The organism is Variovorax nitratireducens, assembly GCF_051216545.1.
GTDB lineage: Bacteria > Pseudomonadota > Gammaproteobacteria > Burkholderiales > Burkholderiaceae_C > Variovorax.
Window position 1 is genome coordinate 1 of record NZ_JBPJZO010000001.1, and the last position, 449,582, is coordinate 449,582.

Annotated in this window: 419 protein-coding genes, 3 tRNA genes, 1 other RNA gene, 3 pseudogenes and 2 riboswitches (1 of these 428 running past the window's edge); of the genes and pseudogenes, 246 read left to right on the plus strand and 180 right to left on the minus strand. The window is 66.6% G+C overall.

What is annotated here, in order from left to right:
* The first annotated feature begins 196 nt into the window (after positions 1-196).
* From ACSFA8_RS00005 to ACSFA8_RS00050, 10 genes are all read left to right on the plus strand, one after another.
* Positions 197-400, plus strand: a complete 204-nt coding sequence (locus ACSFA8_RS00005; RefSeq protein WP_435477491.1) for a helix-turn-helix transcriptional regulator — start codon at positions 197-199, stop codon at positions 398-400.
* Positions 400-723: a helix-turn-helix domain-containing protein gene (locus tag ACSFA8_RS00010; protein ID WP_435477492.1), complete on the plus strand. Its 324-nt coding sequence runs from the start codon at positions 400-402 to the stop codon at positions 721-723. Before ACSFA8_RS00005 ends, ACSFA8_RS00010 begins: the two co-directional genes overlap by 1 nt.
* Positions 720-911 carry a hypothetical protein gene (locus tag ACSFA8_RS00015; RefSeq protein WP_435477493.1) on the plus strand — a complete coding sequence of 64 codons (192 nt, stop codon included), beginning with the start codon at positions 720-722 and terminating at the stop codon, positions 909-911. The genes ACSFA8_RS00010 and ACSFA8_RS00015 overlap by 4 nt, the downstream gene beginning before the upstream one ends.
* Positions 908-1,795, plus strand: a complete 888-nt coding sequence (locus tag ACSFA8_RS00020; protein ID WP_435477494.1) for a toprim domain-containing protein — start codon at positions 908-910, stop codon at positions 1,793-1,795. The genes ACSFA8_RS00015 and ACSFA8_RS00020 overlap by 4 nt, the downstream gene beginning before the upstream one ends.
* Complete coding sequence (locus ACSFA8_RS00025; RefSeq protein WP_435477495.1) at positions 1,792-3,327, plus strand: YfjI family protein; 1,536 nt, start codon at positions 1,792-1,794, stop codon at positions 3,325-3,327. Before ACSFA8_RS00020 ends, ACSFA8_RS00025 begins: the two co-directional genes overlap by 4 nt.
* Entirely contained in the window at positions 3,324-3,854 is a 531-nt protein-coding gene (locus tag ACSFA8_RS00030; RefSeq protein ID WP_435477496.1) for a hypothetical protein, read from the plus strand. Before ACSFA8_RS00025 ends, ACSFA8_RS00030 begins: the two co-directional genes overlap by 4 nt.
* Positions 3,851-4,492, plus strand: a complete 642-nt coding sequence (locus ACSFA8_RS00035) for an aspartyl/asparaginyl beta-hydroxylase domain-containing protein (RefSeq protein ID WP_435477497.1) — start codon at positions 3,851-3,853, stop codon at positions 4,490-4,492. The genes ACSFA8_RS00030 and ACSFA8_RS00035 overlap by 4 nt, the downstream gene beginning before the upstream one ends.
* Before the next feature lie 165 nt (positions 4,493-4,657).
* Positions 4,658-5,344 carry a hypothetical protein gene (locus ACSFA8_RS00040; RefSeq protein ID WP_435477498.1) on the plus strand — a complete coding sequence of 229 codons (687 nt, stop codon included), beginning with the start codon at positions 4,658-4,660 and terminating at the stop codon, positions 5,342-5,344.
* A 190-nt stretch (positions 5,345-5,534) separates the two neighbouring features.
* Positions 5,535-6,089, plus strand: a complete 555-nt coding sequence (locus tag ACSFA8_RS00045; protein WP_435477499.1) for a hypothetical protein — start codon at positions 5,535-5,537, stop codon at positions 6,087-6,089.
* Positions 6,089-6,907: a hypothetical protein gene (locus ACSFA8_RS00050; protein ID WP_435477500.1), complete on the plus strand. Its 819-nt coding sequence runs from the start codon at positions 6,089-6,091 to the stop codon at positions 6,905-6,907. The genes ACSFA8_RS00045 and ACSFA8_RS00050 overlap by 1 nt, the downstream gene beginning before the upstream one ends.
* Positions 6,908-7,174: 267 nt before the next feature.
* Here ACSFA8_RS00050 and ACSFA8_RS00055 read toward each other — a convergent pair whose 3' ends face one another.
* Complete coding sequence (locus tag ACSFA8_RS00055) at positions 7,175-7,555, minus strand: VOC family protein (RefSeq protein WP_435477501.1); 381 nt, start codon at positions 7,553-7,555, stop codon at positions 7,175-7,177.
* A gap of 59 nt (positions 7,556-7,614) precedes the next feature.
* The gene (locus ACSFA8_RS00060) at positions 7,615-8,370 is read right to left on the minus strand and encodes an SDR family NAD(P)-dependent oxidoreductase (RefSeq protein WP_435477502.1); all 756 of its coding nucleotides are present in this window, start codon (positions 8,368-8,370) and stop codon (positions 7,615-7,617) included.
* Positions 8,371-8,469: 99 nt separating this feature from the next.
* Between ACSFA8_RS00060 and ACSFA8_RS00065 the strand changes: the two genes are divergently transcribed.
* Positions 8,470-9,198, plus strand: coding sequence for a glutathione S-transferase (locus ACSFA8_RS00065; RefSeq protein ID WP_435477503.1), 729 nt, complete (start codon positions 8,470-8,472; stop codon positions 9,196-9,198).
* Here the strand turns inward: ACSFA8_RS00065 and rsmI are convergent.
* The gene (gene rsmI, locus ACSFA8_RS00070; RefSeq protein ID WP_435477504.1) at positions 9,177-10,118 is read right to left on the minus strand and encodes a 16S rRNA (cytidine(1402)-2'-O)-methyltransferase; all 942 of its coding nucleotides are present in this window, start codon (positions 10,116-10,118) and stop codon (positions 9,177-9,179) included. The two genes, ACSFA8_RS00065 and rsmI, sit on opposite strands and share 22 nt — an antisense overlap.
* A 2-nt stretch (positions 10,119-10,120) precedes the next feature.
* Here rsmI and ACSFA8_RS00075 point away from each other — a divergent pair, with 2 nt between their 5' ends.
* The 3 genes from ACSFA8_RS00075 to ACSFA8_RS00085 are packed head-to-tail and all read left to right on the plus strand — an operon-like array spanning position 10,121 to position 11,951.
* Positions 10,121-10,504: a YraN family protein gene (locus tag ACSFA8_RS00075; protein ID WP_286541124.1), complete on the plus strand. Its 384-nt coding sequence runs from the start codon at positions 10,121-10,123 to the stop codon at positions 10,502-10,504.
* A gap of 41 nt (positions 10,505-10,545) precedes the next feature.
* Positions 10,546-11,172, plus strand: a complete 627-nt coding sequence (locus tag ACSFA8_RS00080; RefSeq protein ID WP_435477505.1) for an SIS domain-containing protein — start codon at positions 10,546-10,548, stop codon at positions 11,170-11,172.
* On the plus strand, positions 11,169-11,951 hold the full coding sequence (locus ACSFA8_RS00085) for a BON domain-containing protein (protein WP_435477506.1): 783 nt from the start codon (positions 11,169-11,171) through the stop codon (positions 11,949-11,951). Before ACSFA8_RS00080 ends, ACSFA8_RS00085 begins: the two co-directional genes overlap by 4 nt.
* 13 nt (positions 11,952-11,964) lie before the next feature.
* Here the strand turns inward: ACSFA8_RS00085 and ACSFA8_RS00090 are convergent, their stop codons facing one another.
* The 3 genes from ACSFA8_RS00090 to ACSFA8_RS00100 form a co-directional block, all read right to left on the minus strand.
* Entirely contained in the window at positions 11,965-12,891 is a 927-nt protein-coding gene (locus ACSFA8_RS00090; protein ID WP_435477507.1) for an NAD(P)-dependent oxidoreductase, read from the minus strand.
* Between the two features lie 220 nt (positions 12,892-13,111).
* Entirely contained in the window at positions 13,112-14,248 is a 1,137-nt protein-coding gene (locus ACSFA8_RS00095; protein WP_435477508.1) for a PilT/PilU family type 4a pilus ATPase, read from the minus strand.
* A gap of 173 nt (positions 14,249-14,421) precedes the next feature.
* The gene (locus ACSFA8_RS00100) at positions 14,422-15,465 is read right to left on the minus strand and encodes a type IV pilus twitching motility protein PilT (protein WP_286541130.1); all 1,044 of its coding nucleotides are present in this window, start codon (positions 15,463-15,465) and stop codon (positions 14,422-14,424) included.
* Positions 15,466-15,536: 71 nt separating this feature from the next.
* Here ACSFA8_RS00100 and ACSFA8_RS00105 point away from each other — a divergent pair, with 71 nt between their 5' ends.
* The gene (locus ACSFA8_RS00105) at positions 15,537-16,226 is read left to right on the plus strand and encodes a YggS family pyridoxal phosphate-dependent enzyme (RefSeq protein ID WP_435477509.1); all 690 of its coding nucleotides are present in this window, start codon (positions 15,537-15,539) and stop codon (positions 16,224-16,226) included.
* A 12-nt stretch (positions 16,227-16,238) separates the two neighbouring features.
* On the opposite strand, the gene ACSFA8_RS00110 is transcribed toward ACSFA8_RS00105, so the two are convergent.
* The gene (locus ACSFA8_RS00110) at positions 16,239-16,706 is read right to left on the minus strand and encodes an Lrp/AsnC ligand binding domain-containing protein (protein ID WP_435477510.1); all 468 of its coding nucleotides are present in this window, start codon (positions 16,704-16,706) and stop codon (positions 16,239-16,241) included.
* Positions 16,707-16,794: 88 nt separating this feature from the next.
* Here ACSFA8_RS00110 and ACSFA8_RS00115 point away from each other — a divergent pair, with 88 nt between their 5' ends.
* From ACSFA8_RS00115 to ACSFA8_RS00130, 4 genes are all read left to right on the plus strand, one after another.
* On the plus strand, positions 16,795-19,749 hold the full coding sequence (locus ACSFA8_RS00115) for an L-glutamate gamma-semialdehyde dehydrogenase (RefSeq protein ID WP_435477511.1): 2,955 nt from the start codon (positions 16,795-16,797) through the stop codon (positions 19,747-19,749).
* Positions 19,750-19,833: 84 nt separating this feature from the next.
* Positions 19,834-21,108, plus strand: coding sequence for a Glu/Leu/Phe/Val family dehydrogenase (locus ACSFA8_RS00120; protein ID WP_286541135.1), 1,275 nt, complete (start codon positions 19,834-19,836; stop codon positions 21,106-21,108).
* A 119-nt stretch (positions 21,109-21,227) separates the two neighbouring features.
* Entirely contained in the window at positions 21,228-21,872 is a 645-nt protein-coding gene (locus tag ACSFA8_RS00125; RefSeq protein ID WP_435477512.1) for a nucleoside/nucleotide kinase family protein, read from the plus strand.
* An 88-nt stretch (positions 21,873-21,960) separates the two neighbouring features.
* Complete coding sequence (locus tag ACSFA8_RS00130) at positions 21,961-22,620, plus strand: DUF2242 domain-containing protein (protein ID WP_435477513.1); 660 nt, start codon at positions 21,961-21,963, stop codon at positions 22,618-22,620.
* Here ACSFA8_RS00130 and ACSFA8_RS00135 read toward each other — a convergent pair.
* From ACSFA8_RS00135 to ACSFA8_RS00145, 3 genes are all read right to left on the minus strand, one after another.
* Positions 22,562-23,008, minus strand: a complete 447-nt coding sequence (locus ACSFA8_RS00135) for a response regulator (protein ID WP_435477514.1) — start codon at positions 23,006-23,008, stop codon at positions 22,562-22,564. The genes ACSFA8_RS00130 and ACSFA8_RS00135 overlap by 59 nt on opposite strands.
* A 97-nt stretch (positions 23,009-23,105) precedes the next feature.
* The gene (rocF, locus tag ACSFA8_RS00140) at positions 23,106-24,020 is read right to left on the minus strand and encodes an arginase (RefSeq protein ID WP_435477515.1); all 915 of its coding nucleotides are present in this window, start codon (positions 24,018-24,020) and stop codon (positions 23,106-23,108) included.
* A 229-nt stretch (positions 24,021-24,249) separates the two neighbouring features.
* Entirely contained in the window at positions 24,250-24,921 is a 672-nt protein-coding gene (locus ACSFA8_RS00145; protein ID WP_435477516.1) for a TetR/AcrR family transcriptional regulator, read from the minus strand.
* Positions 24,922-25,092: 171 nt separating this feature from the next.
* Between ACSFA8_RS00145 and ACSFA8_RS00150 the strand changes: the two genes are divergently transcribed.
* The 5 genes from ACSFA8_RS00150 to ACSFA8_RS00170 all read left to right on the plus strand — a co-directional run bounded on the left by ACSFA8_RS00150 (position 25,093) and on the right by ACSFA8_RS00170 (position 32,059).
* Complete coding sequence (locus tag ACSFA8_RS00150) at positions 25,093-25,218, plus strand: hypothetical protein (RefSeq protein ID WP_435477517.1); 126 nt, start codon at positions 25,093-25,095, stop codon at positions 25,216-25,218.
* Positions 25,219-25,272: 54 nt separating this feature from the next.
* Positions 25,273-28,572 carry a carboxyl transferase domain-containing protein gene (locus ACSFA8_RS00155; protein WP_435477518.1) on the plus strand — a complete coding sequence of 1,100 codons (3,300 nt, stop codon included), beginning with the start codon at positions 25,273-25,275 and terminating at the stop codon, positions 28,570-28,572.
* A gap of 65 nt (positions 28,573-28,637) precedes the next feature.
* Complete coding sequence (locus ACSFA8_RS00160; protein ID WP_435477519.1) at positions 28,638-29,891, plus strand: SGNH/GDSL hydrolase family protein; 1,254 nt, start codon at positions 28,638-28,640, stop codon at positions 29,889-29,891.
* A gap of 128 nt (positions 29,892-30,019) precedes the next feature.
* The gene (locus ACSFA8_RS00165; RefSeq protein WP_435477520.1) at positions 30,020-30,427 is read left to right on the plus strand and encodes a YXWGXW repeat-containing protein; all 408 of its coding nucleotides are present in this window, start codon (positions 30,020-30,022) and stop codon (positions 30,425-30,427) included.
* A 405-nt stretch (positions 30,428-30,832) separates the two neighbouring features.
* A complete protein-coding gene (locus ACSFA8_RS00170; protein ID WP_435477521.1) occupies positions 30,833-32,059 on the plus strand; it encodes a hypothetical protein in 1,227 nt (408 codons plus the stop codon).
* Between the two features lie 82 nt (positions 32,060-32,141).
* Here the strand turns inward: ACSFA8_RS00170 and purU are convergent, their stop codons facing one another.
* Complete coding sequence (gene purU, locus ACSFA8_RS00175) at positions 32,142-32,990, minus strand: formyltetrahydrofolate deformylase (protein WP_435477522.1); 849 nt, start codon at positions 32,988-32,990, stop codon at positions 32,142-32,144.
* 89 nt (positions 32,991-33,079) lie between these two features.
* Between purU and aptA the strand changes: the two genes are divergently transcribed.
* Positions 33,080-34,414, plus strand: coding sequence for an omega-aminotransferase AptA (gene aptA / locus ACSFA8_RS00180; RefSeq protein WP_435477523.1), 1,335 nt, complete (start codon positions 33,080-33,082; stop codon positions 34,412-34,414).
* Here the strand turns inward: aptA and ACSFA8_RS00185 are convergent.
* The 3 genes from ACSFA8_RS00185 to ACSFA8_RS00195 all read right to left on the minus strand — a co-directional run bounded on the left by ACSFA8_RS00185 (position 34,398) and on the right by ACSFA8_RS00195 (position 37,055).
* A complete protein-coding gene (locus tag ACSFA8_RS00185; protein WP_435477524.1) occupies positions 34,398-35,219 on the minus strand; it encodes a ChaN family lipoprotein in 822 nt (273 codons plus the stop codon). The two genes, aptA and ACSFA8_RS00185, sit on opposite strands and share 17 nt — an antisense overlap.
* A 247-nt stretch (positions 35,220-35,466) precedes the next feature.
* Positions 35,467-35,778, minus strand: coding sequence for a BTH_I0359 family protein (locus ACSFA8_RS00190; protein ID WP_286541156.1), 312 nt, complete (start codon positions 35,776-35,778; stop codon positions 35,467-35,469).
* A 77-nt stretch (positions 35,779-35,855) separates the two neighbouring features.
* Positions 35,856-37,055, minus strand: a complete 1,200-nt coding sequence (locus ACSFA8_RS00195) for a DUF3108 domain-containing protein (protein ID WP_435477525.1) — start codon at positions 37,053-37,055, stop codon at positions 35,856-35,858.
* Positions 37,056-37,162: 107 nt separating this feature from the next.
* Between ACSFA8_RS00195 and ACSFA8_RS00200 the strand changes: the two genes are divergently transcribed.
* The 3 genes from ACSFA8_RS00200 to ACSFA8_RS00210 all read left to right on the plus strand — a co-directional run bounded on the left by ACSFA8_RS00200 (position 37,163) and on the right by ACSFA8_RS00210 (position 39,926).
* On the plus strand, positions 37,163-38,185 hold the full coding sequence (locus ACSFA8_RS00200; RefSeq protein ID WP_435477526.1) for a fumarylacetoacetate hydrolase family protein: 1,023 nt from the start codon (positions 37,163-37,165) through the stop codon (positions 38,183-38,185).
* A 212-nt stretch (positions 38,186-38,397) separates the two neighbouring features.
* The gene (locus ACSFA8_RS00205; RefSeq protein ID WP_435477527.1) at positions 38,398-38,673 is read left to right on the plus strand and encodes a helix-turn-helix domain-containing protein; all 276 of its coding nucleotides are present in this window, start codon (positions 38,398-38,400) and stop codon (positions 38,671-38,673) included.
* Positions 38,670-39,926, plus strand: coding sequence for a HipA domain-containing protein (locus ACSFA8_RS00210; protein WP_435477528.1), 1,257 nt, complete (start codon positions 38,670-38,672; stop codon positions 39,924-39,926). Before ACSFA8_RS00205 ends, ACSFA8_RS00210 begins: the two co-directional genes overlap by 4 nt.
* 5 nt (positions 39,927-39,931) lie before the next feature.
* Here the strand turns inward: ACSFA8_RS00210 and ACSFA8_RS00215 are convergent, their stop codons facing one another.
* A complete protein-coding gene (locus ACSFA8_RS00215; protein ID WP_435477529.1) occupies positions 39,932-40,723 on the minus strand; it encodes a helix-turn-helix transcriptional regulator in 792 nt (263 codons plus the stop codon).
* Between the two features lie 74 nt (positions 40,724-40,797).
* Between ACSFA8_RS00215 and ACSFA8_RS00220 the strand changes: the two genes are divergently transcribed.
* From ACSFA8_RS00220 to ACSFA8_RS00245, 6 genes are read left to right on the plus strand one after another with little or no spacing between them, the layout of a single operon-like run.
* On the plus strand, positions 40,798-41,325 hold the full coding sequence (locus ACSFA8_RS00220; protein WP_435477530.1) for a VOC family protein: 528 nt from the start codon (positions 40,798-40,800) through the stop codon (positions 41,323-41,325).
* Positions 41,318-42,448, plus strand: coding sequence for an alpha/beta hydrolase (locus ACSFA8_RS00225; RefSeq protein ID WP_435477531.1), 1,131 nt, complete (start codon positions 41,318-41,320; stop codon positions 42,446-42,448). The genes ACSFA8_RS00220 and ACSFA8_RS00225 overlap by 8 nt, the downstream gene beginning before the upstream one ends.
* Positions 42,449-42,455: 7 nt before the next feature.
* On the plus strand, positions 42,456-44,201 hold the full coding sequence (locus tag ACSFA8_RS00230) for an FAD-dependent monooxygenase (RefSeq protein ID WP_435477532.1): 1,746 nt from the start codon (positions 42,456-42,458) through the stop codon (positions 44,199-44,201).
* The gene (locus ACSFA8_RS00235) at positions 44,198-44,422 is read left to right on the plus strand and encodes a hypothetical protein (protein ID WP_435477533.1); all 225 of its coding nucleotides are present in this window, start codon (positions 44,198-44,200) and stop codon (positions 44,420-44,422) included. Before ACSFA8_RS00230 ends, ACSFA8_RS00235 begins: the two co-directional genes overlap by 4 nt.
* Positions 44,419-45,402: a Bug family tripartite tricarboxylate transporter substrate binding protein gene (locus ACSFA8_RS00240; RefSeq protein WP_435477534.1), complete on the plus strand. Its 984-nt coding sequence runs from the start codon at positions 44,419-44,421 to the stop codon at positions 45,400-45,402. The genes ACSFA8_RS00235 and ACSFA8_RS00240 overlap by 4 nt, the downstream gene beginning before the upstream one ends.
* A gap of 17 nt (positions 45,403-45,419) precedes the next feature.
* Positions 45,420-46,529, plus strand: coding sequence for an acyltransferase family protein (locus ACSFA8_RS00245; RefSeq protein ID WP_435477535.1), 1,110 nt, complete (start codon positions 45,420-45,422; stop codon positions 46,527-46,529).
* 27 nt (positions 46,530-46,556) lie between these two features.
* Here ACSFA8_RS00245 and ACSFA8_RS00250 read toward each other — a convergent pair whose 3' ends face one another.
* From ACSFA8_RS00250 to ACSFA8_RS00290, 9 genes are all read right to left on the minus strand, one after another.
* Positions 46,557-47,711, minus strand: a complete 1,155-nt coding sequence (locus ACSFA8_RS00250; RefSeq protein WP_435477536.1) for a toxin-antitoxin system YwqK family antitoxin — start codon at positions 47,709-47,711, stop codon at positions 46,557-46,559.
* Between the two features lie 70 nt (positions 47,712-47,781).
* Complete coding sequence (locus ACSFA8_RS00255; RefSeq protein ID WP_435477537.1) at positions 47,782-51,390, minus strand: hydantoinase B/oxoprolinase family protein; 3,609 nt, start codon at positions 51,388-51,390, stop codon at positions 47,782-47,784.
* Positions 51,391-51,404: 14 nt separating this feature from the next.
* Positions 51,405-52,058 (minus strand): TRAP transporter substrate-binding protein DctP, encoded by a 654-nt coding sequence (gene dctP, locus ACSFA8_RS00260; RefSeq protein ID WP_435477538.1) that lies wholly within the window; start codon positions 52,056-52,058, stop codon positions 51,405-51,407.
* Between the two features lie 41 nt (positions 52,059-52,099).
* The gene (locus ACSFA8_RS00265; protein WP_435477539.1) at positions 52,100-53,410 is read right to left on the minus strand and encodes a TRAP transporter large permease; all 1,311 of its coding nucleotides are present in this window, start codon (positions 53,408-53,410) and stop codon (positions 52,100-52,102) included.
* A 12-nt stretch (positions 53,411-53,422) separates the two neighbouring features.
* Positions 53,423-53,956, minus strand: a complete 534-nt coding sequence (locus tag ACSFA8_RS00270; protein ID WP_435478426.1) for a TRAP transporter small permease — start codon at positions 53,954-53,956, stop codon at positions 53,423-53,425.
* 79 nt (positions 53,957-54,035) lie between these two features.
* Positions 54,036-55,001, minus strand: a complete 966-nt coding sequence (locus ACSFA8_RS00275) for a TRAP transporter substrate-binding protein (protein ID WP_435477540.1) — start codon at positions 54,999-55,001, stop codon at positions 54,036-54,038.
* Positions 55,002-55,015: 14 nt separating this feature from the next.
* Positions 55,016-55,840: a putative hydro-lyase gene (locus ACSFA8_RS00280; protein WP_435477541.1), complete on the minus strand. Its 825-nt coding sequence runs from the start codon at positions 55,838-55,840 to the stop codon at positions 55,016-55,018.
* A gap of 90 nt (positions 55,841-55,930) precedes the next feature.
* Positions 55,931-56,908, minus strand: coding sequence for a LysR family transcriptional regulator (locus ACSFA8_RS00285; protein WP_435477542.1), 978 nt, complete (start codon positions 56,906-56,908; stop codon positions 55,931-55,933).
* Positions 56,909-56,915: 7 nt separating this feature from the next.
* Positions 56,916-57,329: a VOC family protein gene (locus tag ACSFA8_RS00290; protein WP_435477543.1), complete on the minus strand. Its 414-nt coding sequence runs from the start codon at positions 57,327-57,329 to the stop codon at positions 56,916-56,918.
* A gap of 36 nt (positions 57,330-57,365) precedes the next feature.
* Here ACSFA8_RS00290 and ACSFA8_RS00295 point away from each other — a divergent pair, with 36 nt between their 5' ends.
* The 6 genes from ACSFA8_RS00295 to ACSFA8_RS00320 all read left to right on the plus strand — a co-directional run bounded on the left by ACSFA8_RS00295 (position 57,366) and on the right by ACSFA8_RS00320 (position 64,115).
* Positions 57,366-58,625 (plus strand): cystathionine gamma-synthase family protein, encoded by a 1,260-nt coding sequence (locus tag ACSFA8_RS00295; RefSeq protein WP_435477544.1) that lies wholly within the window; start codon positions 57,366-57,368, stop codon positions 58,623-58,625.
* A 46-nt stretch (positions 58,626-58,671) separates the two neighbouring features.
* Complete coding sequence (locus ACSFA8_RS00300; RefSeq protein ID WP_435477545.1) at positions 58,672-59,043, plus strand: DUF2946 family protein; 372 nt, start codon at positions 58,672-58,674, stop codon at positions 59,041-59,043.
* Between the two features lie 107 nt (positions 59,044-59,150).
* A complete protein-coding gene (locus tag ACSFA8_RS00305; RefSeq protein WP_435478427.1) occupies positions 59,151-61,472 on the plus strand; it encodes a TonB-dependent receptor in 2,322 nt (773 codons plus the stop codon).
* Positions 61,473-61,496: 24 nt separating this feature from the next.
* The gene (locus tag ACSFA8_RS00310; protein ID WP_435477546.1) at positions 61,497-61,997 is read left to right on the plus strand and encodes a copper chaperone PCu(A)C; all 501 of its coding nucleotides are present in this window, start codon (positions 61,497-61,499) and stop codon (positions 61,995-61,997) included.
* Between the two features lie 69 nt (positions 61,998-62,066).
* On the plus strand, positions 62,067-62,801 hold the full coding sequence (locus ACSFA8_RS00315) for a PhaM family polyhydroxyalkanoate granule multifunctional regulatory protein (protein ID WP_435477547.1): 735 nt from the start codon (positions 62,067-62,069) through the stop codon (positions 62,799-62,801).
* 36 nt (positions 62,802-62,837) lie between these two features.
* Positions 62,838-64,115, plus strand: a complete 1,278-nt coding sequence (locus ACSFA8_RS00320; protein WP_435477548.1) for an FIST signal transduction protein — start codon at positions 62,838-62,840, stop codon at positions 64,113-64,115.
* Between the two features lie 98 nt (positions 64,116-64,213).
* Here the strand turns inward: ACSFA8_RS00320 and ACSFA8_RS00325 are convergent, their stop codons facing one another.
* Positions 64,214-65,482, minus strand: coding sequence for a D-amino acid dehydrogenase (locus ACSFA8_RS00325; RefSeq protein ID WP_435477549.1), 1,269 nt, complete (start codon positions 65,480-65,482; stop codon positions 64,214-64,216).
* Between the two features lie 25 nt (positions 65,483-65,507).
* Positions 65,508-65,613, minus strand: a riboswitch (glycine riboswitch).
* Between the two features lie 18 nt (positions 65,614-65,631).
* A riboswitch (glycine riboswitch) is annotated at positions 65,632-65,720 on the minus strand.
* Positions 65,721-65,729: 9 nt separating this feature from the next.
* Positions 65,730-66,461 carry a helix-turn-helix domain-containing protein gene (locus ACSFA8_RS00330; protein ID WP_435477550.1) on the minus strand — a complete coding sequence of 244 codons (732 nt, stop codon included), beginning with the start codon at positions 66,459-66,461 and terminating at the stop codon, positions 65,730-65,732.
* 123 nt (positions 66,462-66,584) lie between these two features.
* On the opposite strand from ACSFA8_RS00330, the gene ACSFA8_RS00335 reads away from it, so the two are divergent.
* The 8 genes from ACSFA8_RS00335 to ACSFA8_RS00370 all read left to right on the plus strand — a co-directional run bounded on the left by ACSFA8_RS00335 (position 66,585) and on the right by ACSFA8_RS00370 (position 73,777).
* The gene (locus ACSFA8_RS00335; RefSeq protein ID WP_435477551.1) at positions 66,585-67,454 is read left to right on the plus strand and encodes a hypothetical protein; all 870 of its coding nucleotides are present in this window, start codon (positions 66,585-66,587) and stop codon (positions 67,452-67,454) included.
* Between the two features lie 58 nt (positions 67,455-67,512).
* On the plus strand, positions 67,513-69,453 hold the full coding sequence (locus tag ACSFA8_RS00340; protein ID WP_435477552.1) for an MFS transporter: 1,941 nt from the start codon (positions 67,513-67,515) through the stop codon (positions 69,451-69,453).
* The gene (locus ACSFA8_RS00345) at positions 69,453-70,124 is read left to right on the plus strand and encodes a phosphatase PAP2 family protein (protein WP_435477553.1); all 672 of its coding nucleotides are present in this window, start codon (positions 69,453-69,455) and stop codon (positions 70,122-70,124) included. The genes ACSFA8_RS00340 and ACSFA8_RS00345 overlap by 1 nt, the downstream gene beginning before the upstream one ends.
* A gap of 154 nt (positions 70,125-70,278) precedes the next feature.
* Positions 70,279-70,737 carry a hypothetical protein gene (locus tag ACSFA8_RS00350; RefSeq protein ID WP_435477554.1) on the plus strand — a complete coding sequence of 153 codons (459 nt, stop codon included), beginning with the start codon at positions 70,279-70,281 and terminating at the stop codon, positions 70,735-70,737.
* Positions 70,734-71,690 carry a DUF2145 domain-containing protein gene (locus ACSFA8_RS00355; RefSeq protein WP_435477555.1) on the plus strand — a complete coding sequence of 319 codons (957 nt, stop codon included), beginning with the start codon at positions 70,734-70,736 and terminating at the stop codon, positions 71,688-71,690. The genes ACSFA8_RS00350 and ACSFA8_RS00355 overlap by 4 nt, the downstream gene beginning before the upstream one ends.
* Positions 71,691-71,728: 38 nt before the next feature.
* On the plus strand, positions 71,729-72,769 hold the full coding sequence (locus ACSFA8_RS00360; protein WP_435477556.1) for a serine endopeptidase: 1,041 nt from the start codon (positions 71,729-71,731) through the stop codon (positions 72,767-72,769).
* Positions 72,770-72,933: 164 nt separating this feature from the next.
* Positions 72,934-73,314, plus strand: a complete 381-nt coding sequence (locus ACSFA8_RS00365) for a DUF3597 domain-containing protein (protein ID WP_435477557.1) — start codon at positions 72,934-72,936, stop codon at positions 73,312-73,314.
* Positions 73,315-73,405: 91 nt separating this feature from the next.
* On the plus strand, positions 73,406-73,777 hold the full coding sequence (locus ACSFA8_RS00370) for a hypothetical protein (RefSeq protein WP_435477558.1): 372 nt from the start codon (positions 73,406-73,408) through the stop codon (positions 73,775-73,777).
* Positions 73,778-73,783: 6 nt separating this feature from the next.
* Here ACSFA8_RS00370 and tgt read toward each other — a convergent pair whose 3' ends face one another.
* The gene (gene tgt / locus ACSFA8_RS00375) at positions 73,784-74,956 is read right to left on the minus strand and encodes a tRNA guanosine(34) transglycosylase Tgt (protein ID WP_435477559.1); all 1,173 of its coding nucleotides are present in this window, start codon (positions 74,954-74,956) and stop codon (positions 73,784-73,786) included.
* Positions 74,957-74,961: 5 nt separating this feature from the next.
* Positions 74,962-76,002 carry a tRNA preQ1(34) S-adenosylmethionine ribosyltransferase-isomerase QueA gene (gene queA, locus ACSFA8_RS00380; protein ID WP_435477560.1) on the minus strand — a complete coding sequence of 347 codons (1,041 nt, stop codon included), beginning with the start codon at positions 76,000-76,002 and terminating at the stop codon, positions 74,962-74,964.
* A gap of 69 nt (positions 76,003-76,071) precedes the next feature.
* Between queA and recG the strand changes: the two genes are divergently transcribed.
* The 5 genes from recG (at position 76,072) to ACSFA8_RS00405 (ending at position 81,392) form a co-directional block, all read left to right on the plus strand.
* Positions 76,072-78,189: an ATP-dependent DNA helicase RecG gene (recG, locus tag ACSFA8_RS00385; protein WP_435477561.1), complete on the plus strand. Its 2,118-nt coding sequence runs from the start codon at positions 76,072-76,074 to the stop codon at positions 78,187-78,189.
* A gap of 62 nt (positions 78,190-78,251) precedes the next feature.
* Complete coding sequence (locus ACSFA8_RS00390) at positions 78,252-79,220, plus strand: hydrogen peroxide-inducible genes activator (protein WP_435477562.1); 969 nt, start codon at positions 78,252-78,254, stop codon at positions 79,218-79,220.
* Between the two features lie 136 nt (positions 79,221-79,356).
* Positions 79,357-79,962, plus strand: coding sequence for a Dps family protein (locus tag ACSFA8_RS00395; RefSeq protein WP_435477563.1), 606 nt, complete (start codon positions 79,357-79,359; stop codon positions 79,960-79,962).
* Positions 79,963-80,050: 88 nt separating this feature from the next.
* Positions 80,051-80,914 (plus strand): 4-hydroxybenzoate octaprenyltransferase, encoded by an 864-nt coding sequence (gene ubiA / locus ACSFA8_RS00400; protein ID WP_435477564.1) that lies wholly within the window; start codon positions 80,051-80,053, stop codon positions 80,912-80,914.
* A 10-nt stretch (positions 80,915-80,924) separates the two neighbouring features.
* On the plus strand, positions 80,925-81,392 hold the full coding sequence (locus tag ACSFA8_RS00405; RefSeq protein WP_435477565.1) for a MaoC/PaaZ C-terminal domain-containing protein: 468 nt from the start codon (positions 80,925-80,927) through the stop codon (positions 81,390-81,392).
* Positions 81,393-81,398: 6 nt separating this feature from the next.
* On the opposite strand, the gene proC is transcribed toward ACSFA8_RS00405, so the two are convergent.
* Both proC and ACSFA8_RS00415 read right to left on the minus strand, forming a co-directional pair.
* Positions 81,399-82,256, minus strand: a complete 858-nt coding sequence (proC, locus tag ACSFA8_RS00410; RefSeq protein ID WP_435477566.1) for a pyrroline-5-carboxylate reductase — start codon at positions 82,254-82,256, stop codon at positions 81,399-81,401.
* Positions 82,253-83,413 carry an esterase-like activity of phytase family protein gene (locus tag ACSFA8_RS00415; protein ID WP_435477567.1) on the minus strand — a complete coding sequence of 387 codons (1,161 nt, stop codon included), beginning with the start codon at positions 83,411-83,413 and terminating at the stop codon, positions 82,253-82,255. The genes proC and ACSFA8_RS00415 overlap by 4 nt, the downstream gene beginning before the upstream one ends.
* Before the next feature lie 213 nt (positions 83,414-83,626).
* Here ACSFA8_RS00415 and rplN point away from each other — a divergent pair, with 213 nt between their 5' ends.
* From rplN to ACSFA8_RS00505, 18 genes are all read left to right on the plus strand, one after another.
* Positions 83,627-83,995: a 50S ribosomal protein L14 gene (gene rplN, locus ACSFA8_RS00420; protein ID WP_068630284.1), complete on the plus strand. Its 369-nt coding sequence runs from the start codon at positions 83,627-83,629 to the stop codon at positions 83,993-83,995.
* A gap of 13 nt (positions 83,996-84,008) precedes the next feature.
* On the plus strand, positions 84,009-84,326 hold the full coding sequence (rplX, locus tag ACSFA8_RS00425; protein ID WP_286541240.1) for a 50S ribosomal protein L24: 318 nt from the start codon (positions 84,009-84,011) through the stop codon (positions 84,324-84,326).
* An 11-nt stretch (positions 84,327-84,337) separates the two neighbouring features.
* Entirely contained in the window at positions 84,338-84,877 is a 540-nt protein-coding gene (gene rplE, locus ACSFA8_RS00430; RefSeq protein WP_286541241.1) for a 50S ribosomal protein L5, read from the plus strand.
* A gap of 7 nt (positions 84,878-84,884) precedes the next feature.
* Entirely contained in the window at positions 84,885-85,190 is a 306-nt protein-coding gene (gene rpsN, locus ACSFA8_RS00435) for a 30S ribosomal protein S14 (RefSeq protein ID WP_435477568.1), read from the plus strand.
* A gap of 20 nt (positions 85,191-85,210) precedes the next feature.
* Positions 85,211-85,606 (plus strand): 30S ribosomal protein S8, encoded by a 396-nt coding sequence (gene rpsH, locus ACSFA8_RS00440; protein ID WP_286541244.1) that lies wholly within the window; start codon positions 85,211-85,213, stop codon positions 85,604-85,606.
* Positions 85,607-85,631: 25 nt separating this feature from the next.
* Complete coding sequence (gene rplF, locus ACSFA8_RS00445) at positions 85,632-86,165, plus strand: 50S ribosomal protein L6 (protein ID WP_286541245.1); 534 nt, start codon at positions 85,632-85,634, stop codon at positions 86,163-86,165.
* A 14-nt stretch (positions 86,166-86,179) separates the two neighbouring features.
* Positions 86,180-86,545, plus strand: coding sequence for a 50S ribosomal protein L18 (rplR, locus tag ACSFA8_RS00450; protein ID WP_286541500.1), 366 nt, complete (start codon positions 86,180-86,182; stop codon positions 86,543-86,545).
* Positions 86,546-86,566: 21 nt separating this feature from the next.
* Positions 86,567-87,085, plus strand: coding sequence for a 30S ribosomal protein S5 (gene rpsE / locus ACSFA8_RS00455; RefSeq protein ID WP_140840889.1), 519 nt, complete (start codon positions 86,567-86,569; stop codon positions 87,083-87,085).
* A gap of 14 nt (positions 87,086-87,099) precedes the next feature.
* A complete protein-coding gene (gene rpmD / locus ACSFA8_RS00460; protein ID WP_286541247.1) occupies positions 87,100-87,285 on the plus strand; it encodes a 50S ribosomal protein L30 in 186 nt (61 codons plus the stop codon).
* Between the two features lie 11 nt (positions 87,286-87,296).
* Complete coding sequence (gene rplO / locus ACSFA8_RS00465; protein WP_286541249.1) at positions 87,297-87,728, plus strand: 50S ribosomal protein L15; 432 nt, start codon at positions 87,297-87,299, stop codon at positions 87,726-87,728.
* A gap of 25 nt (positions 87,729-87,753) precedes the next feature.
* Positions 87,754-89,064 carry a preprotein translocase subunit SecY gene (secY, locus tag ACSFA8_RS00470; protein WP_435477569.1) on the plus strand — a complete coding sequence of 437 codons (1,311 nt, stop codon included), beginning with the start codon at positions 87,754-87,756 and terminating at the stop codon, positions 89,062-89,064.
* 34 nt (positions 89,065-89,098) lie between these two features.
* Complete coding sequence (rpmJ, locus tag ACSFA8_RS00475) at positions 89,099-89,212, plus strand: 50S ribosomal protein L36 (protein ID WP_013544106.1); 114 nt, start codon at positions 89,099-89,101, stop codon at positions 89,210-89,212.
* A gap of 23 nt (positions 89,213-89,235) precedes the next feature.
* Positions 89,236-89,601, plus strand: coding sequence for a 30S ribosomal protein S13 (gene rpsM, locus ACSFA8_RS00480; RefSeq protein WP_286541252.1), 366 nt, complete (start codon positions 89,236-89,238; stop codon positions 89,599-89,601).
* A 12-nt stretch (positions 89,602-89,613) separates the two neighbouring features.
* Entirely contained in the window at positions 89,614-90,018 is a 405-nt protein-coding gene (rpsK, locus tag ACSFA8_RS00485) for a 30S ribosomal protein S11 (protein WP_009124825.1), read from the plus strand.
* Between the two features lie 133 nt (positions 90,019-90,151).
* On the plus strand, positions 90,152-90,775 hold the full coding sequence (gene rpsD, locus ACSFA8_RS00490; RefSeq protein WP_286541254.1) for a 30S ribosomal protein S4: 624 nt from the start codon (positions 90,152-90,154) through the stop codon (positions 90,773-90,775).
* A gap of 138 nt (positions 90,776-90,913) precedes the next feature.
* On the plus strand, positions 90,914-91,903 hold the full coding sequence (locus tag ACSFA8_RS00495) for a DNA-directed RNA polymerase subunit alpha (protein WP_009124827.1): 990 nt from the start codon (positions 90,914-90,916) through the stop codon (positions 91,901-91,903).
* A gap of 76 nt (positions 91,904-91,979) precedes the next feature.
* Positions 91,980-92,381, plus strand: coding sequence for a 50S ribosomal protein L17 (gene rplQ, locus ACSFA8_RS00500; protein ID WP_435477570.1), 402 nt, complete (start codon positions 91,980-91,982; stop codon positions 92,379-92,381).
* 18 nt (positions 92,382-92,399) lie between these two features.
* Positions 92,400-92,476 (plus strand) — tRNA-Met (locus tag ACSFA8_RS00505).
* A gap of 58 nt (positions 92,477-92,534) precedes the next feature.
* Here the strand turns inward: ACSFA8_RS00505 and ACSFA8_RS00510 are convergent.
* Genes ACSFA8_RS00510 through ACSFA8_RS00535 form a run of 6 tightly spaced genes read right to left on the minus strand, consistent with a single transcriptional unit; the run spans position 92,535 to position 99,439 of the window.
* Positions 92,535-92,930, minus strand: a complete 396-nt coding sequence (locus ACSFA8_RS00510; RefSeq protein ID WP_435477571.1) for a RidA family protein — start codon at positions 92,928-92,930, stop codon at positions 92,535-92,537.
* Positions 92,927-94,540, minus strand: a complete 1,614-nt coding sequence (locus ACSFA8_RS00515; protein WP_435477572.1) for an AMP-binding protein — start codon at positions 94,538-94,540, stop codon at positions 92,927-92,929. The genes ACSFA8_RS00510 and ACSFA8_RS00515 overlap by 4 nt, the downstream gene beginning before the upstream one ends.
* A gap of 3 nt (positions 94,541-94,543) precedes the next feature.
* A complete protein-coding gene (locus ACSFA8_RS00520) occupies positions 94,544-95,737 on the minus strand; it encodes an acyl-CoA dehydrogenase family protein (RefSeq protein ID WP_435477573.1) in 1,194 nt (397 codons plus the stop codon).
* Between the two features lie 5 nt (positions 95,738-95,742).
* Positions 95,743-96,597 (minus strand): enoyl-CoA hydratase family protein, encoded by an 855-nt coding sequence (locus ACSFA8_RS00525; RefSeq protein ID WP_435477574.1) that lies wholly within the window; start codon positions 96,595-96,597, stop codon positions 95,743-95,745.
* On the minus strand, positions 96,594-97,070 hold the full coding sequence (locus ACSFA8_RS00530; protein ID WP_286541264.1) for a MarR family winged helix-turn-helix transcriptional regulator: 477 nt from the start codon (positions 97,068-97,070) through the stop codon (positions 96,594-96,596). The genes ACSFA8_RS00525 and ACSFA8_RS00530 overlap by 4 nt, the downstream gene beginning before the upstream one ends.
* Before the next feature lie 5 nt (positions 97,071-97,075).
* A complete protein-coding gene (locus ACSFA8_RS00535) occupies positions 97,076-99,439 on the minus strand; it encodes a bifunctional salicylyl-CoA 5-hydroxylase/oxidoreductase (RefSeq protein ID WP_435477575.1) in 2,364 nt (787 codons plus the stop codon).
* A gap of 110 nt (positions 99,440-99,549) precedes the next feature.
* Between ACSFA8_RS00535 and ACSFA8_RS00540 the strand changes: the two genes are divergently transcribed.
* Positions 99,550-100,815 (plus strand): class I SAM-dependent methyltransferase, encoded by a 1,266-nt coding sequence (locus ACSFA8_RS00540; protein WP_435477576.1) that lies wholly within the window; start codon positions 99,550-99,552, stop codon positions 100,813-100,815.
* A 5-nt stretch (positions 100,816-100,820) separates the two neighbouring features.
* Positions 100,821-101,144, plus strand: coding sequence for a DUF1840 domain-containing protein (locus tag ACSFA8_RS00545; RefSeq protein ID WP_435477577.1), 324 nt, complete (start codon positions 100,821-100,823; stop codon positions 101,142-101,144).
* Positions 101,145-101,184: 40 nt separating this feature from the next.
* Here ACSFA8_RS00545 and ACSFA8_RS00550 read toward each other — a convergent pair whose 3' ends face one another.
* A complete protein-coding gene (locus ACSFA8_RS00550) occupies positions 101,185-101,619 on the minus strand; it encodes a MarR family winged helix-turn-helix transcriptional regulator (RefSeq protein ID WP_435477578.1) in 435 nt (144 codons plus the stop codon).
* Between the two features lie 136 nt (positions 101,620-101,755).
* Between ACSFA8_RS00550 and ACSFA8_RS00555 the strand changes: the two genes are divergently transcribed.
* From ACSFA8_RS00555 to ACSFA8_RS00590, 8 genes are all read left to right on the plus strand, one after another.
* The gene (locus ACSFA8_RS00555; protein WP_435477579.1) at positions 101,756-102,868 is read left to right on the plus strand and encodes a substrate-binding domain-containing protein; all 1,113 of its coding nucleotides are present in this window, start codon (positions 101,756-101,758) and stop codon (positions 102,866-102,868) included.
* A 199-nt stretch (positions 102,869-103,067) separates the two neighbouring features.
* Positions 103,068-104,585, plus strand: a complete 1,518-nt coding sequence (locus ACSFA8_RS00560) for an amidase (RefSeq protein WP_435477580.1) — start codon at positions 103,068-103,070, stop codon at positions 104,583-104,585.
* Between the two features lie 47 nt (positions 104,586-104,632).
* A complete protein-coding gene (locus ACSFA8_RS00565; protein WP_435477581.1) occupies positions 104,633-105,859 on the plus strand; it encodes an urea ABC transporter substrate-binding protein in 1,227 nt (408 codons plus the stop codon).
* 16 nt (positions 105,860-105,875) lie between these two features.
* Positions 105,876-106,742 (plus strand): ABC transporter permease subunit, encoded by an 867-nt coding sequence (locus ACSFA8_RS00570; protein ID WP_435477582.1) that lies wholly within the window; start codon positions 105,876-105,878, stop codon positions 106,740-106,742.
* Positions 106,739-107,776 carry a branched-chain amino acid ABC transporter permease gene (locus ACSFA8_RS00575; RefSeq protein WP_435477583.1) on the plus strand — a complete coding sequence of 346 codons (1,038 nt, stop codon included), beginning with the start codon at positions 106,739-106,741 and terminating at the stop codon, positions 107,774-107,776. Before ACSFA8_RS00570 ends, ACSFA8_RS00575 begins: the two co-directional genes overlap by 4 nt.
* Complete coding sequence (locus ACSFA8_RS00580) at positions 107,773-108,489, plus strand: ATP-binding cassette domain-containing protein (RefSeq protein WP_435477584.1); 717 nt, start codon at positions 107,773-107,775, stop codon at positions 108,487-108,489. Before ACSFA8_RS00575 ends, ACSFA8_RS00580 begins: the two co-directional genes overlap by 4 nt.
* Positions 108,490-108,503: 14 nt before the next feature.
* Positions 108,504-109,208, plus strand: a complete 705-nt coding sequence (locus ACSFA8_RS00585; RefSeq protein ID WP_435477585.1) for an ABC transporter ATP-binding protein — start codon at positions 108,504-108,506, stop codon at positions 109,206-109,208.
* Between the two features lie 77 nt (positions 109,209-109,285).
* Entirely contained in the window at positions 109,286-110,890 is a 1,605-nt protein-coding gene (locus ACSFA8_RS00590) for a GMC family oxidoreductase (protein WP_435477586.1), read from the plus strand.
* Here the strand turns inward: ACSFA8_RS00590 and ACSFA8_RS00595 are convergent.
* Together ACSFA8_RS00595 and ACSFA8_RS00600 are read right to left on the minus strand one after the other, a co-directional pair.
* Positions 110,887-111,903 carry a Bug family tripartite tricarboxylate transporter substrate binding protein gene (locus tag ACSFA8_RS00595; protein WP_435477587.1) on the minus strand — a complete coding sequence of 339 codons (1,017 nt, stop codon included), beginning with the start codon at positions 111,901-111,903 and terminating at the stop codon, positions 110,887-110,889. The two genes, ACSFA8_RS00590 and ACSFA8_RS00595, sit on opposite strands and share 4 nt — an antisense overlap.
* 123 nt (positions 111,904-112,026) lie before the next feature.
* Positions 112,027-112,950: a LysR family transcriptional regulator gene (locus ACSFA8_RS00600; RefSeq protein ID WP_435477588.1), complete on the minus strand. Its 924-nt coding sequence runs from the start codon at positions 112,948-112,950 to the stop codon at positions 112,027-112,029.
* Between the two features lie 112 nt (positions 112,951-113,062).
* On the opposite strand from ACSFA8_RS00600, the gene ACSFA8_RS00605 reads away from it, so the two are divergent.
* Positions 113,063-113,821: an SDR family oxidoreductase gene (locus ACSFA8_RS00605; RefSeq protein ID WP_435477589.1), complete on the plus strand. Its 759-nt coding sequence runs from the start codon at positions 113,063-113,065 to the stop codon at positions 113,819-113,821.
* A 7-nt stretch (positions 113,822-113,828) separates the two neighbouring features.
* Here ACSFA8_RS00605 and ACSFA8_RS00610 read toward each other — a convergent pair whose 3' ends face one another.
* Genes ACSFA8_RS00610 through ACSFA8_RS00620 form a run of 3 tightly spaced genes read right to left on the minus strand, consistent with a single transcriptional unit; the run spans position 113,829 to position 116,226 of the window.
* Entirely contained in the window at positions 113,829-114,272 is a 444-nt protein-coding gene (locus ACSFA8_RS00610; RefSeq protein WP_435477590.1) for a MarR family winged helix-turn-helix transcriptional regulator, read from the minus strand.
* A 5-nt stretch (positions 114,273-114,277) separates the two neighbouring features.
* Positions 114,278-115,240 carry an alpha-ketoacid dehydrogenase subunit beta gene (locus ACSFA8_RS00615; RefSeq protein WP_435477591.1) on the minus strand — a complete coding sequence of 321 codons (963 nt, stop codon included), beginning with the start codon at positions 115,238-115,240 and terminating at the stop codon, positions 114,278-114,280.
* Entirely contained in the window at positions 115,231-116,226 is a 996-nt protein-coding gene (locus tag ACSFA8_RS00620; protein WP_435477592.1) for a thiamine pyrophosphate-dependent dehydrogenase E1 component subunit alpha, read from the minus strand. The genes ACSFA8_RS00615 and ACSFA8_RS00620 overlap by 10 nt, the downstream gene beginning before the upstream one ends.
* Positions 116,227-116,398: 172 nt before the next feature.
* Here ACSFA8_RS00620 and xylF point away from each other — a divergent pair, with 172 nt between their 5' ends.
* The 4 genes from xylF to ACSFA8_RS00640 all read left to right on the plus strand — a co-directional run bounded on the left by xylF (position 116,399) and on the right by ACSFA8_RS00640 (position 120,695).
* Positions 116,399-117,421: a D-xylose ABC transporter substrate-binding protein gene (xylF, locus tag ACSFA8_RS00625; RefSeq protein ID WP_435477593.1), complete on the plus strand. Its 1,023-nt coding sequence runs from the start codon at positions 116,399-116,401 to the stop codon at positions 117,419-117,421.
* A 120-nt stretch (positions 117,422-117,541) separates the two neighbouring features.
* Positions 117,542-118,729, plus strand: a complete 1,188-nt coding sequence (locus tag ACSFA8_RS00630; protein ID WP_435477594.1) for a sugar ABC transporter permease — start codon at positions 117,542-117,544, stop codon at positions 118,727-118,729.
* Positions 118,729-119,511, plus strand: coding sequence for an ATP-binding cassette domain-containing protein (locus ACSFA8_RS00635; protein ID WP_435477595.1), 783 nt, complete (start codon positions 118,729-118,731; stop codon positions 119,509-119,511). The genes ACSFA8_RS00630 and ACSFA8_RS00635 overlap by 1 nt, the downstream gene beginning before the upstream one ends.
* A complete protein-coding gene (locus tag ACSFA8_RS00640) occupies positions 119,508-120,695 on the plus strand; it encodes an ROK family transcriptional regulator (protein WP_435477596.1) in 1,188 nt (395 codons plus the stop codon). Before ACSFA8_RS00635 ends, ACSFA8_RS00640 begins: the two co-directional genes overlap by 4 nt.
* A gap of 10 nt (positions 120,696-120,705) precedes the next feature.
* Here the strand turns inward: ACSFA8_RS00640 and ACSFA8_RS00645 are convergent, their stop codons facing one another.
* The 8 genes from ACSFA8_RS00645 to ACSFA8_RS00680 all read right to left on the minus strand — a co-directional run bounded on the left by ACSFA8_RS00645 (position 120,706) and on the right by ACSFA8_RS00680 (position 130,319).
* Complete coding sequence (locus tag ACSFA8_RS00645) at positions 120,706-121,683, minus strand: tripartite tricarboxylate transporter substrate-binding protein (RefSeq protein ID WP_435477597.1); 978 nt, start codon at positions 121,681-121,683, stop codon at positions 120,706-120,708.
* A gap of 127 nt (positions 121,684-121,810) precedes the next feature.
* On the minus strand, positions 121,811-123,055 hold the full coding sequence (locus ACSFA8_RS00650; protein WP_435477598.1) for a phenylacetate--CoA ligase family protein: 1,245 nt from the start codon (positions 123,053-123,055) through the stop codon (positions 121,811-121,813).
* Between the two features lie 25 nt (positions 123,056-123,080).
* Positions 123,081-123,893: an ABC transporter ATP-binding protein gene (locus tag ACSFA8_RS00655; RefSeq protein ID WP_435477599.1), complete on the minus strand. Its 813-nt coding sequence runs from the start codon at positions 123,891-123,893 to the stop codon at positions 123,081-123,083.
* Between the two features lie 151 nt (positions 123,894-124,044).
* Positions 124,045-125,370: an ABC transporter substrate-binding protein gene (locus ACSFA8_RS00660; protein ID WP_435477600.1), complete on the minus strand. Its 1,326-nt coding sequence runs from the start codon at positions 125,368-125,370 to the stop codon at positions 124,045-124,047.
* Positions 125,371-125,406: 36 nt separating this feature from the next.
* Positions 125,407-126,483: a branched-chain amino acid ABC transporter permease gene (locus tag ACSFA8_RS00665; protein ID WP_435477601.1), complete on the minus strand. Its 1,077-nt coding sequence runs from the start codon at positions 126,481-126,483 to the stop codon at positions 125,407-125,409.
* Between the two features lie 2 nt (positions 126,484-126,485).
* Positions 126,486-127,415, minus strand: coding sequence for a branched-chain amino acid ABC transporter permease (locus ACSFA8_RS00670; protein WP_435477602.1), 930 nt, complete (start codon positions 127,413-127,415; stop codon positions 126,486-126,488).
* Positions 127,415-128,200, minus strand: a complete 786-nt coding sequence (locus tag ACSFA8_RS00675) for an ABC transporter ATP-binding protein (protein ID WP_435477603.1) — start codon at positions 128,198-128,200, stop codon at positions 127,415-127,417. The genes ACSFA8_RS00670 and ACSFA8_RS00675 overlap by 1 nt, the downstream gene beginning before the upstream one ends.
* A 61-nt stretch (positions 128,201-128,261) precedes the next feature.
* Positions 128,262-130,319 carry an AMP-binding protein gene (locus ACSFA8_RS00680; protein ID WP_435477604.1) on the minus strand — a complete coding sequence of 686 codons (2,058 nt, stop codon included), beginning with the start codon at positions 130,317-130,319 and terminating at the stop codon, positions 128,262-128,264.
* Here ACSFA8_RS00680 and ACSFA8_RS00685 point away from each other — a divergent pair.
* Genes ACSFA8_RS00685 through ACSFA8_RS00705 form a run of 5 tightly spaced genes read left to right on the plus strand, consistent with a single transcriptional unit; the run spans position 130,312 to position 133,331 of the window.
* Positions 130,312-131,052 carry a Crp/Fnr family transcriptional regulator gene (locus tag ACSFA8_RS00685; RefSeq protein WP_435477605.1) on the plus strand — a complete coding sequence of 247 codons (741 nt, stop codon included), beginning with the start codon at positions 130,312-130,314 and terminating at the stop codon, positions 131,050-131,052. The two genes, ACSFA8_RS00680 and ACSFA8_RS00685, sit on opposite strands and share 8 nt — an antisense overlap.
* 21 nt (positions 131,053-131,073) lie before the next feature.
* The gene (locus ACSFA8_RS00690) at positions 131,074-131,682 is read left to right on the plus strand and encodes a hypothetical protein (protein ID WP_435477606.1); all 609 of its coding nucleotides are present in this window, start codon (positions 131,074-131,076) and stop codon (positions 131,680-131,682) included.
* A 16-nt stretch (positions 131,683-131,698) separates the two neighbouring features.
* Positions 131,699-132,106 (plus strand): hypothetical protein, encoded by a 408-nt coding sequence (locus ACSFA8_RS00695; protein ID WP_435477607.1) that lies wholly within the window; start codon positions 131,699-131,701, stop codon positions 132,104-132,106.
* Positions 132,107-132,136: 30 nt separating this feature from the next.
* The gene (locus ACSFA8_RS00700) at positions 132,137-132,394 is read left to right on the plus strand and encodes a hypothetical protein (RefSeq protein ID WP_435477608.1); all 258 of its coding nucleotides are present in this window, start codon (positions 132,137-132,139) and stop codon (positions 132,392-132,394) included.
* Positions 132,395-132,428: 34 nt separating this feature from the next.
* On the plus strand, positions 132,429-133,331 hold the full coding sequence (locus ACSFA8_RS00705; RefSeq protein ID WP_435477609.1) for an SDR family oxidoreductase: 903 nt from the start codon (positions 132,429-132,431) through the stop codon (positions 133,329-133,331).
* 102 nt (positions 133,332-133,433) lie between these two features.
* Here the strand turns inward: ACSFA8_RS00705 and ACSFA8_RS00710 are convergent, their stop codons facing one another.
* The gene (locus tag ACSFA8_RS00710; RefSeq protein ID WP_435477610.1) at positions 133,434-133,646 is read right to left on the minus strand and encodes a hypothetical protein; all 213 of its coding nucleotides are present in this window, start codon (positions 133,644-133,646) and stop codon (positions 133,434-133,436) included.
* Between the two features lie 161 nt (positions 133,647-133,807).
* On the opposite strand from ACSFA8_RS00710, the gene kdpF reads away from it, so the two are divergent.
* From kdpF to ACSFA8_RS00760, 10 genes are all read left to right on the plus strand, one after another.
* On the plus strand, positions 133,808-133,906 hold the full coding sequence (kdpF, locus tag ACSFA8_RS00715; protein WP_286541315.1) for a K(+)-transporting ATPase subunit F: 99 nt from the start codon (positions 133,808-133,810) through the stop codon (positions 133,904-133,906).
* A gap of 3 nt (positions 133,907-133,909) precedes the next feature.
* The gene (kdpA, locus tag ACSFA8_RS00720) at positions 133,910-135,715 is read left to right on the plus strand and encodes a potassium-transporting ATPase subunit KdpA (RefSeq protein WP_435477611.1); all 1,806 of its coding nucleotides are present in this window, start codon (positions 133,910-133,912) and stop codon (positions 135,713-135,715) included.
* A 318-nt stretch (positions 135,716-136,033) separates the two neighbouring features.
* Positions 136,034-138,127: a potassium-transporting ATPase subunit KdpB gene (gene kdpB / locus ACSFA8_RS00725; protein WP_435477612.1), complete on the plus strand. Its 2,094-nt coding sequence runs from the start codon at positions 136,034-136,036 to the stop codon at positions 138,125-138,127.
* Positions 138,128-138,137: 10 nt separating this feature from the next.
* Positions 138,138-138,713, plus strand: coding sequence for a potassium-transporting ATPase subunit KdpC (gene kdpC / locus ACSFA8_RS00730; protein WP_435477613.1), 576 nt, complete (start codon positions 138,138-138,140; stop codon positions 138,711-138,713).
* 6 nt (positions 138,714-138,719) lie between these two features.
* Positions 138,720-138,848: a hypothetical protein gene (locus tag ACSFA8_RS00735; protein ID WP_435477614.1), complete on the plus strand. Its 129-nt coding sequence runs from the start codon at positions 138,720-138,722 to the stop codon at positions 138,846-138,848.
* A gap of 18 nt (positions 138,849-138,866) precedes the next feature.
* Positions 138,867-141,602, plus strand: a complete 2,736-nt coding sequence (locus ACSFA8_RS00740) for a DUF4118 domain-containing protein (protein WP_435477615.1) — start codon at positions 138,867-138,869, stop codon at positions 141,600-141,602.
* A gap of 7 nt (positions 141,603-141,609) precedes the next feature.
* Positions 141,610-142,305, plus strand: a complete 696-nt coding sequence (gene kdpE / locus ACSFA8_RS00745; RefSeq protein ID WP_435477616.1) for a two-component system response regulator KdpE — start codon at positions 141,610-141,612, stop codon at positions 142,303-142,305.
* A gap of 57 nt (positions 142,306-142,362) precedes the next feature.
* Entirely contained in the window at positions 142,363-143,502 is a 1,140-nt protein-coding gene (locus ACSFA8_RS00750) for an MGDG synthase family glycosyltransferase (protein WP_435477617.1), read from the plus strand.
* Positions 143,499-144,002 carry a hypothetical protein gene (locus ACSFA8_RS00755; RefSeq protein WP_435477618.1) on the plus strand — a complete coding sequence of 168 codons (504 nt, stop codon included), beginning with the start codon at positions 143,499-143,501 and terminating at the stop codon, positions 144,000-144,002. Before ACSFA8_RS00750 ends, ACSFA8_RS00755 begins: the two co-directional genes overlap by 4 nt.
* Complete coding sequence (locus tag ACSFA8_RS00760) at positions 143,999-144,568, plus strand: tyrosine-protein phosphatase (protein ID WP_435477619.1); 570 nt, start codon at positions 143,999-144,001, stop codon at positions 144,566-144,568. Before ACSFA8_RS00755 ends, ACSFA8_RS00760 begins: the two co-directional genes overlap by 4 nt.
* Positions 144,569-144,662: 94 nt before the next feature.
* Here ACSFA8_RS00760 and ACSFA8_RS00765 read toward each other — a convergent pair whose 3' ends face one another.
* Positions 144,663-145,637, minus strand: coding sequence for a LysR family transcriptional regulator (locus ACSFA8_RS00765; protein ID WP_435477620.1), 975 nt, complete (start codon positions 145,635-145,637; stop codon positions 144,663-144,665).
* 156 nt (positions 145,638-145,793) lie between these two features.
* Here ACSFA8_RS00765 and tnpB point away from each other — a divergent pair.
* A pseudogene (gene tnpB, locus ACSFA8_RS00770) lies at positions 145,794-146,012 on the plus strand (IS66 family insertion sequence element accessory protein TnpB); the annotation flags it as partial.
* A 36-nt stretch (positions 146,013-146,048) separates the two neighbouring features.
* Here the strand turns inward: tnpB and ACSFA8_RS00775 are convergent.
* Entirely contained in the window at positions 146,049-146,897 is an 849-nt protein-coding gene (locus tag ACSFA8_RS00775) for a helix-turn-helix domain-containing protein (protein WP_435477621.1), read from the minus strand.
* Between the two features lie 93 nt (positions 146,898-146,990).
* Here ACSFA8_RS00775 and ACSFA8_RS00780 point away from each other — a divergent pair, with 93 nt between their 5' ends.
* From ACSFA8_RS00780 to ACSFA8_RS00790, 3 genes are all read left to right on the plus strand, one after another.
* Entirely contained in the window at positions 146,991-147,374 is a 384-nt protein-coding gene (locus tag ACSFA8_RS00780; RefSeq protein WP_435477622.1) for a nuclear transport factor 2 family protein, read from the plus strand.
* Between the two features lie 562 nt (positions 147,375-147,936).
* Positions 147,937-148,440, plus strand: a complete 504-nt coding sequence (locus ACSFA8_RS00785; protein WP_435477623.1) for a ferritin-like domain-containing protein — start codon at positions 147,937-147,939, stop codon at positions 148,438-148,440.
* A 65-nt stretch (positions 148,441-148,505) separates the two neighbouring features.
* Positions 148,506-149,324 carry a pseudouridine synthase gene (locus ACSFA8_RS00790; RefSeq protein WP_435477624.1) on the plus strand — a complete coding sequence of 273 codons (819 nt, stop codon included), beginning with the start codon at positions 148,506-148,508 and terminating at the stop codon, positions 149,322-149,324.
* A 5-nt stretch (positions 149,325-149,329) separates the two neighbouring features.
* Here ACSFA8_RS00790 and ACSFA8_RS00795 read toward each other — a convergent pair whose 3' ends face one another.
* Positions 149,330-149,791, minus strand: coding sequence for a DUF3761 domain-containing protein (locus ACSFA8_RS00795; protein WP_435477625.1), 462 nt, complete (start codon positions 149,789-149,791; stop codon positions 149,330-149,332).
* 156 nt (positions 149,792-149,947) lie between these two features.
* On the opposite strand from ACSFA8_RS00795, the gene ACSFA8_RS00800 reads away from it, so the two are divergent.
* The 3 genes from ACSFA8_RS00800 (at position 149,948) to ACSFA8_RS00810 (ending at position 152,398) form a co-directional block, all read left to right on the plus strand.
* Positions 149,948-150,610, plus strand: a complete 663-nt coding sequence (locus tag ACSFA8_RS00800) for a response regulator (RefSeq protein WP_435477626.1) — start codon at positions 149,948-149,950, stop codon at positions 150,608-150,610.
* Positions 150,607-151,983, plus strand: a complete 1,377-nt coding sequence (locus tag ACSFA8_RS00805) for a sensor histidine kinase (protein WP_435477627.1) — start codon at positions 150,607-150,609, stop codon at positions 151,981-151,983. The genes ACSFA8_RS00800 and ACSFA8_RS00805 overlap by 4 nt, the downstream gene beginning before the upstream one ends.
* A gap of 73 nt (positions 151,984-152,056) precedes the next feature.
* Positions 152,057-152,398: a hypothetical protein gene (locus ACSFA8_RS00810; protein ID WP_435477628.1), complete on the plus strand. Its 342-nt coding sequence runs from the start codon at positions 152,057-152,059 to the stop codon at positions 152,396-152,398.
* A gap of 10 nt (positions 152,399-152,408) precedes the next feature.
* Here the strand turns inward: ACSFA8_RS00810 and ACSFA8_RS00815 are convergent, their stop codons facing one another.
* Genes ACSFA8_RS00815 through ACSFA8_RS00840 form a run of 6 tightly spaced genes read right to left on the minus strand, consistent with a single transcriptional unit; the run spans position 152,409 to position 157,754 of the window.
* Positions 152,409-154,493 (minus strand): SdrD B-like domain-containing protein, encoded by a 2,085-nt coding sequence (locus ACSFA8_RS00815; RefSeq protein ID WP_435477629.1) that lies wholly within the window; start codon positions 154,491-154,493, stop codon positions 152,409-152,411.
* The gene (locus ACSFA8_RS00820; RefSeq protein WP_435477630.1) at positions 154,490-155,302 is read right to left on the minus strand and encodes a hypothetical protein; all 813 of its coding nucleotides are present in this window, start codon (positions 155,300-155,302) and stop codon (positions 154,490-154,492) included. The genes ACSFA8_RS00815 and ACSFA8_RS00820 overlap by 4 nt, the downstream gene beginning before the upstream one ends.
* Complete coding sequence (locus tag ACSFA8_RS00825; RefSeq protein ID WP_435477631.1) at positions 155,299-155,757, minus strand: hypothetical protein; 459 nt, start codon at positions 155,755-155,757, stop codon at positions 155,299-155,301. Before ACSFA8_RS00825 ends, ACSFA8_RS00820 begins: the two co-directional genes overlap by 4 nt.
* Positions 155,754-156,398 carry a hypothetical protein gene (locus tag ACSFA8_RS00830; RefSeq protein ID WP_435477632.1) on the minus strand — a complete coding sequence of 215 codons (645 nt, stop codon included), beginning with the start codon at positions 156,396-156,398 and terminating at the stop codon, positions 155,754-155,756. Before ACSFA8_RS00830 ends, ACSFA8_RS00825 begins: the two co-directional genes overlap by 4 nt.
* A gap of 40 nt (positions 156,399-156,438) precedes the next feature.
* A complete protein-coding gene (locus tag ACSFA8_RS00835) occupies positions 156,439-157,077 on the minus strand; it encodes a hypothetical protein (RefSeq protein WP_435477633.1) in 639 nt (212 codons plus the stop codon).
* Positions 157,078-157,106: 29 nt separating this feature from the next.
* Positions 157,107-157,754, minus strand: a complete 648-nt coding sequence (locus ACSFA8_RS00840) for a hypothetical protein (RefSeq protein ID WP_435477634.1) — start codon at positions 157,752-157,754, stop codon at positions 157,107-157,109.
* 302 nt (positions 157,755-158,056) lie between these two features.
* On the opposite strand from ACSFA8_RS00840, the gene htpG reads away from it, so the two are divergent.
* Complete coding sequence (gene htpG, locus ACSFA8_RS00845; protein ID WP_435477635.1) at positions 158,057-160,027, plus strand: molecular chaperone HtpG; 1,971 nt, start codon at positions 158,057-158,059, stop codon at positions 160,025-160,027.
* Between the two features lie 25 nt (positions 160,028-160,052).
* Here the strand turns inward: htpG and ACSFA8_RS00850 are convergent, their stop codons facing one another.
* The 4 genes from ACSFA8_RS00850 to ACSFA8_RS00865 all read right to left on the minus strand — a co-directional run bounded on the left by ACSFA8_RS00850 (position 160,053) and on the right by ACSFA8_RS00865 (position 163,273).
* Positions 160,053-161,111, minus strand: a complete 1,059-nt coding sequence (locus ACSFA8_RS00850; RefSeq protein WP_435477636.1) for a serine/threonine protein kinase — start codon at positions 161,109-161,111, stop codon at positions 160,053-160,055.
* 34 nt (positions 161,112-161,145) lie between these two features.
* Positions 161,146-162,240: a DUF2855 family protein gene (locus tag ACSFA8_RS00855; RefSeq protein WP_435477637.1), complete on the minus strand. Its 1,095-nt coding sequence runs from the start codon at positions 162,238-162,240 to the stop codon at positions 161,146-161,148.
* 102 nt (positions 162,241-162,342) lie between these two features.
* Positions 162,343-162,768: an organic hydroperoxide resistance protein gene (locus ACSFA8_RS00860; protein WP_435477638.1), complete on the minus strand. Its 426-nt coding sequence runs from the start codon at positions 162,766-162,768 to the stop codon at positions 162,343-162,345.
* 52 nt (positions 162,769-162,820) lie between these two features.
* Complete coding sequence (locus ACSFA8_RS00865; protein ID WP_435477639.1) at positions 162,821-163,273, minus strand: MarR family winged helix-turn-helix transcriptional regulator; 453 nt, start codon at positions 163,271-163,273, stop codon at positions 162,821-162,823.
* Between the two features lie 429 nt (positions 163,274-163,702).
* On the opposite strand from ACSFA8_RS00865, the gene ACSFA8_RS00870 reads away from it, so the two are divergent.
* A complete protein-coding gene (locus tag ACSFA8_RS00870) occupies positions 163,703-164,713 on the plus strand; it encodes a LacI family DNA-binding transcriptional regulator (RefSeq protein ID WP_435478428.1) in 1,011 nt (336 codons plus the stop codon).
* A gap of 146 nt (positions 164,714-164,859) precedes the next feature.
* The gene (locus tag ACSFA8_RS00875) at positions 164,860-165,753 is read left to right on the plus strand and encodes an NAD(P)-dependent oxidoreductase (RefSeq protein ID WP_435477640.1); all 894 of its coding nucleotides are present in this window, start codon (positions 164,860-164,862) and stop codon (positions 165,751-165,753) included.
* Positions 165,754-165,773: 20 nt separating this feature from the next.
* On the opposite strand, the gene ACSFA8_RS00880 is transcribed toward ACSFA8_RS00875, so the two are convergent.
* Together ACSFA8_RS00880 and ACSFA8_RS00885 are read right to left on the minus strand one after the other, a co-directional pair.
* The gene (locus ACSFA8_RS00880; protein WP_286541366.1) at positions 165,774-166,589 is read right to left on the minus strand and encodes a crotonase/enoyl-CoA hydratase family protein; all 816 of its coding nucleotides are present in this window, start codon (positions 166,587-166,589) and stop codon (positions 165,774-165,776) included.
* A 119-nt stretch (positions 166,590-166,708) separates the two neighbouring features.
* Positions 166,709-167,557, minus strand: a complete 849-nt coding sequence (locus tag ACSFA8_RS00885) for a 3-hydroxybutyryl-CoA dehydrogenase (RefSeq protein ID WP_435477641.1) — start codon at positions 167,555-167,557, stop codon at positions 166,709-166,711.
* A 59-nt stretch (positions 167,558-167,616) separates the two neighbouring features.
* On the opposite strand from ACSFA8_RS00885, the gene purT reads away from it, so the two are divergent.
* The 9 genes from purT (at position 167,617) to ACSFA8_RS00930 (ending at position 179,094) form a co-directional block, all read left to right on the plus strand.
* A complete protein-coding gene (gene purT, locus ACSFA8_RS00890) occupies positions 167,617-168,834 on the plus strand; it encodes a formate-dependent phosphoribosylglycinamide formyltransferase (RefSeq protein ID WP_435477642.1) in 1,218 nt (405 codons plus the stop codon).
* Positions 168,835-168,996: 162 nt separating this feature from the next.
* Entirely contained in the window at positions 168,997-170,799 is a 1,803-nt protein-coding gene (locus ACSFA8_RS00895; protein WP_435477643.1) for an acyclic terpene utilization AtuA family protein, read from the plus strand.
* 110 nt (positions 170,800-170,909) lie between these two features.
* Complete coding sequence (locus ACSFA8_RS00900) at positions 170,910-171,722, plus strand: helix-turn-helix domain-containing protein (protein ID WP_435477644.1); 813 nt, start codon at positions 170,910-170,912, stop codon at positions 171,720-171,722.
* Between the two features lie 16 nt (positions 171,723-171,738).
* Positions 171,739-172,614, plus strand: a complete 876-nt coding sequence (locus ACSFA8_RS00905) for a branched-chain amino acid ABC transporter permease (protein WP_435477645.1) — start codon at positions 171,739-171,741, stop codon at positions 172,612-172,614.
* A gap of 83 nt (positions 172,615-172,697) precedes the next feature.
* A complete protein-coding gene (locus tag ACSFA8_RS00910) occupies positions 172,698-173,774 on the plus strand; it encodes a branched-chain amino acid ABC transporter permease (RefSeq protein WP_435477646.1) in 1,077 nt (358 codons plus the stop codon).
* Positions 173,775-174,108: 334 nt separating this feature from the next.
* The gene (locus ACSFA8_RS00915; RefSeq protein WP_435477647.1) at positions 174,109-174,930 is read left to right on the plus strand and encodes an ABC transporter ATP-binding protein; all 822 of its coding nucleotides are present in this window, start codon (positions 174,109-174,111) and stop codon (positions 174,928-174,930) included.
* Between the two features lie 340 nt (positions 174,931-175,270).
* Positions 175,271-176,044, plus strand: a complete 774-nt coding sequence (locus ACSFA8_RS00920) for an ABC transporter ATP-binding protein (RefSeq protein WP_435477648.1) — start codon at positions 175,271-175,273, stop codon at positions 176,042-176,044.
* Between the two features lie 6 nt (positions 176,045-176,050).
* Complete coding sequence (locus tag ACSFA8_RS00925; protein WP_435477649.1) at positions 176,051-177,907, plus strand: AMP-dependent synthetase/ligase; 1,857 nt, start codon at positions 176,051-176,053, stop codon at positions 177,905-177,907.
* A 23-nt stretch (positions 177,908-177,930) separates the two neighbouring features.
* Positions 177,931-179,094, plus strand: a complete 1,164-nt coding sequence (locus ACSFA8_RS00930; protein ID WP_435477650.1) for an ABC transporter substrate-binding protein — start codon at positions 177,931-177,933, stop codon at positions 179,092-179,094.
* 111 nt (positions 179,095-179,205) lie between these two features.
* Here the strand turns inward: ACSFA8_RS00930 and ACSFA8_RS00935 are convergent, their stop codons facing one another.
* Complete coding sequence (locus ACSFA8_RS00935; protein WP_435477651.1) at positions 179,206-179,385, minus strand: DUF3606 domain-containing protein; 180 nt, start codon at positions 179,383-179,385, stop codon at positions 179,206-179,208.
* A 205-nt stretch (positions 179,386-179,590) separates the two neighbouring features.
* On the opposite strand from ACSFA8_RS00935, the gene ACSFA8_RS00940 reads away from it, so the two are divergent.
* A complete protein-coding gene (locus ACSFA8_RS00940; protein ID WP_435477652.1) occupies positions 179,591-182,179 on the plus strand; it encodes an ATP-binding protein in 2,589 nt (862 codons plus the stop codon).
* 159 nt (positions 182,180-182,338) lie between these two features.
* Here the strand turns inward: ACSFA8_RS00940 and ACSFA8_RS00945 are convergent, their stop codons facing one another.
* Together ACSFA8_RS00945 and ACSFA8_RS00950 are read right to left on the minus strand one after the other, a co-directional pair.
* Positions 182,339-186,124: an alpha/beta fold hydrolase gene (locus ACSFA8_RS00945; protein WP_435477653.1), complete on the minus strand. Its 3,786-nt coding sequence runs from the start codon at positions 186,122-186,124 to the stop codon at positions 182,339-182,341.
* A complete protein-coding gene (locus ACSFA8_RS00950; protein WP_435477654.1) occupies positions 186,121-187,644 on the minus strand; it encodes a metallophosphoesterase family protein in 1,524 nt (507 codons plus the stop codon). The genes ACSFA8_RS00945 and ACSFA8_RS00950 overlap by 4 nt, the downstream gene beginning before the upstream one ends.
* A gap of 9 nt (positions 187,645-187,653) precedes the next feature.
* Between ACSFA8_RS00950 and ACSFA8_RS00955 the strand changes: the two genes are divergently transcribed.
* The gene (locus tag ACSFA8_RS00955; RefSeq protein ID WP_435477655.1) at positions 187,654-188,529 is read left to right on the plus strand and encodes a GNAT family N-acetyltransferase; all 876 of its coding nucleotides are present in this window, start codon (positions 187,654-187,656) and stop codon (positions 188,527-188,529) included.
* A 153-nt stretch (positions 188,530-188,682) separates the two neighbouring features.
* Positions 188,683-190,152: a cytochrome P450 gene (locus tag ACSFA8_RS00960; RefSeq protein WP_435477656.1), complete on the plus strand. Its 1,470-nt coding sequence runs from the start codon at positions 188,683-188,685 to the stop codon at positions 190,150-190,152.
* A gap of 28 nt (positions 190,153-190,180) precedes the next feature.
* Here ACSFA8_RS00960 and ACSFA8_RS00965 read toward each other — a convergent pair whose 3' ends face one another.
* The 3 genes from ACSFA8_RS00965 to pstS form a co-directional block, all read right to left on the minus strand.
* Positions 190,181-192,391 (minus strand): phosphocholine-specific phospholipase C, encoded by a 2,211-nt coding sequence (locus tag ACSFA8_RS00965; protein WP_435477657.1) that lies wholly within the window; start codon positions 192,389-192,391, stop codon positions 190,181-190,183.
* 21 nt (positions 192,392-192,412) lie between these two features.
* Complete coding sequence (locus ACSFA8_RS00970) at positions 192,413-192,634, minus strand: hypothetical protein (RefSeq protein WP_435477658.1); 222 nt, start codon at positions 192,632-192,634, stop codon at positions 192,413-192,415.
* Between the two features lie 147 nt (positions 192,635-192,781).
* Entirely contained in the window at positions 192,782-193,798 is a 1,017-nt protein-coding gene (gene pstS, locus ACSFA8_RS00975) for a phosphate ABC transporter substrate-binding protein PstS (protein WP_435477659.1), read from the minus strand.
* A 310-nt stretch (positions 193,799-194,108) separates the two neighbouring features.
* Between pstS and ACSFA8_RS00980 the strand changes: the two genes are divergently transcribed.
* The 3 genes from ACSFA8_RS00980 (at position 194,109) to ACSFA8_RS00990 (ending at position 198,800) form a co-directional block, all read left to right on the plus strand.
* Entirely contained in the window at positions 194,109-195,434 is a 1,326-nt protein-coding gene (locus ACSFA8_RS00980) for an MFS transporter (protein ID WP_435477660.1), read from the plus strand.
* A 93-nt stretch (positions 195,435-195,527) separates the two neighbouring features.
* Positions 195,528-195,653 (plus strand): hypothetical protein, encoded by a 126-nt coding sequence (locus tag ACSFA8_RS00985; RefSeq protein WP_435477661.1) that lies wholly within the window; start codon positions 195,528-195,530, stop codon positions 195,651-195,653.
* A gap of 210 nt (positions 195,654-195,863) precedes the next feature.
* Positions 195,864-198,800 carry an autotransporter family protein gene (locus ACSFA8_RS00990; RefSeq protein ID WP_435477662.1) on the plus strand — a complete coding sequence of 979 codons (2,937 nt, stop codon included), beginning with the start codon at positions 195,864-195,866 and terminating at the stop codon, positions 198,798-198,800.
* On the opposite strand, the gene ACSFA8_RS00995 is transcribed toward ACSFA8_RS00990, so the two are convergent.
* The 17 genes and pseudogenes from ACSFA8_RS00995 to ACSFA8_RS01075 form a co-directional block, all read right to left on the minus strand.
* A complete protein-coding gene (locus tag ACSFA8_RS00995) occupies positions 198,784-199,359 on the minus strand; it encodes a DUF2894 domain-containing protein (protein WP_435478429.1) in 576 nt (191 codons plus the stop codon). The genes ACSFA8_RS00990 and ACSFA8_RS00995 overlap by 17 nt on opposite strands.
* 16 nt (positions 199,360-199,375) lie before the next feature.
* Entirely contained in the window at positions 199,376-200,026 is a 651-nt protein-coding gene (locus ACSFA8_RS01000) for an OmpA family protein (RefSeq protein WP_435478430.1), read from the minus strand.
* An 8-nt stretch (positions 200,027-200,034) separates the two neighbouring features.
* Positions 200,035-201,939, minus strand: coding sequence for a DUF802 domain-containing protein (locus tag ACSFA8_RS01005; RefSeq protein ID WP_435477663.1), 1,905 nt, complete (start codon positions 201,937-201,939; stop codon positions 200,035-200,037).
* Positions 201,940-201,949: 10 nt separating this feature from the next.
* The gene (locus ACSFA8_RS01010; RefSeq protein WP_435477664.1) at positions 201,950-202,639 is read right to left on the minus strand and encodes a DUF3348 domain-containing protein; all 690 of its coding nucleotides are present in this window, start codon (positions 202,637-202,639) and stop codon (positions 201,950-201,952) included.
* 178 nt (positions 202,640-202,817) lie between these two features.
* Positions 202,818-203,340, minus strand: a pseudogene (locus tag ACSFA8_RS01015) (tripartite tricarboxylate transporter permease); the annotation flags it as partial.
* A 51-nt stretch (positions 203,341-203,391) separates the two neighbouring features.
* Positions 203,392-203,793 carry a phage holin family protein gene (locus ACSFA8_RS01020; RefSeq protein ID WP_435477665.1) on the minus strand — a complete coding sequence of 134 codons (402 nt, stop codon included), beginning with the start codon at positions 203,791-203,793 and terminating at the stop codon, positions 203,392-203,394.
* The gene (locus ACSFA8_RS01025; protein WP_435477666.1) at positions 203,790-204,848 is read right to left on the minus strand and encodes a sugar phosphate isomerase/epimerase family protein; all 1,059 of its coding nucleotides are present in this window, start codon (positions 204,846-204,848) and stop codon (positions 203,790-203,792) included. Before ACSFA8_RS01025 ends, ACSFA8_RS01020 begins: the two co-directional genes overlap by 4 nt.
* A gap of 37 nt (positions 204,849-204,885) precedes the next feature.
* Positions 204,886-206,061, minus strand: coding sequence for an acyl-CoA dehydrogenase family protein (locus ACSFA8_RS01030; protein WP_435477667.1), 1,176 nt, complete (start codon positions 206,059-206,061; stop codon positions 204,886-204,888).
* Positions 206,058-207,218, minus strand: a complete 1,161-nt coding sequence (locus tag ACSFA8_RS01035) for an acyl-CoA dehydrogenase family protein (protein WP_435477668.1) — start codon at positions 207,216-207,218, stop codon at positions 206,058-206,060. The genes ACSFA8_RS01030 and ACSFA8_RS01035 overlap by 4 nt, the downstream gene beginning before the upstream one ends.
* Before the next feature lie 11 nt (positions 207,219-207,229).
* Positions 207,230-208,141 (minus strand): SDR family oxidoreductase, encoded by a 912-nt coding sequence (locus ACSFA8_RS01040; RefSeq protein WP_435477669.1) that lies wholly within the window; start codon positions 208,139-208,141, stop codon positions 207,230-207,232.
* Entirely contained in the window at positions 208,138-210,093 is a 1,956-nt protein-coding gene (locus tag ACSFA8_RS01045; RefSeq protein WP_435477670.1) for an acetyl/propionyl/methylcrotonyl-CoA carboxylase subunit alpha, read from the minus strand. Before ACSFA8_RS01045 ends, ACSFA8_RS01040 begins: the two co-directional genes overlap by 4 nt.
* A gap of 133 nt (positions 210,094-210,226) precedes the next feature.
* Positions 210,227-211,837, minus strand: coding sequence for an acyl-CoA carboxylase subunit beta (locus ACSFA8_RS01050; protein WP_435477671.1), 1,611 nt, complete (start codon positions 211,835-211,837; stop codon positions 210,227-210,229).
* Between the two features lie 379 nt (positions 211,838-212,216).
* Complete coding sequence (locus ACSFA8_RS01055) at positions 212,217-212,921, minus strand: glutathione S-transferase N-terminal domain-containing protein (RefSeq protein WP_435477672.1); 705 nt, start codon at positions 212,919-212,921, stop codon at positions 212,217-212,219.
* 49 nt (positions 212,922-212,970) lie between these two features.
* Positions 212,971-214,632 (minus strand): Vgb family protein, encoded by a 1,662-nt coding sequence (locus tag ACSFA8_RS01060; RefSeq protein ID WP_435477673.1) that lies wholly within the window; start codon positions 214,630-214,632, stop codon positions 212,971-212,973.
* Positions 214,633-214,730: 98 nt separating this feature from the next.
* Positions 214,731-215,537, minus strand: coding sequence for an ABC transporter permease (locus ACSFA8_RS01065; protein ID WP_435477674.1), 807 nt, complete (start codon positions 215,535-215,537; stop codon positions 214,731-214,733).
* 111 nt (positions 215,538-215,648) lie between these two features.
* The gene (locus tag ACSFA8_RS01070) at positions 215,649-216,593 is read right to left on the minus strand and encodes an ATP-binding cassette domain-containing protein (protein ID WP_435477675.1); all 945 of its coding nucleotides are present in this window, start codon (positions 216,591-216,593) and stop codon (positions 215,649-215,651) included.
* Between the two features lie 33 nt (positions 216,594-216,626).
* Complete coding sequence (locus ACSFA8_RS01075) at positions 216,627-217,517, minus strand: LysR family transcriptional regulator (RefSeq protein ID WP_286623403.1); 891 nt, start codon at positions 217,515-217,517, stop codon at positions 216,627-216,629.
* A gap of 105 nt (positions 217,518-217,622) precedes the next feature.
* Between ACSFA8_RS01075 and ACSFA8_RS01080 the strand changes: the two genes are divergently transcribed.
* Both ACSFA8_RS01080 and ACSFA8_RS01085 read left to right on the plus strand, forming a co-directional pair.
* Positions 217,623-218,261, plus strand: a complete 639-nt coding sequence (locus ACSFA8_RS01080; RefSeq protein ID WP_435477676.1) for a glutathione S-transferase family protein — start codon at positions 217,623-217,625, stop codon at positions 218,259-218,261.
* Positions 218,258-219,175 carry a flavin-nucleotide-binding protein gene (locus tag ACSFA8_RS01085; protein WP_435477677.1) on the plus strand — a complete coding sequence of 306 codons (918 nt, stop codon included), beginning with the start codon at positions 218,258-218,260 and terminating at the stop codon, positions 219,173-219,175. The genes ACSFA8_RS01080 and ACSFA8_RS01085 overlap by 4 nt, the downstream gene beginning before the upstream one ends.
* Here the strand turns inward: ACSFA8_RS01085 and ACSFA8_RS01090 are convergent.
* Positions 219,172-220,332, minus strand: a complete 1,161-nt coding sequence (locus ACSFA8_RS01090; protein WP_435477678.1) for a cytochrome P450 — start codon at positions 220,330-220,332, stop codon at positions 219,172-219,174. The genes ACSFA8_RS01085 and ACSFA8_RS01090 overlap by 4 nt on opposite strands.
* Before the next feature lie 51 nt (positions 220,333-220,383).
* Between ACSFA8_RS01090 and ACSFA8_RS01095 the strand changes: the two genes are divergently transcribed.
* The 3 genes from ACSFA8_RS01095 (at position 220,384) to ACSFA8_RS01105 (ending at position 222,885) form a co-directional block, all read left to right on the plus strand.
* Entirely contained in the window at positions 220,384-221,082 is a 699-nt protein-coding gene (locus ACSFA8_RS01095; protein WP_435477679.1) for an ArsR/SmtB family transcription factor, read from the plus strand.
* Between the two features lie 64 nt (positions 221,083-221,146).
* Entirely contained in the window at positions 221,147-222,412 is a 1,266-nt protein-coding gene (locus tag ACSFA8_RS01100) for a D-amino acid dehydrogenase (protein ID WP_435477680.1), read from the plus strand.
* On the plus strand, positions 222,409-222,885 hold the full coding sequence (locus ACSFA8_RS01105) for a hypothetical protein (protein WP_435477681.1): 477 nt from the start codon (positions 222,409-222,411) through the stop codon (positions 222,883-222,885). The genes ACSFA8_RS01100 and ACSFA8_RS01105 overlap by 4 nt, the downstream gene beginning before the upstream one ends.
* Positions 222,886-222,889: 4 nt before the next feature.
* Here ACSFA8_RS01105 and ACSFA8_RS01110 read toward each other — a convergent pair whose 3' ends face one another.
* Together ACSFA8_RS01110 and ACSFA8_RS01115 are read right to left on the minus strand one after the other, a co-directional pair.
* Complete coding sequence (locus ACSFA8_RS01110; protein ID WP_435477682.1) at positions 222,890-223,102, minus strand: DUF3820 family protein; 213 nt, start codon at positions 223,100-223,102, stop codon at positions 222,890-222,892.
* Positions 223,103-223,109: 7 nt separating this feature from the next.
* Positions 223,110-223,475: a translation initiation factor Sui1 gene (locus ACSFA8_RS01115; RefSeq protein WP_435478431.1), complete on the minus strand. Its 366-nt coding sequence runs from the start codon at positions 223,473-223,475 to the stop codon at positions 223,110-223,112.
* Positions 223,476-223,492: 17 nt separating this feature from the next.
* Between ACSFA8_RS01115 and ACSFA8_RS01120 the strand changes: the two genes are divergently transcribed.
* The 4 genes from ACSFA8_RS01120 (at position 223,493) to ACSFA8_RS01135 (ending at position 230,255) form a co-directional block, all read left to right on the plus strand.
* Positions 223,493-224,746, plus strand: a complete 1,254-nt coding sequence (locus ACSFA8_RS01120) for a DEAD/DEAH box helicase (protein WP_435477683.1) — start codon at positions 223,493-223,495, stop codon at positions 224,744-224,746.
* Positions 224,746-225,048, plus strand: a complete 303-nt coding sequence (locus tag ACSFA8_RS01125) for a hypothetical protein (RefSeq protein ID WP_435477684.1) — start codon at positions 224,746-224,748, stop codon at positions 225,046-225,048. Before ACSFA8_RS01120 ends, ACSFA8_RS01125 begins: the two co-directional genes overlap by 1 nt.
* 451 nt (positions 225,049-225,499) lie before the next feature.
* Positions 225,500-227,587: a glycosyltransferase gene (locus ACSFA8_RS01130; RefSeq protein WP_435477685.1), complete on the plus strand. Its 2,088-nt coding sequence runs from the start codon at positions 225,500-225,502 to the stop codon at positions 227,585-227,587.
* Positions 227,499-230,255 (plus strand): phytanoyl-CoA dioxygenase family protein, encoded by a 2,757-nt coding sequence (locus ACSFA8_RS01135; RefSeq protein ID WP_435477686.1) that lies wholly within the window; start codon positions 227,499-227,501, stop codon positions 230,253-230,255. The genes ACSFA8_RS01130 and ACSFA8_RS01135 overlap by 89 nt, the downstream gene beginning before the upstream one ends.
* A gap of 51 nt (positions 230,256-230,306) precedes the next feature.
* Here the strand turns inward: ACSFA8_RS01135 and ACSFA8_RS01140 are convergent, their stop codons facing one another.
* From ACSFA8_RS01140 to ACSFA8_RS01175, 8 genes are all read right to left on the minus strand, one after another.
* The gene (locus ACSFA8_RS01140) at positions 230,307-231,824 is read right to left on the minus strand and encodes an AMP nucleosidase (protein WP_435477687.1); all 1,518 of its coding nucleotides are present in this window, start codon (positions 231,822-231,824) and stop codon (positions 230,307-230,309) included.
* 15 nt (positions 231,825-231,839) lie between these two features.
* Complete coding sequence (gene gorA / locus ACSFA8_RS01145; protein WP_435477688.1) at positions 231,840-233,210, minus strand: glutathione-disulfide reductase; 1,371 nt, start codon at positions 233,208-233,210, stop codon at positions 231,840-231,842.
* A 56-nt stretch (positions 233,211-233,266) separates the two neighbouring features.
* Positions 233,267-235,327 (minus strand): DUF6600 domain-containing protein, encoded by a 2,061-nt coding sequence (locus tag ACSFA8_RS01150; protein ID WP_435477689.1) that lies wholly within the window; start codon positions 235,325-235,327, stop codon positions 233,267-233,269.
* Positions 235,328-235,684: 357 nt separating this feature from the next.
* Positions 235,685-236,818, minus strand: a complete 1,134-nt coding sequence (locus tag ACSFA8_RS01155) for an extracellular catalytic domain type 1 short-chain-length polyhydroxyalkanoate depolymerase (protein WP_435477690.1) — start codon at positions 236,816-236,818, stop codon at positions 235,685-235,687.
* 13 nt (positions 236,819-236,831) lie between these two features.
* Positions 236,832-237,257 (minus strand): CopG family transcriptional regulator, encoded by a 426-nt coding sequence (locus tag ACSFA8_RS01160; protein ID WP_435477691.1) that lies wholly within the window; start codon positions 237,255-237,257, stop codon positions 236,832-236,834.
* A 56-nt stretch (positions 237,258-237,313) separates the two neighbouring features.
* On the minus strand, positions 237,314-239,260 hold the full coding sequence (locus ACSFA8_RS01165; RefSeq protein ID WP_435477692.1) for a TRAP transporter large permease: 1,947 nt from the start codon (positions 239,258-239,260) through the stop codon (positions 237,314-237,316).
* Positions 239,257-239,916 (minus strand): TRAP transporter small permease subunit, encoded by a 660-nt coding sequence (locus ACSFA8_RS01170; RefSeq protein WP_435477693.1) that lies wholly within the window; start codon positions 239,914-239,916, stop codon positions 239,257-239,259. Before ACSFA8_RS01170 ends, ACSFA8_RS01165 begins: the two co-directional genes overlap by 4 nt.
* 115 nt (positions 239,917-240,031) lie before the next feature.
* Complete coding sequence (locus ACSFA8_RS01175; RefSeq protein ID WP_435477694.1) at positions 240,032-241,141, minus strand: TRAP transporter substrate-binding protein; 1,110 nt, start codon at positions 241,139-241,141, stop codon at positions 240,032-240,034.
* Between the two features lie 179 nt (positions 241,142-241,320).
* On the opposite strand from ACSFA8_RS01175, the gene ACSFA8_RS01180 reads away from it, so the two are divergent.
* Complete coding sequence (locus ACSFA8_RS01180) at positions 241,321-241,737, plus strand: rhodanese-like domain-containing protein (protein ID WP_435477695.1); 417 nt, start codon at positions 241,321-241,323, stop codon at positions 241,735-241,737.
* Between the two features lie 19 nt (positions 241,738-241,756).
* Here the strand turns inward: ACSFA8_RS01180 and lysM are convergent, their stop codons facing one another.
* Positions 241,757-242,227 carry a peptidoglycan-binding protein LysM gene (lysM, locus tag ACSFA8_RS01185; RefSeq protein WP_435477696.1) on the minus strand — a complete coding sequence of 157 codons (471 nt, stop codon included), beginning with the start codon at positions 242,225-242,227 and terminating at the stop codon, positions 241,757-241,759.
* 161 nt (positions 242,228-242,388) lie between these two features.
* Here lysM and ACSFA8_RS01190 point away from each other — a divergent pair, with 161 nt between their 5' ends.
* Positions 242,389-243,162 (plus strand): type III pantothenate kinase, encoded by a 774-nt coding sequence (locus ACSFA8_RS01190; RefSeq protein WP_435477697.1) that lies wholly within the window; start codon positions 242,389-242,391, stop codon positions 243,160-243,162.
* A gap of 141 nt (positions 243,163-243,303) precedes the next feature.
* Here ACSFA8_RS01190 and ACSFA8_RS01195 read toward each other — a convergent pair whose 3' ends face one another.
* The 3 genes from ACSFA8_RS01195 to argE form a co-directional block, all read right to left on the minus strand.
* Entirely contained in the window at positions 243,304-243,624 is a 321-nt protein-coding gene (locus ACSFA8_RS01195; protein ID WP_435477698.1) for a hypothetical protein, read from the minus strand.
* A gap of 85 nt (positions 243,625-243,709) precedes the next feature.
* Entirely contained in the window at positions 243,710-244,939 is a 1,230-nt protein-coding gene (locus ACSFA8_RS01200) for a DUF445 domain-containing protein (protein WP_435477699.1), read from the minus strand.
* Positions 244,939-246,150 carry an acetylornithine deacetylase gene (argE, locus tag ACSFA8_RS01205; RefSeq protein WP_435477700.1) on the minus strand — a complete coding sequence of 404 codons (1,212 nt, stop codon included), beginning with the start codon at positions 246,148-246,150 and terminating at the stop codon, positions 244,939-244,941. Before argE ends, ACSFA8_RS01200 begins: the two co-directional genes overlap by 1 nt.
* A gap of 155 nt (positions 246,151-246,305) precedes the next feature.
* Between argE and ACSFA8_RS01210 the strand changes: the two genes are divergently transcribed.
* From ACSFA8_RS01210 to ACSFA8_RS01220, 3 genes are all read left to right on the plus strand, one after another.
* Positions 246,306-247,511, plus strand: a complete 1,206-nt coding sequence (locus tag ACSFA8_RS01210) for a glycerophosphodiester phosphodiesterase (RefSeq protein ID WP_435477701.1) — start codon at positions 246,306-246,308, stop codon at positions 247,509-247,511.
* Positions 247,512-247,625: 114 nt separating this feature from the next.
* Positions 247,626-248,828 carry a M20 aminoacylase family protein gene (locus ACSFA8_RS01215; RefSeq protein WP_435477702.1) on the plus strand — a complete coding sequence of 401 codons (1,203 nt, stop codon included), beginning with the start codon at positions 247,626-247,628 and terminating at the stop codon, positions 248,826-248,828.
* Positions 248,825-249,925 (plus strand): M14 family metallopeptidase, encoded by a 1,101-nt coding sequence (locus ACSFA8_RS01220; RefSeq protein ID WP_435477703.1) that lies wholly within the window; start codon positions 248,825-248,827, stop codon positions 249,923-249,925. Before ACSFA8_RS01215 ends, ACSFA8_RS01220 begins: the two co-directional genes overlap by 4 nt.
* Here the strand turns inward: ACSFA8_RS01220 and ACSFA8_RS01225 are convergent.
* Entirely contained in the window at positions 249,915-251,039 is a 1,125-nt protein-coding gene (locus ACSFA8_RS01225; protein WP_435477704.1) for an ABC transporter substrate-binding protein, read from the minus strand. The genes ACSFA8_RS01220 and ACSFA8_RS01225 overlap by 11 nt on opposite strands.
* Positions 251,040-251,089: 50 nt before the next feature.
* Here ACSFA8_RS01225 and ACSFA8_RS01230 point away from each other — a divergent pair, with 50 nt between their 5' ends.
* From ACSFA8_RS01230 to ACSFA8_RS01240, 3 genes are read left to right on the plus strand one after another with little or no spacing between them, the layout of a single operon-like run.
* Entirely contained in the window at positions 251,090-253,153 is a 2,064-nt protein-coding gene (locus ACSFA8_RS01230; RefSeq protein ID WP_435477705.1) for a molybdopterin-containing oxidoreductase family protein, read from the plus strand.
* Positions 253,150-254,259 carry an aminopeptidase gene (locus ACSFA8_RS01235; protein ID WP_435477706.1) on the plus strand — a complete coding sequence of 370 codons (1,110 nt, stop codon included), beginning with the start codon at positions 253,150-253,152 and terminating at the stop codon, positions 254,257-254,259. Before ACSFA8_RS01230 ends, ACSFA8_RS01235 begins: the two co-directional genes overlap by 4 nt.
* Entirely contained in the window at positions 254,252-254,545 is a 294-nt protein-coding gene (locus ACSFA8_RS01240; protein ID WP_435477707.1) for a polyhydroxyalkanoic acid system family protein, read from the plus strand. Before ACSFA8_RS01235 ends, ACSFA8_RS01240 begins: the two co-directional genes overlap by 8 nt.
* Here the strand turns inward: ACSFA8_RS01240 and ACSFA8_RS01245 are convergent.
* The 5 genes from ACSFA8_RS01245 to ACSFA8_RS01265 all read right to left on the minus strand — a co-directional run bounded on the left by ACSFA8_RS01245 (position 254,542) and on the right by ACSFA8_RS01265 (position 258,766).
* On the minus strand, positions 254,542-254,796 hold the full coding sequence (locus tag ACSFA8_RS01245; RefSeq protein WP_435477708.1) for an acyl-CoA-binding protein: 255 nt from the start codon (positions 254,794-254,796) through the stop codon (positions 254,542-254,544). The genes ACSFA8_RS01240 and ACSFA8_RS01245 overlap by 4 nt on opposite strands.
* A gap of 26 nt (positions 254,797-254,822) precedes the next feature.
* Positions 254,823-255,641 (minus strand): tetratricopeptide repeat protein, encoded by an 819-nt coding sequence (locus ACSFA8_RS01250; RefSeq protein WP_435477709.1) that lies wholly within the window; start codon positions 255,639-255,641, stop codon positions 254,823-254,825.
* A 22-nt stretch (positions 255,642-255,663) separates the two neighbouring features.
* Complete coding sequence (locus ACSFA8_RS01255; protein WP_435477710.1) at positions 255,664-256,335, minus strand: TetR/AcrR family transcriptional regulator; 672 nt, start codon at positions 256,333-256,335, stop codon at positions 255,664-255,666.
* A gap of 67 nt (positions 256,336-256,402) precedes the next feature.
* On the minus strand, positions 256,403-256,900 hold the full coding sequence (locus ACSFA8_RS01260; protein WP_435477711.1) for a phasin family protein: 498 nt from the start codon (positions 256,898-256,900) through the stop codon (positions 256,403-256,405).
* Positions 256,901-256,972: 72 nt separating this feature from the next.
* A complete protein-coding gene (locus tag ACSFA8_RS01265; protein WP_435477712.1) occupies positions 256,973-258,766 on the minus strand; it encodes a hypothetical protein in 1,794 nt (597 codons plus the stop codon).
* A gap of 251 nt (positions 258,767-259,017) precedes the next feature.
* On the opposite strand from ACSFA8_RS01265, the gene rfbB reads away from it, so the two are divergent.
* The 5 genes from rfbB to rfbC are packed head-to-tail and all read left to right on the plus strand — an operon-like array spanning position 259,018 to position 263,538.
* Positions 259,018-260,097, plus strand: a complete 1,080-nt coding sequence (gene rfbB / locus ACSFA8_RS01270) for a dTDP-glucose 4,6-dehydratase (RefSeq protein WP_435477713.1) — start codon at positions 259,018-259,020, stop codon at positions 260,095-260,097.
* On the plus strand, positions 260,094-260,984 hold the full coding sequence (gene rfbD, locus ACSFA8_RS01275) for a dTDP-4-dehydrorhamnose reductase (RefSeq protein ID WP_435477714.1): 891 nt from the start codon (positions 260,094-260,096) through the stop codon (positions 260,982-260,984). Before rfbB ends, rfbD begins: the two co-directional genes overlap by 4 nt.
* Before the next feature lie 16 nt (positions 260,985-261,000).
* Positions 261,001-261,894, plus strand: a complete 894-nt coding sequence (gene rfbA, locus ACSFA8_RS01280; RefSeq protein WP_435477715.1) for a glucose-1-phosphate thymidylyltransferase RfbA — start codon at positions 261,001-261,003, stop codon at positions 261,892-261,894.
* Positions 261,895-261,941: 47 nt separating this feature from the next.
* Positions 261,942-262,976, plus strand: coding sequence for a class I SAM-dependent methyltransferase (locus ACSFA8_RS01285; protein WP_435477716.1), 1,035 nt, complete (start codon positions 261,942-261,944; stop codon positions 262,974-262,976).
* Positions 262,977-262,989: 13 nt separating this feature from the next.
* Entirely contained in the window at positions 262,990-263,538 is a 549-nt protein-coding gene (rfbC, locus tag ACSFA8_RS01290; protein WP_435477717.1) for a dTDP-4-dehydrorhamnose 3,5-epimerase, read from the plus strand.
* A gap of 27 nt (positions 263,539-263,565) precedes the next feature.
* On the opposite strand, the gene ACSFA8_RS01295 is transcribed toward rfbC, so the two are convergent.
* From ACSFA8_RS01295 to ACSFA8_RS01310, 4 genes are all read right to left on the minus strand, one after another.
* Entirely contained in the window at positions 263,566-264,495 is a 930-nt protein-coding gene (locus ACSFA8_RS01295) for a GDP-mannose 4,6-dehydratase (RefSeq protein ID WP_435477718.1), read from the minus strand.
* Positions 264,492-265,529 (minus strand): GDP-mannose 4,6-dehydratase, encoded by a 1,038-nt coding sequence (gmd, locus tag ACSFA8_RS01300; RefSeq protein WP_435477719.1) that lies wholly within the window; start codon positions 265,527-265,529, stop codon positions 264,492-264,494. Before gmd ends, ACSFA8_RS01295 begins: the two co-directional genes overlap by 4 nt.
* 107 nt (positions 265,530-265,636) lie before the next feature.
* A complete protein-coding gene (locus ACSFA8_RS01305) occupies positions 265,637-269,878 on the minus strand; it encodes a glycosyltransferase (protein WP_435477720.1) in 4,242 nt (1,413 codons plus the stop codon).
* On the minus strand, positions 269,878-271,185 hold the full coding sequence (locus tag ACSFA8_RS01310) for an FkbM family methyltransferase (protein ID WP_435477721.1): 1,308 nt from the start codon (positions 271,183-271,185) through the stop codon (positions 269,878-269,880). Before ACSFA8_RS01310 ends, ACSFA8_RS01305 begins: the two co-directional genes overlap by 1 nt.
* A gap of 192 nt (positions 271,186-271,377) precedes the next feature.
* On the opposite strand from ACSFA8_RS01310, the gene ACSFA8_RS01315 reads away from it, so the two are divergent.
* Both ACSFA8_RS01315 and ACSFA8_RS01320 read left to right on the plus strand, forming a co-directional pair.
* On the plus strand, positions 271,378-273,543 hold the full coding sequence (locus ACSFA8_RS01315) for a glycosyltransferase family 4 protein (protein WP_435477722.1): 2,166 nt from the start codon (positions 271,378-271,380) through the stop codon (positions 273,541-273,543).
* An 86-nt stretch (positions 273,544-273,629) separates the two neighbouring features.
* Positions 273,630-274,652, plus strand: a complete 1,023-nt coding sequence (locus tag ACSFA8_RS01320; protein ID WP_435477723.1) for a hypothetical protein — start codon at positions 273,630-273,632, stop codon at positions 274,650-274,652.
* A 25-nt stretch (positions 274,653-274,677) separates the two neighbouring features.
* On the opposite strand, the gene ACSFA8_RS01325 is transcribed toward ACSFA8_RS01320, so the two are convergent.
* The 3 genes from ACSFA8_RS01325 to ACSFA8_RS01335 are packed head-to-tail and all read right to left on the minus strand — an operon-like array spanning position 274,678 to position 277,601.
* Positions 274,678-275,376: an ABC transporter ATP-binding protein gene (locus ACSFA8_RS01325; protein ID WP_435477724.1), complete on the minus strand. Its 699-nt coding sequence runs from the start codon at positions 275,374-275,376 to the stop codon at positions 274,678-274,680.
* Between the two features lie 6 nt (positions 275,377-275,382).
* A complete protein-coding gene (locus ACSFA8_RS01330; RefSeq protein ID WP_435477725.1) occupies positions 275,383-276,246 on the minus strand; it encodes an ABC transporter permease in 864 nt (287 codons plus the stop codon).
* Entirely contained in the window at positions 276,183-277,601 is a 1,419-nt protein-coding gene (locus ACSFA8_RS01335; RefSeq protein ID WP_435477726.1) for a mannose-1-phosphate guanylyltransferase/mannose-6-phosphate isomerase, read from the minus strand. The genes ACSFA8_RS01330 and ACSFA8_RS01335 overlap by 64 nt, the downstream gene beginning before the upstream one ends.
* 114 nt (positions 277,602-277,715) lie before the next feature.
* On the opposite strand from ACSFA8_RS01335, the gene ACSFA8_RS01340 reads away from it, so the two are divergent.
* Genes ACSFA8_RS01340 through ACSFA8_RS01350 form a run of 3 tightly spaced genes read left to right on the plus strand, consistent with a single transcriptional unit; the run spans position 277,716 to position 281,754 of the window.
* Positions 277,716-279,689 (plus strand): glycosyltransferase family 2 protein, encoded by a 1,974-nt coding sequence (locus ACSFA8_RS01340; RefSeq protein WP_435477727.1) that lies wholly within the window; start codon positions 277,716-277,718, stop codon positions 279,687-279,689.
* Positions 279,686-280,684, plus strand: coding sequence for a glycosyltransferase family 2 protein (locus ACSFA8_RS01345; protein WP_435477728.1), 999 nt, complete (start codon positions 279,686-279,688; stop codon positions 280,682-280,684). The genes ACSFA8_RS01340 and ACSFA8_RS01345 overlap by 4 nt, the downstream gene beginning before the upstream one ends.
* Positions 280,685-280,701: 17 nt before the next feature.
* Entirely contained in the window at positions 280,702-281,754 is a 1,053-nt protein-coding gene (locus ACSFA8_RS01350) for a glycosyltransferase family 2 protein (RefSeq protein WP_435477729.1), read from the plus strand.
* Here the strand turns inward: ACSFA8_RS01350 and ACSFA8_RS01355 are convergent.
* Entirely contained in the window at positions 281,736-282,509 is a 774-nt protein-coding gene (locus tag ACSFA8_RS01355; protein ID WP_435477730.1) for a glycosyltransferase family 2 protein, read from the minus strand. The two genes, ACSFA8_RS01350 and ACSFA8_RS01355, sit on opposite strands and share 19 nt — an antisense overlap.
* 44 nt (positions 282,510-282,553) lie before the next feature.
* Here ACSFA8_RS01355 and ACSFA8_RS01360 point away from each other — a divergent pair, with 44 nt between their 5' ends.
* The gene (locus ACSFA8_RS01360) at positions 282,554-283,648 is read left to right on the plus strand and encodes a glycosyltransferase family 4 protein (protein ID WP_435477731.1); all 1,095 of its coding nucleotides are present in this window, start codon (positions 282,554-282,556) and stop codon (positions 283,646-283,648) included.
* Between the two features lie 45 nt (positions 283,649-283,693).
* Positions 283,694-284,587 carry an acetylglutamate kinase gene (gene argB, locus ACSFA8_RS01365; RefSeq protein WP_435477732.1) on the plus strand — a complete coding sequence of 298 codons (894 nt, stop codon included), beginning with the start codon at positions 283,694-283,696 and terminating at the stop codon, positions 284,585-284,587.
* Here the strand turns inward: argB and galE are convergent, their stop codons facing one another.
* A complete protein-coding gene (gene galE, locus ACSFA8_RS01370; RefSeq protein ID WP_435477733.1) occupies positions 284,588-285,607 on the minus strand; it encodes a UDP-glucose 4-epimerase GalE in 1,020 nt (339 codons plus the stop codon).
* A 117-nt stretch (positions 285,608-285,724) separates the two neighbouring features.
* Between galE and slmA the strand changes: the two genes are divergently transcribed.
* From slmA to ACSFA8_RS01390, 4 genes are all read left to right on the plus strand, one after another.
* Positions 285,725-286,369, plus strand: coding sequence for a nucleoid occlusion factor SlmA (gene slmA / locus ACSFA8_RS01375; RefSeq protein WP_435477734.1), 645 nt, complete (start codon positions 285,725-285,727; stop codon positions 286,367-286,369).
* 114 nt (positions 286,370-286,483) lie between these two features.
* Positions 286,484-287,086: a DUF1326 domain-containing protein gene (locus ACSFA8_RS01380; protein ID WP_435477735.1), complete on the plus strand. Its 603-nt coding sequence runs from the start codon at positions 286,484-286,486 to the stop codon at positions 287,084-287,086.
* Positions 287,083-287,898: a DUF2182 domain-containing protein gene (locus tag ACSFA8_RS01385; protein ID WP_435477736.1), complete on the plus strand. Its 816-nt coding sequence runs from the start codon at positions 287,083-287,085 to the stop codon at positions 287,896-287,898. The genes ACSFA8_RS01380 and ACSFA8_RS01385 overlap by 4 nt, the downstream gene beginning before the upstream one ends.
* Positions 287,891-288,769, plus strand: coding sequence for a DMT family transporter (locus ACSFA8_RS01390; protein ID WP_435477737.1), 879 nt, complete (start codon positions 287,891-287,893; stop codon positions 288,767-288,769). The genes ACSFA8_RS01385 and ACSFA8_RS01390 overlap by 8 nt, the downstream gene beginning before the upstream one ends.
* Positions 288,770-289,296: 527 nt before the next feature.
* On the opposite strand, the gene ACSFA8_RS01395 is transcribed toward ACSFA8_RS01390, so the two are convergent.
* The 6 genes from ACSFA8_RS01395 to ACSFA8_RS01420 form a co-directional block, all read right to left on the minus strand.
* The gene (locus ACSFA8_RS01395) at positions 289,297-290,355 is read right to left on the minus strand and encodes a malate/lactate/ureidoglycolate dehydrogenase (protein WP_435477738.1); all 1,059 of its coding nucleotides are present in this window, start codon (positions 290,353-290,355) and stop codon (positions 289,297-289,299) included.
* 145 nt (positions 290,356-290,500) lie between these two features.
* Complete coding sequence (locus tag ACSFA8_RS01400) at positions 290,501-292,027, minus strand: UxaA family hydrolase (protein WP_435478432.1); 1,527 nt, start codon at positions 292,025-292,027, stop codon at positions 290,501-290,503.
* Positions 292,028-292,154: 127 nt separating this feature from the next.
* The gene (locus ACSFA8_RS01405; protein ID WP_435477739.1) at positions 292,155-293,552 is read right to left on the minus strand and encodes a TRAP transporter large permease; all 1,398 of its coding nucleotides are present in this window, start codon (positions 293,550-293,552) and stop codon (positions 292,155-292,157) included.
* 11 nt (positions 293,553-293,563) lie between these two features.
* On the minus strand, positions 293,564-294,121 hold the full coding sequence (locus ACSFA8_RS01410; protein WP_435477740.1) for a TRAP transporter small permease: 558 nt from the start codon (positions 294,119-294,121) through the stop codon (positions 293,564-293,566).
* Positions 294,122-294,240: 119 nt separating this feature from the next.
* The gene (locus ACSFA8_RS01415) at positions 294,241-295,239 is read right to left on the minus strand and encodes a sialic acid TRAP transporter substrate-binding protein SiaP (RefSeq protein WP_435477741.1); all 999 of its coding nucleotides are present in this window, start codon (positions 295,237-295,239) and stop codon (positions 294,241-294,243) included.
* A gap of 52 nt (positions 295,240-295,291) precedes the next feature.
* On the minus strand, positions 295,292-295,999 hold the full coding sequence (locus ACSFA8_RS01420) for a FadR/GntR family transcriptional regulator (RefSeq protein WP_435477742.1): 708 nt from the start codon (positions 295,997-295,999) through the stop codon (positions 295,292-295,294).
* A 151-nt stretch (positions 296,000-296,150) separates the two neighbouring features.
* Between ACSFA8_RS01420 and ACSFA8_RS01425 the strand changes: the two genes are divergently transcribed.
* From ACSFA8_RS01425 to ACSFA8_RS01495, 15 genes are all read left to right on the plus strand, one after another.
* Positions 296,151-296,885 carry an SDR family oxidoreductase gene (locus ACSFA8_RS01425; protein WP_435477743.1) on the plus strand — a complete coding sequence of 245 codons (735 nt, stop codon included), beginning with the start codon at positions 296,151-296,153 and terminating at the stop codon, positions 296,883-296,885.
* On the plus strand, positions 296,882-297,637 hold the full coding sequence (locus ACSFA8_RS01430; protein ID WP_435477744.1) for an SDR family NAD(P)-dependent oxidoreductase: 756 nt from the start codon (positions 296,882-296,884) through the stop codon (positions 297,635-297,637). The genes ACSFA8_RS01425 and ACSFA8_RS01430 overlap by 4 nt, the downstream gene beginning before the upstream one ends.
* Before the next feature lie 30 nt (positions 297,638-297,667).
* Positions 297,668-298,516 carry a fumarylacetoacetate hydrolase family protein gene (locus ACSFA8_RS01435; protein ID WP_286623264.1) on the plus strand — a complete coding sequence of 283 codons (849 nt, stop codon included), beginning with the start codon at positions 297,668-297,670 and terminating at the stop codon, positions 298,514-298,516.
* 114 nt (positions 298,517-298,630) lie between these two features.
* Positions 298,631-299,314, plus strand: a complete 684-nt coding sequence (locus ACSFA8_RS01440) for a TetR/AcrR family transcriptional regulator (protein WP_435477745.1) — start codon at positions 298,631-298,633, stop codon at positions 299,312-299,314.
* 49 nt (positions 299,315-299,363) lie between these two features.
* A complete protein-coding gene (locus tag ACSFA8_RS01445) occupies positions 299,364-301,160 on the plus strand; it encodes an acyl-CoA dehydrogenase C-terminal domain-containing protein (protein WP_435477746.1) in 1,797 nt (598 codons plus the stop codon).
* Positions 301,161-301,267: 107 nt separating this feature from the next.
* Entirely contained in the window at positions 301,268-301,672 is a 405-nt protein-coding gene (locus ACSFA8_RS01450) for a DUF2147 domain-containing protein (protein WP_435477747.1), read from the plus strand.
* A 121-nt stretch (positions 301,673-301,793) separates the two neighbouring features.
* Positions 301,794-304,193 (plus strand): 3-hydroxyacyl-CoA dehydrogenase/enoyl-CoA hydratase family protein, encoded by a 2,400-nt coding sequence (locus ACSFA8_RS01455; protein WP_435477748.1) that lies wholly within the window; start codon positions 301,794-301,796, stop codon positions 304,191-304,193.
* Positions 304,194-304,255: 62 nt separating this feature from the next.
* Positions 304,256-304,675 carry an endonuclease domain-containing protein gene (locus ACSFA8_RS01460; RefSeq protein WP_435477749.1) on the plus strand — a complete coding sequence of 140 codons (420 nt, stop codon included), beginning with the start codon at positions 304,256-304,258 and terminating at the stop codon, positions 304,673-304,675.
* Positions 304,672-305,868, plus strand: a complete 1,197-nt coding sequence (locus tag ACSFA8_RS01465) for an acetyl-CoA C-acyltransferase (RefSeq protein WP_435477750.1) — start codon at positions 304,672-304,674, stop codon at positions 305,866-305,868. Before ACSFA8_RS01460 ends, ACSFA8_RS01465 begins: the two co-directional genes overlap by 4 nt.
* 58 nt (positions 305,869-305,926) lie before the next feature.
* Positions 305,927-306,820, plus strand: coding sequence for an alpha/beta hydrolase family protein (locus tag ACSFA8_RS01470; protein ID WP_435477751.1), 894 nt, complete (start codon positions 305,927-305,929; stop codon positions 306,818-306,820).
* Positions 306,821-306,847: 27 nt separating this feature from the next.
* The gene (locus ACSFA8_RS01475; RefSeq protein WP_435477752.1) at positions 306,848-307,681 is read left to right on the plus strand and encodes an acyl-CoA thioesterase; all 834 of its coding nucleotides are present in this window, start codon (positions 306,848-306,850) and stop codon (positions 307,679-307,681) included.
* Positions 307,678-308,427, plus strand: coding sequence for an SDR family oxidoreductase (locus ACSFA8_RS01480; RefSeq protein WP_435477753.1), 750 nt, complete (start codon positions 307,678-307,680; stop codon positions 308,425-308,427). Before ACSFA8_RS01475 ends, ACSFA8_RS01480 begins: the two co-directional genes overlap by 4 nt.
* Before the next feature lie 345 nt (positions 308,428-308,772).
* On the plus strand, positions 308,773-309,366 hold the full coding sequence (locus tag ACSFA8_RS01485; RefSeq protein ID WP_435477754.1) for a 2-hydroxychromene-2-carboxylate isomerase: 594 nt from the start codon (positions 308,773-308,775) through the stop codon (positions 309,364-309,366).
* Between the two features lie 30 nt (positions 309,367-309,396).
* A complete protein-coding gene (locus tag ACSFA8_RS01490; protein ID WP_435477755.1) occupies positions 309,397-310,176 on the plus strand; it encodes an enoyl-CoA hydratase in 780 nt (259 codons plus the stop codon).
* A 63-nt stretch (positions 310,177-310,239) separates the two neighbouring features.
* Positions 310,240-311,211 carry a tripartite tricarboxylate transporter substrate-binding protein gene (locus ACSFA8_RS01495; RefSeq protein WP_435477756.1) on the plus strand — a complete coding sequence of 324 codons (972 nt, stop codon included), beginning with the start codon at positions 310,240-310,242 and terminating at the stop codon, positions 311,209-311,211.
* Position 311,212: 1 nt separating this feature from the next.
* On the opposite strand, the gene ACSFA8_RS01500 is transcribed toward ACSFA8_RS01495, so the two are convergent.
* Positions 311,213-311,635: an acyl-CoA thioesterase gene (locus ACSFA8_RS01500; RefSeq protein WP_435477757.1), complete on the minus strand. Its 423-nt coding sequence runs from the start codon at positions 311,633-311,635 to the stop codon at positions 311,213-311,215.
* A gap of 41 nt (positions 311,636-311,676) precedes the next feature.
* Between ACSFA8_RS01500 and ACSFA8_RS01505 the strand changes: the two genes are divergently transcribed.
* The 8 genes from ACSFA8_RS01505 to ACSFA8_RS01540 all read left to right on the plus strand — a co-directional run bounded on the left by ACSFA8_RS01505 (position 311,677) and on the right by ACSFA8_RS01540 (position 320,516).
* Positions 311,677-313,569: an ABCB family ABC transporter ATP-binding protein/permease gene (locus ACSFA8_RS01505; RefSeq protein ID WP_435477758.1), complete on the plus strand. Its 1,893-nt coding sequence runs from the start codon at positions 311,677-311,679 to the stop codon at positions 313,567-313,569.
* 26 nt (positions 313,570-313,595) lie between these two features.
* The gene (locus ACSFA8_RS01510; RefSeq protein WP_435477759.1) at positions 313,596-314,534 is read left to right on the plus strand and encodes a 2-hydroxyacid dehydrogenase; all 939 of its coding nucleotides are present in this window, start codon (positions 313,596-313,598) and stop codon (positions 314,532-314,534) included.
* Positions 314,535-314,571: 37 nt separating this feature from the next.
* Complete coding sequence (locus ACSFA8_RS01515; RefSeq protein WP_435477760.1) at positions 314,572-315,564, plus strand: LysR substrate-binding domain-containing protein; 993 nt, start codon at positions 314,572-314,574, stop codon at positions 315,562-315,564.
* 159 nt (positions 315,565-315,723) lie between these two features.
* Complete coding sequence (locus ACSFA8_RS01520) at positions 315,724-317,175, plus strand: aspartate ammonia-lyase (RefSeq protein ID WP_435477761.1); 1,452 nt, start codon at positions 315,724-315,726, stop codon at positions 317,173-317,175.
* A 169-nt stretch (positions 317,176-317,344) separates the two neighbouring features.
* Complete coding sequence (locus tag ACSFA8_RS01525; protein ID WP_435477762.1) at positions 317,345-318,241, plus strand: transporter substrate-binding domain-containing protein; 897 nt, start codon at positions 317,345-317,347, stop codon at positions 318,239-318,241.
* A 99-nt stretch (positions 318,242-318,340) separates the two neighbouring features.
* Positions 318,341-319,072: an amino acid ABC transporter permease gene (locus ACSFA8_RS01530; RefSeq protein WP_435477763.1), complete on the plus strand. Its 732-nt coding sequence runs from the start codon at positions 318,341-318,343 to the stop codon at positions 319,070-319,072.
* A gap of 1 nt (position 319,073) precedes the next feature.
* Positions 319,074-319,763: an amino acid ABC transporter permease gene (locus tag ACSFA8_RS01535; RefSeq protein WP_435477764.1), complete on the plus strand. Its 690-nt coding sequence runs from the start codon at positions 319,074-319,076 to the stop codon at positions 319,761-319,763.
* 15 nt (positions 319,764-319,778) lie between these two features.
* Positions 319,779-320,516 carry an amino acid ABC transporter ATP-binding protein gene (locus ACSFA8_RS01540; RefSeq protein ID WP_435477765.1) on the plus strand — a complete coding sequence of 246 codons (738 nt, stop codon included), beginning with the start codon at positions 319,779-319,781 and terminating at the stop codon, positions 320,514-320,516.
* Positions 320,517-320,658: 142 nt separating this feature from the next.
* On the opposite strand, the gene ACSFA8_RS01545 is transcribed toward ACSFA8_RS01540, so the two are convergent.
* Complete coding sequence (locus ACSFA8_RS01545; RefSeq protein WP_435477766.1) at positions 320,659-321,573, minus strand: LysR family transcriptional regulator; 915 nt, start codon at positions 321,571-321,573, stop codon at positions 320,659-320,661.
* Positions 321,574-321,743: 170 nt separating this feature from the next.
* Here ACSFA8_RS01545 and ACSFA8_RS01550 point away from each other — a divergent pair, with 170 nt between their 5' ends.
* The 7 genes from ACSFA8_RS01550 (at position 321,744) to ACSFA8_RS01580 (ending at position 331,772) form a co-directional block, all read left to right on the plus strand.
* Complete coding sequence (locus ACSFA8_RS01550) at positions 321,744-322,607, plus strand: alpha/beta hydrolase (protein ID WP_435477767.1); 864 nt, start codon at positions 321,744-321,746, stop codon at positions 322,605-322,607.
* A 115-nt stretch (positions 322,608-322,722) separates the two neighbouring features.
* Positions 322,723-323,949: an efflux RND transporter periplasmic adaptor subunit gene (locus tag ACSFA8_RS01555; protein WP_435477768.1), complete on the plus strand. Its 1,227-nt coding sequence runs from the start codon at positions 322,723-322,725 to the stop codon at positions 323,947-323,949.
* 14 nt (positions 323,950-323,963) lie between these two features.
* Positions 323,964-327,206, plus strand: a complete 3,243-nt coding sequence (locus ACSFA8_RS01560; RefSeq protein WP_435477769.1) for an efflux RND transporter permease subunit — start codon at positions 323,964-323,966, stop codon at positions 327,204-327,206.
* A 29-nt stretch (positions 327,207-327,235) separates the two neighbouring features.
* Entirely contained in the window at positions 327,236-328,705 is a 1,470-nt protein-coding gene (locus ACSFA8_RS01565) for an efflux transporter outer membrane subunit (RefSeq protein ID WP_435477770.1), read from the plus strand.
* 107 nt (positions 328,706-328,812) lie between these two features.
* Positions 328,813-330,435: a sensor histidine kinase gene (locus ACSFA8_RS01570; protein ID WP_435477771.1), complete on the plus strand. Its 1,623-nt coding sequence runs from the start codon at positions 328,813-328,815 to the stop codon at positions 330,433-330,435.
* Between the two features lie 10 nt (positions 330,436-330,445).
* Positions 330,446-331,129, plus strand: coding sequence for a response regulator transcription factor (locus ACSFA8_RS01575; protein WP_435477772.1), 684 nt, complete (start codon positions 330,446-330,448; stop codon positions 331,127-331,129).
* A gap of 205 nt (positions 331,130-331,334) precedes the next feature.
* A complete protein-coding gene (locus tag ACSFA8_RS01580) occupies positions 331,335-331,772 on the plus strand; it encodes an SgcJ/EcaC family oxidoreductase (RefSeq protein WP_435478433.1) in 438 nt (145 codons plus the stop codon).
* Between the two features lie 114 nt (positions 331,773-331,886).
* On the opposite strand, the gene ACSFA8_RS01585 is transcribed toward ACSFA8_RS01580, so the two are convergent.
* The 6 genes from ACSFA8_RS01585 to ACSFA8_RS01610 are packed head-to-tail and all read right to left on the minus strand — an operon-like array spanning position 331,887 to position 338,197.
* Positions 331,887-332,357, minus strand: a complete 471-nt coding sequence (locus tag ACSFA8_RS01585; RefSeq protein WP_435477773.1) for a type IV pilin protein — start codon at positions 332,355-332,357, stop codon at positions 331,887-331,889.
* Entirely contained in the window at positions 332,339-335,758 is a 3,420-nt protein-coding gene (locus ACSFA8_RS01590) for a PilC/PilY family type IV pilus protein (protein ID WP_435477774.1), read from the minus strand. The genes ACSFA8_RS01585 and ACSFA8_RS01590 overlap by 19 nt, the downstream gene beginning before the upstream one ends.
* A 12-nt stretch (positions 335,759-335,770) precedes the next feature.
* The gene (locus ACSFA8_RS01595) at positions 335,771-336,349 is read right to left on the minus strand and encodes a pilus assembly PilX family protein (RefSeq protein WP_435477775.1); all 579 of its coding nucleotides are present in this window, start codon (positions 336,347-336,349) and stop codon (positions 335,771-335,773) included.
* Positions 336,346-337,095, minus strand: a complete 750-nt coding sequence (locus tag ACSFA8_RS01600; RefSeq protein ID WP_435477776.1) for a PilW family protein — start codon at positions 337,093-337,095, stop codon at positions 336,346-336,348. Before ACSFA8_RS01600 ends, ACSFA8_RS01595 begins: the two co-directional genes overlap by 4 nt.
* Positions 337,092-337,646: a type IV pilus modification protein PilV gene (gene pilV / locus ACSFA8_RS01605; protein ID WP_435477777.1), complete on the minus strand. Its 555-nt coding sequence runs from the start codon at positions 337,644-337,646 to the stop codon at positions 337,092-337,094. The genes ACSFA8_RS01600 and pilV overlap by 4 nt, the downstream gene beginning before the upstream one ends.
* Positions 337,643-338,197 (minus strand): GspH/FimT family pseudopilin, encoded by a 555-nt coding sequence (locus tag ACSFA8_RS01610; protein ID WP_435477778.1) that lies wholly within the window; start codon positions 338,195-338,197, stop codon positions 337,643-337,645. Before ACSFA8_RS01610 ends, pilV begins: the two co-directional genes overlap by 4 nt.
* 119 nt (positions 338,198-338,316) lie before the next feature.
* Here ACSFA8_RS01610 and ACSFA8_RS01615 point away from each other — a divergent pair.
* Positions 338,317-338,421 (plus strand): annotated as a pseudogene (locus tag ACSFA8_RS01615) (DUF4440 domain-containing protein); the annotation flags it as partial.
* A gap of 69 nt (positions 338,422-338,490) precedes the next feature.
* Here ACSFA8_RS01615 and ACSFA8_RS01620 read toward each other — a convergent pair.
* Genes ACSFA8_RS01620 through ACSFA8_RS01630 form a run of 3 tightly spaced genes read right to left on the minus strand, consistent with a single transcriptional unit; the run spans position 338,491 to position 341,397 of the window.
* A complete protein-coding gene (locus tag ACSFA8_RS01620) occupies positions 338,491-339,528 on the minus strand; it encodes a DctP family TRAP transporter solute-binding subunit (RefSeq protein WP_435477779.1) in 1,038 nt (345 codons plus the stop codon).
* A 19-nt stretch (positions 339,529-339,547) separates the two neighbouring features.
* Complete coding sequence (locus tag ACSFA8_RS01625) at positions 339,548-340,846, minus strand: TRAP transporter large permease (protein ID WP_435477780.1); 1,299 nt, start codon at positions 340,844-340,846, stop codon at positions 339,548-339,550.
* Positions 340,843-341,397: a TRAP transporter small permease gene (locus ACSFA8_RS01630; RefSeq protein ID WP_435477781.1), complete on the minus strand. Its 555-nt coding sequence runs from the start codon at positions 341,395-341,397 to the stop codon at positions 340,843-340,845. The genes ACSFA8_RS01625 and ACSFA8_RS01630 overlap by 4 nt, the downstream gene beginning before the upstream one ends.
* Positions 341,398-341,565: 168 nt before the next feature.
* Here ACSFA8_RS01630 and ACSFA8_RS01635 point away from each other — a divergent pair, with 168 nt between their 5' ends.
* Positions 341,566-342,855, plus strand: coding sequence for a Zn-dependent hydrolase (locus ACSFA8_RS01635; protein ID WP_435477782.1), 1,290 nt, complete (start codon positions 341,566-341,568; stop codon positions 342,853-342,855).
* A 13-nt stretch (positions 342,856-342,868) separates the two neighbouring features.
* Here ACSFA8_RS01635 and ACSFA8_RS01640 read toward each other — a convergent pair whose 3' ends face one another.
* The 7 genes from ACSFA8_RS01640 to ACSFA8_RS01670 form a co-directional block, all read right to left on the minus strand.
* Positions 342,869-344,050, minus strand: a complete 1,182-nt coding sequence (locus tag ACSFA8_RS01640) for an amidase (RefSeq protein WP_435477783.1) — start codon at positions 344,048-344,050, stop codon at positions 342,869-342,871.
* A gap of 18 nt (positions 344,051-344,068) precedes the next feature.
* Positions 344,069-345,058: an ABC transporter ATP-binding protein gene (locus ACSFA8_RS01645; RefSeq protein WP_435478434.1), complete on the minus strand. Its 990-nt coding sequence runs from the start codon at positions 345,056-345,058 to the stop codon at positions 344,069-344,071.
* 29 nt (positions 345,059-345,087) lie between these two features.
* On the minus strand, positions 345,088-346,125 hold the full coding sequence (locus tag ACSFA8_RS01650; RefSeq protein ID WP_435477784.1) for an ABC transporter ATP-binding protein: 1,038 nt from the start codon (positions 346,123-346,125) through the stop codon (positions 345,088-345,090).
* Between the two features lie 415 nt (positions 346,126-346,540).
* Positions 346,541-347,440, minus strand: a complete 900-nt coding sequence (locus tag ACSFA8_RS01655) for an ABC transporter permease (protein WP_435477785.1) — start codon at positions 347,438-347,440, stop codon at positions 346,541-346,543.
* Between the two features lie 3 nt (positions 347,441-347,443).
* Entirely contained in the window at positions 347,444-348,397 is a 954-nt protein-coding gene (locus ACSFA8_RS01660) for an ABC transporter permease (RefSeq protein WP_435477786.1), read from the minus strand.
* A gap of 146 nt (positions 348,398-348,543) precedes the next feature.
* Entirely contained in the window at positions 348,544-350,196 is a 1,653-nt protein-coding gene (locus ACSFA8_RS01665; RefSeq protein ID WP_435477787.1) for an ABC transporter substrate-binding protein, read from the minus strand.
* 169 nt (positions 350,197-350,365) lie between these two features.
* A complete protein-coding gene (locus ACSFA8_RS01670; RefSeq protein ID WP_435477788.1) occupies positions 350,366-351,181 on the minus strand; it encodes an IclR family transcriptional regulator in 816 nt (271 codons plus the stop codon).
* A gap of 81 nt (positions 351,182-351,262) precedes the next feature.
* On the opposite strand from ACSFA8_RS01670, the gene pyrC reads away from it, so the two are divergent.
* From pyrC to htpX, 5 genes are all read left to right on the plus strand, one after another.
* Entirely contained in the window at positions 351,263-352,294 is a 1,032-nt protein-coding gene (pyrC, locus tag ACSFA8_RS01675) for a dihydroorotase (protein WP_435477789.1), read from the plus strand.
* Positions 352,291-353,088, plus strand: a complete 798-nt coding sequence (locus tag ACSFA8_RS01680; RefSeq protein WP_435477790.1) for an NYN domain-containing protein — start codon at positions 352,291-352,293, stop codon at positions 353,086-353,088. The genes pyrC and ACSFA8_RS01680 overlap by 4 nt, the downstream gene beginning before the upstream one ends.
* A 53-nt stretch (positions 353,089-353,141) precedes the next feature.
* On the plus strand, positions 353,142-353,927 hold the full coding sequence (locus tag ACSFA8_RS01685; RefSeq protein ID WP_435477791.1) for an NYN domain-containing protein: 786 nt from the start codon (positions 353,142-353,144) through the stop codon (positions 353,925-353,927).
* A gap of 4 nt (positions 353,928-353,931) precedes the next feature.
* Entirely contained in the window at positions 353,932-354,687 is a 756-nt protein-coding gene (locus ACSFA8_RS01690) for a DUF3025 domain-containing protein (protein ID WP_435477792.1), read from the plus strand.
* 95 nt (positions 354,688-354,782) lie between these two features.
* Positions 354,783-355,652, plus strand: a complete 870-nt coding sequence (gene htpX, locus ACSFA8_RS01695) for a protease HtpX (protein ID WP_435477793.1) — start codon at positions 354,783-354,785, stop codon at positions 355,650-355,652.
* Positions 355,653-355,780: 128 nt separating this feature from the next.
* Here htpX and ACSFA8_RS01700 read toward each other — a convergent pair whose 3' ends face one another.
* Together ACSFA8_RS01700 and cysK are read right to left on the minus strand one after the other, a co-directional pair.
* Positions 355,781-357,409 carry an NAD(P)/FAD-dependent oxidoreductase gene (locus tag ACSFA8_RS01700; RefSeq protein ID WP_435477794.1) on the minus strand — a complete coding sequence of 543 codons (1,629 nt, stop codon included), beginning with the start codon at positions 357,407-357,409 and terminating at the stop codon, positions 355,781-355,783.
* A gap of 317 nt (positions 357,410-357,726) precedes the next feature.
* Positions 357,727-358,656 (minus strand): cysteine synthase A, encoded by a 930-nt coding sequence (gene cysK, locus ACSFA8_RS01705; protein WP_435477795.1) that lies wholly within the window; start codon positions 358,654-358,656, stop codon positions 357,727-357,729.
* Positions 358,657-358,719: 63 nt separating this feature from the next.
* Here cysK and rnpB point away from each other — a divergent pair.
* An RNA gene (gene rnpB / locus ACSFA8_RS01710) (RNase P RNA component class A) lies at positions 358,720-359,061 on the plus strand.
* 5 nt (positions 359,062-359,066) lie between these two features.
* On the opposite strand, the gene ACSFA8_RS01715 is transcribed toward rnpB, so the two are convergent.
* The 5 genes from ACSFA8_RS01715 to ACSFA8_RS01735 are packed head-to-tail and all read right to left on the minus strand — an operon-like array spanning position 359,067 to position 364,652.
* Positions 359,067-360,218, minus strand: coding sequence for a M48 family metallopeptidase (locus tag ACSFA8_RS01715; protein ID WP_435477796.1), 1,152 nt, complete (start codon positions 360,216-360,218; stop codon positions 359,067-359,069).
* A 4-nt stretch (positions 360,219-360,222) separates the two neighbouring features.
* On the minus strand, positions 360,223-361,551 hold the full coding sequence (locus ACSFA8_RS01720) for a YjgN family protein (RefSeq protein ID WP_435477797.1): 1,329 nt from the start codon (positions 361,549-361,551) through the stop codon (positions 360,223-360,225).
* 50 nt (positions 361,552-361,601) lie between these two features.
* On the minus strand, positions 361,602-362,249 hold the full coding sequence (locus tag ACSFA8_RS01725) for a Pr6Pr family membrane protein (RefSeq protein ID WP_435477798.1): 648 nt from the start codon (positions 362,247-362,249) through the stop codon (positions 361,602-361,604).
* Positions 362,242-362,976, minus strand: coding sequence for an RNA pseudouridine synthase (locus tag ACSFA8_RS01730; RefSeq protein ID WP_435477799.1), 735 nt, complete (start codon positions 362,974-362,976; stop codon positions 362,242-362,244). Before ACSFA8_RS01730 ends, ACSFA8_RS01725 begins: the two co-directional genes overlap by 8 nt.
* An 8-nt stretch (positions 362,977-362,984) precedes the next feature.
* The gene (locus ACSFA8_RS01735; RefSeq protein WP_435477800.1) at positions 362,985-364,652 is read right to left on the minus strand and encodes an MBL fold metallo-hydrolase; all 1,668 of its coding nucleotides are present in this window, start codon (positions 364,650-364,652) and stop codon (positions 362,985-362,987) included.
* 91 nt (positions 364,653-364,743) lie between these two features.
* Between ACSFA8_RS01735 and ACSFA8_RS01740 the strand changes: the two genes are divergently transcribed.
* A complete protein-coding gene (locus ACSFA8_RS01740) occupies positions 364,744-365,130 on the plus strand; it encodes a VOC family protein (RefSeq protein ID WP_435477801.1) in 387 nt (128 codons plus the stop codon).
* Positions 365,127-365,624: a nucleoside deaminase gene (locus ACSFA8_RS01745; RefSeq protein WP_435477802.1), complete on the plus strand. Its 498-nt coding sequence runs from the start codon at positions 365,127-365,129 to the stop codon at positions 365,622-365,624. The genes ACSFA8_RS01740 and ACSFA8_RS01745 overlap by 4 nt, the downstream gene beginning before the upstream one ends.
* Before the next feature lie 216 nt (positions 365,625-365,840).
* Here ACSFA8_RS01745 and ACSFA8_RS01750 read toward each other — a convergent pair.
* From ACSFA8_RS01750 to ACSFA8_RS01760, 3 genes are all read right to left on the minus strand, one after another.
* A tRNA-His gene (locus tag ACSFA8_RS01750) sits at positions 365,841-365,914 on the minus strand.
* Positions 365,915-365,944: 30 nt separating this feature from the next.
* Entirely contained in the window at positions 365,945-366,136 is a 192-nt protein-coding gene (locus ACSFA8_RS01755; protein WP_435477803.1) for a short-chain dehydrogenase, read from the minus strand.
* A gap of 32 nt (positions 366,137-366,168) precedes the next feature.
* Positions 366,169-366,245, minus strand: a tRNA-Arg gene (locus ACSFA8_RS01760).
* 567 nt (positions 366,246-366,812) lie between these two features.
* Between ACSFA8_RS01760 and ACSFA8_RS01765 the strand changes: the two genes are divergently transcribed.
* Positions 366,813-367,178, plus strand: coding sequence for a hypothetical protein (locus tag ACSFA8_RS01765; protein ID WP_435477804.1), 366 nt, complete (start codon positions 366,813-366,815; stop codon positions 367,176-367,178).
* On the opposite strand, the gene ACSFA8_RS01770 is transcribed toward ACSFA8_RS01765, so the two are convergent.
* The gene (locus ACSFA8_RS01770) at positions 367,162-367,476 is read right to left on the minus strand and encodes a hypothetical protein (protein ID WP_435477805.1); all 315 of its coding nucleotides are present in this window, start codon (positions 367,474-367,476) and stop codon (positions 367,162-367,164) included. The genes ACSFA8_RS01765 and ACSFA8_RS01770 overlap by 17 nt on opposite strands.
* 116 nt (positions 367,477-367,592) lie before the next feature.
* On the opposite strand from ACSFA8_RS01770, the gene ACSFA8_RS01775 reads away from it, so the two are divergent.
* From ACSFA8_RS01775 to ACSFA8_RS01915, 29 genes are all read left to right on the plus strand, one after another.
* Positions 367,593-368,219: a 2-hydroxychromene-2-carboxylate isomerase gene (locus tag ACSFA8_RS01775; protein WP_435477806.1), complete on the plus strand. Its 627-nt coding sequence runs from the start codon at positions 367,593-367,595 to the stop codon at positions 368,217-368,219.
* A 21-nt stretch (positions 368,220-368,240) separates the two neighbouring features.
* Complete coding sequence (locus tag ACSFA8_RS01780) at positions 368,241-369,497, plus strand: hypothetical protein (protein WP_435477807.1); 1,257 nt, start codon at positions 368,241-368,243, stop codon at positions 369,495-369,497.
* 53 nt (positions 369,498-369,550) lie between these two features.
* Positions 369,551-370,426 (plus strand): diaminopimelate epimerase, encoded by an 876-nt coding sequence (gene dapF / locus ACSFA8_RS01785; protein ID WP_435477808.1) that lies wholly within the window; start codon positions 369,551-369,553, stop codon positions 370,424-370,426.
* Entirely contained in the window at positions 370,423-371,115 is a 693-nt protein-coding gene (locus ACSFA8_RS01790) for a DUF484 family protein (RefSeq protein WP_435477809.1), read from the plus strand. The genes dapF and ACSFA8_RS01790 overlap by 4 nt, the downstream gene beginning before the upstream one ends.
* Positions 371,112-371,735: a YdcF family protein gene (locus tag ACSFA8_RS01795; protein ID WP_435477810.1), complete on the plus strand. Its 624-nt coding sequence runs from the start codon at positions 371,112-371,114 to the stop codon at positions 371,733-371,735. The genes ACSFA8_RS01790 and ACSFA8_RS01795 overlap by 4 nt, the downstream gene beginning before the upstream one ends.
* The gene (locus ACSFA8_RS01800; protein WP_435477811.1) at positions 371,722-372,690 is read left to right on the plus strand and encodes a tyrosine recombinase XerC; all 969 of its coding nucleotides are present in this window, start codon (positions 371,722-371,724) and stop codon (positions 372,688-372,690) included. The genes ACSFA8_RS01795 and ACSFA8_RS01800 overlap by 14 nt, the downstream gene beginning before the upstream one ends.
* Positions 372,687-373,889 (plus strand): class I SAM-dependent rRNA methyltransferase, encoded by a 1,203-nt coding sequence (locus ACSFA8_RS01805; RefSeq protein WP_435477812.1) that lies wholly within the window; start codon positions 372,687-372,689, stop codon positions 373,887-373,889. The genes ACSFA8_RS01800 and ACSFA8_RS01805 overlap by 4 nt, the downstream gene beginning before the upstream one ends.
* Before the next feature lie 73 nt (positions 373,890-373,962).
* Positions 373,963-375,015 (plus strand): CobW family GTP-binding protein, encoded by a 1,053-nt coding sequence (locus tag ACSFA8_RS01810; RefSeq protein ID WP_435477813.1) that lies wholly within the window; start codon positions 373,963-373,965, stop codon positions 375,013-375,015.
* Positions 375,016-375,275: 260 nt separating this feature from the next.
* Entirely contained in the window at positions 375,276-376,127 is an 852-nt protein-coding gene (dksA, locus tag ACSFA8_RS01815; RefSeq protein WP_435477814.1) for an RNA polymerase-binding protein DksA, read from the plus strand.
* A gap of 10 nt (positions 376,128-376,137) precedes the next feature.
* Entirely contained in the window at positions 376,138-377,730 is a 1,593-nt protein-coding gene (locus tag ACSFA8_RS01820; protein WP_435477815.1) for an STAS domain-containing protein, read from the plus strand.
* Between the two features lie 45 nt (positions 377,731-377,775).
* Complete coding sequence (hslV, locus tag ACSFA8_RS01825) at positions 377,776-378,321, plus strand: ATP-dependent protease subunit HslV (protein WP_286541673.1); 546 nt, start codon at positions 377,776-377,778, stop codon at positions 378,319-378,321.
* A gap of 13 nt (positions 378,322-378,334) precedes the next feature.
* Positions 378,335-379,657: an ATP-dependent protease ATPase subunit HslU gene (gene hslU, locus ACSFA8_RS01830; RefSeq protein WP_435477816.1), complete on the plus strand. Its 1,323-nt coding sequence runs from the start codon at positions 378,335-378,337 to the stop codon at positions 379,655-379,657.
* A gap of 260 nt (positions 379,658-379,917) precedes the next feature.
* Positions 379,918-380,349, plus strand: coding sequence for a division/cell wall cluster transcriptional repressor MraZ (mraZ, locus tag ACSFA8_RS01835; protein WP_435477817.1), 432 nt, complete (start codon positions 379,918-379,920; stop codon positions 380,347-380,349).
* A gap of 8 nt (positions 380,350-380,357) precedes the next feature.
* On the plus strand, positions 380,358-381,281 hold the full coding sequence (gene rsmH / locus ACSFA8_RS01840) for a 16S rRNA (cytosine(1402)-N(4))-methyltransferase RsmH (protein ID WP_435477818.1): 924 nt from the start codon (positions 380,358-380,360) through the stop codon (positions 381,279-381,281).
* A 4-nt stretch (positions 381,282-381,285) separates the two neighbouring features.
* Positions 381,286-381,639 carry a cell division protein FtsL gene (gene ftsL / locus ACSFA8_RS01845; protein ID WP_435477819.1) on the plus strand — a complete coding sequence of 118 codons (354 nt, stop codon included), beginning with the start codon at positions 381,286-381,288 and terminating at the stop codon, positions 381,637-381,639.
* Complete coding sequence (locus ACSFA8_RS01850) at positions 381,636-383,384, plus strand: peptidoglycan D,D-transpeptidase FtsI family protein (RefSeq protein ID WP_435477820.1); 1,749 nt, start codon at positions 381,636-381,638, stop codon at positions 383,382-383,384. Before ftsL ends, ACSFA8_RS01850 begins: the two co-directional genes overlap by 4 nt.
* The gene (locus tag ACSFA8_RS01855) at positions 383,384-384,883 is read left to right on the plus strand and encodes a UDP-N-acetylmuramoyl-L-alanyl-D-glutamate--2,6-diaminopimelate ligase (protein ID WP_435477821.1); all 1,500 of its coding nucleotides are present in this window, start codon (positions 383,384-383,386) and stop codon (positions 384,881-384,883) included. The genes ACSFA8_RS01850 and ACSFA8_RS01855 overlap by 1 nt, the downstream gene beginning before the upstream one ends.
* Positions 384,880-386,307 carry a UDP-N-acetylmuramoyl-tripeptide--D-alanyl-D-alanine ligase gene (locus ACSFA8_RS01860; protein ID WP_435477822.1) on the plus strand — a complete coding sequence of 476 codons (1,428 nt, stop codon included), beginning with the start codon at positions 384,880-384,882 and terminating at the stop codon, positions 386,305-386,307. The genes ACSFA8_RS01855 and ACSFA8_RS01860 overlap by 4 nt, the downstream gene beginning before the upstream one ends.
* 18 nt (positions 386,308-386,325) lie before the next feature.
* Positions 386,326-387,504: a phospho-N-acetylmuramoyl-pentapeptide-transferase gene (gene mraY / locus ACSFA8_RS01865; protein WP_435477823.1), complete on the plus strand. Its 1,179-nt coding sequence runs from the start codon at positions 386,326-386,328 to the stop codon at positions 387,502-387,504.
* 88 nt (positions 387,505-387,592) lie between these two features.
* The gene (murD, locus tag ACSFA8_RS01870) at positions 387,593-389,449 is read left to right on the plus strand and encodes a UDP-N-acetylmuramoyl-L-alanine--D-glutamate ligase (protein ID WP_435477824.1); all 1,857 of its coding nucleotides are present in this window, start codon (positions 387,593-387,595) and stop codon (positions 389,447-389,449) included.
* Positions 389,446-390,741, plus strand: a complete 1,296-nt coding sequence (ftsW, locus tag ACSFA8_RS01875) for a putative lipid II flippase FtsW (RefSeq protein ID WP_435477825.1) — start codon at positions 389,446-389,448, stop codon at positions 390,739-390,741. Before murD ends, ftsW begins: the two co-directional genes overlap by 4 nt.
* A complete protein-coding gene (gene murG, locus ACSFA8_RS01880; RefSeq protein WP_435477826.1) occupies positions 390,738-391,799 on the plus strand; it encodes an undecaprenyldiphospho-muramoylpentapeptide beta-N-acetylglucosaminyltransferase in 1,062 nt (353 codons plus the stop codon). The genes ftsW and murG overlap by 4 nt, the downstream gene beginning before the upstream one ends.
* A complete protein-coding gene (gene murC, locus ACSFA8_RS01885; protein WP_435477827.1) occupies positions 391,796-393,250 on the plus strand; it encodes a UDP-N-acetylmuramate--L-alanine ligase in 1,455 nt (484 codons plus the stop codon). The genes murG and murC overlap by 4 nt, the downstream gene beginning before the upstream one ends.
* Before the next feature lie 20 nt (positions 393,251-393,270).
* Positions 393,271-394,215 carry a D-alanine--D-alanine ligase gene (locus tag ACSFA8_RS01890; protein ID WP_435478435.1) on the plus strand — a complete coding sequence of 315 codons (945 nt, stop codon included), beginning with the start codon at positions 393,271-393,273 and terminating at the stop codon, positions 394,213-394,215.
* Positions 394,215-394,997, plus strand: coding sequence for a cell division protein FtsQ/DivIB (locus ACSFA8_RS01895; protein ID WP_435477828.1), 783 nt, complete (start codon positions 394,215-394,217; stop codon positions 394,995-394,997). Before ACSFA8_RS01890 ends, ACSFA8_RS01895 begins: the two co-directional genes overlap by 1 nt.
* A gap of 19 nt (positions 394,998-395,016) precedes the next feature.
* A complete protein-coding gene (gene ftsA, locus ACSFA8_RS01900; protein WP_286541687.1) occupies positions 395,017-396,246 on the plus strand; it encodes a cell division protein FtsA in 1,230 nt (409 codons plus the stop codon).
* 157 nt (positions 396,247-396,403) lie between these two features.
* Positions 396,404-397,606: a cell division protein FtsZ gene (gene ftsZ, locus ACSFA8_RS01905; protein WP_435477829.1), complete on the plus strand. Its 1,203-nt coding sequence runs from the start codon at positions 396,404-396,406 to the stop codon at positions 397,604-397,606.
* 86 nt (positions 397,607-397,692) lie between these two features.
* Positions 397,693-398,616 carry a UDP-3-O-acyl-N-acetylglucosamine deacetylase gene (gene lpxC, locus ACSFA8_RS01910; protein WP_435477830.1) on the plus strand — a complete coding sequence of 308 codons (924 nt, stop codon included), beginning with the start codon at positions 397,693-397,695 and terminating at the stop codon, positions 398,614-398,616.
* Between the two features lie 12 nt (positions 398,617-398,628).
* Positions 398,629-398,805 carry a hypothetical protein gene (locus ACSFA8_RS01915; RefSeq protein WP_286541690.1) on the plus strand — a complete coding sequence of 59 codons (177 nt, stop codon included), beginning with the start codon at positions 398,629-398,631 and terminating at the stop codon, positions 398,803-398,805.
* A gap of 464 nt (positions 398,806-399,269) precedes the next feature.
* Here the strand turns inward: ACSFA8_RS01915 and ruvC are convergent, their stop codons facing one another.
* The 7 genes from ruvC to ACSFA8_RS01950 all read right to left on the minus strand — a co-directional run bounded on the left by ruvC (position 399,270) and on the right by ACSFA8_RS01950 (position 406,271).
* Positions 399,270-399,818, minus strand: coding sequence for a crossover junction endodeoxyribonuclease RuvC (ruvC, locus tag ACSFA8_RS01920; RefSeq protein ID WP_435477831.1), 549 nt, complete (start codon positions 399,816-399,818; stop codon positions 399,270-399,272).
* A gap of 120 nt (positions 399,819-399,938) precedes the next feature.
* The gene (locus tag ACSFA8_RS01925; RefSeq protein WP_435477832.1) at positions 399,939-400,973 is read right to left on the minus strand and encodes a phosphatidate cytidylyltransferase; all 1,035 of its coding nucleotides are present in this window, start codon (positions 400,971-400,973) and stop codon (positions 399,939-399,941) included.
* 12 nt (positions 400,974-400,985) lie between these two features.
* Positions 400,986-401,729 (minus strand): lysophospholipid acyltransferase family protein, encoded by a 744-nt coding sequence (locus ACSFA8_RS01930; protein ID WP_435477833.1) that lies wholly within the window; start codon positions 401,727-401,729, stop codon positions 400,986-400,988.
* A gap of 25 nt (positions 401,730-401,754) precedes the next feature.
* Positions 401,755-402,504, minus strand: coding sequence for a monofunctional biosynthetic peptidoglycan transglycosylase (mtgA, locus tag ACSFA8_RS01935; protein ID WP_435477834.1), 750 nt, complete (start codon positions 402,502-402,504; stop codon positions 401,755-401,757).
* Positions 402,505-402,509: 5 nt separating this feature from the next.
* On the minus strand, positions 402,510-403,349 hold the full coding sequence (aroE, locus tag ACSFA8_RS01940; protein ID WP_435477835.1) for a shikimate dehydrogenase: 840 nt from the start codon (positions 403,347-403,349) through the stop codon (positions 402,510-402,512).
* 7 nt (positions 403,350-403,356) lie between these two features.
* A complete protein-coding gene (locus ACSFA8_RS01945; protein ID WP_435477836.1) occupies positions 403,357-404,211 on the minus strand; it encodes an energy transducer TonB in 855 nt (284 codons plus the stop codon).
* Positions 404,208-406,271: a ribonuclease catalytic domain-containing protein gene (locus ACSFA8_RS01950; protein ID WP_435477837.1), complete on the minus strand. Its 2,064-nt coding sequence runs from the start codon at positions 406,269-406,271 to the stop codon at positions 404,208-404,210. Before ACSFA8_RS01950 ends, ACSFA8_RS01945 begins: the two co-directional genes overlap by 4 nt.
* 163 nt (positions 406,272-406,434) lie before the next feature.
* Here ACSFA8_RS01950 and ACSFA8_RS01955 point away from each other — a divergent pair, with 163 nt between their 5' ends.
* Entirely contained in the window at positions 406,435-407,751 is a 1,317-nt protein-coding gene (locus ACSFA8_RS01955) for a sulfatase family protein (protein ID WP_435477838.1), read from the plus strand.
* A 52-nt stretch (positions 407,752-407,803) separates the two neighbouring features.
* Here ACSFA8_RS01955 and ACSFA8_RS01960 read toward each other — a convergent pair whose 3' ends face one another.
* Entirely contained in the window at positions 407,804-408,400 is a 597-nt protein-coding gene (locus ACSFA8_RS01960; RefSeq protein WP_435477839.1) for a YqiA/YcfP family alpha/beta fold hydrolase, read from the minus strand.
* Positions 408,401-408,618: 218 nt separating this feature from the next.
* Here ACSFA8_RS01960 and ACSFA8_RS01965 point away from each other — a divergent pair, with 218 nt between their 5' ends.
* The 5 genes from ACSFA8_RS01965 to ACSFA8_RS01985 all read left to right on the plus strand — a co-directional run bounded on the left by ACSFA8_RS01965 (position 408,619) and on the right by ACSFA8_RS01985 (position 415,407).
* Positions 408,619-409,383, plus strand: a complete 765-nt coding sequence (locus ACSFA8_RS01965; protein WP_435477840.1) for a response regulator — start codon at positions 408,619-408,621, stop codon at positions 409,381-409,383.
* Between the two features lie 5 nt (positions 409,384-409,388).
* Positions 409,389-411,203, plus strand: a complete 1,815-nt coding sequence (locus ACSFA8_RS01970; RefSeq protein ID WP_435477841.1) for a sensor histidine kinase — start codon at positions 409,389-409,391, stop codon at positions 411,201-411,203.
* Positions 411,204-411,235: 32 nt separating this feature from the next.
* Positions 411,236-412,390, plus strand: a complete 1,155-nt coding sequence (rodA, locus tag ACSFA8_RS01975; protein WP_435477842.1) for a rod shape-determining protein RodA — start codon at positions 411,236-411,238, stop codon at positions 412,388-412,390.
* 139 nt (positions 412,391-412,529) lie between these two features.
* A complete protein-coding gene (tldD, locus tag ACSFA8_RS01980) occupies positions 412,530-413,990 on the plus strand; it encodes a metalloprotease TldD (protein WP_435477843.1) in 1,461 nt (486 codons plus the stop codon).
* A 298-nt stretch (positions 413,991-414,288) separates the two neighbouring features.
* Complete coding sequence (locus ACSFA8_RS01985; RefSeq protein ID WP_435477844.1) at positions 414,289-415,407, plus strand: 3-deoxy-7-phosphoheptulonate synthase; 1,119 nt, start codon at positions 414,289-414,291, stop codon at positions 415,405-415,407.
* A 2-nt stretch (positions 415,408-415,409) separates the two neighbouring features.
* On the opposite strand, the gene ACSFA8_RS01990 is transcribed toward ACSFA8_RS01985, so the two are convergent.
* Together ACSFA8_RS01990 and mpl are read right to left on the minus strand one after the other, a co-directional pair.
* Positions 415,410-415,919 carry a cupin domain-containing protein gene (locus ACSFA8_RS01990; RefSeq protein ID WP_435478436.1) on the minus strand — a complete coding sequence of 170 codons (510 nt, stop codon included), beginning with the start codon at positions 415,917-415,919 and terminating at the stop codon, positions 415,410-415,412.
* Positions 415,916-417,313: a UDP-N-acetylmuramate:L-alanyl-gamma-D-glutamyl-meso-diaminopimelate ligase gene (gene mpl, locus ACSFA8_RS01995; protein ID WP_435477845.1), complete on the minus strand. Its 1,398-nt coding sequence runs from the start codon at positions 417,311-417,313 to the stop codon at positions 415,916-415,918. The genes ACSFA8_RS01990 and mpl overlap by 4 nt, the downstream gene beginning before the upstream one ends.
* A gap of 67 nt (positions 417,314-417,380) precedes the next feature.
* Here mpl and ACSFA8_RS02000 point away from each other — a divergent pair, with 67 nt between their 5' ends.
* From ACSFA8_RS02000 to ACSFA8_RS02030, 7 genes are all read left to right on the plus strand, one after another.
* Positions 417,381-417,977 (plus strand): hypothetical protein, encoded by a 597-nt coding sequence (locus ACSFA8_RS02000; protein ID WP_435477846.1) that lies wholly within the window; start codon positions 417,381-417,383, stop codon positions 417,975-417,977.
* Positions 417,974-418,528 (plus strand): TlpA family protein disulfide reductase, encoded by a 555-nt coding sequence (locus ACSFA8_RS02005; RefSeq protein WP_435477847.1) that lies wholly within the window; start codon positions 417,974-417,976, stop codon positions 418,526-418,528. Before ACSFA8_RS02000 ends, ACSFA8_RS02005 begins: the two co-directional genes overlap by 4 nt.
* A gap of 101 nt (positions 418,529-418,629) precedes the next feature.
* Complete coding sequence (accB, locus tag ACSFA8_RS02010; RefSeq protein WP_435477848.1) at positions 418,630-419,085, plus strand: acetyl-CoA carboxylase biotin carboxyl carrier protein; 456 nt, start codon at positions 418,630-418,632, stop codon at positions 419,083-419,085.
* 2 nt (positions 419,086-419,087) lie between these two features.
* Positions 419,088-420,437 carry an acetyl-CoA carboxylase biotin carboxylase subunit gene (accC, locus tag ACSFA8_RS02015; RefSeq protein WP_435477849.1) on the plus strand — a complete coding sequence of 450 codons (1,350 nt, stop codon included), beginning with the start codon at positions 419,088-419,090 and terminating at the stop codon, positions 420,435-420,437.
* A 13-nt stretch (positions 420,438-420,450) separates the two neighbouring features.
* A complete protein-coding gene (prmA, locus tag ACSFA8_RS02020) occupies positions 420,451-421,332 on the plus strand; it encodes a 50S ribosomal protein L11 methyltransferase (RefSeq protein ID WP_435477850.1) in 882 nt (293 codons plus the stop codon).
* 39 nt (positions 421,333-421,371) lie between these two features.
* On the plus strand, positions 421,372-422,541 hold the full coding sequence (locus ACSFA8_RS02025) for a zinc-ribbon and DUF3426 domain-containing protein (protein ID WP_435477851.1): 1,170 nt from the start codon (positions 421,372-421,374) through the stop codon (positions 422,539-422,541).
* Between the two features lie 42 nt (positions 422,542-422,583).
* Complete coding sequence (locus tag ACSFA8_RS02030; protein WP_435477852.1) at positions 422,584-423,486, plus strand: carbohydrate kinase family protein; 903 nt, start codon at positions 422,584-422,586, stop codon at positions 423,484-423,486.
* An 81-nt stretch (positions 423,487-423,567) separates the two neighbouring features.
* On the opposite strand, the gene ACSFA8_RS02035 is transcribed toward ACSFA8_RS02030, so the two are convergent.
* The 8 genes from ACSFA8_RS02035 to ACSFA8_RS02070 form a co-directional block, all read right to left on the minus strand.
* Entirely contained in the window at positions 423,568-424,029 is a 462-nt protein-coding gene (locus ACSFA8_RS02035) for a histone H1-like DNA-binding protein (protein ID WP_286541717.1), read from the minus strand.
* 193 nt (positions 424,030-424,222) lie between these two features.
* A complete protein-coding gene (locus ACSFA8_RS02040; RefSeq protein WP_435477853.1) occupies positions 424,223-425,455 on the minus strand; it encodes a ribonucleotide-diphosphate reductase subunit beta in 1,233 nt (410 codons plus the stop codon).
* Between the two features lie 141 nt (positions 425,456-425,596).
* Positions 425,597-428,533, minus strand: a complete 2,937-nt coding sequence (locus ACSFA8_RS02045) for a ribonucleoside-diphosphate reductase subunit alpha (protein ID WP_435477854.1) — start codon at positions 428,531-428,533, stop codon at positions 425,597-425,599.
* 358 nt (positions 428,534-428,891) lie between these two features.
* Positions 428,892-429,485, minus strand: coding sequence for a 1,6-anhydro-N-acetylmuramyl-L-alanine amidase AmpD (ampD, locus tag ACSFA8_RS02050; protein ID WP_435477855.1), 594 nt, complete (start codon positions 429,483-429,485; stop codon positions 428,892-428,894).
* Complete coding sequence (locus ACSFA8_RS02055; RefSeq protein WP_435477856.1) at positions 429,478-430,986, minus strand: sigma-54-dependent transcriptional regulator; 1,509 nt, start codon at positions 430,984-430,986, stop codon at positions 429,478-429,480. The genes ampD and ACSFA8_RS02055 overlap by 8 nt, the downstream gene beginning before the upstream one ends.
* 4 nt (positions 430,987-430,990) lie before the next feature.
* Entirely contained in the window at positions 430,991-432,688 is a 1,698-nt protein-coding gene (locus ACSFA8_RS02060; protein WP_435477857.1) for a two-component system sensor histidine kinase NtrB, read from the minus strand.
* Entirely contained in the window at positions 432,685-432,924 is a 240-nt protein-coding gene (locus ACSFA8_RS02065) for a PP0621 family protein (RefSeq protein WP_435477858.1), read from the minus strand. The genes ACSFA8_RS02060 and ACSFA8_RS02065 overlap by 4 nt, the downstream gene beginning before the upstream one ends.
* On the minus strand, positions 432,921-433,715 hold the full coding sequence (locus ACSFA8_RS02070) for a cytochrome C assembly family protein (RefSeq protein ID WP_435477859.1): 795 nt from the start codon (positions 433,713-433,715) through the stop codon (positions 432,921-432,923). The genes ACSFA8_RS02065 and ACSFA8_RS02070 overlap by 4 nt, the downstream gene beginning before the upstream one ends.
* Before the next feature lie 199 nt (positions 433,716-433,914).
* Here ACSFA8_RS02070 and ffh point away from each other — a divergent pair, with 199 nt between their 5' ends.
* Complete coding sequence (gene ffh / locus ACSFA8_RS02075) at positions 433,915-435,303, plus strand: signal recognition particle protein (protein ID WP_435477860.1); 1,389 nt, start codon at positions 433,915-433,917, stop codon at positions 435,301-435,303.
* Between the two features lie 51 nt (positions 435,304-435,354).
* The gene (locus ACSFA8_RS02080; protein WP_435477861.1) at positions 435,355-435,756 is read left to right on the plus strand and encodes a GFA family protein; all 402 of its coding nucleotides are present in this window, start codon (positions 435,355-435,357) and stop codon (positions 435,754-435,756) included.
* Positions 435,757-435,887: 131 nt separating this feature from the next.
* On the opposite strand, the gene mdoH is transcribed toward ACSFA8_RS02080, so the two are convergent.
* The 6 genes from mdoH to ACSFA8_RS02110 form a co-directional block, all read right to left on the minus strand.
* Positions 435,888-437,915, minus strand: a complete 2,028-nt coding sequence (mdoH, locus tag ACSFA8_RS02085; RefSeq protein ID WP_435477862.1) for a glucans biosynthesis glucosyltransferase MdoH — start codon at positions 437,913-437,915, stop codon at positions 435,888-435,890.
* A 394-nt stretch (positions 437,916-438,309) separates the two neighbouring features.
* Complete coding sequence (locus tag ACSFA8_RS02090; RefSeq protein ID WP_435477863.1) at positions 438,310-439,728, minus strand: sigma 54-interacting transcriptional regulator; 1,419 nt, start codon at positions 439,726-439,728, stop codon at positions 438,310-438,312.
* Positions 439,725-440,384, minus strand: a complete 660-nt coding sequence (locus ACSFA8_RS02095; protein ID WP_435477864.1) for a hypothetical protein — start codon at positions 440,382-440,384, stop codon at positions 439,725-439,727. The genes ACSFA8_RS02090 and ACSFA8_RS02095 overlap by 4 nt, the downstream gene beginning before the upstream one ends.
* Before the next feature lie 30 nt (positions 440,385-440,414).
* Positions 440,415-441,842, minus strand: a complete 1,428-nt coding sequence (locus ACSFA8_RS02100; protein ID WP_435477865.1) for a sensor histidine kinase — start codon at positions 441,840-441,842, stop codon at positions 440,415-440,417.
* Complete coding sequence (gene miaB / locus ACSFA8_RS02105; protein WP_435477866.1) at positions 441,842-443,185, minus strand: tRNA (N6-isopentenyl adenosine(37)-C2)-methylthiotransferase MiaB; 1,344 nt, start codon at positions 443,183-443,185, stop codon at positions 441,842-441,844. The genes ACSFA8_RS02100 and miaB overlap by 1 nt, the downstream gene beginning before the upstream one ends.
* Before the next feature lie 134 nt (positions 443,186-443,319).
* Positions 443,320-443,796, minus strand: a complete 477-nt coding sequence (locus tag ACSFA8_RS02110; protein WP_435477867.1) for a hypothetical protein — start codon at positions 443,794-443,796, stop codon at positions 443,320-443,322.
* 205 nt (positions 443,797-444,001) lie between these two features.
* Between ACSFA8_RS02110 and ACSFA8_RS02115 the strand changes: the two genes are divergently transcribed.
* Both ACSFA8_RS02115 and ACSFA8_RS02120 read left to right on the plus strand, forming a co-directional pair.
* The gene (locus tag ACSFA8_RS02115; protein WP_435477868.1) at positions 444,002-445,216 is read left to right on the plus strand and encodes an efflux RND transporter periplasmic adaptor subunit; all 1,215 of its coding nucleotides are present in this window, start codon (positions 444,002-444,004) and stop codon (positions 445,214-445,216) included.
* Positions 445,213-448,374, plus strand: a complete 3,162-nt coding sequence (locus ACSFA8_RS02120; RefSeq protein WP_435477869.1) for an efflux RND transporter permease subunit — start codon at positions 445,213-445,215, stop codon at positions 448,372-448,374. The genes ACSFA8_RS02115 and ACSFA8_RS02120 overlap by 4 nt, the downstream gene beginning before the upstream one ends.
* On the opposite strand, the gene ACSFA8_RS02125 is transcribed toward ACSFA8_RS02120, so the two are convergent.
* Both ACSFA8_RS02125 and ACSFA8_RS02130 read right to left on the minus strand, forming a co-directional pair.
* Positions 448,371-449,381: an alpha/beta hydrolase family protein gene (locus tag ACSFA8_RS02125; RefSeq protein ID WP_435477870.1), complete on the minus strand. Its 1,011-nt coding sequence runs from the start codon at positions 449,379-449,381 to the stop codon at positions 448,371-448,373. The genes ACSFA8_RS02120 and ACSFA8_RS02125 overlap by 4 nt on opposite strands.
* 1 nt (position 449,382) lies before the next feature.
* Positions 449,383-449,582, minus strand: partial view of an alpha/beta fold hydrolase gene (locus tag ACSFA8_RS02130; RefSeq protein ID WP_435477871.1) — the end only. It continues 607 nt past the right edge of the window; only the last 200 of its 807 coding nucleotides appear in the window; its start codon lies off the right edge, out of view; the stop codon is at positions 449,383-449,385.

A 449,582-nucleotide genomic window follows, 5' to 3' on the forward strand; every position in this document is an offset into this window, starting at 1 on the left:
CTTCTTCCTCTTGCCAGCTTGCTCGGCATCCGCAAAACTGATCTGGCTCATCGCTCGTGCTCCTTTGCAGGTTCAGTCCTTCATGCAAGAAACGTGCTCTTGATCAGATGTTCCCTAGAGAATGTTCCGCTGCCTTTTCTCATGATCGGCTGACAGTCACCCCATCGCGCTACGGCGTATTTCCAAGGGGTGTGCAGTGTCACAGCGAGTTATCCGGGTTGCGCAGATTGCGACGACCAAAGACAGCAACGGCCTTCTGCCGGTCAGTCCAGCCACAGTCTGGCGTTGGGTGCGCGAGGGCAAGTTTCCCAAGCCTTTCAAACTCGGCACATCGGTCACCGTGTGGGACGCGGCTGCTGTCGAAGACTTCATCGCGAAGCGCTCCGGAGGCGCTGCGTAATGGACGGCCAAAAGAAAACCCCGCAGGTTGCAGCCGGCGAGGTTCAGAAGAATAAGCAGTCGAGCCCTAAGTTTACCGACATCAGCACCACGGCGGAAGCGCAGCAACTGCGAATCGTCACGGCACTGCGTAGCGGCCCGAAGACGACCGACGATCTCCGCGCGCTTGGTTGCTACCAGGTCAGTGCGCGTGTCTTCGGGCTGCGCGCGCTGGGCTACAACATCATCACGGATCTGTTCGACGGCTACGCGGCCGACGGCTTCTCTCACACCCGCATGGCGCGCTACACGCTCGTCGGCGAGCCGGAAGGCGGTGCGACGTGAGCGAGGTTGAACAGAAGCAGTTCGCCACCTTGGCGGCTCAATACGCGCTTGCTGGTCATGCCCTGATACGTGGCAATCCGGCCGAAGGCGCAGCCGCATACATCGCGATGCGCTGGGGAATGATGAAGGTGCTGCCGACCCTCGATGCCGCGCATGCATTCCTGATCCAGATCGGCGGTGCCAAGTGAGCCCCGAGGATCAATTCCAGACCGCGATCGAGGCGATGGGCATGACCGCGCCATCCATCATCAACGGCGACGGAAAGCTCCATCGATTCAGCCCGACCGGCAAGCGTGGCGATGATGCCGGTTGGTACGTGCTCCACCTGGACGGCGTGCCGGCCGGATCGTTCGGCGATTGGCGCTCGGGTGAATCGCAGACGTGGTGCGCGAAGTCCGATCGCGAGATGACTGAGGCGGAACGTCGTCTGCAGCGCGAGCGCGTCAAGGCGCAGCAACGCATGCGCGACACGGAGACGGCTCGTCGTCACGCCGATGCTGCGGGCGCCGCGCAAGCTCTGTGGGACGCTGCTGCACCGGCTGTCGCTCATCCCTACCTGACTGCAAAGTCCGTGAAGCCGTTCGGCATACGGTCCGATGGCCGTCAACTGCTTATTCCGATGCGCGACGTGGCCGGCAAGCTGCACAGCCTGCAGACCATCGCTGCGGATGGCGTCAAGCGTTTCATGTTCGGCGGCAGGGTACGTGGTTGCTACCACTCGATCGGCCGGCCCAGCGGGCGCCTGATCGTCTGTGAGGGATATGCGACCGGTGCGACCTTGCACGAGGCGACGCGCGACGCTGTAGCTGTCGCCTTCAATGCCGCCAACCTCCAATACGTCGCGGTGGCGTTGCGCGGAAAGTACCCATGCCTGACGATCGTGATCGCGGCCGATGACGACTGGAAAACCGAAGGCAATCCGGGATTGAGCGCTGCGAATCAAGCGGCGCAGATCGTCGGCGGCAAGGTTGCGGTGCCCGACTTCAGCGGCCTGCAACGGGGAGATAAGGACACCGACTACAACGACTTGCACCGGCTCGCTGGCGCGATCCAGATCGGTGGTGCAACTTGAACGCCGGTCTTGCTGCAGTTCGCGCCGGTATCGAGACGGCGGAAGATCCGGTGATCGAGTGGCCCGAAGTTCAATCGCTGATCTCGAAGATCGACGCGGCGCCGTATCCGATCGACGCACTGCCGACCGCAGTGCGCTTGGCGGTTGAAGAGGTTGCCGGCTTCGTGAAAGCCCCGACCCCAATGATCGTGGCGTCAGCACTGGCTGCGCTCTCGCTTGCCATCCAAGCCCATCACGACGCAGAGCGGGCGGAAAAACTGACCGGCCCGTGCTCCTTGTTCCTGCTATCGATCGCTGATTCGGGCGAGCGCAAATCGACCTGTGACGGCTTCTTCACGAAGAGCATCCGCGAGTACGAGGCCGCACAGCAGGAGGCCGCCAAGCCCCTGCTGATGGCCTACAAATCGGACCATGAGATCTGGGAAGCGCAGCGCGCGGGCTTGAAAGAGAAGATCAAGGCGCAGGCGAAGGGCGGGAAACCCAGTGATGCCGAAGAACGCGAACTGCGCGAGCTGGACAAGGCGGAGCCGACGACGCCGCGCATTCCACGCCTGATCTATGGCGATGCCACCCCGGAAGCCTTGACGTACTCGCTTGCCAAACAATGGCCATCCGGTGGTGTTGTCAGCAGCGAGGCGGGCAGCGTCTTCGGTTCGCACGGCATGGGCAAGGATTCGGTCATGCGCAACCTGGCCGCGCTGAATCAGCTTTGGGATGGTGCTGCACTTCCGGTCGAGCGTCGCAGTTCCGAGAGCTTCACGGTGCGCGGTGCGCGCCTGACGATGGCTTTGCAGGTTCAGGAAGCCACCTTGCAGGCGTTTTTCGACAGCACCAAGGGGTTGGCACGCGGCACCGGCTTTCTTGCCCGGTTTCTCGTGGCTTGGCCGGAATCGACCCAAGGTCAGCGCCCGTTCACGGAAGCCCCGGCGAACTGGCCCGCGTTGGCGGCGTTCAATTCCCGGCTGACGGCGATCCTGAACCGGCCGGTGCCGATCGATGATGACGGCGCCCTGATGCCCGCCATGCTGAAGCTGTCACCGGATGCGAAGGCCGCATGGGTCGCGTTTCACGACGAGATCGAGTCGATGCTTTCGACCGGTGGGGAGCTGTACGACGTGCGCGACGTGGCCAGCAAGATCGCCGACAACGCGGCTCGGCTTGCTGCTCTGTTCCATGTGTTCGAGGGCAACGTCGGCCCAATCGTGCTCGATGCGATGGAGTCGGGGGCTTGCATCGCGGCGTGGCACCTGAACGAAGCGCGCCGGTTCCTGGGCGAACTGGCCATGCCGGCCGAGCTGGCGCACCCGGCGCGTCTGGAAACGTGGCTGCTCGACTACTGCAGGCGCGAGAAAACCGATAAGGTGCCGACCCGGGAAGTCCAACGTTGTGGCCCGGGAGGGTTGCGCGACAAGACGGCGTTCGGTGAGGCGGTGAAGGAGCTTGCCGAGCTGGGCCGCGCACGGCTGATGCAGGAGGGCAAGAAAAAGCTCATCCAAATCAATCCGCTCGTTCTGTCGGGGGTGTCGCCATGAGCCTCGCCAACCTGATGAAAAAAGGCAGTTTGCGGGCTCTTGCGACAGTGACAGTTGCGACAGTTGCGACAGATAAGCCCCAAGAGGCCCCAACTGTCGCAGAAGTCGCAACTGTCGCTGTCGCAAACCCTCTGGACAAGAAAGCTGCGAACGACCCAGCGACCGATGCCGACCGCTGGTGCTGGCCGCATTCCGACGCGATGAACACGGTGGAGATCGATGTGTTCACGCTGCGCGTCGTGCTCTTCACCGATAGAGGTGCGAGCCAAACGACTGCCGAAGCGTTGGCCGACAAGCTCGTCAAGCGCGACCGTGATGGCGATGACCGCCGCATGTGCGTCGAGTGCTCGAACCTTAGCGGCTGGACCGGCTCGCGTCGTTGCGGCGCATGGCCGCGCGCTGGCTTGGGCGGGCAGGCCATCCCTTCCGAGTGGATCGCGCTTCCGCAGCGGTGCGCCGCGTTTGCTGAGAACAGCGAGAAAACAGCCCCGACCCATTCACAACTTTCCAACGAGGAACCGAGATGAAGAACTTTTTGAAGATCGCGGATGGCTGCGACGTGATGCCACTCATGTGCGCGGTTCAGATGAAGCCCGAACTGTGGAACCAGAACAAGCTCCGCACATCCATCCCGGAGTCGCCGCATTTCCAGGTCTCGGACATCTGGCTGCGCTTCAACGACCTGCAGCAAGCCGTCAAAACCGGTGATGCGTCGTATGTGATGGACGAGCACGAATCGATCGACTATCCGGCCTTCGGCCAGTTGCCCCAAGCCCGGCCGCTCATCTTCGGGTTGATGTCGAGGGTGGGGGGCGAACGCCTTGGACGCTGCATGATCACGAAGCTGCCGGCAGGTGGTCGCATCACGCCGCATGTCGATGGTGGATCGCACGCGGCCTACTACGAGCGTTTCCACATCGTTCTTCAAGCAAAGGCGGGATCGAGGTTCCGCGCCGGAGACGAAGTTGTCGAGATGAAAACCGGTGAGATCTATTGGTTCGACAACAGCCAGGAGCATGAGATTGTGAACGCCAGTGACGACGACCGGGTGCATCTGATCGTAGACGTGCGCTGCCCGGTCGTTCCTGCATCGAGCACCGTATCTCGCGGCTTGATCGCACCGGACGGATCGGGGTGGTCCAGCGAGGCGGTCGGTCATGTCTGAGCCAAAGGGGGAGATGACCGGCAGCACATCGGTGTTGAACGCCACCAGCGACAGAGGCGAATCACGGGCCGGTTGGGACCGACTTAGGCAGGTAAAAGCCTATTTTTGGAGCCTCTTGCCCTCGCGCGCGGAACGGGGCGCCGACGCTTTGGGAAAGGGGTATCCATGACGGTAAAGAAGAAAGCGAAGGCGGTAGCGAACATCAAGCCCGATCCAAAGGTCCTACAGCTCATCAACAACCCGGATGAGACCTTAGATCAAACGGTCGGCCGTGTTGCCGCCGATCCAGCCGTGAACGCCGGCAGCGTCATGCAGGCGTACGGCAGCCACATGGGTGATGAAGTCAATCTGATGAGCATGATCGGCGCGATCCAAGCCACCACCCAGCGAGTGAGGGCGGGCGATCTGTCGGACCTCGAAGCCATGCTTGTCTCGCAAGCCACGGCGCTGCAGACCATCTTCACGAACCTTGCACGCCGTGCGAAGGATCAGCAGTTCCAGAGGAACCTCGAAGCGTTCCTCGGCTTGGCCCTGAAGGCGCAGGCTCAGAGCCGATCGACCATTACCGCGTTGGTCGATCTGAAGTACCCGCGCCAGGTGGCATTCGTGAAGCAGGCCAACATCAGCAACGGGCCGCAGCAGGTGAACAACGGTTTCGAGAGCAGTACGCGCGCAGGCGCGCACGCGGTTGAAAAGGAAATCCCGGAAATCAAAGAATTGGAGGTTGGCGATGGCCAATGGCTGGACACCAGAGCGAAGAGCCCGGCAGTCGGAACTGATCCGCACATGGAAGCCGTGGGAAAAGGCGACCGGTCCAAAGAGCCCCGAAGGAAAAGCAAAGGTGGCCCGTAACGCCTTCACCGGTGGCCACTGGTTCGTGTTGCGGGAGTTTTCCCGTTCGCTTCGAGAGCAACGCCAAACTCTGGAGACTTTGCCCCGAGAGTGAGCAATATTGCCGCGGCGGCTGATTCGTCCGCGCTTGAAGCCTGTTCTCGGCGACATAAGATGGATCGGTCGCCAGTGGCGGCGGAGGAGCGGACGCATGGTACTTGCAGTTGTTCACGTCGTTGGGGCGCTCGTTGCCTCGTTCGCACTAAGCCTGCTTGCCCTCTGGGTAGGAGCATGGGAGCAAGGGCGTGTTCAGAAGCGCCGATTGCAGGATGCTTCCATTGCCCTCGGCGTCCCGGTAGCGTCGCTGGAGAGCGAGGAACACACCTCCGGGTTGCTTCGGTATTCCTCGCAGCGGTTCAGCGGCGATCTCTTGAAAAACCGACTGTCGGATCTATGCGGTCTCGTTCGTACCGCGTGGGGTTACCTCGGGTCGCTGCTGCAACTCGGCGTGATCGGTGTGGTCGGCTGGCAGATGTACGAAGGCGGCTCGGGCAATGCCGTATACATGTGGTCGATGCTAGGCATTGCGATTTTCTTTTGGATTGCGAGCGTCGCCTTCTCGTTTGCCTGCCTGTTGCTGACGGGTCGTTATCCGGGCGAGGCGAAAGGCGCCCGCAAGGCGCTCGCTACATTCATCGAACAGCGCAGCGCGGCGAGCACGCATGAGACGGATGAAAAGGCTTTGGTCACTTCTTGGAAATCGTGATGGATTCCGCCATTGAGGAAGGTGCTGACCGGTACACAGCGGCGCAAACGGAAGGCCAGCTTCTGATTCAAAAGCGGTGGTCAGCGATCCAGAAAGTCACTAAGGCTGCGCTGACGGAGAGCGGTTACTACTCCGGCGGAGGTGGCCGCCTCGAAGTCGAATTCTCGTCAAGCAGCGAACCACAAGAACAATGCGATCGCCTGGAGTACGCGCTCGGGATCCTTAAACAATGCGCTGATGCCAAGTTGCCCTTGCGAACCGAGAAGGGTGCGCCGATCCCTCGCGAAGCTGTGGACAACGAGGTTTTGTCTGCCTGTGCCGATGTGCTCTTTGTTCCCGCGTGGCATGACCCTGAATTCTTGCGGCTAGGGCTTGCTGCCATTACTGCGCATCAGCAGGCCAGTGCACTTTCGATGATCGGGCCGCCATCCCGACACTCGGCATCACTTGGCTGCATCGGCGCGCTGCTCAAGTGCGGATTGTTGTTGCTCTTGCCGTTTGCTCTTGCGGTCGGTATCGCTGCGGCAGTTAGGCAAGAAGTCGGCAGCGCCGCCTTCGCGTTTTACGTCGTGGGTGCCGGCGTTCTGGCGGCGCTGAGTGCCTTGGGCGTTGGGGCCAAAAAAGAAGGTGAGTGGGAGCAGGCATACAACGCGTGGCTCGCCTTCCGGCTCGAACTTTCGGGAAGCTTGGCCGGCGTCGGCACTCTTGAGCATTTGAGACGAATGGCGGACGGCGGTGTGAAAGTGCCTGCAGTTGCTTTCGATCTTGCTGGAATGCTGCGGCGCAGAATGAATCTTTCGCCGCCCTCTGGCCGATGAGTGGAGGTGCGGCTTGCTAAGTTGGCTAGGTTCTCAATCGTTGCATGCAGACGACACCGTGACGCTTGTCGGTACTTTTGTCGGTACTTTTGGCGCAGAAACCGATCGGGCATAGCATCCATGCGGCTTGTAGCCTAGTTTTCGATTCCTGGCGGCGACCAGATATACAAATCCGGATGAGTTCAAACTCTTCCGGATTTTTTTGTTTCTCCAACCGCGCTCGGTTCCGCCGCTATCTTGCGCAGAGAATCCTGCAGCAACCCACCCCTATCCCAGATCCTGATGCAAACAGAGGATGTTGCCTTCAGTATCGAGAAACCAGGCCGCCTTTTCCGCGCCCAGCACGCAGACGTGCTCCACGGTTTTCAGCCCCGGAAAGTCGTAGTTCTCGAACACCACGCCAGCCTGCTTCAGCTCGGCAATGCTCGCCACGATATCGGGCACCCGAAAGCTGACGGCGGTGTGGTCGGCCTTGGTGCCGCCTTCTTTCGGAAACAGCGCAAGCGTGGTGCCTCCGCATTCGTACGTGAACTTGCCATCGGGCTTCAGCTCGCCGGGTCGCAGGCCGAGCGAACCTTCGTAGAAGCGTCGGGCGCGCTCCAGATCCTTCACGGGCAACATGGTGGTTACCGGGGCATCCATCAGCATAGGCACCTCCTTTCGGACGAGAGCTGAATTCTGCGCCTGCGGCGGCTTTGGCGGTGGCTTTAGCTCCAGCCCGCGTCCACGACGAAGTTCTGCGCGCTGCACATGCGCGAGTCGTCGGCGGCAAGAAACAGCGCCATGGCTGCGATGTCGCTGCCCATCACGCGGCCGGGCAGGCACTGGGCAGCGTCGATCTCGGCGGCGGATTCGGGCTTCACCCACAGCTTGAGCTGCCGCTCGGTCATCACCCAGCCGGGCACCAGCGTGTTGACGCGGATGTTCTGCTTGCCGAGGTCGCGCGCCAGCGAGCGCGTGAGGCCCTGCGCGGCCGACTTGCACATGGCGTAGACCGAGAGGTCGGCGTTCTTGTTCATCCAGCTCACCGAGCCGAGGTTGATGATGCTGCCGCCGCCCAGCTGCACCATGTCGGGCGCCACGGCCTGCGCCGCAAAGTACTGGTGCTTGAGGTTGACGGCCACCGTGCGGTCGAAGAATTCGGGGGTCACTTCGGCCACCTTGTGGCGGTGGTCGTTGGCCGCGTTGTTGACCAGTGCGCCGATCGGGCCGAAGCGCGCGCGTACCGCGTCGATGGCCGCGCGCAGGGCGGCGATGTCGGTCACGTCGCAGCGCTGGAACAGCGCGCTGTCGGCGCCGAGTTTCTGCGCCAGGGCCTGGCCGGCCGTCTCGTCGATGTCGACGAAGCCGACTTTCGAGCCTTGCGCGGCAAAAGCGGCGACCACGTCCGCGCCGATGCCCGAGGCGCCGCCTGAGACGAAAACAGTGCGGCCCTTCAGCGAGGGGTAGATGGCATGGGTCATCGAAAAGCTTCCTTCTTTTTGAGGAGGTGGAGTTTGCCAGCAGCCGGCCTGGCTTGAAGCTTGCGTTGAAAATAAGGCGAAAGCGCAAACGGCCCTTCCATGACCTACCAACTGCACTACTGGCCCACCATCCAGGGCCGTGGCGAATTCGTCCGCCTCGCGCTCGAAGCGGCGGGTGTCGACTACGTCGACGTGGCGCGCGAGTCGCCGGCCGCCGGTGGTGGCGAGGCCGCGCTGATGCGCCGGGTGCGCGACCCGCACAACCCGTTCGGGCCCTTTGCGCCGCCGTTCCTTGTGCACGGCGACATCACCGTCGGCCAGACCGCGGCGATCCTGCTGTACCTCGGTCCGCGCCTGCACCTGGTGGGCGAAAGCGAAGAGGCGCGCATCTGGACGCACCAACTGCAGCTGACCATCGCCGACGTGGTCGCCGAGGCGCACGACACTCACCATCCGGTCGGCACCGGCCTCTACTACGAAGACCAGCAGCCCGAGGCGCGGCGCGTGGCGCAGTCGTTCCGCGACGAGCGCATTCCCAAGTTCCTCGGCTGGTTCGAGCAGGTGCTGCAGCGCAATCCGGCCGGCGACACGCACCTTGTCGGCAGCGCGCTGAGCTATGCCGACCTGTCGCTGTTCCAGCTGGTGGCCGGCCTCCAGTACGCCTTTCCGAAAGCCACGGCGCGTGCGCTGGCCAAGGCGCCATCGGTTGCCAGGCTGCACAGCAACGTCGCGCGGCGCCAGCGCGTCCACGAGTACCTGCACAGCCCGCGGCGCATCCCGTTCAATGAAGACGGGATCTTCCGTCGCTATCCCGAGCTGGACGCCTGATCGCGCAGCCTGAGCGCGGCGTCGTACAGCGCGTTGCGCGGTGCGCCGGTGATTTCGGCGGCGAGCTTGACGGCGGTCTTCACCGGCAGCTCGGCCAGCAGCAGGCGCAGCACGCGCTCGCCGTCGCCCGCATCGTCGTCCGCTTTCGCGGACGGATGCAGCACCAGCGCGAATTCGCCGCGCGTGCGTTGCGGGCCGGCCGCGAGCCAGGCCGGCAGGGCCTCGGCAGCGACGGTGGCGATTTCTTCGAACTGCTTGGTGAGCTCACGGCCCAGCGTCACGCGGCGCGGGCCCAGCGCGGCCAGCGCCTTCGCCATGGCCTCGATGCGGTGCGGCGCCTCCAGCAGCAGAACCGCGCGCGGCTCGTGCGCCAGGTGTTGCACGGCGGTGTCGCGTTCGCCAGCCTTGGTCGGCAGGAAGCCGGCGAACACGAAAGCACTGCCGTCGTCCTCGCTGCCGACCAGCCCGGCGGCGCTCAGCAGCGTGGTGACGCTGCTGGCACCCGGCAGCGGCAGCACGCGGTGGCCGGCCTCGCGCACCGCGGCCGTGAGCCGGGCGCCGGGGTCGCTCACGCCCGGCGTGCCGGCGTCGCTCACATAGGCGATGCGTTCGCCCTGCGCGAGCCGCGCGATCACGCCCTGTGCGGCCTCGGCCTCGTTGTGCTGGTGCACGGCGAGCAGGCGGGCGCCGGGCCGGTCGATGCCGTAGGCGCGCAGCAGGCTCTGCGTGTGGCGCGTGTCTTCGCAGGCGATCGCGTCGACGATTTCCAGCACATGCAGCGCACGCAGCGTGATGTCGGCCAGGTTGCCGATCGGCGTGGCAACCACGTACAGCGTGCCCTGCGGATAATGCTGCGCACCCGCGGCATCGCGCGCCGCCTGCAGTGCGGCGCCGAACGAAGCGGGGGCCAGGGAGCTCAAGGGTGTTTCTCCAGAACAAGAGATCAGGGACGACGAAACAGCGTGGTGACGCCGGTGAAGACGCGGCGCTCGCGCATTTGCTCGATGCCGGGCTGCTGCTCGTCGCGCGCAATTATCGAACCCCGGGGCGCGGGGGCGGCGAGATCGACCTGATCATGCGCGCGCCGCGCGACGGCACGCTCGTCTTCGTGGAGGTGCGCCGGCGCGCCAGCGGCACGCACGGCGGTGCCGGCGGCAGCATCACCGGCGTCAAGCAGCGCCGCATCGTGTTCGCGGCGCGGCACTACCTGATGAAGCTGCGCAGCTGGCCGCCGTGCCGGTTCGACGTGGTGCTGGTCGAGGGCGACGGCATCGAGTGGCTGCAGGGCGCGTTCGACGCGGGCTAACACGATTTGTTGCACCGGCTGTCGCTATCATCCGGGCCAACATGCTCGAGCAACGCATTCAGCAGCACTTCATCGACAGCGCCGACCTCAAGTACCAGGCCGGGCCCGCCCTCAGCAAACCCATTTCGCAAGCGATGCAGGCGCTGCTGGCCTGCGTGACCAGCGGCGGCAAGATCCTCGCCTGCGGCGCTGGCGTCTCCGGGCTGCTCGCGGCCCAGTTCGCGGCCCAGTTCGTCGGCCGCTTCGAGCGCGAGCGCCCCGAACTCGGCGCCATCGCGCTGGCCGGCGACAGTGCCGATCCGCTGGCCGACACGCCCGAATCCGCCGATGCCGACCGGCTGTCGCGCCAGGTGCGCGCACTGGGGCAGGCCGGCGACGTGCTGCTGGCAATCAGCGCCAGCGGGCAATCCGCCGCCGTGCTGGCCGCGGTCGAGGCGGCCCATGCGCGCGACATGACCGTGGTCGCCCTGCTCGGCAATGCGCCGGGCGGCGGCCGCGGCGAGCGCAACGGCGGTGCGGTCGGGCGCGCGCTGCGCGAAACCGATGTCCAGGTCTGTGTGCCGCACGAGCGTGCGGCACGTATCCACGAAGTCCACCTGCTCGCGCTGCACTGCATGTGCGACGGTGTGGACGCCCAGCTACTCGGAGAACAGGAAGTTTCCCTATGACGATGACATCCACTCAACGCCTGGCGTGCGCACTCACGGCCGGCGCCGCACTGGTGGCCGGCCTCGCGGGCTGCGTACCGCTGGTGATCGGCGGGGCGGCCGTCGCCGGCGCCGGCATGGTCGCGACCGACCGCCGCAGCTCGGGCGCCCAGCTCGACGACCAGGGCATCGAACTGCGTGGCGCTGCCCGCGTGCGCGACATCGCCAACGACGACATGAACGTCACCGTGATCAGCTTCAACCGACAGGTGCTGCTGGTGGGCACGGTCGGCAACGAGGGCGACCGGCGCCGCGTCGAGGAATCGGTCTCGCGGGTCGACAACGTGCGTTCGGTCGTCAATGAAGTCACCGTCGGCCCGGGCAGCACGCTGCCGCAGCGCTCCAACGACGCCTTCATCACCGGCAAGGTCAAGGCCTCGCTGCTCGACCAGAAGGACATTTTCGCCAACGCGTTCAAGGTGGTGACCGAGCGCGGCGTGGTCTACCTTCTGGGCATTGCCACGCGCCGCGAGGTCGACCGCGCGACCGACATCACGCGCGGCGTGCCGGGTGTGCAGAAGGTGGTGCGCGTGGTCGAGGTCGTCTCCGAGGCCGACCTGGCCGCGACGCAGACCCGCCAGGGCGGCACCGGCGCACCGCCACCGCCGGTTCAGGATGGGGGGGCGTCGTCGTCTTCCGGACGCGTGCCGCTGCCGCCGATGGCGCCACTGCCCTCGACGGGCGGAACGGCGGCACCGGCACCCGCCGGCAGCGGCGCGACGACCGCGCCGGTGCGCTGAGTCCGGCGCGCGGCTACTTCAGCCTTGTGATGAGGCTGGAGGTATCCCAGCGCTTGCCGCCGGACTGCTGCACGTCGGCATAGAACTGATCGACCAGTGCCGTGACCGGCAGCCGGGCGCCGTTGCGCTTGGCCTCGTCGAGCACCAGCCCCAGATCCTTGCGCATCCAGTCGACCGCAAAGCCGTAGTCGAACTTGCCGTCGATCATGGTCTTGCCGCGGTTTTCCATTTGCCAGCTCTGTGCCGCGCCCTTGCTGATGACACCGAGCACGGCCTCCATGTCGAGGCCAGCCCGCTGGCCGAAGGCGATGGCTTCGCTCAGGCCCTGCACCAGCCCCGCGATGCAGATCTGGTTGACCATCTTGGCGAGCTGGCCCGCACCGCTTTCGCCGAGCAGCGTGACGGCGCGCGCAAAGACCGCGATCGCCGGCTTGACCTGGTCGAACGTCGCGGCGTCGCCGCCGCACATCACCGTGAGCGCGCCATTCTGCGCACCGGCCTGGCCGCCGGAAACAGGTGCATCGATGAACTGCAAGCCCAGCGCGAGCGCGGCTTTGGACAGTTCACGCGCCACGTCGGCCGAGGCCGTGGTGTGGTCGATGAACACCGCGCCCTTCGCCATGCCGGCGAATGCGCCGTCGTCGCCGAGCACCACCGAGCGCAGGTCGTTGTCATTGCCGACGCAGCAGAACACGATCTCGGCGCCCGCCACCGCTTCACGCGGCGTGGCACCTTGCTTCAGCGTGCCGGTGGCCTTCGCCTCGGTGAGTTGCGCCAGCCATTCGCCCGACTTGGCCGCCGTGCGGTTGTAGACCGTGACGCTGTGGCCCGCCAACGCAAGGTGGCCGGCCATCGGGTACCCCATCACGCCAAGGCCAAGAAAGGCAACTTTGCGCGAGGGGCTGGTTTCGTAGGTTTTGGAGGTGATGGTGGAGGTCATCCCCGCAGCTTACCGGTGAACACCGCGGAACCGGCTCCGCCGGGCCGCAGGTGTTGCCCCCGGCAGGGGGTTGGCGCAGCGACACGAAGTGCGTGCAGCCTGGGGGCGAGCCTAGATTCCCGGTGAACACCGCGGAACCGGCTTTGCCGGGCCGCTGGTGTTGCCCCCGGTAGGGGGTTGGCGTAGCGGACACGAAGTGCCGCGCAGCCTGGGGGCGAGCCTAGACTATCGCGAAGTGCTCGGTGCCGGCCGAAAGGTCGGTGGTGCGGGCGCGCTGGCTGTTGAGCTTGATCTGCAGCCGCAGGTCGTTCTGCGAATCGGCGTTGCGCAGCGCATCTTCGAGCGAGATGGCGTTGAATTCGAACAGGTCGTACAGCGCCTGGTCGAAGGTCTGCATGCCGAGGTTGCGGCTCTTTCGCATGATTTCCTTGATCTCGCCGACCTCGCCCTTCAGGATCATGTCGGAGATCAGCGGCGTGTTCAGCAGGATCTCGACCGCCGCCACGCGGCCGCGCCCGTCTTCGGTGGGCACGAGGCGCTGCGACACCAGCGACCGCAGGTTCAGCGACAAATCCATCAGCAGCTGCGTGCGGCGCTCTTCCGGGAAGAAGTTGATGATCCGGTCGAGCGCCTGGTTGGCGCTGTTGGCATGCAGGGTGGCCATGCAGAGGTGGCCGGTCTCGGCGAAGGCGATGGCATGGTCCATCGTTTCGCGGTCGCGGATTTCGCCCATCAGGATCACGTCGGGCGCCTGCCGCAAGGTGTTCTTGAGCGCGGCCTCCCAGGAGTCGGTGTCGATGCCCACTTCGCGCTGCGTCACCACGCAGTTCTTGTGCGGGTGCACGAATTCAATCGGGTCTTCTACCGTGACGATGTGGCCTTGCGAGTTTTCGTTGCGCCAGTCGACCATCGCGGCGAGCGTGGTCGACTTGCCCGAGCCGGTGGCGCCAACCAGGATGGTCAGCCCGCGCTTGGTCATCGCCACGTCCTTCAGCACCTGGGGCATGCCGAGCCCGTCGATGGTCGGCAGCTTTTGCGGGATGGTGCGCAGCACCATGCCGATCTTGCCCTGCTGCACGAACGCGTTCACCCGGAAGCGGCCGATCTCGGTCGGCGAGATCGCGAAATTGCACTCCTTGGTGCGCTCGAACTCCGCCGTCTGCCGGTCGTTCATGATCGAGCGGGTGAGCGCCAGCGTGTGCTGCGCGCCGAGCGCCTGGCCCGACACCTTGATGACCTTGCCATCGACCTTGATCGCTGGTGGAAAGTCGGCGGTGATGAACAAGTCGCTGCCGTTGCGGCTCACCATGAGCTTGAGCAGGTCGTTGATGAACTGGCTGGCTTGATCGCGTTCCATGATTGCGACTCCTGATTCAGTGTGCCGTCATTGTTGGACGAACGCAGCGTTTAAAAGGGTATTCCTTTTCGGGGAACACCGCGGAACCGGCTTTGCCGGGCCGCTGGTGTTGCCCCCGGAAGGGGGTGGGCGAAAGCGACACGAAGTGCGCGAAGCCTGGGGGTGAGCCACAGTCATCCGGGGAAATTCTCAGGAATCTTCGCCTTGCCCCGCGCTTCGGCCGCCGAAATGACACTGCGGCGCACCAGGTCGGTCAGGTTTTGGTCGAGCGTCTGCATGCCCTGGCCCTGGCCGGTCTGGATCGACGAATACATCTGCGCCACCTTGCCTTCGCGGATCAGGTTTCGGATGGCGGGGGTGCCCAGCATGATCTCGTGCGCTGCCACGCGGCCCTGGCCGTCCTTGGTCTTGCACAGTGTCTGCGAAATCACGGCCTGCAGCGACTCCGAAAGCATCGCGCGGATCATGTCCTTTTCTTCGCCGGGGAACACGTCGATGATCCGGTCGATGGTCTTGGCGGCCGACGAGGTGTGCAGCGTGCCGAACACCAGGTGGCCGGTTTCGGCCGCGGTCATGGCGAGGCGGATGGTTTCCAGGTCGCGCATTTCGCCGACCAGGATTGCATCCGGGTCTTCGCGCAGGGCGGAGCGCAGCGCGGCCGCGAACGAAAGCGTCATCGGCCCGACTTCGCGCTGGTTGATCAGGCACTTCTTCGACTCGTGCACGAACTCGATCGGGTCTTCCACCGTCAGGATGTGGCCGTACTCGGTTTCGTTGAGGTAGTTGACCATCGCCGCCAGCGTGGTCGACTTGCCGGAGCCGGTGGGGCCGGTAACCAGCACCAGGCCGCGCGGCTTGAGCGCCAGATCGCCGAAGATCTTGGGCGCGTTGAGCTGTTCGAGCGAAAGGATCTTTGAGGGAATCGTCCGGAACACCGCCGCCGCGCCGCGCGACTGGTTGAAGGCATTCACGCGAAAGCGCGCCAAGCCTTCGATCTCGAACGAAAAGTCGACTTCGAGGAACTCTTCGTAGTGCTTGCGGTGCGTGTCGCTCATGATGTCGTACACCATGGCATGCACCTGCTTGTGATCCAGCGCGTCGACGTTGATGCGCCGCACGTCGCCGTGCACCCGGATCATCGGCGGCAGACCGGAAGAAAGGTGCAAGTCCGACGCCTTGTTCTTGACGCTGAACGCCAGCAATTGGGTAATGTCCACGAGACTCCTCAATCAGCAGTGACGCGCCCGGCCAGAATGGTCGGTCACGTTTTGATACGGTTTTGACGATTATGACGATGATTGGCGACAAGCTCCAGCAAGTTCAGGCGAGGATCGTGACCGCCTGCACGGCTGTAGGGCGCGATCCCGCAAGCGTGCGCCTGCTTTCAGTCAGCAAGACGTTTCCGGCCGAAGCGTTGCGCGAAGCCCACGCGGCCGGACAGCACGCCTTCGGCGAAAACTACGTGCAGGAAGGCCTGGCCAAGATCGAGGCGCTCGCCGATCTGCGCGCAACCATCGAATGGCATTGCATCGGCCCGCTGCAAAGCAACAAGACGCGTGCCGTGGCCGAGCAGTTCGACTGGGTGCACAGCATCGACCGCCTGAAGATCGCCGAGCGCCTCAGCGCGCAGCGCCCGGCCGGTCTGCCGCCGCTGCAGGTGTGCCTGCAGGTGAACGTGGACGGCGGCGCCAACAAGTCGGGCGTGCCGGCCGAAGAGGCGCTGGCGCTGGCGCGCGCCGTGGCGGCGCTGCCACAGCTGCGACTCCGCGGGCTGATGGCGATTCCCGAGCCGGCGCCCGATTTCGCAGCGCAACGCGACCTGTTCCTGCGCGCCACCGCGGTTTTCGACCAGATCCGTGCGGCCGGCATGGCGCTCGATGTGCTGTCGCTCGGCATGTCGGCCGACCTGGAAGCGGCCATCGCGGCCGGCAGCACGATGGTGCGCGTGGGGTCGGCGATTTTTGGCGGGCGCAGCTGACGGGATTGGCGCTCAGGCCGGCAGCGCCAGCCGCGTCGTGCTCTTGACCTCTTCCATCACGGCATAGGTGCGCGTTTCGCGCACGCCGGGCAGTTGCCACAGCACGGTGCCGGCGAAGTCGCGGTAGGCGGCCATGTCGGCCATTCGGGTCTTGAGCAGGTAATCGAAGCCGCCGGCCACCATGTGGCATTCCATGATCTCGTCGCGCACCTGCACCGCGGCCTTGAACTGCTCGAACACATTGGGCGTAGTGCGATCCAGCAGCACCTCGACGAACACCAGCATGCCTCGGCCGAGCTTGTGCGGGTCGAGTTGCGCTTCGTAGCCGCAGATGAAGCCGTCGCGCGTGAGGCGCTGCACGCGGGCCAGCACGGCGGTCGGCGAAAGGGCAACGGCTTCCGCCAGCTTGAGGTTGGAGATGCGGCCGTCCTGCTGGAGGATCTTCAGCAGTCGAAGGTCGATGCGGTCGAGGTCGGGCATTGGATGATTATCCGGTTGAATGCTGGTGTTTTGGTGAGTAATTCGGCATGACAGCAGACAACATAGCGTTATCAACCAAGGAATTGCCGTGCGCCTGCCAAACCCCTACCGCCCCGAAGCCGACGTCGTGTCCGGGCGCCTCGCCGCACTTGCCGGTGCACTCGACTGGCACGCGGCCGCCGCAGTCGCCGCGCCCTGGGTCGAGCAGGTGCGGCGCCATCCGCCGCCGTTCTGGGCCATGGAAAGCCTGCTGCGCGAATATCCGATTTCAAGCGCCGAGGGCCTGGCGCTGATGCGGCTGGCCGAGGCGCTGCTGCGCGTGCCCGATGCCGAAACCGCGATTGCGCTCACCGCCGACCAGCTCGGGCGGGCAGATTTCGATGGCGCCGCCGATTCCGCCTTGTCGCGGCTGTCGTCGTCCGCGATCGCGCTGTCCAAGAAATTCCTGCCCGATGGCGAGCAAGCGCCGGGCCTCATGGCCAAGCTCGGCGCGCGCACCGTGGTCGCGGCCACGCTGCGCGCGGTGCAGTTGCTGGGTCGCCAGTTCGTGCTGGGCCAGACCATCGGCGAAGCGATGCACGAGGCGCGCTCGGCGCAAAAGAAGCAGCCTCAATTGCGCTTCAGCTACGACATGCTGGGCGAGGGCGCGCGCACCGCGGCCGATGCCGCACGCTACCTGCAGAGCTACCTCGACGCGATCGATTCGATCGCGGCCTCCGCAGACAGGGCGGGCGCCCCCGCCCGGAACGACGGCATTTCCATCAAGCTCAGCGCGCTGCACCCGCGCTACGAAGACGCGCAGCGCGAGCGTGTACTGCGCGAGCTGGTGCCGGCCGTCTGGCAGCTCTGCGAACGCGCGGCCGACGCCAACCTCAACCTGACGATCGACGCCGAAGAGGTGGATCGGCTGGAGCTTTCGCTCGACGTGTTCGAGACGCTGGCCGCCCGCGTCGCTGCCGAACGCCCGCAGTGGCAGGGCTTCGGCCTGGCGCTGCAGGCCTACCAGACCCGCGCGCTGGAGCTCATCGAGCACGTCACCGCGCTGGCGCGCAAATACCGACTGCGCCTGATGTGCCGGCTGGTGAAGGGCGCCTACTGGGATGCCGAAATCAAGCGCGCGCAGGAGCTCGGACTGCCGCACTACCCCGTGTTCACGCACAAGCACCACAGCGACGTGAGCTACCTGGCTTGCGCGCGCGCGCTGCTGGCCGTGCCCGATGCGATCTACCCGCAGTTCGCCACCCACAACGCCGGCACGATCGCGGCGATCCTGCAGATGGCGGGCAACACGCCCTTCGAGCTGCAGCGGCTGCACGGCATGGGCGAGGGCGTCTACCGCGAACTCATGAAGACCACCCCGGCGCCGGTGCGTGTCTACGCACCGGTTGGCCAGCACAAGGATCTGCTGGCCTACCTGGTGCGTCGCCTGCTGGAAAACGGGGCCAATTCGTCGTTCGTGAACCAGCTCGGCGACGACGATGTGCCGCTCGGCGAGTTGCTGGCCTCGCCGCTGCACCTGACCGCCGCGTCGCCGTTGCCTGCGCCCGAATGGCTCTATGGCCCGGCGCCGGCCCGGCGCAACAGCACGGGGCTCGACCTGGCGGTCGAATCGATGCGGGAGCCGCTGCTGGCGGCCGGCGCCGCGACCGCAGTGCCAGCCGTGCCCGAAGCAACGGCGGCTTCGGCCGCCAGGGCGGTGCAGGCCAGCGCCGCCAGTTACCGGCAGTGGCACAAGACGCCCGTCAGCGCGCGCGCCGCCATGCTGCGCCAGGCCGCCGATGCGCTGCAGGCCGATCTGCCGCGCTTTTGCGCGCTGCTGGTCAAGGAGGCCTTCAAGACCTGGGGCGACGCCATCGCCGAAGTGCGCGAGGCAGTCGACTTTCTGCGTTACTACGCCGACGAGGCCGAGCGGATCATGCGGCCGGTCGCGCTGCCCGGCCCCACGGGGGAAAGCAATGAACTCCGGCTCACCGCGCGCGGGCCGTGGGTCTGCATCAGCCCCTGGAACTTTCCGCTCGCGATCTTCATGGGCCAGGTGGCGGCGGCGCTCGCCACCGGCAACACGGTGCTGGCCAAGCCGGCCGAGCAGACACCGGCCGTCGCGCTCGAAGCCGTCAGGCTGCTGCATGCCGCGGGCGTGCCCGCCGACGCGCTGCAACTTCTCCATGGCCCGGGCGAGACGGTGGGTGCCGCGCTGGTCGCAGCGCCCGGCGTGGCGGGCGTGGTGTTCACCGGCTCGACCCAGGTCGCGAAGATCATTCACCGTGCGCTGGCCGCGAAGGACGGCGCGATCGTCCCGCTGATCGCCGAGACCGGCGGCATCAACGCGATGCTGGTCGACTCGAGCGCATTGCCCGAGCAGGTGGTCGACGCGGTGGTGCAGAGCGCGTTCCGCTCGGCCGGCCAGCGCTGCTCGGCGCTGCGCCTGCTGTGCGTGCACGAGGGCATCGCCGACCACGTGATCGAGATGATCCGTGGCGCGGCCGCCGAACTGGCCGGCGGCGACCCGGCGCTGCTCGCCACCGACGTCGGCCCGGTCATCGATGCCGAGGCTTTCGACAACATCACGCGCGCCACGCAGCGCCTGGGTGCCGAACAGAAAGTGCTGCTGGCGCCCGCTGCACCGACCCGCGAGGCGGCCAATTTCATCGCGCCCGCAGCCTACGAGGTGGATTCCATCGACAGCGTCAAGGCCGAGATCTTCGGCCCGGTGCTGCAGATCGTGCGCTGGTCGGGCGAGCCATCGGCCGTCATCGAGCGCATCAACACGCTGGGCTACGGCCTCACGCTCGGCATCCAGACCCGCATCGACTCGCGTGCCGCCGCGCTGGCCGCGCAGGCGCACGTCGGCAACATCTACGTGAACCGCAACATCATCGGCGCGGTGGTCGGGGTTCAGCCGTTCGGTGGCGAGGGGCTGAGCGGCACCGGCCCGAAGGCGGGCGGCCCGCATTACCTCTACCGCTTTTGCGCGGAGCAGACACTGACCATCAATACGACGGCGGCGGGCGGCAATGCCGCGCTGCTTGCCGCAAGCGCATAACGGCCAACGCAACGCGCATAGCCCATGGCGTCGCGGGCGCGACACGGCTATCGTTTCGCCCATCCATTTACCTGAGGCCTCCTCATGAGCGAAAAACTGTCCTTCGTCAATCCCACGCCCAACAGCCCGTGGGGCACCTACCTGCAGCAGGTCGACCGCGTCGTGCCCTACCTCGGCGGCCTGGCCAAGTGGGTCGAGACGCTGAAGCGCCCCAAGCGCGCGCTGATCGTCGACGTGCCGATCGAGATGGACGACGGCCGCATCGCCCACTACGAGGGCTACCGCGTGCAGCACAACATGTCGCGCGGTCCGGGCAAGGGCGGCGTGCGCTTCCACCCCGACGTGACGCTCGAGGAAGTGATGGCCCTGTCGGCATGGATGACGGTCAAGACCGCCGCGGTGAACCTGCCCTACGGCGGCGCCAAGGGCGGCATCCGCGTCGACCCCAAGAAGCTGTCGCTGAAAGAGCTGGAGAAGGTCACGCGCCGCTACACCAGCGAGATCGGCATCATCATCGGCCCGCACACCGACATTCCGGCGCCCGACGTCAACACCAACGGCCAGATCATGGCCTGGATGATGGACACGTATTCGATGAACGTCGGCGGCACCGCCACCGGCGTCGTCACCGGCAAACCGCTGCACCTGGGCGGCTCGCTCGGCCGCGTCAAGGCCACCGGCCGCGGCGTGTTCGTCACCGGCCGCGAAGCGGCGCGCCGCCTCGGCCTCGATCTGCGCGGTGCACGCATTGCGGTGCAGGGCTTCGGCAACGTGGGCTCGGTCGCGGCCGAGTTGTTCGCCGAAGCGGGCGCCATCATCGTCGCGGTGCAGGATCACACCGGCACCGTGGTCAACGAAAAGGGCCTCGACCTGGAAAAACTGATCCCGATCTCGCGCACCGTCGCGGGCGCGGTCAGCTTCAAGGGCGGCGACGTGGTGCCGAACGAGCAGTTCTGGGACGTCGCCTGCGACATCCTGATTCCGGCCGCGCTCGAAGGCCAGATCACCGCCGCGCGCGCCAAGAAGACCAGCGCCAAGCTCGTGCTCGAAGGCGCCAACGGCCCGACCGTGCCGGAGGCCGACGACATCCTGGCCGAGCGCGGCGTGCTGGTGGTGCCCGACGTGATTTGCAACGCCGGCGGCGTGACGGTGAGCTACTTCGAATGGGTGCAGGACTTCTCGTCCTTCTTCTGGGACGAGGACGAGATCAACGTGCGGCTCGACCGCATCATGATGAACGCGCTCAACCACATCTGGGACACGGCCGACAAGCACAAGATCACGCTGCGCACGGCCACCTATGCGGTGGCTTGCGAACGCATCCTGATGGCGCGGCAAGAGCGCGGCCTGTATCCTTGACCCACCCCCGAAGCGGCTCACTTCGTGTAGCCGCCTCCCCCTCGAGGGGGCAACACCTACGGCCCGGCAAAGCCGGATCCGTGGTGTTTCTGGCATAGGCCTTTGATACCCTTGGGGGCATGACAGCTGCTCTTTCGCCAAGCGACCTTCCTGCTCTTCCCGCCGACAGCCTGGCCCGCCTGCAGGCGCTCCTCGCCAGCGGGCAGCGCAAGCTGCTGGGGCTGGTCGGTGCGCCGGGCGCGGGCAAGTCCACGCTCGCGCTGGCGCTGCTTCATGCCGTGGGCGCCGACCGGGCGCAGATCGTGCCGATGGACGGTTTTCATCTCGCCAATGTCGAGCTGCAACGGCTCGGCCGGGCCGGGCGCAAGGGGGCGCCCGACACCTTCGACAGCGCGGGCTATGCGGCGTTGCTGCAGCGCCTGCGCCTGCAGGGCCACGGCGAAACTGTATACGCCCCCGAGTTCCGCCGCGAGATCGAGGAGCCGGTCGCCGGCGCCATCGCGGTACTGCCGCAAACGCAACTGGTCATCACCGAAGGCAACTACCTCCTGTTGTGGCCGGCTGCGGCGGCGCTGCTCGACGAGGTCTGGTATGTCGAGGTCGACGACACCCTGCGGCGCGACCGCCTGACCCGCAGGCACGAGCAGTTCGGCCGCAGCCCCGAGGCCGCAATCGCCTGGTTGACCGCCACCGACGATCCAAACGCACGGCTGATCGAGTCCACCCGGGCACGGGCGGATCACATCGTCCACATCGGTCGCTGACCGCTTTCCGGCAGGCGGCGGGGAACGCGCACGTCAAATGCTTGCTCGAAGCGGGGCCGGCGCCGTGCCGGGTAGCATCCGTCCTCCCATGCCTCTGCCTGCCTTGCCTTTCCCATCGACCGTGTTGCCACGCTCAGTGCTGCTTCTGCTGGCGGCGCTGTTGCTGGCCGGATGCGGCTCGACCTCGCCCGCGCGCCGCATCTCGTACGAGCCCGAGGAGTTCGACTCCACCACCACCCACACCCGCACCTACAAGGCCACCGAGGCCCAGACCTGCGAGGCTGCGCGCCGCGCGTTGCTGAGCCAGGGTTATCTGATCACGGCGGCCAACCCCGACCTCGTTGCCGGGCGCAAGAGCTTCCAGCCGGCCAATGAGGTGCATGTGGAAGTCGAGTTCCGCGTGGTCTGCGCCAAGGAGGCCGGCGCGGGCAGGAAGAAGCCTGGCACCACCATCGCTTTCGTCAGCGCGCTGCAGGATCGCTACAGCCTGAAGAAAACCAACAACTCGGCCAGCGTCGGTGTCGGTGCGTTCGGATCGCTCTCTGTGCCGTTCTCGGCCAGCGACGACGCGCTGGTCAAGGTGGCGAGCGAAACGCTGACGGACGAGCGCTTCTACGACCGCTTCTTCGCGCTGCTCGACCGCTTCCTGGCGCCGCCGGACGAGGCGCCGGCGGCAGAGGATCCCCCGGTCAGCCCGGTTGCTCCGGCGACGACTTTTCCAGTGCCTTCTTCTCCGAACCGGGGCTGAGGCCGTCGGCGGCCGTTGCCAGCGCCTCTTCGAGCTCCTTCATCCCGAACGGCTTTTGCAGCCACAGCGTGCCGGCCACCGGCCGGGCGGGCCGGGCCTGGCCGGTCGCAAAGATCACCCGCAGCTGGCGGTGCTCGAGCAGGCTGTCCGCCAGGTCGTAGCCTGACAGCGCGGGCAGGCCAATGTCGGTGAGCAGCACATCGAACGCACCCTCCACGAAGCGGTCCTTGGCGACCTCGGCACTCTTCACGCCGGTGGCCCAGTGGCCGAGCAACTGCACCATTTCGACCGTCAGCATCAGCGTTTGGGGGTCGTCCTCGACCACCAGCACGCGCAGGGCTCGCGGGGGCGGGTTCTGGGATGAATCGGTTGGGGGAACGGCTTGCATGGTCGAATGCGAAAGGCCGGCCCACTGTAGGGCATGCCGCGGCGGCCTGCATGTCGCGGAGTTCACAAGCCGACGTAGGAGTCCGGCCTTTGCCTTGTCAGCGCACCAGCGTGGACTTGCCGAACAGGCTCTCGATCAGCTCCACCGCCACCTCGGCAGTGCGGTTGCGCACGTCCAGCGCGGGGTTGAGCTCCACCACGTCGAGCGAGCCCAGCCGGCCGGTGTCAGCGATCATTTCCATGCACAGCTGCATCTCGCGCCAGGTCGGGCCGCCCCGCACGCCGGTGCCGACGCCGGGCGCGTAGTCGGGGTCCAGGCAGTCGAGGTCGAAGCTCACATGCAGGTGGGTGTTGTCGTCCACGTCCTGCAGCGCCTCGGTCATCGTGGTGCGCATGCCGTGCTCGTCGATGTGGCGCATGTCGAACACCTGCAGCCCGTGCGCGCGGATGGCCTTTTTTTCCTCGGCATCGACACTGCGGATGCCCAGGAAGCGGATCGCATCGGGGTCGACCGCGGCCTGCTCGCCGCTCCAGCCGGTCAGCGCGGCCGGGCCGTGGCCCAGCAGGCAGGCGACCGGCATGCCGTGGATGTTGCCGCTCGGGCTGGTGGTGTCGGTGTTGACGTCGGTGTGCGCATCGAGCCAGAGCACGCGCAGCTTCTGCCCGCGCTGGCGCACATGCCAGGCAATGGCACTGATCGACCCGATCGCCAGGCAGTGGTCGCCGCCCAGCAGCACCGGCAGATGGCCGGCGCCGAGCGCACTGTCGACGGCCTGGTAGACCGCGCGGTTCCAGGCCACCACTTCGTCCACATGCCGCAGGCCGGCTTGCGGCGCGGCCCAGGGCGTCGCCGGCCCGGCCAGGTTGCCGCTGTCGCGCACCGCGAAGCCGAGCCGCGCGAGCATGCCGGGCAGGTCGGCAACGCGCAGCGCGTCGGGCCCCATGCCGGCGCCGCGCACGCTGGCGCCGATGTCGGTGGGGGCGCCGATCAGTTCGAGGGTGGTGGTGGGCATGGGTTGAATCATCCTTCTTGTTCGCCGGTCGCGTGAACTCTGCCACGTTCCCGCGCACATCTTTGCCGAAACCTGAATCCGCCTGTGCAACAACCGCAAGAAGCATCGGCTCGGCTCAACGCTTTCGAAGCGATGTAGGCGATCTTTTAGGTGGCCGGCTGTGCCAGCGCGGTGCCGGTGGCCAGCAGGAGGGATGCGAGCGCCACCGGGCGCAGCGAAAGGGCGAGCTTCATGGGGTGTTTCCAGTGGGTTTGATCTTCAGGCCGAGCACGCGCGCCGATAGAGCGCTGAGCTCGGCCACCAGTGCGTCTGCCGGCAGGCGACCGTCGGGCCGGTACCAGGTGTAGAGAAATCCGGGCAGGCTGCAGGCGGCGAGCGCGGTGATCTTGGTTTCGGCAAAGTCGAGGTCGCCATCGCGGCGCGCCTGTTCGAGCAGTGGGCACAGCCGGTCGTAGAAGTGGTTGGCCAGCTTCTTCAGCGCAGCCGTGTATTCGGGCCGGTAGACCTGCGGCTCGCGGTACGGAAAGAAGCCGCAGGGGTAGTGCGCCAGCGTCGCGCGGATCAGCCGCTCCAGGGCTTCGAGCACCTTGGCGCAGGCTGGGCGTGCATCGTCCGCGGGCAGGTCGAGCACGGTGAAGCAGGCGACCGCGGGCCGCCACGAGAGCACCTCGAAAATCTCCTGCTTGTCGCGGAAGTAGTAGTAGATGAAGGGCTTGGTCACGCCCAGGGCGCCGACGATCTGCGCCATCGTGGTGTTGGCATAGCCCTGGCGCGCGAACAGCTCGGCCGCGGCCTGCAGGATGCGCTCGCGCTGCACTTCGGTGCTGGCGGTGGCCGCGCGTTGACGTCCCGTGCCATGGGGAAGTCCGGGTTTGTGCGGTGTCTCCAAAGTTCTACCCATCGGTAGGATTGTTCGGGCACGATCTGGCGAAAGCGGCTATCGCTAACCCTGAGAGAGTGACGCCATGGAGACAAAAGAAGTTCGTCCGCAACAACCCCTGCAGGTGCGGCCGCAGAGCCAACTTAAGCATGTGTTCATGGTGCACTACGCCGATCTGCTGCCGCCAACGATGTGCTGCTCTCCATCACGCCGTACCACATCGCCGGCATGTTGATGGGTGTAAACGGCTCGGTGGCCTTCATCGATGCATTGCCGACGACAGGCGCCGGCAAGGTGCTGCGCCGCCTTCTCAAATGAACTGAACTCTCTCCCACGTTTACCCGCTTTGCGCAGCCTCCCGTAGCCACGCCTATGTTCCAAAAAATCTTGATTGCCAACCGCGGCGAGATCGCGGTGCGGCTGGTGCGCGCGCTACGTGATCTGGGCATTGCCAGCGTTGGCGTTTTCGCCAGGGACGATGCGCAGGCGCTGCATGTGCAACTGGCCGACCGGGCCGTCGCGCTCGATGCCACCGGCCCCTCGGCCTACCTCGACATCGCAGCGTTGCTTGCCGTGGCGCGCGCCGAGGGCTGCGACGCGGTGCACCCCGGCTACGGCTTCCTCAGCGAACGCGCCGACTTCGCGCAGGCCTGCGCCGATGCCGGCCTGGTGTTCATCGGCCCTACGCCCGACCAGCTCGCGCTGTTTGGCGACAAGGCGCGCGCCCGCGCGCTGGCCGAACAGTGCGGCGTTCCGGTAATGCCCGGCAGTGCCGGCGCGGTCACGCTGGCGCAGGCCCGGACATTTTTCGCCGCGCAGACCGCCGACGGCGCGCAGGCGGGCGTGATGGTCAAGGCCATCGGTGGCGGTGGCGGCCGCGGCATGCGCGCGGTGTTGCATGCCGAAGACCTGGCCGAAGCGCACGCGCGATGCGTGTCGGAAGCCAAGGCGGCTTTCGGTGTCGACGGCGTCTATGTCGAGCGCCTGATGCTTGACGCGCGGCACATCGAAGTGCAGGTGATCGGCGATGGCGTGGCCGTCGCGAGTCTGGGCGAGCGCGAGTGCACCTTGCAGCGGCGCTTTCAGAAATTGGTCGAAATTGCGCCAAGCCCGTCGCTGCCGGAGTCGCTCCGTGCGCAGATCACCGACGCGGCATTGCGCATGGCGAAGGCGGTCGGCTACTGCAGCCTCGGCACCTTTGAGTTTCTGGTCGATGAAAGCTCGACGACGCTGCCCTTCGTGTTCATCGAAGCCAATCCGCGCCTGCAGGTCGAGCACACCGTGACCGAGGCCGTGACCGGGCTCGACCTGGTGCAGTTGCAGATCGCCGTGGCAGGCGGCCAGCCCTTGCGTGAGCTCGACGTCGATGAAGCGCACACGGCGCCGCAACGCGGCTTTGCGATCCAGTGGCGCATCAATGCCGAGACGCTCGACGCAGCAGGCCAGGCGCGGCCTGCGAGCGGCACGCTATCGCGCTTCGATCTGGCCGAAGGGCCCGGCGTGCGCGTCGACAGCCACGGCTACGCGGGCCTTGCGCCCTCGCCGCACTACGACACGCTGCTGGCCAAGCTGATCGTGCAGTCGTCGTCGCCACGCTTCGCCGACGCGCTGCGCCGCTCGCTGCGCGCGCTCGAGGAGTGCCGCATCGAAGGCATTGCGACCAACCTCGCGCTGCTGCGCGCCATTGCCGCGCGGCCCGAGTTTGCGACGCAGGCGGTGCACACGCGTTTCGTCGAAGCCCACCTTGGTGAACTACTGGCCGCGGCGGCCCGGCTCGAACAACCGGCCAGGAAGACGGCCACGCCCGCCGCGTTCGCGCCTGCGTATGCGCCCGAGGAGGACGACGACCTGACGGTTCGGGCGCCGATGGCCGCCCGGCTCGTGCAGTTCGAAGTCGCAGTCGGCGACGTGCTGCCAGCCGGCGCGCAGCTCGGCGTGCTCGATGCCATGAAGATGGAGCATCTGCTCAATGCGCCGCTGGCCGGCCGCGTGGTGGCACTGCTCGCGGCGCCGGGCGACTACCTGGTCGAAGGGCAGCCGTTGGTGCGGCTCGAAGCGGTCGATGCGCATGCGGTCGAGGCCGAGGTGCAGGCCGCGCACGACCTCGATGCGATCCGCCCCGATCTGCAGAAGGTCATCGACCGCCACGCACCCACGCTCGATGCCAACCGCACTGCGGCCGTGGCCAAACGCGCACAGCAGGGCGGCCGCACCGCGCGCGCCAACATCGCCGACCTGTGCGACCTCGATACCGACCCCGGCAACTTCAGTGAGTACGGCGCGCTCGCCATCGCGGCGCAGACACGGCGGCGCAAGCTGGACGACCTGATCGCCAACACGCCGGCCGACGGCATGGTCACCGGCATCGGCAGCATCAACGCCAGAGTGTTCGGCCCCGAGAAGTCGCGCTGCGCCGTGCTGGCCTACGACTACACGGTGCTGGCCGGAACGCAGGGCATGCGCAACCACCACAAGACCGACCGCATGCTCGGCATTGCGCACCAGCTCAAGCTGCCGGTGGTGCTGTTCGCCGAGGGCGGCGGCGGCCGTCCGGGCGACACCGATATGCCAATCGTGGCCGGCCTCAACAACCACACCTTCAGCCAGTTCGCGGCGCTGTCGGGCAAGGTGCCGGTGGTCGGCATCGTGCATGGCCGCTGCTTCGCGGGCAACGCGGCGCTGCTGGGCTGCAGCGACGTGATTATTGCCACGCGCGGCAGCAACATCGGCATGAGCGGGCCGGCCATGATCGAAGGCGGCGGCCTCGGCACCTTTGCGCCGGAGCAGATCGGCCCGAGCGGCGTGCAGTCGAAAAACGGCGTGATCGACATCCTGGTGCAGGACGAGGCCGAGGCGGTCGCCGCGGCGAAGCAGTACCTCTCGTACTTTCAGGGCGCGACGCAGGACTGGCACTGCGCCGACCCGCGTGCGCTGCGCCATGCGGTGCCCGAAAACCGGCTGCGCGTGTACGACGTGCGCGCCGCGATGCGCGGCCTGGCCGACAGCGGCTCGCTGCTCGAACTGCGCGCAGGTTTCGGCGCCGGCATCCTCACCGCGCTGGCGCGCATCGAGGGCAAGCCGGTCGGGCTGCTCGCCAACAACCCGCAGCACCTCGGCGGCGCGATCGACGTGGCCGCCGCCGACAAGGCCGCGCGCTTCATGCAGCTGTGCAATGCGCACGGGTTGCCGATCGTCGCGCTGTGCGATACGCCCGGCTTCATGGTCGGCCCTGAGATCGAGGCGCAGGCGCAGGTGCGCCACGTGTGCCGCATGTTCATGGTGGCTGCGCACCTGCGCGTGCCGTACTTCTGCGTGGTGCTGCGCAAGGGCTACGGGCTCGGTGCGCAGGCGATGGCGGCCGGCGGCTTCGATGCGCCGGTGTTCACCGTGGCCTGGCCGACTGGCGAGTTCGGTGCGATGGGGCTCGAAGGCGCGGTGCGGCTCGGCTACCGCAAGGAACTGGAGGCCGCGGCAGAGGGCGCCGCGCGCGACGCGCTCTTCAAGCAGCTCGTGGCGCAGCAGTACGCGAACGGCGAGGCCATCAACATGGCGCAGACGCTCGAGATCGACGCCGTGATCGACCCGGCCGACACGCGGGCCTGGCTGGTGCGCGGACTGGCCTCGGCGGCGCGCCCGCCTGAGCCCGCAGTCGCCTACGTCGACACCTGGTAACACGTCCCGGGCGCCTCGCGCGCCGCGAGGGACAGGACGCCTTTAGACTGCGCGGCTTTGCTTGCATGAAACGAACTTCACTGCTCGTCTGCGTGCTGCTGCTGTGGGCCGCCGCGTGCGTGGCTCGGGCCGACCCGGTGCCGCCGCGCTGGATCGCGAGTTGGGCCGCCGCGCCGCTGCAGCACTTTCCGGCCGCGTCCGCTGCGGGCGCCGCGCCGCCGCCTGCGATGTTCCCCGCGCAGACGACCTTGCGCCAGCGGGTGTTTCCCACAGTGGGTGGAGACCGGGTGCGCGTGCGTTTCTCCAACCTGTTCGGCACGGTGCCACTGCGTGTGGCCGAAGCGAGCGCCGCGATCGGCACCGGCGGGCCAGCGGTGTCGCCGGCCACGCTGCGGCCGCTGTATTTCGGCGGGCGGCGGGCGATCACCATTGCACCGGGCACCGAAGCCTGGAGCGATGCGGCACCCGTCGCGGTCCGCGCAGGGCAGGCCGTGGCGGTCAGTTTCTACCTGGACGAGGCGACGCCGTTCGGGACGGCTCACCATCTGCCGCTGAGCGCGAGCTGGGCCGTGCCCGGCAATTCGGTGGCCAGTGCGAAGCTCGAAGGCGCGGTGCAGCCCGATTGGAACCACATCGTCACCGGGCTGGATGTGGCGGGCGCTGCGCAGGCGCGCGTGGTGGTAGCTTTTGGCGATTCGATCACCGAGGGCGTCAACGCATTTGCGCCGGTGCGCACGCGCTACCCGGATCGGTTGGCCGAGCGCCTGCGCGAGCCGGCGAAGGGCAGCGCGACAGTGGCGGTGCTCAATGCAGGCATCTCGGGCAACCGCCTGCTCAGCGACTGGATCGGACCCAAGGGCATCGACCGGTTCGAGCGCGATGTGCTGGGGCAAAGCGGCGTGACGCACGCGATCATCCTGATCGGCATCAACGACATCGGCTTCGGCGCGCTCAATGGGCCGGCCGGAAGCCCGGTGCCAGTGGGCGGCCCGGTCAGCGCGGAGCAAATCACGGCAGGGCTGCAGCGGTTGATCGATCAGGCGCGCGCCAAGGGCGTGAAAGTCTTGCTCGGCACCCTGATGCCGATCAAAGGCAGCGGCTACTGGAGCGCGGACAACGAAGCGCGGCGGCAGGCCGTGAACCGGTGGATCCGCGGCCGGCAGCAGGTCGGCGTGGTCGACTTCGATGCGGTGATGCGCGATCCGCGCGACCCGCAAGCGCTGAATCCGCTCTACGACAGCGGCGACCATCTGCATCCGGGCGATGCCGGCTACGCGGCCATGGCGTCGGCGATCGACCTGCAGCAGTTGCTTGAATAGGGCCGGGAACGGCGGCTGGCCGAGTTACGGTTGGCGATCAGGCTTTACACAAGCTGCCGAGTCCCGCTGACAGAGGCTTTACACGGCCTCCCCACTATGAAGGCTCCTGCAACTCATGAGGAGTCCCCATGAAAAAACTCATTCTTGCCGCCGGCGCCGCCACCGTGTTGTCGCTGGGCGCCTTCACCGTGCCGACGGTGGCGCAAGCCCAGCCGCGCGTTACGGTTCAGGTCGCACCGCCCCCGCCGCGCGCCGAACGTGTGCCAAGGCTGCACCGCGGCCAGGCGTGGGTGCCGGGACACTGGGAATGGCGCGGCACCCGGTATGTGTGGGTTCGCGGCTATCAAGTTCGCGCCCGGCCCGGCTATCAGTACCGCCAGCCCGAATGGCGTGAGAGGGACGGCCGTTGGGAGATGCGCCGCGGCCAATGGGATCGGGATCGCGATGGCGTGCCGAACCGTGCCGACCGTGACCGCGATGGCGACGGCGTTCGCAACCGCGACGACCGTCGGCCGGACAACCCGAACCGCAACTGACCGGCAGCCATCACCGTGAACAGTCGCCCGCCAGCCATGGCGGGCTTTTTTTTGGGAGACAGGGAGGTATGGCGGAGGCCATGCCGGCATTACCCCCGAAGGAGGATGCGCAACGCCGGGCAACTCGCCATACTGGCGCAAACCCGCCACGGCCTCCGGCCGACGCGGTATCTGGAGGGCCATCCGATGGACGCCACCCCGTTGTTCCGACCGCTCGTGGCGGCAGCGCTCAGCTTGCTGGCACTGGCCGCATCCGCGCAGGTGCCGAAGCATGCGCCCGGCACCATCTGCTTTACGCCCCGCCTTTGGTGCTGGGCCCAGCCCCCCGGCCAGCCGGGCGGCGCGTGCAGTTGCCCCACTCCCTACGGTCGCGCGGCAGGCACGCTCGGCTGAGCGGAGTTCGCAATGGAGCAGACGGCGAACGCACAACCGATCGTGGATTTCGAAGCGCTGGTGTCCGACCTGCGCCTGGTCTGTGCCTACGCCGCCAAAGCGGGGCTGATGACCGAGGATCTGCTGACGGCTTCCGACCGCGCCGACCAGGCGCTGCTCGACCCGCAAAGAAGGGATGCCAAGCCGGTGCTGGCCGCACTCAGCCTCGGTGCGCAGCGGATCGCGCCCATGACCGTGGCAGACCTCAAGTTCAGGCGCGACCCTTTCCTGCCGGAAAACCAGCAGCGGGGCCGCGTGGCGCAGTTCTGGCTTGCGTCGTTCGCGTTGGTCGTGCTGGGCTTTCTGGTGGTCTACATGCTGGCGCTGCAGAGCGAGCAGGATGCACTGGCCAACATCGAACAGGTGCAGCGCCTGAATGCTCGCCAGAAGCTGTCGGCGCTGCGCCGCATGGCCCAGGACAAGCAGCTCACCGAGCGCACCGCCCTCCAGGAGCAGTATCGGGAGAAGGTGGTCGAGCTCGCCTTCATCTATGGGCGGATCGTCAATTCCTACGGGCAAAGCCGCGCCGCGGCCGACATGACGCTCAATCCCGTGATCGGCCTGCACAAGGCGTGGCAGGACTGGATCGCCACCTTCACCGCAACAGACAAAGGCGCGCCGACGCTCGCGCCAAGCCCCGATCCGGAGCTGTGCCTGGGCGGCGATGACGGCGACGTCAAGCCGCCCAAGAGCATCACGCAGCTGCCGCCCTGGCTGCAGACCGCAGTGAAGGACGATGTGGCGGACTTCTGCTTCCTGATCAATGTCGTCGGCCGCGACCAGCTGGCGTCGAACATCGACGGCCAGATCCAGGAGCAACTGACGATGGCGCCGCAGATCAAGTTCAATGCCTCGGCCCGGGTGCAGTGGATCCTGCCCTTTCTCTATGGGCTGCTCGGCGCCACCGTCTTCATGATGCGGCACGTTGCCAGCGTGCGCACGCCGGCCGTCGAATGGTTTCCGATGTTCATGCGCGTCACGCTGGGCGGCGTGGCTGGCATCGTGATCGGGTGGTTCTCGTCGGCCAACGGCAGTGCGTCGCTGCAGGGCGCCAGCAGCCTGTCGCTGCCCTTTGCGGCCGCCTTCGTCACGGGCTATGGCATCGACGTGCTGTTCTCGATGCTGGACCGCGTGACGCGGTTGATCGGGTCGCCGACCGTGCCCGCCACCGGGGCCGAGCGAAGCGCGTCGGCCGGCTAGCGCAGGCGAAACACCAGCGGCATCAGCAGCGCCGCCAGCACCACCTGCAGGCCGAGCGCCAGCCCTGCATCGCGCGCGTCCTTCAGCGGAACACCACGGTGCGGTGCCCGTTCAGCAGCACGCGGTGTTCGCTGTGCCACTTCACGGCGCGCGCCAGCACCTGGCTCTCGGTGTCGCGGCCGCGCGCAGTGAGGTCGTCCACCGTGTCGGTGTGGTCGGCGCGCGCCACGTCCTGTTCGATGATCGGGCCTTCGTCGAGGTCGGCCGTCACGTAGTGTGCGGTGGCGCCGATCAGCTTCACGCCGCGGTCGTGCGCCTGGTAGTAGGGCTTGGCGCCCTTGAAGCTCGGCAGGAACGAATGGTGGATGTTGATCGCGCGGCCGGCCAGCTTCTGGCACAGGTCGTTGCTGAGGATCTGCATGTAGCGCGCCAGCACCACGAGTTCGGCGCCCTCGGCCTCGATGATCTCCAACTGCCTGGCCTCGCCCTGTGCCTTGGTCGCGGCCGTCACCGGGATGTGGTGGAACGGCACGTTGTAGCTGGCCGCGAGCTGGTAGAAGTCGCGGTGGTTCGAGACGATGGCGCGCACGTCGATCGCCAAGTGCCCGCTCTTCCAGCGGAACAGCAGGTCGTTCAGGCAGTGGCCGTCCTTGCTGACCAGGATCACCGTCTTCATCGGCACGGCGGCAGCGTGCAGTTGCCAGTGCATGCCGAAGCCCTCGGCCAGCAGCGCGATCTGCGAGCGGAGCGCGGCCTCGTCGAGCGCGGCGCAGGCGAAGCGCACGCGCATGAAGAACAGGCCGGTGTCGTGGTCGTTGTATTGGGCCGCCTCTTCGATGTTGCCGCCACGCTCGAGCAGGAAGCCGGAGACGGCGTGCACGATGCCGGTGCGATCGGGGCAGGAGAGGGTGAGGATGTACGCAGTGCTCATAAGGGCGAGCATTGTCGCAGCCGCGGCAGGGGCGCATGGCCGGTGCCAGAATGCCCTTTTCCCCCAGCGCGCTGCGCCAGGAGCGACCCATGGCCTTCAACGATTTCAACATGGACAACCAGTGGTTGCCCTTCACCCCCAACCGCCATTTCAAGAAGGATCCGCGCGTCTTCGTGGCGGCCGACGGCATGGAGTTCACCACGCACGACGGCAAGAAGGTGATCGACGGCATCTCGTCGCTCTGGTGCGTGGGCGCGGGCCACAACAGGAAGCCCATCAACGAGGCGATCAAGCAGCAGCTCGACACGCTCGACTACGCCACCGCCTTCCAGGTCAGCAACGATCGCGCGTTCAAGGCGGCCGAGATGATCGCGGCGCTGGCGCCCGGCGACCTGAACAAGGTGCTGTTCTGCAACTCGGGCAGCGAAGCGGCCGACACCTCGATGAAGGTGGCGCTGGCCTACCATCGCGCGCGCGGCGAAGGCCACCGCAACGTTTTCATCGGGCGCGAGAAGGGATACCACGGCGTCGGCTTCGGCGGCATGTCGGTCGGAGGCATTCCGGGCAACCGCAAGGTGTTCGGCACGGCGTTCCTGCCGCGGGTGGATCACATGCGCTTCATCCACGACCCGGTGAACCATGCCTACATCCACAACGAGGAACCGGCCTGGGCCGAGGATCCGCTGCTGGAGCTCGAACAGCGCATCCTGCCGCTGCACGACCCGAGCAACGTGGCCGCGATCATCGTCGAGCCGGTGGCCGGTTCGGCCGGCTGGTACCTGCCGCCCAAGGGGTACCTGAAGCGCCTCCGCGAAATCTGCGACAAGCACGGCATCCTGCTGATCTTCGACGAGGTCATCACCGGCTTCGGCCGCATGGGCACCAACTTTGCCTCGGACTACTACGGCGTGGTGCCCGACATGCTGAACTTCGCCAAGTGCGTGACCAACGGCGTGATTCCGATGGGCGGCGTGATCTGCCGCGACAAGCTGTACGACGCGATGATGAAGACCGACGCACCCGAGCACGTGGTCGAGTTCTTTCACGGCTACACCTATTCGGGCCATCCGGTGGCCTGTGCCGCGGCCATCGCCACTCTCGACCTGCTGCAGCGGGAGAACCTGTTCGCGCGTGCCGGCGAAATGGGCCCTATGCTCGGCGACGCGTTCCACAGCGCCTTCAAGGGGCTGCCGAACGTGATCGGCATCCGCAGCCTGGGCCTGGCCGCCGCGGTGGAACTCGCGCCGATCGCGGGCTCACCGGGCAAGCGGGCCTACGACATCTTCCTGGACTGCTACCACAAGGGTTCGCTGGTGCGGCCGGCGGGCGAGGTGCTGGTGATCGCACCGCCATTCATCGTCGAGAAGTCGCACATCGACACGCTGGTCAACACGCTCGCCGACAGCATCAGGAAGCACGCTTGAGGGTGGCGCAGTAGTCTTTCTCGGGCAGCGGCGCGGTCTGCCAGGTGCGGTCGAACTCCGTATCGGCCCCGGCCGGCGCCGAAGCCGATGCGAGCAGCCTGACCGACACCACCTTGATGTCGGTGGGCAAATGCTGCGGCACGCCGAGCGTGCGCAGCGCGTGGGCGCTGCCGGAGATCAGCAGCACCGTCTTGCCGGGCTGGCGCGCCTTGACGATCGTCTGCGCCATCGCGCGGTCGCGCCCGATCTGGATGCGCGTCATCGGCACGATCTGCGCGGCCGGCAGCAGGTTGCAGTGGCCGCTGCGCACTGCCTCCTGCTGCAGCACGCGGGCCGCGTCGCTCAGTTGCGCATCGAGCGACACGTCGGCCATCGCGTCCTTCATGCGGGCGCGCGGCATGTTGGCCCCGATCACCGGCACGCCGGCCCGTACCGCAGCCATCACGGCCGGGCCGTAGTCTTCCCAGGGCCAGGCCTTGTCCTGCCATTCGAGGGCGGCGCGCACCTGCGCTTCCGTGGCCGTGGCAGGCAGGCGCGCAGTGCTCTGGCCTTCCTCGGCCATCTCGAGCGCCAGCGCGGCGAGTTGGCCGTTGGCGACCAGCGCTTCCACCGCCTCGCGTTCGATGCGGTGATGCTCGTCGGCATCGTGTTGCTCGCCCAGAAGCATCGCGTCTGCGGGCAGCAATGCAGCGACGCGCTTCGCCACCGGCGCATCGGCTGCGGGTGGCAACCAGGCGCACCCGGCGGCCAGCAAGGCCACCGACAGTGTCAGGATAGAGAGCGGGCGCAGGCTGGGGAACAACATCGCAGGGATACTAAGCGAGGGCCTGCTGCCGTCGTGCCATCCCTTTTCGCTTTCGCCTGTCTCCATTCATGGCGGTGCTCATCCCGTTCGCAATGCAGCAGCCTGCACGGGCCGACACCCCAGCAGCTTGACCGCCACTTGTTCGTGAACCACCGCGGAACCGGCTCCGCCGGGCCGCCGGTGGTGCCCCCGGGCAGGGGGTAGGCGCAGCGACACGAAGTGCGCGCAGCCTGGGGGCGAGTTGAATCTAGTGCATCAGCACCGGGTTCTGTGCCAGTTCGGCGTACCCCTCGAGGGTGTCTTCCACCTCTTCCTGGGTCGGGGTATTGAGCTGCCAGGCCGTGATCTTCTGATGGAACAGTTCGGCCCAGGAGCCGTCGAGGTAGACCTCCTTGCCGGAGCGCTTGTCCACGATTTCAAAGCCGTGGCGCGCCAGCACCGGGATGTTGGGCGCAATCGGTTCGTCGTCCTCGTTGGGTTGCACGTGCACGACGACGAAAGAATCCGAGTCATAGAGCATCTGCATGGCGGGGTGGCTCCTGTAGTCGATTGCATTCATGATCACTAGATAGCAATCAACGCGCCAGTTTCAAGAACTGCCGACTGTTTGCAGGCATTTGGCCCACAAGAGCGTGATCAATTCACCACCGGCGGGGCCGTTTTGTCGCGCAGTTGCATGTCGATGATGTCGCCGTCGGTCTGCGTTTGCCGGATCCGGACAGGCAAAAAGCCGATTTCAGGCGCCAGCCAGAGCTCGAGTTTGTGGTCGAAGTCGCGACGCGGGCTGCGGGTGAGCTTGCGCACCGTGAAGTCGCCGGCCGGTACGTGCATCGCTTCTTCGCCCTCGACGTTGAAGACCCAGACGTCGGCATCACGCGGCCCGACGGTCTGCACCTCGATCTTGCTGCCTGCGGGAAAGCGCTTCGGGTCCCCGGCCATCAGCGCGCCGAGTTGCATCACCACGCTGAGCCGGTCCTGCGCACCCGGCAGCAGCGGCACCGTGGGCGCGTTGTTGCTGAACACCACCTTGCCCTGGTCGCGCACCAGGTGCGAGGCCACCTCGGCCTTGCGCACCTCCGAAAACCGCGTCGGCGCGATGCCGCTGCCGTCGACGCGGCCGGTGCTGGTCTGGCGCAGGAAGGTGCGAAACAGCATCGTGAGCGACAGCCGGGCGTTGTACTCGGCGCCGTTCTGCAGCCAGATCAGCTCGCCGAACACGCCCGACATCGGCTGCGGGCCGCGCTGGCCGGTGACGTCGAAGGCGAGCCGCACCGAACCGGGCACCAGCAGCGGCTGCGTGGCGCCGGCGGTCATTGCGGCCATGGCGGGGTTGGAGCCGCCGGCCGTCAGCGCGGCCATGGCGGGGTTGGAGCCGCCGGCCGGGCCCACGGCGTCCGCTGTCTGCGCCGCAGCGGCGCCTTCGGGCTCGGAGGCGGCAACTGCCGGCGCCTCCGCGGCCGGTTCGGCCGGCAATGGATCCTGCGAGGTTTCCGCCGTCAGCACCGGAGGTGCCGGCGCTGGCGGTGCCGGTTCAACGCGTGGCGGCGTGATCTCACGCGGGCGCTTGGGCGGCGCTGGCCTGGCGACGCGCACGGGCGGCGGTGATGCCGCCGCAGGCGCCGGTGCCTCGGCCGCGGCCGGCGGCGGCGCGATCACGATCGTGCGGGTGATGAACTTGCTCGCGAGCGGCAACTGCTCCGACCCGATGCCCGCGGGCATCAGCCCCAGCACCACCAGGTGCGCCGTCACCACCAGCACGGTCAGCAGCGCGAGCACGCGCCAGGCCGGGCGCGCTGCGCCGGCCAGTGGTGGAGCAGCATCAGCGGTGCGCGGCATCGTCGTCATGGCAGGTGGAAGGGGCGGGCTCGGTACACTGCCGCCGTTCAACCAGTTTAGTAGAGCGATGCCGGCCGCCCGGCGTTCCGCACCGACCACCGCACCCCATGAAACTCGCCACCTACAAAGACGGTTCGCGCGACGGCCAGCTCGTCGTCGTCTCGCGCGACCTCGGCAGCGCCCACTACGCCACCGGAATCGCCAGCCGCCTGCAGCAGGTGCTGGACGACTGGGGCTTCATGAGCCCGCAGCTGCAGGATCTGTACGAAAGCGTCAGCGCCGGCCGCGCACGCCACGCCTTTCCGTTCGACCCGACGCAATGCATGGCGCCGCTGCCGCGCGCCTACCAATGGGCCGACGGCTCGGCCTACCTGAACCACGTCGAACTGGTGCGCAAGGCCCGCAATGCCGAAGTGCCCGAAAGCTTCTACACCGACCCGCTGATGTACCAGGGCGGCAGCGACGATTTCATCGGCCCAACCGACCCGGTGGTGGTCGCGAGCGAAGCCTTCGGCATCGATTTCGAGGCCGAGATCGCGGTCGTCACCGCTGACGTGAAGATGGGCGCCTCGGCCGAACAGGCGCTCGACGGCATCCGCCTCGTGATGCTGGCCAACGACGTGAGCCTGCGCAACCTGATCCCGGCCGAGCTCGCCAAGGGCTTCGGCTTCTTCCAGAGCAAGCCCGCCACCGCGTTCAGCCCGGTCGCGGTTACGCCCGACGAACTGGGCGAAGCCTGGATCGGCGGCCGCGTGCACCTCACGCTGCAAAGCACCTGGAACGGCCGCAAGGTCGGCCTGTGCGATGCCGGCGACGAGATGACCTTCCACTTCGGCCAGCTCATCGCGCACATCGCGAAAACGCGCAACGTGCGCGCGGGCAGCATCGTCGGCAGCGGCACCGTCAGCAACAAGGGTGTCGAGAAAAAAGATGGCGGCATGGACTGGCCCAAGGGCTATTCGTGCATCGCCGAAAAGCGCTGCATCGAAACCATTCAGGACGGCCAGCCGAGCACCGAGTTCATGAAATACGGCGACACCATCCGCATCGAGATGAAGGGCAAGGATGGGCAGTCGGTGTTCGGGGCGATCGAGCAGGAAGTTGTGGCGCCATCAATTAACGGCCATTAATTCAAACCGGTGTCCATCGAAAAATTGACCCTATAGGATCAATTTCGGCCGAACTGCCTGCGTTTTGAGCAGAAGCGCCCTCTAAAGGGCAACTATCAGGGCGTTCCCGGCAGGTGATCCAATCCTGAATCCGAGCGGCAAGTGACCCTATAGGCACAAATTCTTCGACGCTGCTGATTTTTTAGGCCAAAATGCCCTCGCAAGGTCAAAAAATGCAGCTCACCCCCGATGCACTTCCCGAACTGGCAACGCGCCTCACGGCCGAGCGCAAGCGTCAAGGGCTGTCGCGGACCCAGGCGGCGTCGGTGTGCAATGTCAGCGTGTCCTTCATTCGGGATGCCGAGAGCAATCCGGCGCGTTGCTCCCTGGGGCGCCTGCTTCAACTGGCGCGGGGGCTGGGCCTGACCCTGACTGCAACCGGATGGCACCATGAACCGCCAGTTCCGGCCGCGTCGTCTGCTGACGATCAACGCGCCGTGATTGAATGATCTGCCTGCGCGTCTGGGCCAACGCACGGCCGATGGGATGGTTCGGGCATGAAGCGGCTGACTTCTTCTTCGAATACGACGCGCAATGGCTGGATCAGCCGGGTGCGTATGTGTTGGCGCCGCAGTTCGCTTTGCGCCCTGGCCGCTTCGTCGGTGCGCTGGTTCGCAGCTTTTTCGAGAACCTGCTGCCCGAAGGCGATGCGCTCGAAGACATCGTCAGCGCGATCCAGTTGCGCGGTGCGTCCAGCTTCGACGTGTTGGGCCGGCTCGGTGCCGAGCTGCCCGGCGTGCTGTCGCTCTTGCCCGAAGACGCGCGGCCAACGCTGGCGCAGGAATACCGGCCGCTTTCTTTCGAGGCGCTGAGCCAGCGTCTCGGCGCACGTGACCGCACGCCATTGCTGGTGTCGAACGATGCGGCCACCATGTCGCTTGCGGGTGCTCAGGACAAGATCGGCCTGCGCTTCGACGCCAAGGCCATGCGCTTGAGTGACAGTGTTGGCCAGTCGCCCACCACGCACATTCTCAAGCCCGATACCCGGCAGGCGCGCTACGCCCCGAGCGCCATCAACGAATACGCCTGCATGAAGCTGGCGCGGGCACTCAGGCTGCCGGTGCCCGACGTGTGGCTGCTGCGCGTTCCGGAGCCGGTCTATGTCATCGAACGCTACGACCGGCTGATGGCCGCCGGGAACATCGTCGGCTTGCATCAGATCGACGGCTGCCAGTTGCTGGGGCACGGCTCGGGGTGGAAGTACGAGCGTTCGGGTGGGCTGGTCAGCATTCCAAAACTGGTTGAAGCCCTGCGCGCGTTGCATGTGCGAGGTAGCGACCTGCTGCAATTGCAGCGCTGGGTGATGTTCAACTTCCTGGTTGGCAATGCCGACGCGCACGCCAAGAACCTTTCGCTGCTGATCGACGACAAGGGGTTTGCCATGGCTCCCTTCTACGATCTTCTGTGCGTGCGCGCCTATGGCGATACGGGCCTCGCGCTGTTCATCGGCGATGAAGAGACCTTCGACGCGGTGGGCCATCACTCATGGGAAGCGTTGTGCCAGGACTGCGGATTCCGCTTGCCGGAAACGCTGCTCGAGTTTCGAAAGATGGCGCTGGCATTGCTGCCCGCATGGCACAAGGTGCGCGCGATGCTCGACAAGCAGCAGGTGCTCACGGCGGCAGAAGCCGAAGTGCTTGGCCGTATGACGCAGGTGTTTGAGTTGCACAGCGGGCATGCGCTGTCGATGGTGGCGGGCTGACGCCTTTACCGCCCTCCAAGCTCCAGCAGCAACGCCTTCAGCGTCCCGATTCCCAGCCGCCGGAATGCGCGGTACTGGTGGGTGCGCACGGTGCTGAGTTCCACGCCCAGCGCGCGCGCGGCCTGCTTGGCGGTGCGGCCGGCCAACAGGTGGCCGATGACCTCGCGCTCGCGCACGGTCAGCACCAGCAGGCGCGGCTCGATCGGTCGGATGCCGGCGGATTGCTGCGAGGTGGCCGCCCCGACCAGTCCGCGGCTGTGCGCGGCGGTGGCCTCGGCCAGCAGCGCACCGTGAGCGGCAATCAGCCTGAAATCCGCTTCATCGAACTCCGGCAGCGCCAGGCTGCGATAGAAGCTCACAGCCGCGCGCTGGCCGCCGGGCAACAGCAGCAGCACCGAACTGCGCTCGCGAATGCCGACATCGCCATAGCAGGCCGCGCGGTAGGCCGGGTCGGCCACCTCGTCGGCGCGCTGGTGGCTCAACCACAATTGCGGCTGCTTCGGCAGCTTGCGCGCCGAGAGCCACACCATGTTGGGATCGAGCAGGTCGAAGCGGTTCTCGATGTAGCGCTCCGAAGTCAGCGCGGCGGCATCGCCGTAGTTGCTGGCCGTTGAAACGGTCACCACACGCCCGCTGGCGCCGAGCGCGAACACGGTGCAGAAGGTGAGCGGAAGCACCTGCTGCATCGCGGCCAGAAAGCCGTCGGCCAGGTGCGGCGTGCCGATGCCGGCAACGATGCCCACGGCGACCGAAGCGTCCATCGACGTGCGGGCGGGATGGATGCGGCGTCGCTTCATGGGGCCTCAGGGTAAACACTTCGTACGAAGTTACGACACGCAGCAACGAGGGGCATCGGGACAATCCCTCCACCATGACGAACCCCACGACGCTCCATCCGATCCACGGCCTGCACCACTTCGCCTGGCGCTGCCGCGACGCCGAAGAAACCCGACACTTCTACGAAGACATCCTCGGCCTGCCGCTCACGCACGTCATCAAGAAGGACACCGTGCCTTCCACCGGCGAGCACTGCCCCTACGTGCACATCTTCTTCCGCATGGCCGACGGCTCGCACATCGCGTTCTTCGACCTCGGCGACGACATGGCCGCCGCGCCCTCGCCCAACACGCCGGCCTGGGTCAACCATATCGCGCTGCGCGTCGATTCGGACAAGGCGCTGCAGGACATGAAGGCACGGCTGCAGTCCCACGACATCGACGTGATCGGCATTACCGACCACGACGGCTACATCCACTCGATCTACTTCTTCGACCCCAACGGCCTGCGCCTCGAACTGACCACCGAGCTCGCGACCCAGCCAGTGCTCGAGGGCTACAAGCGCGACGCGCACGCATCGCTCGCGACCTGGACGGCCCAACGCAGGGCCGCGCATGTCTGAGGCCGAGCTCGTGGTCATCGACGTCCAGCCCGGCGTCACGATGGAAAGCCAGTCGGGCCTGCAGGCGCTGCGCCCGCGCATCTTCGGCGCGCTGATGCGGCCGAAAGGGCAGGGCACCGGCACGGCGGCGATCGTGATGCATCCCACCAGCAACTTCATGGGCCACTACCTGCTCGAGCCGCTGGCCGCACGCGGCATCGCCTGCATGGGGCTCAACTCGCGCTATGCGGGCAACGACACCATGCTGCTGATGGAAACGGTGCTGCAGGACTTGGGCGCCGGCGTGAAGTGGCTGCGCGCGCAGGGCTTCAGCAAGGTGGTGCTCGTCGGCAACTCGGGCGGCGCGGCGTTGTCGGCGTTCTACCAGTCGCAGGCCGAGTCGCTGACCGCCGCCGCCTTTGTCGACGGCCTGCCCACGCACCTGTCGCCGGCCGATCTGCCGCCGGTCGATGCGCTGATGCTGTCGGCCGCACACCCGGGCCGTTCGCGGCTGCTCGCCGAGTGGCTGGATCCGTCAGTGATCGACGAGGCCGATCCGCTCGCGACCGACCCGGCCTTCGACCTCTACGCAGGGGCCGAGCCCGTGCCCTTCGCGGCCGACTACGTGGCGCGCTTTCGGGCCGCCCAGCTTGCACGGCGTGACCGCATCGAAGCCTGGGTGTGGGGGCGGTTGCGCATGCTGCGCGGCACGCCGGGGGCGCCGTCGGACCAGACCTTTCTGGTCTACCGCACCCACAGCGACCCGCGCTTCCTGGACATCTCGCTCGATGCCAACGACCGCCCGGTCGGCTCGATCTGGGGCGACGCGCGCACGGTCAACTACGCGGCCAATGCGATGGGCCGTTTCAACACGCTGCGCTCGTGGTTGTCGCAATGGTCCTCTGCTTCACAGGCCGACGGGCCGGCCTGCCTCGCGCGCACCTCGGTGCCGGTGCTGCTGATGACCCACACGGCCGACGGCTCGACCTTCCCGAGCACGGCCGCTCTCTGGCGCGAGGCCGGGCGCGACCGGCTCACCGAAGTACCGGTCGTCGGCGGCAACCATTACCTTGCGGGCCAGCCCGCGCTCGTCACGCAATCGGCCGACGCGATGGAAGCCTGGCTGCAACGCGTTCTGCATTGAGATTTCGATGAGCTCTTCCGCCATTCCCACCGCTCCCTCCGCCCGCCCTGGCGACGCTGCCTCGGGCCCGCTGCCGCCCATGGCCGGCGACGCATTGCCGCCTTCGGTCGGCGCCTTCCACTACACGCGCTTTGCGCCTGTTACGCCACCGCTTGAGGCTGGCATCGCGCTGGGCCGGCATCCCGTCGTCATCGCCGGTGGCGGACCGGTCGGCATGGCGCTCGCGCTCGGCCTTGCCAACCATGGCGTGCGCAGCGTGATCCTCGAAGCCGACGACACCGTCTGCGTCGGCAGCCGCGCGGCCTGCATCTCGCGCCGCAGCCTGGAGATCATGGAGCGTCTGGGCGCACTGCCCGCGTTCCTGGCCAAGGGGCTGCCATGGACGGGCGGGCGCAGCTTCTACAAGACCGACGAGGTGTTCCGCTTCGAGATGCCGCACGACGACACGCAGAAGCTGCCGCCGATGATCAACCTCGAGCAGTACTACATCGAGCAGTACCTGCTCGACGAGATCATGCGCCGCAACGCGGCGACGCCGGGGCTGGTCGACATCCGCTGGGGCACCGAACTCGTCGCGCTCGCGCAGGACGATGAGGGCGTGACACTCGACGTGCGCAATGCCGACGGCGCCTACACCCTGCACGGCGAGTGGCTCGCCGCCTGCGACGGCGGCCAGAGCTTCGTGCGCAAGGCGCTCGGGCTGGCGCTCGAAGGCACCGGCTACGAGGGCCGCTACGTGATCATCGACATCGAACTGCACAGCGACCATCCGACCGAGCGCCGCGCCTGGTTCGACCCGCCGTGGAACCCCGGCTCGACCGTGCTCATGCACCGCCAGCCCGACGACATCTGGCGCATCGACTACCAGCTGCGCGCGGGCCAAAGCACCGAGGAAGCGCTGCAGCCCGCGGCCGTTGCCGAGTTCGTGCAACGCCATCTCGACGCGATCGGCGAAGGCCATCTGCCATGGCACACGGTCTGGACATCGGTGTACCGTGCCGGCGCGATGACGCTCGCCAGCTACCGTCACGCGCGCGTGCTGTTTGCCGGCAACGCAGCGCATGCGATGCCGATCTTCGGTGTGCGCGGCCTCAATTCGGGCTTCGACGACGCCGACAACCTCGCGTGGAAACTCGCTCTCGTGGCGCGCGGCGTATCCGACGCGGCGCTGCTCGACAGCTATTCGCAGGAGCGCATCGCGGCCTTCCACATCAACGCCGCGAGCGCGATGCGCAGCACCGAATTCATGTCGCCGCCCTCGCGCGGTTTCGACTTGCTGCGCGAGGCCGCGCTGTCGCTTTCGGCCCGGCATCGCGAGATCGCCAGGCTCATCAACCCGCGGCAGACCGAGGCGGTGTGCTACGACGACTCGGCCCTCTCGAGCGAGAGCGACGCGCTGGCGGCGGGGCCGCAGCCCGGCGAAGTGATGCCCGAGTTGCAGCTGGGTCCGGATCGGCACCTGACCGATCTGCTGCAGGCGCCGGCTTTCACCTTGCTGGTGCTGCAGTGCGAGAGCGTGCCGTTCGACATGGAGGGCGTGCCGCTGGTGCAGCACAGGCTGCAACGCGATGCGCACAACGCCGCCGCCTTCGCCGCGCTCGGCGCCGACGAGCGGCGTGGTGCGGTTTACCTGTTGCGCCCGGACGGCCATGTGGCCGCGCGCTGGCGCGAAACGCCGCCGGTCGAAGTGCTCCGGCAGGCGCTGGTGCGCGCCGGTGCGCTGTATTCCGCCCGGAAGCTGGAGGCCGCATGACCGCCACGCTGCAACCCGAGGCCCGCGACCGCCTTTATGCCGCCTGCGCGAATGCCATCAGCGAAGCCGGCGGCGCGCGCGAATCGCTGTTCCTTGCGCGGCTCGCGCTGCTGCTGTTCGAACAGGTCGGCGACGAGGCGCGCTGCCGCCAGGCGCTGGCCGACGCGCTGGAGGCGCTGCCACTACCATCCCTTTCATCATCCCCGGAGACAACAACTTGAACGCCCAACGCAGAACCCTCCTCACCGGCCTGGCCGCCGCTGGCGCCACCACCGCCCTCGCGCCGTGGGCGCGCGCCCAGGGCTACCCCGAGCAACCGGTCAAGTGGATCGTGCCGTACCCGGCGGGCGGCGGCACCGACGTGATCGCGCGGACCTTGTCCGAGGCGATGCGCACGGGACTCGGCCAGGCCATCGTGATCGACAACCGGCCCGGCGCCTCGACCAACATCGGTGCGGATCTGGTGGCGAAGTCGAAGCCGGACGGCTACACCATCATGTCGGCCGACAACGCCGTGCTGGCCTTCAACGAGTACCTGTTCGGAAAGCTGCCGTTCAATCCCGAAAAAGACTTCAGCCACATCGGCGCGATCGGCCGCTTTCCGCTTGCACTCGTGGTGCACCCCGACTTTCCGGCGCAGGACTTCAAGGCTTTCCTGGCCTATGCGAAGGCCAACCCCGGCAAACTGAATTACGCTTCGCCCGGCAACGGCTCGCCGCATCACCTGGCAATGGAAATGTTCAAGAACCGCACCGGCACCTTCATCACCCACATTCCTTACCGCGGCGCCGCACCCGCGATGGCCGACGTGATGGGTGGCCAGGTGCCGTGCATGTTCCTCGACCTCGCCTCAGGCCTGCCGATCATGCAGGGCAACAAGGTGCGCGTGCTTGCGATCGGCTCGGCGCAGCGCAGCAAGCTGCTGCCCAACGTGCCCACGCTGGCCGAGGTCGGCGTGCCGAACACCGAGGTGTTCGCGTTCCAGGGCGTGCTCGGCCCGGCCGGGCTGCCCGCGCCGGTGGTCGCCAAGCTCAACGGCGAACTCAACAAGGCCTTCGGCAATCCGGCGGTGCAAAAACGCTTCAACGATTTCGGCATGGAAGCGTTGCCGGGCACGCCCGAGCAGTTCGCGGCGCTGTCGCGTGCAGAATCGAAGCGTTGGGGGCCGATCATCAAGGCCCAGGGCATCAAGCTGGACTGAGGGAATCGAACCGACCGATGAACACGGCGCCGCGACGCATCGAAGGCAGCACCAGCCTGGTGCTAGACAGCCTGCGCCTGCTCGCGGCACTCACGGTGCTCTATCGGCACATCGAAGACGTCTGGTTTCCCGCGACGGCGCATCCGGCCCAGCTCCCGGGCGACCTTTCGCACGCGGCAGTGATCGTGTTCTTCGTGTTGTCCGGCTTTGTCATCGCCTACACCACCAGCGAAAAGCAGCGCAGCCTGTCGTCCTATATGCAGGCGCGCTTCAGCCGCCTGTGCTCGATGGTCATTCCCGCATTGCTGCTGACTGCCGTGGTGGAAATCGTGGTCAGGGTTCAGGCGAACCCCGACCTGATCGCCAACTACGTGCGCGGAACCTTCGGCCCGCGCTATGCCGTCACCGCCCTGTTCCTGAACGAGCTCTGGTTCTTCTCGGCAGCACCGCCGGTCAACCGGCCGCTGTGGTCGCTCGGTTTCGAGTTCTGGTATTACGTGATCTTCGGCCTCTGGTACTGCACCGGCCGGGGCCTCAAGTCGTGGGCACTGGCGCTGGGAGCCTGCCTGGTGGCCGGGCCGAAGATCGTGCTGATGATGCCGATCTGGCTGATGGGTTGCGCGGCCTACCAGCTGCCGCGGCCGCAGCTCGGGCGCGGCCTGTCGTGGGTGTGCGTGGCGCTGGCACTCGCTGCGGCGGCGTGCACGGTGCTCTATCTGCCGCCCTTTCCCTTTGCGCTGGGCGAGAAGCCGCTGTTCTTCGCGAACCAGTTCGCCAGCGACTGGGTGGCGGGCGTGTTCGTCGCACTGGCGCTGTGGATGCTGCCGCCGGCAGCACCCGCTGCGGCCGTGGTGGCGTCGCCCCGCGTGGCGCGCAACTTCCGGCTGCTGGCCGATCTGACCTTCCCGATCTACGTGCTGCACCACGCACTGCTGGTGCTCTACCTCGCCCTGTTCGGGCTGAAGGTGAACGACGCCGGCCAGTTCTGGCAGGCGGTCATCGTGATCCTCGTCGTGTCGTCGCTGCTCGGCCTGGTGCTGGAGTGGCAGCGGCCCACCTGGTCACGCTTTTTCAGGTGGCTGTTCGGGGCGGTGCAGCCCCGCCTCCTGAAGGCGTTTGCACGCTAGCCGCCGGGGCAATTGCGGCTGCTGCGGCTATTTCGCAAACGCCTTGCGCGACCCGTCCTCAAACACCTCGTCGTCGCGCTGCAGCTTGCCTGCCTCGTCCCAGGCGCGTTCCCGGGTAACCCGGCCTTTCGCGTCGTAGACCGATTCGGCCACCAGCGTGCCCTTTTCGTCGAAGCGCTGGTGCGTGCCGGCCGGCATCTGGCGGCCGCGCGGCGGGGCGCTGTAGCGGCCCAGGCTGGCGCGCTGGCCGTTGTCGTGGAAGGTGGCGTTCTCGACCGAGCGCGCCTCGCCGCTGCCGCTGTAGAACGACTGGCTGCGCGGCTGGCCGTTCAGGAAGAAGCTCTTGTCGCTGACGTGTTCGCCGGTTGTGTTCCAGCGCTGCTCGCGCACCAGCGTGCCGGTTTCGGAGAACGTCTGTTCGACCTGCCGGATGCCGCCGCGTTCGGTCACGAGCCAGACGATCTCGGCGCGCTTCACGCCCTCCGCCGAAAAGCGCCGCTCGATGCGCTGGCTGCCGGTGATCTCCTCCTGTGCCGACGGCTTGCCGTTGTCGTACAGGTTCTCGCTGCGTTGCCGCTTGCCGCCGGCCCACACGGCGCGGGTGCGCAGGGCGCCGCGCGTGTCGAACAGCTCGACCTCGGCAGCCTTGCCGCCGAAGCCGCAAAGCTTGGCGTCGTCGGCCGCGGGAGCCAGCATCGGCCGGTCGCCGCAGCGCAGCGCCGAGAGCTGGCCGCTGTCGTTGAACTCGACCGAAGCCTGCTCGCCCCCGGCCTCGGCGTGAAAAGCCACGCGGCGCAACTGGCCGTTCGGATGAAAGCTGCGCACCAGGCCGCGTTCGCTGCCGTTGACGTAGGTCGCCTCGCGCAGCACCTGGCCCGTCGGCGAGAACTCGCGCGCCCGGCCCTCCATGTTGCCGTTCGCGTTGACGCTGTGTTCCTTGATCGGCTGGCCCTTGCCGTAATAGCGCACGATGCCCATGAACACGCCGTTTTTCAGCTCCTGCTCGCGCTGCAGCTCGCCGCTGTTGCGATCCTTGCAGCGCATCAGGCCAGTCTTGCCGGCGGTGGTGCTGCCATTGGCCGGGTTCACGCTCTGGCCGTTGAGTTCGCAGTCCTGGATCGCCGTGGCAGCGAGCGGCGTGGCAAGGGCGGCTGCAAGCAACAGGGTACGGGGTGACGACATGGGCAACGCGTCCGGGCGACTAGTGGCTGGGCCACCAGTCTAGCGGGCGGGTGCGCGTGCCGCAGGCGCGTCAGTGCGCTCCGAAGCCGCCGCCGCCCGGCGTGTGAACCTCGAACACGTCGCCCGGTTTCATCTCGGCCTGGCCGATGTGTGCCAGCAGCAGTTCGGAGCCGTCGGCGCGCACGACGCGGTTCAACCCCACCTGGCCGCTCTGTCCGCCCGCGAAACCGAAGGCCCCATGCACGCGGCCGTTGGAGAGGATGCTGGCCGTCATGTCTTCCAGAAAGCGCACGCGCCGCACTGCGCCGTCGCCGCCGCGCCAACGCCCGGCACCGCCCGATCCGCGGCGGATCTCGTGGCTGTCGAGCCGCACCGGAAAGCGGAACTCGAGCACCTCGGGGTCGGTCAGGCGCGAGTTGGTCATGTGGGTCTGAACCACGCTGGTGCCGTCGAAGCCGTCGCCTGCACCCGAACCACCCGAGAGGGTCTCGTAGTACTGGTGCGACGCATTGCCGAAGGTGAAGTTGTTCATCGTGCACTGGCCGGCTGCCATCACGCCGAGCGCGCCATAGAGCGCGTTGGTGATGCAGGTCGATGTCTCCACATTGCCGGCCACCACCGAGGCCGGCGCGTCGGGGTTGAGCATCGAGCCGGGCGGGATGATCACGCGCAGCGGCTTCAGGCAGCCCGCGTTGAGCGGAATGTCGTCGTCGACCAGCGTGCGGAACACATACAGCACCGCGGCCATGCACACCGCGGTGGGCGCGTTGAAGTTGTTGTCCTGCTGGGCCGAGGTGCCGGTGAAATCGACTTCGGCGCTGCGCGCGGCCGCGTCGACGCGGATCGCCACCTCGATCTGCGCGCCGTTGTCCAGCGGCAGCGTGAAGCGGCCGTCCTTCAGGCGCGTGATGACGCGGCGCACCGACTCCTCCGCGTTGTCCTGCACATGGCGCATGTAGGCCTGCACCACGTCCAGCCCGAACTGCGCGACCATCTTGCGCAACTCCTGCGCGCCTTTCTCGTTGGAAGCGATCTGGGCCTTGAGGTCGGCCATGTTCTGCGTCGGATTGCGCGCCGGGTGGGCCCCGCCCTGCAGCAGCGCCAGCATCCCCGCCTCGCGGAGCACGCCGCGCTCGACCAGCTTGAAGTTGTCGATCTGCACGCCTTCTTCCTCGATGCGTGTGGAAAAGGGCGGCATCGAGCCGGGCGTGGTGCCGCCGATGTCCGCATGGTGGCCGCGGCTGCCGACGTAGAACATCGGCTTGTCGTTCGCCCCGCTGTCGTCGAGGTACACCGGTGTGATGACCGTGATGTCGGGCAGGTGGGTGCCGCCGTGGTAGGGGTCGTTCAGCACATACACATCGCCGGGCTGCATCCGGCCCGCGTTCTCGCGGATCACGGTCTGGATGCTTTCGCCCATGCTGCCCAGATGCACCGGAATGTGCGGCGCGTTTGCGATGAGCTCGCCCGCGCCGTCGAACAGGGCGCACGAGAAATCGAGCCGCTCCTTGATGGTCACCGAGTAGGCGGTGTTCTGCAGCTGCAGCCCCATCTGCTCGGCGACGTTCATGAACAGGTTGTTGAACACCTCGAGCAGCACCGGGTCGACCGTGGTGCCGGCCGCATGCGCGACCGGCCTGGCCGAGCGGCGGTCCAGCATCAGGTGGTCGAGCGCGGTGAGCTGCGCTTCCCAGCCGGGCTCCACCACCGTGGTCGCGTTCTTCTCGGCAATGATCGCAGGGCCGGGAATCACGTCGCCCGGGCGCAGGTCTTCGCGCACGACCAGCGCCGCGTCGTGCCAGGCGCCGCTCGAATACATGCGCACGGTTTCGCGGCGCGGCACCTCGCGCACCGGATGCATGGCGTGGCGCGGCTCCGCGGGCGCATCGCCGGGCACCACCGCTTCGACCGAAACGGCCTCCACGACCAGTGGCTTGCCCTGCATGAGAAACGCGAAGCGCTGGCGGTAGGCCGCCTCGAAGCCGCTCTGGATCCCGGGCAGGTCGCCGAAGGGCACCACCAGTGCCGAGTCGCTGCCTTCGTAGCGCACATGCACCCGGTGCAGCACGTTCACCGCACCGGCGTTCACCTGCTGGCGCTCGAGTTCGGCCTGCGCCGCCGCGCCGAGCGCGTCGAGCCGTTCGGCCACGAGGGGCAGCGTTTCCGCTGCCAGCGGCAGTTCGACGGCCTGCTCGCGGATCACGTTCTGGTCGGCCAGCCCCATGCCGTATGCCGACAGCACGCCGGCCATGGGGTGCACGAACACGCGGCCCATGCCGAGCGCATCCGCCACCAGGCAGGCGTGCTGGCCTCCCGCACCACCGAAGCATTGCAGCGTGTAGCGCGTGACGTCGTAGCCGCGCGCCACCGAGATCTTCTTGATCGCGTTCGCCATCTGCTGAACCGCGATCTGGATGAAGCCTTCGGCCACATGCTCGGGGCTGCGCCCGGTCTGCGCCGCCAGCGCGCCGAAGCCGGCCGCCGCCGCAGCGTGGCTCAGCGACTCGTCCGCACCGGGGCCGAACACGGTGGGGAAGTAGCGCGGCTGCACCTTGCCGAGCATCACGTTGGCATCGGTCACGGCCAGCGGCCCGCCGCGCCGGTAGCTGGCGGGGCCGGGGTTGGCGCCCGCGCTTTCGGGGCCGACACGGAAGCGCGCGCCGTCGAAGCTCAGCACCGAGCCGCCGCCCGCGGCCACGGTGTGGATGCTCATCATCGGCGCGCGCATGCGCACGCCGGCCACCTGCGTTTCGAACTCGCGCTCGAACTCGCCTGCATAGTGCGAGACGTCGGTCGAGGTGCCGCCCATGTCGAAGCCGATCACGCGCGCCTGCTCGGCCAGTGCGGCGGTGCGGGCCATGCCCACGATGCCGCCGGCCGGCCCGGACAGGATCGCATCCTTGCCCTGGAACACCTGCGCGTCGGTCAGGCCGCCCGAAGACTGCATGAAGAAGAGGCGCACGCCGGGCATTTCGCCTGCCACCTGCTCGACGTAGCGGCGCAGGATCGGCGAGAGGTACGCATCGACCACAGTGGTGTCGCCGCGGCTCACGAACTTCATCATCGGGCTGGTCTGGTGCGAAGTGCTGATCTGCGTAAAGCCCACCTCTGCGGCGATGCGCCGTGCCGTCTGTTCGTGCTGGCTGTACCGGTAGCCGTGCATGAAGACGATCGCCACGCTGTGCAGGCCGCGGCCGAAGGCGGCCAGCAGCTCGGCGCGCAGGCCGCCCTCGTCGAGCGGTTCAACCACGTCGCCATGCGCGCCGATGCGCTCGCGCGCTTCGATCACGTCACTGTAGAGCAGCTCGGGCAGCACGATGTGGCGGTCGAACAGGCGCGGGCGGTTCTGGTAGGCGATGCGCAGCGCATCGCGAAAGCCGCGCGTGGTGACCAGCAGTGTGGGTTCGCCCTTGCGTTCGAGCAGCGCGTTTGTGGCCACCGTGGTGCCCATCTTCACGCACTCGACCAGCGCCGGCGTGACCGGCTCGCCGGGCTTCAGCCCGAGCAGGTGGCGGATGCCGGCCACGGCCGCGTCCTTGTATTGCTCGGGGTTCTCCGACAGCAGCTTGTGGGTGGTGAGCGAGCCGTCAGGGCGCCGGCCCACGATGTCGGTGAAGGTGCCGCCGCGGTCGATCCAGAACTGCCAGCGGTTGCCGAGGGGAGTGGGTTGGTCTTGCATGGTGGGGCGGTCGCTCAGCGTTTGCTGTCGACGTAATAGGGAACAAAGATGCGGTTGGCCTCGTTGCCGACCGAGCGCACCCATTCCAGCGAGAACTTCTCGCCCATGCGCTTGAGGTCGGCCTCGAAATCCGGCGGAACGCGGCCGACCTGGAGGCCGCGGCTGCGCAGTTCGTTGGTGGCGTCGGTGGCTGCGGCCTGGCTCAGGGCCCAGCCGCGCGCCTCGGCTTCCTGCCCGGCGGCCAGCAGCATCTGCTGCAGATCGGGTGCAAGCGCCTCGAAGGCCTTCCGGTTGACGAAGACGATGTTCTTCGGGAACCAGGCATTGATCTCGTAGTAGTACTTCGCGCGGCCCCACACCTGGTTCTCCACGCCGGTGACCGCCGAGGTGATCATGCTGGTGATGCGGCCGGTGGCGAGCGCCTGGTTGACCTCGACCATCGGCACGTCGACCGGCGTTGCGCCCAGCAGTTCGGCAATGCGTTCGGTGGTCTGGTTGTAGGTGCGCATGCGCGCGCCGCGGAAGTCGGCCGCCATGCGCTCGATGTTCTGCGTGTGGAACGATTCGGCGCGGTAGCCGGTGGCCAGCTGCCACTGGACGGCGGTTTGCGCCAGGCAAGGCTGTCCCGACGCGGCTGCGAATGCAGCCGCGATCCAGATGTGCTTCATGCGGGGCCCCTAAAAGCGCAGCGGCTGGCGTTGCGGGTGCGTCACTTCGCGGGCCCCATCACGAGGTCGGGCACGATCGTCACGATCTGCGGGAACACGGTGATCAGCCCGATGCAGAGCACCAGGCAGAAGAAGAACGGGATCGCGGCCCGCGCGATGCGGTTGCTGTCCTTGCCGGTCATGTTCTGCAGCACGAAGAGATTGAAGCCCACGGGCGGCGTGACTTCGGCGATCTCCACCAGCAGGATCACGAAGATGCCGAACCAGATGAGATCGAAGCCCGCCTTCTGGATCATGGGCAGCACCACGGCGGCGGTCAGCACGATCATGCTGATGCCATCCAGCGCCGTGCCGAGCACCAGGTACACCACCACCAGGCAGGCAATCAGCGCATAGGGCGACAGGTGCATCGAATTGACCCACTCGGCCAGCTCGCGCGGGATGCCGGTGAAGGCCATGGTCTTGGTCAGGAAGGCGGCACCCGCGAGGATGAACATGATCATGCAGCTCGTGCGCGCCGATCCGAAGAGGCCTTCCTTGAAGTTGCTCCACGTGAGCGAGCGGCTCCATGCCGCCAGGGCCAGCGCGCCGACTACGCCGTAGGCAGCGCACTCGGTGGCCGTGGCCCAGCCCGCCACCAGCGACCAGCAGATGAACACGATCAGCAATGCGCAGGGGATCAGGTTCCTGGAGAGGCGCAGCTTTTCACGCAGGCTGGTCGGTGGCTCTTCCGCGGGCATCAGTGCCTTGTTGCGCAGCGCCCACCAGGCGATGTAGGCGCAGAACAGGAACATCAGCACCAGGCCGGGCAGGAAGCCTGCCAGGAAGATGCGGATGATCGACGCATCGGCCGCCACCGCGTAGACCACCATGGTGATCGACGGCGGGATCAGGATGCCCAGCGTGCCCGCCGTGGCCAGCGAGCCGATGGCGATGTTCTCGTCGTAGCCGCGCTTTTTCAGCTCGGGCAGGGAAACCTTGGCAATCGTCGCGCAAGTCGCGGCGGACGAGCCGGACACCGAGCCGAAGATGCCGCAGCCCAGAATCGTGGTGTGGAACAGCCGCCCGGGGATTCGACCGAGCCAGGGCGCGAGGCCGGTGAACATTTCCTGGCTGAGCTTGGTGCGAAACAGTATTTCGCCCATCCAGATGAACAGCGGCAGCGCCGCCAGCTCCCAGCTGGCATTGCTTTCCCAGAAGGCCGAGAACAGGTTCAGGCCGGGCTGGCTGGTCGTGAAGAAGGCCTGGCCCACCCAGCCGCAGATCGCCAGCGTCATGGCAATCCAGACACCGCCGGACAGCATGAGCAGCATCAGCAGCAGAAGAATGGCACCGACGGTAAGGATGTCCATGGTCTTGGCCTTTCAGAGATCGGAAGAGAAGTCGCCCTGGGCGTGGCGTTCTTCCACCAGTCGCACGTAGGTCGGAATGCCGCCGCGGACAACGATCAGCAGTTCGTCGAGCAGCGCCACCAGGAACAGCACCGAACCGATGGCAAAGCTCATCTGGGGAATCCAGATCGGTATCGCCCAGAGTCCCTGCGCCAGTTCGTTGAACTGCCAGCTCTCGAAGGTGAACCGGCAGGCCCACCAGGCGAGGTAGCTCATCGCGACGCAAGCCACCGCGAGGCAGGCCAGCTCGAAGCGGCGCCGGTTGGGCACGGAGAGCTTTTCCAGCACCAGCGTGACCCGCACGAAGTCGCCGTGCTTGAAGGCATGGGCCATCGTCATGAAGGCGGCGGCGGCGCACAGCCACGACACCACGTCGGTGATGGCGCCGGTCTGAAAGCCGAACTGCCGCCCGAGCGTCTGGACCACCATCAGGATGCAGATGAGCGCAATGCAGCCCGCGCCCAATGCGCCGGCCACCAGGTAGGTGCGGTCGAGCGCGCGCCGCAGTGCGTGCGGCGCTGCCGATGGGGTGGCGGCGATGCCGTCCACGGGGGTGGCCATATCGGCGGTCAGCGACATGGGAGGCTCACTTCCGGGCGTACGCGTCGATGACCGCCTGGCCGTCGGCACCGGCCACCTTGATCCAGTCGGCCGTCATGCGCTCGCCGATGACCTTGAGTTCCTTCTTGAGGCCTTCGGCGCCGACGTCAACGGTCATGCCCCGGGCGGCCAGTTCCTTGATGTACTCCTCGTTCTTCTGCTCGCTGAGCTTCCAGCCGCGCTGTTCCGATGCCGCGGCCTGTTGCAGCACCGCGTCCTGCGTCGCCTTGTCCAGGGCCTCGAATGCCTTCTGGTTGACCACCACCGCGTTGCGCGGCAGCCAGGCTGCCACGCCATAGAAGTACTTGATGCTCTCGTACAACTTGCTGTCCACGCCACTCGCGCTGGACGTGAGGAAGTTGTCCACGCCGCCGGTGGCCAGCGCGGCCGGCAGTTCGGCCAGCTGGATCGTCACCGGCTGCGCACCCACCGCCGTCGCGATGTACGAGGTGGCCGGGTTGTAGGCGCGCATCTTGGTGCGCTTGAGATCCTTGAGGGTCGCCACCGGCTTGGTGGAGTACAGGCTCTGCGGCGGCCATGGCACCGTGTAGAGGAGCTTGACGCCCTGCGCGGCCAGCGTCTTCGCCAGCAGCGGCCGGGAAGCCTCGTCCAGTCGTTTCGAGTCTGCATAGCTCGTGGCCAGGAACGGAATGGAGTCGATGCCGAAGACCGGCGCTTCGTTCGAGGCGCCCGACAGGAGGAGTTCCCCGGCCGGCACCTGGGCCGACTGCACGGCGCGCTTGATTTCGTTCGCCTTGAAGAGCGAGGCATTGGCGTGCACCGCGATCTTGAGCTTTCCGCCGGTAGCCTTCTCGACGCCTTCTGCGAACTGCTGCAGGTTCTGCACCGGGAATGTGTTGACGCCGTAGCCGGACGGCAGATCCCACTTGACCTGGGCGGAGACGGCGCCTGCAGCCGCGGCAGCGGCCAGGCAGAGCATGAGTTTTTTCATCGGAGGTTCCTTGTTCAGAAGCTGGCGAGCTGGTGGTTGAAGAGATCGGTGATGAGCATCGCGCCCGGGGCGTGCGTGATGCAGAACGTGGGGCGGGCCTGCGCGATGGCCGCCTGGGGCGTGACGCCGCAGGCCCAGAACACGGGCAGCTCATCGGGCAGCACCGCCACCGCGTCGCCGTAGTCGGGTTTGGACAGGTCGGCGATGCCGATCAGCGCGGGGTCGCCGATGTGCACCGGCGCACCGTGCACGGCCGGAAAGCGCGAGGTGATCTGGATCGCGCGGATCGCGTCCGGCGCGCGTAGCGGCCGCATCGACACCACCATCGGCCCGCTGAAGGGGCCTGCAGCCTCGGTTGCGATGTTGCTGCGGTACATGGCCACGTTGCGGCCTTCGGCCACGTGGCGCAGCGGCAGCCCGGCTTCGAGCAGTGCCTGTTCGAACGAGAAGGAGCATCCGATCACGAAGGTCACCAGGTCGTCGCGCCAGAGGCCGGTGATGTCGGTCGGCTGCTCGACCAGCGTGCCCTCGCGCCAGACCCGGTAGCGCGGCACGTCGGTGCGGATGTCGATGTCGCGGCCCAGCGTGGGCAGCAGCGGCTGGCCGGGCTCCGACACGGCCAGCAGCGGACAGGGCTTGGGGTTGCGCTGGCAATAGCGCAGGAAGTCGTTGGCAAAGGCCTCGGGAAGGATGACCACGTTGCCCTGCACGTAGGCCTGTGCAGCGCCGCTGGTGTGCGCTGTCCAGTCGCCCTTGCGGATCATTTGCCGCACCTGGGCGGGATCCTGCAACGCGTCGCTGCCGGCGCCCTTTGGCGCGAAACCTGAAGTTGAGCCCACCGCATCTCCTAGTCGGAAACATGTCATCTGGATGACGATGGGCGGATTGTGGTGGGGGCTTTATCCCGCCGCAAACTCAAAAAATTTCGCTCAGCTCATCGATTTTGTCGATGCTCCAGAATGAGGCGCCTTGCGCTTCGAGGCGGTGCGCTTCGTCTTCTTCGCCGCGGCCGCCGGCAGCGCCTCTGGCTTGGCCAGGACATACGCGAAGGCCGACTCGACGACCGTCTCGACCGCCATCGACGACGGGTCGGCACGGAAGCTGGCGTGGATCGGCAGCGGCTGCAGCGCCGTGTCGCAAGACAGCTGCCGCAGGTGCGGGTAGCCCAGCAGCCGCTGCACCGCACGGCGCGGCAACGTCGCCACGCCGAAGCCGCCCTGCACCAACTGCACCATGGCCGAAATCGACGAGATGGTGTGAACGCGACGCGGCTCGATCTGCGCTTGCCGCAGCACGTCGAGCAATGCAACGTGCGGCTGGGAGCCGCGCTGGAAGGTCAGCAGATCGTGCTCCGCGAGTGCCGCCAGGGTGTAGCGGCGCTTGCGGTGCAACTCCTTGTTGCCGAGGAACACCATGTCCATCGGCGGCAGCGCGCGGCTGCGCACGCCATCGGCGGTGGCGGGCAGGGCCGCGAACACCAGATCCTGCGTGCCGCGGCGCACCTGCTCCACCAGGATCGGCGTGGTTTCAACCGTCAACTCGAGTTCGAGCGCCGGCTGGTCGATGCGCAATTTTTCGATCCACGGGATCAGCCAGGAGTGCAGCACCGATTCGATGGCGCCGATGCGCAGCGCCACCGTTGCCATCGGTGCGCCGGCGCCCATCTCGGACTTGAGCTCGCGCTGCAGTTCCAGCAGGCGCTGCGCATAGACGAAGAAGCGCGAGCCCGCGATGGTCAGGCGGAACTGCTTGTCGCGCCGGTCCAGCAGCAGCACGCCGAGCTCTTCTTCGAGCGCCGCGACCCGGCTGGACATGGCCGACTGCGTGAGGAACAGTTTTTCGGCCGCGCGCGTCACGCTCTTGAGCGACACCACCCAGTAGAACGCCTCGACAAAGCGCAGGTTCATGGAAGCTCTACTTGTCGTACAGCGTGGCGAGCGAGCGGAAGCCCTTGACCTCGATCGGGTTGCCGAACGGGTCGCGGAAGAACATCGTCCATTGCTCGCCGGGCTGGCCTTCGAAGCGCACCTGCGGCTTGAGCACGAAGTCGGTGCCGGCGGCTTCGAGCCGGTTGGCCAGCGCGCGCCAGTCCGGCAGGGCGAGCGCCAGGCCGAAGTGCGGCATCGGCACCATCACCTCACCCACATGGCCGGTGTCCGCGGTGGCGAAAGGCTCGCCGAGGTGCATCGAGATCTGGTGGCCGAGGAAGTCGAAGTCGACCCAGGTTTCGGTGCTGCGGCCTTCGACGCAACCCAGCACGTCTCCGTAGAAGCGGCGGGCGCCGTCGAGGTCGCGAACGTTGAAGGCAAGGTGAAATATGCTGTGCATGGCCGCAGCATAGCCGCGCACATCCCGAAGCACACCATGAAGCCAGAAGACGAATCCACGCCCGACCCGACCACCCGTCTCGTGCACGCCGACCGCCACTTCGACAAGGCTCTGGGCGGGGCGCACGGTGGCGTGCACATGCCGGTTCACACCTCGGTGCAGTACGGCTACGAGCGCGTGGAGGATCTCATCGGCGTGTTCCAGGGCACGGTCAAGGGCCGTTTCAACTATGCGCGCCAGGGTACGCCGACCACGGCTGCGCTGGAGTCCAAGCTCACGCAGCTGGAAGACGGCGTCGGCACGGTCTGCTTCGCGACTGGCATGGCGGCAGTGTCGGCGGTGTTCTTCACGCTGCTGCGCGCGGGCGACCATCTGGTGGCGAGCCGCTACCTGTTCGGCAACACGATCAGCGTGCTCGGCACGCTGCAGGGGTTGGGTGTGCAGGTCACGCTGGTCGATGCGACCGCCGCGCGGGCGGTGGCCGACGCGATCACGCCGGCCACCCGCATGGTGTTCGTCGAAACCATCGCGAACCCCGGCACGCAGGTGCCCGATCTGGTGGGCATCGGTGCCCTGTGCCGGCAGCACGGCCTGCTCTATGTGGTCGACAACACCATCACGTCGCCGGCCTTGTTCCAGCCGAAGACCGTGGGTGCGAGCCTCTCGGTCAACTCACTGACCAAGACCATCGCCGGCCATGGCAATGCGCTCGGCGGCGCCGTCACCGACACCGGCCTGTTCGACTGGACGGGCTGCGCCAACATCTTCGACGGCTACCGGCAGGGCGATGCGAAGCAGTGGGGCCTGACGCAGCTGCGCAAGAAGGCGCTGCGCGACATGGGCGGCACGCTGAGTTCGGATGCGGCACACCGCATCGCGGTCGGCGCCGAGACACTGGCACTGCGCATTGCGCAGACCAGCTCGACGGCGCTCGCACTTGCCACCTTTCTCGAGGGCCATCCGGCCGTGGCACGCGTGCACTACCCGATGCTGGCTTCGCATCCGCAGCACGCGATCGCCAAGGCGCACTTCGGCGCCGGCGCGTGGCTGTTCTCGTTCGAGCTGCGCGACGCCGACGCCTGCGTCGCCGTGCTCAACCGGCTGCAGTTGCCGATCAAGGCCACGGGCATGGGCGACACGCGCACGCTGATCATTCCGGTGGCGCCGACGATCTTCTGGGAGGTCGGAGCAGCACGGCGCGCCGAGCTCGGCATTGCCGAAGGGCTGATCCGCGTCTCGGTCGGGCTCGAGCGGGCGAGCGACCTGATGGCGGATTTCGGGCAGGCGCTGGCGTGATGCGCCGCGCGCCCGGCATGCCGCCGGCGCGATAATCGCCGTTCCCATGCTTGCTCCCCTGCGCCACGCCCTGCACATCGGCCTTCTCGGCCGCTTCGTGTTGCTGTGGTTCGTGCTGTCGCTCGGGGTTGCGGTCGCCTCGCCGTTGGTGCAGCCGCAGGCGATGGAACTGGTGTGTTCCAGCGCCGGTGCGGTCAAGGTCATCGTGCAGACCGACGACGGCGCGCAGGAACTCGGCGCGAGCCACATGGATTGCCCCTTGTGCGTGCTGACCGGCGCGCCTCCGCCGACCACGCCGCTCGCCGGGTTGCCGACGATTCAACCGCTGGGCCATGCCGTCCAGTCGATTCCGGCCGCGCGCATCGCCGCAGCCACCGCTGCGCCGCTGCCGCCGCGCGGGCCTCCCGCTTTCTCCTGACGCTGTCCATGTCGCAGCTGCTCGCGCCCGTGGTGCGGGCGCTGCAGGCCGTTTGGCCATGAACCAGGCTTCTGGAGATTCCGTTGAGAAAAAGAACACCCATTGCCATGGCGGCCGCCATCGCGTTTTCGGCGCCGGCCTGGGCGCAGGACGTCGACGGCAGCACGCGCACGCTTGGCACGGTCACCGTCACCGGTGGCCGGCCGACCTCGCTGCCGACGCAGATACCCACCACCATCGAGGGCACCACGCGCGAGCAGATCGAGGCCACGGTCAACGCCACCGACGCCGAAGACGCGCTCAAGTACCTGCCGAGCCTGGTGGTGCGCAAGCGCTACATCGGCGACTACAACCACGCCGTGCTGGCCACCCGCGCGTCGGGCACGGGCAACAGCGCGCGCTCGATGGTCTATGCGGACGGCATACCGCTGTCGAACCTGCTGGGCAACGGCGCCACCTTTGCGCCGCGCTGGGGCATGGTGTCGCCGGAAGAAATCGAACGGGTCGACGTGCTGTACGGCCCGTTCTCGGCCGCCTACCCGGGCAATTCGGTCGGCGCGGTGGTCGACTACGTGACGCGCATGCCTGAGACCTTCGAGGCGCACATCAAGCTCGGCGGCGCTGCGGGCAGGTTCGAGCAGTACGGCAGCAGTTCGTCACCTTCCGCGAACCAGCTCGACCTGTCGCTCGGCGGCCGCACCGGCGACTGGTCGTGGTGGCTCAGCGCCAACCGCACCCAGAGCAAGGGCCAGGCGCTTGTGTTTGGCAACCGGCTGCTCAGTGCCGGCACGGTGGGCAGCGCGGGCGTGCCCGTCACCGGTGCCGTGTTCGGCCTGAGCCCGACCAACCAGCCCTGGTGGCTGGTCGGCGGCAGCACGATATACGACACCGAGCAAACCCAGGCCAAGCTCAAGCTGGCCTACGACTTCTCGCCCACGGTGCGCGCCACCTACACGCTCGGTACCTGGAACAACAGCACCTACGGCGCGGTCGACAGCTACCTGCGCGACCGCAACGGCATGCCGGTGTATTCGGGCCGCGTCAACATTGCGGGCCGCACGTACAACCTCGATACGCCGAGCCCCGCGCTCGCGCCGACGCAGAACGACATCATGCACACGATGCAGGGCCTCTCGGTCAAGAGCCACACTGGTGGTGTGTTCGACTGGGAATTGTCGGGCAGCCTCTACGACTACGGCCGCGACTTGCTGCGCACGCCGACCGTGTCGGCCGGGTCGACGGCGGCGCAGGCCGCACTCTATGGCGTCTACCCCGGCACCGGCACGCTGGCGGGGTATGCGCCCGGACGCACCACTGACATGAAGGGCACCGGCTGGAACACGCTGAAGGCAGCGGGCACATGGCGCCCGACCGGCTCGGCCGAAGGTGTGGGTGCGCACGTGATCGACTTCGGGGTGCAGCAGGACACCGCGCACCTGCGCACACAGGTGCGCAACACGGCAAACTGGTACTCGGGCGCTTCGCTCACGCCGTTCTCGCAGTTCAACGGCAACACGCAGCTGCAGTCGCTCTACGCGCAGGACACCTGGCGTTTTGCGAAGGACGGGAAGACCACGCTGGGCCTGCGCTATGAGCACTGGACGGCCTACGGCGGCGAACTCGGCAATGCGACCAGCGTGCTCAGGTTCAGCGAGCGCAGCGAGAGCCACGTCTCGCCCAAGGCCGCCATCGCCTGGCAGGCGAACGGCGACTGGCTGTTCAAGGCATCGACCGGCCGCGCGATCCGCAACCCGACCGTGAGCGAGCTCTACCAGGGCCAGATCCTCGGCAGCACCATCGTCAACACCAACCCCGATCTGCGCCCCGAGCGCTCCTGGACGACCGAGCTCAGCGCCGAGCGTGCACTGAAGGGCTGGGGCGTCGACGGCCTGCTGCGTGCCACCCTGTTCTTCGAGCGGACGAAAGACGCGCTTTACAGCCAGACCGCGGCCAATGGCATCACGACGATCCAGAACGTCGATGCGATCCAAACGAAGGGGCTGGAACTGGCGGCCAATGTCTACGATGCCGGCATCAAGGGGCTGGAACTGGGCGGCAGCCTGACGCTGGCCGATTCGAAGATCGTGGCCAACAGCGGCTTTCCGGCGAGTGTCGGCGCGCAGCAGCCGCGCGTGCCGCGGGTGCGCGGGGCGCTGCTCGCCACCTACAGGCCCGATGCGAACTGGGCCTTTACCTTCGGCGCACGCTACAGCGGCAAGCAGTTCGGCACGCTCGACAACAGCGACCCGAACGGCTTCACCTACACCGGCTTCAGCAAGTACTTCGTGACTGACATCCGCGTGCGCTATCGCATCGACAAGCAATGGAGCGCGGCTGTCGGCATCGACAACCTCAACAACTATCGGTACTGGGCCTTTCATCCCTACCCGCAGCGCACCTTCGTGGCCGAACTCAAGTTCGACCTCTGACTCTCATCTCTTCAAGGAACCTTCATGAAACACTCGATTGCTCTCAAATCAATAGCACTATTCCTGACAATGGCGGGCGTTACAGCCACTTTCGCCCAGTCAAGTCCGGCCGCTGCGGTCGAGGTGAAAGACGCCTGGGTTCGGCCCGCCGTGCCGGGCCAGAGCGGCACCGGCGCCTTCATGAAGCTCATTGCGCCCGCGGGCGCACGGCTGGTCGGCGTGCAGACCCCGGTGGCCGGCGTGGCCGAGGTGCACGAGATGAAGATGGAGGGCGACACCATGCGGATGCGCGCCGTCAAGGGCGGGCTCGAGCTGCCAGCGCGCCAGACCGTGGAACTCAAGCCCGGCGGCTATCACGTCATGCTGATGGACTTGAAGCAACCCGTTACCAAGGGCAGCACTGTGCCGATCACGCTGCAGTTCGAGGACGCGAAAGGCACCAGGAGTTCGCTCGCGCTCAATGTGCCGGTGGGCATGCCGGCCGCGCAGCAGGCGCCTGCCGGTGCGCACGAGCACAAGCACTGATTCGGCCGGTAAAACCGGCAGTGCTTGGAGTAAGCTGCCACGAAACAACACCCTGCAGGAGACAAACCCATGACCGACGCGGCCAAACCTTTCAACTTTGCCAACTTCGTGCCCGGCTTCGATTTCCTGAAGAACCTCACCACGGGCGGTGCCGCCGGCGCGGCCAACGCCGTGCCCGGGTTGTCGGGCCTTGCGAGTTGGGTGGCCCCGACGCTGAGCGTGGAAGAAGTCGACAAGCGCATCCAGGAGCTGAAAACCGTGCAGTTCTGGCTCGACCAGAACCTCAACGCGCTCAAGGCCACGATCCAGGCGCTCGAAGTGCAGAAGATGACGCTCTCGACGCTGAAGGGCATGAACGTGCGCATGGAAGACCTGGCCAACTCGTTCACGCGCGCCGCCACCGTGGCCTCGCAGGCCTCGCCCCGTGCGGCCGCGCCGGTGGCCGCTGCTCCCGAGATGGCACCGCCGCCGCCCGTCCCTACGCCCGCTGCGCCCGCACCCGAACCGGCGCCGGAGCCCGACACCAAGACCAAGGGCAAGGCCGCATCCGCCGCGCCCACGGCTGGCGTGGTCGACCCGCTTCAGTGGTGGGGCGCGCTGACGCAGCAGTTCGAGCAGATCGCCAGCGGCGCCTTGCGCGATGCCGCCAGCCTCAAGGTGCCGTCGATGCTGCAATCGGCGGTCGATCAGGCTTCCGATGCGGTCAAACAATCCGTCTCCGTGGCCAGCGGCAAGAAGCCTGCGGCCGCGAAGAAGACGCCCTCCAAACCTGCGGCCAAGCGCGCTGCACCCAAAAGACGCTGAGCCGCGCCGGTCGCGGCTTCAGGATCGGACACTGACATGAAGCTATTTCCCTCCGGTCACGCGACCCACCCCCAGTGGCGAATGGCTGCCGGCCTGGTGCTGGCGCAGTTGCGCGCGCAGATGGCGCTGCCCGAATACGCGCAGTCGCCCACGCTGGGCCTGCTCTACATCACCGACCATTACGGTGCCGATGCGCAGGAGATCCTCGACCACCTCGGCGCCGAACTGCCCGAGGTCACCGACTGGGCCGGCACCGTCGGCATCGGCGTTTCGGCCAACAACGCCGAGTACTTCGATGAGCCCGCATTGAGCCTGATGCTGTGCGAGCTGCCGAGCGACCAGTACCGCGTGTTCTCGGGCGTGGCGCCCTTGGGCAGCGCCGAGATGGCCGGTTTCGAGGCGCACACGGCGCTGGTGCATGCCGACGCCGAAACTCCCGACCTGCCCGAACTCATCGGCGACCTGGCGGTGCGCACCGACACCGGCTACCTGTTCGGCGGGCTCGCGTCCGGCCGCGCCGGCGCGCTGCAGTTCGCGATCGGCGGCAACGGCAACATCAAGGGCCACGGCGCGGCCGGCGGCGTGTTCCGTGGTGGCCTGTCGGGCGTGGTGTTCGGCGAGGGCGTGCGGCTGGTGTCGCGCGTCACGCAGGGCTGCCAGCCGCTGGCGGGCGGGGCAGGGCGCGAACGCGAGATCACCGAGGCCGACGGCAACGTGCTGCTCACGCTCGACGGCGAACCCGCGCTCGACGTGCTGCTGGCCGAACTCAAGGTGTCGCTCGACGAACCGCAGGAAGCCATCGACGCCGTGCGCGCCACGTTGATCGGTCTGGTCGATGCCGGCAATGACGGCGTGCGCCGCACCGGCGACCTTGGCGCCGACGTGCTGGTGCGCCACATCATCGGGCTCGACCCCGCACGGCGCGGCGTCGCCATCGCCGACCGGGCCGAAGCCGGCATGCGCATGAGCTTCTGCCGGCGCAGCGCACAGGCCGCGCGCGCCGACCTCATGCGCATCTGCGCCGAGATCCGCGAAGAGCTGGAGCCCGAAGAGCAGACGCTCGAAACCGCAACCGCCATCGCAGCCGGCGAGGCCGAGCGCGCGCCGCACCCGGCGCGCCGCGTCGCCGGGGCGGTGTACGTGAGTTGCTCGGGCCGCGGTGGCCCGCACTTCGGCGCACCAGGTGCCGAGTTGCAGATCGTGCGCCATGCGCTCGGCGACGTGCCGCTGGTCGGCTTCTTCGCCGCCGGCGAAATTGCGCGGCACCACCTGTATGGCTACACCGGCGTGCTCACCGTGTTCACCTCCGACTGAGCCTTCTCAGGCCGACAACGCGCGCGGCCGGGCCGTCGGCCACGGCCACGCGCAGATCGGCGGCGCTGGCCGCGAGCGGCGCCAGCAGGGCAGCGGCCTCAGCCCTGCGTGAACGCGAAGTCCACCTCGGGCGCGAGCCCGCTCACGATGCGCGCGATCGATCTGCCGGAGCCGCACGAGTGCGTCCAGCCCAGCGTGCCGTGGCCGGTGTTCAGGAAGAAGTTGGGCAGCTTCGTCTTGCCGATCAGTGGCACGTTGCTCGGCGTGGCGGGGCGCAGACCGGTCCAGAACTGGGCCTGCGAGGCATCACCCGCGCCCGGGAACAGCTGCTCGACGCGGCGCACGATCGCTTCGCAGCGCACGCGGTTCAGGTCGCGATCGTAGCCATTGAGTTCGGCCGTTCCGGCGATGCGCAGGCGGTCGCCGTCGGCGGCGGTGTAGCGCGAGAACACGAGCTTGAACTCGTCGTCGGTCAGCGAAACCTGGTGCGCCTTCGAGGCGTCCTTGACCGGCATCGTCACCGAGTAGCCCTTGGCCGGGTAGATCGGCAGGCGGATGCCGAGCGGCGCGGCGTAGATCGGACTCAGCGAGCCCATCGCGAGCACATAGGCGTCGCCCACGATGCGCTGGAAGCGGCCTTCGCTGTCGGTTGCCTCGACGTGCTCGATCTTGCCGCCGGCCTCGCGGATCGCAGTGACCGTGTGGCTCATCAGGAACCTGACGCCGGCCGCTTCGCAGAGCTTGACCAGCTCGCGCGCGAAGCGGTTGGCGTCGCCCGACTCGTCTTCGGCCGTGTAGGTGGCGCCGGCCAGCTGCGGGCGGATGTGGGCCAGCGCGGGCTCGATCCGCACCGCCTCGTCGGCCGAAATCACCTGTCGCTCGCAGCCGAGGGCACGCATCTGTTCGGCCGGCTTGAGCGCGCCGTCGAACTCTTTTTGCGTCGTGTAGAAGTGCAGGATGCCTTCGGTGCGCTCGTGGTACGCGATGCCGGCCTCGCGGCGCAGCGCCTGCAGCATGTCGCGGCTGTAGCTGCCCAGGCGCACGATCTGCGCGATGTTGTGCCGGGTGCGGGCCGGCGTGCATTCGCGCAGGAACTGCAGGCCCCAGAGCCACTGGCGCCTGTCGGCGCGGATGCGGAACAGCAGCGGCGCGTCTTCCTTGCCGAGCCATTGCAGCACCTTGAGCGGCGCGCTCGGGTTGGCCCAGGGCTCGGCATGGCTGACGGATATTTGCCCGCCGTTGGCAAAGCTGGTTTCGGCGGCCGGCGTGGCTTGCCGGTCGATCACGGTCACTTCGTGGCCGAGTTGCTGGAGGTAATAGGCCGAGGTGACGCCGAGCAAGCCGGCGCCGAGAACGATCACACGCATGGAAGAGCCTCTTCGATAGAAGGTGGCCGCTCCCCCTGTCCTTGGTACCTGAGAGATTCAGCCGCTGCGCCCGCAGTGGCCTTGCTCCTTCGGTGCATCACAGGATGTGATGGCTCTCCAGACGGCGTTTCAATGTGTGCAGTACGCAACCGGGATCGACCGGTTTACCTGAGCGTTCATGGGAGTTTGCGCCTTCGGTGGGGCCGCTTGGCGCGGCCCGCTCTCCTGCAGAGCCCGAGTTTAGCCGTTACCGGCGCAGCCGCGTGAACGCCTCGAACTCCCAGTTGCGCATGCCCAACACCAGCGTGTAGCCCTCGCGGTCTTTCTCGGCGATCTTCTGGTCGGTCTGGTGCTGTTGCGCGAAGTCCTGCGCAACCCGCTGCAGCCGTTCGCGGAACGACGGCGCCAGCGCCCGGCTGATGGTGCCGTGCACCAGCATCAGCGCTTCGGCCGGGCCGTCGAAGCCGCCGCGGTAGTAGTCGAGCACCACGTTGTCGCGAAAGAACTCCATGAAGGGCCCGTGCGGCCGCCAGCGGAAGGTCTTGGCCAACTTGAGGCGGTAGCGGTTCATCGGCCGCAGCTCGATGATGCCGATCCGGTCGAGCTGGGCAAAACAGACGATGCATTCGGCCTCGGTGATGCGGTAGGCGCCCGTGATCTGCTCCAGCGTCCACTGGCTCAGCACGTTGATGGCCACCAGCAGCAGCTTCTTGTCCTTGACCACGGCTTTCTCCTGCTCGTGCGTCAGTTCCTTCAGCAGCGGCTGGGCATCAGCCACGCGCCGCGCGAGTTCGGCAAAGTCGAGCTTGAGCGCGCGGCAGATGGCATCGACCCGCGACAGCGGCATGTCGCCCTTGGCCAGCATGCGCTTGACGCTGGACTCGGCCATGTCGAGCGAGCGCGCCAGGTCGGCGTAGGTCATGCGGGCGCTCTTGAGTTCGTTCTTGAGGGCGAGGACGAGGTCGACGGTGGTGCTCATGATGGATTGGGTACCTCTTTTTGATACTGAAAGTCGTAAAAAAGTGCTCCGTATCGATTTTCGATGCCCCGGGCCAGGTTGACAACCTACATTCCGCCGCACACCACCTACCGGAGCCCTGCCATGAATTTCTTCTCCGTGCGCCGCCCGTTCGCCAGCCTGCAACCGCGTGAGGCCGGCCTGCTCGGCGTCCTTGTGTTGTTCACGCTGCTAGCGCTGTTCGGGCCGGAACTGCCGGCGCGGGCTGGCGGCGGCACCCTGTTGGCCGACAGCCGCGAATGGCGCGGCCTGCCGAACGCGATGGATGTGTTGAGCAACCTGCCGTTCTTCGCGATCGGCCTGTGGGGCCTGATCCGGCTGCACTGGCTCGACCATGCGCACGAGCGGGCACAAGCCGCGATGCCGACGCGCCCCCACGCGCTGGTCGAGCCGCCGATCGACGCGCTCGACTGCGCCTGGCTGTTCTTCGCGGGCTTGATCCTCACCGCAGCGGGGTCGGTCTTCTATCACCTCCAGCCCGATGCGCTGCGCCTTGCCGCGGATCGCGCCGGCATGGCGGTGGCGTTTGCAGGTCTCATCGGCATGGCCGTGTGCGAGCGGGTCAGCCACCGTGCCGGCTGGCCGGCCGCCTGGTTCACGCTGGCCGCCGGTCTGCTGGCGGTGGCGGTCTACCACGAGACGCGCAACGTGATGCCCTGGGCGGTGGTGCAGTTCGGCGGCATGCTGCTGGTGCTTGGGCTGGCGTTGCTGCGACCGGTAGCCGGCGCGTGGGGCCTGCGGCTCGGCTGGGTGATCTTCTTCTACGCGACGGCAAAGCTGTTCGAGATGGCCGACGGTGCGGTCTACGAGGCCACCGCGCAGCTGGTGTCGGGCCACAGCCTCAAGCACCTGACCGCTGCCCTGGCAGCGCTCCCGGTGCTGCTGACGCTGCGCACGGCAGAGCGCCACACGCTCCTGCGGCACAATCCGGGCGCACCGACCGCTACGGCGTGAAGGCCGCGCTGCGAACGCCGTCCCGGCCATGTCGAGGCACCACGAGGCACAACGATTCATGACAACAACGACTGCCGCTGCCCCCGCCACCGAAGCGCATGCCAACCAGTTTGCGTTGCTCGGCCAGCGGCGTTTCGCGCCGTTCTTCTGGACACAGTTCGCCGGCGCGGCTAACGACAACCTGTTCAAGTTCGCCTTCACTGTGATGGTGACCTACCAGCTCCAGTTGAGCTGGATGCCGCCGGCAATGGCGGGGCTGGCGATCGGCGCGCTGTTCATCCTGCCCTTCCTGTTGTTCTCGGCGACGGCCGGCCAGCTCACCGACAAGTTCGACAAGACGAAGATGATCCGCTTCGTCAAGAACCTCGAGATCGCGATCATGCTGCTCGCGGCCTGGGGCTTCGTCCGTGCCGATGCGGCGGTATTGCTGGGCTGCGTGTTTCTCATGGGGCTGCATTCCACTCTGTTCGGGCCGGTCAAGTTCGCCTACCTGCCGCAGGTGCTCGATGCGCGCGAGCTCACCGGCGGCAACGGCATGGTCGAGATGGGCACCTTCGTCGCGATCCTGCTGGGGCAGGTGGCGGGCGGGCTGCTGGTTGCGATGCCGGGCATCGGACACACCACGGTGGCGGTGGCATGCGTGCTGCTTGCACTGGTCGGCCGCGGCGTCGCGCAGGCCATCCCGCCCGCACCGGCCACCGATCCGGGCCTGGTCATCAACTGGAACCCTTTCAGCGAGACGTGGCGCAACCTGAAGCTGGCGCACGGCAACATCGTGGTGTTCCGTTCGCTGCTCGGCATCTCGTGGATGTGGTTCTTCGGCGCGGTGTTCCTGAGCCAGTTCCCGAGCTTCGCCAAGGAGGTGCTGCACGGCAACGAACAGGTGGCTTCGCTGTTGCTGGTGGTGTTCTCGGTCGGCATCGGCATCGGTTCGCTGCTCTGCGAAACGCTGTCGCGCCGCCAGGTCGAGATCGGCCTGGTGCCGCTGGGCGCAATCGGCATGAGCGTGTTTGCCATCGATCTCTACTTTGCCTCGCGCGCATTGCCGCCAGCGGCCGAGATGGGGCTCGGTGCTTTCGTGCGGCAGCCGGCGCACTGGCGCGTGATGGCCGATCTCGGGCTGCTGTCGCTGTTCGCCGGGCTCTACAGCGTGCCGATGTATGCGCTCATCCAGCTGCGCAGCCAGCCCACGCACCGCGCGCGGATCATCGCCGCCAACAACATCCTCAATGCCCTCTTCATGATCGGCAGTTCGGTCATCGCCGGTGCGCTGCTCGGCGCCGGCTTCACCATTCCGCAGATCTTCCTGTTCACCGGGATCGCCAACGCGGTGGTGGCGTTCTACATCTTCATGCTGGTGCCGGAATACCTGCTGCGCTTCGTTTCGTGGGTGCTGTCGCACTTCGTTTATCGCTTCAAGGTGCGTGGCGAACAGCACATTCCGGCAGAGGGGGCGGCCATCCTGATCTCCAACCACGTGAGCTTCGTCGACGCGGTGCTGCTGATGGCGGCGAGCCCGCGGCCGATCCGTTTCATCATGGACCATCAGATCTTCCGGGTGCCGGTGCTGGGCTGGCTGTTCAAGCTGGCCAAGGCGATTCCGATCGCGCCGCAGAAAGAAGACCCCGCCGCCTATGAAGCCGCCTTTGCGCAGGCCGTGCAGGTGCTGCGCGAAGGCGATCTGCTCGCGATCTTTCCCGAGGGCGCCCTGACGCGCGACGGCGAATTGCAGCCGTTCAAGGGCGGTGTCATGAAGATCGTCGACAGTGCGCGCAGCCAGGGTATCGAGGCGCCGGTGATTCCCATGGCGCTGAGCAACCTCTGGGGCTCGTACTTCAGCCGCATCGAAAGGCGCGGCGACAAGAACATCGCGATGGCCAGGCCGTTTCGCCGCGGTTTCTTCAGCAGCGTCGGCCTGCACGTGGGGGGTGAGGTTCCGCCGGCCGAAGTGCAACCCGACGCGTTGCGACAACGCGTGCATGCGCTGCTCGTGAGCTGATGGCGTCTCTGCGCCACGCTCTGTGGCAAGTCATCGCGTCGGTGCCGGAGTCGTTCTGGCACGCCTTGACCTGGCTCGGCGACAGCGGCCTGCTGCTGCCGGCGGCGGTATCCATCACGGTGTGGCTCGCGCTGGCGCGGCGTACCTGGCCGACGGCGGCGCTGTGGGTGCTCGTGTTCGGCTGCGGCAGCACGGCGATCCTGATCTCCAAGCTGGCCTTCATGGGCTGGGGCATCGGCAGCGCGCGCTTCAATTTCACCGGCTTCAGCGGCCACACTGCGATCTCCGCGAGCGTCTGGCCGGTCGCGCTGTGGCTGATTGCCAGCCGCCAGAGCCATCGCGTACGCGTCGCAGCCGTGCTCACCGGTTGGGCCCTGGCCGCAGCCATCGGCGCGTCACGGTTGGCGTTGTTTGCGCATTCGGGGTCGGAAGTGGCGGCCGGCTACCTGCTCGGCGTGGCGGTCAGCGCCAGCTTTCTGGTGTTGCAGCGCGGGCGCCCGCACTCGCGCATCCCGGGGCTGCTGGTTGGGCTGAGCCTGCTGGTGCCGCTGACCTTGCTCAAACCCGGCACCCCGGCGCCGACCCAGAGCGCGCTGGAATTGGTGGCGATACGTCTGGCCGGTGTGGAGCGGGCCTATACGCGCGAAGATCTGCTCCGGCGACCCGGGTAGCGTTGGGATAGGTTGGTATCGAAATGCGATACCTCGAGAGCATCGAGTCGCCACTGGTGCAGTATTGAGAGGCTTTTGGAGCGGGTGCGCCACATCATTCGCACACCTTCAACACGCCGCGAGGCCCACCATGCAAACCCGTTCCGGAATCCCCATGAAAAAGTCGTTCGCAACCCTCCTGATCGCAGCCTGCGCCGCGGTGGCCGGCGTGACCGCGCCGCTGCAGGCCCAGGCCCAGAGCGAGGCCTCGGCCGCACTCTCGATGCTGCCGGTGGCGTCGGTGGTCGGCGCCGCTTCCGTGGCGGGCAGCGCGGCCAGTGCCGTGGTCGCGTTGCCGGCAGCGCTGTCGGTCGGCGGTGCGGTGCTCACCGTGGTGGCGGTCGAGGCTTCGGCCGATGGTGCCGTCTACCTGCTCGAGCGTGCCTCGGACGGCGCGCGCGCCAGCGTCAAGGTTTCGGGGCGTGTCGCGCAGGGCGCCTCGCAGGCGGTGGGCACCACGGTGCTGGTCAGCGTGATCGGCAGCGGTGTGCTGCTGTCGGTCGCCGGCGAAGTGCTGGCCTTCCTGCCCAACGCTTTGGGCCGCGCCCTGTTGCACAACGAGAGGCTGGGATGAACTTCCGCCATTCGTCGCTGAGCTCGCTGCCGCCCGAGGAGGTGTTGAACGCACTGCGGGCGGCCCGGGCCGACGCCGCAACGACCAACTTCGGCCCGTACGACAAGGAAGATGCCCTGCAAGTGCCGCGCTGGCAGCGCGTGTTACGAACCGTGGCCCGGGCCGCGCTGGTGGTGGCTGCGGTGGTGCTTGCGGGAGTGTTCCTGTTCCCGATCGAGGCCCATGCCGGCCGTTCCTGCGAAGCAATCAAACCCACGCCAGCGCTCATCATGAAGGGCATGCAACTGGCGGAGCGCACCTCGGCCGCGCTCGATGCCAGCGGTGCGCGCGTGGTGGTGCTGGCGCGTGCCGGACAGAACCTAGAGAAATACGGCTTGCAGTACTCGCACCTCGGCCTGGCCTACAAGACCGACGCCGGTGCGTGGCGCGTGGTGCACAAGCTCAACCAGTGCGGCAGCGCTGTCGCGGCGGTCTACCGCCAGGGTCTTGGCGAGTTTTTCCTCGACGACCTTTGGCGCTATGAAGCGGCGTGGGTGGTGCCGACGCCGGTTGTGCAGGCACATCTGTTGACGGCGCTGCAGGCGCCGCCCGCCGCCGTTGTGCGGCTTCACAGCGCGCCTTACAACCTGGTGAGCTATGCCTGGGGCCAGAAGTACCAGCAGTCGAACCAGTGGGCGATCGAGACGCTGGCCGGCGCGATGGAGCCGGACACGATCCGCAACCGCGGCCAGGCGCAGGCCTGGCTGCAGTTCAAGGGCTACGAACCGGGCACGCTGAGGCTGGGAGCGCTGACGCGGCTGGGCGGCCGGATCAGCGCGGCCAACGTGGCTTTCGATGACCACCCGAACGAGAAGCGCTTCTCCGACCGCATCGAGACGGTGACCGTGGACTCGGTGTTTGCATGGTTGCCGCGGGCCGGCCTGGGCGCCGCGCCGGTGCGTTTGAAAATCTGAGCCGAATCCACCCGAGAGAAAACGAGAAAGAAGATTTCATGAGCAAGTCGTTGCGTTTGTCGGAGAAGTGGTTCCGCCGGGGCCTGTGGGTCGTGGCGCTGGTGTTTGCAAGCTTCCTGATCGGGCTCGGCGGCACCGTGGTGGGCGACCTGCCGCAGGTCGAGCATCAGCGCACGCTGGACGACTTCATCGACAAGCCGGCCGCCGACCCGTTGCGCGCGGCCGTCAAGGAGGCGGGTCGCGCTGGCCGGCAGGCGCAGCGCGACCTGGCGCAGGCCGAGCTGAAGCTGCAGACCGCGTCGCAGGCCAGCGAGAACGCCCGCGAGACCTTTGCCAACTGGGTCGCCACGCGCCGCGCCACGCAGCAGCCGGATCAGGATGTGGAACTGATCGCCCGCACCAAGGCGCTCGATGCACTCAAGGCCCGGGTAGACGCCGAGCAGCAGAAAGTCGATGCGCAGCGGCAAATCGCGCTCGATGCACACCAGGCGCAGGAGCGCGAGCAACAGAAGCTCGGCGTGCTCGAGCGGGACGCGCAGATCCGGATGGATGCGGACTATCGCCGTGTCGAACTGCGCGTGTTCGGCTACCGGCTCGCGCTCACGCTGCCGCTGCTCGCCATCGCCGGCTGGTTGTTCGTGAAGAAGCGCAAGGGCACCTACTGGCCGTTCGTCTGGGGCTTCATCTTCTTTGCGCTGTTCGCGTTCTTCGTGGAACTGGTGCCCTACCTGCCGAGCTACGGCGGCTATGTGCGCTACATCGTGGGCATTGTGGTCACGGTGCTGGTGGGGCGCTATGCCATCGTCGCGCTCAACCGCTACCTTGCACGCCAGAAACTGGCCGAAGCACAACCCGACCAGGTGCGGCGCGAGGAGCTGAGCTACGACACGGCACTGGCACGACTGGCCAAGAGCGTCTGCCCGGGCTGCGAGCGACCGGTCGACCTGAAGAACACCACCATCGATTTCTGCCCGCACTGCGGCATTGGCCTGTTCGACCATTGCCGTGCTTGCGACACACGCAAGAGCGCGTTCTCCCGGTTCTGTCACGGGTGCGGCACGGGGGCGGCCGCCGCGTGAAAAAGCGCGCGCTGTAAGCGTGTGTAAGAGCCGACCGATCGACCACTTCCGCACGGACGCACGACGCCTCGTCACATTGGCGCGCGCAGTCGCGTGATAGAACCTCGGCCTGCGTTGCACATCGCACGCAGCAACCAAACTTCACATCACCCGGGAGCAATGACATGAGCATTTTCGGCAGCATCCTTTCCAAGATCTTCCCCTCGGCCCACGCCGCCGAGGTCGAGGCCGCGACGGTCGCTCCGGCGCCGGGTGCAGCACCGGCCCCCGCGGCGCCGCCTTCGCCCATCACCCTGGTCGACGTGGAAGCGCTGCTCGACGGCATGCCCGGTGCGAAGAGCCTCAACTGGCGCACCTCGATCGTCGACCTGATGAAGCTGCTCGGCCTGGACAGCAGTCTCGACTCGCGCAAGCAACTGGCGCAAGAGCTGAGCTACGGCGTCGACACCAGCGACAGCGCCAAGATGAACATCTGGCTGCACCGCCAGGTCATGACCAAGCTTGCGGCCAACGGCGGCAAGGTGCCTTCCGACCTGATCGCCTGAGCAACGCAAGGCGTATGGCTTCCGGCAGGTTCGCAGCCGGGCCCGGTGTGGCTACGCTCGACGGTTTTCCAGAACACAGGACACCGTCCCTATGCAGCCCACCTTTCGTCGCGCCGTTTCTTCTCTGGTTCTGACCTCGGCCTGTGCCTGGGCGCTGGCCGCGTCGGCACAGGCGCCGGCCGGCGTCAAGCTGTTCAAGTTCGTCTCCACGCGGGACGAGATCGTGGTCGGACTCGATGCGGCGCAACTCGGCGCGGGCAGCGGCCCCGAGGTCGGCCGGCTCGCGGCGATGCTGGCCGACAAGGGCCAGCTCACGGTCTGGCAGTACGCCTCGCACAAGGAGCCCAGCGGCGAGCTGGTGCAGGCGCCGCTGCGGCAGGTTGCGATCTTCAAGAACGACGCGGTGCGCATCGAGCCGTACAGCACGCCGTTGCCGGTCAAGCCGATCGGCACGACGAAGTAGCCGCTGCTACACCCCGCGTGCGCGCTCGGCCTTGAAGCGCGCGCGGAACGCGCCGAACGCGCCGGCCTCGAGCGCCGCGCGAACTTCGGCCATCAGGTTCAGGTAGTAGTGCAGGTTGTGTATGGTGCAGAGCATCGGCCCGAGCATCTCGCCGCAGCGATCCAGATGGTGCATGTAGGCGCGGCTGAAGCCCTCGCGGCCACCATCGTTCCATGACACACCCGCGGTACCCGCACACGCATGGCAGGTGCAGCTCGGATCGAGCGGCTGCGGGTCGCTCTTGTGCCGCGCATTGCGCAGCTTGAGGTCGCCGTAGCGCGTGAAGATCGTGCCGTTGCGCGCGTTGCGCGTCGGCATCACGCAGTCGAACATGTCGATGCCGTCGGCCACGCCCTGCACCAGGTCTTCGGGCGTGCCGACGCCCATCAGGTAACGCGGCTTGTGGGCCGGCAGCCGGTGCGGCGTGTGGCCCATGATGTGCAGCATTTCGGCCTTCGGCTCGCCGACGCTGACGCCGCCGATCGCATAGCCCGGAAAATCCATCTCGACCAGCTGCGCAAGCGATTCTTCCCGCAGGTTCTCGAACATGCCGCCTTGCACGATGCCGAACAACGCGTTCGGGTTCTCGAGCCGCGCGAACTCGGTCTGGCAGCGCTTCGCCCAGCGCAGGCTCAACTCCATCGATGTGCGCGCCTCGTCTTCGGTCGTGATGTGGCCCTGGGTGTCGTAGGGCGTGCACTCGTCGAACTGCATGACGATGTCGCTGTTGAGGATGGTCTGGATCTGCATCGAGACCTCGGGCGTGAGGAACAGCTTGTCGCCGTTCACCGGGGACGCGAACTTGACGCCTTCCTCGCTGATCTTGCGCATCGCCCCGAGCGACCAGACCTGGAAGCCGCCAGAGTCGGTGAGGATCGGCTTGCCCCACTTCTCGAAGCCGTGCAGTCCGCCGAAGCTCGCCATCACGTCGAGGCCCGGCCGCATCCACAGGTGGAAGGTGTTGCCCAGAATGATCTGCGCGCCCATCTCCTCGAGGCTGCGCGGCATCACGCCCTTGACCGTGCCGTAGGTGCCCACCGGCATGAAGATCGGCGTCTGCACCGGGCCATGGTTCAGCGTGAGCGTGCCGCGGCGCGCGTGGCTGTCGGGGTCGGTGGTGAGTAGTTCGAAGTGCAGCATGGTGTTCAAAGGGTTCGCTCGAGCAGCATTGCGTCGCCGTAGCTGAAGAAGCGGTAGCGCGCGCGGATCGCGTGGGCATAGAGCGCCATCACGCGCTCGTAGCCGGCGAAGGCGCTCACCAGCATCATCAGCGTGCTCTTGGGCAGGTGGAAGTTGGTCACCAGCAGGTCGACGTGCGTGAACGCGAAGCCCGGCGTGATGAAGATGCGCGTATCGCCGCAAGCCTCGCCGCTTTGCGCCCACGATTCGAGCGTGCGAACCGTGGTGGTGCCGACGGCGACGATTCGGCCGCCGCGCGCCTTGCAGTCGGCGATCGCCTGCTGCGTGGAGGCGGGCACCTCGTAGCGCTCCGCATGCATCTGGTGCTCGGCGATGTTCTCGGTTTTCACGGGCTGGAAGGTGCCGGCGCCGACGTGCAGCGTGACGTTGGCGCGTTGCACGCCGCGCGCGTCGAGCGCTGCCAGCAGCCCCTCGTCGAAATGCAGCGCCGCCGTCGGCGCCGCCACCGCGCCCGGCACGCGGGCAAACACTGTCTGGTAGCGGCTCTCGTCTTCGGCCGAGTCGGTGTGTTCGATGTAGGGCGGCAGCGGCACATGGCCGTAGCGGCTCATCAGCGCATAGGGGTCTTCGCCGGCGTCGCTTTCGAAGGCGAAAAGAAACAGCGCGCCATCCGCGTCGGGCCAGCGACCGAGCAGGGTGGCGCGAAAGCCACCGACCATCCGCAGCACGGTGCCGACCAGCGGCTTCTTGCTGACCTTCATGTGGCACACGACCTCGGGCCCGGTCAGCACGCGCTCGACCAGCAGTTCGAGCTTGCCGCCGGTCGGCTTTTCGCCGAACAGGCGCGCCTTGACCACGCGCGTGTCGTTGAACACCAGCAGATCGCCGGCGCGCAGCAGCGAGGGCAAGGTCTTGAAGATGCGGTCGACCGGCACCGGGCCGGTGCCATCGAGCAGCCGCGACGAGGTGCGTTCTGCGGCGGGGTGCTGCGCCACCAGGTCGGCGGGCAGGGCGAAATCGAAATCGGAGAGAGTGAAGGCAGACATGCTTGAGGGCCGAACAGACCCGTTCCAAGAGAAGGCGGCGATTGTCCCATGCCAAGGCAGAATCGTCCGATGGCCGACATCTCTCCTGCTGCGTCCGCGTCCCAAACGCCGGTGCGCATCGGCGCGTCGCCGCCTGGTTCGGGCCTGAGCGCGACCCAGCGCGCGCTGCGCAAGCTGGGGCTGCTGCGCGACATCGACTTTGCGCTCTACCTGCCGATGCGCTACGAAGACGAAACCCGCATCGTGCGGCTGGTCGACACGCGCGACGGCGATCTGGCGCAGATCGAAGGCGTGGTGGTGGCGAGCGAAGTCACGTTCAGGCCGCGCCGCCAACTGCTGGTGACGCTGGACGATGGCAGCGACACCTGCATCCTGCGCTTCTTCAATTTCTATCCCTCGCAGCAAAAGCAGCTGGAAGTCGGCGCGCGGGTGCGCGTGCGGGGCGAAATGAAGGGCGGCTTTCTGGGGCGACAGATCATGCAGCCCAGCGTCAAGAGCGCCGGCATCGCGCTGCCGCTGGCGCTCACGCCGGTCTATTCGACCATCGCGGGGCTGGCGCAGCCGGTGCTGCGGCGCGAGGTGCGCGCGGGCCTCGCACGGGCCGTGCTGGACGAAACCATTCCAGGCCCGCACCTGCCGCGGGGCGTATGGGGCTTGCGCGATGCGCTGTCGTTCTTGCACTACCCGACGCCCGACGCCGCCATGGCCACGCTAGAAGACCGCAGCCATCCGGCCTGGCAGCGGCTCAAGGCCGAGGAACTGCTGGCGCAGCAGCTCTCGCAGTTGCAGGCGCGGCGCGAACGGGCGGCGCAACGCGCGCCGGTGCTTAGCCCGGCGCGCACATCGCAGACGCTGCATTCACAGCTGATGGCCGTGCTGCCGTTCGCGCTGACCGGTGCGCAGGCGCGCGTGGGTGAGGAGATCGGCAAAGACCTCATGCGCCCGATCCCGATGCACCGGCTGCTGCAGGGCGACGTCGGCTCCGGCAAAACCGTGGTCGCCGCGCTGGCGGCCGCGCTCTGCATCGACGCCGGCCACCAGTGCGCGCTGATGGCGCCGACCGAGATCCTCGCTTCGCAGCACTTTGCCAAGCTGGTCGGCTGGCTCGACCCATTGCTGGCCGAGCGCGGCCTGCGCGTGGCCTGGCTCACCGGCAGCCAGAAGAAGAAGGAACGCGACGCGATGGCCGCCGCCGTCGAAAGCGGCGAGGCGGCACTCGTCATCGGCACGCATGCGGTGATTTCGGAAAAGGTGCGCTTCAAGCACCTCGCGTTGGCGATCATCGATGAGCAGCACCGCTTCGGCGTGGCGCAGCGGCTGGCGTTGCGCGGAAAAGCAACGCAAGGACTCGAGCCGCACCTGCTGATGATGAGCGCCACGCCGATCCCGCGCACGCTGGCGATGAGCTACTACGCCGATCTCGATGTGTCGACGCTCGACGAACTGCCGCCCGGCCGCACGCCGATCGTCACCAAACTCGTGGCCGAGCATCGGCGCGACGAAGTGATCGGACGCATCCAGGCCCAACTCGCGCAGGGCCGGCAGGTCTACTGGGTGTGCCCGCTGATCGAAGAGAGTGAGGCGGTGGATCTGCGCAACGCAACCGAGACGCGCGACGAACTCGCCGGGACGCTCGGCGACAAGGTCAGCGTCGGCCTGCTGCATTCGCGCATGCCCACGGCCGAAAAGCAGGCGGTGATGGCAGGCTTCACGGCCGGCACGCTGCAGGTGCTGGTCAGCACCACGGTGATCGAGGTCGGTGTCGATGTGCCGAATGCCTCGCTAATGGTGATCGAGCATGCCGAGCGCTTCGGTCTTTCTCAACTGCACCAGTTGAGGGGGCGCGTGGGGCGCGGCGCGGCGGCGTCGGCCTGCGTGCTGCTGTATGCGCCGAACGAGGGCGGCCGCGTCGGCGAGGCGGCGCGTGCGCGGCTCAAGGCCATGGTTGAAACCGGCGACGGCTTCGAGATTTCGCGGCGCGACCTGGAAATCCGTGGGCCCGGGGAGTTCCTGGGCGCCAGGCAGTCGGGCGCGCCACTGCTGCGCTTTGCCGATCTGGAGGCAGACGCGCTGTTGCTCGACTGGGCGCGCGAACTCGCACCCAAGATGCTCGGCCTTCACTCCGACCTGGCGCAAAAGCACGTCGATCGCTGGCTCGGCAGCAAGGCGGAATACCTCAAGGCCTGAGCGCCCCTGCGCCGGCACGGCGCCACGCCCCGAGCAGACCTTGCGCATAATTGACGCAAGCTATGACCCTGACCGAACTCAAATACATCGTTGCCGTCGCCCGCGAACGGCATTTCGGCAAGGCTGCCGAGGCATGCTACGTCTCGCAGCCCACGCTGTCGGTGGCGATCAAGAAACTGGAAGAAGAACTCGAACTCAAGCTGTTCGAGCGCAGTGCGGGCGAGGTCACCGTCACGCCGCTCGGCGAGCAGATCGTGCAGCAGGCGCAGACGGTGCTCGACCAGGCCGCTGCCATCAAGGAAATCGCCAAGCGCGGCAAGGATCCGTTAGCGGGGCCGTTGAACCTCGGCGTGATCTACACCATTGGCCCTTATCTGTTGCCCGACCTGGTGCGCCAGAACATCGCACGCACGCCGCAGATGCCGCTGGTGCTGCAGGAGAACTTCACGGCCAAGCTGCTGGAGATGCTGCGGGCCGGCGAGATCGACTGTGCCGTGATGGCCGAGCCCTTTCCGGACACGGGGCTTGCCATGGCACAGCTCTACGACGAGCCTTTCATGGCCGTGGTGCCGGCGAGCCATCCACTGGCCGCGCGCGATTCGGTCACATCGGACGAACTGAAGAACGAGACCATGCTGTTGCTCGGCACTGGCCACTGCTTTCGCGACCACGTGCTAGAGGTCTGCCCCGAGTTCGCGCGGTTCTCGAGCAATGCCGAGGGCATCCGCAAGAGCTTCGAAGGCTCGTCGCTCGAAACCATCAAGCACATGGTCGCAGCCGGCATGGGGGTGACGCTGGTGCCGCGCTTGTCCGTTCCTGCCGATGCGCTGGTGCCCCGGCCCAAAGGCCGTGGCAAGGAGCCCGAACAGATCGTGCGCTACCTGCCGATCGTCGATGCGCAGGGCCGCGAGCCGCCGACCCGACGCGTGGTGCTGGCATGGCGCCGCAGCTTTACGCGCTACGAGGCGATCGCCGCGCTGCGCAACGCGATCTACGCCTGCGAGTTGCCGGGCGTGACGCGGCTGTCCTAGTCACAGGTTGCGCCGCCGGCCTACGCGCTGGCGCATTGGTGGCGGCCATCGCTGCGATAGAGTGCGGCTGTTGCGAAGCCGCCGCGCGGCTTCTACAGTTTCTCCGCTCAGCTATCTACTTCAAAGGACGTCATCCATGGCCAAGGCAAGCCCCAAGTCGCCGAAGAAATCCAAGTCGCCGATCACGGCCGCCCCTGCTAAAGGTGCGGGCAAGGTGCCTGCAAAGGGCGGCGCGGTGGTGGCGCACGAGTCGGGCAGCCGCAATGCGCCGATCATCAACATCGGCATCGACCGCCAGGATCGCGCGGCCATCGCGGAAGGCCTGAGCCGCGTGCTGGCAGACACCTACACGCTCTACCTCACCACGCACAACTTCCACTGGAACGTGACCGGCCCGCACTTCAACTCGCTGCATGCGATGTTCATGAACCAGTACACCGAGCTCTGGGGCTCGACCGACGTGATCGCCGAGCGCATCCGCGCGCTGGGCCACTACGCACCGGGCTCGTACGCCGAGTTCAGCAAGATCGCCACCGTGCCCGACGTCCCGCAGAACCCGCCCAAGGCGATGGAGATGGTGCGCATCCTGGTCAAGGGCCACGAAACCGTCTCGCGCATCGCGCGCGAGTTCATTCCGGTGGCCGAAGAGGCGGGCGACGATCCAACGGCCGACATGCTGACGGCGCGCTGCACGGTGCACGACCAGACGGCCTGGATGCTGCGCTCGCTGCTGGAAGATTGAAGCGTATGCCTCGTGCGCGAAACGCCGCGGAACCGGCTTCGCCGGGCCGCTGGCGTTGCCCCCTTGAGGGGGGAGGCGGCTACACGAAGTGAGCAAGCAACGGGGGTGGGCCCTCTACCTTGACCTGATCCGCTGGAATCGCCCTGCGGGCTGGCTGCTGCTGCTCTGGCCCACGCTGGGCGCGCTCTGGTTCGCGGCCGATGGGTGGCCGGGCTGGCACCTGGTCGTGGTGTTCACGCTCGGCACCTTTCTGATGCGCAGCGCGGGCTGCTGCGTCAACGACGTGGCCGACCGCGATTTCGACCGCCACGTGAAGCGCACCGCCCAGCGGCCCGTGACCAGCGGTGCGATGTCGGTCAAGGAGGCGCTGGCGCTCGGTGCGGTGCTGGCGTTGCTGGCCTTCGGGCTGGTGCTCACCACCAACCGCGTGACGGTGCTCTGGTCGTTCGCGGCGCTGGCCATCACGCTGATCTACCCGTTCGCCAAGCGCTTCGTGTCGATCCCGCAGGCGGTGCTGGGCATTGCTTTCAGCTTCGGCATTCCGATGGCCTTTGCGGCGGTGCAGTCCAACGTGCCGGTGTTTGCGGCCTGGCTGCTGGCCGGCAACCTCTTCTGGGTGCTGGCCTACGACACCGAATACGCGATGGTCGACCGCGACGACGACCTCAAGATCGGCATGAAGACCTCGGCCATCACCTTCGGCCGCTTCGATGTGGCGGCGGTGATGCTGAGCTACGCGATCTTCCTGGCGGTCTGGGCGTGGGCCGGTGCCAACCGGTCGCTGGGTGTTGCCTTCTTCGCGGGGACCGCCGTGGCGGCGGGGCAGGCGTTCTGGCACTGGCGGTTGATCCGCGAGCGAACCCGCGACGGCTGCTTCAAGGCCTTCCGGCTCAACCATTGGCTGGGCTTCACGGTGTTCGCCGGCATCGTGGCCGGCTACGCCATTCGTTGAAGGGACGCACATGCTCGACCGCCTGACGCAGAAGATCGGCCAGGAGGGCCTGTCCGAATGGCATCGCATCACGCAGGAGATGGTCGACCGCTACGCGGTGCTCTCGGGTGATGGTGAAGGCGAGTGGATTCATCTCGACCCGGAGCGCGCGGCGCGCGAGGCGAACTACGGCGGCACGATCGTGCCGGGCTTCTTTCAGGTGTCGCACCTGATCCGGTTGACCGGCGAGGCCATGCGCACGCTGCTGCCCTTCGACACGAACCACGCGCTGAACTACGGCTTCGACCGCCTGCGCTTCGTCAAGCCGATGCCCGTCAACGCGCGCTTCCGGGCGCGCGTGCGCATCCTCGGCGTGACGCCCAAGGCGGAAGACAGCTTTTTGCTGAAGGAAGAGGTGCTGCTCGAACTCGAGGACGGCACCGTCACGCTGGCCGCCGAGTGGCTGTTCTTTCTCGGGCCACGCGCGCTCGCCGGCTGAACGGGTTCAGCCGCGCCCGAATTCCTCGCCCAGTTCGGCGGCACGCTTCTGCGCTGCGCGAATTGCGGTTTTGAACTGGGTCTTGACGTCCGCGCCTTCGAGCGAGGTGATGGCCGCGTAGGTGGTGCCGCCCTTGGAGGTCACGCGCTCGCGCAGCACCGACGGCGGCTCGGTCGCGCCGTGCGCCAGCGCCGAGGCGCCGGTGAAGGTGCCGATGGCCAGCCGCTGGGCCTGGTCGGGCGTGAGGCCCATCTCGACGCCGGCTTCGGTCATCGCCTCGATGAAATAGAAGACGTAGGCCGGGCCCGAGCCGGACATCGCCGTCACTGCGTCGAGCGCGGATTCGACATCGACCCAGAGCAGTTCGCCGGTCGGTGCGAGCAGTTGCCCGACCAGCGCGCGATCGGCCGCGTTGACGCCCGGCCGCGCGAACATCCCGGTCATGCCCTGGCCGACCAGCGCAGGCGTGTTGGGCATGGCACGCACGATGCGCTCGCTGGCGAGCCAGCGGGCGATGCTGTCCGAGGGAATGCCGGCCGCCACGCTCAGGTGCAGGGCACCGCGGGCATGGGCGCGCACGGGCTGGGCGGCTTCGGCAAAAGTCTGCGGCTTGACCGCCCAGACCAATACCTCACAGCGTGCCAGCGCCGCGCTGGCTTCGGGCTGCGCCGCGATGCCGAAATCGTGTGCCAACCGCTCGCGGGCTTCGGCAAAGGGTTCGACCACCTCGAAGGCCGCCGCGGGCGTCCCTTGGCGGATCAGCCCGCCGAGGATCGCGCTGGCCATGTTGCCGCCACCGATGAAGCCAATCGGGGGCAGGGGGGCGCCGTCGGGACGCGGCAGGAAGGTGGCAGTGATGGTCATGGTCGGTCGGTGAATGCGAAGGCGGCGAACTGGGTGACTTGCAGCGGATTGAAATTGTCGTCGCTCACCACCACCAGCACACGCTGGCCATCGGGCAGGGGCGGGCCCCAGCACATGCCCTCGGTGTTGTCGAGGCGCGAGAGGCCGAGCGTCGCGAAGTCGGCCACCAGTGTCTTGGTGGCGGCACGGTGGTTGCGGGGCGTGAGGGCGTCGAGCGCCAGCGTGTCGGTCGCGCCGCGCGTGTCGATCTCGTAGAGGCGCAGCGAGTTGCCGACTCCGGTCGCGTAGGCGCGCTCCAGCACCAGCATGCGGTGCGCGTCGAGCATCAGGATCTCGCTCACGCCGTTGTCGGCGTAAGTGCCCGTCAGCAGTGGTCGCATCGGAATGCGATCCTGCTGGTAGGCAATCTGGCCTGCCGCTCGGCCGCTGGACAGGTCGACCCGCGTGAAGCGGCAGGGCCCGCCCGCCGCGTCAACGCTCGGGACGGCGCCGTCCTGCACCAGCGCGTTTTCCATCGCAAGCCAGCAATGGCGGTGGTCGGGTGTCAGCGCCAGGCCTTCGAAACCCAGGTTGTCGCGCGCGCCGCGCCGGCTCTCGCGCGACGGTTCGAACATGGCAGGCAGTTCGAACTGGCGCAACAGGCTGCCGTCGCGCCGGCTTTCATACAGCGCGGGGCCGAAGCCACGCGCCTCGTCGCCTTCGGATGTCCAGAGGATCGAACCCGTGCCCGGCCGCAGCCGCAATGCTTCGGGATCCGGCACCGGCACGCCCTCGCGAGCCTGGCGCCTGGACGCCCAGATGCTCCCATCGGCCTGGCGCAACGATGTGACTTCGCTCAGTTCCGGGGCGGCACCCAATGCCCAGCGCGCCGTGTAGAAACGGGCGGGTGCCAGATCCGACCGATCATCCGACAGAAGCAGGTACTCACCTCTTGCGTCGTCGTAGTCAATGCCGGACAGTCCGCCAATCAAGCTGTCTCTGTAAGCCAGGCGGTGCGGCAACCGCGTTTCGCCCAGCAAGCGAAGTCTCGATGGCCCGGCGCCGGACGCTGGCCGCGACGGACTGTTGCAGCCGCCCAACGCGCCGGCCAGCGCCGCCGCGCCTGTCAGCAGCAGGCGGCGGCGTGTCGGCAACAGAGGGGCTGAGAGCGTCGGCACGCCGCGAGTCTAGGCCGAAACGAACATGTTGAACGAGGCGAGTTGACAGGCTATGGATCACGTGCAACAATCGCGGGCTTCGCTTCAAAAAGGCGAGGCTTTCCGCCCAGACGGATGTACCCCAAGTGGTTTGGGGTGCGGACGACGGGCCCAAGACTGACTGCGGCAGACCCATTTCGGGACTGCATCGGTACAAGTTGGGAACTACGAACAATGATCCAGACTGAATCCCGGCTCGAAGTGGCCGACAACACAGGCGCGAAATCCGTCCTGTGCATCAAGGTGCTCGGTGGCTCCAAGCGGCGTTATGCCAGCGTGGGCGACGTCATCAAGGTGAGCATCAAGGAATGTGCGCCGCGTGGTCGCGTCAAAAAGGGCGAGATCTACAGCGCCGTGGTGGTTCGCACCGCCAAGGGCATCCGTCGCGCCGATGGTTCGCTCGTCAAGTTCGACGGCAATGCCGCCGTTCTGCTCAATGCCAAGCTGGAGCCGATCGGCACCCGCATCTTCGGACCGGTGACGCGCGAGCTGCGCACCGAAAAGTTCATGAAGATCGTGTCGCTGGCCCCTGAAGTTCTCTGAGGACAACAACGCCATGAACAAGATTCGCAAAGGCGACCAGGTCATCGTGTTGGCCGGTCGTGACAAGGGCAAGCGCGGCACGGTCTCGCTGCGCAAGGACGACGCCCACCTGATCGTCGACGGCATCAACATCGTCAAGAAGCACGCCAAGCCGAACCCGCTCAAGGGTACGACGGGTGGCATCGTCGAGAAGACCATGCCGATTCACCAATCGAACGTGGCGATCTTCAATGCCGCGACCGGCAAGGCCGATCGCGTGGGCATCAAGGTCACGGACGGCAAGCGCGTGCGCGTCTTCAAGTCCAGCGGCGAAGAAATCAAGCTGGCCTAAGGAGTACTCACATGGCACGTCTCCAACAAATCTACCGCGAAAAAATCGCGAAAGACCTGACCGAAAAGTTCGGCTACAAGTCGCCGATGCAGGTTCCGCGCATCACCAAGATCACGCTCAACATGGGTGTGGGTGAAGCGGTTGCCGACAAGAAGGTGCTCGACAACGCCGTCGGCGACCTGACCAAGATCGCCGGCCAGAAGCCCGTCGTCACCAAGTCGAAGAAGGCCATCGCCGGCTTCAAGATCCGTGAGCAACAGCCAATCGGCTGCATGGTCACGCTGCGCGGCGTGCAGATGTACGAGTTCCTGGACCGTTTCGTGACCGTGGCCCTGCCGCGCGTTCGCGACTTCCGCGGGATCTCCGGTCGCGCCTTCGATGGCCGCGGCAACTACAACATCGGCGTGAAAGAGCAGATCATTTTCCCCGAGATCGAATACGACAAGGTTGATGCCCTGCGCGGTCTCAACATCAGCATCACGACGACGGCCAAGAACGACGAAGAAGCCAAAGCGCTTCTCGCCGGCTTCCGTTTCCCGTTCAAGAACTGAGGCGACCATGGCTAAAGCATCATTGATCCAGCGCGAACTCAAGCGCGACAACCTGGTCGCCAAGTACGCTGCGAAGCACGCCGAATTCAAGGCGATCGCCAACGACGCGAAGAAGAGCGACGAAGAGCGTGCTGCTGCCCGCCTGGGCCTGCAAAAGCTCCCGCGCAACGCGAACCCGACCCGTCAGCGCAACCGTTGCGCCATCACCGGTCGTCCGCGCGGCACCTTCCGTCAGTTCGGTCTGGCTCGCGCCAAGATCCGTGAACTGGCTTTCGCTGGTGACATCCCCGGTGTCACCAAGGCCAGCTGGTAAGCCAGGCAGGAGCAAACAACATGAGCATGAGTGATCCCATTGCCGACCTGCTGACGCGTATCCGTAACGCGCAGATGGTGGCGAAGCCCACCGTGTCGGTTCCGTCTTCCAAGGTGAAGATCGCAATCGCACAGGTGCTGAAAGACGAGGGCTACATCGACAGCTTCCAGGTCAAGACCGAAGCTGGCAAGTCCGAACTCGAAATCGCACTGAAGTACTACGCCGGTCGCCCGGTGATCGAACGCATCGAACGCGTGAGCCGCCCTGGCCTGCGCGTTTACAAGGGCAGCACCGCGATTCCGCAAGTGCAGAACGGCCTTGGCGTTGCGATCGTGACCACGCCGCAGGGCGTGATGACCGACCGCAAGGCGCGCGCTACCGGTGTCGGTGGCGAAGTGCTGTGCTACGTCGCCTAACCGAGACATTGAGGAGTCACTGAAAATGTCCCGAGTCGGAAAAATGCCGGTCGCCATCCCCGCAGGTGTGGATGTGTCGATCAAGGACGACCAGATCAACGTGAAGGGCACGGGCGGCACGCTCGCGCTGACCCGCAACGTTCTGGTCAACGTCGTCAACAAGGACGGCAAGCTGAGCTTCGAGCCCGCCAACGAATCGCGTGAAGCCAACGCGATGAGCGGCACGCTGCGCCAGCTGGTCAACAACATGGTGGTCGGCGTGACCAAGGGCTTCGAAAAGAAGCTCAACCTCGTCGGCGTGGGCTACAAGGCCCAGGCGCAAGGCGCCAAGCTCAACCTCACGGTGGGCTATTCGCACCCCGTCAATATCGACATGCCGCAAGGCATCACGGTGGCAACCCCGACCCCGACCGAAGTCGTGATCAAGGGTGCAGACCGCCAACGCGTCGGCCAGATCGCCGCCGAGATTCGCGCTGTTCGTCCGCCTGAGCCTTACAAGGGCAAGGGCATCCGTTATTCGGACGAAAAGATCGTGATCAAAGAGACCAAGAAGAAGTAAGGGGCAGCAAAATGATGTTGACCAAAAAAGCACAACGTCTGCGCCGCTCGCGCCAGACCCGCATCCGCATCGCGACCCAGGGCGTGGCCCGTCTCACGGTGAACCGCACCAACCTGCACATCTACGCCACCGTCATCTCCGGCGACGGCGCCAAGGTGCTGGCCACGGCCTCGACGGCCGAAGCCGAAGTGCGCAGCTCGCTCGGTGCGTCCGGCAAGGGTGGCAATGCCGCCGCCGCCACGCTGATCGGCAAGCGCATCGCCGAAAAGGCCAAGGCAGCCGGCGTCGACAAGGTTGCTTTCGACCGCGCAGGTTTTGCGTACCACGGCCGCGTCAAGGCGTTGGCCGATGCGGCCCGCGAAGCCGGTCTGCAGTTCTAACCGAACGCTCAGGAATTCAAAATGGCAAAGATTCAGGCAAGAACGCAGAACGAAGGACCGGAAGACGGTCTGCGCGAGAAGATGATCGCGATCAACCGCGTCACCAAGGTGGTGAAGGGTGGTCGTATCCTCGGTTTCGCAGCACTCACCGTGGTCGGTGACGGCGACGGCAAGGTCGGCATGGGCAAGGGCAAGTCGAAAGAAGTGCCGGCAGCCGTGCAGAAGGCCATGGAAGAAGCCCGCCGCAACCTGTTCAAGATCTCGATCAAGAACGGCACGCTGCACCACCGCGTGACCGGCCACCACGGCGCCGCTTCGGTCGTCATGATCCCGGCCCCGAAGGGTACCGGCATCATCGCCGGCGGCCCGATGCGCGCCGTGTTCGAAGTGCTGGGCATCACCGACATCGTGGCCAAGAGCCATGGTTCGTCGAACCCCTACAACATGGTTCGTGCCACGCTGGACGGCCTGAAGAATTCGACCACCGCCTCTGCTGTCGCTGCCAAGCGCGGCCTGACGGTCGAAGAACTCTTCGCCTGAACTGGAGCATCGGAATGACGACGCAACAACAAACGCTCAAGGTGCAACTGGTCAAGAGCCCGATCGGCACCAAGGAAGCACATCGCGCCACGGTGCGCGGCCTGGGCCTGCGCAAGCTCAACAGCGTGAGCGAGCTGCAGGACACGCCCGCCGTGCGCGGCATGATCAACAAGATCAGTTATCTGGTCAAAGTTCTGTAAGAGAGACTGATATGGAACTCAATGGCATCAAGCCGGCGGACGGCGCCAAGCACTACAAGCGTCGTGTCGGCCGCGGTATCGGCTCGGGCATCGGCAAGACCGCAGGTCGCGGTCACAAGGGCCAGAAGTCGCGCGCGGGTGGTTTCCACAAGGTGGGTTTCGAAGGCGGTCAAATGCCTTTGCAACGTCGCCTGCCGAAGCGCGGCTTCAAGTCGCAGCTGCTCAAGTACAACGCCGAAGTCACGTTGACCGCGCTGGAAGCCCTCGGCCTGGCCGAAGTCGACCTGCTGGCACTCAAGCAAGCTGGCCTCGTCGGCCAGATTGCCAAGGTCGTCAAGGTCATCAAGACCGGTGAACTGACCAAGGCCGTCAAGCTGACGGGCATCGGCGCGACCGCCGGCGCCAAGGCCGCGATCGAAGCCGCTGGCGGCAGCGTCGCCTGAACCCGGCACCGGAAAGAAGGCTGTAGTGGCAACCAACGCGGCAACGCTCGCAAAGACAGGCAAGTTCGGTGACCTCCGTCGCCGGCTGGTCTTCTTGCTGCTCGCGCTCGTGGTCTATCGCATCGGCGCGCACATTCCTGTTCCGGGCATCAACCCGGATCAGCTGGCGCAGCTGTTCCAGGGCCAGCAGGGCGGCATTCTGAGCCTGTTCAACATGTTCTCGGGCGGAGCGCTGTCGCGCTTCACCGTGTTCGCGCTGGGCATCATGCCGTACATCTCCGCGTCGATCATCATGCAGTTGATGACCTACGTGCTGCCCTCCTTCGAGCAATTGAAGAAGGAAGGCGAGGCCGGTCGTCGCAAGATCACGCAGTACACGCGCTATGGTGCACTGGGCCTTGCGCTGTTCCAGTCGTTCAGCATCGCAGTGGCGCTCGAATCGTCGGCCGGTCTGGTGGTCACGCCTGGCTTTGGCTTCCGCATCACGGCCATGATCAGCCTCACGGCCGGTTCGATGTTCCTGATGTGGTTGGGTGAGCAGATCACCGAGCGTGGTCTTGGCAACGGCATCTCGATCCTGATCTTCGCCGGTATCGCAGCGGGCTTGCCCAGTGCGGTCGGTGGCCTGCTCGAACTGGTTCGCACCGGCGCAATGAACGTGCTGGTGGCACTGTTCATCCTGGCGACCGTGGTGCTGGTGACCTACTTCGTGGTGTTCGTGGAACGCGGCCAACGCAAGATTCTGGTGAACTACGCGCGGCGCCAGGTGGGCAACAAGGTCTATGGTGGCCAGTCGTCGCACCTGCCGCTGAAGCTCAACATGGCCGGCGTGATCCCCCCGATTTTCGCCTCGTCGATCATCCTGCTGCCGGCGACTGTGGTCGGCTGGTTCAGCACCGGTGACGGCATGCGCTGGATCAAGGACATCGCGGGCGCATTGACGCCGGGTCAACCGATCTACGTGCTTCTGTATGCAGCGGCCATCGTGTTTTTCTGCTTCTTCTATACGGCCCTTGTGTTCAACAGCAAGGAAACGGCCGACAACCTGAAGAAGAGCGGTGCGTTCATTCCGGGCATTCGTCCGGGTGACCAGACCGCGCGCTACATCGACAAGATCCTGGTTCGCCTGACGTTGGCTGGCGCGGTGTACATCACCTTCGTCTGCCTGCTGCCCGAGTTCCTGATCCTCAAGTACAACGTGCCGTTCTATTTCGGCGGCACTTCGCTCTTGATCATCGTTGTGGTGACCATGGACTTCATGGCCCAGGTGCAGAACTACATGATGTCCCAGCAGTACGAGTCGCTGCTGAAGAAGGCCAACTTCAAGACGTCGTAGTCCAGGTTAACGAGAACAGTTCTAGGAGAATGAAATGAGAGTTTCGGCTTCGGTCAAAACCATTTGTCGCAATTGCAAGGTCATCCGCCGCAAGGGTGTGGTGCGAGTGATCTGTACCGACCCGCGCCATAAGCAGCGCCAGGGTTGATTCGAGAGTATTAGAGGACGCACATGGCACGTATCGCTGGCATCAACATTCCGCCGCACAAGCACGCTGAGATCGGCCTGACCGCCATTTTCGGCATCGGTCGCACCCGCGCCCGCAAGATCTGCGAAGCGACTGGCATCGACTATTCGAAGAAGATCAAGGATCTGACGGACGCTGATCTCGAGAAGATCCGCGACCAGATCGCGCTCTTCACGATCGAAGGTGACCTGCGTCGCGAAACGACGATGAACATCAAGCGTTTGATGGACATCGGCTGCTACCGCGGCTTCCGCCACCGTCGTGGCCTGCCGATGCGCGGCCAGCGCACGCGCACCAATGCCCGCACCCGCAAGGGTCCGCGCAAGGCTGCGCAGTCCCTGAAGAAATAAGGATAGACCAGCATGGCTAAAGCTCCTGCCAATAACGCCGCACAGCGCGTTCGCAAGAAGGTTCGCAAGAACGTTGCGGACGGTATCGCCCACGTGCATGCCTCGTTCAACAACACCATCATCACGATCACCGATCGCCAGGGCAATGCCCTGTCGTGGGCTTCGTCGGGTGGCCAGGGCTTCAAGGGTTCGCGCAAGTCGACGCCCTTCGCAGCACAGGTCGCTTCGGAAGTCGCCGGTCGTGCCGCCGTGGAACAGGGCATCAAGAACCTCGACGTCGAGATCAAGGGCCCGGGCCCGGGTCGCGAATCGTCGGTGCGCGCACTCGCCGCACTCGGCATCCGCATCAACTCGATCGCCGACGTGACGCCGGTTCCGCACAACGGTTGCCGTCCGCAAAAGCGTCGTCGCATCTAAAGCGACAACGCCCGGCGCAGCCTGCTTCACAGCGGCTGCGCATTTTGTTTTTTCAACAAGCCCACCGCCATCGGCACGCCGCTGATGGCTCCCGCAGGTTCTCCCCGCGGCAGATGACACAAAGGAAGATCAAGTGGCACGCTACCTCGGCCCCAAGGCCAAACTTTCCCGCCGCGAAGGCACCGACCTGTTCCTCAAGAGCGCCCGTCGCTCGATCCAGGACAAGGCCAAGTTCGATTCCAAGCCCGGCCAGCACGGTCGCACTTCGGGTCAGCGCACCTCCGACTTCGGCCTGCAACTGCGTGAAAAGCAGAAGGTCAAGCGCATGTACGGCGTGCTCGAAAAGCAGTTCCGCCGTTACTTCGAGGAAGCCGATCGCCGCCGTGGCAACACCGGCGCCAACCTGCTGTTCATCCTCGAGGCACGCCTGGACAACGTGGTGTACCGCATGGGCTTCGGCTCGACCCGCGCCGAGGCGCGCCAGCTCGTGTCGCACAAGGCGATCACGGTCAATGGCAAGTCGGTCAACATCCCGTCGTACCTGGTCAAGACCGGCGACGTGATCGCCGTGCGCGACAAGTCGAAGAAGCAGACCCGGATTGCCGAGGCGCTGCAACTGGCCGCACAGGTCGGCATGCCGGCCTGGGTTGAAGTGAACGCCGACAAGGGCGAAGGCGTGTTCAAGAAGGTGCCGGATCGCGACGAATTCGCCGCCGACATCAACGAATCGCTGATCGTGGAGCTGTACTCGCGTTAACGCGAGTACATGGAAGAAAACGAGGCTGCTGCGCAGCCTCGTCCTTGATTTTTTTTGTTCCCTCCGCGCTGCACCGCGACAGGGCACTTCACCAGCCTTACCGGTGTAACGAACCGGGGGTATTGAGAGGAAGTCTGCATGCAAACCACCCTGCTGAAACCCAAGACCATCCAGGTCGAGCAACTCGCCGCCAACAAGGCCAAGGTCACGCTCGAACCCTTCGAGCGCGGCTATGGCCACACGCTCGGCAATGCGCTGCGCCGCGTGCTGCTCTCGTCGATGGTGGGCTACTCGGCCACCGAAGTCACGATCGCCGGCGTGCTGCACGAGTACTCGTCGATCGACGGAGTGCAGGAAGACGTTGTCAACATCCTGCTGAACCTCAAGGGCGTGGTGTTCAAGCTCCACAACCGCGATGAAGTCACGCTGAGCCTGCGCAAGGACGGCGAAGGCCCGGTGCTGGCCTCGGACATCCAGACCCCGCACGACGTCGAGATCATCAACCCCGACCACGTGATCGCGCACCTGTCGCAAGGCGGCAAGCTCGACATGCAGATCAAGGTTGAAAAGGGTCGCGGCTATGTGCCCGGCACGATGCGCCGCTACGCCGACGAGCCCACCAAGTCGATCGGCCGCATCGTCCTCGACGCTTCGTTCTCGCCGGTCAAGCGCGTGAGCTACACGGTCGAAAGCGCCCGTGTCGAACAGCGCACCGACCTCGACAAGCTGCTGGTCGAAATCGAAACCAACGGCGCGATCACCGCCGAAGACGCCGTGCGCGCTTCGGCCAAGATCCTGGTCGAGCAACTGGCTGTGTTTGCCCAGCTCGAAGGCGGCGAACTCGCCGCGTTCGACGCGCCGGCACCGCGCAGCGCGCAACAGTTCGACCCGATCCTGCTGCGCCCTGTCGACGAGCTCGAACTGACCGTGCGTTCGGCCAACTGCCTGAAGGCCGAAAACATCTACTACATCGGTGACCTGATCCAGCGCACCGAGAACGAGCTGCTCAAGACCCCGAACCTGGGTCGCAAGTCGCTCAACGAAATCAAGGAAGTGCTCGCCTCGCGCGGCCTCACCTTGGGCATGAAGCTCGAAAGCTGGCCGCCGGCCGGCCTCGACAAGCGTTAATCAACCGAAGCGGTCAACCGCAAAGGGCAGTACCTGACACGGCTGCCTTTATTAAAAACCTCAAAAGGAAATCACCATGCGTCACGGTCACGGACTCCGCAAACTCAACCGCACCAGCTCGCACCGCCTCGCGATGCTGCAGAACATGATGAACTCGCTCATCGAGCATGAAGTCATCAAGACCACCGTCCCCAAGGCCAAGGAATTGCGCCGTGTGGTCGAGCCGATGATCACCCTGGCCAAGAAGCCGACGGTCGCCAACAAGCGCCTGGCCTTCGACCGCCTGCGCGATCGCGACAGCGTGGTCAAGCTGTTCAACGTGCTGGGCCCGCGTTACAACGCGCGTCCGGGCGGCTACACGCGCATCCTGAAAATGGGTTTCCGCGTGGGCGACAACGCGCCGATGGCGCTGGTCGAACTGGTCGACCGTCCCGAAGTCAAAGAAGACGCATCTGCCGAGCAGAGCGCCGCTGAATAAGCTATAATTCCATCTTGCCGCGCGATGGAGCAGCCTGGTAGCTCGTTGGGCTCATAACCCAAAGGTCGCAAGTTCAAATCTTGCTCGCGCAACCAAATTAAAAGGCCCTGTTTTCGAACAGGGCCTTTTTTCTTTGGCGGTCGCTTTTGCCTCTCAGTCGGGAATGACGGCCGTCACCTCGATCTCGACTTTGGCGCGCGACTCCACCAGCTTGGCGACCTGCACGCAGGTCATTGCCGGAAAGTTGCGGCCCATGGCGTCGCGGTACACCGGGCCGAGTTCGCCGAGGCGCGCGTTGTACTCGTCGCGGTCGGTGATGTACCAGGTCATGCGCACCATGTGCTGGGGCCCGGCACCGGCTTCGCGCAGCACTTCGACGATGTTGCGCAAGGCCTGGCCGGTCTGCGCAATGAAATCGTCCGACTCGAACTGCTGCTGCGCGTTCCAGCCGATCTGCCCGCCGACGAACACCTGGGTGCCGCGGGTGGCGATGCCGTTGGCATAGCCCTTGGGCGGCAGCCAGCCGGGCGGTTGCAGAAACTGCATCATGGATTTGTCCTTAGTTTGAAGCGTTGGAGCTTGCCGGTTTCGGTGCGCGGCAGCGCGGCCACGAATTCGATCTCGCGCGGGTATTTGTAGGGTGCGATGCTGGCTTTCACGTGGTCTTGCAGCGCCTTCACCAGCATGGCATCGCCGGTATGGCCCGGCTTGAGCACGCAGAAGGCCTTCACCACCATGCCGCGCTCTTCGTCGGGCCTGCCGATCACCCCGCACTCGGCGACGGCGGGGTGACGCAGCAGCGCGTCCTCGACCTCGGGGCCGCCGATGTTGTAGCCGGCCGATACGATCATGTCGTCGGCGCGCGCCTGGTAGAAGAAGTAGCCGTCTTCGTCCTGCACGAAGGCGTCGCCCGGGTAGTTCCAGCCGTTCTTCACGTAGTCGGTCTGGCGCGCATCGTCGAGGTAGCGGCAGCCGACCGGCCCGATGATCGCCAACTTGCCCACGGTGCCGCGCGGCACCTCGTCGCCCTGCTCATCGACCACCTTGGCGGTGAAGCCCGGCACCGCCTTGCCGATGGAGCCGCGCCGGATGTCGTCGCCGGCCGCCGAGATGTAGATGTGGAACACCTCGGTGCCGCCGATGCCGTCGAGCATTTCGATGCCGGTGGCTTCTTTCCAGAGCTGGCGGGTGGCGTCGGGCAAGGCCTCGCCGGCGCTTACGCTGATGCGCAGGCTCGGCACGCCGTGCTGCCGGGCGAACGGTGCCATCTGGCGGTAGAAGGTTGGCGCGGTGTAGCAGATGGAGGCGCCGATCTCGTTGATCACCTTGACCATGCCTTCGGGCGTGTAACCCGCGTCGGGAAAATAGACCGAGGAGCCGGCCCACATCGGGTAGACCAGCAGGCCGCCGAGCCCGAAGGTGAAGGCCAGCGGTGGCGAGCCGATGACGATGTCGTCGCTGCGCGCCTTGAGCACATGGCGCGGCCAGGTTTCGCACATCGCGAGCACGTCGCGGTGGGTGGTGACAGGCGCCTTGGGCTTGCCCGTGGTGCCCGAGGTGAAGGCCAGCAGCGCAATGTCGTCGGCCGCCGTCGGGCAGGCCGTGAAGATGCCGCTCTTCGCCGCGGCACGCAATTCGAGCGAGTCGGCGTCGGCGGGCTGGTTGAAGGCGAGCACAGCCTTCAGCACCGGATGGCCGGTGCGCGCCGTCTCCAGTTCGGCCAGCAAGCGGCCGTCGCACAGGGCCGCCGCAGGCTGGGCCTTGTCGATGATTTCTTCGAGTTCCTTGGCGCGCAGCAGCGGCATCGTCGCGACTGCGATCAGCCCGGCCTTGACCACGGCGAGCCAGGCTAGCGCCATCGGCACCGAGTTGCCGCCGCGCAGCAGCACGCGGTTGCCGGGCACGAGGCCGAGGTCTTCGACGAGCACCTGTGCGATCCGATTCACCTCGACCGCCGCTTGCGCGTAGCTCAGCGTGCGGGTCGGCGAGCGCAGCAGGGGCAGGTCGCCGAAGCCCTTGGAAGCGGCCTTGTCGAGCAGCTCTTCGACCAGGTTCAACTGGTCGGGCAACTGCAATTCCGGCAGGTCGTAGCGGAAGATGGGCAACTGCGCTGCCGGCGGCAGGCGGTCGTGCACGAATCGGTCGATTTGGGCGCTCAAGATCTATCCCCGCAGAACGGACTTGCCGATGATGAGTTGCTGAACCTCGGTCGCACCTTCGTAGATGCGCAATGAGCGGATGTCGCGGTACAGGCTTTCGACCTTGGTGCCGACCTGCACGCCCAGGCCGCCATGCAACTGCAGTGCCATGTCGATCACGCGCTGCGCGTTTTCGGTCGCAGTCATCTTGGCCATCGCCGCCGCGGCCGTGAGGTCGCCCGCGGGCTTCTGGCCGCTGCGCTCCGCTTCGTCGCGCATCCATGCGGCGCGGTAGGTGAGCAGTGCGGCCGCATCGACGAGTGCCGCCATGTCGCCCAGCTTGGCTTGGGTGAGCTGGAAATCGGCGAGCGAGTGGCCGAACATGCGGCGCCGCTGCGCATGCGCAATGGCTTCGGCCAGCGCACGCCGCGCCATGCCGAGCGCCGCCGCCGCCACCGAGGCGCGAAAGATGTCGAGCGTGCGCATCGCGAGCTTGAATCCGCCGTTGAGATCACCCAGTTGCGCCGCGCGCGGAACGTCGCAGCGGTCGAACTGCAGTGTCGCCAGCGGGTGTGGCGCCATCACATGGATGTGTGCCGAACTGTCGAGGCCGGCGCTGTCGGCATCGACGATGAACGACGTGATGCCGCGCGTGCCACCGGCCGGATCGGTTTTGGCAAACACGCAATAGAAGTCGGCGATGCCCCCGTTGCTGATCCAGGTCTTGGTGCCATCGAGCTGCCAGCCATCGGCCGTGGCTTCGGCGCGCATCGCCATCGCGCCCACGTCGGAGCCGGCTTCGGGCTCGCTCAGTGCGAAGGCGGCGATCTTGCTGCCATCGGCAACGGCAGGCAGATAGGCAGCCTGCTGTTCGGCACTGCCGGCCAGCGTGATCGCGCCGCTGCCAAGGCCCTGCATGGCGAAGGCGAAATCGGCCAGCGGCGAGTGGTAGGCCAGCGTTTCGCGCAGCAGCACCAGCGCGCGCGAGTCCAGGCGCTCAAGCGCACCGCCCGAGGCGGCCGGCACGCAATAGCGCAACCAGCCGCCATCGCCGAGCCGGCGCACCCAGTCGCGGCAGGCAGCGCGGTCGTCGCGCTCATCGACATCCTGCGCGGCCGCCCAGGGCAGCAGCCCCTGCGCGAGTTCGCGGTGCGCCGCGTCGAAGAAAGGCAGCGCCAGGTGCGCGGTGGAAGGCGGAGCCGGGGGCGTCGTGTTCATGCTGCTCAATCTCCGCCGAACACCGGCTTGCGCTTCGCCGCGAACGCTTCGTAGGCACGCTTGAAGTCTTCGGTCTGCATGCAGATCGCCTGCGCCTGCGCTTCGGCCTCGATCGCCTGCTCGATCGTCATCGACCACTCCTGCGACAGCATGGTCTTGGTCATGCCGTGTGCGAAGGTCGGGCCGTCGGCCAGGTCGCGTGCGACCGCCGTGGCGGCTGCGAGCAGTGCATCGCTTTCGTGCAGCGCGTTGAAGAAGCCCCAGGCGTGGCCTTCGGTCGCGGTCATCACGCGGCCGGTGAACAGCAGTTCGGACGCGCGACCCTGGCCGATCATGCGCGGCAGCAGGGCGCAGGCGCCCATGTCGGCGCCGGCCAGCCCGACGCGGGTGAACAGGAAGGCCGTGCGCGTGGCCGGCGTGCCGTAGCGCAGGTCGCAGGCCAGCGCGATCATGGCGCCGGCACCGGCACAGATGCCATCGATCGCGCCGACGATCGGCTGCGGGCACTGGCGCATGGTCTTGATCAGGTCGCCGGTCATGCGGGTGAACTCGAGCAGCGCAGGCATGCGCATCTGCGTGAGCGGGCCGATGATCTCGTGCACATCGCCGCCCGAGCAGAAGTTGCCGCCGGCGCCGGTGATGACGATCGCCTTCACGTCGGTCGCGTACTGCAGTGCGCGGAACAGGTCGCGCAGCTCGGCATACGAATCGAAGGTCAGCGGGTTCTTGCGTTCGGGCCGGTTCAGCGTGATGGTGCCGACGCCATCCGCGAAGGCCCAGGCAAAGTGCTGCGCCGCGTACGCCGCCTTGGGTTCGAACTGCGCGTGCATGGGGTTGCCGGCGCCGATGTAGTGCTTCATGCGGGTTCCGTGGTGGTGGTGTGGGAGTGCTGCTTGACCTTGCCGAGCAGCTTGTGCAGTTGCGCGATCTCCTTGCCGTTGAGTCCGGCAAAGGCTTCGACGATCCAGGCCTCGTGCTGTTGCGCCATCTCATTGAAGATCTTGCGGCCGCGCGTCGTGAGCCGGATGCGCCAGGCGCGCCGGTCGTTCGCCACGTCGACGCGTTCGACCAGCCCTTCGGTCACGAGCTGGTCGGTGATGCCGGTGACGTTGCCGCCCGTCACCATCATGCGGCGCGAGAGCTCGTTCATCTTCAGCCCGTCCGGCGCACGTTCCAGCTGCGACATCAGGTCGAAGCGCGGCAGCGTGGTGGCGAACTGTTCGCGCAAGCCGTTGCGCACCTGCTTTTCGATCAGCTGCGTGCAGGTCAGCAGGCGCAGCCAGAGCCGAAGCTCGTCGGGGTGTTCGCTGTGGGCGCGTGCTTCAAGATCCATGGCGTTCACTCCTCGGGTGTTGTTGTTTTGACAGCCGCTTGCGCAGTATTGGCAGCGGCTGCAATTTCCTTTTGCTTTGAGATCTCGCGGTAGAGCTGGTCGCGGCCGCTCAGATACTGCTTCGGCCAGGTGACCGCCCGGCTCTGCAGCCTGGCGGCCTCGTGCAGCGTCCAGGCCGGATCGGCCAAGTGCGGCCGTGCAATGGCGCACAGATCGGCACGGCCGGCCGCGATGATGCTATTGGCCTGATCGGCGTCGGTGATGGCGCCCACCGCGATGGTCGAGATGCCGACCTCGTTGCGGATGCGGTCGGCAAACGGCGTCTGGTACATGCGCCCGTAGATGGGTTTGGCGGCCCGCGTGGTCTGGCCCGACGACACGTCGATGAAATCGCAGCCGGCTTCCTTGAAGAGGCGCGCCACCGTCACCGCGTCGGCGTCCGTGTTGCCGCCGGGCGCCCAGTCGTGGGCCGAGATGCGCACGCTCATCGGCCGATCGGCCGGCCAGGCGGCGCGCATCGCTGCAAACACCTCGAGCGGATAGCGGCAGCGCCGCACGATGTCGCCGCCGTATTCGTCGTCGCGCAGGTTGGTCAGCGGGCTGATGAAGGAGGCCAGCAGGTAGCCGTGCGCGCAATGCAGTTCGAGCCAGTCGAAGCCGGCCTCGGCCGCACGCTTCGTGGAACGGGTGAACTGGTCGCGCAGCGCGTCCATGTCGGCGCGCGTCATCGCGGCGGGCAGCTGGTTCTGTTCCCCGTAGGGCAGCGCGCTGGCTGCCAGCAGCGGCCAGTTGCCGGTCGGCAACGGTTCATCGGTGCCTTCCCAGCCGAGCTGCGTCGAGCCTTTCGGCCCGCTGTGGCCGAGCTGCATGCCGATGTACGCGCTGCTCTGGCCATGCACGAAGTCGACGATGCGTTTGAACGCCGCGCTCTGCGCGTCGTTGTAGAGCCCGGTGCAGCCCGGTGTGATCCGGCCTTCGGGCGTCGGGCTGGTCATCTCGACCATCACCATCGCGGCGCCGCCGAGCGCGCGCGCGCCAAGATGCACCAGCAGAAAATCCTGTGGCACGCCGTCGACCGCGCTGTAGGTCGCCATCGGCGACACGATGATGCGGTTCTTCAGCGTGAGCCCGCGCACGGTGAATGGCATCAGCATCGGCGCCACGCCCGCGCGGCCGGCCAACCATTGCTCATAGCCGTCGAGCCAGCCGGCATCGCGCAGCCGCAGGTTCTCGTGGCTGATGCGCTGCGAGCGCGTGAGCAGCGAATACGCGAACTGCTCGATCTGCATGCCGCTATAGCGCGTCACGTTCTCGAACCATTCGGTCGAGTTGCGTGCCGCGTTCTGGATCTTCAGCACCTCGACGCTGCGCCGGCCTTCGTAGGCTTCCAGCACCTCGTCCAGGGTGCCGCCTTCCTCGAAAGTCCTGGCGAGGTCGATCGCGTCCTCGAGCGCGAGCTTGGTGCCCGAGCCGATCGAGAAATGCGCCGTGTGTGCCGCGTCGCCCATCAGCACCACGGGGACGGTCTTGTCGTCGACCTCGACGCGGTGCGTCCAGTGCTTGCACACCACGCGCGGAAAGCGGATCCAGATGGCCGAGCCGCGCAGGTGCGATGCGTTGCTGATCAGCGCGTTGCCATCGAGGTAGCGTGCGAACAGCTTCTCGCAGAACGCGACCGCCTCGGCCTGCTCCATCTTGTCCAAGCCATGCGCCTGCCAGACTTCTTCGGGCGTTTCCACGATGAAGGTCGAGGTGTCGCCGTCGAACTGGTAGGCATGCGCCTGGAACCAGCCGTGCTCGGTCTGTTCGAACGCGAAGGTGAAGGCGTCGAACATCTTCTTCGTGCCGAGCCAGACGAAGCGGCAGCGGCGCAGGTCGATGTCGGGTTGGTACACGTCGGCATAGCGCTGGCGGATGCGGCTGTTGAGGCCGTCGCTCGCGATCACCAGGTCGGCGTTGTACTGCGCGGCCAGCGCCTGGTCGTCGGTGGCATCGGTTTCGAAGACCAGGTCGACACCGAGCGCCAGGCAGCGCTCCTGCAGGATGTTGAGCAGGCGCTTGCGGCCGATGCCGCAGAAGCCGTGGCCGCCGGACCTCACGCTGCGCCCCTTGAAGAAGACCTCGATGTCGTCCCAATGGTTGAAAGCGGCGCCGATCAGCGCTGCGCTCTCGGCATCGGCGGCCGCCAGGTTGGCCAGCGTCTGGTCGCTCAGCACCACGCCCCAGCCGAAGGTGTCGAAGGGGCGGTTGCGCTCGACCACGGTGACCTTCAGCGCGGGCTGGCGCACCTTCATCAGCAGCGCGAAGTACAGCCCGGCAGGGCCCCCCCCGATGCACAGCACGCTGCGAAGCGCGGGAACTGGCGGCATTTTGCTATTCATGGCTAAATAGTTTAAGCATAAACAATCTCATGTCAATGGCAAAAGGGCCATCGGAGGGGGCGGTTGACGAGTGCACCCGCGCTCGCAAGAATGACTTTATGCAGAGCCTGATACCGAAAATCGAATCGCGGCTGGATGCGCTTTCTGTTCCGATCGCGCTGAAATTGCCTGACGGACGCCGGGTCGACATGCCGGGCTCGCGCATCACGCTGGCCTTTTCGGAATGGTCCGGGCTGGCCAAGCTGGCGTCGAGCCAGATCGGCGCGATCGGCGAGGCTTACGTCGAGGGAAAGGTGCAGATCGAAGGCAAGATGCGCGACCTCGCCGATGCGATGGTGGGCCTGCTGCCCGGCAACCCGGCCGAAACCAACAGCGGCTGGTGGGGCCGCCTGTTCCGGCGGGCCAAGTCCCGCGGCGCCCATTCGCTGAACAAGGATGCTGCGCAGATCGAGTTCCACTACGACGTCTCGGACGATTTCTATGCGCTCTGGCTCGATCCGCGGCGCGTCTACTCGTGTGCCTACTTCCGGACACCCGGAATGGCGCTGGCAGAGGCGCAGGAGTCCAAGCTCGACCACATCTGCCGCAAGCTCATGCTGCAACCGGGCCAGCGCTTTCTGGACATCGGCTCGGGCTGGGGTGCGTTGCTGTTGTGGGCGGCCGAGCACTACGGCGTTGATGCCACCGGCATCACGTTGTCGAAAAACCAGCACGCCTACGTGCAGCAGCTGATCGAAGAAAAAGGCCTGCAGGGCCGCGTGCGGGTGGAGTTGCGCGACTACCGCGAGCTGTCGGCCGACCAGCCGTTCGACCGCATCTCGTCGGTCGGCATGTTCGAGCATGTAGGCGCGGCCAACATGCCGGCGTACTTCGCCAAGATCAATTCGCTGCTGGTGCCCGGTGGCATCGTGATGAACCACGGCATTACCGCGGGGCAGCTCGACTCGACGCAACTGGGCAACGGCATGGGTGACTTCATCGAGAAGTACATCTTTCCGGGTGGCGAACTGCTGCATGTGACGCATGTGCTGCGCGAAATGGCGGCGGCCGGGCTGGAGATGGTCGATACCGAAAACCTGCGCCCGCACTATGCGCGCACGCTCTGGCACTGGTCGGACACGCTGGAAGCCAGGCTCGACGAGGCGCTTGCGGTGCTGCAGCGCACGGCCGGCCAGACCGGCCGCGCTGAGCGCATTTTGCGAGCCTACCGCCTCTACCTAGCCGGCTCGGCCATGAGCTTCGAGCAGGGCTGGATTTCGCTCTACCAGATGCTGGCCATCAAGCCCGACCGCAGCAAAGCAACCGGCCCGGTGCCCGGGGCACAATCGGCGTACCCTTTCGTCCGAGACTTCCTCTACAAGTAAGAACCATGCTGTACCGATTCAAATCGCAAGCGAGCGCTGACATCGTGATGCTCGAAGCCAATGCCCGCCAACTGCTCGACATCATGGGCAAGGCCGGCGGCCCCAAGGGCATCATCACCGTGGATCAACTTCCGGCGGCGCTTGCGGCGCTGGAGGCCGCGGTGCGCAACGAAGGTGCCAACCAGCACAACCATGACTCTTTTGCCGTCGAAGGCCATGCCGAAGACGCCGAACGCCAGCATGTGGGCCTGCACCAGCGCGCCGCGCCGCTGATCCACATGCTCAAGGACTCCCTGTCGGACAAAAAAGACGTCGTCTGGGGCGTTTGACGTTTGACCGTTGTGCGGGTGACGTGCCGGCGACGGCGCGTCAGTGCGTCTCGCACTCGTCGATGAAGTTCTCGAGCAGTTTCTTGAGTTGGCTGGTCTTGCGTGGCCCCAGCGCTTCTTCGATCACGCCGTGGTGCGCATCCACGCTTTTTTTCAGCCTGGACACCGTTTCGACCCCCAGGTCGCTGATGTAGACCAGCACCTTGCGGCTGTCGGAAGCATCTGCGGCGCGTTGAACCAGTCCGCGGCTCACCAGCTTGTCGATGTTTTTCGTCAGCGCCGGGTGGTTGAGAAGCACGATCTCGGCCAGATCCCCCATGGAGCGCCCCTGCTCGTCGGCGAGTACCTGCAGGATGCGCCAGTGCTCTTCCGTCACCTCTTCCGCGGCGATGGAATGGGCCAGGCCGATGCGCATGCGCCGGTTGGCGGAGGCAAGCAGATAGGCCAGGTACTGCGAAATGTCTTGCTCAGGCATGGGTGCGGCATGTCTTCGACGGGTGGGGTATCGACGGGAGTTTAGCGGTGATCCCTTTCCTTGGAAAGTATTGGCGCGATTTTTGCGACACTCCAGCCCCCTCTTGCCATCTTGGTGCAATGCCCGGGAGCCTCCGATGTTTACATCCCCTGGATCGGTCGCGCGTCGCTCGCCCGCAGCCCTGCGGCGGCCGCCGCTCGCGCGCCTGGAACTCAACATCGCCCTGTGCGTGCCGCTCGGCGGCTCGGCCGGAATCTGGGGGCCGTCATCGCTCGCCTCCGCCAAGCTGGCGGTGGCCGAACTCAACCGCGAAGCGGGCGTCGGCGGCCGCGCCTGTCGGCTACTGACCATCAATGCCGCCGACGATGCGGCCGACATCGAAGCCACGCTGGTCGAACTGGTGCAGGCCGGCGATATCGACGCCATCATCGGCATGCACACGAGTGCTGTGCGCCAGCGCATCCTGCGGGCGGTCGGCGGCCAGATCCCGATCGTCTACACGCCGCTCTACGAGGGCGGAGAGTCGACCCACGGCGTATTTGCGATCGGCGAGACGACGGCCCGCCAACTCCAGCCTGCCATCCGCTGGCTGGGCCAGCGCAAGCACCCACGGCGCTGGTTCGCCATTGGCAACGACTACATCTGGCCGCACGTGTCACACCGGATGGCGCGCGCCTACATCGCCGAGACGGGCGCCGAACTGGCGGGCGAAATGTACGTGCCCTTCGGCACCACCGACTTCTCCGAGGCGCTGGACGCGCTGCGACAGGGCCGAGTCGATGCCGTGCTGGTGTCGCTGATCGGCCAGGATGCGATCGAATTCAACCGTGCCTTCGGCCGTGCCGGCCTGCACCGCGACATGCTCCGGCTGTCCTGTGCCATCGGGGAGAACGAACTCCTCGGCATCGGGGCCGACAACGCCGAAGACCTCTACGTTGCCTGCGGCTATTTCGCCACGCTCGACACTGAAGCCAACCTCGCGTTCAAGGAGCGCTACCACGCGCACTTTGGCGAACGGGCGCCGACTCTCAACACTTTCGGCCAGTCGACCTACGAGGGATTGCATTTCCTGGCGGCGCTGCTCGACCGGGACAGGCGATCCGAGGCCAGATGGGGACACTTGGGCGAAGCGCCCATGGCCTACCGGAGTGCGCGCGACGCGGCCTACGAGGGCAGCGGCGTCAACCGCATGCCGATCTATCTTGCGCGGGCCGAAGGCAATTCCTTTCGCGTGATCACCCGGTTTTGATGAGGGGCGTGAGAAGCATTTTCTTTTCCTTGGAAAATAAAATGCTTGACTTGGAAAATATCGGATTCCAAAATGCAAACGCGATGAGCCGGTAGTGCCAAGCTGCTTTTTGCAAGGCGCTCCAAGGCCCGCGCGATGCCGAGCCGGTGCGCTTTTCAGGCCGCCGGCGCCAAGTCAACCAAAAAACACGGAGTCCTTCATGGCGATCAAGCGCCCCACCCTCGACCAGTTGCAGGACGTCGCCCGGAGCCTGGGCATTCATCTGTCCGAAGCGCAGGCAACCAGCTACAACGCGCTGCTGCAGTCCAACTTCGATGCCTACGACGTGGTCGACGCGATGCCCGACCCCGTGCCGGTCGTGAGCTATGCGCGTACCCCCGGCTACCGCCCCTGCGGCGACGAGAACAAGTACGGCGCCTGGTACGTCAAGACCACCATCAAGGGCAAGCCCGGTGGCAAGCTATCCGGCAAGACCGTGGTGCTCAAGGACAACGTCTGCCTGGCCGGCGTGCCGATGATGAACGGCGCCTCCACGCTCGAAGGCTATGTGCCGAACGTCGACGCCACGGTGGTCACCCGGCTGCTCGACGCCGGCGCCACGGTAGTGGGCAAATCGGTCTGCGAATACTTCTGCTTTTCGGGCGGCTCGCACACCAGCGCCTCAGGGCCGGTGCACAACCCGCACCGTATGGGCTATTCGGCCGGTGGTTCGTCGTCCGGCAGCGCGGCGCTGGTCGCGGCGGGCGAGGTCGACCTCGCGATCGGCGGCGACCAGGGCGGGTCGATCCGAATGCCGGCGTCCTACTGTGGCGTCTACGGCATGAAGGCCACGCACGGCCTCGTGCCCTACACCGGCGTGATGCCGATCGAGCTCACGATCGACCACACCGGGCCGATGACGGCCAACGTGACCGACAACGCACTGATGCTCGAGGTGCTGGCCGGGCCCGACGGCCTCGACCCGCGCCAGCATGCGGGCCAGCTTGCCAAGCCCTACAGCGAACTCATGAAAGAGGGCGTGAAGGGTATGCGCATCGGCATCGTCACGGAAGGTTTCGGCTGGCCGCAGTCCGATAAGGCCGTGGGCGACAAGGTGCGCAAGGCGGCCGAGGTGTTCACCCGGCTTGGCGCCACAGTGAGCGAGGTGTCGGTGCCGATGCATGCCGTCGGCCCCGCCATCTGGCTGCCGATCGCCGCCGAGGGCGCGACCCAGCAGATGATGAAAGACAACGGGCACGGCTTCAACTGGAAGGGGCTCTACGTCACCAGCATGGTCGACTTCCATGCCGGCTGGAAGCAGCGCGCCGACGAGCTCTCGGAAACGCTCAAGCTCACCATGGTGCTGGGCGAATATTTCATCCAGCACTACCGCGGGCACTACTACGCGAAGGCGCAGAACCTGAGCCGCCAGCTGAGTGCAGCCTACGACGCAGCATTGGCCGACTTCGACCTGTTGCTGATGCCCACGCTGCCGATCACGGCCACGCCGATCCCCAAGCCCGGTGCTTCGATCGAGGAGGTGGTCACGCGCGCCTTCGAGGTTCTGCCCAACACCTGCCCGTTCGACGTCACCGGCCATCCCTCGATGAGCGTGCCCTGCGGGTTGATCGACGGCCTGCCGGTCGGAATGATGCTGACCGGCAAGCTCTACGACGAAGCCACCATCTACCGCGCCGCCTATGCCTTCGAGCAGGCCGGCGACTGGAAGGCGATCTGAGGCCTGCCCCGTTTCCCCTGTCTTTCACCCAAATGAGGAGTTGTCCAATGGATCGTCGTTCCTTTATCCAGACTTCCGCCGCCGCGCTCGCCGGCACCGCCGTACCGTTGTTCCCGATGGCCGCCATGGCTGCCGACGAGATCATCGTCGGCAGCATCCATGACCTGTCGGGCGGGCTCGACATCTACGGCAAGCCGATGGCCGACTGCATGACGCTGGCGATCGAGGAGCAGAACGCCGCCGGCGGCTTGCTCGGCAAGCAGCTCAAGCTCGCCACCTACGACCCCCAGTCCAACATGCAGCTGTACGCCCAGTTCGCCCAGCAGGCGGCGCTGAAGGACAAAGCGGCGGTCGTGATGGGCGGCATCACCTCGGCCTCGCGGGAGGTCATTCGCCCGGTGCTGGGCCGCAATCGCACGCTCTACTTCTACAACACGCAGTACGAGGGCGGCGTGTGCGACCGCAACACCTTCTGCACCGGCGTCACGCCCGGGCAGACCGTCGCCAAGCTGGTGCCCTACGCGATGAAGAAATGGGGCAAGAAGGTCTACGTGGTGGCGGCCGACTACAACTACGGCCAGATAACCTCGCAGTGGGTCAAGAAGTTCGTGCAGGAGAACGGCGGCTCGGTCGCATCGATCGATTTCTTCCCGCTTGATGTCACCAACTTCGGCCCGACCATCTCGAAAATCGAGGCCGCCAAGCCCGACATGATCGTGTCGGCGCTGGTCGGTGGCGCGCACATCTCGTTCTATCGCCAATGGGCCGCAGCCGGCCTTACCAAGAAGATTCCGCTCGCGTCAACCACCTTTGCCGGCGGCAATGAGCACATCGTGTTGTCAGCCGCCGAGACCGACGGCTTCCTGGTCTCGTACAACTACTTCCAGAACCTCGACACGCCGCAGAACAAGGCCTTCAAGGAGCGCTTCTACAAGCGCTTCGGCGCGGACTATCCCAACATCACGGAACTCGCGATGGGCACCTACCAGGGCTTCAAGCTCTGGGTCGAGGGCGTGAAGAAGGCGGGCTCGTTCGAGCGCGAGAAGATGATCGCGGCGCTCGAGACCGGCATCAGCATCGACGGCCCGAGCGGCAAGGTCACGCTCGATCCGGAGACGCACCACTGCGTGTTGAACGTGAGCATTGCGGAGGTGCGCAACAAGCAGCTCAACATCGTAGAAACCTTCCAGCAGCAGAAGCCGGTCGACACCAGCGCGGTCTGCAACCTCAGGAAGAACCCCAAAGACAACCAGCAGTACGTGATCAAGGCCTGAAGGGATACACGCCGACATGGATCTCGCACTTGTCGTTGCCATCCAGGTGCTCTACGCGGTGGCGAGCCTGGTCATCGTCTCGGCCGGGCTGGCCGTCATCTTCGGGATGATGAAGGTCATCAATCTTGCTCACGGCGAGTTCATGATGCTCGGCGCCTATGCCGTCATCGGCGCGTTGAAGCTCGGCGTCAACCTGTGGGCCGCGATGTTCGTGGTCGCGCCGGTCGCGGTCGGGCTGATCGGCGTGGTGCTCGAGCGCCTGATCATCCGACGGCTTTACGGCCGCATGGTCGACACCATGCTCGCGACCTGGGGTCTGTCGCTGCTGCTGGTCGGCATCGTCACCTCGATCGCGGGCAACACCACGGCCGGTGTTTCGGCGCCACTCGGCAGCTTCTCGATCGGCGCCTACTCGGTCAGCGGGTACACGCTGGTGATCATCGCGGTCGCCATCGTTCTGGCGCTGGCGATCCGGTGGGTGCTCACCCGCACCCAGTTCGGCCTGATCGCGCGCGGCACGATGCAGAAGCCCGACATGGCCAATGCGCTGGGCATCAGTCCGAGCCGCGTCTATTCGGTCACCTTCGCGGTCGGTGCGGCGTTCTCGGGGCTGGCGGGCGGACTGCTCGCGCCGCTCACCGGCGTGGTGCCGACCATGGGCGCCGCCTTCGTGGCCAAGGCCTTCATCACCGTGATCGGGGGTGGCCCCGCCATCCTGGCCGGCCTGCTCGGCGCCTCGACGCTGTTCGGCGCCATCAACCAGCTTGCCACTTTCGTCACCACACCGGTGTTCGGCGAAGTCGCACTGCTGCTGGCGGCGATCGTAATGCTGCGCCTCCTGCCCCAGGGCATTACCGGACGCTTCTTCAAGGGGTCGTTGTGAATCGTTTTGCCCAGTCCTGGACGAGTGCTGCGCTCAGCCTCGCGATCGGGATCGCACTGCTGTTCGGTCTGCCCGGCGTGATGGATGACTACACGTTGATCGAGGTCACGATCTATGCCGTGATGGCGATCCTCGCGGTGAGCCTGGCCTTCATCTGGGGCTTCGGCGGCATCCTCTGCTTCGGGCAGGCCGCGTTCTTCGGCCTCGGCTCGTACACCTACGCGATCGCTGTCATGAACATGGGCGACAGCACCGTGCCCTTCCTGCTCGCGATCGTCGTTCCGGCGTTGTTCGCCGCCCTGCTGGGCTACGTGATCTTCTACGGCCGGCTGTCGGACGTGTACATGGGCGTGATCACGCTCACCGTCACGCTGATCCTGTTCAACCTGATCAACTCGACGGCCGGACCCGAGTGGCGCATCGGCAGCGCGCCGCTCGGCGGCTTCAACGGTATCCCGGCCATTCCAACGCTGAACGTACCCGGGCAGCAGGACAACGTGCTGACGCCGAAAGACCTGTTCTATCTCACCTTCACCTGCCTGCTGGTGGTCTACCTCGGCCTGCGCGTGCTGATCAGCTCGAAGATCGGGCGTGTCATCGTCGCGGCCAAGGAGAACGAACAGCGTGTGCTGCTGCTGGGCTACGACGCGCGGGCGTACAAGCTGTTCAGCTTCACGCTCGGCGGTGCCATCGCGGGCCTTGCCGGCTGCCTGTTTGCGAACTGGGGCGCGTTCACGAGCCCCACCATCTTCGGTCTGGCGCAGTCGGCGCAGATCATCATCTGGGTGATCGTCGGCGGTCTCGGCACGCTGGTCGGTCCGGTGGTCGGCGCCGTGGCCATCCAGTGGCTCACGTCGCAGATCGGCACGCAGCAGGCCTTCAATTCCAACCTGGTGCTGGGCGGCATCCTGGTGGTGTTCGTGTTGCTGGTGCCCAAGGGCATCGTGCCCAGCCTCGGCAACCTGCTCGAAGTGGCGTGGCGCCGCGCGCGGCGGCCAGGTGCGAAGGTGACCCCGCTGGAGCAGACGCCGTGACGCCGTTGATCGAGACGCGCGACCTCAATGTGCGCTTCGGCGGGGTGCACGCCACGCGCGACGTGAACTTCACGCTGGCCGAAAACGAGCTGCGCTGCGTGATTGGCCCGAACGGTGCCGGCAAGAGCACATTCTTCAAGCTGCTGACCGGCCAGGTCAAGCCGACTTCGGGGCAGATCCTGTTTCGCGGCAAGGACATCTCCAACATGCAGCCGCACGAGCCGGGCCGGCTGGGCATCGGCATCAAGACCCAGGTGCCGAGCCTCTTCAACGGCTTGAGCGTGTGGGAAAACGTGTGGCTTTCGGCACGACGCCGGAACAGCACCCCTCAGGCCGATCGCATCACGCGCGAGACGCTCGAGCGCGTGGGCATGGCCGCCTACCGCGACGTGGCCGCCGGGCTGCTCGCGCACGGCATGCGGCAGTGGGTCGAGATCGGCGTCGTGATCGCGGCCGACCCGCCGCTGATCCTGCTTGACGAACCAGCCGCCGGCATGAGCGACGCCGAAGTGGCGCGCACCGCCGAACTCATCCTGGAGATCAACCGCCAGCACGCGCTGGTGGTGGTGGAGCACGACATGAACTTCATCCGCATGATCGCCCGGAAGGTCACCGTCCTGCACCAGGGCGCAGTGATCAAGGAGGACACGCCGGATCGCATCATGAGTGATCCGCTGATCCAGCAGATCTACCTCGGCAAGAAGCCGCATTGAGACCGGAGCCGCACATGCTGGAAGTCTCGGGTCTTCACGCCAGCTATGGGGCCATCCCCGTGCTGTACGACATATCGCTCAGGATCGCCGCGGGCGAATCGGTCGGCATCCTTGGCCACAACGGCATGGGCAAGACGACCCTGCTGCGCACCTTGATCGGCGCGCTGCGCGCGACCGCCGGAACCGTGCGCTTCGGCGGCACCGACATCACGCGGCAGGCGCCGCACGCGCGCGCACGGCTCGGCATGGCGTACGTGCCGCAAGGCCGCGAGATCTTCCCGACGCTGAGCGCGATGGACAACCTGCGCATGGGACTGGCGAAGACCGGGGAGCGCACGCTGCACACCATCGAGGCACTGCTGGAGGATTTTCCGCGCCTCAAGCCGCTGCTGAACCGGCCGGGCGGCTCGCTGTCGGGTGGTGAGCAGCAGTTGCTGGCGCTGGCCCGCGCGCTGGCGGGCAAGCCAACGCTGCTGCTGCTCGACGAGCCGACCGAAGGCATCCAGCCCTCGATCATCGAAGAGATCGCCGAAACGCTGGCGTCGCTGCGCGACCGCATGAAGCTCACGATCGTGCTGGTCGAGCAGAACCTCGAATTCATCGCCGCGGTCTCGCAGCGCGTGCTGGTCATCAAGCGCGGCCAGATCGGCGGCGAGATTCCGCGTGAGCACCTCGGTGATTTCGAGATCATGAGCCAGTACACCGGAGTCCATGGATGAGCAACGAACTGCACTACCTCGAATTGCTCGACATCGGCCCGCTGCTGTAAACCGTCGCCGTCGCGCGCGTCGCCATCATGTTCGACACCATTATCGTCGGCGCCGGCTCCGCGGGCTGCGTGCTGGCCAACCGGCTGTCGGCGGATCCGCAACGCAAGGTGCTGTTGCTGGAGGCCGGCCGATCCGCGCCGAAGAACGCCGAAATTCCCGCCAACTGGCCGATGATGCTGAACACTGAGGTGGACTGGGGCTTCCACACGGTGCCGCAGGCCGGCTGCCGCATGCGCCGCATGTACTGGCCGCGCGGCCGGATGGTGGGTGGCTCGGGCGCGCTCAACGCCATGATCTACATGCGCGGCGTGCCCTCCGACTACGACCGCTGGGAGGCTGGTGGCTGCCCGGGCTGGGGCTGGCACGACGTGCTGCCCGCATTCAGGAAATCCGAGCGCAACCTGCGCTGGTGCGACTCGGCACTGCACGGAACCGATGGCGAACTGGTGATCTCCGATGTCGCCCACATCGACCCGGTCGAACGCCTGTGGCTCGAAGCGGCGCAGGCGGCGGGGCTGCCGCCGAACGCGGATTTCAACGGCGAGATGCAAGACGGCGCCGGCCTGTTCCAGGCCACCATCAAGGACGGCGAACGTTTCGGAACCGGCAAGGCATTTCTGGCCCCGGCGCTGACCCGGCCCAACCTGACCGTGCGCACCGCCGTGACGGTTCTGCGCGTCAGCTTCACCGGCACGCGCGCCAGCGGCGTCGTGTTCCTGCAGAACGGCCGTCCGGAAACCGCCGAAGCGGCCTGCGAAGTGGTGTTGAGTGCCGGTGCGATCGGTTCTCCGCACCTGCTGCTGCATTCGGGCGTCGGGCCTGCCGACGAACTTGCACCGCTTGGCATCCGGCCGGTGCTCGACCTCCCAGGCGTGGGCCGCAACCTGCAGGATCACGTTAACTGCCCGGTGACCTTCGCGACCACCCGGCGTTTCGGCATCGCCCACGCGACCGCCGCAGAAGCCGCTGCACACCTCGACGAATGGGAGACAGCGCGCAGCGGGCCGCTGGTCTCCAACTGGTCTGCCTGCGGCGGCTTCGTGCGGATCGATCCCGGCGCCGGCGCCCCGGATCTGCAGCTGTACTGCATCGCCACCGCCCACAGGGATCACGCGCGCTACCTCTCCACCCGGCCCGGCATCACGCTGTTTTCGGTTGTGCAACGACCGAAGAGCCATGGCGTGCTACGGCTGCGATCCGCAGATCCGCTCGAGCATCCCCTGATCGATCCGCGCTACTTCAGCGATGAAGGGGACGCGGATCTGAAGCTGCTGATCGAAGGCATCCGGCTGCAGCGGCGCATTGCGGCGCTGCAGCCGCTGCGCGAGGTCATCGACGGCGAACTGCAGGGCAGCGCGGAGGCGGGCTCCGACGACGAGCTGGCCGATTTCATCCGGGCCCAGGCCACCACGCTCTACCACCCCACCAGCACCTGCAGCATGGGCACGGGTGCGCAGGCCGTGGTGGATCCGGCGTGCCGGGTGCACGGTATCGACGGCCTGTACGTGGTCGACGCCTCTGTTTTCCCCTCGATGGTTTCCGGCAACACCAACGCGCCCACCATCATGGTGGCTGAGCGGGTGGCCGAAGCGATCGTGCGCAGCGCGCAGACCGGTTGTGGCGTGCCTTAGTCAACCTTCGCGCCGGAATCCTTCACGACCTTGGCCCACTTGGTGTGCTCGGCCGCAATGAACTGCGTGAACTCGGCGGGCGTGTTGCCACTTGGGATCGCGCCTTGCGCCAGCATCTTTTCCTTGATCGCCGGGGTGCCGAGCGACTTCGCCACTTCCTGCTGAATCCGGCTCACGATCTCGGGTGAGGTGCCGGCCGGCGCCAGCAGGCCGAACCACGAACTGGCCTCGTAACCCTTGAGCGCCGGGCCACCCGCTTCTTCCACGGTCGGGATGTCGGGCAGGGCGGCCGAGCGCTTCGAGCTGGTCACGGCCAGCGCCACCAGCTTGCCGGCCTTGATCTGCGCCATCGACGAGGGCAGGTTGTCGAACATCACGTCGGCATTGCCACCCACCATGTCGAGCAGGGCGGGGCCAGAGCCCTTGTACGGGATGTGCGTCATGAAGCTGCCGGTCATGCTCTTGAACAGCTCGCCGGCCAGGTGGATCGACGTGCCGCTGCCGCTCGACGCCATGTTGAGCTTGCCGGGGTGGCTCTTCGCGTACTTCACGAAATCGGCCACGTTCTTGATGCCCATTTCCTTCGCCTTGTCGGCATTCATCTCCATCACGTTGGGCACCGCGGCCACCAGCGTGATCGGCACGAAGTCCTTGATCGGGTCGAACGGCAGCTTGGCGTAGAGCGCGCGGTTGATGCCGTGCGTGCCGACCGTGCCCATCAGCAGCGTATAGCCGTCATTCGGCGCCTTGGCCACGATGTCGGCACCCACGTTGCCGCCGGCGCCGGCCCGGTTGTCGACGATGAACTGCTGGCCGAAGGCCTTCGACAGTTCGGGCGCCACCGCGCGCGCCAGGATGTCGGTGGTGCCGCCGGGTGCAAACGGCACCACGATGCGCACCGGCTTGGTCGGCCATGTGCCCTGCGCCGCCGCCGGGCCCGCCGTCAGGACGAGAACGGCTGCCGCCGATGCGGCAAGCGCCGCACGTCGACCGGGTTTGAAGAAATGAGTCATGTCTGCTTTCTGGAAGAAATGGAAGTGAGTGAGCGCGCCGCGCTGCGCAGCGACACCGGCTTGGCCGCAGTTGTACGTGCGAAGCAGCCGATTTGCTGCGGGTAATAACCCCGGCCCGCGACCTCAGTCGCCGCTCATGCGCCGGGCGAAGTCCGCCGCGCGGAAACGCTCGACCACGAAGTCGACGAACACGCGCGTCTTGGCCGGCAGCAGTTTCTTGCCGGGGTAGTAGAGCGACAGCGCGCCGGAGTCGGCATGCCAGCCCGGAAGCAGCCGCACGAATTCGCCGCTCGCGAGACCGGGCGCGGCAAAGGGCATCGGCAGCAACGCCACGCCGAGGCCCATGCGCACCGCCAGCGCGATCGCCTCCGGGTCGCTGAAGATCGCACGCGGCTTCGGTTCGACCGCGCCTTCTTCGCCAGCCGCATTGCGCAGCGTCCAGGCGCGCACGCGCCCGGTCGGCGAGGAGCGCCGCACGATGCCGTCGAGCGCGGCCAGATCCGCCGGCTGCAGCGGCATCGGCCGCGCCGCCATGTAGCCGGGCGACGCCACCGCCACGACATGCACCCGCCCGAGTTCCCGCGCGACCAGCCCCGGCGTGAGCTCGATGCCGCCCCCGATGGCCGCGTCGAAGCCCTCGCCGATCAGGTCGACCTGCCGGTTGTCGAAATGCCAGTCGGGCAGCACGGCCGGATAGCGCGCCAGGAACTCGGCGAGCAGAGGCACCACGTAGGCGCGGCCAAACGCCTGCCCCATGCTCACCTTGAGCGTGCCGGCCGGTTGCCCGCTGACGGTGCTCACGTTCGCCAATGCATCCTGCAGGGTGGCGAGCCCGCCGCTCACCTGGCGCAGGAAGCCCTCGCCGGTTTCGGTGAGCGTGAGGCGCCGCGTGCTGCGCTGGAACAGGCGCACACCCAGCCGGGCTTCAAGCCGCGCCACGTTCTTGCTCACCGCCGCGGGCGTCAGGCCCAGGCGCCGTGCCGCCGCGGAAAAGCTGCCGGCCTCGGCGCTTTGAACGAAGGATTCGAGATGGCTGAGGGCTTCCATCGCCACATTTTCAACCCATGGTTGAAGCTGATTGGGTTTTTTAAAGGCTACCGGGAACAGCCGACCATCGCCAAACTAAGGGCCTGTTCAACACATTCCCTCGAAAGACACCATGACCACCTCTTCCAAAATCCTTCCGCTGACCGGCAAGGTTGCCTTCGTCACCGGCGGTTCACGCGGCATCGGCGCCGCCATCGTGCGCCGGCTGGCCGACGACGGCGCGGCCGTCGCGTTCAGCTATACCAGTGCCAAGGCTCCGGCTGACGAACTGGTGCGTAGCATCGAAGCGGCCGGCGGACGCGCGCAGGCGCTGCGCATCGACAGCGCCGACGCAGCCGCGCTGACGGCCGGCATCAACCAGGCCGCGGCCGATTTCGGCAGGCTCGACATCCTGGTCAACAGCGCGGGCGTGTTCTTTCCCGGCGCAATCGGCGAGTTCTCCCTTGCGGACTTCGACCGCACGGTGGCCGTCAATGTGCGCGCGGTATTCGTTGCCACCCAGGCCGCCGTGGCCCACATGGGGCAGGGCGGTCGCGTGATCAACATCGGCAGCACCAACGCCGACCGCATGCCCTTTGCCGGCGGCAGCGCCTATGCGATGAGCAAGTCGGCGCTCAAGGGGCTGGTGCAAGGCCTGTCGCGGGATCTCGGTCCGCGCGGCATCACGATCAACAACGTGCAGCCGGGCCCGGTCAATACCGACATGAACCCGGCCGACGGCCCGCAAGCCGGTTTCATGCACAGCTTCATGGCGCTCGATCGCCACGGCCAGCCCGAAGAGATCGCCGGCATGGTCGCCTACCTGGCCAGCCCGGAAGCCGCTTTCGTGACCGGCGCCAGCCTCAACATCGACGGGGGGTTTGCGGCCTGATGCTGCCTCAGTCGATCGGCTCCGCGCTGCTCGCCACCGATGCCATCAGCTTGTCCAGCGTGGCGCCGAAGCGCACCAGCTCCGCGGCATCCACGCCAGCGAACAGTTCGGCTTCGCGCTGCCGGCCGAGCGCTTGCACGATGCCAAAGAGGTCCTTGCCGGCGGCCGTCAGGTAAAGCCGGCTGCGGCGCTGGTCGGTCGGGTCGTCGCGCGCCTGCAAACGCCTGGCGCGCTTGAGGCCGGCCAGCGCGCGGCTCACCGACATCTTGTCCAGGCCGGTCTGCTCGACCACCTGCGTGGCGGTGTAGCCCGGGTGGGCGCCGAGCACGGCTATCGAGCGCCATTCGTTCAGCGTGAGCTGGTGCTGGCGACCGACGCGCTGCTGGAACGGGCGCGCGGTGAGGTTGACCACGCGCACCAGCTTGAAGAAAAGCGAGTCGTCGCTGTCCATGGGCATCACCCGGCCAGCCGGCGCGCCGCCGCCACGATCTGTTCGGCGCTCACGCGCGACTGCGCCTCGAGCACCGGCGCGTAGCCGACCGGGATGCGCGGCGCGCCGAGCCGCGCGACCTTGCAGCCTGTTGCCTCGGCTGCCGTGGCCGCAATCTCGGCGCCGAAGCCCGCGACCTGCACCGCCTCGTGCACCACCAGCAACTTGCGCGTGCGCTCGCACGAGGCCAGCACCGCTTCGCGATCCCACGGCCAGAGCGTGCGCAGGTCGAGCAGGTCGGCTGCGATGCCATCGACCGCCAGCGTGTCGCAAGCTGCGGCGCACACCTGCAGCTGCTTGCCCCAGCTCACCAGCGTGAACCCGTCGCCGTCGCGCAGCCGCGCGGCCCGCCCGAGCGTGGCGACCTGCGCCGTATCGACCTCGCCGCGCACACCCCACAGCGCCTTGTGCTCGATGTAGACCACCGGGTCGCCGCACCGCAGCGCGGCGCGCAGCAGGCTGTAGTTGTCTTGCGGCGTGGCCGGGCTCACCACCACCACGCCCGGTAGGTGCGCGAACCAGGCCTCGAGCGACTGCGAATGCTGCGCGGCCGACGCGTCCCAGATGCCACCCGGCATGCGCGCCACCAGCGGAACGCGGCCCTGACCGCCGAACATGAAGCGGTTCTTGGCGGCTTGGTTAACCAGCTCGTCCATGCCGCACAGCGCGAAGTCGACCACGCGCATCTCGACCACCGGGCGCAGGCCCGCGAGCGCCATGCCGACACCCGCGCCCATGATCGCGGCCTCGCTGATCGGCGTGTCGATCACGCGCTCGGCGCCGAAGCGCTGCTGCAGCCCCTTGTACTGGCCGAAGATGCCGCCGCGGCCGACGTCCTCGCCGAGCACGACCACGTTGGCGTCGGCTTCCATTTCGTGTTGCAGCGCGAGTGCGGCGGCTTCTGCGTAGCTGAGTTCGCTCAGTGCCATTGGCCGGCCCCGGTGGTCTGCACGTCGGTGAAGGCGGCGGTGGCATCGGGCCAGGGCGCCGCTTCGGCGGCCGCGAGCGCGGCTTCGACCTCGCGCTGCGCCTCGGCGTCGATCGCATCCAGCTCGGCGGCCCTCACGCCGGCTTTCAGGCACTGCATGCGCGCCTTCGCGATCGGGTCGGTCGCCAGCGCCGCGGCCAGTTCCTGCGCGTCGCGGTAGGCGGCCGGATCGACCGACACATGGCCCTTCACACGGTAGGTCAGCGCGTGCAGCAGGCGTGGCCCGGCGCCGCTTCGCACCTCGGCTACCAGCTTGGCGGCGGCTGCGTGCACCGCGAACACGTCGTTGCCATCGACCTGCGTGGCCGCGATGTCGAGCGCTTGCGCGCGGGCCGACGCGCCGTCGCCGGCCGTCATCGGGCCGCTTGCGGTGGTCGCGCTCCAGCGGTTGTCCTCGCAGACGAAAAGCACCGGCAGCTGGTAGACGCGGGCCCAGTTGAGCGCTTCGAGAAAAGGGCCGCGGTTGATCGCGCCGTCACCGAAGAAGCAGACCGTGATGGCGTCGCGCCGCTGCAGTTTTTGCGCATGCGCCGCACCGACCGCAATCGGCAGCCCCGCCGCGACCACGCCGTTGGCGCCCAGCATGCCGACCGAAAAATCGGCAATGTGCATGGAGCCGCCCTTGCCGCCGTTGAAGCCGGTCGCCTTGCCGAACAGCTCGCACATCATCCGCGTGAGGTCGGCGCCCTTGGCCAGCGTGTGGCCGTGGCCGCGGTGCGTGGACGTCAGGTAGTCGGCGGGCGCGAGGTGGGCGCAGACGCCGGCCGGCACGGCTTCCTGCCCGGTCGACAGGTGCAGCGGGCCGCGCACCCTGGCGGCGCCCGCGGCCTGCTGGCCATAGGCGCTCACGCCGCCCTGGCTGGCCGCTTCGGCAGCATTCTCGAAGGCGCGGATTCGCACCATCGTGCGGTAGAGGGACGAGTGCATCTTGTCTCCAGCGCCCGCACACCGGGCGCCAACGCCGAAATCGTATCGGGCGTGACCAATCTACGCGCACGGATTAACCCGGGAATTCCCCGATGACCTGTTCGGGCCTCGGATGAGATAGTTAGTTTGCCACCCGAACTAATTAACCCATGTTCCCAACGGAGACACATCCATGCAACTCAAGAGCACCCTCACCGCACTGGCCCTCGGACTTGCTGCCATCGGCGCCTGCGCCCAGACCGTGGTCGGCGTGAGCTGGTCGAACTTCCAGGAAGAGCGCTGGAAGACCGACGAAGCCGCGATCAAGACTCAGCTCGAAAAGCTCGGCGCCAAGTACATCAGCGCCGACGCCGGCGGCTCGCCCGAGAAGCAGCTCGGCGACATCGAGGGCTTGATGGCGAAGGGCGCCAAGGTGCTGATCGTGCTGGCGATGGACAAGGACGCGATCCTGCCCGCCGTCACCAAGGCCGTGCGCCAGAAGGTGCCCGTGGTGGCCTACGACCGCCTGATCGAGGCGCCCGGCGTGTTCTACATCACCTTCGACAACACCGAGGTTGGCCGCCTGCAGGCGCGCGAGGTGTTCAAGCTGGCGCCCAAGGGCAACTACGTGATGATCAAGGGCTCGCCGACCGACCCGAACGCCAACTTCCTGCGCGCCGGGCAGCAGGAAGTCATCGCCGATGCGGTGAAGAAGGGCGACATCAAGATCGTCGGCGACGAATACACCGAAGGCTGGAAGCCCGAGGTTGCGCAGAAGAACATGGAGCAGATCCTGACCAAGGCCGGCGGCAAGGTCGACGCGGTCGTGGCTTCCAACGACGGCACCGCTGGCGGCGCGGTGGCGGCGCTCTCGGCCAAGGGCATCCGCGGCATTCCGTTGTCTGGCCAGGACGCCGACTTTGCGGCGCTGAACCGCGTGGCGCTCGGCACGCAGACCGTGACGGTGTGGAAGGACTCGCGCGAACTCGGCAAGGAAGCCGCCAGCGCAGCCATCGCACTCGCGGGCGGCAAGCCGGTCGAAAAGGCCGCCAGCTGGGACAAGGGCGAGAAGAAGATCGCGCTTCAGTCGCGGTTCCTCACGCCGGTGGCCATCACGCGCAGCAACCTCGACGTGGTGGTGAAGGCCGGCTGGATCAAGAAGGACGAACTCTGCAAGGGCGTCTCGGGCGACAAGGCCCCCGCTGCCTGCAAGTAGCAGAGCTCAACCCCCCGGCTTCGCGCACGTCGCGTCGCTGCGCCATCCCCCTCGCCGGGGGGGCAGACACCAGCGGCCCGGCCAAGCCGGTTCCGCGGTGTTTCCTGAAGGAGTCATTCCATGAATCAGTCTTTGCCACTCTGGCGCCGGACCGGTGTCGACTTGCGCCTGGTGCTGATGAGCGTGTTGCTCATCGCGATGGGCGTGGTGTTCCACATCCTGTCGGGCGGCATCTTCCTGTCGCCCGAGAACCTCTACAACATCGCGCAGCAGACGGCCGTGGTCGGCATCGTCTCCACCGTGATGGTGCTGGTGATCGTGGCGCGCCACATCGACCTGTCGGTCGGCTCGGTGATGGGCTTCGTCGGCGTGCTGATCGCCTACCTGCAGTACACCTCGGGCTGGTCGTGGCCCACTGCATGCCTCGCGGGGCTGGCGGTGGCGCTGCTGGTGTCGATCTACCAGGGCTGGCTCACGGCGGTGCTGGGCGTGCCGTCGTTCGTGGTCACGCTCGGCGGGCTCATGTCGTTCCGCGGTGCGGCGTTTTTGGTGGCCGACGGCAAGACGCAGCCAGTCAACGACGAGTTCTTCCAGAGCCTGGGCGGCGGCTACGACGGCGGCATCGGCGTCACGGCCACCTGGGTGCTCACAGCGGTGGTGGTGGCGATCCTGTTCGCGCGCATGGTCCAGAAGCGACGCGCGCGCCAGCACCACGAGATGCCGACCGAGGCGGTCTGGGTCGACGTGGTGCTGACGGCGGTGCCGGCCGCGGTGCTGGTGGCGTTCGCGTGGACGATGAACCACTACCAGATCTCGTCCAAGACCGAGGCGCAAGGCATCCCGATCCCGGTGCTGATCTGGGCCGCGGTGGCGATCGTGCTGTCGTTCATCGTGCACCGCACGCGCTTCGGTCGCTACGTGTTCGCGATGGGCGGCAACCCGGACGCGGCGGCGCTGGTGGGCATTCCGGTCAAGCGCGTCACGCTGATGCTGTTCGCGCTGCTCGCGGTGCTGGTGACCATCGCGGCGATCGTGTCGATCGCGCGGCTCAACGCCGGCACCAACTCGCTCGGCACCGGCATGGAGCTCTACGTGATCGCGGCGGCCGTCATCGGCGGTACCGCGCTGGCCGGCGGCAGCGGCTCGATCTTCGGCTCGGTGCTGGGCGCGCTGATCATGCAGTCGCTCGACAGCGGCATGCTGCTGCTCGACGTGCCGATCGGCAAACGCATGGTGATCATTGGGCAGGTGCTGATCATCGCGGTGGTGTTCGACGTCTTGTACCGCCGCAAGTTTGGAGAGAACTGATGGCCGCCACGATCGACAAGACAAAACCATTGGTCGAGCTGCGCGAGATCCGCAAGGCCTTCGGCGGCGTGCACGCGGTGGATGGCGTGAGCGTCAACCTCTATCCGGGCGAAGTGGTCGCGCTGCTGGGCCACAACGGCGCCGGCAAGTCCACGCTCATGAAGATGCTCGCGGGCGCCTACCCGATCGATTCGGGCGACACGCTGATAGCTGGCGAGAAGGTGCACATCCGCACGCCGGCCGAAGCGCAGGCGCAGGGCATCGAAACCATCTACCAGACGCTGGCGCTGGCCGACAACCTGGATTCGGTGTCCAACCTGTTCCTCGGCCGCGAGAAGATGACGCGCTGGAACACGCTGGACGACCATTTCATGGAAGGCGCGGCGCGCAAGGTGTTCCAGCGCCTCAACAAGAACTTCACCAACATCCGCGTGCCGGTACGCCGGCTGTCGGGCGGGCAGCGCCAGGTGGTGGCGATCTCGCGCGCGCTGTACTTCAACGCGCGCATCCTGATCATGGACGAGCCCTGCGCCGCGCTCGGGCCGGAAGAAACCGCGATGGTCGGGCGGCTGGTCAAGCAGCTCAAGGACGACGGCGTCGGCATCTTCCTGATCACGCACGACATGCCCGACGTGTTCGGCCTCTCCGACCGGCTCGCGGTGATGAAGAACGGCCGCCTGGTCGGCACCTACCGCACCGCCGACGTCACCGAGGACGAGGTGCTCGGGATGATCATCGCGGGCAAAAAACCGGAAGGCAAAGCCGAGGCCCCCCACGCGTGAAAACCATCGGCGACCAGCAGTTGCTCAAGCGCATCAACCGCAGCGTGGTGCTGCGGCTGCTGCGCGCGCAGCCGGGGTTGTCGCGCGCACGGCTCGCCAGCGAAAGCGGGTTGACCAAATCGACGGTGAGCGGCCTGGTGCGCGAACTGATCGACGACCGCTGGCTCAGCGAGGCCGGCGCCGCGGTGAACGACGGGCTGGGCCGGCCGTCGACGCCGCTGCACATCAACGACCGGGTGCGTGCGCTGGTCGGCGTGGAGATCGGCGTCGAGACGATGCGCGTGGCCTGCGTCTCGCTGCTCGGCGAGGTGCTGCATGCGGATGCGCAACCGCTGGCCAGCACCGAACCCGCGCGCGCCTGTGTGCAGGCGGCCGCCATGTGCGCGCAGGCCTGGAAGCAGATCGCGGCGCGCGGCCTTGAACTTTCAGGCATCGGTGTCGGCGTGCCGGGCGCGGTCGACGACGCCACCGGCATCGTGCTGTTCGCGCCGAACCTGGGCTGGCGCCGGCTCGATCTGTTGCCTGACCTCATCGAGGCATTCGCGGCGGCCGGCCTGCCGCGCGTGCCGGTGCAATTGCAGAACGAGGCCGACGTGGCCGCGCTCGGCGAATACGAGTTCTGCAAGGGCGAGGGCGAAGACCCGCTGATCTTTGTCGACTGCGACGTCGGCGTCGGCGCCGGCATCGTGTTGAACGACCGGCTCTTCACCGGCGCGCAGGGCATGGCGGGCGAGATCGGCCACACCATCCTACGGCCCGACGGGCCGCTGTGCTCCTGCGGGCGGCGCGGCTGCGCCGAGGCGTTCTTCGGCTCCCGCGTACTGGGGCGCGGTGCCGGCGACGTGAAGCGGGCCGGGCAGATGCTCGGCGTGCTGCTGCAGAACCTCTGGACGGCGTTCGACCCGCGGGCCATTGTCATCGGCGGCTCGACCTGCGAGGCGCACCCCGAATTTCTGCGCAGCGCGATCGCCACGGTGCAAAGCTATGCCGATGCGGCCGGCATGCCGCCACCCGCGGTGCGCGGCGCGCGCCACGGGTTGCTCGCGCCGGCGGTCGGCGCCGCGGCGCTGGTGTTGCACGACTACCTGCGCCCGATGCACCCGAACACCGTCACGCGGCGCGAGCGCAGCGGCGCGCGCGCAAAAAAGCCGCCGGGCCCGGTGGGCGCGGCGGCCTTGCGTTGACGCGAAAACATCAGTCGGCGTAGATGCCGGCGGCCTTGATGACCGGGCCGAAACGCGCCACTTCGGCCTGCACGAACTTCTTGTGCTCGGCCGGCTCCATGCGCTTGTCGTTGACCACCACGGCGCCCAGTCCTTCTTCCTTCTTGATGAAGTCCGGATCCTTCAGCGCGACCTTCAGCGCATCGTTGATCTTCTTGAGGATCGGTGCCGGCGTGCCCTTGGGCGCGTACAGGCCATGCCAGATCGTGACCTGGAAGTTCTTCATGCCCGACTCGTCGAGCGTCGGAATGTCCTTCAGCGCCGGCGTGGTCAGGCGCTTGAGCGTGGTCACGGCGTAGGGCTGAACCTTCTTGGCTTCGATCTGGCTCGTGGTGTTGGTGGTCTGGTCGCACAGCAGGTCGATCTGGCCACCCAGCAGGTCGGCCATGGCCGGCGCGGTGCCCTTGTAGGGCACGGTGGTCAATTCAACCTTGAGTTCGCTCTGGAACAGCAGGCCGCACAGGTGCGATGCCGAGCCGACGCCAGCGTTGCCCAGGTTCACCTTGCCGGCATTCTTGCCGATCCAGTCGCGCAGTTCCTTGAAGTTCTTGGCTTCCAGCTGCGGCTTGCCGACCAGCGTCATCGGCACGTCGTTGATCAGGCCGAGGTACTCGAAATCGGTCTCGTAGTTGTACGGCAGCTTGCGGTAGAGCACCGGCGTGGTGGCCATGCCGACGTGCGTCAGCAGCAGCGTGTAGCCATCGTTCTTGGCGCGCGCCACCTTGGCGTTGCCGATCGTGCTGCCCGCGCCGGCCGTGTTGTCGACCACGATGCTGACGCCGTCGAGCGGCTTGCGCAGCGCCTCGGCCAAGTCGCGCGCCACGCGGTCGGTCGGGCCGCCTGCCGCGAATGGCACTACGATCGTGATGGGTTTGCCGCCCGGAAAGTCCTGGGCGTGAACCCCGAAGGTGGCAGCGGCAATTGCGGCGAGGGCAAACAGTTTCTTCATGAGAACTCCGGAGATCAAAGGCCGCGATCTTATCGGCTGACGGTCGTCTGACGGCTCCCGAAAAGCCCTAACACGGCAAGCAGATGTCGCCACCGCTTGCCGGCATCGGCCGACGGCCATCGACCCCCTAGCGGTAGCTGCGCGCGTCCTCGATCACCTTGCCGTCGTTCGGCAGACTGCCCGCGGGCACGCACTCGACCTCGCTGCGCAGCTTGGTCACGTCGCGGACGGCCTCGGCAATCCGCTCGGCGAGGCCCCCGGTGGCCGGTGCCTCGACCTTGAGCGTCATACGGTCTTGTGCCATCTCGCCTTCGACCACGAGCCGTGCGCGCGTGATTTCGGGAAAGCGCTTCGCGACTTCGGCCACCTGGCCCGGGTGCACGAACATGCCGCGCACCTTGGTGGTCTGGTCGGCGCGCCCCAGCCAGCCCTTGATGCGGGTGTTGGTACGGCCGCTGGGGCAGGGGCCGGGCAGCACGGCCGACAGGTCGCCGGTGCCGAAGCGCACCAGCGGGTAGTCACGGTTGAAGGTGGTGACGACCACCTCGCCGACCTCGCCGTCGGGCACCGGATCGCCGGTGCCGGGGCGCACGATTTCGAGCAGCACGCCCTCGTCGAGCACCAGGCCTTCGTGTGCGCTGGTCTCGTAGGCGATGAGCCCCAGGTCGGCGGTGGCGTAGCACTGCATGCCGCGTACCCCGCGTTCGGCCAGCCAGTCGCGCAGGCTCGGCGGAAAGGCTTCGCCCGACAGAAGCGCTTTGGTCAGGCTCGGCAGCGGCAGGTTCATGGCCGCGGCTTTTTCGATCAGGATCTTCAGGAAGCTCGGGGTGCCGACATAGCCGTCGGGCCGGAGTTCGGCCATGGCCTCGAGCTGCTGCTCGGTCTGGCCCGTGCCGCCGGGGAACACGGTGCAGCCCAGTGCATGTGCGCCGCTCTCCAGCAGCGCGCCGGCGGGGGTCATGTGGTAGCTGAAGCTGTTGTGGATCAGCTCGCCGCTGCGAAAGCCGGCCGCGTAAAGCGCCCGCGCACTGCGCCAGTAGTCGGGTGCTGCGCCCTCCGGCTCGTAGATGGTGCCGGGGCTTGCGAACACGCGCCGCATTGCCGGGCCCCGCGTGATGGCGCTGAAGCCGCCGAAGGCGTCGGTGGCACGCAGTTCCTTCTGGCGCGCGAGCAGATCGGTCTTGCGCGTGACCGGCAGTGTTGCCAGGGCTTCGCGGCTGCCGACAAATTTGGCGTCGAAGCCCTTCAGGATGGTGGCGAACGCCGACGCTGCCGATTGGGCATGCGCGACCTGGCGCGGCAGCGCGGCGAGCAGGTCGGCCTCGCGTTGCGCGGGGTCGCGCACTTCGAGTTGATCGTAAAAGTCGGTCATGGCTTCAGTCTCGGAAGGTGTGTCATTACGCCAGCCACCTCTTGCGCCGTTTGTAGCTCTTCACATCGCGGAAGCTCTTGCGCTCCGCGCCGCCCACGCCGAGGTAGAACTCCTTGACGTCTTCGTTGTTGGCCAGATCGCCGGCCTTGCCGTCCATCACGATGCGCCCGCTTTCCAGGATGTAGCCATAGTCGGCGTAGCGCAGCGCCATGTTGGTGTTCTGCTCAGCCAGCAGGAAGGTCACCTTCTCCTTGGTGTTGAGGTCTTTCACGATCTCGAACACCTCTTCGACGATCTGCGGCGCCAGGCCCATCGAGGGCTCGTCGAGCAGCACCATGGTCGGGTTGGCCATCAGTGCGCGGCCGATCGCGCACATCTGCTGCTCGCCACCCGAGGTGTAGGCCGCCTGCGAAGTGCGACGGGTCTTCAGGCGCGGGAAGTAGGCATAAACCTTGTCGAGCGTCTGCTGCACCGCGGCCTTGCCGTCCTTGCGCGTGTAGGCGCCCGTCATGAGGTTCTCTTCGATGGTCAGGTGGGCGAAGCAGTGGCGGCCTTCCATCACCTGGATCAGGCCGCGCTGCACCAGCGCCGAGGGCGTGAGCGCCTCGATGCGTTCGCCGCGCAGCTCGATCGTGCCCTTGGTCACCGCGCCACGCTCGCCTGCCAGCAGGTTGCTCACGGCACGCAGCGTGGTCGTCTTGCCCGCGCCGTTGCCGCCGAGCAGCGCCACGATGCCGCCCTCGGGCACCACGAGCGACACGCCCTTGAGCACGAGGATCACGTGGTTGTAGATGACCTCGATGCCGTTGACGTTGAGAACGATGTTGCTGCTACTCATGATGTTTCCAAAAAGACCGGCGAAGCCGTGGCCCTGCGGGCCGCCGCCTCTCCGCGGAACACCGCGGAACCGGCTTTGCCGGGCCGCTGGTGTTGCCCCCTCGAAGGGGGTTGGCGAAGCGACACGAAGTGCGCGAAGCCTGGGGGTGGGCCTAGCTCTGGCAGTCAGCCGGGGTACGCGGCGTGAGTTTCTTCTCGGCCGCGTACTTGGCAGCGGTCGATTTCACGAGCGGCTTGATGATCTGCTCGTCGGCCTGCAGCCAGTCGGACGTGAACTTCCATGCCTTGCCGTCCCAGGTGTGGATGCGCGCCCAGGCGGCACCCATGTGGTCGGAGCACGAGGTGCTGATCGGGCGCATCACGCCCGCAAAGCCCAGGCCGTCGAGCTTGGCTTGCGTGAGGTTGAGGTTCTCCAGCCCCCAGCGCACCTGCTCGCCCGTCATGATCTTGCCCTTGCCGAAGCGATCCTGCGCAGAGCGGATGCCTTCCACGCCGAGCATCGCGCTCATGGCGCCGCGCATGTAGAGCACCTGTCCCACTTCGTCTTTCGGGCCGGTGCCCTGGTTCTTGTCGTGCAGCATCGCGACCACATCCTTCACGAGCTTCGATTGCGGCTCGGCACCATGCTGCATGGTCACGGCGTTGTAGCCCTTGGCGCCGTCGCCCACGTCCTTCACGTCGGGTTCGGCACCGGCCCACCACACGCCGTACATCTTCTCGCGGGCGAAGCCGGTGGCCTGCGCTTCCTTGATCGCGGTCGAGTTCATCACGCCCCAGCCCCACAGCAGCACGAAGTCGGGACGGGCCTGCCGCACCTGCAGCCAGGTGGCCTTCTGCTCGACGCCGGGCGCGGTCACCGGCAGCAACTGCAGCTCGAAGCCGTGCAGCTTCGCGCGTTCCTGCAACAGCGGGATCGGCTCCTTGCCGTACGGGCTGTCGTGGTAGATCAAGGCGATCTTCTTGCCCTTGAGCTTGTCGAGCCCGCCTTCCTTCTTGGCGATGGCCTGGATGATCGCGTCGGCCGCGACCCAGTAGGTGCCGGCGATCGGGAAGTTCCACTTGAACACCGAGCCGTCGGCGCTCTCGCTGCGGCCGTAGCCCACGGTCACCACGGGGATCTTGTCGACCGGCGCCTTCTCGGTGATGGCGAAGGTGGCGCCGGTGGACAGTGGCTGCACCAGCGTGGCGCCGCCGTTCTTGCCCTTCAGGCGCTCGTAGCATTCCACGCTGCGCGCCGTGTCGTAGCCGGTCTCGCATTCCTCGAAGGTGAGCTTCACGCCGTTGATGCCGCCGCGCGCATTCACCAGCTTGAGATAGTCGACATAGCCGTTGGCCCAGGGCGTGCCGTTCGGCGCATAGGCGCCGGTGCGGTACGACAGCACGGGGATGAACTGCTCGGTGGGCTGCGCGAACGCGGGGGCCGCTCCCGCCAGCGCGGACGCGGTGGCCACGGCAAGTGCGAGTGATTTCAGTTTCATGGTTGTCTCCTGGAGTTGGATGGGAAAGTCACGCGATCAATGAGGGAAAGGCCAGAGGCGCAGCTTCTGCTTGCCGGTGGACCAGAGCTTGGCCAGCCCGTGCGGCTCGACGATCAGGAACCACACGATGAGTCCGCCGAAGATCATCAGCTCCGCATGCGCGATGCCGACGGTCGATATCTGTGCGCCGAACCAGCCGGCGATGACCGGCAGCGCCTGGTTCAGCACGATCGGCAGCACTGTGATGAAGGCCGCGCCGAAGAAGGCGCCCATGATCGAGCCGAGCCCGCCGATGATCACCATGAAGAGCAGCCGGAACGACTGGTCGACCGAGAACGCCGCCGGCTCCCAGGCGCCGAGGTAGACAAAGGCCCAGAGCGCACCGGCCACGCCGATGATGAATGAGCTGACCGCAAAGGCGCTGAGCTTGGCGTACATCGGGCGGATGCCGATCACCGCGGCCGCCACGTCCATGTCGCGGATCGCCATCCACTCGCGGCCGATGGCGCCGCGCACCAGGTTCTTGGTCAGCACGGCGACCACCAGGAGCACCGCCAGGCAGAACAGGTATTTGCTCGCAGCGCTTTCGATCGGCCAGCCGAAGACCTGCAGATTCGACACCGACACCGAGCCAGAGGGCGTGTCGAGCGTGAACCACTTGATGCGCAGGAACATCCAGTCGCTGAAGAACTGCGCGGCCAGCGTCGCGACCGCGAGGTAGAGGCCCTTGACGCGCAGGCTGGGCAGGCCGAACAGGATGCCGAACAGCGTGGCGCACAGGCCGCCCAGGATCAGTGCGGGAATCAGCGGCAGCCCCGGGAAGCGCACGAAGAAGTTGTAGGCCCCGTAGGCGCCCACAGCCATGAAGGCGCCTGAGCCCAGCGAGATCTGCCCGCAGTAGCCCACCAGCACGTTCACGCCGAGCGCAGCCAGCGAGATGATCACGAAGGGAATCAGGATCGCGCGCATCAGGTAGTCGCTGGCCAGGAAGGGCACGACGGCGAACGCGAAGACCAGCATCAGGCCGATCGCCACGCGATCCTGCAGGATCGGAAAGACCTGCTGGTCGGCGCGGTAGCTGGTCTTGAACTGCCCGTTTTCTCTATAGAACATGTTCAGACCCGATCAATGATTTTTTCGCCGAACAGGCCCTGCGGCCGGAACAGCAGGAACACCAGCGCCAGAACGTAGGCGAACCAGATCTCGATGCCGCCGCCCACGTACGGGCCCAGGTACACCTCCGACAGCTTCTCGCCGACGCCGATGATCAGTCCGCCGATGATGGCGCCCGGCACCGAGGTGAGCCCGCCGAGGATCACCACCGGCAGCGCACGCAGCGCCACCGTGGTGAGCGAGAACTGCACGCCCAGCTTGCTGCCCCAGATCATCCCGGCCACGAGCGCCACAACGCCGGCGACGCACCAGACGATGACCCAGATGCGCGCGAGCGGAATGCCGATCGACTGCGCAGCCTGGTGGTCGTCGGCCACCGCGCGCAGTGCGCGGCCGGTGCCCGTCTTCTGGAAGAACAGGGAGAGCAGCGCCACCAGCGCGGCGGCGATCGCGGCGGCGTACAGGTCTTCCTTGTTGATCAGGATGCCGCCTTCGAACATCTTGTCGAGCAGGAAGATCGGATCCTTCGGCATGCCGATGTCGATCTTGTAGATGTTGCTGCCGAACAGGGTCTGGCCCAGCCCGTCGAGGAAGTAGGCGATGCCGAGCGTGGCCATCAGCAGCGTCGCGCCTTCCTGGTTGACCAGATGGCGCAGCACCAGCCGCTCCACCAGCCATGCCACCACGAACATCACCAGGCCCGCCACGACGAAGGCCGCGCCGTTGGCGAACCAGCGGTTGTCGATGCCCGTCCACATCGGGATCCACTCGGCGAAGCGCGCCATCGCGAGCGCGGCGAACAGCACCATCGCACCCTGCGCGAAATTGAAAACGCCCGAGGCCTTGAAGATCAGCACGAAGCCGAGCGCCACCAGCGAATACAGCATGCCCACCATGAGGCCGCCGAAGAGGGTTTCGAGAAAGAAGGCCATCAGTGTTCGACCCCCAGGTAGGCGCGGATCACGTTCTCGTTGCTGCGCACTTCGTCGGGTGTGCCATCGCCGATCTTCTTGCCGTAGTCAAGCACCACCACGCGATCCGAGATGTCCATCACCACACCCATGTCGTGCTCGATCAGCACGATGGTGCTGCCGAATTCGTCGTTCACATCGAGGATGAAGCGGCTCATGTCCTGCTTCTCCTCCACGTTCATGCCGGCCATCGGCTCGTCGAGCAGCAGCACCTGCGGCTCCATCGCCAGCGCACGGCCCAGGTCGACGCGCTTCTGCAGGCCATAGGGGAGCTGGCCGACCGGCGTCTTGCGATGCGCCTGGATCTCGAGGAAATCGATGATCTGTTCGACGAACTCGCGGTGCTTCGTTTCCTCGCGCTCGGCCGCGCCCCAGCGGATCGCCTGCTGGAAAAGGTTGGACTTCATGCGCAAGTTGCGGCCGGTCATGATGTTGTCGAGCACGCTCATGCCCTTGAACAACGCCAGGTTCTGGAAGGTGCGCGCCACGCCCATCTCGGCCACCTGGCGCGAGTTCATGTGCTTGAAGGTCTGGCCGCGGAAGGTGATGCTGCCCTGCTGCGGCTGGTAGACGCCGTTGATGCAGTTGAGCATCGAACTCTTGCCGGCGCCGTTCGGGCCGATGATGGCGCGCACCTCGTGTTCGCGCACGTCGAAGCTGATGTCCGTCAGCGCCTTGACGCCGCCAAAGCCGAGGCTGATGTTCTGCACGTCGAGAATGACGTCGCCAATTTTCCGGGTGCTCATCGGAAGACCTCCGTGCTGACGCACTGCGGTGCGAGCTTGCTTGGGGCGGCCCGGCGCGCGCTCATGCGGCGGCCTTCACGGGCGGGAAGCGCTTGACTTCCACGATGGTGAGCGTGGCACTCACAGTGCCGGTGCGCCCGTCTTCGAACTTGACCTGCGTTTCGATGAACTGCTCCTTCTTGCCGCCATACAGCGCGTCGAGCAGCACCGCGTATTTCTCGGCGATGAAACCGCGCCGCACCTTGCGCGTGCGCGTGAGCTCGTCGTCGTCGGGGTCGAGTTCCTTGTGCAGCACCAGGAAGCGCGCGATCTGCGTGTCGGCCATGCCGTCTTCGGCCGCGAGGTCGGCGTTCACCTTCGCGATGCACTCGCCGATCAATGCCAGCACCTCGGGCTTGCCGGCCAGGTCGACGTAGCCACCGTAGGCCAGCCCGCGCCGCTCGGCCCAGTTGCCGACCGCCTCGAAGTCGATGTTGATCGCGGCGCAGACCTCGTCGCGGCCGTTGCCGAAGCACACCGCCTCCTTGATCTGCGGAAAGAACTTGAGCTTGTTCTCGATGTAGTTGGGCGCGAATATCGCGCCGCCGTTCATGCGGCCAACATCTTTCGCGCGGTCGATGATGCGCAGGTGGCCTTCGCTGTCGAGCACGCCGGCATCGCCGGTGTGGAAATAGCCTTCGGCATCGAGCACCTCAGCCGTCGCGTCGGGCCGCTTGTAGTACTCCTTGAGCACCGACACGCCGCGCACCAGCACTTCGCCGTCGTGCGCGATCTTCAGTTCGATGCCCGGTGCCGCGGTGCCGACCGTCTGCAGCTTGACCTTGCCGTCCTGCTGCAGACAGACGTACGCGCAGGTCTCGGTCTGGCCGTAGAACTGCTTGAGGTTGACGCCGATCGAGCGGTAGAACCGGAACAGGTCGGGGCCGATTGCCGCGCCGGCCGTGTAGGCCACCCGGATGCGGCTCATGCCCAGCACGTTGCGCAGCGGGCCATACACCAGCGCGTTGCCGATCGCATACATGAAGCGATCCCCGCCACCCACCGGCGCGCCATTGAGGATGTCGGCGCCTACGCGCTGCGCCAGCGCCATGAACTTGCCATAGAGCCAGCGCTTGGGAGCGGCGGCGTCTTCCATGCGGATCGAGACTGCCGTCAGCAGGCCTTCAAAAGTGCGCGGCGGCCCGAAGTAGTAGCTCGGCCCGATTTCGCGCATGTCGTTCATCACGGTTTCGGCCGACTCGGGACAGTTGAGCGTGAAGCCGCCCACCAGCCACTGCGCCACCGAGAACAGGTGGTCGCCGACCCAGGCCATCGGCAGGTAGCTCATGATGTTGTCGCCCGGGCCGAGCTTGTCTGTCACCACGCCGCCGTGGCCGGCCGAGATGAAGCTCGCATGCGTCTGGCAGACGCCCTTGGGGCGGCCGGTGGTGCCGGAGGTGTAGAGGATCACGCCCACGTCTGTCGGCTCGCCGCTCGCCACTGCGGCATCGAAGTAGCCCTTGTTGGCAAGGTCGAAGGCGCGGCCGAGCACGCGCAATTGTTCGTAGCCGAGCAGGCCCGGCTGCTCGTAGTGGCGCAGGCCCTTGGGGTCGTCGTAGACGATGTGGCGCAGGTTGGGCTGCTTGCCTTGCTGCAGCTCGCGGCACTCCAGCAGCTTGTCGACCTGTTCCTGGTCTTCGGCAAACACGAACTCGATCGCCGCGTCTTCCAGCATGAACACCATCTCGCCCGCCACCGCGTCCTGGTAGAGCGGCACCGGCACGCCGCGCAGGCTTTGCGCGGCCACCACGGCCATGTAGAGGTGCGGGCGGTTGGCGCCGACGATCGCGAGGTTGTCGAAGGGCCTGAAGCCCAGGCTCGCGAGGCCGCAGGCGATCTCGCGCACTTCGGTGGCCACGTCGGCCCACGTCCAGGCCTGCCAGATGCCCAGGTCTTTTTCGCGCACGGCGGGCGCCGCGGGCTGCCGTGCCGCGTGGGCGGCCAGCAGGCGGGGGAAGGTGTCGGCGGGCAGAGGAGGAAGGTTCACAGTGGGGCGGATCGTAGGCCGCACTTTGACGCCGAGTTGTCGTTCCAACGACAATCCTAGGGACACTACTCCCCGGAGTTTCCCGATGAACATCGGCAGTTCCAGCAGCGGCAATTCGATCCGCGACCGCGTTCGTCCGGCCGATGCCGACGAGCTCGCCAACATCCCCTGGTTGCGCGCACTCACGGGTACGGAGCGGCGCCGCGCCGAGGCAGCGCTGGTGGTGGGCGAGGCCGAACCCGGCGACCTGGTCTGCCGCATCGGCCGCGCACCGACCTACTGGTTCGGCGTGATCGAGGGTTTGCTCAAGATGAGCAACGACAACGCCGACGGCACCTCGATGACCTACAGCGGCCTGCCGCCCGGCGGCTGGTTCGGCGAAGGAACTGCGCTCAAGCGGGAGCCGTACCGCTACAACATCCAGGCGCTGCGCCGCAGCCTTGTGGCGGGGTTGCCGGTCGACGACTTCCACTGGCTGCTGGACCACTCCATCGGCTTCAACCGCTTCGTGATGAACCAGCTCAACGAACGGCTGGCCCAGTTCATCGCCGCGCGCGAGGCTGACCGGCTCAACAACCCCGACGTGCGCGTCGCGCGCAACCTGGCCGCGTTGTTCAATCCCGTGCTGTTTCCGGGCGTGGGCGAACTGCTGCGCATCACGCAGCAGGAGCTGGCCTACCTGATCGGCCTGTCGCGCCAGCGTGTGAACCAGGCGCTGCGCACGCTGGAAGCGCAGGGCGCGCTGCGGGTGGAATACGGCGGGCTGCGCGTGCTCGACATGTCGGCGCTGCGCGGCGGCGGGGTTCCGGGCAGGAGTGGGCCGTAGCGCCTCCCTACACTCCTGCCCATGGAAATCTTTGTTCTGGCGATCCTGATCGCCTTCGGCGCGTACGCTCTCAAATCGAGAGACCAGAAGCGGCGCATTGCCTTGCTGGCCAGCCACCTTGGCAACCACCAGATCGAGAAGCTCATGGAAAAGCTCACCGACGGCTACCTTCGCTGCCTGGGCGAAGACGATGCGGAGCGGCGGGCGCAGATCTGGAGCCTGCTCGACACCAGCGAGCAGGACTTGTCCGCGCAGTTCAGCCGCTTCGTCGACGGTTTTTCGCGCGTCGACGAATCGCAGGCGCGGGTCAGCAAGTTGCCGCTGGCCTTGCCGTTCGCCGACCAGCTGCTGCCTGCATCGATGTTCTTCGACGTGCGCCAGGCCTTTGCCATCCATGCCCAGGGCATCGCCGATGCGGCCGCCAACCGCCTGCAGCAAACGCCCAAGGCCAAGGCGTTCACGATGTCGGCCGAGCTGTTCTTGATGCAGCACACCTGCCACTGGTACTGCAAGTCGAAAACCGTGGCCTCCGCGCGCATGATGGCGCGGCACCGAACCTCTTACCAGCTGGCGCTCGACTCCGTCGCGCCCGGCACGCGCGACGCCTACCGCGCACTGATCGGAAGCTGAACCCACCATGCCCGCCATGTCCACCACGCCCGACGCCCAGGCCGATGCCGCCGCCGATGCCTTGCTCGCAGCCAACGCGCAGCACGAGGCCATGGTGGAGCAGCTCGACGCGCTCAACGAACTGCTCGCCAAGCCGCTCAACGAAATCCTGGCCGAGCGCGACAAATTCAAGGAAGCCGCCGGCGCGTGGGACGCTTTCGGCGCCATGTGGATGCTGTCGCAGCGCGCCATGAAACGCGTGGCACTCGATCTCGCGGCTGGCCAGGGCGTGAGCGAAGAAGAGGTCGTCGCGCGCGCGCTGGCGTTTGCCAACGAGGTGCTGAATGGCGACGGCGTCGACCTTGGCGGCACCATCGCCGAAGCGCAGATGGCGCACATCGACCGGCACCGCGCAGTGCTGCGCAAGCAGTTTCGCCAACCCTAGCGACCCACCCACCCTTTCCGGAACCCCACCATGGCCACCGCCAAATCGATCGACACGGGTGAGTACAAGCTCTTTCCGTCGCCGCGCAACGTGCACCGCGTGGTGTTCGAGCACCAGGTCTTCGTGCCGCACCCCTACATGCTGATCGACCTCGAAAGCTACTACTTCAAGGGCCGCTACAGCCTGTTCGCCGCCTGCCGCCTGGCCGACAACAAGATGGGCCAGCTCATCACGCTCGAGCTCGATGCCGACGAGGCAAAGTTCAAGGCAAAGTTCATCCCCGACTGATTCGTCCACTCACCACCGAAGAAGGAGACACGCCATGTTCCAACCCACCCTCATGACCGGCCAGCGCATCCTGGTCACCGGCGGCGGCACCGGCCTTGGCAAGTCGATGGCCGAGCGATTTCTGGGCCTCGGCGCCGACGTCGCGATCTGCGGCCGGCGCCAGTCCGTGGTCGAAGACACTGCGGCGGAGTGGCGCAAGCAGTTTCCGGGACGCCGCGTCGATGCCTTCGGCGTCGACATCCGCAACGCGCAGGCGGTCGACGAAATGGTGGAGTCGCTGTTCGCCAGCGGCGGCCTCACTGGCCTGGTCAACAACGCGGCCGGCAACTTCGTCTCGCCGACCGAGGCGCTGTCGCCGCGCGCCTTCGACGCGGTGGCCAACATCGTGTTCCACGGCAGCTTCTACGTCACACAGGCGGTCGGCAAACGCTGGATCGCGCAGGCCAAGGCCGGCGAGTGGAAGCCTGGCAGCCCGTACCGCAGCGTGATGAGCATCATCGTGACCTGGGTCGACAACGGCGGCCCCTATGTGGTGCCCTCGGCGATGAGCAAGGCCGGCATCGAGGTCATGACCAAGTCGCTGGCCGTGGAGTGGGCGCGCTACGGCATCCGCCTCAATGCGGTCGGCCCCGGCGAGATCCCGACCGAAGGCATGAGCAAGCGCCTGAATCCCGGCGAGGAGCCGGGCGAGCGCAGCAAGAAGAGCAATCCGATGGCACGCACCGGCGAGATGAGCGAGCTGCAGAACCTTGCCGCCTTCCTCATGGCGCCCGGCCAGTGCGACTGGCTCACCGGCCAGGCCATCATGATGGACGGCGGCCAGGCGCTCGCCACCGGCGGCAACTTCTACGAACTACGGGAGTGGAGCGACGCCGACTGGATGGCCGCCCGCGAGCGCATCGAGGCGCAGAACGCAAAAGACAAGCTCCAACGCTGAATTCGCCAACACGAACACCACCGAAGTGAGTACTATCGTGCTATTACTACTCTTCGGTTGTGGAGCGGAGCTTTGCGTAAACCGTCGGACACCATGGGCAGTTCATTCGCGCAATGGGCTCACCTGACAGACACTCTTGCCAACCTGTTCCTTCAGCTTCACAGCGGGGATGAATCCGTGCGTGCCGAAGTCCTGAAGCTGTCCAGAAAGCTGCAGGAACTCAACCGCGAGATGCAGCAGGCCAGCTTCCCGCGCGCCTGAGCCAACCCCGCTCGCCGTTTTTACGGCTTCTTTACAGCCCACCCCCGAGTCCATTCCCCGTTTTTACGCACGCCTGCCGAGACTGACGCCATGTCTCGCAACAGGAGTGACTGAATGGATTTGGTATGGATCGCCGCCCTCGCGGCGCTGTGGGTGGCGCTGGTCGGCATGGTGGCAGGGCTGCACCGGCTGCAGGCCGCCAAAGGGGAGCGGCCGTGATCAGCCTCGAAGTGCTCTATGGCTTCGGCGCTTTCATTGCAATCGCGCTGTTCGCCTACCTGGTCTACGCGCTGATCCGCGCGGAGGAGTTCTGAGCCATGAACGCCTCTGCCTGGACTTTGCTGCTCCTCTTTCTGGTCGTGCTCGGCCTGCTGGCCTGGCCGATCGGCCGCTTTCTTGCGGCACTGTGTGACGGCCGCCTGCCGCGCTGGATGCAGGCTGTGGAAGCGCCGCTGTACCGCCTGGCCGGCGTGTCGGCCGGCGAATCGATGCACTGGCGCAGCTATGCGCTGGCGCTGCTGGCCTTCAATGCGCTGGGCGGGCTGGTCGTCTACGGGCTGCAACGCCTGCAGGCCGTGCTGCCGCTCAACCCGGCCGGCATGGCCGCGGTCTCGCCCGATTCTTCGTTCAATACCGCGGTGGCCTTCGTCACCAACACCAACTGGCAGGGCTACGCCGGCGAGTCGACCATGAGCTATCTCACGCAGATGTTCGGGCTCACGGTGCAGAACTTCCTGTCGGCCGCCACCGGCATCGCGGTCGCCTTCGCGCTTGCGCGCGGCTTCGCGGCGCGGCGCACCGATGGCAAGGGCTTTGTCGGAAATTTCTGGGTCGACACCACGCGCATCACTGTGTGGCTGCTGCTGCCGCTCTCGTTTGCCGTGGCCGTGTTCTTTGCCGGCCAGGGCGTGATCCAGAACTTCGACAGCTACAAGACGGTGACCACGGTCGAGGCGCAGGCCTATCAACAGCCGAAGAACGGCCCCGACGGGCAGCCCCTGAAAGACGCGGCCGGCAATCCGGTGATGGAAGCCGCGAATACCTCCACCCAGACGCTGGCGATGGGCCCGGTCGCCTCGCAGGAGGCTATCAAAATGGTCGGCACCAACGGCGGCGGTTTCTTCAACGCCAATTCGGCGCACCCATACGAGAACCCCACGGCGCTCGCCAACTTCGTGCAGATGCTGGCGATCTTCCTGATTCCGGCCGCCCTGTGCTTCGCCTTCGGCCGCGTGGTCGGCGACCTGCGGCAGGGCTGGGCGGTGCTGGCCGCGATGACGGTGATGTTCGTCATTGCCGTCATCGTGCTGCTGCCGGCGGAGCAGGCCGGCAACCCGCTGCTCGGCGCGCTCGGCGTCGACCAGGCCACGAGCGTGTTGCAGGCCGGCGGCAACATGGAGGGCAAGGAAGTGCGCTTCGGCATCAACGCCTCCGCCTTGTTCGCCGCCGTGACCACGGCCGCCTCGTGCGGCGCGGTGAACGCGATGCACGACTCGCTCACGCCGATCGGGGGCCTGGTGCCGCTGGTGCTGATGCAGCTCGGCGAGGTGGTGTTCGGCGGCGTCGGCAGCGGCCTGTACGGCATGCTGATCTTCGCGATCCTCGCGGTGTTCATCGCCGGCCTGATGATCGGCCGCACGCCCGAGTACCTCGGCAAGAAGATCGAGGTGCACGAGATGAAGCTGACCTCGATCGCAATCCTGGTCACGCCGATCCTGGTGCTGGCGGGCACCGCGCTCGCGGTCAGCATGGTGGACGGCAAGGCCGGCATCGCCAACCCCGGCGCGCACGGCTTCTCCGAAATCCTCTATGCGCTGACCTCGGCCGGCAACAACAACGGCAGTGCCTTCGCGGGGCTCTCGGCCAACACGCCGTTCTACAACGCGCTGCTCGGCCTCGTGATGTGGCTCGGCCGCTTCGGCGTGATCGTGCCGGTGCTGGCCATCGCCGGCGCGCTCGCCGCCAAGAAGCGCCTGCCCGAAACCGCGGGCACCATGCCCACGCACGGCCCGCTGTTCGTCTCCCTGCTGATCGGCACCGTGCTGCTGGTCGGCCTGCTCAACTACGTGCCGGCGTTGGCGCTGGGGCCCGTGGTCGAGCATCTGATGCTGTGGAAGTCATGAACTCCAAAACCGGATTCAGTGGGCGTCTCGGCCGGGCTCACGCCGACGGCGTACTCCCCTCCGCGAATGTCCCCCGGCCTGCGGCCTCCTCCTTTATTTCGCTGCGGGGAGCACGCCATCGGCGCGAGCCATCAGAGCCGTGGTTCAACGACGGATATCGCACGCTGCTTCCGGTGCCGAGGGCATGGGGTGTCTCCCGCAGCGAAATAAAGGAGGAGGCGAAGCCGGGGGACATTCGCGGAGGGAGATACCCCGTGGCCTCGGCACACGCCCTGAACGAAACCGCCGCACAACCCAATACGCAGTCGCGCAACTGACATGCAAACAAAACCCTCTCTCTCACTGCTCGACGCCGCGCTCCTCAGACCAGCGCTGGCAAGCGCCTTCGCCAAGCTCAGCCCGCAAGTGCAGTGGCGCAACCCCGTGATGTTCGTCGTCTACATCGGAAGCATCCTGACCACGCTGCTGTGGCTGCACGCCATCAGCTTCGAGGGCGACACCGGCATGTCCGCCGGCTTCGTGCTCGCCGTGTCCGTGTGGCTCTGGTTCACGGTGCTGTTCGCCAACTTCGCCGAGGCGCTGGCCGAAGGCCGCAGTAAGGCGCAGGCGGCGTCGCTGCGCGGCCTGCGCAAGGACACCTGGGCCAAGAAGCTCAACGGCCCGCACCGCAATGCCGGCTTCCTGCCGGAGCAGGCCCCTAACCTGCGAAAAGGCGATGTCGTTCTGGTTGAAACCGGCGACGTGATCCCGCTCGACGGCGAAGTGATCGAAGGCGTGGCCTCGGTCGACGAGAGTGCCATCACTGGCGAATCGGCGCCCGTGGTGCGCGAGTCGGGCGGCGACTTCTCGGCCGTGACCGGCGGCACGCGCGTGCTGTCCGACTGGCTCGTGGTGCGCATCTCGGTCAACCCGGGCGAGTCCTTCCTCGACCGCATGATCGGCATGGTCGAGGCCGCCAAGCGCCACAAGACGCCGAACGAGATCGCGCTCACCATCCTGCTGGTGGCGTTGACGCTGGTGTTCCTGATGGTCACGGTCACACTGCTGCCGTACTCGGTGTTCAGCGTGGGCGCGGCCGGTGCCGGCACCGTGGTGTCGCTCACCGCGCTGGTGGCGCTGCTGGTCTGCCTGATCCCCACCACCATCGGCGGCCTGCTGTCGGCGGTCGGCGTGGCCGGCATGAGCCGCATGATGCAGGCCAACGTGATCGCGACCTCGGGCCGCGCGGTGGAAGCCGCCGGCGATGTCGACGTGCTGCTGCTCGACAAGACCGGCACCATCACGCACGGCAACCGCCAGGCGTCGGATTTTCTGCCGGGGCCCGGCATCACGCCGGAGCGGCTGGCGCGCGCGGCGGTGCTGGCCTCGCTGGCCGATGAAACGCCCGAGGGCCGCAGCATCGTCGAGCTGGCACGCCGCCAGGGCGTGACCGATGCGGGCGTGGACGACACGCGCTTCGTGCCTTTCACCGCGCAGACGCGCATGAGCGGAGCCGATCTGCCCGCCCCGCCGAACAGCCTCGACACCGAAGCCATCATGCTGCGCAAGGGCGCGGTCGACGCGGTGCGCAGGCACGTCGAAGCGCTGGGCGGCTCGATCGCGCCGGAGGTGCTGCGTGCGTCCGACGAAGTGTCGCGCCGCGGCAGCACGCCGCTGGCCGTTTCCGAGGGCAACCGCGTGCTCGGCATCGTCGAGCTCAAGGACATCGTCAAGACCGGCATCAAGGAACGCTTCGCCGAGCTGCGCCGCATGGGCATCAAGACCGTGATGATCACCGGCGACAACAAGCTCACGGCCGCGGCCATCGCGGCCGAAGCCGGCGTCGACGACTTTCTCGCCGAAGCGACGCCCGAAGACAAGCTCGCGCTGATCCGCCAGTACCAGGCCGAGGGCCGTCTGGTCGCGATGACCGGCGACGGCACCAACGACGCGCCGGCACTCGCACAGGCGGACGTGGCCGTGGCCATGGGCAGCGGCACGCAGGCCGCGAAGGAGGCCGGCAACATGGTCGACCTCGACTCGAACCCGACCAAGCTGCTCGAAGTGGTCGAGACCGGCAAGGCGCTGCTGATGACGCGGGGCTCGCTCACCACCTTCAGCATCGCGAACGACGTGGCGAAGTACTTCGCGATCATCCCGGCGATCTTCGTGTCGACCTATCCGCAGCTGGGTGCGCTCAACGTGATGCGGCTGGCGAGCCCGTCGTCGGCCATCCTGTCCGCCGTGATCTTCAATGCGCTGGTGATCGTGTTCCTGATTCCCCTGGCGCTCAAGGGCGTGCGCTACCGCCCGGTCGGCGCCGCCGCGCTGCTGCGCCGCAACCTCGCGATCTATGGCCTCGGCGGCCTGATCGTGCCCTTCATCGGCATCAAGGCAATCGACTGGCTGCTCGCCATCGTGGGCCTCGTCTAAGGACACATCCATGACAACCCGACTTCTCCGCCCCGCCCTCGTGCTGTTCACCGCGCTCACGCTCGTCACCGGCGTGCTCTACCCGCTGGCCGTCACCGGCGTCGCGCAATCCGTGTTCCCCGCGCAGGCCGCCGGCAGCCTGGTGCTGCGCGATGGCAAGCCGGTCGGCTCCGCGCTGATCGGCCAGGCCTTCAGCGACCCGAAGCACTTCTGGGGCCGCCCGTCGGCCACGGCACCGATGGCCTACAACGCATCCGCCTCGGGCGGCGCGAACCAGGGGCCGCTTAACCCGGCGCTGGCCGACGCGGTCAAGGGCCGCATCGAGGCGCTGCGCGCGGCCGACCCCGGCAACACGGCGCCCGTGCCGGTGGATCTGGTCACCGCATCCGCGAGCGGCCTCGATCCGCACATCAGCCCGGCGGCGGCGCATTACCAGGCGGCGCGGGTCGCACGCGCGCGCGGCCTGCCGGTCGGGCAGGTGGAGCAGCTCATCGCCAGCAACACCGAGGGCGCGCTGTGGGGACTGCTCGGCGAGCCACGCATCAACGTGCTGGCGCTGAACCTCGCGCTCGACTCGGCGAAGTAGCGCGCGATGGTGACCGATCTTCTGCATGTCCTGTTGGCGCTGGCCGCCTTGTTTCTGCCGCTGCTGTTTGCGTGGTATGCGCTGACACGCACGAGGCGCCGCCCCGCCCGGCGCAAGGATCGGCCCATGCGCTAACCTGACGGGTTGTCTCACATGAACGAAGTCGCCCGCCCCGACCCCGACGCGCTGCTCGCGCAGATGCGCAGCGACGAGGCGCGCGCCCAGCGCGGCAAGCTGCGCATCTATTTCGGTGCCACCGCCGGCGTCGGCAAGACCTGGGCCATGCTGAGTGCGGCGCAGCGCGAGCATGCGGCGGGCCGCGATGTGCTGATCGGCGTGGTCGAGACGCACGGCCGCAGCGAGACCGCGGCATTGCTGGCCGGGCTCGATCGCCTGCCGCTGCGCCAGTTGCCGTACCGCGACCGCTCGCTGCCCGAGTTCGACCTGGATGCCGCGCTCGAACGCCGGCCCGCGGTGCTGCTGGTCGACGAGCTGGCGCATACCAACGCACCGGGTTCCCGCCATGCCAAGCGCTGGCAGGACGTGCAGGAGTTGTTGGCCGCGGGCATCGAGGTCTGGTCTGCGCTCAACGTTCAACATCTCGAGAGCCTGAACGGCACCGTGGGCGCCATCACCGGCGTGCGGGTGCACGAGACCGTGCCCGACACAGTGCTCGACGAGGCCGACGAGGTGGTGCTGGTCGACGTCACGCCCGATGAGCTGACAGCCCGGCTCGCGGCCGGCAAGGTGTACCTGCCGCAGCAGGCGGAGCGCGCCGCACAGAATTTCTTTCGCAAAGGCAACCTGCTCGCGCTGCGCGAGATCGCCTTGCGCCGCACCGCCGAGCATGTCGAAGACGACATGCGTGGCTGGCGCGTCGAGCAGTCAGGCACCACCGCACTGCAGGCCTGGAACACTTCGGGCGCCATCCTCGCCTGCGTCGGCCCGAGTGAGAGCGCAGCGCAAACGGTGCGTGCCGCGGCGCGGCTCGCGGGGCAGATCAATGTTCGCTGGCACGCCGCGTACGTGGAGACGCCGCCCCTGCAGCGACTGGCTGCGGCGCAGCGCGACCGTATTCTGGCCGTGCTCAAGCTGGCCGAAGAACTGGGCGCCGTCACGGCCGTGCTGACCGGCGCCGACATCGCGCAGCAGCTCGCCACGCAGGCGCAGCGCCTCAACTGCGCCACGCTGGTGATCGGCCGGCCCGAGCCGGCCACCGGCTGGCGTGGCTGGTGGCCGCAGGCATCGCTGGCGCGCGCGCTGGCGCGGCAGGCACCGGCGCTCGACATCGTCGAGGTTGGCCGCGCGGACAGCTCCCGCCGCCTGTCCCGGGCGCCGCTCGGTGGCGGTCGCGGCAGCGATGCGGCCGATGACGACGCTGACAGGCCCCATGCGCGTTGGCCCGGTTACGCATGGGCCGCCGCCATCAGCGTGGCGGTGACGCTGGTTGCGACACCGCTGGCCGGCGTGCTGGAGCTTGCCAACATCGTGATGCTGTTTCTGCTTGGCGTGGTCGGCGTCGCGATGCGTTTCGGACGCGGGCCCTCGGCGTTTGCGGCGCTGCTCAATGTTGCAGCCTTCGACTTTTTCTTCGTGCCACCGAAACTCTCTTTCGCAGTTAGCGACGTGCAGTACCTCATGACGTTCGGCGTGATGCTCGGCGTCGGCCTGCTGGTGGGGCAGCTCACTGCGGGCCTGCGCTTCGCGGTGGGCGTTTCGACCAGCCGGGAACGGCGCGCGCAATCGCTGTTCGAACTCACGCGCGAGCTCTCGGCCGCACTCGAAAGCACGCGCGTCGTCGAACTCGGCGCGGCTGCCGTGCAAGGGCATTTCGGTGGCCGCGCGCTGGTGCTCGTCACCAACGCAGCCGACCAGCTGGTGGCGCCCGCAGCGCCGCCGCCCGGGTTCGACGCGAGCGTGGCCGACTGGGCGTTCCGCCAGGGCCAGCCGGCCGGCCTCGCGACCGCCACGCTGGCCGCGCAGCCCTGGCACTACGTGCCGTTGCAGGCGCCGATGCGCGTGCGCGGCGTGCTCGCGCTCGAGCCCGCGCAGCCGCGCTGGCTGCTGATTCCCGAGCAGGCGCAGCAACTCGAAACGCTGGCGCGACAGATCGCGATCGCGCTGGAACGCGTGCACTACGTCGAGGTCGCGCAGCAGGCCGTGGTCGAGATGGAGTCGGAGCGGCTGCGCAACGCGTTGCTGGGGGCCATTTCGCACGACGTGCGCACGCCGCTCACGGCGCTGATCGCACTGGCCGAGTCGCTGCAGACCCTGCCGGCTGAACAGCTTTGCGCGGCGGCGCAGGCGATCGTGGCGCAGGCAAGGGCGCTCAACGCGCTGGTCAACAACCTGCTCGACATGGCGCGGCTCGAAAGCGGCATCGGCGACGGCGCGGTCAACCTCCGGCGTGACTGGCAGTCGGTGGAGGAGGTGGCGGGTTCGGCCATCCGCGCCGCGCAGCCTGCGCTCGGCGGCTGGTCGGTGCAGACCGCGCTCGCTCCCGACCTGCCGCTGGTCGAGTTCGACGCGGTGCTGATCGAACGCGTGCTGGTCAACCTGCTGGAGAACGCAGCCAAGTACGGCGCGCCGCCGATCGTGCTGGGCGCGACGGTCACGCCGACGGCATTGGTGCTCACCGTGCGCGACCACGGCGCCGGCCTGCCGGCCGCGCTGCAAGGCCATGAGCAAACGCTGTTCGACAAGTTCACGCGCGGCCAGGCCGAGTCGGCCACGCCCGGCGTCGGCCTCGGCCTGGCGATCTGCAAGGCGGTCGTGAGCGCGCATGGAGGCGAGATCACGGCGGCCAACGAGCGGGGCGGCGGTGCAGAATTCACCGTGACCCTGCCGCGGCGCGCACCACCCCGTCCGCCCGAACCGCCCGACGCCTGAGCCCCCCATGCCCCAACCCACCGCCATCGTGATCGAGGACGAGCCGCAGATCCGCCGCTTCGTGCGCGGCGCGCTGGAGGCCGAAGGCTGGCAGGTGCACGAGGCCGGGAGCCTGCGCGACGGGCTGGCCGCGGCCGGCACGCGCCAGCCCGACCTGCTGGTGCTCGACCTCGGCCTGCCCGACGGCGACGGGGTGACGCTGATCCGCGATGTGCGCGGCTGGTCCGCGGTGCCGATCATCGTGCTGTCGGCCCGCACCGACGAGGCCGACAAGATTGCCGCGCTCGATGCCGGCGCCGACGACTACCTCACCAAACCCTTCGGCACCGGCGAGCTGCTCGCGCGCGTGCGGGCCAACCTGCGTCGCCCGCGCGCGGCCGGCGGCAGCGGCGACGAGCCCGAGCCGGTGTTCCGTTTCGGCGAGATTGAACTCGACCGTGCCGCGCGCATCGTGCGCCGCGCCGGTGCCGAGGTGCACCTGACGCCGACCGAATACCGCTTGCTCACTGTGCTGGTGGCGAACGCCGGCCGCGTGCTCACGCAGCGCCAGCTGCTGCGCGAGGTGTGGGGCCCGTCGCATTCGGAGCAGAGCCACTATTTGCGCATCTACATGGGCCACCTGCGGCAAAAGCTCGAAGCCGATCCGGCGCAGCCGAAGCATCTGCTGACCGAAACGGCGGTGGGCTACCGGCTGGTCATCTAGGCAAAAGATCCGGGCAAAAAAAGCGCCAGCCGCGCTGGCGATAATCCGGGCCACAACATGACCCGACTCCTGATCCTCAGCGTGAGCGCCGGCAACGGCCACGTGCGTGCCGCCCAAGCCCTGGCCGCGACGGCCGAAGCATTGAACCCGCCCTGCAGCGCCGTCCACATCGACGCCATGGCCCATGTGGCCGGCGGCTTCCGCAAGGTCTACACGGACTGGTACATCAAGCTCGTGAACCGCGCTCCCGAGGTCTGGTCGTACCTGCACCAGAAGGCCGACAGCACGCCGCACAGCGCCACCTCGCAGCGGCTGCGGCGCGGCATCGAGCGCGTGAGTGCCGGCGGGTTGCTGCGCGAGATCCATCGCGCCAAGCCGAAGGCGATCGTCTGCACCCACTTTCTTCCGGCCGAGTTGCTGATGCGCGAACGCAATCGCGGCCGGCTCGACTGCCCGGTGTGGCTGCAGGTGACAGACTACGACCTGCACAACATGTGGATCGTGCCAGGCATGGCCGGTTACCTCGCCGCCACCGAAGAAGTCGCTTTCCGCATGCGCGCGCGCGGGCTCCCTGCCGACCGCATCCACGTGACCGGGATCCCGGTGATGCCGGTGTTCTCGCAGCCCGATGCGCCCGAACTGGCGCGCGACGCCTGCGTTTCGCGGCTCGGCCTCGACCCGGCGCGCAAGGTGATCCTGATGGCTTCCGGCGGCGCCGGTGTCGGCGACCTGCCGAGCATGGTCGAGCGCGTGCTGGCACTCGGCGGGTCGGGCAGCGACTTCCAGGTGATCGCAGTGGCCGGCCGCAATGCGGCGGCGCATGAAGCGCTGAAGGCGCTGGCGCAACGCATGCCCGGCCGGCTGGTCGCACTGGGCTTCACCAACGAGATGGAAAAGCTCATGGCCGCGGCCGACCTGGTGGTAACCAAGCCGGGTGGCTTGACGATTTCGGAGTGTCTTGCGCTCGGCAAGCCGATGCTGCTGGTGTCGCCGATCCCGGGGCAGGAAGAGCACAACGCAGGCTTCCTGATGGAAGAGGGCGCCGCCTGGCTGGCCTACGACAGCATCGGCCTCGAGTACAAGGTCGCGGGTCTCATGGCTGCACCCGAACATCTCGCGCGCATGGCGCACAAGAGCCGGAGCCTCGGCAAGCCCGACGCGGCGCGACGCGTGCTCGACTGCGTGCTCGGCGCATGAGCGGCGAACAGCACGAGCGGCGCATCGGCCGCACGATCGGCTACATCGCGTGGGTCGTCGTCATGGCGTACTTCTTTGCCAACGCCGAGATTCAGATCGAAGGCGGTGCCGGCTGGGCCACCAGCCTGCCGACCTGGCGCATCGAGAAGCACTGGCTGCTCGACATTTTCTGGGGCGGCCGCGCGATGACCGGCTACCACGCCTGGGTGTTCACCTTCATGGCGCTGGTGTTCTTTGCGCCGCTGGCCTTCAACGGCCGCTGGACGTGGCGCGAGGCGGGGTTCGCGCTGGTCGGCCTCATGGTGTTCTGGATCGTCGAAGACTTCCTCTGGTTCATCATCAACCCGGCCTGGGGCTGGGCCCAGTTCAGGCCGGATCTGGTGACCTGGCACAAGCACTGGCTGTTCGGTGCGCCGGTCGACTACTGGATCGGTCTCGGCGCGGCTGCGCTCATCCTCTGGGTGCGGCACCGCCCGCGCCGAAAGGCGCCCGACGCATGAGGCGCGAAAGCAGAAGGAAGAAGCACGCGCCGCTCGATCGGCTGGGCGATGCGCGCCCGGACGAATGGGCCGACCCGCTGGCCGGCCATGGCCACCGGGTCGAGAACCTGCACCGCATCACACCCACGCTGTACCGCAGCGCGCAGCCGCGGCATGACGACGTGGCCGCGCTCAAGGCGCTCGGCATCGCGACGGTGCTGAGCTTCCGCTCGTACAACAGCGACCAGCGCGCGTTCCGCGGTCACCCCGAGATCGCGCTAGAGCGCGTGCGCATCGACACCTGGTCGATCAACGATGACGAGGTGCTGCGCGCGCTGATCGCGATCCGCAAGGCCGAGCGCAACGGCCCGGTGCTGATCCATTGCTGGCACGGCGCCGACCGCACCGGCGTGGTGGCCGCGGTCTACCGCATAGTGCTGCAAGGCTGGCGCAAGGAAGACGCGCTGCACGAGATGTTCAGGGGCGGCTACGGCTACCACACGCTCTGGCGCAACATTCCGCGCTACCTGGAGCGGCTGGACGTGGAGAAGATGCGCGCGGCGATGGTGCAGGCGGGCGTTGCCTAGCTGTAGTTTCCCAGAATGTCTGTCTCACACGGCTACTGGATGGCACCCCTGACCACCGTGACCTTTTCCTGACGCCGCGACGCGTTGGCTCTGTTCATCGGCCTACTGGCCGTATGTCCCCGTACAGTTTCTTCTCAACGGCCAGCCATCTATCCGTCTTGTCATTAAAAAGGCGGTGCATCGTTTCGCGTAGCCAACGATGTTTCGGATCCTGATGATTGCGCTCATGCCAGTGTTGCTGGACGCTAAATACCGGTGGCCGGAAAGGGAGGGCAACCAATTCTACGGCGCCGAGCGCGGCGAAGTAGGCACCTGTCGCCATTGGGACGGTTCCAATCAGGTCGGTCTCGGAGATGATCGCGGGCAGGCTGAGATGATGGGGGGTTAGGACTGCGACCCTCCGTGAAATGCGCTCAAGCTTCAGGAAACGCTCGAAAAGATCATTGGTTCTCGCAGGAGACGTGACGACTGCATGCCCCAAGCTAACGTACACGTCTTTTGTCATCGGACGCTTCAAAGCGGGATGTCCCAGGCGCAGCATTCCTACGTAGGTATGACTGTATAGCCGTTGCTGATAAATACCTTCGCCTTTGAGTTCGGGAAAGTACCCAAGTGCGAGGTCGATCCGCCCAGTCTCCAATTTTCTTAGAAGTTCATCCTTGCTATTTGATTCACTGTGGACAGTCACTTGCGGCGCAACGTTACGAAAATGCGCAAAAAGCTGCGGAAGGAACACAACCTCTGCAACATCGGCCATGGAGAAAGCAAAGTGCGCGTGCTCGGTCTTGGGGTCAAACGCTTCGTGGTCGAGGATGCCGCTTTTCACGCGAGTGAGAACCTCGCGTGCAGTCTGCGCCATCCTCGAACCACGGGGGGTTGCCTCCATGCCTTTGTTAGTCCGCACGAAAAGCGGGTTGCCGAAACGCTTTCGAAGCCTTGCGAGTCCGGTACTGAAGCCAGACTGGCTGATGTCCAGTAGCTCGGCCGCACGGGTCACGTTGCGCGTATCGTCCAACGCCACGATTAGGCGTAGCGCGTTCAAATCGAAAGCAGTGTCTATCGTTTCCACAGATACTCATTTTCCGAATTAACGCCGCAGGGGATAGAGAGGTTTCCCGTTAGGACTCAGGTACTCAGTCGGTAAGCGTGGGGCGCTCGGCGTGAGCGTGACGTGGCTTGTATCGGCTGCCGCCGACTGCGCGGCGTGGTTGCGCGAGGTGCTGCGATGATCTGCATCGACGTGCTGTGGCTGTGCACGAAGCCCGTGGACATGCGCTCTGGCGCCGAGCGCCTGCTCGTACACGTAGTGCACCTGCTGGGAAGCGCGAATGGCGAACACAGCTACTTGTTTGTCAACGCGCGGGCCACGCGCATCAAGATGCTTGTGCACGACGGATTCGGCATGTGGTGCGCTGCGAGAGGGTTGAACGCCGGTCGCTTCACGTGCCCGCGGCGCCTTCGGTGCGATGCCGGGGGTGATCTAGCCCCTCGTCTCCTTGCTCTTCGTCTCCTGGCCCTTGCGCCGCGCGGCCCGCGCTGCCGCAGCGTCCCGCACCGCGTGCTCCGTGAAGCTGTTGGCGGGGTGCATCACTTCGAGCGCGATCTCTTCCAGCGTCACATCGACCGGGCTGCCGAACACCGTGATGGCCGTGATGAACGAGAGGCGGCCGATGCGCGTGTCGATGTCGAGCGTCATTGCCGGCCCGCCCGTCGACTCGTCGATCGGGCCGATGCCGCCCGGCCAGGCCAGCGTTTCGCGCAGCAGCGCGCCGAGTTGGGGATCGGCGGTCAGCTCGAACTGGCGGCGCATCTGCACGATGAAGTGCGAGCGCCACGACGGCAGGTTGTGCACGTGCGGCGCCATGCCCTGGGGGTGCAGCATGAGCCGCACGACGTTGGTGGGCGGCGCCAGCAGGGCTGCATCGACGCCTTCGTACAGCTCCGGCACGCCGTCGTTGCGGCACACGACGTCCCAGTGCCGGTCGATCACATAGGCCGGAAACGGCGCGTGCCGGGCCAGCGTGATGTCGATGATCGAGCGCACCGGGTCGAACGACGGGTCGTCGAAGCGCCGCTGCTCGAACACCGGCGCGAAGCCCGCGGCCCTGAGCAGCATGTTGCGCTCGCGCAAGGGAATCTCGAGTTCGTCGGCCAGCCGCAGGATCAGCTCACGCCCGGGTTGCGCGCGCCCGGTTTCGACAAAGCTCAGGTGCCGCGTCGACACCTCGGCCTGCAGGGCCAGCGCCATCTGGCTCAGGTGCCGGCGCTCGCGCCAGCTGCGCAGGCGGTCGCCCGGCGAGGGGGGGTGCGACGCGACGCGAGTGTCCATCGCGTCAGCATAGTGCAGGCTGCGCGCTGTTGCCGCTTTTGCGTTACCTGCGGGTAATCGACCCGGCCGGGCGCAGCGTGCACAGTCCCGTCCATGCCCACACCCGAAACCCTTGAGCTTTTCATTGCCCGTGTCGAAGCCAATGCGCACGACGAAGCCGTCGAGGCGTTCTATGCGCCGAACGTCTCGATGCAGGAAAACCAGTCCGAGCCGCGCATCGGGCGCGATGCCGCAGTGGCGCGCGAGCGTGCGATGCTGGCCCGGGCCGTGGCGATCCGGTCGCAGTGCGTGCGGCCGGTGCTGGTGAATGGCGACCACGTTGCGATCCGCTGGATCTTCGAGTTCGAATGGCCCGACGGCACCGTCACGCACATGGAGGAGATCGCCTGGCAGCGCTGGGAAGGCGAGCGCCTGGCGCAAGAAACCTTCTTCTACGACCCGGCGCAGCGCGTGCCGAAGCAGAAGGCCGGAGCGTAGCGGGCGCGCTGGCTTGCACACATCTTTTCCTTCTTATACGGTCTCGCATTTGAAGATCTGAATCCAGCGTTGATCTGAGCGTTGAGGTTCCGGGGCGGGCTCAGGGTGGCGGGGCACGCTGCTCCGCGAATGTCCCCCGGCTTCGCCTCCTCCTTTATTTCGCTGCGCAGCGTGCCCCACCGCCCTGATCCTGGAAGCGATGTGACCGTTTAGCGCTGAACATGCAGAGCGTGCCCAAGGCCGATGGCGGCGCGTGGCCCATGCAGCGAAAAAAAGGAGGAGGCCGCAGGCCGGGGGACATTCGCGGAATGGGCCACCCGCTGTCATCGGCCTACCCCCGAAACGTCTAGCACGAAGCGCGGGCGCGAGATGCTCCTGCCGGCAAAAGCAAGGCTCTCCATCTTCGAACGCGATCCCGGTATCAATGGCCGTGCGCGGTTTCGGCCGCCACCTGCGGCATCGCCCTACACGGGCCGTCACGTCGGGCCGACGCGAGGAGCGGGTCACCGGCCGATCATGAAGCTTCATCCCTCCCCAACTTTCAATCTCCAGGAGATCATGCATGTCCAATGAAAACTACAACCCCATTGAGCCCGACGGCGCGGTAAAGCTCGACGACGAGCAAACCCTCGGCGTGCTGAACGACCTGCTCGAAAATGCACGCGATGGCGAGTACGGGTTCCGTGCCTGCGCCCAGCAGGTGGAAAACGCGCAACTGAAGCAGGTGTTCAACGACCGCGCGATCGAATGCCGCCGCGCCGCTGACGAGCTGATCCAATGGATCACACGCCGCGGCGGGGCGCCGGCCGACGGTGGCAGCGCCACCGGGGCGCTGCATCGCGGCTGGGTCAACCTGAAAGGCGCCGTTGGCGCCAACAGCGAGGTATCGATGCTCGAGGAGTGCGAACGCGGCGAAGACGCCGCGCTGGCCCGCTATCGCAAGGCCCTGAAGAGCGATAGTCTGCCCGCCGACGTGCGCAGCCTGATCGAGCGCCAGATGCTGGGCGCGCAGCGCAACCACGACCAGATCAAGGCCCTGCGCGACCAGGCCAAGGCAGTGTCCTAAGTCCGGGCTAGGCAGCGGCTGCCGCGCGGTGTTCGTGCGGTTCGGGATAGCATGACGCCCCGAACATGACCGAACCCGCATCCTCCTCCTCCCCCGTTTCCGGCGCGGTGCGCCTCAACAAGCGCATGGCCGAGCTCGGCCTTTGCTCGCGCCGCGAGGCCGACGTCTGGATCGAGCAGGGCTGGGTCAAGGTCAACGGGCAGGTCGCGCCGATGGGCGTCAAGGTGACGGCGGCGGATCGCGTTGAGGTCGACAAGAAGGCGCACGGCCACCAGGCCACGCAGGTCACGATCATCCTGCACAAGCCCATGGGCTACGTGAGCGGCCAGGCTGAAGACGGGCATGAGCCCGCGGTGGTGCTGATCAACCCGCGCACGCATTGGCGCGAAGACACCAGCACGCACCGCTTCTCCCCGCCGCAACTGCGCGGGCTTGCGCCTGCCGGACGGCTCGACATCGACTCGGTCGGCCTGCTCGTGCTGACGCAGGACGGCCGGGTCGCGCGCCAGTTGATCGGCGAAGACTCGGGTATGGAAAAGGAATACCTGGTGCGCGTGACATGGTCTCCGCCCGGCAGCGGGCCCGGCGACATGGGCGACATCAGCACCGACGTGCAGCGCGTCTTTCCGCCGGCGCAGCTGGCGCGGCTGCGCCACGGCCTCAGCCTCGACGGCCAGCCGCTCAAGCCGGCCCGGGTCGACTGGCAGAACCCCGAGCAGCTGCGCTTCGTGCTGATTGAAGGCAAGAAGCGCCAGATCCGCCGCATGTGCGAGCAGGTCGGGCTCAAGGTGGTCGGCCTCAAGCGCATCCGCATCGGCCGGGTGGTCTTGGGCAACCTGCCGGCCGGCCAGTGGCGCTATCTGGGCGCCCACGAGAAGTTCTAGGGTCGCTAAGCCGCGCAGGCCTTGTTGTGGGACGCGTGCATGCCCTTCGCCTTGGCATCGGCCTCGCTCAGGTACTCGCCCTTTTTGGTCTTGCCGTAGTAGCGGTCGCCCATGCAGTGATAGACCTTGGTCTCGTCGTTGGCCCACACCTTGCCGGCACCGCCACCGGGCGCGGCCGCCATGGTTGACGGATCATTCTTCTTCGCAGGCGTCGTGCTGGCGGTTGACGCTGCTGGCGCCGCGGGTGCCGCGGCCGTTGCCGGTTGGCCATTGGCCTTGCCGTACCACGTCTTGATGCCCTTGTGACCGCGGCAGGCGCCGGACTTGGTGTCGGGTGCCGCGTAACTGCCGTCCTTGCACTGAACCGTGCTGCCCGCGGGTGCGTCGGCCGGCAGCGTCTGGGCCTGGGCGGCCAGCATGCCGATCAAGCCGGCAGCAGCCAGCAGGATCTGGAAGGAAAGCTTCATGCAATGAACTCCGGAAAAAGGGGGTAACGAGCGCCGCGCGATCGTGGCCCCCGAAAGCCAGCACAGGCTGACCTGGCATGGCGCCGGTGGGTGAACGCCGCAGGCTCACGCGCGGCTAAGAAAACCGGCGTAGCCTCGCGCAGCCGAGGAGTCACTTTGCGCGCATTGCTGGTGGAAGACGACGAGATGATCGGGCGCAGCCTGCAGCAGGCGCTCGAGGGTGCGGGCTGGTCGGTCGACTGGGTGCGCGACGGCATGTTGGCGCAGAGTGCGCTGAGCGATGGCGGCTACGCCTGCGCCCTGCTCGACCTCGGCCTGCCGGGCCAGGACGGCAACGAGGTGCTGCGCCGCGCACGCCAATGCGGCGACGCGACCCCGGTGCTCGTGCTCACGGCGCGCGACGGGCTCGAAGAGCGTATCCACAGCCTCGACCTCGGCGCCGACGATTACCTGCTCAAGCCCTTCGCGTTTCGCGAGCTGCTGGCGCGCATGCGGGCCGTGGTGCGGCGGCGTGCCGGTGCGGCCCATTCGCTGATCGGCACCGGCGCATTGCAGCTCGACCTGACCACGCGCGAAGTGCTGCAGAACGGCACACGCGATGCGCTCACGGCGCGCGAGTTCGCCTTGCTGCATGCGCTGCTGGAGCGCCCCGGCGCGATCCTCTCGCGCGAGCAGCTCGAGAACCGCATTTACGGCTGGGGCGAAGAGGTCACGAGCAACGCGGTCGATGTGCTGATCCACGGCATGCGCCGCAAGATCGGGCCCGACGCGATCCGCAACGTGCGGGGGCTCGGCTGGCGCGTCGTCATCGCGCCGTGAAGGGCGGTGGCCGCTATTCGCTGCGCAAGCGGTTGCTGCTGGGGCTGGTCACGCTGCACGTGCTGGCCGCAGGGCTGACGGCGTGGTTGTCGTATGGCGCCTATGGTCGGCTGGTTCACACCTTCATGGACGACCAGATGCGCCTGGTGGCCGAGTCGTATGCGGCCAACCGGAAGCCTGCACAACTGCAGGCGCTGGGGCCGGACGACGTGGCCGCGCGTGGCGCCTTCGTCGTGCAGGTCTGGAGCGCCGACGGCGGCACGCTGCTTTCCAGTGCCTTTGCGCCGGCCGCCGTGCCGCTGCAGCCGGTGCACGGCTATGCCGATGTGCGCACCGGCCCGGACGACGCGCAGACCTGGCGTGTCTACACCCCGGCATCCGACATCCGGCACGCCGTTTGGCCGCGCGTTCAGGTGATCCAGAACGAGGCTTTCCGCCGCCACCGCATCGCCCGGCGCGCGCTGCTCGAAGGCCTGCCGGTGGCGCTGCTGCTGCCGGCCACGCTGCTGGTGTTGTGGTTGATCGTGTCGGCCGCTTCGCGCGCCCTGCGCGGGGCGGCGCGCGAGGTGGCCGCGCGGGACGAACGCAGCCTGTCCGAGCTGACGCTGGCGCGCGTGCCCGACGAGATCGACCCGCTGGTGGCGGCCTTCAACAGCCTGCTGGCGCGGCTGCGCGATGCCTTCGCCAACCAGCGCCGCTTCGTGCAGGATGCGGCGCACGAGTTGCGCACGCCCATGACGGCGATCGGCCTGCAGGTCGAGAACCTGCGCGCCCATGTGCCGGCCGGCGCTGCGGATGAACGCTTTGCGCAGCTCGAAGCCGGCGTCCTGCGCGCCCAGCACCTGATCGAGCAGTTGCTGAGCCTGTCGCGGCAGGAGACGCCGGGAGACGACGCGGTGCGCGAGCCGGTCGACGTGACGGCGCTGCTGCGCGAGAGCCTGGGCCAGCGCATGGTGCTGGCCGACCAGCGCCGCGTCGATGTCGGCTTCGAGGGCACTATCGCGCCGGTGCTCACGGCCGCGGCCGGCGACCTGCGCTGCGTGTTCGACAACCTGATCGACAACGCCCTGCGCCATGCGCCCGAAGGCGGTACGGTCGATGTGCGCGTGCATGTGGTGGATGGTCGCGCGGTGGTCGATGTGGTCGACAACGGCCCCGGCATCGCAACCGAATGGCGGAGCCGCGTGTTCGACCGCTTCTTTCGCGTGCCGGGTGCGCCGCCGGGCGGCAGCGGACTCGGCCTGGCGATCGCGCAAGCCGCGGCGGTGCGACAGGGCGTGCGCATCGAGCTGCGCGACCGGCCGCAAGACGGCGTGCGCAGCGGCAATCCGAGCGGCCTGGTCGCGCGCGTGCACCTGCTCATTCCGGCCTAAGTCTTTGCTCACGCCGGGCTCAGACCCATTGCCTAGAGTTGCTGCACCTCAACAACTGTCCAGGAGACCCGCCATGAACGCATCCCTCAAATTCCTTGCTGCCAGTGGTTTCATCGTGCTCGCCGCCGCTGTCGGCCCGCTCGCTGCCATGGCCGACACCACCGACGGTTCCGACTACCACCCGCTGCAGATGAACTCGCCGGAAAGCGCAGAGGTGCAGGCCGGCGCCGTGGCGGCCGCGCATGCAACCGGCACCGAGGCGATCGGCCAGTCGACCGGGGCACCGGCGATGGTTTCGCAGATGTCGTCCGACGAGGTCTACCAGGGCGCCGTGGCCGCCTCGCATGCCAGCGGCACCGAAGCCATCGGGCAATCGACGGCGCTGCCCATGCTCACCGGAGCCAGCGGCGAATGACGCTGCGCTTTCAGCGTTCGCGTCGAACCGCAAAGTCGGCGGTCGCGGTGCCTCGCACATACACCTGCACCGGCACGCCCTCGCGTGCTGCGGGTGTCCACGGCAGCGGCAGGTTGTCCGGCACCACTTCGATCTGATAGCTGCCGGCGGCCACCGACGGAAAGCTGTAGTAGCCCTGCGCATCGGTGCGCGCCACGTAGCGGCGGTTCAGCATCACGGTGACGTTGGGCACGCCGCCCTCGCTGGCCTCGCGCTTGCCGCTGTTGTCCTGGTCGAAGTACACATGGCCTTCGAGGCGGCCGGAGCCGGCACCGGCGCCGCCGCCGATCGGCGCGCTGGCGCTGCCCGCACGCGCTTCCCAGCGCAGCGCGATCTGCATCGTGCGGCTTGACGGCAGCGTGAGAATCGGCGCCTGCGTGGCGGTGGTGAGGGCCGACACCACGGCCGGGTTGAGCGATTCCTGGCCGCGCGCCGCCGTGTACTGCGCGATGAACGACCAGCCGCCGCCGAGCGGCCAACTCACGCGCGCATTCGCGTTCAGGAATTTGCTGCTGTTGTCACCGATGCCGTTGCTGCCGCGCACGCTCAGGTCGACGCGCGCCCCGGCGAGGAAGGGCATGCTGCCCAGCACGCCCCAGATCACCGAGCGTGAATTGAAGCCTGTCTGGTTCGATTGCTCGAACGCCAGCGTGGTCGAGAGCGATTGCGATTCCCCTACGGCCCAGGCATGGTCGACGCCCAGGCGCACCACCCGCTGGTCGCGGCCGTTCGCAAGATCGGCACGCCACTGGCTCTGGCCCCACTGCGGCGAGATGTGTTCCCAGGTGAGCTGCAGCGATTGCGCGGCCAGCGTGCCGGTGCGTGCGGCCACGGTGCCGGACAGCGCATCGCGCGAGTCGAAGCGGTAGCGCCCGAACAGGTTGCCGAACAGCGAGCGCCCCTGCAAGCCGCTCACGCTCTCGCTGGCCTCGACATTGCCACCGAGCTGCCATTGCCGTGTCGACACGTCCGCGCGCCAGCTCGCGCCGCGCAGATCGCCCGCGATCGGGTTGCTGCCCCAACGCAATGACGGGTCGAAATAGAACACGCTCGCGCCTTGCTGCGCCCAGTTGCTGCGCCAGCTCGAATCGACCCAGAAGCCGTTGGCCGAATCGCTCGGCGCGAGCGAGCCGGCATAGGACGGCTTGCCCGCGCTGTGCGCGTAGTTGGCCTGCACGCGCAGCCCGCCGGGCCGCTCCTGCACCGGGCCGATGCCCGGGCCGAGCGTGTCGGCCCAAGGCGCCACGCCCTGCCAGGACACCGCGCCCCAGAACGACCGGGAGTCCTGCGCGTAGCCGGACAGGCCGTTCAGGTTGGCGTTGCGGGTCTCGACCCACTGGAAGGCCGCGTCGGTGCGACCGATGCCAAGCTGTGTTTCGGGGCCTGTGATCTGCTGCTGCGCGCCGAAGGTCGCGACGCTGCCGCGCCCCAGCGTGAAGCCTTGCGACGTGAGTCCATCGAAGTAGCCGAGACGGCCGGCCGAGGCATTCAGCACGGTGCTGCCGCCGCGCTCGAAACTGGTGGAAAAGCCTTCGATCGGCAGCGAGGGCAGGTAGACGCGTCCGATTCCGCGCGACATCGGCGTGGCGGCGGTGTTGATGTCGCCGATGCTGCTGTTGGCGAACCAGCCGTTGTTGAACGGCATGGCGCGCTGGTCGATGCGGCCCGTGTTGCCATTGCGGTAGGACAGGCTGTAGAGGTTGCCGGTCTGGCCCGACAGGTCGTAGGCGGTGACGGGGTTGCGGTAGCGGTTGATGTTCAGGTTGGCCGAAAACGCGCCGTAGTTCGGCGTGTCCAGGTGACCTTCGAGCTTGAGCGTTTCGTTGCGTGTCTCGGTCAGGCCGCCGCTTTGCCGCAGCGATTGCAGCTCGACGCTGCCGCCGCGCGGCCAGCCGCTGTCGGGCGCCTGGTCCTCCGGCTCGTCAAGCGTGGCCTGCGGCCCGCTCTCGAGCAGCCGGTCTTCATAGGCCGCCGGTGCCGGCTCCGCGGCGTGGCTGCTCAGCGCGGTGCCCGCGCCGAGCATGCCGAGCGCGCACCCGATCAGCCGGCATTTCATGGGGCGAAGCGCTGGTCGACGGTGATCGAGCCGGATTCACCCCATTCAAGCTTGCCGCGCACGGTGACCGGAAAGCGCACCTGCACCTGCGCGTCGATGTTGCCCGGGCGCGTGGCGCTGAGCGCGATGTCGCGCGTCTCGCCGGGCAGGATCGGCGAGGTGGCGGCGGTGAACTCAAGCGCCGTGCCGCTGGCATCGGTGCCGTTCAGAAAACCGCTGAGGCGGCCGTGTGCGGTGCCGTCGTTGCGCACCTTGAGGGTCGGCACCGGCTGGCCATTCACCGGCTGCACAACGCTGCCGACCACGCTGAGCGCGGGCTTCACGTCGCCGATCGCCACGTAGACGATCACGCCGACGCGAGCCGAAAGCGCGATCGGCACGCCGGCCCCCGCGGCCTGCTCCTTGCCTTCGATCACAACCGCGAAGCGGCACTCCGTCGGCGTTGCATCGGCGGGCGGCGTGACCTCGAAGCGATAGCGGTAGGGTCGACCTGGCGGCACCAGGAGCTCCTTGCGCTCGATCGCAACCCAGGGGCGGCAACTGCCGGGCGCGAGTGCGTCGATGAAGTCGACCGAGCCGTCGGGCTTGAAGATCCAGTCGGCCGTGCGGACGGTGTAGCTCCCCGGACGAACGTCGACCTGGGAGAGTTCGATCACGCTGCGGATCGGCGTGCCGGGCTTGCCTGTCAGCTCGAAGCGCGGCGGCGACACCGCCAGCGCGAACTGCGCGAAGGCCGCCGGGCACAGCGCGAGGCCCAGCGCCAGCAGTGCGTGCCGGCGCCACGCGGCCGAAAGCAGAGGGTGGTTCAAGGCGACACCTCGATCTCGAAATGGAACTGGAGTGATTGCGCGCGCGTCAGCAGGCGGCCGTCGGCCACCAGGTTCAGCTGGATCGTCTCGGTCAGGAAGGCGTCGCGCACCAGGCCGTCGTACACCAGTGTGCGGCCGCCGCTGCGCAGCGCGCCGGGCAGCAGGCGGCCCTGGGTGCGCCAGGTGGCCTGGAGTTGTTCGCCCTCGGTCGGCGCCAGCAGCATGTAGATGCGGGCCGGGCGGTTGAGCCAGCTCGCCAGGTTCAGGCGCAGCGCCACGTTCAGCTGGCCCTCGACCGTGTTGTCACCGCCGCGCGATGGCACCAGCTGGCGCCATTTCATGGCGGTGACAGGCTGGCCCACCACCGTGCCGCTGTCGTCGACGCGGTAGGTGGCGGCCTGCGCCGCGCTCGAAAACAAGGCGGCAAGCAGCGCCAGCGCAAGGAGTCGCTTCATGGCGCGACCAATTGGTAGGTGGCGCGGCCCGTGAAGGTGCCGGCCGGCGCCAGCTGCGCATTGGCATAGCTGAACGTGAGGCAACTCTCGAACCAGTTGTTGAGTGCGACCGACAGTAGCGGCTGTGCCGGGGTGCCGGCGAAGGTTCCGCTCGGGATCGTGGCGGTGGCATCGCCGCTGCCGCCCGACACCCACGAGATCGTGCTGAACGGGATCGTGTCGCTGCTGGCGTTCAGCAGGTTTGGGGGTGTCGTGACGCTCAGGGTGGCGCTCGCTCCTGACGTGCCCGGTACGCGATAGAAGCCGCCCACGTACACCTGCCCGGTGCCCGGCGTACAGAACGCGAAGTTGTCGTATGGGCTATTGGCGACCGTGCTGTTGGTCGACATGGTTTGCGCGCCGCTGCCGATCGCGCCCGCGGCGATAGTCGCGGTTACCGTGTTGACCGTCGAGTTGTCGCCTGGCGTTCCACCGCTCCTATAGGTGCCGGTGAAGGTGCCGGTCCCGACCTGCAGGTAGAGGGCGCGTGGGCCAGGCGCGATGCCCACCAGGTACGCTTGCGCGGCGCTGCAGCCGAGCAGGCCGGACAGCGCCAGCGCGCACACTGCGGTGGGACGGATGGGCAGGAAAGTCGGGCGCATGGAAAGTGTCACCGGGTACGATTGTCGGTCGCGCGGGCGATCATGGCATGGAGGCCGTGTAGGTGACCCGGCCATTGTTGACGCCCACGCCGCCATACGTGCCCGCCGCCACCGCTTCGGTGTTGGCATAGCTGTAGGTCCACTGGCCTTCCTGCTGCACCAGCTTGTTGCTCGCAGTCAGCAGCACCGCAGTGCCTGCGCCACCGGTGGTGTTGAAGGCCGGATGGGTGATTGCGCTGTTGTTGAAGCCGCTGGTCGTGCTGGCCAGTGGCGCGCTCGCCACATTGATGCGGTTCCAGCCGATCTGTTGCGCTGCGACGCCGTTGTTGAGCGGGCCGGTGGTGTTGGAGTTGAGCGTGATGTTGCCGCCGTTGCCCATCACCCGTACCGTCACCGCGCCGGCGCCGATGTCACCGCCGGTGGCTGCGACCGCCACGCCGTTGCCGACCGCTGCCGCCGGCACCGTGATGTCTATCAGGTTGACGGTACCGACGCTCGTGAAGCTGGTGCCGGTGCCGACCCGCAGGTACAGTACGCGCGGAATCGTGACGATGAAGTCCAGCCGTGCGGTCGCCGTCAGTGTCCCGGAGGTCGCACTGGCGAAATCCGATTCGGCATGGGCCGACACCAGCGCGGTCGCCAGCGCGGCCAGCAGTGTCAGCCGCGCTTCGATCCGCATGGCGTTCAGGTGTCAGGTGCTGCGGATGCTCAGGGCATCGTGGCGGTGTAGGTCACACGGCCGGCGTTGGTGTTCACGCCGCCGTAGGTGCCCGCGGCGAGGATGTCCGTGTTCAGATAGGTAAAGGTCCACTTGCCTTCTTCGCGCACGACGCCGTTGGTGGCGTTCAGCGTGGTGGCGGTGCCGTTGCCGGTGTTCGAGGCGGGGAAGGCGGGGTGGGCGATGCCGGTGTTGTTAAAGCCCGTCGTGGTGCCGGCCGTCAGTGGTGCGGCGGCCACCGAGATGCGGTTCCAGCCGACCGTGGCGCCCGCGCCATTGTTCATTGCGCCGGTGGTGGCCGAATTCAGCGAGATCGTGCTGGCGCCGTTGCCCATGACACGCACGGTGACCGCGCCGTTCGTGAGGTCGCCGCTGGCGGCCGTGGCTGCCACGACCGTGCCGTCGCCAACGTTGGCGGCTGGCACCGTGAAGTCGATCAGGTCGACGCCCGTGTTGGCTGCGAACTTGGTGCCGGTGCCGACCTGCAGAAACAGCACGCGCGGCACGGTGATGCGGAAGTCAAGCTTCGCAGATGCCGTTGCGTTCGCGGCAGCTGGCGCAACCATGGCGCTTTCGGCGAATGCCGCCATCGGGGACACGAGCGCTGCGAGCGCGGAAACCAGAAGGAGCCTTTTCATGATGAATCTGTAATTAAAGGGGTTGTAAATTGGACAAAGGTCGTAGGCCAAAGCCGGTCGGCAAGCGGACTGTAAGAGAAAGACTACAAAACAAGACGGTTTTGTGAACTAACGACCCACATCTGTTAAATAAGCACGCTCTTTGTCGCGCCAGCGCGTCAAGCGGGGCGTGAATTCGTTACCGGGACCACAAATCCGACAATCACGGGCCCGCGGCGGCCGTTGAAAATGCGGCGGCCGCAACCACCTGACTTGCGGGCCGACAGCCGTGCCGGCCCACCACCTGAAAACATCTCTCTCTCATGACCAGCGCCAGCACCAAACTCCCTTTCCAGGCCGAAGTGGCCCAACTGCTTCACCTCGTCACCCACGCGCTCTACTCCAACAAGGAGATCTTTCTGCGCGAGCTGATCTCGAACGCCTCGGACGCGTGCGACAAGCTTCGCTTCGAGGCGCTCGACCACCCCGCGCTTTACGAAGACCAGCCCGATCTGGACGTGCGCCTGAGCTTCGACGCCGCCGCCAGGACGCTGACGATCACGGACAACGGCATCGGCCTGTCGCGCGACGAGGCAATCGACAACCTCGGCACCATCGCCAAGAGCGGTACCAAGGACTTCATGGCCAAGCTCAGCGGCGACCAGAAAGCCGACGCACAGCTCATCGGCCAGTTCGGCGTGGGCTTCTATTCGGGCTTCATCGTGGCCGACAAGATCACGGTGGAATCGCGCCGCGCCGGCTTGCCTGCGGAAGAGGGCGTGCGCTGGACGAGCGGCGGTGCCGGCGACTTCGAGGTCGACGTGATCACCCGCCCGGCGCGCGGCACCAGTGTCACGCTGCATCTGCGCAATGACGAAAAGGACAGTGCCGGGGAATACCTCAACACGTGGAAGCTCAAGTCGATCGTCGGCAAGTACTCCGATCACATCTCGCTGCCGATCCTCATGGAGAAAGAGGAATGGAAAGAGGGCGAGAACGACCAACCCGGCGCTATGGTGAAAACCGGCGAATGGGAAACGGTCAACAAGGCCAACGCCCTCTGGAGCCGCAGCAAGAAAGACATCACACCCGAGCAATACAGCGAGTTCTACAAGGCCATCAGCCACGACTTCGAGGCGCCGCTGGCCTGGAGCCACAATCGCGTCGAAGGCTCGACTGAATACACGCAGTTGCTCTACATCCCGGCTAAGGCGCCGTTCGACCTGTGGAACCGCGAGAAGAGCGCGGGCGTCAAGCTCTACGTCAAGCGCGTCTTCATCATGGACGATGCCGAGGCGCTGATGCCGGGCTACCTGCGCTTCGTCAAGGGCGTGATCGACTCGGCCGACCTGCCGCTCAACGTGAGCCGCGAGCTGCTGCAGGAAAGCCGCGACGTGAAGGCGATCCGCGAAGGCAGCACCAAGCGCGTGCTCGGCATGCTGGAAGACCTGGCAAGGAAGGGCACGCCGGCGCCCGCCGAAGACGGCGTGACCGATGTGGCCGACAAGAAGGACGAGGCGGGGGCCGAGGACGAAACCGGCAAGTACGCGAAGTTTTACGCCGAGTTCGGCGCGGTGCTGAAGGAAGGCCTGGGCGAAGACCATGCCAACCGCGAGCGCATCGCAAAGCTGCTGCGCTTCGCCTCGACCGCCAGCGACAGCGTGAGCGTCGGCTTCGCCGACTACAAGGCGCGCATGAAGGAGGGCCAGGACGCGATCTACTACATCACGGCCGACACCATGGCCGCCGCGAAGAACAGCCCGCAGCTCGAGGTCTTCAAGAAGAAGGGCATCGAGGTGCTGCTCATGACCGATCGCGTCGACGAGTGGGCGCTCAACTACCTCAACGAGTTCGACGGCACGCCGCTGCAAAGCGTGGCCAAGGGTGCGGTCGATCTGGGCAAGCTGCAGGACGAGGCCGAGAAGAAGGCCGCTGAGGAAGCCGCCGAATCCTTCAAGCCGCTGCTGGAGAAGCTCAAGGAAGCGCTCAAGGACAAGGCCCAGGACGTGCGCGTCACCACCCGCCTGGTCGATTCACCCGCCTGCCTCGTGGTGCAGGACGGCGGCATGAGCACCCAGCTCGCGCGCATGCTCAAACAGGCCGGCCAGCCCGCGCCCGACCTGAAGCCGGTGCTCGAAGTCAACGCCGAACATGCGCTGGTCAGGAAGCTCGAAGGCTCGGCGCACTTCGACGACCTGGCCAACATTCTGTTCGACCAGGCGCTGCTGGCCGAGGGCGGCATGCCGGCCGACCCTGCTGCCTACGTGCGGCGCGTCAACGCGCTGCTGGTTTGAGCGGTGCGCGAAGGCTGGGGGCGAGTCAACAGTACAGCGGTGCTTCTTCCATCGCCTCGCACTGGTCTTGCAGCATCTGCACCTGCCCGTTCCAGTAGTCGCTCGAGCCGAACCATGGAAAGTTGATCGGGAAGATCGGGTCCTGCCAGCGCCGCGCGAGCCATGCGCTGTAGTGGATCAGGCGCAGCGTGCGCAGCGGTTCGATCAGTGCCAGCTCGCGCCGGTCGAATTCGCGGAACTGTTCGTAGCCTTCGAGCAGGCCGCTGAGCTGTCCGGTGCGTTGCGCGCGCTCGCCCGAAAGCAGCATCCACAGATCCTGCACCGCGAAACCGGTGCGGGCGTCGTCCAGGTCGACAAAGTGTGGCCCGCCATCGGGGCGGTCGGTCGGTGTCCAGAGGATGTTGCCGGGGTGGCAGTCGCCGTGCAGGCGCAGGCTCTTGAATTCGCTGCCGAAGGCGCCCTTGGCATCCGTGGCGAGGGCTGTGGCTGCGATCAGGTCGAGCGCCTGGTTGCAGTGCTTCTCCCACAGGCTCTGCACGTCGAGCGGAATCTTGTCGTGGCCCAGCAGCCAATCGCGCGAGGCGATGCCGAAGCTCTGCAGGTCGAGCGCCGGCCGCGTCACGAACGGCCGCTTGCCGCCCACGGTGTGGATGCGTGCGAGAAAGCGGCCGATCCATTCGAGCACTTCGAAGTCGTCCAGCTCTGGCGGGCGGCCGCCGCGGTAGGGGCTCACGCTGAACGCAAAGCCGGCGTGCGCGTGCAGCGTCGCGCCTTTCAGTTCGAGCGGCGCCACGGCCGGCACTTCGGCGGCGGTGAGCTCGGCCGAGAAGGCGTGCTCCTCGAGAATCTGCGCCTCGCTCCAGCGGCCCGGCCGGTAGAACTTGGCTACCACGATGCTGCGGTCTTCCAGGTGGATCTGGTAGACCCGGTTTTCGTAGGAGCTCAGTGCCTGCAGGCGGCCGTCGCCGTGCAGGTCGAGCGTGGCCAAGGCGTCGAGCACCACGTCGGGCGTAAGCGATTGGTACGGGTGGGTGGACGACGGCGCAGGGGAGGCGGGCGTGGCGCCGGGTTGGTCTGGGTGCATCCGGGCCATTGTCGCGCCCGGCCGCATTCGGCCGCTACGGCTTGATCAGCGACAGCATGTGCCCCACGCGCGGGTGGCTGCGGCCGCCCAGCACTTCGAGGTAAGCCGCCTGCACGGCCTCCGGCCCGCGGTGGTGGTCGGCCACCAGCCAGGGCGCTGCCGGGTCGGTGACCTGCGCAATGAAGCTCGTCCAGGCTTTCAGCAAGCGCTCGCCGAGGCCGGCCGAGCCCCACTCCTCGGTGCGCTTCTTGATCTGCGCCGGCGCAAAGAACAGCGTGGCCCGCGGGCCCGGCAAGTCCTTGGCACCGCCCAGCTGTTCAACGTGGGTGCCGCCGATCGAGCTGCTGTGCCGCAGGTTGACGAAACGGGTGTGGACGGCGAGCCGCAGCGCCGCATTGCCCGCGAAGTCGACATACACGCTCGCCGCGTCACCCGGAACCAGCTCCAGTTCGTCGTAGCTGATCACCCGGCTGTAGCAGCCCAGGCTTTCGCAGAACAGCTTGTTACCCGCCGACGTCAGGCCGACCACCTCGAGGCCGGGCCGCTGCGCCAGCTGGAAGGCCGTGCCGTAGGCCGTCTTGCTCGACGCGCTCGACACCAGGATGGTGTCGGCCCCGAAGAAGTCGTTGTCGGCCAGAAAGTCGTCGATCAGCCACGACGTGATGAACAGCGGCCGCAGCAGCGCCTGGATGTCTTCGGTGTCGGCGGTGTAGAACGGGTCGGTGTTGCAGCGCGTGTAGCGGTTGTAGACCGCGTGCAGTTCGGCGCGGTGCGGCGCAGCATCGACGAAACCGTCGGGCCTGAGCCGATCCGGCTGCAGCACCACCTGGTCGGCCATCGGGAAGTAGCCGTACAGGCGCTCGCCCACCGCCACGCCGGGATGCAGCGACTGTGCCACGGTGCCGAAGCCCCACACCGGAATCACGCCGAAACCTTCTTCGGCGCTCGGAAAGAACCCCCAGTAGTTCATCGCGGCGCCGAAGGCGGCGTAGGTGATGTTGTTGGAGGTCAGCGCGAAGGACTCGACGCGAACCCGTACCTGGCCGTCGGCGAGAGGCACGTCTTCGGTGCTCAGCAGGCGCGTGGTGCCGAGTGCGTCCTTGCGGATGAGGAGGGTGGTGGTGCTCATGCGCCCACCTTAGCGCAGCAACGCGACGAGCGCATGCAAAAAAGCCCGCGGGCGTCGCATCGGCGACGGCCGCGGGCTTGGGGCGCAGGGCCCGGCGCCGGATCAGACGATTTCGAGATCGACGTCGATGTTGCCGCGCGTGGCGTTCGAGTACGGGCACACCTTGTGCGCGGTGTCGACCAGCAGCTTCTTTTGTGCGTCATCCAGGCCCGGCAGCGTGATCGCCAGCTTGACCGAGATGCCGTAGGCCGCGCCGCCGTTCGTCGGGCCGAGGGAAACCTTGGAGTCGATTGCCACGTCGTCCGGCACCTTCACGCTGATCTTCGGGCCCACGGCTTTCATCGCGCCGATGAAGCAGGCGGCATAGCCGACCGCGAACAGCTGCTCGGGGTTGGTGCCCGGCTTGCCCGAACCGGGCGAGCTCAGTTGCACGTCGATTGCGCCGTCGCTGGACTTGCCCGCGCCTTCGCGGCCACCGGTGGTGTGGGCTTCGGCGGTGTAGAGCACTTTGTCGAGTTTTGTCGTCATGGAGATTTCCTTTGGTTGAAGTGGTGGTGAGAGAGAAAGAGAAACAAAAAACTCAGGCGGCTGCCTTCACGCGGTCGCGCAGCACCTGCAACTGGCGCGTGAGCCCCATCAGTTCCGAAATGGAGCATTGGCTCGCTGCCAGCAGACAACCCGGGACGCTCGCGGCTTTGGTCTTGAGCTTGCGCCCCGCCGGCGTGAGCGTGATGTGCACGCGCCGCTCGTCCGCCACATCGCGCAGCCGGGACACGAGCCCGTTGGTTTCGAGCCGCTTGAGCAACGGCGTGAGCGTGCCTGAGTCGAGTGACAACTGCGTGCCGAGCTCCGACACCATCAACCCGTCGCGCTCCCAGAGCGCGAGCATGACGAGGTATTGCGGGTAGGTGAGGTTGAACTTTTCGAGCAGCGGCTTGTAGAGACGCGTCATCGCGAGCGACGCCGAATACACCGCGAAGCACAACTGGTTGTCGAGCTTCAGCAGGTCGTCGGTGGTGGGTTCGGTGCGCATGGCTGAATTGTAGCTAACAATTAAATTGTGCGCAATCTAATTAAAAAAAGAAGATCTCCTTCTCCGGTCTTCACCGCTGCAGCCCGCTGGCTACCTGCGCCCAACCGGTCCGGCCGACCGGGCGACGATGCCTCGCGGGCGACTCACTTGCCCCAAAGCGAGGGTCGAGAGCTTCAAGGGACATCGCGGGGCTGGTTCGAGTGGCCCGCAGTGTGGCACCGACAAAGATACCGGTATCTAGGTCTTTTCCGCAGGGGGCGCAGCGCACTTCACCGACTAAACTTCCCGCAATCCGGCGTCGACCGGACTTCAGGGTGAGCGACGGATGTGGTATCGATATCACCTGCCTGGGGTTTCGCGTCCTGCTTGCAAAAGAGTCCAGACTTGGCTTCGAAAAAGGCTCCTGCTTCCCCCCTGCGCCCCGTGACGATGGCCGATGTGGCCGCGCGCGTGGGTGTCTCCAAGATGACCGTATCGCGGGCGCTCAACCGCAGCGTGGAAAGCGAACGCGTGACCTCCGAGGCATTGCGCCAGCGCATCCTGCAGGCCTGCGATGAGATGGGCTACGTGATCGACCAGACCGCGCGCACCTTCTCCAGCAAGCGCTCCGGCTTTGTCGCGGCGCTGCTCCCTTCGCTGAACAACTCGAACTTTTCCGAAACCGCCCAGGGCCTCACCGATGTCGTCGAGTCGCGCGGGCTGCAACTGCTGCTGGGCTACACCGACTACCGCGTGGAAACCGAGGAGCGCCTGGTCCGGGCGATGCTCACGCGCCGTCCCGAAGGCGTGATCCTCACCGGTGGCAGCCATACAACGGCGGCGCGCAGCATGCTGCGCGCCGCCGGCATTCCGGTGGTGGAGACCTGGGATCTGCCTGCCAAGCCAATCGAGCATGTTGTCGGCTTCTCGAATGCCGAGGCGGCCGCGGTCATGGTGCGCCACCTGCACGCCAAAGGCTACCGGCGCATCGCCTTCATCGGCGGTACCTCCAACCGCGACACGCGGGGTGCCGATCGGCGACGCGGCTACGCGCAGGCGATCCGCGAACTGGGCCTGCCCGACGGCCGGGTCATCAGTTTCGGGCAGCCGCCCATCTCCATGTCCCAGGGCGGCGAAGCCGTGGTTCAACTGATCCGCCAATGGCCTGACGTGGACGCGGTGGTCTGCGTGTCGGATCTGTCGGCCTTCGGCGCGCTCATGGAGTGCCAGCGGCGCGGATGGGATGTACCGGGGCGCATCGCGATCGCCGGCTTCGGCGACTTCGAGGTGGCGCGTACCGCGCATCCACGCATCACCACCGTGGCGGTGGACTGCGCGGGCATCGGCCGCGCTGCCGGGGAGCTGCTGCTGAGCGCGATCGACGGCCTGCGCGACGGCCATCGACCGCCGGCCGAGACCGTGCTGATCCCGTTCCACATCGAGCAGCGCGAGAGTTCCTAGGCGGATTTTCTGCTTGACGGGTGAAAGAGATACCGGTAACTTTCAGGCCCTGTCACACATCGAGGCGCCCCCCGCCCCCCTATCTCGGCCGGGTCGGCGCACAGCCCCGCCCAGAACGCGCACCACATCGCAAAGTGAGTTCCGCCATGGCATTTCCGAGTCAGCGCGTGGCCGTTATCGGCGTGGGCATCATGGGTTCCGCCATTGCGCGCCGCCTGCTCGACTGCGGCCACAGCGTCAGCGTGTTCGACCTCGACCCAGCCAAGGTCGCGGCGCTGGAAGTGCATGGCGCACAGGCCGCAGGCACCGCTGCCGCAGCGGCCGCGGCCAGCGACTTCGTCATCACCAGCCTCAACGCCGCAGCGGTGGTGGAGCGCGCGATCTTCGGCGAGGAGGGCATCGCCGCTGCTCCGGCCGATGCACGGCGGCTGCTGATCGACATGTCGTCGATCGACCCGCCCGCCACGCGCCGGCTGGCCCGGTCGCTGCGCGAGCGCACCGGCATGGGCTTCGTGGACGCGCCGCTCTCCGGGGGCGCGCCGAAGGCGCTGCTGGGGCAGCTCACCGTCATGGCGGGCGGCAGCGCGGACGACGTGGCGCGTGCGCGCGCCGTGATGGACAGCCTGTGCGCGAACTACACGCACATGGGCGAGAGCGGCGCCGGCCAGACCACCAAGCTGGTCAACCAGTTGCTCTGCGCGATCGGCTTCCAGGCCATGGCCGAGGCGGTGCGCCTGGCGGAGGCCGGCGGCGTGGACGCGGCCCGTCTGCCCGCCGCGCTGGCGGGCGGGCGCGCCGACAGCCAGATCCTGCGTGAGTTCGGCCCCAAGATGGCCGCGCGCGACATGACGCCCACCGGCCGCATCGACAACATGCTGAAGGATCTCGATGCGGTGCAGGCCTTTGTGCAGGCTGAGCGTCTGGCGTTGCCGCTGGCCGGTATGGTTACCGAACTCCATCGAAGCTTTATCGCCGCGGGGCTGGGCGGCGACGACACGGTCGCGATGATGCGGCAGTTCGACGGCGCCGGCGGCGGTTGAGCCGCCCCCCGTCCGCAGCGTCAGCGCCCGCTGAAGCGCGAAGGCCGCCGCTCCACGAACGAGCGCACGCCTTCGGCCGCATCCTCGCTGTTCGACAGGCGCTTCTGAGTCTCGATGAACTCGGCCACGGCCGCGAGCGGGCCCTGTTCGACCGCCTTGATCACGTTCAGCCGCGTGGCGACCACGGCCAGCGGCGCCTGGGCCGCGATGCGCTGCGCGATCTTGAGCGCCGCGTCCAGCTCCTGACCGGCCGGCACCACCTTCTGGACGAAGTTGCAGCGCAAGGCCTCGGCGCTGTCGAACTCGTCGGCCGTCAGCAGGTGCAGCATCGCGTTGCCGACGCCCGCGCGCTCAGCCATGCGCAGCGTGGCGCCGCCGGTGGCCATGATTCCGCGCTGCACTTCCATCTGCGAAAAGCGGCAGTTGTCGGCCGCCACCACGATGTCGGCACCGAGCATCAGCTCGATGCCGACCGTGAAGCAGATGCCCTTGACCGCCACCACCATCGGCTTGGTGCGCCGGCGGTAGCCGGGCAGGCCGAAGTCGTGCGGTTCCACCAGCCCTTCGGGCGTTGCCTTCTCGCCGCGCCGCATGTACTCGGCCACGGCCGGCAGGTCGAGGCCCGCGGTGAAATGGTCGCCGAACGCGTGCAGCACGCCGACGCGCAGAGCAGGGTCGTCGTCGAGCCGCGTATAGGCCTCGGCGAGCTGCCTGAACATCGGCGGCGTCCAGCCGTTGCGCTTGGCCGGGCGATTGATGCCGATCAGCAGCACATGGTCGAGCACCTGGGTGTCGATGCAGCCCTCGGCGGGCGGGTCAGTGGCGATGGCAGTCATGGCATCTGTCTCTCTGGATTTATTCGTGAAACACCGCGGAACCGGCTTCGCCGGGCCGCTGGTGTTGCCCCCTGCAAAGGGGGTTGGCGCAGCGACACGCAGTGCGCGAAGACTGGGGGTTAGTAGATATACACGCCGCGCTTGGTCTTGCGGCCGAGTTGCCCCGCAGCGACCATTTCCTTGAGCAGCGGGCATGGCCGGTATTTGGAATCACCGAACTGCTCCAGGTACACCTCCATCACGGCCAGGCACACATCGAGGCCGATCATGTCGGCCAACGCCAGCGGGCCGATCGGCTGGTTGCAGCCGAGCTTCATGCCGTCGTCGATGTCCTCGGCCATAGCGAGCCCTTCGGCCAGCACGAAGAACGCTTCGTTGATCATCGGCACCAGGATGCGGTTGACCACGAAGCCCGGCGCGTTCTTCACCGTGATCGGCGACTTGCCGAGCTTGACGGCCAGTTCCTTCACCGCATCGTGGGTGGCGTCGCTCGTGAGATAGCCGCGGATGATCTCCACCAGCGCCATCATCGGCACCGGGTTGAAAAAATGCATGCCGATAAAGCGGTCGGCGCGCGAGGTGGCGGCGGCCAGCTGCGTGATCGAGATCGACGAGGTGTTCGACGCGATGATCACCTCGGGCGCCAGCAGCTCGTCGACCTGCTTCAGGATCTTGAGCTTGAGCGCGTGGTTCTCGGTGGCGGCTTCGATCACCAGCTGTGCGCCCTTGAGTTCGGCGTAGTCGGTCGAGCCCTTGATGAGCGCCAGCGCCGCGGTCTTCTGCGCTTCGCTCAGCTTTTCCTTCTTGATCAGCCGGTCGAGGCTGCCGGACACCGTGGCCACGCCCTTGTCGACCGCGGCCTGCGCGATGTCGACCATGATGACGTTGACGCCCGCCACCGCACATGCCTGCGCGATGCCGTTGCCCATGGTGCCGGCGCCGATGATGCCGACGGTCTGAATGGCCATTTGGGAAGCTCCTGGAAAATCCGCCATTGTGGGTCAAGCCGTGAATTAAAGTCGTCGCCATGACGACGTTTGGAACCCCTCTTTCCCCCTCTGCAACCCGCGTGATGCTGCTTGGCTCCGGTGAACTCGGCAAGGAGGTGCTCATCGCCCTGCAGCGCCTCGGCGTCGAGACCATTGCGGTCGACCGCTACGAGAACGCGCCCGGCCAGCAGGTGGCGCACCACGCGCGCACCATCACCATGAGCGATCCGGCTGCGCTCAAGGCCTTGATCGAGGCCGAGAAGCCGATGCTCGTAGTGCCCGAGATTGAAGCCATCGCCACGCCGATGCTGCAGCAGCTCGAAGACGCCGGCGTGGTGCGCGTGATCCCGACGGCGCGCGCGGCGCGCCTGACGATGGATCGCGAAGGCATTCGCCGCCTGGCCGCCGAAACGCTGGGCTTGCCGACCAGCCCCTACAAGTTCTGCGACTCGCTGGCCGAGCTGCAGGCCGCGATCGACGGCGAGAACGGAAAAGGCATCGGCTACCCCTGCGTCGTCAAGCCCGTGATGAGCAGTTCCGGCAAAGGCCAGAGCAAGATCGACGGCCCGGCCGACGTGCAGAAGGCGTGGGACTACGCCATGGCCGGCGGCCGCGTCAGCCATGGCCGGGTGATCGTCGAGGGCTTCATCGATTTCGACTACGAGATCACGCTGCTGACCGTGCGTTCGGTCGGTGCCGATGGCACGGTGCAGACATCGTTCTGCGAGCCGATCGGCCACCTGCAGGTGAGCGGCGACTACGTCGAGAGCTGGCAGCCGCACCCGATGGCGCCGGCCGCGCTGCAGAAGGCGCAGCAGATCGCGCAGGCCGTGACGGCCGACCTCGGCGGCCAGGGCCTCTTCGGCGTAGAGCTGTTCGTCAAGGGCGATGCGGTCTGGTTCAGCGAGGTCAGCCCGCGCCCGCACGACACCGGCATGGTGACGATGGCGACGCAGTGGCAGAACGAGTTCGAACTGCACGCGCGGGCGATCCTCGGCCTGCCCGTCGACACCACCCTCAAGAGCGCCGGCGCCAGCGCGGTGATCTACGGCGGCGTCGACGCCACCGGCATCGTGTTCGACGGCGTGGCAGAGGCGATGCGCGTGCCGGGCGCAGACGTGCGGCTGTTCGGCAAGCCCGAGAGCTTCGTCAAGCGCCGCATGGGCGTGGCGCTGGTGCATGCGCAGGATGTCGACACCGCGCGCAGCCGGGCGCGCGAGGCGGCCGGCTGCGTCAAGCCGCGCACCGCCGACTGAATTGCTCCCTCCCCTTTCGGGGGAGGGTTGGGGTGGGGGCGAGCGGCGCTGGATCGCACAGGCTGCGTGCCCCCATCCCCGCCTTCCCCCGGAGGGGGAAGGAGTTGGATCCCAGCCAGTTTCCGCAAGCCGCGCCGCGCCGGGCCGCATAGGCTCCGCGCCATGCCCGCCGCTGCTCCGTCCACCCCACGCTCTGTCGTCCGCATCGGCGGCGCCTCGGGGTTCTGGGGCGACAGCAGCGTCGGCGCACGCCAGCTCGTCGATTCCGGGCAGATCGACTACCTGGTGTTCGACTACCTGGCCGAAACCACCATGGCCGTGCTGGCCGCGGCGCGGCTGCGCAAGCCCGAGATGGGCTACGCCACCGATTTTGTCGACGTGGCTATGCGCGACGTGCTTGCCGATTGCATTGCGCGCGGCATCAAGGTGGTGAGCAACGCGGGCGGCATCCATCCCGAAGCCTGCGCCGCGGCCTTGCGCTCGCTCGCTGCCGAGTTCGGCGTCTCGGCACGAATCGCCGTGGTGCTGGGCGACGATGTGAGCGCGCAGCTGCCGGCCCTGCGCGCGGCGGGCACGACGGACATGTTCACCGGCGAGCCGCTGCCCGCGAAGCTGCTCGGCGCCAGCGCGTACCTCGGCGCGCAGGGCGTGAAGCGGGCGCTCGCGGGCGGCGCCGACGTCGTCGTCACGGGCCGCTGCGTCGACAGCGCCGTCACGCTCGGCCCGCTGATGCACGAATTCGGCTGGGCCGACGACGACTGGGATCGGCTGGCCGGCGGCAGCCTGGCCGGCCACATCATCGAATGCGGCTGCCAGGCGACCGGCGGGCTGCACACCGACTGGCAGGCGATTCCCGACTGGGCGCACATCGGCTACCCGATCGTCGAATGCGCGGCCGATGGCAGCTTCAGCGTCACCAAGCCGGCCGGCACCGGCGGGCGCATGCTGCGCGCGGCCGTGGCCGAGCAGATGCTCTACGAGATCGGCGACCCGGCCGCCTACCTGCTGCCCGACGTGGCCTGCGACTTCCGCGACGTGGTGATCACGCAGGAGGACGAAGACCATGTGCAGGTGACCGGCGCCCGGGGCCGCCCGCCGACCGACAGCTACAAGGTCTCAGCCACCGCGCAGGACGGCTGGCGCTGCGCCGGCAGCCTGGTCATCGTCGGGCTCGACGCAGCGGCCAAGGCGCGGCGCACCGGCGAGGCGATCCTCGAGCGCACGCGCGAACTGTTCGCGGCGCGCCGCTGGGCCGACTACAGCGCCACGCACATCGAGCTGCTCGGCGTCGAGTCGCTCTATGGCCCGCGCGCCCGCACCGGCGCCGCGCGCGAGGTGATGCTGCGGCTGGTGGTCGACCATGCCTCCAGGCCGGCGCTGGAACTGTTCGCGCGCGAGGTCGCACCGGCCGGTACCTCATGGGCGCCGGGCACCACGGGGCTGGGCGCGGGGCGGCCGTCGGTGTCGCCGCTGATAAAGCCTTCGGCCTTCCTGCTCGCGAAATCGGAGGTTCCAGTGTCGGTGGTGACTGAGGGCGAGGCCCGGCCGGTGCCCTGGCCCGCGACCTTTGCGTCGATCGCTGCCGCACCCACGACAGCGCCGCCGGAAATCGATCTGCGCAGCGCCACCCACGAGGTTCCCCTGATCGCACTCGCCTGGGCCCGCAGCGGCGACAAGGGCGACATCTCCAACATCGGCCTGGTCGCGCGCCGGCCCGAGTGGCTGCCCTGGATCTGGGCCGGCGTGACGCCGGAGGCGGTGAAGGCCTGGTTCGCGCATCTCGTGCTGGGCGAGGTCGAGCGCTTTCACCTGCCCGGCATCCACGGCCTGAACCTGTTGCTGCACGGCGCGCTGGCCGGCGGCGGCCCGCGCTCGCCGCGCATGGATCCGCTCGGCAAGGGCATGGGCCAGATGCTGCTGGAGCTGCCGGTGCGGGTGCCTGCGGACATCGCGAACGCGGACTAGGGAAAGTCCCCGCGCAAATGACCCGCTTCTTGTCGACCTGCCCCGCTACGATGCCCCGAGGACCCGGCTGGCTCCGCCATCCGACGCCACGTGCAGGAGACAACAAGAGCATGCAGGAGACGACCAGGACGTTGCGCACGCCGCGTGGCGAGCGCCTCATGTGGATCACCACGCAGCGCGTGTTCTATGCGGGTCTGCTGGGTGCCGCCGGCGAGCGCACGCTGGGCGGCCACGGCGTCTATGTGTCGCCGGCCGGCGCACCGCCGAACCGCATCTGCATCGGTGGCGGCGCCTGGCAGAGCGGCGACCTGCTGGTGGTGCCGCCGCAGGTGCCGCACCGCGTACAGAGCGCGAGCCCGCTGATCCTCAATCTGCTGATCGAAGCCGAGTCGGTCGACGCGGCGCGCCTGCCAGCGGTTCTGCAGCACTGCGGCCCGGTCGATGCGCCGGCCTTCGTGCAGCGCGTGCGCGACGGCCATGCGCGGTTGCTGTCGGCGTCGGGCCGCGAATGCTTCAACAGCTTCGACTTCGACACGCTGTTTTTCGGCGCCGCACTGGCGCCGCGCCCCTTCGACGCACGCATCCGCGAAGTCATCGACCGCATCAACGCCGACCCGGCCGACCCGGCCTCGGCCGAAGCCTGCGCTGCGGCGGTGCACCTGTCGTTCTCGCGCTTCCTCCATTTGTTCAAGCAGGAGACCGGTGTGCCGTTCCGCGCATTCCGCGCGTGGAAGCGCGCGCGCAGCCTGCTGCGCCATGTGCGCGAGCCTTCGACGCTGACCGACATCGCGCTCGACACCGGCTACCCCGATTCCACGCACTTCAGCCATTCGATCCGGCAGGTGTACGGCCTAAAGCCGAGCGACATCCTGGCTGGCTCGCGCCGGCTGGCGTTGCACGACGCCGGGCGCGTGGTGCTGTGAACACCGGAGGCCGTTCTTGCAAGTCATCCAGCTGCTGATCTCGGGCATTGCGCAAGGCTGCATCTACGGCCTGATCGCGCTCGGCTTCGTGCTGATCTACAAGGCCACCGAAACCGTGAGCTTCGCGCAAGGCGACCTGATGATGCTCGGCGCCTTCGCGGCCTTTGCCGGCATGGCCATGTTCGGCATGCCGTTCTGGCTGGCCGCCGTGCTCGCGGTGCTGGCGATGGCGGCGCTGGGCGTGCTGCTGGAACTGGTGGTGATCCGGCCGATCCTCGGCCAGCCGCAGTTCTCGATCGTCATGCTCACCATCGGCATTGCCTACGTGGCGCGCGGGTTGATCACGATGATCCCGGGCATCGGCACCGACACCAACACGCTGCCGGTGCCCTACAAGGACCAGGTCTGGAACCTCGGGGCGCTGGTGCTCAATGTCGAGCAGATGGTGATCATCGCGGCTACCGCCGTGCTGTGCGGGCTGCTGTTCGCGATGTTCCGCTACAGCAAGCTCGGCATCGCGATGCAGGCTTCGTCGCAGAACCAGCTCGCGGCCTACTACATGGGCATTCCGGTCAAGCGGCTCAACGGGCTGGTGTGGGGGCTCGCGGCGGCGGTTGCGGCCATCGCCGGCATGCTGCTCGCGCCCATCACCTTCGTGCACGCCAACATGGGCTTCATCGGGCTCAAGGCCTTTCCGGCCGCGGTGGTGGGCGGCTTCGGCAGCCTGCCGGGCGCGATCGTCGGCGGCCTCGTGATCGGCGTGGTCGAGTCGTTCGCGGGCTTCTACCTGCCCGACGGCTTCAAGGACACGGCGCCCTACATCGTGGTGCTGCTGATGCTGATGATCAAACCCAACGGCCTGTTCGGCGAGAAGCTGCGCAAGAAAGTATGAGCCCCCACGTTCGGCCCTTCGTGTCTTCTCTGCCCCGCGGTGGGGCGTGGCCTCGCCTTGTGGCGGCCGGGCGGGAGGCCTGAATGCGCTTCATCTTCAAGACCAGCTACGCGCAGGACATCGCGCTTGCCAAGCATGGCGGGCACCGGCTCTGGTACGGGCTGCTGTGCGTGGCGCTGGTGGCTGCGCCCTGGCTGGTGCCGGAGTACTGGCTTGCGCAGCTCACCTTCGTGCTGATCTACGGCATCGTCGGCCTCGGGCTGATGCTGCTGGCCGGCTTCACCGGGCAGTTCTCGATCGGGCACGCCGCGTTCCTCGGAACCGGCGCCTACACGCAGGGCGTGCTCACCAACATGGGCGTACCGTTCCCGATCGCGCTGCTCGCGGCGGCGGCGCTGTCGGCGGGCGTCGGCGTGGTGGTGGCGCTGCCGGCGCTGCGGGTCAAGGGCATCTATCTCGGCATCGCGACGCTGTCGTTCGGCTTCATCGTCGAGGAGGTGTTCGCGCGCTGGGAGAGCGTCACGGGCGGCAACTCGGGCCTGCACGTGAAGGCGCCGTCGCTGTTCGGCTGGCAACTGGGGTCGGGCGAGGGCTTCTACTTTCTGTGCCTGGCAATCGCGCTGCTGGCCACGCTCGGCATCCTCAACCTGTTGCGCTCGGCCACGGGCCGCGCCTTCGTCGCGATCCGCGATTCGGAGATTTCGGCCCAGAGCATGGGCATTCATCTGGCGCGCTACAAGACGCTGTCGTTCGCGATCTCGGCGGCGCTGGCGGGCGTGGGCGGCGCGCTCTATGCGCACAAGCTCAGCTTCATCTCGCCGGATCAGTTCAACATCCTGCAGTCGATCGACCTGCTGTTGATGGTGGTGATCGGCGGGCTCGGGTCGGTGCACGGCGCGTTTCTCGGCGCGATCTTCCTGATCGCGATGCCGCAGCTGATCTCGCTCGGCAAGGACTATTTGCCTGCGTTCATCGGTCAGGCGCCGGGGTTGCAGGGCTTCGTCTACGGTGCGGTGCTGATCGCGTTCGTGCTGTTCGAGCCGCTGGGCCTGTACGGCCGCTGGTTGAAGGTGCGCACCTGGCTGCAGCTGTTTCCGTTCTACCGCAAGGGGTTGTTCAAGCGGCAGAAGTCGTTTACCAAGTCGGATCGGCTGCGATGAGAACCCGTTTTTCGTTTTCTTGCGGACTGCGTGGTTTGGGGCGTTCGGGTCGCTGCGGGCGGGATCAGGCCGACGGCGTACTCTGCTCCGCGAATGTCCCCCGGCCTGCGGCCTCCTCCTTTATTTCGCTGCGCAGAGCACACCATCGGCGCGATCCGTCAGAGCCGTGGTTCATCGACGAATACGACGCAGCGTGTCCCGTGCCGAGGGCATCGGGTGCCTCCCGCAGCGAAATAAAGGAGGAGGCGAAGCCGGGGGACATTCGCGGAGGGAGGTACCCGGTGTCCTCGGCACGCACCCCGAACGTCAGCGCCAGCAAGTCAAACCACCTGCCATGACCAGCACCGATGTCCTCCTAGAAGCCAAAGACCTGAGCGTGCGCTTCGGCGGCGTGCTCGCGGTCAACAAGGTGAGCTTCGACGTGCGGCGCGGCGAGGTGTTCACGCTGATCGGGCCGAACGGTGCCGGCAAGACCACGGTGTTCAACCTCATCAGCCGCATTTACACGCCAACCACGGGCGAGATCACCTGGCATGGCGAGGCCGATGGGCCGATCGCATTGACGCACCAGGCACCGCATGCGATCGCCGCATTGGGCATTGCGCGCACCTTCCAGAACATCGAGCTGTTCGAGCACGCGACGGTTCTGCACAACCTGCTGATCGGCCGGCACACGCACCGCCAGACCGGCTTCTGGAGCGAGGTGTTCTTCACCCCCGCCACGCGCCGCGCCGAGATCGCCGCGCGCGAGAAGGCCGAGCAGGTGATCGATCTGCTGGACTTGCAGCACCACCGCGATTCGATGGTGGCAGGCTTGCCTTACGGTGTGCGCAAGGTGGTGGAACTGGCCCGCGCGTTGTGCACCGAGCCCAAGTTGCTGCTGCTGGACGAACCGTCTTCGGGTCTGAACGTCGAAGAGACGGCCGACATGGCGTTCTGGATCCAGGACATCCAGCAGGAGCTCGGCGTGTCGGTGCTGATGGTGGAGCACGACATGTCGCTGGTGTCCAAGGTGTCCGACCGGGTGCTGGCGATGAACATGGGCGAGGTGTTGGCCACCGGTACGCCGCGCGAAGTGCAGTCGGATGGCAAGGTTATCGAGGCGTATCTGGGGACTGTGGACGACGTGAGCAGCTTGAGGAGGGCTGTGGCGTGACTGGCGCTTCAATCTTCGTTTCCCATGGTTGGATCGCCCGGTGTGCGGTGCGGGCTGGCCGACCCTGCTGCGCCGGCCTTGGTGGTGGTGTGAAGGTCTGCGCATTCCGGATGCAACCCCCAAGTGTCCACGTCGGTGGGTGGTATGCGCTGGGGCGGCCGTTGAGGCACCGCCGAGCAGCACAGCGGCAGGCGGATCAGGGCCGCGTGCTGTTTGAGCGAAGCGAGTTCACGCGGACCCCGCCTGCCGCGAGCAGCGCAGGGCAGCCCGAAGGGCCGGTGACGTCGGCCGCCCCAGCGCATGCCACCCGCCGACGCACCCCAAGCATCAGGGCCCTCCAATGACCGAAGTCGTCCTCCAACTGCTGAACGTCGAAAGCGCCTACGGCCCCATCAAGGCCATCCGGGGCGTGAGCCTGAAGGTGCGCGCCGGCGAGATCGCCACGGTGCTGGGCTCCAACGGCGCCGGCAAGACCACCATCCTCAAGACCATCTCCGGCATCATCGATCCGCGCAAGGGCAGCATCGAGTTCAAGGGCCACAACATCACGGCCAAGGATCCGGCCTTCATCGTGCAGCAGGGCCTGAGCCATGTGCCCGAAGGGCGCGAAGTCTTTCCGCTGCTGTCGGTGAAAGACAACCTCCTGATGGGCGCCTACACCCGCAGCGATCGCGACGGCGTCGCGCGCGACATGGAAACGGTGTTTCGCTACTTCCCGATCCTGCACGAGCGCGCCACGCAGGACGCCGGGCTGCTCTCCGGCGGCCAGCAGCAGATGCTGGCGATCTCGCGCGCCATCATGGCCGCACCGGCACTGATCCTGCTCGACGAGCCCAGTCTCGGCCTGAGTCCCAAGCTCACCAAGGAAATCTTCGAGATCGTGGTGCGCATCAACCGCGAGCGCGGCACCACCATCCTGCTGGTCGAGCAGAACGCCAACATGGCGCTCAATGCCGCGGACTACGGCTACGTGCTGGAGAACGGCCGCATCGTCATGGAAGACATCTGCGAACGGCTGCGCGAGAAGGACGACATCAAGGAGTTCTACCTCGGCCTCAAGGACGACGGCGTGCGCGGCGAGCGGCGCTGGAAGAAAAAGAAGACCTGGAGATAAGCCGCCATGCAAGGACTCTGGGATCTCTCCACCATCCAGCCCGGCAAGGACGTCGTGGTGCCGGGCGACACCCTGCCCGCGATGTTCTGGAACGCGGTGGCCAAGCGCGGCGATGCCACCTGGATGCGCCAGAAAAAGCTCGGCATCTGGCGCGCCTGGAGCTGGAAGCAGACCGCCGACGCCGTGCGCGAAATTGCAGGCGGCCTCATGGCGCTCGGCTTCGGCCCGGGGCAGTGTGCGTCGATCCTGTCCAACACCGTCATCGAATGGGTGCTGTGCGATCTGGCGGTGCTGAGCTGCGGCGGCGTGTCGAACGGCATCTACCCGACCGATGCCGCGTCGCAGGTGCAGTACCTCTGCGAAGACTCGCGCACCACCGTGCTGTTCGTCGAAGACGACGAGCAGCTCGACAAGGCACTCGAAGTGCGTGCCGGCTTGCCGCTGCTGCGCAAGGTCATCGTGGCAGACATGGAAGGCCTGCGCGACCTCGCCGACCCCGGCGTGATGAGCCTCGCCGCGCTGCGCACGCTGGGCCGTGAATACCTGCTGGCGCACCCCGACGCGGTCGAGCGCGGCGTGGCCGCCTGCCGGCCCGAAGACCTCGCCATCCTGGTCTACACCTCGGGCACCACCGGCAAGCCCAAGGGCGCGATGCACAGCCACGCGGGGCTGGTCTACACCGCGCGTGGCTACAACACGCTGGTCGCGCAGGACGAGCGCGACGAGCGCATGTGCTTTTTGCCGCTGTGCCACATTGCCGAGCGCATGGGCGGCGAGTACTTCGCGATGTACACCGGCTCGATCCTCAACTTCGTCGAGAACCCGGAAACGGTTCCCGAGAACGTGCGCGAGATCGCGCCCACGGTGTTCACCGCCGTGCCGCGCGTGTGGGAGAAGTTCTATTCAGGCGTGATGATCGCGCTCAAGGAAGCCGGCCCGCTGCAGCAGGCTGCCTACAAGTGGAGCATCGGCGTGGGCGAAACCATCGCCGCGAAGGTGATGGCGGGCGAGGCGGTGGGCGGCGGGCTCAAGCTCAAGTTCCGCCTGGCGCGCCTGCTCGCCCTCGACAACGCGCGCAAGCTCATCGGCATCCACCGGGCGCGCTTTCTGGTCACCGGCGCGGCGCCGATTTCGCCGGAACTGGTCAAGTGGTACCTCGCGCTCGGTGTTCCCATGCTTGAGGTGTGGGGCATGACCGAGTCGTGCGGTGCCTCGACCGCGGTGCCGATCCAGCGCATCAAGCCGGGCTCGATCGGGCCGGCCACGGCCTACAACGAGGTGCGCATCGACGCGGCCACCGGCGAGATCCTGGTGCGCGGCCCCAACGTGTTCATGGGCTACCTGAACCTGCCCGAGAAAACTGCCGAGACGATCGACGCCGAAGGCTGGTTGCACACCGGCGACGTGGGCGTGATGGATGCGGACGGCTACTTCCGCATCACCGACCGCATGAAGGACATCATCATCACGGCCGGCGGCAAGAACGTGACGCCGAGCGAACTCGAGAATGAGCTGAAGTTCAGCCCCTACATCACCGACGCGGTGGTGATCGGCGACGCCAAGCCCTACCTCACGGTGATCATCATGATCGACCAGGAGAACGTCGAGAAGTATGCGCAGGATCACGACGTGCCCTTCAGCAACTACCAGAGCCTGACGCGCGCGCAGGAAGTTCTGGATCTGATCCAGGGCGAGCTGGAGCGGGTCAACGCCAAGTTCGCGCGGGTCGAGCAGATCAAGAAGTTTTTTCTGCTCGAAACCCAGCTCAGTGCCGAAGACGAAGAACTCACGCCCACGATGAAGCTCAAACGCAAGCTGGTGCAGACCAAGTACGCGGAGCGCATCGAGGCCATGTACAGATGATTTTTACAACGAAGGAGATGGTGATGAAGACATTGACAGCGTTGACCATGGCCGCTTCACTCGCGCTCGGCGCGGGCGTGGCGTCGGCACAGCAAGGGGTGAGCAAGGACGAGATCCGGGTCGGCTCGATCCAGGATCTGTCGGGCCCGCTCGCGGGCTACGGCAAGCAGGCGCGCAACGGCATGCAGTTGCGCGTGGACGAAATCAACGAACAGGGCGGCGTCAACGGCCGCAAGCTCACGCTCTTCGTCGAGGATTCGGGCTACGACCCCAAGAAGGCGGTGCTGGCCGCGCAGAAGCTGGTCAACCAGGAAAAGATCTTCATCATGGCCGGCCACATCGGCACCGCGCAGAACATGGCGGCGATGCCGGTGCAGTTTGAAAAGAACGTGATCAACTTCTTCCCGATCACCGCCGCGCGCGAGATGTACGAGCCCTTCCACAAGCTCAAGTACTCGTTCGCCGCCACCTACTACGACCAGGTTCGGCACGCGCTGCCGAAGATGATCAAGGACAAGGGCGCCAAGAAGATCTGCACCATCTACCAGGACGACGACTTCGGCCTTGAAGTGCAGCGGGGTGCCGAGGCCGGTGTCAAGGTGGCCGGCATGGAGATCGCCGAGAAGACTTCGTTCAAGCGCGGCGCCACCGACTTCAGCTCGCAGGTCGCGAAGATGAAGGCCGGCGGCTGCGACCTGGTGGTGCTCGGCACGATCATCCGCGAGACCATCGGCACCATCGGCGAGGCGCGCAAGACCGGCTTCAACCCGACCTTTCTGGGCACCAGCGCCGCCTACACCGACCTGATCCACAAGCTCGGCGGCAAGCCGATGGACGGCATGTACGCCACGATGACGGTGCAGAACCCCTACACCGACGAGCAGTCGCAGCCGCTGCGCTTCTGGGCCAACAAGTACAAGACCAAGTTCAACGAAGACCCGACCGTGTTCAGCGTCTACGGCTACTCGATCATCGATTCGTTCATCAAGGTGGCCCAGAAGGCGGGCCCCAACCTCACGACCGAAAGCTTCATCAAGGTGATGGACTCGATGACCTTCGAGCCCGACATGTTCGGTGCGGCGAAGAGCACCTATACCGCCACCAAGCGCCTGGGCAACGACCAGTCGCGCCTGTCGCAGATCGTGGACGGCAAGTGGAAGGTGATCTCCGACTACGTCACGCCCTGACGCCCTTTTCGACGCCCGCGGCGATCGAGGCGCGCGCGCCTCCGGTGTCTTGCATCACGAACGTATTGACGACCCTGGTACCCGCGCGATCGCCGGGGATCGTCGATCCGCTCAGCGCTTTCCGAGATGCTCGGCGATGGTTTGGGCAGAAACGCCGACCTCGGCCACGGCCTTGCGAAGGTCGGCTTCGCTGACGTCGAGGTGCTGCGTCCAATACCGGATTTCGTGTGGCTCGTTGATGTCGATGCGGCTGCGGTCTTGCGCGCTGATACTGGCGAAGTCGTCGGACATGATGGGTGTTCTCCTTTGGAAAAGTAGCACCTTCCCACGCGCGGGCGCTGTCGCAATGACGGCCGGCGGGCAACTTCGTGCAGGACGAGCGCCCGTCTTGGCAGGCCGCCCACAATTGTTACGGTTGTTGTTACTTTAGACTGACGCGGTTACAACCCTGCCTTTGTCCGCGTTTTGTCCGCGTTAATACCGCTTGAGGTCGCTCGTGCTTCCCAATGATTCGATCTACCGCTTCGACAACATCGAATTGCGTCCTTCCACGCGGCAGCTGCTGGTAGAGGGCCAGCCTGCCAGCCTGGGAGCCCGCGCCTTCGATGTGCTTTCGGCATTGATTGCCCACCGCGAGCGGATGCTGACCAAGAACGAACTGCTCGAGATGGTGTGGCCGAATCTGGTGGTGGAGGAAAACAATCTGCAGGTGCATGTGAGCGCGCTGCGCAAGCTGCTGGGGCCGCAGGCCATCGTCACGATTCCGGGCCGGGGCTATCGCTTCGCAGCCGCGCTGGACGCCCTGCCTGCTTCGCCTGCGGTCGCCGCGGGCGCCGTCGCGCCCGCACGGAGCCCCAAGGGCGCCCCCGTGGCAACCGCTGCCAGGGCTCTGCGCTCGGACACCGGCAACCTGCCCGCACTGCTGCCCCCCTTGCTGGGCCGGGATGCCGAACTGGCGATGCTGCGCGAACTGGTGCGGCAGCATCGGCTGCTCAGCGTGCTGGGGCCGGGCGGCATCGGCAAGACCAGCCTCGCCCGGGCAGTTGCCCGCCAGGTGGCGCACGACTTCCGGGACGGCGCCTGGATGGTGGAACTGGCCTCCATCTCGGATCCGGCCGCGCTGCCCGGCGCGGTGGCGCTGTCCCTGAGCATCAACCTGCCCGAACGGGCCGACGCGAGCGTCGAACTGGCCGAACGCCTGCGCGGCCACGAACTGCTCGTGCTCGACAACTGCGAGCACCTGATCGAGCCCGTGACTGCGCTCGTGGGCCACCTGCTCGAAGCGGTGCCCAGCCTGCATGTGCTGGTCACGAGCCAGGAGCCCTTGAAGCTGGCTGCCGAGCGGCCGGTTCGGCTTGGCGCCCTGGCGGTGCCGGACCAGGCCGTCCTGGCTGACGCCGCGACGCACGGTGCCGTGGCCCTGTTCGTGGCCCGCGTCGACGCCATCCAGCCGGGCTTCCGGCTCGACGAAGGCAATCTGGAGGCGGTGGTGGACATCTGCCGCGAGCTCGATGGATTGCCGCTGGCGCTGGAACTCGCCGCTGCGCGCGTGCCGCTCCTGGGCGTGCAGGGCGTGCGGCAGCACCTGGCCCAGCGCCTGCATGTGCTGAAGAACGGCGTGCGCGATGCGCCCTCGCGCCATCGCACCCTGCGCACCACGCTCGACTGGAGCCATGCGCTGCTGAGCCCGGACGAGCAGAAGGTGTTCCGCCGGCTCGGTGTGTTCGTTGGCGGCTTCGGCCTCGAACTGGCGCAGCAGGTGGCGTTTGACGAGCACATCGATGTCTGGGCCGTGCTGGACCATCTCGGCGACCTGGTCGACAAGTCGATCGTCGTAGTCGACGCAGGGCCGGTGCCGCGCTACCGCCTGCTGGGGACGGCCCGCGCCTACGCCCGCGAGCAGCTCGAGGCGGCCTCCGAATGGGAAAGCCTGCGGCAATGGCATGCGCGCTGCATGCACTCGGCGCTTGACCGCCGAACCCGCGCCGACCGCCTGGGGCACGAGACGACGGATCAGTGGGTGCTGGCTTGCAGCCCCGAGATCGACAATCTGCGCAGCGCGATTGAATGGGCCTGCGGCCCCGGCGGCGATGCCGCGCTGGCGCTCGACCTGGTGAACATCGCCGCTGTGCTGATGTACCAGGCAGGCCGCTACCCCGAGTGCGTCCGCTGGATGCTGATGGCCGAGCCCCTGATCGACGAGGCCACGCCGGCGCAGGTGGTGGCCGAGTTCAGTCTCGGCCTGGCGCTGGTCGGGCTGCACGGCGGCATCAGTGCGCAGCGGCGGATGCAGCTGCTCGACCGCGCCTGCGACATCTTCGAGCGACAGCCGCCGCACGGCCTGCTGGCCCTCACCCTCTGCTCGAACGCTTACGTGGCAGCTGTGAGCGGCGATTTCGACAGCGCCGAGCGCAGGCTGGTGCAATGCCGCGAGCTGGTCGAGCAACCCGGCCTGCGCGCCTTCAAGGGCACCTGGCTGTTCTGCATGGGCTTGGTGCGGCGCTACCAGGACCAGCCCGTCCAGGCGTTGACTGCCTTCTCCCAGGCGCTGCCGCTGGTGCGGTCGGAGGGCAACGCGCGCACGCTGTTCCATGTGCTCAACAACCTGGCTGCCATGCATCACGAACTGGGGCACGTCGACGAGGCAGTTGCCCAGTTCCGCAGGCTCATCGAGCATTTGCAGCGCTCGCCGCTGACCGATGCGCAGATGATGGCCTTCGCGCTGAACTGGTACGCGCATGCGCTTACCGGCCAGGGTGCGCTCAAGGAGGCCCAGGCCCAGGTGCTTCGAAGCCTGCCACATTGCCGCCGTTCGGTCGGCCTGCGCCACTTTGCGGGCATGCTGGCATTGCTCGCGGCGCGCCAGGGCCGGCTGCGCGAGGCGGCGCTGCTGATCGGCTGCGACGACGCCGCGCGCCAGCGGCGCGGCGAGCGGCGCGCGCCCAGCGACATCCGCACGATGGCGGCCGCGCTGGCGCTCATCGGCGCCGCGCATCCGGCGGCCAGCTTCGAGGCCTGGCGCCTCGAAGGAACCGGCCTCGACGAGGACGCCACCGTGGCGCTGGTGACTGGACATCCCGGTTGATCGACTGAGCTTCACGCGGCTTTCACGCGACCTGCGGCACAAGAGGCCGCGTGCCCCGGTCGGGAAACACCGCGGAACCGGCTTCGCCGGGCCGCTGGTGTTGCCCCCGGAGAGGGGGTTGGCGGACCACACGAAGTGGGGAAGCCTGGGGGAGAGCCTTCATCTGCGTTCGAGCTGCGTGATCAGGTAGGGGAAGACGTCCCGCGCCGCATCCCGCCCGATGAACAGATCCATGTGGGCGTAGCCGTCGAAGATGTGGCGCGTGTAGAGCGCCGGGTCGTTGAAGGCCGACAGCCAGCTCTGCGTGCGGATGCAGGTTTCCGGGAAGAAGAGCTGGTTGCCGGCGCCGGCCACGAAGCTGATCGGCAGCGCCAGCCGCGGCGCGTTCTCGGGCACGACGTAGACGTCCCGCCCTTCGCTGTCCACCGCCTTGGCCTGCTGCATCATCAGGCTCAACTGCTCGAAGGGGCGCAGCGACACGCAGCCGAACATTTCCGCCAGCGCCGTGTGGGTGGCGTTGTTCAGCTGCGCATGCGCGTACGAGGGGCCGAAGATGGAGAACACGCGGCGGCACAGCGGGTTCTTGCATTCCTCGCCGGAGGGAATGGGCACCTTCCAGGCGAGCGTGTCGATTTCGCGGTCCAGGTCGGTGGTGCCGGGCACGTTGTCGAAGTGATCCTCCAGCGGGGCATAGCCTTCCAGCAGCCGGGCCAGGCCGAGGTCGGCCTTGGCGTAGTTGAGCCAGTTCGTCACCGGATGGAGCGTCAGCTGCGAGGAGACGATCGACCGCACGCCGGTCATACCGTCGAGCAGGGCCATCAGCAGGCTCATCGAGCCGACGCAGTGCGCGATCGCCTGCAGATCCCGTGCGCCGGTTTCCTGAAGGATGAAGCGGACCGCGGCCGGCCAGTCGACGCGGGCGATGTCGTCAATCGTGAAAGGGGCGATCGGGCTGCCGGAATCGGGGCTGGCCCGGTAGTCGAACAGCCACACGTCATAGCCGCGCGCACAGAGCGCTTCCACCAGGTTCTGCTCCACCGTGTCGGTGGCGAAGGACGACGCCCGCACCGAGAAACCCGGCGCCAGCACCACCGGCCCGCGCGCGCCGCCGGCATAGCGGGTGAGCTTGATGCGGAAGCCGTCGCCGACGTCCAGGCTGTGCGGCACCGGCGCCGGTGCGTGCAATGCGCGCCGCTGCAGCTGCGGCAGGTCGAGCGCCGGGAAGTTGTTCAGGTTCGACAGCAGGCCGCCGTAGGCGCGGAACAGCGTCGTGCCGAAGAAGCCGCCGAACTTGGCCAGGTAGACGGCGTTGATGGCGTTGCGCGCGGCCGGCACCTGCTGCTCCAGCTCGCCCAGCAGGTTCGCGGGCGGCTCGAGCCGGATGGAGGACGACTGCCACAGGAGGTCTTCGAGGTCCAGCGTCAGGATGCCCTGCGCGACCAACGGGCTCGCGGCGTTTTCCACGTCGTGCACCCGCACGAACAGCGTGGTGGTGTCGGTCCAGGGTGAGGATCCGGGTCGCTGGTGCAGCAGCTTGTGGCCCTTGAAGCGCAGCCGCGAGTCGCCGCGCTGCAGCATCATCTCGTAGGTCATGGTCCAGGTTTCCACGCGCTGCGCGTCGGCCGGCAGCAGGTGGAACACGCCGCTCGCCACCGGCATCGGCTCGTGCCACAGTGCCGGGCAGGTGACGGTGCCGGAGATGGTCGCGGCGTGGGTCGGATCCGAGACCATCGCGTACAGGTCGTGCGTGTGGATGGTCAGCTCGAAACGCATCGTCTGGTTGCGCACGCGGCCCCAGGCACTGGCGACTTCGTAGTCGTTGGCGATGCGGGGTGCCGCGTGGGGGCGCGCGACCACCGCTTCGGTGCTGATCCAGCCCTGCATGGTCTCGGTGAACTGGAAGCTCGGGCTGAGCAGCGCCGGATCCTTCTCGATGAGGAGCTTGATCGCGTGCTTCGCCAGATCGATGGCGCCCGCTTCGAGATGGCCGGTCACACTCTGGAGGAGCGCTTCGGCGTCGTGCGCGATCGACGAGAGCCCGTGCTCCAGCCGCTCGAGCAGGCTCGCACGAGGCGCGGCGGGCGGTGCGGCGGGCGTCACGGCAGGAGGCGAGGATGCTTTGCGCGCCGGCAAGACCTGGCGCGGCTTCAGGCCGAGTTCGGCCGCCCAGCCCCGCGCGTCGCACAGGTTCTGGCAGGCGCGCTCTGCCAGCGCGGTGATGGTCAGCAGCGGATTCACGCCTGCCGCGCCCGGCAGCACCGCGCCGTCGCAGACGTACAGGCCCTCGTGCACCGCGTCGCCTTCACTGCCCGAGAACACCTGGCTCTGGTGATTGACCACGCCATCGCGCGCGCTGTCACCCATGCCGCAGCCGCCGAGCGGGTGCACGGTGATCAGCTTGCGGCCGAGCGATTCGCTCGACAGCGGATTCGGGATGAACTGGCCCTGAACCGCGTCGTTGGCGGCCTTCAGCCACGCCTCGTCCCTGGCGATCGTGGGACTGGCGCCGGCGTTCGGCCAGTCGATGCGCAGCCGGTCGTCCTCGAGGTGCAGGCGGCCGGCCGCCTCGTCCACGCTCATCACCAAATAGGTCTGCGTGCGGGCCACCGCGCCGCTGTAGGCCAGCCTGGTCAGGCTGCCGGGGTCGTTCTGCACCGCCTCGCCCAGAACCTGGGCATCGAGCAGACGGGGCTTGGCCTGCGTGGCGCCATACGCGAACTCGCCGCCCAGCATCGCGTCGGCGAAAAACAGCGCGGGTGTCAGCATCGTGGCCAGCGCACCGGGGAGCACGCCCTCTTCGATCACGAGGCCGTCGCCCACGTCGGCCGTCTGGCGCATGTCGATCACGCCGGTGATGCACGGCCCCGGCAGATCGGCCAGCGCGACCTCGTTGCGCCCCATGCCGACACCATTGATGTTGCGCTGAACCGTCTGGCCTTGGGCATCGGTGTCGGACTGCCAGTAGCTGTTGTAGCCGAGGGCGAGCACGTCGCCATTGCCCGAGAAGCGCTGGCCGAGCCGGTCCGACAAGGGCAGGCCGTGGGCCTTGGAACGCAGCAGGATCTCGGTCGAGCCCAGGGCGCCCGCGCCGACCATCACCACATCGGCGGTGACGCTGCGCCGGCCGACGGCCTCCTGCGCGCCCGAGCCCTCCGAGCCCTCCGAACCCCGCAAGGCGACCTCGTCGAAGAACACGCGCCAGCGCTCGCCGTCGCGCTCGACGTGGCTGACCCGCGCGCCCGTGAAGATCTGCGCGCCGTGGCCGTGCGCGTCGGGCAGGTAGTTCATGCGTGTGGTGTTCTTCGCACCCACGTTGCAGCCGCTGGTGCAATCGCCGCACAGGTTGCAGCGCGGCTGCGTCACGCCGAACGGGTTCACCTGGTCGACGAAGTTCACGGCGATCGGCGGGCGCTTGAACGGCTTTTTCATCGTCGCGGCCGATTTCTGCAGCGCCAACAGTTTGTTCAGCGGAGGAAAGTGCTCCGAATCCTCCGGATAGGGCGAGGGGTCGAGCATCTGCCGGGCCCGTGTGATGTAGGGGTCGAGCAGCTTCGGGTCGCGGCGGAACTCGGCCGGCCAGGGCGTCGCGTCGAACAGGCGCGGATCGATCTCCAGCGCGACGTTGGCATTGATCAGCGAGGTGCCGCCCAGGCCGCAGCCCACCATCGCCAGCATGTCGTCGTTCAGGTGCAGGTTGTACAGGCCGTCGGGCGCGCCGAGCTTGCCGCGCGCACCGTCGATCTGCATGTCGGCCTGCGCGGTGGAGAGGTCGTTCGGGAACTGGCCGGGCAGGATCTCGCGGCCGCGCTCCAGCACGCAGACCGTCTGGCCGGCACGCGCGAGGCGCGAAGCCGCCACGCCGGCGCCATAGCCGGAACCGACTACGACCACCGTGTAGTGCGAGGCGATCTCGCCGAGCGGGAGGGAAATGGGCTTCATCGTCATGCCTTCGCCTTTGCCATCGTCTGGGCTCCGGCCGCCACCGCCGCGACCGAGGCGGTGAAGAATTCGTCGAGCAGTAGCGTGGCGCGGCTCTGCGTGGCCTGCTGCGCGTTGCGCGAGAAAGCCTCCCACGCCGGTGCGGTGCATTCGATGCCGGCGGCCAGCGCCGCCAGCATCGGGTTGTCGCGGTCGCGGAAGCCGCCGCCGCCCCGTGCGTGCACCGGGGGCACGCGGCCGTTCACCGGGTCGTTGAACAGCCGCAGCGACGCGATGTTCAGCGCATCGTCGATGAACATGGCCGAGGCGCCCTGCGTGGAGGTCATGGTGGGCTGATCCATCACCCAGCCGCCGGTGTTGAAGATGCCGACCGGCCGGTCGAAGCCCGCCACCGGCAACTCGTCCTCGAACGGCTTGTGGCTGTGGCCGAAGACGAAGCTGAAATCCAGCTCCGAGGGCTTGAGCCCGGCCTGCTCGAGCTGCAGCTTCACCGGCCCCGACAGGTACCAGCGCAGATCCGCCACGTCATCGGCACTCATCACTTCGGAATAGCCGTCGCGCTGCGACTCGGCGCCCCGGCCCAGCGTGGCGTCGAGCGTGCCGAGCACGAGCTGGTTGACGGTGATGCCCTGGAACACGGCCATGCTCCCGCTCATGCCGAAGTTCTGGTCGAGCTTGGTCACCAGCAGGGCGGCCAGCCGTTGCGCGAAGTCGTGTGATGCGGCGGCATCGCGCATCACCTCGTAGAGCTTGCCGGCGCCAGCCCCGGTCATGCCCGAGCTGCCGAGGTCGGACCACATGAAGTCGACCCAGGCGCCGTTCTGGCCCTCCAGATCCGAGACCGTCACGGCGCGGGGGTTGCGTCCCGCGCTCCGGCCCGGGGCCTGCGCATTCAGCATCGTCATCACCCGGTACATCGGGTCGATGTAGTGCCCGTGGTGCAGCACCACGCAACGGCGGCGCGACGCATCGAGCAGGCCAAGATTCGGGTAGGCGATGTCCACCCGCGCGTCGGCCAGGCCCGGGCAGCCGGCCGCCAGCCGCGTCAGCATCGCCGAGCCGATCCGGGCGGCCTCGGCCTCGTCGCCCGCGGGCTCGAACAGTGCGGTGTGCTTGATCAGGTCGTCTTCGATGCGACCCTGCTGCAGCGCGTCCTGGTACTGCTGATCCTGCGCGATGCGCCAGAGATGGTGGTCGTGGTTGCCGGGCACGTACAGCACGCGCGGGGCGAAAACCGGACGGCCGCCGTCCTGCATCACCGTCTCCACGAAGCACCGGAACGCCGCCGCCACGTCGCCCATCGGCGACAGGCCCATGTCGAGCACGTCGCCCAGCAGGATCAGCGTCGGGGGCGGGCCCTCCATGGTGGACAGCAGCTGGCGCAAGGCGCTGCCGAAGGCGATCTGGGTGTCGCTCGGGCGGCCGGGATCGGGCCGACCCTGCGCGTCGGCATAGGTCAGGGTGCTGTAGGCGGCGCCGAGGTGGAGGTCGGACAGGCAGACGTAACGCGGTGCATTCAGGGCCATGGTTCGTGGGTGGATCAGTCGGATCAGTCGAACCCGGCTGGATCCGTGCCCGGACTGTCGCCGAAGGCGGCCGCGGCGTCATGGATGCGGCCCTTAAGCGTTCTGAATTCGCAGGCCGGCGGCCGCCCTGAAGCGGGCTTCAGCATGTTTCAGTACTACTTAAGGACTGAAAAGGCGTGGCGCGAGAAGCTTGGCGCCTCTTTCACAAGCCAATGGAACAGCGCCATGCGCCATGCGAACACCACCCCGGCCGCAGCCATCGCCGCGACGCGGCGTGCCGTGGGACTGCCTCGGCACGTGCGGCTGCGCAATGGCGCGGAGGCCCAGATACGTACCGTACGTTCAGACGACGCGAAGCGCTTCGGCGGCTTCGTCGCGGGGCTGTCGGCCGTGTCGCGCGGCGAGCGCTTCGGCCGCGGCCTGGGTGCCTGCTCGCCGGCCATGCTGGTGGATCTGGTCAACGTGGACGGCGTTCGCCATGTCGCTTTCGTCGCCACGCTGAGCGCGGACCATGACGAGGAGGTGATCGGGGAGGCGCGCTACGACGTCGGCGCGGACGGCGAATCCGCGGCGCTCACGCTGGTCGTGGCTGACATCTGGCAGGGCCAGGGGCTGGCCGACCCCTTGCTCGATCACTTGCTTGGGGCGGCGCGCGATGCCGGCCTGCGCCGGCTCGTGGGCGAGGTGCCTTCTTCCGACCACCGGACGATCCGCTTCATGCAGCGCATGGGCTTCGTTGCATGCGCCCAGGGCGAAGATCGGGTGGTGCTGCGCATGGAGCTGAAGCGCGGCGTGGCCTCGCGGATGCCACAGGCGTCCGCGCCGCGGCCCGTGGACGTTTTGCGGCGCTGGCTGGACAACCAGCTCTTCCAGTTCGGCTTCTGATGGCAGTCGTGAATAACCTCCCCCAGGCTCGCCACTGCGTGGACTTCGCCCCCCCTCCTGAAGGAGGGGGCGAGCGCCTTCGGGCGGCCGGGCGGCGCTCATCGCGAGATAAGATGCCGCGCTTTTGGCGCGCCGGCGCACGAAGGGGCCGACATGGCGATCACCACCGATGAACCGCGTGCGGATGCACCCGTGCGTCGCATTCGCGAGTTGCCAGGGCCCCGCGGCCTGCCTCTGCTGGGCAATGCCCTCCAGATCGAGCGCGAACGCCTGCATCAGCAGGTCGAGCAGTGGGCGCGGGAGTACGGCGAGATCTACCGGTTCCGCATCGCCTCCCGCGAGTTCGTCGTCATCTCCAACCCTGGGACGGTCGCCGCGGTGCTGCGCGACCGGCCCGACGGATTCCAGCGCGGCGCAAAGCTCAACGCAGCGGCTCGCTCGCTGGGCTTCAATGGCCTGTTCACCGTCAATGGCGACGAATGGAGACGGCACCGGCCCATGGTGCTGCGCGGCCTGGATCCGGCCCACATCAAGGCCTTCCATCCCATGCTGGTGAAGGTCACGCAGCGCTTCGAGCGCCGCTGGCGCCAGGCCGCCGACGCCGGGCTTGCCATCGACCTGCAGGCGGATCTGATGCGCTACACCGTCGACGTGACCGCCGGCCTGGCCTTCGGCACCGACATCAACACGCTGGAGTCGGACGACGAAGTGATCCAGCAGCACCTGGACAAGCTGCTGCCGGCGCTGGCCAAGCGCGTGCTGTCGCCGCTGCCGCGCTGGCTGACGCGGCGCGACCGGGCGGTGGAAGAGGATCTGGTGGCCGTTCACGGCGCGGTGAACGGCTTCATCGCCGCTGCGAGGCAGCGGCTCGCCGACGACCCTGAACTGCGCGAGCACCCCCGCAACCTCATCGAAGCCATGGTCGCCGAGCGCGACCGGCCCGGCTCCGAGCTGACCGACGAGGACGTCTCCGGCAACATGCTGACCATGCTGCTGGCCGGCGAGGACACGACGGCCAACACGCTGGCGTGGATGGTCTGGCTGCTGCATTGCCATCCCGAAGCCGCGCAACGGGCCACCGAGGAAGTTCGCCGCGTGCTCGGCACCCAATCCCATCCCACCCACGAGCAGTTGGGCCAACTCGATTTCGTGGAAGCCTGTGCGCACGAGACGATGCGGCTGAAGCCGGTTGCCCCGCTCCTCATCCAGGAGGCAGTGCGCGACACCGTGGTGGACGGCGTGGCCGTGCCTGCCGGCACGCCGGTGATGTGCCTGATGCGCCCCGGGGCCGTGAATGCCGCGCATTTCGCCGATCCCCAGGCGTTCCGGCCGGAACGCTGGCTCGCCGGGGATGGTCCGGGCCGGGCGGCGAGCTCGGCCAAGCGGGTCGCCATGCCTTTCGGCGCCGGGCCGCGCACCTGTCCCGGCCGCTACCTTGCGCTGTCGGAGATGAAGATGGTGGCCGCCATGCTGCTCGGCGCGTTCGAGATCGCCGACGTCTCGACCGCTGACGGCACGAGCGTGCAGGAGCGGCTGGCGTTCACGATGTCGCCCGTGGGGCTGAGGTTGCGGCTGCGCGCGGGCCTGACCGGACGGCATCTGCCATCCATGACGACCGGGTGAACCGCGCCGTGACGCCCGGCGCGCGGCCTCAGACGCCGGATTGCCCCATTGCTGGATCGCTGACCGAGTGGCGGCCGGTTTCGACACGGCCGGCAAAGCGGCGCGACCACACCGGGTCGGCATCGCACTTCACCTCGAAGTCGTACCACTGGCCGCTGCCGTCCAGATCCCAGTGCCTGCCGGCGTCTTCGCCGCCCTTCAGGCGCACGCGCCACGCGCGGTCGCCGCGATCGGGCAGATAGGCCTTTGCTTCCACAGTGAACCAGCATGCGCGTTCGCCGTCGTTGCGCAGCTTCAGATGAATTTCACCGCGACGCACCTGGTAGCCCACGCGAATTTCGGGCTCGGGCGCGCCACGCGATTTCAGCGTGTTGAGATCACCGGTGAAGTGACGATGGAATCCGTTGGGGCCCAGCACCCACAAGTCGTATTTGCCGGCGTTGTCCGCGCCCGCAGACCAGTCGTCATCGAGGCGCTCGTTGGCCTCCACCATGTAACGGCGCGGAAGCCGATCGAGGTTCAGCTTGTCGTAAACATGGAAGACTGCAGCTGCGTCGCCAGTGTTGGCGAAGATCAGCTTGACCTGGCCACGCAACCCGTCGCATCGTGCGCTCGCATGCAACTCATACGGCAACGCGCGTGAAGGCCGCGTACCTGTTGCCTGAAGCGGCAGCAACGCGTTCGCCGGAGGAACAATCTGGGCAAGGGCGTCCTGCGCAGCGCGCAGCGCGTCGGCCTGAGCGCGCGACTTGCGGCCGGCCAGCGTCGGCAGGCGTTCGTCGTTGGGCCGCTCGAAATTGAAGGCGCTTGTCAAGTCGCCACACACTGCGCGCCGGAATGGACTGATGTTGTCCTCCTTGACGCCAAAGCGTTTCTCGATGAACCGGATCACTGACGTGTGGTCGAAGGCCTGCGAATTGACCCAACCGCCCCGGCTCCAGGGCGACACCACGTACATCGGTACGCGAATGCCGGGGCCGAAGACGCGACCGTCGGGTGGCGGCTGGCTGGTGGTGCCGGGCGGCGCCGGGTAGTTGAACCGCTCGTACGCGACCTGCGAAGCCCGAAGTGTTGTCTTGCCGGCTGACGTGCCATCGGCGTTGATGGATGGCGCGGCAGGCGATGGGTAGTGGTCGAAATACCCGTCGTTCTCGTCGAAGTTGATGAACAGCACCGTCTTGCTCCAGACCTCGGGCACCGCGGTCAGTGCGTCCAGCGTTTCCTGGATGTACCACGCGCCCTGCACCGGGCTCGACGGACCTGGGTGTTCAGAATAGGTGGCCGGTGCGACCACCCACGACACCTGCGGCAACTTGCCGTTCTTGATGTCCTGGCGAAAGCGCTCGAAGTAGCTGTCGGCATTGCCGTACTCGCCGGGCATCGTGTTGGCAATCCCCTTGTACAGCGGGTTGCCCGTGTCGTCGCTCGCCGGATCATAGGCGGGTGACAGCGCCTCGTTGCTCACGGGTTTGCCGGACGCTTCGTTGGCCTTGCGGTACTGCTTAAAGCCGGCGAGCGGATTGTCGCCAAAATTGTCAGGCATGTTCTGGTAGACGATCCAGCTGACCTTGGCTTCCTGCAGTCGTTCGGGATAGGTTTTCCACTGGTAGCCCAGCGTCGATGCATCGATCGAATCCCATTCGTTGTTGACGGAGGCGACGCCTGCTCCAGTGGGGCCGTTGGTGCCGGTCCAAAGGAACATTCGGTTGGAGTTGGTGCCGGTGTGCATCGAGCAGTGGTAGCCATCGCACAAGGTGAAGGCATTGGCCAACGCGAACTGAAACGGCAGTTCCGCCTCCTTGTAGTAGCTCATCGCGTTGGCGCCCTTGAACTTGGGCCACTGGTAAGTGCGTCCACCATCCCAGGCGTTCTCGCCATCGATCCACGAGTGCGGCGTGCCGCTGACGCGCTGCGCGTTGCCTTGGGTCTGATCCAGGTGATAGGGCAACACAGGCTGTCCGCTGGCGTCCCCTTGCTGCCACACGCTGCGTCCCTGTGGCAGCGGAATCGTGAAGCGGTCGCCGAAACCGCGCACTCCCTTCATCGTCCCGAAATACTGATCGAACGAGCGGTTTTCCTGCATCAGGATCACGATGTGTTCAACGTCCCTGATGGTGCCCGTCGCGTTGTGCGCGGGGATCGCAAGCGCACGCCGGATGCTGGGCGGGAAGGTGGCCAGCGTGGCGGCGGCCAGGCCACCGGTTGCGCTGCTTTTCAAGAATTTGCGGCGTGAGGTCATGCTCTTCTACTGTTGGATTGATCAGGGTGCGTAGCGGACATCGGTGTCGCTGTTGCTTGAAGAGGAGGACTTGCCATCCTGCGCCGCGGTCTCATTCGAGGCAGCGCCCGACTTGGCCGCGCTCGAGTTCAGTCCTGTTGCAGCCGTGCTACCAGCTCCGCTGCTGCCACCCCCGCAGGCGGCCAGCGTCATGGTGAGGGCCATTGCGCACAGCCGCCATAGCCGCTTTGCAGGTTCATGCATGGGATGCTCCTTGGTTGTCAGAGCATTAGAGGCAGCGACCATGACAGGCCGGTGAAGCATTGGTAACGGAAGGCGCTCGAGTGAGCGCATCGTCCGGTTTCGGGCATCCCGTCGAACAGGACGGCGAAGGCTACGAGCGCTGGCGGCTCACCGCTCCCAGGATGCTTCGATCTGGCGGACCAGGTTATCGGGCAAAGGAACGTAGTTCAACTTGCGGGCATCAGCCTTGCCCTGCTCGAGCGAGAACCTGAAGAAGTTCATTGCTTCGGCCGAGCGTGCCGGTTCGCGTCCATGCCGTGGAACCAGCGCGAAGGTGGTGGCAGTGATCGGCCAGGATTGCTCGCCGGGCGCGTCTGTCAGCAACTCATAAAAGTCCGGGCTCCTCCATGTGGCGCTGGCGGCGGCGGCCTCGAAGCTCTCGATCGATGGGCTGACAAAGGCGCCGCTCCTGTTGCGCAGCATGGTGTACGTCATCTTGTTCTGGATCGCGTACGAGAGCTCTACATAGCCGATCGATCCCTTGGCGTAGTTGACGTAGCGTGCCACGCCATCGTTGCCGCTGCCGCCTGTGCCCACGGGCCATTTGAGCATCGTTCCTTCCCCGACTTTCGTCCTCCATTCCTCACTCACTTTGCCGAGGTAGTTGGAAAAGTTGAACGTAGTGCCCGACGCATCGGATCGATACGTCGCACTGATCGGCAGGTTTGGAAGTGTCAGATCAGGGTTCAGGGCGGCAATCGCCGGGTCGCTCCAGTTCGAAATCTTCCCCAGATATATGCCGGCAAGCAGGTCGCCAGTCAGGCGCAATTTGCCTGGCGCGACGCCATTGAGGTTGACCACCGCGACCACTCCTCCGATCACGATCGGAAACTGCATCAGATCTGCAGACTTGAGTTCGTCGGGCGACAACGGCTTGTCAGAAGCGCCGAAGGTTGACTGGCCAGATTTGACTTGCTGGATACCGGCTCCAGAGCCGATGGCAAGGTAGTGCACTTTGGAGCCGGTTTTGGCGTAAAAGCCTGCCGCCCATCTCAGCATGATCGGGTAAGCGAAGGTCGAGCCCGAGCCCGTGAGGTCAGTTGCACCGGACGACTGCGCACCGAAGGTGGCGAACGAAACAGTGAAGGTTGCCAGAAGCGCTCGAATGCCGTTCGTTGCTCTCATACGGATCCTCGAAATGTCGGGTATCGCAACTATGAATCCGCGGGGTGTCCGTTGCCTACATGCCGAATGGCTGAGTATTGCGATTCAAGCGGCCTAGCTACGATGGCAAGCTGCGTGTTCGAATCGTCCGCCGGGCCGGACGCGTGCGGCACGCGATACCAGTGCGCACCTGCGCTCCATCAGCATTTGAAGGCTCGGGAACAGCGGCTGCGGCGATCCACGGCGTCGCTCCACACCAGACGCTCGGGTGTACGCCGGCGATTTGGCACACTCGCGCGTGGCTGACCCACACCCGAGGAGAAACAAAACGATGAACACAGCCACCCTGGCCGCCGGAGCCGCCGCGCCACCGCTGGCCGAGACCAGCGACGACACGCTCTTTCGCAAGATCACGTGGCGATTGCTGCCGCTGCTGTTTGCCTGCTACGTGCTGAACTACCTGGACCGCACCAACATCGGCTACGCGCAGTTGCAGATGAAGGATCAGCTCAATTTCAGCGATACCGTCTTCGGCCTCGGTGCCGGCATCTTCTTCATCGGCTATGCGGTGTTCGAGATTCCGAGCAACCTGATGCTCGCGAAGATAGGCGTGCGCACGACGCTGCTGCGCATCATGGGCCTGTGGGGGCTGACCTCGGCCGCGATGATGTTCGCGACGACGCCAACGCACTTCTACGTGCTGCGTTTCCTGCTCGGCGTGTTCGAGGCCGGCTTTGCGCCGGGCATCCTGTTCTACCTGACGCTCTGGTTTCCCGCCGGGCGCCGCGCCAAGGCCACAGCGCTGTTCTTCATGGGCCCCGCTGCGGCGCCCCTCTTTGCGGGGCCGCTGGCAGGCATCGTGATGACCAGCCTGGACGGGGCATACGGCCTGGCGGGCTGGCAGTGGCTGATCCTGGTCGAAGGCGTGCCGAGCGTGATGCTGGGCGTGGCCGCGTTCTGCCTGCTCTCGAACACGCCCGCCGACGCGCCCTGGCTGAACGATGTCGAGAAGCAGCGCGTGCGCCATCTGCTGGAGCACGATCATGCGGCGCACGGTTCACACGAGCGGCAGACGGTCGCCAGCGCGCTGCGCGACGGGCGCGTCTGGCTGCTCGGCTTCATCTCGTTCCTGGTCATCCTCGGCGTCTACGCGATGGCGTTCTGGCAGCCGACCATGCTCAAGGGCATGGGGCTGACGGTGCTCCAGATCGGCTTCTATTCAACGGTGCCGGCGCTGGCGGGCATCGCCGCGATGATCATCATCGGCGGCCACTCGGATCGCCAGGGCGAGCGCCGGTGGCATTTCGCCATCACTGCCTGCATCGGTGCGCTCGGGCTTTCGCTGACGACGCTGTTCATGAAGAGCCCGGTGCCCGCCGTGGCCTGCCTCGCACTTGCCGCCATCGGCATCTCGAGCGCGTTCACGATCCTGTGGACGGTGCCGGGAACCCTGCTGTCGAAGAACGCGGCAGCTGCGGGCATCGCGCTGATCTCGACCATCGGCGGCTGCGCCGGACTGGTCGCACCGTTGGTGGTGGGTGCGATCAAGACCGCTACCGGCGGCTTCACGCTGAGTCTGTATCTGCTCAGCGGCGCACTGGTGCTGGCGGCACTGCTGATGCTGGTCGGGCTGCGCCTGCACGGCAAACCCGGTTGAGCTGTTGGAGCCGGCCGAGCGCGGCATCCGCGTGGCGGCCCTACCGGGGGTCGACCCTGGAAGGGCACCACCGGAATCCGTCAAAACCCGGAAATGCCAAAAGGCCCGCGCCGACGATTCAGCGCGGCGCGCCTGGCCGCGCATCGCAGCAAGCTGGGCTGGTCGGCGGCGACGTACGGCAAGCTGGTGGGCATCGGCGGGCAAACCATCTACACGTAGCGTGCAGGCGCGGCCGTCGTTCTGAGGCAAGGCGAATTCGTTCGAATTTGAGAACTATTGCCCTATCTTGTTTGCAACAGGTAATCAATACTTCTGCGCCGGATATTCGCAGCAGTAGAGCGGAATCGTGAGTGACCTCAGGGAGTGAAGTTTGGGCGAGTCGCACGCCCAGGGCAGGGCAAAAACCCAGCCTGGCTCCTAACGTCTCCGATGAATTACCGTTTCCCCGCACAGCCCGCAAAAAAGCCGCACGCCCGCCCAATCGTTCCCATCGCAATCCTGACGCTGGCGACCGGCCTTCTTCCGAACGCCGCCCTGGCAGCCTGCTCCAGCGTCGCAGGCGTCCGACTCCAGGCCAATGCGGCATCGATCTGCGCCGCCATGGGCAGCTACACCGGCGTCGGCGTGGTATCGGGCCGGGGTGCCGTGTCTTCGCTGACCGGGGGCGTGGTCAACGCCGCTGCCGCCCTGACGACGCCTTTGGCCCAAAACAGCGTGTTCGGCGCGTCCGCTGCGGGTGCGGGCTCGCAAGTCAACCTGCAAGGTGGCGCCACCATCAGCAGGGCTGGCGCGACCACCGGAAACGGGGGGCTTCGTGCGGGCACGGGCGGCGCCATCACCGTCAATGGGCCGCTGTCGATCACGCTGTCCAACGGGTCGGGCAACCACGGCGTGCTGACGGAAGACAGCGGCACCCTCGTCACGCTGAACGGCACCGTCAACATCACCATGGGCAGCGGCGCTGCATTTGCCCCAGGGATCCGCGCACTCACCGGTTCGGCCCTGATCGCCAATGGCGCCGTGACCATCAACACCGCGGCGGACAACAGATCGGATGCCATTGCGGCGGCCACTTCGGCCACGATCACATTGAATGGCGCGTTGAATCTCACCACCAGCGGCGTGCAGGCGTCCGCGTTGAAAGTCACCAGCGCGGGCCGCATCATCTACAGCGGGCCGGCCACGCTCAACATCAGCAGCATCAACGGATCCGGGATCCGCGCAGTCACCGGCGGTATCGTGGATGCGAACGCGTCTTCGGCCACGTCGATCAACGTCACCGGCGTCAATGGCCAAGGCATCTCTTCGCGGGACGCCGGTTCCCAGGTGAACCTGGCGGGCAGCACGCTCATCAATGTGAGCGGCGCCACGCAGGCAGACTTCCCGAGCGGCAATCTGGAGTCCTACGCTGCCGGCGTGCTGGCCGACCTGGGCGGCGCCATCACGGCGACCGGTGCGCTTCAGATCAACACCACCGACGCGACGAGCTATGGCGCGCTGCTGGCCGGAAGCAACGCCACCCTCGTGGCCACGGGTGGTGGCACGGTCAACGCAGCGGGCGTTGCGGTGGGTTTTCTGGCGGGCGCAGACCAGAGTGCCCGCTTTGACGGCTTTGCCATCAGCAACACCTCGGGCGATCTGATTCAGGTCAATGCGGCAACCGGCAGCTCTGCACTCGTGCTGAACAACAGCACGGCCACGGCCGCCTCCGGCAGCAGGCTGTTGAATGTCACCAACGGCAGCACGTTTGCGCTGACTGCCAATCGAAGCACACTGACCGGCAATATCGTGACGGACGCCAGCAGTGCCGTCAGCCTGAGTCTGCTGAACGCCTCGAGCCTGACGGGCGCTATCGATCCGGTCACCCTGAACATCGACGGCACCAGCCGCTGGACGATGACCGGCGATTCATCCCTGAGCGGCCTGACCCTTGCCGGCCGCATCGACTTCCAGCCACCCGCTGCGGCACTTGTGCCGAAGACCTTGACCGTCAACGGCAACTGGGTCGGGCGGGGCGGCACGGTGCGGCTCAATACTTCGCTGGGCGATTCCGGCTCGCAGACCGACCGGATCGTCATCAACGGCGGTGCGGTCAGCGGCAACACGCTCCTGCAGATCAACAACGTCGGCGGCCTGGGGGGCCTCACCACCGGCAACGGCATCGAGGTGGTGAGCGCGGGCAGCGGCGCCACCACCACCGCCCAGACCACCAAGGACGGCTTCGCACTGAGCGGCAGCCATGTCGATGCGGGCGCCTACGAGTACCGCCTGTATGCGGCCGATGCGCAGGGCGCCGGCGAGAACTGGTACCTGCGTTCGGCGACGACCGTCGTGCCGGCCACCCCGACCGCGCCCACCCCGACTGCGGACACGCCCGCCTCGCCGACCTTGCCGCCGGTGAGCGTGCCGACCTACCGCGCCGAAGTCCCGCTCTTTGCGGCGCTGCCGGCGCAACTTCGCCAGGCCGACCTCGGCATGTTGGGCAACCTGAACCGCCGCATCGGCGACGAGGCAGCGGCTGCACCCGGCGACACCGGCGCGATGCGCCGCGCCTGGGCCCGTGCTGTCTACAGCGACCTCGACATCCGCCAGGCCGGCGTTGCACTTGCGCAAAGCCGCGGCCACGTCAGCGGCCTGCAGGCCGGCACCGACCTGCTGGCCAACGGCAACTGGCGCGCAGGCGTCTACGTCGGCACCCTGGACGGCAGCGCGGACGTGAGCGGCAACGCGCGCGGCATCACCGCAAAGGTCGGCCACAACGAACTGCAATCGCGCTACCTTGGAGGGTATGCGACCTGGATGGACGCGAGCGGCCTGTATGCCGATGCCGTGGTTCAGGCCGGCAGCCATCGCTACGGCGTGCGCCCCGACGGCAATCCGGGCGCCTCGGGCAAGGCCCGCAGCGTGACGGCGTCGATCGAGGTCGGCCAGTCCTTCGCGCTGGCCGAGGGCTGGCGCATCGAGCCGCAGGCACAGCTGATCCACCAGCGCACGCGCTTCGACGACGTGCAGATCAGCGGCGCGAACGTGCGGCAGGACGCCGACGGCGGCTGGATCGGCCGCCTGGGCGTGCGCATCAAGGGCGACATCGCGACCGGCGCCGGCCTGCTTCAGCCCTACGCGCGCGCGAACCTGTACCGCACGGGCCGCGGCGCCGACGTTGCCGAGTTCATCGGCCCGGCAGCCACCACGCGCATCGCCAGCGCCAGCGGCTACACCTCGGCCGAACTGGCCGGCGGCTTCACGCTGGCCGTGACGCCCGCCGCAAGCATCTACGGCGAAGTGGGGCGCCTGTTCAGCAGCGGCGGCGATGCCCGCGTGAAGTCTTCGGTGCAGGGCGCCGTCGGCCTCAAGGTGCGGTGGTAGATCTGGCGCGCGCCGTCTTCCGGTGGCTCTCGCCGCGCGGCACGTCCGCACCCGCCGGAGTGCTGCCGGCATTCGCCTGATCGATCCATAGCAGGGTGTCGACGTACGCCATGAACCGGTGCAGGTACTCCGGCGACAGCTCACGCATCAGCGTGAGCGACCGGTGCACGAGCTGGTGCGAGTTGAGCGGGCCGGCATTCTCCGGCAGCTTCGCCAGCGACTGTGTCAGCCGCCGCTCGGCGCTGAGCCTTGACCAGGTGCTTCTGAAGTAGCTCAGCGTTTCGACGTCGTGGGTCGATGCATGCCGGCCAATGTGGTCGACCAGCTCCGCGAGCGGCCCGCGATCGGGTGGCGGGGGTGGGCGCGCTGCGGCGTCCGCACACGAGACTCTTTGGTCGAGATCCTCGCCGTACGCCGCCAGCAGCCGGGCCAGCTTCTCGTCGAGGATGCGTCTCGCATCGCCGCGCTGCGCCGCCGCCCGCGTCGCGAGCGCTTCGATGAAACGGAAGCGGACGGGATCGTAGTGATGGTCGCCACGCTCGCGCCAGGCGTCGAGCATGGCCCCGGCGTCGGTGCTACTCACGGGGCTTCTTCAGGGTTGCGTCGGATCGCTTCGGTGTCGGCGCCATTTCCACGCGCCGGTTCCTGGAGCGTCCGTCGGCATCGGCATTCGAGGCCACCGCCTGCTCCGCACCGAAGGCCGCGGCAAAGACCGAGGCCGAGGGAAGTCCCTCCTCGATCAACGCCCGCGTCACCGTCAAGGCCCGCTGGGCCGACAGCTCCCAGTTGTCGGCGAACTGGCGGTTGCCGCCGCGCACCTGTCGATCGTCGGTGAAGCCGCTCACCATCAGGATCTCGTCACGGGCCTGGAGGTAAGCGTCCAGCGGTGCGGCCAGGCTCTTCAGCAGTTGCCGGCCTTCGGGCTGCAGTTCCGCGGAGTTGAGGGCAAACAGCACGCTGCCGCTGATGCCGATGCGTCCGTTGTTCAGCGTCACCCGGCCGGCCGCCAGCGGCCCGGCGAGGGCCTGCTCGAGCGTCCGGAGGCGCTGCGCCTCCACCTGCCGCTGCTTGACCTCGGCTTCCAGCCGGGTCGCGAGCTCCAGCTGCATGCCCAGCACGCACACCAGGATCAGCACGAAGGCGCCCAGCAGCCCCGACATCAGGTCGCCGAACACGGCCCAGACTGGCACCGACGACTCCATGCCGCCATCGCCGTGCTCCGTCATCTCGGTCATCACGCTTCGCTGCCCGCGAGTGCCTGCTGGCTGGCGAGCCGCTGCAGATCTTCGACGATCTGCTTTTGCGACAGCATGCTCAGGTCGACGACTTCCCTGGCTTGCGCCACGTAGTAGGCGAGTTGTTCGTCACTGCGCACCATGGACTTGCCGAGCGCGCCCTCGATGCGCTGCAGCTGGGCGCCAAGCTTGTCGTTCGATTGACTGAACAGCTGCACGGCCAGGCCGAACGCCTCGCCCAGGCTCGCCACCTCGACGGCGCTGCCGGTGAGCTGTGCGGCGACCTCGGCCATCTTGCCGGCTTCGGCATCGACCCTGTCGGTGAAGCGCGTGCCGACCCGGTCCAGCAGGTCCGCCGATGCGCCGACCAGCGCGTCGATTGCCGTACGCTGCTCGGTCGATGCGTGGTTCACTGCATTGAGCAGGGTCTCCAACGTGCCGAGGATGCGGCTGCGCTCCTCCAGCATCGAGTTGTCGCGCACCATGCTGTCGGACAGCTTCTGGCGCAGTTCGGCAATCACCTCGGCCGCGGCGCGCGGCGCTTCCGATGCCGCCTGCATGAGCTGGGCGATCTCGGCGATGGTGCTGCGCGCGTGCGCTTCGGTTTGGGCGGTGATGTCGTGGGCGGTCTGTACCAGTGTCTTGCAGATCGCCTGCTGCTGGCTCTCGCTGCGCACACGCGCCTGTTGCCATTCCTGCTGGAGCGACACGGCCATCGCCTCGAGCGCCTGGCTCCAGGCCGCCAGCCGCTGCTGATCCCGCGAGGCCATCTCGGCCTGCAGATCCGAATGCGCCTGGCCCACCGTGCCCAGCAACGACACTGCGTGCTGGTCGAGCGAAGCGCGCAAGTCCGTGGACAACGCCTCGCTCGCGCGCTGGTGCCCGGCGAGCGCGGTCTGCCAGATGTCCGCCACGGTGGCGGTGGTGGCCTCCAGGCGCGTTGACAGTCCGTCGAGTTGCCGCTGCACACTGTTCTCGACGGTCTTGTGCAACGAAGCCGTCTCTCGCGCGATTCCGGCCATCGTGGCCTCGACGACCGGCTGGATCGTCGCGCCGGCAGCGCGGGCGCTTTCCGTCAGGCTGTCCTTCAGCGATCGGCCGACGGAAGAAGCCAGGCCGGCATACGCAGCCTCGGCCTTGCCGTGGAAGCTGTCCTGGTTGGCGATCAGGCGCTCGTTCAACACCTGGCTCTGCCGTTCCATCGCCACCATCATGGCCTGCAGCCGATCGACCAGCGCGGGCATCGCCTCGCCCTGCCGCTGCAGCAGCTTGAAGGACTCCTCGCGCTGATGGGCCAGGGAGAAGACGCGCAAGGTGGTCGCAATCCGCGTGTCGAGCAGCTGCGCAGCCTGCAGCCGGTCGCGCCGGCACAAGGCGGAGATGAGGCCCAGCATCGCCGATGCCGCAACGCCCGCGAGCGAGGTGCCGAACGCCAGCCCCAGGCCCTTGACCGGGGCGGCCAGGGACGAGCGGATGGCCAGCAGATCCGATGCGCTCTCCAGCGCCGTGCCGGTGCCGTTCAGTGTGACCACCATGCCCACGAAGGTGCCAAGCATGCCCAGCAGCACCAGCAGACCGGTCAGGTAGGGCGTCAGGGCCGGGCCGGGCAGACCGACGCGCTCGCCTTCGATGCGCAGGCGCACCGCGTTGTGGAGGGACGGATGCAACTGGTCGAGCCACTGGCCCAGGTTCGCCGGCGGCGCGGGCATGTCTGCTACGGCGCGCGCCAGGGTGGCGGTCGCATCGTGAAAGCGGTGCAGCTCCAGCGCGCCCATCAGGTAGAACGCGCCGACCAGCAGCGTGATCATCAGCGCCAAAGGGTTGGAGCCGATGTAGCCGGCGCCGACCCAGCCGATGGCGGCCAGGCCGATGAAGAAGGCGGTGTAGTGAAGAGATCGGGTCATGGCAGTCTGGTTAGCGGGTCGCAAGGGCTTCGAGCAGCCCTTCGACCGGTTGCAATCGGATGTCCAGTTCGGCGAGCAACACGCTTTGCATGTCCTGGCCGAACACGTCCAGCCACGCTTGGGGTTGGACTTCACTGTTGTCTGGCGCGTCCTGCGCCGGGTCGGCCGGGCGCAGGCGCTTGAAATGCTTTTCGAGCAAGGCGGGCACGGTGGCCAGCAGGCGGTGTTCGTGCGCGCCCAGCACCTGCTCCATGACGGCATCCACCGCCGCCAGCCGGGCCATCGCCGGCGATCGGGCCGCCAGCGTCTCCCGCAGACGGCCCCGCAGCGCGCCGATGCTCGTCGCCATCGCCTGTTGCCGCGCCAGGTAGCGCTGGCGCCAGGGCGAGAAGCCGGTGGTTGTGTCCGTGTCCATGGCGGCGCCGCGCATGTCTTCGGCGATGGCGCTCGCCGCCGCGCTGCGCACGCGCGCGCACTGGGCTCGTTCGGCACTGGCGTCAGCCGCCGCGCCGGATCGCGCCGTCGCCGGGCTGCCGCTCAACGCCGCGGACAGCGAGATCGCGTCCGTCCAGCCAAGCCATTGGCTCAGTCGATCAGCGAACGCTTGTTTGGATTCGGGCGCGTCGGTGTCGGCCAGTCGAGCGAGCAAGCGAACGAGCGTCGAACCGGTGACCCCAGTACGCCGTGACACTTGCACCATACCGCCCAGAGCGAAAAACCAAGCAGTCTACACCGCCCCACCCCGCCAGAGGAAAGCCGCCCAAAGGCGGCTTTCCTGTTCGTGAGACACCGCGGAACCGGCTTTGCCGGGCCGCTGGTGTCGCCCCCGGCAGGGGGTAGGCGAAGCGACACGAAGTGCGCGCAGCCTGGGAGCGAGCCTATTCTTCGACGAATGCCTCTTCCCGCTTCGCCTTGATCGACGGCAGCAGCACGATGCCCAGCAGCAGCGCCGCGGCCACCAGCAGGCCGGCCGAGAGCGGCCGCGTGACGAACACGCTCCAGGTGCCGCGCGACAGCAGCAGCGCGCGGCGCAGGTTCTCTTCCATCATCGGTCCGAGGATGAAGCCCAGCAGCAGCGGCGCCGGCTCGGTCTTGAGCTTGAGGAAAAGGTAGCCGATGAATCCGAAGGCCGCGACCATCCTGCGGGCCGGGCTGGATGTTGTGGATCGTCATGGCACCCACCATCAGCGCCATCACGGCGTTGGGCGGAATGCCGAGCGTCAGCAGCGGGATGAACGAGGTCTGCGCACCGGCGTTGTTGGCCGATTCCGGCGAGGCGACACCGCGGATGTTGCCCTTGCCGAACGGCACTTCGCCCGGCTGCGAGAGGTTGCCGATGATTTCGCCGTAGCCGAACACGCCCATCGCAATCACGACGAAGCCGATGCCGTCGGTGAGCTCTAACGCGTAGCGCCGCCTTGGCGCTATCAATTCAATAGCAGAAATGCAGCGCTATAACCACTGCCCGCTGCTCGGCATGCGGATCTCGGTTTCGGGCGGGCCGCCGACGAAGAAGCCGCCGATCACGATGCTCAGGATCGAGATGAACAGGCTCGCGAACAGCGCCGTCCAGAAGCCCGACACCTTGAAGCCGCGCACCAGCGCCGCCACCAGCAGGATCATCAGCGCGTTGATCACCAGCAGGAAGAGCCCGAAGGTCACCAGCGTGAGCGGCAGCGTCAGCACGATCAGCAGCGGCTTCACCACCGCGTTCGCCAGGCCCAGCAACAGCGCCGAGATCACGAGCGACCAGGTGCTCGAAAACGAGAGCCCGCGAAACAGCAGGCTCGCGATCCAGAGCGACACCGCGGTGATGGCCCAGTGCAGCAGGAACGGCGTGAGGTTGGCCATCATGGTGCGATCCCCAGCATCTTGCGGTTGGCGGCCGTGTCGGCGCCACCGCCCGCGAAGTCGTCGAACGCACGGTCGGCCACGCGGATGATGTGATCGGCAATGAACCGGGCGCCTTCGCGCGCACCGTCTTCCGGGTGCTTGATGCAGCACTCCCACTCCAGCACGGCCCAGCCCGGAAAGTCATAGGCGGCCATCTTCGAGAAGATCGCGCCGAAATCGACCTGCCCATCACCGAGCGAGCGGAAGCGCCCGGCGCGGTTGAGCCAGGTCTGGAAGCCGCCGTACACGCCCTGCTTGCCGGTCGGGTTGAACTCGGCATCCTTCACATGAAAGATCTTGATGCGCTCGTGGTAGTGGTCTATGTAGGCCAGGTAGTCGAGCTGCTGCAGCACGAAGTGGCTCGGGTCGTAGAGCAGGCAGGCGCGCGGGTGGCCGCCGACACGCTCCAGGAACATCTCGTAGGTGACGCCGTCGTGCAGGTCTTCGCCCGGGTGGATCTCGTAGCAGACGTCGACGCCGGCCGCGTCGAAGGCGTCGAGGATCGGCCGCCAGCGGCGCGCGAGCTCGTCGAAGGCCTCTTCGATCAGGCCCGGCGGGCGCGGTGGCCAGGAATAAAGATAGGGCCAGGCCAGTGCGCCCGAGAAGGTGGCATGAGCCGTCAGGCCCAGGTTGGTCGAAGCCTTCGCGGCCAGGTGCAATTGTTCGACCGCCCATTGCTGGCGTTTGACCGGATCGTTGCGCACTTCGGCCGCGGCAAAGCCGTCGAAGCCCGCGTCATAGGCCGGATGCACCGCCACCAGCTGGCCTTGCAGGTGCGTGGAGAGTTCGGTGATCGAGAGCCCGTGCACGGCCAGCGTGCCCTGCACCTCGTCGCAGTAGGTCTTGCTTTCCGCGGCCTTCTTCAGGTCGAAGATGCGGGCATCCCAGCTCGGGATCTGCACGCCCTTGTAGCCGAGGCCGGCGGCCCAGCCGGCGATGGCGTCGAGCGAGTTGAACGGTGCGGTGTCACCCGTGAACTGGGCCAGAAAGATGGCCGGGCCCTTGATCGTCTTCATGCGGTGTCTGTCCTTGGCTGAGTCAACAGCCGGCAGGCTACCAGCCCAGCTGCTTCGCTGCCAGTTCCTTCATGATCTCCTCGGCGCCGCCGCCGATCATCATCACCTTGACCTCGCGGTAGATGCGCTCGCTCACCGTGCCGCGCATGAAGCCCATGCCGCCGAGGATCTGCACCGCTGCGTCGGCGCAGAACTGCATGGTTTGCGTGGCGTGGTTCTTCAGCAGGCAGATCGCGGCCACCCATTCGGGCGCGTTCGCGATGCCCTGCGCTTCGAGCGCGTCGCCCTGCGCTGCAACGGCGTCGACCCACGCCTCGGTCGATGCGATGCGCATCTGCATGTCGGCCAGCTTGTGGCGGATCGCCTGGTGGTCGATCAGCGATGTGCCGAAGGTCTTGCGCGCACGCGCCCAGGCCAGCGCCTCGTCGAGGCAGGCCTGCGCGAAGCCGAGTGCGCCGGCCGCGAGCGCCAGCCGCTCGCCGTTGAAGTTGCCCATGATCATGCGGAAACCCGCGCCCTCGTCGCCGAGCAGGTAGCGCGCGGGCACGCGCACGTTGTCGAAATGCAGCGTGGCGGTGTCGGAGCAGAGCCAGCCCATCTTGGCGAGGCGTGTGCGCGAAAGGCCCGCTGCATCGCCCGGCACCAGCAGCATCGAGATACCGGCTGCGCCGCGAGATTCGCCGGTGCGCACTGCCACGCTGAGCCAGTCGGCGCGCATGCCGGAGGTCATGAAGGTCTTCTCGCCGTTGACGACGTAGTGGTCGCCCCCTGCATCCGCAACACGCCGTGCCGTCGTGCGCAGCGCCGCCACGTCGGAGCCGCCGCCCGGCTCGGTGATCGCCAGTGCCGCGATCTTCTCGCCGCTCAGCACGGGCGGAATCACCTCGTGGCGCACCGCTTCGCTCGCGTGCAGCAGCACCGGCGGCAAGCCGATGTTGTGCGAGAACAGGCTGGCCAGCACGCCGCCGCTGGCGCCGTGGCGCGCGATGGCGACCGTCATCGCCACCTTCAGCGCATGGGTCGCCGGCGTGCCGCCGAGCGACTCGGGGTAGCCGAGGCCGAGCAGACCGAGCGCAGCGGCACGCGCGTACAGCGCGCGCGGAAACTCGCCGGCCTCGTCCCACGCCGTCACATGCGGCGCGATCTCGGCTGCGGCAAAACGCCGCACCGTGTCGGCCAGCGCCGCGCGGTCGGCCTGCAGCGCGTCGTTCATGGCCGCGGTGGCCGCTTCGCAATGCCCATGGTCTTGGCCAGGATGCCCAGCATCACCTCGTCGGCGCCGCCGCCGATCGAGCCCAGCCGGCCGTCGCGGTACAGGCGCGACACGCGGTTTTCCCAGGTGAAGCCCATGCCGCCCCAGAACTGCAGGCAGGTGTCGGCCACGACGCGTGTGAGGCGGCCGCACTTGAGCTTGGCCATCGAGGCCAGTTCGGTCACGTCGGTGCCCTGCACATGCAGTTCGCAGGCGCGGTAGGTGAGGGCGCGCAGTGCTTCCACTTCGGTCTTCAGTTCGGCCAGCTTGAACTGCACCCATTGCTGGTCGGCCAGCGTGCCGCCGAAGAGCTTGCGCTGCTGCGCCCATTCGATGGTGTCGGCAATGCAGGCGTCCATCGGCTCGAGCGAACTCGCAGCGCACCAGAGGCGCTCTTCCTGGAACTGCTGCATCTGGTAGACAAAGCCCTGGCCTTCCTCGCCGATGCGATAGCGCTGCGGCACGCGCACGTTGTCGAAGTAGATGAGGCCGGTGTCGCTCGAATGCATGCCGATCTTGCGGATCTTCTGCGCCTTCTCGATGCCGGGTGAATCCATCGGCACCATCACCAGCGACTTGTTGCGGTGCACGGGCCCATCGCTGGTGTTGACCAGCATGCACATCCAGTCGGCCTGCAGGCTGTTGGTGATCCACATCTTCTGGCCGCTGATCAGGTAGTCGTCGCCATCCTTGCGCGCATGGCTCTTGAGACCGGCCACGTCGCTGCCGGCGCCGGGCTCGCTCACGCCGATGCAGCCGACCGTCTCGCCCGCGATCGCAGGCGCCAGGAACTCGCGCCGGAGTTCGTCGCTGCCGAAGCGCGCCAGCGCCGGGGTGCACATGTCGGTCTGAACGCCGATGGCCATGGGCACCCCGCCGCAGTTCACATGGCCGACCGCCTCGGCCAGCGCCATCGCATACGAGTAGTCGAGCCCGGCGCCGCCGTACGCCTCGGGTTTGTTCAGGCCCAGCAGGCCGAGCGCGCCCATGCGCTTGAACACCTGGTGTGCGGGAAAGGCCTCGGCCGCTTCCCATTCGTCGACGTGCGGATTGATCTCCTCGTCGATGAAGCGGCGCATCGTCTTCTGGATCTCGAGGTGTTCGTGGGTGTATTGCATGGCCGTTTCCGTCAATCGTTTGGTTCGTCTTCGCGCTCGGCAAAAACACGCGGCGTGGCCGCGCGGTGGAAGCTGTCGCAGGGGCGCACGGCGGCGCGCTGCTGCGCGGCGGCGTCGGGCAGGGCCATGGGCCAGCCCATCCGCGCCTGTGGCCGCGCGCCGTCCACGCGCAACACGCTGCCGCTGATGAAGCTGGCGCCCGGGCTCAGCAGAAAGACCACTGCGGCCGAGGTTTCGGCCTCGTTGCCGAAGCGCCCGGCCGGCACGGTGCGACGCATGGCGCGCAACATGTCGCCGGCTTCAGGCGGGTAGTGGTCCATGCCGCTCGATGCGATGTAGCCCGGTGCCACCGCGTTCACGCGCACGCCGCTGGCCGCCCATTCGAGCGCTGCGGTTTCGGTGAAGCTCACCATGCCGGCGCGTGCGGCACCGCTGTGCCCCATGCCGGGCATCGAGCCCCACATGTCGGCCACGATGTTGACGATGGCGCCGCCGCTTGACTGCATCGCCTGCACGAAGCACTCGCGCGCCACCAGGAACCCGCCGGTCAGGTTGGTGTGGATCACCGCCTCCCAGCCTTTGGCCGTGATCGCGGCCAAGGGCGTGATGTACTGGCCGCCCGCGTTGTTGACCAGTGCGTCGATGCGGCCATGCGCCGCGACGACCGAGGCAATGGCGGCACGCACGGCCGCCTCGTCGCGGATGTCGCACACCTCGAAGCCGGCCTGGCCGCCGTCGTCGCGGATTTCGCCGGCCGTGCGCTCGAGCTTTTCGCGGTTGCGCCCGACCAGCACCACCTGTGCGCCGAGCGATGCGAGTTCGTGCGCGATGCAGCGGCCGATGCCGGAGCCGCCACCCGTGACCACGGCCACTTGGCCCGCGAAAAGGCCGGGCGCGAACACCGAGCGATAGCGTTCCATCATGTTTTGACACCTTCACCGATTTCAGCCAGCAATTGGCGCGCGGCGACCTGCGCACCGGCTGCCACATGCAGCGCCGCGACGTGCCCGGCCCGCGGCGCGGCATGCACATGTTCCATCTTCATCGCCTCCAGCGTCACGAGGGGTTGCCCGGCCGCGACGGTGTCGCCTTCGGCCACGAGCAGCGCGACGACGCGGCCGGTCATCGCGGCGCGCAGGCTGCCGTCGCTGGCGGCGGCACCGGCGCGTGCCACGGGCGCGAGGCTCAGGTCGACCGCTTCGTGGGCACCCTCATCGGTGTGCAGCAGCAGGCGCTGGCCCTCGCGCACGAACACGGCGCGGCCCTGCAGGCCGTCGCACACATAGCGCACCGTGTTGCCGTCGCCTGCGACCAGCTCGATCTGCGCGGGGGGGGCGTCGTCGCAGTGCACACGCCAGCGCGCGTTGCCCAGTGCCGTCACCTGCGCGCCGTGCAACTGGCCGTCGAGCGCAAAGCGCTGCGATGTCGGCAGGCGGCTCGCCAGCGGCGAGTGCGCGCCGAGCTGCAGCAGCCAGGCGGCCAGCAGCGCCGATCGCATGTGTGCCGCGGGATTCAGCGCGCGCAATGCCTCGCCCTCCGTCCCGATGAAGGCCGTCGTCGCCGCGCCGCTCGCGAACACCGGATGCGCCAGGCAGCGCTGCAGAAACCGCTGGTTGGTCGGCAACCCCAGCGCGACCGTGTCGGCCAGACCCGCGAGCAGGCGGCGCCGCGCCTCTTCGCGCGTGCGGCCGGCGCCAACCAGCTTGGCGATCATCGAGTCGTAGAAGGGCGGCACCCTGGCGCCGCTGCGCAAACCATGCTCCACGCGCAGCGCGGGCGAGGGACGCCACAGCGCCAGCGTGCCGCTCTGCGGCATGAAATCCTGCGTCGGGTCTTCCGCGCAGAGACGCACTTCGATCGCATGGCCCTCGATGCGCACCTGCGCCTGCGTCAACGGCAAGGGTTCGCCGGCCGCAATGCGCAACTGCAGCTCGACCAGGTCGAGCCCGGTCACGGCTTCGGTCACCGGGTGTTCGACCTGCAGCCGCGTGTTCATTTCCATGAACCAGTAGTGGCCCGCGCCATCGAGCAGAAATTCCAGCGTGCCTGCGCCTTCGTAGCCGACCGCCAGCGTTGCCGCCACCGCGTCGCGCCCCATGCGTTCGCGCAGCGCGGGCGAGACGGCGGGCGAGGGCGCTTCCTCGATGATCTTCTGGTGCCGGCGCTGCACCGAGCAGTCGCGCTCGCCGAGGTGGATCGCGTGGCCGTGCCGGTCGGCCAGCACCTGGATCTCGATGTGGCGCGGCTCGACGATGGCGCGCTCCAGCAGCACCTCGTCGTCGCCGAATGCGCTCATCGCTTCGGAGCGCGCGCTGCGCAGCAACCCGGCGAACTGCGCGGGCGCATCCACCAGCCGCATGCCGCGGCCGCCACCGCCGGCCGTGGCCTTGATCATCAAGGGGTAGCCGACGCGATCGGCCTCCGCGGCGAGCCGCGCGTCGCTCTGGTCTGCACCCGCGTAGCCGGGCACCACGGGCACGCCGGCCGCGTGCATCAACTGCTTGGCGCCGGCTTTGTGGGCCATCGCGCGCATCGCGTCGGGCGAGGGGCCGACGAACACCAGGCCGGCCGCGCGGCAAGCGGTCGCGAACGCCGGGTTCTCGGCCAGGAAGCCGTAGCCCGGATGCACCGCATCGGCACCGCTGCGTTGTGCCGCCGCGATGATCGCCGGGATGTTCAGGTAGCTCTGTGCCGGCAGCGCCGCGCCGATCGGCACCGCCTCGTCGGCGGCGCGCACGTGCTCGGCATCGGCATCGGCGCTGGAATACACGGCGACGGTGCGCAGGCCAATGGCGCGGGCGCTGCGGATCACGCGCATCGCGATCTCGCCGCGGTTGGCGACGAGCAGCTTGCGGAAAGGAGTGGCGCTGCTCATAGGGCTGCCGTGCTGCGAGCCGCGAAGCATGCCGGGAACACCGCGGAGCCGGCTTTGCCGGGCCGCTGGTGTTGCCCCCGGCGAGGGGGTTGGCGAAGCGACACGAAGTGCGCGAAGACTGGGGGAGTGCTTTTCATGGTCGCGCGACTCCGAACTGCATTGCCTGCGGCGTGCGCGCATCGGCCTCGCGGCAGATCGTGAACACGTCCGCCAGCACGGCGCGCGTGTCGCGCGGGTCGATCACGCCGTCGTCGAGCAGCAGCGCGCTGGTGGTGAACACGCTCATCTGGCCTTCGAAGCGCTCGACGATCTTCTGCTGGATCGCGTCGAGCTTGCCCTGGTCGACGGCGCCCTGGCGCGCCATCGCGGCCTCGGCCACGATCGCCATCGTCTTGGCCGCCTGCTCGCCACCCATCACCGCGGTGACGGCGTTGGGCCACGAAAAGCAGAAGCGCGGCGCGAAGCCGCGGCCGCACATGCCGTAGTTGCCGGCACCGAACGACGCGCCGCAGTGCAGGGTGACCTGCGGCACGCTCGCGTTGGTCACGGCCTGGATCATCTTGGCGCCGTGCTTGATGATGCCGCCCTCTTCGTGCGCAACGCCGACCATGTAGCCCGTGATGTTGTGCAGGTAGAGCAGCGGCGTGCGGCTCTGGCAGCAGGCCTGGATGAAGTGCGTGGCCTTGGTCGCGCCGGCCGCGTCGATCGGGCCGTTGTTGGTGACGATGCCGACTGGCCAGCCTTCGAGCCGTGCATGGCCGCACACGGTGGCCGGGCCGTAGTCGGGGCTGAAGGCCAGGAAGTCCGAGTCGTCCACCAGCCGCGCGATCACCTCGCGCATGTCGACCGGGCGCTTCCAGTCGGCAGGCATCACGCCCATCAGCTCTTCGGCGGCATGGCGCGGCGCCTTGAAGTCGCGCACGGAACGCGATGCGGGCCAGTCGATGTTCGCCAGGATCTCGCGCGCGATGCGGATCGCGTCGCGGTCGTCCTCGGCCAGGTAATCGCCCAGGCCCGACACCGAGGTGTGCATCACGGCGCCGCCGAGCGCTTCTTCGCTCGCCACCTCGCCGGTCGCGGCCTTGAGCAGCGGTGGCCCGGCCAGGAAGGCGCGCGTGCGGTCGCGCACCATCACGATGTAGTCCGACAAACCCGTCTGGTAGGCGCCACCCGCGGTCGACGAACCGTGCGTGACCGTGATCACCGGCAGGCCCGCGGCCGAGAGACGTGCCAGGTTGCGAAAGATGTTGCCGCCGCGCACGAAGTCCTGCACGCGGTAGGCCATGAGATTGGCGCCTGCGCTTTCGACCAGCTGCACATACGGCAGCTTGTTTTCGAGCGCGAGTTCCTGCACGCGCAACTGCTTGTCGAGCCCCATCGGCTGCAGTGCGCCTGCGTCGATGCCGGAGTCCGACGCGCTCACCATGCAGCGGATGCCCGAGACGAAGCCGATACCCGCGATCACGCCCGCGCCGGGCACGCTCCGCGTCAGGTCGGGCTGGTCGTGGCCCAGGCCGGCAAGCGAGGCGATCGGCAGAAAAGGCGAGCCGGGATCGAGCAGCAATGCCACGCGTTCGCGCGGCAGTAACTGGTTGCGTTTGGCAAAGCGTGCCGCCGAGGCCTGCGAAGCCGCGACCGCGCGCTGCTCGTGCGCGCGCAATTGGTCGAGCAGCGTGTGCATCGCTGTGCTGTGGGACTGGAAGGCTTCGCTGTCCGGCTGCAGCCGGGATTCGATGACGGGCATGACCCGGCCACTCTAGGCCGCGTCATGGGTTCGGGCTTGCGGCAATTGGCTGCGAGCCTTGTTTCGGGGCGGGCCGCTGGCGGCTTGGTGTTGGGGGCGGCGCGAGGGGCCCGGCGTTCGGGGTAGGCCGCTGGCGGCGAGTGGCCCCTTCCGCGAATGTCCCCCGCCTTCGGCTCCTCCTTTATTTCGCTGCAGGGGCCACCCACCACCATCGGCCAGGGCACGCTCTGTGTGTTCAGCGCGAACAGTCACGCCGCTTCCAGGATCAGGGCGGTGGGGCACGCTGCGCAGCGAAATAAAGGAGGAGGGCGAAGCCCGGGGGACATTCGCGGAGCAGCGTGCCCCGCCGCCCTGATCCCGCCCTGAAAGCAATCCGATCTCAGCCCCTGGCCGGAATCGTCAACCCCTTCGCCACCGCCGGCCGCGCCACGAAAGCAGCCAGCACGCGCGCCACGTTCGGAAAGTCCTGGAAGCCGACCAGTTCACCGGCTTCATAAAAGCCGATCAGGTTGCGCACCCACGGAAAGGTGGCGATGTCGGCGATGGTGTACTCGTCGCCCATGATCCACTGGCGGCCCGCCAGCCGGCCGTCGAGCACGCCGAGCAGGCGCTTCGCCTCGGCCACGTAGCGATCGCGCGGGCGCTTGTCTTCGTAGTCCTTGCCGGCGAACTTGTTGAAGAAGCCGAGCTGCCCGAACATCGGGCCGATGCCGCCCATCTGCCACATGAGCCACTGGATGGTTTCGTAGCGCCCGGCGGCGTCCTTCGGAACGAACCTGCCGGTCTTGTCGGCCAGGTACAGCAGGATCGCGCCGGACTCGAACAGCCCCAGCGGCTCTCCGCCCGGCCCGTCCGGATCGACGATGGCCGGAATCTTGTTGTTCGGGTTGAGCGACAGGAAGGCCGGCGACATCTGGTCGTGGCTGCCGAAGTCGACCAAGTGCGGCTCGTAGGGCAGGCCGGTTTCCTCCAGCAGGATCGACACCTTCACGCCATTGGGCGTGGGCAACGAATAGAGCTGCAGGCGATCGGGGTGCTGGGCGGGCCATTTGGCCGTGATTGGGTAGTGGGAGAGGTCGGTCATGGGCGTCTTTATACGGTGGTTGCAATGGCCTTGCGCAGCGCCCCGCGCGTCAGCGTTGCGGACGGATCCGGTACAGCGCGTTGTTGCGGTCGGCGCTCATGTAGATGGTGCCGTCGCTGCCGACCGCCACGCCGGTCGGCACGTAGGGCGGCGGCATGCCGGGGCCACCGGGCAGGCCGATCGGCAGGTTCTCGGCCACTGTGCGGCGGCTGCCGTCGGCGGGGTTGATCTCGACCAGACGCCGCGCCGCGCTCTCGGCCACGACAAAGCTGCCCCAGGGCGTCTGCGCCAGGCCCTCCGGCAGCGCCAGGCCTTCGGCGATGGCGCGCAGCGGTGCGCTCGCATCGAGCGGAATCCGCAGCAGCCTGCCGGCCGCCTCGGTCACGTAGAGCGCGCCATCGCGGCCCAGCACCATCTGCACCGGGCCGGCCAGGCCGGCGGCGATCACGCGCTTGTCGCCGAACTTGGGCCCGCTCGCCTGCGTGATGCTGCCGGTGGCGATCTCGGCATAGATCACGCTGCCGTCGGCCATCGGGATCGCGTCGAAGGGCGCCTTCAGGCCATGGATGGTTTCCACCGTCTTCAGCGTCTTCCGATCCACCAGCTGTACCGTGCCGGTGAACCACGAGGTCAGCGCAAAGCGCGTGGCCGACAGGCCGACCGAAAATGGGTAGTCGAGCTCCGGGTCGCGCTGCATGCGGAACACGTCGCGCACAGCTCCCGTGCGCACATCGACCTGGCGGAAGCCGAAGATGTCGGCCACCCACAGGTCGTTGCCGTCGATCTTCAGGCCCGCCGGCACCGCGAGCTTGCCGCTGGTGAGCGTGCGCAGCGTGCCGGTCGGGGGATCGAAGGCGTCGATCTGGTTGTTGGCCATGTTCGACACGTAGATCGTTCCGTCGGGCGCGATCGCGAGGTTGTCGATCGAGGGCGTGAGCTGCTTCGCCACGGTCTTGCGGCCGGTCGCCAGGTCGACCCGAACCAGTTCGCCGCTGCGCGTGTCGACCACCCACAGGTTGCCCTTGCCGTCGAGGTTGGCGGCGGCCGGGATCTTGAAGCCATCGGCGATCACCGTGAGGTTGCCGTCGGCCGGGTTGATCTTCACCACCTGGCCCTTGAACCACAGCGGGCCGTAGAGCATGCCGTCGGGCCCGACCTCGAAGCCGTTGAAGCCGCCCAAGTCCTTCTTGATCAGGCGCGGCGGCTGCTGGCCCGCGCGGTCGATCTCCCACAGCGCATCGCCCAGGAACACCTGCGACGCATAGAGCTTGCCGTTGCGGCGGTCGAAGTCGACCGAGTTGAGGCCGGGCAGATCCTTGGCGAGCACGCGCAGCGGTGCGCTGTCGTTCTCGCGGTAGCGCAGCATGCCCATCAGGTAGTTGGTCCAGGCGAGCTCGCCCTTGGGCCCGACCGCGATGTCGTCGGCCTGGCCCTCGGGGCCTTCGACCAGCACGCGCGCGGCACCGGTCTGGCGGTTCACCTCCCAAAGCGTGTTGCCGACCACCGAGCCAGCCAGCAGGCGGCCGCTCTGGTCGACCGCCAGCCCGTGGATGCCGTTGAAGGCCGAGGGCGCGACCAGCGCCTCGGGAGCGCCCCAGCCCGCAGGCCGGGTGGCGCGCGCCTGGGGCGCGGTGGTGGTGGTGGTGGTGGTGCAGGCACCGAGCGCGAGTGCGGCTGCGAGCAGGGCGCTTTGGATGAAGATTGCGTGCATGTCTGTCTCCTTCTTTTTGAGGGGGTCGCGGGCGGCAGTCTAAGAGCCCCGGCCCGCGGCAGGTCGCGCGCGGGACACCGTGCCCCGGTGCGGCGGGTTCAGGTCCGGAACCGCTTGCGCGTGAGCGCCAGCGCCACCCAGAACGCCACCACCGCGTACACCACCAGCACCACCGCAGGGCGCACCCAGTCAGCCGGCCACTGATCCATGAACAGTGGCCGTACCAGTGCCACCGCATTGGTGAGCGGCAGCCAGGCGGCCACGGCGCGCACCACGCCGGGCAGCTGCTCGAGCGGGAAGAACACGCCGCTCAGAAACATCATCGGCGTCATGAACAGCGTGAAGTAGTAGGTGAAGAAATCGTAGCCCTTGGCCAGCGCGTTGAAGATCAGCGCGATCGACGAAAACGTGATGCCGGAGCCGACCAGCACGGCCCAGGCAACGAACAGTTTCGGGCTGTGGCTGATGCCGAGCGCCAGCATCACGAACAGGATCGCCGTCACGGTGAAGATGGCCTTGAACGCCGCCCACAGCATCTCGGCCAGCACCACGTCGTCGAGGCCGACCGGCGCGTTCATGATGCCGTCCCAGGTCTTCTGCACATGCATGCGCGAGAAAGCGGAATACAGCGCCTCGAAGCTCGCGGCGTTCATCGCGCTCATGCAGATCGAGCCGCTCGCCAGAAACAGGATGTAGGGCACCTTGGTGCCGTTCACCTCGACCTGCCCGACCAGCGCGCCCATGCCGTAGCCGAAGGCCACGAGCCAGATCAGGGGCTCGGCGATGTTGCCGATCAGGCTCGGGATCGCGAGCTTGCGCCACACCAGCAGGTTGCGCAGGAACACCGGCCACCAGCGCATCGAAAGTGATGGCGGCCGCCAGATTGACGGTGTTGCGGAAGTCATTTCATTCGGTGAATACCGCGGAACGGGCTTTGCCCGGCCGCTGGTATTGCCCCCGGAAGGGGGTTGGCGAAGCGACACGAAGTGCGCGCAGACTGGGGGCGAGCCACGCCCCTAACCGTCTTCACGAATCTGCCTCCCCGTGAGTTTGAGGAACAGGTCTTCCAGGTTGGCCGGGCGGTGGAAGGTGCGCAGGCCCGGGTGCGATGCCAATGCCTGCAACAGCCCGCGCGCATCCTGCGTGTAGAAGAACACGGTCTCGCCGCTCACTTCGACGCGTGCGGCCAGTGCCTTCAGTTCGGGCCGCTCCGCCAGGGCGAGCGCGCCGTTGCCGTAGACCTCGACCACGTAGGGTTCGAGGTGCGCCGCGATCAGGTCGCGCGGCTTGCCTTCGGCGATCTTGCGACCGTGGTCGAGCACGATAAGGCGCGAGCACAGCCGCTCGGCCTCGTCCATGAAGTGCGTGGTCAAAAGGATCGACTTGCCCTGTTGCAGCAGCAGTTGCAGGCGCTCCCACATCAGGTGCCGCGCCTGCGGATCGAGGCCGGTGGTGGGCTCGTCGAGCAGCAGCAGCCTGGGGTCGTTCACCAGCGCGCGTGCCAGCGACAACCGGCGCCGCATGCCGCCCGACAACTCGCCCGGCTTGGCATCGGCCTTGTGCGAGAGCGCGGCAAACTCCAACAGCTTCGGCACGCGCGGCAGGATCTGCGACTTGGAGAAACCGAAGTAGCGGCCGTACACCACGAGGTTCTCGGCGCAGCTGAAATCGGGGTCGAGCGTGTCGAACTGCGTCACCACGCCGAGCTGCGCCTTGATGGCCAGCGCATCGCGCGGCATCTGCAACTCTTGCGCGCCGCCGTTGCGGTAGGCGATCCGGCCCGCATCGGGCATCGTCAGGCCGAGGCACATGCGGATGGTGGTGGTCTTGCCGGCGCCGTTCGGGCCGATCACGCCCAGGCACTCCCCGGGCGCGATCTCGAACGACAGGTTGTCGACCACGGTGGTGTCGCCGTAGCGCTTGCTGAGATTCGATGCCTGAAAAAGCGAGGGGGAGGTCACCGGGGCATTGTCATTCACGCGGGCCGCCGACTCTCAAAGTGCGAACCCGCTGAACTCCTGCTTCATCCAGTCGACGAAGGCGCGGGTGCGTGCCGGCATCAGGCGCGCATGCGGGTAGATCACGCTCACCGGCCGCGAGGGCGATTCGAAGTCGGGCAGCACGATCTGCAGCCGGCCCTGTGCGATGTGCGGCAGCACCTGGTACGAGAAGAAGCGGCCATAGCCCATGCCGGCGGCGCAGGCCTCGATGGCCGGCGCAATGTGGTTGAAGGCGAGGCGGCCATCGACCGGCACGGTATGCACCCGCGTGCCTTCATGGAAAGTCCATTGCGAGGGCCCGTCGACGCGCCCGCGCACGCAGGGCGCATGCGCCAGGTCGCGCGGATGGCGCGGCTCGCCGTTGCGGCGCAGAAAGTCCGGGCTCGCCACCACCAGGCTGCGGATGGTGCCCAGTTGTTGCGCCACCATCGACGAGTCGTCCAGCGGGCTGATGCGGATGCCCACGTCGACGCCTTCCTCCAGCAGGTCGACCTTGCGGTCGTGCAGCAGCACGGTGCAGCGCACCTTGTCGTGGCGCTGCATGAAGCGCGTGATGGCCGGCGCCACGTACATGTGGCCGAACAGCACCGGCGCGGTAATGGTGAGCTGGCCTGCGAGTTCGCGCGATTCGGCCTTGAGCGCGAAGTCGGCCGCGTCGGCCGCGGCCAGCACGTCGCGTGCGCTCTGCAAGTAGTGGCGGCCCTCCTCGGTCAGCGCATTGCGGCGCGTGGTGCGGTGGAACAGCCGCACGCCCAGGTGCGCCTCGAGCGCGGCGAGCGAGCGCACCACGGCGGGCAAGGAGCTGTCGAGCGCGCGGGCCGCACCGGTGAGGCTGCCCTGGTCGGCGATCTGCACGAAGGTCTGCATGGCTTTGAGGCGATCCATGGGCAGATTAAACCGGAAATCGCAGCAGTCCTGTGCGTTCAGCATGATTCCTCCGGCGTGCGAAAGAAAGAAGAATGAAGGCATCACTTCACGGAGAGCCCCACGATGACCCCCACTCGACCCATTCGCTTCTACAGCTTCGCACTCTCCGGCCACTCGCACCGGGTCGCGCTGTTCCTGTCGCTGCTCGGCCTGCCGTTCGAGGCGATCGAGATCGACCTGACCCAACGTGCCCAGCGCACGCCTGAATTCCTGCAGCGCAATGCCTTCGGCCAGGTGCCGGTGATCGAGGACGGCGACGTCACGCTGGCCGACTCCAACGCGATCCTGGTGTACCTCAACGAACGCTATGCGCCTGACCCGGCGCGCTGGCTGCCGCGCGACCCGATCGGCGCCGCGCGGGTGCAGCGCTGGCTGTCGGCCGCGGCCGGCCCGCTGGCAGGCGGCCCCGCGGCGGCGCGCGTGATCCAGCTGTTCGGCCTGAAGGCCGACCCCGCCGAGCTGATCGCGCGTTCGCACAACCTGCTGAAGGTGATGGAAGCCGAGCTTGCCGCCACCGGCTACCTGGCCGGGCCCGGCGCGACGCTGGCCGACATTGCCAACTACAGCTACGTGGCCCACGCACCCGAGGGCAATGTGTCGCTCGACGACTACCCGCGGCTGCGCGGCTGGCTGGCGCGCATCGAGGCGCTGCCCGGCTTCGTGCCGATGCCTCGCTCGGCGATCGGGCTGGTGGCCGCATGACCGCCGTCACAGCGGCGGCGTTCCACGAGGGCGAGCAGCGCATGCAGGCGCGCGCCGGCCTGCGCGATCGGCTGGCGGAGTTGGGGCCGCGCGTGATCCGTTCGCACATGCCGGATCAGCACCGCAGCTTCTTCGAGCACCTGCCGTTTCTCGTGCTGGGCCTGGTCGACGCACAGGGCCAGCCCTGGGCCTCGGTGCTGGCGGCGCCGCCGGGATTCGTGCAGTCGCCGGACGACACGCGGCTCGACATCGCGGCGCTGCCGTTCGCGCCCGATCCGGTGCAGACCGGGCTGGTGCCCGGCGCAGCCATCGGCCTGCTCGGCATCGAGCCGCATACGCGCCGCCGCAACCGGGTCAACGGCGTGGTCGGCCGGGTCGATGCCGCGGGCTTCTCGGTGCACGTGACGCAGAGTTTCGGCAACTGCCCCAAGTACATCCAGCCGCGAAAGGCCGAGTTCGCGCCGCGGGCGAGGCCGGCGGCAGCGCTGATGGAGCGTTCGGACGCGCTCGATGCCGAGGCCATGCGCTTCATCGCGCAGGCCGACACGTTCTTCATCGCGACTGCACACCCCGCGTCGGCTGCGCAGGACAAGGTGCGTGCGCAGGGTGTCGACGTGTCGCACCGCGGCGGCCCGGCGGGCTTCGTGCGCGTGGACGACGCGCACTCGCTCACCGTGCCCGACTTCATCGGCAACTTTTTCTTCAACACGCTCGGCAACCTGCTGCTGAACCCGCGCGCCGGGCTGGTCTTTATCGACCCGGTGCGCGGCGACCTGCTGTACCTCGCGGTCGAGGTGCGGATCGAAGAAGACAGTGCAGCGCTGGCCGCCTTCGACGGCGCACAGCGCCTGCTGCAGATGCGGGTGACGCAGATGCAGCGTCTTCGCGACGCGCTGCCATTGCGTTGGCGCTAGCCGAACCGGGGCATGCGCCCGTTGACCGACGCGTGATAGCCCCAGCCGGTGCGCGCGATGGCCACCGTGTCGAGCCCCTGTTCGTCCAGCACCTGCAAGCCCGCAGCCGCCAGCACCAGCGCCAGTGCCTGGCCCGGGCAGCCATGCGCGCCATGCCCGAAGCCCAGCGTGCGCCGCTCGGCCCGGTCGAGCCGGAACGCGTCGGGCGCGGGGTTCAGTGCGGCATCGCGGTTCGCGGCCGCCAGCACCAGCAGGATTGCCTCGCCCGCCTGCAGATCGACGCCGGCCACGCTGCATGGCTCGGCCACAAAGCGGCGCGTGTTCTGCACCGACGCATCGTGCCGCGCGGCCTCCTGCGCCAGCAGCGCGAAGCCGTCGGGGCGGGCCCGCAATGCGTCTTGCAGACCGGGTTCGCGCGCCAACGCCACCACGCCCTGGCCGATCAGCCCGGCGGTGCCGTCGCAGGTTTGCGAGAACAGGCCGACCAGGTTGGCGAGCAGCGTGTCGGCGTCGGTTTCGCCGCTTGCGCGGGCTTGCGCGTGCACGGCCGCAAGCAGGCTGTCGGGGCGCGCGCGCCCGGATGCCAGCAACGCACCGAAGCGTGCGCGCAATGCCGACGCCGCGGCACTGGCCGCAGCGAGCTGCGCGGCGGTGGACAACGGCGACAGGCAGGCAACGAAGGCGCGCACTTCCGTCACGATGCCCGCCTGGTCTTCGTCCGCGAAGCCGAGCAAATGCGCCAGCGCGCACAGGGGCATGGCGAACATCTGCTCGTTGAGCGGCATCGGTGGCAGCCGCCGCGCCACCCGCAGCGCATCGGCCTGCGCCGCCTGCAGGTCGAGCCCGGCCAGCGCACGCTGCAGCACCGGCCGGTGCACGGCATGCAGCGGCCCGTCGTTCATGCGTACCAGGCGCGCGAACACCTCGCCGGCCGGTGCGCCTGTAATGGCGCGCGGCACCGGCTCGGCCGGTGGCCGCATGCGCAAGGCCGGGTGCGCGAGCACTTGCGTGACCACGTCTGCGCGGCTCGCCACCCACAGCTTCAGCACGGGATGAAGCGCGAGCGGTGGGCCGGCGCGCAGGCTGGCGTAGTAGGGGTAGGGGTCGGCGTGCGTGGCGGCAGCGACCGGGTCGGGCGGGAAGTCTGCGGGGTTCATGGCGCGATTCTGCAGCTTTAGAACATTGCACACTTCGTCTACCATCGAAGCATGGATGCTGAACTGCAAGACGAAACCGAGCACCAACTGGCCCGCATCGCCGCGGCCATCGCCGAGCCGGCGCGTGCGCGCATGTTGTGCTGCCTGATGGACGGCCACGCCCGCACCGCGACCGAACTGGCCGCCGTCGGCGGCGTGGCCGCGTCGACCGCCAGCGTGCACTTGGCACGGCTGCGCGATCAGAAGCTGGTCGAGTCGGTGGCGCAGGGCAAGCACCGCTACTTCCGCCTGGGCGGCAGCGATGTCGCAGCCGCGCTCGAAGGCCTGCTGGTGGTTGCCGGCGCGGGGCGCAGCGCGTTCCGCCCGAGCACGCCGAACCGGCTGCGTGCCGCCCGCACCTGCTACGACCACATGGCCGGCGCGGCCGGCGTCGCGTTGCACGACCAGTTGCATGCGCAGGGCTGGCTCAGCGGGTTGGCGAGCGGCTCGTACGAGCTCACGGCCGAGGGCGCGCTCGCGCTCGAGAGCCTGGGGCTCGATGTCGCCGCGGCGCGCGCCATGCGACGCCGCTTCGCTTGCCCCTGCCTGGACTGGAGCGAGCGCCGGCCGCACCTGGGCGGCGCACTCGGTGCGACCTGCCTGCAGCTGGCGTTGCGCCGCGGCTGGGCCCGGCAGGCGCTGGACGGCCGGGCGCTCAGCCTCACGCCGAAGGCACAGCGCGAAATGCCGGAGTTGTTCGGCCTAGGCTGAAATCACGCTGAAGTGTGCCCGTACACTGCCCGGCAGCGCCCGCGAGGGCATTGCGAGGTTCGCGATGAAGGTTCTTGTTCTCGGCAGTGGCGTGATCGGCGTGACCGCGGCCTACCAGCTCGCGGTGGCGGGCCACGAGGTCACGGTGGTCGATCGCCAGCCGGCGGCCGCGCTGGAAACCAGCTATGGCAACGCGGGCGAAGTCTCGCCGGGCTATTCGGCGCCCTGGGCCGGCCCCGGCGTGCCGATCAAGGCGATCAAGTGGCTGCTGATGCAGCACCGGCCCCTGGTGGTGCGCCCGCACCTCGACCTGGGCATGGTGCGCTGGGGCCTGTCGATGCTGCGCAACTGCACCGCAGCGCGCTACGAAATCAACAAGGGCCGCATGGTGCGCCTCGCCGAGTACAGCCGCGATTGCCTGAAAGAGCTGCGCGCCCAAACCGGCATCGAGTACGACCAGCGCATGCAGGGCACGCTGCAGCTCTTTCGCACGCAGGCCCAGTTCGACGGCACCGCGGCCGATATCGCCATCCTGAAGCGCTACGGCGTCGGCTTCGAGTTGCTCGACCGCGACGGCTGCATCCGCCACGAGCCCGCGCTCGCGGCGGTGCGTGACAAGTTCGTTGGCGGCCTGCTGCTGCCGGGCGACGAAACCGGCGACTGCTTCAAGTTCACCCAGCGCCTGGCCGCCATGGGGGTGCGGCAGGGCGTGCAGTTCCGCTATGGCACGCGCATCCAGCGGCTCAAGCTCGCCGGCCAGCAGATCGACGGTGTGGTCACCGATTCCGGCACGCTCAAGGCCGACGCCTACCTCGTCGCGCTCGGCAGCTATTCGCCGCTGCTGCTCGAGCCGATCGGCATCCGCATTCCGGTCTACCCGGTCAAGGGCTACTCGATCACCGTGCCCATCACCGATGCCGTGGGCGCGCCCGAATCGACCGTGATGGACGAATCGCACAAGGTTGCCGTCACCCGCCTGGGCGACCGCATCCGCGTCGGCGGCACGGCCGAGCTGGCCGGCTACACCCTGAAGCTGCACGACGCGCGCCGCAACACGTTGGAACATGTGGTAACCGACCTCTTCCCGCGCGGCGGCGACGTCAAGCGCGCCGAGTTCTGGTGCGGCCTGCGCCCGATGACGCCCGACGGCACGCCCGTGGTCGGCGGCACGCGCCTGCCCAACCTGTACCTTGCCACCGGCCACGGCACGCTCGGCTGGACGATGGCCGCCGGCACCGGCCGCGTGATGGCCGACGTGATCTCGGGCCGCAAGCCCGGCATCGACCTCAAGGGCCTGACGGTCGATCGCTACCCGGGGGCTTACCGATGAGCGCGATTCGCAACACGCTGATGGTGCTGGGCGCTGCACTGCTCTCGGCCTGCGCCGCGCCGCAGATGACACCCGAGCTGGTGAGCCAGCTCGCCTACGAATCGCTCGGCCCCGAAATGCAGATGGGCGACCAGATGCTGACCGTGTGGGTGCCGGCCGCGCCCAAGCCTGCCGACGGCACCCCGCCGCTGTCGCCCGAGGCTACGGTGGCGCTGGCCGCGGCCTCGTCGCCAATGGTGACCGACCTGGCCCAGGTGATGGCGCGCGGATCGCGCGAGCCGCTCAACCTTGCCGTCGGCGGCCCCGACAGCGCGCTCACCGCCCAGGTGCTGATCCGCGCCTTGCGTGCGGTGCCGGTGGAGGTGCCGTACCTGCGCATCGCCTTCATCGGCCAGCGCGCCGACCTGCCCGGGCTCGCGGCCGCGGCGCAACAGCGGCGGGCCACGCTGCATTTCGAGCCGGCGCCGAAGTAGGGTGTCAGCGCCGGCGCAGCGGCGCCAGCAGCCCCTTCAGCCCGTTGTGGTCGATCTCGTGCATCAGTTGCAGCAGGCGACCGACCTCGCCCTTGGGAAAGCCCTCGCGCGCGAACCAGCCGAGGTAGTTGGCGGGCAGGTCGGCGATCACGGTGCCCTTGTGCTTGCCGAAGGGCATCGGCATCGAGACGAGCTTGTCGAGGTCTTCGGGATTCATCGCGTGCTCAGCCTCCCGCGCGCTTGACCGTCATGCCCTGCTTTTGCAGCGCCGCAATCACGGTGTCGCGGTGGTCGCCCTGGATTTCGATCACGCCGTCTTTCGTTGTGCCGCCCGATCCGCAGTTCGCCTTGAGTTGCTTGCCGAGCAGCGCGAGCGCCGCCGCATCGAGCGCCACGCCTTTGACCACGGTCACGCCCTTGCCTTTGCGGCCCTTGGTTTCCAGCGACACCCGCACAATGCCGTCAGTCGCGGGCGCGGCGGTCTTGTTCAGTTTGCAGCTGCAGGCCGCCACCGGCTGGCCGCAATCGGGGCAGACTCGGCCGGTCTCGGTGGAATACACCAGGCGGCTGCCGTCGCCCCATTTCTTCATCGTCATCATTGCCCTTCATGCCATTTCCATCGCTCGGCCTCGCGCCGGCCCTCGCACTCGCCGCCACCGACGCGGGCTACCTTGCGCCGACCGCCATCCAACTGGCCGCCGTGCCCGCCGTGCTGCGCGGGCAGGACGTGCTGGGCCTCGCGCAAACCGGCTCGGGCAAGACCGCCGCATTTTCGCTGCCGCTGCTGCAGCGCTGGGCAGAGGCGCCGCGGCACCGGTCGCGCCGTGCGGTGCACACGCTGGTGCTGGTGCCCACGCGCGAGCTCGCCGCACAGGTCGGCGAAACGCTGCGAATCCTGGCGCAACACCTGAACGAACGCCCCAAGATCGCGGTGCTGTTCGGCGGCGTCTCGGTCAACCCTCAGATGATGGCCTTGCGCGGCGGCGCCGACATCGTGGTCGCCACGCCGGGCCGGCTGCTCGACCTGCTCGACCACAACGCGCTGAAGATCGGCGACGTGGCCGCTCTGGTGCTCGACGAAGCCGACCGCCTGCTCGACCTAGGCTTTGCCGAAGAGCTGGGCCGCATCCTCGCGCTGCTGCCGGTGCAGCGGCAGAACCTGTTCTTCTCGGCCACCTTCGTGCCGGCGGTCGAGGCGCTGGCCGCGCAGCTGCTGCGCGATCCGCTGCGCATCGAAGTCGAATCCACCGATGCCACCGAGCCCGACATCGCGCAGCGCGCCATCGAGGTCGACGCCAGCCGGCGCACCCAGTTGCTGCGCCATCTGGTGCAGGAGCAGAAGTGGACGCGCGTGCTGGCTTTCGTCGCCACCAAGCACGCGGCCGAGATCGTGGCCGACAAGCTGCGCAAGGCCGGCATTGAGGCCGAGCCTTTCCACGGCCTGCTGAGCCAGGGCAAGCGCACCCAGGTGGTGGCCGACTTCAAGGCCAGCCGCGTGCAGGTGGTGGTGGCGACCGACCTGGCCGCGCGCGGCATCGACATTGCGCAGTTACCGGTGGTGGTGAACTACGACCTGCCGCGTTCCGCCACCGACTACGTGCACCGCATCGGCCGCACCGGCCGCGCCGGCGAGAGCGGGCTGGCCGTGAGCTTCATTCCGGCAGAGAGCGAGGCGCACTTTCGCCTGATCGAAAAGCGCCAGGGCCTGAGCGTGCCGCGCGAACGCATCGCGGGCTTCGAGCCCGTCGAAGTGGCTATGGCGCCGCACGCGATCGAATCGCCCGCCAACGGCGGCATCAAGGGCAAGCGCCCGAGCAAGAAAGACAAGCTGCGCGCTGCCGCCGCCAACAAGCAGCCGTGATGCCGCTGCGCTGGCTCGACTTCGATTACAGCGAAGGCACCGACGAGACCGGCGTGTTCGACGCCATGGCATCGGTCGCGCCGCAGCATGCGGCTGCGGTGGAGGCCGAGATTGCGCAGGTGCTGGCCTGGGCTGAAGCGACTTTTCCTGGAGGGCGCGGGCCGGTGGAAGAGGGGGGTGAGTGGGACAGTGATCTGCAGGTCGTGCAGGAAAACGATGGCACGCTACGCCATACCTTCAGCCTTGCGATCAGCGGGGCGACCGGTTTTTGTGAAGCGTTTCGCGTGCAGTTCGGCCTGTGACAGTTCTGTGTAACCATTCAAGAAACTATCTACAGAATTCAGCGCCGTTTTCCATGCGAACTCCTCCGGTTCAGGAGACCGTAGGGGAGAGTTTCCGGAGCGTCCGCTGAAGACAACAACGCTCCACATGGCAATCTCCTCCCGCGCAATTTTCACCGTCTGCTCCAACAACTACGTGCCCATGGCGAGGGTGTTGCTGGAAAGCGCAAAGCGGCATCACCCCGAAGCCAGCCTGTACCTTTGCCTGGCTGACGAGGCGCTTGCCGAACCGAACTTCTACCCTGGGCAATGCGAGGTGGTGCCTGCCGAAAAGCTGGGCATTCCGGACTTTCGCGAGTTCGCGTTTCGCTACGACATCATGGAGTTCAACACGGCCATCAAGCCGTTCATGATCCGGCACCTGCTTGCGCGCGGACACGACAGCGTGGTCTACCTGGATCCGGACATCGAGGTGTTCGCGCCGCTCGATGGGGTGTTCGCGCTCCTCGACGAGGGCGCCTCCTTCGTGCTGACGCCGCACCTGACACAGCCCTCGGAGCAGGCCGCCTTTCCGAACGACATCGGCATCATGCGGGCCGGCGCCTACAACCTCGGCTTTCTCGGAGTCGGTGCTGGCGAAGAGGCCGATCGGGTCTTGCGCTGGTGGTCGCGGCGCCTGCAGTACGAGTGCGTCAACGAGCCGGAGCGCGGCATCTTCGTGGATCAGAAATTCATGGATCTGGTGCCGGGCTTTGCGAATGGCGCCCGCATCCTCCGGGACACCGCCTACAACGTCGCGTACTGGAACCTGCAACAGCGCACGCTGGGTGGTGCTCCGGGCGGTTGGCTGGTCGACGGGGCGCCGCTTCGCTTCTTCCATTTCAGTGGCATCGATCCGACCAATCTCCTGCGCCTGTCCAAGCACACGGAGTCGTTTTGCGATGCCCAGCTTCCGTCCCCGGTGCGCGAACTCATGCAAGGCTATGCAACCCAGGTTCTGGCAAACGGCCATGGCCGGGTGCCGAATGCCACCTACGCCTACGGGCGGTTTTCGTCCGGCACGCTGCTGCCCGATATCGTGCGCCGGATGTTCCGGGAGCGGCACATCCACTGGTCCGGCGGCGATCCGTTCGAGACCTACGAGGAATATCTGCACCTGCCGTGCGCGCGATCCTCCGGCCCCGCCCGTCGGCACGTTACGCACCTGATGGCTTACCTGCACGAACGCGAGCCATGGCTCCGAAGCACCTTCGACCTCGGGAGCGGCGAAGGCGTCAGCGGCTACACGGACTGGTACGTGCAGCACGCGCGAACCCTCCTGAAAGACAGCCGTCTTGTCGAACCCGTCGCGCTGCGCAGCAGACCGAAGGTTCCGTCCGGCCGCAGCCCGCGCTTGCCTCCCGTCAAGCGGGAAGGCATGGCCCCGGACATGTCCGTGATCGGCTATCTGCGCCTGGCGCTCGGCGTCGGCGAGGCGGGCCGCCAGATTCTCCGGGCGTTGCGGCATGCAGGGTTCGATGCCCGCGGTCTTCCGATCCGGCTCAACTCGCCGTCCGCTGCCGTGGACCACTCGCTCGAGTCGCTGTTCGATGACAGCACTGAGGCAGGGATGCAGATCTTCAACGTGAATGCCGACCAGTTGCCGGCGGTTGTCGAGCACCTGGGCGCCGCCATCCGTCAGGACGCCCACCGCGTGATCGTGCCGTTCTGGGAGCTCGAACACTTTCCTGCGCCGTGGCTGGCCGCGTTCGATCTGGTCGATGAAGTCTGGGCGCCGACCCGCTTCATCCAGACCATGCTTGCGCGCAGGCTCGACAAGCCCGTGCTGCACATGCCGCTTCCGCTCACTTTCGAGCTGCCGCCAGCCATCGACAGGGCTCACTTCGGACTCCCGGACGACACCTTTCTGTTCTTCTTTTCCTTCGACTTTCTTTCATTTGTCGAACGCAAGAACCCCATGGCGCTCGTTCGCGCCTACAAGGAAGCCTTCCGGCGCGGTCGGGCACATCCCAAAGCAAGCCTCGTGCTCAAGACCCTCAATTCGGAAGTCGTGCCGGAACAGGGCCGCGCCTTGCGCGACGCATTGCGCGGCGACCCGGATGTGACGCTGATCGAACGGACCCTGAGCCGAACCGAGACACTGCAGCTGATTGCCTCATGCGACGCGGTCGCATCCCTTCACCGCAGCGAGGGGCTCGGCCTGCTGGTTGCCGAAGCGATGGCGCTCGGCAAGCCAGTGATTGCGACCGACTATTCAGCTACAACGGAGTTGGTCTCGGCGGAAACCGGATGGCCTGTGGATTTCAAGCTCGTACCGGTTCCCGAAAATCACTACCCGTTCCACCAGGATCAGGTCTGGGCCGAACCTGACGAAAACCATGCGGCCTGGCAGATGCGCCAGGTGTTCCACAACCGGGCCGAAGCAAAGCGCCGTGCGAACGCCGCACGGGTGCTTCTGAAAAATCGATTCGATGCCGACACTTGCGGAGACCGCATGCGCAGCCGCTGCGTCGAACTCTCATCCACCATCGGCTTGTCGGAAAACCGTCATGTCGGATGAGCGGCCAGGCGAAGTGCGATCCGATCCGGACAGACGCCCGATGCGGTGGACTTTTGTCGGCGACGTGGGTGGTGCGGGCAGCTATCACGTCGGTGACGAGGCGATGCTCGAGAGCAACTTGCGCCTGTTTCGCAGCATCGAGGCACGCGACACGCTGTACGCGGTATCCGCCGATCCGGCTTTTACGGCCAAGGCGTACGGCGTCGAAGCCATGCCTCGGCTCGGGTTCCACAACTGCACATCGCACGAGGAGCGCGAAGCGCTTCTTGCCAAGCTCTCGCACCTGCATTGGACCAGCGAGTTACCCGAGGCCTTCAAGTCCCTGGTCGACGAGTCGAACGGCCTGGTGATTTCGGGCGGCGGCAACCTGCGAAGCAACTGGCCGGATTGCATCTACGAACGGGTGGCGCTGTGCCGCAGGGCGGCCGCCAACAACGCGCCAATCGTCCTGCTGGGACAGACCATCGGCCCGGAGCTGGATCCGCGGCATCGCGAGTTGGTATCGGAAATCGTTCGCGCCGCCTGGTGGATCGGCGTGAGAGAGGCAAAGAGCTTTGCGCTCGCACTGGAGCTCGGCGCGCCCCCCTCCAGGATGTCGTACCAACTCGACGATGCGGCGTCGCTCTGGAAGGATGCGGCCGACATCGATCCCGTCCCGCTTCCTTTTCCCGCGAACGAACCGTGGATCGGCGTCACTTTTCATCCACTCGTCGACCCGACCGGAGAGGACCCGCTGCTCGACCAATTGGCCGGGCAGCTGGAACAGACCGCCCTGCAAACGGGATGCCGCCTGGTGTTCATTCCGCACGCCAGGCCGGCGGCTGCCATGGGTGCCCCCTGGTCTGATGAGGACGTGGGCCTCGCCCTCGCACGACGCATGCGCTCAGTGCACATGCACCTGTTGCCGGTCTTGCCGGCGCGCGATGTGGCGAAGCTCACCGCCAAGGCGCAAATGATCGTGAGCTCCCGCTACCACCCGATCGTCTTCGGGCTCGCGGCCGGCGTGCCTTGCCTCGGCATCTGGATCGACCTGTACACCCGGACGAAGCTGCTGGGCGCCCTGCAACACTCGGATCGCACGGGCGATTCATGCAGTGTTGAAAACGTCCGCAAGGGAAGGCTGGTGCGGCAACTGCAGGAGCTGTGGGAGGCCCGTGCCTCGGTGCGCGAAAAGATCCAGGCGCAGGGCCTGCGCAATGACGAGGACGAACAGCGCCGCCGGGGCCAACTGTCCCGCCTGATCATGCGGCAAGAGCCTGTGATCGTGCTACCGCCCGAACGCCTGGCGGAGATCCTGCCGGCCGTTGTGCGCGAAGACAATACCGCCTCGGAACCATCGGACGCGCTGCAGCTGCGGCAAGAGCGGCCGATGCCCGAACCGCCACCACGCAGCGCAATGGCAAGCCGCCCGCGGAAGCATCTGCCCCAACCCGAAAGAGAGAAAAAAATGCTGACCGATGCCGACTGGCAGAACTTCTGGCGCGATGGATATCTGCACCTTGGCCCCGTGCTGGATGCAGAACAGGTTCTCGCGCTGCAGCAACGCGCCGATGCATTGGCGTTGGGGCAGGTCTCCAATCCCGCGATACAGATGCAGCACGACACCGGAGGGGCCTACGAGGCGCTGCCGGAAGCTGTCAGCAGCTTCGAGCAAGGCACCCACCTCTACCGGAAGATCCAGGGTCTGGAGTCGGACGACCTGTTTGCATCGCTGATCGACAGGCCTCTCTTTCGCGAGGTCTGCGCGCAGATGTACGGCCCTCATGCCGCGGTCTCGATCTTCCGGGCCATGATCATGAACAAGCCTGCGGGCCAGGGAACCTACCTTCCCTGGCACCAGGACGGAGGCACCGTCTGGCAGCTCGATCGCGACCCGCTGGTGACGATCTGGGTCGCGCTCGACGACGCGACCCAGGACAATGGTTGCATGGAGGCCATCCGCTCATCACACCGCCTCGGACTGCTGAGCCTGCACGGCAGCACCTTGACGGATGACCAGGCGAGCAAACACTGCCGGCCCGAGATGGCCGTGCCGCTCGAAGTGCCTTCGGGGCATGCCGTGCTTCTCCACAACTGGTTGATCCATCGCTCCGGCATCAACCCGTCGCCCACGCCACGGCGCGCCTTCACCATGTGCTGCATGGATGCGCGCACGCGCGGCATCCTGACTGGAAATCACTTTCCGGTCGTCTACGGCGAACTCGCCATGGAGCCGGATCCGTTCGTGCGTCAACTGCAGCAGGATCAGGCGGCACAGGCGGACAAGGCCAATCAGGCGGAGGAATATGCCCTGAGCCTGCGCGACCAGAGCGATCGGCTGCAAGCCTCCATCACCGAAGCAACGCAGTATGCGAAGAGCCTGGAAGCCGAAGTGGCGAAACTGCAGCAGCGAAGTCTCGACCTGGAAGACGCTCGCGAGGAGAACCGCCGTCTCGCAATCGCAGTGACCCAGATGCGATCCGAGATGCTCATGCTGAATCGCGCGCTGGATGCCGCACACGGGGCTGGCGGTCCGGCACCTGATTCGCACCTTCTGCATGAGGAGATCCGCGCGCTGCGGGTTCATGCAGAGAATCTGGTCGCTTCGATGGAGGCTGTCCATGCATCGAACTCGTGGCGCCTCACACGCCCGCTTCGCGCGCTGACCAAGGTGCTGCGAAGCCGATAAAAGCGGGCTTGGAGCCACTGGCAGGCTGAAACGCCTGCGCAGCATCGACCCTTATTGAAACGCCACTTCCGCAAAGCTCCTGAGCTTGCGGCTGTGGAGCCGGCTCGAGCCCTCGCTGCGCAGGATGTCGATCGCCGCCATGCCGATGCGCAGGTGCTGCTCGACGCGTTCGCGGTAGAAATGGTTGGCCATGCCGGGCAGCTTGATCTCGCCGTGCAGCGGCTTGTCGCTCACGCACAGCAGCGTGCCGTAGGGCACCCGAAAGCGGAAGCCGTTGGCGGCGATGGTTGCGCTCTCCATGTCGAGCGCGACCGCGCGGCTCTGGCTGAAGCGGCGCTGCGGCGTGTTATTTGGCAGCAGTTCCCAGTTGCGGTTGTCGGTGCTGGCCACGGTGCCGGTGCGCATGATGGTCTTGAGTTCGGGCCCCTGGAAGCCGGTGACGTCGGCCACGGCCTTTTCCAGCGCGAGCTGGATCTCCGACAGCGCCGGAATCGGCACCCACAGCGGCAGCTCTTCGTCGAGCACGTGGTCTTCGCGCACGTAGGCATGGGCCAGCACGTAGTCGCCGAGCTGCTGGCTCGGGCGCAGGCCGGCGCAGTGGCCCAGCATCATCCATGCGTGCGGGCGCAGCACCGCGATGTGGTCGGTGATGGTCTTGGCATTGGCCGGGCCGACGCCGATGTTCACCATCGTGATGCCGCTGCGGTCTTCCCGCACCAGGTGGTAGGCCGGCATCTGCGGCAGCCGCGGCGGCGGCGTGCCCTGGCTGCCGTCGAGCAGCGTGCTGAAGAAGCCGGCCTTGCCGGGGGGCAGCCCGCGCCGGCGCGTGACCACGTTGCCGGGTTCGACGAACGCGATGTACTCGCTGTTCTCGTCCATCATGGCCTCGTGGCCGAGCCGCACGAACTCGTCGATGTAGAACTGGTAGTTGGTGAACAGCACGAAGTTCTGGAACCACTCGGGCGCGGTGCCGGTGTAGTGGCGCAGCCGGTGCAGCGAGTAGTCGACCCGCGCCGCGGTGAACAGCGCCAGCGGCTGAACCTCGCCCGGACGGGCTTCGTGCGTGCCGTTGGCAATGCCGTCGTCCATTGCATGCAGGTCGGGCAGGTCGAACGCGTCGCGCATCAGTGCGCGGCGGTCGGCGCTCATCGTGCCTTCGATGTGGTCGTTCTCGGCAAACGAGAAGTGGATCGGAATCGGCTGGCTGCTGGTGCCGACTTCGAGTTCGATCTGGTGGTTTTCCAGCAGCAGCCGAAACTGCTCGGCGTAGTAGCGGCTGAACAGGTCGGGCCGGGTCAGCGTGGTTTCGTAGCGGCCCGGCCCGGCCACGAAGCCGTAGCTCAGGCCGGCATTGGCCGGCACCGTTTGCCGCGACACGGTGTGCGTGTGCACCCGCACGAACGGATAGCAGGCCCGCATGCGGCCCGGCAGCGACTCGCCGGCCACGAAGCGCAACATCGCGTCGCGCAGATGCGCCAGGCCTTCGTCGTAGATGGTGCGCACCCGGTCGAGTGCTTCGGCTGCGTTGGTGTAATTGGCAGGCGGGGCGAAAGGGGGCATGTAGGGCATGGTGGATTGTGCCGTTCAGCGCGAGGTGGCCACCCGCATGGTCACGAACTCCTCGGCCGCGGTCGGGTGGATGCCGATGGTGCTGTCGAACACGGCCTTGGTCGCGCCGGCGCGCATGGCCACTGCAAAGCCTTGGACGATCTCGCCGGCATCGGCGCCAACCATGTGGATGCCGACCACGCGATCGGTCTTGGTCTCCACCACCAGCTTCATGAAGGTGCGCTCGCTGCGGCCCGACAGCGTGTGGCGCAGCGCCTTGAACTCGCTCGAGAAGATGGTGATGTCGCCGAACTTCTGCCGCGCCCCGGCCTCGGTGTAGCCGCAGGTGCCGACGCCGGGGTGGGTGAATACGGCCGTCGGCACGAACTCGTAGTCGACCTTACGGCGCTGCGCGGGCTGTTTCGGATCGGGGAACAGTGCGTCGACCACCACCATCGCCTCGGCCAGCGCCACCGGCGTCAGCTGCATCCGGGTCGACACGTCGCCGACCGCATGGATCGACGGCACCGAGCTGCGGTAATGCGCGTCGACCACGATCGCGCCCTTGTCGTCGAGCGCCACGCCCGCGTTCTCGAGGCCCAGGCCTTGCGTGTTGGCCACGCGGCCCGTGGCGAACAGCACGGCGTCGGCCTGCAGATGGGTGCCGCGTTCTAGCATCACGTCGAGTCCGTCGGCGCCGCGTCGGATCGACGCGATCTCGGCATTGAAACGGATGTCGACGCCTGCCTTTTGCATCTCGACCGCCAGAAACTGGCGCACGTCTTCGTCGAACCCGCTGAGGATGTGCGACTTGCGCTGCAGCTGCGTGACCTTCGCGCCGAGCCCGTTGAAGATCGATGCGAACTCGCAGGCGATGTAGCCGCCGCCGACCACCAGCAGCCGCCGGGGGAAGGGCTCCAGGTCGAATACCGCGTCCGACACCAGTCCGTGCTCGCGGCCGACGAACTCTGGCACGAAGGGCATGCCGCCGGTCGCCACGATGATGTGCTTGGCGCGGTGCCGCTGGCCGCCGATGTCGACCGTGTGCGGGTCGACCAGCGCCGCCCAACCTTGCAGCGTGGTCACGCCGGGCCCGTCGAGCAACGCGCGGTAAGCGCCGTTGAGCCGCTTGATTTCCTTCGCGCGCTGGGTCTTGAGGTGCTGCCAGTCGAAGTGTGGCTCGCCGAGTTGCCAACCGTAGCCCGCTGCCTCCTCGAACGCCTCGGCATAGCCGGCCGCGTAGCTGTAGAGCTTCTTGGGAATGCAGCCGACGTTGACGCAGGTGCCGCCAAGCTCGGCCACCTCGGCCAGCGCCACGCGGGCACCCCGCGCAGCGGCCATGCGCGCGGCGCGCACGCCGCCGCTTCCGCCGCCGATCACGAACAGGTCGAAGTCAAAAGTGGGCATCGGGGAAACCTCCGCTGCCGACTTTAGCCGGCCTGCGGAGTGCCCGAGCCCGATGCTCAGGGGCGGTCGACTGGTTGCCCGCTGCTGCCGTCGAAAGAGCGGCGCTGCGGCGGCGTGCCCGGGGCTTGCTGCATGGCGCGCTGCTGTTGCTGCTGTTGGGCCGCCTGCTGCTGCATTTGCTGTTGGGCGCGCTGTTGCAACTGCTGCTGCTGTTGTTGTTGTTGTTGTTGTTGTTGCGCCTGCATCTGCTGGGCTTGTTGCTGCTGGCGCATGGCCTGTTGTTGCTGCTGAGCCTGCTGAATCGCCTGGGCCTGCGCGGCGCGTTGCTGTTGAAGCTGCTGCTGCTCCAGGTGCATTTGCTGCTGCGCTTGCGCCTGGGCCTGCGCCGCGCGTTGCTGCATGGCTTGCTGTTGCAACTGCATCTGTTGCTGTTGCTGGGCTTGCGCGGCCCGCTGTTGCATCTCCTGCTGCTGGCGCATCGCTTGTTGCTGCTGTTGTTGTTGCAACTGCATTTGCTGCTGTGCCTGGCCCTGTGCCCCACGCTGCTGCAGTTCCTGCTGCTGGCGCAGCGCCTCTTGCCGCTGCAGTTGTTGCATCTGAATCTGCTGTTGTTGTTGTTGCTGTTGCTGCGCGCCCGGGAATCCGCGCTGCGGCATTTGCTGGTGGGGTTGCAGCTGAAGCTCCCGCTGCTGCCGCGGCGCCTGCTGTTGCTGGAAAGCGGCTTGCGCCTGCTGCCGCTGCTGCCATTGCGAGGGCGGCAGCGCAGTGGCCGGCCGGCCCACGAAGCCCGATGGGGCATTGCCGATGCCCGGCGCGAAGTGCGGCAGCGGAATCGCCGGCGTGTTCGCGACCGCGACGCCGCTGAATGCAGCGTCGGGCAGGCGCACGCGGTCGCGCCGGCCGATCGGGCCGCGGCCGAACACGTCGGCCGGCACCACGGTCACGGCCTGCTGGCGCTGGTTGACGTAGCCGTTGTTGCGCAGCGGCGCCTGGTTGAAGAACGCCATGCGGTTGGCCTGCTCCACATAGCGCGAACTGGCGCGGTAGCCCGGCCGCCAGGCTTCGCCCGGCGCCAGCGGGAACCAGCCGACGCCGTTGCGGCCGCTGCCGATGGCGACCTGCGCGCTGCCGCCGGGCCCGCCGCCGATAAAGCCCACCAGCGCCGGCGAGTAAACGGGCCGGCTCTGTTGCCGTCCCGGCACCCAGGCCCAGCGCGGGCCGACCTGTGCCCAGCGTCCGTAGTGAAAGGGCGCGAAGCCCCACGGTGCGTTGTCGACCCAGGTCCAGCCCCACGGCGCGATGTTGGCCCAATGGCCGTCGCTGTAGGGCGCCCAGTCGGCTTCCACGTTGCGCGGGAACCAGACCGGGCCGTAGGTGCTGTCGTTCTGCCAGTCGCCGAAGTTGTCGAGCTGCTGGTAGCCCACCACCTCGCGCGAAACGTAGCGCGCCGACACCGAGGCGTCTTCGGCGCGGTTGCGCTCGGCCACCCAGCGCTCGAAGCCGTCGTTCAGCGCGGGTGGCACGGCGCCTGCGTGGGCCAGGCCGCGGCCGGTCACGGCCAGCTGCTGGCGGTTCGACACGGGCAGCGACTCGCCGTTTTCGCCGTAGGCCGTGCCCGAGCCGCTGGCCACCATGATGTGCGTCAGGTCGGATTGCGGATCGGCCTGCACGCGGTAGTCGCCGGGCTGCTGGATCACGAAGGCGAGGTTGCCGGTGTCGAGTTCGACGCGCTGGCCCGCCACGTCGTCGCGCACGCGCAACTGCACGCTGCCCTGCTGCACCGTGATGCGCACGGTCTGGTCGTCGAGCTCTGAAAACTCGATGGCGGTGTTGCCGTCGAGCCGCAGCGCGGCGGATCCGACGAACAGCTCAGCGCGTGCGTTGCGGTCGGCCCAGAGCCGGTCGCCGGTGGTCAGGGGCCGGTTCGGCACGGCGTCGTACCAGCTGTCGTCGCCGGCCGGCGAGAAGCTCACCGTGCCCTGTTGCGCATTGAGGCGCGCCACGCGGCCGGGCGGATCTTCCTGTGCCGCCGCCTGCAGGCCGACGCAGACCAGCGTCAGGCCGACCAGCCAGCGGCCGATGCGGGAAGAGAAGGGGTGTTGGATGGAGCGTGTCATGTCGTTCGGGTTGCCTCGTCGATGGCGTTCGTGCGTCATCCCTCAACGCGCGAACCCCGGGCCCGGCTGGCAGCCGCCGTGCAAAGTTCTGTCAGATTGCATCCGATCAGGTCACCGGATGTAGGCGATTTGCCCGAATGCCGGAGATACAGTCGCGGCCACGACATACCGTTTCGGCCTCTGGATCGCGCTACTGGCGCTCACCGACGAACTGGTGCGGAGGCTCGCCGGTGTCGGTGCGGCCGTCAAACACGTGTTCTACGGTGTCGACCAGGCCATCGAATGGGCCACGGTGGGCGATCGCGTGGTGCTGCTGCAGGCCCGGCCGTATGTGGAGCGCGCCGCGCCGCTGAAGCGTCAGCGGCCGCGCGGGTGCGCGAGAAAGAAGCGCAGCATTTCCGCACTCGCGTCGACACCGTTCGGTTCGGTGTAGCTGCCCTGGCTGCTGCCGCCGGACCAGGCGTGGCCTGTGCCGTGCAACAGCCAGTGTTCGACCGCGTTGCGGCCATCACTGGCCGGGTAGTCGGAGCGCGTGAAGGCGCGGCCAGCGGCCGAGCGGCCTGCGGAGATCTCGCCGCCGCTGGCGTCGCCACCGCGCGCCGCGCTCACCACGGCTGCGCCATTGCGCGGGTGCACGGTCGAATCCGCATCGCCGTGGAACACGATCACCGGCGGCATCGCGCCGTTGCCTTGCGGCTGGCGGGCCACGCCGTTGCGCATCGCGCCCAGTGCTGACATCACGTCGGTGGCCGCGCCGGTTGGCAGGCCCGAATGCACGCCGACCGCGGCGAACAGTTCGGGGTAGCAGCGGCCCAGGATATCGGCCATCGCACCGCCGGCCGACAGGCCGGCAACGTAGACGCGCGCCGGATCGATCCCCTCGCTTGCCATCACGAACTGGGTCAGCGCCGCCAGCAATGCCGGCTCGCCGCGGCCGCGCTGCTGGTGTTGCGGCTTGAACCAGTTCCAGCAGCCCTGCGCGTTGGCATGCTGCGTCTGTGCCGGGTAGAGCACCGCGAAACCCTCGGCGCGCGCCAGATCGTTCATGCGCGTGCCGGCGGCGAAATCGGCCGGGTTCTGGGTGCAGCCGTGCAGCATCAGAACGAGGGGCATCGGTGTGGCCGTCGCGCCCGGCGCACGCGGCGGCAGGTAAAGCTTGTAGGCCAGTGTGCGGCCGCCGTGGGCAAAGCTGCCGTCGCGCCATTGCTCGGGTCCGGCTTCGCCGACGTCGGCGGGTTCGGCCGGCTCGACGTACTCGAATTCCACGTCGGCGTCGTCCGGGGTCGTGTCGAGCACGCGGACTTCGGCCTCGATCACTTCGGCTTCGTGCGCAGCATGGACGGGCGCTGGCGCGGGCGCGGGTTGTGGGCGATCTGTCTGTGGTCTGCCGATGTGTAGCGCACGCTGGATCGCCTCGGTTGCAGCTTGCACGCTGCCGTTGCGGGTGAGCCGGGTGGCTTCTTTCATCAGGCGTCGGAAAAGGGGGTTCATGCGGAATTTGCTTTCAATGGATTCGGCCGGCCAGCGCGGCCTTGACCGCTGAGCTGGCCTGCAGTGCGCCGAGCACGGTGATGGACTGGATCGTGGCCAGCGCGAGTTCGGGTGGCACATCGGTGGCGATGCTGGCCAGCCCGAGCACGCGGATGTCGAGGGACTGGCCGGCCGCTCGTGCCGCCTCGAGATCCGCGACGCCGAAGCTCTGCAGCCCCAGCACAAGCGTTTTCCGGGCCACCACCTGCTTCACCGCGTCGCTGTGCGTGGTGAGCTGGTTGCGGATCGCAGTCCGGATGAAGTCAGTGCGGTTCGAATAGAAACCTTCGGCAACGAGCAGGTCGATCTGCCCGAGATCGACGTAGCCGAGATTGATGGTGATCTTTTCGGCCTCGGGCGGCCTGGCGCGCTGGACGGCGGGAAGGATGGAAGTTGACATGCCACCATCCTATCACCATCCAGGTGGATGGTGTTGGGATGGTTATTGGATGGTTTTCAGCCGTAGAGGTATTTCGGCAGCCAGAGCGTGAGGCCTGGCCAGATGTACATGAGCACCATGCAGAGAATCACGATCAGCATGTACGGCATCATCCCCGCGAAGATTTGGTTGAGCGTCACATGCGGCGGCGACACCCCCTTCAGATAGAAGGCCGACATCGCGACCGGCGGCGACAGGAACGCGGCCTGCAGGTTCACGAACACCAGCACGCCGAACAGCAGCGGGTCGATCTGGAAGTGCGCCAGCAGCGGCAGAAAGATCGGCACGAAGATCACGATGATCTCGGTCCACTCAAGCGGCCAGCCGAGCACGAAGATGAGGGCTTGCGAGAGCAGCAGGAACTGCAGCGGCGTCAGGTTCATGCTCAGCACCCATTCCTCGATGATTCGCTGTCCGCCCAGCAGCGCGAACACGGCCGAGAACAGCGCCGAGCCCACGAACAGCCAGCACACCATCGAGGTGGTCTTGAGCGTGAGGAACACCGCCTCCTTGGTCTTCTGGAAGTTGAGCGTGCCGGCCTGCCAGGCCATCAGGAAGGCGCCGGCCGCCCCCACCGCGGCGGACTCCGTGGCGGTGGTGATGCCGAACAGGATGACGCCCAGCACCACCAGAGTGAGCGTGGCGAGCGGCATCACCGACGACACCAGCATGCGCAGGATCTCGAATTGCTCCGCGTCCATGCGCCAGTAGTACCAGGCCAGCAGCGCCAGTGTGAACAGGCTGGCGAGCAGGAAGCCGGTGTAGAAGGCCTCGGGCACCGCGGCGGTTTTCGGCGCGTCGACGGCGTCGCCGAGCTGCTGCAAGCCACTCTCTGAAGCCGGGGCCGCAGCCGTCTCGCTGCCAGGCGGTTCTTCCACGCCGCCGGGCGGCTCCTGCAGGCCGCCGTCCGATCCGGCTTCCTTCGGCGCGTCGTCGGAAGGCGGCTCGGCAAGGCCGGTGCCGCTGCCGGGAGAAGAAGATGAGGACGCCTCGGGCAGCGTCGCGGCCGCTCCCGCAGTCTTCTGTGTCGTCTGCTGCTGCTCCGCCACCGGCGCGTTGCTGTCCTTCTGCGAGTAGATCGTCACGTACCACCACACCGACCCCAGCGTCGCCGCGGCCAGCGCCAGTGGCACCAGCGCTGTCGAAAGGTTGCGCAGCAGCAGCCACCAGGACGCCTTGACGCCTTCGACGCTGCCGCGCAGCGCGCGCCCGGGCGCCAGCACCGCGACCGCCAGCGCCGGCAGCAGGCGCGGCGAATAGCTGGCCGCGATGTGCGCCACCCAGGGCGAGATCGGCGCGCGCTGCTGTTCGGGCGGGAGCCTGGGCGCAACCTTCGGCTGCAGCACGGCCCAGCCGATCACGTAGATCAGGTACAGAAAGGCGAGAAAGAAGCCCGGGAACATCGCCGCCGCATACAGCTTGACCACCGACTGGCCGGCCACCGCCGCGTACACGATGATCATCACCGAGGGCGGAATCAAGATGCCCAGCGTGCCGCCGGCCGTGATGACGCCCGCCGCCAGCCGGGTGTCGTAGCCGGCGTTGAGCATCGGCCGCATCGCGATCACGCCCATCAGCACCACCACGGCACCGACCAGCCCGCTCGCAATGCCCCAGAAGGTGCAGATGATCAGCGTGGTCACAGCGAGCGAGCCGGGCACGCGGCGGAACGCCAGCTGCACGCTGTGGAACATCTTGTCGACCAGCGCGCCGCGCTCCATCACATAGCCCATCAGCACGAAGAGCGGAATGGACAGCAGCGTCTCGTTGGTCATGGCGCCGAAGGCGCGCTGCACCATCAGGTCGAACACCTTGTTGTCGAGCCAGTGCGCGCCCGGGTCGTAGAAGGCGATGAAGCCGAAGAACATGCCCAGCCCCATGAGCGTGAACGCCGTGGGAAAGCCCAGCATGATCACCACCACGATCAGGCCGAGCATCAGCATGCCGAGTGCCGGCTGGCTCATTGGGAAACTCCTGCGTTGCGCTGCTGGGCCGCCTGTTCGATGTCCTTCGCCTTGCCGATCACCTCGAGCTTGTCGGCTTCATCGACGTAGCTGCTGCCTGCGAGTTGGTCGCCCACCACATCCATCTCCTGGGCGTCCCTCAACCGCGGCGACCACGCACCCGTTTTCAGGCACAGCACGCAGCGCACCATCTCTGCCACCCCCTGGATCAGCAGCACCAGCCCGGCCACCGGGATCACGAATTTGAAGGGGTACAGCGGCAGCGGGTCGGCGTTGAAAGTCTGCTCGCGCATCGCGAGCGACTCGTTGAAGTAGGTCCAGCCGGACCAGCTGAGCGCCACCACGCCGGGCAGGAAGAACAGCGCGAACAACGCCAGGTCGAGCGCGGCCTGCGTGCGCGGCTTCATGCGGCCGTAGAAGAAGTCGCCGCGCACATGGCCAGCCTGGGCCAGCGTGTAGGCGCCACCCATCATGAAGAGCGTGCCGTAGAGCATGTTGTTGGCGTCAAAAATCCAGGCGGTGGGCGCGTTGAGTGCGTAGCGCTTGAAGACTTCGCCGCAGACCACCAGCATCAGAACCACGATGAGCCATGCAAAGGTCTTGCCCACGACCATGCTGAACCGGTCGACGGCGTGGAGAAAGCGTTGGACGTTCATGTTGTTGTGACCGAGTCCATTCGTGAAACACCGCGGAACCGGCTCAGCCGGGCCGCTGGTGTTGCCCCCTGCAAGGGGGTGGGCGAAGCGACACGAAGTGCGCGAAGACTGGGGGTCAGGCCTTCTTCTTGCTGAAGTAATGGTTGTAGGCCATCTTGAAATCGACGCTGTAGTCGTTCTGCCACTGCAGCGCCTGCTCGGCGAACGCTCTCTGCGAATCGAGCACCTTCTTGAACAGCGGGTTCTCGCCGGCTTTTTTGGCCGTGATCTTGTCCCACGAGGCGAGCTGCGCGCGCAGCACCGCATCGGGCGTCTTGTAGAACTTGATGCCCTGCTTCTTCATGTCGGCATAGTCCTGCGAGTTGCGCTGAACCGCCTTCCAGCTCATGTCGGCGCTGGCCGCCTGCACCGCGTAGTCGATGATCGACTTCAGTTCCTGCGGCAGCGCGGTGTACTTGGGCTTGTTGAACAGGATCTCGAACTGTTCGCCCGACTGGTGAAAGCTCTGCAGCATGCAGTTCTTCACCACGTCCGGGAAGCCCAGCACGCGGTCGCTGGACGCGTTGTTGAACTCGGCCGCGTCGATCAGGCCGCGGTCCAGCGCCGGCACGATCTCGCCGCCAGCCAGCGGGTTCACCGCGGTGCCCATGTCGGTGAACACGTCGACCGCGAGGCCTACGGTCCGGAACTTGAGCCCTTTCATGTCCTCCACCTTGGCCACCGGCTTCTTGAACCAGCCGAGCGGTTGCGTCGGCATCGGGCCATAGAGGTACGACACCGTGTCCATGTTCAGGCTCTTGTAGATTTCATCGAGCAACGCCTTGCCGCCGCCGTAGTAGTGCCACGCCAGCACGGTGTTGGCGTCCATGCCGAAACCGGGGCCCGAGCCCCAGAGCGCGAGCGCCGAATTCTTGCCGTAGTGATAGGCGACCACGCCGTGCCCGCCGTCCAGCGTGCCCTTGCTCACCGCCTCGAGCAATTGGAAGGCCGGCACCACCGCGCCGGAGGGAAGCACATCGATCTTCAGGCGGTTGCCCGCCATGTCGTTGACCTTCTTCGCGAAGTCCTGCGCGTACTCGTGGAAGATGTCCTTGGCTGGCCAGGTGCTCTGAAAGCGCAGCGAGGTTGTCTGCGCCATGCTGATCATGGGAGCGGACATAGCGCCGGCCGCCACTGCCGCGCCCTTCAACAGGCTGCGGCGGCGGTTCGGTGTGTTCTCTGTCATTGCGTTGTCTCCGTTGTGGTGCCTGGAAAATCCAGAGCTCCATCTTTGGCACGTGAAGATGCGCTACACAGAGGGTTTCCACGAACGGTTGAAAATTGTGTCGTGAATCGGGCTGTTTCTCACTGAGGACAACCTGACGAAGAACCCGTCACCATTTCGACCGAAGGACCGCTCCGACCATGACTCCCCCCGAATTCCTCCCCGCCGACGGCTACGCCGGCGACATCACGCCCGCCCAGGCTGCCCGGTGGGTGGCCAGCGGCGCTGCCGTGCTGGTCGATGTGCGCAGCGACGCCGAGCGCGAATGGGTGGGCTATGTGCCGGGTGCGGTGTCGCTGGCATGGAAGCAGTGGCCCGGCATGGCGCTGAACGCCGGTTTCGACGAAGGGCTGCGCGCCGCAGTGCCGGCGGGGCAGAAGGCGCTGCTGCTGTGCCGCAGCGGCGTGCGCTCTATCGCTGCGGCCAGACGCGCGACCCAACTGGGCATCGAGGCCTACAACATCCTCGAAGGTTTCGAGGGCAACCCCGACGAAAACGGCCAGCGCGGCCACACCGGCGGCTGGCGACATCGGGGCCTGCCGTGGAAGCAGAACTAGGCTGCTTCCAGCGCCCGGTTCACTTCATCGGGGGAATGCGCAGCTTCTGGCCCGGGTAGATCTTGTCCGGGTGGCTCAGCATCGGCTTGTTGGCCTCGAAGATCTCGTTGTACTTGTTGGCGTCGCCGTAGTACTTCTTCGAAATGGCCGAGAGCGTGTCGCCCTTCACCACGTCGTGGTACTGCGCCGGGTCGGCAGCCGGCGCGGTGAGGTTGTTGTCGACATCGGTCACATTGGCCACGTTGCCGGCCGCGAGCGCGGCTTTTTCGCTGGCCTCCTGCGTGGGTGCTGCGCCCGCGAGCGTCACCTTGCCGCTCGCGCCGTCATAGGTCACGGCCAGGTTGGTCAGCCCGAGGTTCTGCTTCTCGATATAGGTCTTGATGGCCCCTGCCGCGGCGGCATTGGCATCGGCCGGCGCCGTGGCGGCCTGGGCCGACGATCCGCCGAACAGCTTTTCGCCGGCTTCCTTGATGAAACTGAGCAATCCCATGCTTCTCTCCTTGATGTTGGGAGGCTGAGGATCGTCGAATTCAGCGGCCCGGGCTGTCGGCCGGGGCGCCGTTCGCGCAAGCAAATGCAAGCGCCATTCGCCCGCCTTCAGTTGCAGATCCTCCAGCAATATCGCGGCGCAAGGTCAGCATAATCCGCCGCATGGCATTTCTCGCGATCGATATCGGCAACACGCGCCTCAAGTGGGCCATGTACGAGGCGCCGCGTCCCGGCGCCGCCTTGCTGGGGCACGGGGCCGAGTTCCTCGACCACATCGAGCGTTTGGCCGAGGGCCCGTGGGACGGGCTGCCGCAGCCCGGCGCGATGCTCGGCTGCGTAGTGGCCGGCGACGCGGTGCGCCGCCGCGCCGAGGAGCAGGTGACGGAGTGCTTCGACTGCACCGCGCGCTGGGTGGTTTCGACCACGGCCGAAGCCGGCATCGTGAATGGCTACGACCACCCCACGCGGCTGGGCGCCGACCGCTGGGTGGCGATGATCGGTGCGCGGCACCGCATGCTGGCCGAGGGTCCGGCGCGGCCGATGGTGGTGGTGCTGATCGGCACGGCGGTCACGGTCGAGGCGGTCGACGCGCATGGCAAGTTCCTGGGCGGCCTGATCCTGCCGGGCCACGGGATCATGCTGCGCGCACTGGAGTCCGGCACCGCCGGCCTGCACGTGCCTACCGGCGAAGTGAGCGACTTTCCGACCAACACCAGCGATGCGCTCACGAGCGGCGGCACCTACGCAATCGCCGGCGCAGTCGAGCGCATGGTCGAGCACGTGCGCAAGCACTGCGGCGCCGAGCCGGTGCGCTACATGACGGGCGGTGCGGGCTGGAAGATGGCGCCATCGATGGTGTCGCCATTCGAGCTGGTCGACAGCCTGATCATGGACGGGCTGCTGGTGATTGCGCAGGAGCGGTTGCTGGCGAATTGAACCGTTTTGGCCTTGGTGGGAGCGCCCGGTGTGCGGTACGGGCTGTCCGACCCTGCTGCGCCGGCCCTTCGGGCTGCCCTGCGGTGCTCGCGTTTTGCGGGGTCTCGCAGCACCCCGGGGGTACGACTGCGTACCGAAGCCCTATGCCGACTCGGGCCCCCGACGAAGCACTTGTTGCGACGCCTGGCGCAGGCTCAACACCCACAGGCGTGCGTGCCGCTGCTCCTGGTTTTCGAAGCGTTCGGCAAAGCGCCGGATCGTGGGGCGTTCGATCGCGGCCATCGTCATCCAGTCGGTGCTGCGGAAACCCTCCGAGTCGACGCTGCGGCCGACCAGCGCGGGCCGCAGGGCCATGATCCATTCGGTCGGGATGCGCGGGTCGCCATCGAGCATGCGCAATGCGATCTTGGCGGCTTTGGGCGTCAGCGCATCGATCTTGTGTACGTGAAAATCCAGGTCCATTGGCAGGCCTTTGTCGATACAGAAGGATACAACTGGCCTGCACGATCGTGCAACTACGCCGGAAGTACTCTGGCGCCCGCGCCGCTCAGGCTCGCGCCCACTGCGTCGCCGCGTGGATCAGCAGGCCGACCAGCCCACCCACCAGCGTGCCGTTGACGCGGATGAACTGCAGGTCCCGACCGATGTGCCGCTCCAGCTCGTCGGTCATCTCGTCGGCGTTCCACTGGCCCACGCGCTCGACGATGTAGACGCGGATGTCTTCGCGGTAGCGCTCGATGGCCAGCGGGGCTGCGGCCTCGATCTGCTCGTTGATCCAGTGGCGGATTTCGACATCGGCCTGCAGCCGCGTGCCGAGCGCGCTGGCGAGTTTCGCGATGCGCTGCGCGATGCTGGAGTCCGGCCGCGCGAGGTCGTCGTGCAGCCATGCCAGCAGTTCGCCCCACAGGCCGTGCAGGTAGTCGCCCAGCGCCGGGTGCGCCATCAGCTCGGCGCGGATCTCTTCGCCGCGCTGCTGGAACGCCGGGTCAAGCTGCAGCCGCGCGATGAAGTCGGCCATGAAGCCGTCGAAGCGCGCGCGCAGCGGGTGGCCGGGCTCGGCCGCGAGCTCGGCGACGCTGTTGGCGACGGCAGCCACGATCTTCTTCGTGGCCATGCGTGCGGCCACCTGGTCGAGCCCGACGTAGCGCAGCGTCCTGATCTCGCGCGCGATGGCTTCGGTGATCTGCGCCTGCGCGGTTTCGCCTTCGAGCAGTTCGGCTACCTGCGCCAGCGCTTCGTCAAGCAGCGCCTGGTGCCGGCCGCCCGCGGTCAGTGCCTCCAGCGCCCGGCCGGCGACGCGCGAGATGTCGACCTGCGCCAGCCCCGCGCTTGCGGTGCGGCCGAGGAAGTCGCGCACGCGCGCATCGTCGAACGCGCTCAAGCCGTAGCGCGCCGCCATCACGCCCCAGCCTCCCATCCTTTCGGCGCTGGCCGGGCGTGCGAGCCAGTCGGCGAGCCGGCCCGCGGCATCGAACTCGCGCAGCTTGGCCAGTACCTGCGCGGTGCTCAGGAAGTTGTTGCAGATGAAGCCCGCGAGCTTGGCGCCGATGCGATCCTTGTTGCTCGGGATGATGGCCGTGTGCGGAATCGGCAGGCCGAGCGGATGGCGAAACAGCGCCACCACGGCGAACCAGTCGGCAATGGCACCGACCATCGCGGCTTCGGCAAACGCCGCGAGATAGCCCCAGCCCGGATGCGGAAAGCGCCCCTCCATCGCGATGGCCAGCGCATAGAGCAGCGCCGCGCCGCACAGCAGGCCAAGCGCGATGCGCTTCATCAGCCGATCTGGGGTGCGCTGGCCAGGCCCTGCAGAAAAAGCTCGCAGCGCGCCAGTTGCTCCAGCGTCACATACTCGTCGGGCTGGTGCGCCTGCTGGATGCTGCCGGGGCCGCACACCACGGTCGGGATGCCGGCGTTCTTGAAGATGCCGGCTTCGGTGCCGAACGCGACCTGCGTCACGCCCGACTCGCCCGACAGGCGCTGCGCCAGCCGCGTGACCGGGTCGCTCGCCGAGCCGAGGAAGCTCGGGATTTCGCAGATGGTCTCGAACTTGAAGCCGGCCTCGGGCGCGAGCCTTTTCATGGCGGGCTCCACGCGGCTGGCGTAGGCCAGCACCTCCTTTTGCATCGCCGCGGCGTCGGCGGTCGGCAGGTTGCGGAATTCGTAGCGGAACTCGGCGTCGCGCGGCACCACGTTGTCGGCGATGCCGCCGTGGAACTGGCCCACGCTCGCGGTGCTGAACGGCACGTCGAAGCCTTCGTAGCGCACCTCGTTCTGCTCGAAGCCCTCGGCCATGTCGCGCACCTTGCCGACCACGCGCGCGGCCATCTCGATGGCGTTGACCGATTGCGGCGTGAGCGACGAGTGCGCTTCCTTGCCGCGCACGCAGCACCTGTAGCGGTACACGCCCTTGTGGGCGATCGCCGGGATCATCAGGGTCGGCTCGCCGATGATGCAGGCCACCGGCTTGACGTTGGCGTCCTTCATGTCGGCGATCAGTTCCCTCACGCCGAAGCAGCCGACCTCCTCGTCGTAGCTGAACGCGAAGTGCACCGCAAACGGCGACGCGCTTTCAAGGAACAGTTCGGCGTTGGCCACCGCGATCGCGATGAAGCTTTTCATGTCGGCCGAACCACGGCCGTACAGGCGTGGTTCGACGCGTTCGATCTCGCCGTCCTGGCCGGCGGCCTCGGGCCAGGCCTGCACGCTGGCCGAAAGGGGGTCGACGGTCCACTCCTGCCCGTCCCAAGGCACCGTGTCGGTGTGGCCCGAGACGATCACGCCGGCCGGCTTGCCGGCGCCGAGCGTGGCGAACAGGTTGGCCTTCTTGCGGTCGGCGCTGCGCGTGATGCGGCTGCGCACGCCGAGTCCGGCCAGGTGGTCTCGCACGAAGTCGATCAGCTCCAGATTGCTGTGCGCGCTGACGGTGTTCATGCGCACCAGCGTCTGCGCAAAACTGAGACTGCGGCTGGAGAGAATGTGTGACATGCCGTCATTCTCCCGGAAGTCCGGGCTGTGCATCGGCGCTGTCGAACATGCAACGAGATGTTTGCGCGGCCGGCGCACTGTGACGGCGGCGGGGCAGGAAGCGGTCATGCAAGCGGGGTAGGCTCGCGACTTTCAACCCGGAGAGGAAAAGCACCATGACCTTGCCGCACGCCCGTTGCGCCCGCCACGCCCCGTCTGCCGCGGCCTTGCTCACCCTTGCCGCCTGCAGCATGCCCGGTGCGGGCCCGACGCCCCTGCTCACGCTCGACGGCCGCGCGCCGCTCGTGGTGGCGCACCGCGGCGCCTCGGGCTACGTCCCCGAAGAGACGATCGAGGCTTACAGCCGCGCGATCGAGCTCGGTGCCGATGTGATCGAAATGGATCTGGTGGTCACCAAGGACGGCGTGCTCATCACCCGCCACGACCCGAATCTCGCCTTGAGCACCGACGTGGCCACCAAGCCGCAGTTCGCATCGCGCAAGAAGACCATGCAAGTCGACGGCGAAACGCAGACCGGCTGGTTCAGCCAGGACTTCACGCTGGCCGAGATCAAGACGCTAGGCGCCATCAGCACCGACGCCGAGCGGCCGCAGCAGTTCAACGGCCGCTACAAGATCCCGACCTTGCAGGAGGTTCTGGATCTGGCCGCCGCCCAGTCGAAGGCGACCGGCCGTGCGATTGCGATCTATCCCGAAACCAAGAATCCGACCTTCTTCCGCGACATGGGCCTGCCGATGGAAGACAAGCTCATCGCCATGCTCGAGCGTGCCGGCCTCAACAGCAAGACCGCGCCGGTGTTCGTGCAGTCGTTCGAGCCGGGTAGCCTCAAGTACATGAAGAGCAAGGGCCTGAAGACCAAGCTGATCCAACTGATCGACGGCGATGGCGTCGACATGAAAACCGGCGCCATGACCTATGCCGTGCCGGTCGATCGCCCCTACGAATGGACGAAGGCCGGCGACAAGCGCAACTTCGACGTGATGGTCACGCCGGCCGGCCTGGCCGAGATCGCGAAGTACGCCGACGGCATCGGGCCGTGGAAGCGCTACATCATCAGCATCAAGGGAACCATCGGCGCCGATGGCAAGCCGGTCGACCTCAACAAGGACGGCAAGATCAACGATGCCGATGCGAGCTCGATGACGCCCACCACGCTGGTCGCCGACGCGCACAAGGCTGGCCTGTTCGTGCACCCGTTCACCTTCCGCAACGAGAACCGGCGCCTGGCGACCGACTACAAGGGCGACCCGAAGAACGAGTACCTGGCCTACTACCGGCTCGGCGTGGACGGTGTCTTCACCGACTTCACCGACACCGCGCTGGCGGCCCGCAGCGCCTGGCTGAAGGAAGCCGGCCGCTGAATTGGGCTCGCCCCCGGGCTTCGCGCACTGCGTGTCGCTTCGCCAACCCCCTACCGGGGGCAACACCTGCGGCCCGGCGAAGCCGGTTCCGCGGTGTTCTGGTAGAAAACGGGGATGAAACTCATTGATTCCCTGGTCACGCAGGCGGCCGGCATTGCCGCGGTGCGGCGCGACCTGCATGCGCACCCCGAACTCTGTTTCAAGGAGGTGCGCACGGCCGACGTGGTCGCGGCCAAGCTGACCGAATGGGGCATCCCGATCCATCGCGGCCTGGCCACCACCGGCGTGATCGGCATCGTGAAGAACGGCACCAGCAACCGTGCCGTCGGCCTGCGCGCCGACATGGACGCGCTGCCGGTGACCGAGCTAAACACCTTTGCCCACGCCAGCACCTACCCCGGCAAGATGCACGCCTGCGGCCACGACGGCCACACCGCCATGCTGCTGGCGGCCGCGCAGCACCTGGCGAAGCATCGCAATTTCGACGGCACCGTTTACCTGATCTTCCAGCCGGCCGAAGAGGGCGGCGGCGGCGCGCGCGAGATGGTAAAGGAAGGGCTGTTCGAGCAGTTCCCGATGGACGCCGTGTTCGGCATGCACAACTGGCCCGGCATGAAAGCGGGCCAGTTCGCCGTGAGCCCCGGGCCCGCGATGGCGTCGAGCAACGAGTTCACGATCACCATTCGTGGCAAGGGCGGCCATGCGGCGCTGCCGCATACGGGCATCGATCCGGTGCCGATCGGCTGCGAGATGGTGCAGGCGTTCCAGACCATCCTGACGCGCAACAAGAAGCCGACCGATGCCGGCGTGATCTCGGTGTCGATGTTCCACGCGGGCGAGGCGGTCAACGTGATCCCGAACAACGCCGAGTTGCGCGGCACGGTGCGCACCTTCACGCTCGAGGTGCTCGACCTGATCGAGTCGCGCATGAAGCAGATTGCGACGCACATCTGTGCGGCGCACGACGCCGAATGCGACTTCGAGTTCATCCGCAACTACCCGCCCACCATCAACTCGGCCAACGAAGCCGACTTTGCGCGCCGCGTGATGGCCGGCATTGTCGGCGCAGACAATGTGCTGGTGCAGGAGCCCGCGATGACCGCCGAAGACTTCTCTTTCATGCTGCTGGCCAAGCCCGGCGCCTATGCCTTTATCGGCAACGGCGACGGTGCGCACCGCGACATGCACCACGGTGCCGGCCCCTGCACGCTGCACAACGCGAGCTACGATTTCAACGACGACCTGATTCCCCTCGGCGCAACCTGCTGGGTGAGCCTGGCAGAGCAGTTCCTGAAGCCGGGTGGGGCCGCCGCATGATCGGGGTGGCCGAGGCGTTTTCTCCAGGCTACGCCGAGGCGCGCCGCAAATTCCTGCAAGGCTGCGTCGCCGCCGGCCTGAAGGTCGACACCCACCCCCATCCTCTCAAGGGCCGCGACGGCGAAGCGCTCGCGATGGACGTGGCGCTCGATGGTTCGGCCGATGCGAAGCACCTGCTGCTCGTCACCAGCGCCTGCCACGGCATCGAGGGCCATTGCGGCAGCGGCGTGCAAGTATTCGCGCTGCAAGACGCCGAGTGGCGTGACAAGGCACGCGCGGCCGGCGTCGCCGTGCTGTATGTGCATGCGCTCAACCCGCACGGCTTTTCCTACGGCCGGCGCGTGACGCAGGAAAACGTCGACCTGAACCGCAACTTTGTCGACTACACGCAGCCGCTGCCTGTCAACGAGGCGTACGCCGGCCTGCACCCGCTGCTGTTGCCGGCAGAGTGGCCGCCTTCGCCGGACAACCAGGCCGGGATCGCCGCCTGGATCGACACGCACGGCGTCGCCGCCTACCAGGCCGCGATCAGCGGCGGCCAGTACCAGCTCGACGACGGTCTGTTCTTCGGCGGCAAGGCGCCGACCTGGAGCAACCGCACCTTCCGCCAGGTGCTGCGCGCGCACGGGCAGGCCGCACAGCGGCTGGCCTGGATCGACCTGCACACGGGGCTCGGGCCCAATGGCATCGGCGAGCGCATCTTTGCCTGCCGCGACGACCGGGCCGCCTATGCGCGCGCCAACGCCTGGTGGGGCACGCCCGAGGCGCCGGTCACGTCGATCTACGATGGCTCGTCGACCTCGGCTTTGCTGACCGGCCTGATGTGCACCGCCTTTTACGAGGAATGCCCGCAGGCCGAGTACACCGCGATCGCGCTTGAATACGGCACGCAGCCGATCCTCGAGGTGATGGGCGCATTGCGCGCCGACCATTGGCTGCACGCCCATCCGGAGGCCGCACCCGAGTTGGCCGATGCCATCCACGCGCAGATGCTGGAGGCGTTCTACACCGACACCGATGCCTGGAAAGGCCAGGTCATCAGCCAGGCGCGGCAGGCGATGTTCCAGGCCGTGGACGGCCTGGCCGCTAGGTCCTGATGCGCCCGTCGCCCGTGATCATCGACAGTTCGACGAACTTCGACGCCACATGGTTGCGGGCCGAGAACGACACGTCGAAACCGCCGAACTGCTGCTTGTCGATGCCTTCCAGCCCGGCGATCAGGCTGTCGCGCGAAGCCTTGCCCGGGGCGCGCTTGAGGCCTTCGGTCAGCACCTTGGCGGCCAGATAGCCTTCCATGCTCGAGAAGTTGGCCTTGGTGTTGCCGCCGCTCTTGCGCACTGCATCGCTGAACTCGCGCGTGATGCCGTTGGCCGCGTTGTAGGGCGAGGGCACCACCTGCGTGACCACCACGCCAGCGCCTTCCTTGCCGAGCTCGTCGGCCAGCGCCTGCGTACCGACGAAGGACACGTTGTAGAACGTGCCGCCGTAGCCCGCCTTGCGCGCTTCGCGAATGAACGCGGCGCAGGCCTTGTAGGCGCCGATCTGCACCACCGCGTCGGGCCGCGTGGCAACGATCGATTTCACCGCGGCCGCCACTTCGACGGAATTGCGTTCCACCGTGGCCTGCGCCAAGGGCTTGAGATCCTGCTGCGACAGCGCCAGCGTGACGCCGTCGAGCCCGGCCTTGCCGTATGCGTCGTTCTGATAGAACACCGCGATCTTCTTCAGCCCGAGGTGGGTGAGCTGCTTGACGATCAGCGCGGTCTCGTCGTTGTACGAGGCCCGCAGATGGAAGACGTTCTTGTGGAACGGCTCGCGCAGTGCCATCGCGCCGGTGAAGGGCGCGATGAACGGAACCTTGTCTTTCACGGCCAGCGGCAGCGCGGCCAGGCTGGTCGGCGTGCCGATGTAGCCGAACAGCGCAAAGACGTCGTCGTCGATCAGCTTGCGGGTGTTGGCCGCGCAGCGGTCGGGCTCGTAGCCGTCGTCCAGAAAGCGCAGTTCGATGTCGCGCCCCGGCTGGGCGTTGTAGCCGTCGAGGAACAGCTTGGCGCCCTGGTAGAACTGGATGCCCAGCTGTGCTGCGGGGCCCGAGAACGGGGCGGATTGGCCCAGCACGATCGGCGTTTCACTTTGCGCGCGCGCGATCTGGAAGTTGCCGAGCACCGCCGCACCTGCGGCCGCAACGGAAAACTGTCTGCGATTCATCATTGAGGAAACCCCTCCACGCGCGCATGCCGCGCGCAAACTAGACTTGGCCAATGGTCATTGCCACGGCGTTATCGACAACTCCCCAAACCACGGTGCTCGGCGCCTGCCCGCACGACTGCCCGGACACCTGCGCACTTGTCACCACCGTCCAGGACGGCCGGGCGGTCAAGCTGCAGGGCAACCCGAACCATCCGCACACCGGTGGCGTGCTGTGCACGAAGGTGTCGCGCTACATCGAGCGCAACGACCACGCAGAGCGGCTCACAACCCCTTTGCGCCGGGTCGGGCCCAAGGGCGCCGGCCGCTTCGAGCCGGTGTCGTGGGACATCGCGCTCGACGCGATCGTTGCGCGCCTCAAGGCGCTGAAACATTCGGAAACTATTTTGCCCTATAGCTACGCCGGAACCATGGGTTTGGTGCAGGGCGAATCTATGGATCGTCGTTTTTTTCACAAGCTGGGCGCCTCACTGCTCGATCGCACGATCTGCTCAACCGCCGGAGGTGAGGCCTTAAGTTTTACATTGGGCGGCAAGGTCGGCATGCGGGTCGAGTTTTTTGCGGAGTCGAAGCTGATCCTGATCTGGGGCAGCAACTCGATCGGCAGCAACCTGCACTTCTGGCGCCACGCGCAAGCGGCCAAACGCAACGGCGCGCGGCTGGTGTGCATCGACCCGCGCAAGACCGAGACCGCCGACAAGTGCGACGAGCACGTCGCGCTGCTGCCGGGCACCGATGCGGCTCTGGCGCTGGCGCTGATGCACGAACTCATCGTGCACGACTGGCTCGACCACGACTACATCGCCCGCCACACGCTCGGCTGGGAGTTATTGCGCGAACGCGCACTGCAATGGCCACCGGCGCGCGCGGCCGCGGTGTGCGGCGTGCCCGAAGCGCAGATCGTGGCGCTGGCGCAGGCCTGGGGCACCACGAAGCCGGCCGCGATCCGCTTGAACTACGGCATGCAGCGCGTGCGTGGCGGCGGCAATGCGGCCCGCGCGATCGCCTGCCTGCCGGCGCTGGTGGGCGCCTGGCGACATCGTGCCGGCGGCTTGCTGTTGAGTGCGTCGGGCCACTTTCCGGTCGACCGCGCGGCGCTGCAGCGGCCGGATCTGCTGGCCGGGCGCACGCCCCGCACCATCAACATGAGCACGATCGGCGATGCCCTGCTCGACATGGCCAACCCGGTCGAAGCGATCGTGGTCTACAACAGCAATCCGGTCGCGGTGGCGCCCGATTCCGGCAAGGTGGTAGCCGGCTTTGCGCGCGAAGACCTGTTTACCGTGGTGCTCGAGCAGTTCCAGACCGACACCGCCGACTATGCCGACTTCGTGCTGCCCGCGACCACGCAGCTCGAACATTGGGACATCCACACCAGCTACGGCCACACCGACGTTCTTTTGAACCGGCCGGCCGTGGCGCCGCGCGGCGAGGCACGCAGCAACGCCTGGGTGTTTCGCGAACTGGCGCGGCGCATGGGCTTCAACGAGCCCTGCTTTGCGGACGACGACGAAACGCTGTGCCGCAGCGCCTTTGCACCCGGCACGATCGACTTTGCGCAGCTCGAGGCACAAGGGTTCACCAGCCTCGCGCTGCCCGAAGCGCCCTTCGCCGAAGGCAGGTTCCCGACGCCTTCGGGCCGCTGCGAATTCTTCAGCGCCCGGCTCGCCGCGCAGGGCCAGGACGGGCTGCCCGACCATGTGCCCAACTACGAAGTGGCCGGCAGTTCGCGCGAATTTCCGCTGGCCATGATCTCGCCGCCGGCGCGCAATTTCCTCAACTCCAGCTTCGTGAACGTGACGAGCCTGCGTGCGATCGAAGGCGAGCCGCTGCTCGAAATCCACACCGACGACGCGGCCGCGCGTGGCATTGCCGACGGTGCCACGGTGCGGGTCTTCAACGCACGCGGCGAACACCGCTGCCGTGCCGAGGTGTCGCGCCGCGCGCGGCCGGGCGTGGTGCACGGGCTCGGCATCTGGTGGCGCAAGCTCGGAATGGACGGCACCAACGTCAACCAGCTCACCAGCCAGCGCCTGACCGACATCGGCCGCGGCCCGACTTTCTATGACTGCCTGGTGCAGGTGGAAGTCGACGACAGGAGCGCGGCCGCATCATGACGCGGCGCCGCAAGGCCGCATGGCTGCTGGCCCTGGCCGCCGTCGGCGCGCTCGCGCTCACGGGCTGCAGCAACCTCGGCTACTACTGGCAGTCGGCCCGCGGCCATGTGAACCTGATGCGCGCGGCCCGGCCGGTGCCGGAGTGGCTTGGCGACCAGGCCACGCCAGCCGTGCTCAAGGCCAAGCTCGAGCTCACCCAGCGCATCCGCCGCTTTGCCGTGACCGACCTCGGCCTGCCCGACAACGCCAGCTACACCGCGTATGCCGAGCTGCATCGCAGCGCGGCCGTATGGAACGTGGTCGCGGCACCGGAATATTCGCTCACGCTCAAGACCTGGTGCTTCCCGGTCGCGGGCTGCGTCGGCTACCGCGGCTACTACGACAGCGCAGACGCCAACGCCGAGGCGGCCGCGCAACGCGCGACCGGGCTGGAGGCGGCCGTGTACCCGGTGCCCGCCTACTCGACGCTCGGATGGTTGAACTGGGCCGGTGGCGACCCGTTGCTGTCCACCTTCATCGGCTACCCCGAGGGCGAACTGGCGCGCTTGATCTTCCACGAGCTGGCGCACCAGGTGCTCTACGTGCCAGACGACACGGTGTTCAACGAGTCCTATGCCACGGCGGTCGAGCGGATCGGCGGCGCGCGCTGGCTCGCCACGCAGGCGGGGGAGCCGGCCCGCACCGAATACGCGCAGTTCGACGCACGGCGCCAGCAGTTTCGGCAACTCATGCTCGAAACGCGCCGGCAGCTGCAGCGGATCTATGAATCCAAAGAGGCGGCGGCGCACGACTGGCGGGCGGTGGATGCGATGAAAAAGTCAGCAATGGACGGTTTTCGCGAGCGCTACGGCGCCTTGCGCACCGGCTGGCCCGGCCCGCGCCAGGGCGCATACGATGCCTGGGTGGCGCGCGCCAACAATGCGACTTTCGGCGCGCAGGCCGCTTACGATGAGCTGGTGCCCGCCTTCGAGGCGCTGTACGAACGCGAGGGGCGCGACTGGCCGCGTTTCTACGCCGCCGTCAAGCGGATCGCCGTACTGCCCAAGGGCGAACGCGAGCGGGCGCTGAAGAATATTCCTCACGAGAACGGAAAGCCTGGTGTCTGACATCCACATCGAACGCAATCACACGCTCGGCATCGAGCGGGCCCGCGAAGTCGCGCAGCAATGGCTCGACCAGGTCGAGCGCGATTACGGCATGGAGTGCCGCTATTCCGAAGGCTGGGAATGCGACGTGGCGCAGTTCGCGCGGCCGGGCGCCGAGGGCACCCTGCGCGTGACGGCCGACTCCTTCGAGCTGCACATGACGCTGGGCTTCCTGATGGACGCGTTCAGCAGCCAGATCGAGGCCAAGGTATCGCGCAACCTCGACGAGCTGCTCGGCGCGGCTTAACGCAGCGACTCGATGAGATCGATGTAGCCCTGCTTGGCCGCGTCGGCGCCGAGGCCCTTGTTCGCCGTCCAGGCGTCCCATTTGGCGCGCGCCACGAAGTCGCTGAAGCTCGGCTTTTTCTCGGTGTTGTCGCCGAGCGTCGCCTGTTTGAACAGGCCGTAGATCTTCAGCAAGGTGGGGTTGTCGGGGCGCTCGGCCAGCAGCTTGGAGTTGGCTTGGGCGGCTTCGAAAAGGGCGTTCAGGTCGGTCATGCCGGGATTGTCTCAGCCTGGCGGCCTCAGTCCGAAAGACCGGCGCGCGCCAGTTCGACGTCGAGCCGGTCGCGCGCGTCGACCGGCTCGATCGCCGCGGCCCGCTGGTAGAGCCGGGTCGCTTCGGCCATGCGTGCGTCGCCATCGAGCATCAGCAAGCCGCGCCCGTACTCCATCAGCCCGCTGGCCGACCCGGGATGCAATTGCAGGCCGCGCTCGAACAGCTCGATGGCAGTGTCTGCCCGGGCACCGTAGGTCATGCGGGCCACCAGCGGGCCGACCTTGTCGATCACCTCGGCATGGAAGGCTGCCAGCGCGATGTGGGCGTCGGCATGGTGCGGCTGCAACGCGATCACGCGCTCGAGCGCGGTCTTGACCTTGCCGCCCAACCCCTGCGCCAGCGCACGCGCAACGCTGATGCCCTGGCTGTAGCGGCCCAGCGCATAGGCTTCCCAGTAGAGCGCCTGGCAGTTGTCCGGCTCGTTGCTGGCCTGCGTGGCCGCTCGCTCCGCCACCTGGCGGAACAGTGTGAGCCGGATCGCCTCGCGCGGCTCGATGTAGTTGGCATATATCGCGGTCGCCTGGTTGACCAGTGCGGAGCCTTCACGGCCATGCAGCAGGCCCACGGCAGCGGCGCGCTCGAACTCGCCGCTGTGATACAGCGCCCAGCCTTCGGCCAGCGGCCCCGGCGCAGGCGGCCGCAAGCCCTGGCCGGCATGCAGCTTGTTCCAGTGCGCCAGCAGGCTGACGGTGTCGAAGCGGGTGACATCGGAGTAGGGCAGCGGCGTCCATGGCGCTGTCATCGGGTTGGCGCCGGTGGGTGCCAACAGCGATTGAGGAGTCATGAAATTGGAGACGGGCATGGTGTCAGGCGACGGCCTCATCTTCGCTCGCGTAGGCGTCGCTCAGTGTCAGAAGATGCCGACGTTGCGCGGGCACCAGGTAGGGGGCCAGCAGGTGCAGCGTGTGCTGGCCCCCACGCAGCAGCGCGCCCTGCGCATGGGCCGGCTCGAGCGCCTCGCGCGGGTTGCGCACGTATTCGTAGCTGAGCCAGTAGGTCAGCACCACCACCATGCTCTGGGCCAGCGCGTCGACCTCCCGTGCGTCGATCTCGAGGTGGCCGGCGCGGGCCATGCCGGCCAGCAGGGTGCGAATGGCGCGCACCTTGTTCTTGAGCACGGCCTGGAAGCGGGTCTCGAGCAGGCGGTTCTTGCTCAGCAGGTCGTTCAGGTCGCGGTACAGAAAGCGATAGCGCCAGATCAGCTCGAACAGGCTGTGCATGAAGAACCAGGCGTCTTCCACGTCGTGCACGCCTTCACTGGCGTGCAGCAGTTCGTCGAGCTCGGCCTCGTAGGCCTCGTAGAGCCGGTTGATCAACTCGTCCTTGGCGGGATAGTGGTAGTAGAGATTGCCGGGGCTGATGCCGAGGTCGGCCGCAACCAGCGTGGTCGACACGTTCGGCTCGCCGAAACGGTTGAACAGGTCGAGTGCCGTCTCGAGGATGCGTTGTGCAGTGCGGCGTGGCGCCTTCTTGGCCATAACGTAGCCCCGGTTTTTGTCTCTGGGGCCACTCTAGCGCAACTGTGCTGGCGCAGGGCGACGTAGATCAAAGTTTCGGTCGCCGCCGCGAGGGCTTCTTGGCCGGGGCCTCTTCGGCCTTGCGCGTTGCTGCCGTCTTGCGCGCCGGGCGCGTTGCGCCGGCGGCCGGTGATTGCGATGCGAGCCGGGCTTCGAGTTCGGCGATGCGCGCCTTGAGCGCCTCGATCTCGGCGGCCGACGGCACGCCGATTTTTTCGAGCGCCTTCGCCACGCGTTCCTCGAAGATGTTCTCGAGCTTGCCCCATTGACCGACCGCCTTGGCGCCGAACTCGCTGGCGAAGCCGCTCATGCGGGCTTGCGCCTGCGCGAGCGTCTCTTCGGCCGCCTGCTGCGTCTTCTTCTGCATGCCGGCGCCGTCTTTCACCAGCGACTCGAACACCTTGCTGCCCTCTTGCTGGGCCTTGGCAAAGGCGCCGAGGCCGGCAAGCCAGATTTGCTGGGCGGAGTCCTTGATGCGGTCGCCAGCAGCGGCTGCCTCATCGTTCTTGGGCGTTGGCTTTTCCATGGGTTGACCTCCGGAGTGAACAGCGAAACCGCAGGGTACAGCACAGGGACGGTGTGTGATGCGCGAACTGCCTTAACCATGCTGCAGCAGCAGGGTGTGGATGTCGTCGCGAACCACGCCCCATTCCACGGCCAGGGTGTGCTGGAGCCCGTGCCAGCGCGAGGCGCTCACCGAACTCTGCGCCGGTTCCCCGGCGCGCGTCGAGGGAAGCGACGCGGCCAACGCAACGACGCAGACCGCAGCCGCGATCACGACTTTGGCGGCGTGCCGCAGGGGACGCGCGGCAGGCGGGGGAAGGGGCGTTGCCGGAGGCTCGACAACGGGGGGCGCTACCTCCGCAGCAACGCAAATCCACTCTACGGAAAGCCGCTGCAGATGAAATCCCAGGCGCCGCGTATCGGCGCCGAGCCCGCAATCGCTGGGCCGCAGTGGATCGGTGATGTCGAACTCCAGCACCAGCACCCGCGCGTTCAGCATGTCGGTATAGGGTGCCTTCAGGACGAAGCGCACTTCGGTTTCGCCGGTGGTGCCGCCTGCAGTCTGCACGTCTGCCTGCCGCCCACCGATCCAGGCGCGAACGATCGGATTGCTGCTGGACGTTCCCACGAAGAGAAGGCCCTCGATCCGCGCGCACAGTTCGGTCGCGTCGGCCGGCGCGCCGCTGGCCAGCGGAATGGCGACGCATGCGCGTGTTCCCTCGGTCCAGACCCCGGAGCCCTCCGGGGCGCTCCAGCCGAAGCTGAGCCAGGCGGTCGCGGGCTGGCCCGCCTGAAAATCGTAGACCTGGTCAAAAGCCGGTTCAGGTGGGGCGCGCAGTCCTGGGCTCTGGGCCTCCCATCCCCAGCGGACGCCGAACGCGCGGTCCAGCGCATCGTCGGGGAAACGGTGGGGGCGCTGCGCCGCAGCGTCCACGCAGCCGCAGATCCGCGACAGGCCCTGAATCGACAGGAGCCCTGGCTCCGTGATCAGCCAGTCCGAGCAGGCTGCCGGCAGCTTGTCGCGCCGGTTGCGGTCGGCGTCGATCAAGGGCACGGCACGCTTCATGAAGTAAGCCGCTTCGCGCAGTGCGCCGGACGAAAGTCCGCAGACGAAGCTCAGGTTGTCCGCACACATCAGCGCATAGATGTTGCTGTCAGTCCAGGCCACGTTGGAGATCTGGCCCGCCAGCCGCGTGAGATGCTGAAGGTCGGGCTCATAAGGGTGCGGCTTGATCAGGAGCAGATCGACGCTGCGGGCGAGCGCCTGAATTTCCTCTACGGCGTCGATCGGGTGGGCAATCTCGCCGTCGCGAACCAATGACAGATCCACAGCGGTCTGACCGCAGAACAACCCGACGGTCATGTCGCGATCGAACACGCGCGAGCTGCCGCGGCGCGAGAAGTAGCCCTCCAGAACGATTGCTTCGTTCCAGAACAGCTCTTCGTTGATGTGCCACGCGCCCAGCGCTGCCTCGATCTGCCGGTCGTTCGTCCGCGCGCAGAAGGCCAGGTGCGAAGTAAAGCGAACGGGTGAAATTTCCAGATCGAGGAATGCGGCGCCGCTGCGCTCGATGAAATGCATGAGCGACGGCGTCAAGCCCCAGCCGATCACCAGCGTTCGCGGTGTGAGCCTGGGCAGCAATCCCGCGTCTGCCGCCGGCGTCAGATCGGCAGCGCTCGCCTGGGCCCACCCCGCGAGTGTGCGGGGCAGCCCCAGCGCGTCCATCACCGCGGCCACATCGAGCCTGCCGCCGTCGGATCGCGCAGACTCTTCGCGGCAGGCAATGCCCAGTCGGCTGGCCGACTGCCGGAACGCCTTGTGGAGAAATCGCCGATTGGAAGGATGCGATTGCAGAGAGTTGTCGGACGAGCGAAAGAAGTCGTCCATGAACACGATCTCTTCGAAACGTGTGGCGCTTGCCATTTCTTCTATTAATCCTGTAACGAAGCGGCAACAATGTTATGCGATATGGCCGTGCGGCTTTCGGCTTTACCACGGCTTCACATGAACGTTGCTTGGGGCGGCCGGCAGGTGTTCGCGCACCCCGAGCCGTCGATAAATCCGCGGCGCGCGGCACGCGGGATAATCTTTCCCTGCCTTCCGCTTGTGAGGGTGCATTTCGAAGCAAGAGGAGACCCATGATTCTGGTTACCGGCGGCGCCGGCTTTATTGGTGCCAATTTCGTACTCGACTGGCTCGCGCAAAGCGGCGAAGCGGTCGTCAATCTCGACAAGCTGACCTACGCAGGCAACCTGGAGACGCTGGCCTCGCTCAAGGCCAACCCGGGCCATGTCTTCGTGCAGGGCGACATTGGCGACAGCGCGCTGGTCGACCGCCTGCTGGCCGAGCACAGGCCGCGTGCAGTGGTCAACTTCGCGGCCGAGTCGCATGTCGACCGCTCGATCCACGGCCCCGAGGATTTCGTGCAAACCAATGTGCTGGGCACGTTCAGGTTGCTCGAATCCGTGCGCGGCTATTGGAGCGCGCTGCCGGCGGAGCAGAAAGCGCAGTTCCGCTTCCTGCATGTGTCGACGGATGAGGTCTATGGTTCGCTTTCAGCCACGGATCCGGCGTTTACCGAAGAGAACAAGTACGAGCCAAACAGCCCGTATTCGGCAAGCAAGGCCGCGAGCGACCATCTCGTTCGCTCCTGGCACCACACCTACGGCCTGCCGGTGCTGACAACCAATTGTTCCAACAATTACGGCCCGTTCCATTTTCCCGAAAAGCTCATCCCGCTGATGATCGTCAATGCGCTCGCCGGCAAGCCGCTGCCGGTGTACGGCGACGGCATGCAGGTGCGCGACTGGCTCTACGTCAAGGACCACTGCAGCGCCATCCGCCGCGTGCTTGAAGCGGGCCGGCTCGGCGAAACCTACAACGTCGGCGGCTGGAACGAGAAGCCCAACATCGAGATCGTCAACACCGTGTGTGCCCTGCTCGACGAGTTGCGGCCCAGGGCCGACGGCATGAGCTACCGCGAGCTGATCAGCTACGTGACCGACCGTCCCGGGCATGACCGTCGCTATGCGATCGACGCGCGCAAGCTCGAGAAAGAGTTGGGCTGGAAGCCGGCCGAGACCTTCGACACCGGCATCCGCAAGACCGTCGAGTGGTACCTGGCCAACGGCGAATGGGTGCGCAACGTGCAGAGTGGCGCCTACCGCGAATGGGTCGAGAAGCAATACGACGCCGCGCCCGCAAAGGCAGCCGCATGAAGTTGCTGCTGCTGGGCAAGGGCGGGCAGGTGGGCTGGGAACTGCAGCGCAGCCTGGCGCCACTGGGCGAAGTGGTGGCGCTGGATTTCGACAGCACCGACTTCCACGCGGACTTCAGCCGCCCCGAACAACTGGCAGAAACCGTGCTCAAGGTTCGCCCCGATGTGATCGTCAATTCGGCGGCCCACACGGCGGTAGACAAGGCCGAGGGCGAGTTCGATTTCGCCCGCAAGCTCAATGCCACCTCCCCTGGCGTCGTCGCCGAAGCAGCGCAGCAGATTGGCGCGCTGATGGTTCACTACTCGACCGATTACGTGTTCGACGGCAGCGGCACCAAGCCCTGGCTGGAAGACGATGCAACCGGGCCGCTGAGCGTGTATGGGCGTACCAAGCTGGAGGGCGAGCAACTGGTGGCAAAGCACTGTGCCCGGCATCTGATCTTTCGTACCAGCTGGGTCTATGCGGCCCGCGGCGGCAACTTCGCCAAGACCATGCTGCGGCTGGCGAAGGAGCGCGAGCGCCTGACCGTGATCAACGACCAGTTCGGAGCGCCTACGGGCGCCGAACTGCTGGCAGACGTCACTGCACACGCCATCCGCGACACGCTGCGCGAACCGGGCAAGGCGGGGCTCTACCACCTGGTCTCCGGCGGCGAAACCACCTGGCACGGTTATGCGAAGTTCGTGCTGGAGCAGGCGCGCGCTGCCGGGGTCGAGCTGAAAGCCGCGCCCGAGGCCGTGGATCCCGTGCCGACCAGTGCCTTTCCGACGCCGGCGACACGCCCGCACAATTCGCGGCTGAGTACGGCGAAGCTGCAGAGCACGTTCGGCCTTGTGCTGCCGCAATGGCAGACCGGCGTGGCGCGAATGCTGCGCGAGACTTTTTAGAAGAAGGACAACAACGATGACGCAACGCAAGGGAATCATCCTCGCGGGGGGCTCCGGCACCCGCCTGCATCCGGCCACGCTCGCCATGAGCAAGCAACTGCTGCCGGTATACGACAAGCCCATGATTTATTACCCGCTGAGCACGCTGATGCTCGGGGGCATGCGCGACATCTTGATCATCAGCACGCCGCAGGACACGCCACGCTTTCAACAGTTGCTGGGCGACGGCAGCCAGTGGGGCATGAATCTGCAATACGCGGTGCAGCCGAGCCCTGATGGTCTGGCGCAGGCGTTCATCATCGGTGACAAGTTCGTCGGAAATGCGCCGAGCGCGCTGGTGCTGGGCGACAACATTTTTTATGGGCATGACCTCGTGCCTCTACTTGCCGAGGCAGATGCTAAGGACGCGGGCGCAACCGTATTTGCATATCATGTGCAAGATCCTGAGCGTTACGGCGTAGTCGCCTTCGACGCAAAGGGAAAGGCAATCAGCATCGAGGAAAAGCCCGCTAAGCCGAAGAGCAGCTACGCGGTCACCGGGTTGTACTTCTATGACAACCAGGTCGTGGACATCGCCAAGGCCGTGAAACCAAGCGCGCGCGGCGAGTTGGAGATCACCGCGGTGAATCAAGCTTACCTGGACTTGGGGAAACTGCACGTTCAGATCATGCAACGGGGCTATGCTTGGCTAGACACCGGTACGCACCAAAGCCTGCTTGAAGCCGGGCAATTCATTGCGACCCTGGAACATAGACAAGGCTTGAAGATTGCTTGCCCCGAGGAGATCGCCTGGCGTCTGGGCTTCATTACAACCGAGCAACTGCAAGCGCTCGCTGCGCCGCTGCGCAAAAGCGGTTATGGCAGCTATCTCTTGCGCATGATCTCGGAGAACGAACAACGAGTTTCATAAGGAACACGAGGATCAAGCCCCTGGGCGCTTCTTCATCGGAATTGAGAATGAACAGAGTCGCACGTACCCTCAACACTCTCCTGTCTGGTATCGATGTCGCGCTGACGAGACGTACGACACTTGACAGGACTCGCGCCCAACTCGCACTTGCGCAAACGCGACTGGAAGAAGCACGAGCAGTGCTCTCCACGAGATTCGAAAAACTGGACGTTGCCGAAAATCCTGCTTCTTCGCGGGAAACGACAGGCGAAGCGGCTTGCTCGAACGCGGTCGCTCTCGTCAACCAAGAAGTGCAAGGCATCCATCGAGAACTGCTTCGTCACCAGATCGCAGCCAAGTGGAACGTGTTGGATGCGATGAACCGCAGCATTGGGTCGAAGAGCGACCTTCGAACCTGCGCTCTTTGCCGGCATACAGCCGCCGTCGCGGACTTCAAGATCTTTACCAGCCATTGCATCTTTGGCGGTGGTGTTCTGAGTCGCTACCAATGTCCAGCCTGCGATGTCATATTTGGGCCTGACAAGATGTTCGTTCTATCGCTCGCAGAACTCGGCCAGGAGTACGAATGGCACTACAAGGTCTACGAGGAGGGCGACTCAACGGAAGCGGAACTGCGAGCTTTTCATTCCCTCAATCCCCGACGGGACGGTCAATACGTCAACTATGGTGCGGGCACCTGGTCTCGAAGTGTTCAACTGCTTCGTGCAGATGGCTGGAACGTACTTGCATATGAGCCTCACAGTTCCGCCGCGACTGGCGCAGAGTGGGTAATTTCAAGCCGGCAGGAGATGGACAAGCTGCGGTTTGACGGATTGTTCTCTAACAACGTGTTGGAACATCTGCGCAATCCGGTCGATGACCTTAAGAGCATGGCTCGATGGCTGGCTCCCGGCGCGAAGATGGCTCATGCAACACCTTGCTACCAGTACCTGTATGAGTTCACGCGGTTTCATCTGTTCTTCTTCACTGGCCGCTCTCGGGAACTGCTTGCGCAAATGGCAGGCCTCTCCATCAAGCACTACGAAGTAGATGGGCATTACATGAACTGCGTTTTTCTCCCGCAACCCGAGGCCCTGTGCTGATCCATTCTTCGCTATGAACGTTACTGCCACTGCAATCCCTGACGTGCTTGTGATTGAGCCAAAAGTTTTTGGCGACGCGCGCGGCTTCTTCTTTGAAAGTTTCAATGGCACCGTCTTCAACGAGGCTGTGGGCAGGCCCGTAGACTTTGTGCAGGATAACCATTCCCGTTCCTCTAGGGGCGTTTTGCGCGGATTGCACTATCAGATTCAGCAGCCGCAGGGAAAGCTCGTGCGGGTTGCGAGGGGCGCTGTGTTTGACGTGGCAGTGGATATCAGGCGGTCGTCCCCTACGTTCGGAAAATGGGTCGGGGTGGAGTTAACGGAGCACAACCACAAGCAACTTTGGGTGCCGGAAGGGTTTGCACACGGCTTTCTGGTTTTGAGTGAAACCGCCGATTTCTTGTACAAGACGACCGACTATTACGCGCCAACGTTCGAACGATGCATCTTGTGGAACGACCCGAGTCTCGGTATCGTTTGGCCGGATGTTGGCGACGTCCCCGCGCTGTCTGCCAAGGATGCTGCTGCCAGCGATTTCAAACGCGCAGAGGTTTTCCCGTAACCACGCGCGTGATCGGGAGCCGTTCCGCTAGTGGGGCTGACGTATACCGGTCGGCCGAGATGCGGAGGAAGTGGACTGGCTATCAAGAGCAGGTTGCATCACCGCGTCAAGCATCCGTCCGAGTGTTTCTTCAAGCGAAGGCCTGTCGAGTTCGATGCCGGACCGAGCCAGCAGTGCATCGAGCTTTGCCGGATCGCCGCAAAGACGATGAACTTCATTGGCACGCACAAAATCGGGATTGACAGACACCCGCATCGTGTGCCCGGTCAGCCGCGCGAACAGATCGACCACGTATTGCAGTTCGTAGGGTCGACCCGAGCAGACGTTGTACGTCTCGCCGGGCTCGCCGTGCATCAGCAATGAAAGGTAGGCGTCGCAGACGGTGCGAACGTCGTTGAACTCGCGCTCCACATGCAGATTGCCCAGGGAAATCATGGGCGCCTGCCTGGCAAAGTGCATCGCCAGCTTGGGAATGAGAAAATTCACGTCCTGGCCTGGCCCCGTATAGTTGAACGGGCGCGTGATCACCACATTCAATCGATCCAGGTAGGTTCGGGCCATGTACTCCATGGCCAACTTGCTCATGCCGTAATGGTTGACCGGTGCCGGCGGGTGGTTCTCGGCAATTGGGGACTGTTCGGTGTTGCCATAGATGTTGGCACTGCTGGCCAGCAGCACCATGCGGGGGGGCACCGGGAGGCGCACCAGCGCTTCCAACAGGTTGGTGGTTCCCACCACATTGACCGCGTAGAACGCTTCGTCGTGCGCGTGCGCTACAAATGCGATGCCGGCCAGATGAACCACTGCGTCGGGTTGAACTTCGCCCACCTCGCGCTGCAATGCCTCGGCGTCGGTCAGATCCGCGCGAAGCCCCGCGACTTCGTGGCCGGCTGCCGCCGCATGGGCAGCGAACGGTCGACCGGTGAAGCCGTCAGCGCCGGTGAGCAGAATTCTCAAAACGAGAAGCCCTGCGCGTTGCGTCGAAGGTCGGCCTCGACCATCATCTGGCACAACTGTTCGAGCGTCGTCTTCGGCTCCCAGCCCAGCTTGGCCTTGGCGCGAGCCGGATTGCCGATCAGCAACTCGACCTCGGCCGGCCGATAGAACTTGGGGTTGATGCGCATCACCGTCTTGCCAGTCGCGGTGTCGATCGCAGACTCGCCCTCACCGGTGCCCTGGAAGTCGATGGCGATGCCGGCGCCCTTGAAAGCCATGCGCACGAAGTCCCGAACCGTTTCGGTTCGGTTGGTTGCCAGCACGAACGTGTCGGGCTCGTCGGCCTGCAGCATGAGCCACATGCCTTCGACATATTCCTTGGCAAAGCCCCAGTCACGCTTGGCGTCGAGGTTGCCCAACTCCAGCACGTCAAGCTTGCCGAGCTTGATCTTGGCCACACTGTCGGTGATCTTGCGGGTGACGAATTCGCGGCCGCGCAGCGGGCTTTCGTGGTTGAACAGAATGCCGCTGCTGCCAAAAATGTTGTAGCTCTCGCGGTAGTTGACCGTGATCCAGTGCGCATAGAGCTTTGCAACGCCGTAGGGGCTGCGCGGATAGAAGGGCGTTTCTTCGACCTGCGGGATCGCCTGCACCTTGCCGAACATCTCCGAGGTGCTGGCCTGGTAGAACCTGATCTTGGGGTTGACCATGCGAATCGCTTCGAGCAGATTCAGAGCACCGATAGCCGTGATCTGGGCGGTGGTGGTCGGCTGGTCGAAGCTGACACCCACGAAACTTTGGGCCGCAAGGTTGTAGACCTCGTCAGGCGCTGCGTCCTTGATCATCGTGAGCGAGCTGCCCAGGTCGGTCAGGTCGTACTCGACGAGATGCAAGTTCGGGTTGTTCTGGATGCCGAGTTCGTCGATGCGCCAGAAGTTGACGGAACTGGTGCGACGGTACGTGCCGTAGACAATGTAACCTTTGGAAAGCAGCAACTCGGCCAGGTAGGCGCCATCCTGGCCGGTGATGCCGGTGACAACCGCACGTTTGGTCATAATTTTCCTGAGCTTGTAGTAAAAATTCGATCGCTACGACTGGTGCCGCAACAGAACCGGCGTGGGCGCGACCCGCTTGATTGATTTTAAGTGCAGCAATCCATTGTCTAAGCGGCCACCGTGCACTTGAGCAAGCTGGGCAACCGGATCGATGATTCAGCAGAGTACGTCGGGTTTGACAACGACTTTAGCGATATGCGCCGCCTGCAGCCGATCAGCATCGATCCAAGCGCAATCACGCGAAACTGAATACCGAAGATCGTATCGGAAAGGGTGAATCCGAGTGTGACCGACCCTTCGCCGCCGCGCAGCTCATTTGCGCTGATGATGCCGGATGCCAACTGACTACCCGTACCGAAGAACACGTTCATTGCGGCAACGGGCCAGTCATTAAAGTCTAGCGCCCCATTTGTGCGAAGCTCAAACGTTACTTCATAGGCGCCGGCGGGCAGCGGCATTCCAGGGCCCGACATGATCACGCCCGGCGTGCCTCGCGACATCAACCATTCTTGGCCATCGATCACGACAAGATCGCTCGTCCAGGGGATGAGACGATTCACCCGCTCCGGCCAGGCTTCGCCAAAGGCGTAGTCGACCAACTCTTGTGCTTTCACCCAATCAGGCGGTAGGTCAGTTTTGCGTGCTTCGAGCCACCACGAGAATGAATATTCAGGGTGGCGCCGCGCCGCTTCGACCCGGCGGGCCAATGGCCAGGGGCCATCGTCGATCATCTCGGTGAGCGGTTTCATGTCTCCCTTTGCAGGATCCCGGCAAATCCAGGCACCCCGCAGCGCTGTTACCTCGAAGCCTGCGGCCTCGACCAGCGCCTTCGCTTCATCCGGCGTGAACTCGAGTATGTGCTCTGGATGACTCCAGTTCAACGCTGAAGTGATTGCCCTGTTCGGACTGTCGATGACGAGCAAGCCGTCCGACTTGAGAACGCGATGGCTCTCCCGCAAGAACGCGACAATATCGTGCGGCCAGAGATGTTCTATGTTCTGTCCAGAAAATAGAACATCTCCGGTTTCATTGGCGATCGACGACATGTCGCCCGCGGTATTGGCAATCCATTCCACATCCAGCGGCAGATCGTCTGGCTTTGGAGAGTAGTACTCGATGCCGATGTGCCTTTTTGGACGGCAGCGCTCCTGGATCCAGTTGAAGTACCACGTGCCGGCGCAGCCGACGCTGATGAAGCATTCGGGCTGCTGAGGAAGTTGTCCTAACTCCTGGCCGCGCAGATGATGCAGAAGATGGTTGAAATCAGCACGTTCCAATCCGTTGATGCCCGCTGATCGCAACGCCCGTGCGGCTGGGGATTCGATTTCTTGGGAAGGAGTCGCGACCCCCGCATCTAATGCGTGTTCCAAGCCACTCGCGACGCCCTCTGGAAGAAGTGCAGCCAAAGATTCGGCGAGCAGGTTGGCTTCGCTCCTGTCAACCTGCACTCCTGCAATGCGCAGTCTCTTTTCCAGGGCATCGTCATCGAGTCCTGCGATGGCTTCGCCACGGAGGATCAGCCGATCGCCCGCGTGATGCTCGACGGGGCCGTCTTCAATCCCGCCGCTCTCGCACCCAAGAAGCTCCAGAGTCAACTTCCGCGCATACACAAGTTGCTGCCCGTCGGCCGTTCGATAGACCGGTTCAACGCGCCAGCCATTCGGAGGGTGCTCCAGCAACTTACCCAGAACTTGTTCAACATCAGCGTTCGAGGGCGTGTTGGCGCGTGAATCGGCAAGAAAACTGCTCGACAAATCGATCAGCAGTTGTCTCCATGGCCGTCGGCATGGCAATGTCTCGCTGATGGCGCGAGCGACCGCCACAAGCTCTCGATCGCCTTCCGGCGAATTGGGCAGGGGGTCAAAACTGCTGACGATGCGAGTCAGTTCGTTCCGACCATGCCGCGTTTCCTTCGCAAAGCTTTCGATGGCCTTGAAATAGGCCTGTCCGCACTTCGCAGGCGAATGCTGCGTCGCGATAATTTGTCGTCCTCGGACGCCGACTGTCGAGCGTCGGGCTGGGTCGCGCCACAGGGCTTCCATCGCACTTGCCAGTTCTTCGTCGCGAAACATGTCTGCCAGCATTACCACGCTGTCAGGCGGCAGATCCGCCATGGAGCCGTTTGCGTTAACGATTGTCGCAACGCCATGGTTCATCGCGTCGAGCACGGCCGCCGAAGTCTCGCCGCGTGAATCTGATCGCAGTTGGACAGCCACGTCGGCAGCGTCCAAATAGCGTTGATAGAGATCCCTACTGGCCCAACCTGTCATCTGAACCCGGTCGCCAGGCAGTTCCGCGATCTGCCGACTCAATTCAGTGCCGAACTCTCCACCGTGGTTCTCGCCGACGAAAACAAGTCTGCATCGCGCGTCTGCCGAAAGCAAGGACTGCCGCCACGCTTCAACGATCCGGTCATTGAGCTTTGTCGGCCCGATCACGCCAAAGCAACAAACAAGAAGGTCATCAGGGCGAAGCCCAAGGCGCTTTCGTGCGACGTCGCGTGCGTTCAGAACCTTGGACACAGAGGGAATCCGCAGCAAGGGGATCACTTCAAAGCGAGACGCTAGCTCGGCACCGTACCATTGTTCAGCCAGATCACGGGACACGCGGGAGTGGCTGACAACCCCGATCGCTTGTTGCAAGACTGCGAGGTTGCAGGGGTACTGCAATACAACCTCCGTTCTGTCCAGGATGCGCTTTCTTGTGACTAGCGCCGGATAGCCGTGCGAATCGTACAAAGCGTTCTGCCAGAGGGCCGTGCGACCGCCGAGGTGCTCTAGATATGACAATACGCCACTCAGGAAGAAATCGTGCAGCACGACGACCCCAGGCACCTGAGCAAGCAAGTCGAACATGTAGGCGTGCAGCGCCGAGTTACCGAAGTGATAAAGCACGCGGTCGTAACTACCAGCGTTTTCCACCAACCAGTCGGGATCATGTATCGGGAAAGCTGCCGCGAGAACCGTGTCGCAGCTCAGAGGTTGATCCGTGATCAGGTCAATGTCGTAATGCTGCGCAAGTTCCGGAAGCAGATCCGCGCTGTAATCTGCAATTCCTGAGCGGGCCGGCGGCAGCGGCGAAACATACGCCATGCGCGGCCGATTGCTTCGACGGATCACCACGGAAGTCGGCCGATCCTTCGCAGCATTGTGCAAAGCTTCCAGCCCGTCAAGCGCACGTTCAGCCGAAGCTTCCCATGTGAACTTGCGGCATTGCGCCTCTCCGTGCGCGATGAGTTCACGTCTGAAATCGAGGTCGGACAAAGCGTGTTGCATCTTTGCCGCGATGGACTGGTCGTCACGTGGATCAAAGAGTGCGTCCTCTCGGCCAATGACCTCCGGCAGGCTCGATGTGTTTGCACCAATGACCGCGGCGCCACAATGCATGGCCTCGAGTGCGGGCAAGCCGAAACCTTCATGCCACGACGGAAAAACGAACAAGGCACAGAGGTTGTAGAGCGACACTAGGTCGTCTTCTGAGACAAATCCGGTAAGCACCACGTCGCCATCACGAAGACCTTCCGCTTTGGCGAGATCAAGCAGAGCCCTTTTGCTTTCCTCTTGGGTGGCACAAACGATCGCCAATTGATGCCCCTTCCGCAGTTCGGGAGGGAGCTTTGCGAACGCACGTACCAAACCTTCGATGTTCTTTCTAAGGTCGATTCCGCCGGTGTACATCACAAATGGCTTGCGAAGTCCAAATCGTTCGCGAAGCGCGTCAATGTGATCTTTGGAAAGATCCATCCGCCTGAAATGTTCATACGCGGCGGTCGAAACGTTGATGCAGCGCTCCGCAGAGAAACCCAAATATTTGATGCCTTCCTGCCTCGAGGACTCGGAGATCGCCAAGCACATATCCGCTCGGCGCAGGGAGCCAATTTTTTTTGTGTACCAAGCCCGGGCCGTTGGATGGCTCAAATAGAGGTCGGAGTTGATCAGCGGGATCAAGTCGAAGAGGGTGACTGCGGTAGGTTGGCTTACAAACTGCCCGACGCTTGTCACCGCACCATCGAGACTTTCGAAAAGGCTTGCAACGTGCACCACATCCGGTCGAAGACTTGCGAGAAACGCTTCGTACAAACGTTCCGAAGCGCGCAAGCCTGCCGCACTGGTTGTCCCCGTGTATGCGGGCGGGTGGAACACTCTGACGTTGTGCGGCTCGATTAGTCCGTCAAATGTCGAACGAACTTCGTCCACCATGTCAGGAAATCGATCATTTAAGGCGAGTACTACCTCATGCTGGCCCGCCTGCTTTGCCATGGCGCGCGCCAAAGAAGAGCTATAGCGCCCGATTCCCCGGCGAGCGCTTCCGGTCGATTGAGCGCCCTGAAGGTCAATGACAATCCGCATCAGTGGTTTCCTGCTTTCCGGCTCCGTTGAGACTGCAATTGATTAAAGATATTGCGAGCGTCGCTGGATAGTTCCGCGGGCGAACTCGGGATATAGCTTGCGCCAGACTTCGTATCGGACGAGCCCATGGTGTTGTGAGGAGCCGGCGGGACGCCAGCCAAGCCTCGAAAACGTCGGTAGATGGCTCGCGCGGGGTGAAAGACCCCGAAACGGCGCGCCAGCCGGGCCGCACGGTCAACAGTCTGGCGGTCGAGTTGCCCCTTTATGGCGGACACAAGCAGTCGCAGAGGCGCCATGGCTCGCCAAGAGGAACTTGTCAACAACGCATGGACATGGGCTTCTGCCGCAGTCGCGCGCGCATCTGTATGTTGGGCTTGCTGAACCGTCGCTGCGACCTGATTTTCGAGATGCGAGATGCGGGCGCTGCTTTTTTGAGCCTCTTCAAATTGGCGGGCACGCGCCTCTACTTTTTGCTGCACCTCGCTGACCAATGCTTCGTCTTTCAGCTGCAGTTGGTGGGCGAGGGAAGTCGCTCTTGCTTCGGCCTCAACTATTTCGTTCTCAAGCTCGCGTGCCAATTCCGAACAACGCCTGGTGACACCGCTACACCAAGAAGCGGAAAGGCCGCTTAGTTCCACTTCGTCGAAAACGTTTGGTGGTGCAGAAAATGAACTAACGAGTTCACCGTGCTCTCGTGCAACATAAAAGCGGTTCAAACCGTCAAAGTAGACGAACTCGTAGTCAGCATCATCCAGCAGCTTGTCGACACCTTCATGACTCGGCTGAGTTGAGAGCGGCACGGTAGCTTCCACAACCATGATCCAAGGGCGCAGAACCCGGCTATCCCATCCTCGGAGCGCCTGCTCTTCCAAGCCTTCTATATCTATCTTTAGCCAGTGAACTTGTTTTCCTGCTAGCGATGCCAGTGCTGACCGAATGGGAAGCATTGGCACATGAATGGTTTGATGTTCAAACCCCCGCGACTGACGATGGCTCTCCGCATACGCTTTTACGCCCGTACTCAGGCCGGTTCCCGCGATCATGTTGAGTTCCAGCACGCCATCTCTGTCCGAGATCGCCATCTCAAGCACTATCTCGTCCGGTCTGTCTTTCCGCAGCATCGCCGCATAGTGTGGAACTGGCTCGATGTGAACGCCTCGCCATCCGAGCTCATAGAAGGCCTTGCTGACCGAGTCAACGATCGGGTCTTGCGCGCCGATGTCAACGTACTGCCCTTTTTCAACGTGCTTGAGCGCCCGCCACAGCATGACGTCTTCAAAATTCTGAGCGTAGGAAGTGAAAGTCATAGAAATGGATTAGGGATGGTCGCTTGACGAGCGTCATGACGCTGCGATCTTTTTATGCTTGCACACTCTGGTGCGGTAGCATTTTAGGCCGTCCCGCGTGTTGCACATACCCCACACCCGTTCACTAAACTGGTCGCGCCGTACGGGCAGGGCGTGCTCGAGACGACAGTATTACGCGTTGGGCGGTGAACTATGAATAACAAGCTTCGCAGGGTCGCCAAGGTGATGTGGTGGCTGGCGACGCCTTGGCGGATACCCGCCAGGCTGCGCTACCGGCGTGACCGGAAGATCCACGATGCGCAGCAGGCGGAGGTCAACAAGCTGATCGACCGGGAGGTGCAACGAGTGGGTCTACTCGCAGAGGGGTGCCGGCGAGCGCTTGCCGATTGCTCACCGTTTGACCTGCTGGACGATGCTGATGTGATGCGTAGATCCGGGTTACGGGCCGAGCAGGTCTTCTGGAAGACTGAGCATCCTCTTGCGATCTCCGATCGGTGGTCCGCGGCAAGGTATGTGATTGATCTCTTGCGTCGACGGCCTGGACTATATGAGCGCTTTCCGGAAGCACTCTCCGGGGGGAGGGAGGGCGCCTTTGCGAAATGGCTTGCGGACGACCGTGGACAGACGGATGGCCTGAGCGCTGCCTCGCTTACGCATGTCTTGAGTATCTTTTCCGATGACGTTGGCGCGCGGGCGCGGCAGGCATTTCTCGCGCAGGATGAAATCCGCGCGAAGCTTCCGCACGGTCTGACCCCCGCCGGACAGCGAGGGCTTTTTACCTGGTTCGTATGGTACGGAATCAAGGCCTGCGACGTTCGCTTGGAAGAGATTTGGTGGCTTTTTCTGGAGGCTTCAGAACAGCCACGGAGGGAGTTGTGGCGTGCCTACCTGTTCACGCCGCACTGGCAGAAGCAGTTTCCCGACGCGCTCACGGTCTTCGGTCGCGAAAGTTTCAGTAAGTGGTTCGTCTCGACGTTTGGAGCGGCGGGCTCTTGGGTTGATGTGTCCACCTGGCCGATATCGCACGACGCGGCTGCGCAGCTGCGAGCCGGCTATTGGGCGCACGAAACTTGGCGAGAACAACACCCCTGCGGGCTGATTGACGTCGACGCAGCGCGTTCGTTGGTCACTTGGCTGGGGACAAAGGAACCCGGCCTCACACCCGTCGCCCGCAGATGGTGCCAGGAACTTGATCCAGAGGAGGTCGCGCACCAATTAGTTTCCCCAGGCGTCAACGTGATCGGTCATTTCTGCTATCCGTCGGGGCTGCGCGTTTCCGTTGAGTCCATCGTCGAGGCATTGGACGTTGCTTCCATAGCCACATCGTTGAGGGATGTCAGAACTGACGTGAAGGACGATCCACACCACGTTGATTTCGATGGGCTTGAGGTTTATGACGTCACGCTCATCCATGCCCAACCAGAGCCACTTTTTCGCGACGCCTTTCGACTGGCAGATCTGTATGAGCGTGTTCCACGCGCCTATCGCATTGGCTATTGGTATTGGGAATTTGATTCGATCCCCGAGTCCTGGCTTGAGCATGCCCGGGATGTCGACGAGGTCTGGGCCGCAACCGAGTTTGTTGCGCGGGGCCTCCGCAATCGGCTGCCTGTCCCGGTTCGAGTGATGTTTCCGGGAGTCAGGCTGGCGCCCTTCGTCCGCCGCAGACGCAGCTACTTTGGACTTGACGGGGAGCCGTTTACGTTTTTATTCACGTTTCACATGATGAGCGTGATGGAGCGGAAGAATCCGATGGGATTGATTCGCGCGTTTTGCGAAGCATTTCCGACGGAGAAAGATGTACGCTTGGTTCTTAAGACCTCCTTCGGTGATCGGCATCCATTAGAGTTTGCACGGCTACAGAAAGCGGCGGCTGACAGTCGCGTGACTCTGATCGATCAGGTTTACACCCCTGACGAGGTGTTGTCGTTGATGGACGCGTGTGATGTCTATGTTTCGCTGCATCGAAGCGAGGGCTTAGGCTTGACGATCGCGGAGGCAATGCTGATGGGCAAACCGGTCATTGCAACGAACTTCTCGGGCAACGTGGATTTCATGGATGACACGAACAGCCTGCCGGTACGCTGCGAGTTGGTGAAGCTTGGTACTTCGATACCGCCTTACAACGCAGAACTGGAATGGGCTGAGCCGTCGGTGCCCCACGCAGCGCAGTGCATGCAGCGTGTCTATGTCGAACGGGCGTGGGCACGGGATCTGGGGAGAAAGGCGAAAGCAGTTGCGGAGCGCACTTTGTCTGCGGAGGTCGCGGGCCGAAAAATGGCGCAACGCTTGGCAGAGATCAGATCCCTTTCCAGTGGTGATTGTTCGTCGAAAAATAGCGCTAACGGGCCACTTTGACCAGTTTGCTAGAGAGGTATGACATTGTGATCAAGAGCTACGCGAAGAAGCTGCTGCGACCCGTATGGACGCGTGTGCTACGCCGCATGGAAGCCATAGCTGACGATCGGGTGATTGGCTTCGGCGCCACTCTCGCCAGCCTCGAGCAGCGGATGGTCATGCGCGATCTGAGCAGTGACGGCTCCTCAATCAGCGCGGTGACGCAGCGCCTCGTCGCTCTTGAGCAGGTTGTAAGTGAGCAGGTTGAGCAGTTGCGAAACGTGCGTCGCTCAACATTCAAGCCAGATCCATCTTTGAATCCCGCTTCAGAAAGCTCCCCCTTCATGCCGGCGTCGAACTGTCAGGCGAGCGACTTTTACCATCCCCGATTCGCGCAGCTATGCAAGTTGATGGCCCAGCGGCCGCACTTTCATCGTAAGCAGTGGGAATGGGTCTACGTGTTGCATCACCTGGAGCAGGCCGGGGTGCTTTCAAAGGGCTCTCGAGGGCTGGGCTTTGGAGTTGGTACCGAACCGCTCCCCGCGGTTTTCGCCTCTATGGGGGTGGACGTTGTCGCAACTGACGCGCCGTTAGACGCGAGCCGCGCAGCAGACTGGCATTCGACCCATCAACACAGCGGCGATGTTTCTCAGTTGCTAAATCCTCACATCGCCCCGGATGATCTGGTGCGCGCAAAGGTGGCGCACAGGCAATGCGACATGAATGACATTGACCCGTCGCTCCGTAACTTCGATTTTAACTGGTCGTGTTGCTGTTTTGAGCATCTCGGTTCACTGGAGCACGGCCTCCGTTTCGTCGTCAATGCTGTCGAGAACACCCTGCGAATCGGCGGTGTGGCAGTCCATACGACGGAGTTCAACGCCTCTTCGAATGAGGCAACCGTGGCGGAGGGTAGCACTGTAATCTACCGGCTTCGCGACATGGGGGAACTCGTAGAGAGGCTCCGCGACCGTGGGCATGACGTGCAGCCGTTCATTATTGGGCCGACCGAACACGCGCTTGACTACCACGTGGACGTGCCCCCTTATGTGCAGGATGTCCACCTAAAAATGCTGCTTGCCAGTTACGTGACAACGTCGGTCGGCTTGGTAGTGCGACGCGGTCGTTGAGTTGGATATCCGGAAGACGACCGACTCAACCTACGATCCGCCCGTGCTCCAGGTGGATCACCCGGTTGCATTCCTTGGCGATAAGTGCCGGCGAATGGGAGGCCAGCACCAGGATGCCGGACTTGGATACGACATCCCGCATCCGCTTCTCGGCTTTCTCCGTGAATTCGGCGTCTCCGACCGATAGCCATTCGTCCATCAGCAGGATGTCCGCCTCCACGCTGGTCGAGATAGAGAATGCCAGTCGCATCATCATCCCGGTCGAATAGGTGCGCACCGGCATGTTCACGTATTCGCCGAGCCCGCTGAACTCGCAGATCTCCGGCGTCAGTTCGTCAAGCTGCTTCTTGCTCATGCCCATGACCAGGCCGCGCAGCATGATGTTTTCGATCCCGGTTGCGTCCGCCTCAATGCCCAGTGACGGATCGATGAGGCTCGACACGGTGCCTTGCCGAACGAACTCGCCCGAAGAGGGCTCGTAAACCCCTGCCAGTGCGCGAAGCAGTGTCGACTTGCCGGCGCCGTTGTGTCCGACCAGGCCCAGGCGGTCTCCGCTCTTCAACTCCAGATTGATATTGCTCAGCGCCTGAACCACGTTGACGCCGGTCTCCTTGCCGAAGCGGCCACCGGTGACCGAGGAAGCCAGCGTCTTTTTCAGTGAGGCCGCGCCCGCCCCGTAGATGGGAAAGTTGACAGAGACGTTCTTGAGGGAAATGAAAGCCATGGTTCCTTACAGCCAGTAAACAACCCGGCGGCGGTATTTCGAGAAAAGAAGGCTTGAGGCGATCACGCTCACCACCGTCCAGCCGCCGATGCCCCACCAGTTGTGAGCATCGGCGACGCCGCCCATCAAGGGCGCGCGCAACAGTTCGAGCATCTGCGCGAACGGGTTGTACAGAACGTACTGGGCGCGGCCTGGCAGGCTCGAGGGCAGCCAGAACACAGGCGTCAGGAACATCAGCATCTGCATCACGCTCGTGACGATCTGGGTGACGTCGCGAAAACGGGTGCAGACGAGCCCCAGCGCGAGGCCCAACGCCTGCGCATTGATCAGCAGAAGTAGAAACGCAGGTATGAACAGCAACGCAGACCAGGACAGCGATATGCCAGCCCATATCGCCACAGGAATGTAGAGGACGATCTGGTGGCCAAACTGGATCAGGTTGCGTGCCATGCTTCGCCACACGAACAAGCTGATTGGAAAATAGCCTTGCTTCAGGTAGTTGGCCGAGCCGATGAAGGCGTTGCACGCTTCCGTGACCATGCTGGAAAAGAAGCCCCAGAAGATGATGCCCAGTGCCAGATGGGGAAAGAACTTGGAGAGTTCCGTGCCGAACAGCGAGCTGTACAGCGGCCCCATGCCGCCAATCATGGCGCCCATGCTGAGGGTCAGCCAGATGGGCCCGAGCATCGAGCGGCGGTAGCGCAGCACAACGTCGAACCAGGCGAGCGTCCACCAGATGTCGGTGCGACGGGTGCCCTCCCACCAGTCGGCCCATGCACTGCGATGCAGATTGGAATGTGCCTGGCTCATGCGCGGCCGTAGGTGTCTGCCAGGCGAACGATGTCGTCCTCGCCGAGATAGCCGCCGCATTGCACCTCGATGAGCACCAGCTCATCCTTCCCGATATTCGTCAAACGATGTTTCTCCTTGAGGGGGATGTACCGGTATTGGCCCGGCAATGTTTCGTACTCTACGTCCCCGACCTGAACGATCGCCGTGCCCGCCACGACCACCCAGTGCTCCGCCCGCTGGTGGTGGTACTGCAGTGACAAGGATTCGCCCGGTTTGACCGTGATGCGCTTGACCTTGTAGCCGTCTTCTTCCTTCAGCGACGCGTAGGTGCCCCACGGGCGGTGCACCACGGCGGGCAAATTGATGGTTTCGTGCTTGCGCGCCTTGAGCACGTCGACAACCTGCTTGACCTTCTGCGCGCTGTCTTTGTGCGCAACAAGAAGGGCGTCCGGTGTGTCCACGATCACGAGATCGTGCACACCCAGCGTGGCGACTACCTTCGGGCCATGGCTGTCGATCTGCACGTGCGTGCCGGTGGTGTCGATTGCTATCGTGTCATAGGGCATCGTGTTGCCGCTGGCATCCGGCGTCTGCGCTTTGGCAACGGAAGGCCAGGTGCCGACATCGCTCCAGCTGAACTTGGCAGGTACGACCTGCACGTTGTCGGCGCGTTCCATCACGGCGTAGTCGATGCTGATGTCGGGCTGCAGGCCGAAGTCGTGCAACTCGAATTGAACCGTGTCGCCGGCGGTCTTGGCCGACGCAAGCGCACGCCGCGCTGCGGTCAGCACCTGGGGCGCGTTGCGCTCGAACGCGTCGATGATCGCGTCCGCCGTGAAGCAGAACATACCGCTGTTCCAGTAGTAGCGGCCGGTCGCGAGGTATTCCCGCGCGGTTTCGAGATCCGGCTTTTCCACAAAGCGCTTGACCGGCTGGCTGTTGCGCGAGACGTGCTCGACCTCGACGTAACCAAAGCCGGTATCGGGATTGGTAGGGCTGACGCCAAAAATGACCAGTGCGCCCTTCTCGGCGAGCCGAAATGCCTGGCTCGCGCTCGCGACGAAGGCGTCGACATCCGGCACCAGATGGTCGGCCGACAGCACCAGCATCACGGTGTCGCCGCCGAAATCCTTGGTGCATTGCAGCGCGGCGAGCGCGATGGCGGGCGCGGTATTCCGCCCCTTTGGCTCGAGCAGGAGCGTCGCCTTGGGCGGATCGGCCATCTGACGCAGCACATCCTTCGTCAGGAACAGATGATCCTTATTGGTCACCACCATCAGCTCACCCGTTCCGCACGCTTGCCCACGTTCAATGGCTTGCTGCAGCAAGGTGGAGCCGCCAAGCTTCATGAACGGTTTCGGATACGCCTGGCGCGATGCGGGCCATAACCTGGAGCCTGCGCCCCCGGAGAGCACAACTGAAAGGACGCGCATTTTTTTCCTGATAACTGGACGGGCGATAATTTTACCGGCCCCGGCCCGGCAGTCTCGAAAGACAGGGCTGGCCGCCTCTGTCCCCCAATTCCACTACTACCCCAGCTCCGAGCGATGTTCACCAAGCCAATGCTGCCGGCAGCGCACCAGCCCAAGCCGCGCAGAACGCGCAGCGCTGGCCCGGACAAGGCCTCGATGCATCGGCGGATCGATGCGCTCGAAGCGCAGGTGAATGCCCTTGAAGGGCACATCGGCGCCATGCAGCAATCGACCAGTTGGCGCATCTCGGCGCCGGTTCGCTGGCTGAGTCGGCAACTGCAACGGATCAGGGGAGGGGGAAACCTCGACTCGACCAAGCGCGTCGACACCTACGCGGAATGGATTCGTCTGTACGACACGGCGGTACCTTCGCCGGAGCCCGGCTCATTCGTCGCAGCGCAAGGCGATCCCGCATCCCCGCGCATGTCGATCATCCTCGTCGCGAACGCCGCAGGAGCGCCTCTGCTGGCCGCATCCGTCCATTCCGTCATGGCCCAGACCTGCACGGCGTGGGACATGGTGGTTGTCGTTGATCCCGGTGACGTGAGCGCCGCGCGCACGGCACTGGCCGAAGCGGCGGCACCGCCGGCCCGCATCAAACTGTGCGACGTATCTTCGTACGGGTCGACCGCTGCGGCCTGCAACAACGCCCTGGCGCACGCTGCGGGCGATTGGGTCTTGCTGATGACGGCCGGCGACGTTCTGCCGCCTCACGCGCTGGCCCAACTAACGGCCGAAATCGTCGACCACCGGGATGCACGAATCATCTATTCGGATGAGGACGCGCTGGATGCGAAGGGCGCACGTGTGGAGCCGCGATTCAAGCCGGACTGGAATGTCGATCTGTTCTATTCGCAAGACCTGATCTCCCGTCTGGGCGCGTTCGAACGCGGCCTGGTCGGTGCGGTCGGCGGCTTCCGTGAAGGATTCGACGGGGCCATGGGCTATGACCTCGCGCTCAGATGCATCGAAGGGCTGCGCCCCGGGCAGATTCGCCATATTGCGCGTGTGCTTTGCCACCGGTTCTCCGCTGCCGCGATGCCGGCACCGGCCGTCGCCGTCGCCGGGGCCGAGGCATCGGCGCTGGCGCAGCATTTCGACCGCACCGCCACATCGGCACGGGTTCTCGAAAGCGAAGAGGGGCGGCGCGTGCAGTACCAACTGCCGCCCGATGCGCCCCTGGTCACACTGATCATTCCCACTCGCAATGCCGCACCGCTGCTGCGGCAATGCGTCGAGAGCATCGTGGGCGCAACGACGTATCCGAACTACGAGATCCTGCTGATCGACAACGGCTCCGACCAGGCCGACGCGCTGGCCTACCTGGCCTCGCTGAACGGGCAGCCGGGCATCACCGTGATTCGTGACGACCGCCCCTTCAACTATTCGGCGCTGAACAACATGGGCGTCGGGCATGCGCGCGGCGAGCTCATCGGGCTCGTCAACAACGACATCGAGGTGATCTCGCCCGATTGGCTTGGCGAGATGGTGTCGCTGGCGCTGCAGCCAGGCGTCGGCGCGGTGGGCGCCAAGCTGCTGTATCCGGACGAGACGGTTCAGCACGGGGGTGTGCTGCTGGGCGTGGGCGGCGAATCCGGCGTCGCAGGGCATGCCAACAAGTTCCTGCCGGCATGGCAAGGCGGCTACATGAACCGCGGCTTGGCAATACAGTCGTTCTCCGCGGTGACGGCCGCTTGCCTGGTGGTGCGCAAGGCCCTCTACGAGCAGGTGGGCGGCCTCAACGAGGTCGACTTGAAGGTCGCCTACAACGACGTGGATTTCTGCCTCCGATTGCGCGAGGCCGGATACCGGAACGTCTGGACGCCCCATGCGGAGCTGTTCCACCACGAATCTGCGACGCGGGGGGCGGATGTGACGCCGGCACAGCGCGAGCGTTTTGACCAGGAACATGAATACATGAGGAAGCGCTGGGGCGACCTGATCGCCAACGACCCCGCCTACAACCCCAACCTCACGATTCACGCGGAAAACTTCGGCCTGGCCTGGCCGCCCCGCGTGCCCTGGATCAGCGGAGCCGCAAAGCCATGAACCCAGCGCTCGCCATCTCCGTCGCCCTCTGCACCTACAACGGTGCCCGCTTTATCGAAGAGCAGGTGCGCAGCATCTGCCAGCAGACCCAGCCGCCGGCCGAGATCGTCTTGTCGGACGACGCCTCCACCGACGATTGCGTCGAGTTGGCACGCAAGGCGGTCGAGGCATGCCTGCAGGAGCGGCCCGGCCTCTCGATCTCGCTGAAGGTGCTGCGCAACGCCACGTCGCTGCGCGTCACCAAGAACTTCGAGCAGGCCGCCAGCGCCTGCAGCGGCAACCTGATAGCGCTGTGCGATCAGGACGATGTCTGGTACCCCGATCGCCTGGCGCGAATGGTGGCCGAGTTCGACAAGCGACCCGAGCTGCTGTTGCTCCACAGCGATGCGCGACTGGTCGATGGCCAGCGCAAGGATCTCGGCCAGTCGCTGTTCCATGCGCTCGAGGTGCAGCGTTTCGAGCTCGACTGGATTCATACGGGGCGCGCCTTCGATGTGTTCCTGCGCCGCAACCTGGTGACCGGCGCGACCACGATGTTCCGGCGTTCACTGCTGGTGCCTGCGTTGCCATTTCCGAAGGAGTGGGTGCATGACGAGTGGCTGGCCATCGTGGCGTCGGCGATCGGCCGCGTCGACGTGATCGAGGACGCGCTGATCGAATACCGGCAGCACGAGAACAACCAGATTGGTGCGCGCCGCGACAGCTTTCTGGGCAAGGTGAAGAAGGCACTCGCTTCACGCGGCAATACCCATGCGGATCGGGCGTTCAAGGCGGAGCTTCTGCTGGCCCGGCTGCTCACGCTCGGCGACCGCGTTGAACCGGATACCATCCGCAAGTTGCGCGACAAGCTGGTGCACCAGCGCTTCCGGGCTGCGCTCCCGCCATCGCGCGTGGCGCGCTGCCTGCCGGTGCTGCGCGAGGCCCTCACCGGCCGCTACAACAAGTTCGGCCGCGGTGCACGCGGCGTGGTGCGCGATCTTTTCGAATCCGTCTGAATCAAAACTGTCCCCGAATGCCTCACGAAAACGCCATCACTGCCGCTGCGAGGCCGAGCGTCGTCGTGGTCATCCCTTTCTACAACGGCGCCGACTTCATCGAGCGTTCGGTCAAGAGCGTGTTCAACCAGACGGTTCCGGCGCACGAGGTGATCGTCGTCAACGACGGTTCGCGGCCGGAAGAGCGCGAAGCGCTGGGGGCTTTGGCCGCGCGCTATCCGTTCAGGATCGTCGACAAGGAAAACGGCGGCCAGGGCTCCGCGCGCAACGCCGGCGTGGCTGCTTCCAGCGCGGATTTCCTCTGCTTCCTGGATCAGGACGACTTCTATCTGCCGAACCACATCGAGATCCTGGTCGACGGGATTCCCGCCGGTGATGCGCGTTTCGGTTTCGTCTACGCCGACTTGTACGAGGCCGATGTCGACGGCAATGTGGTGCGCACCTCGCTCGTGAAGGAGCATGCAAAGAACCATCCCAAGCGCAGCATCTTCGACCTGTTGCGCTACGACATGTTCGTGCTGCCTTCCGCGGCGCTGGTGAGCCGGGTGGCCTTCGATGCGGTGGGTGGCTTCGATGGCCAATTCATGGGCTACGAAGACGACGACCTCTTTCTTCGCATTTTCCGCAAGGGCTACAGCAACCATTTCATCGACCGTGCCGTCACGGTCTGGTGCATCCACACCGAAAGCACTTCGTTCGGCATCCGGATGATTCGCAGCCGCTTTCGCTACTTCAAGAAGCTGATTGCCATGTTCCCCGACGAGCCGCGGCGCGGACGCTTCTACTTTCGCGACCAGCTGGTGCCGAGGTTCGGCAAATTCTTCGTCGATCACGCCATCGAGGCGATCAAGCTCGACAACGAGTACCGCGGCGAGATGTTCGCCTACCTGTCCGAATACACCGACATGGTGCTCGCCAACCCCTACATGGGCCGCCGCCGCAAGGTCAAGCTCTGGACCACACGCTTCCTGCTGTCGCACAGCACGCCCGGCATCGTCCGAGCGATCGGCTCGGCCACCAAGCTGCCGGTGATCCGCGGCTTTCGCAAGATCTACAAGACCGAGGCCTGATTCCCGCTTCGCACAGCCCGGCGAAACTGCCAGAACGCGCTGGAGCCCCAAACCTTGAGCAGGCTGGTGACGTGCCAGTAAAGATGCCTGCGGCTCGTCCGGCTCGCCCGGCGCGCATCGTGCAGCGCCAGCAGGTCTTCGGCCACCTGCAGCTTCCATCCCGCCAACTGCGTGCGCGCACAGATGTCGAAGTCTTCGCCATACATGAAAAAGCGCTCGTCGAAGCCACCGACCTCGCGGTAGGCGCGGCTGCGAAACAGCATGAACAGGCCGGGCACCCATTCGGGCACGGCCGGAATGGCATAGCCCGGCCGCTTGCGCGTCAGGATCTCGAGCGGGGTGATGATGGCGCGGTGCTGTTCGGGCTGCGTCTTGCTGGGCTCGAGGATGCGCGGTGTCAGCAAGCCGGCATCCGGCGCAGCCTGTGCGGCCAGTGGCGCGAGCACGTCGTTGTCGAAGCGCATGTCCGGGTTGAGCACCAGGAACCATTCGGAATCGCAGCGCCTGAAGGCCTGGTTGTGGTTCGCCCCGAAACCCATGGCCGCAGCGTTCTCGATCCGCTCGACCGGAAACTGCCACGACAAGCCCGCCAGCACATCGGGTTCCGGAATGTTCAGGGTCAACAGCACCTTGTCGATCGAACCGGCGCTGAACCGGTCCAGTTGTTCCAGCAACGGCCGGATCAGCGCCAACTGACCGTGGCTCACGATGGAGACGGTGATGGGCTTGGGGGCGTGGGAAGGGGGCGTGGGCATGGTCTAATTTCGACCGGGAATTCTAGGGTTCCCGCTCCATCCCCATGATTGCCCTGATCGTCATCAGTTTCCTCCTCTCCGCGGTTGCCGTGCTGGTGTTCATGCGCCGCGCGCGGCGGCATGCGCGGCGCTATGCGGCCGACATGCCGCAGCGTTTTCACAAGGGGCACGTGCCGCGCCTCGGCGGCGCCGGAATTTTCATCGGCATGGGCGCCGCCTGGCTCGCGGCCGGGTGGTCCGGAGACCCGTTCAACGTGGGCTGGCCGGTCATGGCCTCGGGCCTGGTGCTGTTGTGCATCGCGCCGGCCGTGCTGGGCGGCATCACCGAGGACGTGACACAGAAGGTCAAGGTGCGCTGGCGGCTCGGGCTCACCATCGGCTCGGCCCTGCTGCTGTGCTGGCTGCTCGGGCTCGGCGTCTACCGCACCGGCTTCCCGGTCGTCGACGGCTGGATGCGCACCGTGCCCTATGTCGCCGTGCTGTTCGCGGCGCTGGCGATCGGCGGGCTTCCGCATGCCTTCAACATCATCGACGGCTACAACGGCCTCGCCGGCACCGTGGCCGTGCTGGTGTGCCTTGCGATCTCGCATGTCTCGCTCCAGGTTGGTGACCGGCAGCTCGCGGCGATGGTGATCTGCCTGGTCGGCGCGACGCTGGGTTTTCTGATGTGGAACTACCCGCGCGGCAAGATTTTTGCGGGCGACGGCGGTGCCTACGTGTGGGGCATCGTCATCGCCGTGGCCTGCGTGATGCTGGTCAAGCGGCACCCGAATGTTTCGCCCTGGTTCCCGATGCTGCTTCTGATCTACCCGGTGTGGGAGACGCTGTTCTCGATCTACCGCAAGCTGGCGCGCGGCCAGTCGCCGGGTACGGCCGATGCGCTGCACTTCCACCAGTTGATCTTCCGCCGCATCGTGCGCGTGGCGTTCGAGGACAACGAGGCGCGCCAGCTGCTGGCGCGCAACAATCGCACCTCGCCCTACCTGTGGATGTTCGCGGCGCTGTCGGTGGTGCCGGCCGTGCTGTTCTGGAACAACACCCTCGTGCTGATGCTGTTCTGTCTTCTGTTCGTCACGACCTACGTCGTCGCCTACCTGATGATCGTGCGCTTCAAGGTGCCGCGCTGGCTACGGCCTTAGCCATACCGGCAAAATCCGCCGACTTTCACCTGGGCCATTTCCTCCATGACCGACCCCGTCCTGAACATCCCGCCGCGCGACAAGGCCGAAATCCTGGCCCAGGCGCTGCCGTACATCCGCAAGTTCCATGGCAAGACCATCGTCATCAAGTACGGCGGCAACGCGATGACCGACCCGGCCCTGCAGGCCGACTTTGCCGAAGACGTGGTGCTGCTCAAGCTGGTCGGCATGAACCCGGTGGTGGTGCACGGCGGCGGGCCGCAGATCGAGGCGGCGCTCAACCGGCTCGGCAAGAAGGGCCATTTCATCCAGGGCATGCGTGTCACCGACGACGAGACCATGGAAGTCGTCGAGTGGGTACTGGCCGGCGAGGTGCAGCAGGACATCGTGGGCCTGATCAACCAGGCCGGCGGCAAGGCGGTGGGCCTGACCGGGCGCGACGGCGGCCTGATCCGCGCGCAGAAGCTCAAGCTGGCCGACCGCAACGATCCCAACGTGCACCACGACGTGGGCCTGGTAGGCGAAATCGTGGCGATCGACCCCAGCGTGGTGAAAGCCTTGCAGGACGACGCCTTTATTCCGGTAGTCAGCCCGATCGGCTTCGGCGAGAACAACGAGAGCTACAACATCAATGCCGATGTGGTGGCCGGCAAGCTGGCCACGGTGCTGAAGGCCGAAAAGCTGATGCTGCTGACCAACACGCCGGGCGTGCTCGACAAGAACGGCAAACTGCTTACCAACCTGAGCGCGCGCGAAATCGACGACCTGTTCGCCGACGGCACCATCTCGGGCGGAATGCTGCCCAAGATCGAAGGCGCGCTCGACGCGGCCAAGAGCGGCGTGAACGCGGTGCACATCATCGATGGCCGCGTCCCGCACGCGATGCTGCTCGAAATCCTGACCGACCAGGCCTACGGAACGATGATCCGCGCCCGCTGATCAGCTCTCGTAGCCCTTCGGATTTCCCTGCTGCCAGCGCCAGCTGTCGGCGCACATCTGATCCAGCCCGCGGCGGGCCTGCCAGCCGAGCGTGGCCTGCGCGAGCGAAGGGTCGCCCCAATATGCGGGCACGTCGCCCGGGCGGCGCGGGCCGATCTCATGGGCAATCGCGCGTCCGCTGGCGCGCTCGAACGCCTTGACGACGTCCAGCACCGACGCGCCCTGGCCGGTGCCGAGGTTCAGCGTCACCAGCCCGGGCGCGCGCGCCGCGTGCCGCAGCGCCGCTACATGGCCCTCGGCCAGATCCATCACATGCACATAGTCGCGCACACCGGTGCCGTCGGGCGTGGGGTAGTCGCCGCCATGCACGGCCAGCCGGTCGCGCAGACCCACCGCAACCTGGCAGACGTAGGGCATCAGGTTGTTCGGCTTGCCCTGCGGGTGTTCGCCGATCAGCCCGCTCTCATGCGCACCCACCGGATTGAAGTAGCGCAGCAGCGCCACGCGCCAGTCGGGCTGAGCGTGCTGCAGATCGGTCAGCACCTGCTCCACCATGCGCTTCGAATGCCCGTAGGGATTGGCGGGCCGGCACGGCGCGCTTTCGGGAATGGGCGAGCGCTCCGGGTCGCCATACACGGTGGCCGACGACGAAAAGATCAGCGTCTTCACGCCAGCCGCCTGCATGGCCGCAGCCAGCACCAGTGTGCCGTTCACGTTGTTGTCGTAATAGCGTACCGGGTCGGCCACCGAGTCGCCGACCGCCTTGAGGCCGGCGAAATGGATCACGCCCGAGATGACGTTTTCGCGAAACAGGCGATCCAGCAGCGCACGGTCGCGCACGTCGCCTTCGACGAACGCCGGCGTTCCGCCTGTGATGGCCGCAAGCCGCTCCAGCACGCGCACGTCGCTGTTCCCCAGGTTGTCGAGGATCAAGGGCGTGTAGCCCGCCGCGGCGAGCGCCACGCAGGTGTGGCTGCCGATAAAGCCGGCTCCGCCGGTGACCAGGATGTTGGGGCTCATGTTGCTGTAGACATTTCGTGAAGTCGTTCATTCTCTGTGAGCCCGCGCAGAATGATGTTGGCACGCACTCACTAACGCTGTGCGAGAATCATTTAATTACACTTTTTCGCCACAATCATGCAGCACGAAGAGATGAGCGCCCCTGGTGATGCCATCCCGGCCGAGGCCGCTCCGGCCGCGACGCGCAAGCGCCCCAAGCCGGGCGAGCGGCGCGTGCAGATTCTGCAGGCGCTGGCGGCCATGCTCGAGCAGCCGGGCGCCGAACGTGTGACCACGGCCGCGCTGGCGGCGCGGCTGGAGGTGAGCGAGGCCGCGCTGTACCGCCACTTCGCCAGCAAGGCGCAGATGTTCGAGGGCTTGATCGAGTTCATCGAACAGAGCGTGTTCAGCCTGGTCAACCAGATCACCGAGCGCGATGCGCCGGGTCGGGAGCAGGCCGCAAGGGTGATTTCGATGGTGGTGCAGTTCGCCGAGAAAAACCCGGGCATGACGCGCGTGATGGTCGGCGATGCGCTGGTCTACGAGAACGAGCGGTTGCAAAGCCGCATGAATCAATTCTTCGACAAGATCGAATCGACATTGCGCCAGGCCCTGCGCGGCGTCGCGTCGGACGAGGGCTCGGCCACGCCCACCGTCGATGCGCAGGTGCGGGCCTCTGCGCTCACCGCCTTCGTGGTCGGGCGGCTCCAGCGTTTTGCGCGCTCGGGGTTCCGGCGCGCGCCTTCCGAGCACCTGGAAGCGTCGGTCGCGCTCATGCTCTGAGCCCGTTCCTGTTACTCGACTTGATCCGGCGCGAAGCGTAGGATCGGTGCCCCCTTGCCGCCCGGGTCGCGGCGACAAGTCCGTGTTCGTGTGACTTCTTGAATGGAGGTTCGTATGAGCTATCACCTGGAAGGTCGCCTGCTCGAGGTATGCAACTGCAACGTCCTGTGTCCCTGCTGGATCGGCGAGGATCCTGACAACGGCACCTGCGACACGATCGTCGCGTGGCGCATCGACAAGGGAACGATCGACGGCCTCGATGTCGGCGGCAACACCATCGCGGCCGTGGCGCATGTGCCCGGAAACATCCTGGAAGGCAACTGGACGGCGGCGATCTTCGTCGACGACAACGCCTCCAAGGCGCAGGAGGAGGCGCTGCTCAAGGTCTACACCGGGAAGGCCGGCGGCCCGATCGCCGACCTGGCCGCGCTCATCGGTGAGGTCGTGTCGGTCGAGCGCGCTTCGATCCGCTTCACCGTGAACGAAGGCAAGGGCGAGCTGGCGATCGGCAAGGACTACTACGCCGAACTGGAGCCCTACCGTGGTGCGACCGGCGGCCAGACCACCCTTTCCGACACCGTGTTCTCGACGGTTCCGGGCGCGCCGGTGTTCGTCGGCAAGGCGCCGACCTATCGGTCCAAGAACGCCGCACTCGGCATCGACCTCGACATCAAGAACCACAACGCCCTGCAAAGCACCTTCGTCTTCGACGCATGAACCCGGCGGCCGGCTCGCCGCCGCGCAACGTCTCCCGCCACCGTCGCGTGTTCCTGCCGGTTCTTGCGGCGCTGGTCGCGCTTGCATGGGCAATGCTGTGGGCCTGGGCGCGCAGCCCATACGGGCGCTATCTCGAACATGGCGACTGGACGGCCTCGGGGCCGGCAGCCTTCCTGTGCCGGGTCGTTCCCGCGGGCGACGTGGTCGTGCCCATGGTGCTTTACGCCGCAGCGTGGATCCTCATGACGGCGGCCATGATGCTGCCGACCACGCTGCCGCTGTTCAACGCCTTCGACCGGCTGACCACGGGCCGCCCGGACCATGTGCGCCTGCTCATGCTGCTGGGGCTGGGCTACATGGCGGTGTGGGGTGCCTTCGGGCTGCTGGCGCACGCGCTCCACAGCGCGGTGCTGGCCCTGCTCGCCAGCGCGCCGACGCTGGCCTGGCATGGCTGGGTGATTGGTGCCGCGACCATTGCACTGGCAGGCGCCTTCCAGTTCAGCCGTCTCAAGCACCGCTGCCTGGAGAAGTGCCGCACGCCGTTGAGCTTCGTCATCGAGCACTGGCGCGGGCAGGCGCAGGGCCGCCATGCGTTCGCGCTGGGCCTGCACCACGGTTTGTTCTGCGTCGGCTGCTGCTGGGCGCTGATGCTGTTGATGTTCGCCCTGGGCACCGGCAGCCTGGGCTGGATGCTTCTGCTGGCTGCGGTCATGGCGATGGAAAAGAACGTTCGCTGGGGCCATCGTCTCAGCGCGCCGCTCGGGTTCGCGTTGCTGGGCTGGGCCGCCTTCCTGGTGGCAACGCATGCCTGAAGCACGCGGCGGGCGCTCCGGCCTGCAGACCCTCGCGCTCACGGCGACGGCCATGCTGGCGTTCGCGGCCAATTCGCTTCTGTGCCGGCTCGCGTTGCAGCAAGGCGGCATCGATCCGGCCAGCTTCGGCAGCATCAGGCTGGTTTCCGGTGCGATCACGCTCGCCCTCGTGGTGCGGTTCAGGGCGCCGCCGTCCGCGCCCGGCCGTGCCGACTGGCTCGCCGCCGTCATGCTGTTCGCCTATGTGGCGTTCTTCTCTTTCGCCTACCTCAGCCTGCCCGCGGGCACGGGCGCGCTGATTCTGTTCGGAGCGGTGCAGCTCACGATGCTGGGTGCCGGCCTGGGCTCCGGCGAGCGCTTCGGGCCCGTTGCATGGTTCGGTTTCGTTCTGGCGGCGGGTGGGCTCGTCTATCTGGTGTTGCCGGGTGTCGCTGCGCCGCCGCTCCTCGGTGCCGTGCTGATGGCGATCGCGGGCGTGGCGTGGGGCGTGTACTCGTTGCGCGGCCGCGGCGTGCCTGACCCGTTGGCCGCCACGGGCCGCAACTTCACGCGGGCAGTGCCGCTGGCCCTGGCGTTGAGCCTTGTTTTCGTGGCCCGCGCCCATGCAGACGCGACCGGCGTTGCGCTCGCCGTGGCTTCCGGGGCATTGACTTCAGGCCTCGGCTATGTCGTCTGGTATGCGGCGCTGGCCCGTCTTTCGGCCATGCAGGCGGCCACGGTGCAGCTGTCGGTGCCGCTCCTGGCTGCGTTCGGCGGCGTGCTGCTCCTGTCGGAAGCGATCACGCCACGGCTGGCTGCTGCCTCGGTGGCGATCCTGGGCGGCATCGCGCTGGTACTGAGCCGCAGGTCGCAGAGCCGGCGTTCTGCTTGAAGTTGGCGCTCCGACTCTGACCTCTGACCTCTGACCTCTGACCTCTGACCTCGGGGCTCGGGGCTCGGGGCTCGGGGCTTGGGGCTTGGGGCTTGGGGCTTGGGGCTTGGGGCGGGCCGCTGGCGGCGGGTGGCCCCTTCCGCGAATGTCCCCCGGGCTTCGCCCTCCTCCTTTATTTCGCTGCAGGGGCCACCCACCACCAGCGGCCAGGGCACGCTCTTGGTGTTCAGCGCGAAACGGTCACGCGGCTTCCAGGATCAGGGCGGTGGGGCACGCTGCGCAGCGAAATAAAGGAGGAGGCCGCAGGCCGGGGGACATTCGCGGAGCAGCGTGCCCCGCCGCCCTGATCCCGCCCCGAAACATCCGCGGCCCTGAGCCCGTCAGCCCCATCCGCCCCGGCACCTCAGCGCCCCGCACCCTTGGCGCCCAGAAACCTCAGCACCCCGGAACCTCGACGCGCCGCAAGCACAGCGCTCAGATCAACACAACGCCGGATTCAGACTCGAATGCAAAACCGTGTGCATCCCTCAGGCGATGGCCACGCCCACCTTGGCGCCCGCCGCGACGATCTCGCCCCACGTTGCATCGTCCAGCCAGATGCCGTCGCGCTCGCGCGCCACGCGCGCGGCGCGCTCGGGCTCGCCGGCGATCTGCACGTGGTCGAAGCCCGCGCCCGGCGGGCTCTCGCGCAACCATTCGACGAAGGCCGTGGCTTCCTGCGCAAAGCTGGCCTGGATGCCGAGCTTCGCCGGATCGATCAGCACCGTCAGCATGCCGTTGAGCACGGTGCGTGCAGCGTCTGCCGGGCGGTGCCAGGTGCCGCCGCCAGTGAGTGCACCGCCGAGCAGCTCGCAGGCCATCGCCATTCCGTAGCCCTTGTGCTCGCCGAAGGTCATCAGCGCGCCGAACAGGCCATTGCCTTGCGGCACGACGACCACACCGGGGTCGTTGGTCGGCGCGCCGCGCTCGTCGATCAGGTAGCCGTCGGGCACGCGCTCGCCCTTGTTGTGGGCCACGCGCATCTTGCCCTGGGCCACGCGGCTGGTCGCGAAGTCGAGCAGGAACGGTTCGGCGCCCGCCAGCGGAATGCCGATACAACACGGGTTGGTGCCGAAGCGTCCGTCGCCGCCGCCCCAGGGTGCGACCACGGGCCGCGACAGCACGTTGACGAAGTGCATCGACACCAGGCCTTGCGCCGTCGCCATTTCGGCGAAATGCCCGATGCGGCCGAGGTGGTGGGCCGCCGACAGCGTCATGATGCAACTGCCGTGCTGCCTTGCGCGCGCGATGCCGAGTTCCATGGCCTGCACGCCGACGATCTGCCCGTAGCCATGCTGACCGTCGAGCGCGAGCATCGTGCCAATGTCGGCATTGACCTTGACCGACGCGTTGGGCGTGAGCCCGCCTTCCGCCACCGCGTCGACATAGCGCGGCAGCATGCCCACCCCATGCGAGTCATGGCCGCTCAGGTTGGCCAGCACGAGATTGCCGGCAACCTGCCCGGCCTCGGCCGGCGAGCTGCCGGCGGCTTCAAGGATGCGGGCGCAATTCGTTCGCAGGACGGTGGCGGAAAGTGTCTGTGGCATCAGTGGACTCCAGAGGGTTTGCAAGGGCCGCGCAGCAAGGCCCGTTCGTGAAACACCGCGGAACCGGCTCTGCCGGGCCGCCGGTGTTGCCCCCGGTCGGGGGAAGGCGAAGGCGACACGCAGTGCGCCGCAGCCTGGGGGCGAGCTACATCACCGCCCCGACTTGCCACGGCACGAACTCGTTCTGGCCGTAGCCGTGCTTCTCGCTCTTCGACGCCTCACCCGACGCGGTGGCGAGCACCAGCTCGAAGATGCGCTGGCCCATCTCCTGGATCGACGCCGTGCCGTCGACGATCTCGCCGCAGTTGATGTCCATGTCTTCCTCCTGACGCTTCCACAACGCCGAGTTGGTGGCGAGCTTGAGCGAAGGCGAGGGCGCGCAGCCGTAGGCCGAACCGCGGCCGGTGGTGAAGCAGATCACGTTGGCGCCGCCGGCCACCTGGCCGGTCGCGCTCACTGGGTCGTAGCCCGGCGTGTCCATGTAGACAAAGCCGTGCGCCGTCACGGGCTCTGCGTATTCGTACACGGCTTCGAGGTTGCTGGTGCCGCCCTTGGCCACCGCGCCCAGCGACTTCTCGAGGATGGTGGTGAGCCCGCCCGCCTTGTTGCCCGGCGAGGGGTTGTTGTTCATCTCGCCCTCGTTGATCTCGGTGTAGTGCTCCCACCAGCGGATGCGGTCGACCAGCTTCTGGCCGACCTCGCGCTTCACGGCGCGCCGCGTCAACAGATGTTCGGCACCGTAGACCTCCGGGGTTTCGCTGAGGATCGCGGTGCCGCCATGCGCCACCAGCAAGTCGACCGCGGCCCCCAGCGCCGGATTCGCGCTGATGCCCGAATAGCCGTCCGAGCCGCCGCACTGCAGCCCGATCGTGATGTGCGCCGCGCTGCAGGGCTCGCGCTTCACCGCGTTGGCACGCGGCAGCATCTCGTTGACGAGCGCGATGCCCTTGTCGACCGTCTTGCGCGTGCCGCCGGTGTCCTGGATGTTGAAGGTGCGGAAGTTCTCGCCCTCCGCCAGATGGCCGGTCGAGAGCCAGGCTTTGATCTGGTTGGCCTCGCAGCCGAGGCCCACCACCAGCACGCCGGCAAAGTTGGGGTGTGTCGCATAGCCCGTGAGCGTGCGCTCCAGAATCTGCATGCCCATGCCCTGCGTGTCCATGCCGCAGCCCGTGCCGTGCGTGAGCGCGACGATGCCGTCGACGTTCGGGAATGCGGCGAGCGCCGATGGGTTGGTCTTGCGCGAGAAATGGTCGGCGATGGCGCGCGCGGCGGTGGCCGAGCAATTCACGCTGGTCAGCACGCCGATGTAGTTGCGCGTGGCCACGCGGCCATCCGCGCGCTTGATGCCCATGAAAGTGGCCTCGCGCTTCACGGGCGCCGGTTTCACGTCGGCGCCGAATGCGTAGTCGCGAGCAAAGTCGCCTTTGTCGGGGCCCATGTCGAGGTTGTGCGTATGCACATGCTCGCCAGCGGCGATCGGCCTGCTCGCGAAGCCGATGATCTGGTTGTAGCGGCGCACCGGCTCGCCCGCAGCGATCGCATGCGTCGCGACCTTGTGGCCGGCGGGAATCAGGCCGCGCACGGCGATGTCTTCGACTTGCGCGCCGCCGACCAGCTGGCTGCGCGCGATCACGACATCGTCGGCTGGGTGCAGACGGATAAACGGGGTCATGGACGTCATGGATGAATCTCCTGGGGAACACAGTGGAACCGGCTTTGCCGGGCCGCTGGTGTTGCACCCTGCAAGGGGGTTGGGGAAGCGACACGAAGTGCGCGAAGACTGGGGGTGTGCGTCATTTCTAGAAGAACATTCTGGGCAACCACAGTACCAATGACGGCACATAGGTGATCACCACCAGCGCCAGCAGCAGCGGCACCAGCCAGGGAAGGATCGCCATGGTGGTGCGCTCGAAGCTCAGGCCCGCCACGCGCGCCAGGACGAACAGCACCATGCCCATGGGCGGGTGCAGCAGGCCGATCATCAGGTTCAGCACCATCACGAGGCCGAAATGAACCGGGTCGATACCCAGTTGCGTGGCGATCGGCAGCAGGATCGGCACCAGGATCGTGATGGCCGCCGTGGGCTCGAGAAAGCAGCCGACGAACAGCATCAGGAGGTTGGCCAGCAGCAGGAACACCCAGGCCTGCCGGGTGAAACCGAGCACCCAGGCCGCGATGTCGGTGGTGACGCCGGTGGCGGTCAGCATCCAGCCGAAGATCGAGGCCGCAGCCACGATGAACAACACGGTCGATGTGGTTTCGATGGTGTCGAGACACACCTTGACGAACATCTTCCACGACAGCGTGCGATACCAGGCAAAGCCCAGGATCATGGCCCACACGCAGGCCGCGATCGCGCCTTCGGTCGGCGTGAAGAGGCCCGTCGTCATGCCGCCGATCAGCAGCACCGGCGTCATGATCGGCAGCAGGGCCTCGAACCTGAAGATCCGGTCGAGCACGAACAGGCTGGCCAGGCCCGCGAACACGGTGAGTTGCGCCGGCGTGCCCAGCTTGGCCACCAGCAGCCAGATCAGCAGCGGCCAGCCGACCACCACCGCCAGTTCGCACATCGCCTTGAAGAAGCGGGTGCTCGAGAACTTGACGTCGCCGCCCCACTTGTTCTTGTGGGCGTAGTAGCCGACCGTCAGCATCATCAGGATCGCCATCATCACGCCCGGCAGGATGCCCGCGAGGAACAGCGCGCCGACCGACACGTTGGCCATCATTCCGTAGATCACGAAGGGAAGGCTGGGCGGGATGATAGGGCCCAGCGTGGCCGAGGCGGCGGTCACGCCGACCGCGAACTCGGTCGAGTAGCCGTGCTCCTTCATGGCCTTGATCTCGATCGTACCGAGGCCGGCCGCATCGGCAATGGCGGTGCCGCTCATGCCCGCGAAGATCACCGAGCCCAGCACGTTCACGTGGCCGAGCCCGCCCTTCATCCAGCCCACCAGCGCCAGTGCGAAGTTGTAGATTCGCGTCGTGATGCCCGCGTTGTTCATCAGGTTGCCGGCCAGGATGAAAAACGGAACTGCGAGCAGCGGAAAGCTGTCGATCCCGCTCACCATGCGGTGGATCACCACGAACGGCGGCAGGGTGCTGTCCGACAGCGCGATGTAGGCCAGCGAGGCGCCGGCCATCGCGATGGCGACCGGGATGCCGCCGGCCATGAAAACAAGAAAGAAAATCTTCAGCATGGGCGCGTGCCTCAGTGGTCGGCCAGGGTGGATTCGGGACGCTCCAGCACGCTGTAGCCGCGCCGCCAGTGGATGCGCGCGACCTGGAGCGAGCGAAACGCCATGGCGGCGAAGCCGAATGCACACAGCCCGTAGACGATGTTCATCGGCGCGTCGACGATGGTCATGCGCGTGGTGCTGCCGATCTTCAGCATCATCTGGATCGTCATGGCCACCGCCGCGACGAAGAACGCGATGCGCAGCACATCGACCGCACGCGACAGCCAGCGGCCCATTGCAGCCGGCATGTGGCGGTAGAAGAAGTCGACCTGGATCTGGTTGTTCTTGGCCACGCCGATCGCCGCGCCGATGAACACCACGCCGATCAGCATGTAGCGCGCCACCTCTTCGGTCCACGCGGCCGAGTCGTTCATCACGTAGCGCGTGACGAACTGGTAGAACACGGTGAGCGCGAGCAGCCAGAAGATCACCAGCGCGATCCAGCCCTCGGCGATGGTGTCCGAGAGATCGATGACCTCATCTTCCACATGGAAGTGGCCCTCGTCATCAATGATCTTTTCTTGAGTCATGCACACTCGTCAAAGCAGTTTTCGTGGAACACCGCGGAACCGGCTCCGCCGGGCCGCAGGTGTTGCCCCCGGCAGGGGGTTGGCGAAGCGACACGAAGTGCGCGCAGCCTGGGGGCGAGCTATTTGATCGCAAGGATGCGGTCGTAGTCCTGCTGGCGGTAGCCCTGGTCGGTCGGCTTGGTGGCCTTCAACACGGCTTCGCGGAATGCGTTCTTGTCGACCGCGATGATGTTGTTGCCCTTCTTCTTGAACTCTTCGGTCAGGCGCGCTTCCGAGGCGATGATTTCGCGGCCGGTCTTTTCGGCGGCTTCCTGCATCACATCGCCGAAGATCTTCTTCTCGTCCGCGCTCAGCTTGCCCCAGAGCTGGCCCGAGGTGACGGTGAGCAAAGAGTCGATGATGTGGCCGGTCAACGAGATGTTCTTCTGCACCTCGAAGAACTTCTTGGCTTCGATGGTCGGCAGCGGGTTTTCCTGGGCGTCGACCGTGCCGTTCTGCAAGGCAAGGTAGACCTCGGCAAAGGCGATCGGCGTGGCGTTGGCGCCGAGCGACTTGGGAAAGGCCAGATAGGCCGGCGCATCGGGCACGCGGATCTTCAGGCCCTTCATGTCTTCCGGCTTGGTCACGGGCCTGGCCGCGCTCGACGTGACGTGGCGCGCGCCGTAGTAGGTGAGGGCGGTCACGTGGTTGCCGCTCTTCTCGTCGTAGCCCTTGGCCAGCTCCTTGAAGACATCGCTCTGCGCGTACTTCAGCAAGTGGTCGGCATCGCGGAAGATGAACGGAAAGTAGGTGACGGCAAGCGGCTTGTAGGTGTTGCCCGCGAAGCTCGCACCGGTCAGCACGATGTCGACCGTGCCCAGCGTCAGGCCCTGGTTGATGTCCGACTCCTTGCCCAGGCTCGAGGCCGGGAACACCTGGATCTCGTACTTGCCGTTGGTGCGCTTCTTGATCTCGTCGGCCGCCCACAGGGAGTACTTGTGGAACGGTTCGGACGTTTCGTACACGTGCGCCCACTTCAGCTTGGTTTGCGCATTGGCAATGCCCAGGGTGCCTGCAGCGCTCACGGCGATGGCGCAGGCGGCCAGGGTCTTGATGGCAGATCGCTTGTCGATGTTCATTGTTTGTCTCCGTTGGTGGTGGTGGGGAAGAAAGCAGAAAGCGGCGGTTGCTTCAAACCGCCTTAGCCCGGCGCCAGCTCGCGCTGAAGCGTTGATGCGACTTGTCCATGTGCTCGTGCATCGCGGCGCGTGCGGCGTCGGGGTCGCGCGCCACGATCGCGTCGCGGATCGCCTCGTGCTCGGCGATCGCGCGGCGCCACGACACCACGGTTTCGAAATAGCCGCCGAGCCGCGTGAACAGCGGGCCTCTGCGCGAGTCCCAGAAGCCCTGCACGGTTTCGATCAGCACCGCGTTGCCGCTGGCTTCGACGATCGCGAGGTGAAACGCCCGGTCGCCGTCGAGCGGCATCACGTTGCGGTCGGCCATTTCGCGCATGGTGTCGATCGCGCGCTGCATGGCGTCGAAATCCTTGCGCTTGCCGTGCAGCGCGGCCAGTGCTGCGGTTTCGCCCTCGACCACGCGGCGCGCGCGGATCAGTTCGAGCGGGCCCCATTCGGTCGCTTCGACCGGCGCGGCCGCACGCCGGGGCCGATCAAGCACATACACGCCCGAGCCGGTGCGCACCTCGACATAGCCCTCGACCTCGAGCGCGATCAGTGCCTCGCGTACCGAGGGCCGGCTCACGCCGAGCTGGCGCGCCAGATCCCGCTCGGCCGGCAGCCGCGCGCCGGGGACGAACTCGCCCTTGCCGATCAGTGCGCGCAGCTGGTCGGCAATCTGGCGGTAGAGGCGTTGCGGGGCGATCGAGTGCAGCGGCACGGGGAATCGGGGAAGAGGGAAGGGCGGGGTTAAGGGTTGTCCTGAATTGGACAAGTGGTCAGGCCAATTCAGAATACGATCCGCACGGCGTTGCAACCATCGGGCGAAACCCTGAACATTCCGCCGGCACCCATTCCATCGAGGAGACAGCATGAGACTCAAAGGGAAGACCGCCCTCATCACGGCGGCCGGGCAGGGCATCGGCCGCGCAACCGCGCTCGCCATGGCCTCTGAAGGCGCCCAGGTCTGGGCTACCGACGTCAACGCCAAGCTGCTCGAAAGCTACGCCGGCACGCCGAACGTGCAGACCGCCGTGCTCGACGTGCTCGACAAGGCCGCGATCCATGCGCTTGTGGCCCGCATGCCGGCGGTCGACGTGCTGTTCAACTGCGCCGGCGTCGTGCACAACGGCCCGATCCTCAGCGCCACCGACGACGACCTCGACTTCGCGTTCCGCCTCAACGTGCGCGCGCAGTTCTGGGCCATCCAGGCCGTGCTGCCACGCATGCTGGCTGCGGGCGGCGGCAGCATCATCAACATGGCGAGCGTGTGCTCCAGCATCAAGGGCCTGCCGAACCGCAACGTCTACGGCACCACCAAGGCGGCGGTGCTGGGCCTGACCAAGAGCGTGGCGGCCGACTACGTCATGCAGGGCATCCGCTGCAATGCAGTGTGCCCCGGCACGGTCGATACACCGTCGCTGGGCGAACGCATCAATGCCAACGACGACCCGGTTGCGGCGCGCCAGGCCTTCATCGCGCGCCAGCCGATGGGCCGGCTCGCGCAGGCGCACGAAATCGCGCCGGTGGTGGTGTTCCTGGCCAGCGACGAGGCCATCTTCGCCACCGGCCAGGCCTTCTCGGTCGACGGCGGCATCACGATATGAATCGGCTCGACTTCCACGGCCGGCATGCGGTCATCACCGGGGGTGCCACCGGGCTCGGCTTTGCGATTGCCGAGCGGTTGCTGGCTTCGGGCGGCGACGTCACGCTGTGGGATCGCGACCAGGCGGCCGTCGAGGCCGCAGCGCAGCGGCTCGGCGAGAACGCGGTGGCGGTCGCCGTCGACGTGGCCGATGCCGCGGGCGTGGCCCAGGCGGTGCAGGCGACGCTGGCGCGCCGCAAGGCCGGCGCGACGGTCGATGCACTGGTCAACTGCGCCGGCATCACCGGCCCGAATTCGAAGCTCGCCGACTACCCGGTCGACGCCTGGCGCCAGGTGATCGAGGTCAACCTCAACGGCGTTTTTCTCTGCTGCCGCGAGTGGGTGCCGCACCTGCGCGAGCGGCCGTGGGCGCGCATCGTCAACATCGCCTCGGTGGCCGGCAAGGAGGGCAATCCGAACGCCAGCGCCTACAGCGCCAGCAAGGCCGGCGTGATCGCGCTGACCAAGTCGCTCGGCAAGGAACTGGCCGACACGGGTGTGCGGGTCAACTGCGTCACGCCGGCCGCGGTCAAGACCGCGATCTTCGACCAGATGACGCCCGAGCACGTCGCGTTCATGCTCTCGAAAATTCCGATGGGCCGCTTCGGCACGCCGGCCGAAATCGCGTCGATGGTGGCCTGGCTGTGCACCGAAGACTGCGCGTTCTCGACCGGTGCTACCTTCGACCTCTCCGGTGGCCGCGCCACCTATTGATTCACTTGTCACACTGAAAGGACTTCCCGAATGAAACTCGTGCGCTACGGCAACCCCGGCAAGGAAAAGCCCGGCCTCATCGACGACAACGGCCAACTGCGCGACCTGAGCGGCGTGATCAAGGACATCGGGCCCGACCAGCTCGGCGACGCTGCCATCGCCAAGCTGCGCAAGCTCAAGGCCGACAAGCTGCCGCTGGTCAAGGGCAAGCCGCGCTACGGCAGCCCGGTCGCCAATGTCGGCAAGTTCATCGCGATCGGCCTCAACTTTGCCGACCACGCGGCCGAATCCGGTCTTCCGGTGCCGAAGGAGCCAGTGGTGTTCATGAAGGCCACCACCTGCATCCAGGGCCCGAACGACCCGGTCATGCTGCCCAAGGGCTCGGTCAAGTCCGACTGGGAGGTCGAGCTCGGCGTGGTCATCGGCACGCGCGCGCGCTACGTCTCGCAAAAGGATGCGCTGAACTACGTGGCCGGCTACTGCACCATCAACGACGTGAGCGAGCGCGAGTACCAGATCGAGCGCGGCGGCACCTGGGACAAGGGCAAGGGTTGCGACACCTTCGGTCCGCTCGGCCCCTGGCTGGTGACGCGCGACGACGTGGCCAATCCGCAGAAGCTCGCCATGTGGCTCGACCTCAACGGCAAGCGCGTGCAGACCGGCAACACCAAGACGATGGTGTTCGGCGTCGCCAAGATCATCAGCTACGTGAGCCAGTTCATGACGCTGATGCCCGGCGACGTGATCACCACCGGCACCCCGCCCGGCGTCGGCATGGGCATGAAGCCGCCGCTGTTCCTGAAGAAGGGCGACGTCATGACGCTCGGTATCGAGGGGCTGGGCGAGCAGCGGCAGGACGTGGTGGGCTTCAAGCTGTAAGCCGCCGGTTTTGCGTTCCACCCAAAAGACCCACCCGCGCGGTGGGTCTTTTTGTTGGGCAGAACTGTCAATCTCCTGCAAAATAGAACGACCGTTCGTTTTATTCTGCGCCCAATGTCCCTCGATGCCGTTCCCGCCAAAAGTACCCGTGCGGCCCAGAAAGGGCAGCAGACCAAGGCCGTGATCGTCGATGCCGCGCTCAATCTGGCGCAGCAGATCGGGCTCGAGGGCCTGTCGATTGGGGCCGTGGCCGAGATCACGCAGATGAGCAAGTCGGGCGTGTTCGCCCATTTCGGCTCGCGCGAGGAACTGCAGATCTCTGTGGTGCGCGAGTACCACGCGCGCTTCGAGCAGGAAGTGTTCTACGCCGCCCTGTCGGCGCCGCGCGGGCTGCCGCGCCTGCGTGCCATGTTCGGCAACTGGATGAAGCGCACCTCGGTCGAGATCGATTCGGGCTGCATCTACATCAGCGGCGCCACCGAGTTCGACGACCGGCCCGGGCCGGTGCGCGACGCGCTGGTCGAGTCGGTCAGCATCTGGCAGGCGGCCGTGCTGCGCGCCGTGGTGCAGGCGCAGACCGAAGGCCACCTCGATCCGGACGCCGACGCGCGGCAGATCGCGTTCGAAATCCACGGCCTGATCCTCGCGCTGCACTACGAGGCGCGCTTCCTGCGCGTGCCGGGCTCGATCGAGCGCGCGGAGCGCGGCTTCGACAACCTGCTCGAGCGCTGCGCCACGGCCACCGCGCCGCTGCCCGCGGGCGCATCTTCCCAGCCGCCGCTCAAGCGCGTGCGCTGAACATTTTTTCTCTTTTCTCTTTCTAGAACTTGTCCAGGAGCTTTCGTCCATGCCCATCTACAACCCGCCGCTGCGTGACATGCAATTCGTTCTGCACGAAGTGCTGCACGTCGCCGAAGAACTGAAGGCCCTGCCGGCGCATGCCGAGACCGATGCCGAAACCATCAATGCGGTGATCGAGGAGGCCGGCAAGTTCGCGGCCGAAGTGACCTTTCCGCTCAACATCAGCGGCGACGAAGAAGGCTGCGTGCTCGACAAGACCACGCACGAGGTCAAGGCGCCCAAGGGGTTCAAGGAAGCCTACGCGCAGTTCGTCGAAGGCGGCTGGCCGGCACTGTCGTGCGACCCGCAGTTCGGGGGCCAGGGCCTGCCGTTCGTGGTGAACCAGTGTCTGTACGAAATGCTCAACAGCGCCAACCAGGCCTGGACGATGTACCCGGGCCTCTCGCACGGCGCGTACGAAGCACTGGCGGCGCACGGCACCGACGCGCAGAAGAAAACCTACCTGCCCAAGCTCACCAGCGGCGAGTGGACCGGCACCATGTGCCTGACCGAGCCGCATTGCGGCACGGATCTCGGCATGCTGCGCACCAAGGCCGAACCGATGGCCGACGGCAACTACAAGCTCACCGGCAACAAGATCTTCATCTCGGCCGGCGAGCACGACATGGCCGCCAACATCATCCACCTGGTGCTGGCCCGCCTGCCCGACGCGCCCAAGGGCAGCAAGGGCATCAGCCTGTTCGCGGTGCCGAAGTTCATCGTCAAGGACGACGGATCGCTCGGCGAGCGCAACCCGATCTACTGCGGCGGCCTCGAGCACAAGATGGGCATCCACGGCAACGCGACTGCGCAGATCGTGATCGACGGCGCCGTCGGCTCGCTGGTCGGCCAGCCGCACAAGGGCCTGGCCGCGATGTTCGTGATGATGAACGCGGCACGCCTGGGGGTCGGCAACCAGTCGCTGGGCCTGACCGAAGTGGCTTACCAAAACGCCTTGGCCTACGCCCGGGATCGCATCCAGATGCGCTCGCTGACCGGCCCGAAGGCCAAGGAAAAGGACGCCGACCCGATCATCGTGCACCCCGACGTGCGCAAGATGCTGCTCACGGCCAAGGCCTACGCCGAAGGCGGCCGCGCGCTGCAGATCTTCTGCACCCTGCTGCTCGACAAGGAACACCACCACCCCGACGAGAAGGTGCGCAAGGACAGTGGCGAACTGGTCGCGCTGCTCACGCCGATCGTCAAGGCCTTCATCACCGACAACGGCCACATCGCGACCAACGCCTGCATGCAGGTGTTCGGCGGCCACGGCTTCATCAAGGAATGGGGCATGGAGCAGTTCACGCGCGACAACCGCATCAACATGATCTACGAAGGCACCAACACCATCCAGTCGCTGGATCTGCTGGGCCGCAAGGTGCTGGGCAACAACGGCGCCTCGCTCAAGAAGTTCGGCAAGCTGGTGGGTGCGCTGGTGGCCGAAGAGGGTGTCAACGAGAAGATGAGCGAGTTCATCACGCCGGTGGCGATGCTGGGCGAGCAGCTGACCAAGTTCACCACCGAGATCGGCTTCAAGGGCTTCCAGAATCCCGACGAGGTCGGCGCTGCCGCGGTCGACTACCTGCGTGTGGCCGGCCACTTCGTGTTCGGCTACCTGTTCGCCCGCATGGCGCAGGTGGCGCTGCGCGAAATCGCCGCCGGCAACACCGACCCGTTCTATGTCGCCAAGCTGCAGACCGCGCGCTTCTACTTCGCCAAGCTGTTCCCCGAGACCGCGACGCTGATGCGCACTGCGCGCGCCGGCAGCAAGGTCTTGATGGACACGGATGCGGCACTGGCATGACCCCCAGTCTTCGCGCACTTCGTGTCGCTTCGCCAACCTCTTTGCAGGGGGCGACGCCAGCGGCCCGGCGGAGCCGGTTCCGCGGCATTTCGCTGTTGGCGGCTGCCATGCTGTGTGCAGCGTCGGCGCTCGCGCAGACGAGCCCGGTCGGGCTGTGGCGCAGCGTCGACGACAAGACCGGTGAAGTCAAGGCGGAGATCCGCGTCACCGAAACCGGCGGCGCGCTGGCCGGCCGCATCGAGAAGACGCTGAAGAAGGATGCCAAGGCCGACGCCGTCTGCGACGAATGCAGCGACGACCGCAAGGGCAAGCCGATCGCCGGCCTCGAGATCATCCGCGGCGGCAAGAAGGCCGAAGGCAAGGATGTCTGGGAGGGCGGCAAGATCCTCGACCCCGAAAACGGCAAGGAATACCGTGCCAGCTTCACGCCCATCGACGGCGGCAAGAAGCTGGAAGTGCGCGGCTACCTCGGCCCCTTCTGGCGCACCCAGACCTGGAACCGCGCCCAGTAGCCCACCCCCGTAGCTGCTCACTTCGTGTAGCAGCCTCCCCCTCAAGGGGGCAACACCAGCGGCCCGGCAAAGCCGGTTCCGCGGTGTTCCCCGAACTGATTCAGAACTTCGAAACTCCGCTATGTCCCGATTTCAAGTGAAGAAGGTCGCCGTTCTCGGCGCCGGCGTGATGGGCGCGCAGATTGCCGCACATCTCGTCAACGTCCGCGTACCCGTCGTGCTGTTCGACCTAGCGGCCAAGGAAGGCCCGAAGAACGGCATCGTCACCCGCGCCATCGACAACCTCAAGAAGCTCAAGCCCGCGCCGCTCGGTGACGTGGCCGATGCCGGCCTGATCGAAGTCGCGAACTACGACGACGACCTCGCGAAGCTGGGCGAGTGCGATATCGTCATCGAAGCCATTGCCGAACGCATGGACTGGAAGCTCGATCTTTACAAGAAGATCGCTCCGCACGTCGCCAAGCATTCGATCCTGGCCTCGAACACCTCGGGCCTGTCGATCACGAAGCTCAGCGAAGCGTTGCCCGAAGCGCTCAAGCCGCGTTTCTGCGGCATCCACTTCTTCAACCCCCCGCGCTACATGGCTCTGGTCGAGCTGATCAACACGCCGACCACCGAGCCGCAGGTGCTCGACCAGCTCGAAGCCTTCGTCACCAGCACGCTCGGCAAGGGTGTGGTGCGCGCGCACGACACGCCCAACTTCATCGCCAACCGCGTCGGCATCGCCGGCATGCTGGCGACGCTGAAGGAAGTCGAGAAGTTCGGCCTCACGCCCGACGTGGTGGACGACCTCACCGGCAAGAAGCTGGGCCGCGCAAGCTCGGGCACCTTTCGCACGGCCGACGTGGTGGGCCTCGACACGATGGCCCACGTGGTCAAGACGCTGCAGGACAACCTGAATGCCGAGACTGATCCGTTCTACGCCAACTTCGCGACGCCGCCGGTGCTGGCCAAGCTGCTGGAACTCGGCAACCTGGGCCAGAAGACCAAGGCCGGCTTCTTCAAGAAGGTTGGCCGCGACATCCTGCGCTTCGACCTGGCCAAGGGCGACTACGTGCCTTCGGGCGAGAAGGCCGACGAGGTCTATGGCCGCATGCTGAAGAAGCCGGCAGGCGAGCGCCTGAAGCTGCTGCGCGAGAGCGAAGGGCCGCAGGGCCAGTTCCTCTGGGCCATCCTGCGCGACAGCTTCCACTACGCGGCCGTGCACCTGGCGACGATTGCCGAAAGCGCGCGCGACGTGGACTTCGCGATGCGCTGGGGATTCGGCATGAAGCAGGGGCCGTTCGAGCTCTGGCAGGAGGCCGGCTGGGCGCAGGTCGCGAAGTGGGTCCAGGAAGACATCGATGCCGGCAAGGCGCTCAGCACGGTGCCGCTGCCCAAGTGGGTGTTCGAGGGCGCAGTCGCCAAGGCCGGTGGCGTGCACACGCCCGAGGGCTCGTGGAGCGCTTCGCAGGGCCAGTTCGTGCCGCAGCGCAAGCTGCCCGTCCATGAACGCCAGCTGTTCCCCGAAAGCGTGCTCGGCGCCAATGCGCCCGACGCGAACACCGCGGGCACGACGATCAGCGACGAAGGCGATGTGCGCGTCTGGACGCTTGACAGCGAGATTCTGATCGCGAGCATCCATTCGAAGATGCATGCCATCAGCCCCGACGTGGCCGAAGCACTCGGTGCCGCGGTCGAGCTGGCCGAAGCCGAGTACAAGGGCCTGGTGATCTGGTCGCCCGATGAGATGTTCTCGGTCGGCGCCGATCTGCAGGCGATGCTGCCGGCCTTCGTGGTCGCCGGCATCAGTGCGGTCGAAGGGGCCGAAGAAGAACTGCAGAACGTGATGCTCAAGCTGCGCTATGCAAGCGTGCCGGTGGTGTCTGCCGTACGCGGCCTGGCGCTCGGCGGGGGCTGCGAGCTGGCCGTGTATTCGGCCAAGCGCGTTGCCGCGATGGAAAGCTACATCGGCCTGGTCGAAGTCGGCGTGGGCCTCGTGCCGGGCGCCGGTGGCCTCACCTACATCGCGCGCCGCGCGGCAGAGAACGCGGCTGCATCCACCGGCAGCGACCTGCTGCCCTTCCTCACCGAAGGCTTCACGGCGGCGGCAATGGCCAAGGTCGGCACCGGCGCGCTCGATTCGAAGAAGCTCGGCTATCTGCTAGACAGCGACGTGATCGTCGCGAACAAGGACGAACTGCTCTACGTCGCGCTGCAGCAGGCGAAGGCGATGGCCGATGCGGGCTACCGCGCACCGCTGCGCCGCAGCTTCCGCGTGGCCGGCCGCAGCGGCGCCGCCACCATCAAGGGCCAGCTCGTGAACATGCGCGACGGCGGCTTCATCAGCGCGCACGACTTCCACATCGCGAGCCTGATCGCGGGTGTGGTCACCGGTGGCGACATCGACGCCGGTTCGCTCGTGACCGAGGAATACCTGATGGCGCTGGAACGCAAGGCGTTCTGCTCGCTCATCGTGCACCCAAAGACGCAGGAGCGAATCATGGGGATGCTCAGCACGGGGAAGCCAGTGCGCAACTGACCGCATTTCTCCTTCCCCCTCCGGGGGAAGGCAGGGATGGGGGCAACCTCCAAGCAAACACGATGCGAAACCAGGCCGCACCCAACGCCCGCGCGAATGCGCAAGCACTTCGCCGCGACATGACCGACTCGGAGCGCAAGCTCTGGAGCGGTCTGCGCGGCGAGCAATTGGGCGTCAAGTTTCGCCGCCAGCATCCGCTCGGCAACTACATCGCGGACTTTGCATGTCTGGAGCCCAAGCTCATCGTTGAACTCGACGGCTCACAGCATCTGGCGCAACAGGGTTATGACGCCACGCGCGATGCCTTCTTTCGCAGCCAGGGATTCGGCGTGCTGCGCTTTGCGTCGAATGAACCATTCATCAATCTGGAAGGGGTGCTGCAGGCCATTGCGCACCGCGTCGACGCCATGAGCGCCGTCGGCCCCCATCCCTGCCTTCCCCCGGAGGGGGAAGGAGCAAGAAACCAAGGAACATCGCCATGAAACAAATCCAGGACGCCTACATCGTCTCCGCCACGCGCACACCCATCGGCAAGTCGCACCGCGGCTACTTCCGCAACTACCGGCCCGACGACCTGCTCGCGACCACGCTGAAGGCGGCGCTTGCAGCGGTGCCCGGGCTCGACCCGAAGGCCATCGAAGACATCATCTGCGGCTGTGCGATCCCGGAATCGCAGCAGGGGCTGAATATTGCGCGCATCGGCGCCGTGCTGGCCGGGCTGCCCAACAGCATCGGCGGCATCACGGTCAACCGCTTTTGCGCCTCCGGCCTTTCGGCCGTGCAGATGGCGGCGGATCGCATCCGCGTCGGAGAGGCCGACGTGATGATCGCGGCCGGCGTCGAGAGCATGAGCATGGTGCCGATGATGGGCAATGCGCCCTCGCTGTCGCCCTCGATCTTCGAGCGCGAAGGCGATGTCGGCATTGCCTATGGCATGGGTCTCACGGCCGAGAAGGTCGCGCAGCAGTGGAAGGTGGGCCGCGACGCGCAGGATGCGTTCGCGCTGGCTTCGCACCAGAAGGCGCTGGCCGCGCAGCAGGCCGGCGAGTTCGCAGACGAGATCACGCCGATCGAAGTGACCGATCGCACGCCGAACCTCGACACCGGCGAGTCGATCGCGAAGACGCGCACCGTGAATCTCGACGAAGGCGCGCGCCCCGACACCAGCCTCGAAGGCCTGGCCAAGCTGCGCACCGTGTTCGCGGCGCGGGGCACCGTGACGGCCGGCAACAGCTCGCAGACCTCCGACGGCGCCGGTGCGCTGATCCTCGCGAGCGAAAAGGCGGTCAAGCAGTTCGGCCTGACGCCACTCGCGCGCTTCGTGAGCTTTGCCAGCAAGGGTGTGCCGCCGCACATCATGGGCATCGGCCCGATCGAGGCGATTCCGGCCGCGCTGCGCTATGCCGGGCTGAAGCACGAGGACATCGACTGGTTCGAGTTGAATGAGGCTTTCGCCGCGCAGTCGCTGGCGGTGATCAACACGCTCGGGCTCGACCCGAGCAAGGTTAACCCGATGGGCGGCGCGATCGCGCTGGGGCACCCGCTCGGCGCAACCGGCGCGATCCGCTCGGCCACCGTGGTGCACGCGCTGCGCCGCAAGAACCTGAAGTACGGCATGGTGACGATGTGCGTCGGCATGGGGCAGGGCGCTGCCGGCATCTTCGAGCGCGTGTAGTCGCAACCAGCGTTGCTGGAACCACCGGCCGGGCACTTGAGAAGAAGGAGACAACGGAATGCAAGAACAACAGCTGCAGGTCGACCCCGCCACGCGCATCGCGCTGCGGGTCTATGAACCCACCGATGGCATGCCACCGCGCGCCAGCGTGGTCATCGGCGGCGCAATGGGCGTGCGCCAAGGTTTCTACGCGCCTTTTGCCGGATGGCTCGCCACGCGGGGTCTGCGCGTCACCACTTTCGATTACAGGGGCTCGGGCGCCTCGATGGAAGGCCAGTCGCTGCGCGGCTACCGTGCCGACCTGTTCGACTGGGCACGCGACTACGAAGCCGTGATCGACGCGGCCAAGGCCGTCGAGCCCGAGCTGCCGCTCTACCTGTTCGGCCACAGCCTCGGCGCGCAGTTGCCGGGTTTTCTGCGGCGGCCGGAGCAGGTTGACGGGCTGTTGAGCATCGCGGCCGGCAGCGGCTACTGGCGCGACAACGCGCCGAAGCTCAAGCGCATGGTGCCGTACTTCTGGTGGGTGCTGGTGCCGATCGCGACGCGCATCTGCGGCTACTTCCCGGGTCGCAGGCTGCGCAAGGTCGGCGACCTGCCGCGCGGCGTGATCCTGCAGTGGCGCCGCTGGTGCCTGGATCCGCGCTACAGCGTCGGCGCCGAGGGCGAAGCGGCGGCACAGAGCTACGGCCGCGTGCAGTTCCCGGTGCTCGCGCTATCGATGACCGACGACGAACTCATGACCCTGCGTGGCACGCACAACCTGATCGGCCTCTACACCGGCGCGCCGCAGGAGGTGCAGCAGATCGCACCGGCCGACGTGCAGGCCGGGCGCATCGGCCACTTCGGCTTCTTCCACGAGCGCTTTGCCGACAAGCTGTGGCCGCGCGCGCTCGAGTCCTTGCGCGGCTTCCAGCGCGCCGCCGCTGCCCGCGTCGCCGCCACGACTGCCTGAACCCGCGCGCCCGTGCACACTGCTGCCATGACCGCTCCCCACATCTTCGACCGGGCGCTGGCGCTGAAGCCCAGCGGCATCCGCGCCGGCCATTCGACCGGCATGACCAGCGCCGACTACTGGAACATGATCGGCCCGTTCGGCGGCACCACCGCGGCCGTGGTGCTGCAGTCGGTGCTGCAGCATCCAGACCTGCTGGGCGCGCCGATCGCGCTGACGGTGAACTACGCGGCGGCCATCGAGGCCGGGGCGTTCGAGGTGCAGGCCACCGCCGTGCGCACCAACCGGTCGACGCAGCACTGGACGGTAGAAATTACGCAGGCCGGCGCCAGCGGCGCTCCCCATGTGACCACCACTGCAACGGTGGTCACAGCTGCGCGCCGCGAGACCTGGGGCGCCAACGACCTGCCAATGCCTGCCGTACCGGCGCCGGCCGCGGTCAAGCGCATCAGCATCGGCCCGACCGGCGTCGCCTGGACGAACCAGTACGAGATGCGACCGGTCAGCGGCAAGATTCCGGCGACCTGGGATGGCGGCGGCGACCACAGCGAATCCTTGATTTGGCTGCGCGACGCTGATCCGCGCCCGCTCGACTTCGCCTCGCTGGCGTCGCTGAGCGACATGTTCTATCCGCGCGTCTGGCTGCGCCGGGCCCGGCATGTGCCGGCCGGCACCGTGTCGATCACGACCTACTTCCACGTCGGCCCGGCCGAACTCGCCGCCGTGGGCATCGGCTACCTGCTGGGCCGCGCGGTCGGGCAGCAGTTTCACAACGGCTTTTTCGACCAGTCTGCGCAGTTGTGGAGCGAGGCGGGGCTACTGCTGGCCACCAGCAACCAGATCGTCTATTTCAAGGAATGACCATGACGCGCAAGACCGCCCTGATCGTCGGTGCCGGCGACGCCACCGGCGGCGCCATTGCGCGCCGCTTTGCGCGCGAGGGCTACGTCGCCTGTGTCACGCGCCGCAGCCTCGACAAGCTCCAGCCGCTGGTCGCGCAGATCGAGGCCGACGGCGGCGCGGCGCGCGCCTTTGCCTGCGATGCGCGCAAGGAAGAAGAGGTCATCGCGCTGGTCGAAGAGATCGAATCGACCATCGGCCCGATCGAGGTGATGGTGTTCAACATCGGCGCCAACGTGCCCGAGAGCATCCTGGCCGAGACCGCGCGCAAGTACTTCAAGGTGTGGGAGATGGCCTGCTTCTCGGGCTTCCTGAACGGCCGTGAAGTGGCCAGGCGCATGGTGGCGCGTGAGCTTCCCAGGGGCGGGCATCGCGGCACGATCATCTTCACGGGGGCCACGGCATCGCTGCGTGGCGCGGCCAACTTCGGCGCTTTCTCGGGCGCGAAGATGGCGTTGCGCGCATTGGCGCAATCGATGGCGCGCGAACTGGGTCCGCAGGGCATTCACGTCGCGCACGTGGTGGTCGACGGCGCGATCGATACCGAGTTCATCCGCAGCAACTTTCCCGAGCGTTATGCACTGAAGGAGAGCGATGGCATCCTGAATCCGGATCACATCGCGGACAGCTACTGGATGCTGCATACGCAGCCGCGCGACGCGTGGACGCACGAGCTGGATCTGCGGCCGTGGTCTGAGAAATTCTGAGATGAGCCCCTGCTTTTCGTTTGATCGTGCTGGGCGTCGGGCGCGTTGTTCAGGGCGCGATCCCGCCGACGGGGTACCTTGCTCCGCGAATGTCCCCCGGCCTGCGGCCTCCTCCTTTATTTCGCTGCGCAAGGCACCCCATCGACGTGATCGGTGTTCAGAGCGGTCGTTGATCAGCGGTACACCCCCAGCGTGCCCTGGTGCACAGGGCGTCGGGTGCTCCCCGCAGCGAAATAAAGGAGGAGGCGAAGCCGGGGGACATTCGCGGAGGGGAGTACCCGGCGGCCTGTGCACGCGCCCCGAACAAAAGCGCCCCGAACAAGAACACCCGACAAAGAGACACCCATGACCCACTCCATCGACTTCTATTTCGATTTCGGCAGCCCCGCCGCCTACCTGGCCGCGACGCAGCTGCCGCACATCGCGGCCGACGCCGGGGCCACGCTGGTCTGGAAGCCGATGCTGCTCGGCGGCGTGTTCCAGGCGACCGGCAATCACTCGCCCGCCGAGATCAAACTCAAGGGCCGGTACCTGAACAAGGATATGGCCCGCTTTGCCAAGCGCTACGGCGTGCCCTTTGTGCACAATCCGAACTTTCCGATCAACACGCTGCTGCTGATGCGCGGCGCTGCCGGGCTGCAGACGGAGCAGCCCGAGCGCTTCATGGACTACGTGAAGGCGATATACGACGCGATGTGGGTCGACGGCCGCAACATGAACGACCCCGCCACCGTGGGCGCCGTGCTGCAGGCCGCCGGCTTCGATGCGGCAGCCGTGCTGGCGCTCGCCAACGCGCAGGCCACCAAAGACCGGCTCAAGGCGACCACGCAGGAAGCGGTCGAACGCGGCGTGTTCGGTGCGCCCACCATGTTCGTCGGCGACGAAATGTTCTGGGGGCAAGACCGCCTCGACTTCGTGCGTGAGGCCCTCGCGGCCTGAACTTCATCATTCTTCTCCAAGGAAACCTCCATGAGCGACATCCTCGTCCACACCGAAGCCGGTGTAATGACCCTGACCCTCAACCGTGTCGAGCGCAAGAACTCGATCACCGGCGCCATGTACGACGCGCTCTCGGCAGCGCTCGAGCAGGCCACGGGCGATGCGGCCGTGCGCACCGTGCTGATCCAGGGCGACCCGACCATTTTCAGTGCCGGCAACGACATCGGCGACTTCATGGCCGCCGCGAGCGCGCCGGCCCAACAGACCCTGGCCGAGTCGCCCGCGATCCGCTTCCTGCGCGCGATCGCGGCATTTCCGAAACCGGTTGTCGCCAGCGTCTGCGGCCCGGCCGTCGGCATCGGCACCACGCTGCTGTTTCATTGCGACCTGGTCTATGCGGGCGACAACGCCGCGTTCTCGATGCCGTTCGTGAACCTGGGCCTAGTGCCCGAAGCCGCATCGAGCATGCTGGCGCCGCAGATGTTCGGCTACCACCGCGCGGCCGAGGCGCTGCTGCTGGGCGAGCCCTTCATGGCAGAGGCCGCGCTCGAAGTGGGCCTGGTCAACCGCGTCGTGCCGCCGACCGAATGCAACGGAATCGCGCAGACCCAGGCGCGCAAGCTGGCGGCCAAGCCGTTGTCGGCGCTCGTCGAAACCAAGCGCCTGCTCAAGCTGGCACAGCAGCCCGCGGTGCTGGAACGCATCGGCGTGGAGGGCGCGAGCTTCGGCATTGCGATGCGCTCGCCGGCGGCCAAGGAAGCTTTCACCGCTTTCATGGAAAAGCGCAAGCCCGATTTCTCGAAGGTCTGATCGCCGTTCGTCGAACGGCCCTGCGCTAAAGTGCTTCTCCGCTTTTCACTAGGAGACGACAGCGTGGCCATCACAAGACGACAGGCATTGGCAGCGGCTGCGTTGCTCGGCGTGGGCGCCACCGCCGGCGCGCAAACCGCTGCGCTGGAGGGCGGCACCCTCAAGATCGTGGTGCCGTATCCCGCGGGCGGCACTTCCGACCGCGCGGCACGGCTGCTCGGCGACGCAATCGCACCGAAGCTCGGCGTCACGGTGATCGTCGAGAACCGCGTCGGCGCTGGCGGCAGGCTCGCCGCGCAACAGGTTCACAAGGACACCAGCGGCCAGAACCTGGTGCTGCTGGCCAACCCGGCCACCATGCTGGTCGCACCGCTGGTGTTCAAGGACGCCGGCTACGACCCGGACAAGGACTACGTCCCGCTGTCCCAGGTCACGAGCTACGACTTCGGCATTGCGGTCGGCCCGGCCGTGCCGGTGCGCGAGTTCGGCCATCTGCGCGCCTGGATGCAAACCAACCAGGACAAGATCGCCGCCGGCGTGCCCGCCACCGGCAGCCTGCCCCACTTCTTCGCGCTGATGCTGGGCGACAAGATGAAGCTCAGCATGCCGGTGGTGGGCTACAAGGGCTCGGCGCCGCTGATGAACGACCTGATGGGCGGCCACGTGCCGATCGCCTTCGACTCGCTCGATGCGCTGGAGCCACTGGCCAAGGCCGGCAAGGTGCGGATCCTGGCCGTTTCAGGCGTGCGCCGCGCGGCGTCGCTGCCCGATGTGCCGACCTTCAAGGAAGCCGGGCTCGACCTGTCCGCTTCGGGCTGGAACGTGGTGTATGCGGCCCAATCGTTGCCAGCGGCACGTCAGCGCGCCATCGCAACGGCCGTGCAGCAGGCCATGGCCGACCCGGCGCTGCAGGCCCGCTTCAGGGCCGCCGAGATGGTGCCGGTGTCGAGCAGCAGCGCGCAGACGGTGGCGATGCTCGCCGCCTACAAGGCGCAGTGGGCGCCGGTGGTGAAGAAGTCGGGCTTTCAGCCCTGATTCACTCCCGCTCGATCGCCCGCGGCCTTCCGTTGTCGTCGATCGCCACGTAGGTGAAGGTGGCCTGCGTCACCTTGAGGTACTCGCCCTGTGCGTTGAAGCGCTCGGCGAACACCTCGACCATCACGGTGATAGATGTGCGGCCGATCTTCACCAGCTTTGAATAGAACGAGAGGATGTCGCCGAGCCGCACCGGCTGCTTGAAGATGAATTCGTTCACCGCCACGGTTGCCATGCGGCCCTTGGCATAGCGCGCCGGAATCACCGAGCCCGCCAGGTCGCACTGGGCCATGACCCAGCCGCCGAAGATATCGCCGTTGGCGTTGACGTCGGCCGGCATCGGAATGACTTTGAGCACCAGCTCCATGTCGGTCGGCAGGCTCTTGAGGGTTGCGGCCACACTGGCGCTGGAAGAATCGGACATGGGCACAATCTGGAGAACAACAACAGCCACGATTGTCATCCATGCGCCGCAGCGGCGAAACGCTTTCCTCTCCTCACGCCGCCTCTTCCGGTGCGCCCGCGCGCACCGACCGCTCCGACTGGGCCACGCTGCGCCGCCTGTTTCCCTACCTCTGGCAGTACAAGTGGCGCGTGCTGGCGGCGCTGGCTTTCATGGTTGGCGCCAAGGTCGCCAACGTCGGCGTGCCGGTGCTGCTGAAGAACCTGGTCGACACCATGACGCCCAGGCCCGACCTGGCGCAGGCCTTGCTGGTGGTGCCGATCGCGCTGCTGGTGGGCTATGGGCTGCTGCGTTTTTCGACCTCGCTGTTCGGTGAACTGCGCGAGCTGGTCTTCGCCAAGGCGACCGAAGGCGCGGCGCGCAGCATTTCGCTCGAGGTGTTCCGGCACCTGCACGCGCTGAGCCTGCGCTTTCACCTGGAGCGGCAGACCGGCGGCATGACGCGCGACATCGAGCGCGGCACGCGTGGCGTGCACTCGCTGATCTCGATGTCGCTCTACAGCATCGTGCCGACGATCATCGAGCTGACGCTGGTGCTCACCATCCTCGGCGTGAAGTTCGACGCGCTGTTCGTCTGGATCACGGGCGTGGCGCTGATCCTCTACATCGGCTTCACCGTCACGGTGACCGAATGGCGCACCCAGTTCCGAAAGACCATGAACGAGCTCGATTCGGTCGCGCAGAGCCGTGCGGTCGATTCGCTGCTGAACTACGAAACGGTCAAGTACTTCAACAACGAGGAGTTCGAGGCGCAGCGCTACGACGCGAGCCTGGACCGCTACCGCAAGGCCGCCATCAAGAGCCAGCGCACCCTGTCGATGCTCAACACCGGCCAGCAGCTGCTTATCGCGGTGAGCCTGGTGCTGATGCTGTGGCGCGCGACCGCGGGCGTGGTCGAAGGGCGCATGACGCTGGGCGACCTGGTGATGGTCAACGCCTTCATGATCCAGCTCTACATTCCGCTCAACTTTCTGGGCGTGATCTACCGCGAGATCAAGCAGAGCCTGACCGACCTCGACAAGATGTTCGTGCTGATGGAAAAGGAGCGCGAGGTGCGCGATGCGCCGCAGGCGCAGCCTCTGGCGGGCGCCGACTCCACCGTGCGTTTCGAGGATGTCAGCTTCGCCTACGAGGCCGCGCGCCCGATCCTCAAGCATGTGAGCTTCGAGATTCCTGCCGGCAAGACGGTGGCGGTGGTCGGCCCCTCGGGCTCGGGCAAGTCCACGCTGGCGCGGCTCATGTACCGCTTCTACGACGTGGGCGTCGGCCCCCGGCCCGCCGAAGGGGGCGCCGCCGACCTGGGGCGGCCCGGCATCGGCGGGGGCCGCATCACCATCGGCGGCCAGGACATCCGCGAGGTCACCCAGGCCAGCGTGCGGCGATCCATCGGCATCGTGCCGCAGGACACGGTGCTGTTCAACGACTCGGTCGAATACAACATCGCCTACGGCCGCCCGGGTTCCACGCGCGACGAAGTCGAGGCGGCGGCGAAGGCGGCACGCATCCACGATTTCATCATGGCCACGCCAAAGGGCTACGACACGCCGGTCGGGGAGCGCGGGCTCAAGCTCTCGGGCGGCGAGAAGCAGCGCGTGGCCATTGCGCGCACGCTGCTCAAGGATCCGCCGATCCTGATCTTCGACGAGGCCACCTCGGCCCTTGACTCGGCCAACGAGCGCGCGATCCAGGGCGAACTGCAGAGTGCCGCGCAGAACAAGACCACGCTGGTGATCGCGCACCGGCTGTCGACCGTGGTCGACGCGCACGAGATCCTGGTGCTGGAGAGCGGTGTCATCGTCGAGCGCGGCACCCATGCCGGCCTGCTGGCGCAGAACGGCCGCTACGCGCAGATGTGGGCGATGCAGCAGGTTGAAGCAGCGCCCGTCGTCCTTTGAGATCTCCATTCAGGAACAACGAACGCATGTCCGAGAAGATTCCCCTGCTGGTGATCACCAGCTTGTCGAGCGAACACCAGTCCCGCCTGGCAGAGCGCTACGCGCTGACCTATGCGCCCACGCCGGGCGAGCGCGACGCCGCCATCGCGGCGCACGGGCCAGGCTATCGCGCGGTGCTCACCATCGGCGTGATCGGACTCACCGCCGCTGAAATGGCCGCCTTGCCGGCGCTGGAGCTGGTGTGCTGCATGGGTGCCGGCTACGAACTGGTCGACCTCGACGCGGCCCGCCAGCGCGGCATTGCATTGGCCAACGGCCAGGGCACCAACGACGACTGCGTGGCGGATCACGCCTTCGGCCTGGTGATCGCGTCGGTGCGCGGCTTTCGTACGCTCGACCGGCTGTGCCGCGAAGGCGTGTGGCGGCTCGCCATCCCGCAGCCGCCCAATGTTTCGGGCAAGCGCCTGGGGATCCTCGGGCTCGGCACCATCGGCCAGAAGATCGCGCGCCGGGCGGCCGGCTTCGACATGGCGATCGGCTATCACAACCGCAAGCCGAAGGAAGGGGCGCCGCACCGCTACTTCGACAGCGTCAAGGCGCTGGCCGACTGGTGCGACGTGCTCGTCTGCGCCACGCCGGGCGGCCCGGCCACCCGGCACATCGTCGACGCCGAGGTGCTGGACACGCTCGGGCCGCAGGGCTTCCTGGTCAACATCGGCCGCGGCAGCGTGGTCGACACCGACGCGCTGGCCGCGGCCCTGCGCGAAGGCCGCATCGCCGGCGCCGGCATCGACGTGTACGAGAGCGAGCCGAAGCGGCCGGAGCAACTGATCGGCCTCGACAACCTCATCCTGACCCCGCACCTGGCCGGCTGGTCGCCCGAAGCGACCGAAGCTTCCTTCCGGCGCTTCCTGGAGAACGCCGAAGGGCACTTTGCCGGCCGCGGCGTCGTCACGCCGATCTGACTGGACGGCTCATGCGCAAAGAACATAATGCCCGTTCATGGAAACCAAGTGGTTGGAAGATTTCGTCAGCCTCGCTGAAACCCGCAGCTTCAGCCGCTCGGCCCAACTGCGCCATGTGACGCAGCCGGCCTTCTCGCGCCGCATCCAGGCGCTCGAAGGGTGGGCCGGCACCGATCTGGTTGACCGAACTTCGTATCCGACGCGCCTCACCCCGGCCGGCCAGACCCTGTACGGCCAGGCGCTCGAGGTGCTGCAGGGCCTGCAAAGCACGCGTGCCATGCTGCGCGGCCACGCGGCGGCGGGGCAGGACGTGATCGAATTCGCCGTGCCGCACACGCTGGCGTTCACCTTTTTTCCGGCCTGGGTCACGACCTTGCGCGAGCGTTTCGGTCCGATCAAGAGCCGGCTGATCGCGCTCAACGTCCACGACGCGGTGCTGCGGCTGGTCGAGGGCAGTTGCGACCTGTTGATCTCCTACCAGCACCCGTCGCAGCCGCTGCAGCTCGACGCCAACCGCTACGAGATGGTGAGCCTGGGCCACGAAACGGTGTCGGCCTGGGTCAAGCCCGATGCCGATGGCGCGCCGAAATACCGCCTGCCGGGGCGCGCCGGCCGGCCGCTGCCGTACCTGGGCTATGCGCCCGGGGCGTATCTGGGGCGCATGGTCGACCAGCTGCTCAAGGAATCGGGCACCGCGATCCACCTCGACCGCGTCTACGAAACCGACATGGCCGAAGGCCTCAAGGTGATGGCGCTCGAAGGGCATGGCATCGCCTTCCTGCCGCAGAGCGCGGTGCGCCGCGAGGTCAAGGCGCGCAAGCTGGTGAGCGCGCTGCCGCCGGAAATCGACAGCCTGGAAATCACGCTCGAGATCCAGGCCTACCGCGAGCGTCCGACCGCGGCGCCGGCTGGCAAGACCGCCGCGCGCGCCGCCAAGGGCGCGGCGGCCGAAACGGCGCAGGGCGACAAGCGCGCGGCCGATGCGCTGTGGACCTACCTGGTGGCGAATCCGGCGGCGGGCGCCAAATAGCGCCGGTCTGTGAACGATCTATGACAACTGTGCATAGCGGCGCCCGGAAACGGCATTGGCGCGGGTGCAACGGCGAACTTACAGTCGCCGCAGTTTCGCTGTCACGCAAAAAATCTCCAGCACGCCGAGAGCGTGCTTTTTTTTAACCGGGGCGCTGCCATGGATTCGAACTTCCGTACCGAACAAGACTTTCTCGGCGAAAAGCAGATACCCACGGTCGCCTATTGGGGTGTCCACACTGCCCGGGCGGTCGAGAACTTCCCGATTTCGGGCACGCGCATCTCGGCCATGCCCGACTTGGTCCGTGCGCTGGCCTATGTGAAGAAAGCAGCCGCCCGTGCCAATGCCGACCTCGGTGCGTTGGACCGGGAGCGCGCCGGCGCCATCATCCTGGCCTGCGAAGACCTGATCGACGGCAAGCTCCTCGGCGAGTTCGTGGTCGACGTGATCCAGGGCGGTGCCGGCACCTCGACCAACATGAATGCGAACGAGGTGATCTGCAACCTCGCGCTCGAAAAGCTCGGCCACGAAAAAGCCCGCTACGACGTGCTGCATCCCAACGACCATGTGAATGCATCGCAGAGCACCAACGACGTCTACCCGACGGCCGTCCGGCTGGCGCTCTGGTTCGCGATCGGTCGGCTGCTGACGGCGATGGCCGACCTGCGCAAGAGCTTCGAAGCCAAGGCGCTGGAATTCCGCGACGTGCTCAAGATCGGCCGCACCCAGTTGCAGGATGCGGTGCCGATGACGCTGGGGCAGGAGTTCCTGACCTACGCGATCATGATCGGCGAGGACGAGCAGCGCCTGGCCGAAGCCCGGGCACTGATCGAGGAAATCAACCTGGGCGCCACCGCCATCGGCACCGGCATCAACGCGCCGCACGGCTATGCCAACCTGGTGTGCCAGTACCTGGCCGAACAGACCGAAGTCCCGCTCAAGCAGGCCGCCAACCTGATCGAGGCCACGCAGGACACAGGTGCCTTCGTGCAACTGTCGGGCGTGCTCAAACGCGTGGCATGCAAGCTGAGCAAGACCTGCAACGACCTGCGCCTGCTGTCGAGCGGCCCGCAAGCCGGCTTCGGCGAGATCCGCCTGCCGGCGCGCCAGGCCGGCTCGTCGATCATGCCGGGCAAGGTGAACCCGGTGATTCCGGAAGTGATGAACCAGGTGGCCTTCGAAGTCATCGGCAACGACGTTACCGTGACGATGGCGTCAGAAGCCGGCCAGCTGCAGCTCAATGCCTTCGAGCCGATCATGGGCTGGAGCCTGTTCAAGAGCATCCAGCATCTGGGCAATGCCTGCGTCACGCTGCAGAAAAACTGCGTCGAAGGCATCGAGGCCAACCGCGAGTTTCTGGCGAAGCAGGTGCGCGAGTCGGTCACGCTGGTCACGGCCCTCAATCCGATCATCGGCTACGAGAAGGCCGCATTGATCGCCAAGACCGCGCTTAAGACCGGCGGGCCGATCGATCTGGTGGCCGAATCGCTGGGCATCATGACCCGCGAACAGATGGCGCTGTTGCTCGTTCCCGAACATTTGACGCAACCTGTGCGATTGTCCACACCGGTTCCGGTGGCCGCCCTGCCTTCGGGCACAGAGGCTGCTTAGTCATGACGGAACAACGAAAAGCGCGACCAGTGCACCACTTCAGCGCTAGTCAACAAGTCTGCCGACCGGACAAAGTGCGTTGCGCACCGCATTGATTCGGGTATTCCCGAAAACGTGAATGTCTAAAATTTCGTTGTATATCTCTCAGTCACCTTCAGGAGTTCTTCACATGAAAAAGCAAGTACTGGCATTGGCGATTTCCGCCGTCGCCGCTGGCGGCGCGTTCGCGCAAGCCACCGACACCCTGGCCAAGATCAAGGCCTCGGGCATCATCACCGAGGGCGTCCGCGAATCGTCCGGCCTGTCGTACACGCTGGGGAACGGCCAATACACCGGTTTCCACTACGACGTCTGCGCCAACATCATCAAGGACCTCGAGAAGGTTGTCGGCAAGAAGCTCGAAACCAAATACCAGCCGGTGACCTCGCAGAACCGGGTGCCGCTGGTGCAGAACGGCACGGTCGACCTCGAGTGCGGCTCCACCACCAACAACGCCACGCGCGCCAAGGACGTGTCCTTCGCCGTCACCACCTACGTGGAAGAAGTGCGCATCGCGGTCAAGGCCAACTCGGGCATCAACTCGATCAAGGACCTGAATGGCAAGACCGTGGCCACCACCACCGGCACCACCTCGGTCCAGACGCTGCGCAAGAACGAACGCGCCGGCGGCATCGACTTCAAGGAACTCTATGGCAAGGACCACTCGGACAGCTTCCTGCTGCTCGAATCGGGCCGGGCCGATGCGTTTGTGATGGACGGTTCCATCCTCGGTTCCAACATCGCCAAGTCCAAGTCGCCGGCCGATTTCAAGATCGTCGGCGAAGTGCTGAGCGTCGAGCCGATCGCCATCATGATCCGCAAGGACGACCCGGCCTTCAAGAAGGCGGTGGACGACAGCATCAAGGCCCAGATCAAGAACGGCGACCTCGCCAAGCTGTGGGACAAGTGGTTCCTGAAGCCGATCCCGCCGGCCAACGTCACGATCGGCCTGCCACTGTCGGACGCGACCAAGGCCGCCTGGGCCAACCCGAACGACAAGCCGATGGAAGACTACGCCAAGAAGTGATCGCCATGCGGCGCTGACTTCAAAACGCCCGCCCGCAAGGCGGGCGTTTTGTCAAAAAGAGCGCCAGACCCAACAATCGAGCATTTGAGGAGAGTCCCGATGGGATCAAACTGGGATTGGCAGGTCTTCTTGCAGGACCCGGGTGGCAAGTACCCGACTTACTGGCAATGGATGTTGTCGGCGTGGGGCTGGACCGTGTCGGTCGCGGTGCTGGCGCTGATCGTCGCGCTCGTACTGGGCTCGCTGGTCGGCATCATCCGCACGCTGCCCGACAGCCCGTGGCTGGTGCGCCTGGGCAATGCCTGGGTCGAACTGTTCCGCAACATTCCGCTGCTGGTGCAGATCTTCCTGTGGTACCACGTGATTCCCGCGCTGGTGCCGCCGATGAAGTCGGTGCCGAGCTTCGTGCTGGTGGTGCTGGCGCTGGGGTTCTTCACCTCGGCGCGGATCGCCGAGCAGGTGCGCTCCGGCGTCCAGGCATTGCCCAAGGGCCAGCGCTATGCGGGCATGGCGGTGGGCTTCACCACGCCGCAGTACTACCGCTACGTGATCCTGCCGATGGCCTACCGCATCATCCTGCCGCCGCTCACCAGCGAGACGATGAACATCTTCAAGAACTCGTCGGTGGCGTTCGCCGTATCGGTGACCGAACTCACGATGTTCGCGATGCAGGCCCAGGAAGAAACCTCGCGCGGCATCGAGGTCTATCTGGCGGTGACCGGGCTCTATGTGATCTCGGCGTTTGCGATCAACCGCATCATGGCCTACATCGAGAAGAAGACGCGCGTGCCGGGCTTCATTGTCTCGGCCAGCGGCGGCGGAGGACACTGACATGATGAATCTCGACCTGTCCTTCTACAACTGGGAAGTCATCAGCAACTTCGTCCTGAAGGGCTTCTACTTCAGCGTGATGCTGACGCTGGTGGCCACGGTGGGCGGCGTGATCTTCGGCACCGTGCTCGCGCTGATGCGCCTGTCCGGCAAGAAGTGGCTCGACGTACCGGCCACGATCTATGTCAACGGCATGCGCAGCATTCCGCTGGTGATGGTGATCCTGTGGTTCTTCCTGCTGGTGCCGGCCGCGTTCTACGCGTACTTCGGCTCGCTGGGCTCCAACTACCGCTCCGAAATCTCGGCTGTCATCACTTTCATCGCGTTCGAGGCGGCCTACTTCAGCGAGATCATGCGGGCCGGCATCCAGTCGATTCCGCGCGGCCAGGTGCATGCGGGCCAGGCGGTCGGCATGACCTACGGCCAGAACATGAAGCTGGTGGTGCTGCCGCAGGCGTTCCGCAACATGCTGCCGGTGCTGCTGACGCAGACCATCATCCTGTTCCAGGACACCTCGCTGGTCTACGCCATTGGCGCCTACGACATGCTCAAGGGCTTCGAAACCGCCGGCAAGAACTTCGGCCGTCCGATCGAGGCCTACTTGCTGGCGGCCGTCGTGTACTTCATCCTTTGCTACGCGCTGTCGTACCTCGTCAAGCGCCTGCACAAGAAAATCGCCATCATCCGCTGATCGGAGAGTTGAAAAATGATTGAAATCAAGAACGTTTCCAAGTGGTACGGCCCGGTGCAGGTGCTCAACGAGTGCTCGGTCAGCATCAAGCAGGGCGATGTGGTCGTGGTCTGCGGCCCGTCGGGCTCCGGCAAGTCGACGCTGATCAAGACGGTCAACGCGCTGGAGCCCTTCCAGAAGGGCGAGATCACGGTCAACGGCATCGCGCTGCACGACCCCAAGACCAACCTGCCCAAGCTGCGCTCCAAGGTCGGCATGGTGTTTCAGCATTTCGAGCTGTTTCCGCACCTGTCGGTGACCGAGAACCTCACGATCGCGCAGATCAAGGTGCTGGGCCGCAGCGCTGACGAAGCCAAGACCCGCGGCCTGAAGATGCTCGACCGAGTGGGCCTGATGGCGCACAAGGACAAGTTCCCGGGCCAGCTCTCCGGCGGCCAGCAGCAGCGCGTGGCGATCGCCCGTGCGCTGAGCATGGATCCGATCGTGATGCTGTTCGACGAGCCCACTTCGGCACTCGACCCCGAGATGGTCGGCGAGGTGCTCGACGTGATGGTGACGCTGGCCAAGGAAGGCATGACCATGATGGTGGTCACGCACGAGATGGGCTTCGCGCGCAAGGTCGCCAGCCGCGTGATCTTCATCGACGTCGGTGGCCGCATCCTGGAAGACTGCTCGAAGGACGAGTTCTTCAACCATCCCGAGAACCGCCAGGCGCGCACCAAGGACTTCCTCAACAAGATCCTGGCGCACTAGGCTCGCCCCCAGGCTACGCGCACTTCGTGTCGCTTCGCCTTCCCCCGGCCGGGGGCAACACCGGTGGACCGGCGGAGCCGGTTCCACGGTGTTTCTGGAACAAGAGAAAGCCCCGCTTGGCGGGGCTTTCTCTTTTTTTCTTCTATCTGCGCTGGAGGTGCGGGTTGTTGGCGAACAGGTCGGCGGCCCAGTCGACGAAGGCGCGCACCTTGGGGCTCAGGTGGCGGTTGGGCGGGTAGACCACATGCACCGGCAGGGGCGGCGGCGCCCAATCGGCCAGCACTTCGACCAGCTCGCCGCTTTCGAGCTTTGGTGTCGCCGTGAAGGTCAGCGCCTGCGTCACGCCGAAACCCGCCAGCACCGCCGCCATGTGGGCGTTGCCGTCGTTGACCGAGACGCGGTAGGGGCCGGTGACCTCGACACGTTCGTCGCCCTTGACGAACTCGTGCGGGTACATACGGCGCGTGCTGCCGGCGAAGAAGCCGATCACCAGATGCTTCTTCTCCAGCTCGTCCGGATGCGTCGGTGTGCCGTAGCGCTTCAGGTAGGCCGGCGAGGCCACGGTGACCCAGGGCAGGTTGCCGATGCGGCGTGCCACCAGCGACTGGTCGACCAACTCGCCGCCGCGGATCACGCAGTCGACGTTGTCGCCGATCAGGTCGACCACCCGGTCGCTCGCGCCGAGGTCGACCAGAATGTCGGGATATTGGTCGCAAAAGCGCCAGAGCGCCGGAATGATCACATGCGACGCCACCGTCGTTCCGACATCGATGCGCAAGCGGCCCTTCGGACTGGCCTGCGCGTTGGCCATGCTGCCCTCGAGATCGTCGAAGTCGTTGATCAGGCGCGCGGCGCGCTCGAAATAGGCGGCGCCGTCGGGCGTGACCGTGACCCGGCGCGTGGTGCGGTTTAGCAGCTTCACGCGCAGCCGCGCCTCGAGCGCCTGGATCTGCTTGGTGACCGTGCCCTTGGGGAGGTCGAGCGAATCGGCGGCGCGCGTGAAAGTGCCGGCTTCGACAACGCGAACGAAGATCCGCATCGCCTGTATCTGATCCATCTTTAAAGCTTCTCCTCGGGGCCGACGTGGTGCCGGCAGCGGAATTTTCACATGGGCAATCCGGCCGATTGTTAGCCGATTTGAAACAGAGTGGAGGTCTGCCGCCTGTTTTTCACACAGTGCAGCAGGCCTATATTCGATCCATCGTCGATCCAATCCAGGCCCTCACCATGTCACCCCGTTCCCTGTCCAGCGCTGCCGATGCCGTTGCCGTCACGGGAAATGCCGTGGAAGCCGACATCACGATCGAGCTGCCGGGCCGCGACCCGGTCAAGGCCCGCACTTATGGCCTGCGTGCCAGTGGCGCCCAAGGCGCGCCGCTGGTGCTGCACTTCCACGGCGGTACCTTCGTCTGCGGTGGCCTCGACAACGGCCGCACGGTCGGCCACATGCTGGCAAAGGCGGGTGCCGTGGCGGTGTCGCTGGCCTATCCGCTGACACCGTTCCCGGAGCCGATCGAGGTCGGCTACGCGGTGCTCGAATGGCTCTACAAGCAGCGCGTCAAGCTGGCCGGCAAGGGCGCACGCGTGTTCCTGGCAGGTGAAGAGGCCGGCGGCAACCTGGCGGCCGCGCTGTCGATGATTGCGCGCGATCGGGCCCATCCCCCCCTGGCCGGCCAGATCCTGCTGTCGCCGATGCTCGACCCGTGCGCCGGCACGCGCTCGCTGCGCGAAGCGAGCGCCAGCACGGTCGATTGCCGCTTTGCCAGCGGCTGGCAGGACTACCTGCGCTGCCCCGGCGATGCGGTGCACCCGTACGCCGTGCCGGGTGCGTCGATGCGTCTGGCCGAACTGGCGCCCACGCTGGTGCTGGTCGGCCCGGACGACCCGATGCGCGACGAGGCGCTGGCCTATGCCGAGCGGCTGCGCAAAGCCGGCAATCCGGTGACCAGCAGCGTCCTGCAGAGCGCCGCCAACTGGCCCGACGCGCTGTACGACGCGGACAACCGCTGTGGTGCCTGCGAAGCCGCCGTCGAGCAGCAGTTGCGTGACTTCTTCGGCGCCGCGCCCCCGGTACCGCGACCGCCGCACTAGCGCGCCGCGCCACTGCGGCGCACTCCTTCCGACTTCCGCTCACCGGTGCCGAAACGCACCGGCGAGCTCCGTGCATCCCGAATTCAGCGTCTTCAGGTCTCTTCAAGGAATCATCATGAACAACAAGCAACTGCTCTCCCTGTCCCGCCGTGGCCTGTGGCCGGCCCTGACCGGTGTCACGGCGATCGCCGCCGTGGTCGCCGCGCTGTTCGGCCAGCCGGTCTCCAACGCCGAAAGCCCGCCGGCCGCGCCGCCGGCCACGCCGGTGTCGGTCGCGACGGTTGCGGCCACCGACATCACCGCCTGGGACGAGTTCTCGGGCCGGCTCGAAGCGGTCGAGCGCGTCGACGTGCGTTCGCGCGTGGCCGGCGCCGTGCAGGCGGTGCACTTCAAGGAAGGCTCGCTGGTCAAGCAAGGCGAGCTGCTGATTACCATCGATCCGGCGCCTTATGCCGCCGATGTGGATCGCGCCGAAGCCCAGGTCGCTGCCGCGCAGGCCCGCGTCTCACAGGCGCAAAGCGAGCATGTGCGCGCCAGCCGCCTGTGGGACGAACAGGCCATCGCACAGCGCGAGCTCGACGAGCGCGGCAACGCCAAGCGCGAAGCCGAGGCCAACCTGCGTGCCGCGCAGGCCGCGCTGCAAACCGCGCGCCTGAGCCTGGGCTACACCCAGGTCAGGGCGCCGGTGGCGGGCCGCATCGGCAAGCTCGAAGTCACGGTTGGCAACCTGGTCGCGGCCGGCCCCGGCGCGCCGGTGCTGACCACGCTGGTGTCGGTGAGCCCCATCTACGCGAGCTTCGATGCCGACGAGCAGGTGATCGGCAAGGCGCTGAAGGATCTGCCCGGCGGCGCCAGCGCACGCACCTTGATCGGCCAGATTCCGGTGCAGATGGGCACGGCGGCGAGCAACGGCACGCCGTTCGAAGGCAGGCTGCAACTCATCGACAACCAGGTCGACGCGCGCAGCGGCACGGTGCGCGTGCGCGCCGCCTTCGACAACAAGGACGGCGCCCTGATTCCGGGCCAGTTCGCCCGCATCCGCATGGGCCAGGCCCGCAGCACGAACGTGATGCTCGTCAGCGAGCGCGCCATCGGCACCGACCAGAACAAGAAGTTCGTGATGGTCGTGAACGGTGACAACAAGACCGAGTACCGGGAAGTCACGCTGGGCGCGCCGGCCAACGGCCTGCGCGTGGTAACCACCGGTTTGAAGACCGGCGAGCGCGTGGTCGTGAACGGCCTGCAGCATGTGCGCCCCGGCGCGCTGGTGGCGCCGAAGTCGGTGCCGATGGACGCGACCGCGCAGGCCCCCGCCGAGCGCAAGGTCGCGTCGAATTCCTGAGCTGAAAGCGGATCATGAATCTCTCCAAATTCTTCATCGACCGGCCGATCTTCGCCGGCGTGCTGTCGGTGCTGATGGTCATTGCGGGGCTGATCGCCCTGCGCGGCCTGCCGATCTCCGAGTACCCCGAAGTCGCGCCACCCTCGGTGGTGGTGCGCGCCCAGTACCCCGGTGCCAACCCGAAGGTGATTGCCGAAACCGTTGCCACGCCGCTCGAGGAATCGATCAACGGGGTCGAAGGCATGCTCTACATGGGCAGCCAGGCGACCACCGACGGCGCGATGACGCTGACCGTGACCTTCCAGCTCGGCACCGATCCCGACAAGGCGCAGCAACTGGTGCAAAACCGCGTCTCGCAAGCCGAGCCGCGCCTGCCCGAGGAAGTGCGCCGGCTCGGCATCACGACCGTCAAGAGCGCACCCGATCTCACGATGGTGGTGCATCTGGTGTCGCCGAACGACCGCTACGACATGAACTACCTGCGCAACTACGCGGTGCTGAACGTCAAGGACCGGCTCGCGCGCATCCAGGGCGTCGGCCAGGTGCAGATCTTCGGCGGCGGCGAGTACTCGATGCGCGTCTGGCTCGATCCGCAGAAGGTCGCGCAGCGCGGCCTCTCGGCCAGCGACGTGGTCGCCGCGATCCGCAGCCAGAACATCCAGGCTGCGGCTGGCGTGGTCGGTGCGTCGCCGGGGCTCTCGGGGGTCGACATGCAGTTGTCGATCAATGCGCAGGGCCGTCTGCAGAATGAGGAAGAGTTCGGCGACATCATCGTCAAGACCGGCACCGACGGCGCCGTGACCCGGCTGCGCGACATCGGCCGGCTCGAACTCGGCGCGGCCGATTATTCGTTGCGTTCGCTGCTCAACAACGACCCCGCGGTCGGCATGGGCGTGTTCCAGGCGCCGGGCTCCAATGCGCTCGACATCTCGGCCAACGTGCGCAAGACCATGGACGAGATCACGAAGAACATGCCCGAAGGCGTGGAGTACCGCATCGCCTACGACCCGACGCAGTTCGTGCGCGCCTCGATCGAATCGGTGCTGCACACCCTGCTCGAAGCCATCGCGCTCGTGGTGCTGGTGGTGATCCTGTTCCTGCAGACCTGGCGCGCCTCGATCATTCCGCTGCTGGCGGTGCCGGTCTCGGTGGTCGGCACCTTCGCCGTGCTGCACCTGCTGGGCTTCTCGATCAACGCGCTGAGCCTGTTCGGGCTGGTGCTGGCGATCGGCATCGTGGTGGACGACGCGATCGTGGTGGTCGAGAACGTGGAGCGCAACATCGAGGCCGGCCTCACGCCGCGCGAAGCGACCTACAAGGCCATGCGCGAAGTGTCCGGGCCAATCATCGCGATCGCGCTGGTGCTGGTAGCCGTGTTCGTGCCGCTGGCCTTCATCAGCGGCCTCACGGGCCAGTTCTACCGGCAGTTCGCGGTGACGATCGCGATCTCGACCGTGATCTCGGCGATCAATTCGCTCACCTTGTCGCCCGCGCTCGCCGCCTTGCTGCTGCGCGGCCACGACCAGCCCAAGGACGCGCTGACGCGCGGCATGGACAAGGCATTCGGCTGGCTGTTCCGCGGCTTCAACCGCTTCTTCCATCGCGGCTCCGAGGCCTACAGCGGCGGCGTCAAGGGCGTGATCTCGCGCAAGACGCTGATGCTGGTGATCTACCTGGCGCTGATCGGCGTCACCTTCGGCCTGTTCAAGGCGGTGCCCAGCGGCTTCGTGCCGGCGCAGGACAAGCAGTACCTGATCGGCTTCGCGCAGCTGCCGGACGGCGCCACGCTGGATCGCACCGAAAACGTGATCCATCGCATGGGCGACATCATGAAGAAGAACCCGAACGTGCAGGACGCCATTGCGTTCCCGGGCCTGTCGATCAACGGCTTCACCAACAGCTCGAACTCGGGCATCGTGTTCGCCACCTTGAAGCCTTTCGACGAGCGCAAGCGCGCCGACCAGAGCGGTGGCGCGGTGGCGGGGCAGCTCAACCAGGCGTTCGCCGGCATCCAGGACGCGTTCATCGTGATGTTCCCGCCACCACCGGTGGCGGGCCTGGGCACCACGGGCGGCTTCAAGCTGCAGATCGAAGACCGCGCCTCGCTCGGCTACGACCAGATGGACGCCTCCGTGAAGGCCTTCATGGCCAAGGCTTCCAAGGCGCCCGAGCTGGCCGGCATGTTCACCAGCTGGCAGGTCAACGTGCCACAGCTCTATGCCGACATCGACCGCACCAAGGCGCGCCAGCTCGGCGTGCCGGTGACCGACATCTTCGACACCATGCAGATCTACCTCGGCAGCCTGTATGCGAACGACTTCAACAAGTTCGGCCGCACCTACAGCGTGCGGGTGCAGGCCGATGCGCCCTACCGTGCGCGGGCCGAAGACGTGGGCTTGCTGAAGGTGCGCTCCAACACCGGCGAAATGGTGCCGCTGTCGGCGCTGATGAAGGTCAACTCCAGCTTCGGCCCGGAGCGCGCCATGCGCTACAACGGCTATCTTGCGGCCGACATCAACGGCGGCCCGGCACCCGGCTATTCGTCGGGCCAGGCGCAGGACGCGATCGAGCGCATTGCCAAGGAGACGCTGCCCCAGGGCATCAGCTTCGAGTGGACCGAGCTCACCTACCAGGAAATCCTGGCTGGCAACTCTGCGTTCCTCGTGTTCCCGCTGGCGATCCTGCTGGTGTTCCTGGTGCTGGCTGCGCAATACGAAAGCCTGACCCTGCCGATCGCGATCATCCTGATCGTGCCGATGGGCCTGCTGGCCGCGATGACCGGCGTCTGGATATCGGGGGGTGACAACAACGTCTTCACGCAGATCGGGCTGATCGTGCTGGTGGGGCTGAGCGCGAAGAACGCGATCCTGATCGTGGAGTTCGCACGCGAGCTGGAGTTCGCGGGCCGCACCCCGGTGCAGGCCGCGATCGAAGCGAGCCGGCTGCGGCTGCGCCCGATCCTGATGACCTCGCTGGCCTTCGTGATGGGTGTGCTGCCGCTGGTGCTGTCGACCGGTGCCGGCGCCGAGATGCGCAGCGCCATGGGCGTGGCGGTGTTCGCCGGGATGATCGGCGTGACGGCCTTCGGCCTGTTCCTCACGCCGGTGTTCTACGTGGTGCTGCGCCGCCTCGCGGGCAACCGGCCGCTGAAGCTGCATGGCGCGGTGCCGCACGTGACCGAAGCCTTCGCGCCGCCGGCCGGCGGTGGCGGCCCGCTGCACGCGCAGCCGGCTGCGCCGCGCCCATCGCACGAATGAATGAACGAGCGACACAAGGAGTCCAGACCATGACAACGAATCGCATTTCTTCCACCTTGCGCAGCGCCTTGCTGCCGCTGGTCGCCGCCCTGGTGCTGGCCGGTTGTGCGTCGACGGCAGAGCTGTCGTCCGGCGTCACCACGCCGGTGCAGTTCAAGGAAAACGCCTCGGCCAAGGTGGCGGCCACGGCCGCAACGCCGGCGCAGGCCGACGGCGCCTGGTGGCGCGCCTTCAACGACAGCGCGCTCGACGCGCTGGTCGAACGCGCCGCCGTCAACAACACCAGCGTGCAACAGGCGGCCGCCCGGCTGGCCGAAGCGCGTGCCATCGCCCGCACCGTCGATGCCGACCGCTCGGTGCAGGTCGGCCTTGGGGCAGGGGCCAACCGCGGCGCGGGGCTGGACCGCGGCAATGGCAGCAAGACGCCGGGCACGCTGATCACGGCCGGCGCCAATGTCTCGTGGGAGCTCGACCTGTTCGGCCGGCTCTCTGGCGCCAGCAATGCGGCGGCGCTCGATGCCGGCTCGCGCGAGGCGCTGCTGCGCAGTGCCAGGCTCGCGGTGCAGGCCGAAGTGGCGCAGAGCTACCTGGCGCTGCGCGCGCTCGACGACGAACGCGCGATCGTGCGCGAAACGGTCGAGGCCTATCGCGGCACCTTGAGCCTGACCGAGCGCCGCTTCCGCGCCGGCGACCTGGCTGAGCTCGACGTCGCCCGCGTCCAGACCGAAATGGCCTCGACCGAATCCGACGCGCTCACGCTGGACCGCCAGCGTGCCCAACTCGAACACGCACTGGCCGTGCTGACTGGCGATGTCGCCTCGCAGTTCGAACTGCGGGGCGCTGACTGGACGACGACCTTGCCGTCGATCCCGGCTGGTCTGCCCTCGACCGTGCTGGAGCGCCGACCCGATGTGGCTGCTGCACAAAGAACGATGCAGGCCGCGCAGTCGCGTGTCGGCGTTGCCAAGGCCGCCTGGTTCCCGAGCATCGCGCTCACCGGTGCCGGCGGCTATGCATCGACCGACCTGGGCGACCTGTTCAAGTGGTCGGCCCGCTCATGGGGTGTCGGCGCGCTGCTGTCGCTGCCGCTGCTCGATGGCGGCCGACGCGAGGCTGGCGTGCAGGGCGCCTCGGCGCAGCTCGACGGCGCATTGGCGAGCTACCGGGAGCAGGTGCTGGTGGCGTTCAGGGAAGTGGAAGACCAGCTCTCGGCGCTGCGCCTGCTCGAAGAACAGTCGGCGGTGCAGGCCCGCGCCGTGGCCTCGGCCAGGCGTGCAACCGTGCTGAGCGACGCGCGCTACCGCAACGGCTACGTGAGCCAGCTCGACCTGCTCGACGCGCGCCGCAGCGAACTGCGCAACCGGCGCCAGGCGCTGCAGGTGAAGTCGGCCCAGTACCAGGCGACGGTGGGGCTGATCCGCGCGCTGGGCGGGGGCTGGGAAGCGCCGGCGGTGGTGGGCGAGGTGGCGGGGAAGTCCGTCGTCTCGGCCGCGCGGTAAATCTGCGGTCGCTGGGGGCGGGGCATTCCGCAAGCAATCCTTGTCCCGCCACCTTGCGTTAATTTGTTGTTCATGCATCGGCACGTGCTGCGACGCTACAGTGCCGCATGTTTCGCCTTCGACTGTCACTCGCGTTCGCTGCGCTTGTCGCGCTGGTTTGCATTCAGGCCGCATTCGTCTACTGGGGCGCGAACCGTGTCAACGACTACGCGCAGCACAGCCGGCTGGCCAGCGACATCCTGTCGGAACTGCTGGAGCTGTCGGCCAGCAAGCAGCGGCTGCGCGTCTGGGCCTCCCAGCAGCTGATGGATGCGAACGCATCGCCCGAGGTGCGCGACAGCCTGCTGGCGCGCATGCAGACCAGCACGGAGACGCTCCGAACCCTCGCGCGCCGCGATCTTTCCTTGTGGAGCGAAATCGCGGCACTTGAAGAGGTGCCGATACCGCCCGAAGTGGGCCAGCTCGTTGCCATGAGCGAACTGCTCGACGACAACATCGCCTCTGTCCGGGCGCGGCTGTTGCGGTTGGCGCCGCTGGAGCGCGGCGCCGAGTTCGCCAGCGTCTGGCAGGAACTCAACGGAGTGTTCGATGTGGCACGCGGCCGCGACCTGCGCGAGCTGATCAATGGCGCCATCGAACGACAGCGCAACGTGATGCCCGTTGCCCGCGCTGCGACCGAGCGCGGCCTGGATCGGTTGCGCCAGCAGACCATCGGCCTGGCGGCCCTCACGCTGGCTGCAGCCGTAGTGCTCGCGCTGTATTTGAACCGGCGGCTGCAGCGGCCGCTGGATCACCTGCTCGAAGGCACGCAGGCCTTGCGCGCCGGTGCACTCGACCACCGCATCGCGCTCGGTTCGCGCGACGAGTTCGACCGCGTCGCCGAGCACTTCAATGCCATGGCAGCCGAACTGCAGCGACACCGGCACGACGCCGATGCCGCGCGTCGTCGGCTCGAGGATGCCGTTCTGGAGCGCACCAGCGAGCTGAGCGCTGCGCACCAGACACTGCAGCAGATCGACCAGCGTCGCCGCCAGCTTCTCGCCGACCTCAGTCACGAGCTTCGCACGCCGGCCACGGCGATCCGCGGAGAGGCGGAGATCGCCTTGCGCGGCGCCGACAAGCCGCCGCCCGAGTACCGGGAGACGCTGACGCGCATCGTGGGCGGCGTGAAGCAACTCACCGGCGTGATCGACGATCTGCTTCTGGTCGCCAGGGCCGAAGCCGATCAACTGGCGATGCGGTTCGGCGCGGTTGACCTCGCGGAACTGCTGGGAGACGCCACCGAAATGGCTGGCGCGCTGGGCGCACGGCACAACGTGCGCGTTCTGCTTGAAGCACCGGGTGCCGACCTGCCCGCGGTCACGCTCCAGGCCGATGCCGATCGTCTTCGGCAGGCCCTTGTCATCGTGCTCGACAATGCGGTGCGTTACTCGCGCACCGATGGGACTGTGCGGGTGAGCTGGCTGTTGACCGACAGCCGCGTGCAAGTGCTTGTGGTCGACGAGGGGATCGGGATCGATGCGGACGAGTTGCCGACGGTGTTCGAGCGCTTTGTCCGTGGCCGTCGCGCCCGCGTGCACAGGGCCGAGGGAACCGGTATCGGGCTGTCGATCGCGCAGACCATCGTGCACGCCCACCATGGCCATATCGACATAGAGAGCGTCCCCATGCAGGGCACCACGGTGCGCATCGAGTTGCCCTGCCTGTACAGTCCCTCCCTCTCATCGTGACGCGGGAATCATGAACATACTGGTGGTCGAAGACGACATGCGTGTCGCCGACTTTCTGTTGCGGGGGTTGCGTGCCGAGGGTTACCGCGTGCAGCTCGCGCGCACCGGGCCCGAAGGCCTCGAACTCGCGCGCAACAGCGATCTGTCTCTGCTTCTGCTGGATCTGATGCTGCCCGGCCTTAGTGGCCTGGAGTTGTGCCAGACGCTGCGTGCCGAAGGCCACCACGTGCCGGTGCTGATGCTGACCGCGCTGAGCGAAACCGAGGACAAGGTCAGCGGCCTGCGCCTGGGAGCCGATGACTATCTCACCAAACCCTTTGCGTTCGAGGAACTGCTGGCGCGCATCGAGGCCTTGCTGCGTCGCGGCCGGGAGCAACGGCCAAGAGCCACCACGCTGCAGGTGGCAGACCTCGTGCTCGACCGGGAACGCATGCAGGTCACCCGTGCCGACAAGCTCGTCCCCCTGACTGCCAAGGAGCTTGCATTCCTAGAGCTGTTGATGACGGCTCCGGGCCGCGTCTACAGCCGCGAGCGCATCCTCTCCAATGTCTGGGGTACCAACGAAGACCCCCTCACCAACATCGTCGACGTCTATGTCAGTCGCCTGCGTGCCAAGGTCGACGATGGCCATTCCGTTCAGTTGCTGAAGACGGTGCGCGGTGTGGGCTATCGGCTGGATGCCGCGCCGGGCTGAGGCAGTTCATCCGATGTTCATGTGCGCGTCACCCCGGATTCATGGTGGACTACAGGTGGCGTTCATGTAGAGACCGAAGAATGAAGTCCTGTATCGCAAACGCGATGCAGCACCGGAAATCCCGGTGATCGACTACCCATTGCAAAAGGAAAACTCCATGAATGTGCTTCGTACGCTCTCCCTCTCGGCAACGACGGCGGCGGTTATGGCCATTTCAACCACTGCCTTCGCCCAGGCGCCGGCCGCGGCGATCTGCGCACCGGTAACCGAGCCACAGATCGCGGCGTTGTTCGACCGCTGGAACGACTCGCTGCGCACGCTGGATGCCGACAAGGTCGTTGCCAACTACGCTGTCGACGGCGTGCTGCTGCCGACCGTTTCGAACAAGCCGCGCACGAACCCGGCGGAGATCCACGACTACTTCGTCAAGTTCCTGAAGAGCGCGCCGCAGGGCACGATCAATCAACGCATCATCAAGATCGGCTGCAACGTGGCACAGGACGTCGGCACCTACACCTTCAAGTTCAAGGACGGAAAGAAGGTGGATGCCCGCTACACGTATGTCTACGAGTGGGTGAACGGCCAATGGCTGATCGCGCACCACCACTCTTCGGCAATGCCCGAGGTCGTCGCAGACCATTAAAAAAATGCAAGAAAAAGCCCCGCTGTGCGGGGCTGTTTTCCAGGCGAGGCGGGCCTACTGCTTGCGTCCCGCCACCGCCTTCTCGGCCTTTGCCTCTGTGCCTTGGCCCACACTTCACCAGCATTCGGCAGCACTCAGGGTTCCGCTACTGCTTTGAGCGCCCAGTTGGTCGATCGTGTAGGTGCCGCACAGCGTGTCGGCAGCTTGCGCGCCCACCGGTGTCGCGGTTGCAGTGAATCCCGTGGCCGATGCGACAGTGACGTTGAGCTGATAGTAGGCCGTGCTGCTGGTCAGCACATCGATGGGAAAAGTCCCGCCGTAGCCCAGGTTCGCCGCCGTGCTGGCATAGGTGTTGTTGATAGTGAAGAAGCGCTCCTCCCGCGCCGCCAGGTCCAGCAGCGCGGTCTTGGCATCGCTGCGGCGGGACTTCTGGATCTGGCTCAGGTACGACGGATAGGCGATGGCTGCCAGGATCGCCACAACTGCCACCACGATCATGAGTTCGATCAAGGTGAACCCCGCGCTGTTGCGAGGGGTGCCCTTGGAGAAGTCGAGAGTTTTCATGATCAGCGCAGCCGGATCCACGTGAGCCGCCCGCCCTTGCCGTTGGCTGCAGGGTTGATCTTGGTGACGACGCCCGTGCCGTCGGTTGTCTGTTGCACGAGGTTGGGCCACTTGTTGGCCGTGACGATCGACGGGGTGCCGGTGGCACTCAAGCCGATGCCACTCACGATGCCACCGTTGTACGTGACGAAGTTGCCGTTCTGGTCGCCGAAGAACGAGGCCTTGGGCGCCCCGCCGCTGTCCAGCGACACCGCCATCGTGTAGCCCGATGCCGGCTGCGTGCCGCAGGTCAAGGCCTGCGACACGGCGGGGATGGTGGTATTGACCAGGAACATGCTGTAGGCCGTGGTCGGGCTGTAGATCACCTGCTCGTTGCCGGTGCTCGGCAGGGGCAGCGTCCAGCCGAACTGCGTGTTGGCGCTGGCGCCGCCGCTGCAGCTGCTCGACCCCTTCCAGCACACCTTGTTGTTGCTGAGCGTGCGGTAGCCGGAAATCGAACCGCTGCCGGGCGCCGTGGCCGTGATGCTCTGGGTCTGCAGCGTGGTGCTGTTAACCGTCTGCGGGGCGGAGAGGGAGGCATATTGCGCCGATGCCCCGGCCTTGGCGTTCCAAGCGCTCATGTTCCAGTCCCACACGCCATACAGAGCCTGGGCACCGGTCGCATAGGTGGCTGCACTGGTTTGCGTCTGTGGAAACTGCCGGCCTGTGCCGAAGCTCACGACCACGCCCGATTGGCCTGACGGGCCGATCCCCTGGATCGATGAGACCGTCACCCGGGTCGTGATCGGCTGGCCCGCGGCCGTCTTGAAGATCGGTGCCGCAGAAGCCGCCCACGAGGCCGGATTGGAGCTCGTCAGGTCGAAGCGCCATACATTGCCCAGCGCATCGCCACCGTAGACGTAGTCGGTCACATGATCCCCGTCCAGATCGGCCGAGGCGACGTAGGCCATGCCGTTGCGGGCCGTGATCGTGCTGCCGCTCTTGGCCGGGCCGGCGCCGGTATCGATGAAGCGGAAAGTGATGGCGCCGGTGGCCGGATCGACCAGCATGATGAACAGCCCCGCAGTGCCGGTGCTGCTGTTCAAGCCGTTGCCGAACAGCGCAGCCCATTGCCCGTTGTGCAGACGGCGAATGATGGGCGTCCCGTAGGTGCTGCCCAGGTTGTTGCCGCAGGTCGCGTTGCCGACGCAGGTGATTGCGCCTGCGCCCGTGCCCGAAGTCCATTCGCCCCGCACCAGCGAACTCGCATTCGCCTCGGAAAACTGCGTCGGATCGGTGACGTCCAGCGCGTAGATCACGCCATTGGCGATGGAGGTCTGGTCCCCGATCGGTCCGGTGGCGTTGCCGCCGGGCCCGACACCGCCCACCAGCCACGTGTGCCAGGCGCCGCTGTAGTAGAGGTCGCCGGTGCCGGGCGTGGCGTCGGTATAGAGGTCGTGGGAGTACTGCGTCGAGCTGAAATCCAGTGCCGGAGTGGTGGAGTGAATGAGGTTCAGGATTGCCGCGGGGATGTACGCCACAACCTCGTTGCCATCGTTCGTCGTGTTGACGAAATTGCCGTTCGCGTCATAGGTGCCGCTGCGAAAGCCGTGCAGGAAGCCATCGTTGGCGCCGATGTAGACCACATTCTGGCGACCGCCTTGGGCCGTGGCTGCCGTCGTGCCGGCGAACGCGGCATAGCTGCCCGCTGCTTCGGGGGCGGTGCTGGCCGGGAACAGCGCGTCTTGCCAAGGCCCGTTGTTGGGCAGCGACGGCGGCCCGACCCAGGTCGGGCTGGAATCGATGATGTCGCCGAGCATGCCGGATCGCGCGCGCAACGTGCCACCGGTATTGGTCAACTCGTTGCTCCGGTCGCCCCGCAGGTATCGCAACCGGATGTCGGTCTGACTTGCATCGCCCGCCGTGAGCGCCGTCTTCTGGGCGGTGGTGAGCTGGCTCCACTGAAAAGGAATGCCTGCGGTGCCGTTCCAGGTCAGCATGTTGCGGCTGCTCGAACCCTGCGCGGTATTGGTGTTGTTCGTCGCCTGACAGCTGCCGCCCGTCAGCACGCAACTCGCATCCCAGTTGGCCACCGGATTGATCGACACGATTCCGGTGGTCGGATCGCTTACCAGGTCCTGCGCAGTCATCTCGCCCCATGAGTTGGTCGGATGGTAGTAGGCCAGGTACACCTGCGCGCCGGCCTCCACGCGCGCCGACTGCTGCAAGTTGGTGCCGGCGGAACTGCTCGACTGATTCGCGGGCCCCGCCTTGAAGCAGGTGATCTCGTGCACGTTGCTCGAGCCCCCGGTGCCGCCCGAGAACCCGAAGCGGAATGAAGCCGGCAGTGGGCCATTGGAGTCGGTGATCGATTGCTTGTTGACTACTGTTTGCGCCGTGCCGCCGTTGACGCTATAGGACATGCTGAGGAGGCCATCCTGGGTGATCTGCAGTCCGTAGGTGATCGGCGTGGCATTGCCGCGCAGGGGCAGGTTCAGGCCCTCCTGATTCGAGATGGAGACGCCCGACGGCAGGTCGCTGTACGCCGTTCCATTGAGCAGCAGTGGATAGTCGGGCAACGGGGTCGTGGTGGCAACCCCGGTTGGCCCCGTGGTGGTGGTGGAGCAATTGTTATTGTTCTTGCAGGTCGTCGTTGTCGTGATGCTGTAGTCCATCACCTTGCCGCTCTGGCACGTCGCTTTGACTGCGGCGGTTTGCTGGCTTGCGGTGAGTGTCGAGGGGTAATGAACCGGATCGAGGGCGTTCAACGATGCCCACGTGATGTTGCCCGCGCCTCTCAAGCTGATGCGGCCGGCCTTGAAGCCGGGGCCTGTGCTGGTGTTGTCCGCGGGGTTTGAGAAGTTGCCGTATTCGTCGATGCCGACGCCCAGGTATCCGCCCACCACGCCCTCGTACTGGCTGTTCACATTGGAGCAGCTGTAGCCCAGGCTGCCGCCGAGGCCGCCGACGGAAGGCGCCTGCGAACCATCCGCCAGGAAGAAGCTGATGCCGTCGGCACCGGTGCCGTTGTTTCCGTCGCCGCCGTAGGTGGCTGTGGTGAACGTGACCTGCAGGCCCTGGTTGGTCGGGAAGGTGAAATTCGACACCACGGCACCCGTCTGGTTGTCGCCATTCGAGCCGCCGTTCGTCGTATCGCCGTTGGTCAGGCGCAGGGCCCCGGAGCCCACGGCATCGGGCAGGCGGCCGTTCGTTCCGCCGACGAGCAGCGAGTTCCTGCTCGTGTAGTACGTCAACTTCCCGATGCACGCCGGGATGGAACCGGTGTCGTTCCCCGCAGTCAGGCACGCACCGTTGAGCGCCTGCCAGTTATAGGACGACGAAGCCCCTGTGAGTGTGTCGCTGATGATCAACTGCGCATGGACCGACCAAGGTGCGCCGGCAAGCAAGCAAAGCAGTCCGCCCAGGAATTTCCGCATATTCATTCTCGTCTTCCCTCAAGGCTGATCGAGCGGCTTGCTGCCGCCTGTGACCTGGTAGGTGCTCTGCACCACGGCCGCCGTCGTCGTGCTGCCGCCGTAACCAAACGCAGAGACTTGGTACAGCAACGATTTGCCGTCGGGAGACAGCCCCAGGTAGCCGATGCTCAGGCCCGGCTTGGCGTTGTAGTTGATGTCTCCGTTGGCGGCGATGCCGCCCCCAGCGGCTACCGTCATGTTGGGCGGCAGGTAGTCGGCACGCGCTGCCCAGGGCAGGGCCGCAGGTTGGGTCAGCATGTTGGAGCAGACCTGCATCTGCGACAGCGTGTTGGCATTGAGCACGCCCGAGCAGACGGCGCCGGTGCTGCCGTTGCCCTGGCTCAGCCACCATTCGCCGTACTGCAACGCGCTCTCCGCCGCCTCCAGCGCACGCTCTTTTTCACGCGTGTTACCGGCAATTTTTTCCTGAAGGCTGAAGCTGCGGAACATGCTGACGGACAGCACTGTCAGGATGACTAGGAAAATCATGCCCGCGATGAGGACGAAGCCCCGTTCTCGCGACCGGGCAGGACGAGGTGCGCGCGCAGTCGTGCTCATGACTTGTCCATCAGATTGACGATCTGGGTCCAGGCAATGCTCGATGGCTGGCCTGCCTGCCCGGCAAACGGGTTGACCAGCGTGACGGTGATGCGCGCGGCGCGAACCTGGGGCCACCACGCATGGGTCGTTACGGCGGCGGCGTCCAGGTACTGCAGGGCCTTGCCGTCGCCGGCGGTGTCGGTGGCATACAGCACCTGCAACGACCGGACGCCACTGACCAGCGGCGTGGTGGTTGTCCCGCCGTCGGTGGAGCACTGCAGTTCGTTGGCGGTGCTGACCGTGAAGGTGTTCATGACCAGCCGGTTGGCACCCGAGGTCGCCGGGTTCACGTTGCCGAGGCAGTCCATGATGCCGTCGCCGCTCGCCGTCACGTAGCGGGAGGTGATGGTGTCGCTCGCGCCTGAGCTGCCGCTCAGCCCCGCCAGACCCTGCCCCGCCACGAAGCTGCCATAGCCGGCACCCGTCGCGGCGGGCAGGTCCGTTGCGGCGGTGTTCACCAGCGGGTCGGGGAAGTAACCTGCCGCCTGGACCGTGTTGGTCAGCACCGTGAGCATCAGGCGTTCGTTGTCCTGCAACTGAGACAGTTGGTCCTGCGAGTTGAAGGCCTGCTTCATGTTCAGGAACAGCGAGGCCAGGCCGGCCACGACAAACAGGCCGATGATGAGTGCCACCATCAGCTCAACCAGCCCGAAGCCGGCATGGCGGCGAGGGTCTTGCAGCAGAGAGAGCGGTCTACGGTTCATGGTTCGACGTAGAGGCTGTATTGCATCGCGGACGCGGTCTGGGTCGCGCCGCCGGCAGTTGCCGTGCTGCGATTGATAGCGATGTATTTCTCGGCCCAGGTCAGATTGATCACGCAGCTGATCGGCGTTGCGATCGCGGTCGTGCACTGGATGGCTGTCGTGTATGAGGGAAAGCGGGCGTTCATGCCGGCCACCCATGTCTGCAGGTCGTAGGCCGCCAACTGCGCCGGGGTGCAGGTCGTGCCGGCTGTCGGGCTGCAATCCGCCGTGGCGCTCAGAATCCCCGAGGCATCGGTCACCGTCGTTCCCGTGGCGGTCACGCTGGCCGGGGCGGTGCCGGCGGCCCAGAAGCCGCGATTCGCGTGCATGGCCTCTGCCAGGCTCGAGGCCTGCAACGCAATCAGCGCCCGCGCCCGTGCAACCTGGGTGTTTGCCAGCGCGGCGGCCTGCATCTTCGACAAGCCAATGAGCCCGAAGGAAACGATCAGCACTGCGACCAGCACCTCCAGCAGCGAAAAGCCATGCGAGCGCCGGGAAGTGCCAGCAATCATGCGCAGCCCCCCGTTCCGCCCTGCATCACTGCCTGGTGTCCGACCCTGTTGATGGAGACGCAGCGCGTGGCGGGGGCATTCACCGGCGCGGTGCGCAACGCAAGCAGGATCGAGGCGCCGGTGCTGGCGACCGGCAGGTTGGCGAATCCATCCCGGCTATAGGTGACGGCCGTGATCGATGGCGCTGCACTGAAGGTATCGCCACCCGTCCAACTGGGGCGCTTGCGCAGCACCGTGTCGCCTGCGGTGACGGTGCCGGAAGCATTCAGGTCGGTGAACACCATCCATCCGCTTTGCCAAGTATTGGATGCCAGGCAGCTCGTGCCGTTCGATGATGCACACACACTGACCGGCACGCCCTGCTTGATCGCTTCCGAGCGTGCGAACTGGAGGTCGCCGACGAACGAATTGAGCTCCGCGCTCACGCGATTGGTCTGGATGAGGCCGACGAACGATGGCGATGCGATCATTGTCAGGATGGCAACGATCGCGACCACGACCATCAACTCAATGAGCGTGAAACCGGTCTGCTGGCGATCCGACAAATTCATGGGCTATTCGCTTGTATGGGCACCCAGACGCCGAAGCGGGCGGGGCGCAGGAGTTCATGGTTACAAGTGTTTCTAAATGGCACTGACTGCTAACTGACGACCGAGATAAGGCGCCGACGAGGTTCAAGGACGGAAAGAAGGTGGATGCCCGCTACACGCATGTCTACGAGTGGGTGAACGGCCAATGGCTGATCGCGCACCACCACTCTTCGGCGATGCCCGAGTCGTCGAAGACCAGTAAAAAAGGCAAGAAAAAGCCCCGCTGTGCGGGGCTGTTTTCAGGTGAGAACGGCCTACTGCTTGCGTGCCGCCACCGCCTTCTCGGCCTTGTTCACCAGGTCAGCGCCCACAGTGGTTTTCCACTTCGCATAAACCGGCCGGGTCGCTTTCACGAAGGCCTCGCGCTCGGCCGGCGTCAGCTGCGTCACGGTCACGCCCATTCCCGCGATGTCTTTCAGCACGGGCTTGTCGGCTTCGACCAGGCCCTTGCGGGCCAGCGCGATTTCCTGCTTGCCGGCGTCGATCGCGGCCTGCTTCACGATGGCCTGGTCGGCCGGCGTCCACGAAAGCCAGATTTCCTTGTTGACCACGAAGATCAGCGGATCGGCCACGTAGCCCCAGGTGGTCACGAACTTCTGGCCCACGTTGTGCATCTTCAGCACGGTGAACAGGAACAGCGGATTCTCCTGGCCGTCGACCGCGCCACTGGCGAGCGCGGGCTGCGCATCGGCCCAGCTCATCTGCGTCGGGTTGGCGCCGAGCGCGGTGAAGAGGTCGGCGAACAGCGGCGAGCCGACCACGCGAATCTTCATACCCTTCAGGTCTTCGGGCGACTTGATCGCCTTCTTGGAATTGGTGAGCTCGCGGTATCCGTTCTCGCCCCAGGCGAGCGGCACCACGCCGGCGCGGTCGATGGTGGCGAAGATTTCCTTGCCGACTTCGCCCTGCGTCAGCGCGTCGATCGCCGCGTAGTCCGGCATCAGGAAGGGCATGGAGAACAGGTTGAGCTGCTTCACTTGCGGCGACCAGTTGATGGTCGAGCCCACGGCCATGTCGATCACGCCCTGGCGCAGCGCGCTGAACTCGCGCGTCTGGTCGCCCTGGATCAGCGACACGCCCGGGTAGAGCTTGATGTTGATGCGGCCTTGCGTGCGCTCCTTCACCGTGTCCGCCCAGAGCTTGCCGGCCTGGCCCCAGGGCGTCGTCGGCCCGAGCACCAGCGACATCTTGTACTCGGCCTTGTAGGCGGTCTGGGCGGGCGCGGCGACCGAAAAGGTGGCAAGCGCGGTAGCGACGGCGGCAAGGCCGAGCAGCGTGCGGCGGAATTTCATGGTTGTCTCCTTGGAAAAATCAATAACCGAGTTTGGCGGGAAGCCAGAGAGCGAGCTGGGGCCAGACGATCACGGCCACCATCACGAGGAACATCGCAAACAGCATCCAGCCGACCCAGCGCACGGTTTCTTCCATGCGCACGTTGGCGATGCGGCAAGACACCATCAGGTTGACGGCCAGCGGCGGGGTGAACTGCCCCAGTGCCACCTTGAGCGTCAGGATCACGCCGAACCAGACCGGATCCCACTTGTAGAACTGCACGATCGGCCACAGCAGCGGCACGAAGATCAGGAAGATCGAGACACCGTCGAGGAACATACCGACGGTGATCAGCATCACGATCAGCAGCGACAGCACGCCGTATTCGCCGAGGCCCGAGTTCACGATCGCATTGGCCACCGGATCGATGACGCCCAGCGTCGAGAGCGAGTAGGCAAAGATCCCCGCCAGCGACACCACCAGCAGGATCACCGCCGACAACTCGCCCGATTCGCGCAGGATCACGAACAGGTCGCGCACCTTGATCGTGCGGTAGATCACCATGCCGACGAACAGCCCGTAGAACACGGCGACCACGGCCGCTTCGGTCGGCGTGAACCAGCCGGCCCGCATGCCGCCCAGAATGAGCACCGGGGCTGCCAGGCCCCAGGTTGCTTCGCGAAAACTCTTCCAGAAGGCCGGCCGCGGCAGGGTCGCTTCGAGCGCGCCCATCTTGTGCGAGCGCGACATCCACACGGCCGGCACGATCAGCGCCAGCCCGGCCAGGATGCCGGGAATCATGCCGGCCGCGAACAGCGCCGGCACCGAAGCACCGGGCACCAGCACCGAATACACGATGAACGCCACCGACGGCGGAATCAGGATGTCGGTGGCCGCCGCGGCGCCAACCACGCTGGCCGAGAACGCGGGCGGGTAGCCGGCGCGCGACATGGCCGCGATCATCACCGCGCCGACCGCGGCAGCGTTGGCCGGGCCCGAGCCGGAGATGCCGCCCAGGAACATCGCCACCAGGATCGCCACCATCGGCAGCATGCCGGGGCCGCGCCCGACCACCGAGATCGCAAAATTGACGAGGCGCAGCGCCACGCCGGAGCGGTCGAAGATCGAGCCGACCAGCACGAACATGGGGATCGCGAGCAGCGGGTACTTGCCGAGCCCGGCGTAGAAGTTCTGCGGCACGGCCAGCAGGCCGAACCATTGCGCATCGGCATTGGCCAGCGCGATGCAGGCGGCGCCCGCCAGGCCAAGCGCTGCGCCGATCGGCACGCCGACCAGCATCAGCAGCACGAAGGCGACGAAGAGCAGGGTGGCGATCATTCGGCGCCCCGGTCGTCGCGTCTTCCGCGTCGCACGAACAGGCCGCAGGCGCGCAATGCAATCGCGGTCGACACGATCGGCAGCCAGATCGAATACCACCACTGCGGCACGCCGATGCCCGGCGAAGTCTCGTCGAACTTGTAGTCGTCCCAGACCATCCGCACGCTCAGGCCGGCCATCAGGAAGAACAGCGCCGCCACCAGCACCGCGCCGAATTGCGACAGCCGCTTGCGCCGCGCCATCGAACCGCTTTCGGAAAAGTATTCGATGCGGATGTGCCGGTCGCGCGCCACCGCGGCCGAGCCGGCCACCATGGCCAGCAGGATCATGAGGAACACCGAGAACTCCTCCGTCCATGCGAACGACGAGTCGGTGAAGTAGCGCACTAGCACGTTGGCAAAGGTGATGCAGGCCAGCAGACCCATGATGACCACGGTGGCCCAGTCTTCGATGGCGAGCGGCACGCGGGCCTGTTCGTCGGTGGCTTTGATTTCGGGGGGCAGCGGGCTGGCGGCGTCCAGCACGGGGCCGGACTCGGGGGAGGAGGACATCGGGGAGGCAAAGTGTTGACGAGGCGCCGCGCCCGCCAGTAGTACGTGCGGCGCCGAATCGTAACGGCTGTGACTTTTCCGGCCCATAGGGCTTACCTTGACCGGCTGCCCTGTGCGACAGGCCATCGCCGTACGATGGACGGGCACGCTTTCTGCTGCCGAATCCCCATGACCACCACTCTCACGCCCCCGCGTCCGGCCGCCAGCCTTGCCGACCTCGCCATCGACCCGCAACGTCTCTGGGCCTCGCTGATGGAACTGGCCCGCATCGGTGCCACTGACAAGGGCGGCGTGTGCCGTCTGGCCTTGACCGACCTGGATCGCCAGGGCCGCGAACTGTTCGTGCGCTGGGTCGAAGAGGCCGGTTGCAGCGTGCGCATCGACGCCATCGGCAACCTCTTTGCGCGCAGGCCGGGGCAGAACCCGGCGCTGCCGGCCGTGGCCACCGGCAGCCACATCGACACCCAGCCCACCGGCGGCAAGTTCGATGGCAACTACGGCGTGCTGGCCGGCCTCGAAGTGCTGCGCACCCTGAACGACGCCGGCATCCGGACCGAAGCGCCGCTCGAGGTCTGCGTCTGGACCAACGAGGAGGGCTCGCGCTTTGTGCCGGTCATGATGGGCTCGGGCGTCTATGCCGGTGCGTTCACGCTCGACCATGCCCTGACAGCCGCCGACCGCGACGGCATCACCGTCGACGCAGCCCTGCGCAGCATCGGCTTCGCGGGCGAATCACCGGCCTCGGTAGCGTCCGGCGCACCGGTCTTCGGCGCGTACTTCGAGGCTCACATCGAACAGGGCCCCGTGCTCGAAGATGCCGACATCCCGCTCGGCGTGGTGACCGGCGCGCTCGGCCAGCGCTGGTACGACGTGGTCGTGACCGGGCAGGAAGCGCATGCCGGCCCGACCCCGATGAAGCTGCGGCGCGACGCGCTGCAGGGCGCCACCGGCCTGATGCAGATGGTGAACCGCATCGCGATGGACGAGCAGCCGGATGGGCGCGGCACCGTGGGCTACGTGCATGTGCACCCCAATTCGCGCAACGTGATTCCGGGTCGCGTGACCTTCACGGTCGACCTGCGCCATGCCGACGACGAGGGCTTGAACCGCATGGATACACGCATCCGTGAGGCGTGTGCCGCGCTGCAGGCGCAGGGCGGCCTCGGCGTGACGATCGAGCAGACCGTGTATTTCCCGCCCGTGCGTTTTGCCGAGGCGCTGGTGAGCGCGGTGCGCGAGGGCGCCGCGCGCGCGGGTCTGCCGCACCTGGACATCGTGAGCGGCGCGGGCCACGACGCGGTGTACGTCGCGCGCGTCGCGCCGGCCGCGATGATCTTCGTGCCCTGCAAGGACGGCATCTCGCACAACGAGATCGAAGACGCCCGGCCCGAACACCTGGCCGCCGGCTGCAACGTGCTGCTGCACGCGATGCTGGATCAGGCCGGCGTCGCTGCGTGAAGGCGGGTGCGGGTCAGGCGGCGATGCGTTCCGCCAGCCCGACCAGCGACCGATCCGAACCCGCAGGCCCGAGCAGCGAGATGCCCAGCGGCGCGCCATCGCGCTGTGCGAGCGGCATCGACAGTTGCGGAAAGCCGCTCAGCCCGGCCACGCAGAGCATGCGGATGGCCTTGTTGCGGTAGTCCTCCAGGCTGCTTTCGGGCGCGGCGCGCAGCGGTGCGATGTCGGGCATGGTGGGCATCAGCAGCACGCCATCGTGGCCGAGCAATGCGGCGAGCTGTTCGCGAAACTTCGCGCGGAAAGCACGGGCGCCATTCACCTGCGCGTCTGTCACGTCGCGCGACCAGGCAAAGCGTTCTGCCACACCAGGGCCGAGCGGCGGTGCGTAGCGCTCGATCAGCGGGCCGTCGGTGAGCCAGGCTTCGCGCGCCTGCACGTAGCGGAAGTTCCAGTACATCGCGTCCCAGTCGCCGAGCGCGATCGCTTTCACCGGACTGGCCGTGCCCAGCACCGCCTGCACCTGGTCGGCGGCGCCTTTCAAGGCTGCGGCAACGGGGGCGTCGAGCATCGCCCAGATGTCCTCGGGCCACAGCAGCCGCACCGGGGCCGGCAGCAGCGACGCATCAGCGCCAAGCAGCACGTCGGCCACGCGCGCAAAGGTGCCGACGTCGCGCGTGAACCAGCCGCAGGTGTCGAGGCTCGGCGCCAGGTCGAGCACGCCCGCGAGGCTGATGCGGCCGTGCGTCGGCCGCAGGCCGTACAGGTTGCAGTGGTTTGCCGGCGCGCGCACCGAGCCGCCGGTGTCGCTGCCGAGCGCGAAGTCGCACAGGCCCGACGACACGGCCGAGGCCGAGCCCGACGAGCTACCGCCCGTGATGCGGTCTTTCGCTGCGCCGTTGACCGGCGCGCCGAAGTGCGCGTTGTTGCCGTTCATCGAGAACGCGAGCTCGTCGGTCACGGTCTTGCCGACGAAGCGCGCGCCGGCGTCCAGCAGCCTCTGCACCGCCGGCGCGGTGGTGGTCTTGATGCCCGACATCGCGAGCAGGAACGGGCTGCCGCCGCCGGTCGGGTAGCCGGCCACGTCGTACAAATCCTTCACTCCGAAACTCAGGTCGGCCAGCGGGCCGGTCGCGGCACGCGGCACCGGCACATCGGGGTAGGGAACGAAGGCGTGGGCGGGGTCGTGCAAGGGCATGGTGCGGTGGGGGGAAGGTCAGGCGACGACGGTCGGCGCGATGGCCGCCGCGGCGTCGATCCGGATGCAGCGCGCACGGTGGTTCGGCGCGAGTTCGATGGCGGGCGGCTGCGCCGCGCGGCAGGCGTCGGTGGCGAGCGTGCAGCGCTCGGCAAAGGCGCAGCCCGGCGGCAGCGCCGAGAGATCCGGTGGTGCGCCGCCGATGGTCTCGAGCCGCGTGCCGCGCGCCATCGCGCCATGGGCGCGGCTCTTGAGCAGCGCGATGGTGTACGGATGGCGCGGCGAGCGGATGAGCTCGCGCGTGGTGCCTTCCTCGACGATGCGGCCCGCATACATCACGGCGATGCGATCGGCCACCTCGACCGCGGCGCCGATGTCGTGCGTGACGAACACCACCGAGAGGCCGAGATCGCGCTGCAGCTCGCGCAGCAGCAACAGGATCTGGATCTGCACGGTGGCATCGAGCGCGGTGGTCGGCTCGTCGGCCAGCAGCAGTTGCGGCCTGCAGGCCAACGCCAGCGCGATCATTGCGCGTTGGCGCATGCCGCCCGACATCTCGTGCGGGTAGGCGGCAAGGCGCCGCTCTGGGCTCGGAATGCGCACGCGCTCGAACAGTTCGAGCGCACGCTGCTGCGCCTCGGCGGCCGACACGGGCTCGTGCCGGCGGATCGATTCCACGATCTGCGCACCGACCGAGTACACCGGGTCGAGCGCCAGCAGCGGCTCCTGGAAGATCATCGACGCGACCTTGCCGCGGAAGTCGATGATGTCGCGCTGCGACATCGCCAGCACATCGCGCCCGGCCACGCGCACCTGGCCGCCCATGCGCGTGCGGCGCTCGGGGTGCAGGCGCAGCATGGTGCGCAGGGTCACGCTCTTGCCAGAGCCCGATTCGCCGATCAGCGCCACCACCTCGCCGCGCTGCACGTCGAGGCTCACGCCGCTGACCGCATGCACCGGCTTGCGGCCCCCGGTGAAGGTGACGCTGAGGTCGCGCAGGCTGACCATCGGTTCGGCGGGGTTCGTCGTGTTCATGCTCAGGCGGCCTTCTCGAGCGGCAGTGCATTCGGGTGGCCGCTGCCGGGTTCGTACATCAGGCAGCTGACCGCCTGCGTGGCGCCCGCGAGCACGCGCGCCGGCACACGTTCGCTGCAGACCGGTGCGGCCATCGCGCAGCGCGGGTGAAAGCGGCAGCCCGAGGGCGGGTTGATCGGGTTGGGTGGGTCGCCGGCCAGTGCGGCTTCTTCGGTACGGTGATCCGGATCCATCGAGGGCATCGACGACAGCAGTGCGCGCGTGTAGGGATGCGCGGGCGATTCGTAGAGCGCATCGGACGGGCCGATCTCCGAGACCTGTCCCAGGTACATCACCATCACGCGGTCGCTCATGTAGCGCACCACGTTCAGGTCGTGGCTGATGAAGACGTAGGTGAGGCCGAACTCGGCCTTGAGGTCCAGCAACAGGTTGATCACCTGCGCCTCCACCGACTTGTCGAGCGCCGACACGGCCTCGTCGAGGATCACCATACGCGGCTGCAGTGCGAGCGCGCGCGCGATGTTCACGCGCTGGCGCTGCCCGCCCGACAGCTCGTGCGGATAGCGTTCGGCAAAGCGCTGCGGCTCCAGCCCCACGCGCACCAGCAGGTCGCGCGCACGGGCGATCGATTCCTTCTTCGGCACGCCATGCACCTGCGGCCCGAACGCGACAGAGTCCTCGATCGTGAGGCGCGGGTTCAACGAGGCGTAGCTGTCCTGGAACACCATTTGCACCTGGCGCCGGAACTCCTTCAGCGGCAGGTCGCGGCTGCCGACCGCGCGGCCGTCGAACACCACCTCGCCGGCGGTCGGCGCGATCAGCTGCATGAGGAGGCGCGCCGTGGTCGACTTGCCGCAGCCCGATTCGCCGACCACGCCGAGCGTTTCGCCCTTGAGCACCTCGAAGTCGACGCCGTCCACGGCGCGCACCACGCCGCCGCCGCGGCCCAGCGGATCCTTCTTGAGAGGGAAGTGCTTCTGCAGGCCGCGCACCGTGAGCAGCGGCTGCGCCGGGCCGCCAATGTCATTCAGTGCATCCATGCGGTCATGCTCCTTCGGTTGACACCGCGTTGCATCGCTGGGTGCACTTGTTCGGGGTGCTCTTGTTCAGGGTGCTTTTGTTCGGGGCGCGCTTGTTCGGGGTGCGTGCACAGGCCGCCGGGTACTCCCCTCCGCGAATGTCCCCCGGCTTCGCCTCCTCCTTTATTTCGCTGCGGGGAGTACCCGACGCCCTGTGCACGAGGACACAGCGCTGGTGTACCGCCGATCAACGACCGCTCTGAACAACGATCACGTCGATGGGGTGCCTTGCGCAGCGAAATAAAGGAGGAGGCCGAAGGCCGGGGGACATTCGCGGAGCAAGGTACCCCGTCGGCGGGAGCGCGCCCCGAACAACAGCGCCCCGAACAAGGCCCTGAACGCGCAACGCGGAACACGGAAAAACGAGTTCCCATCCCTAACCCTTGTTGTCCATCGCCGAGCGCAGACCGTCGGAGAGGATGTTGAAGGAAATCGATGTAATGAAGATCATCGCCCCCGGCAGCGCCGCCACCCAGGGCTGCACGTAGATCGCGGTGCGCAGCGTGTTGAGCATCAGGCCCCACTCGGGTTCGGGCGGCTTCACGCCGAGGCCGAGGAAGGACAGGCCCGATGCCAGGATCATCGACACCGCGATCAGGCTGGTGGCATACACGAAGACCGGCCCGAGCACGTTGCCGAGCACGTGCACACGCACGATCGTGAAGGCATTGGCGCCAGAGGCACGCGCTGCTTCCACATAGTCGCGGCTGCGCACCTGCGTGGTCACGCTTTCGGCCACCCGCGCGATCTGCGGGATGAACACGATGGTCAGCGAGATCAGCGAGTTGAAGACGCCCGCACCGAGCACGCCCGACAGCGCAATGGCCAGCAGCACTGACGGGAATGCATAGAACACGTCGATCGTGCGCATGATCAGCGTGTTGACGATGCCGCCTGCATAGCCAGCCACGATGCCGATCACCGCACCGAACACGAAGGCGCAGACCACCGGCGTGATGCCGATGAAGAGCGACAGCCGCGCACCGACGATCAGGCGCGACAGCATGTCGCGGCCCAGTTCATCGCTGCCGAGTGGGAGGCCTTCAGTGCCAATTGGCTTAAGCCGCTTGAGCATCGACGAGGCGTAAGGATCGGCCGGCGCCAGCCAGGGGCCGAACACCGCCAGGCCGATCAGCAGCAGCACTACCAAGGCCGCGCCCATCGCGACCGGGTCGCGCGTGAAGCGCAGCATGGCCGACGTCCAGTAGCCGCGCGAGCGCTGCATCGGCAGCGGGTTCAGGTCGACGGCGGCGGAAGAAGCAGTCAGGGTGGCCATGGGTCAGGCCCTCGCAATGCGGGGGTCGAGCAAGGTTTGCAGCACGTCGACCAGCAGGTTCAGCACCACGAAGAACAGTGCCAGCACAAGAATCGTGCCCTGAAGCAACGGCAGGTCGCGCTGGAAGATCGCGGAGTTCAGCAGGAAGCCGGTGCCCGGCCAGGAGAACACGGTTTCGATCAGGATCGAGCCGCCGAGCAGGTAGCCCAACTGCAGCCCCATCACCGCCAGCGCGGTGGGCGCCGCGTTCTTCACCATGTGGCGGAACACGCCGAGGTGCGTGAGTCCCTTGGCGCGCAGGCCGACGATGAATTCCTGGTCGAGGATGTCGGCCACCAGCGCGCGCACGGTGCGCGCGATGATGCCCATCGGAATCACCGACATCGTGATCGCCGGCAGCACCAGAAACTGGATGTGATCCCAGTCCCAGGCCCAGTCGCTCGAGCCACCCGGCCCGGCGCCGGTGGCCGGCAGCAGCATCAACTGCGACGAGAACACGATCACCATCACCATGCCGAGCCAGTAGTGCGGCACGCTCACGCCGAGCACCGAGAGCATCGATGCGAAGCGGTCGAGCCAGGAGCCGCGGAAGTAGCCGGCGACGAAGCCGAACAGGCAGCCGACCACGAAGCCGATCACGGTCGCGACCACTGCGAGCCGCAATGTGTTGCCGACCGCCGTCAGCACTTCGGTGGCCACCGGCCGGTTGCTCGCAATCGACACGCCGAGATCGCCATGCATCGCGCGCCACACCCACATCGCGAACTGCTCGGGCAGCGAGCGGTTGAAGCCGTAGAGCTCGCGCAGCTGTGCCTGCAGGTCGGCCGAGGCATCGGGCGGCAGGATCGACACCAGCGGGTCGCCCGGCGCGATGTGCACGAGCAGGAAGCACACGAGGGCCACGCCGATCATGATCGGCACGGCGTAGATGATGCGGCGGATCAAGTAGGCAAACATGGCGCTTTGTTATCGGGACGTGGCAAGCGCAGCGAAGCCCCTTCGGGGAACACCGCGGAACCGGCTTCGCCGGGCCGCTGGTGTTGCCCCCGGTGAGGGGGTTGGCGCAGCGACACGAAGTGCGCGAAGCTTGGGGGAGAGCTCATTCACTCCATCGTCATGGTCGCGATGTCGATGAACCAGCTGCGCGGCTGCACCACGTTCTTGACCTTGGCCGACAGCGCGCGCGGGCCCACGTCGTGCGCGATCCAGACGAACGGCGCGTCGTCGACGATGTGCTCGTGCAGCTTGGCCAGCGCGGCATCGCGGGCCTTTTCGTCGAAGCTGGTGCGCGCATCGGCCACCAGCTTGTCGACCTCGGGGCTGCCGTAGTAGCCCCAGTTGTTCGACACCGGCGGGAACGCCTTGGTGCTCACGAAGCGAACCATCGCGAAGAAGGGATCCATCGCCGCGAAGCTCACGTTGGTCGCGTTGGCGCCGTTGGCCGACGGATCCTTTGCGCCCTTGCGCCAGTTGGTGAACAGCGTGTTCCATTCGATCACGTCGAACTGCACGTCGAAGAAGCATTGCTTGAGCGACTGCTGCGCGAACTCGTTCATCGGCAGCGGCTGCATCTGGCCCGAGCCCGAAGCCGAGATCTGCACCTTCACCTTGATCGGCTTGGCGGCCGAGTAGCCGGCCTGCGTCATCAGTGCCTGCGCCGCCTTCACGTCGTACTTGATGTCGAAGGTCGGCTTGCCGAACCACGGGTGGCCGGGTGGCACGGTGCCCTTGGGCTCGGCCATCATGCCGCCAAGCAACTGTTTCATGCCGCCGCGGTCGATGCACAGGTTGGCGGCCTGGCGCACGCGCTTGTCGAGCCAGGGCGAGCCCTCGACAAAGGAGAGTTGCCACGGCCACACGTGCGGTTGCGCGTTCGAATAGATCTTGAAGCCGCGCTGCGTGATCTGCGGCATGGCGTCGGGCGCCGGCGCTTCGATCCAGTCGACCTGGCCACCGAGCAGCGCAGCGGTGCGCGCATTGGCTTCCGGCATCGGCAGCATCACGACCTTGTCGATCTTCGGCACGCGCTTCGCGTCCCAGTAGGTCTTGTTGGCTGCCAGTTCGAGGCGTTCGCGCGCCACGAAGCGGGTGACCTTGAACGGGCCCGAGCCGGCCGGGTCGGCGGCGAAGGCCGTCCAGGCGGCTTTGGCCTTGTCGGCGGGAGTCGCGCCGGCGGCGGCCTCGAACTTCTTTTGCCACTGCGCCGGCGAGGCCATGAACAGGTTGGTGAGGTTGATCGGCAGGAACGCGTCGGGCTCGCTGGTCGTCAGCTCGACGGTCATGTCGTCGATCTTGCGGGCGCTCCTGAGCGTGGGCATGCGCGAGGCCGTCACGCCGACCTGGCTCGGATCGAACTGCGGCGCTTCCTTGTCGAGCACCTTGTTCACGTTCCAGACCACGGCGTCGGCCGTGAAGGCCGAGCCATCGTGGAACTTGACGCCGGGACGCAGCTTGAACGTCCACTTGGTCTTGTCCTTGGCGTCCACCGCCCAGGAGGTCGCGAGACCGGGGATCAGCACGCTCGGGGCGTCGGCCTTCGACAGATCCCATTGCGTGAGCGAGTCGTAGATCGGGATGCCGGTGAAGCGGTTGCCCTCGAAGCCCTGATCGGGTTGGCCCAGCGTGCGCGGAATGTCCGCGGCGGTCATGGCAATGCGCAGCGTTTTTTCCTGGGCCGCGGCGCCGCCGCAGGCGAGGGCGGCACAGGCGGCGACAAGCCCGATCCAGAATTGCCTGGCAGGCTGGGAAGACGTCATCAGGTTCATCATGGAGCGGCCTCTAAAAGATGGGTTGCAAATTCGGACGGATCTGTGCTCTGGCAAAGCAAGTGCTGTGCCAATCTCTGCATTCGGCCGCATCGTTTAAAGGTAAATCGATATCGATAATCGATATATTTGCGCGGCTTACAGGCGCGCGCAGGGGGCGTCAGTGCGAGATGGCGCTGGAGATGGCGCGCGCGCACTCGATCACCATCGGTGCAAGCTTCTTTTGCGCAGCCTCCAGGCTCCACCGGCTGGTGGGCGGCGCCACATGCACCGCGCCGAGCGCGCGCCCCTTGCCGTCGACGATCGGTGCGCCGATGCCCATGTCCCCGAGGAACAGTTCCTCCGCGTTGTACGCATAGCCGAGCTTGCGGCAGGCGGCGACGCGCGCCAGGATGGCGTTCAAGTTGGTCAGCGTGGCCGGCGTGCGCGCCACGCGCCGGGAGCGCTGCAGCATGGCCCTGGCCTCTTCGGTCGGCAGCGAACTGAGCCAGGCGCGACCCGAACTGGTGCAGTACATCGGAATCCGCATGCCCACGGGGGTCGAGACCGGAATGAACTGGCTCGTGACCCGCTGGGCCACGTACAGCATGTCCAGTTCCACCGGCTCGGTCAGGCTTGCCGTCTCGCCGCTGGCGTTGGCGAGTTGCGCAAGGTAGGGGTTCGCCACCTGCACCAGCGGATGGCTGGCGAGGTAGTTGAAGCCGATGTCCATGATTTTGGGCCGCAGCTGGAAGCGGCGCGTCTGCTCGTGCTTGCCCACGTAGCCCAGCACCTGCAGCGTGTGCACCGTGCGCTGCGCTGAGGCCTTGCTCATGCCGGCGCGCGCCGCCACCTCGGCCAGCGTCATCGTCCGGTGCGCGCCGTCGAAGGCGTGCAGCACCGCCAGGCCCTTCTCGAGCGACTGGTTGAAGAGCGGGTCGGCCGGCGCCGCATCGTCCTCGACCTGGCGCGCCGGCGCAGATTTCTTGCTGACCATCTGTTTTTATATGTATGAATCGATTATCGATTCTAGGATCGGACGCGGTTTCCCGGCATGCGAATGGGACAATCCCGAGCCATGACAGATACCCTGACCCTCCTGCGCCCCGACGACTGGCACCTCCATGTGCGCGATGGCGCCGCGCTCGAAGCCGTGGTGCCGCACTCGGCGCGCCAGTTCGGCCGCGCGCTGATCATGCCCAACCTGCGCCCGCCGGTGACCACGGCGCAGCAGGCGCTGGACTACCGCGATCGCATCCTCGCAGCGGTTCCACCGGGCGTGAAGTTCGAGCCCGTGATGTCGCTCTACCTCACCGACCGGCTGCCGCCCGAAGAGGTCGCGTTGGCCGCCGAGGCGGGCGTGCGGGCCCTCAAGCTCTACCCCGCGGGTGCCACCACCAACAGCGATGCCGGCGTGACCGACGTCCGCAAGACCTACAAGACGCTCGAGGCCATGCAGAAGCACGGCCTGCTGCTGCTGGTGCATGGCGAGGTGACCGATCCGGCCATCGACCTGTTCGACCGCGAGGCGGTGTTCGTCGACCGCGTGATGGTGCCGCTGCGGCGCGACTTCCCCGAGCTCAAGATCGTGTTCGAGCACCTGACCACGAAAGAGGGCGTGCACTACGTGCGCGACGCCGGCCGCTTCACCGCCGCCACCATCACGGCGCACCACCTGCTCTACAACCGCAACGCGATCTTCACCGGCGGCATCCGGCCGCACTACTACTGCCTGCCGGTGCTCAAGCGCGAAACCCATCGCGTCGCACTGGTCGAGGCGGCAACGAGCGGCAGCGACCGCTTCTTCCTCGGCACCGACAGCGCGCCGCACGCGGCGCACCTGAAGGAACACGCATCCGGCTGCGCCGGCTGCTACACCGCGCTGACGGCCATCGAGCTTTATGCCGAGGCCTTCGACAACGCCGGCGCGCTCGACAAGCTCGAAGGCTTCGCGAGCCTGCACGGCCCCGATTTCTACGGCCTGCCGCGCGCCACCGACACCGTCACGCTCAAGCGCGAGGCCTGGACGGTGCCCGAGACCGTGCCGTACGGCGATGCCCTGCTGAAGCCGCTGCGCGGTGGCGAAACACTGAACTGGAGGCTCGCATGAACGCCCCGACACCGAAGGTGATGCTGCTGATCGACGCCGACAACGTCTCGGCCGATGTGATGGAGCAGGCCGTGCACAAGGTGCTGGCCGAACACGGCGCACTGCATGTGCGGCGTGCCTACTGCACGGCCGAGGTCGCGCTCAAGCACCAGTCGCTGTTCAAGCGCCTGTCGGTGCGGCCGATGGTCAACCTCGCCGCGGGCAAGAACAGCACCGACATCGCGCTCGCCGTCGACGCGCTCGACCTGGCCATCGCCGAGCGCCCGCAGGTCGTCTACCTGGTGTCGTCCGACTCCGACTTCGCGCCGCTTGTGATCCGCCTGCGCGAGAAGGGCTGTCGCGTCTGCGGCATCGGCCAGCAAGGCAAGACGGGCGAGGAGACGGTGGGCGCGTACGACGCGTTCACCGACCTCGAACACCACGGCAGCCGGCCGGCCGCCGCTGCGACACCGGCGCCGGCCCGTAAAACCCGCGCCAGGCCGGCAACCAAGACGGCCGCTGCCAAGACCGCACCGACCGCCAAGAAGACCGCTGCAAAGACCACGGCCCGCAAGACCGCAACTCCCCGCCAGCCCAACCCGCCCTCCGAAGCGGCCGAGTTCATCCTGCAGGCCTTGCCCGCGCTGCGCACCGGCAAGGAGGTCGCCCTCAACGATGCCGCCCAGGCCCTGCGTGCGGCGGGATTGCTCGGCAAGCACGGCAGCTCGCTGAAGCTGTTCGACAAGCTCACCGACGAATTCGCGGTGCTGCAGCATCCGGATCGCATTCGATGGACGGGCGCGTCGGCCAATTGAGCATTGCATAGGCACACCGCATTTGTAGACCGACTGCTCGACCTCGGGTGACTATGAAGAACGAAATTGCGCTCCTTATTGATGCAGACAACATCTCCGGCCAGTTTGCCGATGAGATGGTCAAGTATTTGCGGAAGACAGGCGCAGCATTGTTGGTGCGCCGGGCCTACGGCGGACACGAAAAGCTCGGCGCGATGAAAGACGTTTTGCGAAAACATGCGGTTCGAGCGTTTGTCAATCTTGGAAAGGGGACAACAGACGTCGCATTGACCGTAGATGCGATGGATCTCCTTCGTGACGAAGCGTTGCCTTTGACCGTGGCCATTGCATCGAGTGACGCCGACTTCGCAGCGCTTGCCGTACGACTTCGGGAAGCTGGCATTCGCGTTCAGTGTTTCGCGCACCGCTTGGCGGCGGATGCGGATGCGCTACGTCGCGTATATGACCAAGTTCTCTTCGATGACGAAGTGGCTGTCGCTGGCAGCCCGATTGCTGCTGGTTCGCCCGTGACGCAGCCTCCGCTGTCACCGATGCCTGCAGTGGCGCCGGTTGCGCGGCCACCTGTGGCTGTACCTATTGCCGCGCTAGTACTGACATCCGAGCCGATTTCGGAAGACGTGGACGCGGTACGCCGGATTCTTGCGGCGTTGCCGGAGTGGCGACCTGATACGGTGAAGCAGTTGAATCAACTTGGAACACCACTCAGTGCCAAGAACATCAAGACGGGAAATAAACCATTGCACGAGATGTTTCGCAAGCATCCGACGTATTTCAAGGTCTTGCCCACTACAGGGTCTCCAAAACAAGTCAAGTTGCTGAAGAAGCCAGCCAAGCCGTAGACCCATGCAAGTTCAGACGCCGGACTGGGCTCCAATTGACTGGGTCATGCCTTGGTTCGACTCATACCGGGAAATCGGACAGCGCGTCGAATTTGTCGCCAGAAGCAATCCCGTAGCGTCTGCTTTGAAATTCGAGCGCGGGCAGGGTCACCCGGGCTTTGCTTCACACCATCACTTGCCGCCCGGCGAAGCCTACGAAGCCTTCATCCACCGCACCGGCACCGTCCCCACCCGCGACAACCTGCACGACTTCTTCAATGGACTGGTGTGGCTGCGCTTTCCGCAGGCCAAGCGTCGGCTCAACGCGTTGCAGGCGGCGGAGATCGCCCGCGTCGGCATCGGCGCCACGCGCGGCCCGCTGCGCGATGCGCTCACGCTGTTCGACGAGAACGGCGCCGTGCTCGATGCGCCGCCGGCGCTCTGGCAGGCGCTGATCGCGCGCGACTGGCAGCGGCTTTTCGTCACCGAGCGTTCGCTGTGGCAGCAGGCGCGCCTGCTGGTTTTCGGCCATGCGCTGCTGGAGAAGCTGATTGCGCCGAGGAAAGCGGCCACTGCGCATGTCCTGCTGGCGCCGGACGCTGCGAAATCGATCGCCGCCGACGACGCAGCGATCACCGCCGCGCTCGATGCTGCCCATCTTTCGACCAAGCCTTTTGTGACCCTTCCCGTTCTCGGCATACCCGGCTGGTGGGCCGCCAACCAGAACTTTTGCTTTTATGATGACTCGGACGTTTTTCGGCCGCGCCGATCCACTGAGTAGAACAACAACCCACACGGTTGCGCGTCGAAGCACAGCTTGAAGGGGGCCATCCGGCCCCCAACTGCGCGCCAACGTTTCCCCACGGAGAAATCAACTTGAAACGCATTCTTCTGTTTGTCCTGACCAACGTCATGGTAGTGGCGGTGCTCGGCGTCGTCGCCAGCCTGCTTGGCGTCAACCGCTTTCTCACGGCCAACGGCCTCAACCTCACGGCGCTGCTCGGCTTTGCGCTGGTGATGGGTTTCGGCGGTGCGATCATCTCGCTCCTGATCAGCAAGCCGATGGCCAAGTGGACGGCCGGGCTGCGCATGATCGACAACCCCCAGACGCCCGACGAAGCCTGGATCGTGCAGACCGTGCGCAACTTCGCCGACAAGGCCGGCATCGGCATGCCCGAAGTCGGCATCTTCGAGGGCGAGCCCAACGCCTTCGCCACCGGCGCGTTCAAGAACTCGTCGCTGGTGGCGGTGTCCACCGGCCTGTTGCAGGGCATGACGCGCGAAGAGGTTGAAGCCGTGATCGGCCACGAGGTCGCGCACATCTCGAATGGCGACATGGTCACGATGGCGCTGATCCAGGGCGTGATGAACACCTTCGTGGTGTTCCTCTCGCGCGTGATCGGCTACGCGGTCGATTCCTTCCTGCGCCGCGGCGACGACCGCTCGTCGGGCCCAGGCATCGGCTACATGGTGACGACCATCGTGCTCGACATCGTGCTCGGCTTCGCCGCCGCCATCGTGGTGGCCTGGTTCTCGCGCCAGCGGGAGTTCCGTGCCGATGCCGGCGCCGCGCAGCTCATGGGCCGCAAGCAGCCCATGATGAATGCGCTGGCCCGCCTCGGCGGTCTGCCTGCCGGCGAACTGCCCAAGGCCGTGGAAGCGATGGGCATCACCGGCGCGGTCGGCAAGCTGTTCGCCACCCATCCGCCGATCGAAGAACGCATCGCCGCACTGCAGCAAAGCTAACCCCCAGTCTTCGCGCACTTCGTGTCGCTGCGCCAACCCCCTTGCAGGGGGCAACACCAGCGGCCCGGCAAAGCCGGTTCCGCGGTGTTTCACGAACGAGAAAGCCGCCGCCTGGCGGCTTTCTTTTTTCAGGTCGCTTCGGCGAGCAGGCCGCGCGCCACCGCCTCCGCCACCTTGATGCCATCGACACCCGCCGAGAGGATGCCGCCCGCGTAGCTCGCGCCTTCGCCGGCAGGGTAGAGCCCGCGCACGTTGAGGCTTTGAAGATCTTCGCCGCGCGTGATCTTGATGGGCGACGAGGTGCGTGTTTCAACACCCGTGAGCACCGCGTCGTGCAGGTCGAAGCCCTTGATCTTGCGACCAAAGGCCGGAAAGGCCTCGCGCATCGCCTCGATGGCGTAGCCGGGCAGGGCCTGGTGCAGGTCGCCCGGCGTCACGCCGGGCTTGTACGAGGGCTCGACGCTGCCGAGCGCGGTGGAGGGCCTGTCCGCGATGAAGTCGCCGACCAGCTGACCCGGCGCGCGGTAGTCGCTGCCGCCGAGCACGAAGGCGTTGGATTCGAGTTCGCGTTGCAACGCGATGCCTGCCAGCGCATCGCCGGGAAAGTCGGTCGGGTCGATCCCCACCACGATGCCTGCGTTGGCGTTGCGCTCGTTGCGCGAGTACTGGCTCATGCCGTTGGTGACCACACGGCCCGGCTCGCTGGTGGCCGCGACCACGGTGCCGCCGGGGCACATGCAGAAGCTGTAGACCGAGCGGCCGTTGCTCGCGTGGTGCACCAGCTTGTAGTCGGCCGCACCGAGCAGTGGGTGTCCCGCATGGCGACCCCAGCGTGCGCGATCGATCAGGCCCTGCGGGTGCTCGACGCGAAAGCCGATCGAAAACGGCTTGGCCTCGATGTGCACGCCGCGCGCATGCAGCATCTCGAAGGTGTCGCGCGCGCTGTGGCCGAGCGCCATCACCGCGTGGTCGCAGCGCAGTTCGCTGGTGGCGCCGGTGGCCTGGTCGAGCACGGTCAATCCCCGCAGATGGCCGTCTTCGATCCGCACGTCGGTCACGCGCTGCTCGAAGCGCACTTCGCCGCCGAGTGCGATGATTTCTGCGCGCATCGTCTCGACCACCTTCACCAGTTTGAAGGTGCCGATGTGCGGGTGCGCGACGTAGAGAATCTCGGGCGGTGCGCCGGCCTTGACGAACTCTTCCATCACCTTGCGGCCGAGAAAGCGCGGATCCTTGATCTGGCTGTAGAGCTTGCCGTCCGAGAACGTGCCGGCGCCGCCCTCGCCGAACTGCACGTTGCTTTCAGGGTTGAGCACGTTCTTGCGCCACAGGCGCCAGGTGTCCTTGGTGCGCTGCCGCACGGTCTTGCCGCGCTCCAGCACGATCGGCCTGAAGCCCATCTGCGCCAGCAGCAGCGCCGCGAAGATGCCGCAGGGGCCGAAGCCGACCACCACGGGCCGCACCGGCAGGCTGGCGGGTGCCTGCGCCGGGAGCCGGTAGGCCATGTCGGGTGTCGGCGTCACGCGTGGGTTGCCGGCCAGCTTGGCGAACACTACGGCTTCGCGGCCGGGGTCTGCCAGCGTGACATCGACGATGTAGACCTGCAGCAGGTCGACCTTGCGCGCATCGAAGCTGCGCTTGTGCACATGGATGTGGGCGACGGCGTCTGCTTCGACGCCGAGCAGGCCCTGCACCGCGCGCGGCAGCGCATCGGAAGGCGGATCCAGCGGGAGTTTGATTTCGGAGAGGCGAATCATCGTGCGGCTCGTGGTTATCAAGCAAGGTGCGAATCTTAGGCCAGGCAGCGTGCCCCACCGCCCTGATCCGGGAAGCGGCGTGACCGTCTCGCGCTGAGCACCACGAGCGTGTCCAGGCCGATGGCGGCGGGTGGCCCCTGCAGCGAAATAAAGGAGGAGGCCGCAGGCCGGGGGACATTCGCGGAAGGGGTCACCCACCGCCGTCGGCCTACCCTGAACGAACCCCGAAACGTCAAGCACGAAGCGCGGGCGCGATGCCTGCCGCCAAAGGCCAGGGTTCTTTATCTTTGAACGCGACCCGGTATGAGGCCCGCCCGTCAGGCCGGCAGCGCCGGCAGGAAGCCGTCCACCGACAGGTAGCGCTCGCCTGTGTCGTAGTTGAAGCCCAGCACCACCGCGTCGGCCGGCAATTCGGGCAGCTTCTGCGCGATGGCGGCGAGCGTGGCGCCGGACGAGATGCCGACCAGCATGCCCTCTTCGACCGCGCAACGGCGTGCCATCTCGCGCGCCGGCTCGGCGTCGACCTGGATCACGCCGTCGAGCAGGCTCACGTCGAGGTTCTTCGGAATGAAGCCGGCGCCGATGCCCTGGATCGGGTGCGGCGACGGCGCGCCGCCCGAGATCACCGGCGAGGCCACCGGCTCGACCGCGAACACCTTGAGCTTGGGCCATTTCGCCTTGAGCACTTTCGCGCAGCCGGTGATGTGGCCGCCGGTGCCCACGCCCGTGATCAGCACGTCAATGCCATCGGGAAAGTCGGCCGCGATCTCTTCGGCCGTGGTGCGCACGTGCACGTCGATGTTGGCCGGGTTGTTGAACTGCTGCGGCATCCACGAATTGGGCGTGGTTGCGACGAGTTCTTCCGCCCGCGCGATCGAGGCCTTCATGCCGCCGGCACGTGGCGTCAGGTCGAAGGTTGCACCGTAGGCCAGCATCAGGCGGCGGCGCTCGAGCGACATGCTGTCGGGCATTACCAGCACCAGCTTGTAGCCCTTGACCGCCGCGACCATCGCGAGGCCGATGCCGGTGTTGCCGGAGGTCGGCTCGACGATGGTGCCGCCGGGCTTGAGCGCGCCCGATTTCTCGGCGTCTTCGATCATCGACAGGGCGATGCGATCCTTGATCGAGCCGCCCGGGTTCGCGCGCTCGGATTTGATCCAGACCTGCTGTTTCGCAGCGCCGAACAGGCGCTGGATGCGGATGTGCGGCGTGTTGCCGATGGTCTCTAGGATGTTCTGGGCTTTCATGGGAGGGTCTCCTGGCATCATCAAAACAGTGGATCGCCATTGTGGCGAGATAATCCGTTCCGTGAAGCACGCCAGACCGCCGCTGGTGCAAGTCTCGAAAGAGCGCACTGGAGGAACGTCCGGACTGCACAGGACAGCGCAGGAGTTAACGACTCTCCACCGTGAGGTGAGGATCAGAGCAACAGAGACGAGTCGGCAAAGGGGCAACCCGGCGCCGGGTGAAACGGGCAATCTCTGCGCGCAGCAACACCAAGTAGGCCAGTATCGAGGTGGTTCCGCTGAGCTGGCGGGTAGGTGGCATCGAGCCGTCCGGGTGACCGGCGGCCCAGATTAATGGCGGTCACGTGGGCGCAACCGCAAGGAAGCGTCCACGCACAGAATCCGGCTTATCGGCGGGCTTCACACTTTTTTTACCGGGGCGCGGTGCAACCCTGCAGCTGCCCCGATTTCATGCGCTGGGCGCGCTCGGCCGTGGCCGGGTGGCTGCTGAGCAGGTTGGCCAGCGCGGACGAAGTGGATGACGGCGGCGTGGCTTTCGGCTTGTCGTCTTTCCCCTTTTTGCTTTCTTTTTCTTCTTCCGGCCCGTCGATCGCCAGCAGCAGGTCGGCCATTGGCGCCAGCGGGCGCTGCGCCTTGCGCATCAGTGCCACGGCGAAGCAGTCGGCCTCGGCCTCGTGGTTGCGCTGGTAGGCCAGGCCGGTCAGCAGCGTGCTGCCGGTGGCGACGATGCTCGACACATCGCCCATCGCCAGGCCCAGCCCGACGTTGAGCACACCCTGTTCGACCACCAGCCGGGTCGTGTGCCGGTGCACCACGTGGCCCATCTCGTGGGCCAGCACGCCCACTAGGGCATCGTCGCCGAGGCCGCGTTTGCGCGCGGCCTCGACCAGGCCGTCGGTGACGACCATCGCGCCGCCCGGCAATGCGAAGGCGTTGGCACCCATGCCCGAGCGGAACGCCAGCGTCATGGTCGGCGCATAGCCCGGGTAGCGCGCGAACTCCGGGCCCATCTGCCGCACCAGGCTGTCGAACGCCGCGCGCAGCTCGGCCTGGCGTTCGGGCGCGAGCTTGCTCGGCTTCAGGTAGCTCGCGTCGAGTTCCTGCATCGCCTCGGCCGACAGCTGCTGCTCCCAGCCCAGAGGCACGTGCCGCGCCAACTGCGCCGCGGCCCAGGGCGTGCCCCAGCGGTAGAAGGCCCAGAGGCCGAGCACCGCGACGACCAGCACCGTCGCGAACACGCGCCAGTGCGTCTGCATGCGCTGCGCGAGGCCCGGCCGCCCGCCGGCCGCTTCGAGTGCGGCATGCCATTGCGCGCCATCGTCGATTTCGAGGCTGCCGCCGCTGCGCAGGTCGACCACCACCGTGCGCTGGGCGCGCCGCGGATTCCATGCCTCGGGCCAGCCGATTTCACCGTGCGCGAACACGCGGGGGGCTGCCCCGCCGGCGGCCAGCGGGTGCAGATGGAGCGCAGGGCCACGCGGGCCGGGCACGAGGCCCACGAGCACGGGCTGCGCCTGGCTGCTCAGCCCATCGAACCAGCGCGCACGCAGCAGGGGCTCCATGCCGTCAGCTGATCAGGTCGAAGCCGACCGCGTCGCCGATCGCATCGCCGAAGCCGTCCTGCTGTTGCTGGCTCAGCCGGCCCACCAGCGGCTCCAGTCCGCCGCGCAGGTGCAGCGTGACCGACTCGCTCTTCATGTGGTACTCGTTGATGCGTGCGAACGGCCGGTAGAAACCCAGCGTCAGCACGCTGAAGATCGAATTGCGCACGCGCCGCCAGACGAAGGCGCCGGTGCCCAGCCCGGTGCGAAAGCGCGCGATGTCGCTCACGCCGATGTTGTTCCACATCAGCTGGAACATGCGGGCCTCGCGGTAGGCCAGCGCAGGCGTGGCCGCGAGGAAGAATGCGAGGAAGCCGCCGAACAGCAGCGCCATCACGAGCACGATGGCCATCATGCCCATCGGGCGCGAGCCCGACAGCAGGGCCAGCCCGCCGAACAACACGACCAGCAGCGCCACCACGCCGATGATCAGCGCCACCGAGAGCACGAACACGGCCACGCTCGCGAGCCAGATCCGCACGAAGTCGCGGTACACCGGCTTCCAGCGGCCGGCCTGCGAGCCGATCAGCGTGCGGCGCACCAGAAGGCTCTTGTAGTTGTATTCCAGGCGGATGAGGCACAGCAGGCTCAGCACCACGCCCAGCAGCCCGAGGCCCCACATCGCGGGGGTAACGACCGGGAACTTGGGCAGCTTCGCGTCGTCCCCGTCATCTGCCATGGACGACGTGTCTTCTTCGTCTTCCTGCTGCGCGCCGACATCGGGCGCGGCCTGGGCTTGCGCGACCAGCGTCGATGCCCCGGCGGGTGCGGGCGCGGGCGGCGTCATGCGGTCGAGGGCAAAGCCCAGCGCCAGCCAGAGCGCCGCCAGCGCAAACACCGGCCAACTCGCCTGGTAAACCTCGGCCCAGCTGGCCTGGAACTGCAGCCGCAGCCCGCGCCAGCGCGTGTGGCCGAGCCGGAAGCGCATCGCGCTGCCCCAGAGCCAGGGCGCCAGCGCCGCGCCGACCACCAGCATCGCTGCCACGGCCGTGTCCTGGCCGGTGTTCGACGCCAGCTCGAAAGCGACGTAGAGCGCGGCAAACAGCAGGAAGCCGATCACCATGCGCCGCAGCGGCGCGGTGAACTCGAACGGGCTGTCGGCCAGCTCGGTGTGGCCGTAGAAGTACTGCACGGTGCGGCGCCGCGCCCAGGGCGTATAGAGCCCGAGCGTGACGATGGTCAGCAGCACGTTGACCATCCAGACGCCGAAATACTCGCCGCCGTCGCCCGAAAAGCGCACGGCATGTTGTTCGATGGGCGGGCGCGGCTGTGCGACCGGCGTGTCGTCGTTCATGAAAAATTCCCTCCTGCGCGGGAGTCTACCGGCCTGCTCCGACCGCCGGATCAGGGCCGGGGCTTGACCCGGCCCACCACTATCAGCAGCAGCGCGATTGCCGAATAGCCGGCCAGGATGCCCACTGCGTTGAGCGCCACACGCCCCGGGCCGAGCGTGGCGACGTCGACGAAGGGATAGGGGTAGACGCCCCAGATCGCACCGCGCACCATCGCATAGACGAGGTAACCCAGCGGGTAGGCCCACCACCACGGCAGGTCGCGCCAGCGCAGCGCGCGCGCGGGCACGGCCTGCCACCACCAGAGCAGAAACAGCAACGGCATCACGTAGTGCAGCAGCACGTCCGCCAGCCACAGCAGGCCCTGCGGCGCCCAGATGTGGCGCAGCACGAAGAAATAGACCAGGCCGACAACGGTGATCGAGGTCGCGACTGCCGTCGTCACTCCGGGCCGGCGCCAGAGCTGCCAGAAGGCGGCGCAGGAGCGCGTCCACGCGGCGCTGAGCACCACCGCCACCAGCACGTTGGTCAGCACCGTGAAGTAGCCGAAGTACATGAACACGCCCCAACCAGTCGAGCGCGCGTTGCCGAGCGCGAGCTGGATCGACAGCACGAGCTGCAGCGCCAGCGCGAGCCAGCCCACCAGCGCGCCGACGCCGGCGAGTGCGCTGCGCCCGGGCGTGAGCCTCAGGTCAGACACGTTCGTTCGGTGCCATGAACCGCCACTCGCCCGGCGCGAGGCCGGCCAGCGGCAGCCGGCCCACGCGAATGCGCTTCATCGCCACGATGCGCAGCCCGGCCATGTCGCACATCTGCGCGATCTGGCCCGGCCAGCTGCCCTTGACTGCGAAGCGCAGCCCGGTCACCCCGTCGGCCTCGCGGCCGATGCTGACCTTGGCCGGCAGCATTGCGCGACCGTCGATCACCGGTGACTGGTTGAGCCGGTGCAGCGCGCGCGGATCGACCGGGCCGGCCACGTCGACCATCACTTCGTTTTCGATCAGCCCGGCGTCTTCCACCAGCTTGCGTTCGACGCGCAGTTCCTGCGTGAACACCAGCAACCCGCTGGCGCCGGTTTCGAGCGGGGTGAAGCAGTGCTGCCCGGCAAAGTGGCGCTGCAGCGGCGGCCGCTGCGAGCGGTCGCTTTCGCTGTGCTGCGCCATCACCAGCAGCTTCGGCAGCGGTGCGTCGAAGGCGATGCCGGCCGGCTTGTGCAACAGCAGCGTCACCGGCTCCACGGCGCTCGGCCGCGCGCCGGTCTCGATCTCCACCTGCTGCGCGTCGCGCACGCGGTGCGCCGGCACTTCGACCACGCGGCCGTCGACGCGCACGGCGCCGCTCTCGATCAGCAGTTCGGCCTCGCGGCGCGAACAAACGGCCAGCGCCGCCACGCGTTTGGCCAGGCGGATACCTTCTTCGTCAGTCATGGGTCGATTCATATTCGGGTCAGCAGCCGGATGCGGTCGACATGGGCTTCGAGCGAGCGTGCCGCCACCGGCCACATGCGCGAGGGCACGTCGTCGTAGGCCAGCTCCAGCCATTCCTCGGGCGTGCCGTCGGGCAACTGGCGCATCACGGCGGCGATCTTGGCCTCGCGCTTCATGCGGTGCGCCTTGAGCCGCGCGATCGCCGCCCGCGCCTGGCCCAGCACATAGCCATGCGCCGGCAGGATGAACTCGACACCGTGCGTCACGCAGGCCTCGTCGAGCAGATCCAGCGAGTGGAGGTAGGTGGTCATGTTGCCGTCGGGCGGGTCGACCACGGTGGTGCTGCCGTTCAGCACATGGTCGCCGGTGAACAGCAGGCCGTCTTCCTCGAGCAGCAGGCAGAGGTGGTTGGCGGCATGGCCTGGCGTGTGGATCACGCGCAGCGTGTGCGTGGCACTCACTACCGAATCGGCCTGCTGCGCCCGCCCTGTCAGCGTGATGCGCTCCTGATTTTGCAGCGCCCGGTCGGGCGTGAAGCGCGCCGAGGCCCGTGCGGTGGGCGCCGAGGGCAGGCCCAGGATCGGCGGCCGCTGCCGGCACAGTGCCTGCAGCGGCAGCGCGCCCGGCGCATGGTCGGCATGCGAGTGGGTGCAGACGATCGCACGGATGTCGCCCTGCGTCAGGCGCCAGAGCCGGCCGATGTGGTCGAAGTCGTTCGGCCCCGGGTCGATCACGATGTAGCCGGTGGAAGCATCGCCCACGATCCAGGTGTTGGTGCCCGGCCCGGTCATCGCGCTCGGGTTGTTCGCCGTGAGGCGCTGAACATTCTTGAGCAGCCTGACCGGCTCCTGACACTGCCAGTCGAGCGGATGCAGGATCTGGCCGTCGGGGCAGACCAGCGCGAGCTCGCCGTAGGGCGCCTCGTGCTCCATGTAGCGCGCTTCCTTGCCGCCGAGCAACCCGGCGCGCGGGCAGCTCGTCCACAGCGGCTGCTCACGCGCGCAGACGGCAAGCACCGCGTCGACGCTGTCGAAAGCGGCGAGCCGCTCGAGCGTGCGCACGGTCGGGAAAAGCATGACGAAGCGCTTTTGTGCGAAACGCGCCAGCGCATCGGCCGGGCGCACCCAGCAGGGCTCGAACTGCTCGGTTTCGTCCGCCACCGGCACTTGATCCTCGGGCATGCGCGCCACCAGAAAGGGCACGTCGAAGCGTTTCGGCAGGTCGCGGTCGGTCATCCAGTGCGCGAGCGTGAACACCTGGTCGCTCGCCAGCCGCAGCCCGCGCACCGCGCACTGGGCGGCCAGCGACATGGCCGGCGGCGTGCTGCGGTCCATCGCCGCCACCTCGGCGCCGCTGACCATGCGCCCACCGGGATGGCGCGCCAGCAGCACGCCCACTTCCTCGAAGCTCTCGCGGATCGCGGCGATCGACTGGGTCAGCTGCAGGCGGCTCTGGGTGCGGCGCCGCGTGGCAATGGGGCGGGCCTCGATATCGCTGTCGTCGATGCGCCCGCCCGGGAACACATAGGCGCCCGGCGCAAAGCTGGCGTGTTCGGAGCGCCGGGTCATCAGCACTTCGATGCCGTCGGCTGTATCGCGCAACAGCAACACCGTCGCGGCCGGCAGCAGCGGTGCCGGGTCACGATGGGGGTGGAGTTGTTGGCCGGGGCGAACCATCGCGCCATTATCGGGAGTGCAGGGGGATGCGGCGCACGCCACAATGACTGACCGCCAACGTCGGCATCGATTCAACATGGAAGCGGCAAACATGCTGAGCAAGAGCAAAGCCTTCAGTGGCTTTTCGGTGGACGACATGTCCGTGGCTCTCGCCTTCTACGGCGAGACGCTCGGGCTCGACGTGGCCGAGTCCGACGGCCTGATGACGCTGCACCTGGGTGGCGGCACCGACGTGCTGGTGTATGCCAAGCCCGACCACACCCCGGCCAGCTTCACCATCCTCAACTTTCCGGTGAAGAGCGTGGATCAGGCGGTGACCGAACTCAAGCGCCGCGGCGTGCGCTTCGAGGTGTACGACGTGCCTGGGGGGGTGAAGACCGACGCCAACGGCATCTCGCGCGATCCGGGCGGGCCGGTGATCGCCTGGTTCCGCGACCCGGCCGGCAACATCCTTTCGGTGCTGGAGGGCATGGGATGACGATGTACCGCGACGAATTCATGCAGCGTGCCCTGGCCCTGTCTGCGCAGGCGCTCAACACGCCCGGCACCGAACCCTTCGGCGCCGTCGTTGTGAAGGATGGCGCCATCGTGGGCGAGGGTTTCAACCATTCGGTGGCGCATGTCGACCCGACCTCGCACGGCGAGATCGAGGCGATCCGCGATGCCTGCCGCAATCTGAAGACGGTCGACCTCGCCGGCTGCACGCTCTACACCTCGTGCGAGCCCTGCGCGCTGTGCGCGGCAGCGATGCACATCGCGGGCATCGGCCAGCTCTACTACGCGGCTTCGATGGTGCAGTCGGGCGCCGCATTCGAAGGTGTGCCGGTCGCGGCGCGCCACCCCATTGACGTGGAGGCGCTGCGCGCCGAAGCCGGCGCCCCGTTCGGCGCGCGTGCGCTGCCGGCGGAACAACGGTGTGATGCCGAAGCCGTCGAGATCCTGCGCGCCTGGGCCGCTGCACGCAGGGGTTAGGACGGCTCAACACGCAACCGGCGGCGCGGATTGCGTGTTTCCTGGGCTACCTGGCGGCCAAGCTGACGCCATGATGGCGGTGCGCGCGTTGCGTCAGGCGAGTGCAATGCGAAAGCGCAGCTCCGGTGTCCCGCCGAGCGAGCGCGGCTTGACGAATTCCGCAACCAGTACGCCACCATTGGCAGCGATCACGCGCTGCGAGGCGATGTTGTCCGGTGGGTTGCACGAACGGAATCGAACCGTCGTCAGCGGGACCACAACCCGCGGCTCTGCCATTGAGCTACGCACAACATGATGAAACTGAAAACGGCGCCTGCTGTTCACCACTCACCCAGCGCGCGCACGCGCTGGTCGAGATCCAGCCGGTCGAGCGCGTCGCGGCGGATGCGGGGCTCGTCCTTCGGCAAGGTGTGCGACAGCAGCCGCACCAGCGCAGACACCATGCGGCTGCGCGCAGGCGGTGCCGGCAGCACGGCGATCGTGCGGATCGGGGTCTGACGGCGCTTGCGCATGGTGGCTCCTGTGGTGAAGGTAAAGAAAAACGTGGCCCCACGTGCACGACTCGAACGTGCAACCCCTTGCTTCGTAGGCAAGTGCTCTGATCCATTGAGCTAACGCGGGAAAGAGGAAAAAAATGTCCGGTTACGGGTTCCGGCGCCGCCCAATCTTTGCGGCCGGTTTCCGCGGGAGAACCATCTGCATGGCCCTGTCCCGCTCGGTTTGTGGCTTCCTTTTCATTTCGGTTGTGTCCTCACGCGACCGGTCGCACGCCAATCCGGCGCGCGGCCTCGTGATGCATCGCTGCACAAGGGGGATCAGTCCCTGCACATCCGGCCAGACCGTCCACGCGGCTGAACCTGGCGGTGGGTGAAGGCACACCCGAAATGAAAAGAACAAAAAAACAAAAGGCCCGGCACCTTGCGGTGTCCGGGCCTCTGAAAACAGAGAGGGGAGGTGGCGCTGTTCTTTTTTTGTTAAGCGCTGACTCCGCCCGGTGCGGCATGCACGAACGTCCGGCCCGATGCGGGTCGGACGCTGGTGAGGTGCAGTGCGTTGGTTTTCACGATGGGCTCGGTGATGGTTGTTCAGGGTGCGGATGAGTCCGCGAGTGGATGAACTGTAAATAGTCTTTACGACTGCGTCAACGCCCCCGACAATACTTTTTCGCTTCGTTGTTGTTTTCGAACAGTGCCTCCCAACACCACCGTCACGCGCCGCCGCAATGCCCTGTTGCTGCATCGCCGTTTTCTCGAACAGGCGATCGCCGCCGGGCTGCCGGCCAAGGGCCTCGACCAGGCCTTTGCGCAGAAGCTCGAGGTGTCGCCCAGCATGTGGAGCCAGATCAAGAGCTCGCGCCCGATCGGCGACACGCTGGCCCGGCAGATCGAGCGTCACTGCGAGGTCGAGGCCGGCTGGCTCGATCGTGCCGAACTCGTGGCCGACGTGCCCGATGCGGCCGAAGAACGCTTCGTGGCCGCGGCGCGGCAGGCCTGGCGCGCGGCCAATGCCAAGGGCAAGCACGAACTGTCGCGCTGGCTCAACGCTTTGCCTTGAGCCGTTCGATCTGGGCCAGCTGCAGCTGGAAGGCATCGAGCGCGCGTTGTTCGTCGGGCTGCAGTGCGTCGAGCTTCACGTGCTTCAGCAGCACCGCGAGCGCGTCGCCGATCTGGCCGAGCTGCCGGCCGTAGGTACCGACGTCGTCGAGGATCTGCTGCTCCAGCACGGGGTCGGCCGACTTCCCCATGTTGATGTTGATCAGCCCGAACTGTCCGCCCACGGATTTGACGAACCAGGTCCACGGGTTGATCGACTGCGTGACGTCGCCCGAGAGGGGAAGCATGAGATTTGGCATGGCGTCGATTGTGCGAATCCATGCGCGTTTCGCCGATTGGTCGTTCGGCCTATACCGGCGTTGCAAAAGGCCAGCGGCCGTATCGCCGACGCGCGCTGCGGGTAACAATGCGCGCCATGATCGTGCTCGACTGCTACTACAGCCTTTCGTCGCCCTGGGCCTACCTCGGTGGCCCGCAGTTGCAGGACATCGTGCGCCGCCACCACGTCAAGCTGGTGCTGAAGCCTTACGACTTTCAGGTCGTGGCGGCGCAGACCGGCGGCATTCCGCTCAAGTCCCGGCCCGAGCCGCGCCGCAGCTACCACGCGCTGGAACTGGCGCGCTGGCGCGAGCACCTCGGCATGCCGCTGAACCTGGCGCCCGCGCACTACCCCAAGGGTGAGGCGAGCGACCCCAACTGGAACAAGTACCCGGGCTGGATGGTGATTGCCGCGCAGTTGCAGGGGCACGACGCGCAGGTGCTGTCGCATGCGCTGCTGCGCGCGCTGTGGGCGGAAGAGCGCGATACCGCCGACGCGGCCGTGCGCATCGCCGTGGCCGACGAGAACGGCTACGACGGCGCGGCGCTGCAGGCGCTCGAACAGGCCGCCGAAACGCTCGCGACCTACCGCGCCAACAGCGCGCAGGCGGTCGAGCACGGCGTGTTCGGCGCGCCGACCTATGTGCTGAACGGCGAACGCTTCTGGGGCCAGGATCGGCTGGCCTTTCTGGATCGGGCGCTCGACAGGCTGCGCGCCGGCTGAAGCAGGCCGGCAGCGAATCGCATGACTGCGTCTCCGGGCCCGTCGCCGTATCTGGGTTGGTGGGTCGGGCTGGTGCACGCGCTGCTGGCACTTTCGTGGACGCTGTATGTGCTTTTCCTGCCGGGCCTCGTCGCCAGCGTGGGGCTGCCGCGCACCAGCGTGATCTGGATCCTCGTGCTGGACCAGGCGCTGTTCGCGGTGAGCGACTGGGGCTCGGCCGTCTTCGCCGATCGCATTGCCGGCATGTGGCGAAGGCTCGGTGCCGGAATCGCAATCGCTTCGGTTTTATCGGCACTGCTGTTCGCGGCCATGCCGTGGGTGGCCGGGCCCGATGGCTCTGTTCGGCTGATCGCATTCATTGCGGGCTGGGCCATCGTGACGTCGTTCCTGCGGGCGCCGGTGCTGTCGCTGCTGGGGCGCATCGGCAACGCGACGCGCCAGGGTTGGGCGGTCGGGGTCACGCTGGGGCTGGTGGCCATGGCGGGTGCCGCCGGGCCCGCGCTCACCGAGTGGCTGCGCCAACGCGACCCGTTCTGGCCCTTCGCGGTGGCCTCCGCGGGCATCGCGCTGGCCGGCCTGGTCGCGGTACGCGCCGATGCCTGGCCCCTGCCGCACCGAGACACCGTGCCCGGCGATGCCCGGCGCGGCCCGATCGTGCTGATGGCGGCCGTGCTGCTGTTGGCGGGCCTCGGCTTCCAGTGGCACACGGCCTTGCTCGCGGCCGCTTCGCCGATGCCTTGGGCGCGCTCGTTGTGGGTGCCGCTGTTCTGGGGCGGCTTCGCGCTCGGGCTGCTGATCTCGATGCAGTTGGTGGCGTCGCCATTCCGCATGCGCGGCGGGGCGCTCGCACTCTGGGCCGGCGCGCTGGCCGCGCCGATCGCGGTGCACACCGGCATCCAGGTTTTCTTTCTGGCGGCGCAGCTGATCGCCGGGGCGGCGTGGGGCATGGCGTTGCACACCGGCCTGGGCGTGGCGCTGGCGCGCAGTCCCGCACAGCGGCTGGCCTCCCCGGTCGGGCTGGTGTTCTCGGCACTGGCCGTTGCGGCGCTGTGCCGCGTGTTGATCGTGGCCTTGAAACTGCAAACCTGGCCGGGCTGGAGCGCGTTGCCCTGCGTGGCCTGGCTGATCGCAGGCCTCGGGTTCTGGTTGCATCCCTGGCGCAGCACGCCGGGCACGCAGGGCGGCTCGTCCCCGGCGGGGCTGCAGCGTGCCGAAGCGCTGCCGGTGCTTCAGCCATCGGATCCGGCGGCCGGCAGGGCGGAGCCGCGCCAGACGTGAGCGTGCACAGGCTCTGCGGTGGGCGCGTCCGAAGCGCAGCAGATAATCCCCGCATGCGAATCCGCTTCACCAAGATGCAAGGGGCCGGCAATGACTTCGTCGTGCTGGACGAAACGCGCGGCTCGCTCGCGCTGACGCCCGCGCAATACCGCTTTCTGGGGGATCGCCACTTCGGCGTGGGCGCCGACCAGATCCTCACCGTGCGGCCCTCGCCGGCACCGGGCATCGACTTCCAGTACGTGATCCACAACTCGGACGGCGGCGAGGTCGAGCAGTGCGGCAACGGCGCGCGCTGCTTCATGCGCTTCGTGCGCGAGCAGGGCCTGACCACCAAGGACGCGGTGCGCGTGCAGACCCTGTCGGGTGTGATCGAGCCGCGCATGGGCGCCGACGGGCGCGTCACGGTCGACATGGGCGCGCCGGTCTTCGAGCCGGCGCAGGTGCCTTTCGACGCTGCGGGGCTCACCCCGCAACCTGAAGGGGCGTGGCACACATGGCACCTGGCGCTTTCCACACGGGCCGAGGGCGCCATCATTTCCGTTGCGGTGCTCTCGATGGGCAATCCGCACGCGGTGCAGGTGGTCGATAACGTCGACACTGCCCCGGTGGCCCTTCAAGGCCCGCTGATCGAGCACCATCCCCGCTTTCCGCAGCGCGTCAACGCCGGCTTCATGCAGGTGGTGAGCCGCTCGCAGATCAGGCTGCGCGTGTTCGAGCGCGGCGCCGGCGAAACGCTGGCCTGCGGCACCGGCGCCTGCGCCGCGGTGGTGGCGGGCATCCGGCTCGGCCTGCTCGATGCACGCGTCGACGTCGACACGCACGGCGGCCGCCTCACCATCGAGTGGGCCGGTATCGGCCAGCCGGTGCTGATGACCGGCCCGGCCGTCACCGTATTCGAGGGCGACATCGAGGTACCGGAGCAGCCATGAAATCCATCCACGCAGCAGACGCCATGAACCCGATCACCGAAGACGACATCGCCAACTACCTGTCGAACACGCCCGACTTCTTCGAGCGCCATGCGCAGTTGCTGGCGCAGGTGCAGCTCACCAGCCCGCACGGCAACCGGGCCGTGAGCCTGCAGGAGCGCCAAGCCGAAATGCTGCGCGAGAAGATCAAGGCGCTCGAGCATCGCCTGATGGACATGGTGCGCCATGGCACCGAAAACGTCGTCACGGCCGACCGGCTGCAGCGCTGGACGCGCGGCCTGCTCACCACGCGCGACCCGCGCGGCCTGCCCTGGCAGATCGCGGCCGACCTGCAGGCGCTGTTCCTGGTGCCGCAGATCGCCATCAAGGTCTGGGACTGCGACGAGACCTACGCGAGCGAAGGCTATGCCCAGTGGGTCAGCGATGACGTGAAGGCGCTGGCCACCTCGCTGACCGCGCCGTACTGCGGCCTCAATGCCGGTTTCGAGGCGGCCAACTGGCTCGGCGACGTGCGCGCCGCAATCTCCATCGCCCTGATTCCGTTGCGCGCCGAGCCCGAGGCGCCGGCCTTCGGCTTGCTGGTGCTGGCGTCGCCCGATGCGGCGCGCTTCAACACCGACATGGGCACCGACTTTCTAGAGCGCATCGCTGAGCTGGCGTCGGCCGCGCTCTCGCGGCTGCGGCCTTGAGGCGACGCCTGCGGCGCTGGCTGCGGCCGCTGTTGGCCGTATTTGTTGTCCTGCTGCTGGGCTATGCCGCCATCTGGGCCACGGTCTGGCAGCACGCGCGTGCGCTGCTGGCCCAACCGCCGACGCGCACCGCCGAGGTGGCGCTGGTGCTCGGCAATCGCGCCTGGCTGCGCGGCAAACCCAACCCCTGCCTGACCGGGCGCGTCGACACCGCCGTGGCGCTGGCGCAATCCGGCACGGTGCAGCGCCTGCTGATGTCGGGCGGTGTCGACCGGGAAGACGGCCGCATCGAGGCCGAGGTGATGGAGCGCCACGCGCGCCGGATCGGCTACGCCGGGCCTGTGCAGCTCGAGGCGGTGTCGTCGTCGACGCGGCAGAACCTGTCGATGTCGCGCGCGCTGTTGCAGGCGGCCGGGGTGCGTAGCGTCGTGGTGGTGTCGGAGCCCTATCACCTGTGGCGCGTCGAGCGGCTGGCGCGCGCCAGCGGCTTCGACCGCGAGTTCGACGTGCAGTACGCCGCCGCGCCGAGTTCGTGCTGGCGCCGCTGGGGCATGGTGTTCAAGGGCGCGCTTCGCGAGCCGCTCGCGATCGTCAACAATGGCCTGAATGGCTACTTCTGAACGCAGCGACGGGCTGATCGACAAATACCTCGAGCATGTGCGGGTCGAGCGCCGCCTGGCGGCGCGCACGGTCGAGCTGTATGCAATCCACCTCGGCACGCTGACCGAAAAGGCGGCCGCCGCGAACCTGCCACTCGAGCAGGTGCAAACAGCCCATGTGCGGCGCTGGATGGCGCAATTGCACAGCGCCGGCCGCGAATCACGCGGCATCGCACTGGTGCTCTCGTGCTGGCGCAGCTTCTACCGCTGGCTCGGCAACGAGGGCCTGATCGGCAGCAACCCGGTGCAGGACGTGCACGCCCCCAAGGCGGATCGGCCGCTGCCTAAGGCGCTGGCGGTCGACGACGCGGTGCGGTTGGCCGAACACCGCGACCCCGATGCCGACCCGTGGACCGAGGCGCGCGACCGCGCGGTCGTCGAACTCCTGTACGGCTGCGGCCTGCGTGTAAGCGAGCTGGTCGGGCTCGACGTGCAGGCCAGCCCGACCGCGCGTGGCTGGGTCGACCTGGCGTCCGGTGAAGCGCAGGTGCTCGGCAAGGGCAACAAGCGCCGCAGCGTGCCGGTGGGCGCCAAGGCGGCCGAGGCGTTGCAGGCCTGGCTGGCGGTGCGGGGCGGCTGCCCGGCGTTGCCGGCTGCGCTGCAGCGCGATCCGGCCGGTGCAGTGGCGTTGTTCATCGGCCGCACTGGCACGCGCTGGACGGCGCAGGCGGTCTGGAAGCAGTTGCGCCAGCGCAGCCTCAAGGCCGGCATGGCGGCGCCGGTGCATCCGCACATGCTGCGGCATTCGTTCGCCAGCCACCTGCTGCAGTCCAGCAGCGACCTGCGCGCGGTGCAGGAGCTGCTGGGCCACGCCAACATCACGACCACGCAGGTCTACACCCGGCTGGATTTCCAGCATCTGGCCAAGGCGTACGACGCGGCCCATCCGCGCGCCAAGGCCAAGGAAGACAAATGAAAGCACTGCGGCTGCGGCCGGGCAAGGAGCGCTCGCTGTTGCGCCGCCATCCCTGGATCTTCGAGTCCGCCATCGCGAAGGGTGGCGCCGACCCGGGCGAAACCGTGCGCGTCGAGTCACACGAAGGCCGCTTCCTGGCCTGGGCCGCGTTCAGCCCGGTCTCGAAGATCCGCGCGCGGGCCTGGAGCTTCGACGAGACGCAGCGCATCGATGCTTCGTTTTTGACGGCGCGCTGCGCCCGTGCAGTGGGCGCCAGAGGCCTTTTCGACATCCAGAGCGACGGCCTGCGGCTGATCCACGGCGAGGCCGACGGGTTGCCGGGCCTGATCGTCGACCGCTACGGCGACACGCTGGTGGCGCAGTTCCTGTCGGCCGGCGTCGAGCGCTGGAAGCCGCAACTGGCCGACGCGCTGCTCGCGGCAACCGGCCTGGCCCAACTCTACGAGCGCTCGGACGCGAGCGGGCGCGAGCGCGAAGGGCTCAAGCCGGTCACCGGCTGGCTGCGCGGGGAGGGCGCCACCGAACGCACCGTCCGCGAGCACGACTGGCAGCTCACGCTCGACATCGCGACCGGCCACAAGACCGGTTTTTACCTCGACCAGCGCGACAGCCGGCAGCGCTTTGCCGAGATCGCGAAGCACCGCAGGTTCCGGCGCGTGCTCAACTGCTTCTGCTACACCGGTGGCTTCACCGTGGCGGCGCTGGCCGGGCTGCGCGCGGCCGGCGCGCTGGAGGGCGCCGAGATGATCTCGGTCGATTCGTCGCTGCCGGCCTTGCAGCGGGCCGAGGCCCATGTGGCGCTGAACGGCTTCGGCGCAGCGAACAGCCAGTACCTGGACGCCGACGTCAATGCCACGTTGCGCCGCTTCATCGCAGAGGGCAAGACATTCGACGCGATCGTGCTCGACCCGCCCAAGTTCGCGCCCACCGTTGCCCATGCGGAACGCGCGGCCCGGGCCTACAAGGACATCAACCGCCTGGCGCTGCAATTGCTGGTACCGGGCGGCGTGCTGCTGACCTTCAGTTGCTCGGGCGGCATTGGTGCCGACCTGTTCCACAAGATCGTGGCCTCGGCCGGCATCGATGCAGGGGTCGACGGTTACATCAGCGAACGGCTGGGCGCCGCGCCGGATCACCCGATGACGATCGAATTCCCGGAAGGGGAGTACCTGAAAGGCCTCGTGGTCGTGCGCAAGTAATGTCGCCCCGACGAAGGACTCTCTCGAAGGCCTAAACTTCCCGCCCTTCCCCGTTTTCCCTCCGGAGCATTCCATGGCCCTGATTCCTGCCACCATCCTCACCGGTTTTCTCGGCTCCGGCAAAACCACGCTGCTCAAGCGCATCCTGACCGAGGCGCATGGCCAGAAAATCGCCGTGATCGAGAACGAGTTCGGCGAAGAAAACATCGACAGCGACATCCTCGTGACCGAGTCCAAGGAGCAGATCGTGCAGATGAGCAACGGCTGCATCTGCTGCACCATCCGCGAAGACCTGCGCGAAGCGCTGCAGACGCTGGCCGCGAAGAAGCGCAAGGGCCTGCTCGACTTCGACCGCGTGGTGATCGAAACCACCGGCCTGGCCGACCCGGGTCCGGTGGCGCAGACCTTCTTCATGGACGACGAGATCGCCGAAAGCTACCTGCTCGACTCGATCCTGACGCTGGTCGACGCCAAGCACGCGCCGCAGCAGCTCAACGACCGGCAGGAAGCGCGCCGCCAGGTCGGTTTTGCCGACCAGATCTTCATCAGCAAGAGCGATCTGGTCGCGGCCGAAGAAACCGAGGCGCTGATCCACCGCCTTAAGCACATGAACCCGCGCGCCCCGCAGCAGAAGGTGCATTTCGGCGAAGTGCCGCTGAAAGACGTGTTCGACCTGCGCGGCTTCAACCTGAACGCCAAGCTCGACATAGACCCGGACTTCCTCAAGGAAGACGATCACGACCACCACGACCATGACCACGCGCCTGGGGAGCAATGCGACCACCCCTCCCACGCGAACGAGGGGCACGGCCACCACCATCACCATGACGACGACGTCAAGAGCTTCGTCTACCGCTCGGATCGCGCCTTCGATCCGGCCCGGCTGGAAGACTTTTTGGGTGCCATCGTCAACATCTACGGCCCGCGCATGCTGCGCTACAAAGGCGTGCTGCACATGAAGGGCACCGAGCGCAAGGTCATTTTCCAGGGCGTGCACCAGCTGATGGGGAGCGACCTGGGCCCCGAATGGGGCAAGGACGAAGCGCGTCAGAGCCGCATGGTGTTCATCGGCATCGAGCTGCCGCGCGAGATTCTCGAGCAGGGTCTGGACCAGTGCCTGGTTTGAGTTGCTGAGCGCGCAAGTCGAACTTCTCTATACAATCGCGCGCCTGTTCCGGGGCCATACCCCCTCGCCGAGGCGAGAGGTGTGACTTTCGGCACATAAGAGCGCGCGTTCGTGGCCTGCATTCGGGGGTATAACCCCCGTGGGTCGCCATAGGCGAGCATGCTGAACAACGGGAACCCGCGTGGCTTTGGCCCGAGGTTCCCCCGGGGAGGAGACATCCTGTGAAAGCGCGTTCGAGCCCGTCCAAGGAGCCAGTCACCGTGAAGAAACCCGCCGCCAAGGCCCTGCCCGCCAAACCGGCCGTCAAGAAGACGGCCGTCAAGCAGGCTGCGCCGGCCGCGAAAAAGGTTTCAGCCGCGAAGACCGGCGCCTCGAAACCCATCACTGCCAAAACGGCAAAACCGGCCGGCCGTCCTGCCGCCCCTCCTGCACCTGCCCCCACCTCCATGAAAAAAACGGCTGCCGCCTCCTCTTCCGCCCCGGCGACACCCGCCACCCCGACGCCGGCGCCCGCGCCTGCACGGGGCGGGCGCGTCTCCCGGCTCTCGCAACTGACCGTGCCTTCGATGGCCCAGTCGGTGGCCTCCACCGCCGCCAAGTCCAGCTTCACCCAGATTGCTTCGACCGCGCTGGTGCCGCCGCCGCACGTGGCCGTCAAGAAAGACGCCAAGCTCGCCAACAACTGGAAGACCAAGACGGCCGACCAGCTGACCGACGCCGAAGTTGTGGCGATGCCCGATGCCGAGTACATGAACGACAAGCAGATGGCGTTCTTCCGGCTCAAGCTGGTTCAGCTCAAGCTCGGCATCCTCGAAAATGCCGGCGAAACCACCGAACACCTGCGTGAAGACACCGTGGTGGTGCCCGATCCGGCCGACCGCGCCACTATCGAGGAAGAGCACGCGCTGGAGTTGCGCACGCGCGACCGCGAGCGCAAGCTGCTCAAGAAGATCGAGCAGTCGATTCAGCGCATCGATGCCGGCGACTACGGCTATTGCGACGAAACCGGCGAGCCGATCGGCGTCGGCCGCCTGCTGGCCCGCCCGACCGCCACGCTTTCGCTCGAAGCGCAGCAGCGCCGCGAGCTCAAGCAGAAGATGTTCGGCGACTAGCAGCAAGCACATGGCCAAAGAGGAGCCCGGTCGCCTGCTGTCCAAGGTGGCGAAGTTCGTCCGCAATCCGCTCAAGGACTGGGCGGAGCTGGACGAACAGGACGCCGGCGCGGCCGACACCGGCTACAGCCGGGAGATGCTCAAGGAGATGATCGAGCGGCGCCAGCGCAACGATTTCGTGCGCCGCCGCGAGTTCGACATGCTGCGCAAACTGCGCCAGCGCGAGGCAGCAGGCGCACGCGACGCAAACGCCCAGCCTTCTTCATTCAACATCAACAGCACCGGCAAGACCGAGGGCCGCGCGCTCACGCTCAAGAAGATCGACGAGATCGAAGAGCAGATGTCGCAGCAGTGGTGGAAAGGCCGCCCCCAGGGCGAAAACGCCGACGGCGGGCCGCCGCTGACCCCGGAGGCGCTGGCAGCCCAGCAGGCGCGGGCCTATGCCGACACCGAGCCCGGCGTACCGCCACCGCCTGCCGAGCAGCCCAGTGGCGCCGGCGCGCTGCACCCCTCGCGGCTCATGATCGACGGCAGCCTGGAAGAGGCTGCAATCCGTTTCGCGCACGGCGACGACGCGGGCGCCGAGGCCATCCTGCTGCAGACGCTGGGGCCCGATGGTGCGCAGGCCGACCACAACGACACCTGGCGCGGATTGCTCGACCTCTACCGCGCCACGGGAGACGCCGAGAAATTCGTGCAGGCGAGTACCCGCTATGCCCAGCGCCTCAAGCGGCCCGGGCCCGAATGGATCTCGCTGCGCGTGCTGGCGCGCGATGTACAGGCGGCCGGTGTGGCGAGCCGCAGCGGGCAAACCGGCGTTTCGTCGGAGCCGGCCGACTGGTTCAGCCCGCACCAGCTGACGCGCGATTCCCTGTCGGGTCTGACCCGGGCGCTGGGCGGCGCGGGCGCGGTGTGGACGCTCGATTGGCGCGTGCTGTCCAGCATCGATGCCGATGCGGCGGCTCCGCTGCGCGCCCTTTTCGAGCACTGGGCAGCGTCGCCGGTTCAACTGCGCTTCGCTGGCGCCGATCGGTTGCTGGGGGTGCTTGCCGCGGCCACGCCGAGCCACGACCGCCGCACCGACCCGGTCTGGTGGCAGTTGCGGATGGCCGTGCTGCGCGTGCTGCACGACGCCGACGAGTTCGAGCTGGCCGCGCTCAACTACTGCATTGCCTACGAGGTGTCGCCACCGCCCTGGGAAGATCCTGTCGGCAGTTACACCGATGTGGGTGCGTCACGCGCGGAAAAGTCGGCATCATCGGGCTTTTCGATGGATTCCGCCGGGCAAGGGCCCTCGGCCCAGTCGACGCCCACCAACGCGGCGGCCGGGCATGCCTTGCTGGCGGGCGAACTCAGCGGTGAATGCCACGCCATCTGGCACCAGCTCGATGCCGAGCTGATGGACGCAGCCACGCCGACCATTTCGTGCGCGGCGCTGGTGCGGATCGACTTCGCCGCCGCCGGCACCCTGCTCAACTGGGTCATGGCGCGTGCGGCACGCGACCAGCGCGTCGAATTCGTCGATGCCCACCGCATGATCGCGGCTTTCTTCAAGGTGATCGGCATCGCCGATCACGCCGGCGTCGCTGTTCGAAGCAATTGATCGGGCAGGGCTTGCATCGCCTGCAGGTGGCCCAAGATGGCTTCGATGGAACAGTTTCACGGAACCACGATCGTCAGCGTGCGCCGCAAAACCCCGAACGGCGACCAGGTCGCGATCGGTGGTGATGGCCAGGTCACGCTGGGCAATATTGTCATCAAGGGCACCGCGCGCAAAGTGCGGCGTCTGTACCACGGCAAGGTGCTGGCGGGCTTTGCTGGCGCCACGGCCGATGCCTTCACGCTGTTCGAGCGCTTCGAAGCCAAACTCGAGAAGCACCAGGGCCAGCTGGCGCGCGCCGCGATCGAACTCACCAAGGACTGGCGCACCGACCGCGTGCTGCGCCGGCTCGAAGCCATGCTGGCCGTCGCCGATGCCGAAACCTCGCTGATCATCACGGGCAACGGCGACGTGCTCGAGCCCGAGGGCGGCATCGTGGCGATAGGCTCCGGCGGCGCCTACGCGCAGGCGGCCGCCCGGGCCTTGCTCGACCACACCGACATGCCGGCCGACCAGGTGGTGAAGAAGGCGCTCGTGATTGCGGGCGAGCTTTGCATCTACACCAACATGAACCACACCATCGAAACGCTCTGAGGCCGCTCCTTCCATGTCCATGACCCCTCAGGAAATCGTTTCCGAACTCGACAACCACATCGTCGGCCAGCCGCAGGCCAAGCGGGCCGTGGCGATTGCGCTGCGCAACCGCTGGCGCCGGCAACAGGTCGCCGACACGCTGCGCTCCGAGATCACGCCGAAGAACATCCTCATGATCGGCCCGACCGGCGTCGGCAAGACCGAGATCGCGCGCCGGCTGGCACGGCTGGCCGATGCGCCGTTCATCAAGGTGGAAGCGACGAAGTTCACCGAGGTCGGCTATGTCGGCAAGGACGTCGATTCGATCATCCGGGATCTGGCCGAGATTGCCGTCAAGCAGACCCGCGAGGCCGCGAGCGCCAAGGTGCGCATGCGCGCCGAGGACGCGGCGGAAGACCGCATCCTCGATGTGCTGCTGCCCCCGGCGCGCACCGCCGATGGCGCGGCCCCCGACAGCGGCGGTGCCACGCGCCAGGCTTTTCGCAAGAAGCTGCGCGAGAAGCAGCTCGACGACAAGGAGATCGAGATCGACCTTGCCGAAACCCGCGCGCCGCTCGAAATCATGGGCCCGGCTGGCATGGAAGAAATGACCGAGCAGTTGCGCGGCATGTTCGGCCAGCTCGGCAACACCCGGCGCAAGACGCGCAAGCTCAAGATCGCCGAAGCCCTGCGACTCCTGATCGACGAGGAGGCCGGCAAGCTGCTCAACGAGGACGAGGTTCGTGCCCAGGCGATCAGCAGCGCCGAGCAGAACGGCATCGTCTTCATCGACGAGATTGACAAGGTCGCTACCCGCAGCGAAGCGCAGGGCGCCGACGTGTCGCGGCAGGGGGTTCAGCGCGACCTGCTGCCGCTGGTCGAAGGCACGGCCGTCACCACCAAATACGGCGTGGTGCGCACCGACCACATCCTGTTCATCGCGAGCGGCGCGTTTCACCTCAGCAAGCCGAGCGACCTGATTCCGGAACTGCAGGGCCGCTTTCCGATCCGCGTCGAGCTGCAATCGCTCTCGGTGGCCGATTTCGAAAGCATCCTTGTCCAGACCCGCGCCTCGCTGGTCAAGCAGTACCAGGCGCTGCTCGCAACCGAGGGCGTCACGCTCGAGTTCACACCCGAAGGCATCACGCGTCTCGCCACCATTGCGTTCGAGGTCAATGAGCGCACCGAGAACATAGGCGCCCGCCGGTTGTCGACCGTGATGGAGCGCCTGCTCGACGAAGTGAGCTTCGACGCCACCAAGCTCGAAGGCCAGTCGATCCGCATCGACGCGGCCTACGTGGACGAGCGCCTGGCGGCACTAAGTCACGACGAAGATCTTTCGCGCTTCATCCTCTGAGCGACAGCGGCCCGGCGGGCCGCTTCACGCAACACATTCATTGCGTGTGCTAAGTGCTTCATTTGCAACGAAATTCAGTGTTTTCGAGCATCCGAAAACACCGCTAAGTCGTTGATTCCATTGCAAAAAATAGCCGCGACCCCTTGTTGCGCTGTAGTTGTTTCCTGCTACAGTGGAAAAAAGTGCAGTTAAGTGGGAAAAAGTGTCGGTAAATGCCTCTTTCAGGCCGCCGAAGCTTCTCACAACCGGGGTAGTTTTTCGTGTTTCAAGGCGCTTCATCGCTGAGTCTGGATGCCAAGGGGCGGCTGTCGGTGCCGACCCGGCATCGTGACGTCCTGAGTGCGACCGCCGGCGGCCAGCTCACGATCACGCGCCACCCGCACGGCTGCCTCATGATCTTTCCGCGTCCGGCGTGGGAGCAGTTCCGCGAACGCATTGCCGCAATGCCGCTGAAGGAGCAATGGCTCAAACGCCTGTTTCTCGGCAACGCGATGGACGTCGAGATGGACGGCACCGGCCGCATCCTGGTGTCGCCCGAGCTGCGTGCGGCGACCGGCATCACGCGTGAGACCCTGTTGCTCGGCATGGGCAGTCACTTCGAGCTCTGGGACAAGGCCACGCACGACGCCAAGGAGGCCGAGGCACTGGCCGCTGGCCTCGCCGAGGGTGCGTTCCAGGATCTGGCGTTCTGAAGGCGTACGTGGACACCGCATGGACTCATACCACCGTCTTGTTGCACGAAGCGGTCGACGCGCTGTTGGCGGCCGATGCAGCTGCAGCGGGCACCTACGTGGATGCGACTTTCGGGCGGGGCGGGCATTCGCGCCTGATGCTGGAGAGGCTGGGCCCGCAGGGCCGGCTGATAGCGTTCGACAAGGACGCGGAAGCGGTGGCCGAAGCAACGCGCATCGAGGATGCGCGTTTTTCCATCCGGCACCAGGGTTTCCGGGATCTGGGCGAACTGCCGGCGGCCAGCGTGGCCGGGCTGCTGCTGGACCTGGGCATCAGCTCGCCGCAGATCGACAACCCGGCGCGCGGTTTCAGTTTTCGTTTCGACGGCCCGCTCGACATGCGCATGGACACCACGCGCGGAGAAAGTGTGGCCGAGTGGCTGGCAACGGCCGAACAACAGCAGATTGCCGAGGTAATACGTGACTATGGCGAAGAACGGTTTGCTGTTCAGATTGCAAAGGCGATTGTTGCTCGCCGACAAGAACGGGGCCCAGTTTCAACCACCACCGAACTGGCCGAGCTCGTGGCTGGCACGGTCAAAACCCGCGAGCAGGGCCAGAACCCTGCAACGCGCACATTTCAGGCTCTTCGGATTTTCATCAACGCCGAGCTTGAAGAGCTGCAACAGGCGCTAGAAGCGAGCATCGACGTGCTGCAACCCCAAGGCCGGCTCGCGGTGATCAGCTTCCATTCGCTGGAAGACCGCATCGTGAAGCAGTTCATCGCGAAGCATTCGCGAGAGGTGTACGACCGCCGCGCGCCGTTTGCCGCACCGGTGCCGATGCGGTTGCGTGCGCTGGCCCGCGTGCGTCCGTCGGCTGCCGAAGTGGCAGCCAATCCGCGTGCCCGCAGTGCAATCCTGCGCGTGGCCGAACGCACCGAGACCCGCTAGTCCGATGGCCCGGCTCAACTTCCTCCTGCTGATCGCCGTACTGGGTACGGCGCTCCTGCTCGTGCACACGCAATACCGCTCGCGCCAGCTCTTTACCGAGCTCGAGCGGGTCAATAGCGAAGCACGGCGGCTTGAGGTCGAGTACGAGCGGCTGCAGGTCGACAAGCGCGCCCAGGCCACGCCGCTGCGCGTCGAAAAGCTGGCCAAGGAGCAGCTCAAGATGCGCACCACCACGCCGGCGATCACGCTCTACGTGCGACAGGACGGCAGCGTGATCCCGGCGGTCGTGGCGCCCGCTGCGCCGGCTTCTGTGCCCCCGGCCGCGCGCCCCGCCGCTGCGCGAAGGAGCCACGGATGAGCCGTCGCAGCGTCCAGTACACCACCAGCCCGTTGCTCGCGAGCAAGACCCCGGTCTGGCGCAGCAAGTTCATCGTGGCCGCCATTGCGTGCGGCTTCGTGGTGCTTGCCGGCCGCGCCGCCTACGTGCAGGTGATCGGCAACGACTTCTTCCAGCGCCAGGGCGAAGTGCGTTTCGCGCGCACGCTCGAGTTGCCCGCCAACCGCGGCCGCATCTTCGACCGCAACGGGCTGATCCTGGCCTCCAGCGTGGTTGCGCCGAGCATCTGGGCGATCCCGGAAGACATCGAGCGCGACGACCCGGCAGTCAAGGCCAAGCTCAAGCAGGTGGCCAAGCTGCTCGGCATGGCGCAGAAGGACTTCGACAAGAAGCTGGCCGACGAAGACAAGACCTTCGTCTGGATCCAGCGCCAGGTCGACGAGCCAATTGCCAAGCAGATTGCAGCGCTCGACATCAAGGGCCTGTACCAGCGCAAGGAATACAAGCGCCAGTACCCCGAGGGCGAGGCGGCCGCGCACGTGGTCGGCTTCACCAATGTCGAAGACCACGGCCAGGAAGGCATCGAGCTGGCGTTCGACAAGGATCTGGCCGGCAAGGCCGGCTCGCGCCGCGTCATCAAGGACCGGCTCGGCCGCGCGGTCGAGGGGGTGGGCGACCAGATCCCGCCGCTCGACGGCAAGGACATCCAGCTCAGCCTCGACAGCAAGGTGCAGTTCTTCGCCTACCAGAAGCTGCGCGACGCCGTCACCGCCCACAAGGCCAAGGCCGGCAGCGTGGTGGTGCTCGATGCCATCACCGGCGAGGTGCTGGCGCTGGCCAACTACCCGAGCTACGTGCCCGACAAGCGGCAGAACCTGACTGGCGAGCAGCTGCGCAACCGCGCGTTGACCGACACCTTCGAGCCCGGCTCGACCATGAAGCCGATCACGGTGGCCATGGCGCTCGAGGCGGGCCGCGTCAAGCCGCAGACGATCATCGAAACCAGCCCCGGCCGGTTTTCGATCGGCGGCTTCACGATCAGCGACACGCACAACTACGGCACGCTCACGGTCGAAGGCGTGATCCAGAAGTCGAGCAACGTCGGCGCGCTCAAGATCGCGCAGAAGATGAGCCCGCACGAGATGTGGGACACCTATACCGCGCTCGGCTACGGCCAGAAGCCGCAGCTCACGTTCCCCGGTGCCGTCACCGGCCGGCTGCGGCCCTGGAAAACCTGGAAGCCGGTCGAGCAGGCGACCATGGCCTACGGCTATGGCCTGTCGGCCTCGCTGTTCCAGATGGCGCATTCGTACACCTCGTTCGCGCACGATGGCCGCATCATCCCGGCCACCATGCTCAAGAGCGCCGAGCCCGCGGTCGGCGTGCGGGTGTTCTCGGCAGAAAACGCGCATGCGGTGCGCAAGATGCTGCAGATGGCCGCCGGCCCGGGCGGCACCGGCCAGCTGGCCCAGACCATCGGCTATTCGGTCGGCGGCAAGTCCGGCACGGCGCACAAGCAGGTCGGCAAGGGCTATGCGAGCAACAAGTACCGCTCGTGGTTCACCGGCATGGCGCCGATCGAGAAGCCGCGCATCATCGTCGCGGTGATGATCGACGAGCCCAGCGCCGGCCAGTATTTCGGCGGCACGGTGGCCGCGCCGGTGTTCAGCGAAGTGGTGCAGCAGACGCTGCGCATGATGAACGTGGCGCCCGACCTGGCTGTCAAGCCGCTGGTCGTGACCAAGGGCGTGGACGAGAGCTTCTGATGAACGACATCCGCCTATCCACACCCAACGAAGCCGCCCACTGGTTGCGCTCGTGCGTGCCCGGCCAGTTGCAGGCCGACAGCCGCCGCATCGGCGCGGGCGACGGCTTCATTGCCTGGCCCGGCGCTGCGACCGATGGCCGCGCCCACGTGGTCGCGGCGCTGGCGCAGGGCGCGGCCGCCTGCCTGGTCGAGCAGAACGGCGTGGAAGCGTTCGGCTTCGACAACGATGCGGTCGCCGCCTATGCCGGGCTCAAGTCGGCCACCGGCCCGATCGCCTCGGCGTTCTACGGCCGGCCTTCCACCCAGCTTGCGCTGCTGGCCGTGACCGGCACCAACGGCAAGACCTCGACCGCCTGGTGGCTGGCCGAAGCGCTGTCGCGCCACAGCGGCTACGGCCCCTGCGCCGTGGTGGGCACGCTTGGCATCGGCGTGCCGCCCGATCTCACATACACCGGCCTTACCACGCCCGACCCGGTGATGCTGCAGCGCGAACTGCGCGGCTTCGTCTCGCGCGGCTTCGGCGCCTGCGCCATCGAAGCCTCGTCGATCGGCATTGCCGAACGACGGCTCGACGGCTGCGAGATCCGCGTCGCGGTGTTCACCAACTTCACGCAGGATCACCTCGACTACCACGGCAGCATGGACGCCTACTGGCAGGCCAAGGCCGAACTGTTCCGCTGGCCCGGCCTGCGCGCCGCGGTCGTCAACATCGACGACGTGCACGGCGCCAGCCTGGTCGCCAACCTGCTCGACACCGATTGCGGCGCGCTCGACGTGTGGACGGTGTCGGCCGGTGGCGCGCCGGCCCGGCTGGCGGCGCACGACATCGGCTATGGCCCCGAGGGACTGCGGTTCTCGGTGGCCGAGCAGGGCGGTGGCAACGAAAGCCTCTCGACCGGATTGATCGGCCAGTACAACGTGGCGAATCTGCTCGGCGTCATCGGCACCTTGCGCTCGCTCGGCTTGTCGCTGGCCGACGCCGTGCAGGCCTGCCGCGATCTCAGCAGCGTGCCCGGCCGGATGGAGCGCGTCACGGCGCCCGGCCAGCCACTCGTGGTGGTCGACTATGCCCACACGCCGGACGCGCTCGACAAGGCGTTGGCGGGTCTGCGGCCGCTGGCAGCGCAGCGCGGCGGTGCGCTGTGGTGCCTGTTCGGCTGCGGCGGCGACCGCGACCCGATCAAACGGCCCCTGATGGCCGCCGTGGTCGAGAAGCAGGCCGACCGCGTCGTCGTGACCAGCGACAACCCGCGCAGCGAAAAGCCGGCGGCGATCATCAGCCAGATCCTGCTGGGCCTGGCGCAACCCGAAGCGGCCCAGGTCGAGCCCGACCGTGCCAAAGCCATCGCCGACACGATCGCGCAGGCCGCACCCGAGGACGTGGTGCTGCTGGCCGGCCGCGGGCACGAGGCGTGGCAGGAAATCGCGGGCGAGAAGATCGCGTTCTCGGAGCGTGCGCACGCAGCCGACGCACTTGCGCGGAGGGCCCGGCCATGATGACGCTTGCACAGGCCCTGGGCTGGATCCCCGGTGCGCGGCTCGTGGGCGATCCGCTCACGAAAATCGAGCGCGTGCACACCGACACGCGCACGCTGGCGGCCGGCGATCTTTTCGTGGCGCTCAAAGGCGAACGCTTCGACGCCAATGAATTCCTGGCTGATGCAAAGGGGCGCGGGGCTGCGGCCGCCATCGCCCACGGCGGGCTCGAAGCAGCCGGTCTGGCCGGGCTGGAAGTGCCCGATTCGCTGGCTGCGCTCGGCGCGCTCGCGACCGGCTGGCGCAGCCAGTTCACCTTGCCCCTGATCGCGGTCACCGGCAGCAACGGCAAGACCACCGTCACCCAGATGCTGGCCACCATCCTGCGAGTCGCCTGCGACGACAGATCGCTGGCAACGGCCGGCAACTTCAACAACGAAATCGGCGTGCCGCTGACCTTGCTGCGGCTGCGCGAACGCCACAGGCGCGCAGTGGTCGAGCTCGGCATGAACCATCCGGGCGAGATCGCGCGGCTGGCTGCCATGGCGCGGCCGACCGTGGCGCTGGTCAACAACGCGCAGCGCGAGCACCAGGAATTCATGGCGACCGTCGAAGCGGTGGCGCGCGAGAACGCGGCCGTGTTCGCGGCGCTCCCGGCCGCTGGCACCGCGGTGTTTCCCCATGGCGATGAATTCACGCCGCTCTGGATCGAACTGGCAACCGAAGGCGCGCGGCGCCGCTGCCTCAGCTTCGGCGAGCATCCCGATGCCGACATCACGCTGATCTCGGCCGAATGGCAGCAGCATGCCTGGTGCTTCGCGGCCCGCACACCGCTCGGTGAATTGCGCTGCACGCTGCACATTGCCGGCCGCCACAACGTGGTGAACGCGCTGGCGGCCATCGCTTGCGCACTCTCCACCGGCGTGTCGCTCGCCGACATCGCGCGCGGGCTCGAAGCCTTCGAACCGGTCAAGGGCCGCTCGCGCGCCAGCGCCTTGCGACTGGCCGACGGCCGCGAGATCACGCTGGTCGATGACACCTACAACGCGAACCCCGACTCGGTGCGCGCCGCGATCGACGTGCTCGCCAGCCTGCCGGCCCCGCGCCTGTTGGTGCTGGGCGACATGGGCGAAGTCGGCGACGAGGGTGAACGCTTCCACGCCGAGGTCGGCGCCTGGGCGCGCGAACGCGGCATCGACATTTTTTATGCGCTCGGCACGGCCACGACCCACAGCGTCGCGGCCTTCGGAGACCCGGGCCGAGCGCGCCATTTCGAGACCATCGACCCGCTCAACGAGGCCGTGCTCGCGCAGTTGCCCCGGGTCGCCAGCGTGCTGGTCAAAGGCTCCCGCTTCATGCGCATGGAGCGCGTGGTGCAGGCCATCGACAGCCGCGCGGTGCGATCGTCGCAACAACAAAAAGAGGAGGCCGGTCATGCATCGTGAACCGCGCTCTTTCGCACCATGCTGATGAGTCTGGCCCAATGGTTGCAGACGCTCGGGCCCGAGTTCGGGTTCCTGCGCGTGTTCCAGTACCTCACGTTCCGCGCGCTGATGGCGGCGCTGACCGCGCTGCTGGTGGGCCTGGCTGCCGGCCCCTATGTGATCAGGCGCCTGGCCGCGCTCAAGATCGGCCAGCCGGTGCGCGGCTACGGCATGGAGACGCACCTGAGCAAGAGCGGCACGCCAACCATGGGCGGCGTGCTGGTGCTGTTCTCGATCGCACTTGCCACGGTGCTGTGGTTCGACCTATCGAACCGTTTCGTCTGGATCGTCCTGTGGGTCACGCTCGGCTTCGGCGCGATCGGATGGGTCGACGACTGGCGCAAGGTTGTGCGCAAGGATCCGGAGGGCATGCGCTCGCGCGAGAAATACCTGTGGCAGTCGGTTGTTGGCCTGGTGGCCGGCTTCTATTTGCTGTTCAGCATTTCGGAAAGCTCGAACTGGCGTGTGCTGGAACTGTTCTACACCTGGGTCCGCTCGGGCTTCGACCTCGACTTTCCGCCGAAGATCAACCTGCTGGTGCCGTTCTTCAAGGAAATCAGCTATCCGCTCGGCGGTATCGGCTTCGTGATCCTGACCTACCTCGTGATCGTCGGCGCCAGCAACGCGGTGAACCTCACCGACGGGCTCGACGGCCTCGCGATCATGCCGGTGGTGATGGTCGGCTCGGCCCTCGGTGTGTTCGCCTATGTGACCGGCAGCGCGGTCTACTCGAAGTACCTGCTGTTCCCGCACATCCCGGGCTCCGGCGAACTGCTGGTGTTCTGCTCGGCGATGGCCGGCGCGGGGCTGGCCTTCCTGTGGTTCAACACGCATCCGGCCCAGGTCTTCATGGGCGACGTGGGTGCGCTCGCGCTCGGCGGCGCGCTCGGCACCATCGCCGTCATCGTGCGCCAGGAGATCGTGTTCTTCATCATGGGCGGCATCTTCGTGGTGGAAGCCGTGTCGGTGATGGCCCAGGTCATGTACTTCAAGTACACGAAGAAGCGTTTCGGCGAGGGTCGGCGCGTGCTCAAGATGGCACCCTTGCACCACCACTTCGAAAAGAGCGGCTGGCGTGAAACCCAGGTCGTGGTGCGGTTCTGGATCATCACGATGCTGCTGTGCCTCGTGGGCCTTTCGACGCTGAAGCTGAGGTGAGTGCAATGCCCACACGCTCAATGCTTCACCTATCGCTGCCTCTCGCGGGCGCGCTCAGTGCCTTTCGGGCGGCCGGGCAGGCACTGACGTGAAACACCTGCAAGACCAACCTGTCCTGATCCTGGGCCTGGGCCTGTCCGGCCTGGCCATGGCGCGCTGGTGCGCGCGCCATGGCGCACGGGTCACGGTCGCCGACACGCGCGAGGCGCCCGCACTGCTGGAGACGCTGCGGGCCGAATGGCCGCAGGCCACCTTCATCGGCGGGCCGTTCTCCGCCAGCCTGGTCGAAGGCACTGCGATCCGCGCTGTCTACCGGTCGCCGGGCCTCGCGCCCGCCACCATCGCACCAGTGGTCGATACGGCACGCGCCATCGGCTTGCCGATCGGCGGCGAGCTGGATCTGTTCGCGCAGGCTTTGCACGACCTGCGGGCCGTTGATCTGCCGCTCGAGGAGCCGGCCGCGGTGAACGGTGATCCGGCCGAAACTGAAACTGAAACTGAAACTGAAGACGAATCGCCTGAGCCGGTCGATCCGGCGCCGATGGCCGAAGCCATCGACCCCGAACCTGAATCCGAGCCTGTTTCTGAGCCAACGCCCGTCGCCGCTGCCCCGGTGACCGCGGTTCCAGCCAAGCCATCGGCGCATACCGCTGCGCGCGATGCGGCCGAGTTCGTGGCCCGCATCGCTGAGCTCTCCGCGGCCGCGCCGGCCGCCGTGGCCGCGTCCGAAGACCAGAAGACTTTGCCGATCGCGGCACCCGAGCCGGCGCCGGCGCAGGGCTACCGCCCGGCCGTGCTTGCCATCACGGGCACAAACGGCAAGACGACAGTCACTGCGCTCACGGGCCAACTGGTCGAGCGCGCCGGCAAGACGGTCGCGGTGGCCGGCAACATCGGTCCGACCTTGCTCGATACGCTGGCCGCGCACATGGACGCGGGCACGCTGCCGCAGGTCTGGGTGCTCGAACTTTCCAGCTTCCAGCTGGACGGCGTGCAGCACTTCGAGCCGACAGCCGCCGCCGTGCTGAACCTCACACAGGATCACCTCGACTGGCATGGCGACATGGCGGCCTATGCGGCGGCCAAGGCGCGCATTTTCGGCACGCGCGGACTGATGGTGCTCAATCGCGACGACGAGGCGGTCATGCAGATGCTGCCGGCGCCGGTGCGCGTCAAGCTGCAGCGCCCGCAACAGCGCGCCTACATCACTTTCGGCGCCGGCATGCCACTGCGCCCGGGCGATTTCGGCATCGAGCGCATCAACGGCATGGCCTGGCTGGTGCGCGCACTGGAGGCCGACGAGACCATCAAGCGCAAGCGCGGCGGCCCGGTCGAAGAAGCGGAGATCCATCTCCAGCGGCTGCTGCCCGCGGACGCGCTGCGCATCCGCGGCCAGCACAACGCGCTCAACGCGTTGGCGGCGCTGGCACTCGCCAGCGCGGCCGATTGCGCGCTCGGCCCCATGCTCTACGGCCTGCGCGAATACCGGGGCGAGCCGCACCGCGTGGAACCGGTCGCGATCGTCGACGAGGTCGAGTACTTCGACGACAGCAAGGGCACCAACGTCGGCGCCACCGTTGCCGCGCTCAGCGGGCTGGGTGCCGAGCGCCGCGTCGTCCTGATCCTCGGCGGAGAAGGCAAGGGCCAGGACTTCACGCCGTTGGCGGCGCCGGTGAGCCAGTTCGCGCGCGCCGTGGTGCTGATCGGCCGCGATGCGCCCATCCTCGAAGCGGCACTGGCGGGCACCGGCGTTTCGCTGCTGCGTGCCGGCTCGATGGAAGAGGCCGTGCAGGTCGCGGCCCAGCGCGCCAATCCGGGCGATGCGGTGCTGTTGTCGCCGGCCTGTGCCAGCTTCGACATGTTCAAGGACTACGCCCACCGCGCAGCGGCGTTCTGCGAGGCCGTGCAGTCGCTCGCCGACACGCCCCAAGGCCAACAGCCATGAACCAGACCGCCGCCGCCACCCCGAACGAAGGCAGCCGCTTCACTGGCTGGTTCCGTCGTGCCGCAAGGAGCGGCATCGATGCGCTGCCGATGCATCTGCCGGTGCGCCTCGGCGGTTCCGACATCGCCCAGACCAAGGCCACGCCGATGCGGGTGCTTGGTTTCGATCAGGCGCTGCTCTGGGTCACGATGGCGCTGGTGGCCTGGGGCCTGGTGATGGTGTACTCGGCCTCGATCGCGCTGGGCGACAACCCGCGCTTCGCGCGCATGAACTACAGCCAGTCGTACTTCGTGCTGCGCCACACGCTGTTCCTGCTGATCGCCTTCGTCGCCGCACTGCTGACCTTCCAGGTGCCGATGAAGACCTGGGAGCGCGCGGCGCCCTGGCTGTTCGTCGCGTCGCTGCTGTTGCTGGTGGCGGTGTTGATCCCGCACGTGGGGCGCAGCGTGAACGGTGCGCGCCGCTGGATTCCGCTGGGCTTCATGAGCTTCCAGCCGTCTGAACTCGCCAAGCTCGCGATGGTGCTCTACGCGGCCAGCTACATGGTGCGCAAGATGGAGATCAAGGAGCGCTTCTTCCGCGCCGTGCTGCCGATGGGCATCGCGGTAGTGGTGGTCGGCATGCTGCTGCTGGCGGAGCCCGACATGGGCGCCTTCATGGTGATCGCGATCATCGCGATGGGCATCCTGTTCCTGGGCGGCGTCAACGCGCGCATGTTCTTCGTCATCGCCGCGCTCGTCGTGGTGGCCTTCGGCATGATCGTCGCCTCGTCGCCCTGGCGGCGCGAGCGCATCTTTGCGTACCTCGATCCGTTCGGCGAGAACAATGCGCTCGGCAAGGGTTACCAGCTCTCGCACTCACTGATCGCGATCGGCCGCGGCGAGATCTTCGGCGTCGGCCTTGGCGGCAGCGTCGAGAAGCTGCACTGGCTGCCGGAAGCGCACACCGACTTCCTGTTGGCCGTGATCGGCGAGGAGTTCGGCCTGGTCGGCGTGCTGCTCGCGATCGCGCTATTCTTCTGGCTCACGCGCCGCATCATGCACATCGGCCGCCAGGCCATCGCGCTGGACCGCGTGTTCTCGGGCCTGGTGGCCCAGGGCATCGGGATCTGGATCGGCTTCCAGACCTTCATCAACATGGGCGTGAACCTCGGCGCGCTGCCGACCAAGGGCCTCACGCTGCCGCTGATGAGCTTCGGCGGCTCCGCGATCCTGATGAACCTGATCGCGATCGCGGTGGTGCTGCGCATCGACTACGAGAACCGTGTCCTCATGAAGGGCGGCCGCGTATGAGCAGGACAGCACTCGTCATGGCCGGCGGAACAGGCGGGCATATTTTCCCGGGCCTCGCGGTGGCCGAAGAACTGCGCACGCGCGGCTGGCGCGTGCACTGGCTCGGCGCGCCGGGCAGCATGGAACAGCAACTGGTGCCGCCGCGCGGCTTCGCGTTCGAGCCGGTGCAGTTCGGCGGCGTGCGCGGCAAGGGGCCGATGACGCTGGTGCTGCTGCCGCTCAAACTGCTTCGCGCCTTCCTGCAGAGCATCGCCGTGGTGCGCCGTGTGCGGCCGGACGTGGTGATCGGCCTCGGCGGCTACATCACCTTTCCGGGCGGCATGATGAGCGTGCTGCTTGGCAAGCCGCTGGTGCTGCATGAACAGAACTCGGTGGCGGGCCTGGCCAACAAGGTGCTGGCCAGCGTGGCCGACCGGGTGTTCAGCGCCTTCCCGAACGTGCTCAAGAACGCGAAGTGGGTCGGCAACCCCCTGCGCGCTGCTTTCCTGTCGCAGCCCGATCCGGCTGCGCGTTTCGCAGGCCGCAGCGGCCCGCTTAAGCTGCTCGTGGTGGGCGGCAGCCTCGGCGCCAGGGCGCTCAACGCGGTGGTGCCGAAAGCGATCGCGCTGATCCCGCCGGCCACGCGCCCGACCGTGCTGCACCAGAGCGGCGCCAAACAGATCGACGAGCTGCGCGCCAACTACGCGGCAGCCGGCGTGGAGGGTGAACTGACCCCTTTCATCGACGACACGGCCAGCGCCTATGCCGAGGCCGACCTGATCGTCGCGCGCGCCGGTGCCAGCACCGTGACCGAAATCGCAGCGGTGGGTGCTGCCACGCTGTTTGTTCCTTTTCCTTCGGCGGTCGACGACCACCAGACCACCAACGCGCGCTTCCTCGTCGATGCGGGCGGCGGCTGGCTGGTGCAGCAGACCGACCTGACCCCTGAATGGCTGGCTGATTTGCTTACGAAAACTGATCGCTCCACGTTGATGGAGCGGGCCTTGCACGCCAAGACGATGCAGAAAACCGAGGCCGTCGCGGAAGTCGTGCGCGCCTGCGAGGAGTTGGCGAAATGAAGCACGCGATTCGCAACATCCATTTCGTCGGCATCGGCGGCTCGGGCATGAGCGGCATCGCCGAAGTGCTGCTGAACCTCGGCTACACGATCTCGGGCTCCGACCTGGCCGACAGCGTGACGCTGCGGCGGCTGCAGGGGCTCGGCATCACCACCTGCGTGGGCCATGCAGCGGCGAACATCGCCGGTGCCGACGCGGTCGTGACGTCGACCGCGGTGCAAGCCGACAACCCCGAAGTGATCGCCGCGCGCGAGAAGAAGATTCCGGTGGTGCCGCGTGCGCTGATGCTGGCCGAACTGATGCGGCTAAAGCAGGGTATCGCGATCGCCGGCACGCACGGCAAGACGACCACCACCAGCCTGGTCGCGAGCGTGCTGGCGGCGGCGGGCCTGGATCCGACCTTCGTGATCGGCGGCCGGCTCAACAGCGCCGGCGCCAATGCGCGGCTTGGCAGCGGCGACTACATAGTGGTCGAAGCCGACGAGTCGGATGCGTCGTTCCTGAACCTGCTGCCGGTGATGGCGGTGGTCACGAACATCGACGCCGACCACATGGAAACCTACGGGCACGACTTCGGCAAGCTCAAGAAGGCCTTCGTCGATTTCCTGCACCGCATGCCGTTCTATGGCGTCGCGATCCTCTGCACCGACGACGCGGCGGTGCGCGAGATCGTGACTGAAGTGTCCTGCCCGGTGACCAGCTACGGCTTCAACGAAGACGCGCAGGTGCGGGCGGTCGACGTGCGCGCGGTCGGCGGCCAGATGCACTTCACGGTGCAGCGCCGCAACGGCATCACGCTGCCTGACCTGCAGGTGGTGCTGAACCTGCCGGGTGAGCACAACGTGCTGAACGCACTGTCGGTGATTGCCGTGGCGGTCGAGCTCAACGTGCCCGATGAAGCGGTGCAGCGCGGGCTGGCCGAGTTCAAGGGCGTGGGCCGCCGCTTCCAGCGCTACGGCGAGGTGGCGGTGCAAGGCCAGCAGGCGCCGGGCGGCTTCACCTTGATCGACGACTATGGCCATCACCCGGTCGAGATGGCCGCCACGATCGCGGCGGCGCGGGGCGCGTTTCCGGGTCGGCGGCTGGTGCTGGCCTTCCAGCCGCACCGCTTTACCCGCACGCGCGACTGCTTCGAGGATTTCGTCAAGGTCATCGGCAATGCCGATGCGGTGCTGCTGGGCGAGGTCTATGCCGCCGGCGAGGCGCCGATCGTCGCCGCCGACGGCCGTTCGCTGGCGCGCGCACTGCGCGTGGCCGGCAAGCTCGAGCCGGTGTTCGTCGACGAGATCACGGAGATGCCGCAGGCGATTCTCGACAACGCGCGCGACGGCGACGTGGTGATCTGCATGGGCGCCGGCTCGATCGGCGCGGTGCCGGCCCGGGTCGTCGAACTGGGCGGCGCCGCATCGCAAAAGTCGGAGCGCTTCACGCGCGAAGGACGGGCACTGTGAACCCCATCGATCCAAAAACCATGGGCAAGGTCGCCGTGCTGTTCGGCGGCACGTCGGCCGAGCGTGAGATCTCGATCATGTCGGGCCGCGGCGTGCTCGAAGCGCTGCGCGCGCGCGGCGTCGACGCCCATGCGTTCGACCCGGCCGAGCGCGACCTGGTCGAGCTCAAGCGCGATGGTTACGCGCGCTGCTTTGTCGCGCTGCATGGCCGTCATGGCGAAGACGGAACGGTGCAGGGCGCGCTGGAGCTGCTCGGCATTCCGTACACCGGCTCGGGCGTGATGGCCTCCAGCGTGGCGATGGACAAGGTCATGACCAAGCGCATCTGGCAGGCCGACGGCCTGCCGACGCCGAAGTACGTGCGGCTGGCCTTTGACCAGCAGAGCCGCGAGCAGATCCGCGCCGTGCCGGACGTGCTCGGCCTGCCGCTGATCGTGAAGCCGCCGCGCGAAGGCTCCTCGATCGGCGTCACCAAGGTCATGGGCTATTCGCAGATGCAGGATGCGGTGGCGCTCTCGGCGAAGTACGACGCCGATGTGCTGTGCGAGGAGTTCATCGAGGGCGAGGAAGTGACCTGCGCCGTGCTCGGCCAGGGACTCGGCGCGGTGGCGCTGCCGGTGGTGCGCATCGCCGCACCCGAGGGTGCATACGACTACCAGAACAAGTACTTCACCGACGACGTGAAGTACCACTGCCCGAGCGGACTGCCCGAAGCCGAGGAGCGCGAGATCCAGCATGCCACGCTGGCCGCCTACCGCACGCTCGGTTGCCGGGGCTGGGGCCGCGCCGACGTGATGATCCGCGCGAGCGATCGCAAGCCGTTCCTGCTCGAGCTGAACACCTCGCCAGGCATGACCAGCCATTCGCTGGTGCCGATGTCGGCGCGCGCCGCCGGCATCAGCTACGAAGAGCTGTGCCTGCGCGTGCTCGCGTCGGCGGCGCTCGATTCGGGGGGGCACGCCTGATGGCCGACAGCATCCCCGTTCCCTTCGACGTCAAGCTCATGAACCTCACCGCGACGCTGTTGTTCGCGCTGTGCGCGCTCATGCTGCTGGCAGCGGGGGCATGGTGGGTGCTGCGCCAGCCCTTCTTTCCGCTGGCCGCGATCCGGGTGGACGGCGAGGTCACGCACAACAACGAGGTCACCCTGCGTGCCAACGTGGCGCCGCAGCTCGCCGGCAACTTCTTCACCCTCGACCTGGCCCGGGCGCGTGCTGCATTCGAGTCGGTGCCCTGGGTGCGCAAGGCCGTGGTGCGGCGCGAGTTTCCGAACCGCTTGCGCGCCACGCTGACCGAGCAGGTGCCGGTCGCCCATTGGGGCGACGAGTCGGCGTCGAAGCTGGTCAACAGCTACGGCGAAGTGTTCGAGGCCAACGTGGCCGAGGTCGACGACACGCTGCCGCGACTCGATGGCCCTGCCGATCAGGCCGGCCAGGTGCTCGGCATGTACCGTGTGATGGCGCCGCTGTTCCAGCCGTACGACCTCGCGATCGAAGAGCTGACCTTGTCGGGCCGCGGCAGCTGGCAGGTGGTGCTCGACACCGGCGCCACCATCGAACTCGGCCGCGGCCGCAGCGAAGAGGTCGCCGCCCGCACATCGCAGTTTTTGAAGTCGGTCACGCAGGTCGCGCAACAGTACGGTCGCAGCGTCGCGTCCGTCGAGGGCGCCGACCTGCGGCACCGCGATGCCTATGCGCTGCGCCTGCGCGGCGTCACCACGGTCGTACCCGACCCCAAGAAGAAGTAAAGAACACCGAGGAAATTCCATGCCCAAAGAATACAAAGACCTCGTCGTTGGCCTCGACATCGGTACCGCCAAGGTGATGGTGGTGGTGGCCGAAGTACTGCCCAACGGCGAACTCAAGCTGGCCGGTCTCGGCATCGCACCAAGCAACGGGCTCAAGCGCGGCGTGGTGGTGAACATCGACGCCACCGTCCAGAGCATCCAGCAGGCGCTGAAAGAAGCGGAGCTGATGGCCGACTGCAAGATCGGCCGCGTCTACACCGGCATCACCGGCAGCCACATCCGCGGCATCAATTCGAGCGGCATGGTGGCGGTGAAGGACAAGGAAGTGACGGCGGCCGACGTAGCCCGCGTGGTCGAGACGGCACGCGCTATCAACATCTCGAGCGACCAGCGCCTGCTGCTGGTCGAGCCGCAGGAGTTCGTGATCGACGGGCAGGACGTGAAAGAGCCGATCGGGATGAGCGGCATGCGGCTCGAAGCCAAGGTGCACATCGTGACCGGCGCCCAGAGCGCGGCCGAGAACATCATCAAGTGCGTGCGCCGCTGCGGGCTCGAGGTGGATCAGCTGATGCTGAACCCGCTGGCCTCGGCCCAGGCGGTGCTGAGTGAGGACGAGCGCGAGCTCGGCGTGTGCCTGGTCGACATCGGCGCCGGCACCACCGACGTGGCGATCTTCACCAACGGCGCGATCCGCCACACCGCCGTGATCCCGATCGCTGGTGACCTGATCACCAGCGACATCGCGATGGCGCTGCGCACGCCGACCAAGGACGCCGAAGACATCAAGGTCGAGAACGGGTTTGCCAAGCAGCTGCTGGCCGACCCGGACACGCAGGTGGAAGTGCCGGGCCTCGGCGACCGCGGGCCCCGCATGCTGAGCAGGCAGGCACTGGCCGGCGTGATCGAGCCGCGCATCGAGGAGATCTTTTCGCTCGTGCAGCAAGTGGTGCGCGAGTCGGGCTACGAGGAAGTGCTGTCTTCGGGCATCGTGCTGACCGGTGGCAGCGCGGTCATGCCCGGCATGGTCGAGCTCGGCGAGGACATCTTCCTGAAGCCGGTTCGGCGCGGTATTCCGAAGTATTCGAGCGCGTTGTCCGACATGGTCGCGCAACCGCGCGCCGCCACAGTGATGGGCTTGCTCGAAGAGGCGCGCTTTGCCCGCATGCGCGGCTTCAAGGTGGCGCAGAAGAACGGTTCTGTAAAGACCGCGTTCGGGCGCTTCAAGGACTTCATCGTGGGGAACTTCTGATCATGGACTTCTACCCACTGTGGCTGGCCCGCAGCAGTCCTCAACGGCATTTCAATGAGCGATGGCGGCGCACCGGCCCACCTTCGTGATGCAACACCGGTGACGCTAAAAAATTCATTCATACACAAACGGCAACTGCAAATTCAAGGAGCTAAAAATGGCCATCGAAATGATCGAAGTAGAAGAGTTCAATCAGGGCACGCAGATCAAGGTGATCGGCGTCGGCGGCGGCGGCGGCAATGCGGTCGCGCACATGATCGAACGTGGCGTGCAGGGCGTTCAGTTCGCCTGCGCCAACACCGATGCGCAGGCGCTGTCGCGCAGCAACGCACCGAAGCTGATCCAACTCGGCAGCAACGGCCTCGGCGCCGGCGGCAAACCCGACAAGGGCCGTGACGCAGCCGAGGCGGCGGTCGACGAGATCCGCGCGGCCATCGACGGCGCGCACATGCTGTTCATCACGGCTGGCATGGGCGGCGGCACCGGCACCGGCGCCGCACCCGTCATTGCGCGCATTGCCAAGGAAATGGGCATCCTGACCGTGGGCGTGGTCACCAAGCCATTCGACTGGGAAGGCGGCAAGCGCATGAGCAATGCCGATTGCGGCCTGGCCGAACTCGAAGCCAACGTCGACTCGCTGATCGTGATCCTCAACGAGAAGCTGCTCGAAGTGCTGGGCGACGACGTCACGCAGGCCGAAGCCTTCGCCCATGCGAACGACGTGCTGAAGAACGCCGTCGGCGGCATCTCGGAAATCATCAACGAGTACGGCGGCGTGAACGTCGACTTCGAAGACGTCCGCACCGTGATGGGCGAACCCGGCAAGGCCATGATGGGCACGGCGGCTGCCAGCGGTCCGGATCGCGCACGCATCGCGGCTGAACAGGCCGTGGCCTGCCCGCTGCTCGAAGGCATCGACCTGTCGGGTGCCAAGGGCGTGCTGGTGCTGGTCACCGCATCGAAGGGTTCGCTGAAGCTGGCCGAATCCAAGCTCGCGATGACGACGATCCGTGAGTTCGCGGCGCCCGACGCGCACGTGATCTACGGTGCGGCCTACGACGAGAGCCTTGGCGACGAGATGCGCGTCACGGTGGTCGCTACCGGCCTGTCGCGCCAGGATGCCCGCCGCCAGGCCCCGACTTTGGAAGTGATCCGCACCGGCACCGACAACATCCCGTACCACGTGCCGACCCTTGGGGGCAACGGCCATGCCGGCAGCCAGCCCAACTACGAGGGCATGGCAGTGCCCAGCGTGTGGCGCACCAACCGCACGATGGCCGCGGCCAAGGTGGATGCGCTGTCCTCGGGCGGCATGGACGACTTCGAGATCCCGGCCTTCCTGCGCAGGCAGGCAGACTGACCGTTGCAGGGGCAACGGCTGTGACTATCGCGGACATAGCGAGGCGCGCGGTGCGCCATTCGCCTCGCGCTCCTAAAATCACCGCCGTGCTGCAACAACGAACTCTCAAGGCCATCACGCGCGCGGTCGGCGTGGGGCTGCACAGCGGGCAACGCGTGGAACTCACGCTGCGCCCGGCACCCGTCGATTCGGGCATCGTGTTCCGCCGCGTCGACCTGCCCGAGCCGGTCGAGATCGCGATGACGCCCGAGGCCGTGACCGACACGCGCCTGGCCTCGACCGTGTCGTCGGGCGGCGCCAAGGTGCAGACCATCGAACATCTGATGTCGGCCTGCGCCGGTCTCGGCATCGACAACCTGCGCATCGACATCACGGCCGACGAGGTGCCGATCCTCGACGGCTCGGCATCGTCGTTCGTGTTCCTGCTGCAGAGCGCGGGCATCGCGTTGCAACAGGCGCCGCGCCGTTTCATCAAGGTGACGCGCCCGGTCGAGGTGCGCGAGGGCGAAGGCGCCGACGTGAAGTGGGCGCGGCTCGATCCGTACCACGGTTACAAGCTCAGCTTCGAAATCGATTTCGACCACCGCGTGGTCAATTCGACTGGCCAGCGCGTCGAGTTCGATCTCGGCAGCGGCTCCTACAGCCGCGACATCGCGCGTGCGCGCACCTTCGGCTTCACCAAGGAAGTCGAGTACATGCGCAGCAAGGGCCTGGCCCTCGGTGGCGGGCTCGACAACGCGATCGTGATGGACGACACCAAGGTGCTCAATGCCGGCGGCCTGCGATACGACGACGAGTTCGTCAAGCACAAGATCCTCGATGCCATGGGCGATCTCTATGTGGTCGGTCGGCCGCTGCTGGCGGCGTACAGCGCGTTTCGTTCGGGCCATGCGCTCAACAACAAGCTGCTGCGTGCGCTGATGGCGCAACCCGAGACGTGGGAGGTCGTGACCTTCGACGACGAGAAGCGCGCGCCGATCGGTTTCGCCGAAGTCGCACGCGCCTGGTAGGCCGCCCCACCGATGCTGCTGTTCCGCTGGGCCATCCTGCTTTTGCTGTTGGTGGCCGGCGTGTCGTTCGCGTTCTATGCGGGCACCGGGCAGATCAAGTACCGGCGCTTCGGCTGGATCGTGCTCAAGTGGACGCTGCTCGCGGCGTTCGGTTTCTTCGCGGTGCTCATCGCGGAGCGCATCGCCTAGCAGCGTTCCGGCAGAAAGCGTCCGCGGGGCACAACTGCGGGCTGCGCTGTGGGACCGTGGGCGCAAGGCGCAGGCCGCTGGCGGCGGGTGGCCCCTTCCGCGAATGTCCCCCGGCCTGCGGCCTCCTCCTTTATTTCGCTGCAGGGGCCACCCACCGCCATCGGCCTTGGGCACGCTCTGCTTGTTCAGCGCGAAACGGTCACGCGGCTACCAGGATCAGGGCGGTGGGGCACGCTGCGCAGCGAAATAAAGGGGGAGGCGCCGGCCGAAGGCCGGTGCCGGAGGACATTCGCGGAGCAGCGTGCCCCGCCGCCCTGATCCCGCCCCGGAACCTCCGCGCCGCGATCCCGCGCCGGAACCCGGTGCCCCGATCCCGCGCCGGAACCCGGTGCCATGATCCCGCCCAGCACCTCTGCGCCCAGATCAAACGTCGGGACTCGGTGAATGCAAGACCGTATGAGCCGTCAGCGCGTGCGGCCCTGCCTGTACATGCCGCTGCTCGCCCGCGCGAGCGTGGCCGCTTCGGCTAGCCGTGCCATGGACCGGCCGACCTGCGCATGGGTGATCGCAATGCCCAGTGCGTCGGCTGCGTCGCTGCCCGGCACGCCCGGCAACGACAGCAAGCGCTTCACCATCTCCTGCACCTGCGCCTTGGCCGCCTGGCCGTGGCCGGCCACGGCCTGTTTCATCTGCAGCGCGGTGTATTCGGCAACGCTGAGCTTGCTCGTCACCAGCGCTGTGATGCAGGCACCGCGCGCCTGGCCCAGCAGCAGCGTCGACTGGGGGTTGACGTTGACGAACACGATCTCGATCGCGGCCGCATCGGGCTGGTAACGCGCGCAGACCTCGTTGATCCCGTCGAACAGCACCTTGAGCCGCGCCGGCAGGTCGCCTCGCGCCAGGTGCTTGGTGCTGATGGTGCCGCTCGCCACATAGCGCAGCGCATGGCCGTCCGCGTCGACCACGCCGAAGCCGGTGGTCTGCAGCCCCGGATCGATGCCAAGGATGCGCATATCAAGTACCTCCCATTTCAGGAATACCGCGGAACCGGCTTCGCCGGGCCGCTGGTATTGCCCCCTGCAAGGGGGTTGGCGCAGCGACACGAAGTGCGCGAAGCCTGGGGGTGTGCGGATTCATACGCCGAAGTACCAGCGCACCGAATGGAAGAAGATCGGCGCGGCGAAGCACAGCGCATCGACGCGGTCGAGCAGGCCGTTGGCGCCCGTCACGCCGACACCCTTCTGGCCCCAGTTCGGAATCCCACGATCGCGCTTGAGCGCCTTCATCACCAGATGTCCCATTGAGCCGGCGACGCACGCGATCAGCGCCATCGCGAGCGCCTGGTCGAACCGGAACGGTGTGATGAACGACATCAGCGCGCCGACCACGCTCGCGATCGCCATGCCGATGCCCCAGCTCGCCCAGTTGAAGCTCCGGCTCACATTGGGCGCGAAGGGTTCGCGCGCCAGCCAGCGTTGCAGCGGCGGGCGACCCTCGGCCGCCGAATAGGTGAAGCGGCGCCCGATCAGGTGCTGCACCACCATGCAGGTCTGCACCACGAACACCAGGAAGAACACGAGAAATGCGCTCTTGCCTTCATAGCCGGGGAACGACAGCAGCAACAGCGCCGGCACATGGCTCATGCCGTAGACGCAGACCATGATGCCCCACTGCAGCTTGGCATTGCGCTCGAGAAACTGGCTCGGGTCGTTGGCCAGTGCGCTGACCACCGGAATCGCGATGAACACGTAGACCGGGATGAACACGGTGAACAGATCGAAGCGCGCGGTGCCGACCAGGATGAACTGGATCGGCAGCACCACGAAGAACGCGAGGATCAGGCTGCGGTGGTCGCCGCGGCGCGTGGGCGAGAGCGTGATGAACTCGCGCAGCGCCAGGAAGGCGATCAGCCCGAACAGCAGGGTGGCCACGGTTTCGCCGAGCGCCCAGCCGATCCAGAAAATGACCACCATGAACCAGCTGGTGCGCAGCAGGTTGCGGAAGTCCTGCAGTTCGCGCTGCCAGGCTTCGTTGTGGGCGGCATTGCGGCGCTCGCGAAAGCCGACCAGCAAGGTCACCACGCTCACGATGGTGAGCAGGCCAAACACGATCACAAACAGGGCCGCGACCTGCTGGGTCGGCGTGAGGCTGCGCAGGAACTGGTTCATTGCAGAGGGTCTTCAGACATCGCGCAGCGCGATCACCGCGGCACGCGCGCGGTCGAGAAAAGGCCGGCGCTCTTCGCCCGCCTCGACCTTCAGCGGCGCACCGAAGGTCACCGAGCAGAGGATCGGCACCGGCACCACTTCACCCTTGGGCATCACGCGCTGGATGTTGTCGATCCAGGCCGGCACCAGCACGACATCCGGGAACAGCGTTGCCAGCGTGTAGAGGCCCGACTTGAACTTCTGCGGCTCGCCGGCATGGCCGCGCGTGCCTTCGGGAAAGATGATGATCGAATCGCCGCTGGTCAGCGCCTCGATCAGCGGCGCGAGTGGATCGGGGCCTTCGGGTGCCGGCGGCGGGGCTGTTTCGACCGCAGGTTCGGGCGCCACCAGCGGCAACTGTGCCGGCGCCGCAGGTTCCATCGAGGGCTCGATCCGCTCTGCAGGCGCGGCGGGCACGGCAGGTGCGGCCGGCGGCGCATTGCCGCGCTCCACATACACCGCGTTGAACACCTCGGTCGTGATCCAGCGTTTGAACGGCGTGTTGGCCCAGTAGTCGCGCGCCGCGATGGGCCGCGTGATGCTGCGCAGTTCTTCAGGCAGCGCGGCCCAGATCATCACGAGATCGGCATGGCTCTGGTGGTTGGCGAAGTAGATGCGCTGCTCGGCCTTGGGCGGGCAGCCGTACCAGCGTGCCTGGGCCCCGGTGAGGAGGCGCACCACGCCGAGCAACATCCACCCTACGAGCTTTGCCAACATAGCCCGATGATACGGGCCGGCTCTTTCAGGGCAGCTCGGCCGACGGCATGCGCGCCACGATGGTGGCGGCCCGGCCGATGATGTAGGGCGAGGTCGGCCGGCGCTCGAAGAACTTGGGGCTGGGCAGCATCACCGCCAGCCGCGCGGCCTCGCTCGGATTGAGGCGCGCGGCCGGCTTCTTGAAGTAGTGCTGCGCTGCGGCCTCGGCACCGAAGATGCCCTCGCCCCATTCCACGCTGTTGAGGTAGATCTCCAGAATGCGGCGCTTGTCGAGCAGCACCTCGAGCATCGTCGCGAGCACCAGCTCCTGGCCCTTGCGCAGCAAGGTGCGTTCGCTGGACAGCAGCAGGTTCTTGGCCAACTGCTGCGTGATGGTCGAGCCGCCGCGCAGGCGGGGCGGGCGTGCCGGCTTGCCACTGGCAGCGGCCCTGGCTGCACGGCGCGCGGCAATCTCTTCCGCCTTGGCGTTGCGCTGGCGCGCTTTCTCGACCGCTTCCCATTCGACGCCCTGGTGGTAGAGGAACTCGCCGTCTTCGCTCGCGATCACGGCGCGCTTCAGCGTGTCGGAAATCTGGTCGTAGGGCACCCACCGCTGCCGCCAGTCGCGCTCGGCATTGGCCCGGCCCCGGGTTGCGATCTGCCAGGCTTCGGAGCGCTGGAAGGTGGTCGATTGCGGGTCGATCACCGTCATGGCGGCGATGCGCGCAATGAAGAAGAGTTCGAGCGCGAGTCCTGCGGCCAGCAGGCACAGCACCCAGCGAAACAGCGCACGCATTCCCGTCAGCGCGCGACCAACGTGCGCAACTCGGCCAGCACCTGGGCTGAGGGCGGGCGCACGCCGCGCCAGATCTCGAACGCCTCGGCCGCCTGCTCGAGAAGCATCCCGAGTCCGTCGCGCGGCACCGCGCCGTTTTCATTCGCCCAGGTCATGAAGCCGGCCGCGGCCGGCCCGTACATCATGTCGATCGCGAGCGCTCCGGGCTTCAGCACGCTGGCCGCCACCGGCACTGCGCCGCCAGCCAGGCTCGATGCGGTGGCGTTGACGACCACATCGAACGTGCCGTTCACGGTATCGAGCTGCTGCGCTTCGATCTCGGCATGGTGTCGCAGCGCGAGCGCGGCATGGCGCTGCACCAGCGACACCGCCTTGGCCAGCGTGCGATTCGCCACCACCACCCGGCGCGCGCCCGCATCGAGCAGCGGGCCCAGCACGCCGGCGGCGGCGCCGCCCGCGCCGATCAACAGCACATCGCGCCCCTGCAGCGCGACACCGGCGTTCAGCAGGATGTCGTTCACCAGGCCGATACCGTCGGTGTTGTCGCCATGCACGCCGTCATCGCGAAAGGCCAGCAGGTTGACGGCCTGCGCGAGCGCGGCGCGCTCGCTCACATGCTGCGCGGCGGCGGCTGCGTCGAACTTGAACGGCACCGTGATGTTGCAGCCCCGCGCCGCGCCGGCCGGGTCGGCGCGGAACGCGGCCACCGCATCGGCAAAACCGCCGTGCGGCACCAGGCGCCGGCCGTAGTCCAGCGTTTCGCCGGTGAGTTCGGCAAAACGCGCATGAATCCAGGGCGACCGGCTGTGCTCGATCGGGTTGCCCATCACGCAGTACAAGTCCATGGCTTTCTCAGGGTGCGGAGGGGCTTGCCTCGAGCGTCTCGTCACGCGTGAACCGGAAGCGAGAGGGCAGCACGATCTGGTCGGTCTGGCGCCGCATCGCGTCAGTGAACTTGCCGAAGTTGCCGATGCTGCGCACGATCGCCTGGGCGCGCCGGTCGAGCAGGAGGTTGCCCGAGCTTTCGACGATGTCGGCGCCGATCACGCTACCGTCGTGGTTGATCGTCACCAGCATCGTCAGCGCGCCATAGAGCTTCTTGCCGGCCGCTTCGGGGAAGTGCTCGGTGCCGCGCGCCTCGATGCGGCGCCGCAGGGTGTCGACATAGATGGCATAGGCAGCCTCGCGCGTGGCCGGGCTCACGTAGCGCTTCTTGGGCCGCGCGTTCTCTTCGTTCACGCGCTTCTCGATTTCGGCCAGCACTTCGACCAGCTGGCGCCGCTTTTCCTCGCGCGCGTTGTTCTCGGTCGGGTCGCCCTGGTTGCGCGGGTCGGGCAACGGCATCGCCGCGAGCTGCTGCTTGATCTGCGCGAGCAGCAGCTGCTGCTGCGCCTGCATCGACTCGACCTGGCGCTGGGCGTCTTCCGACGCGTCGCCCATGGTGGTGAAGGCCGAAGGGGGCAGCGGGCTGGTGGCACGGCCGCGGTCGAGATCGCCGCCGCCGGCCAGTGACTTCTGCGCGATCGCCTGCGCCTTGTCGGGCTTCTCGTTGGTCGAGGCGTTGACGAGAATGACCTCGAGTGCCGTTTCCTGGAACACGCGGTCGAAGGCCTCGGGGTTGGCGAAGCGCACCCCCAGCAACACGCCGTGCGCCAGGATCGACGCCCCGAGCGCGATCTGCAGGACGCTGAAGTCGCGCAGGTTCATGCGGGCACGTTGTCCGTGGTGGCCTCGCTGTCGGCCAGATCGACAGCAATGGCGATGGGGCCCGCGACTTCTTCTTCCTCGTCGTCGCTGCGGTCGTCTTCACTCGCAGCCGCCGCATCGGGCGCGCTGTCGAGCCTTGCCAGCACCGTGCCGTGCACGTCGAGCGCGATCTCGTCGATGGCGCCGAGCTTCACGCGCAGGTGGGCACCGCGCTCCTGCGCGCCCGCTACCGGAAACACCAGCGGCAGCCCGTCGGCACGCACCAGCGCGCCGTTCGGCAGGTCTTTCATCACGGTCGCGTCGAGCTCGGTGATGCCCTGCTGCTGCAGGTATTTAAGCGTCCAGAAGCGCTCCATGCCGGCCTGGTAGCCGTTGTAGGTGCTGTAGGCGGCGTCGAAGCCCGAGAGGATCGAGAACAGGTCGGCGTCCTTGGGCTTGAACGGCGCGGCCAACGCGGCGGTCTTGCCATGGCGCACGGCCGCGATGATCTGCCACTGGTTGACCAGGTCGGTGTAGCGGCGCAGCGGCGAGGTGCTCCACGCGTAGCTCTTGACGCCGATGCCGGCATGCGGCGCCGGCCGGGTACCCATGCGCACCTTGACGCCGGGCGCGAGGCTGGCCTGGCTGCGGTAGAGGCCGGGCACGCCGAACTCGCCGAGCCAGCTGCCCCAGGTGCTGTTGGCCAGGATCATCGCCTCGGCCACGATCAGGTCGAGCGGTGCGCCGCGTCGTCGCGTCGTGATCTGCACCTGCTCGTCGCCGGTCGGCTCGCCCGTGTTGCCTTCGAGGCGGAAGTTGTAGTCGGGCCGGTTGAAGTTCTCGGGCTTGCCGCGCACCACTTCGCGCTGCGCCTTGAGGCTGCGCGCGAGGCGGAACAGGAACGACAGCGGGTCGCGCAGCGCGGTGACCGTGGCCGGCGCGTCGCCGTTCGGCGTCGCCGCATCGGTCAGCCATTCTTCGCTGACAAAGGCGTCGAGCTGGTCGTGCCGCAGGTTCGCAACGATCGGCACGCGCTCCAGCCTGGTTTCGGTGCCCTTCAGCGCGAGCGAGACTTCGTCGAAGCTCGCGTAGAGCGACACGGCCGGGCAGTCGCGGCCTTCCTGCAGCGTGTAGCTCGCCACGATGTCGTCGGGCAGCATCGTGATCTTGTAGCCCGGCATGTAGACAGTCGACATGCGCTGGCGCGCGACCTGGTCGATTGCACTGCCCGGCACCAGCGCGAGGCCCGGTGCGGCGATGTGGATGCCGACCGTCACGGTGCCGGTGCCGAGGCCCTGCACCGAGAGTGCATCGTCGATTTCGGTGGTTTGCGAGTCGTCGATAGAGAACGCCTGCACGCCTTCGGCCAGTGGCAGTGCGTCGGTGATGGCCGGGGCCTGCAGGGCCGGGAAGGCGGTGCCCTTCGGAAAGTTCTCGAACAGAAAACGCTTCCAGTGGAACTGGTAGGCGGAATCGATGGCGCCGGCGCGCTCCAGCAGTTCGAGCGGCGGGCGCTGCGAAGCACGCGAGGCCTCGACCACGGCGCGGTACTCGGGCGCATTCTTGTCGGGCTTGAACAGGATCTTGTAGAGCTGTTCGCGCACTGGCGCCGGGCACACGCCGGCGGCCAGTTCGGTTGCCCATTCGGCGATCTGCGCCAGCACGAGCTTCTTTTTCTCGATCGCGGCGAGTGCCTGCTGCACGATCTCGGCAGGCGCCTTCTTGAAGCGGCCCTTGCCGGCGCGGCGAAAGTAATGCGGCGCCTCGAACAGGCCGAACAGCGCGGCGGCCTGCTGCGCCAGCGTGGGCTTGGCCTGGAAATACTCGGCGGCCAGGTCGGCAAAGCCGAATTCGCCCTCGGGGGCAAACTCCCAGGCCAGGTCGAGATCCATCGTGGCAGCCAGCGCGCGCGCGTCGGCGATGAGTTCGGGCGGGCCCGGTTTCTCGAAGCGCAGCACGATGTTGGCCACCTTGACCTTGAGACGCTTGCCGGTCTCGAGCTCGACCTGGGCCGAGGCTTCGGCTTCCGACAGCACGCGGCCGCCAAGGTATTTGCCGGCTTCTTCAAACAATACAAACATGGGCAAGATTGTCCCATGCGGGGAAGGCGGGGCAGGGGGATTGATGGCCGGCCGGCCACCGGGATGCCCGCGGTCAGCCCGCTGTACAGTTGATTAGAACAATCGTTGTCGAATACTTGGAGTCGGCGGGAGAGCGACCCAACCGCACGCTCTGCCCAATCCCATGAAACGCCCCAACATCATCTTCATCGTGGCCGACGACCTCGGCTTTGCCGATCTCGGCTGCTATGGCGGGCGCGACGCCGAATTCGGCGCCGTGTCGCCGGTGCTCGACGGCCTGGCTGCGCGCGGCATGCGCTTCACCGAGGGCTATTCGAACTCTCCGGTCTGCTCACCGACCCGTTTCGCGCTGATGACCGCGCGCTACCAGTACCGCCTGCGCGGCGCGGCCGAGGAACCCATCAACAGCAAGAGCCGCGGCAGCGCAACCCTCGGCCTGCCGCCTGAACACCCCACCTTGCCATCGCTGCTGCGCGGCGGGGGCTACCGCACGGCGCTGATCGGCAAGTGGCATCTGGGCTACCCGCCGGCGTTCGGCCCACTGCGCTCGGGCTACGAGGAGTTCTTCGGGCCGCTGTCGGGCGGCGTCGACTACTTCACGCACTGCGATTCGCGCGGCACGCACGACCTTTGGTCAGGCGAAGAAGAGAAAGCCGAGCACGGCTACCTCACCGATCTGTTCTCGCAACGCGCGGTGGCCTACATCGAACGAATGGGCGAAGAGGCGCAGCCGTTCTTCTTGAGCCTGCACTACACCGCACCGCACTGGCCCTGGGAGACGCGCGACGACGCCGGCGTGGCGCCGCAGGTGGCCGACAACCTGTTCCACCTCGACGGCGGCAACATCGAAACCTACCGCCGCATGATCCACCACATGGACGAGGGCATCGGCTGGATCATGGCGGCGCTCGAAAAGCAGGGCATCGCCGACAACACGCTGGTGGTCTTCACCAGCGACAACGGCGGCGAGCGCTTCTCCGACAACTGGCCGCTGGTCGGCGGCAAGATGGATCTGACCGAAGGCGGCATCCGGGTGCCCTGGATCGCGCACTGGCCCGCCGCCATCTCGCCCGGCGGCGAGAGCACCCAACACTGCATGACGATGGACTGGTCAGCCACCATGCTCGATGTGGCCGGCGTGCCAGCCGACCCCGCATTTCCGTTCGATGGGGTGTCCCTGCTGCCGGTGCTGCGCGACCCGGCGGCGCAATTTGCCCGCCCGCTGCACTGGCGCATGAACCACCGCGACCAGCGCGCCCTGCGCGATGGCGACTGGAAGTATCTGCGGGTCGACGGCAACGACTACCTGTTCAACATCCCGGCCGACGAGCGCGAGCGGGCCAACCGCGCCAAACGGGAGCCCGAACGCCTGGCCACCATGCGCGCTGCGTGGGAGGCCTGGAACGCCACGATGCCGCCCATCCCCGACGATGCAACCGTGAGCCTGGGCTATTCGGCCAAGGACATGCCGCAGCGCTGACGGTTACCACGCGCGCCCCGCAATTCAGGGCTCGCGTTCCGCCCACCGATGGCTACGCCGGCTGCAGGAAGGCGATGACGTCGTCCATGTGCGCCCGCTCGAAATCCGACAGTGCATGGTCGCCCTTTTCGAGCAGCTTGACGCGGCTGTTTGGATAGCGCGCCGACATCTCGCGCCAGTCGAGCACCTCGTCGCCCTTGGCCACGATGGCGAAGCAGCGCTCCGGCCGGGGCAAGGCGCCGACTTCGAGCCCTCGCAACTCATCGATGTATTCGGAGCGGAAGTAGAAATGCTGTTCCCGGTCGTGCCATTGGGACTGCGTGCCGATGTGGCGGGCCAGGTCGCGCGCCGGATGCACCGCGGGGTTCAGCAGCACCGCGGGACATCGGGTCATGCCGGCCACATAGGTCGCATAGAAGCCGCCGAGGGACGAGCCGACCACCGCCATCGAATCGCGCGGCCAGCAGGCAATGCCGCGCATGATCAGGTCAATGGCCTCGCGCGGCGAGGGCGGAAGCTGCGGACACCACCAATGCACCTTGGGGTGTGTGGCTGCAATGCGACGTGCCATCAGCTGCGCCTTGGTCGAACCGGGCGACGAACGAAAACCGTGCAAATAGAGCAGATGGGTCGTTGGCAATGATCGCATGCTATTAAATCCATAGCGGCTTGCGCAGTCGGGACGGGCGCTGCGGGCCTTTTTTTGTTTATGTTTTCGATCCCGTCAGAGCGCCGGATTCTCCGTGCCGCCGCGCTGTCGCAGAGCCCAGTGGGTGCGAGTGTCGGGGTCTATGGTTGTACCGGCATCCCATGAATTCGGGAAGCACGCAATGTTTCCCAAGTGTTACGGGCTTTATGCTCGTTGCCATGCCACCCATCGACGCAATGGATATCTCCGTGCCCCGCCCCTGGGGCGTCTGGGTGGTCGAAGACGACAGCCACGCGCGAGCCTTCTTCGAAACCAGCATTCGGCGCAGCCCGCAACTGCAGTGGCTCGGCGGGGCCGGTTCGGTGCGCGAGGCACTCGGCTGGCTCCAGGGTGACGGCGTGGCGCCCGATGTGGTGCTGGTCGACCTCGGGTTGCCTGACGGCAGCGGCCTCGACGTGATCGCAGCCGCAGTGGCGCGCTATCCGCAATGCGAGCCGTTGGTGATCTCGGTGTTCGGCGACGAAGACAGCGTGCTCGCCAGCATCGAGGCCGGCGCGCTGGGCTACATCCACAAGGACGCCGCGCCGGAAGACATCGCCCAGACCATCCTCGAGATGAAGGCCGGCGCCTCGCCGATCTCGCCGATGATCGCGCGCCGCGTGCTGGCGCGTTACCGGTTGCTGCAGACGGCGAACCGACCGGAGCCGGTGGCCCCCGTTGCGGCAGTGTCGGCGCCCTCTGTCGGCCCGGTCGATAAGTCGGATGCGGGCCGCTCCCTGCTGTCGGGGCGCGAGCAGGAAGTGCTGACGCTGATTGCGCGCGGCTTCTCCTACGCCGAGATCGCGCGGCTGCAGGGCTTGAGCGTGCACACGGTGCAGACGCACATCAAGCACCTCTACGGCAAGCTCTCCGTGCATTCGAAAAACGAGGCCGTGTTCGAGGCCATGCGCCTTGGGCTGCTGCGCCATCCGGGGACGGATTAATGGACATGTGGGTCCGGGCTGGCGCGTTCTGGCTGGTGTGGTGCTGCGCCGCTGTTGCGCCCGCCGCAGCGCAAGTGCTCACGCTGGACAGCGGCAGCGTGACCACCACGGTGAATGGCCAGACCCGCACGGCGCCGCTGCGCTTGCCCTACCACTGGGATCGTGAACAGGCCGCGCAGCCCGGCGCGGCCCGCTTCGACTTGCCGTTCACGCTGGCGAGCCGGCCCGATGGGCCCTGGGCCGTGTTCATTCCGCGCGTGGGCAACGTGTTCGATCTGCGCGTCAACGGCGCGCTGCTGCGCGTGCACGGCGACATGGAGCACGGCAACGGCGCCGACTATGCCAAGGCGCCGCGCTCCCTGATCATCCCGGCGCAGTTGCTGCGGGCGGGAGAAAACCTGATCGAAATAGGGGTGCGCGCCGACACCGGGCGCCGCGCCGGCCTGTCGCTCGTCATCGTCGGGCCGTCAGATGACGTGCTGCGGCAGTACGGCAGGTCCTACGCCTCGCGTTTCACCGGTTCGGTGCTGCTGGTGGGCTTCAGCGTGGTGGTCGGTGCAATCGCGTTCGCGCTCTGGCTCACCCAGCTCGATGCGGGGGCAGCCGGCGGCCGACGGCGCGAGGGCCTCTACCTCTGGGCCGCACTGGCCGAATTCTGCTGGGCGCTGCGCGTCGCCGATACCGCGATCATCAGTCCGCCCCTGTCATGGGTTCCATGGGGCATGCTGATGACCGCGTGCTATTCGGGCTGGGCGGCGTCGGCCATGCTGTTCTGCCACCACGTCGCGGGCTGGCACCGGAGCCCCTACATGCCCTGGATGCGGGGCGCCATGGCCGCGATGTTCACCGGTTCGGTCATCTGCTGCTGGCTTTCGCTGACCCGGGCCGATCCGCGCTGGCTGACCGGGTGGCTCGCGCTCGAACTGGTCGGCGTGGGGGCGTATGTCGCCATTTTTGCGGTGGCGACGGTGCGTCGGCCCAACCTGGCGCGGGTGCTGGTCGGGTCGGCGGCGCTGCTCACCGTCGCGGTCGCATTTCGCGACTGGCTGACGATCCGCCTCAGCGACAGCTATGGCGAGACCACCTGGGTGCGCTACACCTCGGTGTTTTTCGGCATCGCGCTGCTGGCGATCGTGATCAGGCGTTTCCGTACGGCCAGCACGCAGGCCAACGAGCTGCTGGGCACGCTGGCAGCCCGGGTCGCCGATCGCGAGCGCGAACTGGCCATCACCTACGCGAGGCTGGCCGAGGTGGGGCGCGAGCAGGCGCGCACGCACGAGCGCGCGCGCATCCTGCGCGATATGCACGACGGCGTGGGGTCGCACATCAGTGCTGCCATCCACCAGTTGCAGTCGGGCCAGGCCAGCCAGGCAGGGCTGTTGCGCACGCTGCGCGATTCGCTCGACCAGCTCAAGCTGTCGATCGATTCGATTCATCTGCCGGCCGGTGATGTCGGCGCGTTGCTGGCCGCGCTGCGCTACCGGCTGGCGCCGCGGCTGGCGGACTCGGGCGTGGCACTCGAATGGGCGGTCGACGAGTGCCCGCCGGTGGCGCGGCTCGACGCACCGGCCATGCGGCAACTGCAGTTCCTGTTGTTCGAAACCATCTCCAACATGCTGCAGCATGCCGGCGCCAGCGTGCTGCGCATCGAGGCCGGAATGCACGATGGCGTGCAGCGCCTGCGTGCCATTGACAACGGCTGCGGCTTCGACGCCACGCGCCCGCCGCGCGCGCTGCAACAGCGCGCGCTGGCCATCGGCGCACGCCTGACCCTCGAAAGTCGACCGGGCCGCACGGTCGTTCAACTGCAATTCGATTGAACCGGCCCCGCGCGCACCGATAATCGCGCACCATGTCGGCCGTCTTCCAGCAACCCTCGCTCGCGCGCCGCATCGCGCCCGTGTTCCAGGGCTTCGACGGTTTTCTGGCGTTTGCCGTGTTCCTGCTGGCCTGCGCCGGGCTGGTGACGATGTACTCGTCGGGTTTCGACCACGGCTCCCGCTTCATGGATCACGGCCGCAACATGCTGCTGGCCGGCTTCATCATGTTCGTGGTGGCGCAGGTGCCGCCGCAGCGGCTCATGACGTTCGCGGTGCCGCTCTACACGCTCGGCGTCGCGCTGCTCATCGCCGTGGCGATCTTCGGCATCACCAAGAAGGGCGCCCGGCGGTGGATCAACGTCGGGATGGTGATCCAGCCGAGCGAAATTCTCAAGATCGCGATGCCGCTGATGCTGGCCTGGTGGTTCCAGCGCCGCGAAGGGCAGTTGCGGCCGCTCGACTTCGTGGTCGCCACGGTGCTGCTGGCCATACCGGTGGGGTTGATCATGAAGCAGCCCGACCTCGGCACCTCGCTTCTCGTGCTGGCGGCCGGGTTGTCGGTGATCTTCTTTGCGGGACTCTCATGGAAGCTGATCGTGCCGCCGGTGGTGATGGGGCTGATCGCCGTGGCGCTGATCGTCGGCTACGAATCGACGCTGTGTGCCGACGGCTTTGACTGGCGCGTGCTGCACGACTACCAAAAGCAGCGCATCTGCACGCTGCTTGATCCCTCCAAGGATCCGCTCGGCAAGGGCTTCCACATCATCCAGGGAATGATCGCGATCGGCTCCGGCGGGGTCGGCGGCAAGGGCTTCATGCAGGGCACGCAGACGCATCTGGAGTTCATTCCGGAGCGCACCACCGACTTCATCTTCGCGGCCTATTCCGAGGAGTTCGGGCTGGCCGGCAATCTGTTCCTGATCACCGCGTTCATTTTCCTGATTTTTCGCGGCCTGGCCATTGCGATGGACGCGCCGACACTGTTCTCGCGCCTGCTGGCGGGCGCGGTCACGATGATCTTCTTCACCTACGCCTTCGTGAACATGGGCATGGTGAGCGGCATCCTGCCGGTGGTGGGCGTGCCCTTGCCCTTCATCAGCTATGGCGGCACCGCGATGGTGACGTTGGGCCTGGCGCTCGGCATCCTGATGTCGATCTCGCGCGCCAAGCGCCTCATGCAGTCGTGAGCGCGGCGCGGGCCTGTCCCGAGGGGCGATTGCGTCCGGCCAGGCCAGCAGCTTCAATCGGCCAGCATTGCCCCCGGCAGGGGGTGGGCGAAGCGGACACGAAGTGCCGCGCAGCCTGGGGGCGAGCAATAATGCCTCGATGATCTCCCGCGAACCCACCATCGAGCGTCTTGCCACGGCGCAGTCGCTGCTTCTCACGCCCTTCGGCCTCGACGAGTCGCACCTGTCGCGCGCGCTGGCCGAGATCACGGCCCACAAGGTCGATGACGCCGATCTCTACTTCCAGTACACGCGCAGCGAGGGCTGGAGCCTGGAAGAGGGCATCGTCAAGACCGGCAGCTTCAGCATCGACCAGGGCGTCGGCGTGCGCGCGGTCAGCGGCGAGAAGACCGCGTTCGCCTATTCCGACGATATTTCCGAAGCCTCGCTGCTCGACGCGGCGCGCACGGTGCGCTCCATTTCGTCGGCCGGCCGGTCGGCCCGCACGAAAACACCGAGCCGCAAGATCGCCTCCAGCCGCTCGCTCTACAACGGCGTCGACCCGATCACCACGCTCGACAGCACCGCCAAGGTGGCGCTGCTCGGCCGTGTCGAAAAGCTGGCGCGGGCGCGTGATCCGCGCGTGGCGCAGGTTATGGCCGGGCTGGCGAGCGAATACGACGTGGTGCTGGTGGCGCGCGCAGACGGCACGCTGGCCGCCGACGTGCGGCCGCTGGTGCGCCTCTCGGTAACGGTGATCGCCGAGCAGAACGGCCGGCGCGAAATGGGTTCGGGTGGCGGCGGCGGCCGTTTCGGCCTGGCGTATTTCGATGAAGCCCACATTGCCGAATACGTCGAGCAGGCAGTCAGCGCCGCGCTCATGAACCTTGAATCGCGTCCGGCACCCGCCGGCGAGATGACCGTGGTGCTGGGCCCGGGCTGGCCCGGCATCCTGCTGCACGAAGCCATCGGCCACGGGCTCGAAGGCGACTTCAACCGCAAGGGCTCGAGCGCCTTCAGTGGTCGCATCGGCCAGCGCGTGGCGGCCAAGGGCGTGACGGTGCTCGACGACGGCACCATCGCCGACCGCCGCGGCTCGCTCAACGTCGACGACGAGGGCAATGCCAGCCAGCGCAACGTGCTGATCGAAGACGGCATTCTCAAGGGCTACATCCAGGATTCGCTCAACGCGCGCCTGATGAAGGTCAAGCCCACCGGCAACGGCCGGCGCGAGAGCTACGCGCACGTGCCGATGCCGCGCATGACCAACACCTACATGCTGGGCGGCGACAAGGATCCGAAGGAAATCGTCGCGAGCATCAAGAAGGGCCTGTACGCCACCAACTTCGGCGGCGGCCAGGTCGACATCACGAGCGGCAAGTTCGTGTTCTCGGCCAGCGAGGCCTACTGGGTCGAGAACGGCAAGATCCAGTACCCGGTGAAGGGCGCGACCATCGTCGGCAACGGCCCCGATGCACTGACGCGCGTGACCATGATCGGCAACGACATGGCGCTCGATTCGGGCGTCGGCACCTGCGGCAAGGAAGGCCAGAGCGTGCCTGTGGGCGTGGGCCAGCCGACGCTGCGCATCGACGGCCTGACGGTCGGCGGCACGGCCTGAATCCCGCTCGCCCCCAGTCTTCGCGCACTGCGTGTCGCTTCGCCAACCCCCTGCCGGGGGCAACACCAGCGGCCCGGCGAAGCCGGTTCCGCGGTGTTTCTGGCTTTGGGCGGTGGCTGTGCTAGAGTCGCGCCCTATGTCGCAACGCGCCGCTTTTTACTTTTCGTACTTTTGGTTCCGGATCTCCGGCGGCCCAGAGGCGAGCGCGTAAGACAAACGTACACCCCTCCAAAGACCGCCGGCGCTCATGCCCCGGCGGTTTTTTTATGCCTCTTTGTTTTTGATCCAGGAGCACACGATGACCCAGAACACCGCCCCCACCAGCGACAGCTGGTATGCGAGCGTCGAGAAAACCAGCCAGACCGACGACGAACGCATCAAGGACATCAACGTGCTGCCCCCTCCTGAACATCTGATCCGCTTCTTCCCGATACGCGGGACGCCGGTCGAAACGCTGATCACCGGCACCCGTCGCGCGATCCACGACATCATGGCGGGCACCGACGACCGGCTGCTGGTGGTCATGGGCCCCTGTTCGATCCACGACCCGGCCGCCGCGCTCGAGTACGCGCGCCGCCTGAAGGTGCAACGCGACAAGTACGCCGATTCGCTCGAGATCGTGATGCGCGTCTACTTCGAGAAGCCGCGCACCACGGTCGGCTGGAAGGGCCTGATCAACGACCCGTACCTCGACGAGAGCTTTCGCATCGACGAAGGCCTGCGCATCGCACGCCAGTTGCTGATCGACATCAACCGCGTCGGCCTGCCGGCCGGCAGCGAGTTCCTCGACGTGATCTCGCCGCAATACATCGGCGACCTGATCGCCTGGGGCGCGATCGGCGCGCGCACCACCGAAAGCCAGGTGCACCGCGAACTGGCTTCGGGCCTGTCGGCGCCGATCGGCTTCAAGAACGGCACCGACGGCAACATTCGCATCGCCACCGACGCGATCCAGGCGGCAGCGCGCGGGCACCACTTCCTGTCGGTGCACAAGAACGGCCAGGTCGCGATCGTCCAGACCAATGGCAACAACGACTGCCACGTGATCCTGCGCGGTGGCAAGGCGCCCAACTACGACGCGGCCAGCGTGGCTGCGGCCTGCAGGGATCTGGAAGCCGCCAAGTTGCCGCAAAGCTTGATGGTCGATTGCAGCCATGCCAACAGTTCCAAGCAGCACCTGAAGCAGATCGAGGTGGCCGGGAACATTGCCGCGCAGATCGCCGGTGGCAGCAAGAACGTGTTCGGCGTGATGGTCGAAAGCCACTTGCAGGCGGGCGCCCAGAAATTCGCCGCAGGCAAAGATCAGATCTCCGGCCTGGAATACGGCAAGAGCATCACCGACGCCTGCATCGGCTGGGACGATTCGGTGGCGGTGCTCGACACGCTGTCGCAGGCGGTGAAGCAGCGCCGCGGCTAGGGCTAGATCAGGCTGGCCAGGTCGGGCCAGTGGTGGCGCAGCAGCGTGGCTTCTGCGCCATCGGGCGCCATGAAAGAGAAGTCGGCAAAGTCGAAGCCCGGGCCCACGGTGCAGGCCGCCAGGCTGTAGTCGCCCTTGCTGTGGGCGACGATCGGCCGCGCGGCCTGCCACTGGCCGGCCGGCACCACGTGCTGCGGCCGGGTGCCGTGCAGGTCGACCGGGCCCAGCCGCACGTGGGCCGGCGCCGTGCGCAACGCTGCATCGCACGTCCAGAGCGCAATCGGCACGCCTTCGAGATGTACCCATACCTCGTCGGAAAGCACGCGGTGCCAGCGTGACTGCTGGTCTGCTTCGAGCAGGAAGTAGATGCTGGTCAAGGCGTCGCGCTGCGGCCGGCCATCGGTCGGGCCGACGCGTGTCGCCGAACGGAACACCTCGCGGTACCAGCCGCCTTCCGGATGCGGCTGCAGCCGCAGCGTCTCGATCAGTTCCTGCGCACGCACGGTGGTCAGCTCGCCTTGCGCAGCCCGGCGAGCAGCTTCTCATGCACGCCGCCGAAACCGCCGTTGCTCATGCAGACGACATGGTCGCCCGCCCGCGCCGCGGCCACCACCTGATCCACCAGCGGGGCGATCGCGCCGGCCACCTGCGCCCGAGCGCCCATCGGCGCGAGCGCGGCGGCCGCGTCCCAGCCCAGTCCGGCGGTATGGCAGAAGGCGAGGTCGGCCTGTTCCAGACTCCAGGGCAGTTGGGCGGCCATCGCGCCCAGCTTCATGGTGTTGCTGCGCGGCTCGAACACGGCCAGGATCCGGTCGGACTGGCCGCCCTTGCCATCGAGCTGGCGACGCAGGCCGTCTAGCGTGGTGCGGATCGCCGTCGGGTGGTGGGCGAAATCGTCATACACGGTGATCGCACCGCCATCGCGCTCGGCCGTGCCGCGCAATTCCATGCGGCGGCGCACGTTGCGAAACGATGCCAGCGCCGCCGCCGCCTCGGCCGGTGGCACGCCCAGGTGCTCGGCCGCCGCGATGGCCGCCAGCGCGTTCATCTGGTTGTGCCGGCCCGAGAGCGCCCATTCGACCCGGCCCACGGATCGACCCGCGCGCAGCACCTCGAAAGCATCGTCGCTGCCATCGGCCTGCCATTCGCCGCCGGCGCCGAAGCGTGCGAGTTCGCTCCAGCAGCCCTGCGCGAGCACGCGCTGCAGGCTGTCTTCGGTGGCGTTGACCACCACGCGCCCGCGCGCAGGCACCGTGCGCAGCAGGTGGTGAAACTGGCGCTCGATCGCGGCGAGATCGTCGAAGATGTCGGCGTGGTCGAACTCCAGGTTGTTCAGCACCGCGGTGCGCGGCCGGTAGTGAACGAACTTGCTGCGCTTGTCGAAGAAGGCGGTGTCGTACTCGTCGGCTTCGATCACGAAGCCTTTTCCCGAGCCCAGTCGCGCCGACACGTCGAAATTCAACGGCACGCCGCCGACCAGGAAGCCGGGCGCCTGGCCGGTGGCTTCCAGCACCCAGGCCAGCATCGAGGTGGTGGTGGTCTTGCCGTGCGTACCGGCCACGGCCAGCACATGGCGGCCCTGCAGCACCTGCTCGGCCAGCCATTGCGGGCCGCTGGTGTAGGGCAGGCCGGCGTCGAGGATCGCCTCCATCAGCGGAAATTTCGGCGTGCCGTCGTCCAGGCGAACCCGCGACACCACGTTGCCAATGACGAAAACGTCCGGCTTCAAAGCGAGCTGCTGCGCGTCGAAACCTTCGATCAACTCGATGCCAAGTGCGCGCAACTGGTCGCTCATTGGCGGATAAACCCCGGCATCGCAGCCTGTGACCTTGTGGCCGGCCTCGCGCGCGAGGGCGGCCACGCCACCCATGAAGGTGCCGCAGATGCCCAGAATGTGAATATGCATCAGCTGATTTTAGGGACGGCCCGTGGGGCCACTCCTGCATCGGCCGCCTTGCGGGCAGAATGCCGTGATGGACATGTCCAAGCGCGAAATCGCCGCCGCCGCTGCACGCCTCGTGGTCGAGGAAGGGCTCGAGTACGGGCCGGCCAAGCGCCGCGCCTTGCGCAGCCTTGGCCTGCCCTCGCGCACCGCGCTGCCCAACAACGACGAGGTCGAAGCCGAGGTGCGCGATTACATCGCGCTGTTCTGCGCCGACACGCAACCGGCGGAACTGAAGGCGCTGCGCGCGCTGGCACTTGAATGGATGGAGCGCATGGCCCCGTTCCGGCCTCATGTAGGCGGCGCGGTCTGGCACGGCACCGCGACCCGGCTCTCGGACATCTACATTCAGCTGTTCTGCGACGACTCCAAGTCGGCCGAAATCGCGCTGATCGACCATCACGTGGATTACGAGCCCCGCATGGTGACCGGCTTCCACGGCGAACAGGTCGAAGCGCTCAGCGTGCACGCGATCAGCCGGCCGCTCGGTGAAGAAATCGGCGTGCACCTGCTGGTGTATGACCTTGACGACCTGCGCGGTGCGCTCAAGCCCGATGCCCAGGGCCGCGCACCGCGCGGCGACCTGGCTGCCTTGCGGCGGCTGATGGAGCGGGAGGACAAGGCGTGAGCAACACCCCCTCCCCCGCGCGCAGGCGCTGGATCGTCGGTGGCGTGGCGGGCCTTGCAGCCGTCGCGGGCGCAGGCGGTGCGTGGTGGCGCGAGCACGCGCGCGAGGCAAATGCCGCTGACGCGCTTGATGAGGCGTTCTGGGCCCAGCGCTTCGATCGGCCGGAGGGCGGCGAGCTCGCTTTTGCGTCGCTGCGCGGCAAGCCGTTGCTGATCAATTTCTGGGCAACATGGTGTCCCCCGTGCATCGAGGAGCTGCCGATGGTCGATCGCTTCTTTCGCGATCAGGCGCCCAACGGTTGGCAAGTGGTCGGTTTGGCGATTGATCAGCCCAGTGCGGTGCGCAAGTTCCTGGCCCGTACCCCGGTTGGCTTCCCGGTCGGCCTGGCCGGGCTCGAAGGTACCGATCTGGTTCGTCGGCTGGGCAACACCGGGGGTGGGTTGCCGTTCACGATCGTGGTCAATTCGGCTGGTGCAGTGGCCGCGCGTAAAATGGGCAAGCTCGAGGCGACCGACCTCGATGCGTGGCGACGGGCCCCTGTTCACGGGTAGAATCCCGCGCACAATCCGGCATTTGGCGTTAAAACGCCGACATAAGCCGATTTTCAGGCGAGTTATTACCTATTGACCGGCAAAGCTGGCGCTGGAGGCCCATGGATCTGCGCAAACTCAAGACACTGATCGATCTGGTGTCTGAATCGAATATTTCCGAACTCGAAATCACCGAAGCCGAAGGCAAGGTGCGCATCGTCAAGGCCGGCGCCGCAGCGCCGGTTCAATATGTGCAAACGCTGGCGCCACAAGGCGGCCCGGCACCGGCGCCTGCTCCCGGGATGCCCGCCGCGCCCGCCCCGACAGAGGCTGCCGCACCCACCGGCCACGCGATCAAGTCGCCGATGGTCGGCACCTTCTACCGTTCTTCGAGCCCCGGCGCGCCGGCCTTCGTCGAAGTGGGCAGCCAGGTCAAGGAAGGCGACACGGTCTGCATTATCGAAGCCATGAAGATCCTCAACGAGATCGAGGCCGACAAGTCCGGCACCATCAAACAGATCCTCGGCGAAAACGGCCAGGCGGTCGAATACGGCCAACCGCTGTTCATCATCGAGTGACCATGTTCAAGAAGATTCTGGTCGCGAATCGCGGGGAGATCGCGCTGAGAATTCAGCGCGCTTGCAGCGAGATGGGCATCAAGGCCGTGATGGTCTATTCCGAAGCCGACCGCGACGCCAAGTACGTCAAGCTGGCGCAGGAGGCGGTCTGCATCGGCCCGGCGCCTTCGTCGCAAAGCTACCTCAACATGCCGGCGATCATTTCGGCGGCCGAAGTGACGGACGCCGAAGCGATCCACCCGGGTTACGGCTTTCTGAGCGAAAACGCCAACTTCGCGGAGCGTGTGGAGCAAAGCGGCTTCCAGTTCATCGGCCCGACGCCCGAGAACATCCGCACGATGGGTGACAAGGTGTCAGCCAAGCAGGCCATGATCAAGGCTGGTGTGCCCTGCGTGCCGGGCTCCGAAGGCGAACTGTCGGACGACGCCACCACCAACAAGCGCATCGCACGCGCCATAGGCTACCCGGTCATCATCAAGGCGGCCGGCGGCGGCGGTGGCCGCGGCATGCGCGTCGTGCACACCGAGGCGGCGCTGGTCAACGCGATCCAGATGACCAAGGCCGAGGCGGCGGCGGCTTTCAACAACGGCGCCGTCTATATGGAGAAGTTTCTCCAGAACCCGCGCCACGTCGAAATCCAGATCCTGGCTGACAAGTTCAGGAACGCGGTTTACCTGGGCGAGCGTGACTGCTCGATGCAGCGCCGCCACCAGAAGGTGATCGAGGAGTCGCCGGCCCCGGGCATTCCGCGCAAGCTGATCGAGAAGATCGGCGAGCGTTGCGCGGCGGCCTGCAAGAAGATCGGCTACCGCGGCGCGGGCACCTTCGAGTTCCTCTACGAGAACGGCGAGTTCTATTTCATCGAGATGAACACGCGCGTGCAGGTCGAGCACCCGGTGACCGAGTTCACCACCGGCATCGACATCGTCAAGACCCAGATCATGGTCGCCGCCGGCGAGAAGCTGCCGTTCACGCAGCGCCAGATCCAGATGCACGGCCACGCGATCGAATGCCGCATCAATGCCGAGGACGCCTGGAAGTTCACGCCGTCGCCGGGCCGCATCACCATGTGGCATCCGCCGGGCGGGCCGGGCGTGCGGGTCGACTCGCACGTGTACACCAACTATTTCGTACCGCCCAACTACGACTCGATGATCGGCAAGATCATCACCTATGGCGATACACGCGAGCAGGCCATGGCGCGCATGCGCACAGCCCTCAGCGAGACGGTGGTCGAAGGCATCAGCACCAACATCCCGTTGCACCGCGAGCTCATGGTCGACGCCAAGTTCATGAGCGGCGGCACCAACATCCACTACCTCGAAGAGTGGCTGGCTTCCCACAAGCGCTGAGCGAGACGCACGGGTGCACGAACTTCGCCTGCTGGTTCCGCAAGACCGTGTCGAGACGGTCAGCGATGCGCTCGACGCGCTCGATGCGCTGAGCGTTTCGGTCGAGGACGCCGACGCCCAGACCGATGCCGAGCAGGCGCTGTTCGGCGAACCCGGCATGCCGCCGCCCCAGGAGGGCTGGCAGCGCTCGCGCGTGATCGCGCTGTTCGCAACAGAGGCGCTCGCGCGCGAAGCGGCGCAGGTGCTTGCGGCGCAGGACTTCTTTGCCGGCTGCCAGATCCTTGGCGTGGCCGATGTGCCGGAGCAGGACTGGGTGCGGCTCACGCAATCGCAGTTCGCGCCGGTCGAGATCACACCCGAGTTCTGGATCGTACCGACCTGGCACGAGCCGCCTGCGCAGGCGCGCAAGGTGATCCGGCTTGACCCGGGACTGGCCTTCGGCACCGGTACGCACCCGACCACGCGCATGTGCCTGCGCTGGATCGCGACGCACCCGCCCGCGAACCAGCGTGTGCTCGACTACGGCTGCGGCTCCGGCATTCTCGCGATCGGCGCGGCCAAATACGGCGCGGCGCAGATCGATGCGGTCGACATCGACGAAGCCGCGGTGGAGTCGACCCGGCTCAATGCCGAAGCCAACGCAGTGCAGCTGCAGACCGGCCTGCCCGACGCAGCGCAGGGCTTCTATCAGACCGTGCTGGCCAACATCCTCGCCACCCCACTCAAGGTGCTGGCGCCGTTGCTTTGCCGCTATGTGGCGCCGGGCGGCGCACTGGTGCTGGCAGGCATCCTCGAGCGCCAGGCCGAAGAACTGACGCTGGCCTATGCGCCGTTTGCGCAGTTGCAGGTCAGCGACAGCGAGGACGGCTGGATCCTGATGACCGCCCGCCTTTAGCGGCGCGGCGTGGGGCACGCCACCTACAATTCCCGCCTCATGAGTCTTGTGACCCGCTGCCCATCCTGCGCGACCACTTTCAAGGTGGTGCGGGATCAACTGCGCATTTCGGACGGCTGGGTTCGATGCGGTCGCTGCAGCAACGTGTTCGATGCGACCCTGGATCTGCAGGAAGCGCCCGATGCGGGAACTGCAGCACCGGCCGCGGCACCCGAAGAGGATGGTGCCGCTTCGTCGTCGACCGAAGCCGATCCGCCCAGTGCGCCTGAGCTCGGGCCGGAGCGCGCCGCCTTGCCTGAACCGGAAGTGCGGTCTTCCACGCCGTTGAGAGCGGCGTTCCCGCCCCCGGCCTGGCCCGGGATTGGCGTGGTGGCCGACGAGCCCTGGCCCGCACCGTCTGCCCCGGCGCCCGCCGAGCCGATGCCAGTGCTCGCTCGAAGCTCGCTGACCAGTTCGGTCGAAGCGCTCGACGATTTCTCGGCCGTGGTCGAGCAGGCGGCCGACGCGCAGTTGCAGAAAGCCTTGCGACGTGCACGCATCGACGCGGTTCGAAGCGCACGGGCGCGCAAGGCGGCGCAAACGCCGACGGAGCCACTGCCGCGCGAGCAAACGTCATCGCCGCCAATGCCGGTGGTGAGCGCGGCAAGCGTGAACGAGCCCCGCTTGGAGGAACTGCCGCCGTCGGAGCCTTTGTTTGGCGAGCCCGCAGCGGTGGCGCACTCGCGTGGCACGAGAGCCGGCAGGGCGACTGTGATTGCAGTCGTCGTAAGCGCGTTGCTGCTGGTGCTGCAAGTGCTGCGCCACGAGCGCGACACGATCGTGGCGCGGCAGCCTTCGTGGCGCCCGGTGCTCGAGGCGCTCTGCGGCGCTATGGGCTGCGAGTTGTCTGCGCTGCGCCAGATCGGCGCGATCACGATCGACGGCGCGGCCTTTGCGCGCGAAAAAAGCGGAGACGGCTACCGCCTGAGCTTCACGCTGCGCAACGCGGTCGCGATGCCGCTCGCGATGCCTGCGGTCGAACTCTCGCTGCTCGACACGCAGGAACGCCCAGTGGTTCGGCGCGTGCTCATGCCCTCCGACTTCGGCGCGCCCCCCGTGCTTGCGGCCAAGGCCGAACGCACCGCCTCGCTGCCACTCGTTCTGACCGGCCTGGACTCTGCGGCGCTGCAGCCGGTGGCTGGCTACCGGGTGGTGGCCTTCTATCCCTGAGCGGTCTCATCGCTCCTTCTTTTTTCAACCAACGGTTCATCCATGGCAGCAGTGATTTGCGGTTCCCTCGCGTTCGACACCATCATGACTTTCGAGGGGCGGTTCGCCGATCAGATCCTTCCTGATCAGTTGCACATCCTCAATGTGTCGTTTCTGGTGCCCGCTTTGCGGCGCGACTTCGGCGGCTGCGCCGGCAACATCGCCTATGCCCTGCGCGCACTTGGTGGGGCGCCGTTCCCGATGGCGACCGTGGGCAGCGATGGCGCTGGCTATGTCGCGCGGCTCAACGAACAGGGCATTGGCACGGAGTTCGTCCGGACGGTGGCGGATGCCTACACCGCGCAGGCCATGATCATGACCGACCGCGACAACAACCAGATCACCGCCTTCCATCCGGGCGCGATGCAGCAGGCGCACATCACGCGCATCGAGGCGCGCGCCGATCTCAAGCTTGGCATCATTTCGCCCGATGGACGCGACGCCATGCTTCAGCACGCGGAGCAGTTCAAGGTCGCCGGTATTCCCTTTGTTTTCGATCCGGGGCAGGGGCTGCCGATGTTCAACGGCGACGAACTCGCGCGCTTCATCGAACAGGCCGACTGGGTCACGGTCAACGACTACGAAGGCAAGATGCTGAGCGATCGCACCGGCTGGGACAACGCCGAAATCTCGCGCCGTGTGCGCGGGCTGGTGGTGACGCTTGGCGCCGAGGGCTGCGAAGTCTGGATCGATGGCGAGAAGACGCACGTGCCGCCGGTGCAGCCGGAGGCCGTGGTCGATCCTACCGGCTGTGGCGATGCCTGGCGTGGCGCGCTGCTGTTCGGTCTTGAGCAGGGCTGGCCGCTGGCGAAATGCGCGGCGCTCGGCAATCAGATCGGCGCGCTCAAGGTCGCGCAGCGGGGGCCGCAGAACTACACGGTGGATCTGAAGAAAATCGGCCTGTAGCGCAACGCCTGGGCTGGTTGCCAAAAAAAAGCCCGACACCTTTCGGTGCCGGGCTTTTGCCTTTCACGGCCTCTGAACGACTCAGGGCTTGCTGGCCGTAGGAAACGGCCAGGCAGCTTGAGGGTTCAGCGTCGTTTGTGCCGCAGGGGCAGGGGCGACGGCGGCCTTGGCGGGTGCTTTCGCAGCCTTCTTGGCGGCAGGCTTGGCAGCGGGCTTTTTCGCGGCTTTCTTGGCCGCGGCCTTCTTCGCAGGCGCCTTCTTGGCGGCGGCCTTCTTCGCCGGAGCCTTCTTCGCAGCGGCCTTCTTGGCCGGAGCCTTCTTAGCTGCTGCCTTCTTCGCCGGAGCCTTCTTCGCTACGACCTTCTTTGCCGGAGCCTTCTTTGCTGCCGCTTTTTTGGCCGGGGCCTTCTTCGCCGGGGCCTTCTTTGCTACGACCTTCTTTGCCGGAGCCTTCTTAGCTGCCGCCTTTTTGGCCGGAGCCTTCTTTGCCGGAGCCTTCTTTGCAGCGACCTTCTTGGCCGGCGCTTTCTTTGCAGTTGCCATTTCTTTCTCCTTGATCAAGTTGAAAAATCAACCTTTTGAAGCACTCCACGCTCGCTTGTGAACGTGAAGCGATTCATGGCGTTGGAAATCAAGCTCCAGCACCATGAACACCGACGCCTCCCAACAGCCGCACTCTGTGGTGCGATATGCGCTGGGGGCAATTCTTGAAATCACTCATTCTTATCGGAAAACCTCAATCCCACGAGAGGGCACCACCCGACTGGTACTCGATCACGCGGGTTTCGAAGAAATTGCGTTCCTTCTTCAGATCGATCATTTCGCTCATCCATGGGAACGGATTTTCTTCGTTCGGGAACAGCGTTTCGAGGCCGATCTGCTGCGCACGCCGGTTGGCGATATAGCGCAGGTAGCCCTTGAACATGGAGGCGTTCATGCCGAGCACGCCGCGCGGCATGGTGTCTTCGGCGTACTTGTATTCGAGTTCGACGGCCTTCAGGAACAAGGCCTTGATCTCGGCCTTGAACTCGGCCGTCCACAGGCCGGGGTTCTCGAGCTTGAGCTGATTGATCAGGTCGATGCCGAAATTGCAGTGCATCGACTCGTCACGCAGGATGTACTGGTACTGCTCGGCGGCACCGGTCATCTTGTTCTGGCGGCCCAGCGCAAGAATCTGCGTGAAGCCGACGTAGAAGAACAGGCCTTCCATCAGGCAGGCGAACACGATGAGCGACTTGAGCAAGGTCTGGTCGGTCTCGTGCGTTCCGGTGTGGAAGTGCGGGTCGCTGATGGCATCGATGAACGGAATCAGGAACTGATCCTTCTCGCGAATCGACGTCACCTCGTTGTACGCGTTGAAGATCTCGCTTTCGTCCAGGCCGAGCGACTCGACGATGTACTGGTACGCGTGCGTGTGGATCGCTTCTTCAAAGGCCTGGCGCAGCAGGAACTGGCGGCACTCGGGCGCGGTGATGTGGCGATAGGTGCCCAGCACGATGTTGTTTGCGGCCAGCGAATCGGCGGTCACGAAGAAGCCGAGGTTGCGCTTGATGATGCGGCGCTCGTCGTCGGTCAGGCCGTTCGGGTCTTTCCAGAGCGCGATGTCGCGCGTCATGTTCACTTCCTGCGGCATCCAGTGGTTGGCGCAGGTGGCGAGGTATTTTTCCCAAGCCCACTTGTACTTGAACGGCACCAGCTGGTTGACGTCGGTCTGGCCGTTGATGATGCGTTTGTCGGCCGCGTTGACGCGGCGTGCAGCCGGCGTTGCAACGGCGGCGGATGCGACGGGCGCAACGCGCGCGGGAACGGCAGCGCCGTCATCGAGCGTCGAGCGGATTGCGGGGGTTGTTTGCAGCGTCGGGACTTCCATCGAGCGGCCGATCGGCGCGCCGTTTTTCGTGGAGTGCTGCAATCCTTGTTGCATGTCCTTTGGCAAGGAGGGCTTGACTTCTTCGTCCCAGGTCAACATAGAAAAATCCAATACTCAATTATGTGAGCAACGATGTGAGTTGCAAAGTGCTGCTTCACATCGCGCTCCAGTTATCTTGTTCTTATGTTGTTCGCATGCATCGCGTTTCTGTCAGGCGATGCCGCAAAGTTCACACAACGATCACTGACATGCTTCGCACGTCGGGTCATCCACACCGCAGAACGCGATGTCGGTGGCGGGCATCGCGCTCAGTTGTGCTTGCGCTGCGAGCGCTGCTGCTTCGAGCGCACTCATCCTCTGCCCATCGACGTTGTGGCTGTTGCTGCCACCCGATGACACCGCATTGAGGCGGCCCGATTGCACCGTCGACTTCTCGGCATGCGTCGCGCTCTGCGTGCGCAGGTAGTAGGTGGTCTTCAGGCCGCGCAGCCAGGCGAGCTTGTAGGTGTCGTCGAGCTTCTTGCCCGATGCGCCGGCCATGTAGATGTTGAGCGACTGCGCCTGGTCGATCCACTTCTGGCGACGTGACGCGGCTTCGACCAGCCAGGTGGTCTCGACTTCGAACGCGGTGGCGTAGAGCGCCTTCACATCTTGCGGCACGCGGTCGATCGGACGCAGCGAGCCATCGAAGTGCTTGAGATCCATCACCATCACGTCGTCCCACAGGCCCAGGCGTTTCAGGTCGCGCACCAGGTAGTGGTTGATCACTGTGAACTCGCCCGACAGGTTCGACTTGACCGAGAGGTTGCCGAAGCAAGGCTCGATCGAGGCATCCACGCCGATGATGTTCGAGATGGTCGCGGTCGGTGCGATGGCCACGCAATTCGAATTGCGCATGCCGTCGGCCTTGATCTTGTTGCGCAGCGCATCCCAGTCGAGCGTGGCCGACCGGTCGACCTCGACGTAGCCGCCGCGTGCTTTCTCGAGCAGGTCGAGCGTGTCGATCGGAAGGATCCCCTTGTCCCACAGCGAGCCCTTGTAGCTCGAGTACTTGCCGCGCTCCTTGGCGAGGTCGGTCGAGGCCCAGTAGGCGTGGTAGCAGATGGCTTCCATCGACTCGTCGGCGAACTGCACGGCTTCCTGCGAGGCGTAGGGGATGCGCAGTTCGTACAGCGCGTCCTGGAAGCCCATCAGGCCGAGCCCGACCGGGCGGTGGCGCAGGTTCGAATCGCGCGCCTTCTTCACGGCGTAGTAGTTGATGTCGATCACGTTGTCGAGCATGCGCATCGCGGTCGAGATGGTCTTCCTGAGCTTTTCCTGGTCGACCTTGCCGTCCTTCAGATGCTGCAGCAGGTTCACGGAACCGAGGTTGCAGACTGCGGTTTCGGTGTCGCTGGTGTTGAGCGTGATCTCGGTACAGAGGTTCGACGAGTGCACCACGCCCGCGTGCTGCTGCGGCGAGCGCACGTTGCAGGCATCCTTGAACGTGATCCACGGATGCCCGGTTTCGAAAAGCATCGTGAGCATCTTGCGCCACAGGTCGGAGGCCTGGAGCGTGCGGCTCGGCTTGATCTCGCCGCGGGCGGCCTTTTCTTCGTAGGCGACGTAGGCGGTTTCGAAGTCGGCGCCGAACTTGTCATGCAGATCGGGCACGTTGGAGGGTGAGAACAGCGTCCAGGTGCCCTTTTCCATCACGCGGCGCATGAACAGGTCGGGGATCCAGTTGGCCGTGTTCATGTCGTGCGTGCGGCGGCGGTCGTCGCCGGTGTTCTTGCGCAGTTCCAGGAACTCCTCGATGTCGAGGTGCCAGCTTTCGAGGTAGGTGCAGACGGCGCCCTTGCGCTTGCCGCCCTGGTTCACGGCCACGGCCGTGTCGTTCACTACCTTGAGGAAGGGCACGACGCCCTGCGACTCGCCGTTGGTGCCCTTGATGTGGCTGCCGAGCGCGCGTACGCGGGTCCAGTCGTTGCCCAGGCCGCCCGCAAACTTCGAGAGCAGCGCGTTTTCCTTGATCGATTCGTAGATGCCGTCGAGGTCGTCGGGCACCGTGGTCAGGTAGCAGCTCGACAGCTGCGAACGCAGGGTGCCGGCGTTGAACAGGGTCGGCGTGCTCGACATGAAGTCGAACGACGACAGCACTTCATAGAACTCGATGGCGCGGGCTTCGCGGTCGATTTCACCGAGCGACAGGCCCATCGCAACGCGCATGAAGAAGGCCTGCGGCAGTTCGATGCGATCCTTGCGCACGTGCAGGAAGTAGCGGTCGTACAGCGTTTGCAGGCCGAGGTAGTCGAACTGCATGTCGCGTTCGGCCTTGAGTGCGGCAGCCAGACGGGGCAGGTCGTACTGCAGCAGCTTCTCGTCGAGCAACTCGTTGTCGACGCCCTTCTTGATGAACTGCGGAAAGTAGTCGGCGTAGGTTTGTGCGCGTTCCGACGGCATCACTTCGCGGCCGATGATCTCCTTGAAGATCGTGTGCAGCAGCAGGCGCGCGGTCGCGAAGGTGTAGTCGGGGTCTTTTTCGATCAACGTGCGGGCGGCCAGGATCGAGGCCTTGTAGACCTCGTCGAGCGGCACGCCGTCGTACAGGTTGCGCATCGTCTCGGCCTGGATCGGCGCAGCCGTGATGCTGTCGCCCAGACCTTCGCAGGCGGATTCGATCAGGCCCTTGAGTTCGTTCAGGTCGAGCGCCACGCGTTCGCCACGGTCCAGCACATGCAGCGCCGGCGCGACGGGCGTGTCCTGTGCGCCCTGCCTGGCGCGCTCTTGCGTGCGGCGTTCGCGGTAGAGCACGTAGGCTCGCGCGATTTCGTGGTGGCCGCCGCGCATCAGGCCGAGTTCGACCTGATCCTGCACATCTTCGATGTGGAAAGTGCCGCCGCCCGGACGCGAACGCACCATCGCACGCACCACCGCCTGGGTCAGGCCATCGACCGTCTCGCGCACGCTGGCCGAGGCCGCGCCCTGGGTGCCGTGCACGGCCAGAAAGGCTTTCATCATCGCGATCGCGATCTTGTTCGGCTCGAAGGGCACCACCGCGCCGTTGCGGCGAATGATCTGGTAGTGCGCCAGGGCATCACCGGCGGGCGAGCCTGCGGTATCGCGCGGGCTGGTGCCGGCGGATTGGGAGGAGGGCACGGCACGGGGCGTGGCGGGGGTGTTCAGTGCTGTCTGCATTCGGGTCCTTGTTTAGCGACTGTTGTTGTGGGAGCGGCGCGGGAGGCCTGCGGGCCTGGGCGCGTGTAACGGAATATGTCTGAGCTAGGCAGACACTATATCTAGGGTGTGGAAGGGCCACAAGCCACTATATGTAGTGTTTTTCACGAGGCTGCCATGTTACAAGGCGGGCTCTTCGGAGGCTGCGCGGCCACAGCGCGCGCCGTTGCTGAACAACTGTGCCACGCCTGAGATCTGATGCGGGTTGCCGGGCATTTCGAGCCCGCAGCCCGCATGGTTGCTAGGCTGTTGCCCTGCAGCATCGAGCGCCGTGTGATTTGCCGGCAGGCATCGCATTCGCGCCCGCGATTGAGAAAATTCAGCGCCGGACGACTCCGTCGGGAAACATCGCGCCGGCCCAGCCGAGCTGATCGTGCAGTGCCGGCCAGTCAAATCCGCTGCCCGGATCCTGCTTGCGGCCCGGCGCGATGTGTTGGTGGCCCGCGATGTACGCAATCGGATAGCGTTGCCCGATCGCCGGACACAGGCTCACCAGCGTTTCATACTGCGCCGGTTCAAATGCCTGGCCCTCCAGCCCTTCCAGCTCGATGCCGATCGAGTCATCGTTGCAATTGGCACGTCCGCGCCAGGCCGACGCACCGGCATGCCAGGCGCGTTCGTCGCAGCTCACGAACTGCCAGAGTGCGCCGTCGCGCCGCACATAGAAATGCGCGGACACCTCGATGCCGCGGATCTGGTCGAAATAAGGATCGGCATCCCAGTCGAGACGGTTGGTGAACAACTGCTGCACTTCGTCGCCGCCATAGCGCCCGGGCGGCAGGCTGATCGAGTGCAGCACGATCAGGTCGACCTGCGCGGCGTCGGGCCGGGGCCCGAAGTTGGGCGACGCGAGGCGGCGGGCGAAGCGATACCAGCCGCCTTGCCAGAGACCGGCGTCCGTCGCCTCACTCATCCGGATTGCCGGCCAGTCCGTCGTCGCCCTGCGGCGTGTTGATGCCGAGCCGCGCAATGCGGTAGCGGATCTGGCGCAGGCTCAGGCCGAGCCGTGCCGCTGCGGCGGTGCGGTTGAAACCGCTTTCCTGCAACGCACGCACGAGGATCTCGCGCTCCTGCTGGTCGAGGTAGGTCTGCAGATCTGGCGGCATCGCGGGCCGGCTCGGGCCGGCTTCGCGCGGCGCCGTAGGGCCGGCAGGCACCGCGGCAGGCGGCGTGGGCTCGAGCAGCGCCACGTTGCTGCCCGTGAAGTCCAGATGCAGTTCGTCGCCGTCATTGAGCGCGACTGCGCGGTGCAGCAAATTCTCGAGTTCGCGCACATTGCCGTCGAGCGGCTGCGTGGCCAGTTGCGCGATCACGTCGGCCGACAACACCGGCACCGGCATTCCGGCGTCGCGCGCAATGCGCGCCAGCAGCGCCGCGCACAGCGCGGGCAGGTCCCCGCGCCGGTCGCGCAATGCCGGCACCGCGATCTCGATCACGTTGAGCCGGTAAAAAAGATCCTGACGGAAGCGGCTGGCCTGCACTTCGGCGTGCAAGTCCTTGTGCGTTGCGCTGACGATGCGCACATCGACCGCATCTTCCTGCGTCGATCCGATCGGCCGGACGCTGCGCTCCTGGATCGCACGCAGCAGCTTGGACTGCATCGCGAGCGGCAGGTCGCCGATCTCGTCGAGAAACAGCGTGCCGCCGCGCGCCGCCTGAAAGTAGCCATCGCGATCGGCTGCCGAGCCGGTGTACGAGCCCTTGCGCGCGCCGAAGAACTCGGCTTCAAGCAGGTTCTCGGGAATCGCGCCGCAATTCACGGCGACGAAAGGGCCCTCGCTGCGCTGGCTGCAGGCATGCACGGCGCGTGCTACCAACTCCTTGCCGGTGCCCGACTCGCCGCGCACCAGCACCGGCGCCATGCCGCGCGCCACCTTGGCGATGCGTGACTTGACCAGCCGCATTGACTCCGACCCGCCGACCAGTCGGTCTAGCGCACCCGCGCCCTGAACCGTCGGCCCCGATGCAATACCGCCGTCCTCGGCGGCCGGCCGGGCCGCCCTGGGGACCGGCAGCTCCTGCGGCTGCAACTGCACGGCGGATGCCACCACCGCGCGGAACTGCTTGAGGTCGACCGGTTTGGTCAGGTAGTCGAAGGCGCCGGCTTTCAGCGCCTCGACTGCGTTCTCGGCCGAGCCGTAAGCGGTCATCACCACGCAGCGCTCGCTGCGCTGGTCTTTCTGGATGCGCTGCAGGATCTCCATGCCAAGGCCGTCGGGCAGCCGCATGTCGGTGATGACGGCATCGAAGCGACCCGCATCGAGGTGTTGCCAGGCTTCCGACACGCTGCCCGCGGCCTCGACGCGGTAGCCCTCGCGCAGCAGCGTCAGCTCATACAGCGTGCGCAAATCGGGCTCGTCGTCGACGACGAGGATCTGCGCCGGCTTGTTCGTGGAAGGGAGAGGAGTGCTCACGCCGCTATTGTGTCAGCCGGGCTTCGGCGCTGGCGAAGGTGACGAAGAATTCGTTGCCCTCGGGCCCCGCGGCCGACAGCGCGCGCCGTTCGTAGCCGATCGTGGCGCCGTGCCGTTCGCAGAGTTCGCGGCAGATGAACAGGCCCAACCCGCTCGAGCGGCTTTCGGAAGAGAAAAACGGCTCGAACAGATGGCGCTGCACGCCCGGCTCGAGCGGCGCGCCATCGCTCCACACCTGCAGCGTCGAACGGCCGCCGGGTTCGACTTCGGTCGCAACCTGGATCGAGCCCTCGCGGTCGCCCGCATAGCGGGCCGCGTTGTCGAGCAGGTTGACGAGGATGCGGCGCAGGTGTTCTACCTCGAAGCGCACGTCGCACCCGACCGCGTCGAGCACCAGCAGCACGCCCTGCCGCTGGGACTGGCGCACCCACTCCTCGGCCAGCGTGCGAACGGTGCTGTCGAGCGCCACCATGTGGCCGAGCGGCAGGACGCGCTGTTGGCGGGCGCGCGATACGTCGAGCACGTCGTCGACGATGCGGGCGAGCCGCTGTGCGTTCTGCTGCACCATCGCGGTGAGCTGGCGGTGAGCCGGGTCGACCAGGTCTTCGCCGAGCAGCGCGCTGGCTTGGGTGATCGCGGCCAGCGGGTTGCGGATCTCGTGCGCGACCGCGGCCGACATGCGGCCCATGGCCGCGAGCTTTTCGGTGCGGATGCGCGCTTCGAGTTCGCGCAGATCCTGCAGGAACATCACGCACAGGCTTTCGATGCGCCGGTCGTTGTCGGGCGTCAGGCGCGTGCGCACGCGCACCTCGCGCGGTGCGCCCTCCGCCTGGGCAATCGGCATTTCCTTCGACTGCGGCGCGCGCCGCGAGAAGGTCTTGCCGGCCACCCTCGCAAGCGGATGCCAGGCCGGATGGGCGTCGAGCGGAAAGGGCAGTGCCAAACCGGCCAGCCCGCGGCCAAGGATCGCGTCGGCAGCCGGGTTGGCCGCATGCACGCGGCCCGCGGCATCGATCACCAGCACGCCTTCGCTCAACGTTTCGATCACGAGGTCATTGACCTGCGCATGCATCTGCGCGGTGCTACGGCTGCGCAGCGCCAGCGCTTCTTCGCGCGCCAGCCGCAGGGCGAGTTGGTGCGCCAGCAGTGCCACCACGAACAGGCCGGTGCCGGTGAGCGCCGCCTGCAGGAAGCGCGTCGACGGGTCGACCGCCTGCGACAGCCACTGCCAGCCGGCGTCGCCGAGCAGCAGCAGCGTGACCGCGGCGGTGGTGCCGAGGCCGACCGACACGGTGCCCAGCACAGCACCCATCAGCACCGGCAGTGCAAACAGCGGCGTGTAGTTGATGCTGCCAGCCTGCGCCAGCTGCAGCACCGTGAAGGTGGCCAGATCGATGCCGATCGAGGCGAACCACGCGCTGCCGAAGCCGCGCATCGGTGGCCGAAAACGCACATAGCGCGTGCCGCATAGCGCGGCGACCAGGTAGGCCCCCGAAAGCACCAGCGCGGTGGTGTGCGGCAGCTGGTTGATGCCGAAGCTCACTCCCTGGAGCAGCACCAGCACGAGGCCGACGAAAGTGCGCGCCGTCATGAAGCCGCGCCAGAGCCGTTGCAGGGCGGGACTGTCGGGCTGGGGCTTGTATTCGAGGCCGCCCCATTCGCTGCCCGGTTCGCCCCGCGACCAAAGCAGGGGAGATGTCATCGCGCGCCGGCCTGCCGGTGCGCAGTGCTGCAGTACACGTCGCCGCCGGGCCCGGTGATCGCGTCGCTCGCCGGCAGATGCAGGCCGCAATGCGCGCAGCGCAGCATCGCCTGGGGTTCGCCGACCTTCGGCGGCGCGGCCTGCGGCGGTGGTGCTTCCTCCATTTCCTCGCGCCGGTTGCGGCGCCAGAGCCAGATCGCCACCGCGATCACGAGGAGCACGATCAGGTATTTCATGCGGTGCGGCCCAGAACGACTTCGAGCACGAAGCGCGACCCCACATAGGCCAGCAGCAGCAGCGCCGCTCCGGCGTAGAGCACGCGCCGCGCGGTGCGGCCGCGCCAGCCGAAGCGGGCACGTCCGATCAGCAGCACCGCGAAAGTGAGCCAGGCGAGCATCGAAAACACGGTTTTGTGATCCCAGCGCCAGGCGCGACCGTACAGCGTTTCACTGAACAGCAAGCCCGCCAGCAGGGTGGCCGACAGCAACACGAAGCCGGCCGTGATGAAGCGGAAGGTGAGGCGCTCCAGCGTCAGGAGGGGAAGGCCGGTCTGCGTTTGGGCGGCCAGCCGCATCTGCTTTTCGGTGCGGGTCATGAGCCAGGCGTGCACCACGGCCGCGCCGAACAGGCCATACGATGCAAGTGCCAGCGCGATGTGCAACGGCAGCCAGGGGGAACTGCCCACATCCAGTGGCGTGCCCTGGAACTTTGCCGCCAGCAATGCCGCACCGCCGCCGAGCACTGCCAGCACGCGCCGAACCGTCAGTTGGGGGTACAGGCGGCTTTCGATCGCATAGACCGTCAACACCAGCCAGGCGGTGACGGAGATGGCCGGCGCAAAGCCGAACTGCTTGAGCCCGATCAGCTCCCACGCCAACGCAACCCCGTGCAGCAGCCAGGCCAGCCCCAGCAGCCACTGCGTGGCCGACCGGCCCAGGCGGGGCGCCGCGACGGCGGTCACGCCATAGGCCGCGGCGGTGGCGATACCCAGTGCCACGCCGAGCGGGGAGGGGCTCGCTAAAATCATGGCGCGAGTTTACTGGCCCCCAAGCTTCGCGCACTTCGTGTCGCTGCGCCAACCCCCTCGCCGGGGGCAACACCAGCGGCCCGGCGGAGCCGGTTCCGCGGTGTTCCGCGAAGGAGTCAGGCTCGTTGATACTGAGTCCTGTTTTCTCGTCCTCTACGCCCTTTCCATCCGGCCCGCTGCAGCGGGCACCAAGGCATCCATGGCCACCGCACTTACCGAAAAATTCTCGCGCCTCGTCAAGCAGGTCAGCGGCCAGGCCCGCATCACCGAAGCCAACGTGCAGGACATGCTGCGCGAGGTGCGCATGGCGCTGCTCGAAGCCGACGTGGCCCTGCCCGTGGTGCGCGACTTTGTCGCCCGGGTGAAGGAAAAGGCACTCGGTCAGGATGTGCTGGGTTCGCTCAAGCCGGGCCAGGCGCTGGTCGGCATCGTCAACCGCGAACTGGCCGCGACCATGGGCGAGGGCGTGTCGGACATCAACCTCGCCGCGCAGCCGCCGGCGGTGATCCTGATGGCCGGCCTGCAGGGTGCGGGCAAGACCACCACCACGGCCAAGCTGGCCAAGCACCTGATCGAGAAGCGCAAGAAGAAGGTGCTCACGGTGTCGGGCGACGTGTACCGGCCGGCCGCGATCGAGCAGTTGAAGACAGTCACGAAGCAGGCCGGTGCCGAATGGTTCCCGAGCACGCCCGACCAGAAGCCGATCGACATCGCACGCGCCGCGATCGACCATGCGCGCCGCCACTTCTTCGACGTGCTGCTGGTCGACACCGCAGGCCGGCTCGCGATCGACGAAGTGCTGATGACCGAAATCAAGCAGCTGCATGCCGAGCTGAACCCGGTCGAAACCCTGTTCGTAGTCGACGCGATGCAGGGGCAGGACGCTGTCAACACCGCCAAGGCCTTCAAGGACGCACTGCCCCTGACCGGCATCATCCTGACCAAGACAGACGGCGACTCGCGTGGGGGCGCGGCGCTGTCGGTGCGGCAGATCACCGGCGTGCCGATCAAGTTCGCCGGCACCAGCGAGAAGATCGACGGGCTCGAGGTGTTCGATGCCGAGCGCCATGCCGGCCGCATCCTCGGCATGGGCGACATCGTGGCGCTGGTCGAGCAGGTCACGGCCGGCGTAGACGTCGCGGCAGCGCAGAAGCTGGCGGCCAAGGTCAAGAGCGGGGCAGGCTTCGATCTCGACGATTTTCTCGGCCAACTGCAGCAAATGAAGCAGATGGGTGGGCTCTCCAGCATCATGGACAAGCTGCCCCAGCAGATGGCGGCCAAGGCCACCGACGCCGACATGACCCGCGCCGAGCGCGACATCCGCCGCAAGGAAGGAATCATCCAGAGCATGACGCCGCTCGAGCGCCGCAAGCCCGAGCTGCTGAAGGCCACGCGCAAGCGCCGCATTGCCGCCGGCGCCGGCGTGCAGGTTCAGGAAGTGAACCGCCTGCTCAACGAGTTCGAGCAGATGCAGACCATGATGAAAAAGATGAAGGGCGGCGGCCTCATGAAGATGATGAAGCGCATGGGCGGCATGAAGGGCATGCCCGGCATGGGTGGCCCCGGCGGGCCGAAGCTGCCGTTCTGAACCTGCCGATCAACCGCGAGAGGTACATTCGGCTCGCACCGGAGATCAGGCATGCTCAAGACGTATCACGGCAGTTGTCATTGCGGCGCCGTCCGATTCGAGGCGGAGCTTGACCTAACGCAGAGCACCTATCGCTGCAACTGCTCGATCTGCCGTCGAACCAGGTTCTGGCCAGCGGTCGCGAGGCCTGAGGGATTTCGCCTGCTCACCGGCGAAGCAGACCTGACGAAGTACCTGTTCAACACGAGGAAGAATGAACACTACTTCTGCAGGCACTGTGGCGTGCGCGCGTTTGGGGTTGGAACTGAAACACCGATCGGACTTATGTACGGTGTGAACCTGGGCTGCCTCGAAGACGCTTCCGACGAAGAACTCGCCAACGCACCGGTGACCTATGTGGATGGCCGGAGCGACAACTGGGCTAATGCGCCCGAGTTCTTCCGCCATCTCTGAAACCCATCCATCCGGCAGGCGTGCGGCCTGACCCTTCCATCGGGGCGAGCGCCGAGCCAATGCAAGACCGCGCGAGCACCAAATGGAAAAGCCCGCCGAAGCGGGCTTTTCTATTGATGAGGAGCGTCGCGTCAGACCGCTGCCAGCGCCGGACGGGCCAGCCGGCTGGCATGCAGCCAGGCGCGGCGCAGCACGGCGGGGGAGCGCGACTCTTCCGGAATCAGCAGGTAGCCGCGTTCGCGCAGCGTGGTGCCCATGCCGATCTGGCTGGTCAACACGGTCAGCGGGATCGCCAGCAGCAGCGGCAGGCCAACCGGCATGAGCCAGATCAGCGCGCTCGGGTCGATCAGCGCAATGCCGAGGGCCAGCGCCACAACCACCAGGCTCATCGGAGCCAGCGTAGCCGCAGCATCACGCCACGGCACTGCGTTGGCTTCCCGCGGAGGCGACTTCCAGTCGAGCTTGATGCCGGTGAGGGCGACCACGACGAACAGCGAGTGCGCAATCATGCGAACCGGGGCTTGCACGATGGCCAGCGCGCTTTCGAGCGACGCGCTCTTCACCAGGCCCCACAGGCCGCCGTACTGGCGCTGTTCGCCACGCATCATCACTGCGGCGATGCCGAGCACGCGGGGCAGGAACAACAGGCACAGGGTCCAGACCCACAGGCCGGCCAGTTCGGCAGGCAGCGCGCTCCAGCTCGAAACGAGGCTGGAGCCGCTGAGCCACAGCGCGGTGCCGAGCGTCAGGAATGCCAGCCACAGCGGGGCCGACACATAGGCCATGGTGCCGGTCACGAACATCGCGCGGTGCACCGGGTGGATGCCGGGCTCGGCCATCAGGCGGGCGTTCTGCAGGTTGCCCTGGCACCAGCGGCGGTCGCGGGTGAGTTCAGCCAGCAGATCGGGCGGTTGCTGCTCGTAGCTGCCGACCAGGTCGGACACCAGCCACACGTGGTAGCCGGCACGGCGCATCAGCGCGGCTTCGACGAAGTCATGCGACATGATGCCGCCCGACATGCCGCCGGTGCCCTTGATCGGGGCCAGGGCGCAATGGTCCATGAAGGGCTGCACACGGATGATCGCGTTGTGGCCCCAGTAATGCGATTCGCCCAGTTGCCAGAACTGCATGCCCAGCGTGAACAGGCGGCCCGTCACGCGGGAAGCGAATTGTTGTGCGCGGGCATGCAGCGTGACGTGGCCGATGGCCTGCGTCGCGGTCTGGATGATGCCGGCGGTGGGGTTGGCTTCCATCAGCTTGACCATCGAGGTCAGGCAGTCGCCGCTCATCACGGAATCGGCGTCGAGCACGACCATGTAGCGGTAATCCTTGCCCCAGCGGCGGCAGAAGTCGGCCACGTTGCCGGCCTTGCGGTGCGTGCGGCGGGTGCGCAGGCGGTAGTAGACCTCGACCTGCGGCTGGTTCGGGCTGTCGGCCAGGGCGGCGCGCAGGTCTTCCCAGGCGGCGCGCTCGGCGGCAGCCGTTTCGGGGTTGTAGCTGTCCGACAGCACGAACACGTCGAACTGTTTGGCATGGCCGGTGGAGGCGACCGATTCGCAGGTGGCGCGCAGGCCGGCGAACACCGTGGCCACGTCCTCGTTGCAGATCGGCATGATGATCGCGGTGCGGGCTTCCGGGTTCATCGGGTGGTCGGCCACGTGCTTGGCCGAGAGCGCGTGCTTGTCACCGCGCACCGAAACGTAGAAGCCCATCAGCGCGGTCACGAAGCCGGTCACGACCCAGCCCGACAGCAGTGCGTACAGGCCGATCTGGCCGTATTCGAGCCAGAGGTTGTCGTAGTCGGGTTGAATGCCGGCAAACAGGGTTGCCGCGATCACGGTGCTCAGCAGTGTCAGCGCCATGAAGGCGAAACGGCGTTGTGCGGCAGCGTGTTGCCACGGTTGGGCTGCCGGTGCGCCGGCCGAAGCCGCAGCGCGCGGGCCAGCGGCACCGAGCTTGACCAGCATGGCGGTGCCGATGCTGTTCCAGAAACCGCGCCAGGGGCGGGGCGCCATCGAACCGCGGTTCATCGGCGGGGCCGTGACCGAGTTCGGGTGGCGCTCTTCGCGCAGCAGGCCGCTGCGCGCCGACACCGGGGCTTGTTCGTCAACGATCAATGTATCGAGGACGTTCATTTGTGAGAAGTCGTTGGGCTTCATGTTGTCGGCTTACCAGTGTTGTTTGGTGGAGGCGGGGGTGTCGCCAATTGCCGGAAAGCGCTTGAACACGCAATCCGGTGCCGCGCCGCCCGAGGCGTCGTGCGCGCCGAGCTGATGTCCCGCGCCACGGGGCCGCAAGAGTGAAAACTGCTTTTGACGCAGGCCATCGCGCTGCGGACGCAGTGCGAAAGAAGGGCTGGAATGTGCTGTCATGCCTCTACAGGGGCAAACCCTGTGCCAGCATGGAAAAGTCGTTTCAGATCAACGACCTGGGCTGATTTTTTGGGCCGGAAAGCGGGTTTTCCCGGAACCGGGGGCGCCAAACCCCCATTTTTGTCGCCAAACCCCGACAAGCTATCGAAGCGTGGTTGCCAAACCCAATAAAATCAATAACTTAGGTGCGTCGCTCGTCAGCGACAGGCTCGCCGGGCGCGCCGCCGGCGTCGACCTTGAACAGGCCCGGCGTCAGCTCGTGCTTCTGCAGGAGGCGGTAGAACTCGGTGCGATTGCGGTCGGCCAGACGCGCCGCATCGGCCACGTTGCCGTCGGTCAGCTTGAGCAGGCCAACCAGGTAGTCGCGCTCGAAACGCTGCTTGGCCTCGGCATAGGTCTGCACTTCGACCGTCGGCACCCGCAACGCGCGCTGCACCAGCGCCAGCGGGATCAGGGGCGAACTCGACAGCGCGCAGACCTGTTCAACCACGTTGAAAAGCTGGCGCACGTTGCCCGGCCAGGCGGCCGTGGTCAGGGCCTTGAGCGCCTCCGGCGCAAAACCCGAGAGCCGCTTGCCGTATTTGGTGGAAAGCCGGTGCAGGAAGTGATTGGCCAACAGCGGGATGTCTTCGCGCCGTGCGCTGAGCGGCGGCAAGGTCAGCGTGACGACGTTGAGCCGGTAATAAAGGTCTTCGCGGAACTGGCCGGCTTCCATCGCGACGTCGAGGTCGCGGTGGGTGGCGGAGATGATCCGCACGTCGACCGCGATCGACTGGCTGCCGCCCAGCGGCCGCACCGCGCGCTCCTGCAGCACCCGCAGCAGCTTGACCTGCAGGGCGGGCGGCATGTCACCGATTTCGTCGAGCAGCAAGGTGCCGCCGTCGGCCTGCTGGAACAGGCCCTTGTGGTTGGCGTGGGCGTCCGTGAAGGCGCCTTTCATGTGGCCGAACAGTTCGGACTCGAGCAGCGCCTCGGGAATCGCGCCGCAGTTGACCGCGACGAACGGCTTTTCGGCGCGCGCGCTGGCACGGTGGATGGCGCGCGCCAGCAGTTCCTTGCCGGCGCCGCTGTCGCCGCGCAGCAGCACCGACGCATCGGATTTGGCGATCATGCGGGCTTCGGCCAGCACCTCGGCCATGCGGTTGCTGCGGCTCACGATCTCGGCGCGCCAGCTTTCGTCGCTGCCCTTGCTCGGCACGCTGGCGGGTGCGCCGAGCGCGAGCGCCTGGCCGATTTTCTCGAGCAGCTCGCGCGCGTCGTAAGGCTTGGTCAGGTAGGTGAAGACACCGCGCGCGGTTGCCTCCACCGCATCGGGAATGGTGCCGTGCGCGGTCAGCAGGATTACCGGCAGCGAGGGATGGCGCTTCCGGATCTCGTCGAACAGTGCGAGGCCGTCGCGGCCCGGCAGGCGCACGTCGCTCAGCACCAGCTGCGGATGCTCGATTTCGAGCTGCGTGAGCGCCGATTCGGCCGAGGTCACGGCCGTGACCTGGTAGCCGGCCGAATTGAGCCGCATCGACAGCAGCCGCAGCATGTCCGCATCGTCGTCGACGACCAGCAGCCTTGCGCCCGGCGTTGAAGAAGCGGTTGCGGTGCTCATGGTGGTGGCTTGGCGCTGCTGGTCGGCGGTGCAGCTGCGGGTGCGGCCGGGGCCGGCGCGGGCGGGTTGTTGGGCCGCGCGAAGCTGCGCTCGATGGCGCGCAGGGCTTCCATGCGATCGTTCAGCTGGTCGATGCGGCGCTGCGCGTCGCGCACCTGCTGCGCCTGCCGGTCGCGGTCGTCCTCGACGCGGCGTTGTTCAAAGTAGCGCGAGGTGAGCACCCGTGCCAGCGGATGCAGCGCCTGTGCCTCGGGTGAGGGGTTGGCCATGACCCGCTGCATCAGGCCCGCAGCGCGCGCCAGATCGGCCGACACGCGCGTCTGGGCCAGTGCGAGCGCGAGCTGCATCTGCGTGGTGGGAGAGTCGGCCGGGTCGCCGAGCCGGGCGATTTCGGCTGCGAGGTCGTTGCCGTTGAGCGGGCGCACTTTGTCGGCATACGCCAGCATCATCGCGATCGGCGCGGGGCTGCCGGGCGGTGGCGGCGTGAGACGCGACGCCGGCGCCGCAGGCTCGACTTCGACGGGCAGCACGCGCGGCGCGGGCGCGGGCGGCGGCACCAGGGCTTCGGCCGGTGGCTGGGGGGGCGCGGCGCAGCCGGCCATCAACATGGCGGTTGCCGCGACCAGGGCGCTTTTGCAAACAGTCTGGAACAACATGAATCGGGGGCTTGGAAAATCCGGGTGCGCTCAGTTGGAGCGCGGCAGTTCGATGCGAAAACGCGCACCGGGGCCACTCGGCAGCAGGCTGATATGGCCACCGTGTGCAGCAATGTACTCCTGCACGATCGACAGGCCGATACCGGTGCCTTTGACCGCATGCTCGGGTTGCCGTTCGCCACGGTAGAAGGGTTCGAAGATGCGGTCGCGATCTTCCGGCGCGATGCCGGGGCCGGCGTCGTTGATGTCGATGCGGGCCAGGCCCGGCGCGCTCGACACCACGATGGTGATGGTGCCGCCCCGTGCCGAAAAACGGATCGCGTTCGACAGCAGATTGGCGATCGCGGTGCCGAGCTTCACCGGGTCGACCGTGACCGTGAGCGGCTCGCCTTCGGCCCGCACCTTGAGGCCCTGCGACTGCCATTGCAGCCGCTGTGCGTCGATCTGTTCCTCGGCCAGGCTCAGCAACTGAGTCCGCTCGCGTCGCAGCTCGCGCGCTTCGAACGCGGCTGCATTGAAACGCAGCAGGGCTTCGATCTGGCCCTGCAGCGCCACCGTGTTCTGCTGGAGGATCTGCGCAACCTCGCGCTGGGCCGGGTTGAGGGCGCCGGTCACGCCGTCCTCGAGCAGTGACACGCCTTCGCGCAGCGCGGCCAGCGGGGTCTTGAGCTCATGCGAGACATGACGCAAAAAGCGCGCCTTGTCGGCGTCGAGTTCGGTCAGCCGCAGCCGCAGCCATTCGAGCTGCTGCGACACGCGCCGCACGTCGGCCGGGCCGCGGATGTCGATTGGCTCGTCCAGCCGGTTCTGGCCGAGTCCGACGATCGCGCGCTCGATGCGCTTGAAGGGCCGCGCCAGCCAAATCCCGAAGGCCAGCGCCAGCGTCACCGCGAGCCCGCTGGCGGCCACCACCTGCCGCATCAGCCGCCGGCCGGCGTTCTCGATGCGTTGCGCCAGCGCGTTGTTGCCGGTTTCGATGAGAAATTGCGCCTGCTGCGCGATATTGGTGTTGAGTCCGTCGAGGTCTCGGAACTGCAGCGCCATGGTGCTTTCGCGCGTGAGGGCGGTGTCGGGGGGGCCGTTCATCAGGCCCTCGATCACACCGAGCTGCGCGCGCCAGGCGTCGATCGATGCCGGCGGCAGGCCGTTGTCGACCAGCTTGCCGACCACTTCGTTGGCGTCGCGCGCCGCGTCGTTGAACCGGCGCCGCAACACCGCATCGTTGAGCACCAGCGACTGGCGCGCCGCACGCTCCATCGCTGCACTGCGCTCGGCCAGCGACTGGGCACCGCCCGACAGCGCGAGCGCACGCGACGCCGCATTGCGGCTCTGGGTCATGAGCGCGTCGTACTGGAACAGCGAACGCAGCGCGACACCGACCAGCAGCGCCGTGATCAGCAGGAACGCAAAGAGCAGCAGTTGCTGGAACGAGCCGCGCGCGGAGTGGGTGGCCGGCATCAGGCCGCGAGCGCCAGCTCGCGCGTGAGCACTTCGCCGCGCAGCGTGTAGGCGAGCGAACGCGTGATGCGCAGGTCGACCATCTGGCCGACCAGGCGGGCGTCACCGGCGAAATTCACCACGCGGTTGCACTCGGTGCGGCCCATGAGTTCGGCGGCGTCCTTGCGCGAGGCGCCTTCCACCAGCACGCGCCGGGTCTGGCCGACCAGCGCCTCGCCGAAACGCTTGACGTTGCTGTCGATCACGGCTTGCAGCTGCTGCAGCCGCGCCAGCTTGACCGCATGCGGCGTGTCGTCGTGCAGTTGAGCGGCCGGCGTGCCGGGGCGGGGGCTGAAGATGAAGCTGAAGCTGGCGTCGAACTCGCAGTCGGCGATGAGCTTCATCATCTTCGCGAAGTCTTCGTCCGTCTCGCCGGGGAAGCCGACGATGAAGTCGCTGCTGAGCGCCAGCCCGGGCCGGATCGCGCGCAGCTTGCGCACCGTGCTCTTGTATTCCATCGCGGTGTAGCCACGCTTCATGGCCATGAGGATGCGGTCGCTGCCGTGTTGCACCGGCAGGTGCAGGTGGCTCACCAGCTGCGGCACTTTCGCGTAGGCCTCGATCAGGCGCGGCGTGAACTCGTTTGGGTGGCTGGTGGTGTAGCGGATGCGCTCGATACCGGGGATTTCGGCGATGTACTCGATCAGCAGCGCGAAGTCGGCGATCTCTGCCGTGTCACCCATGCGGCCGCGGTAGGCGTTGACGTTCTGGCCGAGCAGCGTGACCTCGCGCACGCCCTGCTCAGCCAGGCCCGCGACCTCCACCAGGACGTCGTCGAGCGGCCGGTTCACCTCCTCGCCGCGGGTGTAGGGCACCACGCAGTAGCTGCAGTATTTGGAGCAGCCCTCCATGATCGAGACGAAGGCGGTGACGCCGTCGACGCGCGCCGGCGGCAGGTGGTCGAACTTCTCGATCTCGGGAAAGCTGATGTCGACCTGCGGGCGGTTCAGGCGCTCGCGCTCGTTCAGCATCTCGGGCAGGCGGTGCAGGGTCTGCGGGCCGAACACGATGTCGACATAGGGCGCGCGGGCGATGATGGCCTCGCCCTCCTGGCTGGCCACGCAGCCGCCGACGCCGATCTTCACGCCCTTGGCCTTCAGGTGCTTCACGCGGCCGAGGTCGGAGAACACCTTCTCCTGCGCCTTCTCGCGCACCGAGCAGGTGTTGAACAGGATCAGGTCGGCCTCGTCCACGTTCTGCGTCGGCTCGTAGCCCTGCGCGGCGCTCAGCACGTCGGCCATCTTGTCCGAGTCGTACTCGTTCATCTGGCAGCCGAAGGTTTTGATGAAGACTTTTTTGCTCATGGGGTCACCTGTCATGGGAACGCCTGCTTGCTATGCGGTTGATAGCCGGTTCCGCAGGCTGGAGGGGCGCTGTCGCGCGCATTGGCATGGAATACAGCGGTGCCGGGAGCACCGCGGAGCACTTGGGTGCGTGCTTATTCGCCGTACTTCGGCAACTGGTCGAACGGCGTCTTGCCGTCGTCGCGCGGGCCGCTGTTGGCCACGAAGGGCCAGAAATTCAGCAGCGGCTTTTCGGCCGATTGGCGCTTGACCACGGCCTCTTCGGGCGTCAGCACCCAGACCAGGGACACCAGTCCGGCGGCATCGCGCGTGTAGTTGACCAGCAAGTTTTGGCCGGTGATGGCAGCCGGCATCATCAGCATGTTTTGCGGGCTACGGATGCGCGCACCGGGCGCCAGACGTTCCGACTGCCCGTCGAGCAGGATCTCGGGCGCGTTGACGACCTGGAATTTGCCGCGCAGCGTGCCGGTCGGGAAGTTGCGCCCGCCGTTGGCGGCCTCGTTCAGCTCCTGGGCCTTGGCTTCAGGGGTAAACAGGCCGCCAGCGCCTGCCAATGCGAGGCAGAGCGCTATTAAAATGTGAGCATGCAGGGAGTTATTGCAGCGGTTCATGGGGTATATCCAGAGGCTGTGGGAGCGGCGATTCTAGCGGCGCCGCCCGGCTCGCCGGCAGGTGCAGGCGGGCGTGTTGCACAGCCGCTTTACTTATCTTTACGGCTGCTATGGACGACATCCCCGGCGCACTGCTCCAATAGTCACATTCGTAAACAAAAGTTGGCCTTTTGATGATGCAGCCGACACCTCGCAAGCCCGTTCCATGAAAAAGAATGCCGCCCTGGCCCTCTCGGGTGTGTTGATCGTGGCCGTTGCCGGTGGCAGCTGGTGGTGGTCGAGCCAGAAGGGGCGTGCCGCTGCGCCGGCGAACTCTGCGGCATCCGCCGGTGCGCCGGCGCTGGTGACCCTGGCCCAGGCAGTCAAGCAGACCGTGCCGGTGACGGTGCAGGTCAACGGCAGCGTGGTGTCGCTCAACAGCGTCGACCTTCGGCCGCAGGTGACCAACACCGTGCGCGAGGTGCACATCAAGGAAGGCCAGTTCGTGAAGGCGGGGCAACTGCTGTTCACGCTCGACGACAGGCCCGACCAGGCGAACCTGGCCAAGGCCCGTGCCCAGCAGCAGAAGGACGAGGCCACCCTGGCCGACCTGGATCGCCAGTACAAGCGCAGCCAGGAGCTGGTGGCGCAGAACTTCATCGCCAAGAGCGCGGCCGATTCCACGCTGTCGCAGCTGGAGGCGCAGAAGGCGGCGGTGGCGGCCGATCGCGCTGCCGTGCAATCGGCGCAGGTGGCACTGGGTTATGCCACGTTGCGCGCGCCGATCGCGGGCCGCATCGGCGCAGTCAACATCTACCCCGGCAGCCTGGTGCAGCCGACCGCTTCGCTGGTCACGATCACCCAGCTCGACCCGATCGCGGTGAGTTTCCCGGTGCCCGAAGGCCAACTGCAGGATCTTCTGGCGGCCGCGCGCGCGCAGGCACCGGTCGAGGCGCTGGTGGCCGGCCGCAACAAGCCGCTGGTCGGAGCGCTGAGCTTCGTCGACAACACGGTCGATCCGCTGATCGGCACGGTGCGCGCCAAGGCCGTGTTCGCCAACGAAGACCAGGCGCTCTGGCCCGGCCAGTTCGTCGACACCCGCGTCGCCGTGCGCACGCTGCGCGACGCCACCGTGGTGCCGGCCGCGGCGATCATGATGCTGACCGAGGGCCCGTCGATCTATGTGGTCGACGCCGAACAGAAAGCCACGAGGCGCAAGGTGCAGACGCTCTACACCTTCGGAACCCAGGTCGCGGTCGGCGGTGTTCAGCCCGGCGAACTGGTGGTGATCGAAGGCAAGCAGAACGTGCGGCCCGGCGGCAAGGTGCGCGTGGAAGCACCCGCAAAACCGCCGCAGCCGCCCGGCGCAGCGCCCGCAACCTCGCCGGCGTCGATCTCGCCCGCGCAGTCGGGAGCCCTGCCGGCGCAGGAGCGGGCATGAACATTTCGGAGCTGTGCATCCGCCGTCCCGCGATGACGGTGCTGCTGTCCGCCGCGGTGGTGGTGATCGGCATCTTTGCCTACTTCAGCATCCCGGTGGCGGCGCTGCCCAGCTACAACACGCCGGTCATCAACGTCAACGCGCAGCTGCCCGGCGCCAGTCCGGACACTATGGCCTCGTCGGTCGCGCTGCCGCTCGAAAAGCAGTTCTCGACCATTCCAGGCCTGCAGACCATCAGTTCGATCAACACGCAGGGCGTGACCTCGCTGACGCTGGAGTTCGTCAGCTCGCGTGACATCGACGCGGCCGCGGTCGACGTGCAGGCGGCGCTGCTGCGGGCGCAACGCCAGCTGCCGGTCGAGCTGACCCAGCTGCCGTCGTACCGCAAGGTGAACCCGGCCGATGCGCCGGTGCTGTTCATCGCGCTGCAGTCGGATTCGATGAACCCGGCCGAACTCAACGACTATGCCGAGAACCTGATTTCGCCCACGCTCTCGACCATCGAAGGCGTGGCGCAGGTGGCAGTGTTCGGGCGCAAGGCGTTCGCGGTGCGCATCAAGGCCGACGCCAACCTGCTCAACGCGCGCAACATCACGCTCGACGAGTTGGCCAACGCGGTTCGGCTGGCCAATGCCAACACGCCGGTCGGCGTGCTCGATGGTCCACGCCAGACGCTCACCATCCAGGCCAACGAGCAGATGCTGAAGGCGGCCGATTTCGCCCGCGTGATTGTCGGCCAGCGCAACGGTGCGCCGGTGCGGCTCGACGAGGTGGCGGCCATCGAAGACAGCTTCGAGTCGGTCAAGACCGCCAGCAGCTACAACGGCCGCACCTCGATCACGCTGGCCGTGCAGCGCCAGCCGAACGCCAACACGGTGCAGGTGGTCGACGCGGTGCGCGCGCTGCTGCCGCGTTTCAAGGCCGAGCTGCCGCAGTCGGTCGAGATCAACATGGTCAACGACCGCTCGCTCTCGATCCGCGAGGCGGTGCACGACGTGCAGCTCACGCTGATCGGCACCATCCTGCTGGTGGTGCTGGTGATCTTCCTGTTCCTGCACCGGCTGGTGGCCACGCTGATTCCGGCCGCCACCATTCCGATCTCGCTGATCGGCGCGGTCGCGCTGCTCTACGCGTTCGGCTATAGCCTGGACAACGTCTCGTTGCTCGGCATCACGCTGGCCGTGGGGCTGGTGGTGGACGACGCGATCGTGGTGCTCGAAAACATCATGCGCTATGTCGAGAAGGGCATGGAGCCGATGGCGGCAGCGCTGCGCGGCGCGCGCGAAGTGGGCTTCACCATTGTCTCGATCTCGATCTCGCTGGTGGCGGTGTTCATTCCGATCTTCTTCATGCCGGGCGTGATCGGCCTGCTGTTCCACGAGTTCGCGGTGGTGGTGGCGCTGGCGGTGCTGGTGTCGGCCGTGGTGTCGCTCACGCTGGTGCCCATGCTCGCCAGCCGGCTGCTCAAGCAGGTGCAGCGGGCGCCCGGCGCACTCGACCACGAGGAAGAGCACCCGGAGCCCGGCACCGCGATCGGGCGCGCTTTCGAGCGCGGCTACCGCGCCTTGCACGGCGGCTACATGCGCTCGCTCGACTGGACGCTGCACCACCGCCTGCTGATGTTGGGCCTGGCCGGCCTGACCTTCGCGCTGACGGCGTGGCTGTTCATCACGATTCCCAAGGGCTTCTTCCCTGAGGAGGACATTGGCCAGATCCAGATCACGACCGAGGCCTCCGAGGACATCTCGTTCACCGCCATGAAGGTGCTGCAGGACCGGGTGGGCGAGGCCATCATGGCCGACCCGAACGTCGCCTACGTGAGCTCGTTCGTCGGCGTCGGCGGTCCGACCGCCACCCAGAATTCGGGCCGGCTGTTCGCGGTGCTGAAGCCCCGCAGTCAGCGCGCAAAGATGCCGCAGGTGCTCGAATCGCTGCGCCAGCGCTTCCGCCAGATTCCGGGCATCGCGGTCTACATGCGGCCGGTGCAGAACCTGCAGCTCGGCGGGCGCCAGAGCAAGGCGCGCTACCAGTACACGCTGCAGAGCGTGAGCGCTGGCGCCATGAGCGAATGGGCCGACAAGATGATGGAGCGCATGCGCGCCGACAACGACTTCCGCGATGTGACGAGCGACTCGCAGAACCGCGGCCTGCAGGCAACGCTCGACATCGATCGCGACAAGGCCGGCGTGCTCGGCGTGCAGGTCGGCGACCTGCGCACTGCGCTCTACAACGCCTATGGCGACCGCCAGATCGGCAGCATCTACGGCGCCAGCAACACCTACCAGGTGATCCTGTCGGCATCCGACAACGACCGCCAGTTCGAGCAGGACATGGCGCGCCTCTCGGTGCGCAACAAGGCCGGGCAGCTGGTGCCGTTGACGGCGTTCTCGACCGTGCGGCGCACCGTCGGGCCGACGGCGGTCAACCACCAGGGCCAGTTGCAGGCCATCACGCTGTCGTTCAACCTCGCGCCGGATGTGCCGCTCGGCAACGCCACCGCGAAGATCGACCGGTTCAAGCAGGAGATCCGGATGCCCGAGTCGATCATCACCAGCTACGGTGGCGACGCGGCGGTGTTCCAGAGCTCGCAGGCCAGCCAGGCCGTGCTGCTGATCCTGGCGGTGCTGGTGATCTACGTGCTGCTGGGCGTGCTGTATGAAAGCTATATCCATCCACTCACGATCCTGGCGGGCCTGCCGTCGGCCGCGGTCGGCGCGCTGTTGTCGCTCAAGCTGTTCGGATTCGACCTCACCCTGATCGCGACCATCGGCATCCTGCTGCTGATCGGCATCGTCAAGAAGAACGCGATCATGCTGATCGACTTCGCCCTCGATGCGCAGCGCACCGAGGGCATGCGGCCGGTCGACGCGATCCGCGAGGCCTGCCGCCTGCGCTTTCGCCCGATTCTCATGACCACGCTGGCGGCGCTGATGGGCGCGCTGCCGCTCGCGCTGGGGCTCGGCGCCGGTGCCGAACTGCGCCAGCCGCTCGGCGTGGCGGTGGTCGGCGGCTTGATCTTCTCGCAGGTGATTACGCTCTACATCACCCCCGCGATCTACCTGGCGTTGGACCGTTACAGCGGCACCGGCCCGCTGCAGACTCTGCCGGGCGAAACCGCGTCAGCACAACATCCCGCCACCAGTGCGGCGGCGAGCTAACCTGCGGTTGTTCTGGTAGAGCCTTGCGCTTGCCCGTCAGGCGTTGCAGGTGGATTTGTCGGCTGCCGCGCGTTGTTGGGTAGCGCACCGGGCGCGTCGAGCAGGAGGCCGGGGTCTTGGCCACCCGGCGCTGCTTTGGCGGCCGCATGCTGCTGCCCCGGCGTGCGCCCCCTGGCGACGCGCAGCGCCCACTCGCAGACCACCCCCATGAAAATGCGCTGCGAGGCCAGGGAGGTCAGGCCATGGTCGATCTCGCCCATGAAGCGGTACTCGATCCGCTGTGCATAGGGCTCCGCGGCAAAGCGGCCCAGCTGGTCGCGCCCGTGGTCGCGCACGTGCATCGTGCCGGTGTACAGAAAGAACAGCGCCACGCCGCGGCCCACCAGCTGGGTCATCGAGCGATGGAAGATTTCCTCCGTCACCTCGCGCGGCACGGGCGCGAACAGGTCGGCCGGCGCACGGGCGGCCGCTGCCTTGGCCGAGAACTTGCGCTTCAGCCAACGCATCGTCTTGCCGATCACGGCCGGATTGGTCGGCACCGCGAGCGCACGGTGCAGGGCCAGCTCCAGTTGCGAGCGGCGGCCGGGAAACGCATAGCCATCGAACATCAGGATGCCGACGATGCGTGGATCCACCATCGCGGTGGCCATGCCGTTGGTGGAGCCGGAGCACAGGCCGATCACGATGAAGCGGCGAATGCCGAGCATGGTCTCGACCAGGTTCATCGCCGCCTGCACGTCGAGCACCACCTGCTGCATGAAATGGCCGGCGCCGCTTGGCTGGCCGCTGTCGCCGAGCCCGGCCAGATCGAAGCGGATGCTGCTGATGCCGTGGCCCGCCATCTGTCGCGCGAGCTTGACGTTGATGCGGTGCGGGCCGACGCGGTAGTTGGCGCCCATGTTCAGCATGAGGCAGGCGACCGGTGCCATCTTGCCCTCCGCGTCAGGCGTGCTGACGACGCCAACCAGCGAGCGATCGGGGCCGAAAAGAACCGGTGTTTCTTTCATCTCAGTTTCCGATCTCCGCCAACAGGCGCTGTAGGGCTTCGGCCGGCACCATCGCATTGTGGGGATGCGGGTCGGCCGTCCATGTCATGGGATGCTTGAACGGCAGCAGGCGCAGCGGCATGTGGCGCGCCAGTTGCGTATCGGCCCAGTGCCTGGCCGCGGCGTCGTCGGCATCGGCGAGCACGGTGGTTTCGTACAGTG

Bases quoted from the DNA above. Each gene is read 5' to 3' on its own strand.
- gmd (WP_435477719.1), bottom strand. From the start codon at position 265,529: ATGACCAAACGTGCGGTTGTCACCGGCATCACCGGCCAGGATGGCGCC.
- ACSFA8_RS01560 (WP_435477769.1), top strand. From the start codon at position 323,964: ATGAATCTCTCCAAATTCTTCATCGACCGGCCGATCTTCGCCGGCGTG.
- ACSFA8_RS01330 (WP_435477725.1), bottom strand. From the start codon at position 276,246: ATGCGGCGGCTATCTCGGCGAGGACGACATCGTTCGCCTGGCAGACAC.
- ACSFA8_RS01115 (WP_435478431.1), bottom strand. From the start codon at position 223,475: ATGAAGAAATGGGGCGACGGCAGCCGCCTGGTGTATTCCACCGAGACC.
- ACSFA8_RS01390 (WP_435477737.1), top strand. From the start codon at position 287,891: ATGCCTGAAGCACGCGGCGGGCGCTCCGGCCTGCAGACCCTCGCGCTC.
- ACSFA8_RS00200 (WP_435477526.1), top strand. From the start codon at position 37,163: ATGAAACTCGCCACCTACAAAGACGGTTCGCGCGACGGCCAGCTCGTC.
- ACSFA8_RS01645 (WP_435478434.1), bottom strand. From the start codon at position 345,058: ATGGTCAGCCTGCGCGACCTCAGCGTCACCTTCACCGGGGGCCGCAAG.
- ACSFA8_RS00815 (WP_435477629.1), bottom strand. From the start codon at position 154,493: ATGAAATGCCGGCTGATCGGGTGCGCGCTCGGCATGCTCGGCGCGGGC.
- ACSFA8_RS01525 (WP_435477762.1), top strand. From the start codon at position 317,345: ATGAAAAAGCAAGTACTGGCATTGGCGATTTCCGCCGTCGCCGCTGGC.
- pyrC (WP_435477789.1), top strand. From the start codon at position 351,263: ATGACAGATACCCTGACCCTCCTGCGCCCCGACGACTGGCACCTCCAT.
- ACSFA8_RS01640 (WP_435477783.1), bottom strand. From the start codon at position 344,050: ATGCCCTTGCACGACCCCGCCCACGCCTTCGTTCCCTACCCCGATGTG.
- ACSFA8_RS00590 (WP_435477586.1), top strand. From the start codon at position 109,286: ATGTTCGACACCATTATCGTCGGCGCCGGCTCCGCGGGCTGCGTGCTG.
- ACSFA8_RS00275 (WP_435477540.1), bottom strand. From the start codon at position 55,001: ATGAAAAAACTCATGCTCTGCCTGGCCGCTGCCGCGGCTGCAGGCGCC.
- ACSFA8_RS00395 (WP_435477563.1), top strand. From the start codon at position 79,357: ATGGCCAAGGCAAGCCCCAAGTCGCCGAAGAAATCCAAGTCGCCGATC.
- ACSFA8_RS01090 (WP_435477678.1), bottom strand. From the start codon at position 220,332: ATGAACCCCGCAGACTTCCCGCCCGACCCGGTCGCTGCCGCCACGCAC.
- hslV (WP_286541673.1), top strand. From the start codon at position 377,776: ATGGAACAGTTTCACGGAACCACGATCGTCAGCGTGCGCCGCAAAACC.
- kdpA (WP_435477611.1), top strand. From the start codon at position 133,910: ATGAACGCCTCTGCCTGGACTTTGCTGCTCCTCTTTCTGGTCGTGCTC.
- ACSFA8_RS00235 (WP_435477533.1), top strand. From the start codon at position 44,198: ATGACCGCCACGCTGCAACCCGAGGCCCGCGACCGCCTTTATGCCGCC.
- ACSFA8_RS01215 (WP_435477702.1), top strand. From the start codon at position 247,626: ATGAAACTCATTGATTCCCTGGTCACGCAGGCGGCCGGCATTGCCGCG.
- ACSFA8_RS00860 (WP_435477638.1), bottom strand. From the start codon at position 162,768: ATGACGACAAAACTCGACAAAGTGCTCTACACCGCCGAAGCCCACACC.
- ACSFA8_RS01805 (WP_435477812.1), top strand. From the start codon at position 372,687: ATGAAAGCACTGCGGCTGCGGCCGGGCAAGGAGCGCTCGCTGTTGCGC.
- ACSFA8_RS02065 (WP_435477858.1), bottom strand. From the start codon at position 432,924: ATGAAATACCTGATCGTGCTCCTCGTGATCGCGGTGGCGATCTGGCTC.
- ftsW (WP_435477825.1), top strand. From the start codon at position 389,446: ATGAACCAGACCGCCGCCGCCACCCCGAACGAAGGCAGCCGCTTCACT.
- ACSFA8_RS00795 (WP_435477625.1), bottom strand. From the start codon at position 149,791: ATGAAGCTTTCCTTCCAGATCCTGCTGGCTGCTGCCGGCTTGATCGGC.
- ACSFA8_RS01670 (WP_435477788.1), bottom strand. From the start codon at position 351,181: ATGGTCAGCAAGAAATCTGCGCCGGCGCGCCAGGTCGAGGACGATGCG.
- ACSFA8_RS01635 (WP_435477782.1), top strand. From the start codon at position 341,566: ATGACCACCACTCTCACGCCCCCGCGTCCGGCCGCCAGCCTTGCCGAC.
- ACSFA8_RS00290 (WP_435477543.1), bottom strand. From the start codon at position 57,329: ATGCACAGCATATTTCACCTTGCCTTCAACGTTCGCGACCTCGACGGC.
- ACSFA8_RS00935 (WP_435477651.1), bottom strand. From the start codon at position 179,385: ATGTCCGACGACTTCGCCAGTATCAGCGCGCAAGACCGCAGCCGCATC.
- ACSFA8_RS01685 (WP_435477791.1), top strand. From the start codon at position 353,142: ATGAAGAACGAAATTGCGCTCCTTATTGATGCAGACAACATCTCCGGC.
- ACSFA8_RS00555 (WP_435477579.1), top strand. From the start codon at position 101,756: ATGTTTACATCCCCTGGATCGGTCGCGCGTCGCTCGCCCGCAGCCCTG.
- rpsE (WP_140840889.1), top strand. From the start codon at position 86,567: ATGGCAAAGATTCAGGCAAGAACGCAGAACGAAGGACCGGAAGACGGT.
- ACSFA8_RS00560 (WP_435477580.1), top strand. From the start codon at position 103,068: ATGGCGATCAAGCGCCCCACCCTCGACCAGTTGCAGGACGTCGCCCGG.
- ACSFA8_RS00360 (WP_435477556.1), top strand. From the start codon at position 71,729: ATGAGCAAGTCGTTGCGTTTGTCGGAGAAGTGGTTCCGCCGGGGCCTG.
- ACSFA8_RS00825 (WP_435477631.1), bottom strand. From the start codon at position 155,757: ATGAAGCGACTCCTTGCGCTGGCGCTGCTTGCCGCCTTGTTTTCGAGC.
- ACSFA8_RS01510 (WP_435477759.1), top strand. From the start codon at position 313,596: ATGTCCGAGAAGATTCCCCTGCTGGTGATCACCAGCTTGTCGAGCGAA.
- ACSFA8_RS00165 (WP_435477520.1), top strand. From the start codon at position 30,020: ATGAAAAAACTCATTCTTGCCGCCGGCGCCGCCACCGTGTTGTCGCTG.
- ACSFA8_RS01405 (WP_435477739.1), bottom strand. From the start codon at position 293,552: ATGCTGAAGATTTTCTTTCTTGTTTTCATGGCCGGCGGCATCCCGGTC.
- ACSFA8_RS00690 (WP_435477606.1), top strand. From the start codon at position 131,074: ATGGAAATCTTTGTTCTGGCGATCCTGATCGCCTTCGGCGCGTACGCT.
- ACSFA8_RS01250 (WP_435477709.1), bottom strand. From the start codon at position 255,641: ATGACTCCTCAATCGCTGTTGGCACCCACCGGCGCCAACCCGATGACA.
- ACSFA8_RS01095 (WP_435477679.1), top strand. From the start codon at position 220,384: ATGGATGCTGAACTGCAAGACGAAACCGAGCACCAACTGGCCCGCATC.
- ftsZ (WP_435477829.1), top strand. From the start codon at position 396,404: ATGGCCATCGAAATGATCGAAGTAGAAGAGTTCAATCAGGGCACGCAG.
- ACSFA8_RS00755 (WP_435477618.1), top strand. From the start codon at position 143,499: ATGAGCGGCGAACAGCACGAGCGGCGCATCGGCCGCACGATCGGCTAC.
- ACSFA8_RS00950 (WP_435477654.1), bottom strand. From the start codon at position 187,644: ATGGCCCTGAATGCACCGCGTTACGTCTGCCTGTCCGACCTCCACCTC.
- ACSFA8_RS01080 (WP_435477676.1), top strand. From the start codon at position 217,623: ATGACCCCCACTCGACCCATTCGCTTCTACAGCTTCGCACTCTCCGGC.
- ACSFA8_RS01820 (WP_435477815.1), top strand. From the start codon at position 376,138: ATGGCCAAAGAGGAGCCCGGTCGCCTGCTGTCCAAGGTGGCGAAGTTC.
- ACSFA8_RS00495 (WP_009124827.1), top strand. From the start codon at position 90,914: ATGCAAACCACCCTGCTGAAACCCAAGACCATCCAGGTCGAGCAACTC.
- ACSFA8_RS02025 (WP_435477851.1), top strand. From the start codon at position 421,372: ATGAGTCTTGTGACCCGCTGCCCATCCTGCGCGACCACTTTCAAGGTG.
- ACSFA8_RS01190 (WP_435477697.1), top strand. From the start codon at position 242,389: ATGGCATTTCTCGCGATCGATATCGGCAACACGCGCCTCAAGTGGGCC.
- ACSFA8_RS01175 (WP_435477694.1), bottom strand. From the start codon at position 241,141: ATGACAGAGAACACACCGAACCGCCGCCGCAGCCTGTTGAAGGGCGCG.
- ACSFA8_RS01915 (WP_286541690.1), top strand. From the start codon at position 398,629: ATGCTGCTGTTCCGCTGGGCCATCCTGCTTTTGCTGTTGGTGGCCGGC.
- ACSFA8_RS01855 (WP_435477821.1), top strand. From the start codon at position 383,384: ATGAACGACATCCGCCTATCCACACCCAACGAAGCCGCCCACTGGTTG.
- ACSFA8_RS00085 (WP_435477506.1), top strand. From the start codon at position 11,169: ATGACGATGACATCCACTCAACGCCTGGCGTGCGCACTCACGGCCGGC.
- ACSFA8_RS02035 (WP_286541717.1), bottom strand. From the start codon at position 424,029: ATGGCAACTGCAAAGAAAGCGCCGGCCAAGAAGGTCGCTGCAAAGAAG.
- ACSFA8_RS00080 (WP_435477505.1), top strand. From the start codon at position 10,546: ATGCTCGAGCAACGCATTCAGCAGCACTTCATCGACAGCGCCGACCTC.
- ACSFA8_RS01735 (WP_435477800.1), bottom strand. From the start codon at position 364,652: ATGGTTCGCCCCGGCCAACAACTCCACCCCCATCGTGACCCGGCACCG.
- ACSFA8_RS00050 (WP_435477500.1), top strand. From the start codon at position 6,089: ATGGATTCCGCCATTGAGGAAGGTGCTGACCGGTACACAGCGGCGCAA.
- ACSFA8_RS01010 (WP_435477664.1), bottom strand. From the start codon at position 202,639: ATGGTGCAAGTGTCACGGCGTACTGGGGTCACCGGTTCGACGCTCGTT.
- ACSFA8_RS00875 (WP_435477640.1), top strand. From the start codon at position 164,860: ATGGCATTTCCGAGTCAGCGCGTGGCCGTTATCGGCGTGGGCATCATG.
- ACSFA8_RS02040 (WP_435477853.1), bottom strand. From the start codon at position 425,455: ATGTTGACCTGGGACGAAGAAGTCAAGCCCTCCTTGCCAAAGGACATG.
- ACSFA8_RS00610 (WP_435477590.1), bottom strand. From the start codon at position 114,272: ATGGACAGCGACGACTCGCTTTTCTTCAAGCTGGTGCGCGTGGTCAAC.
- ACSFA8_RS01065 (WP_435477674.1), bottom strand. From the start codon at position 215,537: ATGACTTCCGCAACACCGTCAATCTGGCGGCCGCCATCACTTTCGATG.
- ACSFA8_RS02095 (WP_435477864.1), bottom strand. From the start codon at position 440,384: ATGTTGTTCCAGACTGTTTGCAAAAGCGCCCTGGTCGCGGCAACCGCC.
- ACSFA8_RS01550 (WP_435477767.1), top strand. From the start codon at position 321,744: ATGTCACCCCGTTCCCTGTCCAGCGCTGCCGATGCCGTTGCCGTCACG.
- ACSFA8_RS01220 (WP_435477703.1), top strand. From the start codon at position 248,825: ATGATCGGGGTGGCCGAGGCGTTTTCTCCAGGCTACGCCGAGGCGCGC.
- ACSFA8_RS00060 (WP_435477502.1), bottom strand. From the start codon at position 8,370: ATGACCCATGCCATCTACCCCTCGCTGAAGGGCCGCACTGTTTTCGTC.
- ACSFA8_RS02110 (WP_435477867.1), bottom strand. From the start codon at position 443,796: ATGAACCGCTGCAATAACTCCCTGCATGCTCACATTTTAATAGCGCTC.
- ACSFA8_RS01500 (WP_435477757.1), bottom strand. From the start codon at position 311,635: ATGTCCGATTCTTCCAGCGCCAGTGTGGCCGCAACCCTCAAGAGCCTG.
- ACSFA8_RS01395 (WP_435477738.1), bottom strand. From the start codon at position 290,355: ATGCCACAGACACTTTCCGCCACCGTCCTGCGAACGAATTGCGCCCGC.
- rplF (WP_286541245.1), top strand. From the start codon at position 85,632: ATGTCCCGAGTCGGAAAAATGCCGGTCGCCATCCCCGCAGGTGTGGAT.
- ACSFA8_RS01400 (WP_435478432.1), bottom strand. From the start codon at position 292,027: ATGACCCCGTTTATCCGTCTGCACCCAGCCGACGATGTCGTGATCGCG.
- ACSFA8_RS00885 (WP_435477641.1), bottom strand. From the start codon at position 167,557: ATGGCCATTCAGACCGTCGGCATCATCGGCGCCGGCACCATGGGCAAC.
- ACSFA8_RS01100 (WP_435477680.1), top strand. From the start codon at position 221,147: ATGAAGGTTCTTGTTCTCGGCAGTGGCGTGATCGGCGTGACCGCGGCC.
- ACSFA8_RS01480 (WP_435477753.1), top strand. From the start codon at position 307,678: ATGACCATGACGCGCAAGACCGCCCTGATCGTCGGTGCCGGCGACGCC.
- ACSFA8_RS01385 (WP_435477736.1), top strand. From the start codon at position 287,083: ATGAACCCGGCGGCCGGCTCGCCGCCGCGCAACGTCTCCCGCCACCGT.
- rpsN (WP_435477568.1), top strand. From the start codon at position 84,885: ATGGCTAAAGCATCATTGATCCAGCGCGAACTCAAGCGCGACAACCTG.
- pilV (WP_435477777.1), bottom strand. From the start codon at position 337,646: ATGATTGCTGGCACTTCCCGGCGCTCGCATGGCTTTTCGCTGCTGGAG.
- ACSFA8_RS00065 (WP_435477503.1), top strand. From the start codon at position 8,470: ATGACCTACCAACTGCACTACTGGCCCACCATCCAGGGCCGTGGCGAA.
- ACSFA8_RS01520 (WP_435477761.1), top strand. From the start codon at position 315,724: ATGGATTCGAACTTCCGTACCGAACAAGACTTTCTCGGCGAAAAGCAG.
- ACSFA8_RS00210 (WP_435477528.1), top strand. From the start codon at position 38,670: ATGATCTGCCTGCGCGTCTGGGCCAACGCACGGCCGATGGGATGGTTC.
- ACSFA8_RS00995 (WP_435478429.1), bottom strand. From the start codon at position 199,359: ATGCTCGACGCCTGGCGCGAGCGTGGCGACCATCACTACGATCCCGTC.
- ACSFA8_RS01445 (WP_435477746.1), top strand. From the start codon at position 299,364: ATGCCCATCTACAACCCGCCGCTGCGTGACATGCAATTCGTTCTGCAC.
- ACSFA8_RS00925 (WP_435477649.1), top strand. From the start codon at position 176,051: ATGCAAGGACTCTGGGATCTCTCCACCATCCAGCCCGGCAAGGACGTC.
- ACSFA8_RS02125 (WP_435477870.1), bottom strand. From the start codon at position 449,381: ATGAAAGAAACACCGGTTCTTTTCGGCCCCGATCGCTCGCTGGTTGGC.
- ACSFA8_RS01085 (WP_435477677.1), top strand. From the start codon at position 218,258: ATGACCGCCGTCACAGCGGCGGCGTTCCACGAGGGCGAGCAGCGCATG.
- dctP (WP_435477538.1), bottom strand. From the start codon at position 52,058: ATGAAGCACATCTGGATCGCGGCTGCATTCGCAGCCGCGTCGGGACAG.
- mtgA (WP_435477834.1), bottom strand. From the start codon at position 402,504: ATGCGTGCGCTGTTTCGCTGGGTGCTGTGCCTGCTGGCCGCAGGACTC.
- ACSFA8_RS01930 (WP_435477833.1), bottom strand. From the start codon at position 401,729: ATGTTGGCAAAGCTCGTAGGGTGGATGTTGCTCGGCGTGGTGCGCCTC.
- ACSFA8_RS00230 (WP_435477532.1), top strand. From the start codon at position 42,456: ATGAGCTCTTCCGCCATTCCCACCGCTCCCTCCGCCCGCCCTGGCGAC.
- ACSFA8_RS01775 (WP_435477806.1), top strand. From the start codon at position 367,593: ATGATCGTGCTCGACTGCTACTACAGCCTTTCGTCGCCCTGGGCCTAC.
- ACSFA8_RS00760 (WP_435477619.1), top strand. From the start codon at position 143,999: ATGAGGCGCGAAAGCAGAAGGAAGAAGCACGCGCCGCTCGATCGGCTG.
- ACSFA8_RS00620 (WP_435477592.1), bottom strand. From the start codon at position 116,226: ATGCACTCGTCCCTCTACCGCACGATGGTGCGAATCCGCGCCTTCGAG.
- ACSFA8_RS01165 (WP_435477692.1), bottom strand. From the start codon at position 239,260: ATGAGCCAGCCGGCACTCGGCATGCTGATGCTCGGCCTGATCGTGGTG.
- ACSFA8_RS01665 (WP_435477787.1), bottom strand. From the start codon at position 350,196: ATGACGTCTTCCCAGCCTGCCAGGCAATTCTGGATCGGGCTTGTCGCC.
- ACSFA8_RS01515 (WP_435477760.1), top strand. From the start codon at position 314,572: ATGGAAACCAAGTGGTTGGAAGATTTCGTCAGCCTCGCTGAAACCCGC.
- ACSFA8_RS01255 (WP_435477710.1), bottom strand. From the start codon at position 256,335: ATGGCCAAGAAGGCGCCACGCCGCACTGCACAACGCATCCTCGAGACG.
- ACSFA8_RS01570 (WP_435477771.1), top strand. From the start codon at position 328,813: ATGTTTCGCCTTCGACTGTCACTCGCGTTCGCTGCGCTTGTCGCGCTG.
- queA (WP_435477560.1), bottom strand. From the start codon at position 76,002: ATGTCTGCCTTCACTCTCTCCGATTTCGATTTCGCCCTGCCCGCCGAC.
- ACSFA8_RS00340 (WP_435477552.1), top strand. From the start codon at position 67,513: ATGACAACAACGACTGCCGCTGCCCCCGCCACCGAAGCGCATGCCAAC.
- ACSFA8_RS00255 (WP_435477537.1), bottom strand. From the start codon at position 51,390: ATGCAAGACCAACCCACTCCCCTCGGCAACCGCTGGCAGTTCTGGATC.
- ACSFA8_RS00530 (WP_286541264.1), bottom strand. From the start codon at position 97,070: ATGGATCTTGAAGCACGCGCCCACAGCGAACACCCCGACGAGCTTCGG.
- ACSFA8_RS01210 (WP_435477701.1), top strand. From the start codon at position 246,306: ATGACCTTGCCGCACGCCCGTTGCGCCCGCCACGCCCCGTCTGCCGCG.
- accC (WP_435477849.1), top strand. From the start codon at position 419,088: ATGTTCAAGAAGATTCTGGTCGCGAATCGCGGGGAGATCGCGCTGAGA.
- ACSFA8_RS00030 (WP_435477496.1), top strand. From the start codon at position 3,324: ATGAGCCTCGCCAACCTGATGAAAAAAGGCAGTTTGCGGGCTCTTGCG.
- ACSFA8_RS00790 (WP_435477624.1), top strand. From the start codon at position 148,506: ATGACCGAACCCGCATCCTCCTCCTCCCCCGTTTCCGGCGCGGTGCGC.
- ACSFA8_RS00775 (WP_435477621.1), bottom strand. From the start codon at position 146,897: ATGGACACTCGCGTCGCGTCGCACCCCCCCTCGCCGGGCGACCGCCTG.
- ACSFA8_RS00320 (WP_435477548.1), top strand. From the start codon at position 62,838: ATGAAGCTATTTCCCTCCGGTCACGCGACCCACCCCCAGTGGCGAATG.
- rpsH (WP_286541244.1), top strand. From the start codon at position 85,211: ATGAGCATGAGTGATCCCATTGCCGACCTGCTGACGCGTATCCGTAAC.
- ACSFA8_RS01125 (WP_435477684.1), top strand. From the start codon at position 224,746: ATGCCGCTGCGCTGGCTCGACTTCGATTACAGCGAAGGCACCGACGAG.
- ACSFA8_RS01320 (WP_435477723.1), top strand. From the start codon at position 273,630: ATGGAAGCCATAGCTGACGATCGGGTGATTGGCTTCGGCGCCACTCTC.
- ACSFA8_RS01355 (WP_435477730.1), bottom strand. From the start codon at position 282,509: ATGCCCACGCCCCCTTCCCACGCCCCCAAGCCCATCACCGTCTCCATC.
- ACSFA8_RS01045 (WP_435477670.1), bottom strand. From the start codon at position 210,093: ATGAGCAGCGCCACTCCTTTCCGCAAGCTGCTCGTCGCCAACCGCGGC.
- mpl (WP_435477845.1), bottom strand. From the start codon at position 417,313: ATGCATATTCACATTCTGGGCATCTGCGGCACCTTCATGGGTGGCGTG.
- ACSFA8_RS01625 (WP_435477780.1), bottom strand. From the start codon at position 340,846: ATGATCGCCACCCTGCTCTTCGTCGCCTTCGTGCTGCTGATGCTGGTC.
- ACSFA8_RS00660 (WP_435477600.1), bottom strand. From the start codon at position 125,370: ATGAAACTGAAATCACTCGCACTTGCCGTGGCCACCGCGTCCGCGCTG.
- ACSFA8_RS02060 (WP_435477857.1), bottom strand. From the start codon at position 432,688: ATGACATCTCCCCTGCTTTGGTCGCGGGGCGAACCGGGCAGCGAATGG.
- ACSFA8_RS00565 (WP_435477581.1), top strand. From the start codon at position 104,633: ATGGATCGTCGTTCCTTTATCCAGACTTCCGCCGCCGCGCTCGCCGGC.
- ACSFA8_RS00170 (WP_435477521.1), top strand. From the start codon at position 30,833: ATGGAGCAGACGGCGAACGCACAACCGATCGTGGATTTCGAAGCGCTG.
- ACSFA8_RS01180 (WP_435477695.1), top strand. From the start codon at position 241,321: ATGACTCCCCCCGAATTCCTCCCCGCCGACGGCTACGCCGGCGACATC.
- ACSFA8_RS01590 (WP_435477774.1), bottom strand. From the start codon at position 335,758: ATGAATATGCGGAAATTCCTGGGCGGACTGCTTTGCTTGCTTGCCGGC.
- ACSFA8_RS02030 (WP_435477852.1), top strand. From the start codon at position 422,584: ATGGCAGCAGTGATTTGCGGTTCCCTCGCGTTCGACACCATCATGACT.
- ACSFA8_RS00920 (WP_435477648.1), top strand. From the start codon at position 175,271: ATGACCGAAGTCGTCCTCCAACTGCTGAACGTCGAAAGCGCCTACGGC.
- lysM (WP_435477696.1), bottom strand. From the start codon at position 242,227: ATGGGATTGCTCAGTTTCATCAAGGAAGCCGGCGAAAAGCTGTTCGGC.
- ACSFA8_RS01650 (WP_435477784.1), bottom strand. From the start codon at position 346,125: ATGGATGCACTGAATGACATTGGCGGCCCGGCGCAGCCGCTGCTCACG.
- ACSFA8_RS00055 (WP_435477501.1), bottom strand. From the start codon at position 7,555: ATGCTGATGGATGCCCCGGTAACCACCATGTTGCCCGTGAAGGATCTG.
- aptA (WP_435477523.1), top strand. From the start codon at position 33,080: ATGGCCTTCAACGATTTCAACATGGACAACCAGTGGTTGCCCTTCACC.
- ACSFA8_RS01755 (WP_435477803.1), bottom strand. From the start codon at position 366,136: ATGCGCAAGCGCCGTCAGACCCCGATCCGCACGATCGCCGTGCTGCCG.
- ACSFA8_RS01450 (WP_435477747.1), top strand. From the start codon at position 301,268: ATGCTGTGTGCAGCGTCGGCGCTCGCGCAGACGAGCCCGGTCGGGCTG.
- ACSFA8_RS01315 (WP_435477722.1), top strand. From the start codon at position 271,378: ATGAATAACAAGCTTCGCAGGGTCGCCAAGGTGATGTGGTGGCTGGCG.
- murG (WP_435477826.1), top strand. From the start codon at position 390,738: ATGAGCAGGACAGCACTCGTCATGGCCGGCGGAACAGGCGGGCATATT.
- pstS (WP_435477659.1), bottom strand. From the start codon at position 193,798: ATGAGAGCAACGAACGGCATTCGAGCGCTTCTGGCAACCTTCACTGTT.
- hslU (WP_435477816.1), top strand. From the start codon at position 378,335: ATGTCCATGACCCCTCAGGAAATCGTTTCCGAACTCGACAACCACATC.
- kdpB (WP_435477612.1), top strand. From the start codon at position 136,034: ATGCAAACAAAACCCTCTCTCTCACTGCTCGACGCCGCGCTCCTCAGA.
- rplR (WP_286541500.1), top strand. From the start codon at position 86,180: ATGTTGACCAAAAAAGCACAACGTCTGCGCCGCTCGCGCCAGACCCGC.
- ACSFA8_RS01555 (WP_435477768.1), top strand. From the start codon at position 322,723: ATGAACAACAAGCAACTGCTCTCCCTGTCCCGCCGTGGCCTGTGGCCG.
- ACSFA8_RS00045 (WP_435477499.1), top strand. From the start codon at position 5,535: ATGGTACTTGCAGTTGTTCACGTCGTTGGGGCGCTCGTTGCCTCGTTC.
- ACSFA8_RS00855 (WP_435477637.1), bottom strand. From the start codon at position 162,240: ATGAGCACCACCACCCTCCTCATCCGCAAGGACGCACTCGGCACCACG.
- ACSFA8_RS02100 (WP_435477865.1), bottom strand. From the start codon at position 441,842: ATGCCGGCCACCCACTCCGCGCGCGGCTCGTTCCAGCAACTGCTGCTC.
- ACSFA8_RS00900 (WP_435477644.1), top strand. From the start codon at position 170,910: ATGCAGGAGACGACCAGGACGTTGCGCACGCCGCGTGGCGAGCGCCTC.
- ACSFA8_RS01120 (WP_435477683.1), top strand. From the start codon at position 223,493: ATGCCATTTCCATCGCTCGGCCTCGCGCCGGCCCTCGCACTCGCCGCC.
- ACSFA8_RS00650 (WP_435477598.1), bottom strand. From the start codon at position 123,055: ATGACCGACTTTTACGATCAACTCGAAGTGCGCGACCCCGCGCAACGC.
- ACSFA8_RS00840 (WP_435477634.1), bottom strand. From the start codon at position 157,754: ATGAAAAGGCTCCTTCTGGTTTCCGCGCTCGCAGCGCTCGTGTCCCCG.
- ACSFA8_RS01630 (WP_435477781.1), bottom strand. From the start codon at position 341,397: ATGTCCTCCTCCCCCGAGTCCGGCCCCGTGCTGGACGCCGCCAGCCCG.
- ACSFA8_RS01945 (WP_435477836.1), bottom strand. From the start codon at position 404,211: ATGAACCTGCGCGACTTCAGCGTCCTGCAGATCGCGCTCGGGGCGTCG.
- ACSFA8_RS01150 (WP_435477689.1), bottom strand. From the start codon at position 235,327: ATGACACGCTCCATCCAACACCCCTTCTCTTCCCGCATCGGCCGCTGG.
- ACSFA8_RS00125 (WP_435477512.1), top strand. From the start codon at position 21,228: ATGACAGCTGCTCTTTCGCCAAGCGACCTTCCTGCTCTTCCCGCCGAC.
- ACSFA8_RS01105 (WP_435477681.1), top strand. From the start codon at position 222,409: ATGAGCGCGATTCGCAACACGCTGATGGTGCTGGGCGCTGCACTGCTC.
- ACSFA8_RS01030 (WP_435477667.1), bottom strand. From the start codon at position 206,061: ATGAACGACGCGCTGCAGGCCGACCGCGCGGCGCTGGCCGACACGGTG.
- ACSFA8_RS00750 (WP_435477617.1), top strand. From the start codon at position 142,363: ATGACCCGACTCCTGATCCTCAGCGTGAGCGCCGGCAACGGCCACGTG.
- ACSFA8_RS01580 (WP_435478433.1), top strand. From the start codon at position 331,335: ATGGCCATTTCAACCACTGCCTTCGCCCAGGCGCCGGCCGCGGCGATC.
- ACSFA8_RS01790 (WP_435477809.1), top strand. From the start codon at position 370,423: ATGAAATCCATCCACGCAGCAGACGCCATGAACCCGATCACCGAAGAC.
- ACSFA8_RS01955 (WP_435477838.1), top strand. From the start codon at position 406,435: ATGAAACGCCCCAACATCATCTTCATCGTGGCCGACGACCTCGGCTTT.
- ACSFA8_RS01345 (WP_435477728.1), top strand. From the start codon at position 279,686: ATGAACCCAGCGCTCGCCATCTCCGTCGCCCTCTGCACCTACAACGGT.
- rpmD (WP_286541247.1), top strand. From the start codon at position 87,100: ATGACGACGCAACAACAAACGCTCAAGGTGCAACTGGTCAAGAGCCCG.
- ACSFA8_RS01155 (WP_435477690.1), bottom strand. From the start codon at position 236,818: ATGAACCCCCTTTTCCGACGCCTGATGAAAGAAGCCACCCGGCTCACC.
- ACSFA8_RS01110 (WP_435477682.1), bottom strand. From the start codon at position 223,102: ATGAATCCCGAAGACCTCGACAAGCTCGTCTCGATGCCGATGCCCTTC.
- ACSFA8_RS00915 (WP_435477647.1), top strand. From the start codon at position 174,109: ATGACCAGCACCGATGTCCTCCTAGAAGCCAAAGACCTGAGCGTGCGC.
- kdpC (WP_435477613.1), top strand. From the start codon at position 138,138: ATGACAACCCGACTTCTCCGCCCCGCCCTCGTGCTGTTCACCGCGCTC.
- ACSFA8_RS01335 (WP_435477726.1), bottom strand. From the start codon at position 277,601: ATGCGCGTCCTTTCAGTTGTGCTCTCCGGGGGCGCAGGCTCCAGGTTA.
- ACSFA8_RS01745 (WP_435477802.1), top strand. From the start codon at position 365,127: ATGACGATGTACCGCGACGAATTCATGCAGCGTGCCCTGGCCCTGTCT.
- tgt (WP_435477559.1), bottom strand. From the start codon at position 74,956: ATGCTGCACTTCGAACTACTCACCACCGACCCCGACAGCCACGCGCGC.
- rpsK (WP_009124825.1), top strand. From the start codon at position 89,614: ATGGCTAAAGCTCCTGCCAATAACGCCGCACAGCGCGTTCGCAAGAAG.
- ACSFA8_RS00520 (WP_435477573.1), bottom strand. From the start codon at position 95,737: ATGAACACGACGCCCCCGGCTCCGCCTTCCACCGCGCACCTGGCGCTG.
- rplO (WP_286541249.1), top strand. From the start codon at position 87,297: ATGGAACTCAATGGCATCAAGCCGGCGGACGGCGCCAAGCACTACAAG.
- ACSFA8_RS01655 (WP_435477785.1), bottom strand. From the start codon at position 347,440: ATGGCCACCCTGACTGCTTCTTCCGCCGCCGTCGACCTGAACCCGCTG.
- ACSFA8_RS00155 (WP_435477518.1), top strand. From the start codon at position 25,273: ATGTTCCAAAAAATCTTGATTGCCAACCGCGGCGAGATCGCGGTGCGG.
- rpmJ (WP_013544106.1), top strand. From the start codon at position 89,099: ATGAGAGTTTCGGCTTCGGTCAAAACCATTTGTCGCAATTGCAAGGTC.
- ACSFA8_RS01340 (WP_435477727.1), top strand. From the start codon at position 277,716: ATGTTCACCAAGCCAATGCTGCCGGCAGCGCACCAGCCCAAGCCGCGC.
- ACSFA8_RS01245 (WP_435477708.1), bottom strand. From the start codon at position 254,796: ATGACCGACCTGAACGCCCTTTTCGAAGCCGCCCAAGCCAACTCCAAG.
- ACSFA8_RS00600 (WP_435477588.1), bottom strand. From the start codon at position 112,950: ATGGAAGCCCTCAGCCATCTCGAATCCTTCGTTCAAAGCGCCGAGGCC.
- ACSFA8_RS01890 (WP_435478435.1), top strand. From the start codon at position 393,271: ATGGGCAAGGTCGCCGTGCTGTTCGGCGGCACGTCGGCCGAGCGTGAG.
- ACSFA8_RS01715 (WP_435477796.1), bottom strand. From the start codon at position 360,218: ATGGAGCCCCTGCTGCGTGCGCGCTGGTTCGATGGGCTGAGCAGCCAG.
- ACSFA8_RS01620 (WP_435477779.1), bottom strand. From the start codon at position 339,528: ATGAAATTCCGCCGCACGCTGCTCGGCCTTGCCGCCGTCGCTACCGCG.
- ACSFA8_RS00315 (WP_435477547.1), top strand. From the start codon at position 62,067: ATGACCGACGCGGCCAAACCTTTCAACTTTGCCAACTTCGTGCCCGGC.
- ACSFA8_RS01565 (WP_435477770.1), top strand. From the start codon at position 327,236: ATGACAACGAATCGCATTTCTTCCACCTTGCGCAGCGCCTTGCTGCCG.
- ACSFA8_RS02115 (WP_435477868.1), top strand. From the start codon at position 444,002: ATGAAAAAGAATGCCGCCCTGGCCCTCTCGGGTGTGTTGATCGTGGCC.
- ACSFA8_RS01490 (WP_435477755.1), top strand. From the start codon at position 309,397: ATGAGCGACATCCTCGTCCACACCGAAGCCGGTGTAATGACCCTGACC.
- ACSFA8_RS00960 (WP_435477656.1), top strand. From the start codon at position 188,683: ATGGCGATCACCACCGATGAACCGCGTGCGGATGCACCCGTGCGTCGC.
- ACSFA8_RS00325 (WP_435477549.1), bottom strand. From the start codon at position 65,482: ATGCGTGTGATCGTTCTCGGCGCCGGCTTGCTCGGCGTCACCTCGGCC.
- ACSFA8_RS00540 (WP_435477576.1), top strand. From the start codon at position 99,550: ATGCAGAGCCTGATACCGAAAATCGAATCGCGGCTGGATGCGCTTTCT.
- ACSFA8_RS01430 (WP_435477744.1), top strand. From the start codon at position 296,882: ATGAATCGGCTCGACTTCCACGGCCGGCATGCGGTCATCACCGGGGGT.
- ACSFA8_RS01985 (WP_435477844.1), top strand. From the start codon at position 414,289: ATGACCCAGAACACCGCCCCCACCAGCGACAGCTGGTATGCGAGCGTC.
- ACSFA8_RS01535 (WP_435477764.1), top strand. From the start codon at position 319,074: ATGATGAATCTCGACCTGTCCTTCTACAACTGGGAAGTCATCAGCAAC.
- tldD (WP_435477843.1), top strand. From the start codon at position 412,530: ATGATCTCCCGCGAACCCACCATCGAGCGTCTTGCCACGGCGCAGTCG.
- ACSFA8_RS00365 (WP_435477557.1), top strand. From the start codon at position 72,934: ATGAGCATTTTCGGCAGCATCCTTTCCAAGATCTTCCCCTCGGCCCAC.
- ACSFA8_RS00355 (WP_435477555.1), top strand. From the start codon at position 70,734: ATGAACTTCCGCCATTCGTCGCTGAGCTCGCTGCCGCCCGAGGAGGTG.
- ACSFA8_RS01540 (WP_435477765.1), top strand. From the start codon at position 319,779: ATGATTGAAATCAAGAACGTTTCCAAGTGGTACGGCCCGGTGCAGGTG.
- ACSFA8_RS00865 (WP_435477639.1), bottom strand. From the start codon at position 163,273: ATGCGCACCGAACCCACCACCGACGACCTGCTGAAGCTCGACAACCAG.
- ACSFA8_RS01360 (WP_435477731.1), top strand. From the start codon at position 282,554: ATGATTGCCCTGATCGTCATCAGTTTCCTCCTCTCCGCGGTTGCCGTG.
- rfbC (WP_435477717.1), top strand. From the start codon at position 262,990: ATGAACGTTACTGCCACTGCAATCCCTGACGTGCTTGTGATTGAGCCA.
- ACSFA8_RS00700 (WP_435477608.1), top strand. From the start codon at position 132,137: ATGGCCACCGCCAAATCGATCGACACGGGTGAGTACAAGCTCTTTCCG.
- ACSFA8_RS00785 (WP_435477623.1), top strand. From the start codon at position 147,937: ATGTCCAATGAAAACTACAACCCCATTGAGCCCGACGGCGCGGTAAAG.
- ACSFA8_RS01660 (WP_435477786.1), bottom strand. From the start codon at position 348,397: ATGTTTGCCTACTTGATCCGCCGCATCATCTACGCCGTGCCGATCATG.
- ACSFA8_RS01810 (WP_435477813.1), top strand. From the start codon at position 373,963: ATGGCCCTGATTCCTGCCACCATCCTCACCGGTTTTCTCGGCTCCGGC.
- ACSFA8_RS01455 (WP_435477748.1), top strand. From the start codon at position 301,794: ATGTCCCGATTTCAAGTGAAGAAGGTCGCCGTTCTCGGCGCCGGCGTG.
- ACSFA8_RS01075 (WP_286623403.1), bottom strand. From the start codon at position 217,517: ATGGATCGCCTCAAAGCCATGCAGACCTTCGTGCAGATCGCCGACCAG.
- ACSFA8_RS01260 (WP_435477711.1), bottom strand. From the start codon at position 256,900: ATGGAAAAGCCAACGCCCAAGAACGATGAGGCAGCCGCTGCTGGCGAC.
- ACSFA8_RS01465 (WP_435477750.1), top strand. From the start codon at position 304,672: ATGAAACAAATCCAGGACGCCTACATCGTCTCCGCCACGCGCACACCC.
- miaB (WP_435477866.1), bottom strand. From the start codon at position 443,185: ATGAGCAAAAAAGTCTTCATCAAAACCTTCGGCTGCCAGATGAACGAG.
- ACSFA8_RS00670 (WP_435477602.1), bottom strand. From the start codon at position 127,415: ATGGCCTTCTTTCTCGAAACCCTCTTCGGCGGCCTCATGGTGGGCATG.
- ACSFA8_RS00510 (WP_435477571.1), bottom strand. From the start codon at position 92,930: ATGATGCAGTTTCTGCAACCGCCCGGCTGGCTGCCGCCCAAGGGCTAT.
- ACSFA8_RS00245 (WP_435477535.1), top strand. From the start codon at position 45,420: ATGAACACGGCGCCGCGACGCATCGAAGGCAGCACCAGCCTGGTGCTA.
- ACSFA8_RS01895 (WP_435477828.1), top strand. From the start codon at position 394,215: ATGGCCGACAGCATCCCCGTTCCCTTCGACGTCAAGCTCATGAACCTC.
- ACSFA8_RS00985 (WP_435477661.1), top strand. From the start codon at position 195,528: ATGCCAAAAGGCCCGCGCCGACGATTCAGCGCGGCGCGCCTGGCCGCG.
- accB (WP_435477848.1), top strand. From the start codon at position 418,630: ATGGATCTGCGCAAACTCAAGACACTGATCGATCTGGTGTCTGAATCG.
- ACSFA8_RS01780 (WP_435477807.1), top strand. From the start codon at position 368,241: ATGACTGCGTCTCCGGGCCCGTCGCCGTATCTGGGTTGGTGGGTCGGG.
- ACSFA8_RS00980 (WP_435477660.1), top strand. From the start codon at position 194,109: ATGAACACAGCCACCCTGGCCGCCGGAGCCGCCGCGCCACCGCTGGCC.
- ACSFA8_RS01610 (WP_435477778.1), bottom strand. From the start codon at position 338,197: ATGAATTTGTCGGATCGCCAGCAGACCGGTTTCACGCTCATTGAGTTG.
- ACSFA8_RS00685 (WP_435477605.1), top strand. From the start codon at position 130,312: ATGAACATCGGCAGTTCCAGCAGCGGCAATTCGATCCGCGACCGCGTT.
- ACSFA8_RS00585 (WP_435477585.1), top strand. From the start codon at position 108,504: ATGCTGGAAGTCTCGGGTCTTCACGCCAGCTATGGGGCCATCCCCGTG.
- ACSFA8_RS00160 (WP_435477519.1), top strand. From the start codon at position 28,638: ATGAAACGAACTTCACTGCTCGTCTGCGTGCTGCTGCTGTGGGCCGCC.
- ACSFA8_RS00570 (WP_435477582.1), top strand. From the start codon at position 105,876: ATGGATCTCGCACTTGTCGTTGCCATCCAGGTGCTCTACGCGGTGGCG.
- ACSFA8_RS00310 (WP_435477546.1), top strand. From the start codon at position 61,497: ATGAAACACTCGATTGCTCTCAAATCAATAGCACTATTCCTGACAATG.
- ftsA (WP_286541687.1), top strand. From the start codon at position 395,017: ATGCCCAAAGAATACAAAGACCTCGTCGTTGGCCTCGACATCGGTACC.
- ACSFA8_RS01425 (WP_435477743.1), top strand. From the start codon at position 296,151: ATGAGACTCAAAGGGAAGACCGCCCTCATCACGGCGGCCGGGCAGGGC.
- rplE (WP_286541241.1), top strand. From the start codon at position 84,338: ATGGCACGTCTCCAACAAATCTACCGCGAAAAAATCGCGAAAGACCTG.
- ACSFA8_RS00635 (WP_435477595.1), top strand. From the start codon at position 118,729: ATGGCCGCCACGATCGACAAGACAAAACCATTGGTCGAGCTGCGCGAG.
- ACSFA8_RS01720 (WP_435477797.1), bottom strand. From the start codon at position 361,551: ATGAACGACGACACGCCGGTCGCACAGCCGCGCCCGCCCATCGAACAA.
- ACSFA8_RS01600 (WP_435477776.1), bottom strand. From the start codon at position 337,095: ATGAACCGTAGACCGCTCTCTCTGCTGCAAGACCCTCGCCGCCATGCC.
- ACSFA8_RS00215 (WP_435477529.1), bottom strand. From the start codon at position 40,723: ATGAAGCGACGCCGCATCCATCCCGCCCGCACGTCGATGGACGCTTCG.
- ACSFA8_RS00630 (WP_435477594.1), top strand. From the start codon at position 117,542: ATGAATCAGTCTTTGCCACTCTGGCGCCGGACCGGTGTCGACTTGCGC.
- ACSFA8_RS01230 (WP_435477705.1), top strand. From the start codon at position 251,090: ATGGTCATTGCCACGGCGTTATCGACAACTCCCCAAACCACGGTGCTC.
- ACSFA8_RS01380 (WP_435477735.1), top strand. From the start codon at position 286,484: ATGAGCTATCACCTGGAAGGTCGCCTGCTCGAGGTATGCAACTGCAAC.
- ACSFA8_RS01000 (WP_435478430.1), bottom strand. From the start codon at position 200,026: ATGACGGAGCACGGCGATGGCGGCATGGAGTCGTCGGTGCCAGTCTGG.
- ACSFA8_RS00970 (WP_435477658.1), bottom strand. From the start codon at position 192,634: ATGCATGAACCTGCAAAGCGGCTATGGCGGCTGTGCGCAATGGCCCTC.
- ACSFA8_RS00605 (WP_435477589.1), top strand. From the start codon at position 113,063: ATGACCACCTCTTCCAAAATCCTTCCGCTGACCGGCAAGGTTGCCTTC.
- ACSFA8_RS00910 (WP_435477646.1), top strand. From the start codon at position 172,698: ATGCGCTTCATCTTCAAGACCAGCTACGCGCAGGACATCGCGCTTGCC.
- ruvC (WP_435477831.1), bottom strand. From the start codon at position 399,818: ATGCGCATCCTTGGCATCGATCCGGGGCTGCAGACCACCGGCTTCGGC.
- murC (WP_435477827.1), top strand. From the start codon at position 391,796: ATGAAGCACGCGATTCGCAACATCCATTTCGTCGGCATCGGCGGCTCG.
- argE (WP_435477700.1), bottom strand. From the start codon at position 246,150: ATGTCACACATTCTCTCCAGCCGCAGTCTCAGTTTTGCGCAGACGCTG.
- ACSFA8_RS02090 (WP_435477863.1), bottom strand. From the start codon at position 439,728: ATGAGCACCGCAACCGCTTCTTCAACGCCGGGCGCAAGGCTGCTGGTC.
- ACSFA8_RS00835 (WP_435477633.1), bottom strand. From the start codon at position 157,077: ATGCGGATCGAAGCGCGGCTGACACTGCTGGCCGCGCTGGCGACCGCG.
- rfbD (WP_435477714.1), top strand. From the start codon at position 260,094: ATGAAGTTGCTGCTGCTGGGCAAGGGCGGGCAGGTGGGCTGGGAACTG.
- ACSFA8_RS02000 (WP_435477846.1), top strand. From the start codon at position 417,381: ATGGACATGTCCAAGCGCGAAATCGCCGCCGCCGCTGCACGCCTCGTG.
- ACSFA8_RS02045 (WP_435477854.1), bottom strand. From the start codon at position 428,533: ATGCAGACAGCACTGAACACCCCCGCCACGCCCCGTGCCGTGCCCTCC.
- argB (WP_435477732.1), top strand. From the start codon at position 283,694: ATGACCGACCCCGTCCTGAACATCCCGCCGCGCGACAAGGCCGAAATC.
- ACSFA8_RS00265 (WP_435477539.1), bottom strand. From the start codon at position 53,410: ATGGACATCCTTACCGTCGGTGCCATTCTTCTGCTGCTGATGCTGCTC.
- ACSFA8_RS00250 (WP_435477536.1), bottom strand. From the start codon at position 47,711: ATGTCGTCACCCCGTACCCTGTTGCTTGCAGCCGCCCTTGCCACGCCG.
- ACSFA8_RS01285 (WP_435477716.1), top strand. From the start codon at position 261,942: ATGAACAGAGTCGCACGTACCCTCAACACTCTCCTGTCTGGTATCGAT.
- ACSFA8_RS00645 (WP_435477597.1), bottom strand. From the start codon at position 121,683: ATGAAGAAACTGTTTGCCCTCGCCGCAATTGCCGCTGCCACCTTCGGG.
- ACSFA8_RS00655 (WP_435477599.1), bottom strand. From the start codon at position 123,893: ATGAGTAGCAGCAACATCGTTCTCAACGTCAACGGCATCGAGGTCATC.
- ACSFA8_RS01860 (WP_435477822.1), top strand. From the start codon at position 384,880: ATGATGACGCTTGCACAGGCCCTGGGCTGGATCCCCGGTGCGCGGCTC.
- ACSFA8_RS01025 (WP_435477666.1), bottom strand. From the start codon at position 204,848: ATGAAGACGATCAAGGGCCCGGCCATCTTTCTGGCCCAGTTCACGGGT.
- ACSFA8_RS00135 (WP_435477514.1), bottom strand. From the start codon at position 23,008: ATGCAAGCCGTTCCCCCAACCGATTCATCCCAGAACCCGCCCCCGCGA.
- aroE (WP_435477835.1), bottom strand. From the start codon at position 403,349: ATGGACTTGTACTGCGTGATGGGCAACCCGATCGAGCACAGCCGGTCG.
- ACSFA8_RS00220 (WP_435477530.1), top strand. From the start codon at position 40,798: ATGACGAACCCCACGACGCTCCATCCGATCCACGGCCTGCACCACTTC.
- ACSFA8_RS00675 (WP_435477603.1), bottom strand. From the start codon at position 128,200: ATGAGCACCCGGAAAATTGGCGACGTCATTCTCGACGTGCAGAACATC.
- ACSFA8_RS00035 (WP_435477497.1), top strand. From the start codon at position 3,851: ATGAAGAACTTTTTGAAGATCGCGGATGGCTGCGACGTGATGCCACTC.
- ACSFA8_RS01040 (WP_435477669.1), bottom strand. From the start codon at position 208,141: ATGATGGAACGCTATCGCTCGGTGTTCGCGCCCGGCCTTTTCGCGGGC.
- ampD (WP_435477855.1), bottom strand. From the start codon at position 429,485: ATGAGTGAGGCGACGGACGCCGGTCTCTGGCAAGGCGGCTGGTATCGC.
- ACSFA8_RS00335 (WP_435477551.1), top strand. From the start codon at position 66,585: ATGAATTTCTTCTCCGTGCGCCGCCCGTTCGCCAGCCTGCAACCGCGT.
- ACSFA8_RS01575 (WP_435477772.1), top strand. From the start codon at position 330,446: ATGAACATACTGGTGGTCGAAGACGACATGCGTGTCGCCGACTTTCTG.
- dapF (WP_435477808.1), top strand. From the start codon at position 369,551: ATGCGAATCCGCTTCACCAAGATGCAAGGGGCCGGCAATGACTTCGTC.
- ACSFA8_RS00295 (WP_435477544.1), top strand. From the start codon at position 57,366: ATGAAGCCAGAAGACGAATCCACGCCCGACCCGACCACCCGTCTCGTG.
- ACSFA8_RS01950 (WP_435477837.1), bottom strand. From the start codon at position 406,271: ATGTTTGTATTGTTTGAAGAAGCCGGCAAATACCTTGGCGGCCGCGTG.
- ACSFA8_RS00350 (WP_435477554.1), top strand. From the start codon at position 70,279: ATGAAAAAGTCGTTCGCAACCCTCCTGATCGCAGCCTGCGCCGCGGTG.
- ACSFA8_RS00390 (WP_435477562.1), top strand. From the start codon at position 78,252: ATGACCCTGACCGAACTCAAATACATCGTTGCCGTCGCCCGCGAACGG.
- ACSFA8_RS01195 (WP_435477698.1), bottom strand. From the start codon at position 243,624: ATGGACCTGGATTTTCACGTACACAAGATCGATGCGCTGACGCCCAAA.
- ACSFA8_RS01925 (WP_435477832.1), bottom strand. From the start codon at position 400,973: ATGAACCAGTTCCTGCGCAGCCTCACGCCGACCCAGCAGGTCGCGGCC.
- ACSFA8_RS01440 (WP_435477745.1), top strand. From the start codon at position 298,631: ATGTCCCTCGATGCCGTTCCCGCCAAAAGTACCCGTGCGGCCCAGAAA.
- rocF (WP_435477515.1), bottom strand. From the start codon at position 24,020: ATGCCCACCACCACCCTCGAACTGATCGGCGCCCCCACCGACATCGGC.
- mdoH (WP_435477862.1), bottom strand. From the start codon at position 437,915: ATGAAGCCCAACGACTTCTCACAAATGAACGTCCTCGATACATTGATC.
- cysK (WP_435477795.1), bottom strand. From the start codon at position 358,656: ATGAAAGCCCAGAACATCCTAGAGACCATCGGCAACACGCCGCACATC.
- ACSFA8_RS00095 (WP_435477508.1), bottom strand. From the start codon at position 14,248: ATGGAACGCGATCAAGCCAGCCAGTTCATCAACGACCTGCTCAAGCTC.
- ACSFA8_RS00010 (WP_435477492.1), top strand. From the start codon at position 400: ATGGACGGCCAAAAGAAAACCCCGCAGGTTGCAGCCGGCGAGGTTCAG.
- ACSFA8_RS00405 (WP_435477565.1), top strand. From the start codon at position 80,925: ATGCTCGACCGCCTGACGCAGAAGATCGGCCAGGAGGGCCTGTCCGAA.
- ACSFA8_RS01680 (WP_435477790.1), top strand. From the start codon at position 352,291: ATGAACGCCCCGACACCGAAGGTGATGCTGCTGATCGACGCCGACAAC.
- ACSFA8_RS00190 (WP_286541156.1), bottom strand. From the start codon at position 35,778: ATGAATGCAATCGACTACAGGAGCCACCCCGCCATGCAGATGCTCTAT.
- ACSFA8_RS01740 (WP_435477801.1), top strand. From the start codon at position 364,744: ATGCTGAGCAAGAGCAAAGCCTTCAGTGGCTTTTCGGTGGACGACATG.
- ACSFA8_RS00830 (WP_435477632.1), bottom strand. From the start codon at position 156,398: ATGCGCCCGACTTTCCTGCCCATCCGTCCCACCGCAGTGTGCGCGCTG.
- ACSFA8_RS00780 (WP_435477622.1), top strand. From the start codon at position 146,991: ATGCCCACACCCGAAACCCTTGAGCTTTTCATTGCCCGTGTCGAAGCC.
- ACSFA8_RS01170 (WP_435477693.1), bottom strand. From the start codon at position 239,916: ATGAACGTCCAACGCTTTCTCCACGCCGTCGACCGGTTCAGCATGGTC.
- ACSFA8_RS01050 (WP_435477671.1), bottom strand. From the start codon at position 211,837: ATGCCCGTCATCGAATCCCGGCTGCAGCCGGACAGCGAAGCCTTCCAG.
- ACSFA8_RS00285 (WP_435477542.1), bottom strand. From the start codon at position 56,908: ATGAACCTGCGCTTTGTCGAGGCGTTCTACTGGGTGGTGTCGCTCAAG.
- ACSFA8_RS01200 (WP_435477699.1), bottom strand. From the start codon at position 244,939: ATGAAGCGCATCGCGCTTGGCCTGCTGTGCGGCGCGGCGCTGCTCTAT.
- ACSFA8_RS00090 (WP_435477507.1), bottom strand. From the start codon at position 12,891: ATGACCTCCACCATCACCTCCAAAACCTACGAAACCAGCCCCTCGCGC.
- ACSFA8_RS01800 (WP_435477811.1), top strand. From the start codon at position 371,722: ATGGCTACTTCTGAACGCAGCGACGGGCTGATCGACAAATACCTCGAG.
- ACSFA8_RS01970 (WP_435477841.1), top strand. From the start codon at position 409,389: ATGTGGGTCCGGGCTGGCGCGTTCTGGCTGGTGTGGTGCTGCGCCGCT.
- ACSFA8_RS01060 (WP_435477673.1), bottom strand. From the start codon at position 214,632: ATGCACGCAATCTTCATCCAAAGCGCCCTGCTCGCAGCCGCACTCGCG.
- ACSFA8_RS01960 (WP_435477839.1), bottom strand. From the start codon at position 408,400: ATGCGATCATTGCCAACGACCCATCTGCTCTATTTGCACGGTTTTCGT.
- ACSFA8_RS00705 (WP_435477609.1), top strand. From the start codon at position 132,429: ATGTTCCAACCCACCCTCATGACCGGCCAGCGCATCCTGGTCACCGGC.
- htpG (WP_435477635.1), top strand. From the start codon at position 158,057: ATGACCAGCGCCAGCACCAAACTCCCTTTCCAGGCCGAAGTGGCCCAA.
- ACSFA8_RS01305 (WP_435477720.1), bottom strand. From the start codon at position 269,878: ATGCGGATTGTCATTGACCTTCAGGGCGCTCAATCGACCGGAAGCGCT.
- kdpE (WP_435477616.1), top strand. From the start codon at position 141,610: ATGCCCCAACCCACCGCCATCGTGATCGAGGACGAGCCGCAGATCCGC.
- ACSFA8_RS01770 (WP_435477805.1), bottom strand. From the start codon at position 367,476: ATGCCAAATCTCATGCTTCCCCTCTCGGGCGACGTCACGCAGTCGATC.
- ACSFA8_RS00370 (WP_435477558.1), top strand. From the start codon at position 73,406: ATGCAGCCCACCTTTCGTCGCGCCGTTTCTTCTCTGGTTCTGACCTCG.
- ffh (WP_435477860.1), top strand. From the start codon at position 433,915: ATGGCCACCGCACTTACCGAAAAATTCTCGCGCCTCGTCAAGCAGGTC.
- recG (WP_435477561.1), top strand. From the start codon at position 76,072: ATGGCCGACATCTCTCCTGCTGCGTCCGCGTCCCAAACGCCGGTGCGC.
- ACSFA8_RS01435 (WP_286623264.1), top strand. From the start codon at position 297,668: ATGAAACTCGTGCGCTACGGCAACCCCGGCAAGGAAAAGCCCGGCCTC.
- ACSFA8_RS01470 (WP_435477751.1), top strand. From the start codon at position 305,927: ATGCAAGAACAACAGCTGCAGGTCGACCCCGCCACGCGCATCGCGCTG.
- ACSFA8_RS01475 (WP_435477752.1), top strand. From the start codon at position 306,848: ATGACCGCTCCCCACATCTTCGACCGGGCGCTGGCGCTGAAGCCCAGC.
- ACSFA8_RS00525 (WP_435477574.1), bottom strand. From the start codon at position 96,597: ATGAAGCACTACATCGGCGCCGGCAACCCCATGCACGCGCAGTTCGAA.
- ACSFA8_RS00550 (WP_435477578.1), bottom strand. From the start codon at position 101,619: ATGCCTGAGCAAGACATTTCGCAGTACCTGGCCTATCTGCTTGCCTCC.
- ACSFA8_RS00945 (WP_435477653.1), bottom strand. From the start codon at position 186,124: ATGACGATGAAGCCCATTTCCCTCCCGCTCGGCGAGATCGCCTCGCAC.
- rfbA (WP_435477715.1), top strand. From the start codon at position 261,001: ATGACGCAACGCAAGGGAATCATCCTCGCGGGGGGCTCCGGCACCCGC.
- ACSFA8_RS01415 (WP_435477741.1), bottom strand. From the start codon at position 295,239: ATGAACATCGACAAGCGATCTGCCATCAAGACCCTGGCCGCCTGCGCC.
- xylF (WP_435477593.1), top strand. From the start codon at position 116,399: ATGCAACTCAAGAGCACCCTCACCGCACTGGCCCTCGGACTTGCTGCC.
- ACSFA8_RS00850 (WP_435477636.1), bottom strand. From the start codon at position 161,111: ATGCACCCAGACCAACCCGGCGCCACGCCCGCCTCCCCTGCGCCGTCG.
- ACSFA8_RS02120 (WP_435477869.1), top strand. From the start codon at position 445,213: ATGAACATTTCGGAGCTGTGCATCCGCCGTCCCGCGATGACGGTGCTG.
- purT (WP_435477642.1), top strand. From the start codon at position 167,617: ATGACGACGTTTGGAACCCCTCTTTCCCCCTCTGCAACCCGCGTGATG.
- ACSFA8_RS00595 (WP_435477587.1), bottom strand. From the start codon at position 111,903: ATGACTCATTTCTTCAAACCCGGTCGACGTGCGGCGCTTGCCGCATCG.
- ACSFA8_RS00185 (WP_435477524.1), bottom strand. From the start codon at position 35,219: ATGTTGTTCCCCAGCCTGCGCCCGCTCTCTATCCTGACACTGTCGGTG.
- ACSFA8_RS00965 (WP_435477657.1), bottom strand. From the start codon at position 192,391: ATGACCTCACGCCGCAAATTCTTGAAAAGCAGCGCAACCGGTGGCCTG.
- ACSFA8_RS00810 (WP_435477628.1), top strand. From the start codon at position 152,057: ATGAACGCATCCCTCAAATTCCTTGCTGCCAGTGGTTTCATCGTGCTC.
- ACSFA8_RS00665 (WP_435477601.1), bottom strand. From the start codon at position 126,483: ATGTTCTATAGAGAAAACGGGCAGTTCAAGACCAGCTACCGCGCCGAC.
- ACSFA8_RS00195 (WP_435477525.1), bottom strand. From the start codon at position 37,055: ATGCCGCGCACCGCTGATGCTGCTCCACCACTGGCCGGCGCAGCGCGC.
- ACSFA8_RS00870 (WP_435478428.1), top strand. From the start codon at position 163,703: ATGGCCGATGTGGCCGCGCGCGTGGGTGTCTCCAAGATGACCGTATCG.
- ACSFA8_RS00040 (WP_435477498.1), top strand. From the start codon at position 4,658: ATGACGGTAAAGAAGAAAGCGAAGGCGGTAGCGAACATCAAGCCCGAT.
- ACSFA8_RS01160 (WP_435477691.1), bottom strand. From the start codon at position 237,257: ATGTCAACTTCCATCCTTCCCGCCGTCCAGCGCGCCAGGCCGCCCGAG.
- rodA (WP_435477842.1), top strand. From the start codon at position 411,236: ATGTCGGCCGTCTTCCAGCAACCCTCGCTCGCGCGCCGCATCGCGCCC.
- gorA (WP_435477688.1), bottom strand. From the start codon at position 233,210: ATGCCCACTTTTGACTTCGACCTGTTCGTGATCGGCGGCGGAAGCGGC.
- ACSFA8_RS01690 (WP_435477792.1), top strand. From the start codon at position 353,932: ATGCAAGTTCAGACGCCGGACTGGGCTCCAATTGACTGGGTCATGCCT.
- ACSFA8_RS00300 (WP_435477545.1), top strand. From the start codon at position 58,672: ATGCTTGCTCCCCTGCGCCACGCCCTGCACATCGGCCTTCTCGGCCGC.
- ACSFA8_RS01225 (WP_435477704.1), bottom strand. From the start codon at position 251,039: ATGATGAATCGCAGACAGTTTTCCGTTGCGGCCGCAGGTGCGGCGGTG.
- ACSFA8_RS00895 (WP_435477643.1), top strand. From the start codon at position 168,997: ATGCCCGCCGCTGCTCCGTCCACCCCACGCTCTGTCGTCCGCATCGGC.
- rplN (WP_068630284.1), top strand. From the start codon at position 83,627: ATGATCCAGACTGAATCCCGGCTCGAAGTGGCCGACAACACAGGCGCG.
- ACSFA8_RS00110 (WP_435477510.1), bottom strand. From the start codon at position 16,706: ATGCCCGACCTCGACCGCATCGACCTTCGACTGCTGAAGATCCTCCAG.
- ACSFA8_RS01595 (WP_435477775.1), bottom strand. From the start codon at position 336,349: ATGAGCACGACTGCGCGCGCACCTCGTCCTGCCCGGTCGCGAGAACGG.
- ACSFA8_RS00990 (WP_435477662.1), top strand. From the start codon at position 195,864: ATGAATTACCGTTTCCCCGCACAGCCCGCAAAAAAGCCGCACGCCCGC.
- ftsL (WP_435477819.1), top strand. From the start codon at position 381,286: ATGGCCCGGCTCAACTTCCTCCTGCTGATCGCCGTACTGGGTACGGCG.
- ACSFA8_RS00345 (WP_435477553.1), top strand. From the start codon at position 69,453: ATGGCGTCTCTGCGCCACGCTCTGTGGCAAGTCATCGCGTCGGTGCCG.
- ACSFA8_RS00105 (WP_435477509.1), top strand. From the start codon at position 15,537: ATGACGATGATTGGCGACAAGCTCCAGCAAGTTCAGGCGAGGATCGTG.
- ACSFA8_RS01265 (WP_435477712.1), bottom strand. From the start codon at position 258,766: ATGGACGACTTCTTTCGCTCGTCCGACAACTCTCTGCAATCGCATCCT.
- rplQ (WP_435477570.1), top strand. From the start codon at position 91,980: ATGCGTCACGGTCACGGACTCCGCAAACTCAACCGCACCAGCTCGCAC.
- ACSFA8_RS01410 (WP_435477740.1), bottom strand. From the start codon at position 294,121: ATGACTCAAGAAAAGATCATTGATGACGAGGGCCACTTCCATGTGGAA.
- ACSFA8_RS01965 (WP_435477840.1), top strand. From the start codon at position 408,619: ATGCCACCCATCGACGCAATGGATATCTCCGTGCCCCGCCCCTGGGGC.
- ACSFA8_RS00120 (WP_286541135.1), top strand. From the start codon at position 19,834: ATGAGCGAAAAACTGTCCTTCGTCAATCCCACGCCCAACAGCCCGTGG.
- mraY (WP_435477823.1), top strand. From the start codon at position 386,326: ATGCTGATGAGTCTGGCCCAATGGTTGCAGACGCTCGGGCCCGAGTTC.
- rfbB (WP_435477713.1), top strand. From the start codon at position 259,018: ATGATTCTGGTTACCGGCGGCGCCGGCTTTATTGGTGCCAATTTCGTA.
- rpsM (WP_286541252.1), top strand. From the start codon at position 89,236: ATGGCACGTATCGCTGGCATCAACATTCCGCCGCACAAGCACGCTGAG.
- purU (WP_435477522.1), bottom strand. From the start codon at position 32,990: ATGAGCACTGCGTACATCCTCACCCTCTCCTGCCCCGATCGCACCGGC.
- ACSFA8_RS01700 (WP_435477794.1), bottom strand. From the start codon at position 357,409: ATGATTCGCCTCTCCGAAATCAAACTCCCGCTGGATCCGCCTTCCGAT.
- ACSFA8_RS00225 (WP_435477531.1), top strand. From the start codon at position 41,318: ATGTCTGAGGCCGAGCTCGTGGTCATCGACGTCCAGCCCGGCGTCACG.
- ACSFA8_RS00735 (WP_435477614.1), top strand. From the start codon at position 138,720: ATGGTGACCGATCTTCTGCATGTCCTGTTGGCGCTGGCCGCCTTGTTT.
- ACSFA8_RS00545 (WP_435477577.1), top strand. From the start codon at position 100,821: ATGCTGTACCGATTCAAATCGCAAGCGAGCGCTGACATCGTGATGCTC.
- ACSFA8_RS01020 (WP_435477665.1), bottom strand. From the start codon at position 203,793: ATGATGGCCAACCTCACGCCGTTCCTGCTGCACTGGGCCATCACCGCG.
- ACSFA8_RS01545 (WP_435477766.1), bottom strand. From the start codon at position 321,573: ATGGATCAGATACAGGCGATGCGGATCTTCGTTCGCGTTGTCGAAGCC.
- proC (WP_435477566.1), bottom strand. From the start codon at position 82,256: ATGACCATCACTGCCACCTTCCTGCCGCGTCCCGACGGCGCCCCCCTG.
- ACSFA8_RS01850 (WP_435477820.1), top strand. From the start codon at position 381,636: ATGAGCCGTCGCAGCGTCCAGTACACCACCAGCCCGTTGCTCGCGAGC.
- galE (WP_435477733.1), bottom strand. From the start codon at position 285,607: ATGAGCCCCAACATCCTGGTCACCGGCGGAGCCGGCTTTATCGGCAGC.
- ACSFA8_RS00930 (WP_435477650.1), top strand. From the start codon at position 177,931: ATGAAGACATTGACAGCGTTGACCATGGCCGCTTCACTCGCGCTCGGC.
- ACSFA8_RS01505 (WP_435477758.1), top strand. From the start codon at position 311,677: ATGCGCCGCAGCGGCGAAACGCTTTCCTCTCCTCACGCCGCCTCTTCC.
- ACSFA8_RS00615 (WP_435477591.1), bottom strand. From the start codon at position 115,240: ATGGCACTGAGCGAACTCAGCTACGCAGAAGCCGCCGCACTCGCGCTG.
- slmA (WP_435477734.1), top strand. From the start codon at position 285,725: ATGCAGCACGAAGAGATGAGCGCCCCTGGTGATGCCATCCCGGCCGAG.
- ACSFA8_RS00305 (WP_435478427.1), top strand. From the start codon at position 59,151: ATGGCGGCCGCCATCGCGTTTTCGGCGCCGGCCTGGGCGCAGGACGTC.
- rplX (WP_286541240.1), top strand. From the start codon at position 84,009: ATGAACAAGATTCGCAAAGGCGACCAGGTCATCGTGTTGGCCGGTCGT.
- ACSFA8_RS01530 (WP_435477763.1), top strand. From the start codon at position 318,341: ATGGGATCAAACTGGGATTGGCAGGTCTTCTTGCAGGACCCGGGTGGC.
- ACSFA8_RS00330 (WP_435477550.1), bottom strand. From the start codon at position 66,461: ATGAGCACCACCGTCGACCTCGTCCTCGCCCTCAAGAACGAACTCAAG.
- ACSFA8_RS01350 (WP_435477729.1), top strand. From the start codon at position 280,702: ATGCCTCACGAAAACGCCATCACTGCCGCTGCGAGGCCGAGCGTCGTC.
- ACSFA8_RS01485 (WP_435477754.1), top strand. From the start codon at position 308,773: ATGACCCACTCCATCGACTTCTATTTCGATTTCGGCAGCCCCGCCGCC.
- ACSFA8_RS00535 (WP_435477575.1), bottom strand. From the start codon at position 99,439: ATGCCGCCAGTTCCCGCGCTTCGCAGCGTGCTGTGCATCGGGGGGGGC.
- ACSFA8_RS01460 (WP_435477749.1), top strand. From the start codon at position 304,256: ATGCGAAACCAGGCCGCACCCAACGCCCGCGCGAATGCGCAAGCACTT.
- ACSFA8_RS01325 (WP_435477724.1), bottom strand. From the start codon at position 275,376: ATGGCTTTCATTTCCCTCAAGAACGTCTCTGTCAACTTTCCCATCTAC.
- ACSFA8_RS01140 (WP_435477687.1), bottom strand. From the start codon at position 231,824: ATGCCCTACATGCCCCCTTTCGCCCCGCCTGCCAATTACACCAACGCA.
- ACSFA8_RS00145 (WP_435477516.1), bottom strand. From the start codon at position 24,921: ATGGGTAGAACTTTGGAGACACCGCACAAACCCGGACTTCCCCATGGC.
- ACSFA8_RS01310 (WP_435477721.1), bottom strand. From the start codon at position 271,185: ATGACTTTCACTTCCTACGCTCAGAATTTTGAAGACGTCATGCTGTGG.
- ACSFA8_RS01035 (WP_435477668.1), bottom strand. From the start codon at position 207,218: ATGCAATACACCCACGAACACCTCGAGATCCAGAAGACGATGCGCCGC.
- ACSFA8_RS02070 (WP_435477859.1), bottom strand. From the start codon at position 433,715: ATGATTTTAGCGAGCCCCTCCCCGCTCGGCGTGGCACTGGGTATCGCC.
- ACSFA8_RS00695 (WP_435477607.1), top strand. From the start codon at position 131,699: ATGTCCACCACGCCCGACGCCCAGGCCGATGCCGCCGCCGATGCCTTG.
- ACSFA8_RS00205 (WP_435477527.1), top strand. From the start codon at position 38,398: ATGCAGCTCACCCCCGATGCACTTCCCGAACTGGCAACGCGCCTCACG.
- ACSFA8_RS00710 (WP_435477610.1), bottom strand. From the start codon at position 133,646: ATGGACTCGGGGGTGGGCTGTAAAGAAGCCGTAAAAACGGCGAGCGGG.
- ACSFA8_RS00740 (WP_435477615.1), top strand. From the start codon at position 138,867: ATGAACGAAGTCGCCCGCCCCGACCCCGACGCGCTGCTCGCGCAGATG.
- ACSFA8_RS00880 (WP_286541366.1), bottom strand. From the start codon at position 166,589: ATGACTGCCATCGCCACTGACCCGCCCGCCGAGGGCTGCATCGACACC.
- ACSFA8_RS01730 (WP_435477799.1), bottom strand. From the start codon at position 362,976: ATGACTGACGAAGAAGGTATCCGCCTGGCCAAACGCGTGGCGGCGCTG.
- ACSFA8_RS01005 (WP_435477663.1), bottom strand. From the start codon at position 201,939: ATGACCCGATCTCTTCACTACACCGCCTTCTTCATCGGCCTGGCCGCC.
- ACSFA8_RS01235 (WP_435477706.1), top strand. From the start codon at position 253,150: ATGACGCGGCGCCGCAAGGCCGCATGGCTGCTGGCCCTGGCCGCCGTC.
- ACSFA8_RS00130 (WP_435477513.1), top strand. From the start codon at position 21,961: ATGCCTCTGCCTGCCTTGCCTTTCCCATCGACCGTGTTGCCACGCTCA.
- ACSFA8_RS01055 (WP_435477672.1), bottom strand. From the start codon at position 212,921: ATGACCGACCTCTCCCACTACCCAATCACGGCCAAATGGCCCGCCCAG.
- ACSFA8_RS01135 (WP_435477686.1), top strand. From the start codon at position 227,499: ATGCCGACACTTGCGGAGACCGCATGCGCAGCCGCTGCGTCGAACTCT.
- ACSFA8_RS00680 (WP_435477604.1), bottom strand. From the start codon at position 130,319: ATGTTCATCGGGAAACTCCGGGGAGTAGTGTCCCTAGGATTGTCGTTG.
- ACSFA8_RS02080 (WP_435477861.1), top strand. From the start codon at position 435,355: ATGCTCAAGACGTATCACGGCAGTTGTCATTGCGGCGCCGTCCGATTC.